The organism is Faucicola mancuniensis (assembly GCF_046523945.1).
GTDB classification, from domain to species: Bacteria; Pseudomonadota; Gammaproteobacteria; order Pseudomonadales; family Moraxellaceae; genus Faucicola; species Faucicola mancuniensis.
In genome coordinates, this window is sequence record NZ_CP171363.1 from 1,326,446 (window position 1) to 1,787,818 (window position 461,373).

Sequence of the window (461,373 nt, forward strand, 5' to 3'; positions counted from 1 at the left end):
ATAAATCACCTCAATCGTATAAGGGCAAGGTTTAATAACTTGTTCTGTCAGAAACTTAGCCGCACTAAAAGCTGTTTTGTCTGGCATAATACAAGCATACAGTTCACGAGAATAATCATCAATGGCAACAAACAGATATTCTCTAGGGCTGTTGCTATTTTGTCCTTTGAGCAGTGGTAGGCGTTTTGTATCTACGTGTACCATCTCACCAGGATAGGATTTATTATAACGCTTGGCTTGTTTTTTGAGTTTGTCTTGTATACTCTTTTCAACTTTAGCTAAGCGTTTAATGCCAAATTTCGCTTGTTTAAAGCGATTATTGACACTGGTTTGTGGTTTTAGTAACTTCACTCTGGCAAGTTTCAATACCTTGTAGATTGTTGGTCTTGATACTTTGTATTCTTCAGCAAGTGATGTTACGCTTTGTTTGTTTTGATGATAGGCTATCCAAATAGCTTCTCTTTCAAGTGGTAATAGTCTGGTGTTTTTATGTATGTTCATTTGCAGTATTTTATCCTAAATACTGTAAATAACGCTAGGATATCTTACAAATTATCACTCATCGGACTTGTTGCTATGACCACAATCACTCTAACCGCTTGCCAAAGCACCCCAAAACAAGAAAAGCCAGAAATGGTCGGTATGGCAAACCCTGCCAGCGTTTTTTGCGTAAAACAAGGTGGTAAACTTGAAGCTCGTCAAGATGCACAAGGCAATGAATATGCGATGTGCCATTTGCCAAATGGTCAAGTCGTGGAAGAATGGGAATATTTTCGTAAACACGCACCGAAAAACTAATTTTTAGATAAATTAAAAAAACTGTTTAGCAAAATGTTAAACGGTTTTTTATTTTCTTAAAACTTTTTTATTATCCGCCTTTCAACCACCTTATAAAGGCAAAACTTGCTTGTTCTTTTTGGTTATCGCCAAATTCATAAAACCGCATGCTCACCAGTCTATCTGGCATATACTGCTGTGGATAGTAGTGGTTTGGGTAGTCGTGCGGATAGACATAGTTTGCCCCATAGCCGTCCGCTCGCATAAGCGATGTTACGCCATTTCGCAGGTGGAGCGGTACAGGCGATTGGTCGGTTTCGGCAAGTTTCATGGCTTTATTTATCGCATTATAACTGGTGTTGGATTTTGGGCTATTTGCCAAATACACGAGTGCTTGCCCCAAAATAATCCTTGCCTCTGGCATACCGATACTTTGCACACTTCGCAAGGCGGTATCGGCAATGAGCAAGGCATTTGGATTGGCAAGCCCAATATCTTCACTTGCCGAGATGACAAGCCTGCGAGCGATAAAAGCAGGGTCTTCGCCAGCAGTGAGCATACGAGCAAGCCAATACAGCCCTGCATCAGCGTCCGAGCCACGAATGGATTTTATCATTGCCGAGACCAAATCATAATGATTGTCGCCCGATTTGTCATAACGCACAAGGCTTGCCCCTGCCACCGCCACCACATTGTCATCATTCACAATAATCGGCAGATTTTTATTAAAATTTACATGAGAACAAACGGCTAATTCTAATAAATTCAACGCCTTACGAGCATCCCCTTGCGACAGCTCAAAAATGGCTTTGGCAGAATCAATTTGAATGCTTAATTTGCCAAATTCGCTGTCGGTTTTTATCGCACGTTCTAATACTTGGTTGATTTCAATTTCGTTCAAAGGCTCAAGGCGATAGACTTGACAGCGAGAGAGCAAGGCGTTATTGACGCTAAAGGACGGATTTTCGGTGGTCGCCCCAATGAGCGTAATATCGCCAGACTCCACCGCCCCAAGCAGAGCGTCTTGTTGGGCTTTGTTAAAACGGTGAATCTCGTCCACAAACACCACAGGCGACTCGCTAAATAGCCCATCATCTTTTGCCAATACTTCTCGCAGTTCCTTTACACCTGCGTTAATGGCAGAGAGCGTGCGAAAGGGGCGATTAACCGCATCGGCTAGGAGCATGGCGATGGTGGTTTTGCCAATGCCCGCTTCGCCATGCAAAATGATGGACGGCAAGTAGCTTTGTGTGATGATGTTGCGGATTGGGGTGTTTTGCCCAAGTAGGTGCGTTTGTCCGATGACTTCGTCAATGGATTTTGGGCGAATGCGTTGGGCTAGGGGGATTTGGTTTGTCATTTTGGTATTTTTGATAAAATAGGCAGAATGTTGTGATATTAGTATTATAATAAAAAATGGGGTCATCATGCTAGATTTACAAAAATCTTTAAAATTTGATAGGATTGAAATTATCAAACCTGCCGAGCGTTGGCAAACGACTGATTATGCTAAATTTTTTGAAGACGGTATCGCATGGCTTACCGATTATCTGTCAAGATTTTATTTAGTTTTTTTACCACAATCATCATGCGGACAAATTTTTGGTTTTAACATTAGCATTGACTAGCCCTTATCACATCAAAACACTTAACTTTTATGCATCGGTTCATTCATATGAGCTTTCATCATACCTGCCACAATCGCCGTTAGCAAACACCCCAACGTCAAATAAATTGCCACATACGTCCAGCCACCGCCATTCATCGTGGTCAAACTTGCCGCAATAAACGGCGTAAAACCGCCACCCACAATACTTGCCAACTGATAACCAACGCCCGCCCCACTATAGCGATACTCCGTACCAAAAAGCTCGGTAAAAATCGGCTGATGAACGCTCACCACCATATCATGAGCCAAATTTGCAAGCAAAATTGAAAAAATCACAATCCACAACAGCGACCCACTCTCTAACGCCATAAAAAATGGAAACGCACACACCGCCCCAATCAACCCACCAAGCACACACATTCTACGTCTGCCAAAACGGTCTGCCATCATCGCAAAAAACGGAATAGACACACAACTAATCGCCCCAACGAGCAAGGTAATATTCAAAAACACCTTAGAATCCATGTGCAAATGTTCGGTTGAATAATTTAACGCAAAAGTCGTTACCAAATACATTGACAACAACTCCGCCAACCGCAACGCAATGATAAAGAAAAAGCCTTTTGGATTTTCTTTTACTGCTTGTACAATTGGAAAAGTTTTGAGTTTGTGGGCATTTTTTTGCACAACTTCGGTAAATTCAATGGATTCCACCTGCTCTTTGCGTAGCCACATGGCAATCACCACCAAGATACTACTTAAAATAAATGGAACTCGCCAACCCCATTCAATAAAGGCTTCTTCGCCAAGCAATGCCATCACGAGCGACACCGACCCTGTGGCAAGCATCAAACCCACGCCATAGCCAATCTGCACACCGCTACTATAAAACGCCTTTTTCTCTTGTGGGGCATTTTCCACCGCCATCAACGCCGCACCGCCCCATTCACCGCCCACCGCAAAGCCTTGAATGGCACGCAAGGTAACGAGCAAAATCGGAGCAAGCCAGCCAATTTGATGAAACCTTGGCAACAAACCAATTAAAACGGTCGCCGCTCCCATCAAAAACACGGTTAAAAACAGCATTTTTTTGCGACCAAGTTTATCGCCATAATGCCCAAACACAATGCCCCCAAGCGGACGAAACAAAAACCCCACCCCAAACGTGGCAAGTGCCGCAAGCGTCCCCATATTTGGGTCAATACTTGGGAAAAATTGGGTTTTAAATACCAACGCCGCTACCAGTCCATACAGTAAAAAATCGTACCAATCCACCACCGCCCCTGCAAAACTGCTTAAAGCGGCTTTTTTGGCACGTTGTGGGTCGTAGTTGTTTGGGTGATGATTGTTGTTAAGTGTGTTTGATGTCATCATAAGTCTTTTAGCTTGGTTAAAATTTTTGTTATAGTAATACAAAACTTCACAAAATGTGATATTATCATTATGAATTTGTTCAAGTTTTTATCAAAAAAATTTTTATTAATTGCTGTTGTTTTGGCTATCTATTTATTAACACGAGCCACAATTTCAGGATTATGGTAAGTCATCATCACCACATTATCGCCTTGTTCCACCATAAAAAACCGCCCACGACTGGTAAAAAAATGCCAATGTTCATCATTTTCTTTATCCATAATATGCAACAACTCACAACCATGTTCATCACATAACTGACGAATATAGCGAACATGGCTCGGTAACTGTTCTAAATGCTCATTTTGGCGAGCTTGCAACATTGGATTTTGTTTTAACTTTTGCAAAAACTGCTTAAACTCCTGATGACTAATAAAAACCGTATCGGCATGATGTTGTAAAAATTGATTGTTTAAAATTTCTAAATTTTCTTTTTTATTAATTTGTAAAAATTTATCGGTTAAACGGTTTAATTTATCATGAATTTTATTCTTATTTAACAAATTTTGTTGGGTAAAATTAATAAAATTATCAATACCAATTTGACCCATAATCACATCGGCAATTTCTTCTAACAGTTCTAAATGCTGAGTTGCCCCCATTTCTGCCAAGCCAAATTCCACATAGTGCAACATACCTGAGTTCCAACGGCTATTATAGGCGAATTGGGCGATACCACCGTTTAACACTTGCGACAGATAATAATCCACATAATAACTGTACAGCACCGCAGGCGAGATTTCATCGCTATGAACGTGCAAATCAAAATAGGCATTGACGTTTTTAATATTGGTAAACACAAGTTCGGTTTGTTCGGTTTCGGTGAGATAAATTTTGTCAATGAGTAGGGCGTTTGTCATAAGTTTTCTCAAGACTGGATAGCTTTTTTGGCATAAAAAAATGTGGGTGAATGAACTAATATAACATAAAACTACTAAAACCCAAAAATGATATATGTTAGAATAACAACCATTTTTCCAATGATTATTAAAAAAAGATAACAATTATGTCAATTTTTCGTTTTTTTGAAAACCGTTTAAATCCGTATCCTGATGATGATTATCAGTTGCCGACTGATAATTTTTTAAAATTTTTGTGGGCGTGTACCAAAGGCTTGAGTGGCTGGATTTTTGCCTTGATGTGTTTGACTGCTTTAATCGGTATTTACGAATCGCTGTTGTATAAGTGGATTGGTGATATCGTCAATTGGCTTGGGGCGTATTCGCCAAGTGAATTATGGATGCAAAAAGGCGATGATTTGACCCTGATGGCGATGGTGTTAATTTTTAGTCCGTTGATTGTTGGTTTAAGTTCATTCATTCATTTTCAGACCATTCAAGGCGTGTTTCCCATGCAAATGCGGTGGCGTTTTCACCGTCAAATGCTCGGTCAATCCATGCAGTTTTATCAAGACGAATTTTCTGGGCGTGTGTCGGCAAAGGTCATGCAAACTGCCCTTGCGGTGCGTGATACCATTATGACGATTGCCGATATGTTTGTGTATGTGATGGTGTATTTTGTCAGTAGTGGCGTGATTTTGTTTCATTTGGACAGTTGGTTGTTGTTGCCGTTTATTTTGTGGATTGTGATGTTTGTTACGACCATTACTTATTTTATCCCAAAATTAAAAAAATCGGCAAGTCGCCAAGCGGACGCTCGTGCCTTGATGACAGGGCGGATTACCGATGCGTATGCCAATATTATGACGGTAAAATTGTTTAGTCATTCTCGCCGTGAGTTAAGCTATGCTAAAGATGCGATGGGGCAATTTATGGATACCGTGCATGACCAAATGCGTTGGGTGTCAAAATTGGAAGTTGTCAATCATAGCATTAATGTGGTTTTGGTCGCATCAACCGTTGGCATTGGGCTGTACTTGTGGTTTTATCAAAATTTAAGCGTGGGGGCGATTGCGGCAGCGACTGCAATGGCAATGCGTTTAAACGGCTTGACCCATTGGATTATGTGGCAAACGGCAAGTTTGTTTGAAAATATCGGTACGGTGCAAGACGGCATGAAAACTTTGTCAAAACCGCATACGATTGTTGATAAACCGAACGCAGGCGAGCTGACTGTGAATCAAGGCGATATTGTGTTTGATAACGTCAATTTTGGCTATGGCAAAACCGACCAAACCAAACTGTTAGACAATTTTAACTTACATATTAAAGCAGGCGAAAAAATTGGTTTAGTGGGACGAAGTGGAGCAGGAAAATCAACATTAGTTAATTTATTATTGCGTTTTTATGATGTGGATAGCGGTAAAATTTTGATTGATGGACAAGATATCGCCAGCGTTAGCCAAGAAAGCCTACGCCGACAAATCGGCATGGTAACCCAAGATACGTCATTGTTGCACCGCACCGTGCGTGAAAATATCGCCTATGGTCGCCCCAATGCCACCGATAGCGAAATTATCACCGCCATCAAGCAAGCCCACGCTGATGAATTTATCAGCCAACTTGCTGATGTCAAAGGCAACAAAGGACTTGATACCCAAGTGGGTGAACGTGGCGTAAAACTGTCTGGCGGACAACGTCAACGCATTGCGATTGCTCGTGTTATGCTGAAAAATGCACCGATTTTGCTCCTTGATGAAGCAACTTCAGCACTTGATAGCGAAGTGGAACACGCCATTACCGAAAGCCTAAATCAAATGATGGCAGGCAAGACGGTGATTGCGATTGCTCACCGTTTATCAACGATTGCCGAGCTTGATAGATTGGTGGTGATGGATAAAGGGCGAATTGTGGAACAAGGTAGCCATGCCGAGTTGCTTGCCAAAAATGGTGTTTATGCCAAACTTTGGGCAAGACAAAGTGGCGGGTTCTTGGGGGAAGATGATTGATGAAAGTAGCATCTAACTTTGCCAAACCACTTCAATATAGTGAACAATGGTCACAAATTTGGGATATTTCTATTTTTGACCATTGGTTTACGAATGATGAAGCCGATAATTGCAAAGTTTTATGTTACGGTATCGCCATTAAACTTGAAAAAGGAAATAAAACTATGGAAGAAAAAAGTGTCAATATCAACGGCAAAAACGCCCGTTATTACAACTTATCAAATCCAAATGCGAGCCAAACCGCCCATTTTTACGGCGGTAATGGTTTTGCCTTAAGCACTTACGAGCCATTATTAAATGCGTTAAACCAACAACTTAACATCACCGCATTAACCATGCGTGGCGAATGGATTGACAAACCTACCGCTGAAAAACTCACCCGAGAAGAAGATGCGGAAGTTTTAATCGAATTTCTACAAAAGACACAAGACAAACCCATCATCGCTATCGGTCATTCACAAGGGGCGACCGCCACCACCATCGCCTGTGCCAAACGCCCAGAACTATTTAGCCAGTTATTTTTGCTTGAACCTGTTACCTTTACCAAACAACAAACTTTAGCTTATAGCCTTGCCCCACGCCTAGTCAAAATGACCCAAGAGCCGTTTAAAAGCACCAAAGTCAAACAAGCCGATTGGCAAAGCGTTGATGATTATTACCAATTTTTACGCAGTCACAAAGCGTACAAACGCATTAGCGATGAGTATTTGCAACTTTATGCCAAAAATAGTTTAGAAGAAAAAGATGGTAAATTGACGTTACGTTTTTCGCCTGAGCAAGAGTTGGCGAATTATTTTAGCACGCCGTTTATTATGGACGCTTTAGAAAAAGTGATTGCGGACAACAAAGTCCCTGTTAATCTGATTATTGGCAAGCCGTCTATATTTATCAGCGAAGAAGTGCGAGCCACATGGAACGAGTTTGTACCCAGCGAACAAATTACCGTATTAAATGAATACGGACATTTGCTACCGCTTGAAGCCCCGCAATTGTGTGCGGATTTGATTTTACAAAAAGTTGATTATAGATAAATTGAAGACGAAATTTTTTAATCAAGATTAAAAATCTGTTTCGCAATTCTAAAAGTATTGCAATGGGCTTCCACCACATCATCAAGGTTTTCAGAATAGCCACCGCCCATCACCACCGCAATCGGCAGTTGATAACGCTTGGCATAATTGAACACAAGGCTATCTCGTTGTTTACAGCCTTGTTGGGTTAGGGCAAGTTTGCCAAGTTTATCGCTTGCCAACACGTCCACCCCAGCCAAAAACAACAGCATATCAGGGGCAACCGTTTTAATTAACATCGGCAAATTTTTATCCAAAATCGTTAAATATTCGTCATCGCCTGTATCGTCCGCCAGCTCAATATCTAGGTCGGATTGTTGTTTGCGAAAGGGAAAATTTTTTGCACCGTGCATACTAAAAGTAAACACTCTTTTGTCATTGGCAAAAATATGTGCCGTACCATTGCCTTGATGAACGTCCAAATCAATAATCAAAATCTGTTGGCTAAGTCCTTGATTTAATAACAAATGACTGGTAATTGCCAAATCATTAAACACACAAAACCCTTCGCCATGGTCAGCAAAACCATGATGTGTACCGCCTGACGTACTAAGCGATACGCCAAACTGTTTGGCAAACAACGCACATTCATAAGTGGCGTGGGCGATGGTGCGTTCTCGCTCAAACAAAGCGTGCGACAGCTCAAAACCGATGGCACGTGCGTCTTTTTTTGGCAAGGTCAAATCTTTGAGATGTTGCCAATAGTCTGCGGTGTGCGTGGTTAAAATTTGGCTTTCGCTTAATTTTTTTGGCAAAAACAAATTTTCAGGGCGAATCGTGCCTTCTGCCAACAGCCGTTTTGGGATTTCGTCATATTTTTGCATGGGAAATCGGTGTTTTTCAGGCACGGCATGGTTAAATAGGGGCGAGTAGGCGATTTTTAGCATTGTTGAATGTTAAATTTGTTTGCCAAGTTGTTTGGCTTTTTCGCTGATACCGTTATTTTGTTGTTCGCTATTAATTTCTGCACATTTGTTTGGGTTGTTACCACAAAATTGACAAAATTCATCGCCCATCAATTTTGCCACACCGCCACAAGAGCCTTTAAGTGGTTGTTTTTTAAAGATATAACCCAATCCCATGAACACAAAAAACAGCACAAACACGGCAAAGGTCACAAAAAAGATGGGTAAAAATTGGCTTAACATAGCGTTCTCACTGTTTTGCTTTTTTAATCGTTTTAAAATAGAATTTTACTGTAACATGATTGTGTTATTTTTGCCAAACGTTTTTGTAAAATTATTTGTCCGTACCTGCTCGCAAGGCTTTCATTTTTGGCGTTTCCACAATTTGCCAATCTGCCAATTGCGTGCTGTCTTTGTTGGCTTTTTTCATGTCTTTATGCACGATAAACATTACCGCAAGGTCTTGGGCGTTCGCCATTGCCAACGCTTTTTGGTAAGGCATGGCGGTCAAAGCAGTCGCCCAAGCGTCCGCCAAAGCGGTGCTATCATGCACCACAGTTACCGATGATGCACCGTCTACCACAGGGCTTGCGGTGGTGGGGTCAATGGTGTGGCTATAACGAATATCGTTAAAAACCAATGAGTTACGATAATTTCCTGATGTCGCAAGGTTGATTTTGCCTGTTGCTGATTCCCGAATGATGGCGATGGTATTGCGATTGCTTACGCTGCTGTTAATCACAGGTTCATCAATGCCAAGTTGCCAAAATTGCCCTTTGGCGTTTTTGCCAAGCGTTGCCACTTCGCCACCGATTTCCACCATATAATTTTGGATTTTGTAGTCAGATTTTAGCACATCGGCGACCACGTCCACGCCATAACCTTTGGCAATCGCCGAAAAATCCAACGCCACACCGTCTTTATTTTTTACCAGTTGATTTTGGTTTAACACAATGCTGTCAAAATCAATCAACTGTTTGGCGGTGTCAATCTCGGCTTTTGACGGTGGCGACTGCAAACGGTCAATCCGCATTTCACTGCCAAAGCCCCAAAGTGCCACCAACGGCATAACTGTAGGGTCAAACGCCCCATTGGATGCTTGATAAACTGTTTTGGAATCTTGCAAAACCTTGATAAAATCGCTGTCAATCGTGATGGCTTGTCCTGCTTTGGCATGATTGAACTGCATAATCGTTGCCGTATCGTCATAAGTGGACATACTTTTGTTAATTTGAACCAAGCGTTCATCAATCCGCTTTTGAATGTTCGCCACATCGGCATTTTTTGGCAATTCAAAAGTGATATGATAACTTGTCCCCATCGTTTTGCCATCAATACTTTGATAATTGGGTGGTTGCTGACACGCTGTCAAACCCAACATCATTGCACCCATGCCACCCAAATACACAATTTTTTTCATTTTTTTACCTTTTTTAAAATTTTATTAAATATTTTTTAAATTATTCTTGTTTAATATCACAAAAAATCGCCCCAAGTGCCTGTGCCAAATCATCAGCACGCATTTGAATCTCAAGCCCACGTCTGCCACCGCTAAAATAAATCGTGTCAAAATCTTTTGCCGTTTCATCAATCACCGTTGGCAAGCGTTTTTTTTGCCCAAGCGGACTGACACCGCCCAACACGTAGCCAGTCGTGCGTTCTACCAGTTTTGGGTCTGCCATCACCGCTTTTTTACTGCCGATGGCTTTGGCAATTTTTTTTAAATTTAACAAATGCTCAACAGGCACGCACGCCACCGCCAATTTTTGATTATCGTCTTGCACCACAAGGGTTTTGAACACTTGTGCAGGATTTAGCCCCAGTTTTTGGGACGCTTCTAGCCCATAACTGTCGCTATTTGGGTCATGTTCATATTCATGCAATGAAAAATTTAATGTTAATTTTTTTGCCAAATTTACCGCAGGGGTCATCGTTTTTTCCTTTTGCCAAAATGCACAAAAACCAGCTCAAACGAACTGGTTTTTTGATAAAAAAGCCAAAATTAGCTACTTTTTGCAACCATATAATCAACCGCAGCTTTGACTTCATCATCAGAAGCAGCACTACCACCTTTGGCAGGCATTGCTCCTGTTTTGCCAGTGAAGCCTTCAATAGCGTGTTTATAAAGTGTGTCTTTGCCTTGTGCGATACGTGGTTTCCAGTTTTCTTTGTCGCCTGGTTTTGGTGCACCTAGCAGACCTGCATCATGACAGGCTTTACAAGTTTGACCATACAATTTTTCGCCTGCATCGCTAGCAGTTGCGGTTGCAGTTTGGGTCGCAGGTGCAGAAGCGGTTGCTGTGGCAGTTGCCGTTTCGGTTGTCGCTGTAGAAGCAGTTGCAGTTGCTGACGCTGGTGCAGGTGTGGCAACTGGAGTTGCTGGCTCTTTGGCGGCTGGAGCAGGGTTGTTGGCACGAGCGATTTCGCCTTGTTCAGCGGCGATGTCTTCGGTGGCGTGGTGGGCGGTTTCTTGTTTGCTACACGCTGTCAAGCCCATGCCCATTGCTAATACGCTTGCCATCACAAATGATAATTTTGCCATAATAATTTTCCTTTAAATATAAATGTTGGCTAATTTGGCTAAAAAAACAAAATTGCAAAATGAAAATGAATGATTGCAATTGTTGCTATATTATAAACCTAAAATCCGTTATATAAAAAGGGTTTTTGTAAAAAAATATTTAAAATATATGATTAAAAATGTTTATTTTGTATAAAAACATTGACCTAAAGGACAAAATCAGCTAGAATGTGGCTCTATTTTTATCCTAATCTGAGCTGATGTCGTGCATGGGCGTGCAAGGCTAATAACTAACTATACAGCCAGATTAATGTGTCCTTGCCCAATTATTTTATAGACTTAAGGAGTCTTAAATGCCATCAGTTAAGGTAAAAGAAAACGAACCAGTAGATATCGCAATCCGCCGTTTTAAACGTGCTTGCGAAAAAGCAGGTATTTTAGCAGATGTTCGCAAACACGAATTTTACGAAAAGCCAACCCAAGAACGTAAACGTAAAAAAGCAGCCGCGGTAAAACGTTACAAAAAGAAAGTATCTCGTGAGTCTATCCGCACCACACGTCTTTACTAATTGATCTGGTTGCTTGGCAATCTAAAAATAGTAAAACCAAAAGCCGCTTTTTTTAAGTGGCTTTTTTTATATTTTTAAAATTTTTTAACTAATTTTTAACAACATTGAAGGAATAAAAAAATGTCCAGTTTAAAAGACAACCTAAGCGAAAAAATCAAAACCGCCATGAAAGCCCGTGAATTAGAAACGGTTAAAGTCTTGCGTAATGTGCAAGCAGTGATTAAACAGATTGAAATTGACCGTCAAATTACCCTTGATGACAATGGCGTACTTGAGATTTTGCAAAAACAAACCAAACAACGCCAAGAATCGCTGGCGATTTTTACCGCCAATGGGCGTGAAGATTTGGCTCAAAAAGAGCAGTTTGAAATTGATGTGATTGGCGAATTTTTGCCACAGGCGATGAGCGAAGATGAAATCGTGGCGTTGGTAAATGCCGAAATCGCCAAACAAGGGGCGACAGGTATGCAACAGATGGGTAGCGTGATGAATGCGTTAAAAGCCCAGACGACAGGACGTGCCGACCCTGCGATTTTATCAAAATTGGTAAAACAAACATTGCAAGGCTAAATTGTAAGAACCTCAAGCGTTATTTACACTTTGTTTAAAATAAAACTCCAACCACTCATAAGGAGTAAAGGTTTGAGTTTTGCCAGTAATATCATCTTTTTTAGTTAAAGATGAATGGGGTTTAACGGTATTATAGAAATTAAGAAATCTTGTTAATTCTTGCTTTCTATGTTCACTACCTGTAAATTCACATTGTTCATGCCACATTTCCATGAGCGTACGTATTACTCGTTCTGCTTTACCATTGGTTTGTGGTTTGGCAACTTTGGTGAATTTCTGATTGATGTTGTTATTATAACAGGCTTTGACAAATTCATGGTCTTTTGTGCCTTTATATTCTGTGCCATTGTCAGAATAAATCACCTCAATCGTATAAGGGCAAGGTTTAATAACTTGTTCTGTCAGAAACTTAGCCGCACTAAAAGCTGTTTTGTCTGGCATAATACAAGCATACAGTTCACGAGAATAATCATCAATGGCAACAAACAGATATTCTCTAGGGCTGTTGCTATTTTGTCCTTTGAGCAGTGGTAGGCGTTTTGTATCTACGTGTACCATCTCACCAGGATAGGATTTATTATAACGCTTGGCTTGTTTTTTGAGTTTGTCTTGTATACTCTTTTCAACTTTAGCTAAGCGTTTAATACCAAATTTCGCTTGTTTAAAGCGATTATTGACACTGGTTTGTGGTTTTAGTAACTTCACTCTAGCAAGTTTCAATACCTTGTAGATTGTTGGTCTTGATACTTTGTATTCTTCAGCAAGTGATGTTACGCTTTGTTTGTTTTGATGATAGGCTATCCAAATAGCTTCTCTTTCAAACGGTAGCAGTCTGGTGTTTTTATGTATGTTCATTTGCAGTATTTTATCCTAAATACTGTAAATAACGCTAGGATATCTTACAGCTAAATTTGTTTACTAAATTTGTTTAAATAAAAACCAAACTTACAATTTTTTGGGTTTGGTTTTTTATTTTTTATCAATCAGCTTATTTTAAGATAATTTCTAACACAAATTTTGTTCCAATAAAGGCAATACCAAGCAAAATCACCCCATAAATCGCCATGTTGCTTGCTTTGACACCCCGCCAACCATATTTGTAATGCCCAAATAACAACGCCCCAAAAACCAGCCACGACAGCACGCTAAATACGGTTTTGTGGGCTAAATGTTGCCCCAATAAATCGGTCGTATCCATAAAACCAAGCCCAAGCGACAGCGACAACAGCACAAAGCCCACTGTTATCATATCAAACAACAGATTTTCCATTTGTTGTAAAGAAGGCAGTTTTGCGACCCAAAGACGGTTCATAGAGCGGTGTTTTAACTCACGAATTTGCAAGCGTAACATCACCGCTTGCACTGATGACATAAACAGCACCGAATACGCCCCCAACGCAATGATAATATGCCCTTGTAGCGATAGGCTCATGCCTGTCAAAGGCTGATACGGTGCATTGCCAAAAAAGCCCGTTAGCACGCCGATAATTGCCAACGGCGTTGCCAAAATGCCAAGCGGTAAAATCTCACGATACAGACAAAATCCCCAATAAAACATCATCATAAACAGCGTGGTTAAAGAAATGGTGTTAAATAAATTAAAATTTAAACCATAAATGGTAATGATTTTGGGATAAAGGGTGATGGCATGGACGACAAGACCGACCAGCAAAAAACTTAAAGTAATGCCTTTGTGAATGGGTTTTTGCCATGCCAACGCCCACGACAGATAGACCAACGTCAATCCATAACAAACCAATGATAACACGAGCAATAAAAACACAGGACTTCCCCAAATGCCAATTTTATAAAAATTTAAGAATGAAAGTAATTTTACCAAAATAATTGGTAGTTTTGTCAGTATTTTGTTAGCAGTTTTTGTCAATTTAGCATAAAATAGCGACAAGAAGACATTTTTTTGTCAAAATAGGTGAATAATGTGTTAGTTTAGCATTTTTTATTGATTTTAGCATTTTAAAAACTGATGTATTTTGTGCTAAAATGATACGATTTTAACTTTCATTGTAAATTTTTTAAAGAGTAATATTATGTTTGAAACTTTAACTGAACGCTTATCAACGAGCCTACGCAATGTCGCAGGCACAGGACAATTAACCGAAGACAACATCAAAGACACCTTGCGTGAAGTGCGTATGGCACTGTTAGAAGCGGACGTGGCATTGCCAATCGTGCGTGATTTTGTGGCACGCATTAAAGACAAGGCGTTGGGTCAAGAAGTGCTAAAAGAGCTACAACCGGGGCAAGCTTTCGTCAAAATCGTGTATGACGAGCTGACCGAAATGATGGGTAGCGAAAATCAACAGCTTGAAATGACGGGCAAACCGCCAGTGATTTATCTAATGGCAGGCTTGCAAGGGGCAGGTAAAACCACGACCACAGGTAAGCTTGCCAAATACCTACAAGACCGCCACAAGAAAAAAGTCATGCTGGTATCAGCAGATGTGTATCGCCCTGCGGCGATTAAACAGCTTGAGCAAGTTGCCGAGCAAGTTGGGGCAAGTTTTGTGGCTTCAACTGCAGATGAAAATCCGATTGACATCGCCAAACATGCCATCGCCCAAGCCCAGCTAAAATATCAAGATGTGTTGATTATTGATACCGCAGGTCGTTTGCATATTGACAACGACATGATGGAAGAAATCAAAGCCTTGACTGCCGCCGTCAATCCAGCAGAAACCTTGTTTGTCGTGGACTCAATGACAGGGCAAGACGCTGCCAACACAGCAAAAGCCTTTAATGACGCATTGCCTTTGACAGGCGTGATTTTGACAAAAACTGACGGTGATGCTCGTGGTGGTGCAGCCTTATCGGTGCGTGCGATTACAGGCAAACCGATTAAATTTTTGGGTCGTGGCGAAAAATTGGACGCACTTGAGCCATTTCACCCAGAACGTGTCGCACAGCGTATTTTGGGTATGGGCGATGTGTTGTCTTTGGTTGAAGAAGTTGAAAGCAAGATTGACCGTGAAAAAGCCGAACGTATGGCGAAAAAAATCCAAAAAGGCGGTGAGTTTGACCTTGAAGATTTATTGACCCAATTCCAACAAATGCGTAACTTGGGCGGTATGGCAGGTTTTCTTGACAAAATGCCGGGCATGAGTGGTGCGGATATTCAAAAAGCGGTACAAGAAGCCAAACCAGAAGAAAAGGTCAAAGAAATGGAAGCGTTAATCCATTCTATGACCCCATTTGAACGTCAAAACCCAGACAAAATTAACCCAAGCCGTAAACGCCGTATCGCTGATGGCTCTGGCAAAACGGTGCAAGATGTCAATGCCTTGCTAAAACAGCACAAACAAATGGCAAAAATGATGAAAATGTTGTCCGACCCATCAGGTATTAGCAAAATGATGCGTGCGGTACAAGGTTTAACCAAAGGTATGAGCGGACAAGGTGGCGGACCATTGTTTGGTGGCAATCAGCAACAACAGCCAGCCCCTGTGATGGGTGAGGCGATTGATGTGAATGCGGTGAATGCCAATATGTCCGCCCCAACATCAACGAATACACCAAAATTTAAAACCCGTTTCTAAACAAGCATTTTAAAAAATTGGTAAATAAGCATAAGAAATTGATTTTCTTGTGCTTTTTTATTGGAGTGTCTAACCCCAAAATATCCATAAAAAAATCCTGCCAAACTGACAGGATTTTTTGTATACCAAAGGCTTACATTAGTTAGTTGTACTCGCTGGTACGACAACAGTTTCAGTGTTGATAATCATTTCAGGGCCGTCAACGATGTAAACTTCTACACGGCGACCTTCTTGTTCTTTACCTTGAGCACCAACGGTATTTTTTGGTTTGATAAGTTCTAATTGAGCTTCTGGCACGCCATTGTCAATCAAGAATTTTTGAACTGCTTGAGCACGTTCTTTAGACAGTTTTTCGTTGGCAGTTGCGTTACCTGTGCTATCGGTGTAACCACTTACGCCTAGTTTTTTTCCTTGTTTAGCAGCTTCTAGGATTTCTTTGGCTTTTTCAACAGCTTGTGGTGCTACGTCTGCTTTGCCTGTGGCAAAGTAGAAGTTTAAGCGACCATTTTCAAAGTAAACTGATGGCTCAGTTGATGAAATGACAACTTCTTCAGTCGCAGGTGCAGACGCAGTCGCCATTGGCATGGCTGAATCTGCCATCACGTTGTAATCAGGTAGTAAGGCTTTGATACCGTCAATCAATTTGGTAGTTGCAGCATCATCAGGGGTTGCAACCATCACGTGATTACCGTCAAATTTTACAGAAGCTGATGGTACGCCTTTAACAAGGTTTAATACGTCAGTTAGTTTGTCAGTAGCTGGGAAGTTCACATCATAAGTTGGGTCTACATTTAGGCTAACGGCTTTTTCGGCATCAGTACCAAATACATTGGTAAATGCACCTAAGATTTTTGATTTTAAGCCTTCATCGCCAACTGTTCCCAAACCGCCCAATGTCAATGCACCGTCCGCACCTGTTGCAAATGCTAAAGTTGGTGCTAACAATGACGCAGGTGTCGCAGAAGCAACTGATGCAGGGGCAACGACCGCTTCATTGGTTTGGATACGTGGGGCTTCGTTGTCTTTGCCACAGCCTTTTAACAACATCGCTGCTAAACCACCCAAGATTAACAAAGCGATTAATGGCAATAACCATTTTGGCAAACCGCTGGTTTCTTCAGGTTTTGGTGTGGCGACAAGGTTTTCTTCAACACGAGTGTTTGCTGTATGAGCTGTTGTGTTGGTCGTTGCTTGTGCTGGGCTGATGTTCAAGGCTGTCAAAATGCCAGCTGGAATAAAGGCATACGCCCATGTTGGTAGAACGCTTGCAACTGAGCTGATGTTATTTGCCAAAAATGCAGGTAGTGGCATTGTGCCAGACAAACCACGCAATTCATTTAACACAAGTGGAGCGGCACGGCTTACCAAAGTTTGGGTTTCGTCTTCTGATACGCTGTAGTGTTTTGACAGCTCTTGTACCATGTTGCTACGGTGCAATGAATTTGGTAACAAGCGGTCAAGGAAAGTTACGTCTTCTTTCTCAATGGCGGCATCGCCAAACACGCTGTAAGATTGGTTATCTGCCAAACGTGCGATAAAAATGGCATATACTTTTTCAAGTAGTGATGTATAGTTGCCAGTGGTGTCCGTATGGTTGCCTAATAAAATAGGCGTTATGGTACGGGTTAAATGTTCAATTAAGTTCATGGAAATCCCCAACTTTGTTTCGTTAAAATGGAGGTTTTGACAGTTTGTTAAGATTTTTTAAAATCTTTGATAATAAAATGTCATAAAGTTTTGATATGTGTGCATAAATTAAACTAAATTTATATCTTTCGCAATTATAAAAAGTAACCAAAACGTAATCATTGTGTAAATTTAAGCAGTTAAAGGCAGTTTTTTGCCGATAAAAAGATATCTTTTTGCTAAAAAAGCCAAAAACTTGCCAAAAAACTCAACAAATTTTTCTGTAACTTAATGATTTTTATTGATTATTTATCAAATTTACATAAATACTAAAAAAATCCGCCCTTTTTTTGAAATTTTCGGTATATTAGGCGTTTTTAAACCCAATTTTTAACAACAGCTTTAATAACGTTTTTAACAACAGTTTTTACAAAATTTTTAAGCAATTTGACAAAGTGTAGATGATTATGATGACATTGATAATTATAGCGGTAACGGTGGCGGTGAGCTTGTTGGCGTGGCAGTCGCCAAAGTTGATGGACAGGCTGATTTTTTATCCACCAGCCATCAAAAAAGGACAGGTGGACAGATTTTTGACGCACGGTTTTATTCACAAAGATGGTTTTCATCTGTTTTTTAATATGATTACCTTGTTTTCGTTTGGACAAGGTATGCAAAAGTTTTATAATCAAAAATTGGGCGTGATTGGCTTTTTGTTGTTTTATTTGCTTGCGATTGTGGTGTCGTCCATTCCTGATTATGTCAAATACAAAAATAACCGCAATTTTGCGTCCTTGGGTGCGTCAGGCGGTGTGTCTGCGGTGATTTTTGCGTTTGTGTTATTTCAGCCTTGGAGTATTTTGTGGTTCTTTTTTATTCCCATGCCTGCGATTTTGTTTGCGATTTTGTATACAGGTTATGTGATTTATTTGGACGGTAAAAATCAGTTTAATATCAATCATACCGCCCATTTGGTCGGTGGTATTGTCGGTATGTTGGTTACAATCGTGATTGAGCCAAGCATTGTGCCACATTTTTTCAATGCGTTAATGCACCCAAAATTTTAAACTTAGGTTTTTACATGATTTACGACATTATTGGTGATATTCACGGACAGGCGGATAAACTTATCGGCTTGTTAAACAAACTCGGTTATCAAGACAACGGCAAATTTTTTCAAGCACCGCCCAATCACAAGGCGATTTTTATCGGTGATTTTGTGGATAGGGGTGCAAAACAATTAGATACGCTAAACATTGTGTTTAATATGCTTGATAATTCTCAAGCCCTAGCCGTCATGGGTAATCATGAATACAATGCGTTGGCGTTTGCCACACTTGATAAACGAGAAAATAATCAAGAACATTTAGCATATTTACGCAAGCATAATGACGTGCATACCAAGCAACATCAAGAATTTTTGGACGAAGTGGGTTTTGGTTCGGATTTGCACAAATTTTGGTTAAAACGTCTGTATGAATTACCGTTGTGGCTTGAGCTTGATAATGCGTGTTTTGTTCATGCGTGCTGGGACGAAAAGTCTATGAGTGTGTTAAAACCGCTTTTAACCGATAAAAACCAAATGACCGAACATGGGCTACAACTTACGTCTTATAAGGGGACGGACGAGTACAATGCATTAGAACGTGTGTTAAAAGGCGTGGAAGTGCCATTGCCTGATGGCGTGCATTTTTTTGATAAAGAGCAAAACAAACGCCACAATGTGCGTGTGGAATGGTGGCTCAAAAACTTAAGTCATCAGCCGATTCATCAGATTGCAAGGGCGAGCAAGTCAGATTTGGTGAGCATTCCGATGGATGCTATGAGCGGTATAGTGGATTTTGCGTTTCGTCATCATAAGCCAATTTTTATTGGGCATTATTGGTTAAACGGTACGCCAATGATATTGGCAGAAAGTTCGGACGATACGGCAGGCGTGGTGTGCGTGGATTATTCGGCAGGGCGAGATGGGTTTCTGACGGCTTATCAGTTTGATACCGAAAATCCTATGCTATCTAATGACAATTTTGTGCAATTTGAGCATTTTTGACATATTTTGAGAACATGACAAAAAGTGATAAAAAATGATTAAAAGATCGATTGAGCCAATTAAACTTTTGTTTATCATGCAAGGCTCGTATTTTAAACGCCTAATCATTCCGCAGACGATAATGTTTATTTTCTCGTCAGCGATTTACTATTACCAAACGCATATTGCCGAAAATCCCATTCCGCTTAATCCGTCTATTTTTGCCTTGCTTGGCGTGTCGTTGGCGATTTTCCACGGCTTTTGTAATAACGCTGCTTATGATAGATTCTGGGAAGGGCGAAAACTTTGGGGCAGTTTGGTTTGGCAAACTCGCAACATCGCACGCCAAGTATTAAATTTGCCAAATGTTGAATTCGCCGACAAACAAGCCTTTATCCGCCTAGTGATGACGCATATGCACTGTTTACGCCATCAACTGCGTGATGAAGACAATCAAGAAACGCTAAAAAGACTGCTTGATAAAAATCAACAATCGCAACTTTTTGGCAAGCCATTTACTGCGTTGCTTTTAACGCAAAAAATGGGTGAGATGGCAAGTGTTTGGCAAAAAAACAACCAAATCAATGATTTACAATGGCAAAGCATAGACAATAGTATCGGGCAAATCGCCCAAATTCAAGCAGGGTGCGAACGCATTTATAATACGCCTGTGCCGTTTGCGTATTTTGTGCTACTGCATCGGACGGTGTATTTGTACTGTTTTATGTTGCCGTTTGGGCTTGGTAATACGATTGGCTGGGTTACGCCGATTGTGGTGGCGTTTATTGGTTATTGTTTTATGGCGTTAAATGAGATTGTTGATGAGATTAGTCAGCCGTTTGGTTTGTCAGAAAATCATTTGCCACTGTGTATGATGTGTGATACGATTGAAACGCAGTTGTCAATGTTAAGTGAGCAAAAGTTTGACAAAGACATTCGCCCAAATACGGCAAAATATGTGGTGAATTGAGAAAATAATGCAAAATCAAACCGTTTCATTAAAACCATTTATCACTTGTCTAATTATCAGTTACCTATTATCAATGGCGTTGTTAATGTGGCTAGACCATCTTGGTTTAGATAATTTTGGGGTAATTGAAGCCGTATTATACAGTTCATTTATTACCAATTTTTATCCTCCATTGCCGTAAAACCACCGACTTCAGGCGATGGATATAAGGCAACTTAAGCAATCATGCTTACGCATGGACGTTGTTTAGTGCGGTGTATTTTGCTGTCCAATGTACTGGCGGACAATCTCAATTGGAGCACCGCCACAACTACCTGCAAAATAACTAGGCGACCACAACGCACCACCCCATAACTGCTCTTTGATGGACGGATACCCTTTCTTACGGAGTAATCGACTAGACACGCCTTTCAAGCTATTCACCAAACTAGAAATAGCCACTTTAGGCGGATAAACCACCAATAAATGCACATGGTCGCATTCACCATCGAACTCAACTAGTTCAGCCTCAAACTTTGAACAAACTTCTTCAAAGATAACCTGCATATCATCTAAAATCTCTTTAGTGAATACTTTTCTGCGGTATTTAGCCACAAAGACCAAATGCACATGAAGATTGTAAACAACGTGCCTACCACGTCTTAAATCGTTTGACATATAATTAGACCAAGTGTAAAATAGAAAAATCCAATTATACTTAAACCCATGAAAACACTCAAGTTCCGTATAAAAGACAAACACGCTAAAGTACTGACCAAATTAGCTAAGCAAGTTAATTTCGTATGGAACTACGTTAATGACTTGAGTTACAAGTATTTAAAACAAAAAAACAAATTCCTATCCGCTTACGATATAGCCCCATATACCAAAGGCACATCAAAAGAATGTGATTTACATAGTCAAACCGTACAAGCCATTACAGAAGAATATGTATTACGCAGAAAACAATTTAAAAAAACAAAATTACAATGGCGAGTATCTAATCCTAAATCAAGCCGTAAAAGTTTAGGTTGGATTCCCTTTAAAAAAGTCGCAATAAAATATAGTGATGGTTGGATAAGTTATGGCAAACACATTTTTAAACTATGGGATAGTTACAGATTATCAAAATATCAAGTAAAAACAGGTTGTTTTGTCCAAGATAGCCGTAATCATTGGTATGTGTGTATAGTCATTGAAACAGAAAAAATCCAAACTAAAAGCACAAAATCCATCGGTATTGATTTAGGACTAAAAGATTTAGCAACTTGTTCAGACGGAACAAAAATCACTAACCCAAAATACTATAAACAATACCAACAAAAATTGGCAAAGGCACAACGAGCCAATAAGAAAAAACAAGTTCGTAAACTTCATGCAAAAATTGCAAACAGTCGAAAAGACTATTTACATAAAGCAAGTAGTGAACTTATCAAAAACAATGCAATGATAATCATCGGCAACTTAAATGCTAGTAAACTTGTTAAAACAAAAATGGCGAAGTCTGTTTTAGACACAAGTTTTAGTGCATTTAAAACTATGCTTCGGTACAAAAGCGAGAACGCAGGAGTATGGTTAGAAGAAGTTGATGAAAAATATACCACCCAAATGTGTTCGTGTTGTTTGAAAATTTCAGACAATAGTCCGAAAGGCAGAGCAGATTTAGGAATAAGAGAATGGCAATGTATGGAATGTGGTACATTTCATGATAGAGATATAAACTCAGCATTGAATATTCTCCGTATCGGACGTGATACGCTCGCAGGAGGAATCCCCTCACTTTAGGGAGGGGAGGACGTCAACTTAAAAATTAAATTATAAGGATTTATCATGTCCAACCAACTACCACCCCCAATCGTCTCGCCACAAGGCTCACCAAAAGTCGGCATCATCATGGGCAGTCAATCCGACTGGGAAACCATGCAACACACCGCCCAAATGCTTGCTGATTTTGGCGTACCGTTTGAATGTGAAGTGGTGTCCGCCCACCGCACGCCAGACCGCCTATTTGACTATGCTAAAAGTGCAAAATCTCGTGGTTTAAACGTCATTATCGCAGGGGCAGGCGGAGCGGCTCACTTACCGGGAATGTGTGCGAGCCAAACGGATTTGCCTGTGCTTGGCGTGCCTGTCAAATCGTCTATGTTAAGCGGTTGGGATAGCCTGTTGTCCATCGTGCAAATGCCAAAAGGCGTGGCGGTGGGAACGCTTGCCATCGGTACGGCAGGGGCGTTTAATGCAGGGCTGTTGGCGGTGCAAATGCTTGCCATCAGTGATGAAAACCTTGCCAAACAAGTCAGCGAATTTCGTGCCAAACAAACGCAGATGATTTTGGATAATCCAACGCCAGGAATTATTAAATAATCATTTTAATTAAATAGTTATTTTAATTAATGTTAAAAATTATTAAGGTATCGCTATGTATCAACGCACTGCATTACTTGTTGTCAGCTTGATAACATTAGGTTTGACAGGTTGTCAAAGCCTTACAAAACAAAACACAAGCGAACGACCCACAATATATCAACTTGAGCCACATACTCAAGTCGTCCCTGCTGAACCACCTGCACAAGTGATAAAACAATCTGTGAACACACCTTAAGCCACCCATGAGTTGAGAATGATTTAACAAATATGAATGATTTATTAAAAAATATTGAAAATCAACTCATGATGGACGAAGAACGCCAAGCCTACCACGCCAAAATCAAAGGCGAAAGCTATATGCGGTGGTTGGCGTTTTATTATCTTGGCAGGCGAGAACATTCTCAAAAAGAACTGCGAGAAAAACTTCTTGCCAAAGACTGCGACAGCGAAGCGGTGGAAGCGTTACTGATTGAATTTGCCAACGAAGGTTATCAATCCGATGAACGCATGACATCAGCCCTTATCAAAGACAGTATCGGCAAAAAACATGGCACGATTCGCATTTTTCAAACCCTAAAAAAACATGGGCTAACCACTATTTCATCAGCCAGTCAAATCAATACGTGGATAGCAGACCACAACGATTTTTTTAATGATTTAATCTTAAATGATATTGAAGAAAATTTTCAAGATGATGATAACGATGTTGGTAACAATGATTATGAAGTGGATTGGCTTGCCCAAGCGGTAGAAGCTCGTGTGCGAAAATATGGCGACAGTATCCCCACCGACCCCAAAGAAAAAGCCCGTCAATTGCGGTTTTTGCAATATCGGGGCTTTGCGATGAATATTTGTTTTGATGCGTTAAAATATGATTTAACCACAGTTCACGAAAGTTAAAGAATTATTAGTTACAACAATCTACAACATCGCCCCAATTTCTGCCCCTTCACGAATGGCACGTTTGGCATCAAGCTCGCCTGCCAGTTTTGCCCCACCAATCAGATGATATTGGGCGGTCAAATTATCGCTGACATCAGGCATTAAGTCATTCACCGACTCTTGCCCTGCACACACCACAACGGTATCCACTCTCAATAACTGACTATTGCCGTCCGCATTTTTTATCCAAATACCTTCGTTGGTGATTTTTTCATAGTTGATGTTGTTGATTTGAATGACGTTGTGGTTTTTGATACTGGCACGGTGTACCCAACCTGATGTTTTGTTTAAATTCGCCCCCAAACGTCCTTTTTTGCGTTGCATAAGATACACTTCACGTTTTGGCGTGATTTTGGTTGGCGTTGCCAATCCGCCTTCGCTGCCATAATCGGCTTGTTGGGCGACACCCCATTCCGCTCTCCAATCTGTAATGCTTTGTGGGGTAGGGGCTTTGTCGTTTTGGATTGTACTTGCGTCGCAGGCGTGATTTGATGTCAAAAATTCACTCACGTCAAAACCAATACCGCCAGCACCGATAACAGCGACTTTTTGCCCAGCTTGTTTTTGCCCTGATAACAGTTCAGCATAGCTGATAACGTGGGGCAAATCCGCCCCTTGAATGGTAAGTTTGCGTGGGATTACGCCTGTTGCGATAATCACATCATCAAATTTTTGATTTTCCAGTTCAGTTTTGCTGACTTTGTGGTTTAATTTAACATCAATGTTTAATTTTTTTAATAAATTGTTAAAATAACGAATGGTTTCAAAAAATTCTTCTTTACCATTAATCACTTTGGCATAATTAAACTGACCACCGATTTTGTCTTGGGCTTCAAACAGCGTAACATTGTGTCCACGTTGAGCCAACACAGTAGAAGCCGACAAACCTGCCATACCTGCCCCCACGACAGCGATTTTTTTAGCTTTTTTGACAGGTTTATACACCAGTTCGGTTTCGTAACAGGCTTGCGGATTGACAAGGCAACTGGCACGTTTGTTTTCAAAAATATGGTCAAGGCAGGCTTGGTTACAGGCGATACAGGTGTTAATCAGATGGGTTTGCCCTGTTTCGGCTTTGTTTACCCAGTTTGGGTCTGCCAAAAACGGACGTGCCATTTGTACCAAATCTGCCGTTTCATTTGCCAACAATTTTTCGGCAGTATCAGGCATATTGATACGATTGGCGACCATGACAGGGATTTTGACATGACGTTTGACTTCGGCGGTAAAATCGGCAAACCCTGCTCTTGGCACAGATGTAACGATGGTTGGCACACGAGCTTCATGCCAGCCAATGCCTGTGTTAATGATGTTTACGCCAGCATTTTCTAGGGCTTGGGCGATTTGGATAACTTCGTCCATCGTGTTGCCATTTGGCACTAAATCAATCATAGAAAGCCGAAAGGTAATGATAAAATCTGTACCGACCGTGTCACGAATGGCTTTGACAACGCCAAGTGGAAATCGCATACGGTTTTCAAGGCTACCACCATAGTTATCGGTGCGTTGATTGGCATTTGGGCTTAAAAATTGGTTTAACAAATAGCCTTCCGACCCCATGATTTCCACGCCATCATAACCTGACATTTTGGCAAGTTTGGCAGTATGGGCAAAATCTTCAATGGTGGACAAAATATTACTTTCGCTCATTTGTCTGGGTTTAAACATAGAAATCGGCGATTTTATCGGACTTGCCGATACCACAAAAGGGTGAAAACCATAACGCCCACTGTGTAGAATTTGTAAAATCAATTTGCAATCATGCTGATGAACCGCCTTTGTCAAACGCCGATGGTTTATCACATCAGCCGTTTGGTTCAGCGTACCGCCAGCAGGGGTGAGCCAGCCTTCACGATTTGGGGCGATACCGCCTGTGATAATCATCGCCACGCCACCTTTGGCACGCTCGGCAAAATAACTGGCAAGTTTGCCATAGTTAAAAAAACGGTCTTCAAGCCCTGTGTGCATTGACCCCATGACGATACGGTTTTTGAGCGTGGTAAAACCTAAATCAAGCGGTGTAAAAATATGTGGAAAATCAAGGTTTTGTGTGTTAATCGTTTGCGAATTAGTCGTTTGGCGGTTAGCTGACATGATAATTCCTTTTTTTTGACAAAATAAAAATAGTTTATTTTAACAGTTAAACGCCAAAATTTTGATAAATTTTTGCTAAAAATACCTTAAAAAATATAAACGCTTAAGTCATTTTTTACATTACGAAACATTTTTTTAGAAAATGTTAAAAATTTGTTACTAAATTGTCTGTTTAAATCATAAAAAATTTGCTATACTAAAAAATCTATCACCCCAAAAAGCCAGCAGACATTAAGGAATATGCCATGCAAGCCATTAAAATTTTTACCCCATTGTTGTTAAGTGTTGCCTTATTTGGTTGTAACCAAGCCAAAGACACCGCAACCGACACAGCAAACAAAGCCGTAGATACCGCCACCACTGCGGTAAATACAACCGCAAGTGCTGTTAGTAACAGTACCCAAGCGGTCGGTTCAGCCGTGAGCGAAACTGCCAGTGCTGTTGTTAATACAACTACAAGCGTTGCCAACGCAACCGCCAATGCCGTCAATCCGAACATGACCCCTGCCGAACATCAAGACGCTCGTGAAGACATCATGAAACAATACGGCAGAACCAGCAAAGCCTTGCGTGGTATGACAGAAGACCCAGCCAAATTTAACGCTGACGAACTCAAAAAACACGTTGAAACCCTAAAACAAGACCCTTGGGGACATTTCCCAGACACTGCCAAAGGCGGTGATGCGAAAGAAGAAATCTGGATAAATCCTGCTGAATTCCAAGCTCAAGTTGACAAATACAAAACAGCTGTGAGTGCTTTAGAGACTGCAGCAGCCAATGCGACCAGCATTGACGCAGTCAAAGCCCAAATCGGTGATGTTGGTGCAAGCTGTAAATCTTGCCACGAAAAATTCAAAGAAGACAATTAATATTGTTTGTTTTGCCAAATTTGGTTATCATAACGACCTACAATTTACCCAAATTGTAGGTTTTTTTGTTGTTTTTTTAAAGGGCCTTTATGAAAATTTTTCACATGATAATGGTGCTGTTGGTGTTGTGCCTGTTTTTATACCAATTTATGATGGTGTATTTTTTGGACGGTTTGGACGCACTTCGCACCAAAACCCAAAAAATTGTCGGGCATAGTTTTTATTGTTTGCTGATTATTTCAGGCGTTTTGACTGTTATGCCGTTGGTAAAAGTGATTGGCGTACCGCATTGGGTGATTGCCAAATTTGTGTTACTGATGGTCGCCATCTCCGCCACCATCAAAGCCACTCGTGCCACCACCACGATAAAACAAGCCAAAGTCGGTTTGTTTTTGGCATTGATTGCTTATACAGGCATATTGACGCTTGCGGTGATAAAACCGACCAATTTGTTTTAAGTTTTAACAGATTGATTTTAAAATTATTTTTTTAAAAAATTGCGTTCAATATCGCCCACTGTTAAAGCAAACGGACGCAGTTTTGCCAAATGTTGTAACAAAACTTTGGCATCAGTCGGCAATTTTTCGCCTGTTTGCCAAAAATGTATCGCTTGGCGTTTGACATCGTTTGCAAAGGTGCTTTGACTGGTGTCAAAATCGGCAAACAAGTTGTCCTGCGACACGCCAAACCGCTTGCCACAGCTTAACGTCAATAAACATTCTATCGCTTGTGGCACGATTTCCACTTTTTCAAAGTCGGCTTGTTGTTGCTCATTGCGACCGTCTGGGGCGTACCAATAGCCAAAATCATTCAATTGTCGGCGTTTTTTGCCTGCCACGCACCAATGGCTGATTTCGTGCAAACAACTGGCAAAAAATCCGTGAGCAAACACGATTTTGGCAGGTTTGCTGTCGGTTTTTGCAAAATATTCTGGCTCATGCTCGCCACGCACCAGAATGGTATCATGATGGCTAAACCATTGATTAAAATGAAAAATCAACCAATCTACTTGCTGTTTTTCATTATAAAGCCAACAAAATTTGGCAAAATTAATGTCTTTTTGAAATGAAAAGCGTTCAAAAAAATCGTAATAAACCACCGTATCCGAATGGTTATCCGCTACGCTAAAACCTGTCAAAAACGGCAAATAAACACCGTCAAAAATCGCAAAATGTCGCATACTGACCCAACGTGATGAAATATTGGCAAAAAATTGTAAATATTATACATTTTTTTTGGCAAAAACTGTTAAAATATCCTGATAAAAGCCAACAAAATGAATGATAATATGACAAATAACAAAACATTAGACAAATATATTGACTTAGCTAAATGGGAAAATAATGATGATAATCATTATCATTGGCAAGGCGAGATTGCATTGCAAGATTTTCCCCGCTTGATTGAATTGGCGGACGACACACACGACAATAGCGAATCGTTAAAAGTGGAATTGAGCGTCAAAAAGAATGGCGATGTCATCATGTGGCGTTTAACCACAACAGGCACGCTGTGGCAGACTTGCCAACGTTGTCTTGAGCCTGTGGCGACAAGCCTTAATACCGATAGCGAAATGGCATTATTAACCAAAGAAAGCCATGTCGGACTGTTGGACGAAGATACCGAATTTTTGTTTGTTAATGAATTAACCGATGATAACCGTCTGTATCTACTTGCCATGATTGAAGATGAATTGTTGGTAGATTTGCCATTGTCATCAAAGCATGATGACTGTGAAATGGCGGTGAGCCAAGTTGGTGAATTTGTTGCCGATGTGGAAGAAAAAGACAATCCATTTGCGGTGTTGGCAGGGTTAAAATTGTCCTAAGGGACGTTTTGACTGCAAAAATTTACAAAAAATCCCAATAAAGGCTTTTTTCTTGGCAAGTTTTTGGGTATAATACAGCGTTTATATATTTACCCATTTTTCTTGAGTTGTTTTTTAACTTAACTTTAAGATAAATTAACTTATTTAGAAGCACAGGAGCTAACCTCATGGCTGTTCAACAAAATCGTAAAAGCCGTTCACGTCGTGATATGCGTCGTTCACATGACCACATGATTGTAAACGCAATTGCTACTGACAAAGAAACTGGCGAAAAACATATCCGCCATCACGTGACCAAAGACGGTTTCTACCGTGGTCGTAACTTGTTCGCTGTAAAAGCTGTTGCTGAATAATTCGCAACGGCCGTACGTCAGTCAAGTAAGATAGCATGATATAACGTGAAAAATGTTGAGTAATCGCATTTTTCGCCGACAAGAAGATTGGTGTTAGCAATGGCATCAATCTTTTTTTATGAAAAAATTTGTGTCAAAATTTATTTATCTTTTCAAAAACAAATAGATAACGAAATTGTTAGAAAAGTTTACAAATGTACACTTGAAATTTTTTTAACTTCTTTTACAATACTCTCAAAAATTAAAAGCTAATATTATGGTAGAACAATTATCCACACCAACACAAAAAGCCCGTTATGCAGTGATTTTTCCAGGGCAAGGCTCTCAAACTATCGGCATGCTCAAGGATTGGGCTGAAACTTACCCACAAGTGTTATTAACCTTTAAAGAAGCCAGCGATGGGCTGGGCTTTGATTTGTGGGCGGTGTGTCAAGGTGAAGACAGCGAGCGAGATCTTGATGATACGGCATTTACGCAACCTGCGTTATTGACCGCAAGCATTGCGATTTGGCGGGTGTTGGTAGACCAGTTACGCATTTCGCCTTGTTATTTGGCGGGGCATTCGTTGGGTGAGTACAGTGCGTTGTGTGCCAGTGGCGTGATTGGGTTTAAAGATGCGGTGCGTTTGGTACATCATCGTGGACAGTATATGTTTGAAGCTGTCAAAGACCAAGACACCAAGATGTCTGCGGTATTAGGGCTTGATGATGAGCAAGTTCGCTTGATGTGCGAACAAGTAGAAGCCGTTGATGATGATGCGATTGTAAGCCCTGCTAATTTTAATGCAGTGGGGCAAGTGGTGATTGCAGGCAATGCGTTGGGCGTTGATTTGGCAAATGAGCAAGTGGTAAGTCTTGGCAATCGTTCGGTTGCATTAAAAGTCAGCGTGCCGTCACATTGTCGTTTAATGCAACCTGCCAGCGAAAAATTGGCAGAAGAATTAAACAATATTACCTTTTATCCGCCCAAAATTCCTGTGATTCAAAATCGCTATGCCAGAGTAGAAGCGGACACGCATGCGATTAAACAGGCGTTGATTGAACAATTAAGTATGCCTGTGATGTGGTCGGCAACCCAAAACAAACTGGCGGACAAACACGTGCATTTTCAAATTGAATGTGGCAGTGGCAATGTTTTAACCAATTTGGCAAAACGTCAAGCCGAAAAAATCACCACCATTGCCACCGACAAAGTAACAAAAATCAGCGAGATACAACAATTGTTAACGGAGAATAATGTATGAGCCGACAAATCGCACTGGTAACAGGTGCAAGCCGTGGCATTGGCAAAGCCATCGCCCAGCGTTTGGCTGATGAAGGCTATTTTGTGATTGCCACCGCAACGAGCGAAAAAGGCGTGGAAGTTATTGACGAATATTTAAATGAATCAGGCGGTATTGGACGTTTGCTTGATGTGCGTGATAAAGAAGCGATTGACAGCCTTTTTGAAGAAATTGAAAGCGTGTATGGCGGTGCGATTCATGTATTGGTAAACAATGCAGGCATTACTCAAGACGGCTTACTCATGCGAATGGACGACGGTGCGTGGGAAGATGTGGTAGATATTAACCTAACCGCCATCTATCGCATGAGCAAACGTGCCATTCGTGGCATGATGAAAGCTCGCACAGGACGCATTATTAACATCACATCAGTGGTCGCCCAAATGGGGAACGCAGGACAGACCAACTATGCCGCCACCAAAGCGGGCGTAGAAGGTTTTACCCGTTCGCTCGCTCGTGAAATCGGCTCTCGCCAAATCACCGTAAACTGTGTCGCCCCCGGTCTGATTGAAACTGATATGACATCAGAGCTTGATGAGCGATTGATTAATTCTATGTTGGACGCTGTGCCATTAGGACGTTTGGGTCAGCCTCAAGACGTGGCAGCAGCGGTCAAATTTTTAGCCAGCGATGAAGCAAGCTACATCACAGGCAGTGTACTAGCCGTAAACGGCGGTATGTATATGTAATCATTAAGATTTTTTATTAACAAACTTAAAAAAAATTTACTTTAAAAATTTGGCTAAGCGTGTTAAGATGATGTCTTAAAAAACTATTTTACTCACAAACAGGAGAATTCGTATGAGTAATGAGATTGAACAAAAAGTGAAATCAGCCGTTGCTGAGCAACTAGGCATTGATGCAGCAGATATTAGTAACGAAGCTTCATTTATGGAGGATTTGGGTGCGGACTCGCTAGACTTGGTAGAGTTGGTAATGTCATTTGAAAATGAATTTGGTTTAACCATTCCTGATGAAGACAGTGCCACATTGACAACCGTACAAAAAGCAGTGGATTATATCCAAGCAAAGCTTGCTTAATTGGTTTGTATGGATAAAAACTCTTAAATCATTTGGTTTAAGGGTTTTTTTGATAAAAATAAGGCTCTAGACTAGCAACACAACCCATGCTAGGCTAGAAACATGAAAGGGACAAGAATGGCAAATTTATCAGCAATATTGCAAGCAAATTCGCCAAGAGTATCAACACGTTTTTATACTTTTTTACCAAATTGGTAGAAAAAGGCATTAAAAAGTTTTATGAAACGAAAACGCCTTTATTTTAGCGATGAATTTTTTGCGAAATATGAAACAAACGCACGCCACAATATTCAGCGTGAAATCCAGCAGTTAGCATTTTTTTAAAATTATTGCTTGAAATTCGTTTTTTTTGGTGCTAATATGTTTTTAAAAATGTATTGAAAATATATCTTTTTAAGTTTTGTATTTCAGTTTCGTAATATTTTGATGAATACACTTTTTATACAGCCATCTTTTTTAAACCTTATAAGGAATATACCATGAGCGAACAAACCCAAAATACACAATCACAGCAACAAAACGAACAAGACCAAACGCAAGCCCAAGTCTTTGACCCAAAAGCGCCAAAGCCTGAAGTAACGGAAGCCAGCCCATGTTGTGGTGGCTGTGGTGGTAGCGGTCATTGATAGCTTGTATGTTGATTTTATAACGCATTGATTTTAAAAGAGCCAAATTGTTATTTGGCTTTTTTTGTGGTTATTATTCCAATATTTTTAATACTCATTAACAAAAAAGAATATATAAATTAGGTAACTTTGGCTTGTGAATTTTTAATTTTTTGTTATCATTGCCTACATTTTTATTACTTTTATTTATAAGACTTTGTTAATAAAATTTTGGAGTATTTGATGACAACGCAAACAACTGCCAATTCATCAAAAATGAATTGGCAAATTTTTGGACCGGGTATTTTGATGGCATCAGCTGCCATTGGTGGCTCGCATTTAATTGCCTCAACCCAAGCAGGGGCTTTGTACGGCTGGCAATTAGCGATTTTTATTGTGCTTGCCAACGTGTTTAAATATCCATTTTTCCGTTTTGCCACTGACTACACTTATGACGCTAACAAAACCCTAGTGCAAGGCTATGCTGACAAGGGCAAGGCGTATTTGTGGGTGTTTTTCTTTATGGCGTTTGTGGCAGGGATTATTAACACAGGGGCGGTTGCCATGCTGTGTGCGGTGATTTTGGGGGCGATGTTGCCCGAAGCGTGGACATTGTCCATTCCTGTGTTATCGGTGATTACTATCATCATTAGCTGGTTGTTTTTGGTGGCAGGTCATTATAAATTGCTTGATGGTTTGACCAAATGGATTGTTATTTCTTTGACGGTAACGACTTTGCTTGCGGTGGTGATTGCTATGGGTAAGCCGTCTGTGGTTGCGCCAGATTTTGTGCCTGCAAGCCCTTGGAATTTGGCAACGTTGGGTTTTATTGTGGCACTCATGGGCTGGATGCCTGCTCCGATTGAGATTTCGGCTTTGACATCAACTTGGACGGTGGCAAAACGCCGTGATAATCCAGCCATCACGCACAAACAAGGCTTACTTGATTTTAACGTGGGTTATTGGACTTCGGCAATTTTGGCGTTGGTGTTTTTGGCACTTGGTGTACTGGTGCAATACGGCTCCGGGCAAGAGATTCAGCTTGCTGGCGGTAAATATGTGGGGCAACTTATCAGTATGTACACCCAAACCATTGGTGAATGGTCAAGATTTTTGGTGGCGTTTATTGCCTTTATGTGTATGTTTGGCACGACCATCACGGTGATTGATGGCTATGCCCGTGTTAATGCCGAAGCGGTACGAATTGTCAGCAAAAAAGCACAAGTGAGCAAAATGGCGTTAAATGGCTGGCTGACGTTTTTTAGCGTGGCAGGGTTGGTGCTGATTTTGTATTTTGGCTCACAATTAACCATGATGTTAAAATTTGCCATGATTATGGCGTTTGTGGCAGCTCCTGTGTTTGCATGGTTAAATTACAGCCTTGTGCGTGAACGTGAAAACTTGCCAATGTGGTTACGTGGTTTGTCATGGGCGGGCTTGGCGTTTTTGACAGGGTTTGCGGTGCTGTTTTTGTTAAACTTTTTTGGCATTTTGGCATAAACTTTAAAAACAGCAAATAAAAAAGGCTAAATCAATATTTAGCCTTTTTTTTATCAAAAACAATTATTTATAAAACGCATTTGCCGTATAGCTATGGTCAGTTTCATCAATGACTTGTGTAAGTTCTGGGATTTGTTGCTTTAAGGTAACTTCCACGCCTTGACGCAAGGTCATATCCACAGCCGAACAGCCTTGACAGCCACCGCCAAATTTTAACACGGCAGTAATGCCAACGCCGTCTTCTTCTACCAAATCCACCAACTGCACATTACCGCCATGTGAAGCTAGATTTGGGTTAATTTCGGTAATTAACACATAGTTAATACGCTCTTCAATGCTGGCATTTTCGCCGACTTTTGGCACTTTTGAGTTGGGTGCTCTAAAGGTTAATTGTCCGCCAAAACGGTCTTTGTTGTAGTCAATCACTGCATCTTCAAGATACGGAATTGATGGCGAATCAATATAAGCGGTAAAGGTTTCGTATTCAAGTTTTAAATCGTCAGGGTTGTGCTCGTTCGGCTGACTGTACGCCATACAGCACTCGGCTCGTGGCGTGCCTGCGTTTTCCACAAAAATACGCACGCCAATCCCGTCAGTTTCTTGTTTGGCAAGCAGTTCGGCTAAGTAGGCTTGGGCTGGCTCGGTGATTTTGATGTTGGTGGTTTTTTCTTGATTTTGGGTTTGTTCAGACATGATTTTGCTCTTTTTTCGTTTTTGTCAAATGAAATAAGTTGAGTAAAATACTCGGATTTTGATATTGTTTATCATATTATGGCATTTAAAATATATTTATCAAGCAAATTATGCGAAAAATTGTGGTTAATTTAACCAATCAAATTTGACTAAATTTACAATAATCACAAAAAAATCCCTTGATTTTTATGTGAAAAATATAGCATTATAGAGTAATTTTTCTTTTATGCTTTTCTTTTACGCCATTAGATAGACCGATGGCGACTTTAACCGCAAGGAGTTTGCGAATGACAGAGCAATTTCATACCGATGAGACGTTAGAGCCGACCAACCGTTTTGCCCCTGCCAAAAATAGCAAAGGCTATCGTTTTGATTATCTGATTTTTATTGGGCGGTTTCAGCCGTTTCATCTTGGGCATAAGTCGGTGGTGAACGAGGCGTTAAAACTTGCCGAAAATGTGATTATGCTGATTGGTTCGGCAAATTTGCCAAGAAGTATCCGCAATAGTTTTAGCGTAGCGGAACGCAGTCAGATGATTTTGGGGGCGTTTTCACCAGAGCAAGCCAAGCGTATTCACTGTGTGGGGCTTGATGACGCTTTGTATAATGATAACCGTTGGTTGCAATATGTGCAAGCGTGCGTGAAGTCGGTAACAGGTGATTTGTCGGCAAATATTGGTTTGATTGGACATTCAAAGGACAGTTCGTCTTATTATTTGTCATTATTTCCAAATTGGCAATCGGTCGCTGTGCCAAATTTTCAAGATTTGTCGGCAACGCCGATTCGTGAGGGTTTTTTGTTGGGGGCTGACCCTTTGGTAGATTTAGTGCCAGAATCTACTGCCCAAGTGATGAGAGCCTTTAAACAAACTGAAGATTTTGAGCAGTTACACAAAGAGGCAGGTTTTATTGACAAATACAAAAAACAATGGGATAACGCACCGTATCCGCCAACTTTTATGACGGTAGATGCGGTCGTAGTGCAGTCTGGGCATATTTTGTTGGTGGAAAGACGTGGTATGCCAGGGCAAGGTTTGTGGGCGTTACCGGGGGGATTTGTAGACCCCAAAGAAACTTTGTTTGATGCCTGTATTCGTGAGTTGCGTGAAGAAACTCGCCTAAAAGTGCCAGAGGCGGTTTTGCGTGGTTCTCGTCATAGTCAGCATACGTTTGATGACCCGTACCGCTCGGCTCGTGGACGTACGGTTACGCAAGCATTTTATTTTCAATTAAAAAATGACCCTAAAGGTTTGCCCCCTGTCAAAGGTGGTGATGATGCGTTAAAGGCGTTTTGGTTGCCGTTGGCAGAGTTAAAATCGGATAAATTGTTTGAAGACCATTATGCGATTATTTGTAAAATGATGGGCTTATAATTTACAAACTAATTGATTAAAAAAGAAAAAATTATGAATGCCTTAGCCGAAACTTACCATTACAGCACAGATGAAGAAGTTTTTGCTCAGTGATGAGATTACGTTTGAAAGTATTGGCTTGACGGTGAATGTAACCGATATTTATGAAAAAGTGGATAATGGCGATGTGCAAAATGGTTAGAGCAATTGGCGAATGTCGCAACAAATCCGATTGATAATGAATAAGGAAAAATAAAATGTTATTTTGGAAATCACTTTATTTAACCTTGTTTGTTTTGGGATTTGGTTTGTTTGTGATAAGTTTTATTTCCCCAAATGCTTTGTTTGGTTGGGGCATGGCTCTGATGCTGGTTGCAGTAATTATTCAACAAATAATTAAACATCTATATACTGATGTCCGTATGCCAAAATCTCCCGAATTAGCACAATTGAAACAACTAAAAAACCAACAAGATAATAGTCGTATTAATTTGTTAATGGATTTTTTTCGGTTTTGTTTCGGTAAAACGTAGATACAAAAATAGATTTTATCAAAAAATTTTAGCCCCAAACTGAAAGACGGTTTGGATTTTTAGCGAAAGCGAATCAACAGAGGAGTTCTGTGATGTTTACCAACAACTTTAATAACTTTATCCTAAACACAGACAGCTACAAAACGTCCCACTGGCTACAATATCCGCCAAACACCGAATATGTGTCCAGCTATATTGAGGCTCGTGGTGGTAACAACAGCTTTGAAAACGTGCTGTTCTTTGGGCTACAAGCCTATATCAAAGAATACCTAAGCAAACCCATCACCCAATCAGACATTGACGAAGCTAAAACGATTTTTTCGGCTCATGGCGTGCCGTTTAACGAAGCAGGTTGGCAACGCCTGATTGACAAACATCAAGGCTATTTGCCATTGCGAATCCAAGCTGTGCCTGAAGGCATGGTAATCCCAACAGGGCAAGTATTATGCCAAGTGGTGAATACCGACCCTGAATTTTTTTGGCTAACCAGTTATATTGAAACATCGCTGTTGCGTGCGATTTGGTATCCATCAACGGTGGCAAGTTTGTCATATTATTGTAAACAGTTAATTAAGGCAGGCTTAGAAAAATCGGCGGATAATTTGGACAGTTTGCCGTTTAAATTGCACGATTTTGGGGCAAGAGGCGTATCAAGTTACGAATCATCAGCGTTGGGCGGATTGGCACATTTGGTAAATTTTTTGGGAACAGATACGCTGTCGGCGATAGTTGCGGGCAATCGTTGGTACGGTATGAGTGAAGAAATGTCGGCTTTTTCTATCCCTGCTGCCGAGCATAGCACCATGACCGCTTGGGGACGTGAGTACGAGGCGGACGCTTATGCCAATATGCTGTCGCAATTTGGTGAGGCGGGCAAGACGTTTGCGGTGGTGAGTGATAGTTATGATTTGTGGAAAGCGATTGACAATATTTGGGGCGGTGAATTAAAAGAACAAGTCAAAAACACAGGCGGAACGCTGGTAATTCGCCCTGATAGTGGCGACCCGATAAAAGTGGTGCGTGAAGCCTTGCAACGACTTGCAGCAAAATTTGGCACAACGCTAAATACTAAAGGTTATAAAATTCTACCAAGTTATATCCGTTTAATTCAAGGCGATGGCATTAATCCGACCAGTATCCAAAAAATCCTTGATGCGGTAACGTCAGCAGGATTTAGCACCGAAAACATCACCTTTGGTATGGGTGGCGGATTGTTACAACAAATCAACCGTGATACGCTCGGTTGGGCGATGAAAACCAGCAGTGCCAGAGTGGACGGCTACTGGCGAGATGTGTACAAAGACCCGATTACCAGTGTGAGCAAACGCAGTAAGCGTGGGCGATTGGCATTGGTTCATCATCAGGGCAGTTATATGACGGTGCGAGAAGATGAGCTTGCCGAGCAAAATAACATTTTGCAAGATGTATTTTTAAATGGGGAATTGTTGATTGATGATGATTTGACAACCATTCGGGAACGCACCAAGCATTAAACAATCGCAAACAAATAAAATGACTAGTTAGTCAGTTGCATTCATGCAATTTATCCCAAAAATAACCTAAACTATCTATGTTTTTATTTTTATTAAAACCAAACGTTTGTTTTTGCTTGCAAAGACAAACCATTACCATAACTCAAGGAGTTTATTATGATTTATCAAGGAAATAGCATCACGGTTTCACGCCTTGATGATGGCATTGTCAAATTTCATTTTGATAACCAAACGGAATCGGTGAATAAATTTGACCAAAAAACCAACCAAGAATTTGACGAAGCGATTAAAGCGTTAGAAAGCACGGCTGACGTAAAAGGTTTAATCGTAACATCAGGCAAAAAGGTATTTATCGCAGGGGCGGATATTACTGAATTTGTAGAATATTTTAACAAACCAGAAAGCGAAATTGAAAGTTGGATTGTTGATATTAATAAAGTGTTTAACCGTTTTGAAGATTTGCCATTTCCAAAAGTTGCGGCGATTAACGGTGCAGCGTTGGGCGGTGGTTGCGAAATGACGCTTGTGTGTGATTATCGTGTGATTAGCGATAAAGCGACTATTGGCTTGCCTGAAATCGGTTTGGGTATTTTTCCAGGGTTTGGTGGTTCGGTGCGTACGCCACGCCTTATCGGTATTGACAACGCATTGGAATTGATTGCCAATGCAAAACCGATTAAGCCTGCTGTGGCGTTAAGCATGGGCTTGGTTGATGCGGTGGTAACAGCGGAAAACCTTGAAAAATCAGCGATTGAAACCGTGAAAAAATGTATCGCAGGTGAATTAGATTGGCAAGCTCGTCATGCGGAAAAAGTCAATCCTGTAAAACTTAACCAACTTGAACAAGCAATGGCGTTTAACTCAGCAAAAGGCGTGCTATTGGCAAAAGCCAACCCAGCGCAATATCCTGCACCAAAAATTGCGTTAGATACGATTGAAAAACACGTTAATTTAAAACGTGATGAAGCGTTGTTGATTGAAGCAAAAGGTTTTGCCAAAGCTGCCAAAACCCCACAAGCAACAAGCCTAGTTGGTCTATTCTTAAACGACCAAGTAGTCAAAAAACTTGCCAAAAAACACAGTGCCAAAGCCCACGACATCAAACAATCTGCGGTGCTAGGTGCAGGTATTATGGGCGGTGGTATCGCTTATCAATCGGCATCAAAAGGCTTGCCAATCATCATGAAAGACATCAAGTCAGAACAGCTTGACTTAGGCATGGGCGAAGCGAGCAAACTTTTGTCAAAAGAAGTGGAACGTGGCAAATTAACCCCTGCCAAAATGGGCGAAATGCTAAGCCGTATCCGTCCAACGTTAAATTACGGCGATTTTGGTGAAACGGATATTGTCATTGAAGCGGTTGTTGAAAATCCAAAAATCAAAAAAGCCGTGTTAAAAGAAGTTGAAGGCTTGGTGAAAAATAATGCGATTTTGGCATCAAACACTTCAACGATTTCTATTACCGAGCTTGCGACCGCACTAGACCGCCCAGAAAACTTTGTCGGTATGCACTTTTTTAACCCTGTTCACCGTATGCCGTTGGTGGAAGTCATTCGTGGCGAAAAATCAAGTGAAGAAGCCATTGCGACTACTGTTGCATTAGCTGAAAAAATGGGTAAGGTGCCTGTTGTCGTAAACGATTGTCCGGGTTTCTTGGTAAATCGTGTGTTGTTCCCTTACTTTGGGGCGTTTGATTTGTTATTAAAAGACGGTGCGGATTTTGTGCAGATTGACAAAGTTATGGAAAAATTCGGCTGGCCAATGGGTCCTGCGTATTTGATTGACGTGGTCGGTCTTGATACAGGCGTTCACGGTGCAGAAGTGATGGCGGAAGGTTTCCCAGACCGTATGAAGCCTGACTTTAAAGGCAGTATTCAAGCCTTGTTTGAAGCCAATCGCTTGGGTCAAAAAAATGGCGTTGGTTTTTATAAATACGAAATTGACAAAAAAGGCAAACCTGCAAAAAAAGCTGACTCTACAACGCTTGAAGTTATCAAACCTGTGGTTGATGCGTCAAAAGCCTTTGACGACCAAGAAATCATTGACCGCATGATGCTAACGCTTTGTAACGAAACGGTTCGTTGCTTAGAAGACAATATCGTGGCAACCCCAGCAGAAGCGGATATGGCGATGATTATGGGTATTGGTTTCCCACCGTTCCGTGGTGGCCTATGCCGTTACATTGACCAAGTTGGCGTGAGCGAGTTTGTGGCGTTATGCGATAAATATGCCCATCTTGGCAAAGCGTACGAAGCCCCAGAATTGCTAAAACAAATGGCAAAAGACGGTAAAACTTTTTACTAATTAGAATAATTAAAAGGAAAAAACCATGACAACATTAAGTCCAAAAGACGTAGTAATCGTAGATGGCGTACGCTCTGCGATGGGAAAATCAAAAAACGGTATGTTCCGCAACGTGCGTGCCGACAACCTATCAGCCGAAGTCGTTCGCCAATTATTAAAACGCAACGAATTTGATTTAAACCTTGTAGAAGACGTGATTTGGGGTGCGGTAAACCAAACCCTAGAACAAGGCTGGAATATCGGTCGCCATATCGGTCTATTAGCAGGTATCCCAAAAACCGCAGGCGGTCAAACTGTAAACCGTCTATGTGGTTCATCAATGCAAGCATTGCACACAGCCGCCGCCCAAATTATGACCAATCAAGGCGATGTATTTATCATCGGTGGCGTGGAACACATGGGACACGTCAGCATGATGCACGGTGTGGACTTGAACCCACAAGCGTCAAAACACTATGCCAAAGCGTCAAACATGATGGGTCTAACCGCAGAAATGCTTGGACGTTTAAACAACATCAGCCGTGAAGAACAAGACGCATTTGGCGTACAATCGCACAAACGTGCATGGGATGCAACTGTAAACGGTCGCTTTAAAAAAGAAATCGTAGGCGTAGAAGGACACGACCAAGACGGCAACTTGCAACTTTGCACTGTGGACGAAGTCATTCGCCCAGATGCCAATTTGGAAGCCTTCCAAGCGTTACGTCCTGTTTTTGACCCAAAAAACGGTACAGTAACAGCAGCGACTGCATCAGCATTATCAGACGGTGCGTGTGCGATGCTTATCATGTCAGCCCAAAAAGCCAAAGATTTAGGCTTAAAACCACGTGCTAGAATTCGTGGCATGGCAGTAGCAGGTTGTGATGCGGCGATTATGGGTTACGGCCCTGTTCCTGCAACGCAAAAAGCGTTAAAACGTGCGGGCATGAGCATGGACGACATTCAAACGATTGAATTAAACGAAGCGTTCGCCGCTCAAGGTTTATCAGTGATGAAAGGCTTAAACATCAGCGATAAACAAGACATCATCAATCTAAACGGTGGTGCAATCGCATTAGGACACCCACTTGGCTGTTCAGGTGCGAGAATTACCACAACCTTGCTAAATGTGATGGAACAACAAGATACCCAAATCGGTCTTGCTACCATGTGTATCGGTCTTGGTCAAGGTATTGCGACCATCATTGAGCGTGTGTAATAAAAGCACTTTGACAAAAAAACCTACCAGATTGTTGGCAGGTTTTTTTATTTTTATAACAAAAATTTTTAAGAAATTTTAAAAATTTTGCCAAAAATCTTTGTTGTGAAAATCAGGTGGATTGGCATGGTTCACGGCATAAAAAATCGGTTCGCCTTGTTGATACAAAATTACGCAAGGATTGATTTTGGTAAGCTGTAAATCTTTTGGCAAAACAATCTCAAAACCAAATGTGGATAAAAAATTCAGATTTGCCAATGATGTATCATCATTGATAGCAATATTTTTCACATGAAAATTTTGAACATTGATTTGCTGTTTTTGCCAATTAAATTGTAATTGTTCGGTCGCTCGTGGTGGCATTTGTTTTGGCGTACGATAATCATCAAAATGATACAAAGCATACGCACCGTTTGGACTGGCATTAATTTCAAAATATTGTTGATTATTGATTTGAATAAAACATTCTAAACAATTTTTTTTCCATAAATAATCCGTTGCTTTGACATTATTTTGTGAAAAATCATCAAAATCAATGGCATGAGTGGATAAAATTTGGTAATTTAAATTTAACAAAAATTGATTATTTTCGCCATTTTGTTGCAATTCACTTTTAACCAACACAACCGCAAAATCCGATTGTGCTGAATGTTCTGCAATCGGATTTAAGCAAAAAGTGTTGGATTTAAGCGTTTTATTTGTCATTTTTTTTAAAAAATACTTTAATAAAAATTAACCAAAACGAACCAAATTGGACAATTTTGGATTGGCTTCAGGATTTTCACGCAGTAGCAACACCACACGCCCGATACTATTAATCAGCGTTGAACCTGTCGCCTCGGCGATTTGCTCGGCGACTGCTTCACGTTCATCTTTACTGCCTGCTGGGATTTTGACCTTAATCAGCTCGTGGTCGTTTAACGCACGAGCGATTTCTTCAATCACTGTATCGGTCAGACCGTTGCCACCGATAATCACCACAGGATTTAGATGATGTCCTATACCTTTTAAATGTTTGATATCAGCGTTGCTTAATGTTTTGTTTGACATAAAAACCCTTTGTTAAAAATATAAAAATAACTGCCATTATAGCACAAACCTTTTGGCAAAATATGGTAAAATAATAGCAATTTTGTGTGAAAAAACTTAAAAAAGGCAATTATGGCAACCCGAATTACCAACAAAAAACTGTCTAAAAGTAGCCGAGCGTGGATGAAAGAACACTTGGACGACCACTATGTCAAACTCGCCCAACGTGATGGCTACAGAGCCAGAGCCGCGTATAAGCTATTGGAAATTAACGATAAATTACAACTCATCAAAAAAGGCATGACGGTGGTGGACTTGGGTTCTGCCCCTGGTAGCTGGTCGCAAGTGGCGGGAAAATTGGTCGGTGATAATGGTAAATTGATTGCGTCTGATATTTTGCCGATGGATACGCTTGAAAATGTTACCTTTATTCAAGGTGATTTTCGTGAGCAAGAAGTTTTTGACAAAATCATGGACGAAGTTGATGGCAAAAAAGTAGATGTGGTGCTGTCTGATATGGCTCCCAATACGTCTGGTTTTACGGCGGTAGACCAGCCACGCATGATTTATTTATGCGAGCTTGCGATGGATTTTGCCAGTCAAGTTTTGGACGAAGGTGGCACGCTGATTATCAAAGTATTTCAGGGCGAAGGTTCGGACGAATTGCGAAAACAAATGCAACAAACCTTTAGAAAAGTACGCAGTATAAAGCCTGCGGCATCTCGTGCTAGGTCAAAAGAGATGTACTGGGTAGCAACGATGTGATATGTTAAAAATAAACGCTTGTTTGTTTTTAAGGTTGAATTGGTAATAATTACCATTTTACAACAGTTTTTTTGCTTGATAATCATTTTTCAAGCCTTATATCATGCTATATTATATAATTGACATTTTACAACATTAACAATTATCAATCGATAAATAGGATAGGACATACCCGTGAGCGACATGGTAAAAAATACCTTATTATGGTTTGCAGTGATTTTTGTGTTGGTTGCTGTTTTTAGCAATTTTGACACAAAAAATGAACCTGATAAGCTCAATTATTCCCAATTTGTTACCCAAGTCAGTGGCGACAAAATAAAAAGCGTCAAAATTGATGGCGAGCATATCTCAGGCGAAACCAAAAGTGGCGCAACCTTTGAAACGGTACGCCCTGCGGTAACAGATACCGAGCTTATGCCAAAACTGATTAAGCACAACGTGGAAGTACAAGGGGCAAGCCCTGAACGCCAAGGCGTGATGATGCAGTTGTTGATTGCCAGTTTTCCTGTGCTGTTGATTATCGGTTTGTTCTTATTTATCATGCGAAATATGAATGGTGGCGGTAGTAGTGGCGGTGGTCGTGGTTTTGGCCCGATGAGTTTTGGTAAATCCAAAGCCAAAATGCTGACCGAAGACCAAGTCAAAGTTACCTTTGCTGATGTCGCAGGTTGTGAAGAGTCCAAACAAGAAGTCACCGAAATCGTGGACTTTTTGCGAGACCCAGAAAAATTCACCAAATTGGGTGCGACCATTCCTCGTGGCGTATTGATGGTAGGACCTCCTGGTACTGGTAAAACTTTGCTTGCCAAAGCGATTGCAGGGGAAGCCAAAGTACCGTTTTTTAGTATTTCAGGTTCTGACTTTGTTGAAATGTTTGTCGGTGTCGGTGCAAGCCGTGTGCGTGATATGTTTGAGCAAGCCAAAAAGAACGCCCCTTGTATCATTTTTATTGATGAGATTGATGCGGTCGGTCGCCATCGTGGTAACGGCATGGGTGGCGGTCATGATGAACGTGAACAAACCTTAAACCAACTGCTTGTTGAAATGGACGGTTTTGAAGGCAATGATGGTGTGATTGTGATTGCGGCAACGAACCGTGCTGATGTGCTGGATAAAGCCTTGCTACGTCCAGGTCGTTTTGACCGTCAAGTCAGTGTCGGCTTGCCAGATATCAAAGGTCGTGAAGAAATTTTGCGTGTTCATCTTAAAAAATTGCCTGCAACCGTTGGCGTGGATATCCGCACGTTGGCTCGTGGTACACCGGGCTTTAGTGGGGCTCAATTGGCAAATCTTGTCAACGAAGCCGCTTTGTTCGCTGCTCGTGGTAACAAAGTTTCAGTGGATATGAACGACTTTGAAAATGCCAAAGACAAGTTATTTATGGGCCCTGAGCGTAAATCGATGGTATTGCGTGAAGAAGAACGCCGTGCCACTGCCTATCACGAAGCAGGTCATGCACTGGTTGCCGAAATGCTACCAAATACCGACCCTGTGCATAAAGTTACCATTATGCCACGTGGTTGGGCGTTGGGCGTAACGTGGCAGTTACCAGAGCAAGATGCGATTAGCAAATACAAAGACGGTATGTTAAACGAATTGTCAATCTTGTTTGGCGGTCGTATCGCTGAAGAAATCTTTATTCATCAACAATCAACAGGTGCGTCAAACGACTTTGAACGTGCGACCAAAATGGCTCGTGCAATGGTAACAAAATACGGTATGTCAGAAAAAATGGGCGTGATGGTCTATGAAGATGACGACAATCAAGGCTATTTCCCAAGCCGTACCATCTCAGAAGCGACCCAACAAAAAGTCGATGATGAAGTTCGCCGTATCCTAGAAACGCAGTACAATATCGCTCGTGAAATCATTGATGCCAATCATGACAAAATGCACGCCATGGTTGAAGCCTTGATGAAATGGGAAACCATTGACCGAGACCAATTACAAGACATCATGGCAGGCATTGCCCCACGTGAACCAAAAAATTACCAAGAGCCAATCAAGGTAAATTTTGAAAAAGATGTTACACCAACAGGTGGTTCAAGTTTGCCACCGCCATTGCCAGCGATGTAATATTTAACCAAAAAAACCGTTATGAAAAATAGCGGTTTTTTGTTTTTTTTGTTAAGGCTAAAAAATGCAACTTTACCCAATTCCAAATTTTCACATCACTTATAAGAACCAAACCTTAAACCTATCAACACCGCATATTATGGGGATTTTAAACGTAACGCCTGACTCATTTTCGGACGGTGGTAAACATAACGACCTTGACAATGCCGTCCGCCATGCCGAACAGATGATAAAAGACGGTGCAACCATTATTGATGTCGGTGGCGAAAGCACACGCCCAAACGCAAGTGCCGTGAGCGAAAATCAAGAGCTTGACCGAGTGGTAAAAGTCGTAGAAAAAATCCGCCAAAATAGCGATGATAATATTTGGATTTCGGTGGATACCAGTTCGCCTGTTGTGATAAAGGCGTGTAGCGAAGTGGGAGCAGGTATTTGGAATGACGTGCGAGCTTTAACACGTCCCAACGCTATACAAATGGCGAATGCTTTGCAAATTCCTGTTATGCTCATGCATATGCGTGGCGAGCCGACCACCATGAATAACTTGGATAATTATGAAGATATTTTTCAAGATGTATTAAATGAATTACAACAACGCATTGATGACGTAACGTCAGGAGGTGTTAAACGTGAAAATTTAATCCTTGATGTTGGTTTTGGTTTTGCCAAAAATTATCAACAAAATTTACAATGGCTGAATGAGTTTTATCGGTTACATCAGTTTAATTTGCCTGTGATGGTGGCGTTATCTCGCAAGCGATTTATTGGTGAAGTATTAAATAAAGTTCATCTAAATAATGATGTTAGTGATCGTGATGAAAGTAGCATGGTGGCAGGGCTGTTGGCGGTGCAACAAGGGGCGTGTATCGTGCGGACGCATAACGTGTTGATGATGAAAAAAGGCTTGGCAATGTGGCAAGCATTATCGGCTAATTTGCCCAAGTAATGTTGTTAATTTAAGAACCTGTATTCACAATATTGCGCAGTAAAGTTTTACAGGTTTTTTAATAAATATTTATTTGTTTTTGCATGAAAAATGGCTAAATCTTGCGGCTTGATGTCAAAAACTTACCTGATAGAATGACTATCAGTCTGCGTTTTTTCCTTGAAAAGCTGGCGATTTATCGCATTTTTCATTGCAAAAACGTTGTGAATACAGGTTCTAAGCAGTTTGATTATCCGATGTGATTTCTTTTTTTTCTTTTACCAAAAATTTTGCCAAAATCAGCCCAAGTTCAAACAACAAACACATCGGAATTGCCAATAAAATCATGGAGAAACCATCAGGTGGCGTAACGATTGCCGAAATGCCAAAACACGCCACGATGATATAACGGCGTTTGTCTTCCAGCGATGCGACCGACACCACACCTGCCAGCACCAACAACAAAGTCAAAATCGGAATCTCAAAAGTCGCCCCAAACACCAAAAACAGCTTTAACACAAAGTTTAAATAACTGTCAATATCGGTCATCGGCAACACATTGTCAGGCGAAAATTTGATAAAAAATGCCAAAACTCTGTTTAACACCACATAATAAGCAAAGGCAATCCCCGCATAAAACAAGCCAATAGACGACAACAAAATTGGCAGGGCAATGCGTTTTTCATGTTTATACAAAGCGGGGGCGACAAACGACCAAATCTGATACAAAATATACGGCATGGCGATAAACATGGCGACATACAATGTCAGCTTAATCGGTGCTAAAAAGGGCGATGTGATATCGGTGGCAATCATGTTAGAATTGGTAGGTAACAAGGAAACCAACGGCGTAGAAAAAATATCGTAAATATCACGAGCAAAGCCGACTAACGCCAAAAAAATCACCAAAACTGATACCAAAATATGAATAAAATGTCGGCGTAATTCAATCAAATGCTCGGTCAAAGGCATATCCGCCAACTTTTCATCTAGGGCGATATCGTCTTGTTGTTTGGTTTGGGCGATTTGTTCAGGGGGTTTTTTGGTTTTTGTGAGTTTAAACATGGTCTGCCCCTGTGGTATTTGGTGCAGTTTGATGGTTAAACATCAGTTTGTCTGCTTGATAATTGGGCAAAAATGGGGCATTGGGCAATCGTCTTTTTTTGTCATAATCACCCAACAAAAACCAAGTGTTTAACATGGGAGCGGTGTTTGTATGTTGAGCGTTGAGCGTTTGATTTAGGCTATGTTGTTGATTTTCTTGTAATTCATGAAAACTGGTTCGCAAAGCGTCCATTTCTTTTTTCATGTCTGCTTCGGCTTGGCGGATTTTGGCGAGTTCTTCTTGCATTTGTTTGCGAGTTTCTGCCAAGTCAAGCTCTGCCTCAATTTCACTTTGTAAAGTGGCAACTGTTCGGCGGAATTTGGCATAATAGCGTCCCGCCGTGCGAACAGCATGGGGTAGCTTTTCAGGGCCTAGCACAACTAGGGCAATAATACCAAACAACAAAAGTTCGGAAAAACCAATATCAAACATTTAACTTTTCTTAAATTTGTCAAAAATTTTAAACGTTTTGTTTGTCTTGATTGGTCTGATTCACAGGCGTGCCGTTGCTATTATGCTCAATGACACGGCTTTTGTGTTCTTCATTTTCATCACGCACCGCATCTTTAAAGCCTTTGACCGCACCGCCCAAGTCTTTGCCTGCGTTTTTGAGTTTTGATGTGCCAAAAATAGCGATGACGACCACCGCAAAAATCAGCCAGTGCATAATTGAAAAACTACCCATAACGAATCCTTTATATATCAAAAATTTAAATCATTATACCATACACATTTATGATTGTGTGCGAGCATTTTTTTCATCAATGCCCGACAGCCCAAAACGGCGTGCCAACTCATCTGTGACGGCGGTAACTGGTATATTAAACCATGCCAATGTTACCATTGTATGAAACCACACATCAGCAATTTCATAAATCACGTCAGAACGGTTGTCCGCATTTGCTTCAATTTGCAAATCTTTACTGGCGATGATGGCTTCGGTCGCTTCTTCGCCGACTTTTTCCAAAATTTTATTAAGTCCTTTGTCATACAAACTTGCCACATAGGACGATTTTGCGTCCGCTGTTTTGCGTTCGTTTAATACTTTATCAAGTTTTGTTAAAATATCTTGTGAGCTGTTATCAATATTTTGGGTAAACGTGTGAACATTGGTATTTTTTTCATCATCGCTCACGCTTAACGCATCAACGATTTGGTAAATTTCACTTGGGTCTTTTAACACCTCATCAACTACTTGCCAACGATTTTCGCCATTGTCATCAGTTAATAAACGGTAAAAACATGACGCACGCCCCGTATGACAAGCAATGCCACCGATTTGGGTAACGACAAGCACAATCACATCGGCATCACAATCAAGGCGGATTTCGTGAACTTGTTGAAAATGTCCTGAACTTTCGCCTTTGTGCCAAAGTTTGTTACGAGAGCGAGAAAAATACACCGCTTGCTTAGTGTCGGCGGTGAGTTGCAATGCTTCACGATTTTGCCACGCCATCATCAAAATCCGCCCTGTTGCTTTGTCTTGTGCAATCGCAGGGATTAAACCTTTTTCATCAAAATTTACACTGTCAAGCCAATTCATAATCAACCTTTGTTTGTCTTTATTATCATGTTAAAAAATATTTGGATAAAAAAAGCACCCCATTGAGTGCCTTTTTTAACAACAATTTTTTATAAAAAAATGCCAAAAAATCGTGCTAAAAGTGGTTAAATGGCAAACTCTTTTAACTCTACCGCCTCACGCAATGCACCTTTTAACGGCACTTCTTGGTTCAAACGATAATCATACGCCACAAAGCCCATCACCGCACGTGCCACGTCCGAGCCATCATACATACGAGTTACTTTAAAAATAAAATCACCGCCATTATCGGTAATATTCTGCACGCCCACCTCAAACAACAACTCTTCACGAGCTTTGGCACGGCTGACAAAATAAGTCGCCACATTGGTGATAATAAAGCCTTGATAGTCGCTGTTAATCTCTTTGACACCTTTTGAATATAAAAACCTTGCACGTGCCTCAGCCAGTAAAGCGACCATCGCATCAATCGTCAAATGTTGACCAAAACCAATCTCAGTATGGCGTACTCGCATCACGGTTTCAAAAACAAAACTGCCTTCACCAAACTCGTTTTCTAAATCAGACACAATATTTCTCCAAATGGCAAATCGCTATATAAAGCAGTATTTTTATTCTATACCAATGTACCAGTAAATAATTTGAATAACAAGCTTTATTCGCAAAAAAATACCAATTATCCAAAAAATCAACCGATTATCCCTAAAAAATGATTATACATCAAAATTGTAAAATCACCTAATACTATTAATTTTTTACCAAAAAATAATTTATCGCCTTTTTGCCAAAAAAATCTATGTGAAAAAACTGGCAAAAGCCAAAAATTTTTGCTAGAATATGTGCTCCCACCTCAAGGCAAATTGTATTTTTTAAATTTTGCATAAAATTTAACCAATTTGACAACAAGGTAATTCATGACTTAAAGCAATTTAAGATACTTTAAGATAACAAGAGGCTTCTTATGAAATTAAAAACTCGTCGTGGTGCTGCCAAACGTTTCAAAAAAACTGCAAACGGTATCAAGCGTAAACAAGCATTCAAACGCCACATTTTGACTAAAAAATCTCCTAAACGTATCCGCCAATTGCGTGGTTGTACTATGGTTCACGTGTCTGATGTTGCTCGTGTAATCCGTATGTGCCCATACCTATAATCGGTAAATTCAATTTTAATATATAATTAGGAGTAAATTATGGCTCGTGTAAAACGTGGTGTTCAGGCAAATCGCCGTCATAAAAAAGTATTGGCTCGTGCAAAAGGTTACTACGGAGCTCGCTCTCGTGTTTTCCGTGTTGCTGTACAAGCTGTGATGAAAGCTGGTCAATATGCTTACCGTGACCGCCGTAACAAAAAACGTTCATTCCGCCGTTTGTGGATTGCTCGTATTAATGCAGGTGCTCGTTTAAATGGTTTAAGCTACAGCCGTTTAATCAATGGCTTGAAAAAAGCGAACATTGAGATTGACCGCCGTGTATTGGCAGATATCGCAATGCATGACGCACAAGCGTTCACTGCTTTGACTGAAAAAGCAAAACAAGCCTTAGCTTAATTTGTTTTTAGATAAAAGCAATAAAAAACCACTTAGTGATAAGTGGTTTTTTTGTTTTTAGGTTATGGTTAATCTTTAAAAACTTCATCAACGCTTACGTTAAAACCTCTTTTAATACGGTTGAGGTTATCATTTGTCCTTCGCTTTTGACAAATCCAATTGGCTTAATTGTGTAATGGTTGTCATTGTGACTTTCCTAGTGGTCTAGTTTTTTGGCAGTTGATAATTTATTATAATAAATTTTTTGCCAACTCAAATATAAGTTTTGCCACGCATTTACATTTTGTCAAAAAATCATTAAAATGACTGCATTTTTATCACTTAATTAAAGAAAACATTATGACCGATATGCTCCAACATTATAGCGAAACTTTGACCGATTTAAACCAAGAACAATTTGCCAAATTTGTTCAAGATGCCAAAGATTTAATCAACACCGCCCAAAATCCACAAGATTTACAAAATATTCGTGTGGCTTTGACAGGCAAAAAAAGCCATTTGACAACTTGGTCAAAACAGTTAGGCTCACTTGACGCTGACGGCAAAAAAACCATCGGCGGACAACTGCATGAAGTGCGAACGCAAATCAATGAACAACTACAACAAGCCCAAGGCGACCTAGAAGCCAAAGCCCTATCGGCAAAACTTGCCAGTGAGTCCATTGATATCACTTTGCCTGCTCGTGGACAGGTGGCGGGCAATCTGCACCCAGTTACCAAAACGGCGGAGCGTATGCAAGGTTTTTTCCGTCAGGCGGGCTTTGAGATTGCCACAGGCCCTGAGGTTGAGAGCGATTATTATAACTTTGAGGCGTTGAATATTCCAGAGTCGCACCCTGCTCGTGCCATGCATGATACTTTTTATTTTGATGCCAATTATTTGCTACGCACGCACACCAGTAGCGTGCAAATCCGCACGATGGAAAAAGGTGATTTGCCGATTCGTATTGTATGTCCAGGGCGTGTGTATCGCTGTGATAGCGACCAGACGCATTCGCCGATGTTTCATCAGTTGGAGGGTTTGTATATTAGCGAATCTACCAATTTTGCTGAGTTAAAAGGCTTGATTCATGAGTTTTTGCAGGCGTTTTTTGGCAAAAAATTGACGGTGCGTTTTCGTCCGTCTTATTTTCCGTTTACTGAGCCATCTGCGGAAGTGGATATTTTGGCGGACAATGGCAAGTGGCTTGAGGTGATGGGCTGTGGTATGGTTCACCCAAAAGTGCTTGAAAACTGTGGGATTGATGCAACCAAATATAAAGGTTTTGCCTTTGGTATGGGGATTGAGCGGTTTGCCATGTTGTATTATGGCGTGAATGATTTGCGGTTGTTCTATCAAAATGACGTTAGGTTTTTAAAGCAATTTGCTTGATTTATTAGCGTATAATTTCTATTTTGCCATACTTTACAATGGATAATAGCATTATGACTTTGGTTTGCTAAACTTGTAAGCATGAAATTATTGAAACGAAATTTAAAAAAAATTGTACGAATTTTTCTTTTTAAATTTCTATCTGCTTGTCCTAATTGTGGTAGTGAATGGATTAGCAAATCAACATATTTAAATATGACAGCAATTCATAATTTAATTAATTTTGTAATTTTATGGGCTGTTTGGCTATAAAACAACTAGCCAAATTCTGCCATTCTTGGTTAAAATAGGGTATAATATCCCAAAACATATATTTAAAAGGTATCTTATGCAAACCATCAATATGCCCACCAAACGCCCCACATCGCCCCACCCAATTTTAAACTTGGGCTTTCGGATTTTCTTTTTATCGGCAGGGATTTTTGCGATTTTAAGTATGCTGAAATGGTCGCACATCACCTTTGCCACCAAATTCGCCTTTGACCCATTGACCCAAATCATGCCGTTTTATTGGCACGGTCATGAGATGATTTTTGGTTATGGTTTGGCGTTAATTGCAGGCTTTTTATTAACCGCTGTCAAAACATGGACAAGCCAACCCATGCCGTATGGCTACAAGTTATTGATAATTTTTTTGCCGTGGGCGTTCGCTCGTATCATTTATTTAGCCAATGGCATTCAAATAAATGCTTTAACAATGTTGGCAGGTTTTTTTGATTTGTTATTTTGGTTATTGACCGTTTTTTATGTGGTAAAACCGATTTACAAAGTCCGCCAAAAACGCCAAATCGGTATCGTTGTCAAAATGAGCTTGTTATTATTGTGCCAAATTTGTTTTTATGTGGCATTGGCAAACAAAGATTTGGTATTGATGAAAGGCAGTTTATTAGCAGGATTTTATTTGATTATCGGCGTGGTGCTAACCATCGGTCGTCGTGTCATGCCGATGTTTATTGAGCGTGGCATTGCCGAAGGTGGCGAAGTGGTGCATAAAGTCAAAAATTCGGATTTGTTAGATAGATTAAGTTTGTTCGGTTTTTTTGCATTTTTTGTTTGTGATATTTTTTTGACAAATTTTGATTGGGCAAAATGGCTGATTGCGGTATCTGCCCTTGTGGTGGCGGTGGCAAATTTGTTACGGTTAAAAAATTGGCATTTGCCACAGATTTGGCGTCGTCCGTTGCTTTGGTCGCTTTGGCTGTCATTTTTTGGCATGACGGTCGGTTTTGTGTTGTTTGCTCTAGCTCCATTTGGGCTGATTAGCCATAGCCTTGCCTTGCACGCTGTGTCATTGGCAGGCGTGGGCTTGATGACACTTGCGATGATGAGCCGTGTGTCGCTTGGACATACGGGCAGAAGTGTGCATAATCCACCAAAAACCGTTGCACTGATTTTTATCTGTATGGTGATGGCGTGGCTGGTGCGTGTGTTGTGGGGTTGGTTTGTACCAAGTCTATATTTTGCGTCATTGGGCATTGCACAAGGTTTTTGGATAATGGCGTTTTTGTTGTTTGTGATAAGTTATGCCAAAATTTTGGCATCGCCAAGAACTGATGGATTGTTTGGCTAACAAATGATTGCAAAAAATAAGTCTATGATTACCATTATAGACTTATTTTTTTATCAAGACAAAAGTAAAACTTGACAAAGTCAGTCATAATCCATTAATTTGTCAAATTTATTATATGTAAAATAAGGACAAAAAAATGTTTAAAAATCTTGCTTCTGACGCATTTGGTTTAAGCGATATCGGCAAAATCATTCCGCCGAGCCAATTTAACCAAACCGATATTGACGATTATATTTTTCATGAAGACAACGAAAAAATCTATTTTGTTATCAAATCCAAAACCGATGAATATTGCTTTACCAATGTTGCCTTTTTGCACCTTGATGGACAGTCGGCGACCAGTCGTAAACGCTTGTTAAAACGTTATCCTTACCGCTATTTTCAACCTGCCAATATCATGATTGAAACCGCTGGCACGATGGATTTGGACGCAGAACTCAAATTTAATCTAGGCGGATTGGCGTTTTCTATTGATATTGATAAAAGCCAAATTGAGCAAATCCGAGATATTTACAAAGCCTTGACTGCCATTAGTGAAAAATGCAAAGTCATCGCCCACGAAGAAGCGGTGTTGGATAAAAGTTTTAACACCGTAACCAATATGTTTGGTTTAAAAAGTTTGCCAGAAAACGTGGTGTTAAGCCTACCAGATATCATCAATCAAACGGTGGCACAAGTAGAAACCGCCTATAGTCAGCGATTGGCAACCATTCGTCAATATGATTTCGGGGCGGTGTTTGAACATTATTTGCATCAATAATTTGACAAAAAACCAAGATATGATTTTCGCAAATAATTGAAAAAACTTGTTATGTTAGATAATTTTCTTACGCTTTTTTTGATTTTAACCCCATTGGTTGTGGGTTTTTTTGTTCCGTTGCCAAAAAAATATGTGCCGTATATTGATGTTTGTCTTGGCAAAATTGTGTTTGTGATTTTGTTTTTTATTGGGCTGTCGTTGTCGCAAGTGCAAAATCTTGGCTCGCAAGTCGGCTTTATTTTAAGCAATGTGCTGTTGCTTGCAGTTTTGAGTATGGGGGCAGGGTTGCTGTCGCTTTGGTGGTTTGACAAACAATATCCGTATGAGCGTCAAATTCAGCATGGAGACAATACCGCCAACATCAGCGTAACAGGCAGTGCGGTGCAGTTGGGCTGTGTGGTGCTTGGCATGTTGGTGGGGTATGCTGTGCCATTACAAAATTTGCCGATTGGCATTGATAGCGTGATAAAAGGCTTGTTGATGGTGCTGATTTTGTTGGTCGGTATCAGCTTGTCCCATGCAGGTATGACGCTCAAACAAGTGCTGATTAACAAGCGTGGCGTGCAGATGAGCGTGATTTTTTTTGTGAGTGTGAGTTTGTCTGGCGTGCTGTTTGCGTTGTTAAAGTCTGATGTCGGTATCATGCAAGGCTTGGCGATGGTGTCTGGTTATGGTTGGTATTCATTATCAGGGATTGTGATAACGGACGCTTATGGGGTGGTGTGGGGCAGTGTGGCGTTGTTCAATGATTTGCTTCGTGAGTTTATGGCAGTGATTTTTATACCGTTTTTGATAAAACGTTATCCGAGTACGGCGGTGGGACTTGGCGGTGTTACCACGATGGATTTTACTTTGCCAATTATCCAAAGCTCTGGCGGTAATGAGATTGTACCGCTTGCCATGAGCTTTGGGTTTATTATCAATATTATTTCACCTGTGTTGATGGTTGTATTTAGTAGTTTTGGTTAAATTTCACAAAAATTTAATTTGGTTTAACAGCGATTAACACACGGATACTATCAGGAATTAAGGTGAGTTGCCCCAACGCCTGTAATCCTTGCTCGTGCAAGCGTTTTAACTGATGAATTTCACTATCACGCACATTCGGATTAATCGTTTGCAAAAATTGTAACCGCTCAATTTCACGTTCAAATCGCTGATTAAAGCGTTCAATCGCTTCACGGCTAATCTCATCAAGCTGTGCATTGGCAAGGCTGACCGCTTGGTCATAACGCTGTTCAATGACTTCTCGGCGAGCTTTTACCACTTGTCCTGCACGGCTTTTATCAAGGCGTTGAATATACGGCGTAATCATCTGTGACGTAACTTTTTCGCTAAAATCCGTCCCTTGTTGGCTAATAAACACACGCAACATCGGCCTTGGCAAATAAGTTGTCAAGTTAAGCATTTTTGGGGCAATCGCCTCCACACGAAAATTCACTTCCAGCAATAACAAGCCCTCTGGCATGGCTTTGGTTTGCAAAGTGGCAACGCTGGCATTACCAAACGAACCTGAATTAATCGTTTCAAAAATACTTTGCATAAGTGGGTGTTCATAGGTCATAAACGCCATATCTTCACGCACCAAGGCTTGCTCACGCTCAAAAGTCAAAGTCATGCCATCTTCAGGAATTGCCAAGCCTTGCACCTGCACTTCATCGCTTGGGTGAAGCATAAGCGAGCCATCACGCTGACCGCTAAAATCCATGTTAATAGATGACATAAACCGCTCAAAAAAGCGTGGCAAGGTGTTGGTATCGTCAAATTCTTGCATGGTTTGGGCGATTTTGTGGGCGACACGTGGACGGCAAGAATTGTACTCAAGCAGTCTATCACGCCCTTGTTGCATCATTTCTTCTAATGCTAAACGGTGCTGTTTTCCCTCGTCAATCAAATTTTGCAAATCATCATCACTGCCTTGCCCTTCCAAAATCGGTTTTAAGTCCATGATAAACTGTTCTTGTACCGTTTGGGCGGTGGGCGAAATTTGACTAAAAATATTCAACGCATCATGATACCAACGGTACAACCGCTCGGTCGCAGTCCCCTGTACATACGGTACATGAATGTTAATCTCGCGGCGTTGTCCAATGCGGTCAAGCCGTCCGATACGTTGTTCAAGCGTGTCAGGGTTGGCAGGCAAATCAAACAAAATCAAATCACTGGCAAATTGAAAATTGCGTCCTTCTGAGCCGATTTCGGACGCAAGTAAAATCTGAGCCCCTTCCACGTCCGAAAAATACGCAGGCGCTTGGTCTCGCTCTAACAAACTCATTTGTTCGGTAAAAATCGCCGTTTTAATGCCAGCGTGCAAGCGTAATACCGCTTCTAAACTTTCAACCGTTGCACCGCTACGAGCGATTAGCAATACTTTTTTGTGTTTTAATTCATGCTTTAAAATGTCGATCAGCCAAACAACCCTTGGGTCTTCTTCTAACCAACTGCCATCAGGCTGTAACTCTTCGCTCCAAAGCTGTTCACGCAGTTTGCCATGCGTGTGATAGGTGTTTTGCCAAGTCTCTGGCAATGCGAGCGGATAACAAGTCGCTTTTCGCCCTTTAAAGCCAGAAATGAGCTGTGCCACGCTTTCACGAGTATTGCGAAACAGCACACGCCCTGTGCCATGACGGTCTAACAATTCGTTAATCGCACGCCCACGCCCTTGTTCATCATCGCTAACTTCATGCCCAAGTAGTTGTTCTAAGGTTTGTAATTGTCCTTGGGTCAAAGGTTCATTGTTTAACAAAATTTCGGCAATTTGAGCGGTTTGGGCAAAATTATCTTCGCTATCAATAAACTCGTCCAAACTACAAAAACGATGTGGGTCTAACAGTCTTAAACGGGCAAAATGGCTCTCAAGCCCCAATTGTTCTGGCGTTGCAGTAAGTAGCAAAACGCCTGATGTTTGTTTGGCAAAATCTTCCACCAATTCATATTTATCATTACCGCCTTGCTCGCTGTCCCAATGTAGATGGTGAGCTTCGTCCACTACCAATAAATCAAAACCAGCTTCCAACGCTTTTTCGTGCAAATCGGCATGGTCAAGCAACAAATCAATGCTTGCGATGATACATTGTTCGGTCAAAAATGGATTTTGTTCAGGATTATGCTCAGCAATGGACGCTGTTCGCACCAAATCAAAAATCGCAAACTCAAGGTTAAAACGTCTGCGTAACTCAATCATCCATTGATATTGCAAACTATCAGGCACAAGTATCAACACACGTTCCGCTTTGGCATTTAACAATTGTTGATGAATAATCAAACCCGCTTCAATGGTTTTGCCAAGCCCAACTTCGTCCGCCAACAACACACGTGGAGCGATACGTTTGCCAACTTCATGGGCGATATACAACTGATGTTCAATAATATCCACCCTTGCCCCCATTAAGCCTTTTAACGGGTGGCTGGCAAGATGGGCTTGCGTGTTCAAAATATCTTGACGCAGTTCATACCAGTCATTTTGATGAATACGATTGGCAAGCAAACGTTCCAACGGTTTTGCTAACTGAATACTCGCCCCAAGACGAGTTTCCATAATCGGCTTGTCCGTTTCGGCAACGTGATAACGGCACACTGCATTGGTGATTTCCACCTCGCTCACCGTAAAGGTTACGCCGTCTTGGTCGGTAATCGTATCACCTTTTTTAAACATCACACGAGAAAGCGGTGCGGACGCTTTGGCGTACACACGCGTTTCTTCGCTTTGGGGAAATAAAATATGCACACAGCGGTCATCAACCAGCACCACCACGCCCAAGCCAAGCTCATTTTCGGTATCAGATAGGTAACGTTGTCCAATGGCAAAATCAGTCATAAATTTGGTTCTTTGTCAAATAGATAAAAATTGGGATTAACACTATATAATACCAAAAATCGGCATATTAAGCTAAGAAAAATTTTTGTTAAAAAAATTTTTTGTTAAAATGAATTATGCATCACGCTCAAGCCAACCTTTTGGCTTTTCGTAATCATCGCTATCCAAAAACTTCTCACGCTGTTCAGCGATAAACTTTTTGGCTTTTGGGTCAATCATGCTTAAGTGATTTTCGTTAATCAGCATGGTTTGAAGTTCAATCCATTCTTCCCACGCTTTTTTTGATACGGTGTTTTGAATTTCCTCGCCTTTGGCATTTGGAAATGGTGGGGCGGGCAGTTTTGGCAATTCTTGTTTGTATTTTCGGCACATCACAAGGTTGGCTTTGGGGTTAAAAACTTCGGTCATGGGGTTTTCCTTTTTAATTTACATTGGTTTAAATTTACATTGGGTGTATGCAATACGCCCTTACGGTTTAGTTTAAATTGGTTAATTTCTCAAATCAATTTTTGCTGGCATCAGCATAAATCCACGCCACTTGTCCGCTGGCAAACTTGGCTTCTATGCGTTTGTAAGCGTCCACTTCATAGCTGTCAGCCTGTAATAGTTCGTTATCGTTAATGTCAAAAATCACCCCTGCCACTTTGTCATCAGCGTTATCTGTTTTGATAAGCATGGGGTGAAAACGCTTACCACTTTTTTGTAACACATCGGGGTCAGTGATTTCAATTTCGCCTAAAACATAACCGACAAGACTGTCTTGTTGTCCATCAAGCAGTCGCCCAAAGGTGGCAAGTTGGACGTTTTCTTGTTGTAACGTGCCGTAGGAGAAGAGTTTTGGCATGGGTTTTTCCTTTTTAAATTAAAAAAATTGTCGTTTCAAAAGGATTGATGAATTTTACGCCTGTTTGTTTTATCGCAAAAGTAGGTTGGGTGGAAGAATGACACCCAACATTTTACCAAAATTTCATCATGGCGTTGGGTATCGCAAGCTCTACCCAACCTACACGCTGATTATTTTAACCTCAATTCGATATAAAAAATCATTTAACTTATTGAAAAAATATAAACAAATAAGAAACCTACAATAAAGAATACCCCAACAGGACATTTTTTAATGTAGGCTTCTTTGTTTGATGACAATAAGCAATCAACCCTGCCAACAAATTACTCATAAACCCAACATAACTACGATGCCTTGAATGCTCAATTTGACACATATTCTTTAACTCATCAAACACAGTTTCAATCAAAAAACGGCGTTTAAGCAATCGTCTATTTAACCATGAAATATCTTTAGATTTCATATTCTTTTTAACATTCGTGATTAACTCAATATCTAAATGCTCATCAAGCCAATCTGTCAATGATTTATCAATATAACCTTTATCAGCAAAGAGTTTACCAAAAACATGAGATTCACAAAGTCTTTTCACAGGTTGCCTATCATCAACATTGCCTTTGGTTACGGTTAGATTGACCAATTCACCTTTATCATTGATAATGACGTGTAGTTTAAAGCCAAAAAACCACCCCATACTGCTTTTACCTCGCTGTGCTGTTTCTGCAAATACTTTGTTGCGGTTGATACGGTGATTATCACATACGGCTAAACTGGTTGAGTCAATGTAGTTTATGCCTGTGCAGTTGTTTTGCATGAGAGATTGTAGGTAGTCACACATGGGAACTATTGCTTTTTCCATGAGTTCTACCATTCTTGTGTAGCTTGGTAGGTTTGGAAAGGCAGGTTTTAGCCATTGGGTGAGGTAGTTGTAGTAGAAGGCTTTAAATTCTCTGTATTTTATTTGGTGAAATACTACCAATATGGTGATGATTTCTGATAAACTAATACGGCATGGTTTGTTTCGTGTTTTTTTACTGCTTTTGCTCTTTTGGGTTAGCATTTTCTTCTGTTGTTCGTTTGTGTATGTTTTGCAATAGTCGTCTATGTGGCAGTATAGTGCTTCGAGGTTGTCCATGTAAGAAGTCCTTGTTAGGGTTGTTTGTGGTGAATTTACTTTAACATATTGGGCTTCTTTTTTTTAGTTTTTTCTTATGTCGAATTCAGGTATTTTAAATTTTCCACTCTCTCACGCCCACGCTCAATCGCCATTTTCACTTGATTTGGCGCAGTGCCACCGATATGATTGCGAGCGTTTAGCGAACCTTCAAGCGTCAAATATTCAAACACATCATCACCAATCAAATCGCTAAAGCCTTGCAACTCTGCCAATGACAACTCACTAATATCCACGCCTTTTGCCACGCCAAGTGCCACCGTCTTGCCCACCACTTCATGAGCATCACGAAACGGCAAGCCTTTTTTCACCAAATAATCCGCCAAATCGGTCGCTGTGGCATAGCCTTTCATCGTGGCATTTCGCATATTTTCTTTATTTGGAATTAAATTTGGCAACATATCGGCAAACGCAAGTAATGAACCTGTCAAGGTGTCCACACAGTCAAACAGTGGCTCTTTATCTTCTTGATTGTCCTTGTTGTAGGCAAGCGGTTGATTTTTCATCAAGGTCAAAAGCGTGGTCAATTGCCCAAACACACGAGCGGTTTTACCACGCACCAATTCTGGCACGTCTGGATTTTTCTTTTGTGGCATAATGCTTGAGCCTGTACAAAAACGGTCTGGCACAACCACAAAGCCAAACTGAGCTGACATCCACAAAATAATCTCTTCGCTCATGCGAGACAAGTGCATCATCAAAATACTGGCGTTACTGGTAAATTCAATGGCAAAATCACGGTCGCTCACCGCATCAAGCGAGTTTTGGCAAATCCCTTCAAAACCCAAAAGCTCTGCCGTAATGGTGCGGTCAATCGGATAAGTCGTTCCCGCTAGGGCTGCCGAGCCTAACGGCATTTGATTAATGCGTTTTCTTGTACTGATAAAACGCTCACTATCACGAATAAGCATTTCAAACCACGCCATGACATGATGGGCAAAGCTGACAGGTTGGGCGGTTTGCAAATGGGTAAAGCCGGGCATGATGGTTTCGGTATGTTCGCTTGCAAGGTCTAACAAACCCAATTGCAAACGCTTTAACAGACCCAACACCACGTCCGTCTGCTCACGCATATACAGACGAATGTCGGTTGCCACTTGGTCATTACGGCTACGCCCTGTGTGCAGTTTTTTGCCGACATCGCCAATGAGTGCGGTCAAACGGCTCTCTACGTTCATGTGCACATCTTCTAATGCCACCGACCAAACAAACTTGCCGTCTGCGATTTCTTGTTTGATTTGGTTTAAGCCATCAACGATTTTTTGGCTTTCTTCGCTTGTGATGATGCCACAACGCCCGAGCATGGTGGCGTGGGCGATAGAGCCATCAATGTCTTGATTTGCCATGCGTTTGTCAAAATTGACCGAAGCGGTAAATTCGGCAACAAATTTGTCCGTTGCTTCAGAAAAACGCCCACCCCACATACTAGATGTGGTAGAATTGTCAACATGAATTGTCATTTTTTACTCCAATCGTTTCTTTGTAAAGGATTATATGTTTGCTCAATTAAAAACATCAGCAACACAATTTTTTGCTAGTATAACAAATCTCAAAGCAGTTACGCCAACAATTCCACAAAAATCTGGCGAAAAATTATTTATTCCCACTTTTGAGAGTGTGTCATCGGTTATTTTTTGGGTGATGTGGGCGGTGTTTTTGGCGTTTTATGGCTTGGCAGTCAAGTCCAGTGAGATATACAGTTTTAACCAAGCGTGTTTTTTATTTGCCGATTATTTTGTTAACAATGTGTTGATTGTACTGTTTAATATTGGTTATTTGCATTTATCTAAAAACCAGTTAAAACAGCAACCTTATGCCGAAGTTGCCAAACGTTTTTTGACTTATTCATTGGTATTGACCCCGATTGCAAGTTTGCTTGCCAATGTGGTGGTGATGCTTTTGTTTAACAATCTGATTGAGCCTGTTACCCTGCTGATTTATAGTGTGTTTAATATGGTGGTTGGCGTATTATTTTTTGGATTGTTGCTGTTTTATTTTGCCAGTCAAGACAAAAAAATTGCCGAGCAATATGCCATTTATCAGCAAGATTTGTTAGAACAAAACGAACGACTCAAAGCCCGTATCACGCCACATTTTTTCTTTAATATGTTAAATACCGTACAATATTTGGTAGAACAAGACCCAATCCAAGCCCAAAATATGCTTCGCAGTGTGTTAAGTTTATACCGAGCCTGTTTTAACGGTGAATATGAAATCGCTTTTCAAGATGAGATTGATATTTGCAAATATTATTTGAATATTGAAAACTACCGTTTTCAAGACAAATTATTGGTAAGTTGGCAACTGCCTGAAGAAGATTTGTTATACGATATGACGATTATGTCGCTGACCTTGCAATTGGTGCTTGAAAAAATGATTGTTTTTATCGTGGAAATGACAATAAGCGTGACTTATATTGACGTGATTGTGGACTGGCAAGACGACTGGGTAGAAATCCAAGTGCGGACCAGTATTTTGCAAGAATTGTCAAATAAAACCAAAGAAAATATTGCCAACAATTTAACCTTTAACCACCAGACTCAAGTCCTAAAAAATGCCTATGGCGAAGAGTCAAGCATTGATTATCACTATGATGGGGCGGATTTTGTCGTGGACATTCAATATCCATTAAAAGACATTGCTGTTTAAATAAACTAAATTATAAGTTAAACAATATTTACAAAATTGCCGTCAAAAGTTTCACCGCAAAACCAATAAACATCAGACCGACAACGCCCATGCTAACACTTGCCAAACCATGCCGACTGGCAAAATAATCGCCAAAATCAAAAAACTTAACAATGGATTGGCATAAGTCGGACTGACAAACTGCACAAAAAACGACAAAAAAACAAAATCGCCTTTGGGTTTGTCAAACTCAAAAACAACATACGGTTAAAACTATTGACGTTTGGCAGGATAAAGGTGTTGTTGCTCATGTTGTCAATCATTTGATGGCGATGTTGCCATTTTTGCACACTGCCTTTGACTAAATTAATGCCCAAATCCGTAATGCCAAATAACATTTTGCTAATAACCTTGTTTTTTTTATAAGCGGTTATTTTAAATAATTCATCGTGCGTGGTGATGATGTTTTCTATTTCCGAACTATTTTTTGCTTCTTGTAATACTAAGGTATTGATTAAAATACTTTCGTTAGGGATAGACAAGGCAACGCCTTTTAATTCAGCAAGATAGCGAGTGGCTTGGGCGGTTTTTTTTAAAACTGCGGTTGTTTCTATCTGTTGCATATTGTCAAAGGGTAAAATTTGCATAAAATTTCCTTTTTATGTATAGATTTTGCGATTTTCTATACATGACATTTTTCAAAAATCACAATATTTGTGCTAAAGCAAATTGAAAAAACTATATTTTTCAAACTTATCAATAAAAATGCTATAATAACTAAATTCTATTATTTTTAAAAGTATAAAGAGTCAGCCATGAGCCAAGCCCCATCATCTACCACCACCCACAAACCCCACAATCCAAACAATTTTACCCTAACGCCCCCTGCCAATTTTCCGTATAAAGACATTCAAGCGAATAACAAAGCACGCCTAACCGAACTGCTCAAAAATCGCATTTTATTTCTTGATGGGGCGATGGGAACGGAAATCCAAAATTATAAATTAAAAGAAGAAGATTATCGTGGTGAGCGTTTTGCCGACATTGCCAATGATGTCAAAGGCAACAACGATTTACTTGTGCTTACGCAACCGCACATTATCCAAGCCATTCACCGCTCGTACCTTGACGCAGGGGCGGACATCATTGAGACCAACTCATTTAACGGCACGCAAATCTCTATGGCAGATTATCATATGGAGCATTTGGTATATGAGATTAACAAAACATCTGCCCAAATCGCTCGCCAAGTGTGTGATGAAGTAACAGCGTTAAATCCAGACAAACCCCGTTTTGTGGCAGGGGTGCTAGGGCTGACATCTCGCACCTGCTCTATCTCGCCTGATGTCAATGACCCTGCCTTTCGTAACGTAACTTTTGATGAATTGGTGGACAATTACACCGAAGCGACTTACGCACTTATTGAAGGCGGTGTGGATATCATTTTGATTGAAACCATTTTTGACACGCTAAACGCCAAAGCCTGTATTTTTGCCGTTACAGGTGTGTTTGAAAAAATCGGTTTTGAACTACCAATTATGATTTCTGGTACGATTACCGATGCGTCTGGGCGGACGCTATCTGGGCAAACGGCTGAGGCCTTTTACAATTCCATTCGCCACGCCAAGCCAATTTCTATCGGTTTTAACTGTGCGTTGGGAGCGGACGCTTTAAAACCGCACGTCAAAACCTTATCGGACGTGTGCGAAACCTTTGTATCGGCACACCCAAACGCAGGTTTGCCCAATGAGTTTGGGGCGTATGATGAAACGCCTGATGAGACAGCGACAATGGTTGCCGATTTTGCCAAATCTGGGCTGGTTAATATTGTCGGTGGGTGCTGTGGCACAACGCCCAATCACATTGCCAAAATTGTGGAAATGGTGTCGCCTTTTGCCCCACGTCAATTGCCCGAGTACAAACCTGCTTGCCGTTTGTCGGGTTTAGAGGCGTTTAACATTACACGAGAAAGTTTGTTTGTAAACGTGGGCGAGCGTACCAACGTTACAGGCTCAAAAAAGTTTTTGCGTTTGATTAAAAACGAGGAATACACCGAAGCCCTAGACGTGGCACGAGACCAAGTGGAAGGTGGGGCTCAAGTGGTGGACATCAATATGGACGAAGCCATGCTTGATAGTAAGCAAGCGATGATTCACTTTGTCAATTTGATTGCATCCGAGCCAGACATCAGCCGCGTGCCGTTGATGATTGATTCGTCAAAATGGGACATCATTGAGGCAGGGTTAAAATGCACGCAGGGCAAGCCGATTGTCAATTCCATTTCCCTAAAAGAAGGTTATGATGAATTTGTGCAAAAAGCCAAATTGTGTATGCGATTTGGGGCGGCAGTGATTGTGATGGCGTTTGATGAAAAAGGACAAGCCGACACCGAACAGCGAAAAATTGAAATTTGTAAACGCTCGTATGATATTTTGGTGGACGAAGTGGGTTTTCCATCTGAAGACATCATTTTTGACCCCAACATTTTTGCGGTGGCGACAGGCATTGAAGAGCATAATAATTATGGTGTAGATTTTATCAATGCTACAGGCTGGATCACCCAAAACTTGCCCAATGCGATGGTGTCTGGCGGTGTGTCTAATGTGTCATTCTCGTTTCGGGGCAATCCGATTCGTGAGGCGATTCACGCTGTATTTTTGTACCACGCCATTAAAAATGGTATGACGATGGGCATTGTCAATCCTGCCATGCTTGAGCTGTATGATGAGATTGAACCGTCTGCACGAGAGGCAATTGAAGATGTGATTTTAAACCGCAATCAAGGCAGTGGCAATGAGGCGACCGAAAAACTCTTAGAAGTTGCCGAAAATTACCACGCAGGCGACAAGAAAAAAGACGGTGGGGCGGATTTGGCGTGGCGAGAATTGCCTGTGGAAAAACGCATTGAACACGCCCTTGTCAAAGGCATTACCACCTACATTAATGAAGACACCGAAGAGGCACGCCTAAAATTACCACGTCCGCTTGATGTGATTGAAGGCCCTTTAATGGACGGTATGAACGTGGTGGGCGATTTGTTTGGAGCGGGCAAAATGTTTTTACCACAAGTAGTGAAGTCTGCTCGTGTGATGAAACAAGCGGTGGCGTGGTTAAACCCTTATATTGAAGCCGAAAAAACCGCAGGCGAGAGCAAAGGCAAGGTGCTGATTGCGACCGTCAAAGGCGATGTACACGACATTGGCAAAAACATTGTAGGCGTGGTGCTAGGCTGTAATGGCTATGAAATCATTGATTTGGGCGTGATGGTGCCGTGCGAGAAAATTTTGCAAGTGGCAAAAGATGAAAAAGTGGACATTATTGGCTTGTCAGGCTTGATTACGCCTAGCCTTGATGAGATGGTTTATGTCGCCCAACAAATGCAAGAACAAGGCTTTCACATTCCGTTACTCATTGGCGGTGCGACCACGTCAAAGGCTCATACGGCTGTTAAAATTGACCAAAATTACCAAAATGATGCGGTGATTTATGTTGCCGATGCCAGCCGTGCAGTGGGCGTGGCAACGACTTTATTGTCTAAAGAATTAAAATCGCAATATGTGGCGGACATTCGTGCCGAATATGCCGAAGTCCGTGAACGCCTTGCCAATCGTCAGCCCAAAGCCCCCAAATTAACGTATAAAGAGGCGATTGAACAAGGCTTTAAGTACGATTGGGACAACTACACGCCACCTGTTCCAAAACAGCTTGGGCGAGTGGTGCTTGACGATTATCCGATTGAAAATTTGTTGCCGTATATTGACTGGACACCGTTTTTTATTTCGTGGGGATTGGTGGGTAAATTTCCAAAAATCTTTGATGATGAGATTGTGGGCGATGAGGCAAAAGATTTATACAAAAACGCTTGCCAAACCATTGATGATTTTATCAAACAAAAATTGGTGGTTGCCAAAGGCGTGTTTAGCCTAATGCCTGCCAAACGCACAGCCCCAGATACGGTGCAAATTTTTAATGAACAAGGCGAAGTTACTCATACTTTTGAGCATTTACGCCAACAATCGGACAAGGCAAGTGGCAAGCCAAATTATAGCCTAGCTGATTTTATTTCGCCAAAAGGCAATGATTATTTGGGTGGATTTACTGTGTCCATTGTGGGGACGGAAGAGCTTGCCGAGCAGTACAAGGCAAAAGGCGATGACTATAATGCGATTATGGTGCAAGCGGTGAGCGACCGTTTGGCGGAAGCCTTTGCCGAGCATTTGCACGAGTTAATCCGCAAACAATATTGGGGTTATCAAGTTGATGAAAGCTTAAGCAATGATGAGTTGATTAAGGAAAAATATGTCGGTATTCGTCCTGCCCCCGGTTATCCTGCCTGCCCAGAGCATACCGAAAAAGGCAAGTTGTTTGATTGGCTAGGCACGACCGATGCGATTGGCACGTTTTTGACCGAGAGCTTTGCGATGTTTCCTGCGTCTAGTGTGAGTGGGTTTTATTACTCGCACCCTGACAGTAATTATTTTAATGTCGGTAAAATCAGCGCCGAACAACTAGAAGACTACGCCAAACGAAAAGGGTGGGATATAGATACAGCGAAGAAATGGTTGAATCCAAACTTATAATATGATGAGGTAAGTAATGACTGAAAATGTTGGCTTAAATACACCTGTTGAACAAATATCCGCTGAGGAATATCAAGCTCCATCAAATAGCTCTAAAATCATCCATAAGCTCACAGCGTATTTAAAAGAACATTTTTTAGTCATTTTGTCAGGTCTTTTGTCTGGCTCAGTGATTGCTTATATCAGTTCACGATTTTTTATTGCAAGATAGGGCGGTTTGCCATAAAATCTTAACAACTTGCCAATATTTGACACAGCTATGAAAATCCTAAAATTACGTTTTAAAAATCTCAATTCTTTAAAAGGCGAATGGCAGATTGACTTTCGCCACCCTGCTTACGCTAACGAAGGCATTTTTGCCATCACAGGGTCGACAGGTGCAGGCAAAAGCACGATTTTGGACGCTATTTGTCTGGCATTATACGGCATCACGCCACGTTTAAAAGATATTAGCCAAAGCCAAAACGACATTATGTCTCGCCAAACAGGTGAATGTTTTGCCGAAGTGGTTTTTACAACAAATTCAAATAGTTACACTGCATTTTGGAGTCAAAAACGGGCTTATGTCAAAGCCGAAGGCAAATTGCAATCGCCAAAACATGAGCTTTCTTATTATATTGACGACAACGAAAAAGGCACGTTAATAGAAGAAAAAGCCCAACGCACAAAAGCCAAAATTGAAGAAATCACAGGCATGGATTTTCATCGCTTTACTCGTGCGATGTTGCTTGCACAGGGCAGTTTTTCCGCCTTTTTGCAAGCAGATGCCGATGACCGTTCGCCCATTTTGGAGCAAATCACAGGCACAGAAATTTACACCGACATTTCCAAAAAAGTGCACGAATTGCACCGCCAAGCCGAGCTTGAACTCAAAAGTTTAACCGACAAACTCTCTGGCATTCAACTATTAAGCGATGACGAAGAACGGCAATTAACCGAACAAAAATCCGCTTTACTCACCGACATTCAACAACAAAAAACCGATATTGACAACACCGAAAAAGACCGAATTTGGCGACAAAATCTCGCCTATTACACACAGCAAGTTGCCGAATTAAGCCAACAACAAACGCAATTATCAACACAAGTTGAGCAATTTGCACCCAAAAAACAACAATTACAACGTGCGTTAAAAGCCTTGCAAGTCACAGGCGATGTTAATCAAGCGAACTTTTTGCAACACCAATTAACACAGCAACAAGCCGAATTGGCACAATTTAACCAACAATTGCCGATTATTAATAATAATTGCGAAGTTGAGAAAAACAATTTATTTAGTTTACAAAACAAAATGCAAGCGAGCGAAACTGCTTGGCAAACGGCTGAACCCTTGTTTCATCAAGTGCGAGAGCTGGACACCACGATTTTTCAACAACAAAATCAATTGCAAGATGTCAATGACAATTTGCAACAAATTCAAACGCAACTTGAGCAAAAAAAACAAGATTTAACCGCACAACGGACGGTTTTGCAAGGTATTTTGCAACAGCAAACGCACAAAAAAAATCTGCAACAACAAATCCCCAAAGCTGATAGTTTGCCACAGACTTTAGCCACGTTACGCCAATTGCAAGAAAATTCGCAAGAATTGCAAAAGCAACAACAAACGCTATCGCAAGAGCAAGCCAATTTACAACAAATTCAACAGCAACTTACCCAACAAAACCAAACTTTTGACGAGCAATTACAACAGTTAAACGCCCAATTACAACAGCAACAACACGCCAAACAACAACTTGACCAACAGATTAATGACGCATTAAACGGACAAAATTTTGCAAATTTACGCCAACAAGCCGAGCAATTTTGGCAAGTGAAAAATTTGTTAGAATTGCTAAAAAATAGCATTGGCGAATGGCAATATAACACGGATATTTACACACAAAACACAACAAAATTTGATAATATCAACGCCGAATTAACCGCTTTACAAACTACTTGGCAACACGAAAAACTACAGCAACAGCACGCAGAAGAAAAGGTGAATTTGCTCAATCACAATTTGTTGCTACTTGCCAAAATCAAGGATTTAAGCCAAGAGCGACACCGTTTGGTTGATGGCGAGCCGTGTCCGTTGTGCGGTGCGACCAGCCACCCTTTTGCCAGCGATACGCCAAATCCATCAGACGAAACAGAACAAGCGTTGGCTATTGCTAAACAGCAACTTGCCAATCACAATGAACAATTACAAAAATTGTCGCTTGATAAAAACGATTGGCAAAATCAACAGCAATTTTTAAACGAGCAACAACAAAATATCCGCCAAAAAAATAATATTTTGATTGAGCAAATGCAAGCAAATATCAATCAATTAAACAATTTTAACATCAATCTTCATTGGCAAAATTTACAACAAAATTTTGTAAATTTAAGCCATGTTTATCAACAAAAATCTGATAAAAATTGGCAAAACTTTATCCCACAATTACAAGATTTTTTACAATTATTAGATAATTATTTATTAAATTTAAATAATGAATTAAATAATTTGCAACAACGTCTTAATAGTGTGGAAAATTTGCAACAACAGCAACAACATAACCAACAAATGCTTGCTAATTTATCCGAAACATACAACCAACAGCAACATCAGCAAGCCTTACGACAAAGCGAACAACAGTACAACCAAGCACGTTTGCACGAGATTGAACAACAATTTGCCAATTTTGCAAACAGACAACAGCAGTTGCAACAGCGTGTTGATGATTTGACACAAGATTTTTATCCATCTGTACAAATGTTTGTGCCGATTGAAAAACGCCTTGATGATTTGCAAAATTTTCATCAACAATATCAACAGCTTGAAAAAGAAATTGGTGATTTTTCTCACCTAATTAGCGAAAGTCAAAAACGCATTGCGACTTTATTGGCTGATGAACAAAATTTGATAAATAATCAACAACAAGCCCAACAAAAACAGAAACAACTCAACCAAAAATTGCAAGCATTACAGCAAAATCGCCAGCAATTATTCGGTAATAAAAACGTACAAGCCGAAGCCGAGCAACTGTTACAACAAAAACAACAAGATTTTGACGCATGGCGACAAGGCGAGAAAACCGTAAATGATTTGACCAATCATTTACACATTTTGCAAAAGCAAATGGACGGTTTAACCTTATTAATCGAGCAATTAACCACCCAAAAAAGCGAACTTGACGACAAAATTCAGCAAAAATTTAATCAACTTAAGTTTTCTAATTTAGCCGATTATCAATCTGCTTGCCTAACTGATGATGAGCGTGAAGATTTGCAAAATCAAGCAAACACACTTAACGAACAACAGCAACGCCTTGATACGCTACTTTCTCAAGCCAAAAATGAACAACAATTGTTGCTTAATCAACCACGTACCGAATTGACATTAACCGTTTTATTAGAAAATTTAGAAAAGCTAAAACGAAATTTAAGCAAAAATGAACAAAAACTTGGTAGTGTTGAACAAATGTTAAACACTAATCAACAAGTAAAACAATCGCAAACCAATTTAATCGCACAAATTGAACAAAAAAATCAAAACGCAAAAGAATGGCAATATTTGCACAAACTGATTGGTTCAAGCGATGGCAAAAAATTCCGTAATTTTGCACAAGGCTTGACTTTTAACATGATGATTAACCACGCCAATCAGCAGTTACAAAAGATGAGCGACCGATATTTGTTGATTGCTGATAGCGAACAGCCGTTGATGTTAAACGTGATTGACAATTATCAAGGCGGACAGGTGCGAACGAGTAAAAATTTGTCTGGTGGTGAGAGTTTTATTATCAGTTTGGCGTTGGCGTTGGGGCTGTCAAATATGGCGAGCCATCGGATGCGAGTGGATTCGTTGTTTTTGGACGAAGGTTTTGGCACGCTGGACGAAGAAGCGTTGGACGTGGCGTTGGATACCTTGTCCACGTTGCAACAGTCGGGCAAGCTCATTGGCGTGATTTCGCATATTTCTGCGTTAAAAGAACGCATTAGCAGTAAAATCGTGGTAACGCCAAAGACAGGCGGTGTCAGTAAAATTGACGGTGCAGGCGTTGAAAAATTGGGCTAATTTTGCACAATTTTTACAATCATGACGGAAAAATAACAATATGATTACTGATTTTTTGTAAAAAATCTTGCATTATAGTGCGTATTTATTTTTTAAATTTTTTTAAGTTGACTTTTGAAGGATTTTTTATGAAAAATTTTGCCAAATTATCTGCTACTGGGCTGTTGTCAATTGGCGTTTTAACACTGGCTTTTCCTGCACAATCAGCGGTTTTGAAACAAAAACCTGCGAGTACAAAGGCAAACGTTCAACAAAAAAGACAACAAGATTTAACAGTTAAAACACCTGTGCAACAACCTGCTAGCCAAGTGGCTGCCCAAAATGCCCCACAAGTGGCAGGTGATAATGGCTTGTCATTGACAACGGTGAGCTATCCAAAGGCGACAACCATGCAGTGGATTGGCACGGATATCAATAATTTTGGGGCAAATGTGCCAAAGCCGACTTTGCGTTTGAGCAACGTTAGCACTGTGCCAACGGTTGTTGTACCACAGACGACTGCTAACGATAGCCAAATTGATGTGAGCGTGATTGATGATTTTATCGCCTATGCATCGCCAATGGCTCGTCATTATCCGCCTGTGTTTGTCAATCGTACCGACCGTTACAACACCATTCAGCGTGTTAAACAATTGTCTAGTTGGATTGAGCCGTACGCCCAAGCCAACAATGCATCTTATGATGTGTTGTTGCGTGCCACCAAATTGAATGCGATGGCTCGTAACTTGGATTTGGGTTCGGATTATGCGGTGAAAGCCAGCACTTATGTAACTCGTGCGATGAAAATCCAAAACTCGGCAGAAGCCAACTTTTTGTATGGGGCAATGTTAGCCGAAGGCGGTGGTTTTGACGAAGGGGCAAAATACCTTGAAAAAGCCGAAAAAATGGGCTTTAGCGAAGCGACACAAAGCCTTGCCCAAGCCGATTTGTTAAACGACAAAAAAGAGCGTGCCATTCAACGCCTAAACGATTTTAAAGCCAAATATCCAAACGACCCATATATTGATGAGCAAATCCGTCTTGTGAATAGTGGTGAATATTATATTTGGAAAATCCCTGCCAAAGTTGTGCGTTAATTTATCGGTTATTTTTAACAATAAACTTTTCACATAAACATAGGTTTACCATGTCAATTATCATATAATAATGAAAATTGGCATGGTTTTTTATTTGGATAATGTATGAAAAAGATGTGTTTTCGTCAAAAAATATTGAGTATTGGCTTGCTTGCGAGTGTTAGCCTAACTGCTTGTAGCACAGCTCCAATTGCCAAACGCAACACCACCACCGCTATGGTACAAGAGCGTGTTAGCGTTTTGACAGGTTCAAGCCTAAGTAGCGATACCCAAAGCCGACTGATACAAGCAGGGCTTGATGAAAATGACTGTCTTGTCAATATGCCAAACTGTATCGTAACCTTGCAAAAAAGCGACTTGGGCGTGCAACCTGACAAAGGTTTGTATGGTGCGATTGCCGAGCTGTTTTTTGCGTCCGCCAAACAAAAAGAGCAGGGCAAAAACTGCGTTGCCGATGTCAAAACTTTGGCGACCGATTTTGCCAAAGATTTTCAGCCGATTGACAGTCAAAAAAATATTGATAAATCAAAGAGTTGTCTAAATTTAAAACAAGATGACTTGTTACAAGCGGTGCGTTTTTCGTATATTTATTTGATGTATGATATGTTAAAAGACACGCCGACCACCACGCCAAATTCGCTGTTATATTTGCCAAAAGAGCGTGATACCCAAATCAAAGATTTGTACTATGCGTCCATTGATGAACTTGGAAACGAGCTTTATGAAGAAAAACTAATCAATCATTACCAAATTAATGGCAATCAAATTTTGGTAAAATTGAACAACGAGAATTTGAATGTCAAAGGCGAAAACACAGGAAAACTGGTATCTAGCTACCAAATTAATTTAAAAAACCTAAATAGTATTAGTCGCCGTGATGGCTTTGGTATTAACTATGTGGCGATTTTGGACGACCGTTATACCACATCTATTCGTAATCAGATTTTGAACAACAGCCAAAACGATGTCGCACCGAGCGAACGTATTCACAAAGTGGGTCATTTGCCTGTTACGGTGCTGTTGACACCCAAAGGCGATAGTTTAGAAAATCTTATCAAAACCACCGATTTTTCATTAAATCTGTATGACCCTTATCAAGTCAATCAAGTCAATTTGTTTGATAAACCTTTTGCTTTGTCTGCCAATTTTTCTGCCCCTTATGGGCTTTGGATTAAGGAAAATGCCCTTGAGCCTTTGAGTATTTTTAATATGTTCGCTTCGCCTTATCAAAACAGCCAACCACAGTTATTCATGCTTGAGCCGTATAATCCGAACAAACGAGTGATTATTATGTTGCACGGTTTGGCATCTAGCCCAGATACGTGGATTCGGCTGACCAATGATATTTTTAACGACCCATTGTTGCGTGATAATTATCAAGTTTGGCAAATGTTTTATCCGACCAATGTGCCGATTTTGGAAAATCGTTATCAAATTGCTGAGCTGATTAAAACCGCTTTTCATGATGTTGACCCCAATGCACAGGACAATGCCAGTCATCATGCAGTCATCATTGGGCATAGCATGGGCGGTGTGATTGGGCGAATGTTGGTGTCTGATGATGATTTAACGCCAAATCTCAAGCAAATTATGGAAAATCATATTCATCGTGGTGAATTGCCAAGTATTTATCGCAATTTTGAAAAATTAAGCGACAACGAAAAGTTAGAACTAAGCAAACGCCTAGCGTTACAAGCCTTGTCAGAGATTGACCGAGCGGTATTTATCTCTGCACCGTTTCAAGGGACGGACTATGCCGACCGTTGGTTTACTCGTGGCTTACGCCGAATTATCAGTATTCCAGCAGGTTTTGTCAAAACCGTTACCGCAAGTCTCAACGCCTTGTTTACTGATGCACAACTGAATAACAATCCGTTGGCAGGTTTGTTTTTGGAAAATGGTGCAAGCCAATTAAGCGACAAATCGTTTTTTATGCGATTAACCAAAGATGTCAAAATCAAACCAAACGTTGCTGTCAATACCTTGATTGCCACCGATGACAAAGATTTGTACGATGCCTTAAATACGCAAGCCAAGCAACAACTGAAACAAAACGATTTGCCAAGCACACAAAAAGCGACAACGCCAATCACAGCCATTTATAACCAAAATAGCCTTGATAAAGCCAAAGCCGAACTTGCCGAGCGTGATAATCTGCTCGCCCAAGTCAGCGAAGGGGCGACCGAACGCCTGTCTGATGGTATTGTGCCGTATCAAAGTGCCAGTTTAAAAGGGGTGGAATCCGAAAAAATCTTGTCAGGCAAACACAATGTGCATACCAGTCCGCAAGCGGTGCTAGAGCTTCGCCGAATTTTGCATAAACATCTACAAAATTACCCAACCACTACAACCAAAAGCGTGGATAAACAGCCTTAAAGTTGCAAAATGGGTAAAATGGAAATCGCAATGACATTTTTTTATCAAAAAAACCACATTTCAAAATATGTGGCTTTTTGTGTGGTTTTGGTTTGTTATGATGGTTGATGAGCCATGTTTAAATCTTCCAACACTTGTGCATATTTTGCTAGCAACATCGGCTTATCAGCCTCCGCCACTTGATTTGCTGTCATACATCGCTCAAACACGTCATTTTCGTTCAATTCGTCCAGCGTTTCGTCTAACACCTGTGCTTGCAAGGTGCGTGTTTTTAACTGCAAATTTTTGGTGCGTAACACTTCAACATTGCTATTTTTAACGATTTCATCAACTTGTTCACGCAAATCACTGACAAAATCATCGCCTTGATAACTGACTTCAATCCAAACTTTTGTTTGATTTTTTACCAAAATTTTAAGCTGTTTTTTAATCTCTGTCAAATCACCTTTAACACTGCAAAGCGACTTAAATACAGGCACAGCAAGCGATTGAATAACCGTATCATCTTGTATAGCGACATTATACGGTTGGTTTAAATTCACATCATCATTATCAAAATTACTAAATAAATCTAAACTGTTATTTTTATTATTTTTAATAGTTTGATAAGATTTTAAGGTTTTGATTTGTGGTAAAATCGGCTTTGCTAATAACGTTTTATCCGCAAAAAACCGCACCAGATTTACCTGCTTTTGTTGATTGGCTTCCCCAAATCCCATCGCAATCGGCGAACCGCTATAGCGAATTTTTTCATCACCGCCAACGATTTGTGGCACGTGCAAATGCCCCAACGCCACATAATCATAACGGTTATCCGATGTTTCAAAAATCTGCGTCGTTACCGAACCGAGCGTACCGACGTATAAATCTTTTACGCCATCGCCTTCCACCGTTTGACCGCCAACCATAAATAAATGTCCAGTTGCGATAATCGGAATTTGTTTGTTAAATTGTTGTTCTAATGCTTGTTTTTTGGCAAAAGCGATTTCATTCACCTTTTGGTAATGCGTGTGAATGCCGTGAACAAGCTGATTTTCTTTATCCGCCAACGTTTCGCCACTGCCGACTTGTCGCACATCACGGTCTCGCAAATACGGCACAGCCGAGATGATAATCTCTGGTTCGTGGTTTTTATCGTGCAAAATCAGCACTTCATCGGCAAGATAATGGTTATTAACCGTGCCGATAACATGGACGTTTAAAAATTTTAACAAAGATTTTGGTGCGTCCAAAAAACTTGGCGAGTCGTGATTACCTGCGACAATGACGACATGACGACAGCCACTTTTGGCGACATCGCCCAAAAATTGATAATACAATTGTTGCGTTTGGTTGTTTGGCGTGTTGGTGTCAAAAATATCGCCTGCAATGAGCAAAATATCAACGTTTTGTTCACGAATGGTTGATAATTGCCATTGCAAAAAAGCAAAAAATTCGTCATAACGTGGCTTGCCGTGCAAGTTACGCCCAAGGTGCCAATCCGAAGTGTGTAAAAGCGTTAGCATGGTTTTATTCATTATTCCGATTTATTTAAGGTGTCGGCAAAAATTTTACCCAACAAATTCACATCATCAACCCTAGCATAGTTTAAGCGTGTGATAAATGCCAGCCGTCTGTGCGGGCCTGCTTCTGCCAGTGGAATGGTGATAATGTTAGGGTTTTGTTGGCGGATTTGGGTTTCTGCCATTTGTGGGACAAGGGTCGTTCCCATACCGCTTAATGCCATTTGCACAAGGGTGGTAAGGTTCGCTTCGCTAAAGCTGTTTTTCACCTTTTGTTTGTCCAAATGACACACCGACAAGGCATGGTCGGTCAAGCAATGCCCTTCGCCAAGTAACATCAAATTGCTATCCAACAAGTCATCAGCGTTGATACTGCTTTGGTTGGCGTGGCTGTCATTTGCCGAAAAAATTGCCAAAAAATTCTCTTGCCAAAACTCAAACGCAAGTAACCCATCAGTATTATAAGGCAGGGCAATAATCGCCGTATCAATCGTGCCGTAACGCACTTTTTCAATCAGACGCTCGGTCTGCTCTTCCACGATAGACAGTTGCACATTGGGAAACTGCTCACGCAAACTTGGTAACACTTTTGGCAACAAAAACGGTGCAATCGTGGGAATAATGCCAATCGTCATCGGATAGGCTAGGGGCATTTGGTGAGTTTGTGCTCTGGTTATCAAATCATTAACTTCCGAAAAAATGCGTTTGGCTCGCTCCAAAATCTCTTCACCAATCGGTGTAATCAACACTTGTTTGTTATTGCGTTCAAAAACTTGGGTATCAAGCTGTTTTTCAAGCTCGGCTATGCCAAGACTTAAGGCGGATTGTGAAATGTTACACTCTTCGGCAGCACGTTTAAAATGCTTGTATTTTGCGACTGCAAGGGCGAATTCTAATTGGCGTAATGTAATCATGATAAACCTTTTGTCAAAAAATATTTGATAATAATGATGGTTTTTATTATAGTCTTATCATTTAAAAAATAAAACAGTTTTATAAAAACTTTTAACTAGACTGATTATAATTTTGCGTTAAGATAGAGAGAAATAAAACGAACGAGCATAACAAAACGTTCTTTTATTTTTTATTCATTAACCATTTTTTTTAAACCAATAGATAGAAGGAAATGCTATGACAGCTATCATCAACCAAACCATTCCAGAATTTAAAACCGAAGCGTTCGTAAACGGTGAGTTTAAAACCATCTCATCTGACGATGTTAAAGGCAAATGGGCTATTTTCATGTTTTACCCACATGACTTTACCTTTGTTTGCCCAACTGAATTAGAAGATATGGCAGAGCATTACGAAGAGCTACAAGGCTTAGGTGTTGAAGTGTACGCAGTTTCTACTGACACGCACTTTGTTCACAAAGCTTGGCATGACGCATCACCTGCCATCGGTAAAGTAAAATACCCAATGCTAGGCGATGGCACAGGCGACATCACTCGTGGCTTTAACGTGATGATTGAAGATCAGCACGCAGCACTTCGTGGTACTTTCTTGGTAGACCCAGACGGACTTATCAAAGTGGCTGAAATCCACGACTTGGGTATTGGTCGCTCTGCGAAAGACATGATTCGTAAAGTAAAAGCAGCTCAATACGTGCGTGAAAATGACGGCGAAGTTTGCCCAGCAGCTTGGGAAGCAGGTCAAGAAACCTTAAAACCAAGCCTTGATTTGGTTGGTAAAATTTAATATTTATCAACTTAATTTAAAAAAAATTAAAGAAAAAAATCCCCAAATGCTAGTTTTGGGGATTTTTTTTGTTATAATGGGTTTTATGTTAGTGTCAACGCCATTTTCGTCCCAACCATTTAACCCAAAAAGAGCCGACTGTGAGTATTACGCACCAAACCAATAGCCTACTAAACGCCTTACAAAGCAAACAAATGCCGAGTTATCCGATTTTTTTGTTTGATTTTTTGCAAAAAATTGACTTTGATTTTAGCCAAAAAAGCATTAATCATCTCAATCGTTTTTTACAACAGCTTCACAAAAAATCACTCACCACCGAAAAAATTTTAAGTCAACAAGGTGGCGATTCTTTGTTGTTGGCGATGGCGGTTTATTTGGGCGAATGTTTAGCCAAACGCACAGGCGAACAGATTATTTGGTACGATTACGCCCAAGCTACCGCCGAAATTGACAAACAAAATCAATTACATAGCACCCATTTTGAACTGCCAAAACAGTTTGAAAATTCATTACTTGCCAAAATCGGTGAAGTTTATTGTCAGCCCTTGATGATTATTCATCAATCTTTGTTAGGAAATAATGTGTTGTTGCCATTTTTAGCCGAAATGCAATACACCATTTTTAACAAAGCCCAAGTCAATATCAATGATGAACCAAACCAAGTCGCCCAAGCCTATTTACACAAAGTCAAAACGGGCAAATTGTTGGACAGCACGATTGGATTTTTTGCCGAATTGCAAACGGTGGATTTTGATTTTAGCCAAAATAGTTTGGAACAAATTGATACTGTTTTGCAAAATATTAAACAAAAATATCAATTTTCGTCCAATATGTATGCCGATTTTATCCAAAATCCAGCCTATCAACATTTTTGTTATTTGTTGGGCTTTTATATTGGCATGACGGCGAGCCGATTGTCCAACATTGCGGTGAAATGGACGGATTTTAAAGCGATGTATGATATGTTGGACGGCGAATTTGACAATTGTTTGGAACACCGTTTTATTTTGTTGATGGAAAATCATTATCGCACGCCAATGTTGGTGATTACCAATCATTTGTTTGATATTGCCCCAAATTTTATCAGATCGGCTGTGGTATTTGCCAATATTTTGCACGAACAAAATGCCAGCGATTTAACCATTTTTGCCGAGCCTTTTGAGCCAAATCATGTTGAACATTTGCCAAAAACATGGCAACAAAGTATCGCCCCTTTGACAAAAATGTTACACGACAAACTTGAGCAAATTGTGCATAAAGATTTATGGTTGCCCACCGTTTTTTATCTGAATAAAGACGCACAGACAGGCAAATTTCAGCCCATTTTTCAAGCCATCAATAACATGAATATTGACCAAGCGATTGATAATCTGTACGAAGACATGGATTTTTATCAAAAATCATCGCCGATTGTGCTGGGCTGTTATCCGATGTTTGCCAACTTGCCGACAGGGCGACAACCTGCCATCACCATAGAAGTGCGACTGTCTGATTTGGCGTTGCAGTTGATTTGGGCGTATCGTATGCCTGACTTTGCGGTGTTACCGATGGTGAGCAATCAAGCGAACCTAACCGATGATGTCAAAAACTGGGTCAATGCCTTGTGCCAAAATTTGGCAAAGCAAAAAATTGGCGAAGAGCATTTGTCCGATTTTTGGTTAAATAAATTTGACAATCACGCAAGCACACCGCACAACGATAAAAAAAAACGCCAAAATATTGACGATATCGCCCTAAACGTGTTGCCAATGGGAGACGACATTGTCAAAATAGACGAACATATCGGCATTGGCGTGAATGTGGTAACGCCAAGTTTTGATTATGCCAAACTTAACTGGCAAGGCTTTGATTTGCCAAAATATGTGTTAGACATGAGCGAGCAACAACGCAGTTATTTACAGGCACTTGCCCCCAACCGATTGTTAAATGATGAGCTATTTAGCCAAGCCCACGCCATGATGCATTTGTACCGTTTTGGCAAAGTGGTGTGGGGTGCAGTGGTGTCGGCTGATGAAAAACTGTATCAACCTACCACAGAAGTGATTGATTTTGATAACTTTTTTATTGCCGAAATCGTGTATGACCCCACAGGGCAAACCGATGTTAAAACATTACATCATCTTGCCAACAACTTACAAAAACTTCAAAACCTTGATACCAGCCAACTACCTGCCGACCAAGCCTTTGTCGCTCTGCATTTGCAAGACGGTCGCTCTCGACTGTTTGCTCACCCTTATCCGCCAAGTTTGGCGACAACGCCTTGCGTTATCAGCAGTACATGGGTTTGGCGTAGGCATTTGCCAAACGCCATGCTGTCGGATAGCCTTGTGCCGATTGTCATTGACGCAAAAACCGACAGTCCGCACACAGGGCGAGTGATGGTGTTGCCAAGCCGTTTTTGGCAATTAAAACAAACAGATAACCAAAGTTTTTATCAACATTGGCTTGCCAAATCCTTAAAGGCATTTGGGGAAAATTATGATTTAATGCCAAACATTTTGGCACAAGAACAACAAGGTGATTTTTTTGCCCAAGCCCAATTTGCCAAAGTGCAAGCCCAAATTTATCCAAAATTTAAAATATCTGCCAAAACGACCCATATAGCAACACAAAACCCACAATCCATCAAGACAACGGCACAACCGACTGCACAAAATATTGATAACGTTAATAAAAATGTGTTAAAAAATGAAGCTAATTTTGTCAAAAATTCTGTGCAAAATCAAGTTGTTACTCCACCAAGCCAAAACCCACCAACCGAAAAACCGACCGCTTTAATCGCAGATTTGCAACAGCAATTATTGGCGGAGCAAGCTCGTTTGCAATCAGAACTGTCTACCACCGACCACGATAAGGAACGCAAACTTTACATCATTGCAGGAGTTGTCCTTGTCGTGGTGATTTTGGCAATCATTTTGGCAAAAGTGATGGGACAATAAATGGTAAATAAATAAAAAGGCTTAATAATCAATTAAGCCTTTTTTATTGCAACAAAAAGAAACCAAGTAAAAGTTGGATTGTAATAACAACCCAACTTAATCATGTATTGAATTACTGTTAGCTATCCAACAAAACTTGAGCTGATGCGATATCAAGCGTCCCTTCATAAATTGCTCGCCCTGTGATAATGCCTTCAAGATACTCACTATACGGTTTCAAATTCTCAATATCTTGCAAATCCGTAACCCCACCCGACGCAATCACAGGAATACCGCTATATTTTGCCAAATTCACCGTTTGTTCCACGTTCACGCCTTGCATCATGCCATCACGGGCGATATCGGTATAAACGATTGACGACACACCTGCATCGGCAAAACGCTTTGCCAAATCCACCGCTTTTACGTCCGTTACATTCGCCCAACCATGTGTCGCCACCATGCCGTCTTTGGCATCAATACCAACAATGATATGTCCTGCAAATTCTTTGCACGCTTCTTCCACAAATTCTGGCTGTTCCACCGCTTTTGTGCCGATGATGATATAGGTCAAACCTGCTTCCAAATAATGACGAATGGTTTCAAGGCTACGCACACCGCCACCCAACTGAATTGGCAAATTTGGGTGGGCTTTGGCAATTGCTGTTACCACATTTTTATGTACAGGCACACCGTCAAACGCACCGTTTAAATCCACCAAATGCAAGCGTCTTGCCCCTTCATGCACCCATCGGCTCGCCATCGCCACAGGGTCATCGCTAAATACAGTGTCGTCTTCCATACGTCCTTGTTTTAGGCGGACGCATTTGCCATCTTTTAGGTCAATCGCTGGAATAATTAGGGTTTTATTGCTCATAAAGATATCCTTTTGGTTAAAGACAATTATTTTATCAAACAATTGTCGGTATTTATACAAAAAATTGGTATTTCTTGTCAAAGAAATGTCATATCTGCTAGAAATTTTGAGTAATTTTACCGTATAATGGCAGGTTAAGTAATATTTTTTTATAAACTGATACAAAATAGAAAAGTTTTTACTTTTGGTATAACGATTTGTTTTTATCAGTAAAAAAATTTATTTTGTGAATTTTATGATTTTATACGATAGTTTATTGTATAAGTTTTTGTTCGTACTTTTCAATACAGAAGATTGCTTATGATTACCATCAAAAAGGGGCTTGATGTTCCCATTAGTGGCTCGCCAAGTAGCAATAGTAGCGACATTAGCCAATTTAGCCCAAAACAGGTCGCCCTGATTGGTTTTGATTATATTGGCATGAAGCCATCTATGCTTGTGCAAGAAGGCGATACGGTTGCCAAAGGGCAAGCCGTTTTTACGGATAAAAAGCGTGAAGGCGTGGTGTTTGCTGCACCTGCGTCTGGGCGTGTGGTGGCGATTAACCGTGGCGAACGCCGTGTGTTTGAAAGCCTTGTCATTGAGGTGGATAACAGTATCCCTGCCAAAACCTTTAACAAATATCAATCAAGCGAGCTTGTTAACTTGTCTCGTGAAACGGTTGTCAGCCAGCTAGTTGAGTCAGGTGAGTGGACGGCGTTTCGCACGCGTCCGTTTAGCCGTACGCCAAATATTAGCGATGTGCCATCTGCGATTTTTGTCAATATGATGGATACCAATCCGCTTGCGTTTGACCCTATGCTTATGATTAAAGAAGAGCAACAGGCGTTTAATGACGGTTTGGCGTTGCTTTCTCGTTTGACTGATAAAGTGATGGTTTGTCACGAAGGTTCACAGTCGGTGGATAAGGTCAGCTTGGCAAATGTGAGCTATCACGGCTTTAAAGGGGTACACCCAGCAGGTTTGGCAGGCACGCACATTCATTTTTTACGTCCTGTGGGGCGTGGCGTTACGGTCTGGACGATTGGCTATCAAGACGTGATTGCTTTTGGTAAATTATTTACCTTAGGTGAGTTGTACACCGTGCGTATGTTAAGCCTAGCGGGTCCTGTTGTTAATAATCCACGTTTGGTTGTGACTGACCGTGGGGCGGATTTGGCGGAATTGACCCAAAATGAGTTGGCTCATGGCGATAATCGGGTGATTTCAGGCTCGGTATTGTCAGGTCGCACCGCAACAGGTTCGCTTGGCTTTTTGGGGCGTTTTCATTATCAAGTGTCGGCATTGGCTGAAGGTTATGAACGTCCTGCGATGCACTTTTTTACCTTGGGGAAAAATCGTTTTTCGGTCATGCCGATTTATTTGTCACAATTTTTTAAAGGTAAAAAGTTTGCCATGACGACCAGTAATAATGGCTCGGCTCGTGCGATGGTGCCTATTGGTAGCTATGAAAAAGTGATGCCTTTGGATATTTTGCCAACGCAATTATTGCGTGCGTTGATTGTGGAAGATATTTTGACAGCAGAAGAGCTTGGCGTGCTTGAGCTTGATGAAGAAGATTTGGCATTGTGTACTTTTGTTAGCCCTGGCAAATATGAGTTTGGCGATATTTTACGGGATAATTTGACCCGTATTGAGATGGAGGGCTAGACGTTGAAATTTATTCACAATATTTTTGATAAGGCTGAACCGCATTTTACACATGGTGGCAAATATGAAAAATATTTTGCTGTGTATGAAATGTTTGATACCTTTTTTCGCCAACCGAATAACCGTACCTATAGTGCGTCCCATGTGCGTGATGGTATTGATTTAAAACGTATTATGATTACGGTGTGGTTGTGTGCGTTTCCTGCGATGTTTTGGGGAATGTACAACACAGGTCATCAAGCTTTGATGGCGATGGCAAAGACAGGGGCGACTGCGTCTGGCTGGCGTACCATTATTACCGATTTGTTTGGGTATAATGCTGACAGTATTTTGGCGTGTTTTGCTTTTGGTGCAATGCAGTTTTTACCGATTTATATTGTTACCTTTGTGGTGGGGATTTTTTGGGAAATAGTGTTTGCCATTTATCGTAAGCATGAAGTTAATGAAGGCTTTTTTGTGACCTCCATTTTGTTTGCTTTGACTTTGCCACCGAGTATTCCGCTTTGGCAAGTGGCATTGGGGATTACCTTTGGTGTCGTAGTGGCAAAAGAAGTGTTTGGCGGTACAGGTAAAAACTTCTTAAACCCAGCTCTTGCAGGTCGTGCGTTTTTGTACTTTGCGTATCCTGCGGCAATCTCTGGCGATGCGGTATGGACTGGGGTAGATGGTTATTCTGGTGCGACTCCGCTTGGACAGGCTGCCGTTGGCACGATGAGCAATGCGTTTAACAATGGTTTTGACCAGACTTTAACATGGGCAAATGCGTTTTTGGGTAATATGCAAGGCTCTATCGGTGAAGTGTCTACACTTGCGATTTTAATCGGTGCGGTGGGTTTGCTTTGGACAAAAATTGCGTCTTGGCGAATCATGGCAGGCGTGATGATTGGTATGATTGCGACCAGTTTGTTATTTAATATTTTTGGTAATCAAAATCATGCGTTACAAATGATGCCGTTTTGGTGGCATTTTGTGTTGGGCGGTTTTGCTTTTGGTATGGTATTTATGGCAACTGACCCTGTGTCAGCAGCGATGACCAATGTTGGTCGTTGGTGGTATGGGATTTTGATTGGGTTTATGACGGTGATTATCCGTGTGATTAACCCTGCGTTCCCAGAAGGCATTATGCTTGCGATTTTATTTGCCAACCTATTTGCCCCATTGTTTGACTATTTTGTAACCCAAGCCAATATCAAACGGAGAAAACGTTATGTCCAACAGTAAAGATAGTAATGTTCGTACTTTGACCGTTGCCTTAGTGTTGTGTTTAATCTGTTCGGTCATGGTGTCTGCGGTGGCAGTCGGCTTAAAATCACAACAAGCAGGCAATGTTACTTTAGACCAAAACAAAAACGTCTTGATTGCATCAGGCTTGGCAACTGAAACCACCAGCAAAAGCGAAATTGAAAAATTATCGGCAGATTTTAAGCCGTATATTATCAACACAACGACAGGGCAGTTTGCCACAGCAGAAGAAATTCAAAAAGCCAATATCACCGATATCAATACTTATGATGCGGACGTGGCAGCCAAACGTCCTGGCATGGGAACGCCTGTAGAAAATGACGTGGCTCGTGTCAAAGCCGTACCAATTCTTGCCAAAGTGTTTATCAAAATGGACGCATCTGGCAAACCTGAAATCATCGCCCTACCTGTGCGTGGCTATGGTCTTTGGGGGATTATCTATGGTTATCTTGCCCTTGAAGGTGATATGAACACCGTCAAAGGCGTGAGTTTTTATCAGCATAAAGAAACCGCAGGTCTAGGCTCTCGCATTACCGAACCACAATGGCGAGCACAATGGGAAGGTAAAAAAGCCTATGACGAACAAGGCAACATTACCGTAGGCGTGGTAAAAAATGGCACAGCCAAACCAAACCCAAACTATATTGACGGTGTCAGCGGTGCGACCATTACCAGTAATGGTGTGGGTAAATTTATGCAATTTTGGCTAAGTGATAAAGGCTACAAACCATTTTTAGACAATCTAAAAAATGGTAAAGCTGGCACACCTGCAAATACAGGAGCGTAATCATGGCAGAAAAAGCAACGACTAATGAATTATTAACCAAACCAATCTTTAACAATAACCCAATCGCCTTACAAATTTTGGGTATTTGTTCAGCATTGGCGGTAACAACCAGTATTAAAAATGCCTTGATTATGTGCGTGTGTTTAACCTTAGTTACCGCATTTTCTAGCTTTTTTATCTCAATTATCCGCAATCATATTCCATCGTCCATTCGTATTATTGTACAAATGGTGGTGATTGCGTCTTTGGTAATCGTGGTTGAACAAATCCTAAAAGCGGTAACTTATGATACCGCCAAATCACTGGGTGCGTTTATCGGTCTTATCATTACCAACTGTATCGTGATGGGGCGTGCTGAAGCATATGCCATGAGCAACCCACCGATTCCAAGTTTTATTGATGGGATTGGCAATGGTTTGGGCTATTCTGCGGTATTGATTTTTGTAGCGACCATTCGTGAGTTTTTTGGTAATGGCTCTATTTTGGGTATGCAAATCCTTGAAAAAGTAACCGATGGCGGTTGGTACGTGCCAAATGGCTTGTTATTATTGCCACCATCAGCATTCTTTGTGATTGCATTATTCATTGTGATTATCCGTATGTGGAAAAAAGAACAACAAGAACCTGCTGAATTTGTGATGAAACCACAATCAAAAGCAATGCTTCATGTCGCTCACGACCCACATCGCAGTCATGGCAAATAAGGAGTAAGTTATGGGCGACCATTTGAATATATTTTTAATGTCGGCATTTATCCAAAATATGGCATTGTCCTACTTTTTGGGTATGTGTACCTTTATTGCCATTTCCAAAAAAGTTTCAACAGCGATTGGTCTTGGCGTGGCGGTTGTGGTAGTCATGGCGATTACCGTACCTTTGTCAAACGTGTTGTACCAGTTTTTGTTAAAAGATGGTGCATTGGCGTGGGCAGGTTTTCCAAATACTGATTTGAGCTTTTTGGGTTTGCTGTGCTACATTGCTTTAATTGCCGCTGTGGTGCAAATCATGGAGATGTTTTTGGACAAATTTATGCCAAGTTTGTACAATGCGTTGGGCGTATATTTGCCACTGATTACTGTAAACTGTGCGATTATGGGTGGCGTATTGTTCATGATTGAGCGTGATTACACCATTGCTGAATCTGCCGTGTATGGTTTTGGTTCAGGTTTGGGTTGGGGCGTGGCGATTGTGTTACTGGCTGCCATTCGTGAAAAACTCAAATACTCAGACGTACCTGCACCGCTTCGTGGTCTAGGCATTACCTTTATCACAGTTGGCTTGATGTCGCTTGGCTTTATGTCATTCGGCGGTATCTCATTGGTGTAGCGATTAGGAGAAATTTATGAGCTTAATTTTTGCGGGCATCGTGATGTTTACGCTGATTATCATGAGTTTTGTCGTGGTAATTTTGATAGCTCGTGGCAAACTCGTCAGCACAGGCGATGTTACCATTCACATCAACGATGACCCTGCTAACGATGTTGTTACCCCTGCTGGTGGCAAACTATTACAAACCTTAGCAAGCAAAGGCGTGTTTTTGTCATCTGCCTGTGGTGGTGGTGGTACTTGTGGTCAATGTCGTTGTCAAGTGATTGAAGGTGGTGGCTCAATTTTGCCAACCGAAGAAGGTCATTTTACCCAAGGCGAGATTCGTGATAACTGGCGTTTGGCGTGTCAAGTTGCTGTCAAACAAGACATGAAAGTTGAAATTGACCCGGAATTTTTTGGTGTCAAAAAATGGGAATGTGAAGTCGTTTCTAATGACAACGTGGCAACTTTTATCAAAGAATTGGTGCTAAAAATTCCAGAAGGCGAAGAAGTCAATTTCCGTGCAGGTGGCTACGTTCAGCTAGAAGCCCCACCGCATGAAGTGCATTATAAAGACTTTGCCGTGGATAAACAATATCACGAAGATTGGGATAAATTTAACCTATGGCAATATGTGTCAAAAGTTGATGAACCTGTCATTCGTGCCTACTCAATGGCAAACTACCCAGAAGAAAAAGGCATTATTAAATTTAACATTCGTATCGCAAGCCCACCCCCACGTGGTGGTGAAGGCATTCCACCGGGCAAAATGTCGTCTTGGGTATTTAGCCTAAAACCGGGTGATAAAGTAACCGTGTCAGGTCCTTATGGTGAGTTTTTTGCCAAAGACACCAAAAACGAGATGATTTTTATCGGTGGTGGTGCGGGTATGGCACCGATGCGTTCGCACATTTTTGACCAATTAAAACGCCTAAATTCTGACCGCAAAATCAGCTTTTGGTATGGGGCGAGAAGTAAGCGTGAAATGTTCTATGTGGAAGATTACGACAGCTTGCAAGAAGAGTTTGACAACTTTGAATGGCACGTTGCGTTATCTGACCCAATGCCAGAAGACAATTGGGACGGCTACACAGGCTTTATTCATAACGTGCTTTATGAAGAATACCTAAAAGACCACCCTGCACCAGAAGATTGTGAGTTTTATATGTGTGGACCACCTGTGATGAATGATGCGGTCATCAAAATGCTAAAATCGCTTGGCGTGGAAGATGAAAACATCATGTTAGATAACTTTGGTGGTTAATTTCGGTAGTTAAAATTTAACCAATCAAAAAAAATCCCAATTCAGACGAGTTGGGATTTTTTATTTTGGTGGTTTTTGTAACGTTAAAGCGATTAATGAGCTGTATCCCAATTATCGCCGACACCTACTTCTACCAATAACGGCACAGCAAAATCAATCTGCCAGCCCAATTTTTTGGCGGTATCGCTAAATACGTTTTGCATGGCGGTTTTGATAAGTTGGCTTATGCTTTCAACTTGGTCTTCGTCCACTTCAAATACCAATTCATCATGCACCTGCAGTAGCATTTTAGCACTTTCTTGACCATTTGGGGTTGTTGGCAATACGTCATTGACCGCAATCATGGCAAGTTTGATAATATCAGCAGCCGAGCCTTGTAACGGTGCATTAATCGCCGCACGTTCAGCTGGCTGGCGTACCATCGCATTGCTATTTTGCACATCAGGCGTATAAATTTTTCGCCCCAAAATGGTATCCACATAGCCTTGCTCATGTGCCAGATTGCGAGTGGTCTGCATATAGGCTTTGACAGTCGGATAACGGCTAAAGTAGAGATTGATGTAGTCCTGTGCTTGCTCCCTGCTAAAACCCAACTGTTTGGCAAGCCCAAACTGGCTCATACCGTACAATAGTCCAAAGTTAATGGCTTTGGCTTGACGGCGTTCTTCATTGCTCACGTCCGCCAAATCTTTACCCAAAATTTCGCTTGCGGTGGCTTTGTGAATGTCATGCCCTTCGTTAAACGCACGAATTAACGCAGGGTCTTTGGCAAAATGTGCCATCAATCGTAATTCAATCTGTGAATAATCCGCCGAAATGATTTTTCGCCCTTTTGGTGCAATAAAGGCTTCACGAATCAGCCGTCCTGTATCGGTACGAATTGGAATATTTTGCAAATTTGGGTCGGTGGACGACAGTCGCCCTGTTGATGTCAAAGCCTGATGGTAGCTGGTATGCACACGGTTGTTGTCGTCTGCGACATTGGCAAGTGTGTCCGTATAGGTGCTTTTTAATTTTGCCAAACTGCGGTACTCAAGCACGGTATCCACCAATTCATGCTCAATTTTTGCCAACACTTGTTCGCTTGTGGAATATTGTCCTGTTTTGGTTTTTTTACCGCCTGATAGTTTTAATTTGTCAAATAAAATCTCGCCCAACTGTTTTGGACTGGCAAGGTTAAACACTTCGCCTGCTTGGGCGTGGGCGGTTTTTTCTAATTGTTGAATTTTGCTGTCAAATTCTTGTGATAATTTTGTCAAAAATTGTTTGTCAATTAAAATCCCATCTTTTTCCATTTGATACAAAATTTGGGCGACAGGAATTTCAATATGTTTTAACAAATTGTGTTCGTTTTCGCTTAATTTTTTGGCAAAAAATTCAAATAATTGTAAAGTAATATCAGCATCTTCACACGCATAATGGCTTGCAGTGGCTAAATTGACTTTATCAAAAGTGATTTGCTTTGCCCCTTTGCCCGCCACGTCTTCAAACGAAGTCGTCAAAACGTGCAAATAATGGCGTGCCAAATCGTCCATGTTGTGCCGTGTGGCGACTGTGTTTAACACATAACTTGCGAGCATGGTGTCCATGTGCCAGTTGTGTGGCTGGGCGAGTGCGATATTTTCGTTTGCCAAAATATGGCTGTCGTATTTGAGATGTTGTCCGATTTTGCCAATATTTGGATTTTCCAACAGCGGTTTTAATTGGCGTAATACGTCGGTTTTGTCAAGCTGTGGGCTGATGCGTTGCCCCAATTCGTCCACATGATTGACAGGCACATAAAAGGCTTCGTGGGCGGTTGTGGCAAAGGACAAACCGACAATATTTGCCGTTTGCCAGTTTAAATCGGTGGTTTCAGTATCCACCGCAAAATACGGCACGGACTGCAATTTTGCTAATAATTGTTCAAAATCGGCTTGATTGGTAATGGTGTGATATTGTTTTGTTATACTGGATTTTTGTAAACTTTTATTTTGTAAATCTAGGCTGTTGGTGTTGGTGTCAAACGTTGTTTGTTGGTTGCCATTGGATTGATTGGCAGGGTGAAATGGGTGGTTTAAAGACGCAATTTCGTTTTTAAATTCCAATTTGCTAAAAATCGCTCGGCGTGCGTCAAGGTTAAACGCAGGGTCGGTCGGCAGTCGCAGGCTTTCAATGCTCGGTACAATGTCAAGGTTGGTGATGATAGTCGCAAGCGTTTTATCCAGTTTGATACTGTCAATGCTGTCCAAAAAGTTTTGTTTTTGTTTGCCTTTTAATTTATCAATATTTGCCAAAATATTGTCAATGCTGTCGTACTCGGTGAGCAGTTTTTCGGCGGTAACTTTGCCAATGCCCGCCACACCTTTGATACCGTCTGACGCATCGCCCATTAGCGTGAGATAATCAATGATTTGGCGGGGTTCTACCCCAAATTTTTCTTTGACCCCTGCGACATCAAAGCGTTTGTCATCAAAGCTATTTTCCACGACAATCGCTTCATTCACAAGCTGACACATATCTTTGTCACCAGTGGAAATGATGACGTGATAGCCTTGTTCACAGGCTTGGTGGGCGAGCGTGCCGATGATGTCGTCCGCTTCCACGCCTTCTTGAAACAATAGCGGAATGCCCAAGGCTTGAATCATCTGATGAATGTAGGGAATTTGCTCTGCAAGCTCGGACGGCATTTCTGGGCGGTCGCCTTTATAAATTTCGGATAATTGATGGCGAAAAGTGGGGGCTTTGGTGTCAAAGGCAACCGCCATATGGGTGGGTTGATAGCGGTTCATCAGTTTGTTAATGGCATTTAACGTGCCACGCACAGCATTGGTGTGCAAGCCTTGACTAGTTTTCATTTCAACAGGCAAGGCGTGAAAGGTGCGAAATAGATAATACGAGCCGTCCACTAGGATAAATGGCGGTTGTTCTTTGTTAATATGGTCGGTGGTGAGTAAGGCGGTAGGGGTTTTTGTTGTCATGTTATTTGTCTTTTACGTTGTTGTCTTTTATATTGTGATGTTGGTTAACAATTTTGGAAATTAGTTCTAGTAATTAGGTTTGGCAATCAGTTTTGAAAAAAATTATTTTTGTCTAGCCCAAAGCCAATTGGCTAAATCAATTAAATAATTTTCGTTACCAAACTCTGCAATCACCGCATTTTTAGCCGTATCAAACAAACTTTGGGCGTAATCTTTGGCTTGTTCTACGCCTAAGAGTTTCACATAAGTTGATTTATCTAACTTTTCATCACTGTGAGCAGGCTTGCCAAGTTGCTCTGTGTCGGCGGTTACGTCCAAAATGTCATCTTGTACTTGAAACGCTAGACCGATATTTTTGGAAAAAATTTCCAATGCGTTTAATTGTTGTTCATTCGCTTGCCCGCAAATACCACCCATTAACACAGACGCTTCAATCAACGCTCCTGTTTTGTCTCGGTGAATGGCTTCAAGTTCGGCTTGGGTTAGGTTTTTTTGTTCGCCATTTAAATCAAGCATTTGTCCCATAATCATACGTCTGGCTCGTGGGGTAAACGTTGTTAATAAATTATTCCCAATTCGCCAACTTTCGGCAAAAATCTGTTCGCAAAACGTTTCAAACGCCAAATTTTGCAGCACATCACCTGCAAGCAGGGCGGTCGCTTCGCCAAATTTGATATGCGTGGTCGGTCGTCCACGCCGTAAATCGTCATCGTCCATGCAGGGTAAATCATCATGAACAAGTGAATAGCCGTGCAACAATTCCACTGCAAGCATAGAAAGGCGAACGCTGTCAATTTTACCAATATTTTTATAAAAATTTTGTTGATTAATGACTTGTGAAACGGTAGCAAAACTGCTCGCCACAAGTAGCGGTCGTACCCGTTTTCCGCCGTTAGTCATGGCGTATAGACAGGCACTGTGCAAGGGTTCTGGCAAATGTTTGTCGGTGATATAGGCGGTGATATCTCTTTCAAGTTGCGTAATAATCGCTTGAGAAAAGTCGGTAAAAGTGGGCTTAGTCATCGTTTAATTCATCTTCGGTCGGCAGTTCAAAGGGTGGGTGATAGCTCATGGCAACGATTTTTATTTCATCGTCAAAATATTGATAATGCAAAATATATTCGCTGACTTGTTCGCCATTGCTGGCGGTTTCATAATCAGGAATACCAATGTGATAATGCCAAAGTTTATGCTGTTGGGCGTAATTTACTTTTGCCAAATAATTGAGATTATCTGTTGGCACATTATCTGATGATTTATTGCGACCTTGTAAATCGGCTAAACCATAATTTTCAACGTGTTCAATAAATGTACGAATTTTTTCTTGGTCCTGTTTTGGAAAATTTAAAAACCGTTTGGCAAACAAAGTAGCTAAAGTAACTTTCATAATAATTACACAAGACTCGCTTTTACCCAGTTCGTAAAACTATCTAAATCTTTAGACACGCCTTTTGGTATTTCAATAAAACCGCTATCAATGGCTGATTGCATTTCATTAATATCATAGTCAAACGCTGTTTCTTGACGGTGTTGAGTAGTTGCAAAGGCTTGTGATAGTGTTTTTTCAACCAAGTTTTTTGCACTAATGCCTTGAGCTTGGGCTTGTTGATGAATGGTTTGTTCAATTTGTGGTGGTAAATCAATGACTATCATCATTTTTCCTTTTTATCATTATTATCAATCAAAAACACAAAAACCGCTCTGTTAAGAACGGTTTTTGTCCAATCAGATACGGTTATTTTAACCGATTAATCCAAAAAGTTAAAGCTATCTAAATCAAGGGTCATAGACTCAGTCGGTGCTAACATACTTTCGGATAGACCTGATGCACGTGGCAAGATTTTTTCAAAATAAAACTCGGCAGTTTTGATTTTGGCTTGATAAAATTCTTTGGTTTCTTTACCGCCATTTTTGAGTTTGTCATATGCCACAGATGCCATTCTCGCCCAGTGATACGCCATCATCACATAGCCAGAATACATCAAATAATCGTCCGATGCGGCAGATACGATGTCACGGTCTTTACGGGCGGCAAGCATGATACGAGCGGTCAAGGTATTCCATTCGGCACAGTATTTGGTTAAAGCCCAAACGAATTTTCGCATTTCTTTGTCAAGGGCATATTCGGTACACCATTTCATGATGTTGGCGGTGTAGTCTAGCACCACTTTGCCTTTGGATTGTAATAGTACTTTACGACCCAACAAGTCTAATGCCTGTACGCCTGTTGTGCCTTCATAAAGCGTTGAAATACGGGCATCACGGGCGATTTGTTCCATGCCCCATTCTTTGATATAGCCGTGTCCGCCAAAAACTTGAATGGCGTGTTTGCTGGCTTCAATGCCACATTCGGTCAAAAATCCTTTTAAAATCGGCGTGTAAAAGCCCAATTTTTCGTCCAATTTTTCGGCTTCTTCGTGGTCGCCTGCGTGAGTGGCTTCGGTCATTTTATCGGCGTAACGTGCCGCATGATAAATCATAGAACGACCGCCTTCGCTAAAGGCTTTTTGGATTAACAACATACGAGCCACGTCCGCATGATGGATAATCGCATCAGCGACTTGTTCTGGCTCTTTTTTGCCTGATAACACACGCATAGAACGGCGTTCTTTGGCGTATGGCAAGCTGTTTTGGAATGCCAATTCGGTATGAGCCAAACCTTGAATTGCTGTACCGATACGAGCGGTATTCATAAAGGTAAACATGGCTTTTAAGCCTTTGTGCGGTTCGCCAATCAAAAAGCCTTTGGCATTGTCAAAGTTTAACACCGCTGTCGCTGACGCTTTAATCCCCATTTTATGCTCAATAGAACCGCAAGTTACAGGGTTGCGTTCACCGACTTCGCCATTGTCCGTTACCAAAAATTTTGGCACAATAAATAACGAAATGCCTTTTGTACCTTCAGGGGCATTTGGCAAACGAGCCAACACAATGTGAATGATATTTTCGGTCAAATCATGCTCACCTGCGGAAATAAAGATTTTTGTGCCTGTGATATTATAAGTACCGTCATCATTTGGCACGGCACGGGTTTTGACTTGTCCCAAGTCCGTTCCGCATTGTGGCTCGGTCAAACACATTGTACCACCCCAAGTGCCTTCCACCAATTTTGGCATATAGGTGTCTTTTTGTTCTTTTGAACCGTATTCCATAATCGTGTTCATACAGCCAAGCGATAAACCTGGGTACATACTAAACGCCCAGTTTGATGTGGCGACCATTTCGGTTTTGATTAAATTTAGCGACATCGGCATACCCAAACCGCCAAATTCTTCTGGATAAGACATACCTTGATAGCCAGCTTCTACGAACATATTATAGGCTTCTTTAAAGCCTTTTGGCGTGGTAACATTGCCATTATCAAAATGACAGCCTTCGGCATCGCCCGACTGATACAAGGGCATAAGCACATCAGACGCAAAATCAGCAATGCTGTCTAACATCATATCTACCGTTTCAGGGTCGGCATTTTCGCCTGATTTTAGATTTTTGTAATGTTCTGGATAATTAAAAACTTCGTTGGTTAAAAAACGAATATCACGCAAGGGGGCTTTATAAGACAATGCCATGGTACAATCCTTTTGGTTGATTAAAATTGTTGATTAAAATTGTTGGTTAAAATTGTTGGTTAAAATTGTTGGTTAAAATTGTTGGTTAAAATTGTTGGTTAATTTGGTGAAAAAGTTGATAAAAAAAGAAACATTCAACTAGTATAAACAAATCTACAAAAATTAAAACCAAAAAAGCATTATTAATAAAAAAATTTCATAAAAAATTAAAAAAGTCATTCTTGAAAGTTATGATTTTTTACATCAAAATTATCACAAATATGTTAATATAGCCACCTTAAACCATCAAAAATTATTTACCAATCATTGCGTTATTTGCATTATGCTATTAGAACAAATTCCCCTACTCAAAACCTTTTTGGCATTGATCGTACTGGTTAATCCGTCATCATCTTTGGCGTTGTTTTTGGACATCACCAAAGGCGGTACACGAGAACAAGTCCGCAAAGTGGCGACGATTTCGGCGATTAGTGTGTTTATTACTGTGGCGGTGTTTACTATCGCAGGCGAAGCGATTTTACGCATTTTGGGAATTTCACTCGGCTCATTCCGTGTCGCTGGTGGCTTGTTGGTTTTATTAATCGCCATCGGCATGATGAACGGCTCTGGCAACATCGCAAAGCCCAACGTAGACAGCTCAGATGAAGTCAATGGCACGGTGTTTAAAGGCACGACAATGGCGGTTGTTCCTTTAACCATTCCGATGGTGATTGGTCCTGGCGGTATTTCAACGGTGATTATTTATTCGGCAAGCGGTGTCGGTTGGGGCAACAAAATCGCCCTGCTTGTCGCAGGTGTGTTGATTAGTTTAATAATTTATGGCTCGTTTATGGGGGCAGGTAAGGTCAGCCGATTTTTGGGTGAAACAGGCTTAAACGTGCTAAACCGTGTCATGGGTATGCTACTTGCAGCGGTAGCGGTGGAAATCATTATTGCAGGATTACGCAGTTTGTTTCCACAATTAACCTAAAATTGGCATTGGCTTTACGCTTTAATGGCAGTTTTACAGGACAAAATCGCTTGATTTTTCTCAAAAAAACCTTATATTGACAAAATAAACGTAAAAAAGGAAAAACCATGCCACGCCAACAAAACAGCAATGAAAAACCTGATTTTAGCCAAATGCCAAAAGAAATGTTATTAGAATTTGTACAACAAGAAGACGGCAAAATGGTGCTTCGTCCTGCCAATAATGACGAAGTTCAGCCATTATTAAGCATTGAATTTTCGGACGAAATCAAAGAAATGTTAGGGCAAGATATCCATTTTATCGGTCAAAGTATGGTGCAAGCCGCCTTGCACAGCTTTATGCACAAACAAATGGCACATTGGCACGCCCATGTCTATGACGAAGAGCCAGTTCATTATAGTTAAACCATAGCAAACAATGTTGGGGCGTATTTGTTACGCCCTAAATTTTTAATATTTATTCAAATTATGTTAAAAAGGTCTAGAAAATGCCAATCAGCACCGCCAATTTTTATACTGTGAATCACTCAAACCACCCCATCAAAACCATCGGCATTTTGGGCGGTGGGCAGTTGGGCTTAATGCTTGCCGAATCCGCCTTGCCACTGGGACTGCGTTGTACCTTTTTGGAAGATGCACCCAACTGCCCTGCACGCTTGCTTGGCAAGGTTTATAGCAGTGAGCAATTGGACGATTTTGCCAAAGTGTGCGATATCTATAGTTTAGAATTTGAAAATACACCCTTGAATTCTGCTAAATTTTTGGAAGAAAATACAGGACTTTTCCCACCGTCAAAGGCGTTGTTTATCGCTCAAGACCGCTTAAACGAAAAAAACTTGTTTAACGAACTTGACATCAAAACCGTGCCATTTTTGGCGGTAAACAGCCGTGATGAATTACAAACGGCGTGCGAAAATTTGGGCTTGCCGTTGGTATTAAAAACCACTCGTGGCGGATATGACGGTAAAGGGCAATTTGTCATTAAAAATGATGAGCAAATTGACACTGCTTGGGCGGAGCTTGGCGATGCGACCAAAACCGCACCGCTGATTGCTGAAGGATTTATCAACTTTAGCCGAGAAGTTTCCATCATTGCCGTGCGGAGCAAAACAGGCGAAATTCGCTATTATCCACTGGTAGAAAACGAGCATTACAACGGCATTCTTACCAAAACCACCGCCCCTGCCCCCAATGCCGAGCATTTGACCGCACAGGCTCAAAGTAACATCAAAAAATTGCTAGAGCATTTGGATTATGTGGGTGTTTTGACGTTGGAATTATTTGTAACTGATGATGGCTTGATTGCCAATGAGATTGCCCCACGAGTGCATAATTCTGGGCATTGGAGTATTGAAGGGGCGGTGTGTAGTCAGTTTGAAAACCACATGAGAGCAGTGGCAGGCTTGCCACTTGGCGATACGTCTGTCGTTAAGCCGTCTGTGATGTTAAACGTGATTGGGCAATATCCGAGCATGGCGGACATTCTTGCCCTTGATGGCGTGCATTATCATGGCTATGACAAAGAGGAACGCACAGGACGAAAAATCGCCCACATCACCATCATGCCAACCGATACCGAAAAACTTGATGAAACGGTGACGAAGGTAGTGGAGCTGTTGCCGAATAAAATGGGTTTGTGATTTGTTAAAATGTTTGAAAAAATTGACGAATTAAAAACCGAGCTTGACCGCCATCGTCCGCTGTCGCCATCTATGGCAAAAAATCTGCAAGAAGATTTGATTTTGCGGTGGACGTACCATTCTAACGCCATTGAAGGCAATACTTTAACTTTGCTTGAAACCAAAGTGGTGCTAGAAGGCGTAACAGTGGGCGGAAAGTCATTGCGTGAACATTTTGAAGCGATTAACCACAAGCAAGCCATTGAATTTGTTGAACAAATTATCCAAAATCAAGAGCCTTTTAACGAATGGCAACTCAAAAACATTCATCAACTGATTTTATCCAATATTGATACCGATAACGCAGGACGTTACCGCACGCAAAACGTAATTATTTCTGGGGCGAGCCATACACCGCCAGATTTTTTGTTGATTGATGATAAAATGCGTGAGCTTTTTGCGTGGTATGATTCTGCTGACAGTCTGCACCCTGTGGAGCGAGCGTGCCGACTGCATAGCGAGTTTGTCATTATTCACCCTTTTATAGATGGTAATGGTCGCACTGCAAGGCTTTTGTTAAATTTTGAGTTGATGAAAGCAGGTTATCCACCGTGCGTGATTACGGTGGATAAGCGTTTGGCGTATTATGAGGCTTTGGATAATTGGGCAAGCGTGGGCGATAAAAGTTTGTTTTTTAGCTTAATTAACAAATGTTTGCTTGAGAGTTTTAAACCGTATCAGCTTTTATTAAAATTTTAACAACAAGCAAGTTAGAAAAAAGAATGATGCCCAAGATTTAACATTCACTGATAAATCAGAAAAAACCACACCATCACTATGACCATCTACATTGACGCTGATGCCGTGCCAACGGTTGCCAAAGAACTCATCATCAAGACCGCCTTGACTTTGAAAAAATCTGTTAAAATGTTGGGTGTTATTCTTCCGTCCAATCTACTTGCTGACGCTTACCAATATCAAACCAAAACTTAACGCTCGTGATTTTATGGAAACACTTCGTGGCACAGGCGTGCTTGACCCCAAAGAAATGGGCGGACAAAAACCCTATGGCGAAAAGGACAAAATCGCCTTTGTCAATGGGCTTAATCAGCTTGTTAAGGTTTCACAAAAAAAAGTAGTTATAACAATTAAATTTTCACTTCACCCAATTTTTTATCATCAATTTGTAGATTTTGCGTCATTTGTAAAGCCGTTTTTTGATTGGCTTTATCCAAATAGACTTGGGCTTTATCCACTTCTTGCGACAAAGTATTCACCGTTTGTTGCATATTGTCCAACGCCTTTAACTTAAATTCATCAATCGCATTCATCGTTTCATAAATATTATTAAAGGCTTTTTGTAGTTTTTCTACTTCCACACCGCTGGTACTGGCTTGTTCGTGGACTTGGATAGTTTGGCGTTTGAGCATGGCGGACGTAGATTCAATCAAACTGCCAGTCGTGCTGTTTAACGCATTGATTTGGTCAAGTACCAGTTTTTGACTGGACAACGCCTGCGACACCATCACCGCTGTGCGTAATGCCGAAATGGTGGTCGTAGTCGCTCTATCCACGCCTTTAATCAGTTCAAGGTTATTTTTGCGAATCATATCAAGGGCAAGATAACCTTGGATATTCACCGCCAACTGGGTCAAAAAATCCATATTTTTTTGGCGAATGTAAAACAACATTTCTTCTTTGACAATGCGGGCTTTTTCAGGGTCGGTCGCTTCTAATTCAACAATTTTTTGCTCAAGTGTGGCATCAATTTTTTTGCCGACATAAATATATTGGCGAAGCGACTGCATGAGCGTCCACATATTAACTTTTTCTTGCTCAATCGTGGCGTTGTCCTTAATCAGCTCGTCTTTGCCGTTATACAGACTTTCAATAATTTTATTAATATGGGTTTGTGATGATTCATATTTGCGAAAGTAATCTTGTACCTTATTCCCCATCGGAATAATACCCAAAAACTTGCGTGGGCTTGTCATTGAACCTTGTTTGCTTGGGTCAAGGTCTTCCACAATGCCACGCAACTCAGTCAAAGATTTGGCAATGGGCGAATTGTCAAACAGGGCTTTGTCCATCGTTTTGGCAGGGCGGTCAAGCATACGATTAGAGATTTGAGCTGATGCACGAATTTCGGCACTGCCTAACTGATGAACGGCATTGACTTTTTCGTCAAATTTTGGCGTGTTCACAGAATTATTTAGCACGCTCATCACAAATTCATTGACCTTGGCGTCTAGCTCTGGGACTTTGGTTTGGTCTAGTTTGACGATTTGGTCGGCTTCATCTTGTGGCACAACGGCAACGGCCTTGGGGGCTTCTAGGGTTAAATTGGGTGTGAGCGTTGGGTCAGGTGGGGTGAGTTGCATAAGTTTTCCTTAATTTTGGTTATTGGTATGATTTTAACACAACAAAATTATGAAAAATGTAGTTTTTTTTAACATTTATCAACACACAAAAAAAAATCCAGCCAACGCTGGATTTTTTATGAAAACTTAACTGTTAGTTTATACACGAGATAGATATTCACCTGTACGGGTATCAACTTTCACTTTTTCACCTTGTTGTACGAACAATGGCACACGCACCACCGCACCTGTTTCTAGCGTTGCAGGTTTACCACCACCGCCAGACGTATCACCTTTTAAACCAGGGTCAGTTTCGGTGATTTCTAATTCAACAAAGTTTGGAGCAGTTACAGTCAAAGGTACGCCATTAAACAAAGTAATGGTGCAAGATTCGTTGCTGTTTTCTTTTAGCCATTTTGCCGCATCGCCCATCGCCGTTTTGTCCGCTTGAAGCTGTTCAAAGCTCTCTGGATGCATAAAATGCCAAAACTCGCCATCGTTGTACAAATAATCCATTTCGGTATCTACAACGTCCGCACCTTCAAGGCTATCGCCTGATTTAAAGGTGTTTTCTAGCACTTTGCCAGTTTTTAGGTTACGCATTTTTACACGGTTAAACGCTTGACCTTTACCAGGTTTTACATATTCGTTTTCTAAGATGGTAAAAGGGTTGCCATCAAGCATGACCTTTAGACCTGCTTTAAATTCGTTGGTTGAGTAGGTTGCCATAAAATTTCCTGTCAATACTGTTACTAAATAAATAAGCCACGAATGGCTTGTAAAAAATTGCAAACACAATATAATAACCAATTTTGTGTGTGATTTCAAATTTAAAATTGTGAAAATTGGAAAAAAATAAATGTCAAATGTGTCAAACAACTTAATCGTACAAAAAGACTGGAAGCAAAGTTTTGCCAATACCGTCCAAGATAGCCAAACTTTAGCCGATATTTTACAAATCAAACTGGATACCAGCCAAAAATTTAGCAATTTTCCACTCAAAGTGCCGATGAATTTTGTCAAAAAAATGCAAAAAGGCAACCCAAACGACCCATTACTATTACAAATTTTACCAACATTTGCCGAAACCATTCAAGTCGCAGGCTTTGTCAATGACCCATTGCAAGAGCAATCTGCCAATCCAACCAAAGGAATCATTCACAAATACCAATCTCGTGTGCTACTGCCGATTACAGGGGCGTGTATGGTGAATTGTCGTTACTGTTTTCGCCAACATTTTGATTATCACGAAAACTTGCCAAGCCAAGACGATTGGCAAACAATGATTGATTATATTGTCAAACATGCTGATGTTAATGAAGTGATTTTAAGCGGTGGCGACCCGTTGTCATTAAGTGATAGACGTTTGTTTGATATTTTGCAAAAGCTGGAAAATCTCCCCCAAATCAAAACCATTCGTTTGCATACCCGTGTACCTATGGTCATTCCTGAACGCTTGAGCATTGAGCTGATTGAACGGTTGGCAAGTAGTCGTTGTCAAGTCGTCATTGTCATTCATGCCAATCACCCCAACGAGATTGATGAAGAAAGTTGTTTTTATTTGCAACGTGCCAAAAATATGGGGATTACTTTATTAAACCAAACAGTCTTGTTAAAAAATATTAACAATCATGCTGATATTTTGGCAAAATTAAATGAAAAACTGTGGCAGGCTGGCGTGTTGCCGTATTATTTGCACGTTTTGGACAAGGTGGCAGGGGCGAGCCATTTTTATATTGATGATGATGAAGCGGTCAATATTTATTGGCAATTGTTGGCAAAATGTTCGGGATATCTTGTGCCAAAATTGGTGCGTGAAATGCCTGATAAACCGTTTAAAACGCCGATTGATTTGTATTGATTTACTACAGATTTGCTACTCATTGTAACTAATTGATATCTAACATGATTTATTTTGTTGCAAATTTTGTTAGAAATTTATCAATTTTTATGTTATTTTGTTAAACAATCTTTTGGTGATAATCTGATTGTTACAATTTTTTAACCGATATTTTTTAACAGGTATTGTTATGATAAATGATAAAGCTTTGAGTGATTTTTTGTCAAAAAACGCTTTGATTGCATTGAGCGATGTGGAATTGGCGATTGGAAAAAATGGTGAAAAGTTGACCAATTGGCAACTGCGATTCAATCAGCTTGCCCCTGCCGAAATGTACGTACAGTATCACACGCTAGTAACGCAACTGATGCAAGCGAATATGAGCGAGTCAAAACGCCTCAAGTTGTTTGAGCATATTAACAAAATTAACGAACGATTGTTGGCAGGATTGCACCATATTTATAAAAATCAGTCTGGATTGTTAGATGAGCATCAACAGCAAGCCTTGGACATGGTGATTTCGGTGCATTATGTTGGGGTGATGTTTTATTACAGTGTGTGGCAACGTGTGGCAAACAATCCGCAATTGGCAGAAAAAAAAGGTCTAGGTGCGATGTTTGGGCTAGGCAATGCCACAAAATCGCATGATGAGCTGGTACAGCAGTGTCTGTATGGTATGATGAGCTTGTTACGTCAAGCCTTGTTTGAAAAGCAAATCGGCTATCGTACGGATACGCAGGTGATTTGGCAATGGCTAAATGCCTGTTATCATTTTATGTTGGCAAATGGTTGGCAAAATGTGGCAATTCATTTGCCGTTATTTGGACAAACAGGTCTGAGCCAAGGCAAGCCTTTAACCCTAGAAAACATTTATCATCAGTGCCTGTTTAGCGAGATTATTAATCCGTATGCTTGTCGCCGTCCTGATATGATAATGTGGCAAAAATTTAGCAATGACGGCTTAAAGACGTTGATGGTGTCCCAAGATTTATTAGAAAAACCGTATCTGTTTATCAACTTAAAATCCAATGAACCACCAAAATTACATCATGCGGATTTGGCATTTAATCCTTTTGCCAAAGACAGCGACTGTCTATTTTTGGGTGTGTCAAAGCTTGTACCTTTGCTTCAAAAAATGATTACAAAAGGGCAAAACAGCGATGATATGAATGACAAGATTTATGAGCGTTTTGCAAAAATCATGTTAGAAAATCTGAAAAAAAATCTCACCCAACCAGAAAGCCTAACAAAAACCAATGCAAAATGCCAAACAGTTGTCGGATTTTATCATATCCATTATATGCTTGCGAACAAAGCCAGTCTGGGTAATCTGATTCAAGCCCATGAATTACCAGAACGTTTACGCCCAAAATCGCAAAATAACACGCAATTGAACAAATCCACGGTGGTGAATGTGGTAGAAAAAAATCACCATCAGTTGCATTTGATGAGCCATTATGCCTATACGCAAACCATGAACGTGCAAAACGGTGCGACACATCGCAATGCCGAATTGAACGCTTTGAGTTATCTACAAGTTGGCTCTATGGTCGGCATTCGCATGATGGACGATGCGAACAAAACTTGGCTATTGGGGCGTATTGATAACATTGCCCAAACGCCGATTAAATCAACAAAATTTGAAAGTGGTGAGCCAGTTGAGCTAAGCATTGACTCTCATGTGAAACTGTTTGGCAAAGGCATGGTGCCTTGTGGCGTAAGGCTGTATCACAGTGGTACACGCCCACAGCACTTTGTCCCTGCGTTAATGATTCCCAAAAATGCCGAATTTAACCGTGAAAAAACCACGATTATGATCGCACGTCTTGGTTATCAAGTAGATGAAAAATTGATTATGCGAATTGACAACAAAGAAGTCAACATTCGTTTGACTGAATTGTTAAACATGACGGACGATGTGGAAGAATATGCATTTGTTCGTGTACAATAATCTAAAAAAACCACCTTTTAACCTATATTTTTTAAAATAGGTTATGCAAAAAAGCCTAATTGCTTTATAATTAGGCTTTTATTTTGTTTTTATTACAAAATTTGGGACAATGTTATGAAACAACCAAATCGTTTGAATTTGTTAGTGATTGATGACAATCAGCTGTATGCCGAGCAGTTGGTAGATGTGTTGCAGGATAATTATTATAAAAAAGTGAATTTGGGCTTTTTGGACGACAAAGAAGAATTGCTACGGCTGTTACGCCAATCGTGGGACGTGTTAGTGATGGGCAAAGCCTATGATTTGACGTTACCACAAGTTGTCAAAATCATTCAAGAGCATGAGATTGATTTGCCTGTGATTGGGATTATTCCTGAAGACGGCATAGACCAAAAACAACTGGACGCCAAAGAGCAACTACAGCTTGAGATTGTCACCGAAGAAGACAAAACCGACAAATCCTTGCCGTTATATAGCTTTTGGGGGGCGGTAGATGCCTTGCCAAAAGAGCGGATTTTTGAAATGGCATTGCGAGTTTATCAAGAACATCAACAAGCGTGTTTTCGTGAAGATTTGCTACGCTTACGCCAAGTGTTAAAGGACGCTGAGCAACGTGCCAATATTTTGATTAAAAACTCAAAAAGTGCAGTCGCCTATGTAGAAGAAGGCTTGCATATCTATGCCAACGAGCCGTATTTGGAAATGTTTGGCTTTAAAAGCATGGAAGACTTGATGGGCGTGCCAATCATTGACTTAATTGCCAGTAACAACATCAAAGATTTTAAAACTTTTTTAAAAGATTTTGAAAAAGGCGGTCGTAGCAATGTTGAGTTTCAGTTTGAATCGGTGCGTACAGATGGGTCAACCTTTGATGCCACACTGCAATTGGCAGCCGCAACCTATGAAGGCAACCCATGTCAACAAGTGATTATCCAACCTGATGAACGTGGTAACAGTGCCGAACTTGCCAAAAAACTTGCCGAAATGGAGCGTATTGACCAACTGACGGGTATCTTTAACCGTCGTGGCTTTGAACAGGCGATTACCGGTATTCGTGAAATCGTGGTGCAAAAAGGCTTGGTTGCAGGCGTGCTGTGCGTGCGAATTGATGACATTGGTAAAATCAACTCAAACCTTGGTATTCAAGGCGTTGATGCCGTTGTTATTTATATTTCAAATTTATTAAAACAAAAAATTGCCGAACTGTTGGGCGAAGACAAGGTTCATAAAGGCTTTGTCAGCCGATTTAGCGATAGCCAATTTATGCTGTTGCTACCCAATATGAACCAAGAACAAACCGTCGCACTTGGTGAACAACTGGTCGCCCAAATCGCTGAAAACATGATTGATGTCGGTGATAGAACTATCAAAACCACCGTTACCGTCGGCGGTACGATGATGAATAGTACATCGCCTGAGGTTGATGTAATTATCAACCGTGTGTTACAAGGGGTCAGTTTGGGCATTAAAGAAAGCGATACCAATGGCAATACCTTCTATTTATACGACCCATCGGCGTTTGCCAGCGAAGATGATTCGGTATTGCTTGAAACCTTGCGTGGCGCGATTGAACATAACAAATTTAAACTGATGTATCAACCGATTTATGATGTGGAAAAAGACACCAGTAATATGTTTGAAGTGTTTTTGCGGTTGCCATTAGCAGATGGTACGGTGATGACACCAGATAAGTTCTTGAACGTTGCCAATGAGCATGGTTTGATGGATAAAATTGACCGCTGGGTATTGATTAATGCCTGCAAAAACCTAAAACAATACCGTGCAACCGTTGACCCAACGGCACGTATGCTCGTGCATTTGAGTAATGCATCATTGACAGATGAAACACTGTCAGCTTTTGTTGGTAAACTGTTACAAGCGATTGGTGGCAATGATGCTGGACGTTTGGTGGTGCAGTTTAGTGAAGCGATGGTTCATGACTATATGTCGGTCGCCGCCAAACAGACGGTACAACTACAACAACTGGGCTGTTATGTCGGTCTTTATAGTTTTGGTACAATGGCAAATTCAATGGAAATTTTAGACTTTGTTAAACCAAATATCGTGCGATTAGACCGCTCTTATATCAAAGACCTAGAAAATAGCGACAACGTAGCGACCATATCATCTGTTATCAGCCAAATCCATGAGCATGGCTCAAGCAGTTTGATGGCATTTATTCAAGACCCTGCTGCTATGAGTGCCGCTTGGACGGTGGGTGCAAAATACCTACAAGGTAACTACCTACAAGAACCAGGTGAAGAAATGAAAATCCAAACAGAACAATCATGATGATATTTAAAACAATATGTTAAAAAAAGTAATGAAAATCAGTGGTATGGCTTTGGTTATCGGCATTGGCTTGGTGGGCTGTGAAAAACAACCACCATCAGAACGCCCTGCGGTGAGTCTGCCAGTTTATACACAAGGCGATAGTGTCAAAGGAAAAACCTACTACGACCAAGAATGTGAACAATGCCACAAACTTGTCGCAGGCAACAACAAAAAAGGTCCACAACTGTCTAAGATTTATGGGGCAAAATCGGCACTTTTGACTGATTATCAATATACCGATGCCCTAAAAAATAGCCAAATCACATGGGATAGCACCGAACTTGACCGCTATATTGCCAATCCAAAACAAGCGATTAACGGCACAAGAATGCGTTCTGACCCTATCAATGACAAACAAATGCGTCAAGATATCATCGCTTATATTTCCACCTTGCGGTGATGGTTTATCTTTATTGATATCCGCATCATCACAAATGATTAAAGGTGATTTGCCACCTAGCTCCATGGTAACTTCTTTTAAAGAAGAACCTGCCGCTGACTGCATGCTGTGAGCTATCCTGTGCCAGAGCGTCCGATTATTCCTGAATATCAGATGAATTATTAGACCTCTTTCCAAACCTTAATAGTGATTTGGTATAATACTGATTTTTAGAAAAAACAGCAAAAGCATGATACCCGAACAAGCAGAAAAACTCAGTGACGCACAATTTAAACGCTACTTTGGCATCCAAAGAAGTACCTATACTCATATGCTCACCATACTACAAGAAGCATACAACGAACAACACAAAAAAGGTGGCAGGAAAAATGAAATCAGCCTAGAAAACAAGCTCATGCTGACTTTGAGTTACTACCGAGAATATCGCACCCAATTTCACCTAGGGCAAGACTTTGGTATCAGTGAAAGTGCTGTCTGTAAAACCATCAAATGGGTAGAAAGCATACTGATAGCCCACAAAGACTTTGCCCTACCTAGCAAAAAGGCTTTATGGCAAGACCCAAACCTTGAAACCGTACTGATAGACGCAACCGAAGTACCTTGTGAGCGACCCAAAAAAAGCAACGCAGGCAATACTCAGGTAAAAAGAAACACCACACCTTAAAAGCACAAATCGTTGTCGATAAAAACAGCAAAAAAATACTTTGTACCCATTTTAGCAAAGGTAAAACCCATGACTTTAAACTTTACCAATACTCAAAAATGCGTATAAAGCCTAGTATCTTAATCCAAGTAGATTCGGGCTATCAAGGCATACACAAACACCATGCCAATAGCAAATTCCCAAAAAAGAAAACCAAGCTTAATCCACTATCTAAAGTTGACAAACAAGCCAATCGAGAATTAGCTTCTGAACGGGTAACCAATGAACATGTTATCGGCAAAATCAAACGTTTTAAAATCCTAGCCTGTCGTTATCGTAATCGCAGAAAACGCTTTGGCTTAAGGGTTAATTTGATTTGTGCCATTTATAATTTCGAGTTGGGTTAGTTTGGAAAGAGGTCTATTATCGCCTAGAAACCTATCTGCACGAAGGTTCGCAGGATAACGATATGTCAGGCTACAACAAAGAACAAGTGATTAACGATATTTTGGATAAATATGAGCGACATCGTGCATTCTTGCACATCAATCGCCAAACCCCTGGCAATCGTCCTGTTTTTCCAGATGTAGAATAATTAAATTTTATTGGTTTTTTAAGGGTGAATTGTTTTGCAATTCACCCTTTATTACAAATTATTGACAAGATGTTACTATAAAATTTTGTCAATTTTTGCTAAACTAATTTGTTTGATTTTTTATAATTTTTAATGGAATACATATGCAATCTTCTTCACCGTTACAACAAAATTTTCAACAAATGTTAAATAGTATTAACCAAATCGTCCTTGATAAACCTGAAGTGGTAAAATTATCGGTCGCGTGTTTGCTTGCCAATGGACATTTGTTGTTACAGGATTTACCAGGGATGGGTAAAACCACGTTGGCACACGCCATTGCCAATCATTTGGGTTTGGATTTTAACCGTGTGCAGTTTACCAGTGATATGTTGCCTGCGGATATTTTGGGGATTTCGCTGTACAAGACTGATACAGGCACGTTTGAATTTAAGCCCGGCCCTGTGTTTTGTCAATTGTTGCTTGCCGATGAGATTAACCGTTCTAGTCCAAAAACCCAGTCCGCCTTGCTTGAAGCGATGGAAGAGCGTCAAGTGTCGCAAGATGGCGTAACTCGCAGTTTACCAGAGCTGTTTTTTGTGATTGCGACTCAAAACCCGACCCAGCAATCAGGCGTGTTTGTGTTACCAGAGTCGCAACTTGACCGTTTTTTGATGTGTTTGTCATTGGGTTATCCGTCAAAACAGGCGGAAAAAGAGCTGTTGCTTGGCATTGATAGACGTGAAATGTTAAAAACGGTACAGCCGATGCTGTCTATGCAAGATTTATTGACCGCCCAAACCCAAGTCAAACAAGTGCATTTTGCTGATGTGGTGGTGGATTATTTGCAACGTTTGGTCGCCAAAACTCGTGAAAGCCGTGATTATCATGGCTTATCTACTCGTGGCGTATTGGCGTTAAAGCACGCTTCGCAAGCCTATGCGTATTTGGGTGGCTATAATGAAGTTACGCCAGAAGATATCCAAGCGGTGTTTTCGGCGGTGGTAGACCATCGTTTGGGGCAGGGTTTTGTGCCGTTTAATCATTTGGGTGGCGATACCTTGAACACGATTGCCAATGATTTGTTAAAACAAGTGCCTGTTGTGGTTTAATGGTGGTTTAACAAACGGTGATAAACGGTAAATAGGCTATGTTGCAACATTATTTGGATACAAAATTTGAGTTTTGGTTTAAACGCCGAGCCCCCATGACCCAGTCCGCTCGTTTAACGGTGCGGAATGTGTACATTTTTTTTAGCAAAGAAGGCGTGATGTACGCTTTGTTATTGTTAATTACCTTTGTCGCAGGGACGAATTATGCCAACAATCTGATTTTGGGTTTGTGTTTTTTGTTGGCAAGTTTGATGGTCGTTACCATTCATTACACCTTTGCCCATTTGTCAGGGTTAAATATCAAATTGGTTGATGTGGGAAACGCCACCGAAGGCGAAAAAATCCAAGTTCGCTTGCAAGTCAGCAGTGAAAGCAGACAACCCCATCGCCAGATTCGTTTAAGTTTTGGTTCGCAAGATTTTGATTTAAAACAACCTTTACAAAATCCCAATCCAAAAACCACCGCCACGCCATTTAATACCATTTTAATTAACCAAGTCAAAGAACCAAAAATTGTCAGTATTTATCTAAAAGCCGACAAACGTGGGAAATTTGTTTTACCAAAATTAACGGTTAGCACCGTGTATCCGTTGGGAATTTTGCGTGCGTGGTCGTATGTGTTTTTTGAAGGGCATGGCTGGGTGTACCCAAAAGCGATGGAATATGATGTGAAAGCGACCCAATACGCCCTCAGTTTTGACGAAGAAGTGGCATCAACGCAGACCCAAGCAGGGCAAGAAGATTTTGAACAGTTGGATAATTATGTGGCAGGCGAGTCGTTGGCTCGCATTTCGTGGGCTCATGTGGCGCGTGGGCAAGGCTTGTTATCCAAGCGGTTTGTGGATAATGTTGGACAAAAACAAGTGCTAGATTATTATCAAATGCCAGCCACCACTCACGAAGACAAACTGCGTCAGTTACGGTTTGGCGTGGACAAATTAAGCCAACAACAAGTGCAATTTCGCATGATTTTGCCTGATGGCGATGGTGTGATGGGGCAGGGGCAAGCCTTTATGCAAGACAGCTTGTTAAGGTTGGCAAAAACACCATGAAAAATTTGAACAAAACATCTTATCAAAACACAAACGCAGGCGAAAAAACAGGTCTGTTTCACAAGTTTCGCCACATTTCTGCTTATCAATGGGTATTGATTTCCCAGTTATTTGTCGTCATTCCGCACGTCAAAAATTTACCGACATGGCTTGTGGTGTATGCGTTGGCGATTATTTTTATGCAGTTTAATGTGGTGCGTCAGTTTTTACCCAAAAAATTGTATGAAGTTCGCACCATGCGGTTTATTCAGTATACAGGTTTTCTGGCAAGTTTGGCAGGACTGTATTTGACTTATCGCACGGCGATTGGCTTGGACGTGGCGATTGCGTTTTTGCTGTTGTGTGCGGTGAGCAAGTTGCTGGAGCTGTACACTCGTAGAGATGCGTATGTGGTGCTAAGTTTGTCCATGTTTGTGTTGGCGGGGCTGTTTTTGATTGAGCAGGACTTGCTCACGACTTTGATTGTGGCGATTGGCACGATGGTAACGCTGTTTGCCATGATTGGCATGAATGATGACGGCACAGGGCGGTATCGCACCATTGGGCTGTTGATTGGTCAAGCCATTCCTTTAACCATTGTGATTTTTTTGTTTTTTCCACGTTTGCCACCGTTATGGGCGGTACATTTAAGCGGTCAAAAACAAGCCACCACAGGTATCTCCGACAGTATGTCGCCGGGGGATTTTGCCAATTTAAGCCAATCAACCGAGCTTGCGTTTCGGGTAGAATTTAACGGACAACGCCCCAGACGTGGCGATATGTACTGGCGTGCGTTGGTGTTTACCAACTTTGACGGCACGACATGGCGGCTGAGCAAAATTCCCCCTGATATATGGTTTTCAAGACGCAACAATATGCAAACGTGGTTGAGTGAACCGTTAAGCCATGTTAAAAATGTCAAAGACCCCAAAAATAGCTATAAAATTATTTTGGAAAAAACTGGGCAACCGTGGTTATTTGGCTTGGATTATCCGTATGCCGAACAGCGTGGCATTGGCTTGACATCGGATTTTACCTTGCGATATTGGACGGATATTGACCAACGTTTGACTTATAATGTTCATCAAATCAAAAATGCTCCGATTGGTTTAACTTTGTCCGAGCGTGAACGTCAAGAAAACCTACAATTGCCGAGTACAGGCAACGAACAAGCCCGTCAATTTGCCAAACAAATGTACGAAAAAGTTGGCAGAAATCCGATTGCTTTTGCCAGTAGCCTTGAACAATGGATAAGAAGCCAACAATTTCGCTATACATTATCACCGCCAGCATTGCAACAAAACCGTGTTGATGAATTTTTATTTGGCTCAAAAGCAGGTTTTTGTGAACATTATTCATCCAGTTTTACCTTTTTGATGCGGTCGGTCGGCGTGCCTGCTCGTGTGGTAACAGGCTATCAAGGGGGCGAGCTTGGGCGAGATGGACAAAGCTGGGAAGTGCGACAAATGGACGCACACGCATGGACAGAAATTTGGGTGGAAAACACAGGCTGGGTACGCATTGACCCAACGGCATTCGTGTCGCCAGACCGTGTAGAACAAGGCATGAACAACTTAACCCAGACCGCAGGCTCACAAATGTTTGGCGATGGGTTGGTTGGGCAATTATCTTATCAACAATTCCAAATGCTCCAACAAGCCAGACGTTTGTTTGACCAAGCCAGCTACTATTGGCAAAGAGATGTGGTCGGTTTTGACCAAGAGAACCAAAAAAATTCATTAGCACAATGGTTTAACATTCAGTCAGTTTATCAACAAATTATGTATATGTTTGTGATAGTCATTATTTTGGTGAGTGTGTTGGCGTTGTGGCTTTGGTACAAACGCCGTAAAGTGTGGGACAAAACCGATTTGATTATGGTGCAATTGTCCAATCGTTTAGCAAAAAATGACAAAAGTTTGGCAAGAAATGACAGCGAAGGGGTGTTAAATTGGTTACAACGCATTCGTCCACAAGTCAATGATGAACAAAGTTTAACCAAAATAGCAGAAATGTATCGTAAAACTCGTTATGGTAAAAATAGTGATATTGACGAAAATAACCATGCACTCAAAAAATTGACAAATGCGATTAAAATTCGTGTAACAACGGAATGATATTTATAGCAAACTCAAATGGATGAATATTCCCTATTTTATCTAAAATCTGTTAAAATGGACAGTTTATTTTCAAATTTTTTAAAAGACCAAAATCATGAATCTAGCTCAAGAAATCAACAAACGCCGAACTTTCGCCATCATCAGCCACCCTGACGCAGGTAAAACTACCATGACCGAAAAACTGCTACTTTGGGGGCAAGTTATCCAAAAAGCAGGCGAAGTCAAATCTCGCAAAACCGACAAACACGCCACGTCCGACTGGATGAGCATGGAGCAAGAGCGTGGCATTTCCATCACCACATCTGTCATGCAGTTTCCGTATGCCGATAATATGGTAAATCTGCTTGACACCCCCGGACACGCTGACTTCTCAGAAGACACTTACCGCACGCTGACGGCGGTGGACAGTGCCTTGATGGTGATTGACGGAGCAAAAGGCGTGGAAGAACGGACGATTAAGCTCATGGAAGTGTGTCGTATGCGTGATACGCCCATCATTTCGTTCGTCAATAAACTTGACCGTGAAATCCAAGACCCACTTGCCTTGCTTGATGAAATTGAAAGCGTGCTAAAAATCAAATGCGTGCCGTTTGCATGGCCGATTGGCATGGGGCAGGATTTTGTTGGTGTGTACAATTTGGCGGATAACAAAACTTATTTTTACCAAAAAGGACACGGCACAGAGATTGTAGAAATTGAAAGCCGAGACGGTTACGATTATCCAGACGTACGTGCCAAGATTGGCGAGATTGCCTTTAAACAGTTTGAAGAAAGTCTTGAGCTTGTGCAAATGGCTCACGAAGAGTGGGACGAGAGCGAGTTTTTAGCAGGCAAACAAACGCCAGTATTATTTGGCACGGCTTTGGGTAATTTTGGCGTAAATATGGTGCTAGATGTTTTGACAAAACACGCCCCAGCCCCAAAAGACCATGAAGCGGTAGAACGCACCGTCAAGGCGGACGAGTCTGCGTTTACAGGCTTTGTCTTTAAAATTCAAGCCAACATGGACCCAAAACACCGAGACCGCATTGCCTTTATGCGTGTGTGTTCTGGCAAATATGAGCGTGGCATGAAAATGAACCACGTGCGTATCGGCAAAGAAGTGCGTGTGTCGGACGCTTTGATGTTTTTGGCGGGCGACCGTGAGGCGTTGGAAGAGGCGTATGCGGGCGATATTATCGGCTTGCACAATCACGGCACGATTCAAATTGGCGACAGCTTTACCGCGGGCGAGAAACTAAATTTTACAGGCATTCCGCACTTTGCCCCAGAGCTGTTCCGCCGTGTGGTGCTAAAAGACCCGCTAAAATCCAAGCAATTGCAAAAAGGCTTGCAACAATTGTCCGAAGAAGGAGCGACGCAAGTGTTTATGCCACAGATTAACAATGATTTGATTTTGGGAGCGGTGGGCGTGCTACAGTTTGAAGTGGTGGCACATCGTCTGCTTGAAGAGTATAAAGTGCAATGCACCTTTGAACCTGTGAGCATTGCCACCGTGCGTTGGGTGCATTGTGATGACAAAGTGGCGTTTGAAAAATTTAAGAAAAAAGCCCATGACCAACTGTCGGTAGATGGCGGTGGTTATTTGACTTACCTTGCCCCAAGCCGTGTGAATTTGCAACTCATGCAAGAGCGGTATCCTGAAATTACTTTTAGTGCGACAAGGGAGCATTGATTTTTGTTAGTATTTTAACTATTTTATCATAGGACTTAGGTCATGGCAGGCATTATTCAGTCTTTATTAGATACCGATTTGTACAAATTTACCATGTTACAAGTCATGCTTCATCAGTTTCCACAGACCCATAGTGTGTATTTGTTTCGTTGTCGTAACCTTGATGACACAGCGTATCCGTTGGCAGAATTGTTAGATGAGTTAAACCGACAGCTAGACGCCTTGTGTGAGTTGCGTTTTCAAGACGATGAGTTACAGTATTTACGCAGTTTACGCTTTATCAAAAGTGATTTTGTGGATTATTTGGAATTGTTTCAACTCAAACGCCGTTTTATCACCGCAAGTATTGATACAGAAGGTCGGCTAGATATTCGCATTGAAGGACCGATGATTCAGGCGATGATGTTTGAGATTTTTGTGCTGGCGATTGTCAATGAGTTATATTTTAGCCGTTTAGACCAAAATCAAGCCCTTAAAGAAGGCAAACAACGCCTTGAACAAAAACTAACCTTGCTACAAAGTTATCGTGAGCAGATGGCAAATGAGGACGTGCCATTTTTGGTGTCCGACTTTGGTACACGTCGGCGTTATAGTCTTGTGTGGCAACAACATGTCATTGAGCGATTGATGAGCGTTCCAGAGATTTTTCGGGGGACAAGTAACGTCTATTTTGCCAAAAAATTTGGTATCACGCCGATTGGCACGATGGCACATGAGTTTTTGCAAGCATTTCAAGCGTTGGACGTGCGATTGCGAAATTTTCAAAAAGCAGGGCTTGAAGCGTGGGTGCAAGAGTATCGTGGTGATTTGGGCATTGCCTTGACTGATGTGGTGGGCATGGATGCGTTTTTACAAGATTTTGATTTGTATTTTGCCAAATTGTTTGACGGATTGCGTCATGACAGTGGTGACCCTTATGCGTGGGGTGATAAGGCGTTTTCGCATTATAAAAAACTAAAAATCAACCCAAAAACCAAAATGTTAAACTTCTCTGATGGCTTAACCTTAGAAAAAGCATGGGATTTGTACCAATATTTTAAAGACCGCTTTCAGTTGGGCTTTGGTATCGGCACACATTTGACTAACGACATGGGGCAAACGCCGCTGAATATCGTGTTAAAACTGGTGGAGTGTAACGGGCAATCAGTCGCCAAAATCTCTGACAGTCCCGGTAAAACCATGACCGACAATGACACGTTTTTAGCGTATTTACGGCAAGTATTTGATATTGAATCTATCAACTAATCTAATATTTTTAGCATTTTAAAAAATTAACTGATAAAGGATAAGCATATGGATTTACAAGCATATAGCGATTATTTGGTGGATTGGCTCAACGAGCAACGCACTAAGTTATATAAAATGCAAGGCTTTGTGGTCGGTATTAGCGGTGGTGTGGATTCGGCGGTGGTGGCACATTTGCTTGCCAAAACCAATGCACCGATACACGGCTTGATTTTGCCGAGTGCCACCACGCCACAAGCGGATATTGATGATGCGATTGCGGTGGCAAATAGTGCAGGATTAAGCTATACGATAGCCCCGATTGCCCCTGTTTATCAAGCTTTTATGGACAATATGACGGCGTTGTTTAATGCCGATGCCGAGCGTCAAAACGTCATCGCAGGCAATGTACAAGCACGATTACGCATGATATCGCTATATGCCTACGCCCAAAGTCATAACGCCGTTGTGGTCGGTACGGACAACGCCGCCGAATGGCTGATGGGGTATTTTACCAAGTTTGGTGATGGTGGCGTGGATGTCGTGCCATTGGCAAATTTGAGCAAACAGCAAGTATTTGACATGGCAAAACTGCTGGGCGTGCCGCAATCGGTACTTGACAAAGCCCCAAGTGCAGGACTGTGGACAGGGCAGACCGATGAAGACGAAATGGGTGTGACGTATCAACAGATTGATGCATATTTGCGTGGAGAAACCGTTGATGACAACGCCATGGAACGTATCAACTACTGGCACAACCGCTCCCACCACAAGCGTATGCTACCGCCACAGCCAAAACCACTCTAAACACAAAGCGGTCATTGTTACTTTAAAAGTGAATAACTATCCCCATTTAACCTTTTAAATTGTTGATAAATGATATAAAAAAATGACCGCCGAAAACTTAACAAGCCCAACCCCAGCCCTAAAAATCACCAATTTATCAAAGACTTACCCCAACGGCTCTACCGCCATAAAAGGCATTGATTTGACCGTGCCGCAAGGCGGATTTTTTGCCTTGCTTGGGGCAAATGGGGCAGGTAAGTCCACCACCATTGGCATTATTAGCTCATTATTTCAGCCGACTTCTGGGACGGTTGAAATTTTTGGCATTGATTTGTTAAAAAATCCCAATGATGCCAAGCGGTTTTTGGGCGTTGTGCCACAAGAGTTTAATTTTAATCAGTTTGAAAAATGCCTTGATATTTTACTGTTGCAAGCAGGTTATTTTGGCATTAACAAAAAAAACGCTATGCCACGAGCCGAAAAGCTGTTGAAGGCGTTGGGGCTTTGGGATAAAAAAGACACCAAAAGCCGTTCGCTCTCTGGCGGTATGAAAAGACGCTTGATGATTGCTCGTGCCTTAATGCACCGCCCAAAACTTCTGATTTTGGACGAGCCGACCGCTGGCGTGGACATTGAGCTACGCCGTTCGATGTGGGAATTTATGCGACACATCAATGAAGATGAAGGCACGACCATCATTTTGACCACGCATTATTTGGAAGAAGCCGAACAGCTTTGCAAAAACATTGCCATTCTTGACCACGGCGAAATTCGCATTAATACCGATATGAAAAGCCTGCTTGCCAGCCTTGATGTGGAGAGTTTTGTGTTTGATTTGGTGAACGCACAGCACGCTCCCATTGTGCTTGATGGCATTCATAGTCGGCAAATTGACCCAAGCACGCTTGAAGTTACACTAAAAAAAGGCGAGAATTTAAATGATGTGTTTACCAAATTATCCGCCCAAAACATAGAAGTGGCAAGTATGCGAAACAAAGCCAATCGCCTTGAAGAATTATTCTTAGGTATTGTTGAAAATAATTTAACTGAGAAACTGTCTAATGAATAAATTGAGTTTGAAAAATCGTCAAAATCGGTGGAATGAAGAATATTATTACGATGACGTTAAAATTGATGATTTATTTATCGAGCAATGGGTATGGCGAAGTATTAAAAATTAAATTCCCATCTGACCCACCAAAACCACTAAAAGAAGATTGGGAATTAATTGTTGATAGTTGGTACGACTAAAAAATATTGAGTAAAAATATGAACTTTAAACAACAATGGGTCGCCTTTTTAACCTTATCTGGCAAAGAAATTAAGCGAATACTGCGGATTTGGCCTCAAACCCTACTGCCACCTGCCATTACAATGAGCCTGTATTTTATTATTTTTGGCAAAATGATAGGCAGTCGTGTCGGTGAGATGGGCGGTGTGTCCTATATGCAGTTTATCGTGCCGGGCTTGATTATGATGGCGGTGATTACCAACAGTTATTCTAATGTGGTGAGCAGTTTTTTTAGTACCAAGTTTCACGGCAGTATTGAAGAAATGCTGGTTTCGCCAATGTCAAAACACGCCATTTTACTCGGTTATATCGCAGGGGGCTTGTTTCGTGGGCTTGCGATTGGGGCGATTGTTACGGTGCTTGCGTTATTTTTTACCAAACTTACGCTCCCCCACGCCTTTGTAACGCTGTTTACGGTGCTGATGACATCGGCTCTGTTTTCGCTCGCTGGTATGATAAATGCGGTGTTTGCTCGCTCGTTTGATGACATTTCTATCATTCCAAGTTTTGTGCTAACGCCCTTGACTTATTTGGGTGGGGTGTTTTATTCGCTTGAGAATTTATCCCCATTTTGGCAAAATGTGTCGCTCATTAACCCCATTGTTTATATGGTCAATGCCTTTCGTTATGGGGTGCTTGGCTATTCTGATGTTAATGTGTGGGGGTCGCTCGTTGCAATTGGGCTGTTTACGGCGGTTTTTTATGCGGTGGCGTATGGTTTGCTAAAAGATGGTAGAAGGGTGCGATTATAAAATCTTATGGTTTTTAGCGATTTTTTTTCATTTCATTCATGTAATCTTGGTGGGTATATTGACAAATATTACCTGACTTGTCTTTCCAAGTTGCACAAATGGTTTCATAGTTATAATCAAACTCATGTTTTTGTAAAATTTGATAAGAAAAACAAAATAATAAACGCCCAAAAAACCAAATGCACAACGCCCATCAACCATTTACAACGCCAAAAAAGCTAGCAATAAGCCATGCAACTGCTAACAAGCTGAAAATATCAGCAAAGCCACGCAAATTTGATGCGACTTTTGAACATTTTTCCAGTCCAATGCGTTCGGTTTCATTGTCCCACATGGCGTTGAAAATCATGATGTTGCTCTAAAATTTAAAATAAATGGCTGTTGAAATGATAGATAAACAAATAAAATAACACAACAAAAATGCAATAACAACTTAAAAATTAACAAAGTTATGTCAAATATTTTTCAAGCCTATCTTATGCTAGGTGTTGCCATCATTTGCGAAATTATCGGCTCGGCATTTATGGGCAAATCGGACGGTTTTAGCAAACTTTTACCGACTTTTGTAACGCTTGTATTTTATGCGGTGGCGTTTTTTTTGCTTGCCAATGTGATAAAAACCATTCCGCTTGGCATTGCCTACGCCATTTGGTCTGGGGTTGGCATTGTGCTGACCGCCATTGTTGGCTATTTTTTGTTTGGCAATCGTCTTGATTTGCCTGCGGTTGTCGGTATGGCACTGATTATTTTGGGTGTACTGATTATCAATGTTTTTTCCAAAAGTGCAGGGCATTAACGCCAAAAATACCCCATAACGAAAAAAGGGCGAAACAATCGCCCTTTTTTGTGGATATTAGCAATGTTAGTTTTGCCAATTTATTTGGTTTTTACATCTGCATCTAGCATGATTTTGCTCGCTTCAATGATAAATGCTTCATTTTCTGGCAATTTTGGGCGTTCGCTTTCTTTCATTTTGCTACGGCTTTCAATTTGCGAATCTAGTGAAGCTTGGTACGCTGTCCAGTCGCTATAAGGTTTTTCACCTGTGGCAGTACGGCGAGCGTTTTCGGCTTTGAGCGTTTTGTTTTCCACATTAATTAATTGTTTGCGCCTGTCGTCAATGTTCAGTTTAAACGGTTTTTTGTCGTCTTCTTCTTTGCGAATACTGTTTAAAGCGGTCAAATAATTAAACTGCGGGTTGCTCGCTTGGCGTTGTTTTGATAGTTCGGTTAGGGTTTTTAGCGTACTTTGGCTATAACTGCCCGCAGGTTTGTAAGCGGCGGCACGAATGGTATCCCATTGTAATGGGTTTTTCATGTTACGCTCACCGTATTCCATGCCGTCATAGATATTCACCAGATTAATATCTGGCTCAACGCCTTTATTTTGGGTGCTACCGCCTGTGATACGATAAAATTTACGCTGTGTCAAAGTGGCAGACCCCAATGCCAAATTATCCAGTTGAATCTGTGCTGAACCCTTGCCAGTTGTGGTACTACCAATGACCAAGCCACGCCCATAATCTTGAATCGCCGCCGCAAAAATCTCACTGGCAGAAGCTGAACCAAGATTAATCAGCACGCTCATCGGCTTATCGTACAATTGTTCGCCATTGTCTTCGTCTTCATAGACTTGGATATTGCCACGATTGTCCCGAATTTGTACCAGCGGACCTGATTTGACAAACAAGCCAATCATTTTGGCAACTTCATCTAACGAACCACCCGGATTATCACGCAAATCTACCACCATGCCGTCAATGTTTTGGGCTTTTAAGGCTTTGATGGCGTTTTCGGTGTCAATGCTGACACTGCGGTAGTCTTCACCTGCACGGCGGGCTTTGTAATTGAGATAAAAACTTGGAATTTCGAGCACGCCGATTTTTTTATCCACGCCGTTTTTGTCTTTGACGTTGATAATACGGTGGGTTACGCCTGATTCTTCTTGTTTGATGATATCACGCACAAGGCTGACATTACGAGCCGAGCTGTCTGGCGAATTAGGTGATTTGACACGAATGGTAACGCTTGAGCCTTTTTTACCACGAATCAAATTAACGATTTCACGAGTAGAGTAGCCGACCGTGTCTATCATGTTCGTGCCTTCGCTTGCCACACCGATGATTAAGTCGTTGGGCTTAATCTGTCCAGAACGTGCCGCAGGACCGCCATCTACAAGGCTTATAATCCGTGTATAATCGGGGTTTTTGCGGTCAGGCTGAATAGACACACCGATACCGACCAACTCAAGGCTAGACTGAATCTGCATTTCGGTGGCTTGGATTGGGGCAAAATAGTTGCTATGTGGGTCGTAACTTGCCATTGCTGAATTTAGAATATTTTCTAATACTTGGTCACTGTTAATGCGTTCAAGCTGACCTTGTTGGCGTTTTAGACGATTTGCCAATACTTCTTTTGGCGTGCGTTTTTCATCTTTAACAAGCCCTTGAGCATCATATTTGTCGGCATTGTCTTGCAAAAATTTGTCTTTAACCTTGTCTTCTTCTTGGTTAAGGGTTAGATTAATCAGTTGTGCGGTCAAATATTTTTCCCAAAAATCACGCTGTTCTTTTTGGGTTTTAAAACGTGACAATTTTTCACGGTCTAAAGTCACGCTGTCGTTACGTTTGAGATTAACATCGGTTTTTAAAAATTTGTCGGCAAAGGCGTAATATTCGTTAGAACGTTGGGTAAAACGTTTGTAAATATCAAAACCTGCCTGCAAATCACCACGTTTAAGCTGGTCAGCAAAATTATCGGCATATTTTTTGGTAAATTCGTCAATATCCGACTGCAAAAAAAGGTTGTGATTCGGGTCTAAATTATCAAAATAATTCGCCAAAATCTGTTTGCCTGTTTCTTTGTCAAGCGGTTTGTCCAAATAATGACTGCGGTCAAGCAAGGCGGATACTTGGCGTGCGACTTGACGTTGTTCGCTGTTGATGTCGCCAACTTCTGATGCGGCGATGGCGGTGTGGTAGCTTTGCCCCAAAATCGTGCCACCAATGACGATGGCTAAAAGACTTGCGGTTAATTGTTTGTATTTCATAATTGTCCTTTTACAAGCGATTTTTAAAAATAGGTTAATATTAACATTTTATGACACAATAAACTAGGTAACTTGTGTAAAAAAAACTTGCAAGATTTTAATTTGAATAATTTAACCCAAGATGTTGCAAACAATTGGTTATAATGTTTCAAAAAAATTAAATAAAAAACACTCACTAATCAACAATTTTTTGCCTTGCCACTCATACAAACTGGTGCGTTGCCAACCGTCTGCCGTTTGAGCATACCAACGCTGTTTTAACACTGCTTTTTTTCGCCCAAAAATCACATAACCAATCGGACGACCGCCCAAATTGGCAAGCTGTCTTGCCTGTCCTGTCAAATCCTTTAACACAAACACGCTACGAGCCGACACCCACGCCTTGCCATCACGCCCAAATAACAAGCTGGTGCGTACCCATGCCGATTGTGAACGAGATTTTGGCAATCCTAACTGTTTTTTTTCGGCTAAAGTTAAACTTGTTCGCCCCTCAAACGTTGGTTTGACAATCAGTTTTTGCCCTGCCAATTTTTCAAGTTTTTGGGTCAGCGAGCCTGTGGCGGTAAGCCATGCCATGATGTTTTGTTGGCTGGTTTTTGGTTGTTTGGCAAGGGTTTGGATAAAGGATTTTTGACAACAATTGTTTTGACAAAAAACATTTTGGGAAAAATGAGGCGGATTTGGCATATCAATTTTTTGAAAATTACGTTAAAATGACGTGAAAATTTGATTTTATCACACAAGCCAACAAAACTCACGCAACAATGCCGACCACTTTAATTTTATTTAACAAGCCTTTTGGCGTGTTAAGCCAATTTCGCCAAGATGACAACAACGATTTTGCCACGTTAAGCGATTTTTTTAACACGCCACAAGACAAAAATTTGCGTGTCGCAGGACGATTGGACGCAACGTCCGAAGGCTTGTTATTACTCACCGACAACGGCAAATTAAACCAAATTTTGACAACGCCATCTCGCCCAAACAATCGCTTAAAACAAGGCAAAACCTACTGGGTGCAACTAGACGGCACGGCAAGCGATGAGCAAATCCACACCCTTGCCACAGGTGTGGTGTTAAAAGATGGCAAAACTTTGCCCGCCATTGTCAAACGCCTTGATGAGACAGACGTGGCAAGCCTTTGGCAAGCCCCTGACAGCATTGCCAAACGCAAAATCACCAGTTGGCTTAGCATCACCATTTTTGAAGGCAAAAATCGCCAAGTCCGCCGTATGACGGCTCATGTGGGTTTGCCGTGTTTACGGCTGACTCGGGTGTCTCATGGCGATTTTTCGGTAAAAAATTTGGGCGTGGGCGAGTGTGTGCGTTTGATTTTAAATGATAAAGATTTACAAAAATTTGGTGTTTTGCCAAATCAACCAAAAAATGCCAAAAAACCGTCAAATTCTCACAAAAATTTGGCAAAACTCCTGAACAAACAGTCCAAACTATCTAAAAAAACCAGCACAAGGAAACAACCATGATTGCTCAATATTTAATCGTTGATAACGACCAACTTCAACAACTGCGTGATGTCAGCGATGATAAGCGATTTGACGTGTTAGAAAATTTGAGCCAAACCGCAGATGATAACAAAATCGTGGATTTGGGAAAACTGTGGGACGTGCTACATTTTGCTTTGACCGAGCAGTCGGCAACCACGCCTGTACCTGACAATGCGTTAAGCGAGTTTGTGGTCGGTGTGGAAACGTTTAGCGATGATGAAGATGCGGATTTTATCGCTTATAGTGAGTGGTCGGCGGTGGCAGAAATCGTTGATGCGTTGGGACAGGTCAATTTTCAAAAACGCCTTGATAAAATGCTGATGAAAAATTTGCGTTTACAAAAAATTTTTCCAAATGGTATTTGGAATGATAAAAAACAAAATTTGGACAAAGAGTTGTTTACATCTTTTAAAGAGTTGCGTGAGCTATATGAAAATGCGTTGGACAGCGGTTGCAATGTCGTGGTGAGTATTTGTTGATACCCATTTTTCACAGCTCAATTTTTAAAATCCATTCTTCACAAAACGCCACATACGCCTTGACAATCGCAGATGGATAACGATGATGGGCGTAAATCAAAAATAATGATACGGTAGGCGTTGGCTCGTTGGGCAACAGTTGAATTAATTCGCCTGTTGCAAGATAATTTTTTACCAAATATTCTGGCAACAACGCCACACCCATGCCATTTAGCACATAATAGACCTCTTTCCAAACCTTAATAGTGATTTGGTATAATACTGATTTTTAGAAAAAACAGCAAAAGCATGATACCCGAACAAGCAGAAAAACTCAGTGACGCACAATTTAAACGCTACTTTGGCATCCAAAGAAGTACCTATACTCATATGCTCACCATACTACAAGAAGCATACAACGAACAACACAAAAAAGGTGGCAGGAAAAATGAAATCAGCCTAGAAAACAAGCTCATGCTGACTTTGAGTTACTACCGAGAATATCGCACCCAATTTCACCTAGGGCAAGACTTTGGTATCAGTGAAAGTGCTGTCTGTAAAACCATCAAATGGGTAGAAAGCATACTGATAGCCCACAAAGACTTTGCCCTACCTAGCAAAAAGGCTTTATGGCAAGACCCAAACCTTGAAACCGTACTGATAGACGCAACCGAAGTACCTTGTGAGCGACCCAAAAAAGCAACGCAGGCAATACTCAGGTAAAAAGAAACACCACACCTTAAAAGCACAAATCGTTGTCGATAAAAACAGCAAAAAAATACTTTGTACCCATTTTAGCAAAGGTAAAACCCATGACTTTAAACTTTACCAATACTCAAAAATGCGTATAAAGCCTAGTATCTTAATCCAAGTAGATTCGGGCTATCAAGGCATACACAAACACCATGCCAATAGCAAATTCCCAAAAAAGAAAACCAAGCTTAATCCACTATCTAAAGTTGACAAACAAGCCAATCGAGAATTAGCTTCTGAACGGGTAACCAATGAACATGTTATCGGCAAAATCAAACGTTTTAAAATCCTAGCCTGTCGTTATCGTAATCGCAGAAAACGCTTTGGCTTAAGGGTTAATTTGATTTGTGCCATTTATAATTTCGAGTTGGGTTAGTTTGGAAAGAGGTCTAATGCAAAATCGCTCGAATGTCATTGGTGGAAAATTTTGGCTCATAGCTGATTTTTTCCTTACCCATTTTCCAAGTAAAGTGCTTATCGTTTACATTCGCCCAATCAGCAATCGGTAATTGAAATAATTGTTTGATATTATTTGGTTTTTCAAAGTTTTCAAATGGCTTTTCAAATAACTGCGGACTTGCCACAAACAGCGTTTTTACCACGCCAACAGGTTTGCTAATCACCGTATCTGTATGCAATTCACCCATGCGTAAGGCAACGTCGCCGATGAACAAGTGAAGCAGTTGATTGTGAATTCTACGGCGGAAGATTTGATTTTATTCCGCACGCTACCTGCATATTACCGCACTTTGCCGACTGAAAACGGTAAGAAATTGGCGAAATTGGAAGAGCAAGGGGCGAGCCGTGAAGAGATGTTTGACGCGATGGACGGCTATCATTCTTTATGGCAGGGTATGCGTTTGGGTAATGGCGATAAAGGCGTGGTTTCAGTGGGGACTGAGGTTAGTATGATTAAAGTGGTTCGCCCTGCGAGTGAGATTGTGGCGGATTTGATGCAGGATTTTATTTGATTGGGAAATGTTTTGAAAATAGAAAATAAAATGACCTACCAACTCCCAAAATTTTGGTAATACCCAAATCATTCTAACAAGTGAATGGTTATGCGAATATTGGCATTACAACCAATTGCTTAATTTTTTTCTCAAAATAAAACCGCTATCCAAAGTAGCGGTTTTTTTGTTTTAACACATTAATCCACATTTGCCACATCAAGGTTTTTATCAATCTGCCAAACTAACAAACAGCCCAAACTCATCAAAATAAACATGGTTAAGCCCAATTTTGCCACCGCATTGACAGGAAATAAATTTAACATCAATCCGCCAAAAATCCCCACGATAAAATTTAGCGAACCTTGCAACGCACTTGCCATACCTGCACGGTGTTTTTGAAATGTTAAAGCAATCGCTCCTGCGTTCGGCTGTGTCAAGCCAAGCCCTGCGATACAAAAGAAAATACTTGCTAATACCAACGGCAACCACGCATTTGTGCCAAACATCAAGCCAAGCGTTAATAAACAGCCTGATGAAATCACTTGTAACAATGCCCCAAAACGCAATAACATGACTAGGCGAAAATGATTTACCAAAAACTGATTGACCTGTGTCAAGCCAATAAAACCCGCAGCATTCATACCAAAAATCCAGCTAAAATGCTGTGCGGTTACGCCATAGCCTTCCATGATGAGTTCTGGAGCGGCACTAATATAGACGAACATTGAACCCATTAGCAAGCCTGCTCCAATCGCTGGGTAGTTAAAGCGTTTGTCTTTAAGCAGTTCGCCATATTGTGTGAGTAGTTGTGAGATTGGGAAGTGGTTGCGGTTTTTTTCGTCTAAGGTTTCGTGTAAGAATAATTTGGTGATGACAATATTTAACACGCCAAACCCTGCTAAAAACCAAAATATTGTTCGCCAATCGGATATTTTTAAGAGTAATGCACCCAATGACGGGGCTAAAATTGGGGCAATCCCCATCACTAAAGTCATCAATGAAAAGGCTTTTGCCATTTCTTTTGGGTGTAAGGTATCTCGTATCATGGCTCGAGTTACCACTGAACCTACGCATGCACCGAGTGCTTGTACGGTGCGAGCGACAAATAGCATATATTCGTTGCTCGTGGTTGCACAGACGACAGAGGCGATAACATACACCGCCATGCCGATGTATAGTGGCGTGATACGTCCGATACGGTCGGATAAGGGTCCGTAAAATAACTGACCGACAACCAATCCGACAAAGTAGGCAGGAACGGAATTGGCGATAAAGGCGGTGGTTACGCCAAAGTCTTTTGCCATGCTAGGCAATGCAGGCAGATAGGTGTCAATGGTTAAAGGCCCAACTGCTACGATTAATCCTAACAGCATAATCCAAACGGTGGGATATGGTTTTTTTGTGGTGTCTTGATTGCGTGATAAATTTGTCATAAAAGCTCTTTGTTATAATATTGAATTTTAATAAATTTTAAATAATCGGTTATTATAACAAATTTTCGCTTGATGATTTTTGAAATTTACAAAAAGCCGTCTTTTTCGCCTAAACTCGCCTGATGTTTTACCACATAATCTTTTAAATCTTGGAAAAATTTTGTTGTAATTTGTCTGGGCTAACGATTTCCACATACGGCAACCAATATTTTACCTGTGGCAAAATTTCACGCTCATGCACATTTTTGCACAAAACAAATAATGTGCTGTCTGGCATTTCTTGGATAATTTCTTGATTTGGCAAAATATTTCTGCGTAAAAAATACACAGCAACATTCGGTGCGATTTTTAGCATAACTTCATCAATCGTCCCAATAAAATAAATTCTATCCGAATTATCAATGCGTTCGGCTATCACAGCGTCAGGCTTAAACTCGGTTTTTTTAATTTGTAAAAACGAGAAATCAACGATAAGAAATTCCCAACAATTGCCCCATTTTTACCACAGTGCCATTTTCTAATCCACCTTGCCAAGTCGTTCCTGCTTCTTTTGGCAACACCACAATCGCTGTTGAACCCAAATAAAAACGCCCCAACTCATCGCCTTTTTTCAACGGCATATTGTGTGTTTGACGTTGGATAACATCGCTACGTTGTAGTTTGCCTGTCGCCACCGTTTCAATGCCAGCGACAATCATCGCACCGACTAGCACCACGCACGCCTTGCCAAATACGGTATCAAACACGCACACACAACGTTCATTGCGAGCGAACAAATCAGGCACGTTTTCCGCTGTTTCGTTGTTCACCGAGAACAGTTTCCCTGGCACATAAATCGTTTCCACAAGCGTGCCATCAAACGGCATATGCACACGGTGATAGTTGGTCGGTGCAAGGTAAATTGTGGCAAAACTGCCGTCCAACATGGTTTTGCCAAGCTCATGGTCGGCGAGCAGTTGCCCCACTTCGTACGATTTACCTTTGGCTTGCAAAATCTGATTTTGCTTAATCTGTCCGATTTGCGACACTTTGCCGTCCGCAGGGCAAATAATGCCACTTTCTTTATCAGAAATTTGGCGAACACCGTCTTTTAACTCACGAGTAAAAAAGTCGTTAAAACTTTTGTAATCATTCCAGTTATCTCGTTGATATTCATCAAGTTTTATACCATAAACGGTAGAAAAACCATGAATAAAAAAACGTTTAACAATCGGATTTTCGCTACTTGCCAATTTGCCTGCAAATTCGCTTAACGCTTGTTGTGGCACGATATTTTGTAAGGTGGTGAATAAACTCATAAAATTCTCATATTCGGTTAAAATCTTGGGTTGGTTTTTGTCAAAAAATACCCTATTATACCTTAAAATTTATTTGATGTTTGTTTATTTGTTAAATTCAATTAATTTGATTGTAGGGGCGTATTGTATCCGCCCAAAAATTTGATATTTTTGTAAAAGGATAAAAATGAAAGCAGTTATCCAACGTGTAAAATTTGCAAAAGTTGAAGTAAATCAACAAGTTGTTGGAGAGATTTCTCACGGCATTTTGGTTTATTTGGGCTTGGGGCATGATGACGATTTGACAGTCGGTCAAAAAATGATAGACAAAATTTTAACCTATCGTATTTTTGAAGATGAAAACGGCAAAATGGGCAAAAATGTCGCTGATGTTGGTGGTGGGGTTTTGCTCGTATCGCAATTTACCTTGCTTGCCAATACGCAAAACGGTCGCCGTCCAGATTTTAAACCTGCCATGTCGCCTGATATTGCCAAAGATTTGTTTGCAAAAATCGTTGATTACGCCAAAATGCAACACAACAACGTTGCCACGGGCGAATTTGGGGCGGATATGCAAGTATCAAGCTGTAATGATGGACCGATTAATTTTATTTTTGAATTGTAATTTTTTTTAAAAGTGTAATTAATTTCAATAAACATCAAACCGCACCACATCATTCGTCAAACTGTCAATTGGCGTTAAATTTGCCAAAAATGGAGCGGATTTTGGGCGTTTGACAATCACCCTGCCATTTGTTTTTAAACCATTTTTTGCCGAATTTAATAAATCCATTTCATCATCAAAGCTGGGCGGATTTTCTATAAAATGCAGTATTTGCATGGTTTTGCCAACGGCGGATTTGTAGCTGTCTTGGGGAAACATGGGATCAAGATAAATCACGTTCGCTTTTGGCAAAGTTGGCAAAATATCCACGCTTTTGCCAAAATTTAGCGAAATTCTGCCGAGTAATTTTTGCCAATTTGGGTTATTTAATTGCTTTTGATATTCACATTGTAACAACAAAAACATCAAGGGATTTTGCTCAATCATGGCAACACTTGCCCCTGTGCTTGCCAAAATTAGGCTGTCATGCCCAAAACCTGCTGTACAATCAATGACTTGCATATCATTTTGCAATTTGGCAATTTTTAGCAAATTTTCAGTTTTTTTACCTGCTTTGACAATGCGATTGGTCAGGCTTTGCCAATTGGGATTGACCTTCATGCCGTCTGCAATTAAAAAAAGCTCGTCATTGTCAATAAGTAAACTGCCCTTGTGGGCGGATTTTAGCCATTTTTGATTGATTTTTTGAGAAATTTCAAGTATTTCAACAGCAAAGTTATTTTTATGAAAAAAATCAATGAGTTGCTTTAAAATTTTGGCGTTTTTATCCGCATAAATGATAAATTTATCCTGTGACATGGTAGCCAAAACCAAAATAAGCAATCAGCACAATCACGCCTGTTACAATGCGTAGCCACGCAAAAATGGTGAAATCACGGCGAGACACCCACGCCACCATTAGGCGAATGCAAAGCAGTGCCACGATAAATGATACGAGCGTTCCCACGCCCAAAATCGCCCAATCTTCGCCCGTTTGCAAAACGTCTTTATTTTTTAACAAATCCAGCAAACCTGCCCCAACAATCACAGGAATGCCCAAAAAGAACGAAAATTCGGTGGACGCTTTGCGAGAAATGCCAAGCCACAACGCCCCAATGATGGTCGCCCCAGAACGGCTTGTGCCGGGGATTAGTGCCAAACATTGACAAAAGCCAATTTTGAGAGCGGTTTTAAAATCAATGTTTTCGGCTTCATCGGCAATGATTTTGTGTGGACGTTTTTCCACATAAAAAATCAAGAGCGCACCAACAATCAGCATGACCGCCACCACAATGGGGTGAAAAATTTGCTTGATAAAATCAGATAAAGTAAGCCCCAACGCCATGACAGGAATGGTGGCAATGATGAGCGAAATGCCAAGCTGACGTGGATTTTGTAGGCCTTCTGCTTTGCCAGTAATCAGACCCATGAACGCATTCCACAACCTGCCCCAATAGTCGTAAATCACCGCCAAAATCGCCCCAAGTTGAATGAACACGATGAACAAATCACGTTTTTCTTGCGTCCAAAAATTCATGATGTCGGCAGATAAAATCAGATAGCCTGTGCTTGAGATGGGCAAAAATTCGGCAATGCCTTCCACAATGCCCATGATGATGGATTGAATGATGAGTAAAATGTTCATGGTGTGCCTTGGTTTTTTATTTTTTTAATTGTAAGGTGGGTTTTACGCACCATTTAGATGTGTTAAATTATCGGTGGGCAAAGCCCACCCTACGGATTTTAATGACTTGCTTTTTGTTCCGCCAACGTTTTCCACGCATTATGACGAAGATAAACAGGCAAAGCGTTTTCTGCGGTTACTGCCCCATTATTTTTGTACAAATGTTCGCCCAAAATTGCCAATGTTTTGGCGGTTGGGGTGATGTCATTAAAAATTGGTTGATTTTCTTGTGTACTTAAAAGATTTGCCCCATCTCCGACTAAAGGCAAGTTTTGTTCTGTTTTTTCATCATAATCAAGCAGACGTTCGGTGTTGTCATTGACCGCTTGCATGATGTCATCTTTTAACACAAATTCGCCAAAATAGACTTGGTTCATGCGTGCGTCAATCACCGCATAAACATGGGTCAAGCCTTTATCCACAAAGGCTTGTTGTGCCACCGCTTGCAAACTTGACACAGGCAAACACGGCAAATCATGGGCAAATGCCAATGCTTGAGCCACCGCTGTATTAATGCGAATACCGCTAAACGCCCCCGGACCACGATTAAAGGCGATGGCAGTTAAATCGGTAAATTTGATTTGATTTTTGGTTAAAATCTCATCAATCATCGGCAAAATCTGTTGTGTTTGCTCTCGTTTGCCTGTTTGTGTTTGTTCGCTTAACATTACACCGCTTTGGCTTAAGGCGATAGAACATTGGTCAAAAACGGTTTCTAGGGTTAAAATTAAGGGGTTATTCATGGTTTTTTGTGTTTTTATCAAAAAAAAATTGTGCATATGATAGCACCAATTTGTTAGCTTGGTTAGTGGCTTTGTCAAAAAAATGTGCGATTTGTTAATAATTTTTTAAACATAATTAATCCCTTGATAAAAATGTGGAATTGTTGTGTTTTGTTGCATTTATTTGGCATTTTTATATGTTATAATAGCAAAAAATTATACGTGTTTAGTTTGATTCAATAAAGAGGTGCTTTATGGCAGGTGAAGTAATTTTTGACAATGGTTCACACAAAGTCATTGTGTTTAGCGATTTGGTGAAGGGCGATGGTATCCAGTCCAATCAGTTTTTGATATTAAATAAGGACAATGGTGAAGTGAATGGGGCGGTGATTGACCCCGGTGGCGATTTGACGTATACACCACTGACTTTGGCACTGTTAAAACATACTGATATGCGACATATTCGTTATGTGATTGGCTCACACCAAGACCCAGATATTATCGCATCATTGCCACGATGGCTTTTGCATACTGAGGCGACTGTGGTGATTTCAAAGTTGTGGGAGCGTTTTTTACCGCATTTAAATTCGGCATTTACCACTGGTCGCTTGCAGTCAGGCTATATGAAACGCATGATTTCTGTGCCTGATGAAGGGGCGATTTTGCAGTTGGGGACGAGTTATTTGTTTGCTTTGCCTGCACATTTTTTACATTCGGAGGGCAATTTTCAGTTTTATGACCCAATTAGTAAAATTTTGTTCTCTGGTGATATGGGAGCATCAATGGTAGGCGACCCACATGTGCCTGTTGATGACTTTGATGAACACGTTGCTACTATGAAAGCCTTTCATCAGCGTTATATGTCTAGTAGCAAGGTGAATGCTTTTTGGGCGAATGCTGTACGTGAGCTTGATGTAGAAATGATTGTACCACAGCATGGCAAAGCGTTTGTTGGCAAAGACATGATTAATAATTTTTTAAATTGGATTGAAAAATTGCCTTGTGGCGTTGATGTGTTTACTCAAGATAACTATAACTACAAACACCTTGTAGATAGTGTAAAATAATGCCCAGAGCAATGTATGACGGTTGCAAAGTTAAGTTTTAAAGACAAAGTCCGAGCCTACATTCATCTTACTCGTTTTGACCGTCCTGTCGGCATTGAGCTTGTGCTGTGGGCGACTTTGTGGGCGGTGTTTTTGGCAGGGCTTGAGTTTGGGCGATTACCGCCTTGGGTGGTGGTGATTACCTTTACGCTTGGGGCGTGCCTAATGCGTGGGGCGGGCTGTGCCATCAATGACTTTGCCGACCGAAAGGTGGACGGTCATGTCGCACGCACCAAAGGGCGACCGCTTGCCGATGGGCGACTGACTGGTAAAGAGGCGGTTTGGGCGTTTTTGATTTTGTCGTGGATTAGCTGTGCCTTGCTGATTTTTTTGCCGATTCAAGTGTTTTATTGGTCATTTGGGGCAGTGGTGTTGGCGTTTATTTACCCATTTATGAAACGCTTTCATCATTTACCGCAAGTATTTTTGGCGGCGGCTTTTGGTTGGGCGATTCCGATGGCTTATGTGGCGGTGTCTAGTATTTTGGCAGGCGAGGCGAGTACCAATGCTTGGTGCTGGTTATTATTTGTCGGTTATATGTGCTGGACGGTGGCGTATGACACGCAGTATGCGATGACAGACCGAGAGGACGATTTAAAAATCGGTGTCAAATCCACCGCCATTTTGTTTGGTAAACACGATATTTTGATTATCAGTCTGTTACAAGCGATTTTTGTGATAAGTTTGGCGGTGGTATTTTGGCATTATTTTGGTGTGCTTAGCATTTTAACCTTATTGCCATTGCCAATTTTATTTGTTAAACAAAACCAAAAATGCAAAACTTACGACCGACAATTATGTTTCCAAGCCTTTTTGGACAATGTGTGGGTAGGGCGTTATGTTTTTGCAGTGATTGTGTTATTGTGTTGGTTTATGACAAATTAACTTTAAAAAAACAAAACAAAAGACAGGCGAAAACCTGTCTTTTTTTATGCCAAAATACCAGTATAGCACAAATTTTTAAAAATGTGATAATTTTTCAAAAAAAAATATATATTGGTTTTAATATTCATAATATGAAAAATAGTGAAAAATAAAACCAAAATTTATCAAAATATTTATTAATTTTTTCATTGTCAATCCAAAAATTTTGTGCTAATATCCTATTCAATAAAGTTACATTTTTATAAAAAAATTGTTATTTTTTTTAACAATTGTATGATATGTTAATCAAAATTACTTTAAAAATCATCTTTAAAAATCAAATGGTTTTACTTTAAATAAAAATGATAATTACCTTGGGAGTTGCCCATGTCCGATTTTTTGCAAAGTGGTGCGATGTCGCTGTTTTTGTTTCACATTAGCATTTTTCCGACTGTGATTTTTACAGGCTTGGTGCTGTTTGTCATGCTGTATTGGCTGACGGTGTTGCTTGGCGTGTTTGAGTTAGATAGCGGTGATATGGAATTTGGCGATGGCGATATGTTGGCAGGCTTGCTGATGAAATTTGGGCTAAATGATGTGCCGATTTTGATTATTTTGACATTTTTTAGCTTGATTGGCTGGATAGTTAGTTTTGTGTTGATGAATGTGTTGGCATTTGTGAGCCAAGATTTGCTTGCCAATGTGGTGTTAAGAACCACGCTTGGGGCGGTGGTGCTACTGGCAACGGTGGCAATTGCCTTGTGGCTGACCAGTCTGTTTGTGCGACCGATACGCCGTGTCGCCAAAAGCAACCCCACGACCACCGCAAGTAGGCTACTTGGCAAAGTGGCAACGGTGCGAACCATGACGGTAGATAAAGATTATGGCGAAGCGGTGCTAGAAGATGGTGGTGCAGGCTTGATTTTAAAGGTGCGAGCGTTTGATACGACTTTTTCACAAGGCGATAAAGTGCGATTGATGGCGTATTTAAGCGAACAAAATGCGTATCATGTGGTTGCGGATAGTTAATTTTTTTAATAATCTTTTTTATTATTTTTTAATAATTTTCACAAATTTTTAACAAAAGGAAACAGTTATGATTCAAACCTTGATTATGCTTGGCACGGTGGTTGTGTTGGTATTTGTTGTAGTAATGGCGGTGCTATTGATGTTCAAAGCCTTTTATAACAAGGTGGAGCAAGGCACGGCACTTATCATTAATGGTATGCACAAGATTTCTGTGCGGTTTGATGGTGGCTTGGTGTGACCTGTGATTAACAAAAAGGAGCTGATGCGGATTTCGCTTATCACGCTTGAAGTGGACAGACGTGGCAAGGAAGGCTTGATTTGCCGTGATAATATGCGTGCGGACATTACGGTGGCGTTTTATCTGCGTGTGAACGAAACTGAAGAAGATGTGTTAAAAGTCGCCAAAGCGGTGGGTGTGGAGCGTGCATCGGATAAAATGGCTGTGAATGAATTGTTTAATGCCAAATTTTCAGAAGCGTTAAAAACCGTTGGTAAACAGATTGATTTTGTTAAACTTTTTGAAAATCGTAGTGAATTTCGTGAACGCATTATTCGTGAAATTGGCAACGATTTGAACGGTTATGTGCTTGAAGACGTGGCGATTGATTACCTTGAACAAACGCCAAAAGCATCGCTTGACCCCAATAATATTTTGGATGCAGAAGGCATTCGCAAAATTACCGAAATTACCGACGCCCAAAACGTGCGTACCAACGAACTAGAACGTGATGAAGAATTGGCAATTAAAAAGAAAAATGTAGAAACTGCCGAAGCCATGTACGAACTAGAACGCCAACAAGCCGATGCTGAAGCTCGCCAAAAACGTGAGATTGCATCTGTGGTCGCTCGTGAAGAGGCGGAAACCAAAAAAGTACAAGAAGAAGAACGCAAAAAATCCGAAAGTACGATTATTCTCGTTGAGCAAGATTTGGCGGTGCAACGTGAAAATCAACAACGTGAAATTGAAGTCGCTGAACAAAACCGTCTGCGTGCGGTCGCCATTGAAGAAGAAAAAGTCGCCAAAGCTCGTGCGTTGGAAATCGTGGCTCGTGAGCGTGAAGTGGAATTGCAACGCATTGAGGCTGACCGAGCGATTGAACTTGAGAAAAAAGAAATCGCCAACGTCATTCGTGAGCGTGTGGCGGTGGACAAAACGGTGGCAATGGAAGAAGAACGCATTAAAGAAGTGCGTGAAGTGTCGGAAGCCGACCGAGCCAAACAAACTCGTGTGTTAGCAGCAGAAGCGGAAGCCGAAGAAATCAAAGTCCGCCAAGTCAAACAAGCGGAAGCCGAAGAGCAATCCGCCAAATACAAAGCCCAAGAAATCATTACCCTTGCCCAAGCCAAACTGGACTCTGCACAAAAAGAAGCCGATGCCAAAATCAAACTTGCTGAAGGCATTAAAGCCGAAGAATCCGCTCATGGCATGGCGGAAGCTGTGGTATTAGAAGCCAAAGCCGCAGCCCTAGAAAAAGAAGGACTTGCCAAAGCCAATGTGATAAAAGCCACAGGCGAAGCCGAAGCCGAAGCTCGCCTAAAATCTGGACAAGCCCAAGCCCAAGCCGACCGAGAAATCGGCATGGCAGATGCCGAAGTCATCTCGGCTCGTGGACAGTCTAATGCGACTGCGGAGCGTGAAGTCGGACTTGCCAAAGCAGAAGTTACTCGTGAGCACTTTAAAGCCGAAGCGGACGGTTTGGTGGACAAATTCAATGCGATGGATAGCATGAGTGCGTCTGCTCGTGAGCATGAAGAATACCGCATGAGCTTAGAAACGGCATTAAAAGAGGCGTTAGCGTCTATCGAGGCAGGTAAAGAAATCGCCAAAGAAAATGCGGTGGTGCTTGCTACTGCTCTTGAGCGTGCGAAGATTGATATTGTCGGTGGCGAAGACCACTTCTTTAACAATTTTGCCAAATCCTTGTCTATCGGTAAGGCGATTGACGGCTTGGCAGAAAAATCCAGCACGTTAAATGGTATCATCAATCATGTGGTGGCGGATAAAATCGCTCGTTCGGTAAATGGTGAGAATGTTAGTACAAATAACCCAATGCCACCACGACCGAATGAATAATGAATTGAAAAAATAAGTAACTTGAAAAAGGGCTGTTGCAAAGTATGCAATAGTTCCAATAATCATGGAAAATTAAACAGTAGATTTTTTGGAAAATAAAATGATTCAAGAAGAAAGATTTAGCATTTTTGATAGTTTACGAATGGATTTCGGTCATTCAGATAGACACGATGGTAAAGTGCATGATATTCCAAGTTTTATGCTTCGGAGATTTACATAATGACCGACCAAGACCAAACAACCCAACAATCCGAAGCGGTAGCCACAGGCAACGCCTACGACCTAATCAAAAAACGCCTAACCGAACAAGGCAACACCCTATCCGCTCAAATTCAAGGCTTAAATGACGCACGCCTAGCCGAATTTGGCAACACGCAAATGCAAGTCTTAGCACGCACTCGCATACGCACCGACAACAACTGTATCGCTCGTGATATGGTACAAGTCGGCAATTATCTGCTATTCGGCTACAACGTCCACATGGGGCTAAAACAAGAAACCCACATATCAGACGTACTTTCGCTCTATCAACTTGTCAAACCGCAAACAGACAATTTAACCGACAGCGAAAGTGAAAACGAATACACGCTTGAGCCAGTTCCGCTGACAGGCACATTTCTTGACCAAGCCAATTTTATCCAAGATTTTAACGAACTGTATCGTTATTACAAAAACACCAAATTATTACAACTACTGATTAAAGACGGCAAACTACTCATCGCCTTTCAAATAGGCGAACGCATCACCGACATTCGTGTGTTCCGTTTTGCCCTAACTTTTAATAAACAGTCTTTTAACACGCAATCCGCTCACGGCATTGACATCACCTACATGGACAATCGTGGCGAGCGGGACATCGCCCTACCGCCAGAGTACGATTTTGACTGGCTTGCGACCAGTCGTGAGCATATTGTCAATGGCAAATTTCCGCATATTAACATTTTGGATACGCTGTTTGTGGAAACCATGAACGGCGATTTGACTATCAAAATTGAAAATAACACGGACACAGGGCAAGGCATTTTTAGCGAACCTGTGCAGGATAAAAGTCAATCAATTAACGATGCACAGATTTTTTATGCCAAAGTCGGCAGTTTGATTTTGTTAAAAATTTTGCCGTATCGTGAAACGGATTTTCGCTTTTTGGTTTACAACACCTTGACCGAAAGCGTTATTCGCCTTGATGCGATTGGGCAATCGTGCGTGCAATTACCAGAAAATCATGGCATTGTTTTTCCAAATGGTTATTATTTACAAACAGGCGATTACAAACTTTTTGATGAGCAAAAATACCAATCCGCCAATCTCAAATTTTTGAAAAAAATCATCTCGCCCAATGGCGAAGACGTGCTGTTTTTGTTTTACGATGTATCAGCAGGCGTTACAGGGCTTTTTGCCTACAATCTCATCAAAAAACAACTGCAAAATCCGATTTTTTGTCATGGCATGGCACTCGCCAATGACGGCACGTTGGTGCTGTTTACGTCCGATGAAGAGCCGACACGCATTCACCCGATGCAGATTTGGCAAACGCCATTTGTTTCCGAAGAATTTGTGCAAAATCAAGTAGAAAGCACGAGTTTTTATGGGAAAATTGGCAATAAAGAATTGGTGCGTGGTATTTCCGATTTGTACAGTATTATTCGTTTGATTAACAATCAAAGCGTTTCGCAAAAGCTGTACGAAGAATTGTCAAAAAACGCAAGTAAACTGTTTGACACTTATTATTGGCTGAACGAGCCGATTTTAAAAGACATTGCCCACACGATTAAAGACGTGATAGCGACTAGCGAGCTTGTCATTGATGAGTTTGCCAAAGTGCAAAGTATCCAAAAACAAACGCAAAAAGCCGTTACCGATGCCGAAAGCAAACAAACCGAAATTTTTCGGCAAATTCGCATAACCACGTTTGAAACCGCAGACGATTTTGTCAAACAGTTAAACGCTTTACGCCAACAAAAAGGGCATTTGGCAAGCCTTGAAAATTTGCGGTATTTGGAGGTTGCCAAACTTGACAATTTAAAATCGCAAATTGACACGCAAGAACGAGAATTTGCCGAACAAACCGTGAATTTTTTGAGTGGCGAAAAAGCGTTGGCAAGCTACGAAAACGTTTTGACCGACATCAACGCCCAACTTGACAAAGCCACGACCAATGCCGAACTTTCGCCAATCTTGCAGACGATTGACGACACGGCTCACGGCTTAGATTTATTGACTGAATTATTGGGTTCGCTTGATGTTGCCGATGCCACAATTCGCACGCAGATTATTGATGAAATCGGTACAATTTATTCAAACTTAAATCAAAGTAAAGCCAATCTTAATCATAAACGCAAAAATCTTGGTTCAACTGAAGCCATCGCCCAGTTTGGGGCATCGTTTAAACTGTTTAGCCAATCTATTAACAATGCGTTATCCATTGCCACCACGCCTGAAAAAGCCGATGAGCAATTGGCAAGATTGCTTGTGCAATTAGAAGAGATTGAAAGTCAATTTAGTAATCCTAACAATTTTGTTGGCGATGAGTTTTTGGCGGACATTATTGCCAAACGAGAAGAGATTTACGAAACCTTTGAAACGCAAAAACAAAGCCTACTAGACGCACGCAACCGCAAAGCCCAAACCTTGACAGACGGGGCGTTGCGTATGCTTGAGAGTATCAAAAAACGCACGCAAAGCACAGGGGCGACAGGTTTTAACGATGAAGACACGCTGAACACTTATTTTGCATCGGATAATTTGGTGCAAAAGGTAAGAGCTATTGCCAAAGAGTTGCAAACGCTGGGTTTTAGCGTAAAATCGGACGACATAGACGCACGGCTAAAAGCCATTCAAGTGGAAAGTTTTAAAAATCTCAAAGACAAAAGCGACTTGTTTGAAGCAGGTGGCAATGTTATCAAATTGGGCAAACATCGCTTTTCGGTCAATACGCAACCGCTTGATTTAACGCTTTTGACAAGGGATACGGATAGCGGAAAACAGCTCAATTTGCATTTGACAGGAACGGACTTTTATCAAGAAATTCACGAACCACGCCTTGACGACTTAAAAGCATTTTGGGACATGAATTTGGCAAGCGAAACCGCAAGCATATATCGTGGCGAGTTTTTGGCGTACAGCATGATACAATCCGCCAAACAAGGGCAAGACGGCTTAACGACTGAAAAGCTGTATCACGCTTTTGACAATAGCCAACATTTGCCAAATCCTGAAAATGACAGTCAATTATTAGATTTGGTAAAAAGTTATATTACGCCACGTTATCAATTAGGCTATGAAAAAGGTATTCATGACCATGATGCGACCTTGATTTTATTACAAATTTTGCCCTTGTTAAAAACCGCAGACTTGCTGACGTTTGAGCCGAGTGTGCGAGCGTTGGCACAGATTTTTATGTATCAAATCAATTTGCAAAAAAAGCAAGAAATTGGCGAAAATTGGTTTACTATTAATCAATCCGCCATTTCTCATTGGCAAGACCGAGCGATTATCGCTTATCAATTGCAACAAGCGTTAAACAGCGACACCGCCAAAAATCTGTTAGTTGCCGATATTCAAACGGTTTTAACGCGGTTCGTTGCCGAAAAATTAAACGGCTTATTTGACTTATCGCACATTGCTTTGGCAAGTGATTATTTAGCACAGGCTTTAGGAAAAGCGGAAAATGAAACAGCGATTTTAACTTGGCAAACTTCGCAGCAAGCCGATAATCTTTATCAAAAATTGCAAACAATAGTTGGTTTAGAGCGGTTTAATTATTTACAATCGGTTTTGGCAAAATTAACGTTTGAACCAAAATCCGCCTTTGAATTGGCGACAACTTGGCTGAATGCCTTGCTTGAAAATTTACAACATCAAGATGAAGAAAACCAACAAAATTGGTCGCATTACATTGCAGAAACTTCGGCTATGCTTATCATTAGAAGTGATGATAAAACCGAGAATTTTAACCGACAAATCAGCCCTATTTCGTTAGAAATTAGCGTAAACGGTTTGCTTGGTGAACACAGCAAAATCCACAATCAAACGCTAAACTTTAGCCTTGATAGCTTTTTGAGCCAAATGTATCAGCACCAAAGCGTTACCATGCCAAACTTTGACAGCTACAAACAGTTGCGTTCGCAGATTTTGCACACCGCAAAAGACGAGTTACACCTATCCGAATTTGTCGCTCGTCCGCTGTCGTCTTTTGTGCGTAACCGCTTGATTGATAACGTTTATTTACCGTTAATTGGCGATAACCTTGCCAAACAAATGGGAACGGTTGGCGATAACAAACGCACCGATTTGATGGGTTTACTGATGATGATTTCTCCCCCCGGTTACGGCAAAACCACGCTGATGGAATATGTGGCGAACCGTTTGGGCTTGATTTTTATGAAAATCAACTGTCCGTCATTGGGGCATGATGTAACATCGCTTGACCCTGCCAAAGCACCGAACGCCACCGCCCAAAACGAACTTGAAAAGCTCAATTTGGCGTTGGAAATGGGCAACAACGTCATGTTGTATCTTGACGATATTCAGCATACCAATCCTGAATTTTTGCAAAAATTCATCTCGCTGTGCGATGGCACAAGGCGGATTGATGGCGTGTGGCAAGGGCAAACCAAAACTTACGATATGCGTGGCAAAAAGTTTTGCGTGGTGATGGCGGGCAATCCGTACACCGAAAGTGGCGAAGTGTTCAAAGTGCCTGATATGCTTGCCAACCGTGCCGATATTTATAATCTTGGCGATATTTTGGGCGGTACGGCGGACATTTTTGCGTTAAGCTATATTGAAAACGCCTTGACGAGCAATAGCGTGCTTGCACCGCTTGCCAACCGTGATATGGCGGACGTTTACGCCTTGATTGACAAAGCCAAAGGAATTGCTAACACACATGAATTATCCTACAATTATAGTTTAACAGAAATTAACGAAATCGTGGCGATTTTGCAAAAAATGTTCGCCATTCAAGACGTGATTTTGCAAGTCAATCAAGCCTACATTGCGTCCGCAGGGCAAGATGACAACTACCGCACCGAGCCTGCGTTCAAGCTACAAGGCAGTTACCGCAACATGAACAAAATGACCGAAAAACTGTCAAGTGTCATGAACCAAGCGGAACTCAATCAGCTGATAGACGACCATTATCTTGGCGAAGCCCAACTTTTGACCAAAGGCACAGAAAGTAACTTGTTAAAACTTGCCGAACTTCGCAACGTGATGACCGCCGAGCAAGCCGAGCGTTGGCAACAAATCAAAGCCGACTTTATGCGAAACAAGGCAATGGGTGGCGACAGCAACGACACAGGCAATCGCATTGTTGCACAGCTTGTAGATATGGTGAATGGTTTTGGAGCGATTAATAAAACCCTACATCAACAAGCCGAAAAATGGGCGGATACGCAACAAAACTATGCTCAAAACAATGCAATTAGTCAGCATAAAACCGAAGAATTGTTTGTTAAATTAAGTGAAAATTGGCAACAAAATATTGCCAATCAACAAGATAGTTTTATCAAATCGCAACAGCAATTTGGCAGTCAAATTCATGATAAATTAAATGAAAATTTGGATAAAAATCTTGCTAATTTTCAACAAATTTACCAAAATCAACAAGCATTGGCAAAATTACAACAGCAAAATCAGCAAGTTTTATTAACAGAGATTTTAACTCATCTAAGCAATGCAATTGAAAGTTTACAACAAAATTCAGCTAGTAATCCGCAAAATAAAGAACAAAATTTGGTTAATACAGCCAATACACAAGCGGAACAAAATCAACAACTTGTGAATGCGTTGAAACAGGTGTTAGAACCGTTTATTATGCGGTTTGATGAAAAATTACGCCTTGACATGAGTACTGATGAAAGCGGAAAATTGTTGGTGAGTAATTTGCGAAAATTAACGCAGATTTTTGGGGATTGATGAGAAAAATTAATTATATTTGTACGGTGGGTTAGCATGAACGTAACCCACCAAACTCCCTATATATTTTGAAAAAGGCGTTATTTTTTCACAATTTTTTGACTGTTAAAAACCAAATCTGTATCAGCAAAATCCAATGCCGTTAAGCGTTTTAATTCATTATAGGCTTGGTGTGTTGGGTCAAGCTCCAAGCCTTTATCCTTGCTTTGTTTGGTAGAAGTAACATCGGCTGTCAAAAACTCGCCTGTGTTTGTCAAAGTCAAGTTTAAAATCGGTGCGATGCCGTTTAAACCACGCACGTTGAACGCCCCATAAGTGTTAAAATTTCCCAAACTATAAGCGATAAAACGGTTTTTGTACAGCTCAACGCCACGAGTAACGTGCGGTCCATGCCCAATCACCACGTCCGCACCCACATCAATCACGCCATGCGAAAACGCATACACATCGCCACGTTTTTCATTCAGATAGATTTCAGTGGTTTTTGGCACACGCACATGCTCCGCCCCTTCAGCTCCGCCGTGAAATGACACAATGACGATATCCACTTTTTTATCCAACGCTTTCACCAGTTTTTTGGCATTGTCCAAGTCGTTAATATTTACCGTTCCCACATTGGGGGCAAAGGCGACAAAGCCGTAACGAATGCCATCTTTTTCAAAAATGGTGGTCGGTTTTGTCAAAAGCCCTGCATAATGAATACCAACATTATCCAACGCCGTCATCGTGCTTTTTCGTCCCACATCGCCAAAATCACCGACATGGTTGTTGGCAATGCTCATCACGTTAAAGCCTGCGTCTTTGATGGTTTTGGCATAACGCACAGGCATACGAAAAGCGTAGCAAGTGCGTGGTTTTTCGCTCGTTTTGGCAACATTGTCCGTTTTGTCCGTTTGGCTGACAGGCGGTGTTACCGTGGGTTTTGGCTCAGGTGGGCATTTGGTAGAAATGCCATCATCGGTAATCGTTCCTTCCAAATTGCCAAACACCACATCGCCTTTTAAATAAGGCAAAACGTGAGCGAAACTGTCCTTGCCGTCATTGGGTGGTAAAAATCCAACATTTGGAAAATTTGACCCCATCATCACATCACCGACCGCCACCACATTTACCAAAGGTTTTTTTGTCGTTTGGCTAGAATTGTCGTTATTGGGGCTGATGGTTGTCAAATTCATATCAGAATTGGCAGACGTTTGCGACAGCCCACTATCACAAGCAAGCAAACCCAACGCACCCAAACTTAAAATACTCAAAGCGCGCATGATATTTTCCTTATCTTTTTTTGGTAGCGTAAAAATTACAAGTTTTGGAAATTTTATTTTATTAAATGTAGGGTGGATTAGCGATAGCGTAACCTGAGAAGCACTGCTTCGCAAGACGAAGTGCAATTTAAGACATTTTCATGGTGGGTTACGCCCAAAAAGACGGGCTAACCCACCCTACAAAAACTTACTTTTTAAACACTACCTTTTTTTAAATCTTTTTTTCAAATTTCAAAACAGTATAAAGGCATTGACAAAAAAAATCCATCATTCACTTTGACAAAAAACAACAAAATATCACAAGTTATGGTAAAATGGCGTGTTAAATTTTTGATGAAAAATCAATCTTGTAAAACTTTTTTGAGAAATTATTATGAAATTAAGCGAAAAATGGCTCAGAGAATGGGTAAATCCAGCCCTAACCGCAGAACAAATCGGCGAACAATTGACAATGGTAGGCTTAGAATTGGACGATTTAACCAAAGTTGCCAAAGATTTTAGTGGCGTGGTAGTAGGCGAGGTTTTGACGTGTGAACAGCACCCCGATGCTGACAAATTAAAAGTAACGACCGTGAATGTCGGCACAAGTGAGAATTTGCAAATCGTCTGTGGTGCACCCAATGTCGCTGTCGGTGTCAAAGTGCCTGTGGCTTTGGTCGGTGCAAAACTGCCACCTGCTGACGGTGATGACAAGCCTTTTGCCATCAAAAAAGGCAAACTGCGTGGTGTAGAGTCTAACGGTATGCTGTGCGGTGGTAGCGAGATTGATTGTGATGATGGCGTGGACGGTTTGTTAATTTTGCCAAGCGATGCCCCAGTCGGCACAGATGTGCGAGATTATCTTGAGCTTGACAATCATGTACTAGATATTTCTATCACGCCAAACCGTGGCGATTGCTTTAGCGTGCGTGGCATTGCTCGTGAAGTGGCGGTGTTAAACGGTTTGCCTTTTGCCTTGCCATTTGACGCTATCAAAAGCCCAGTAGCCACCGACCAAACTCAAGCGGTAAGTGTTAGTACAAGCGACTGCCCACGTTATTACGTCCAAGTCGTCAGCGATTTAGACGGTACAACGCCATCACCTGATTGGCTCAAAAAATCATTGACAGCGCTGGGGGTCAAGCCACGCAATTTGTTGGTTGATGTGACCAATTTTGTGTTGTTTGAACTTGGACAGCCGTTGCACGCTTTTGACAAAGACAAAATTGTCGGCACAATCCAAATCCGCCACGCCAAACAAGGCGAAACTTTGCAACTGTTAAACGAACAAAACATCAGCTTGCAAGGCGATGAATTGGTGATTGCCGATGATGCAGGCGTGATTGCGTTGGCAGGGATTATGGGCGGACTTCGCACGGCGGTGACCGATGACACCAAAAACGTGGTGATTGAAAGTGCCTTTTTTAAACAATTGGCAATTGCGGGCAAAGCACGCCGTTTTGGGCTACACACAGACGCAAGCCAGCGTTTTGAGCGTGGCGTGGATTTTGAATTGCCAAAACTTGCCCTAGACCGTGCGGTCAGCCTATTGGCACAGTTTGGCAATGGCAAAGTCGGTCAAATCACGTTGGTTGAAAACGTGGACGAATTACCAAAACGTAACAGCGTAACCTTGCCATTATCGCAAGTTACCGCTTTGTTAGGTATTGAAATTGATAAGCAAAAAATCATTGATATTTTAAAAAGTCTAAATATTAGCGTTGCGGATAATGGTGATAATCTTATCTGTACGCCACCGAGCCACCGTTTTGATATCAATATTCCTGAAGATTTAGTAGAAGAAATTGCCCGTATTTATGGCTATAATAACATTGAAAACCGTCTGCCAGCCTTTCATAGCAACCTATTTGACAACAAAGCCCAAAACACCTTGCACGATGTCAAAATGGCATTGGTGAATCAAGGCTATTATGAAGCGGTGAGTTTTAGTTTTAGCGATGATAAAATTGAACAATTGTTTAATAGTGAAAATCTGGCAACGCCATTGGCATTGGCAAATCCGATTTCATCAGACCTAGCAGTCATGCGTAGAACTTTGTTATCAAGCCTATTGCCATGCGTGGTTTATAACATTAACCGTCAGCAAAACCGTGTCAGACTGTTTGAAACAGGTTTACGCTTTGACGGTAGCGAGATTGCCAATTTAAAACAAGTGGAAAGCCTTGCCATCGTTGCGGTTGGCGAACAAAATCCAGAGCAACCGTTTAACAAAAATGCCACCGATTTTTATGACCTAAAATCTGCGGTTGAAAGCGTTCTGCCACGTGCGTTATTGGCAAGCCAAGCGGTGCAATACGAGCGTAGCCAACAGCCATTTTTGCACCCAGGGCAAAGTGCTGATGTGATGGTAAATGGGACAACGTTGGGCTGGCTTGGACAGTTGCACCCACAAGTTGCCAAAGCGTTGGATTTGCCGACAACGTGGGTCGCCCAGCTTGATTTGCAACCATTAATTGATTTGCACCAAGACCAAACGAATGTTGTTTCACCAAGCAAATTCCCACAAGTTCGCCGAGATATCGCCGTGCTTGCCGACAAAAATATTGACGTGCAAACCTTGAGCAACGCCATCATTAAGCTTTCTGGCGATTTGTTAAAAGATATTTGGTTATTTGATGTGTACCAAGGCGAAAAACTGCCAGCCGACAAGCGTTCTTTGGCGTTTGCATTGGTTTGGCAAGACAATCAAGCCACCCTTGCGGACGATGTGATTAATCAAAAAATGCAAGCCATCATTGATATGCTTGCCAATGATTATCAAGCAACGCTGAGAGATTGATAACGTTAAACAGTTGATATTGTTAATTTATTTGATGAATGGTATTGAGTTTTTAAAAAGATATCTTTTTTTAAAACAAAATACAATTCATCAAAAATAATCAATTTTTCATCAAAATTTACTTGTAACTTTGTTAAAATATGCTAAAGTAAACACTTGTGCATATAGTTGTTTTATTTAAAGGATAATCACGCAATGAATAACACCACTTTAACCAAATCAGAAATGATTCAATATCTGATGGATAACCAGTCTATGACACGCCAAGAAGGACGGTTGTTTGTTGAAAGTTTTTTTGCGGTATTGTCAGACCATTTGGCAAAAGGTCATCAAGTCAAGTTGTCAGGTTTTGGCAATTTTGATATCAAACAAAAAAAGCAACGCCCAGGGCGTAATCCAAAGACAGGCGAAGCCATCGCTGTCACTGCTCGCCGTGTCGTTACCTTTAAAGCAGGTCAAAAAATGCGTCGCCGTGTGGAAGAAAATTTGTTTAGCAACTAATCCACTGCTGATAAAAATCTATCAGCCATAAAAAAAAGGAAGTGTGAAACTTCCTTTTTTTGTGGGTAAAATCCAATTATTTTGCCACGCTTGCAGGGGTTGAAGCAACTGACGCAGGGGCAGAAGCAGTCGCTGTCGCTTGATTTTCATTCCAAATCGCAGGATATTTGTAACCAGGGAAAGTTTCATGTGCGTATTTTTTGAACTCGGCTGAGTTGTACGCATTGGTTACGTCTTTCACCCATTTGCTATCTTTATCTTTGGTACGCACGGCAGACCAGTTTACATAGGCAAAACTTGGCTCTTGGAATAATGCTTCGGTCAGTTTAATGCCTGAGCTTGTCGCATAGTTGCCATTGACGACTGCAAAGTCCACATCAGAGCGAGAACGTGGCAGTTGGGCGGCTTCTAATTCTACGATTTTGATATTTTTGGTATTCTCGGCGATATCCGCTTTTGATGCGGTCAATGGGTTGATACCGTCTTTTAGCTTAATCCAGCCCAATTCGTTTAACATCACCAACGCACGAGCAAAGTTACTTGGGTCGTTTGGTGCTGATAGGCTTGAGCCTTCTTTGACTTGGTCAAGTGCGGTTAATTTGCCTGAATAAATGCCAAGTGGGGCAGTAGGTACTTGGAAAACTTCAATCAAATCAAGGTTATGGGTTTTTTTGAAGTCATCAAGATAAGGTTTGTGTTGGAAAATATTGATGTCAATATCGCCACTGGCTAAGGCTTGGTTTGGACGCACATAGTCCGAAAACTCAACCAATTTGACTTTATAGCCTTGTTTTTCAAGTTGTGGTTTGACGCTGTTTTTTACCATATCGCCAAAATCACCCACAGACGTACCAAACACGATTTCAGGTTTGTTTGGGTCAATGCCTGTTGCGTCTGCACTGGTCGCTGACGCTGTTTCAACCGTTGTCAAAGCGGTGCTGACTGAGGTTGAGGCTTGGGCTTGTGGTTCGGCTGGTTTTTGTTCAGGTTGGCTACAGCCGACCAAAACCAAACTTGACAAACCGATGGTTGCAAAAATCTGGGTTAAACTGGTGTGAATTTGGGTGTTTTTCATAAATTTTTTTCCAAAATGAAGCGAGTTTAAGAATTTGCCAATTTGTTTAAACGTCAATTTGTTTAAACGTAGCGATTGGCAGATAAAAAAAGTGTCAATACATTAACATAATTGTCATGTTTTTGTTATTAATTTTTGCTATGCTGATATGAAATTTTTTCATATAATCAATAACTTTTTTTAATATTTTTATTTTTTTTAGAAAAACTCAACGTTTATCCAGTTTTTCTGCCAAAAAGTTACCAATGCCTTGGATAATAATCACGATAAGTACCAACAAAACCACCATAAAAATCATTACATCATTTTGGTAACGGTTATAGCCATAGCGGATTGCCAAATCGCCCAAACCGCCACCGCCAATCATACCTGCGGCGGCACTGTACGACAGCAAACTGATGGTTAGCGTGGTGATACTTAAAATCAAACTGGCACGAGATTCTACTAACAAAATTTTGCTAATAATTGTCCAATTGCTTGCCCCCATAGATTGCCCCGCTTCAATGATACCACGAGGCACATCACGCAAATTTTGCTCAACAAGGCGTGCAAAATAAAACAGCCCTGCAAGGCTCAAAGCGACCGAAGCGGCGACAGGCCCGATGGTCGTGCCAGCCAACAAACGTGTCGCAGGGATAATTACAATCATCAAAATCACAAAGGGAAATGCCCGCATGAGATTGGTAACATTGCCCAAAATGCTGTAAAAAAGTTTGTTTTCGGCAAGTTGGTTTTTGCTCGTCATAAATAATGCCACGCCAAGTAACGTGCCAAACACCACCGATACAACCGTTGAAATGCCAACCATAATCAGCGTGTCCAAAAACGCTTGCCAAATTTCTTCTCGCATTGCCCAAAGATTGTTGGTTGCAGATTGCCAAGTTAATTCATTTGCCATATTTTTATCCAATTTTTATGCTTTTTTTTGTAGATTTTTTGGTTATTCTTCTTCAATCAATCGCTGTCCGATTTCGGTTTGTGCGTGAATTTCGCCATTTTTAACATCAGAAATTTCAAGCAATCGCCCACCATCAAGCAACGCCACACGGTTACACAAACGGCGAATAACGGACATTTCGTGCGTTACGATGACGATAGTTACGTTGAATTTTTCGTTGATGTCTTTTAGGCAGTTTAATACGCTTTTTGTCGTTGCAGGGTCAAGGGCGGAAGTCGGTTCGTCCGCTAGCATGACGTGTGGGCTAGGGGCTAAGGCTCGTGCAATGCCTGCTCGCTGTTTTTGTCCGCCTGATAGCTGAGCAGGGTAGTGGTTGGCACGATTTGCCAAGTCCACAATCTCAAGGCATTCCATCACTCTTGGCATGATTTTGGCTTTTTCCCAACCTGCGATTTCTAACGCAAAAGCTACATTTTCGGCAACGGTACGGTTTGCCATAAGATTAAATTGTTGAAAAATCATGCCGATATTTTGGCGAGCGTGGCGTAAATCGTGGTTTGACAAAGCGGTCAATTCTTTACCGTCAATGGTAACTTTGCCAGAATCTGGGCGTTCTAGCAGATTGATTAGGCGAAGTAGGGTGGATTTGCCCGCACCTGAATAGCCCATTAAGCCAAAAATCTCGCCTTGTTTGATGTTTAGCGAAGTCGGCTCAACGGCGGTAAACCAGTTGCCGTCTTGGGTTTGGAATGTTTTGGTAACGTTGTCAAGAATAATCATGGTCGTTTTAAAAAGTTTAAAAGAACATAATTTTATCATACCTAAAGAAAAAGGTTATAAAAACTTTGGAAAATATTTATGCAAAGTTATCAATTTTTTTAAAAATGGTTAAAATTTAACCATGTTAAAGATTTGGGCTGACAGGCAAAGTCACCAAAAACCGTGTTTTGCCGTCAAGTGTATCGGTGATAATCGTGCCATGATGGGCGGTTACGATTTGTGCAACCAGCGACAAGCCAAGCCCTGAGCCTTTTTTCTCTTGTTGCAACCGCACAAAAGGCGAAAAAATCTCGGTGCGTTTGTCTTCTGGTATGCCTGTGCCTTGGTCTATCACGGCTAGGCGTATGCGGTGATAAGTGGGCGTGTCGGTCGTGGTTTTGTCCGTTTTTTTGCGAGCAAAAATCGTTGATTTGGTTTTTTGGGTTAGACTGCGTTTGTCGGCTGTGTCTTTTACCAAATTTTCGTTTGTTAAATCTTCATTTGCCAAATGGTTATCGGTCAAATTTTCGCCATGTTGATATATTTCATCATCAACATTTTCAACATCATCATGATGATGATTTTCCAACAAATTATCCGTTTCAGGCAAATGAATTTCGTTCCCCAACTCATCAATGGCGTATAACTGCACGGTCACAGGTGGTATGCCGTGTAAATGGGCATTGTCCAAAAGATTTCTGATAAGATGGGTCAAAAGTTTTTCTTGCCCTTGTATATGTACATGAGAACCAATAAAAGTCGCCTGTGGGTAGTGTTGCACTTCGCTATTGACAAGCTCATACAGGTCAATATCCGCCATTTTTTCAATGGCGTGTCCTGCGTCCATACGGCTCACGAGTAAAATACTTTCAACCAAATCATTTAACCCTGTCAAATCACGATTGACCGCTGCCGCTCGGCTGTGAAATTTTTCTTGGGCTTTTTCGTCCAATTGATTGGCAAGCATACCCATCATTTCAATCTGTAGGCGAATGCGAGTAATCGGCGTGCGGATTTCGTGGGACGCATGAGCCAACAAAAGTTTGTTTGCGTTCATCAAGGTTTCAATGCGTTCGGCAGTTTGGTTAAAACCATTTGCCAAAGTTGCGATTTCATCATTGCCAACAGGTGTAACTCGCACGCTAAAATCGCCCGCCCCCAATAGGCTGATTTGTTGGCTTAGCTGATTAATCCGCCATGTCATCGTGCGAGTGATAAACCACAGCATTGCCGACATGATAATGAGCAATAACAATGTACCGCTAATCAAGTTAAACGCAGGGGAAACCGCAGGTTTGCTACTGATTTTGGAATGGTATAGCACCACATAGCCGTGGCTTGCGATTTGGATTTCGGTGGGGCGTTTGGGGTCGTCATGCGGAAAAATTTGCTGATACAAAGTCGGCTTTGGCGGTAGCATATCAGGCAATTTGCGTGGGGTCATAATCGCTTCGCCTGTCGCACCGTCATACAAGCCAAACTGAGCGTCTAGCGACTCGCTATACACATTAAAACTTCGGCGAATGAGTGCTAACAGATAGCGAGCCTCTAGGCTTTGACCATTGTTTTGTGCGTCACGCAACTGTTCTAACACAGGGGATAATTGCTGGGTGACTTGACTGGCAATCACTTGATGGCGAGTGTTGGTTGATGTGTCGTGTACCAAATGGGTCAAAACTACCATCGCCAACGCAAAAATAATCAATGCTAACATGACGCTGGCAAAGAGTTTTATAAAGACGCTATCAAATTTTAACAAGCGATTTTTCATAAACAACGTAAAAAATCTAAAAAATTACACTTGGTCAGTGGCAAATTGATAACCGACACCACGCACGGTAATAATGCGTTTTGGTTGGCGTGGATTGTCTTCAATCAATGCACGCAAACGAGAAATATGCACGTCAATGGCACGGTCAATATTATCACTGCTATCATCATTTGGCATGGCATGCCAAAGCTGTTCACGGCTTAACACCTTGCCAGAATGGGTGGCAAAATAGTGGAGCAATTGGAATTGATGGGTCGTCAAACGCACAGGCTCATCATCAATGGTAACTTCGTGGCTGTCTGGATACACTTTTAGGCGACCAAAGGTCAAATTGTCTTCTTTTTGTTGGTGAGCAGGCAGGTCATGACGGCGTAAAACCGCACGGATACGAGCGAGCAACTCTCGTGGTTCAAATGGTTTGGCGATATAATCATCAGCACCCATCTCAAGCCCTAACACTCGGTCGGTGGTATCGCCTTTTGCCGTAAGCATGACAATCGGCGTGTGCGATAGACGGCTGTCTTTGTGCTGACGCACTTTTTGGCAAACTTGCATACCGTCCATATCAGGCAACATCAAATCCAAGATCATCAAATCCACAGGCTTGGCAGGCGTGTTCAAAATTTCTAAGCCTTGCGTTGCCGTTGGTGCGTGCGAAATGTCATAATAATTCATGCTTAAATATTCGCTAATTAGCTCGGCTAAACTTGGGTCATCTTCTATAATCAGAATATGTTTTGGGCTTTGATTGTCTTCCATTTGATTTACCTATAAAAATTGTTTTACAAAAAATTGTTGTTAGAATTGACATTATACAACTTGTTTAAAAAATATACAAAACCAATGGCAGATTCTTTACAAACCTGCCATCAAAAATCACAAAAACGTTGTGATTACATTGCAGGTTTTTGCATTTTTGGTTTTGGCACATCAGCAGGTGGTACATGGCGTTGTGATTCACGTTTTTCCATGCTCTTACCACGTTCACCTTTCATGCCTTTGCCATGAGCTTCGTACATTTGTAACTGTTGTTCCGGGGTCAAAATGCTCATAAACTGCTTTTCAGCCGTTTCGTGCAAGGCTTTTAAACTGTCCATCGTGGCTTGTTTTTGTTGATGTAATGCCAACAAAGTCGCTGTGCTTGCACCTGCTTGTTTTTGTTTGGTGATGTTTGCATCTTGTTGTTTTAGGCTGTCGTGTAGCTGTTTCATTTTGTCGTCATTTTGCTTTCTTAACGTTTCAAGTTGCTGTTTTTGAGCGTCTGTTAAATTTAGTTTGTCAAAATGATGACCGTCTTTGTCACCTTTTTTATCAAATTTTTTGTCAAAATCTTTTTTGAAATGGTGTTTTTGTTCATGTTTTGGCATGGCTTGACTGTCTTTGCCTTGGGTTTGGGCGTTGGTACTGGCACAACCTGTTACTACAAGACCCAAAGACAATAATACACCTGTGAAAAAATGTGTTTTATTTAGCATAGCTAACTCCAAATCGTTGATTAAAAAGTATGTTTAAAAAGTGACATCAAAAATATGTTAAAAATATTCAACATAAAAATATCAAAATCAAGTCATCTTTAAAGATGACTTATTGTAACAAGAAAGTCATGCTTAAATTTTTTTAAGCTGTAGAATTTTGTAAATAATTATTTCACATTCAACAAAATTAAAGCATTTTTATAACGGTTGTGTAAATTTATTCGCATGATTGCCCTAATTTTTTAACAAAACCACACAATGAACAAATCATAGCTTTTGGCAAATGAATTGTTTATAATGGTCTTTTTTAGCCACTTTTTTTGGAAAAAATATGAAAACATTGAGCAAATTCGCCACCACTGTCGCCATTTTATCTGCTTTGACAGGCTGTGCCTCAACAGGTGGCATTGACGCAACCACTGCGACCAACACCGCCGTGAATACCATCGGTACAGCGACCAATATCGGTACGGCTGTATTTCAAACCGCAGTGAACCAAAAATGCCAAAGCGAAATCAAATCAAACCAATACTATAAACTCGCAAGCCTTGCCATGACTAGCGAACAACAAACCAAAATCACCGAAAGCGTCTGTGGCTGTGTCAGCGAAAAAGCGCCACAGTCTGTTAGCTTGACGGACATGGCAACTGCCGCCATTGACAGCACCGCATGCACACAGATTGTTACCAAAGCGGTGAGTAATACCTTGCAAGCCTGCGTGAGCGAATTTGTAAAATAATTTTTGTTTTAGCAAAATTTGTTTATTAGACCTCTTTCCAAACCTTAATAGTGATTTGGTATAATACTGATTTTTAGAAAAAACAGCAAAAGCATGATACCCGAACAAGCAGAAAAACTCAGTGACGCACAATTTAAACGCTACTTTGGCATCCAAAGAAGTACCTATACTCATATGCTCACCATACTACAAGAAGCATACAACGAACAACACAAAAAAGGTGGCAGGAAAAATGAAATCAGCCTAGAAAACAAGCTCATGCTGACTTTGAGTTACTACCGAGAATATCGCACCCAATTTCACCTAGGGCAAGACTTTGGTATCAGTGAAAGTGCTGTCTGTAAAACCATCAAATGGGTAGAAAGCATACTGATAGCCCACAAAGACTTTGCCCTACCTAGCAAAAAGGCTTTATGGCAAGACCCAAACCTTGAAACCGTACTGATAGACGCAACCGAAGTACCTTGTGAGCGACCCAAAAAAAGCAACGCAGGCAATACTCAGGTAAAAGAAACACCACACCTTAAAAGCACAAATCGTTGTCGATAAAAACAGCAAAAAAATACTTTGTACCCATTTTAGCAAAGGTAAAACCCATGACTTTAAACTTTACCAATACTCAAAAATGCGTATAAAGCCTAGTATCTTAATCCAAGTAGATTCGGGCTATCAAGGCATACACAAACACCATGCCAATAGCAAATTCCCAAAAAAGAAAACCAAGCTTAATCCACTATCTAAAGTTGACAAACAAGCCAATCGAGAATTAGCTTCTGAACGGGTAACCAATGAACATGTTATCGGCAAAATCAAACGTTTTAAAATCCTAGCCTGTCGTTATCGTAATCGCAGAAAACGCTTTGGCTTAAGGGTTAATTTGATTTGTGCCATTTATAATTTCGAGTTGGGTTAGTTTGGAAAGAGGTCTATTAAAAAAGTCACAAAAAGCATTGCCAAAAAATACAAATCAGCGTATAATGTGCAATCTTATTGTATTTAAAAGTGCTTTTTGTTTTTTATTAAAAGTGCTAATTTTTTTAAATTCAATCTCCTTGCTGTTGACATGGGGTCAATGGCTGTTTAATCCGTAAGGAGTCTTTATGAGACATTATGAACTGGTATTATTGGTTCACCCAGACCAAAGCGACCAAGCCGCTGACATGGTTGAGCGTTACATCAAACTTATCAATGAACAAAATGGTGTGGTACATCGTTTTGAAGATTGGGGTCGTCGTCAATTGGCATACCCAATTAACAAAGTACACAAAGCACACTATGTATTGTTAAACATTGAAGTGGCTCAACAAACGCTTGACGAACTAGAAGAGCTATTCCGCTATAACGATGCGATTATTCGTAGTCTTGTTATCCGCCGTGATGAAGCGATTACCGAAGAATCACCATTGGCAAAAAGTGCTGAAGAAAAGCGTGCTCGTAAAGCATCACGCCGTGCAGAAGCCAGCCAAGATGATTATCAATCAGCTGACGAAGAGTCAGATGAAGATGCTGACAACAACGACGAATAATTAAGGAGACTACTCATGGCACGTTTTTACCGCCGTCGTAAATTTTGCCGTTTTACCGCTGAAGGTATCACTCACATTGATTATAAAGATGTAGATTTGCTAAAACAATACATCAGTGAAAGTGGCAAAATCGTACCAAGCCGTATTACTGGTACATCAACAAAATATCAACGTCAATTGGCAGTTGCGATTAAACAAGCTCGCTATCTTGCGTTGATTCACTACACTGACAGCCAAAAATAATCTAAGGGGTGAGATATGCAAGTTATTTTATTACAACGTATCGCTAACTTAGGTAAACTAGGTGATACAGTAAACGTAAAAGCAGGTTACGGTCGTAACTACCTTGTTCCACAAGGCAAAGCACTACCAGCAACCGAAGCAAACATTCAAAAATTTGAAGCACGCCGTGCAGAACTAGAAAAGCAAGAAGCACAAGAATTGGCAGAAGCCAATGCACGTGCTGAAGCATTGCAAGATGTGAACGTTATCATTCGTGCAAAATCTGGTGATGAAGGCAAACTATTCGGCTCTATCGGTACTCGTGATATTGCTGACGCTTTGACAAAATCTGGCTTGCCAGTTGACCGTTCAGAAGTTAAATTACCTGAAGGTGCATTGCGTAATGTTGGCGAATACAATGTGGATATCCAATTACACCACGATATCATGACCAACATTTTGGTAACGATTTTGGCAGAAGAAAGCAACGCTTAATTGATTTAAGTTTGTTAAACTTTAAAAAAGCCAAACTACAAAAAAGAGATAATTTCGGTTATCTCTTTTTTTATTTTGCAAAAATCAAGGGATTTTATCATTGATTTTTTGATGAATAAAACAGAGATTTTTTAAAAATTTTCATTGGTTTTTTGCCTAAAAATTGGGTATAGTTATCTTCCAAAATTGCAGAAGAAATGTATTTGAGAAAACCCATGTCCGAGAATAATCCCACCAATAATAGTGCAAATGATAGCGATAACACAGTAACTACTACCGAAAATCCATCAAAAGATACCAATCAACAAAAGAATAATAATGTTCACATCAATGATTTAACCCAACACAAACCGCATAGCATTGACCTTGAAAAGTCGGTGTTGGCATCGCTCATGACTTTAGAAGAAAGTTTTGACCGTATTTCGGATATTATCAGTTCACAAGATTTTTATGCCAAGCGTCATCAGTTAATTTTTGATGCGATTCGGCATTTGTCCAATGCCAATGAGCCTTATGATGTGGTGATGGTGGTGGATTGGCTTGAATCGCAAAAATTTTTGGACAAAGTGGGCGGCATGGCGTATGTGAGCGAGATTTTGTCGCAAAGTCCTGCGACTTTGTTTAATTTGACAGCCTATGCGCAGCGTGTGCGTGAGTTTTCTACCTTGCGTCAGATTATCAAGGCGGGCAATGATATGCTGGAAACTGCATACGACCCAAAGGGACGCTCGGTGAGAGAGCTCTTAGATAGGGCTGAAAGTGAGATTTTTGCGATTAATGAGCAGCACAATCGTGGCTCAACTCATAAAGGACCTACACGGTTAGATGGTGTGCTTGCCAATGTGGTGGAGACTGTGCAAGAATTAAAAAGCCGTCCTGATGGGTTAATTGGACTACAAACACCTTTTGAAGAGCTAAATAATAAAACACAAGGTTTGCAAGAAGGCGATTTAATTATCGTGGCAGGACGTCCTTCTATGGGTAAGACCACGTTTGCGATGAATTTGGTGGAAGGGATTTTAGACCATACCGATTTGCCTGTGGTGGTGTTTTCTATGGAAATGCCGTCAGAATCCATCACCATGCGTTTGTTATCGTCTTGTGGGGGTATTCATCAAGGGCATTTGCGATCTGGGCAAATGGACGAACAAGAATGGCAAAATTTAATTAGTACAGTGCTGCGTTTAGAAGAAAAAAAATTGTACATTGATGACAGTACCGCCTTGCCGCCGTCTGAGGTGCGCTCTCGCTGTCGTAGAATTGCCAAAGACCACGATGGCAAACTTGGCATGGTGATGGTGGATTATTTGCAATTGATGAAAGTGCCGGGGCTTGATGGCAATCGCGTTGCCGAAATTTCTGAGATTTCTCGCAGTTTAAAGGCATTGGCTCGTGAAATGAAATGCCCCGTGGTCGCCTTATCCCAATTAAACCGAAGTCTTGAAAATCGTCCAAATAAACGACCCATCATGTCCGATTTGCGTGAATCGGGTGCGATTGAACAAGATGCCGATTTAATCATGTTTATTTACCGTGATGAGGTGTATAATGAAAAATCCGACCAAAAGGGCATTGCTGAGGTCATCATTGGCAAGCAGCGTAATGGACCGATTGGCACGATACGTCTAGGCTTTCAGGGGCATTTTACCCGTTTTGTCAATCTGACCCCAGAGATGTACCAAGGCAATGCCTTTAGCGAGGCGAACGAATAACCCCAACCATATTAGATGACATTATGCGAAATACTCACGTTTATATTGACTTATCTGCTCTTAAGCATAACTTACAAATCGCCAAACATCACGCCCCCAACGCCAAAGTTTTAGCAATGGTAAAAGCCAATGCATACGGTCATGGGGCGGTGGAGTGTTTGCCTGCACTCACGTCTGCCGATGCGTTGGCGGTCGCTTGCTTAAAAGAAGCCATTCCTTTGCAACAAGCTGGCTGGCAAAAACCGATTGTGTTAATTGAAGGGGCTTTTAGCCTTGAAGAGTGGCAATACGCCTGTTCACATGATTTGCAATGTGTTGTTCATCATAAAGAACAGCTTAACTGGGTGTTAAATTATAATCATCAATATAAGAAACCAACCATTTGGCTAAAACTAAACACAGGCATGAACCGTTTGGGCTTTAAAGCCGATGAGATTGTTGATATTGCCAAACAATTAACCGATAAAGGTTACGAGCTGATTTTAATCAGTCATTTTGCCAATGCCGATGTCAAAAATCACCCAAGCAACCTAAATCAAATTGCCATTTTTGACAAGGTTTTGACAACTTTACGCCAACAAGTTAGCTCGAATATTCAAGGCTCATTGTGCAATTCGGCAGGGATTGTCAATTTTACCAATCAGCATTATGACTGGGTGCGAGCAGGCATTATGCTGTACGGTGCGACCCCCATTGCCGAGCAAACGGCAGACGCATTAAACCTAAAAAACGTCATGCAATTTACCGCAAGTATCATCGCCATTCACGATTTGGCGGTGGGCGACTGTGTCGGCTATGGTAGCCGTTGGCAAGCAAGCAAAGCTTGTCAAATCGGCATTGTTAGCGTTGGTTATGCGGACGGCTATCCACGTGTGGTAAGCGATGACGCTTATGTAATTGCCAATAGCAGACATTTGCCTATTATTGGACGTGTGGCGATGGATATGTTGATGGTGGATATCACAGGTATGGATATTGGCGTTGGCACAACGGTTGAACTGTGGGGCAATCAACTACCGATTGACAAAGTTGCCGAATGGAATGGCACGATTAGTTATGAATTGTTATGCCTTGTTACCAAGCGTCCTGACTGGCATTATCTTGATTAATTGTTAAAACATTTTTAAAAAACTTAACAGGTGTTTTATGTATTTTTTATTATCCCCTGCCAAAAATTTAAATGAAAAATCTGATTTTCCAACCGATTTGGCAAAGCATTTTAGTCAGCCAACCTTAATCAATCAATCTTGCGAACTGATGGCTACTTTAAAACCATTAGAACCGACCGATTTGATGGCACTGATGAAAATTTCGCATGATTTGGCAGAACTTAACGTTCAACGTAATCAAGCGTGGGCGTGGCATGATGATAAACCTTTTGACACAAAACATTCGGCAAAACCTGCCGTTTATTTGTTTGACGGTGATGTTTATATAGGGCTGGACGCTTATCATTTAAATACCAGTCAAATCAATTACTTAAATGAACATCTTGGCATTTTGTCAGGCTTGTACGGTTTATTAAAACCATTAGATTTAATGCTTGCCTATCGTTTGGAAATGGGAACAAAATTAAAAAATCCCAAAGGTAATAATTTGTACCAATTTTGGGGCGACAGCATTACCGATTTAATCAATCAGCGTATGCAAAATGCCAATCATCATACCTTGATTAACCTTGCGTCCAACGAATATTTTAAAGCGGTCAATCCCAAAAAAATCAACGCCGATATCATCACCCCACGTTTTGAAGATGGTAAAAATGGTGTGTATAAAGTGGTGAGTTTTTATGCCAAAAAAGCCCGTGGCTTGATGGTGCGATATGCTTGCCAAAACAATATCACCAATGTGCAAGATTTAAAAAACTTTGATTTAGAAGGCTATTATTTTGTGGCGGATTTATCAGATGAACTAAACTGGGTATTTAGACGAGATAATGATTAACAAATAAAAAATGATGGGCGAATATTTTCCCCATCATTTAATTAATTTTAACAAGTTTTTTAAAATTAATTCATGGTATTGGCTTGTACGATTTCAATCCAATAGCCGTCTGGGTCTTTGATAAAGGCAATATTTTTCATTGAGCCATCTTCTGGGCGTTTTTGAAATACTACGTTATTTTGGTCAAACCATGCCACTGCCTTTGCCAAATCTGGCACAGCAAAACAAATATGTCCAAAACCACGTGGCTCGCTGTTGCCATTGTGATAAGCAAAGTCTGCTTGGTTTTCTGTGCCATAATTGTGGGTCAATTCTAGCACGCCACGCTGACTAAAAGTGTATTCGGCACGTTTTTGTTCATCGCTTGGCAGATTTTTTAGTTCATCATCGCTTAATTTTGCCAAAAAATACAAATCAAACTCGGCATCAGGGTAGCTCTTTTTGTGTAAAAAAGTCATGCCTAACACGTCTTGATAAAACGCCAAAGATTGTTTTGGGTCTTTGACACGAAGCATGGTGTGGTTAAAAGTATAACCATTGGTTTGTGGTGCTGTCATAATCATTCCTAAAGTAAATAGTTAGTATAAAATTTGAAGGCATTTTACCACAAATTGATGATTTTACAGTGTTTCTCCAGTTTGTATTGTGTAATAAATTGTTAAAAATTCAAATTTGAGTAAAGATAAGAAGATTTATTTTTTAAGCCTGTTTTTCAAAATAGTTTTTAAAAATGACTTGACAAAACCAAATCTTTTCCCTTAAAATTCCACCATTGACAAAAATTTATCTACTTTTGTCAATGGTGATTCCACATTTATATAATTTTAAAAGAGTGAAAATTATATAATTCCTGAACTACGACCCTGCGTGCAACCACAATTTTTCTCACAAAAATTGTCGTTTTTTTCTGTGTAAAATTTTTGTGATGATTTAAATTTTCCCAAATTTTGGGCGAATGTAATTCGTATCTAAAATGGTTGATTTAAATTTTCAAAATTTTGCATTTTCATTTTTATTGTTAAAAATCAATAAATTAAGGGTTCGTTATGCAAAAATTTATCTTAATTCGTGGGCATCAAGGCTCTGGCAAAACCACCTTTGCCAAGCAAAAATTGACCGAATTTGCCGAAAAATTCCCCCACGCCACCATCATTCACTTAGAAAATGACCTACTTTTGACCGATGAAAATGGCGTATATCGCTGGTCGGGCGATTTGGTGGACAAGGCTCAACGCCAAAATCTCGCCACCTTTAAAAACGCTTTAAAACAAGGGCAACAAAACCCAAGCCAAGATATTTTGATTGTCAATTCTAACACCAATCAAAAATCGTCCGCTTGTATCCATTTGATTACCATGGCGAAAAGGTTCGGTTTTGACGTGGAAATTTACCGTTTGCACAACTTTTTTGACAACACTCACAACGTCAAACGGGCGGACGTGCTGACTGCGTATGTCAATTTGAACAACAACAAATTGCGTGATGAAATCCACGTCCCTGCCGTTAAGCCGATTGACGATGAAACGCAAGCATTCGTGGATAAAATGCACACCTTTAGCAAGGGTAAACTACCCTTTGATGAGACGCAAAATACTTTTGTTACCGAAGATTATTTGACCTTTGCTCGCAAAAATTTTGTGAAAAAACAAAGCCGTACTTATCCAGATTTGTACGTTTTAAAATACGCTCGTCATGTGTTTTATGAAAATCGTTTTGACAATGCCCTGCTTGAAATGCGTGGCTTGGTGATTGATAAACATCATCAAATTATCGTGCGTCCGTTTAAAAAAGTGTTTAATTATTTTGAACGCATTGCCAAAAACAGTCCCTATCCGATTGCCATTGCTGATGAACGTTTGGTCAATGCGGTGGTGAAAGTGAACGGCTTTTTGGGCGTGTGTACTTATGTTGATTTGGCTAAAAATCACCCAAGTTTTAACGCCGATTTTGATAAAAAAGTGTTGTATTCCACCACAGGTTCGCTGGATAGCAGTTTTGTCGAAATGACCAAAAATCATTGCGAACAATACGAAAACGTGTTTAAACAATTCCCTAACCATACCTTTTTGTTTGAAATCACCGACCCAGAAGATGTGCATATCATCAATGAAAATTTTGGCGAAACCTTAATTGGCGTGATTGATGTGGCAACAGGCGAGCAATTTAGCGAAACACGGCTTGACGAAATTGGCGAAAAATTTGGCTTAAAACGTCCTGAAACGATTAAAAAAATCGCTTTTGGTGAGTTAAAAAATTTGCTTAAAACAGTCAAACACGAAGGTTTTATGGTGTTTGACAGTCAAAGCGGTGAACTATTATTTAAACTCAAATCACCGTTTTATTTGGTGTCAAAATTTTTTGGTCGCAGTCAAGATAAAAATTTGGCAAGTAAACTCAACAAGCAAAACGTAGACGAAGAATATTATCCGCTGGTGGATTATATCAAGGTGAATAAAGAGGCGTTTAATGCGTTGGATGAGCTTGGCAAAATCACCTTTGTGCAACAGTTTTTGGAAAAATTGGACTGATGAATAAAGTTTATCAAAGTTTAAAATCAATTATTGACGAATGTTATCGAGCGTTTGAGAAATATCCTACTCCCAAGCCACCGCTTAACATTTGTTATGAATGTTGCGTTAGTCCAAAAATCGCCAACGATTTGGTTACTTTGCCGTTAAAAGAATTAACCCAAAAACAATTGTATGAATATAACACATCTGCCAAAAATTCAGAAGAAAATCCAAATGAAATCAAATATTTTTTACCAAGAATGATTGAATTATTTGTACAAGGCGAAGAGCTTTATCATTCAACCGAGTTAAATTTTGTGCGTGTTGAAAACTGTGCAAAAGACAGTTTTTCACCAAAGGAACTCGCTGTTTGGCAAAAATTTGCTGATGCCTATTTGGACGAAATACTTAAGGTCTATTGTTGGGAAACTGAAGCTGTTTTTAGCCAATATATTGATATTTTGACGACTTTATTGATATTTCATAAGGCTCATATTGATATTCAGCCTTTTTTACAGCGTTGGCGAGATACCGAAACGCCACAAGCGATTATCCATTATATTGATTCAACGTATTCATGGTGGTGTCATGGTTTTACTAGTAATTTTGCTCATGACAAACCAACTTATGAAGAGATTGTGACAAATTGGTTGTTTGATAAAGATAATCGAGATTATTTTATCGAACAAATTTTAAATCTCGATAGCGGTATTACGCAACAATATTGCAAGAGTAATGAAATTTACACGGATATCGAGCATTTATTTGATTTGATAACATACAATTTAAAAGATTAAAGAGATATTAAAACAATGGGTAAGATTTTTTTCACATCAGATTTGCATTTTTCGCACCGAAATATTGCAAAATTCTGTCCCCACACACGCCCACAACCCACCGCAAACGGCGACATCGATACACTCGATAGCTATATGATTGAGCTGTGGAATGACACGGTGGGCGTGGACGATGAGGTGTATAATTTGGGTGATTTGACTTTTTCGCACAATTTGCGTGAGATTTTTGATGTATTAAAACAGCTTAACGGTCGTCATCATCTGATTTTTGGCAATCATGATGATATTGTGCAAAATCACCTTGAGAAATTTTTAACCACCCAAAAGCAAGACGGCAATCCTGTGTTAAGTTCGGCTCAAAGTTATTTGAAGTTGCAATTAAAAGAACAGGCTAAGACATTGATTTTATTTCATTATCCGATTGCCGAATGGGACGGTTGCCACAAGGGTTATTATCATCTGCATGGGCATATTCACGACCGTATGGCGGATATTGGTGGACGGATTTTGAATGTGGGTTTTGATTTGCATGGCAGATTTTTAACGCTTGATGATGTGGTTGGCTATTTGGACGATTTGCCAAAACTTGACCATTTTAGCGATGATACGCCGTTAAATGGGCTTGATGTTCCCAAAATTTTGGCAACAAGCCCAACCTTTAGCCAAGCCAAAAATGATGACAATTGTCAGCAATTATTAAAGAATGTTGAGCTATTGATTCGCCAACGTTTACAAAGCAATCAAGCGGTTTGACAATCAGCTTTGCACTTTTTTCATACACGCCAAATATCGCCGATTGACGTTATCGGCATACCATTTGGTGTTATAATCTTTGCTCAGCTTTGCCCCAGAGATGACCACCTGTGGCATCATCGCTGTGATGGGGTCTTTATTGGTTTTCATCTTATAAAGACTACCAATCGTGCGATACACTTCGGTTTCGCTAAATTTTTGGCTTTTTTCTTTGCTTAAATCACTGCGGATTTGGCGTGGCGTTAATTGCAAAAACCCTTGAGCCGTCATCGCTTGCAACGCCTTTTCGCTTTGGCTTAAATTATCGCTCACCGTATTGCCACTTTTATAAATTAACAAATCGCCATCAAAATCAATTTTTTGTCCGCTCAATTCAGCAAGCATTTTTTGAAAACCTGCATTGCGACTGGAATACACGCCAGAATTATAATCGGCAAAGCGATAAATCGGCTCTGGATAATCCATCTGATACCGCATCAGCCGATGAATACCATAATACAGCCCGCCGTACTGCGTGTACAAATCGCGGCGAAGCTCTTCGTTATTGCCATTGTTTCGGCGGTTGTCTTTGGCATAATTGATATGCACCTGCATACTGCCAAGCGTGGTAATGGGGTCAAGTTTTTCGGCAATATCGCCACCGATAAGTTTGGTAACATTGGTGATTTTACTGGCATAATATTTTTGGCTAAAATGAGCAAACATTTGCTGATAAACTTTGTCCAACTGTTGCTCGGTTTTTACTGCCAAAATTTGTTTTTCAAAACTATTCTCAACGGTCGGTTCATTTTTGAGCATTTTACGAAAAAAAGGGGCAAGTGTTTTGCCTAATTTTTCTTCTAATTCGCTGTTTAAAGCGTTTAGACTGGTTTTGCCAAGATTGGCGACAGGTGGGTCGGCTTGAAAGTTGGACTCTTGGTCAATCACGGCAATGGTGGTACAGATATTTTGGGGCGTGCGTTCAATTTTTAGTGTGTTAAAAATGTCGTAAATATCGGTCGCCCAAGCGGTTTTTTGTTGGTTACGGTTTGGCATGGCATGGCTGATTTGTTCAATAGATAAACTATTGTCCGTCATTGGTGTGCCGATAAGGGCTTTGATTTGGTCGCAACCTGTCAATAAAAAACTGCTTGCCAAACAAAAATTTAGCAAAAAAAAGGGTTGTTTTTTAACAAAAATAAGTGGTAATTTCATCAAAATGACCTATACTAATCAAAACTTGTGCAAGATTATAAATGAAAAATGTTAATTGAATTTTGCTTAATTGCGGTTTTTTATCATTAGGCAAAAAAGGAATACTTTAACATAAAAAGAACATAAGTGAATGAAAAACAAGGGTTGTATTTAAAAAATTTGACGTTACAATGTTAAAAAATGGGCGTTAAAAAATTTGTTAAAATATTGGCAAAAAATTGGAGAATTGTATGGTAAAAATTCGTGATAGCTTACCGCTAATTAATGGGGTAGATGCCGACCATGATAGTGCAACTATGTTGGCAAATATCACAGGGCAACGCCATTTTACCCATACTGAGCTTCCTGTGATTTCCGATTCGGCAAGCCAAATTATTGATGAATATATCATTGATACTGATGCGTGGCTGACAGCGATTGCCAAGCGTTGCCACCAAGATTCTTTACCAAAACTAAAAAAAGCCTGTGATATTTTAACCGCTCAAGATTTGCAGTCCCATTCAGCTCGGTCTAATGCTTTTTTGACAGGGGTCGGCATGGCGGATATTTTGGCGTATTTGTACCAAGAAGAAGCCACGTTGGTCGCAGGTATGCTGTACCGTTCGGCTCGTAAAAAGGTGTTGAGTGAAAAACAAATCCGTAGCGAATTTGGCAATGAAGTGGCAGATTTGGTAAATGAAACCTTAAAACTTGGGCGTTTGTCCGATTTGATTGAAAATAACAAACGCTTAGAAGACCATTTTAACAACAACCAAAAAGAGCAATTAACGGGCATTTATAGTATGCTCATTTCCATGACAAATGACGTGCGAGTGGTGTTGATAAAACTTGCCGAGCGTACCTTTGCCATGCGAGAGTTATCATTTGCCACCCCAGAGCGTCAGCAACGTGTGGCACGAGAAGTGATGACGATTTATGCCCCATTGGCTCACCGTTTGGGGATTGCTCAATTAAAATGGGAATTGGAAGATTTATCATTTCGTTACCTTGCACCAGAGCGTTATAAAGAAATTGCCAAATTGCTCAACGAAAAACGCAGTGAGCGTGAAAGCTATATTGAGCGTGTCGCAGGGCAGTTACGCCAAGCCTTAGCTGAGCATGGTATTCAAGGCGAAATCTCTGGGCGTGTGAAACACATTTATTCCATTTATCGCAAAATGAAGCTCAAATCGCTGTCATTTGACCAACTGTATGACATTCGGGCGTTGCGGGTATTGGTGAATACCAATGCCGAATGTTATCACGTCATGGGCTTGGTACATGGACTATGGCGACACATTCCAGACCAATTTGACGATTATATTACCAACCCAAAAGCCAACGGTTATCGCTCACTCCACACCGCTGTAATTGCCGAAAACAAATCACTAGAAGTACAAATTCGTACCTTTGAAATGCACTACGAAGCCGAGCTTGGTATGTGTGCCCATGTCAATTATAAAGAAGGCACAAAAAGCAAAAAAGACGATTATTTGACCCAAAAAATCAGCTCACTGCGTCAAATTTTGTTAAACCAAGACAATCCAGCCGCCGACAGCGTCAAAAATGACCCGTTAAAAACCGTTTTAAACCAACAAAAACAAAAAGACGATGACGATGAAAACGACTTGGACTTTAGCGAGTTTGAGCGGATTTATGTCTTTAGCAAAGACGGTGATATCATTGAATTGCCAAAAGGGGCGACCGTGCTGGATTTTGCTTATTATGTGCATACCCAAGTCGGCAATCGGGCTCAAGCCGCTCGTGTCAATCAGCGTTATGTACCGCTCACTTATCAACTCAAAACAGGTGAACAAGTTGAAATCATCACCAAACAATCTCGTGAACCAAACCGTGATTGGCTGGTTGCATCATTGGGTTATATCAATACCAGTCGGGCAAGGGGCAAGTTGCGTCAATGGTTTAATAAACAAGACCGTGACAAAAATATTGAAACAGGTAAACACATTTTAACCAAAGAATTGTCAAGGATTGCCGTTCACCCAAATAGCATTGATTTAAACGATTATATCAAGTTTTTTAATGCCAAAAATGCGGACGATATTTTGGTTGGTTTGGTCAATGGCAATGTAGAATTGCACGATTTGACAGGGTATATCAGTCGTCATCTTGACCTTGAGCCTGACGTGGTGGAAACCGAGCTTGTGCCAAGCGTTCACCCAAAAGCCACAGGCAAACTGGACGCTTATAAGATAGAAGTGGACGGACTGGACAATATTGATATTAAACTTGCGGGCTGTTGCCACCCTGTGCAGGGTGAGCCGATTGCAGGCTTTATCACCCAATCTAACGGTGTGAGCATTCACCATGTGGACTGTGCCGAGTACGAACGGCTTATCCAAAAAGAGCCAGAGCGTGCGATTAGTGCGGTGTGGTATGGCAACAAAGGCAAATCGCAACTGGTACAAATTTATTTGGAAGCGTATGATAGACGTGGTTTGTTAAGGGATTTGACCCGAATCATGGACCAAGAAAATGCCAACATTCGTAGGGTTGATACGTTAAGCGATGTTGATGATATTGCTCGGTTGAATTTTAGCGTGGAAGTAACGGGTTTAAGCCAGTTATCCAAACTGCTTGCCAAATTAGAACAACAGCATGGTATTATCTTGGCAAGACGAGTTGTATCAGGGAATAGTGCTGTTTAGGATTGTAAGGTGATATTTGTGTAGTGATTAAAAGTAGGCGTTAATTTTTGAGATTTAAATTATGACAATCATCACAATAGAACAAAATTTCACAGAAAAAATCATTGGATTAATTCAAAAAAGCAAACAAAACCTTACAGTTACGGTCAATGCTGAACTAACACTTTTGTACTGGCACATTGGCGAGCGAATTGCGAATTATATTTTGCAAGGTGAACGTGCGGATTATGGCAAACAACTTATTCCTAATTTGGCAAAAGTTTTAACCGAGCAATCTGGGAAGGGTTGGAATAAAAGGCATTTAGGCTATTGTTTGAAACTTTATCAAGAATTTATCAAGAATTTCAAAATATTGAGATTTTCCACGCACTGCGTGGAAAATTGAGTTGGACGTATTTGAATTAACGTTCAACAGCCGAAATAATTTTTACTTGACCGTTATATTTTGATTTAACTTGCTCTTTTGCTTGGCTTGCACTGCTCGCATTGATGGTCATATGAAACACAGTATTTGAGCCTGTTTTTTGATATTTAACCGTGTAAGTTGCCATGATTTTTCTTTGATTTTGAAAAAGAAAAATTAGAACTGATTATCCAACACAAAAACGAATTACTTGCCCAAAAAGATAAAGAAATCACCTTGTTACGCCAATTGTTAAAAACAAAAAACCCAACCGAACCATAAACTCACCCTTATTCAAAACGATTTTTTGGAATCACAATGCCAGAATTACCCGAAGTCCAAACCACTGCTACCAGCTTAACGCCCTTACTCAACAAAACCGTTACCCAAGTACAAATTTTTCAACCCAAATTACGTTGGCAAATGCCAGACGATTTGCCCGACTTAATCGGCAGTCAGCTACAATCTGTAGAACGCCGAGCCAAATATTTAATTTTGACTTTTATTAACAATAATATTCAAAAAAAATTGCTAATACACTTGGGTATGTCAGGCAGTTTGCAACAGCACCCACACGGCTTTGCCAAACGCAAACACGACCATCTGATTTTTAGCTTTGAACAAAATGCGGTGCAACTGCATTACCACGACCCACGCCGATTTGGGGCGGTGCTGTGGCTTGATGATTATGCCGACAAACTGCTTCATCATCTAGGCGTTGAGCCGTTGTCGGACGATTTTCATGCCGATTATCTTTATGCAACTATTCACGACCGTAAACAACCCATTCACCGTCCCATCAAATCGGTGATTATGGAACAACAAATTGTCGTGGGTGTGGGCAATATTTATGCGACCGAAAGTCTGTTTTTGAGTAACATTCACCCTTTGACCCCTGCCAATCTTTTGAGTAAACAACAGTTGGCAACTTTGGTCGGGCATATTTGCACCATTTTGGCAAACGCCATCACCCAAGGCGGTACGACCTTAAAAGACTTTACCGTTGGGGCAGGCAAGACGGGTTATTTTCAGCAAACTTTACTGGTTTATGGACATAAAGGCGAGCCGTGTCCTGTGTGCCAAACGCCGATTGAAACTGTCAAAATCGCCCAACGTGCCAGTAATTTTTGTCCAAAATGTCAAATTTTGCCAAAAACTAACCGTTAATCCAAAAAAACGCAAAAAATGTATAATTTTACTTGCTAATTTTGCAAAAAATTGTTGTAATGTAGCAATATTTTTTAAAATTTAATAAACAGTGTTTGACAATTTATCGTTCAATAAATAAATTGATAAAAAATCAAATATTCGTAAAATTTTTAACATGGAGGCTTTATGAAGGCTTTACAAAAATTGGCAGTTGCGACTGTTTTGAGCTTAACTGCGGTTAGCCCAAGTTTTGCAGCGATTGAAATTGATGAAGAGAATTTTGGTCCAACTTATGGCTCAATGGTGGCGGATGCGACTGTGGGTAAGCCATTGCAGACTTTGGCAGTTGTCGGCGGTGTGGCTGCTTATGTGGTGAGCTTGCCATTTACCTTGCTGACAGGCGATACCGCACAGGCAAGACGTGTATTGGTTGAAGAGCCTGCACAAGCCTTAGACCGTTGCCTAGGCTGTACGCCAGCACAAGATGCGTATTATAAATCAACGCAAGCTCACGAAAATCAAGTGCGTTTGGTGGTTGATGGTCCTTCGGAAATCTTTATCAATACCGACCAAAATGTGGTGGTAACTCAGCCATAATTGTTTGGTTGCAAAAAGACTGATTTATAAAAAAAGGATACGCTTCGTATCCTTTTTTATTTTTAAATCACCCCCAAATTTTTTAAACCTTGATAAATCCCATCATCTGTAATAGCAGGACAAACAAAGTCTGCTACCACTTTTAAATCAGGGTGAGCATTGCCCATCGCCACACCAAAACCGACCGATTGTAACATCTCAATATCATTTAAGCCATCGCCAAACGCCCAAGCGTCGGTAAAGCTCAAACCCAGTTTTTTTAAGGCGTATTCAATGCCACGAGCTTTTGAGCCATTTTTATCCAAAATATCCACACCACTTAAATGCCAAAGCACTGTTTTTAGGCTATCAGGCAGATGTAACTGAACGGTGCTATTGTCATCATAAAATGCCAAAATCTGATAAATTGGCAAACTTTTGTCAAAATTATTTGGCTCAACCAAAGTGTAAGGAATGCGTAGCGAATTTAACGCATTTTTTAGGGCAAAACTTTCGCTTAATGCAAAGATTTTTTCAGCAGTCATATAAGCATAAGCGATTTTTTCATGTACTAAATAATCGGTAACTTGTTCAATTTGTTCATTTTTTAATGGATAATGCACCAAGGTTTCGCCTTGATAGCGGACATATTGTCCATTAATCGTTACCAATAAATCTATACCAACGGTATTAATTAACTGATAAACGGTAGGTGGAAACACACCCAAACCACGCCCAGTGGCAATCGCGATGACAATGCCCTGTGCTTTTAATTGTTGTAAAGCGGTGATGGTGCTGTCTGGAATACGATTTTGGACTTTGATATATAGGGTGTCGTCAATGTCAAAAAAGATAATTTTGGGTTTTGATTGCATTTTTTTCTCGTTTGGCAGATTTTTGATGGGTTTTATCATAACATACTCTTTAAAATTTTGGCGGTAAATAAAATTTTTTAACAAAATATCACAAAAAATTTGGCAAAAAGGGCGAAAAATGCGTAAAATAGGATAATTTTTATTTTGCTGATTAAAAAAGTAGCGACTTATGCCAAATTTACTTGCAAATAATGAACTGATGGCAGCGATTGACTTGGGTTCAAACAGTTTTCACCTTGCGATTGCTCGCCTTGACCATCATGAAGTGCGAAAATTAGCGTCTATGTCCGAAAAAGTGCAACTTGCCGCAGGACTTGACGAAAACAACTATTTGACTGAAGAGGCGATTGAGCGGGGTGTGGCGTGTTTGGCACGTTTTGTTGGCAGGCTTGACACCGTATCACCAGAGCGGTTGCGAGTGGTTGCGACCAATACGTTACGCCAAGCCAAAAATGCCAATGTGTTTATTGAGCGAGCCAATGCGGTATTGCCAAAGCCGATTGAGGTGATTGCAGGACGTGAAGAGGCTCGGTTGATTTATCTAGGCGTGTCGCATACCAATGCCAGTACCGATAAACGTTTGGTCGTGGATATTGGTGGCGGTTCTACCGAATTTATTATTGGCAAAGGTTTTGAGCCAATTTTGACTGAAAGTTTGCAAATGGGCTGTGTGTCGTTTAGAAAACGTTTTTTTGCCAATGGTGAAATTACCGAAAAAGCCTTTGAACAGGCAATTGCGGCGGCTCGTAAAGAAATTATGGTGATTAGCCGAACCTACCAAAAAACAGGTTGGGACAGTGCCACAGGTTCAAGCGGTACGATTAAAGCGGTCAAGCAGATTTTACAAGGGCTTGGTATGACCGATGAACACGAGCAAATCACCTTTAAAGGAGTGAAACATCTCCAAAAACAACTGCTAAAAATGGGGCATATTGATAAAATCAATTTTGCCGATGTTAAAGACACCCGCAAAGCAGTACTACCTGCTGGCGTGGCGGTGTTGCTTGCGATTATGAGCGTGCTAGGCATTGATACGATTGCCTATTCTGATGGGGCATTGCGTGAGGGCGTGATGTATGATATGCTTGGACGTTTTGCCAGTGAAGATGTGCGTGACCGCAGTGTGCAGGCACTTTTGACTCGTTATTCCGTTGATGTTAAACAAGCTCGCCGTGTCGTCAAAACCGCCCAAAATCTGTTTGAACAAGTCCAAAGAACTTTGTCATTAACCGAAGAAGATGGCGATATTTTAAGACGTGGTGCATATTTGCACGAGATTGGTTTGGCGGTGTCGCATAGCGGATATCATCGCCACAGTGCCTATTTGGTGCAGTATTCGGACATTGACGGCTTTTCACAAATTGACAAAAATCGCCTTGCCCACATGCTCCAATATCATCGCCGAAAACTCAAAACAGAAGGCTATGATACGATTAAAAGTATTGCTGGCAATGATTTGGTGTATTTAACCTTAATTTTACGTTTAGCAGTTTTAATTAATCGTAATCGCAGTAAGCAAGAGAATTTAACATTAACGCTAAATATTGCCGGTGATAAAAAATGGCAACTTGGCATTATTGGCAATGGCGATAACATTGATTTGGTTTTGTCCGATTTGGACGAAGAAAGCCAATTTTGGCAAAAGTGGGGATTTGTATTACAAATCAATCCTGTCAAATAATTTAAACAACCATTTTTTTAATTTTTATCAACAAAACTTTAGCAATACACAAGGAAGAATTATGTCCGTTTGGGAAAAAGTACAACTGGCTCGCCATGCAAAACGTCCGTTATTTATGGATTATGCCAACACACTGTTTACCGAGTTTGATATTTTGCAAGGTGATAGAGCCTTTGCCGATGACAAAGCGATTCTGGGCGGTCTTGCCAAATTTGACGGCAGTCCTGTCATGCTGATTGGGCAACATCGTGGACGTAGTACCCGTGAACGCATTGAACATAATTTTGGCATGGCAAACCCTGAGGGCTACCGCAAAGTGATACGCCTTGTCAAAATGGCGGAGCGTTTTGCTATACCTGTGTTTACCTTTATTGACACGCAAGGGGCGTATCCGGGGGTTGGTGCAGAAGAGCGTGGACAAGCCCAAGCCATTGCCGAGAGTATTGCGACTTTTAGTGCGTTAAAAGTGCCAGTGATTGCGACAGTGATTGGCGAGGGTGGCTCTGGTGGTGCGTTGGCGATTGCGGTGGCTGACCGTGTCAATATGTTGGAAAATAGTATTTATTCGGTGATTTCGCCTGAGGGCTGTGCGTCTATTTTGTGGAAAACAGCGGAAAAAGCCCCACAAGCCAGCGAAGCGTTAAAACTGTCTGCCGAAAACTTACATGAGCTTGGCTTGATTGATATGGTGGTGAAAGAAGGCGATGGTGCTCATATCAAAAGTGATGTGGTGATGAAAAATCTTAAAGCTACACTACAAGAACAGTTAAAACAAATTTCACTATTATCTACCGAAAATCGTTTGCAACAACGTTATGATAAATTTATGGCGTTTAATTCTAGTGTGAGTTTGTGATGGTTGGTTTGCCAAAAGTATAAATTATGCTTTTGGCAAATTTGCTAATGGATAATATAATTTATCAGCTTTGCTTTTAAATGCTATAAAACCAAACTTTTGATAAAATGCAACGGCTTGCTGATTTTTTGCTTCCACAATTAACGCATAGCAAGCGATTTCAGCATTGATACAACATTTTAACGCATCAATCAATAACATTGAGCCCAATTTTTTCCCTTGATAATTGGTATCTATTGCCAATCTGCCCATTAACACAGCAGGTACAGTTGGATAACGTGGCAGTTTTTTTTGTAATTCATCAGATAAATCACTTAAATCAAGGCTTGTAGATGACAAGGTGTAATAACCAGCTAATTCATTGTCATCAGTAAGGGCTAAAAAACACGAACTAATTCGTCTTTTGATGTCTTGTGAAACTTGGGTTTTTAAATAATGATTGAGTTCATCAGAGGTACTATGAAAATTTTTTCTATTAATTTTGTTGTCAAATGGAATAATGCTACAAGATAACATAAAAAATCCTAACTTTGTTTTATATATTGACGATGTAACGCAAAGGCTTCTTTCATAGCATCGTTCATTTTAGGCGGATTAATTAAGTTATTGGCAAAATTTTGTTGGTCTTCTAAAGATAATTCAATAATTTGATTTTGTGCAATGGTTTTTTTTGCCATTGCTGTTGCAGAATTAATGATAAATTCGGAAATACTACTGCCAGATATTTGAGCGGCTTGCTTGATTAAACGATGAATATCAGGCTGAACCCTTGCTTCTATTCTTGCTGTTTTTGCCATTGTTGTGTTTAGATAGGTCATAAATTATCCTAAAAGCAACCAATAATTATTAATTGTACGGAAAATTGCCGTATTTTTCAATTACTTTTTAAAAATGCCAAATATTTTAACTACAATTCAAAAAAGCTACCAACAATACTGTTCAACACACACAAACATTTATATCGCCTGTAGTGGTGGGCGGGATTCTATGGCGTTGCTTTACGCCTGTTTTTTGTTAAAATTGCCGATTTCTGTCCTACATATCAACCACAAAATCCAAGCCATTAGCGATGAATGGCAAACTTTAGTTGAAAATTTTTGCCAAAAAAATCAAATTCCTTACCAAGGTATTTGTATAGATTGGAAAAATACAGATATTAGCAAAATTAATGAAAATCAAGCCAGAAACGCACGTTATCAAGCCTTTTGCCAAATGATACCGCCCCATGCTATCATCGCCACCGCCCATCACGCCAATGACCAAGCCGAAACCATCTTGATGAACCTGTTTCACGGTGCAGGTATGGCAGGGCTGTCAGGTATGCGTGAATTTGGCGAACAGTCGGCTTTTGACAAGCCTTTTTATCTTTGGCGACCTTTGTTACCTATCACTCGTGAGCAGATTAGTGAATTTGTGCGATATTATTCGTTGGATTTTGTAGATGACCCAACAAATATCGGTGAAAATAATGATAGAGCATGGTTGCGTCAAAATATTTTACCTTTGATAAATAATAAATTTAACAAAAGTATTGAAAATATTGTCAGAAGCAGTCAAAATATCGCCGATAGCCAAACAATATTGTATGAAATTTATCAGCAAGGTTTAAAAAAATGTGCTTTTCCACAACGCTTAAACAGTGAAAAAAGGTTAAATATTGAGCAATTACAACTACTTAGCCGTGAGCGATTGTTGCAGTTTTTGTATTTTTGGTTAAAAGATAATCAAACATTTGCCCCGAATCGGCAGACGATTGAGCAAATTTATCAACTTATTTTTACTAAAAATACCGAACAAAAAACCATTATTGAATGGCAAGGTGTACAAATTCGCCGATATCAGCAAATTTTATACCGTTTAGAGCATGGTTATGTGGCAGAATGTGAGACATTAATCGGTGCGAAAAGTTTACAAAACGGTGATTTTCGGCAAGTTTTACCAAATGAAAAATTTAAGTTATTGGCAAAAAATCATCACCAGTCATTTAAGAAAATTTGTCAAGAACAGCACATTCCTGTCTGGGAGCGACCGTTTATCCGAATTTTTGGGCGGAATAAAGCCATGATTATGATAGATAAATGTTTACTTTTGAAGGGTTTTTATGAAGATAATTGTTTCTGAATGGTTGTTATCATGTTAAAATAGGGTTAAACTTAGTTTTATCGTAGATTTTTGGGTTTTATCTAAGTTTGTTTTGCATTTGTAAAAGTTTGGGTTAAACTGTTACATTAAAATAATTTTTTGATAAATATGGGAAAAAGTTATGTCTGCATTTCCTAATTTTGGTGGCATTGCGTTGCAATTGGTTCAGGCAGGTATTGTCAGTGAATCTGCCATGCAAAAGGCAATTGGCGAAGCACAACAAAATAAAAAGAATTTGATTGCTTATTTGGTAGAAGAAAAAATTGCCAGTCCTGATAAAGTGGCGACTTTGATTTCTCGTGAGTTTGGCGATGCACTGATTGATTTGGACGCATTAAGTCCAGAGTATATTCCAAAAAATGCGGTAGAAGAAAAAATTATACAAGAGTTTAGTATTCTGCCAATTTTTCAGCGTGGTAATCGTTTGTTTGTGGCGATGAGCGACCCAACTTATGTTGAAGCATTAGATGCGTTAAAGTTCGGCACACGTTTGATGGTAGAAACAGTCGTTGCTGAGCATAACAAAATCAGGTCGATGATTGAAAAGGTTTTTTCCGCATCAGCCTTGTCAGATTTTGGTGATTTTAATGGGGCAGATTTTGGTGAAGATGACAAGCCTGATGACGGTGTTGGCGAGACGACACTGGATACGACAGATGATGCCCCTGTGGTAAAATTTGTGAACAGTATGCTTATCAAAGCGATTACGATGGGAGCATCGGATTTGCACTTTGAGCCTTATGAAAAAGTGTATCGTGTGCGTTTTCGTGTTGACGGTGTGTTACAAAAAATTGCCAATCCGCCTTTGCAGTTGGCAAGTAAAATTTCGGCACGTTTGAAAGTCATTTCACAAATGGATATTTCAGAAAGACGTATCCCACAAGATGGTCGTATTAAGCTTAAAATTTCCAAAGACCGTGCGATTGACTTTCGTGTGAACTCATGTCCGACGCTTTTTGGCGAAAAATTGGTACTGCGTATTTTGGATCCATCGTCTGCGATGTTGGGTATTGATGCGTTGGGTTATGAGCCTGACCAGAAAAAACTGTTTATGGAAGCCCTTGATAAACCGCAAGGTATGCTATTGATTACAGGGCCGACAGGTTCTGGTAAAACGGTTTCGCTTTATACTGGTTTAAATATTTTAAATACCGTTGAAACCAATATTTCAACCGCTGAAGACCCTGTTGAGATTAACTTAGAAGGGATTAATCAGGTCAATGTGAACAACAAAGTGGGGCTAACCTTTGCCAGTGCCTTAAAAGCCTTCTTACGTCAGGACCCTGACGTAGTTATGGTTGGTGAGATTCGTGACCTTGAAACTGCCGAAATTGCGATTAAAGCTGCGCAAACAGGTCACATGGTATTGTCTACCCTGCATACCAATTCAGCACCAGAAACATTGACTCGTTTGCGGAATATGGGGGTGGCTTCATTTAATATTGCCACTTCGGTAAACTTGGTGATTGCACAGCGTCTGGCTCGCCGTCTTTGTAAAGTGTGTAAAAAGCCAACTGATGTACCAAGACAAAGTTTGCTTGAAATGGGATTTACTGAAGAAGATTTGGATAATCCAGAAAATGTGATTTATGAGCCTGTGGGCTGTTCTGAGTGCCGTGATGGCTATAAGGGTCGTGTGGGGGTTTATGAAGTGCTAAAAATCACCCCAGAAATCTCAAGAATTATTATGGAAGACGGTAATGCCATTCAAATTAAAGACATCGCCTTAACACAAGGTTTTAGAGATTTACGCCGTTCTGGCATTATGAAAGTGTTACAGGGTTTGACCAGTGTACAAGAAATGTATCGTGTAACCAGCGAATAACAGGATTGCGATTAAGAGATTTACATATTTAACCAAATTATTTTGAGGAAAAAACATGGCAAAAGCACAAACTGAAATGTTGATGGACTTTGTCTATGAAGGCACTAATCGTCGTGGCGAAAAGGTAAAAGGTGAAGCAACCAGCCGTAGCATAGAGTTAGCCCGTGCTCAGTTGTTAAAGCAAGGCATTCAAATTAGAAGTATTCGCAAAAAACCAAAGCCATTATTTAAAGCAGGTAAAGCAATTAAAGCGATTGATATTGCAATTTTTGTGCGTCAGTTAGCAACCATGATGAAAGCGGGTGTGCCTTTAACCCAATCGTTTGAAATTGTTGCTGATGCTTTAGAAAATCCCAATATGAAAGACTTGGTATTAAAATTAAAAGCAGACATTGAAGGCGGTAGTAACTTTGCCAGTGCATTACGTAAGCACCCACGTTATTTTGATGATTTGTTTTGCTCGTTAGTCGAAGCAGGTGAACAGTCTGGTGCGCTAGAAACCATGCTTGAGCGTGTGGCAACCTATAAAGAAAAAAGTGAACTGCTAAAAGCAAAAATCAAAAAGGCAATGAAATATCCAATTGCGGTAATTGTAGTGGCTTTTGTTGTAACGGCAATTTTATTGGTAAAAGTTGTACCTGTTTTTTCAGGATTATTTAGTTCATTTGGTGCTGAATTACCAGCCTTTACTCAAATGGTTGTCAATATGTCAGAATGGATGAAAAAGTATTGGTGGGTTGTTCTGTTCTCCGTTGGTGGTGCAGTAGTTAGTTTTTCAGAAGCCAAAAAACGCAGCAAAGCTTTTCGAGATTTTTTAGATAGATTGTCATTAAAACTACCAATTTTTGGCAATATTGTTTATCAGGCGATTATTGCACGTTTTGCAAGAACGCTTTCAACTACCTTTGCAGCGGGTGTACCATTGATTGACGCATTAGATTCAACTGCTGGTGCAACCAACAATGTGGTTTATTATAATGCCACTCAAAAAATCAAAGAAGATGTCTCTACAGGACAACAATTACAATTTGCCATGCGTTCAACCAATCTATTTCCCAGTATGGCTATTCAGATGGTTGGCATTGGTGAGGAAGCAGGTAGTTTAGAAGAGATGCTAGACAAAGTTGCAACCTATTATGAAAATGAAGTGGATAATGCAGTTGATGGTTTAACCAGTTTGATGGAACCCATGATTATGGCATTTTTGGGTGTTGTTATTGGTGGCTTGGTTGTGGCGATGTACTTACCAATTTTCCAAATGGGCTCGGTGGTTGGCTAATGACAATATTATTAGAGCTTATCAATGCGATACAACAATTACCCTTGACTGTGATGGTCGTTGCAGGTATTTTAGGATTGTGCGTTGGCAGTTTTTTAAATGTGGTGATTTATCGCACACCTGCCATCATGAAAAAAGAATGGCGATTAGAAACCGCTCATTTTTGGCAGGAACAGCCTGATTTGGCAGACAATCATAAGCAAGCTTTGTTAGATACCATCAAAAATGACACCCCTTTAACTTTATCTTTTCCGCCGTCTCGTTGTCCAAAATGTGCCCATCAAATCCGTTGGTACGAAAATATTCCTGTGTTAAGCTGGTTGGCTTTACGTGGTAAATGTAGCGGTTGCCAAAATCCTATCAGTATGCGTTATCCTTTGGTTGAACTGACGACAGCTTTGTCATCGGTTTTGGTGGTTTATACTTTAGGGGCAAATATACAAGGTATGCTTGGCGTACTTTTTACTTGGATTTTGGTCGCTTTGACAGGGATTGATTTTGATGAGCAATTATTGCCTGACCGTTTGGTCTATCCTTTGGGCATGATAGGGCTTTTGGCAAATGCTTTTGGTATTTTTACATCGCCTGTTTCAGCTATTTTTGGTGCGGTTTTTGGCTTTTTTGTGCTTTGGTCGGTTGCGACGGCCTTTATGTTTTTGATGAAAAAACAAGGCATGGGGCATGGTGATTTTAAATTACTTGCGGCATTGGGTGCATGGCTGGGGGTAGGTATGTTACCACTTATCATTATGTTATCCTGTTTGATTGGCTCTATCGTTGGCGGTGCTTTAATGATAAAAAATAAAGGCAGTCAGCAGTTTGCTTTTGGTCCTTATATTGCTATTGCTGGCTTTGTTGCTTTGCTTTGGGGTACAAAAATTAACCATTGGTATTTGTCAAGTTTTATGTAAATGAATTCGTTAAATAACTAAAAAAATGGAGAAAATCCATGTTGATAATTGGTTTAACAGGTGGTATCGGTAGTGGTAAATCGCAAGCCAGCCAATGGTTCGAATCTCAAGGCATTCAGATTGTTGATGCTGACATCATTGCACGAGAAATCGTCAAAAAAAACAGTCCTACTTTAAATAAAATTATCAATAAATTTGGCAATGAAATCCTTGATAAAAACGGCGAATTGAACCGCCGTAAACTGCGAGAAATCGTTTTTAACAAACCACAAGCACTCATGGATTTGGAACAAATCACTCACCCCGACATTCGTGAACGTGCCAAACAATTGTTAGCTCAATCCACCTCAAGCTATACCATATTGGTCGCACCGCTACTACTAGAAGCGTCAGAAGCAGGGCTTGCCAATCTATGCCACCGCATTTTGGTGATTGACAGCAATGAGCAAAACCAAATTACCCGTGCCAGTCAGCGAGATGGGCAAAGCGTTGAAAAAATCCAACACATCATGGCAAACCAATTATCCAGACAAGAACGCCTTGTTCGAGCCCATGATGTGGTAGATAATAACCAAGACATTCAGCATTTGAACGCACAACTTGCCAAACTGCATGAATTGTATTTAAGTATGGCAAAAAATTTTGAAAATAATTAAAAAAACTATTGACATCTTAAGATACTTACTATAAAATACGCACCAATTAGCAACGATGTTGAAAATTGTTTAAGTAATTCGGGGCGTAGCTCAGCTTGGTAGAGCACCTGCTTTGGGAGCAGGGGGTCGTAGGTTCGAATCCTGTCGCCCCGACCATTTATTTAAAATAGCGATTTTAAATAAATCAAAGCCTATAAAAAGGCTTTTTTTATTGAAAAATAAAAATTTATCATCACCACTAGAGCGCCTGTAGCTCAGTTGGATAGAGCACCTGCCTTCTAAGCAGGTGGTCACAGGTTCGAATCCTGTCAGGCGCGCCATTTGCGTGTCAATGTAAAAACCTTATGGTGGATGTAGCTCAGTTGGTAGAGCCCCGGATTGTGATTCCGGTTGTCGTGGGTTCAAGTCCCATCATTCACCCCATATTTTAAAATCCTTTAATAGCACTATTAAAGGATTTTTTTGTGTAAAATACTTGTTATTTATCAATCTTTTAAGTTAATATACTCAATATTTAAAACTGGAGATAGTGATAATGAATATCAACCAACAATGGCAAAGACCTTGGGTTGTGGCAAATTGGAAAATGAATCCTGTCACAACAACTGAAACCATTCATCTAATTACCGAATTGAATGAAAAATTGTTAAACCAAACCGAAAGTTTGCCCAATGTAGTTGTCGCTCCCAGTTTTATCCATTTAACAACCGTAAAAGATTTGTTAAATGCTTCTATCATGGATATTTGTGCCCAAAATGTTTGTGCCCAAAATGCTCAAAAAGGGGCGTTTACAGGTGAGATTTCTGCCAGCCAATTACAAAATTTGGGCGTATCCAATGTGATAATTGGACATTCAGAACGCAGACAGTATTTTTTAGAAAATAATGATGTTTTGATTGAAAAAATTCGCCATGCCTTTGATAATAATTTGACGGTGATTTTTTGCATTGGTGAAACCAAAGCACAATATGAAACCCAACAAACCCAAGCGGTGTTAGAAAGCCAGTTACAAATTTTAGAAAATTTTAAACAGTCATTACAAAATTCGTTGGACGAAGCAGTAAAACCTAAATTATTGATTGCGTATGAGCCTGTTTGGGCGATTGGCACGGGGCTGACACCAACGTTTGATGAAATTGCCAATGTGCATCATTTTATCAGTGAAATGCTCGGCACAATGCAGATTTATGCCCCAATTTTGTATGGTGGTAGCGTGAATGCGGAGAATGCCAAAGATTTGGCGACGATTGATTTGGTTGATGGTGTGTTGGTGGGCGGAGCTTCGCTACAAGCGACAAGTTTTTACCAAATTATTCAAGATTTTTGTGTAAAAAACGGTTAAAATAACGCTTTTAACTTTGAGAAAAAAATTATGTATTCAGTGATATTGACAGTTCATATTGTGGTTGCGATTGCGATGATTGGGCTGATTTTGGTGCAACATGGTAAAGGTGCTGACGCAGGTGCGTCATTTGGTGCAGGTGCATCAGGCACGGTGTTTGGTGCGTCAGGCACGGCTAACTTTTTAACCCGTGCGACAGCCGTTTTGACAGTGGTGTTTTTTGTTACCAGTATTACTTTGGCAGTATTTGCAAGAGAGCAAAGTGATAAAAATCACACGCTTGATGTGAGTGGTGTGGTGACGACAACACCAGCACCTATTCAGCCAACACCATAATTTTGTGTTAAAATTTCTTGCTATTTTTTAAAAATGTGCTAAAATTTTGCTTTCTTAAACCAAGCTAATTGGTTCTTTGCGAACGTGGTGGAATTGGTAGACACGCCATCTTGAGGGGGTGGTGCCGTATGGTGTGAGGGTTCAAATCCCTCCGTTCGCACCAAATACATAAGCCAACTAATTGATTTTTATATCTTTTTAATTGGCTTTTTCTTTTTTGGGTGTCTCTCAATATACCGTTAGTGAAAATCGTAATTCTAGTCTACTACAGCCCCAAGTTTTCACATTAATAAAGTCTTTGACTCGCTAATGTCATCAAATCAAGCAAACCTTGACGATACACAGATTCTGGTAGACTTAGCACCGCTTCACGAGCGATAGCCGTTTCACTAATCGCTTTTTCACGGCAATAATCCAACGCACCAGAATTTTTAACAATATCAATAATTTGAGCGGTATCCGCTACTTCACCTGTCTGAATGGCAATGCGTAAAATCTCAAAATCAGTTGGATTATTGCTTTTGGTAAATTCCAACGCTTTAATGAGTGGCAAAGTCGGTTTACCTTCGGCAATGTCATCGCCAACATTTTTACCCAAAACTACACTATCACCACTAAAATCAAGCACATCATCAATAATCTGAAATGCATTACCAAAATGTTGTCCAAATTTAGCGAACGTATCATCAAATTCTGGACGATTGTGCAAAATCGCCACGCCTTGACTAGACAACATAAACAGACGAGAAGTCTTGCCGTCAATGATTTTCATATAATCATCTTCAGTCGCTTGCGGATTGTGCTGATGTTGCAGTTGTAACACTTCGCCTTCGGCAATGTCGCAAGTGCCGTCCGAAAACAGCTTTAACAAAGGCAACGAACCAAAACCAACAAGTAAATTAAACGCCCGAGCAATCAAATAATCCCCAACAAGCACCGCCGTTGGGTTGTCCCAAGTCGCATTGGCAGTAGGCTTGCCACGTCGCATACCTGAGCTATCAATCACATCATCATGCACCAACGTTGCTGTGTGTAGCATTTCGGTAATCGCCCCCAAGTGCATGGCAGGCTCAAACTGCTTATCTTCACAAATGCGTGAACAAAGTAGCGAAATCAAAGGACGCATACGCTTGCCACCTGCGTCAATAACGTGTTGGCTCACCGCCATCACGAGCTTGACTTTTGAATTTAAACTACCGAATACTTGTTTGTCCATTTTTTCAAAATCATCGGCAACAATGCCTTGAATTTGGGCGTAAGTGATAGGATTGCTGTTGTTATCTTGTTGATGTGTCATGTGAAAACTCGGTTGGATTTTTTGATAAAAAAATTGTAAAAAAAGTGCAAAAAATAACTCCCACTATACCACAAATCACAACAATAAAATAGTAGAAAAAATCTTGCAATTAAATGCAGAATCAAGTAAAATTACGCCCCTAAACTATATTCATTCCCTGTGTAACCGTCAAAAAGCATTGCCATCGGCAATCACGGTGTACGGGTTTTTTCGGAGCAAACCAAGATGTATGCAGTAATCAAAAGTGGTGGTAAACAACACCGTGTAACCGAAGGCGAACTACTAAAAGTAGAATTGCTAAAAGCTGAAAAAGGCGAAACCGTTAAAATCGAAGACGTATTAATGGTTGTAAACGGTTCAGATATCAAAATCGGTCAGCCAGTTGTTGCTGGTGCGGTTGTAGAAGCTGAAGTGGTTGAACATGGTCGTGGAGAAAAAGTACGCATCGTGAAACATCGTCGCCGTAAACACTACCACAAAGAACAAGGTCATCGCCAATGGTACACCTTGTTAAAAATTAACGCTATCAAAGCATAATTCAACTATTTTTAGGAGCTAACTCATGGCACATAAAAAAGCAGCAGGTTCTACTCGTAACGGTCGTGATTCTAACCCAAAAATGTTGGGTGTAAAAATTTTTGGTGGTCAGCAAGTTGTTGCTGGTAACATCATCGTTCGCCAACGTGGTACAGAATTCCACGCAGGTGAAGGCGTAGGTATGGGTCGTGACCATACATTATTTGCTTTAACTGATGGTGTGGTAAAATTTGCCGTAAAAGGTAAGTTCAACCGCCGTTATGTCAGCATTGTAAACGAAGCATAATCTTTATTAAGATAGCTTTCAAAGCCCAATAAGTTTTACTTATTGGGTTTTTTATTTTTCAAAATTTAGAATTTGTTACATTATTTACAAGTTTTACCAAAAACATTGCAACTGTTGGCTAGAACTGAAAGAAAAATTTAGCGATAATAGTTTTGTCAAAACAATTTGTTAAAACATTAAACTACTTTTATTGAAGAGGAAATGATGATGTTAAAAAAAATTTTAACCCCTGTATTAACTACCGCTTTAATTGTTGGTACACCTTTAACTATCGGTATGACAACCGCCCAAGCCAAAGAAGCCAGCCAAGCCACTGCATCAAAAAATTTAAATAACTTATTGGTCAATGTTAAAAGCATGACGGCAAATTTTAGCCAAACAACCAAAGGTGGCAAATTTGGCAGTCACACATTTAGTGGTTCTATGGCGGTACAACGCCCCAATCAGTTCCGCTGGCATACCACAGGTTCTGCCGAGCAGTTGATTGTGGCAAATGGCAATACGCTTTGGGTTTATGACAAAGATTTAAACCAAGCGACCAAACAAAGCACGAGCAATCAAGTGGGCGATACCCCTGCGTTGTTGCTATCGGGTGACCTAAGCAAGATTTCGGCAAATTTTAAAGTCACTCAACCAAATGCTAGCAAAAATTATTTTGTGTTGTATCCGAAATCAAGCAACGCCAGTTTTAAAAACTTGAGTATTTCATTTAACAGTGGCAATCCTGTGATGATGGTGTTAAATGACAATCTTGGACAAACGACCAGTATCAAATTTAGCAATGTCAAACGCAATGGCAAAATCGCAAGCAGTCAGTTTAGTTTTACACCTGATAAAGGCGTTGATGTAATTGAGCAATAATTGATTGCAAAAATTGTTAATTGATAAAAAAAGCCTGCTTTTTAGTGGGTTTTTTGCATTTAATATTTTGTGAAATATGTAACTTTTTAATACACCACTAGCAATTTTTTGTTAAAATAGGTAAACTATACCACGTTTTAGCCAGTTGAGACGTTTTGATACCTTTTTACTAAAATTTGCAACAGTTAGATTTATTTTGTTGCATAAAATTTATTTGAGTGAATCAGTGTTTCCTACGTTTTACCAGCAGATGTCATGTCATGACGATGATATAAAAAAATTATCACTTCATTTTTATCTATTCTTTTTCACATCTGCATATCAACAGGGTTGTTTAAAAAAATAAATAGTAGTCCAAAAACCTTTTGGCAAGGAGTATTTCATGTTTCCAGCATTTGATTGGTCGGCGATGGTTTTTCTTTTGGCGGCGGTTGGATTGTGTGTGTTTATGCTAGTTGTGCCAAGATTGTTGGGTGGTACGTCTAAAGGTTTTCAAAAAGAAGAAAATTTTGAGTCGGGCGTGGTCGGTGCGGGTACGGCTCGTATTCGTTTGTCTGCCAAATTTTATGTGGTGGCGATTTTCTTTGTGATTTTTGACCTTGAAGCCCTCTATCTTTACACGTATGCGGTGTCGGTGAAAGAAGCTGGCTGGCTTGGGTTTTTTACCATTTTAATTTTTATTGGTGAGTTGTTAATTGGTTTATATTATTTGTTAAAATTGGGTGCGTTAAACTGGTCACCTGCGGACAAAAAACCAAAACCTGCTCGCTTAACGTCTGCTCCTGCTGGATTTAATTTGGCGGATATCACACGCTTTAATGGCGTAGAAGAGTTGGAAACTGACCCAACAGGCAAAGTCCCTGCACAGTTATCAGGTGTGATGAAACAACATCAACCACAAAATTAATCAAAAAGCCTTGCAAATGTTTTCAGGGCTTGTTTTGTTTGTAAAATCGGAAAAAACTATTTTTAGTTATTGGATTTTTTATGAAATATACATTGACAAAAGCCAATCTTGATGCGAATAAATTCCCAGCCGAAACCATTGAAGTGATTGATGAAGAAGAAATCAATCGCAATGTGGTGATGACCCGCTTAGAAGATTTAAGCCATAGTTTAGCCAATTGGGGTCGTAAACATTCGCTGTGGCCGTTTAACTTTGGTACGTCTTGCTGTTATGTGGAATACGCCACGACTTTGACAGGTGTGCATGACTTATCACGTTTTGGGGCGGAGGTTATTCGTGCGTCGCCACGTCAGGCGGATGTGATGATTGTCGCAGGGACGTGCTTTATGAAAATGGCACCTGTAGTTCAGCGTTTGTATGAGCAAATGCTTGAGCCAAAATGGGTGATTTCTATGGGTGCGTGTGCTAACTCTGGCGGTATGTACGATGTGTATTCTGTGGTGCAAGGTGTGGATAAGATTATCCCTGTTGATGTGTATATTCCGGGGTGTCCGCCACGTCCAGAAGCCTTGATTCAAGCGATTATGCTGTTGCAACAACAGATTGATAAAGAACGCCGTCCGCTTGGTATTCATGTTAAAGATGATGGTATTTATCAACCAATTATGCAACCTGAACGTGATAGAAAACAAGCCGACCGTGTTGCGGTGAAAAATTTACGCAGTCCTGATAATATTGAGTAAAAGGGAAAATTTATGGTAACAGTCGCAGAAAATACGCCACAAAATACAGGGGCGTTTGCCGTTATTGATGAGTTAAATAAAAAATTCTCAGGGCAGTTTATTGAACAAAAAACATTTGATAATTTTCCAACCATTTGGGTAGAACGTTCACAACTTTTGGACGTGCTATTGTTTTTGCGAAAATTACCAAAACCTTACGTCATGTTGCTTGACTTATCAGCGATTGACGAACGTTTACGCCAACATCGTGATGGTCAGCCAGACAGCGATTTTACGGTATTTTATCATCTTATGTCTATTGAACGTAACAGTGATATTCGTGTCAAAGTGGCGTTAAAAGAAGACGATTTAAACATTCCGACCGCTACTCGCATTTGGGCAAATGCCAACTGGTATGAGCGTGAAGTCTGGGATATGTTCGGTATCAAATTTGACGGACATCCGCATCTGACCCGTATTTTGTTGCCAAAATATTGGGAGGGACACCCACTGCGTAAAGAATACGCCTCTCGTGCGACCGAAGTTCCGCCGTATTACCTTGATAAAGATAAACAAATGTTTGAACAAGAAAATTTGCGTTTTATCCCAGAAGAATGGGGTATGAAACGTAGCGGTCGTGATGAAGACTTTATGTTCCTAAATCTTGGACCAAACCACCCATCGGACCACGGTGCGTTCCGTGTCGTGCTACAGCTTGACGGTGAAGAAGTGGTGGATTGTATCCCAGATATTGGCTATCACCACCGTGGGGCGGAAAAAATCGCCGAACGTCAAACTTGGCATTCATTTATCCCTTATACCGACCGTATTGACTATCTTGGTGGTGTGATGAATGAGTTGCCGTATATCATGGCGGTGGAAAAATTGGCAGGGATTACCGTGCCAGACCGAGCCAACACCATTCGTATTATGATGAGTGAGTTTTTCCGTATTACCAATAACTTGCTGTATTGGGGAACGTTTATCCAAGATGCGGGCGGTATGACCCCTGTGTTTTATATGTTTGCCGACCGCCAAAAAGCCTATGATGTGATTGAAGCGGTAACAGGCTATCGTATGCACCCTGCGTGGTTTAGAATTGGCGGTACGGCGATGGACTTGCCAAACGGTTGGGAACGCTTGGTTCGTGAGTTTTTGGACTGGATGCCAAAACGCATTGACGAATATTTTAAAGCGACCATGACCAACAAAGTTTTACAATTGCGTACGCAACAAGTCGCCCAATACGATGCAAAATCGGCATTGGCTTGGGGTGTAACAGGGGCTGGCTTGCGTGCGACAGGGATTGAGTACGATTTGCGTAAGGCTCGTCCGTATCTTGGCTATGAAAATTTTGATTTTGAAGTGCCTGTTGCCTATAACGGTGATGCGTATGACCGTTGTTTGGTAAAAATCGGTGAAATCCGTGAATCACTCAAAATTATTGAACAATGTTTGAATAATATGCCGTCAGGTGCGTACAAAGCCGACCACCCATTGGCTGTACCACCGCCAAAAGACCGTACGTTAAACGATATTGAAACCTTGATTAATCACTTTATTTCGGTGTCGTGGGGGCCTGTGATGCCTGCGGGCGAAAGCTCTATGATGGTGGAAGCGGTGAAAGGGATTACCAATTATACGCTGATTTCTGACCGTTCTACGATGAGTTATCGTACTCGTATTCGTACGCCAACTTTTGCTCATTTGCAACAGATGCCTGCGGTGATTAATGGTAGTTTGGTGTCGGATTTGATTATTTATCTTGCGTCTATTGATGTCGTTATGGCGGATGTGGATAGGTAACTGTCCTCTTCTCAAATTGATGGCGATTTAAAAATTGCTCTAAGAGTTATTAAAATAGGAGTATGTTATGAATCAAAAGTATATTCTATCTGCAAACAATAATAGTTTGATAGAAGAAATTCACAATACAGTATAGAGTATTGGTTATTGTATTGTTCGCGGTCTTAATCTAAACCACCTTGATGACAGCCAAAGAAACAAGAAATTATTTGACTTTCTATCTCAATTAGGAATACTGACAAACCACAAAGATGATGGTTTTAAATCTATATTTTGGGATATTAAATATCGTGGCGATGACTATGTAATAAATAATGATATAACTTTCTCGGAAGATGTTGGAGAGTGTCCACTTCATAGTGATTCATCTTTTAGTGAAAACCCAGAAAGTTATTTGGTTATGTATGTAGTAAAACCAGCCAATGATGGAAGTAATTCTTTATTTTTAAGTTCATCAGATATTGTAAATCAGTTATCTAAAACAGAAATTGGTAAAAAACACTTAAAAACATTAACGGGCAATTTATATCCATTTAAGACACCAACATCATTTGATAAGAAACAAGGTGTTATATGGAGTAATATCTTATCGGTCAATACTCAAATGATTAGATTTAGAAGTGATTGTATCTATAAAGGTATTGAAGAAAATAGAAATAAAGTATCAGAGGAAATGGTACTTGCACTTGATTATCTTGTAAAGATTATAAAAAACGCGAGTGATATTCAAGAATTTTCTGCACAAGATGATGATTTGATTATTATTGATAATGTCAATGGTTTGCATGCCAGAACTGATTATACAGATAAAAACAGGCATTATATTAGAGCAAGAATTACTGTATAAAGGACGGTCATGCAAGAAATAATACAATCTATTGTTTTTATTGCTGCCGCCATACTGCACGGAATTACAGGCATGGGATTTCCGATGCTCGGTACAACCGCATTGGCTTTTATCATGCCATTGTCTAAGGTTGTTGCCTTGGTGGCATTACCAAGCCTGTTAATGAGCTTGTTGGTTCTATGTAGCAATAATAAAAAGGGTTTTTACCAAGAGATTGTTTATTATTTAAAAACCTATAAATTGCTTGCTATTGGTAGCGTCGTTGGCAGCATTTTGGGGGTAAAGCTGCTTTTGATACTTCCAGTGTCTTGGCTGTTTTTACTGATGGCAATCATTACATTGTATTATTCTGTCAATGGCATTTTAAATGTATGTGCAAAAGCAAAAAATATTCAAGTGGTTGCCAATAATAAGAATATGGTTCTATTTGGGTTTTTGGCAGGCATTATTGGCGGTTCAACCAATGCCATGTCCCCCATATTGTTAATATTTTTGCTTAGTGAAACAGAGGATAAAAATCGCATCGCAAAAGCAAGCAACCTATGCTATCTTTTGGCGAAAATTGTTCAAATATATATGCTAAAAGACCAGTATTTGTTATTAAATAAGAGTGAATACGGTTTAATATTTTTACTCTCCATATTGTCTATTATTGGATTGTATGTTGGCATTTGGTTGAGAGCTAAGATTAGCCCAAATTTTTTTAAAATGTTAATTTTTATTGTTTTATTGGTATTGGCTCTAAAAATTGGGCATTCAGGTTTAATTAAACTTTAATTCATTATTAAATACCTTAACTCGTTATTAAATATCGTTATTAAATATCATTATTAAATCATTGGCACAATGTTTTACAATTTAAATATAAAAAAGGTTACCATGAAAATTGTTACCGACAAAACCCCCAAAGTGGACATTCACACCATTTTAACGCCCCAAGAAATTGACGGCATTCATCATCACATTCATCACTACCCACAAGCTCGGGCAGGGGTGCTTGATGCCCTAAAACTAGTTCAAAAACGTAACGGCTGGGTGGACGATGCTCAAGTGGACGCCATAGCCCATATGTTGTCCATACCTGTGGCGGACGTGGAGGGTGTGGCGACATTTTTTAACCGCATTTACCGCTCGCCTGTCGGTCGTCATGTGATTTTGCTGTGCGATAGCATTGCTTGCTACCTAAACGGAGCGGAAAGCCTAGCGGACAGCTTTAAACGTGAACTTGGCATTGACTTTGGGCAAACCACCGCAGACGGACGTTTTACCTTGTTGCCGATTTGTTGTCTTGGTAACTGCGACAAAGGGGCAAGCGTGCTAGTGGATGAAGATACCTACGGGCCTGTGCTACCAAGCGAAGTGCCAATGTTATTGGAGCAATATGTATGAATTTACAAGAACAAATTGAAGCTCGCAAAAACGGACTTGCACCCAGCCAATTAAACAAGCAACGCATTCCGATTTGGGGTGTCGGCTTAGAAAAAGGTCAAGAGCCAACGTGCGAAACTCACCCTTTAACATGGCGATTGTTTCATCATGATGCGGTGTTAAAACTTGCCGATTATCTTGCCCTAAAAGGTTTTGACGGCTTAAAAATCGCCTTATCAAAAACGCCAAAAGAAGTGGGCGACATGATAAAAACCGCCAACGTGCGTGGGCGTGGTGGTGCAGGGTTTAACGCAGGATTAAAATGGACGTTTATGACACCGCCAGATGGAGGTGTGCGTTATTTGGTGTGTAATGCCGATGAAATGGAACCGGGGACGTTTAAAGACCGCCTTTTGATGGAGCGTTTGCCGTTTCAATTGATTGAAGGTATGCTCATCACCGCTTATGCCATTGGGGCAAGTGCAGGGTATATCTTTATTCGTGGCGAGTACATTTTGGCGGCAGATCGTTTGCAAAATGCCATTGATGAGCTTTTGGCAAGTAATTTGCTTGGCGATAACATTTTAGGCACAAATTTTAGCTTTGATTTGCACGTTCACACAGGGGCAGGGCGTTATATTTGTGGGGAAGAAACGGCACTCATTAACTGCTTAGAAGGCAGACGAGCCAACCCAAGAACAAAACCGCCATTTCCGCAAGTCTCTGGGGCTTGGGGTCGCCCAACCGTTGTTAATAACGTAGAAACGCTTAACAATATGTCGGCTATCATGCTAAATGGTGTGGATTGGTATTTGAACATTCCAAAGGCAAAAGGCAAGTCTGAAACCCCCGGTACAAAGATTATGGGCTGTTCGGGTCGTGTCAAAGATGCAGTCCTGTGGGAGTTGCCGTTTGGTTATACCGCTCGTGAACTCATTGAATTGGCAGGTGGTTTGCAAGACGGCTTAATATTAAAAGCATGGCTACCTGGAGGAGCTTCCACCGACTTTTTGACGGCAAGCGATGAACATCTTGATTTGGTGATGGATTTTGACCCAATTATGAAAGCAGGTAGCCGTTTGGGAACGTGCTTGATGATGGTGGTTGATGAAACGCAAGACATGGTAAGTTTGTCAAAAAATTTACAACAATTTTTCCAACGTGAAAGCTGTGGCTGGTGTACGCCTTGCCGAGATGGGTTGCCGTGGGGTGTCAAAACTTTAACAGCGATTGATGATGGTAAAGGCAAAATCACCGATTTGGACGTTTTACAACAATTAACTAAAGATTTGTGGATAGGTAAAACCTTTTGTGCTCATGCACCGGGGGCGGTTGAGCCGTTGCAAAGTGCGTTAAAATATTTTAGACATGAATTTGAAGCCAAAATTGATAATAAAGCCGTTGAAGTGGAACAGTTATCAAAAACAGGTGTTCCGTCTAAAGTTGAAGTGTATCAGCCAACCAAAACCAATGAGCAATCAGTGTAAGGAATTAGCATGGCAATTATTCATATAGATGGTAAAACCGTTGAAGTGGACGGTGCGGATAACTTGTTACAGGCTTGTTTGTCGCTTGGCATTGATGTACCGTATTTTTGTTATCACCCTGCGTTAGGCTCGGTGGGGTCTTGCCGTCAATGTGCGGTGAAGCAGTATAACAACAAAGAAGATTACGAAGCAGGTCGTGGGCGACTTGTTATGTCGTGTATGGTCAATCCAACCGAAGATATGTACATTTCGGTTACGGATACGGAAGTCAAAAACTTTCGCAAAAGTCTGATTGAATACATCATGACCAACCACCCACACGACTGTCCGACTTGTCCAGAAGGCGGTCATTGTCATTTGCAAGACATGACGTATATGTCTGGGCATAATCATCGCCGTTACCGTTTTACCAAGCGTACTCACCACAACCAAGATTTAGGGGCGTTTGTTAAACATGAAATGAACCGTTGTATCGCTTGTTATCGCTGTGTGCGTTTTTATAAAGATTACGCAGGAGGCGAAGATTTGGGCGTCTATGCGTCAAATAATCGTGTGTATTTTGGGCGTGATAAAGACGGTCAATTGGAAAGCGAATTTAGCGGTAACTTGACTGAAGTTTGCCCAACAGGCGTATTTACTGACAAAACTCATGCCGACCGCTACAACCGTAAATGGGATATGCAGTACGCACCAAGCATTTGTCATGGCTGTTCTACAGGCTGTAACATTTCGGCAGGAGAGCGTTATGGCGAACTTCGCCGTATTGAAAACCGCTTTAATGGCGATGTGAATGCCTATTTCTTGTGCGACCGTGGGCGTTTTGGTTATGGTTATGTCAATCGTGATGACCGCCCAACCCAAGCCGTTGAACGCATTGGCAATTACCAAGAAAAAATTGGCGTGGATTATGCCATTGATGCGGTGAAAAAACGTTTAACAGATAAAAAAGTGTTGGGAATTGGTTCGCCTGTTGCCAGTCTTGAGTCTAATTATGCGTTAAAACGTTTGGTCGGTAGTGAAAACTTTAGCATTGGCGTGAGTAAGAAAGAACAAACTTTAGTTCAAAAATGTATTGATGTTTTAACAACCGAAGATGTTTACAATCCAACGTTGCGTGAAATTGAAAGCTATGATGCGGTGCTGATTTTGGGCGAAGATTTAACCCAAACCAGTCCACGAGTAGCATTAGCAGTTCGCCAAGCATCTAAAAACAAAGCCAAAGCAATGGCAGATGCCTTGCGTACGCAAGAATGGCTTGCCGAGCCTGTTAGACGTATCGGTCAAAAAGCGTTAAGTCCGATTTTTGTCATTGATGTAAAAGACACGAAACTGGACGATATTGCCGAAGTCAGCTGTGTGGCAACGCCAAACGATATTGCAAAATTGGGCTTTGAAATTGCCAATCAAATGAATGGCTTAGACACACATCAATTGCCAAAAGATTTGTTAATTGATGAAACTGATAATAGCGATATGACGGCATTTGCCAAACATATCGCCCAAACCTTGTTAAAAGCGACAAAACCGCTGATTATCGCAGGTACGTCTTTGGGTAATATCGCCATTATTGAAGCGGCGGCACAAATTGCCAACAATATTCAGCCAAAACGTTTTGACTTGATTATATATGAAAAAGGTGTGATTAACGCACACAATGCGGAAGTTGAAATTGAGCTTGCCAAAATTAATGAAGAACAAGCCCAATTAAAACAAACACTTGACGAAACTGCATTTGCTGAACAAGCCAAAAAACTCAAACGTCCGCAACGTATGCAAGCGACTAAAGGTTATGCTGATAAAGCAGGGTTGTATTTAACCGTGCCAAAAGCTAACAGCATTGGTGTAAATTTGTTGGGTGGTTTGTCGCTTGATGATGTGTTAGATAGCGATGCCGAAGTTGTTGTGATTATGGAAAATGACATTGGTGAGCGTTTAACCGATAGCCAATTTAACCAATTAACCCAAAACAAAACCTTAGTTGTGTTAGACCATGAAAATTATCATTGGCATGACAAAGCGGACGTGATTTTGCCTGTAGCGACTTTTGCCGAAGCGGACGGTACACTTGTTTCAGCCGAAGGACGAGCCCAACGCTTTTTCCAAGTGTATGACCGAGCCTATTACCAACCGCAAGACATGGTAAAAGAAAGCTGGCGTTGGCTTCATGCGATTGAAGCGGAATTAAACGGCCGTGCGATTGAGTGGGTACAGCTTGATGACGTGGTGAGTAGTGTGGCAGAAGTCAATCCTGCCTTGCAAGGCATTAAAGATGCATCGCCAACCGCAGATTATCGCATTACAGGCTTAAAAATTGCACGTGAGCCACGCCGTTATTCTGGGCGTACATCTATGCGAGCCCCAATTTCGGTACATGAGCCAGAGCAACCAAAAGATAAAGATACAAGTTTGACCTTTTCCCAAGAAGGTTACGTTGGTACACAGACCGATTCGTCTATGATTCCGTTTGCGTGGTCGGCAGGGTGGAACTCGCCACAAGCGTGGAACAAATATCAAGATAAAGTGGGCGGACATCTGAAAAATGGCGACCCCGGTGTGCGTTTGTTTGACCGTATCAACCGTTTGCCAAAACGTGAATACGTTGCCCCAAATTTTGATGACGCAAAATCAAATGAAACCCTTGTACCGATTTACAATATTTTTGCAAGTGATAGTTTGACCAGACGTAGCGAAGTCGTGGCATCACAGTTGGTTGAGCCTGTGTTTAGCGTATCAGCCGATGATGCACAAACTTGGCAATTACAAGTTGGCGATAGCTTAACGGTCAAAGCAGGTGAAATTAGCGTTACCTTGCCTGTCAAATTGGTGGATTATTTAGCGGAAGGCTGTGTCGGTTATCCTGTTGGGCAAGTGCCAGCTTTAACGGCACAGTTGAGCCAGCCAGATGTCATGGTAAGTTTTTATAAAGCAGGAGTAGTGTAATGGAACACACGTTAAGACAAATGCCAAACTTACCAAGTTGGTTGTCAGGTTTATTGACAGTAGAGACTTGGCAAGTGATTTTTTTGATAGGGCAGTCGGTTGTTATCTTTTTGGCGGTGGTGATTTTTGCTGCTGCCTTGATGATTCCGTATGAACGTCGTATGCTTGCACTGTGGCAAGACCGCTACGGCCCAAACCGTGTGGGCTGGCAAGGCTCGTTGCAAGTCGCTGCTGATATGTTAAAAATCTTTTTTAAAGAAGATTGGACACCAAAATTTGCCGACAAATTTTTATTTGTGCTTGCCCCTGCAATTGCCATGTTTTGTTTACTGCTTTGGCAGGTTTTATCATTGTGCCTGTTACGCCATCGTTAGGCGGTGCGGATTGGAATATTGGAATTTTGTTCTTTTTTGCTATGGCAGGCTTGGCGGTTTATGCGGTGATGTTCGGTGGTTGGGCATCGGCAAACAAATATTCACTATTAGGCGGTTTACGTTCTGCTGCTCAAACGATTAGTTACGAAGTGTTTTTAGGCTTATCCTTGATGGGCGTGGTGGCTTTGGCAGGTTCGTTTAATTTGCGTGATATTGTCATGTCGCAAGCAGGTGGCTTTTGGCATTGGAATATTTTTGGGCAAATTTTAGGCTTTTTAACCTTTATGGTGGCAGGGGTTGCGGTAACGCACCGTTTTCCATTTGACCAACCAGAAGCCGAACAAGAACTTGCCGAAGGTTATCATGTGGAATATTCTGGCATGAAATTTGGTATGTTCTTTGTGGGTGAATACGTTAATATTGTGCTTGTGTCATCGCTGATTACTACGCTGTTTTTTGGTGGTTGGTTGCCATTATTTGATGGTTTAGATTTTATTCCGCCTTTGTTTTGGTTTATGGGAAAAACCTTGTTTTTTATGACCATGTTTATTTTGGCTCGTGGTGCGTTAATGCGTCCACGTTATGACCAAGTAATGAACTTTGGTTGGAAAATTTGCTTACCTATTACCTTAGTCAATCTATTGGGAACGGCAGCCTTTATTTTGTTTAAAACCAATGGCATAGGTTAAGGAGATATAAACTATGTACTTAACAATGTTAAAAAATAGTGTAACAGGTATGGGGACGATTTTGCGTACCCTTGCCATGGTGGCAAGCCATGCAACACGCAAACGTGATACTATTTTATATCCAGAACAGCCTGTGCTTGTACCGCCCCGTTTTCGTGGTCGTATCGTTTTGACAAGAGACCCAGACGGTGATGAACGCTGTGTGGCATGTAACTTGTGTGCGGTGGCGTGTCCTGTCGGATGTATCAGTTTGCAAAAAGCGGAACGTGAAGATGGTCGTTGGTATGCCGAATTTTTCCGTATCAATTTTTCACGCTGTATTTTTTGTGGAATGTGCGAAGAAGCCTGTCCGACAACAGCAATTCAGATGACCCCAGATTTTGAAATTGGCGAATATAACCGTCAAAATTTGGTATATGAAAAAGAACATTTACTTATCTCTGGGCCGGAAAAATTCCCAGATTATAATTATTACCGAGTAACAGGTATGGCGATTAAAGATAAGCCTAAAGGGGCGGCTCAAAACGAAGCTGAACCGATTGATTTACGGAGTTTGTTGCCATGACACAAACAATTTTTTCGGGTTCGGTTTTTGGGTTTTACTTGTTGGCAATCGTGGCGATTGTCGCAAGTTTGCGAGTGATTACCCAAGCAAACCCTGTTCATGCCTTGTTAAACATGATTGTTACCTTATTGGCATTGTCTGGGGTGTTTTTTGCGATTGGTGCACCATTTGCAGGGGCGTTAGAAATTATCGTCTATGCAGGGGCGATTATGGTTTTATTCATCTTTGTGATGATGATGTTAAACTTAGGCTCGCATGATGTAGAAGAAGAATCAATCTGGCTAACATCATCGGCTTGGGCTGTGCCTGCAGGTTTAACTTTTATTGTCGGTTTAATCATTGTCAATATGATTTTGTTTAACCATCAAGAAAGCAATCCTGCCATGATTGGCGGTACACCTGTTTTAGCAAAACAAATTGGTGAAAAATTGTTTACCGAATATTTGTTATTGGTTGAAGTTGCAGGGTTTTTATTGTTAGCAGGTTTGGTTGCGGCATATCATTTGGCAAAACGTGCGTTAGATGATGAAAATATCAGCCACAGCAGTTTAAAAGATATAAAAAACAATAGTTTAGAAAAAACAACGCACAAGGAGACGGCATAATGGGGTATATTCCATTGGAACATGGGCTGATTTTGTCAGCGATTTTGTTTGCCATTGGCTTTTGTGGCGTGATGGTAAGACGCAATTTTTTGTTTATGCTAATGAGCCTTGAAATTATGATGAATGCGGCTGCCCTTGCTTTTGTGGTGGGCGGTAGTCGTTGGGTGAATGCTGATGGTCAAATTATGTTTATTTTAATTTTGACATTGGCTGCTGCCGAAGTCGCCATTGGCTTGGCAATTTTATTACAATTTTATCATAAACATCGTCATTTAAATGTTGATGTGGCAAATGAGATGAAGGGGTAAGAAAAATGAGTATGTTACCTTTAACGTTTATATTGCCACTGCTTGGCTTTATTATTTTGTCGACCATGCGAGATAAATTAAGCGAAAAAGCCGCAACCATCGTTGGCGTGGGTAGTATGGGCTTGTCCGCCTTGTTTGCGTTGATTGCAGGTAGTAGCTTTTTGGCAAATCAAGACAGCAATCCTGTTGTGCATATTCCGCTATGGACGTGGATGAAAGTTGGCAATTTTGCCCCAAACTTTGGCTTAACGCTTGACGGTTTGGGCGTTACCATGCTTGGCGTGATTACAGGTGTCGGCTTTTTAATTCATCTGTTTGCGTCTTGGTATATGCGTGGCGAAGTGGGTTTTGCTCGCTTTTTTAGCTATATGAATTTGTTCGTTGCCAGTATGTTGTTATTGGTGCTTGCGGACAATTTAGTGTTGTTATATCTTGGTTGGGAAGGTGTGGGCATTTGTTCATACTTGCTAATCGGTTTTTATTATAGCAATCGTGCTAACGGACGAGCAGCGATGAAAGCCTTTACCGTTACTCGTGTGGGTGATGTGTTTTTGGCGTTTGGTTTGTTTTTGTTATTCCGTGAATTGGGTACGTTAAACATTCATGAAATTATTGAGCGTGTACCGCAAGTATTTACGCTAAACAATGCTACGTTACAATTAACCGCCATTATGCTCGTACTAGGTGCGATGGGTAAATCGGCTCAAATTCCGCTACATTCATGGCTTGCCGATGCGATGGCAGGTCCGACACCTGTGTCTGCGTTAATCCATGCGGCAACGATGGTTACAGCAGGGGTTTATTTAATCGCTCGTTTGCATCCAATTTTTATTTTAACGCCAGATGTGTTGTTAAATTGGGTCGGTCTAGTCGGTGCGGTTACGCTTGTGGTTGCAGGTTTTTGTGCGTTGGCACAAACCGATATTAAGCGTATTTTGGCGTATTCAACCATGAGTCAAATCGGTTATATGTTTTTGGCGTTGGGCGTTGGAGCTTGGCAAGTTGCCGTTTTCCACTTGATGACGCACGCATTTTTTAAAGCTTTGTTATTCTTAGGTTCTGGTGCGGTGATTATCAGCGTTCATCATGAACAAAATATCTTTAAAATGGGCGGTTTACGCAAAAAAATTCCGTTGGTACTTTGGTGTTTTGTTGTCGGTGGCGGTGCGTTGGCGGCGATTCCATTTGTAACAGTCGGCTTTTATTCAAAAGATGCGATTATTTGGGAAACCTTTGCCACAGGTAATATGCACTTGTTTTATTTAGCGGTGTTTGGGGCATTTTTAACGTCAATTTATACTTTCCGTATGATTTGGTTTACCTTTTTTGGTGAAGAAAAAACCCATGCTCATGCGTTATCTGGCTTGTCTTATCAAATTCCGCTTGTCGTGTTGTTGGTATTATCAACAGGCTTGGGAGCGTTTATTACACCGCCTTTAGATGGTGTGTTGCCGTTAAGTCAAGGCGTATTGCTTGAACAAGCAGGTCATGCTCATGGCAAACATACTGCAGAATTTATTGCAATGGGTGCGATGGCGTTTGGCTTGATTGTGGCGTGGTTTTTATATGTGGCAAATAAAGGTCAAATTTTAACCAAATTTAAACAATCAAGTTTTGGTGGTGCAGTCAATTATTGGTGCTATCATGGTTTAGGATTTGATGCGTTGTATGATTTGGTATTTGTGAAACCTTTCTTGTTAATTGGTAAATTGCTAAAATCTGACCCAGTGGATAAGGCTTGGAATGTGTTCCCAATGCTTGCGTCAGCGGGCAATCGTATGAGTGGTTGGTTGCAATCAGGGTCGCTTCGTGGCTATGCAGTCAGTTTTGGCTTTGGTATGGTTGCGTTGTTGGTATTGGTTATGGCAATGGTAGGAATATAATATGAATGATATTCAAAATAACTTTTTATTGCCCGCCTTGATTTTTTTGCCAATCTTGACAGGTTTTTTGTGTTGGCTGATTGAAAAAGTTGATGAGCGTTTTCCACGTTGGATTGCGTTTATCGGTATGTTTGCGACATTTTTAATTACGGTTGGGCTTTGGCAAAAAGGTGGCTTTATCGGCTCGGCAAGTCAAGTGCTTGCTCCGACAGATAAACCTGTGTGGTTAGCAGAATTTTCATTGCCTTGGGTTGAACAGTTAGGCATTCATTTTCATTTGGCGTTAGACGGTTTGTCCTTATTAATGGTGAGCTTGACGGCGTTTTTGGGTATGATGGCGGTTGCTTGTTCTTGGGGTGAGATTACTCGGCGTGTCGGTTTTTTCCATTTAAACTTGTTATGGAGTTTGGGTGGCGTTATCGGTGTATTTTTAGCCATTGACTTATTTTTGTTCTTTTTCTTTTGGGAAATGATGCTTGTTCCGATTTATTTTCTAATTGCGATTTGGGGACATAATAACGGCGGTAAAACCAAAGAATACGCAGCGACCAAGTTTTTTATTTATACCCAAGCATCAGGCTTGATTATGCTGGTTGGTATTTTGTTGTTGGTGATGATAAACGCCAATACCACAGGCAAAATCAGCTTTAATTATATGGATTTATTAGGCACGCAATTGGGTGCGTTAGAATATCCGATTATGCTGATGTTTTTTATCGGTTTTGCGGTCAAATTGCCAATTTTTCCATTGCACGGCTGGTTGCCAGACGCTCACGCCCAAGCCCCTACCGCAGGTTCAGTGGATTTGGCAGGGATTTTGATTAAGACGGCGGCGTATGGTTTGTTGCGTTTTGTCTTGCCAATTTTTCCACAGGCTTCGGCTGATTTTGCACCGATTGCGATTATGCTAGGTGGTATCGGTATTTTCTATGGTGCGTGGCTTGCCTTTATGCAATCTGATATTAAACGTTTGTTGGCTTATACCAGTATTTCGCACATGGGCTTTGTGGTGCTTGCGTTGTACGTAGGGACGCTCATGAGTTTGCAAGGTTTGATGATTCAAATGCTGGCACATGGTTTAAGTTCAGCAGCGTTGTTTATCATGAGCGGTCAGTTATATGAACGCTTGCATACCCGTGATTTGACATTGATGGGCGGTATGTGGGGACAAATGCGTTATTACCCACCGCTATTGATGTTCTTTAGTGCGGCATTGATGGGAATTCCGGGTACAGGTAACTTTATTGGTGAGTTTTTGATTTTGATGGGGTCATTTGCGACCAATCCTGTTGCGGTAATTTTTGCGACATTTAGTTTAGTTTGGGCAGGATTGTATGCCTTGATTATGATTTATCGTGCATTATTTGGTGAAACCACCCCAACGATTGAAAAAGTTGCACCAATGAAACGTATGACTGCTCGTGAAGCCAGTATTTTGTTGGTGTTGGCGATTGGGCTTGTTTGGTTAGGTTTATTCCCTCAAAACTTTTTGGACACCTCAGACCATAGTATGCAATGGATTAACCAAGCCTATCATGGCGTAAGCCCAGAAGTTGTGATACCAAGTGCAGATGTGGGTTCAACACAAGTTACAGACGAGCCATTTGCTCATTTGGAGGTAAAATAATGAATTCTATTCCTTTAGATAGCAATATGTTGATACCACTTTTGCCAATGTTAATTTTGTCTTTGACAACGGTGGTGGTGATGATTGCCATCGCTGTTAAACGCTCCAATATGGTCGCTGGGACGATAAGTGTGGTAGGTTTAAACATTGCATTGGTGTGTTTGATTGCACAAATGTTTGGTGTTTTGCCTGCACAGGGGCTGGTGTCTAGCTTGTTTGTGGTGGATAATTTTGCCCAGTTTAATATGCTTGTGGTATTAGTAAGTTCGCTGGCGTGCTTTACCTTGGCGTATGGCTATATTGACAGCTTTCATGACAATAAAGAAGAACTGTATTTGTTAATGCTGATTGCGACTTTGGGTGCGTTATTTATGGTAAGCAGCAATCATTTGGCATCGTTTTTTATCAGCCTTGAACTATTGTCTGTGCCGATGTATGGTATGCTTGCGTACAATTTTTCTCGTAGCACTTCGCTAGAAGCAGGTATGAAATATTTGGTACTGTCGGCGACTGCATCGGCGACCATGCTTATGGGTATGGCGTTGATTTATGCAGCAACAGGTACGCTCGGCTTTTATCAAATTGGTGAAAGCGTTGCGACAAATTTGATGGAGCATATGAGCCAACCGATGTTAATCATTGGTGCTGCTTTGATGGTATTTGGTATTGCCTTTAAATTGTCGGCTGTGCCGTTTCACACATGGACACCAGATGTGTATCAAGGAGCACCTGCTCCAGTGGCAACCTTTTTGGGTAGTGTGGCAAAAGTGGCGATGTTGGCATTGGCGTTACGCTTTTTGGTCGGCTCAGTTACGTTGGCGTTCCCTGCGATTTATACCGTGATTGGCGTGATTGCTGGCTTGTCTATGATTATTGGTAACTTGCTTGCTTTACGTCAAAACAATGTCAAACGTATGTTATCGTATTCTTCAATCGCACATTTAGGCTACGTATTGGCGGTGATTAGCAGTGCCAAAGAACACTCACTTGGCATTTCGTCTATGTATATGGCGATGTACGCTTTGACAACCATTGGGGCGTTTGGCGTGGTGACGATTATGTCTAGCCCATACAAAAATTATGGCGAAGCCGATGATATTGAACATTATCGTGGTATTTTTTGGCAACGTCCGATTTTGACAGCCGTTTTGACCGTCATGTTACTGTCATTGGCTGGCGTACCACTGACGGCAGGTTTTATTAGCAAATTCTTTGCGGTATCTGCGACCGTTGCTTCTGGTAGCTGGTGGCTAACTGCCTTTATCATCATTGGTAGTGCGATTAGTTTGTATTATTATTTGCATTTGATGGTAACTTTGTTCAAACGTCCACAAGATAACCAACAGCACGATGCAGTCGGCCATTGGGGTATCCAAGCGGGCGGTATCATGACCTTGTTGGTAACAGCGTTGGTGCTGTATTTGGGTATTTTCCCAAAATGGTTAGCCACTGCCATAGAATTTGCGACCTTTAATGCTATTCACTAAATATTTTTAAAACGGTTGTGAAAATAGTTTAAAAGTTACAAAGCCTATCTAAAAACGTATCAAAGATAATGTTAAAATTATTGACGATACGTTTTTTTATGTCAAATTTTTGTCAAATATAAGGAAAAATCATGTCAGATAGCAATGCTGTACCAGTTGCCGTTACCGAAATTCAGCAATGGGCGGATACCTTGTTTAGTTTTAAAATTGAACGCCCAAATGGTTTTAAATTTACTGCAGGGCAGTTTGTGCGATTGGGCTTAAAGCCAACAGATATCACTGCCTTACAAAGCGATGATGATGAAACGATTTTTCGTGCCTATTCGGTGGTGTCATCGCCTTATGATGAGTTTGTAGAATTTTTTTCGGTGGTTATTCCTGATGGGGCTTTTACGTCCAAGTTAAAATTTTTACAAGTGGGCGACAAACTTCATCTTAACACCACGCCATTTGGTTATTTGACTTTGACAAGATATCAAAAACCTTTGCCAAAAGATTTGTGGTTGCTTGCCACAGGAACAGGGCTTGCCCCATTTTTATCCATTTTAAAAACGTTAGAAGTTTGGCAAAATTACCAACAAATTTACCTTGTTTATAGTACAAGAACCAAACAAGAGTTGGCTTATGTTGATAAAATTAATCAATTAAAATCGATTTATGGTGAAGATGGGGCGGATTTTAGCTTTGTGCCGATTGTTACTCGTGATAAAGATTTTGACGGTTTAACAGACCGTTTACCAAAATTGATAGCAAACGGCGAATTAGAACATTTTGTCAAAGCAAAATTTGATGTCAATACCAGTCAAATCATGCTATGTGGCAATCCGCAAATGGTAGAAGACACCAAAGAGGCGTTAAAACAGCGTGGTTTAACCATGAATCGACGAGGCGAGGGCAATATTGCGGTGGAAAATTATTGGTAAAATTGGGTTTTTGCAGAAAATAAAAAAGGGTTTAACTGTTAAACCCCTTTTTTTAAAACCTGTAAAATTTTACTGCGTAATGTTGTGAATACAGGTTCTAAATGTTCAATCAATTTTTTAACAAACTTTCGGTATTATCCATCCGTAAGTTTTGCGGTTTTAATGGCATGGGTGGCGTGACAAAACTTGCTTTAAACACTTCATCAATCGTTTCCACAGGTTGAATGGTCAAGCCGTCTTTCACATTATCAGGAATATCCACTAAATCTCGCTCGTTGGCTTTTGGAATCAACACATGACGGATACCACCACGATGTGCGGCAAGCAATTTTTCTTTTAAACCACCAATGCGTAACACCTTACCACGCAAGGTAACTTCGCCTGTCATCGCAATATCTGGGCGAATGGCAATGCCTGTCAAAGCCGATGCCAATGCCGTTGTCAAGGCAATCCCAGCCGATGGGCCGTTTTTTGGCGTTGCCCCTTCTGGAATATGCACATGAATGTCATGCTCTTTAAAGCTATCATAACTAATGCCAAGCGTTTCGCCACGAGAACGCACCACTGTCATAGCCGCACGAATGGACTCTTTCATCACATCGCCAAGCGACCCTGTAAAACTCAAATCGCCCTTGCCTTGCATGGCGACAGCTTCAATCGTCAGTAATTCACCGCCAACTTGCGTCCACGCCAAGCCTGTAATGCGACCGATTTCTGGCTCTTGCTCCGCCAATCCAAAATCGTACTGTTGCACACCAAGATAATCGTTGATATTTTTACTATCAACTATTGTTGAGTTTTTTGCTCTAGTTGGTTTGCGTTTAGTCGGCTTTTGCGTTTCTACATTGGTTTTAAGCACTTTACGCGCGATTTTGTTAATCTCACGTTCAAGGTTTCGCACCCCTGCTTCTCGTGTGTAGCGTTGCACAATCGCTTGAATTGCATCGGTAGTAATATCCACTTCATTTTCTAACAAACCATTTTGTTTCACTGCTTTTGGCACAAGGTATTTATCGGCAATGTTGATTTTTTCGTCTTCGGTATAGCCAGACAAACGAATGATTTCCATACGGTCAAGCAACGCAGGCGGAATGTCCATGCTGTTGGCAGTACAGATAAACATGACTTGCGACAAATCCAAATCCATGTCCAGATAATGGTCGTTAAAACTGTGGTTTTGCGATGGGTCAAGCACTTCAAGCAAAGCAGATGCAGGGTCGCCACGAAAATCTTGTGCCATTTTGTCAATTTCATCAAGCAAAAATAACGGATTTTTTACGCCAACTTTTGCCAAAGATTGCACGATTTTGCCGGGCATTGCACCGATATAAGTACGTCTATGCCCACGAATTTCCGCTTCATCACGCACACCACCCAACGCCATACGAATAAACTCACGCCCTGTCGCACGAGCGATAGATTCCCCCAAAGACGTTTTACCAACACCCGGCGGGCTAACAAGGCACAAAATTGGGCCTTTCAACGTATCTACACGAGATTGCACCGCCAAAAATTCCAAAATGCGGTCTTTGACATCTTTTAAACCATAATGGTCAGTGTCTAGCACGTCTTGAGCTTTTGGCAAATCAATGCTAACATTGCTGGCTTTTTTCCAAGGCGTGTCCAAAATCCACTCAATATAAGTACGAACAATTGCTGATTCTGATGATGCAGGTGGCATCATTTTGAGTTTGCGAAATTCGTTTTCTGCTTTTTTACGCACGTCTTCTGGCAAGTCGGCTTCTTTTAAGCGTTTTTCAAGTTCGCCATCGTCATCATCAAGCACAGGTTCGCCTGCCTCATCACGCAGATTGCCAAGCTCGGCTTTAATCGCTTTTAATTTTTCGTTTAAAAAATACTCACGTTGGTTATTTTCCATTTGTTGACGAGCTTTCTCATGGATTTCTTGCTCAATGCTTTGCTCCACATCTTGTCTAATTAAATAGTCAATCAAGGTGTCAATATGGGTTGCCAGTGCATTTTTTTCTAAGAAACTTTGTTTGGTTTCTACATCAAGCGACATGCGAGTGGTGATAAAATACAGCAATTCTTCAAGGCTTTCAATGCGTTCGGCAACCTTAAGCAATTCTCTAAAATTACGCAAACGCCCTTCGGCATATTCGGCAAAAAGACTAACAAGTGTTTGTTTATATTCTTGTTGTTGTTTTTTGCTAATGCGGTGTTTAATTGGCTCTTCGCTGATATCCGCCATAAAAACATCGTCATCACAATAAATATCGTCCAACTTGGCACGGTACAAGCCTTCAATCAATACTTTAATGGTAGAACTGTCGCTTTCGTGGGGCATGGTGTTTATCACACGGCAGACTGTACCATATTGATAAAGATTATCATTCTCAATTTCTTCTGACATAGAATCTTTTTGGGCAATAACAAACACATAATTGTCATAGTCGGCTTGGGCGATTTCCACCGCATTGACAGACGCACTGCGACCGACAAAAAGGGCAATTTGCATATGCGGATAGACCACCACATCACGCAAAGCAATCAAAGGCAATGAACGCTGATTGTTAGAAGTTGTTTGTTGTGTCGGCATAATTTTTCCTTATCGTTTTACATCTATCATTTAGTGGCGTTGTTTTTAAAAAATGCAAGGTTTTTTCAACAAACAATTCGTCAAATGCCTTTTAACAAAATTTTTGCAAAAAAATTGTTTAAAAATTATCCAATTCTTCGGAATGTACAAAATTAAAGTCGTGATTGTTCATTTATTTTCCTTTTTTAAAGTTTTTTTATCATTTTTATCTTTATCGTGGGTCAAAAAATCATCAAGCCACTCGGCAACACCGCCATATCCAAGCCGATATCCCACACATTGACGTTTAATTTTTCCACCAATTGAAAATCATACGCCCAGCCGATTTTGACAGGTTTATTTTTGCAATTTGCCAAACTTTTGTCATAAAAACCACCACCCATGCCAAGCCGATTGCCTTTTTTATCCAACGCCACCAATGGCATGATGATGATATCTAATTGTTTTGCTTGAATTTTTTTGCCTTTTGTAGGTTGTCGCATACCGAATGTATGACGCATTAAACGGTTTTTATAAGAATTTTGTTGAGTAATCTTGACAAAAGATAACGGTTTTTTCTCGTGGGTAACAACAGGCAAATAAACTTCAAATCCTTTTAAAAACAAATAATTAACCAAAAACTGTGTCGGCAATTCCCCAAACGCATCAATAAAAACTCCAACTTTTGCTGATTTTTTGTTTAAAAAACGATGTTGTAAATGCGAAAACTGCCGAGTAGCCAAAAAACCAAGTTGTTTTTTTTGTGGTTTTGTTAAAGTAAGACGTTGTTTTCGCAACATTTTTCGTAAAATTTTTTGGTCGGTTGGATTTGTCATATTTTGGTTTAAAAATCAATGTAGAAAAAATAATTTTATCATAAAGTTTTAGCATTTTGGCTTTATTTTGTCGTGTGAAATCGTTAGAATAAGAGTTATTTTTTGATTAAGGCTAAACTTATGCCTGCTTTTCAGTATAAAGCCATTGATACAAACGGAAAAACCGAACAAGGCGTATTAGAAGCGGATTCGGCTCGCCAAATTCGCCAACAATTGCGTGAAAAATCGCTATTACCGATAGAAGTTAATCCAATTGTTAAACAAAATTCTACCAAACGTTTTGGACAAAAAAACGTCAGTGCGTACGATTTGGCGTTAATTACTCGGCAATTATCGGTACTTTTGGCATCGGCAATTCCGATTGAACAAGCCCTAAACGCTGTCGCCAAACAAAGCGAAAAAGCACATATCAAAGCGTTAAATTTGGCGGTTCGCTCCAAAGTTTTGGAAGGTTATAGTCTAGCAAAAGCATTAGACGATGCGGGCAATTTTCCGCCGATTTACACCGCAACCATTTCGGCAGGCGAGCGATCGGGGCATTTGGATTTGATTTTAAATCAGCTTGCCGACTATACCGAAAACCGTTTTGCAATGCAAAAAAAGATACAAGGGGCGTTGGTTTATCCGATTATTTTGCTGATTATGGCGATTGCGGTGGTTGTCGGCTTGATGACGCTGGTTGTGCCAAAAATTGTCAAAGTGTTTGAGCAGTCCGACCAAGCCTTGCCAACCATTACGCAGGTGGTTTTGACCTTGTCCAATCTTTTGACTCAATGGTGGTGGTTACTGATAGCGGTTATTTTTAGTGGATTGATTTTATTAATAAAATTTGTAAAAACAACGGCAGGACGGGCGAGTTTTGATGCGTTGGTGTTACGCTTGCCGATTTTTGGTAAACTTTCTCGCAATTTGAACGCTTCACGGTTTGCCAGTACTTTATCAATTTTGGTGCGGTCTGGCGTGCCGTTGGTGGAAGCATTAAGCATTGGTGGTGCGGTGCTTGGCAACGTGCATATCCGAGATGCAGTGCAAAAAGCCACCGAAAAAGTGGTGGAAGGGGCGAGTTTGTCAAGTCAATTGGAAAAATCCAACTATTTTCCGCCCATGATGGTGCAGATGATAAAAAGTGGCGAAAACTCTGGCGAGCTTGATGCCATGCTGGCTCGCACCGCTGATATGCAACAAAACGAAGCGACCAATATGATAAGCACGTTGCTTGCGTTGCTTGAGCCGTTGATGTTGGTACTAATGGGCGTGATTGTCATGACGATTGTCATGGCGGTGATGTTGCCGATTGTTAATATGAATGATTTGGCGGGATAGTGTTACAATAAAGAAACATTGTTACACTAATTATACAATAAATTACATTTTTTTTTCCTTTTTTGTGTAATATAGTAACTATAAAAGTTCACTTATAAGTTTGATTATTTTTTTAATCAATCTTATATTATTAATTTCATAAAGAGGAAAATGTATGAAAGCATTATTTAGCGTGGCGATTTTAGCAAGTGTAATGGCATTAACAGCTTGCGGTGGTGGTAGTTCTGATAGTTCTGGCAGTAGTAGCAGTATTCAGCCGAATACTCAACCAACGCCAACAACGCCAACTACACCTAGCACTAATCCAACGATTAAAGCTTGTGCAATAGAAGGTACTACAATCACAGGCACAAAAGGCGAAGAATGTACATTTAATAATCCTAAATACAATAAGGGTGCAACGAGTACATTGGAATGCCCTGTAACAGGTGGTGTAAAACTTGGTGGTATCAGTGCTGGCACTAAAATTGAAATTAATGGTATGACATTATTATGTAAATAATTGGCTATTGCCTGCAACAAAAACGGCTTATTTATCTTATAATAAGTCGTTTTTTTATTTTGGTTGACTGGATATGAAACAAAAAATTATTTTTTTTAGTTATTTGCTTGGGGCATTTTTGTTAGGCTCATTATTAACCTTTTTAATCATGACAAAATCACAATTAGACGAAATTGCCAAAATCAAAAACGCTCAACCTAAAAATATCAATGAATTGGTCGCTCCAACATCAAATCAAGCTGTTGAACCTAGCAACATCAATCCAACTGCACAATTAGAACAAACAATTCAACAAAATTCTAACAATAAAACCAATTTTTCTACCCAAGATTTTAATGAACAATCCGCAAAAGCCGTATTAAATAGCATTCCAGACAATCAATTAAATCGCTATGTTGAGCGATTTATGACAGTCAAAGATGCCGAATTGATAAGCGATAAACGCCAATTTGCTAACCGAGCGATTGAAGAATTGTATAAACAAAATGATAATCAGCCTTTAACTGGACAAGTATTGATTTCTACTACACCTCAATTTCCAACGGCATCTATGAATACCAACACATTGCAAAAACGAGAAAAAATTTACGCCCATTTAAATACATTTGGTAAAGTACCGCTTGGCACAAATGTGTTTATCAAATGGACAAATCGCTCTACAGGTGAAGTGTTATTGTTTGAAAAAAAGTTGATTTCTGCGAACAGCGATACCAATTGGGTCAGCTACACACCGCATGATACTTGGCAAACGGGGAGTTATGATATTCGGTTTTATCAGTTTACATCACAGCTTGAGCCTGTTGCACAGCTTAGTTATGATGTTTATCAAGTGGTGGATTAGACATGTCATCATGCCAAAAATGAATAACTTTAGAAAAAAAGCGATACTAGAGAATATCAAAAATTTTTGCTATAATCTACCCACGCTTTTAAACAATCATTTTTTTAAAAAGGAAAAAACATGGCAGATTTTAACCAAATCTTAGATGCAGGTGATGTAGACGGCGGTGTTATCAACGTTGTGATTGAGATTCCAGCAGGTTCAAATAACAAAATTGAGTGGAATCGCAAACTTGGCGTTATGCAACTTGACCGTGTTGAGCCAAAATTATTCGCAAAACCAACCAATTACGGCTTTATCCCACAGACTTTAGACGAAGATGGCGATGAGTTAGACGCTTTGATTATCACTGATGAGCCATTGCCGACTGGTATTTTTATGGAAGCCAAAGTGATTGGCGTGATGAAATTTGTTGATGATGGCGAAGTTGATGACAAGATTGTGGTTGTGCCTGCGGATGACCGTAATAATGGCGATGCAATCAATACCTTAGCTGATTTGCCAGCACAGTTGATTAAACAAATTGAGTTCCATTTTAATCATTATAAAGATTTGAAAAAAGCTGGCACGACCAAAGTTGAAAGTTGGGGCGATATTGAAGAAGCCAAAGCGGTGATTAAAGAATCGCAAGAGCGTTGGAAAAAACAGTAACATTGGACTGAAAAAGCATAATTTTTATTCGGTTTGAAAATAAAAACCCTTAATTAATACAATTAAGGGTTTTTTATTGCTATTTAAACAACTATTTTTTAAAATAGTCGGCTTTAACCCCTTAAAAACCAAAATCAGAACCACTATGCAAACCCCCTTATATTACCGCTTACTCATGGCAATCGCCAAACCCTTATACCAACTAAAATTAAGCACAAAAAAAACCTTGCCAAACGAAACCGCCCAACGCTTTGGCAAATCCTACCCAGCTATTACCATCAACAAGCCGATTATCTGGTGTCATGCCGTATCGCTTGGCGAAACCAACACCGCCGAGCCGATTTTAAAAGGCTTATTGGCAAACAATTACGCCCTTTGGATTACCAATACCACGCACACAGGCTTTGAAAGAGTTGAACAACTGTTTGAAAAAGAGCTTGCCAATGGCGATGTGTATCACAGCTTTGTCCCTGCTGATAAGCAAAATATTGTTGAAAATTTTTTAAATCATGTCAATCCGATTGGGGCATTGTTTATTGAAACCGAGCTTTGGGCGACCACGTTGGCAATCCTTGAACAACGCCAAATCGCCAGTATTTTGGTAAATGGGCGTTTGTCGCAAAAATCGTTTGACGGTTATCAAAAATTTGCCAAATTAAGCGAAAGCATGATGGACAACATCAGTCTAATCATTGCCCAAGACAGCGATTCGGCAAAACGTTTTCGCCAACTGGGTGCGACAAGCGACAAAATCCGTATCGCCAGTTCGCTAAAATGGTCAAGCAAAGCCAATCCATTGATGATTAGCCGAGCAAATAGCCTAAGCAAAGAATGGCAGCTAGACAAACGTACCGTTATTTTATCGGCAAGCACCCATGATGATGAAGAAAGTCAAGTGTTACAAGCTTTGCAAAATTTAACAACAAAATTTGATAATTTGTTGTGGATTATTGTGCCACGCCACCCAGAACGCTTTGATGATGTGGCAATGTTAATTGAAAAAAGCACAGGCAAAACGGCCGCACGCCGTAGCCAAGACCAAAAACCAAGCGAAACTGACAGCGTATTTTTGGCGGATAGTATGGGTGAACTTGGCGTATGGTATGCGTTGGCGGATATGGCATTTGTCGGTGGTTCGCTCGTTAATATCGGTGGGCATAATCCGATTGAGTCGGCAATCGTTGGCAAACCGATAATTATGGGGCAATACACCCAGTCGTGTCAGCAGGTGGTGGACAAACTCAAAAACGTTGGGGCGTTGCAACAAGTTGAAAATAAAGCACAGTTACAACAGGCGATTAAATACTGGCTAAACAATCCTGATAAAGCCAAACAAGCGGGTAGGGCAGGGCAACAGCTTGCCGAGAGTTTTCAAGATGCGACCAATCAGCAGTTGGCAATGATTTTGGATTGTTTGGGCGAAAATGAACAATACCGTATCCAAAATGAAATGCGTCTCATGGATAATGCCCCTGTAGAAAGTAAAAAAATCATTGATGATTTTGAACCAAATTAACTATAATAGTTTATCAACAATTCACGATAAAAACCCTATGACTGACTATCAACCGACCTGTACGCTTGACATGGCTCAAAAACGAGCCAATATTTATGCCAAAATCCGCCAATTTTTTGCCAAACGGGGCGTATTAGAAGTACAAACGCCGACCCTATCGCAAGCGGGCAATACCGACATTTTTTTGCAGTCGGTATCTGCCAATGTTGCCATTTTTGACAAACCCAAAACCTACTACCTACACACATCGCCAGAGTTTGCCATGAAACGCTTACTAGCAACGTGGCAAGTGCCGATTTATCAGATTTGCCCTGTGTTTCGGGATAACGAAATCGGCAGTCGGCATAACGTGGAATTTACCATGCTTGAGTGGTATCGCCCAACGTTTAGCCTTGAGCAACTAACTCACGAGCTAAACGACCTTGTCAGCGAGTTATTTGGCTATCCTGTGATTTTTGACCATTATCGCTATGTTGATGCCTTTATGGATTATGTGAAAATCCACCCATTGAATGCTAGTTGCGACACGCTCAAAGCCATCGCCCAAGATAATGGCATTCACTTTGATATGGAAGACGACCATCAAGGCTGGCTTGATTTATTGTTTAGCCATCTTGTAGAACCCAATCTCGGCAAAGATTTGCCAACGGTGATTTTTGATTACCCTGTTTCCACCGCTTCGCTTGCCAAAACCGCCAAAGACCAAGACGGCAATACTGTTGCCAAACGCTTTGAATTGTATATCAATGGGCTTGAAATTGCCAATGCCTATGATGAATTGGCGGACGGTCAGGCGTTGCGATTGCGGTTTGATAATGATAATTTGGAACGCAAAAAACGGGGCTTGCCGATGATGCCGATTGATGAGCATTTGTTAAATGCGTGCGATAATTTACCGCCTTGTAGTGGCATTGCGGTGGGGCTTGACCGATTGATTATGGCGATTACAGGGGCGACAAAGATTGAAAATGTGATTGCCTTTCCCATTGATAAGGCTTGATTGATGGATAAAGCAATTAAATCCCAATTTGATAAACAACTTAGCCAAGTTTTAGCAAATTTGGCAATTTATGAAAAATCAAAAGCGTTTAAAAAATCTTTAAACCAAACTATCCCAAGCAACGGTTAATTGATTTGCCACTTGGCTAAACGTTTCGGTATCTTGCCCACCGATATAAAAACCATTGGCAACTCCATTATCCCCAAGCGACAACATTACCACCACCGACCAATCACCAATCTCAAAAAAACGCTGGTGCGACTGCTTTAACTCATCAATCTCAACCGCCCCAATCGGCTCATCAGTCAATTTATCAATAATATCGGACGGAATGGTATCACCAATAAAATCAAACACTTGGGCGTAATGTTTTAAACCGCCATTCACCCCATTAAAAATTGCCTGTGCCAACAAAAACTTTGACAAATCCGCCTCATTTATCCAATGTACCTCATCAATATCGCACATATCATGATTTCGGCTCACCATTACAGGCGGATTGCTCTGGTTCAAATCATCTTGATGAATGCCCCAAATCGCCTCACCATCTGGCTCTTTGGCGACAATCACATAATCGCCAAACATTTGCAAAGGCAGGCGTGCAACATGATTGCAAGCCGTATTTAACACATCAAAACCGCCCAATTCACGGTAATAATGAAACAACAAAGCGGGCAATTGTTTGTTAATCTGTTGTTCAGCCGTTTCAATCACAGACACATCAAGGCTTAATGTCGTATCATCACTGACTTGATAAATTTTTTTGATAAGGGCAATGACATTCATCATGATTAATGTATCCATTGGTTTAAAATATTGGCAAAATTTTGTTTATCTTTGTCGCTGTATGGTGCTTGTCCGCCTTGCTGATGTGGCTCTAGCACGCCTGTCGCTCTCATGGTATCCATAAAATCCCTAATATTCAACTTTTGTTTGATATTTTCTTTATCATAAACAAAACCACGAGCTGTAACGACCCTTGCCCCTTTGTCAATGCAGTCGTTGGCAAGTGGAATGTCGCTGGTGATGACGACATCATTTTGACAACAATTGTCGGCAATATAATCATCAGCTTTGTCAAAACCGTCCGCAACCACTTTCATTTGTAACATCGGCAGACGTGGCAAGGCAATCGCACGATTAGCGACAAAAATTGTGGTGGTTTGCGTGCGTTCGGCGGTTTTGATGATGATTTGTTTGGCAATGTTGGGAATTGCGTCCGCATCAATCCAAAGTGTCGGTTTGATTTTTTCGGTCATTTAATCAAGCAAATCTAATTGTTCAGTCGCTTGAAACAAGATATTGCAACGGTTTCCTGTACGACAAAACATAAACACAGGTTTTGGAGCATTGTTAAAAATTTCGGCAAATTCACGGCAGTTTTGCTCGTTAATTTGGCTTGCGACCACAGGTTGAAAATAATATTCCAAACCTGCTTCACGAGCGATTTTTTCAATATCGGCATTTAACGGTTGGTTCGGCTCTTCGTGGTCTGGGCGGTTGTTGATAATGGTTTTAAAACCGTCCGCTTTAATTTGGGCGATATAATCTGGGGTGATTTGGGCTGAAAATACAGTGTTGTTTGGCATTTTGAATGTTCCTATGGTTGATAAATGCTATTGTAACCTAAAATTTTAAAGCGTAAAAACTGAACTATGTTTTTGCTAAATCTATAGTTTTACATCATTTATAGATATATTCTTTTTTAACATAGTTTAGATAGGCTTGATAATCTTTAAAACTGCTAAAATAATTATACTGTTTTACATCGGTTTGTATAAGCGATTGAAATTCTGCTTTTGACATCACCACGAACCGAAAATAACCGTCAGCAGGACTAACCCACATATTAGCAAACGGTTGTTTTTTAACATCATCATAATAAAAATCATCATTAGCAACTGTTAAAGATTTGCTAAGTTTTTGTTTAGCAATTCGCCTAAAATTGCGATTATATTGACGTTTCCATTTTGCTTAGTCGGAATGATTGATACAATGCCAAGCAAAATACAGATTTTTTCTATAAGAGCTAGCCATTTTACTAACCTATAACCTATTTTTTATTAACGATAACCGACTGTTTCCATCATCTCAACCGCCGATTTTTGTTTTTCGCCATATTCGCTGACATTGATTTGACTTGGCTTAAACTCGCCCCAAGACTTTAACAAAGCAGATGTTTCCACCTGTGCATTGAGCGGAAACGTATGGCTAATACTGGCGAACAGACCGATTTGCTCTTTGTCCGCCAACCAGTCAATCAGTTGCAAGGCAAGCTCTGGTTGATGAGCCGTGCGTGGAATCCCAACTGCCAACGCATTGGTATGCACACCGCCATAGCCTGTATTTATCCAAGTTGGCTGAACATTGGTTTTTTTGTGGTTTTGTTGATACTTGACAAAATTTTGGCTATTTACCAAACCAATTTGACATTTGCCACTGTCAATTGCTTGAAAAATAGCGTCATCATTTAACACCACAGGCATGGCAAGGTTTTGTATGTAACCTTTTAACACGTCTTCGGCTTTTTTGTCGCCCAACTGATGAACCAAATCCACCACAAAACTTTGGTTTGGTGCATAAGAACGCTGGCTTAAACATAGTTTTTGATACCATTTTGGTTTTGCCAAATCGGCATAACTGCTGATATTATTTGGCTCAACCACACGGCTATCATACACCGCAAGCCGTCCGTAATAAGTCAAAGCCAACCAATGAGCGTCTGGGTCAATAAAGCGAGCAGGGACTTGGCTCACCGCTTTTTCGGCATTAAACGGCTGTAACAAATTATGCTCAACGCCATGATGAAACACGCCCACATCTTCGGTCAAAATGATGTCCGCTGGGCTGTTATCGCCTTCGGCTTGCAGTTTTGCCAAAATGGACATGGGTTCGTCCTGCACCACATTCACCATCACGCCTGTTTTTTTGCTAAAATTTTCAAAAAAAGGCACAAGATTTTTGCTATCAATGGACGTATAAATCGTCAATAAATTTGCCACAGCAGGGGCAGTCGCCGAAGCGGTACTTGCGGTAACGGATGCGGTATCATTGACCGTACTTGCGATGATGACCGATGTGCTTTGTGGTTTTGGCTGGCTTGCAGGCGTGGACGCAGGTTTTTGTTGAGTTTCGGGTTTTTCAGTTGGATTTGGTGAATCTTGACAAGCACTTAATGCAAAAAAACTTGACAAAACAAGAACTTTTAGCCTTGATTGCCAATTTTTTGAAAAAAGATGAGCGTGAAAACATGGTGAAAACATGGTCAAAATCCAAACCAAATCATACAAAACTTAATATTTTAACATTGATTGACAATGAAAACTATTTTTTTATCAAAAAAAGCTCCAATGTTAATGATAAGTGAAAAGAATCAATCATGAAAAAAATGATTGTGTTGCAAAAAGTAACCGACCTGTTTGGCGACATTGTTGTTAAAAATCATACCTGTATGCGACACAGGCAAAATAATATGGTCGGTTTGATTGGGTAAAATCGTTTCGGATAATAGTACCGTGCCGTCATTTTCATTGGCGTTTTTTGGCAAAACCACTCGCCCAAGACCTGCCGACAAATTCCCTGCAATACTGCCAAGGCTCGTGGTGTTTGGCAAAGGTGCGGTCAAACCGTCCAAGCCATGATGATATGATTGACCGATAAAAGTTGGCAAAATTTTAACAATGCGATTGGCAGAAAGACTGCCATTGTGCGGTGTGCCAAGCGTTACCACACGTGGGACTTGCCAAGTGGGGTAGCGGTGCAAAAAATCACGAATGACCAATCCGCCCAAACTATGCCCAACCAGATACAACGGCTGATTTTGCTCAAACTTTGTCAAAAGCCAATGATTTAATCGTTCGCTGTGGCGATGAATTGGGTGCATCATGCTGTAATAACCAAAAACGTGTGTATCAAAACCTTGCTGTGCGAGCTGATTGGCAAGTGGTTTCATTGCCCAAGCGTGCATATGTAAGCCGTGCAACAAAATTACTGGCGGTAACGAATTGTTTTTCTTCATGTTGTTTTTATTCATCTTTTGTTGATAACCAAAAAACACAGACAATTTGGTAAAAATATTTTAATATGCGTGTTGTTTGTCTTATTATACAGGTTTTTATGTCATTTTTTGCCAAAAATTCCCCAATTGCCATCGGTTTACGCTTGTATCCTTTAACATTGGCTATTATCGCCATTTGTACTTTGCTGTTTATCGTACAAGTTATTACAGGCGTTGATGCAAGTAGCCCAAGCAATAAAGACCTTGTCAAATGGGGGCGAATTTTATGCCGTTTAGCTTGCATAATGAGCCGTACCGATTTGTAACGAGTTTGTTTTTGCACGTTGGTATGATACATTTGATGTTTAATATGTATGCCTTGTTAATGGTCATGGCAATAAATTTGGGCTATGGATTTTTGGTGTCTGGCATTGATAACGCAGGGCATATTGGCGGTGCGATAACAGGGGCGGTGCTTGGGTTGTTATATGTTATTAATGTTAAATTTGCTAAAAACAAGTTAAGTTTTGCTAAATCTTCACCATTTATGTTAATCGGTCAAGGGCTGATTTTGGCAATATTTTCGGCTATTTAGTGGCATTTACATCAAAGTTTAGTTTTACTAATTAATTGATTTTTTACATTTTTGTTTTTGGTAAAAAGTACTAAATTTGCGTAAAATCGCATAGCCTAAAATGGTTTTTTGCGGTAAAATTAGACTGCCTTTTTTATCAACATTTTTTTCACAACATAAGGACTAGCCAAATGACAGTCATCAAAAAAGACGACTTTATCAACTCAATCGCCAATGCCTTTCAATTCATCAGCTATTATCACCCAAAAGATTTTGTGGACGCTGTGTATGAAGCATGGCAAAAAGAAACCAACCCATCTGCCAAAAATGCCATGGGGCAAATTTTGGTAAACAGCCGTATGTCGGCAATGGGACACCGCCCAATTTGCCAAGATACAGGCAGTGCGGTGGTTTTCCTTGACATCGGTATGAACGTGCAATGGGAAACCGACATGACGGTGGAAGACATGGTAAACGAAGGCGTTCGCCGTGCGTATAACAATCCTGAAAATCCATTGCGTGCGTCTATCTTATACGACCCAATTGGCAAACGCCAAAATAGCAAAGACAATACCCCTGCGGTCGTGCATATGAATGTGGTCGCAGGTGATAAAGTGGACGTGATTTGTGCAGCAAAAGGCGGTGGCTCAGAAAACAAAGCCAAATTTGCTATGTTAAATCCATCAGATTCGATTGAAGAATGGATTTTAAAAACCGTGCCACAAATGGGGGCGGGTTGGTGTCCACCGGGTATTTTAGGCATTGGCGTGGGCGGTACGCCTGAAAAAGCCATGATGCTTGCCAAGCGTTCGCTGATGGAACACGTTGATATTCATGAATTACAAGCCAAAGCTGAAAGCGGTGCGGAATTAACCAGCGTTGAGCGTCTGCGTCTGAATATGTACGAAAAAGTAAACGAATTGGGCGTTGGTGCTCAAGGTCTTGGCGGTTTGACAACGGTACTTGATGTTAAAGTACTAGACTTCCCAACCCACGCTGCCAGTAAAGCGGTCGCCATGATTCCAAACTGTGCCGCAACTCGCCATGTTCACTTTACCCTTGACGGCAATGGAGAAGCCGAAATGCCTGTGCCATCATTAAGCGATTGACCAGAAGTTGAGTTCGGCTCGGACGATGTTATTCGTGTGAACGTTAATGAATTAACCAAAGAAAAATTAAGCCAATTTAAAATCGGCGATACGTTGTTGTTAAATGGTAAAATTTTGACAGGTCGTGATGCAGCTCACAAACGCATGGTAGATATGCTGAATAAAGGCGAAGCGTTACCTGTTGAATTGCAAAATCGTTTTATCTATTACGTTGGGCCTGTTGATGCGGTGGGCGATGAAGTGGTCGGTCCTGCTGTCCCTACGACTTCTACTCGTATGGACAAATTCACCGACCAAATCCTTGAGCAAGGCCTAATCGGTATGATTGGTAAATCTGAGCGTAGCCCTGCCACTTGTGAAGTGATTGCCAAACATGGAGCGATTTATCTGATTGCAGTGGGCGGTGCGGCTTATCTTGTGTCAAAAGCGATTAAAGCAGCAAAAACGCTTGCGTTCCCAGAGCTTGGTATGGAAGCGATTTATGAATTTGACGTGGAAGATATGCCTGTAACCGTTGCGGTGGACAATCAAGGCAACAGTATTCACCGTTTTGACAAAGTTGCTGAACGTGCCAAAGAGGTGATTGCCGAGCCTGTGCGTTTTGTGCCTTAATAAAGTAAGGTGGGCAAAGCCCACCCTACAAATGTTATTATCTTTTTATGTTTGGCATAACATAAAAAAGACTTATCAAAATGATAAGTCTTTTTTATTTTGTTCAAAAAAATTACGAACTCATTTTCTCTAATAACGCTTTTAATTCGCCCAATTTGCCATGAAAAAAATGCCCTGTATCATCAACTATTTCAGTGCGAATAGCAAAATTTTCTGCAAAATCCTCTAACGCATTAGGTGCGACTAATTCATCGTTTTCACCATAAATCATAAAGGTTTTGGCAATTGGCAAAGTGATAATTGATGTATCGTGTTTTTCAATAGACGGAGCGATTAAAGCCAAATCCGTCAATTCAAAATCCGCAATACCAAGTGTTTCGCCTTTTTGGGCTAACATTTGTGCCAAACTCATTGCCACATAACCACCAAATGAAAAACCGCCAAGCCATAACTTGCGAGCGGTTGTCTGGGTTGCGACCCATTGTAAAACGGTTAAAGCGTCATTAATTTCGCCTGTCATATCGCCATAGCTACCTGTGGATTTGCCCACGCCACGATAGTTAAATCGCACAACGTGCATACCGATATCACGAGCAAAGCGGTACATGGTGGTTACGATTTTGTTCATCATTGTGCCTTGTCCAAGTGGATTTGGGTGGCATAATAAAGCGATACGCTGTGTGTTTGGGTCTTTTGGGTCATTGTTTTGCCAAAGTACATCAACTTCAATTTGCTGTCCGTTAGGTGCATCAATTAAAAAACTGGTGGCTGGGCTTGCGTTTATCATAAATTTTCCTACTTTTGCTAAATTATTGTAAACTTGTTCTACACAAGATTTTATTAAATTGGAATTTTTAAGTTTAATATAATTTTTTGGGGCTGTACTAGATTAGAGTTAAATTTCACACCATTTTCTCAATATTTTAAGTTGATTAGATGGTGTCCCATAATTAAATCTAAACCTTGCGAAGCAGTGCTTCTCATCTTTAATAAAAAGATGAAAGTTTTCTTTTTTAATACCGTTATATTTTCTAAGAATTCGTTTAGCTTGATTCCAGAAGTTCTCAATACCATTGATGTGATTTAGCTTGTTGCTTTTATCTGCAAACTCTTTTGAATGATTAATTCTAAAGTGCTTAAAATCGCTAACATCAAGCGCATTATAACTTCTATAGCTGTCAGTATAAAAAATGCTGTCAGGCTTGATTTTACTTGTGATAATGGGCATTAACGTGGTTTGTTTAGTGTCTTTGACAACGACGGTATAAACTCTACCATTACGTTTTAAAAGACCAAATACAGCCGTTTTACCGCCTGCACCACGACCACGTTTGCCTTTACGAATATCACCGAAATAGCTTTCATCAAGTTCTATTTCACTGTCAAAAGTTTCGTGAGCTTCAAGGCTAAGATTGTATTCTATCACAAGTCTTATTTTATGGTAAAATAAGGCTGCTGAATTAGGGTGAATTTGGCAGTAAATCAGCTGCTGCTCGAGCAGTAACTTCTAGTACAAAAAATTCAAGTAGTTTTTTCTGTACTTTTTTACTTAATTTACAATGTGTTAGCTTCATATTTTTAGTATAACATGATAGCTAATCTAGTTCAGCCCCAAACAAAAAGCCAAACCCAAAAAAACAAAAAAAGACTTGGCAAAACGGTAAGTCTTTTTTGTCGTTTCGTTTTGTCGTTTCGTTGCCTAAGCCGTTTTTCTATAAAAACTGAGTTTATCCAATAACCGATAAATCGTATCTTTTAACTGCAAACGATGAACCACTTGGTCAACCACGCCATGCTCCGCCAAAAATTCGGCACGTTGAAACGGTTCGTCCAAGACTTCACGCACCGTTTGCTCAATCACACGCTTGCCCGCAAAGCCAATCATCGCCTTTGGCTCGGCAAGATGAATATCGCCAAGCATGGCAAGGCTTGCGGTTACGCCACCGTACACAGGATTGGTTAAAACCACCAAATACGGCACGCCAGCCTGTTTTAACCGTTCAATCACCGCCGATGTGCGAGCCATTTGCATAAGCGACAGCAAGCCTTCTTGCATTCTTGCCCCGCCACTAGCAGGAAAGCAAACAAGCGGTTTTCGCTCTTTTAACGCAGTTTCCCCTGCCAATACAAAACGGTCGCCCACGACAGACCCCATTGAACCGCCCATAAAGGCAAAATCAAACGCACACGCCACCACGTCCAAATCTTTTAACTTACCTTTCATCACAAGCAAGGCTTCGGATTCGCCTGTTTTTTCTTGGGCTTCTGCCATACGGTTTGGGTATGGCTTGCTGTCGCTAAACTGTAGCGGATTGCCTGTGGTAAATTCAAGCCCCAATTCGCTGTCAATGTGGTCAAAAAACCAGTTTAAACGTCTGCGAGCCGTCATCGTCAAATGCTCTTCGCAATGCGGACAAATATGGCTGTTAAACTGAATCACCGTATTTGTGCTGATGGCGTGGCAGTTTGGGCATTTGGTTGATGGCTCGGTTTCGATCGCTGATAGCACTTGTTTGGCTTTTGGTTGCACCGTTGGTAATGGGCGGTTAAGCCAAGTATTCGCCAATTCGTTAGGGGTGTTTGTCATGGGATTTCCTTATTTTTGTAAAATTTGTTTAACAATCTGAATAAGATTTTTAAGAGTACGGTTGTACGCTAAAAACAATACCATTATGCTAACCGATTTTACAAAAAATTACCACCACTAACGCATTAAATTTCATCAATGGCTTGTCGTAACTCGTCCATTTTTGCCAGCAGTTTGGCTTTGGCTTGCTCAATTTTATCCAAATCATCACCCACATCGGCAAAATTTTTGACAAGTTCAGACCCCACAATCACGCCATCAGCAAATTTGGCAACGGCTTTGGCACTTGCTCCGTCCCTAATACCAAAGCCCACACAAATCGGCAAATCCGTATCGGCTTTAATGGCTTGCACTTGCTTACCTACATCGTCCGTGTCTAGCGTGTTTGAACCTGTAACGCCTTTGACCGACACATAATAAATAAAGCCACTGCCGTGCTGTAGCACTTGTTTTCTACGCTCTGGCAGGGTGGTTGGGGCAAGCAAAAAGATTTCGTTCATATTATTTTTGGCAAGTTTTTCGGTAAAATCGCCTGCTTCGTTGGGCGGTAAATCCACCATCAAAATCGCATCAATGCCTGCGTCTGTGCAAAGATTGATAAAATTGTCATAACCGATGATTTCAATGGGGTTTAAATAGCCCATCACCAGTACAGGCGTGGTGGTGTTGGTTTTGCGAAATTGTTTCACCATTGCAATGGCTTGCCTTGTGCTAGTGCCTTTTGCTAATGCTCGCTCGCCAGCCAAAGCGATGGTTTGGCCGTCCGCCATTGGGTCGGAAAAGGGCAAGCCAACTTCAATAATATCCGCTCCGTGTGCGACTAGGTCGTGCAGTAAATCTACGGTAACGGCTGGGTTTGGGTTGCCTGCCATAATGTAGGGGATTAGGGCTTTTTTGTTTTGCTCTTTTAAGGTGGCAAAGGTTGTTTCAATTCGTGTCATTTTAAATTCTCTTTTAGCTCAAAACTGGGAGTTAATCAAATAAGGTCTCTGCAATATTGCTATATTTTTCTGGAAGTAGGCTTAATTCACCAAATCCCAAATTTTCAACACATAGCCCTATACCATTTGCAGTTATAGCCCCATAAAATAAAACAAATCTACCAATAGAATCATCATTTATTCCGTGCATCCTTTGAAGCCAATTTGGAGTTTTTATGCAAAAATCCTTGTAACTTACTTCTTCAAATTCAAGGTAGGTCATCCTAATATTTGCATCAGAAGGATTTTTTCCCAAATGTTTAGTACTTTTTATCCTCCCTATGTATAATTTCTTCTCGTCATCTAACTCATTAATTTTTTTAATATCATTTAATAATTCGCTTAAAGGCAGAATCTGATTAGAGTTCGGCAGATAATATCCTTTCACTAAGTTTCTATCAAAATTTCTACAAATACCGCCTCTTACCGTAGTAATCTTTGATGGTAATTCATACGATTGATTTGTATGCCTATTAATTGTAACATTTGACATTGCACCAAGCTCACCTTCATAATCTTCTTTAGAGTCATCAAGATTATTACCATCGTTTAAATTTGGTTCTTGATTTGTAAAACTATGTACAATGACTAGGTTTTCATTTTCTATTGCTTGTCTGGCTTCTGTTTCATTGTTATAACCAAAAGATTCTCCTTGATTGGATCTATACTCACAATCTATATGATTGTATGAGGGGATATGCTTAAAGTACGCAGGAGTTCCATCTTTTGTAAAACCACTCTGCAATGGACTGCGGGTAAGATTTGTATAACATTTAGGGCAAAATATTGAATTTTGCATCTCATTAACATCGAATTCATCAGAAGTTATTGTTTGACCCTGTGTAATTAAAACTTGTTTATCACCTTTTTTAAAAGACCAGTCTTTTAAAAATAGAGCATAAGGTATTTTTCTTTTCTTCATTCGTAACGCTCTCAATTAAGAGTATAAAGTTTAGTCAATTTGAATTTTACCAACTCAACATCAATCCATCTCAATCCCATCCACGCTCATCACCGTATGCAAATCCTTATCGCCACGCCCAGACACATTAATGATAATCGACTGACTTGGCGACATCGTTTTGGCAAGTTTTAGCCCATACGCCACAGCGTGCGAACTCTCAAGTGCAGGAATAATCCCTTCCACACGAGTAAGTGTACGAAATGCGTCCATCGCCTCATCATCCGTACAGCCAACGTATTGCACACGCCCCACATCTTTTAAAAAGCTGTGTTCTGGACCAACACCAGGATAATCAAGCCCTGCCGAAATCGAATGCGTCTCCAAAATTTGCCCATCATCGTCCGCCATCAAATAAGTGCGATTACCATGCAATACACCCACACGCCCTGCGTTTAGTGGGGCAGAGTGTTTGCCTGTGTCAATGCCAAAGCCTGTCGCCTCCACACCATACAACGCCACATCGGTGTCGTTTAAAAACTCATAAAACAGCCCCATGGCGTTTGAGCCACCGCCCACGCAAGCGACCAATGCGTCAGGACTTCTACCCTCCTTTTCAAGGTGTTGCATTTTGGCTTCACGCCCAATAATTGCCTGAAAATCACGCACCAGCATTGGATAAGGGTGCGGGCCTGCCACCGTGCCAATCACATAATAAGTGCTGTCCACATTGGTTACCCAGTCTCGCATCGCCTCGTTCATCGCATCTTTGAGCGTGCGAGAGCCAGACGTTACAGGCACGACAGTCGCCCCAAGTAGTCGCATACGATACACGTTCATTTTTTGGCGTTCGACATCGTCCGCCCCCATATACACCACGCATTCTAGCCCTAAGCGTGCGGCGATGGTTGCTGTTGCCACACCGTGCTGACCTGCCCCTGTTTCGGCAATGACACGCTTTTTGCCGACCATTTTGGCAAGTAGGGCTTGACCGATGGTGTTATTGACCTTGTGAGCCCCTGTGTGGTTTAAATCTTCTCGTTTTAGGTAGATTTTTGCACCGCCAGTTTCTGCCGTCAAGCGTTTGGCAAAGTATAAAGGCGTAGGTCTGCCAACATAATTAACCAAATCTTCTTGAAATTCTTGCCAAAATTGTGGGTCGGCTTTGGCAGTCATATAAATGCGTTCAAGCTCTTCTAAAGCCATCATCAAGGTTTCGGAGACAAAGCGTCCACCGTGTACGCCAAAATGTCCGCTTGCATCTGGGAATTTTGTAAAATCATTAACGTGGGTTGGGTTTTGTAGGTTCATAGGTTTTCTCTAAATCTCTTTGGTTGGGTATTTTGAATGATAATAATTTTGAACTTTTTATTTTTCCTAAATTACAAATCCTTCACAACTTTTAGCCCCGCAAACGTCTGTGCCGTTGGCATCACTTCAAGCTCATTGATATTAATATGCTCTGGCTGTTCAATCAGCCACGCTACCATATTGGCAATATCGGTCGGCTGAATATATTCCACATTTTCATAAACGGCTTTTGCCTTATCGTCATCACCGTGAAAACGCACATTGCTAAACTCCGTCCCACCGCAAAGCCCTGGTTCAAGATTGGTAACACGCACTTTTTTGCCAACCAAATCCGCTCGCAAATTTAGGCTAAATTGCCGTACAAACGCCTTTGTCGCCCCATACACATTCGCCCCAAAATAAGGGTGCTTGCCAGCTGTTGAGCCAATGTTTATCACATATCCGCTATTTTTGGTGGTAAAAAATGGCAAAATCTCGTGCGTCAAATGAGCCAGGCTGAAGACATTGGTATTTATCATTTGTTCCCAATCATTAAAATCGGCTTTATCAGCACTCTCAAGCCCCAAGGCAAACCCTGCATTATTAATCAGCACATCAAGATTTGCCAAAAGCTCGTTTGGCAAACTTTGTAAGGCGGTTTTGGTGGCAATTTTATCACCCACATCAAAGCAAAGTGGAATAAATCGCTCGCCAAATTCGCCCGCCAGTTCATCAAGTTTGGCTTGTCGTCTGCCTGTGCCAATAACCGTATGACCTTTTGCAATTAAAAGTTCGGCAATGGCACGCCCAAAACCTGATGTTACGCCTGTGATTAAAATGTTCATGGGTTGTCCTTGTTAAATATGTTTCAATATACTAGTACAATAGTATAAACGATTTTTGAAAAATTGCAATTTTAATTTTGGATTAAACTTAAGTCGCTAGATTAAAATGCACCCAAATTGATACGATTAACCAAATGATGAATAAAATTACGTCAATCACTCGTTTATTTGGGCTTTCCATAAAGCCCATACTTACGCTTGCCATAAACATTGCAAACCAGCCATAACCAGCTGTAATCGCACTCAATCCATCAAGTCGATAATTCGGCTGTCCATAACGACCTGCCATCATGACGGATTGTTCAATCCAACAACAATAAGTCATAAAAAGTCATAAAGCCAAACCCTATCATCAAAAGTGATGCACAAAACCATAAAAACCAATGATTATTTTGGCTTTGTGAATCATATCTTTTTAAAGGTTTGCCGATTTCGCTCATCTTAATTGCTAATATTTTTTAAAAACTGTGCCATTTTCCCCAAATCCTTCACGCCTTTACTACTTTCAATGCCACCACTCACATCAACGCCATAAATCGGCAAATCTTTGGTATGTATGACATTCTCTGGCGTTAAACCACCTGCCAAAATAATCGGCAATGGCGAATTTTTGGGCAATTTTTCCCAATCAAACCGCTTGCCAGTCCCACCAAATTTATCGGCATGATACACATCAAGCAAAACGCCACTTGCCCCAAAGTCTTTTAACGCTTGAATTTGGGCTAAAATCGTTTCGCTCGTATCGTCTTCTTTGACACGAATTGCTTTTATCCAGCGTTTACAAATTCTATCCGCCATCAGCTTGCACGCCAAAGCCTGCTCATCGCCATGAAACTGCACCACATCAAACGGCACATGATGAGCCAAATATACCAACTCTTGTTCAGGCATATTCACCACCAACGCCACAATCGTGGTAAAAGCGGGGATATTTTTGGCAAGTTCGCTCGCTTGCTCAACCGTTACATTTCTAGGGCTAGGCTCAAAAAACACCAGTCCAACAGCGTCCACACCCAAATTTACCGCATTTTTAATGTCGTCTGCTTTGGTAAATCCACAAAATTTCACAAAATGGTTCATAATATCATGTTGGTATCGTTAAAGTGTCTATGTTAGCACAATTTTAACAAAACTTATCAAAAAATGTGGTTTTTTCTGCAGTGAATTTTGTGCAATAAAAAACCCAATCTTGCCGACTGGGTTTTAAATCATAAAATACTGCTAAAATGATAATTTAGGCAGTTTTGGTAGTTTCGCTGTCGGTATGCTCGTGATGATGTTTGCAACAGCCACTGGTCACACATTGGTTTTGTTTAAGTTTGGCTTTGGCAGGGCAGTAGCCTGTCGCCCCTGTGATGATTGGTACGAGTGCCAGCAGTTTTGTTTTGGCAGATTTTGATGATTTTAACAATGTCAAACCTGCGATAACACGGGCGATACGTTCTTTGTTGCTTTGATTGGCTTTCATAAAAGCTCCTTTGTCAGAAAAAGTTTTTGTAAATAAATTAAAAAGATAACACAGTTTTGGCTGAAAAAAAAGTGTAATTGGGTGTGGTTTTTGCTACAATTTATTGCTGAGCTGATGGCTATTTTTTGTGAAAGGTTTTGATAGGGTGTTAAACCTTTTGCATATTGGCAAAAATGATTTACAATGTACGTTAATGATTTAAAAAAAGGGGAATTATATGCAAATAGCGACTTATTATAAAGAAAGTTATGATAATATTGGTAAATATATCCATGTGCCAGAAACTTTACAAAACCAACCTGTAGAAGTGCATTTTATACCAAAAATACAGATGATTTTACCCCAACAATCTGAACAGTCATCTTTAAAAAATTTATTGTTAAGTTGGGATACGTTGCCTGATGATTTGCATGATGCCTTTGAGTTTGATGATTTACCAGTTGATGATAAAGCCATTTTTTAGGAAATTTCATGTATTTATTAGACACAAATATTTGTAGTGCTTTAATCAAAAATAACAACCCAAAACTTGTTGAAAAAGTTTTGCAAATAGATGAACGTTTTCTTAAAATTAACTGGGTTGTCGCAAGTGAATTAAAATTTGGTGCATACCATAAACAATCAGAAAAATTAACCAATCGTGCCAATCAATTTTTGGCACAATTTGATATTTTAATGCCAAATGAAACGATTTTTGACAGTTATGCAAAAGTACGAATCCAATTAACAACACAAGGCAATTTAATTGGTGCGAATGATTTGTGGATTGCTTCTCATGCCATTGCCGAAAATTTTATTGTGGTAACAGACAACACGAGAGAATTTTGCTGAGTTAATGATTTAACCGTTGAAAATTGGTTATAACTTTAAAAATTATTTTAAAAATATTTTAATTTTTTTACAATATAAAGGAAACCCCATGCACGTTCAAGTCAAAATTTTAAACCCAAAAATCGGACAAGAGCCAAACTTTCCATTACCAAACCGAGCCACAGACGGCTCAGCAGGCATTGACTTGCGAGCTTGTATTGACGAGCCAATCACCGTCAAAGCAGGTGAAACTGTCCTTGTCAAAACGGGGCTTGCCATCTATATCGCCGACCCAAATTATGTGGGCTTGATTATGCCACGTTCAGGGCTTGGGCATAAACACGGCATCGTGCTTGGCAATCTGACAGGCGTGATTGATGCCGACTATCAAGGCGAGCTGATGGTATCAATTTGGAATCGTAGCCAAACCGATTACATATTACAGCCTGCCGAGCGTATGGCACAGTATTTGGTCGTGCCTGTCATGCGTCCTGAGTTTGATATTGTTGATGATTTTTCTGATATCAGCATCCGTGGCACGGGCGGTTTTGGCTCAAGTGGCACGCATTAACAATCTATCACAAACCAACAAAAATTTTATTTTATAATAAAAAACCACTTTTTTGATGATAAATGCCATGAAAAACCCCAATCACCAATTACACCAAAAACCCCAAGAACAAACGATTAACACCGATATTCACCCTTTTTTACCGCAAAAAAGGCTGTTTAAAGCGTATGATATTCGTGGCGAAATGCGTTGGTTCACCGATGATTTTATTTGGTCATTGGCAAATGCGTTCGCAAGGCTGTATGCAAGCTGTGGCGATACGGTGGTGATTGGTTTTGACGTGCGAGAACATAGCGAAGCTATCGCCAAATTTTTAGCATTCGCCTGTCATAGCAAGGGTTTGCAGGTGATTTGGCTTGGGCAAGTTACCACGCCAATATTGGCATTTGTCGCCAATCAGTACGCTGGCAATGGCTTGATGGTAACGGCAAGCCATTCTGAAAAGCAGATTAACGGTGTCAAATGGCTTGTCAATCACGAATCGCCCAGTAGCGATGATATTTTGCAATTATTTGAACAATTAAACGAAGAAAGCGAACTGTCAGCCGATTTATTAGCAAATATTGACAATATTATTCATCAAATTCACATTTCTACCACCCATTTTGCTGATTATCAATCCGCCATTCATCAAGGCATTGATAACATTTATCAAAATATTTATGCCGATATTGATAAAAATGTTGATAAAACTGTTGATAAAAAAATTGACCATCTTTCCCAACAATCCACACAAAATCAACCCTTAGCGATTGAAAAAATTGTCATAGACTGTATGAATGGGGCAACCGCTCGTTTTGCCAAAGATTTGTTTAGTAGTTTTGGGTTGGACTGCGTGATGTTAAACGACACGCCAGACCCTAATTTTCCAAAAGGCAATCCAGACCCTTGCGAAGGCGGACGTTTGCACGAACTTTGTCAAAGTATTTTGTTGCACCAAGCGGATATGGGACTAGCATTTGACGGCGATGGCGATAGACTTATGGTCGCCGACCATACTGGCACACCGTTAAGCCCTGATAATCTGCTGTATTTGCTGGCTGGCATTGCCATTGACGAATACCCAAAACAGGACAAACCTGTCGCCGAAGTAATTTTTGATGTCAAATGCTCGCACCATCTGCCTGTGCTGATTGAGCAACGTGGGGCTGTGCCTGTGATGGAAAAAACGGGTAGTAGCCTTATGCGAAAATCACTACAAAACAAGTCCCGTTTTTCCATTTTTGCAGGGGAATTGTCGGGGCATTTTTTGTTTAATGACGGGTATTTTGTGCTACACGATGATGCGATGTATGCGGGTATTCGTTTAATAAATTGGCTGAATTTTCAACAAGATAGCCTAAAAACCATTATCAACAATTTGCCAAAAAGCGTTAGCACGCCTGATATGTACATTCCGATTGATAGTAGTGAAAGCGGACAATTATTGATTGAACGGTTGTTAAAATTAACCAAAAAACCATTTTGGGCAATCAAAAAACGCTTTTGGATTAAAAATATCCAAACTATTGACGGTTTGCGTTTGGATTTTGGTTATGGTTTTGGGATTTTGCGAAAGTCTAACACAGGCAATTTTTTGACGGTGCGTTTTTCTGCCAATACCTTAGAAGATTTACAAAAAGTGCAAAATGTGTTTGTGGATTTGTGCCATTTTATTGATGAAAATCCGAATAAACCGATTGCCAAAATCGTTGCCAATATTCAACCGATTTAAATTAGCAATATGAAACCGTTCACCCTGAGCTTGTCGAAGGGTCGGTTTCCACTTCACTTTGCTACGTCTTGCGAAGCAGTGCTTCTCAGGTTCGACAAGCTCACCACGAACGGAAACTCTATCTTAGTCCTGTTTTAATTCAGTATATTTATCAATTTTTTTTAACAAATTTAAGGAAAAAAAGATGTCGTTAGATTTACCCAAAGCCTTACAAACTGCTGAAGTTTTGACCGAAGCCTTGCCTTATATCCAACGTTTTGAAGGCAAAGTTATAGTCGTCAAATACGGTGGCAACGCCATGACCGACCCAGAGCTTGAAAGCTCATTTGCAAGGGACATTGTACTGTTAAAAACAGTCGGCATTCACCCTGTGGTGGTGCATGGTGGCGGCCCTCAAGTGGATAATTTGTTAAAAGAATTGGGACGCACATCCGACCGCATTGACGGTATGCGAGTCACCGACAAAGCCACGATGGACGTGGTAGAAATGGTGCTGGGCGGTAGTGTGAACAAATCTATCGTCAATCTGATTAACAAACATGGCGGACGAGCCATCGGACTGACAGGCAAAGATGCCAGTCTTATCCGTGCCAAAAAATTGCCAATGAGCAAAACTGACGAAAACGGCAATGTAACTGACATTGATTTGGGCTATGTGGGCGATGTGGTGAGCATTAACCGAGATGTGATTGATTTGATGATTGCGTCTAACTTTATCCCAGTTATCGCACCGCTTGGCGTAGATGAAAATGGCGAAACTTATAACATCAATGCGGACGTGGTCGCAGGCAAAGTTGCAGAATTTATGTTGGCAGAAAAACTGATGTTACTCACCAATATCCAAGGCGTGCTAGACAAAGACGGCAACATCGCCACAGACTTAACGCCAACAAAAGTTGATGAAATGATTGCCGATGGCACGATTTCTGGCGGTATGATTCCAAAAATCAGCTACGCCCTAGACGCTGTTAAAAATGGTGTCAAAAGTGCGGTGATTGTGGACGGTCGTGTTCCCCATGCTACTTTGTTAGAAATCTTTACCGACAAAGGTGTGGGAACTTTGATTAGCAATCATGTGGACTAAATTTTTGTTAAAAACCAATTAAACCACCACCCATTAAGCCAACCGATGAAACGCCTCTTCGTCAAAACCGATAATTAATGTATCATCTTTGACAACGATGGGGCGTTTTATCATGCTGGGATTATTTATCATCAAATCAATGGCAAAATCCTTGTCTTTATCGGCTTGTTGTTTATCGTTCTCATCAAGTTTTCGCCAAGTTGTGCCTTTTTTGTTAAGCACTTTTTCCATACCTGCACGTTTTACCCAATCACGCAACACATCAGCGTCAAGCGTCTGTTTTTTATAATCAAAAAACGTATAAGCCACGCCTAGACTGTCCAGTTGGTCAAAGGCTTTTTTCATGGTGCTACAGTTTTTAATGCCGTAAATGGTTGTCATCTTGGTCTCGTTAGTTTTGGTTTTCTTTAAAAATCGTGCCTTGTAGCCAAATGTTGGCTTGGATATAGTCATTGACTTCGACTTTGCCAATGTTGTTGCTGTTGACAGCGATACGCACGGCTACAGGATTATCAAGGCTTTCACGCAAAATCACCACATCAAGCAAGGTAAATTCCACGCCTTTAAAAGTCGCCACTTGTTTGCCAACGACTTGTCCTTGACACCATGCTTCGTCTTGCTGTCCGATGGTATCACCAAACAAATACGCACACATATTGCCAACGTTAATTTCAATCGGTTGCAACGGCAAATCCGCAGGGTCTGGTTGCCATTTGGCGATTTGGGCTTCTAGGTCTGGGGGGGCAACGTTGTTATTTTTTGCCAAAATGTCGTTAAATGCTCGGTGATAACGAATGGCTTCGGGCTGGTCTACCACGATGACTTCAGAGCGGTTGCTCGGTTTTACATCATAGGCAAAGGCACTTAAATTGATGCGATAGCGTTGGTTTTTTTGGTAAAAAGGAGCGTTAATCGCATAAAACTGGTCAAATGCGTACAAAATCGTCCCATCGTCCATTTTTAACCGCAAAATCGCTTCGGCTTTGTCATCACATTGATAAATGCTTTCAATCTGCACCCATTGCCCATAAGGGCTATTGACGCACGGAAAGGCATTGACAAAGCGTTTTGGCTTGCCGTCATCATTTATTTCAATGGTCTGATTGATGTGAATAGGGGCGTTGCCAGATAGCAGAATATAAGGGCTTTTGGCATTGTCATTGTCATCAAGCGGTGTCGGTATGGTGGCGTTGTCAATGTGTTCGTTAAGCCATTTTGGTACATCGCTTGAAATATCGTTGGTAAAACAAGCCCAATGGTCGGCGTGTCCGACCGCTTGGTCGCAGTTTAACAAGATGGTATCTGGCTGATTGTTGCTCATAAAAATTGCCTTTTTTGGATTTGTCTTTGTTAAAGCATTGTATGGGGGCGATTGCTTTTTTTTTCATCTTAAAAATAGGGGTTTTTGTCAATTTTTTTGTGAATTTTTGCGAAATACAGCATTTTTTTTCACAAAAAGTTGGATATCACGTTAAAATATGCCAAACTATAGCGTTTTATTTTTTATATTAATCTTTTGAAAATCAAGTTGAAAAATTATGTTTCGTCCTTTAGCCTTGTTTTTGGGATTGCGTTATACCCGTGCCGAGCGGAGTAATCGCTTTATTTCGTTTATTTCTTTGATTTCTATGATTGGGCTGACGCTTGGCGTGGCGGTGCTGATTACCGTGTTATCGGTGATGAACGGCTTTGACCGTGAGTTAAAAAGCCGTATTTTGGGTATGGTGCCACAGGCGACTGTGACCGCAGGCGAGATTATCCCAAATTGGCAACCGCTTGCCAAAGACATCAACGAGATAAAAAATGTGGAGGCGGTCGCTCCGTTTATCCAGTTACAAGGTATGCTGACCGCAAATGGACAGGTCGCAGGCGTGATGGTAACTGGCGTTGAGCCTGAATATGAAAAAAATGTGTCCATTATCCACGAGCATATGAATGCTGGCAATATTGACGAGTTAAAGACAGGCAGTTTTAACATTGTTGTTGGCCAAGATATGGCGGATTCGCTACATTTGGCAATCGGCGATAAAGTTACGCTGGTATTGCCAGAAGCATCGCCATCGCCAGCAGGGGTTATTCCCCGTTTTAAACGTTTTACCGTATCGGGCATTTATGACATCAGCCCAGAAGTGAACAGTATCATGGCGTTTGTGCCGATGAGTGATGCGGGAAAACTGCTACGTTTGCCTGATGGGGCTCAAGGTATCCGTATGAAATTAAACGATTTATTCGTTGCACAAAGGGTCGCAAGCGAAGCGGCAAACTTGCAACCAGAATTATTATTGCCAAGCGACTGGACAAGAACGCATGGCAATCTGTTTGGGGCGATTCAAATGGAAAAAGCGATGGTTGGCTTGTTGTTGTTCTTGATTATTTTGGTGGCGGCGTTTAACATTGTATCATCGCTTGTCATGTTAGTAACGGACAAAAAAGCGGACATTGCCATTTTAAAAACTTTTGGCGCATCGCCAAAACTGATTACCCAAGTATTTATGGTGCAAGGCTTGTTTATCGGTGTGGTTGGGACGATTGCGGGAACGATACTTGGTGTGGTGATGGCATTGTCGGTCAGTCATGTGGTCGGTTGGATTAATACAGCGATGAATTTGCATTTGTTTGATGCTTATTTTGTCAATTATTTGCCATCACAATTAGAGTGGCAAGACGTGCTGATTATCGTGTCTGCGTCCTTAGCTATTAGCTTTTTGGCGACCATTTATCCTGCCAGACGTGCCGCCAGTATCCAACCTGCACAAACTTTGCGGTATGAGTGATAAAAAAATGTGCTATTTATCCAATAGCACATTTTTGATTGTTTGGGTTATTTACTCACGGCTGCGATAATTTTGGCTTCGCCTTGGCTGTTGCCAATCGCTTGTTCAATCATTTTACCAGACTCATCAAGCACGCTAATCACATTTGAGTGGTTAATCATGCCCCCTTCGGCAAATTGATAGCGAATGTTCATGGTGTTGGCAAGCATACGCACATCATCATCGCTACCGTTCAAAAATACCCATTTATCATCGGCTTTATAATGTTCGCCAAAGTTTTTTAACACTTTTGGGCTATCGCGTTCTGGGTCAAAACTCACCACCAAAAAGCCTGTTTTGGCACGCACGTCTTCAGGCAATTTTTTTTGTAAGTCAATCATGGTTTTCATCATAATCGGACAAACTTGGTTACAGTTGGTATAAATAAAGGCGACCACTTGTTTTTTGCCTTGTAAAGTGTCCAGTTTAAAAGGTTGGTCGTCTTGGTTTTTCCAGTTGCCTTCTACCAAATAAACCGACTCCCTCAACGCTGGAGCAGGGGTGCTTGCTACGCCCAAATCCACGTGCTTATGTCCGCCGTGAGCCATGTCGCCATGTGTGGCACTTGCTGTTGAAGCGTGCATATCGTGGTTCATGTCATGGTGCATATCTGCGTGAGACGAGCTTGCAGGAGCTTGGCTGTCAGTGCTAGCAGATGGGTTAGGTTGATTGGCTTGTTGGCAAGCGGTTAATAATAAAGCAGTGATTGAGATGGCAAGTAATTTTTTCATAGTGGTGTCCTTTTTAAAAAAGTTTTGAGAAATAAAAAAAATTATCGTTTTGTAGAGTGGGTTAGCAAGGCGTAACCCAGCCTTAAAATGTTAAAATATTTAAACCCCATCAGCCGCACAGCGAAAACCAAGGCTGGCTAAGGTGAATTTTGATTGCAAACTTGAGCGAAAACCATATCGCATAAAGGCGGCGTAATCCGATGGGTCTACCGCACCTGCCGCACCCGAACCGCAGAACATTTCTTGGTTTAAGGTATTATCCGAGCGGGATTCGCCTGTTACAAGGTTGCTGTTAAAGTCTTTTGTCCATTCCCAAATCATGCCGTGCATATTGTATACACCCCAAATATTGGGTTTTTCCTGTCCGACATTACCCAAGGGTTTTGTAGACGATTTGGCGTACCAGTCTAGGATTTTTTGGTTGTAGCCTTTTTCGGCACTGCCATTGACACGAGTTTGTGATGCTTGGGCGACAAATTCCCATTCAGCGACCGTTGGCAAGCGTTTGCCTTGGGCTTTGCAATATTCGTTGGCGGTGTACCATGATACATAGACGACAGGTTTTTTGAGGTCGGCTGTATTCGGTTTGTAGCTGTTGCCTGATTTTTGCCAATGTTTTAAATAGTCTGGTTCAACAAACAGTTTAGCAATATTTTGTTTTTGCCATTTGGATTTTGATTGGACAAAGGCGTAATATTCTTCGTTGGTTACAGGCATTTTATCCATGCGAAACGGTTTGACTGAGACCATAGGGCTGTCTTTACTTAGGTATAATGGGCGGTATGTGCCACCGTTAATTTTTGCCATTTCGCCTGATTTTGGTGTGTTAGCGTGGCTGATTGTCGCTATGAGTAGCATAGCAATAGGACAAAGCGTTGTTACCCCAATATGTTTGATATAAGTTTTCACAAATCCATTCCTATTTTAATTTTAAAAAACGACCACCACATATTGCACGGGCGGTCGTTTACAATATTAACATAAAGGATTATTTAATAAATGTTAAATTAATCACTTATGGCGTTGGTTTGGTTTTTTTGGCTTCTGCCACATCTTCGGCTGTTAATTGACCGCCTTTGTTGCCAAAGCTGTTTAACACATACGTTACCACGTTGGCGATTTGTTGGTCGTTCAACGAAACGCTTGGCATGACGCTGTCATAGCTTGAGCCATTCACTGTAATTTTGCCTGATAGACCATTTGCCACAATGCTGGCTGCACGTTTGTGGTTAGCGTTTAAGAAGTCAGAACTTGCCAATGGTGGGAATGCATTTGGCACGCCTTTACCGTCTGGTTGGTGGCAAGCAGCACAGTTGGCGTCATAGGTCGCTTTACCTGCGGCAACTTGTTCTTTTAAGTCCGTTGGCGTTTTGGTTTCTGGTGCTTTAGCATTGTCAATTGCTTGTGGTGCACCTTCTGGCAGATACACGGTATCTTTTTGTTTATGTGAGTAGATAGATGGATTTTCTTCCCCTTCCACTTTTAAGATACCCAACGCCCCTTTGTTAAAGGCACGGAAGATTGAGTGGTCTACCAACACATAGTTGCCTGGTACATCAACTTTAAATTCGGTAATCGCCGCACCACCTGCTGGGATTAGCGTGGTTTGGATATTTTCATTGACCGCTTTACCGCCTTCAAATTTTACTTTATCAAAAATTTCGCCAATCACGTGGAATGATGATACTTTGTTTGGGCTACCATTACCCACGAATAGACGCACATTTTCGCCAACTTTGGCAGTCAAAGCATTCTCGCCTGTCAATGAACCGACAGAACCGTTAAATACAACGTAATCAGGACGTTCGTCAATCGCTTTGTCCATATCAAACGGTTGTAAACCTTGCTGACCGTATTTGCCTTTGGTATAAAAATCGCCTTGCATGACGTAGTATTCTTTATCCACTTTTGGCAAACCTTCTTTTGGCTCAACCAAAATCAAACCGTACATACCGTTGGCAATGTGCATACCCACAGGGGCAACCGCACAGTGATAAACGTATAAACCTGGTTGCAACGCTTTAAAGCTAAAGGTTGAAGTATGACCCGGTGCAGTAAATGACGCTTCTGCACCACCGCCAGGCCCTGTTGCAGCGTGGAAGTCCACGTTATGTGGCATTTTTGACGTTGGGTGATTTGACAATTGGACTTCAATGGTATCGCCTTCACGCACACGAATCATTTGCCCCGGTACTTGTCCGCCAAAGGTCCAGAACTGATAATCCACGCCATCAGCCAAACGCATGACTTTTTCAACCGTTTCCATTTTTACCACAACTTTGGCAGGGTGGTTACGGTCAATCGGTGGCGGTACTTGGGGTGCATGGGTAATCACCGCATCAATCACAGGTAGATTGGCATCGTCAGTTATGGTAGATTCACTGCTGGTAGTGGTTGTGGCGGTGCTACTGGCGGAAGCGGTGGCTTGTGCTTTGGCAGGTGCGGCATCGCTTTGTGATTTTGGGGCACAGCCTGCAAATAGCAATGTTAAAGCTAAAGCAGTTAATTGGAACGTTTTGGCGGTAGGCTTGTTCATATCAATCTCTCGTTGGTTTCAAATAAAAAACTTAAAACTAATCAATTTTATTTAAGAAAATTTCAATATCATCACAGACCACTTTCACTTTGATAACATTGTTGTTACATTTCCTTAATATGTATATTATATGTATTTTACAAATAAATCAACAATTTTATTAAGGATTTATGACTGATAATGTTAAAAAAATGACTGGAAATTTGTTTTTAAAAGATGTATAATAAATACTTTTTTAAAACCAATAAAAAACCAACGGCAAAATCGTTGGTTTTTTATTGTTTAAAATGGCTTAAACAGTTTATTTGGCATTGATTTCACTGCGATGCCACTCGTATAGCCCCACAATCGCATTGACTTGATACACCATCGTCTGAATGGCAAAAATATAATTTTGTGTCATCAAATTGACAATCAGCCACACCGCATTCACAGCAATCCACAGCCACCAGTTAAACGAATACCGCATAATCATAGTCGCTTGGGCAGTGATAGACAGCACAAACGCCACCACATTAATCCAAAAAAAATCAATCATACCCAAAAACTTACTACCGTCATCATCAATCACCAAATAGCCCTTTGACGCAAGCCAATCATTCACCGTTGGAAACAACGCAAGCCCAATCACAATAAAGGTCAGCGTGATACCCCAAACCGCTTTATTCGCCGATTTTGGCAACATATTGCCATCGCCATCGATGTTTTTTGTCCAATAATACAAGCCATACGCATGGGTAAAAAAGTTAAACATCGGAGCAAGCATCAGCCCCACCGAGCCAGCATTCGCCTGCACCATACTTTCACCTGCGGTAGCAAGGATGCCCAAGCCATTACCTGCGACATTGCGTCTAAAACTTAAAGACACCACGCACAACAAGCCCACCAACGACACGCCCAAAAAAAACCAATCTTTGATCGTATGCTCAGTCGTTTGCCAAAAAACAGCCGTCAACGCACACACACTCAAAAAAAACCAAGTAACAATCCATTCTTTTTGGTATTCGTCTGTGATTTTATCTAACAATTTAATTTGCATAATTTTTCCTTAAATTTATTAATTATTCTTGATAATCTTTAAAAATTAACTTATCAATCAATCTCACCGTTTGCAAAAACCGCTCATGATAATTTGGATTATCAATAAAATACGGTTCAATCTGATGACGTGCAAAGATAGATTTTAAGCGATTTTCAAAACTTTTGCGTTGCTCGGTTTGTCCAAGCGACCGCATTCCATCCGCCACCCATTCAGTATTGCTCGCAAGCATAATGGTATAATCCATGCGAAACTCATCAATACACGCCGTCAAAAATGGGTGCGTTTTGCCTTCATATACTTCGCAAAATGCCTGTGTCGTTACAAAATCGGTATCCACAAGCGTCAGCGGTGCGGTTGCTTTTTCTTTCGCCTGTCGCAGGGCTTGCTCGTGGTCGCTTGCCATCAGCGGATAGTCGCTGTACTGCATACCCAGCTCCGTACCGCCCAAATCTGTTTCCACAAAAATCCGCCCCATCTCAAGCGAAAAACTCGCTCCATAATAATTGGCTAATTTGTGCAACAAGGTAGTTTTGCCCGAGCTTTCACCGCCGACAATGGTAATCAGCTTGGTATAATTGGGGCGGGCGTGTGGGTGAATGGATTGCCAATATAGGGCGGGATTGTTGTGGATTTTTGTGCTGTTAAATTCGGTCTGTCTTGGCGTGGTTAAAATCGGCGTAACAAGGTTTAAATTTGCCAAAGGGTGCGTTTCATCAACGAATAAAATCGGCTTTTGTCCATTCACTGTCAAAAAGTCAAACCGCTGTAAAATATCGCTCAAAATCGCATTGGCATTGTCCGCCTTTAGTCCGCTGTGGTCGTCTTCATAAGTGGGCGTAACCACGTCCGGCAACAGCACCACATGAACAAATGGCAAATCGGCAAAAGCATTTGTTAGCCAACGTGCTTTGTCTTTTAAATTAATCTTAAAATTTGGATTGGGTTTTGGGTGGGGTGTGATAAACAAATACAAGGTTTTCACCTGTCCGCAAGCGTGCAACACGCTACGCACATGACCCAAATGCAATGGCTCAAAATGCCCAATCATAAAACCGACATCGTACATATATTTATCCTTAACCTTTAAAATACGAAATTGCTGTTATTTTACATGAATAAAAAATAAAAAACAGTAGGATAGCGTAACTTTTGCTAAAGTTTTGTTACCAAAGCAACACAAGAAACAACCCAATTTTAAAAAAAATTTTGTATAATGATTATCACTTCAAAGCTTTCAAAAAAACTAGGAAAAACCAATAGGAAAAACCAACATGGCAAAACTGATGAAACTACACCGTTCTACCAATCATCGTATGATTGCAGGCGTGATGGGTGGTATCGCAGAATATTTGGGCTGGAGTCCGAACATGACACGCTTGTTGTTTGTCATTGTATCTACTGTCAGTGTGGCTGTACCGGGGATTTTGATTTATTTGGTGCTTTGGATGATTATGCCAAATGCGACACCCAATTCGTATGAGCGTTTTTAACAGATAATAACAATAATAAAAGTCTTACTTTTTCCTCCTGCCCAGATTCCAACCGTCTGGGTATTTTTTTGTTTAAGTTTTTGATTGTTGTAAATTCTAAGTTATTGGGCTGGTGGTATTATTAACTTAATCGGTAAATGAACGAAAGCGAAAGTTGGCTCGCCATTTATCATAAAAGGTTTGAATTTAGCTCTCCTAACTTGGCGTGCAACAACTTTAATATCGGATAAAAAGTTGGGTGTCCTTCCGAAGCAGTACTTCTCACCACCCAACTTACAACGATTGAAATTTTATTAAATAGAAATCAACCTTTCACCACGATATTCACAAGTTTATTTGGCACGACAATTTCTTTAACAATATCGCCTGTCAAAAACTTCACCACACCGTCCAATTTTTTCGTTTCCGCTTTTAGCCACTCCGCATCGCTATTTGGAGCAACTTCCAACTTACCACGAATTTTGCCATTCACCTGCACTACCATCGTAACGCTATCTTGCACCAATGCAGACTTATCAACGCTTGGATAGCTTAACGCCAATGGATTTAACCCTAGATTTTCTAGCAACACTTCCGCCATATGTGGGGCGAACATTTGTAGTAACACTAACAAACTTGTTAAGGCTTCATTCGCAATTAACAAATCATCAGATGATTTTACTTCAAACGCTGTCAATTCGTTGGCAAGTTCCATTAGGCTAGAAACAGGCGTATTTAATGCCAAACGATTGCCCAAATCGTCATCAAGTTTTGCAATAGTTTCATGTGTTTTACGGCGAAGATTTTTGGTTTCTTTGCTTAAATTTTTTACATTTAATTGTGAAATTACCAAATCTTGTTGGGCTTTGCCTTGTGCTTGTAAATTTTTATTAAAATCAACCGCATAACGCCAAACTTTTTTCAAGAAATTAAACGGACCTTTTAAGCCGTCATCAACCCATTCAAGCGTCTGGTCGGCAGGGGCGGTGAACATGGTGTAAAGTCGCACCGTATCCGCACCGTACTGGTCAATCGTGGCTTGTGGGTCAATACCGTTGTTTTTGGATTTTGACATTTTTTCAATTTTGCCAATGATGACAGGCTGTCCGTCCGCTTTTAGCGTAGCAGTTTTGCCGTCTGCCGATAAGCTGACTTCTTCGGCAAAATAATAGGTTTTGCTACCGTCATCATTTTGGCGGTAAAAAGTCCCTGCCAAGACCATGCCTTGTGTCAAAAGGTTAGCAAACGGTTCATCGCCATTGACCAAGCCTTCATCACGCATCAGTTTGTGGAAAAAACGTGCGTAAAGCAAATGTAAAACAGCGTGTTCCACACCACCAACGTATTGGTCCACAGGTAGCCATTTATCGGCATTTGTTTTGTCAATCATGCCTTCATTATAATTTGGCGATGCAAAACGTGCGTAATACCAGCTTGATTCCATAAAAGTGTCAAAAGTATCGGTTTCACGTTTGGCAGGTTTACCGCATTCTGGGCAGTTCACATCGGTAAATTCTGGCATTTTGTTTAGCGGATTGCCACGCCCATCTGGAACGACATCAGTCGGCAAAATCACAGGCAAATCGCTCTCTGGCACAGGCACAGTTCCGCAATGCTCGCAGTTAATGGTAGGAATTGGGCAACCCCAATAACGCTGACGGCTAACCCCCCAATCACGCAGACGGAAATTAATGGTTTTTTTGGCAAGCCCTTGCGGTTCTAATTTTGCCAATAATTCATCAAACACTTGTTGATAATTTAAACCGTCAAATTCACCCGAATTGACACAAGTTCCCTTGACAGCGTACCAATCTTGCCAATTTTTATCGTCATAATCGCCTGTCGCTTGGTCGTTGGTGATGACCTGCACAATCGGAATGTCGTATTTGTTGGCAAATTCAAAATCACGCTCATCGTGGCTTGGCACGCCCATGACCGCACCCGAGCCGTAACTCATTAACACATAGTTGGCAATCCACACAGGCACGTCTTTTTGGGTAATCGGGTGTTTGACAAAAAAGCCTGTCGCCATGCCTAACTTTTCGGCTTTGGCAACGTCTGCTTCGGCAACCGAGCCTTTTTTGCATTCAGCGATAAAGTTTTGCAATTCGCTGTTATTTTGTGCCAAATGCGTGGCTAAAGGGTGTTCAGGTGCGATAGAAACGTACGTTACGCCCATAAAAGTATCTGGGCGAGTGGTGAACACGTCTAGCGATTTTTGTTCATCGTCAAGCTCGTATGGAAAATGCAACTCCATACCTTCGGAACGCCCAATCCAGTTACGTTGCATGGTGATGACTTGCGGTGCCCAATGCCCTTCTAGTTTATCCAAATCATTTAATAATTCATCAGCATAAGTGGTGATTTTGTAGTAGTACATTGGGATTTCACGTTTTTCTACCAATGCACCCGAACGCCAACCACGACCGTCCACGACTTGCTCATTTGCCAAAACGGTATTATCCACAGGGTCCCAGTTTACGGTGGCAAGTTTTTTATAAACCAAACCTTTTTTGAATAATTGGATAAAAAGCCACTGCTCCCAACGGTAATATTCTGGCGTACAAGTGGCAAATTCACGGCTCCAGTCAATAGAAAAACCCAGCGATTTTAACTGCGTACGCATATTGTCAATATTGCTAAACGTCCAATCGGCAGGGGCAACGCCATTGGCAATAGCGGCGTTTTCGGCAGGCAAGCCAAAAGCGTCCCAACCCATTGGTTGCATAACGTCATAGCCTTTTAGACGGTAATAACGGCTTAACACGTCAGAAATCGTGTAATTGCGAACGTGTCCCATGTGCAATTTTCCGCTAGGGTAGGGGAACATTGACAGCATATAGCGAGTGGGTTTGTCGGTTTTTTCGTTGTTGGTTTTGTAACGTTGGTCGTTTTCCCATTTTTGTTGTTGGGTGGTTTCAATGGATTTTGGGTCGTAAGTTTGGCTTAATTGTGTCATAATTTTCTGCTTTTTGAAAAATTAAGGAAAAAAGTTGTAAACGCTATAGAATACCGTAAAATCACAAAAATTGCGATATCTTTTCAAACTTTATCCAAAAAAAAATCATAAAAAAAGCGAGCCATCAGACTCGCTTTTTTGTGTGACAAAATAATTATTTTGCAGCAACTGGCTGACCGCCACCCAATGAGTACACATAACTTGCTAACAACATAATGCGTTGATTACCAAGTTTGTTATCCCAGTGTGGCATCACACCTGCACGACCATCACGAATGGTTGTACGTACTGTTTCACGGTCGCCACCAAATAACCAAGTGTTGTCTGTCAAGTTCGGTGCACCCAAGTCAGGATTACCTTTACCTTTTTTACCATGACAAACCGTACAGTTCGCGTCAAAGATAGCTTTACCTTGAGTTACCAATGTATTGTCTAGCTCGCCATTGGCTTTTGAGCCATGTTCAGGCGATAAAGACAACACATATTCGGCAGCAGCACGAACGCCGTCTTCACCGATTTGGTTTTTCCATGATGCCATTGCACCAACGCGACCGTGTTCAATGGTTTGTAAAATACGTTCTGGTGTACCACCGTGTAACCAATCGTTGTCGGTTAGGTTAGGGTAGCCGACTGCACCACGGGCTTGTGAACCATGACACAATGCACAGTTTTGTAAAAATAGACGTTGTCCGATTTTTACGGCTTGTGGGTCTTTTGACAGTTTTTCAACCGTTGGTGCTAAAGCCACCAATTCTTTGTCAATTTGGGCTTTTAAATCGGCATTTGGTTCAGCGTTTTTGCGTTGCTCAGCTTGTAATTTATCCAAGTTGGCAAGTTTTGCAGTTACGGCTGGGTCTTGTACGATTTTGTCAAATGTACCGATAAAAGTTTTGTTGTTTTTTTCCAAGTCGCTCAGCAACTCGTTTTCACTTGTCCAAGGTTCTTGTCTACCGTTGATTTCAACAGTGGTGATACCTTTCCAAGCGTGAGGCAACAATGATGGGTATAATAAGAAATACAATACACTCCACGCCATTGTACCAAAAAATACAATCAACCACCATTTTGGTAATGGTTTGTCATACTCTTGGATACCGTCATATTCATGCCCTGTAGTGCCGTCATCTTCCATTTTTGGGCGATAGCCTAAAGTACCGACCAACCAATAAAGAATCCACAACCAACAGGCAATTGTTAAAACGGTAACCCATAAACTCCAAAATAAGCTCATTTCTTATCCTTACTGCGTTCTGAATTGATATTTTTTATCATATCGTCATCTAACGCAAGCTTTGCATCTTCTTCAAATCGGTTGCGATTTTTTGGTGAGTAAGCCCACCAAACAATCGCAAGAAACGCAATGAATGCCGCAACAGTTGCTATACTATGTAATGTAGCTAGCATTAGCGTTGTCCTTCCATTGCTGTACCCAGTTGCTGTAGATAAGCAACGACCGCATCAAGCTCAGTTTTACCTTGTACCGCATCAGGTGCGCCTTCAATGTCAGCATCGCTGTAAGGCAGACCAAAACGGTCACGGAACAGTTGCATTTTTGCTTGTACTTGCTCACCATTCACGGCACGTTTTGCAAGCCATGGGAACGGAGGCATTACCGATTCAGGTACTAATGATTGTGGGTTGATTAAATGTTCACGTTGCCAGTCATCTGAGTAGCGTTTACCCACACGGGCAAGGTCAGGACCTGTACGTTTTGAACCCCACAAAAATGGGTGGTCCCATGCAGATTCTGCTGCACGGCTGTATGGTCCGTAACGTTCTACTTCAGCACGCAATGGACGAATCATCTGCGTATGACACACATGACAACCTTCACGGATATAAATATCACGACCTTCAAGCTCTAAGGCTGTCCAAGGTTTCATATTTGGCAAAGGTTGGCTCACATCTTTGGTAAAAATCAGCGGAACAATCTCAATCAAAGTCGCAAAGCTAATTGAAATGACAATCAAAATTAGCATAAGACCCGTATTTTTTTCAATGATTTCATGATTTAATTTCATATTGTCCCTCCATTATGCTTGTTTTGTCAAAATCGTGTCTTCAACAGGGGTAGAGTCCACCACCTCAACACGCTTCATATCAGGCATAGTAACGGTTTTATACACATTATACGCCATAACAAACATACCAGATACATATAATAAGCCACCAAACGCACGACCAATATATGGATAATGTGAGAACAATACAGTATCAACGAAGCTATACACCAATGTACCGTCTGGGTTGGTTGCACGCCACATCATGCCTTGACCGATACCAGAAATCCAAAGTGATACGATATAAAAAACTGTACCTGCGGTTGCTAACCAAAAATGCACCGTAATCAAATTGATAGAATACATTTTTTCTTTGTTCCACAAACGTGGAATTAACACATACAAAGAACCAATGGTAATCATACCAACCCAACCTAACGCACCAGAGTGAACGTGTCCCACAGTCCAATCAGTGTTATGTGATAGGGCGTTTACCGTTTTGATTGACATCATTGGACCTTCAAACGTACTCATCGCATAGAATGACAACGCAACAATCAAGAAACGAATAATTGGGTCAGTACGCAATTTATCCCAGCTACCAGACAAGGTTAAAACACCGTTAATCATACCGCCCCAAGATGGTGCAAACAAAATCAACGAGAAAACCATACCCAAAGACTGAGTCCAGTCAGGCAATGCTGAATAATGCAAGTGGTGTCCACCCGCCCACATATAAGACGTTACCAATGCCCAAAAGTGAATAATAGACAAACGATAAGAATAAACAGGACGACCGATTTGCACAGGTACAAAGTAATACATCATACCCAAGAACGCCGCAGTCAAATAAAAACCTACCGCATTATGACCATACCACCATTGCACCATCGCATCGGTCGCACCGCCAAACAACGAATAAGATTTCCAAAAACTCAAAGGCACCGCCATACTATTGATAATATGCAACAACGCAATCGCAAGAATAAACGCACCAAAGAACCAGTTTGCCACATAAATGTGCGAAGTCTTACGAATCATCAGCGTGCCAAAAAACACTACCGCATAAGCCACCCACACAAGGGTAATCAAAATATCAATCGGCCATTCAAGCTCGGCATACTCTTTTGACGTTGTCAAACCCAATGGTAACGTAATGACCGCTGCCACAATGACCAAATTCCAACCCCAAAACGTGAACCACGCCAAATAAGGAGCAAATAGCCGAGTTTTACAAGTACGCTGAACAATATAATAAGAAGTTGCAAATAATGCACAACCACCAAATGCAAAAATCACCGCATTGGTGTGTAATGGACGCAAATGGCTAAAAGTTAGCCAAGGAATCCCAAAGTTAAGCCAGGGCCAAGCTAATTGTGACGCAATAAATACGCCAACACCCATACCGATAATACCGTACACCACTGCCATGATAGAAAACATTTTAATCAATGTAGTTTCATAATCATCAGTGGCAGGTATTGCTGTTGTTTGTAAATTCATTTGATGATTTCCTTTACAGCCTAAGTTATCAACAAGTTTAAGCAACCTATCAGCAAATTTGCAAATCAAAAAACCGAATTACAAACCCCACTTAACTTTTTATCTAAATCATGTTGGCTTGCAAATGCTGGCTTATCTAAAAATTGCAAAACATCATCAAAAAATGACAACCTTGCCTAAACTTCCGATTTTCATAATCATATTGTAACTCAATCTTTGCTAAATATCACCTAATGTAAACAGATAAATGCAAAAAAAAATTACAGATGACAACATTATAATACGAAAACCATAAAAAACGTAAGGATTTTTTGCTAAAACTGTCATTTTAAGCCAAAAATTACCCAAATGTTGCCAGAAACCCAAAAAAAATCGTCCAAATCATTAGTATTCGCCCAACACCCAACCACTCACAAACGCAAAATACTCACGCAACCAATTATTATAACGAATATAAACAGGCGTGACCGCCCCAGCCGTCATCACATCGCCAAACCCTTGTTTTTTGGCAATCGCCAACGCACGAAGCGTATGAAAATCACTGGTAACAATCACAATCGGCTCATTTAGCTGAATATTAGCATTTGCTAAAATCATTTGACTATTTTTTAAATTCAGCTCAGTACTGATACTTTTACTTTCCAACGCCATCGGATTTTTTAGTCGATATTTATCAAGCAAATACGCACGCATGACGGACGCTTCGCTCACCGTTTTGTTAAAACCCACGCCCCCAGTCAAAATCAACAAAGTTTGTGGATTTTTGTTGGCAATACTTGCCGATTTGTCCAAACGGCTTGCCAACACAGGCGTGGGTTTGTTGTTTTTAAAACCTGTCCCAAGCACAATTATCGCTTTAACATTGTCAAAATCAGCCGTCTGACTGTAGCGTAAATTTGCCATTAAATAACTGATAAATATCAAAAAACTGACAAACCAAACTAAAAAAACTGCCCAAAGTAACTGCCAAATCCGCTTCAAAATCCATTTTTTTTGTAAAAAATCAACTATTTTTTGCCAAAAAAGCCCATGAATCAATAAAAATCCACCAATAAAAAAAGGCAACACCACACCCAAATGCAACACGCCAAAACCAATCAACAAATATAAGGTATAAATGACCAACAAAATACCAGTAATACTCAACAGCAAGCGAAAAAAAGACCACTTTGATGTAAAAATATAAAAATTTTTCATAAAAACATTGTAAAAAAATAAAGATTGTTTACTATAGCGTATTTTCAAACGATATTCATAACAATTTTAACAAAAAAGGAAAAACCATGCTTTGGGTGCTTGTGATAGCCAGTATTATCGGTTTTTTGGCGGTAACGCCTGTTAGTCAATTTTTGCCGATAAACACGCTATTAGAGCAAGATTTTGCTTCACATTTAGGGCTAAATTATATACTTTTGTTCGTTATTTTTATCAGTATGATTGTTTATTTTTTTGTGCAAAAACAATCAGTTATCCTTGATAATCAATTTTCTATCACTGATATTGTCAAACAAAAACTACCAAAAACTTTGCTACTTATTTGGTTATTTTTGCTTACTTTAATCAGCAGTTTAAGCGTTGGTCTGTATGATTATCAACAATACCAAAATAACTTGTTAAAACAAAAACTTAGCCTAACTGCGACTATCAAAGTCAATCAATTAAGCGACAGTGTTAGCCAAATCATTGACGTGAACAATCAGCCAACAATTTTTGGCAATAGCTATCCAAGACAAATTTGGCAAATTATCCATGTAGATGACTTTGCAGGCGATGACAAACTTTTAACAAAAATTAACAATATCAATGTGTTAGCTAGTGTGGATATCAGTAAAAACCCTGATTATCAGCTAATTTTAAAGCAATTAAAACCTAACGACATGCTTAAAGTCAGCCTTGATATCATGCCAATTAATCAACAAAATTTTGATAATTTACCAAAAAATGCCAAAATCATTTCCATCGGTTTTGATGAAAACAACTATCTACGCCAACGCCATGTGCAAGCCTTAGCAACCGTTACCCAGATGGATAAAAATAGCCTAAGTGAATTTAACCTTAATCAATATCCAATGTTAGAAAAAAATTTGGCAAAAGATATCAAGCTTTTTGATAATTTATTGATAAAAATAGAAAAACTACGTTGGCAACTGCGTCAAAATATCCAACAAAATTTTATCAAAACCATTCAAGCTGATAATATTCATGATAACCAAACTATGATTCAAAAAAATCTAAACAATCATGCGATTTTGTTGGGGCTTTTGACAGGCGATAGGGCGTTGATGATGAGCGACATCAAAAACCGCTATCAACAAGCAGGTATTAGCCATTTGTTAGCGATTTCAGGTCCTCATGTGCTGATGCTCGCTAGTGTGGTGTCGCTGTGGGTGTTGGCATTTGTCAAATATTTTTTACCAAATCTGCTATGCAAACTGCCAAGCCGACTGTTGGTGCTGTGGGTGAGTGTGTTGGTGGCGTGGTTTTATGCTTTGTTGGTCGGTTTTGAGTTGCCTGCACAACGTACCTTTTGGCTGTTGCTACTTACCACACTTGCCAGTCAATTTTTAATCAACAATCGTCCGTTTTTACTACTGGCTTCGGTGGGGCTTGTGATGATGTGGTGGGATACGACTGCGGTGCAACAAGCTGGGTTTTGGTTGTCCTTTGTGGCGGTCGGCTTGCTGATGAAATTTAGTGAACAAGTTGGCAATATGAATAATATCCAAATCTTTGAAAAATCAGATACTTGGCAATCAGACAATTCAATATTTGAGCGAATTTGGCTAAAGATTAAACAAGAGTTTGTGTTGTTGTTTAAGTTACAACTGTGGTTGTTTGTGTTGATGTTTCCGATTGTGATTTGGTTTTTTGGCAAAATTTCGTTGGTGAGCGTGGTGGTGAATTTGTTCGCTGTGCCATTTTTGGGTTTGGTGGTCGTGCCGTTGGACATGTTGGCAGGAATATTGTCTTTATTGCCTGTAGTGAGTGGGCTTGGTGGTGTGATTTGGGGCGTGTTGGGCGGTTGTTTGGCGGTGTTTCATGCGGTGTTGGATTTTGTGTTACAGTTTGATTTTTCCAAACAATTATTTGTTTATATCAGTCAAAGTCAGTCAATTTTATGCGTGTTATTGGCAGTGATTTTGGCAAGTCGTGGCATTTTGTCAAAAATTTTCATGTTGCCGATTTTTGCCATGATAGCATTGATTTTTATCACACAAAAACAAGACAATCTAAACAATCCAAAACTAATCGTGTTAAAAAATACTCAAATCAATATTCAGTTATTATTAATAAAAAATCAAAGTTGGCTGATATTATCTGACAATAAACGCATTTATCAAGATACCAATAAATTAAAAAATAACCAACAAAAACAACAAGATAATATTTTAACCACTGGTAATGACAATGAAAAAACCGAACGAGTGTTAAACAATGATATTTATCCGATTTTGGCAAAATATCATGTGAATACGCTCACAGGCGTGATTAGCCAAACGCCGACTGATAGTACCAATCAAATTGTGCAACATTTGGCAAGGAAAATGACGATTTCGCAGTATTATTTGGCAGGGTTTGACGCAATAAAACCATTAAAAAATGAGCAAAATCAAGCCTTTACATTTGACAATATCACGCCAAAATCATGCCGTGCCGAGCAAGTTATCGCTTCTGATGATGATTTTAGCTTGACCGCTTTGACAGGTTGGCAGTTAAATTTATCGGACAGTCAAATTAGCCAAAAAGAACGTCATGCCTTACAAACGTGTTTTTTACAAATCAATTCTCATGATAAAAACAAGCAAAATCAACAAGTTAGTATTATTGGTGCAGGGAGCGATAGTTTGCCCATGCAAATGTCAATGATGATGTATAGTAAGGCGTGCTTAACAGACAATGTTGATTTATTTATCAGTCCCTTTGCGTTACGTTTTGACAAAGATTGGTTGATATCGGCAAGTCCTAAGCAGTTGCACGTGGTAACAGGGCGATTTGATAATCAAAAATTCAATGAAAACAATCAGTTTGATTTGTTGGCTTTAAAAGCGAAACCCAAAGTGTTGCAAAGTGATGATGTGGGCGTGGTGGAATATCAGTTAAATGTTAAGCCTTGATTTTTAAAAAAATTTAAAAAATAGGGAAAAAATTACAATCGCTAACAATCATTACACGTTACCAATTGTAATTTTTTGCCAAAAGCCTTATTATGGAGTTTTATTTTTTTATTTTAGGATAATCAAATGTCAGATAATTGGCTACCAGACCCTAACAAACCACAAAACCAACAAAATCAACAACCGATACACAATCCAATCCATCAACAAATCCCTAGCCAATATGCGGGCAAAGAATGGCAGTTGCTTGAAAAAACCTTGATGGCAAGTATCCAAGAACAACGCCGTGCCAGACGTTGGAGTGTGTTTTTTAAACTTTTGACTTTTGGTTATATTATCGTGGTGGGGTCTTTGATGGCTCGCAGTTGTCAGCAAACTGATGGCAATCCCAAAGCCTTGACAGCAAGCGTTACCGAACCACATTTGGCTGTGGTGGAGGTTAAAGGGGCGATTGCTTCTGGTAACGAAGCCAACAGCCGTGATATTAACAAAGCCTTAAAAGACGCTTTTGAAAATGACAGTGCCAAAGCGGTCGCTGTGCGGATTAATTCCCCCGGTGGCTCGCCTGTGCAGTCGGACGAGATTTTTCAGACCATGCGTGAGCTTCGCAAAGAGCATACCGACAAAAAACTGTATGCGGTGATTGAAGATATTGGTGCGTCTGGGGCGTATTATATCGCTGTGGGAGCCGACGAAATTTGGGTCAATCCGTCAAGCCTTGTCGGTTCAATCGGTGTGATTATGCCAAGCTATAACATTGAAAAACTGATGGACAAAGCAGGCGTGACCGATGGCACAATGCACGCAGGCGAGTATAAAGATATTTTGAGCCTAACCCGTCCGATGACCGATTTTGAGCGTACCCATGTGCAAGGCGTGCTAGACAACACGCATAAGCATTTTATTGATGCGGTCAAACAAGGGCGTGGTAATCGCTTAAAAGACCCAGAAGCCAATCATCTATTTTCAGGGTTGTTTTGGAGTGGGGAACAGGCGATTGGACTGGGGCTAGCTGATAAAGCGGGCAGTTTAAGCAAACTGGAAAAAGAATTAAAACTGGACAAGGCTGTTTTGTATAACCAAAAAGACCCAATGCAACAGATTTTTGGGCGTTTTGCCACCCAAATCGGTCAAGGCATGGGCGAAAGTTTTGCCAATCAAATGGACTCAAAACTACAAAACGACAGCAAAGAACTCAAATAACTCAAGAAAACCCATGACAAATACGCAAAAATTGTACGGTTTAACAGGTACAGTCATTTTATCTTTGACTGTGCTTTTTGTGTTTTTATTTAGCCAAGTATTGGGCGTGTTGCTCTTTGCCCCATTTTTTTTGCCAAATGGGGCAAATTTATCCCTTGATAATCAAATCCTGCAAGGCACACAAAATGGCACGATAATTAGTTTAACCGCTTTGGTTACGCTGTTGTGTGTGTGGCTGTGTATTTTTTTTACAATCAAATTTAAAAAGGGCAATGTTAAACAATTTTTGGCAATCAAAGGCTTTGGTTTTAAAGACTTTTTGGGTTTTGGCGTGGCGTTGATTTTGTTAAACGTGGTTATCAATGGCATAACCGTTTGGCTGGATAGAGAACCCATGCTGTTTATGGACGAATTGGCGATAAGTGCCAACCCGTTATGGTTGCTTATCGTGGCGATTGTGGTGATTGTGCCGATTTATGAAGAATTGATATTTCGTGGCTTTATTTGGTCGGGTTTGGCAAGTTCAAAGATTGGCATTTGGGGGGCGAGTGTGATTACCAGTATCCTGTTTGGACTGGTGCATATGCAGTACGAAGCAGTGGAAATGGTGATGATTTTTGCGTTGGCGATGTTGTTTAGCTACGCTCGGATTCGCACGGGGTCGCTGTTGTTGCCGATAATGTTACATATGATGAACAATGGTTTGGCAATGGCACAATATTTAGGCATTTAAGCGTAACACTTCTTCACCTGCATTTTTGATTTGCTCAATTGAAATAGACTTTTGTCCACTTAAGGCTTGTCGCCATTTTCGGCTACCGTTTAGCCCTTGAAACAAGCCCAAATAGTGACGCATTAGCACGGTCAAAGGTCTTCCATGTTGCTCACAATTCGCCAAAAATTCTAATAATTGATAAAAAATATCGGCACGATTTGGTACTGTTTCGCCCCACAACGCCATACTTTCTGCCAAAATATACGGATTGTGATACGCTTCACGCCCAATCATCACACCATCTACATGATTTAAATGAGTTTTTATTTCATCAACTGTGGTAATACCGCCATTAATTTCCACAAAAATATCGGGGAAATCTTGTTTTAAACGATACACATCATCATAACGAAGTGGCGGAATTTCTCGATTTTGTTTTGGGCTTAAACCCTGTAACCATGCAATACGAGCGTGAATGATGACATGACGGCAACCTGCTTTGACAATCGCTTCAACAAAATCACGCATAAATTCGTAACTGTCAAAATTATCAATACCAATGCGGTGCTTGACAGTAACAGGAATGTTCACACTGTCTTGCATGGCTTTGACGCAGTCGGCAACAAGGTTTGGCTCTGCCATGAGACACGCACCGATTTTGTAATGTTGCACACGATCGGACGGACAGCCGACATTCAGATTAATCTCGTCATAGCCATAATCTTGCCCAAGTTCGGCACATTTTGCCAAGTCAGTCGGATTTGCACCGCCCAACTGCAATACAACTGGGTGTTCGTTGTCAAAAAAGCGTAAATGATGGTCGGTATCGCCTTGCAAAATCGCAGACGTGCTTATCATTTCGGTATAAAGATAGACGTGCGGATTAAATAGGCGAGCAAAAGTTAAGAACTCAGGCGTACTCCAATCTATCATCGGGGCAGTAGACAGGCGTTTTTGGTGCATATTGATGGTTGGCATAATTTTTGATTTTGGTATTGTCAAATGAAACAAAAAACCCTTGAAAAACAAGGGTTCAATAGATAAGCTAAAATTGTGCAAACTATAACAAAGTTAAACAAATAAAGTCAATGTTTTTGATACTAACCATTACAATTTATTAGATAGCACGCCATTGCGATTTTGGCAAATTAAAACATTGTCCATTGGCTAACATACGTTTAGCTTCTACGGTTTTGGTATATTTCCAATGCCAAGACTCTTCTGAAATCCCTGTCGCACGAGAATAAGTCGGTGTAAAGGTTTGCTCAAAGCCATAATTTTTTGCATTGTTGAGTAACCAACGATAGCCTGTGGTTTTGGCAAAATTGTGATTAATCGGCGTAAAATCAATCGCCAAACCTGTATGATGTTCCGAAAATCCGGGGGGTGATGACACATAATAAATTTTACTGATGGATTGTCCTGCTGATTTTTTACGTTGAACAATCCCACGCTGATAGTCAACTGAACGAAATGCCGAACCAATCGTCAAAGTAACGCCTTGACTGCGTGCATCAGCAATCATGCGTTTTAAGTCGCCTGCCGCCATTTGGTGGACTTTATAGCCGTTTACCGTTACCAAATCGCTACTGGACGCTTCTGGGAATTTAAAATGATAAAATCCTGCATTGCCCGCAACGCCGTAATATTCACAAGTCGGCGTGCCATTCGCATTTGATTGATGATTGGTCGGTTGTGCTTGTCGCTCTTGAACAAGTGATCTATTATTGCTACTTTTGATATCGTCTTTCATCGCAAAAGCGACAGGCAACAATACAATGCCACCAACAATCGCACCTACAGCCAATAACTGCTTATTGTTAAATGCCATAAAATACCCCTTAACCCAAAATTTCCGCCAATTCACCTTCAACCAAATGCGGACTAACCGCTCTGATAACTTTAACCGTAACAAATTTACCAATCAAATCATCATCGCCTTTAAACATCACCGAGCGAGTGTTGTCCGCTGTACCCAACAAATGTTCTGGGATACGGCTAGCGTGTTCTTCTACCAGCACTCGCACGGTTTTGCCGACCATATCTTGGGTTTTTTGCCAAGTGGATTTGACAATCACGTCTTGAAATTCGGCTAGGCGGGCTTTTTTGGTTTCAAGGCTGACATTATCAGGTAAGTCAGACGCAGGTGTACCGGGGCGTTTTGAATAAATAAAACTGTAAGAATGGTCAAAATCCAAATCTTTGGCAAGCTGTAAGGTTTCGTTAAAATCTTCGTCCGTTTCATTCGGAAAACCGATGATAAAATCGCTAGATAACAAAATATCTGGTCGGATTTCACGCAATTTGCGGATTTGTTCAATATAAATATCTACCGTGTGATTGCGTTTCATCGCTTGCAAAATACGGTTTGAACCGCTTTGAATTGGCAAATGCAAATGCGAAACCAATTGAGGAATTTTGCCATAGGCTTCAATCACGTCATCAGTAAATTCAAGTGGGTGGCTTGTGGTGTAACGAATGCGGTCAATGCCGTCAATATGTGCAACATAGTACAAAAGTTCGCTAAAACGGCAAATCGTACCGTCATGTTTTTCGCCACGATAACCGTTTACATTTTGCCCCAATAGATTCACTTCACGCACGCCTTGCTGTGCCAATGCGTCAATCTCGGCAAGCACGTCATCAAGCGGACGAGAAATCTCTTCGCCACGGGTATAAGGCACAACGCAAAACGAGCAATATTTTGAACAGCCTTCCATGATAGACACGAACGCTTTAAAACCTTCTACTTTTGGCTCTGGCAAAAAGTCAAATTTTTCAATACTTGGAAAAGACACGTCCACCACACCAATGCGATTTTTTGGCGCGATGTCGCCTTGTTGCGTGGATTTATCATACAACTCTGGTAAACGGTGCAAGGTCTGCGGTCCAAACACCATATCCACATAAGGGGCACGTTTTTGGATATTGTCGCCTTCTTGACTGGCGACACAGCCACCGACACCGATAACCAGATTCGGGTTTTTTTCTTTTAATTTTCGCCAACGTCCAAGACCCGAAAACACTTTTTCTTGTGCTTTTTCACGGATTGAACAAGTGTTCATAATTAGCACGTCCGCTTCGTCAATATTATCGGTCAAAACCATGCCATGGGAGTCGCCTAGCACGCTTGCCATTTTTTCTGAATCGTAAACATTCATTTGACAGCCTTGTGTTTCTATGAACACTTTTTTGGCTTTTGGGTGGGTGCTTTCAACAAAATCTGGCGTGATTTGTTGTGTTGGTTTTGGGGCGGTTGCAGGATTAAAAACGCTAACGGTCATAAAATTTGCCTATTTATCATATTTTTTTATAACCGATTATTATAGCAAATTTTGCAAATTTTTTGTGAAAAAAATGATTATTCGGTATTTTTATAGTGATTTAAATTAGAAATAGGAAACCGTTCGCCCTGAGCTTGTCGAAGGGTCGATTTCCACTTCGCTTTGCTACGTCTTGCGAAGCAGTGCTTCTCAGGTTCGACAAGCTCACCACGAACGGAAACTTTGTCTTAATTCTATTTTAATTCACTATATTTTGATAAAATTTTAATTGATAATTCGCAACAATTTTAAACAATTTTAAACAATTTTAAACAATTTTAAACAATTTTAAACAATTTTAAACAATTTTAAACAATTTTAAACAATTTTAAACAATTTTTTAAGAATTTAGCAAGTTTTTTTGACAAAGGCGTTGTATAATCTGTTACCCATTTTTAGCCATTTTGTCAAAACATTTGATAACATTTTTTAAAACCACGTTGGAAAATATATGAATATGTCAAAAAAAGTCAGTCTATCTATTTTGTCGTTGTCCGTGTTGGCAACTTTTACCCAATCGGCGTGTGCCAATCCAAACCCTGCTAACAACTGGAATGCCAAAGGCGATATGTATTTTAACGATGCTGAGCGTGCGAGCCGTAGCGGTGGCTATATGTACCAATATCAACAACAAATGGCAGGCTCAAACCTTGAGATGTATCCAGAATATTGGCAACTCAATCAATATTTATCCAGCCAACAGCCCAATACCATTATTAATTTTGTCAATCGTTATCAAGGCTCGGTGATGGCGGAAAAACTGGTCGCCGATTATGCCGAGGAAAAAGCCCGTCAAGGCGATTATGCGTCTGTGCGTGCGGTGGCAAATTATATTACCAATGCCGATGCCAGCGAAGCGTGTGCCATTGCGTTGGGCTTTAGTCAAGGTGGCGACAGTATGCGTGCCTTTGTGGAAAAAAACAAAGTTTGGCTAGATACTACCAAAAAACAGCCAGAATTGTGCCTAAGATTGGCAAGCGAAATGAATAATAATGTGATGATTAGCAACGATGACCGCAGTCAGCGACTGTATCGCATGATTCGCATAGGCAATAACAGCGAGATTGTGCCGTTGGCAAGCCGTTTGGGTGTGGCGTTGGATTATATGCAATTGGCAAATGTGGGCAATAATCCCAACGCATTTTTGGCAAATATCGGCAGTTTGTCGCCAACGCCTGCCAATCGTCTGCTGTATCTGGTCGCTTTAGCCAGAATGACGGACAAATCGGTCAATGAAGCAGGTATGCAGTTGCAGTACGATTTACAGCGTAGTCCGCAGTTTTTTGACGAACGCACAAAACGCCATGCCTATCGTACGCTTGGCGTGGCTCGTATGAATGTCAATACCGATATCGGTTTTAATGTGGAAGCGGTGGATTGGTTCAAAAATAGCCTTGGCGAACCGTTTAATTTTGAAGAAGCCGAAGATTACGCCCAAGCCAGTATTCGCTTTAGCCGTTGGGCAGATTTGGCAAATGCGATTGGGGCGATGGACTACAAAACCCAACAAGAACCCATTTGGCAATATTGGTTAGCAAAAGCCTATAACCATGCAGGCAACGCCCAACAAAAACAACAGGCTCGTCAAATGTTTACAAATTTATCACAAAAAAATGATTATTATGGGCTGTTGTCAAAAGACCAGTTGGGACAACGTTTTAACCAAATGCCAACTGCCAAACAACCGACCAACAGCGACTACAACCGCCTTGCACAAGACCCACATTTTAGCCGTGCCTTTAGCTTGTATAATATGTCAGCCGACCGAGCGTATGCCAACCGTGAATGGAACTGGGCGGTCAGAAAAGCCAGCGAACGTGGTGACAACGCCATGATTTTGGCAGGCGCACAACGTGCCAACGACATGGGCTGGCATGACAGAGCGATTTTTGCGATTGAAACCACTCGCAGTTTGCCAAATGTCGCTTTGGCGTATCCCATGCCTTATCAATCTGCCATCGTCAGCTATAGTCAGCGTTTTGGCATTGACCCTGCGTGGGTGTACGGCATTATCCGCCAAGAAAGCCGTTTTCAAGCCAGTGCCAAATCAGGCGTTGGGGCAGGGGGATTAATGCAAGTTATGCCCAATACCGCCAAAGAAGTCGCTCGCAAACTGGGTGAACCCTACAACGCAAGCAACATCACGCATGGCGATACCAACATTCGTTATGGTACGTTTTATCTTAGCGATATTTTTGGACAACTAAGTAGTAACCCAGCTCTTGCCACCGCAGGCTATAATGCAGGGGCAAGTAAGGCTCGCCGTTGGCAACCTGACTTTGGCTCATTGCCTGCCGACCAATACGTTGAGTCCATTCCTTATCCAGAAACTCGTGGCTATGTCAAAGCAGTCATGGAAAACACCGCCAACTATGGCGTATTGCTTGGCGAACAACAATCCATCAGCCAACGAATGGGAACGATTTATTCAAAATAACTCATAAAAAGTTAGCAAAACACTTGGCACTTATTTTCATTACAAAATCACTTTATTTTCATGTCAATAAGTGCTAAACTTTTACGCAAAATTTTATCCCCACCTTGTCAAAATCATTTTTTTAACCAAATTATTATTTTGACAAATCTTTCAACTTTAGACAAAAGTTTATTACTTCAAACTAGGAGTTTTTTATGTCAGCATTAAAACAACCAGTCCGTGTTGCCGTTACAGGTGCCGCAGGTCAAATCAGCTACTCACTACTATTTCGTATCGCATCAGGCGACATGCTTGGCAAAGACCAACCTGTTATTTTGCAACTTCTTGAAATCACCCCAGCACTAGAAGCCCTAAAAGGCGTGGTAATGGAGCTTGAAGACTGTGCATTCCCATTATTGGCAGGCGTGGTACAAACTGATGACGCAAATGTTGCATTCAAAGACGCTGATTATGCGTTGTTAGTCGGTGCTCGTCCACGTGGACCTGGCATGGAGCGTAAAGACCTGCTAGAAGCCAATGCCGCGATTTTCTCTGCTCAAGGCAAAGCATTAAATGACAACGCCAGCAAAAACGTGAAAGTATTGGTAGTTGGTAATCCAGCGAACACCAATGCTTTGATTGCACAACGCAATGCCCCAGACCTAGACCCACGCAACTTCACAGCGATGACTCGCCTAGACCATAACCGTGGTATGGCTCAATTGGCAGAAGAAACCGAAACCACCGTAAACGACATCAAAAAAATGATTATCTGGGGTAACCACTCATCTACCCAATACCCAGATTTGACTTTCACAACCGTAAAAGGCAAACCAGCCCTAGAACAAGTACAACGTGATTGGTACGAAGGCACTTATATCCCTAATGTACAACAACGTGGTGCAGCCATCATCAAAGCACGTGGTGCGTCATCAGCCGCTTCAGCTGCTAACGCTGCGATTGCTCACATTCGTTCATGGGCGTTAGGCACAGACGAAAATGATTGGGTATCAATGGGCGTTTACTCAAATGGCGAATATGGTATCCAAAAAGGCTTAATTTACTCATTCCCATGTACTTGTGCAAATGGCGATTGGAAAATCGTTGAAGGCTTAGATGTTTCATCAGCTTTCTCACAAGAGAAAATGAAAGCGACCGAAACTGAATTGGCAGAAGAGCGTGATGCGGTAAGCCACCTATTGCCAAACTAATGTTTGTAAATGTCGAACATTATCAAAACCCTTTTGTTTCGGCAAAAGGGTTTTTTACATAACTGATATGAACGGTTACACAGTTTATCTATTGTAATGCCAAGATTTTGTTAAAATAAAATCTCAATCCATGCAATGGAGAACAACGATGTTAGGCGAAATTCAATATACCCTAAACGACCTATTCGCACAATTAGGACTGGACAGTACAGATGAAGCAATTCAACAGTTTGTGGTTGATAATCAACTCAACGAAAGCACCAAATTGGTAGATGCACCGTTTTGGACTGACAACCAACGCAAATTTTTAAAAGATGAATATCGTAAAGATGCAGGTTGGATTGAAGTGATTGATGACTTAAATGCCCGTTTACATAAAGACAATATGGCATAAGAACAAAAATCTAAACCGGAAATCAAAAAAAATACCACCAGTTGCGTGGTATTTTTTTTGATGTTTCCTTATGAATTTTTTGCTAAAATACACGCTTTAAAATTTTGATAAAACAAGAGAAAATTATGCATTGTGATGTTTATAAATTTAGCAAAAAAGATGATTTGTATGTTTATATTGCCCGCCCAAACTATCCTAATGATACTGATGAAATCAAAGATTGGCTTGCTGTTTTGCCAAAAGATTTTCGCAAAGCTATCGGGCGTGAAACTTTTGTTATGCACCTAGACTTAGCGACCACGCCAAAGTTGGCTCGTGTCAATAAAGATGATGTGTTGGCAAAACTTGCCGAACAAGGTTATTTTGTACAAATGCCACCTGAAGATGTGCTGCTGCGACAAGCCCAAATGAATCTAGCAGAAGCACAACAAAATAAATGGCAATAAGCCAAATTTATGGTAAAATAGGCTATTTTTTGTAATCATTTAAAAGGCGACCCATGGCACTACCCATCTCACTAGACCAACTTGGCGAAATACTTGGCGAGATTATCGTATGGTGGACGCAACTGGTCAAAGGTATTCCTGCTGAACAACTGCCAACCATTGCATATCTAAGTTTTTCGGCGATTGTTTTATTGCTCTGGATATTGGTCGCACGGATTTTTCCAAGAACGTTGGGCGGATTAAGCTGGATTATTTTGTGTGCGATTTTATTAACGCCGACCACGTCATTAGGTCCTGTGCCAGAAATCGCCCCTGCGAGTATTTCAGTGGCTTATGGTATTTTGTTAAAAGACACAGCCATTATTTTTAATGGGCTTTTGCCTATCATGGTGGTGATTACAGTGGGCTGTATTTTGGGATTTTTTTGGCAAATTGTCAAAATGGGTTTGGAAAAAATGATAAAAAAAGCATAAATAAAAAAAGTATGAATTTTCATGCTTTTTTTGTGCGATAAGAAATGTTGGGTTAATTTGGATTGGCAACTCGCTCAATGACAACGTTACCTGTGCCTGTGTTCACAATACCGATTTGTTTAGCAGCGGCATAGGATAAATCTACCACACGGTTGCTAGAAAAAGGACCACGGTCATTGACTTTGACCACCACGCTTTTGCCGTTAGATTTGTTGGTTACTTTGATATAGCAGTTCATCGGCAATGAGCGGTGAGCGGCGGTTAAAGCATTTTGGTCAAAAATATCGCCACTGGCGGTTTTTTTGCCATGAAACTGACGACCATACCACGATGCGACACCTGTTTGGCTAAATTTGGTAACTGTGGTTGAGGCAACGGCAGATAGACGTTCTAGTACGTCTTTATCATTTGATTGGGATTTTTTTTCGTTGGCTAAAATTTGACTGTTTAAGGCAAGAGAAGTATTGATACTAGCAGGTTCACGAGCGGATTTGACTAGGTCTGAAGCGTTGTTATGCTGGCGTGACAATTCGCTTAAAACGTGGTCTAAATTGTCATTGGCTTTGCTATCAGCCGCTTGGTTAGTGGTGCTAACGGCTAGGGCTGAGCAAAGACAAAGAAACATAGCTACATGACGAGTTTGACGCTTGAACATAAGCACCTCTTAAATATTTTTAAACGCAAAATGTTTGCGTTAATTGATGTATTTTTAATCTATTTTTATCATTAAACCATAATCTTATTATGGTGTTGATGGCATACGATACGCAATATTAAGCCAAAAATCATCTGTTATTTTGATAGATGGTTGATAAAAAGTTATCAATGGTGTTTATTTTGGTACTTTGACATAAAATTGTCATTTTTTATTGCCTACTTTTACGCCTATTATCATAACAAAATAACTGTCTATTGTCCAATTTTTACCAAAATAATGTTTGTTTATGATGTTTTTTTTATACAATTTATTTTGTATTTTACTTTTGGTTATGCGAGGCGATAGACATCACCAAGCCAAATCCTGCCATTAAGGTAATCAATGCTGTGCCACCATAACTGATAAAAGGTAATGGCACGCCGACCACAGGTAAAATGCCAGAAACCATGCCCGCATTAACAAACACATAGACAAAAAATGACAAGGCAATCGCACCGCATAACAGACGGTTATAAACAGTGGTGTTAATGTAAGATAAATACAGCACACGCACCAAAATACATAGATATAAAAACATCAGCAAACCCACGCCAATCAAGCCAAATTCTTCGGAAAAAGCGGCGATGATAAAGTCCGTATGCCCTTCTGGTAAAAAGTGCAAATGCGACTGCGTGCCTTCTAAATAGCCTTTGCCTGTCAAACCACCTGAGCCGATAGCGGTTTTTGATTGCATGATATTCCAGCCATCGCCCAATGCGTCTGCTTCTGGGTTTAACAAAGTCATGACACGGCGTTTTTGGTAATCGTGCAACAGATATTCCCAAGATACCAACACAAAAGGAATAAAAATCGCAATGGCTGTGCCAATCATCCACCAAGGCAACCCTGATAAAAATAACACAAACAGACCGCTAGATGCGACAAGTAATGACGTGCCTAAGTCGGGTTGTTTGGCAATGAGTAGCACAGGAATCAAAATTAACACCAAAGTAATCAGCACTGTGGGCAATTTTGGCGGTAATTCTCGCCGTGATAAAAACCAAGCGGTGAGCATGGGCATACCCAATTTCATAAATTCGGACGGTTGTACACTGCCAAAGCCCGGAATTTTAATCCAACGCTGAGCCCCTAGCCGAATTTCGCCAATGATTTCTACCAAAATCAACAAAAAAATACCGCCAATATAAAAAAATGGGGTAAAACTGCGATAAATATTCGGCGGAATTTGAGCCATGACAATCATCACAGTAAACGCAATGGCAAAACTCAAGGTCTGGCGTAACAACATTGTCATATCTTGAGCCGAAGCACTGTACAAAATCGCAAGCCCAGACAAAGCGGTGGTAAATAACAACATTAACAGCCAAGGGTCTAAATGAACCTTTTGCCAAAAGCCAGACTGACTGTCTGTACCAAAATGATTGGACTGGCGAGAAAAACGAAATTGACCGATATTTTTTGACATAATAATTGATTACAAAAAATGGAAAAAGCTGCTTAGTTTAGCTTTGTTTGCCAAAATTTGATAGTATAAATTGGCTAAAAGCTAAAAAAAGACGCAATTTAGCAAAACAACGGAAAATAAAATGAATACAAAGCACACAAAATCTATTGGCAAACAAATTTTTTTTCGGTAAAATTTGCCTTTTGATAACCGATAGTGAAATCATGCCTCATCAAACAGCTCAACAAAAAAAATACACGTATTTTTATAAAATAGGCATTGTCAGTTTGGCAATGTTGTTGGTTGCTTGTGATAATGAGCCAAAAAACCAACAAAAATCCGAAAATAAACAAACAACATCAACCACGCAACGCATACCCAGCACATTGCCAAACGAATTACCGCACAATCAAAGCACGGTTGCAAGTGTGGTCGCAACCAATCCACTGGCATTTAATCAAGCCCAATATGCCAAACAAAAAGACGAACAAGCACAAGCCTTTGCCACTATGGTAACAACCAGCATGGCTCGGGTTGCTTCTAGCAAAAATGATGTTTGTCCAAAATTGTTGGATTTTCAATTTGTTAGCCAATCTATCAGTCGTCAAAATGAAAAAATGCCACAAAGTCAATGCGAATATTTTGTCTTTTTGGACGCAGGCGACCGTCTAAAAGTTAGAGTAACGGACGATGTCAAAGCCGAGCTGGTGTCGCCTGTTTGGTTTGATTTTAACAATGGCGTATTTACCGCTAACACCTTTGACCGCTATACTTTGCGAGTAAAATACAACGGCACACGTTACAATCCGCAAAACTTTGTGTATGATGTGGTCGTTAGTAAAAACCCAACAAAAGATGATTAAAAAACTATTTTGGTTTGACGTTTGACACTTTGTCTAGATTGCCCACAGTAACAATCAAAAATTTATCGGTATTAACCATTTTGTAGCTTTGATTAACTGTATTTAAAGTAGCATTGTTAATACGTTGGGTATAATTGTTTAAATAATCGTCAGGCAAACCATAAAAACCCATCATGCCAATCGTGCTATTAATAGACGCATTGCTAGCAAAACTCAGTGGAAAACTGTTTAACAAATTGTCTTTGGTTAAATCCAACTCTTGTTGATAAATACCGTTTTTGGCGGTGTTGTTGATGATTTTTAGGGTTTCATCAATGCCTTCTTGGGCTTTGTCATTGCGAGTTGAAAAGCTGATTTGATAGCTACCTTGGCTGAGCATTGGGGTCATACCGCTATAAATACCATAAGTCAAGCCCCGTTTTTTGCGAATTTCGTCCATCAATCTTGCTTGAAAATTGCCCCCACCAACCACTTCATCAGCAATCGCAAAATTCATTTGTTGTTGCAAGGTGTTTTCATCAACACCACGTTTTGAGCCAAGCTGTCCCATGATAATGCTGGTTTGCGTACTGTTAAAAGGAATATGCACCCTTTTGCCCTGCTTAAGCGGTGTTGCATCAGGCAAGTTGTCAGCTTTTTTGCCAATCGGCATTTGGGCGGTCAAACGGTTGCTAATTTGTTGGGCTTTTTCAAGGCTGATATCGCCTGTGATAGCGATATTGGCGTTGTTTGCGACCAAAAATTGTTGATGAAATTGTTGTAAATCTTGGGCTTGAATATCAGGAATACTTTGCTGTGTGCCAATCGTTGGGTGAGCGTAAGGGTGATTGCCGTACAATTCTTTGTCAAATGCTAAATTAGCGATGGTATTTGGGTCTTCTTTGCCTTTTTCAATTGCCAACATATATTGGGCTTTGGTGCGAGCCAAACTGTTTGCAGGAAAACTAGGCTTGCCAATCACGTCCGCCATCAAATCCACCGCAGGGTCTAGGCTGTCGCTGGCGGATAGACTGCGTAAACTGACGATAAACATATCTTTATAAGCATTTGCAGACAAATTAACGCCCAATTGTTCGCTTATTTCGGCAATTTCGTCTTCGTTTTTACTGGTTGTGCCTTTTTCAAGCATGCTGGCGACAAGGCTTGCCGTGCCAAAAGCGTTGGGCTTCACGGCTTCATCACGAGCCGAGCCTGCGTTAAAATACACGCTGATATCCACCATTGGCAAATTTGGCGTTTGTACAAATGCCACAGGCGTGCCTGTTTCGGTGTGAAAATGTTCAATGTTTGGCAAAGTCATCTGTAGTGGTTGTTCATTTTTTAGACTGTCTAATTGATTTAACACCTTGATTTCATTGATGTTGATATCGTCAGATTGGTGCGTTTCAGTTACCGCAAAACTGGTTTGACTGCATAACAAACCGCTTAATAGGGCGGTGGTTAATGCGGTTTTTGATGGGTGTTTTAAAAATTTCATATGTTTCTCTTTTATTCTTTTTTATCGCCAATGACTTTTAATACGGTTAAATTGTCTTTGACAAGGTATTTTTTGGCAACTTTTTTGAGTTGTTTTTCGTTAATTTTGTCAAAAGTTGTCGGTAATTCATAAATCATACGGTCGTCCAAACCGATACTGTTTAAACTACCAATCATTTGGGCTTGACCGCTTAAGCTGTCTTGGCTATAAATGAGCGATGTCATGGTGTTGGTTTTGGCACGTTTGAGTTCGCTGTCTTGGATTTTTTCGGTTTTTAGGTTTTCAATTTCGTTTAAAATCGCTTGTTTGGCTTGCTCCAAACTCACGCCATCTCTGGGCGTTGCCTCTATCATCAACAGCCCATCGCCACGGCTAAACGCACTGTAACCACTGCCAACCGAGGCTAAAATCTGTCGCTCTCTGACAAGGCGTTTTTCAAGGCGAGCGGACATACCACCGTCCAAAATATCGCTTAACAAAGACAACGCAAACACCGATTTTTTGTCATCTGTGGTTGTCAAAGTCGGCAAATTGTACGCCATCATCAGCATGGGGACTTTGACAGGCAAATGGGCGGTTTTTTCGCTATAACCACGAAAACCTTGCTCACGGACGTTGGTTCGGCTTGGCAAAGGCTGGCTTGGTATATCGGCAAAATATTTTTTGACCGTTTGTAAGGCTTGTGTCGGCTCAACATCGCCCACAATCACCACGGTGGCGTTATTTGGCGTGTACCAAGTTTGATACCAGTGTTTTAAATCGTTTAATTGAATGGCGTTGATTTCGGACATAGGGCCAATCACCGATTCACCTTTTGGGCTGGTTGGGTATGCCATTTTTAAAAATTGCTCAAAGGCTTGGGCGTTGGGGTCATCATCAGTGCGTTGTCGGCGTTCTTCCATGACAACTTGGCGTTCGCTGTCAAAATCTGCTTGATTTAATTGTAAATTTTTCATACGGTCGGCTTCTAATTCTAAAGCCAAATTTAACCGATTGGCAGGAAAAACTTCATAATAAGCGGTATAATCATAACTGGTAAAGGCATTGTTTGAACCGCCAAATTTGGCAATCAATCGCTCAAAGTCAGCCGATGATACCTTGTTTGTGCCTTTAAACATCATATGTTCCAGCAAATGCGACATACCGCCCAAATGTTCAGGCTCATCATTTGAGCCGACATTGTACCAAACTTGGCTAATTACCACAGGCGAACGGTGGTCTTCTTTGATAATCACCTTTAAACCGTTGTCTAACACAAACTCGTGGCGTAAGTCTTTAGCGTTGGTTGTGGTTTTGTTGCTTTCGCTTGTTTTTGGCAAGGCGTTTGTGGTTGATAGCGTGCTACAACCTGTCAAAATTGCCAAAAGGCTAAGACTTAATAAACTGTTTTTTAAAGATTTTTTTTGATGGTTTTGCAAAAAAGTGAACATAAGTTTTGACTTGAATGAATGATAAAAACTTATGATAACGGATATTGACAAATAAACCTAGTATTTTTTTTGATTGGATAAAAATTTTTACGTAAAAAACGGTTTTTTATATGACAAATCATTATTTACCATGTAAAATATAAATATTTTTATAATAAATATTAACAAACATCTTTGGGTACACAAACATTCATATGAAAAATTTATATATATTAATCAAGGAGTTGGGCGTTATTGAACAAATATCCGTTACAGAGAGTTTGGCAAATTTGCTGTGGCGAGATGAGTTGGGACTGACAAGTGTTGACAGTCGTGATATGCGTGTCAGTAATTTAGCGTTTAGCTATGAAATGTATGAAACGAATTTGGAAAATTATCGTCATTTGTTGAGTTTATCAGTTGCATATGAAAAAATGGATAAGGCGATTGCCCATTATCAACAACGTTATTCACTCAAATTGGTGAATTTTATTGTCGGTGATATCAGTTCCATTTTTCAAGGTTTAAACAGTGATGAAACCATGTTGCTTGATGATAAAACGCCTGTGGATTTAGATACTTTGCCACAGCTGGTATTACAACGTATCAAGCAATATTTTGTGGATTCTTTTTTGATAAAAGATGTCAAATTAAGCGAAGAAAAACACGCCAATATCAAATATATTGACGATACGGCAGAATTTCACATAGTTTTTACCGTGCTGGATATGGCTGTGCCAAACGATACAGGAGCTTATGAACGTCAGCCCGTGGAGTTTGATGTATTTGGGCGTTATCAAGATGAATTTACTTTTTATTTTGACCAAATTAAAACCAATAAAGACCGTTGTTTTGGCTATGATGAAATGCTTTATGACAAACGCAAAGAGTATCTTGAGTTAATTTTATCACGCTGTAAAGATAAATCAGGACATTCGCTCAAACAAGCCTTAGAACAAGTGGCAAAAGAATTTGTCTATGATTTTTGGCTAGAATAATTGTTAAGTGATATAAGAACCTGTATGCATAACATTACGCAGTAAAATTTTAAAAAATTAAATTAGGAATGAATATGACAGACCAAAATGTGCAATCATCTGAACAAACCGAACAAGCTGAACAAAAAGGCGGTTGGTTTAGCCGTATGAAACAAGGGCTTGCCAAAAGTAGCAAAAACCTAACAGACGGTTTAACCAATATTTTAATCGGTGGTAAAGAAATTGATGATGAACTGCTTGAAGAAGTGGAAGACCAGCTGCTTGTCGCTGACATTGGCGTGAATGCGACCAATCGCATTATCAAAAACTTAACCGAAGCGACTGCTCGTGGCGATTTGATTTATTCACATTCGTTATACAAAGCCTTGCAAAAAGAGTTGAACGATATTCTTGAACCAAAAGTTAAACCGCTTGGTATAGACACAAGCAAAAAACCGTTTGTGATTTTGATGGTGGGCGTGAATGGCGTTGGCAAAACCACCACAATCGGCAAACTTGCCAAACGCTTACAAGCTGAAGGCAAAACAGTCATGTTAGCAGCTGGCGATACTTTCCGTGCAGCAGCGACCGAACAGCTACAAGTCTGGGGCGAACGCAACAACATTCCTGTGGTCGCTCAAGGGCATGGTTCGGACAGTGCGTCTGTGATTTTTGATGCGATGCAATCGGCAAAAGCCAAAAATATTGACGTGCTAATTGCTGATACCGCAGGGCGTTTGCAAAACAAAACTAATCTTATGGAAGAACTGAAAAAAGTCATCCGTGTTATGCAAAAAGCCGACCCAACCGCACCGCATGAAGCCATGATAGTGCTAGACGCAGGTACAGGACAAAATGCGATTAATCAAGTGGAAATCTTTAACGAAGCTGTGCCTTTAACAGGCGTAACCATTACCAAGCTAGACGGTACGGCAAAAGGTGGCGTGGTGTTTAACATTGCCGAAAATACCGATATTCCAATTCGTTTTATCGGTGTGGGTGAAAAAATTGATGATTTGCGTCCGTTTAAATCGGAGGATTTTGTCAAAGCGTTGTTTGAAAAAGATGAGTAATTTTTTGGTATGAATTTTTGAGTGTTAATCATGCAATTACAGTCTGTCAATCGCTTTGAATATCCGCAGTTAGACAGCCTGTTATGGGACTCGCAAGCTGTGGATATTGATAAACAAATTGTTTTTAATATTTATGAAAAGCGTTGGCAATTTGTGCAAAAAGATAAATTAAGCCAAAAAGAGCAAGAGTTAATTGATGAATTGATTGTGAAGTTTGGCAAAGGATTGTTTTTAGTGAATGGATAAAATAAATACAAATTTTCAACGCAATCATCATAAAATCGTTTGGCAAGCCTTGCAAAATTTTAACAGCGATTATTTGCAAAAAAACAATATTTTGTTTGGCGGTGGCACTCGTATTGCACTAGAATTGGACGAATTTCGTGAATCGGTGGATATTAATTTTTTGTGTTCAGATAGCCAATCTTATAAAGCTGTGCGTAGCCAAGCAAGTCAAAAATCTTTGGGAAATTTGGTGACGCAAGAATTTGATCATCCACGAGAAATTCGTATTGATAGAGATGCGGTACGCTGTTTTATTCAAATTGATAACACGATTATCAAGTTAGAATTTGTGGCGTGTGCTGATTATCAGTTACAAGCGGACAAAAGTTTGGATTTATCTGTGCCAATATTAGACAAAACAAGCTGTTTTATCACAAAATTGTTGGCAAATGCTGACCGTTATTATGATTATCCTTATAAAGATATTTTTGATTTGTTAATGATGTATCAAAATTGGGGTGATGTGCCAGAACGTGCTTGGCAAGTAAGTGATGAAATTTATAGCCAAAAAATTGTAAAAAGTGGCTTAATAAAATCATTAACTAATATACAAAATAATCCTGATAAATTTATCAAAATTGCTGTTAATGATTTAAAAATTTTGCCAAATATTGCTGAACATTTGATACTTCATACTAGCAATGAATGGTTGCAAAAAATTGAAAAACTTTAAAATTTATAAAATTGAAAAAAATGCTCACAACTACTTACCAATTATCCAAAGACTTACCAAAAATCACGCTTGTCGCTCATAACGGCAAGCTGATTGCCTTGGATTGGTTTACCCAAAAAACCGAAAAACTGTTAAATAAACTCACCCAACAATCCGAATTTGTAGAAAAATTGCCAAAAGATTTAGCCCAAAAAAATCAAATTTATCAACAAAACTGCATTGTTTTATTTGAAACAAAAAAACAACTAGACGAATATTTTCAAGGCAAACGCCAAGTTTTTGGTATACCGCTAGATTTATCATCAGGTACAGAATTTCAACAAAAAGTTTGGCAACAATTATTACAAATTCCGTATGGTAAAACGATTAGCTATGCCGAACTTGCCAAAAATATCGGACAGCCGACCGCTTACCGTGCGGTCGCCAATGCCAATGGGCGTAATCCGATTAGCCTGATTGTGCCGTGTCATCGGGTCATTGCCAGTAACGGCGGTATGGGTGGGTATACAGGCGGTGTGGCTATTAAAAAGCGATTGTTAGCGCAAGAGGGAGTGCGACTAACAGAGTAAATTTAAAAAAGATTGAAAAAAAATTTGGTTATTAGGCGATTGGGTAAAAGTTAGGATTGTTATGGTTATTTTGTCATACGAATTTGCACTGGGATTTGTGCTATTTTTTTTGTTGTATTGGGCGTGTTATCGCTGGGTTAAAATCCAAAACTATTTATTATTGATTGCAGGCTTGCTGTTTTTATTGACATGGCAATGGCAATTTGTGGCGAGTATCGGCTTTGTTTGGCTGGTGAGTCAATTATCCATTATCGCATTTGGCAAATTTAACAATAAAAAGATAGTTTTGTGGGTGAGTATTTCGTTATTGTTGTTACATTTGTGCTTTTTTAAATATGCCAATTTTGGTATCGCACAGCTGAATGACACGCTGTTGCAGGACAATAATCTTAATCCGCTGGACATCGTTATGCCACTTGGCATTTCGTTTTATACGTTTCAGGCGATTAGCTATGTGGTTGATGTTTATAAAAATAAAATCACGCCGTTGCCATCGGCGATTTTATTGGGATTTTTGTCTTTTGTGCCAACGATTACCGCAGGTCCGATTTTTCGTGCCAGCGATGCCAAAAGTCAATGGTTATTGACAACTTCTGAATCCTCGCACCAAAAACCAACCCGCAAAGTATTATTGCCATATTTGGCAATCACGTTAATCATTTTTGCGATGTTTAAAAAAATCGTGTTGGCAGGTTGGCTTGAGACGCTGTGGGTGTCGCCTGTATTTGCCAACCCTATGCAGTTTAATGGGCTTGAGGTGTTGACGGCGATTTATGCCTATTCGTTGCAGTTATTTTTTGATTTTTCAGGTTATACCGATTTGGCGATTGCGGTTGCCTTGCTACTGGGTTTTCGTTTGCCAGAAAATTTTAATATGCCGTATTTGGCAACCGATATTCAAGACTTTTGGGCAAGATGGCACATGACGTTGTCCACGTGGATTAGAGATTATGTGTATATTCCGCTTGGGGGCAATCGTGGCAGTTTTTGGCGAGTGCAGTTTAATTTGATGATGGCGTTTGTGCTATCAGGGATTTGGCATGGTGCAGGCTGGAATTTTTTGATTTGGGGTGCGATTCATGGCGTGGCGTTGGTGTTTTTGAACGTGATGAAACGTCTCGGCTGGCGTGGCAAACTCACCCAAGCGTGCAAACCGTTGGCAATCTTTTTGACCTTTCATTATGTGGCATTTGGTTGGGTGTTTTTTCACAGCACCACCCTTGAGCAAGCGACAGATGTGCTATCAGCATTATTAAATTACAAAAACATGGTGTTTAGTTTGTCGGTTGTGCCGACGTTGTGGCTGATGTCGCTGTCGTGGTTATTGTACCCATTATTGATAAATAGCCGACAAAATTTGTCAAATATGTTGGCAAAATTGCCATTTTGGACGCTACCGATTTTGTTAGCCTTGTATGTTTTGGTGATTTTTAGCCTTGCACCAGAAGGTTTGCCAAACTTTATTTATGCCAATTTTTAAAAGGAATCAAAAATGCAAGATACCCAAATTCATAATACCGAACAAAATTTCACATCATGGAAAATTGGCTTTGTCGTTATCATGTCCTTTGTGCTAGTCAGTTGGGTAAAACAAGATGCCCTAAGCCAATACTGGCAGCAAAGCTACCAAAATGTCAAAGCATGGGATTTTTTGGCAAATCATATGCCAAATTGGCAACAAGGCAATGCGATTGCCAATTATTTTAACAGTGAAAAAATGTTTGATAATATTGCCCATTTTAACACCGATGTCAACCATTATGCCAACCAAATCGCTTATCATGACTTTTTAAAAGAACAAGAACGCTTAGAAAAACAGCGTCTAGCACACATTCAAGCCCAAAAAATCAAACGCCAACAACAGCTACTAGAAGCCCAACAACAAGCCCACGCCAAAAAACAACTGGAAAAAATGGTCTATCTTGGCAATGACCAAAAAGTGTTTTTTGTCGGAGATTCGCTGATGCAGGGCGTTGCCCCTTGGGTCATGCGTGAATTGCAAAATGATTATCAAATCAAAAGCATTGATTTGAGCAAACAAAGTACAGGTCTAAGTTATAGCAAATTTTTTGATTGGTCCGCCAATATTGAAAAAACGTTGGCAAATAACCCCGATATCGGCGTGATGGTGGTGTTTTTAGGGCCGAACGATGCGTGGGATGTGCCAGACCCTGATAACCGTGCCAAAGTTGTCAAATTTGGCACACCCCGTTGGCAAGAAGTCTATACAGGGCATATTCAACGCATTTTGACCACCACCGCCAAAAACAATGTGCAAGTCTTATGGGTAACGCCACCAAACATGAAAAAACCCAAGCTCAATGACGGCATGGCGGAACTATCTCGCATTATTCACGAAGCAATCCGCCCAGAGCAAGGCGTGGTGATTGACAGCAAAGGCATACTATCGCCGAATGGCAACTTTGCAGACAGCATGAAATTAAATGGTAAAATCGTCAAAGTGCGTACCGCAGACGGCATTCACTTTACCCCAGATGGGCAAAAATTGGTAGCAAAACAAGTCTTATCGTATTTTAAAATTTCTTAAACAAATTACAAATCGTTATAATAACTTAACAATCATTTGTTAAAATATAAAAAAATTAACAAGGGTATTCACATGAAAAAAATTTTAACCACTGCCAGTTTATTGTCATTGGCAGTTTGTCAAACGGCATTTTCTGCCCCTGTAGAAAATTTTGGTACAAATCTCGCCCCATTACAACAAGCCTTTGCCAACAAAAATGTACATATTTTGCAAATTGGCGACTCGCATACCGCAGGCGACTATTTCACCGACCAACTGCGTAAACGCCTACAAGCAGATGTCGGTGATGGTGGTGTCGGTTTTGCCTATCCGATTAATGTCAAAGCCCAACGCACCGCACGCCACGGCTATCAAGCGGATGGTTTTAGCACCTTTAACAGCAAAAGCGATACATCAGGCGATTATGTGTTAGGCGGTATCACGGCTGTGCCAAATAGCAGTTTTAGCACATTAAATTTGACCAGTCAATATTACAACGGCGACCGCCAAAACGCCAAAGTCGTGGTGCGTGGTAATGCAGGGCAAAAGGTCAATGTCAGCGATATTAACGGCTCTCGCCAATTAACACTCAATCAAAACGGCTGGCAAACGGTGGATACCACGATTAATTTTCCTGCACGTTTTAATGTAGATAGTAACATGGCGATGGGCGGTTTTTGGCTCGGTCGTGGACAGGGTGGGCGAGTGTCTGCGATGGGTATTAACGGTGCAACGCAAAGCTACTGGCAACGTTGGCAAAAAATCCCACAAACGTTGAATTATTCTGGGGCGAATTTGGTGATTTTGGCGTATGGCACAAATGAAGCCTTTCAATCGGACGTAAGCGGACAAATGGCACAAGTCAATCAAGCCATCGCCCAAATCAAACAAGGCTTGCCAAATGCCAGTATTTTGATTGTCAATGCACCAGAAAGCCTAAAAAACACAAGCGGTAGCTGTGGCACACGAGCGACCAGCCTTGACACCGTACAATATCAACTTCGCCAAATCGCCCAACAAAACGGCACGCTGTATTGGAGTTGGCAAGATGCGATGGGTGGCGAATGTTCTATGAAATCGTGGATTGCTGAAGGCTTGGGGGCAAAAGATGGCGTACATTTTAGCAAATCAGGCTACGAACGAGCGGGCAATGACTTGTATGACGGCTTAAAAATGGTGTTACAAGCGTCAAACACATCGTCCACTTTTCGCCCTGTTACGCCCATTAGTAGCAGTGTTAATGGCAATGTTGTTAATATTAGCAACTATCAGCCAACGGCGACAGCATCTGCACCACAAAAAAGTATTGGAGTAATCTGTGGTGCTGATGGTAAATGCACATCGTTAAAGCATTGATTTAACATCATTATTTTTAAATTTTTTTAAAAAATTATCAAAAAAGTGTCGTTTATTTTGCGACACTTTTTTTATTGGATAATTGTTGGTGGTTATTGTTTAAAAGCCGTCAGTTGGCTGTTTGTTAAAAAAATGGGTTTTAGTCATACTGCATTTTAACTTTAAAATAAATGTTAAATCATAACAAAAATTTATGAATATTGTTCAAAATAGCTAATCAATTTGGCAAATTTTTGGCGAATATTGATGGATTTATGAGTATAAAAGATAGATATCAATTATAAAAAAATTTATTATAATCATAGATTTGGGTTGATTTTTAAATTTTTTTATTGGATAATATAACAAAATTTTTATCAGTGTATAATTTTTTTTACAAAGGAGGAATGATGAAAGTTTTTTATCAATCATTGTTGATTGGTACGTTTTTGCCTGTGTTTTTGATAGCATGTAGCGACACCACAAGCAATCAGTCAGCCGAAACCCAAGCCACAACCCAAAGCACAACGACAACTGATACACCGTCAAAAGGTGGTGTCAAAGTTGCAGGGAATTTTGTCAGTAAGTTACCAGATACCGCACCGACTTATAAAGTGATTACCACAGGGTCAATGGCACCGTTTTCATTTATCAATGAAAAGGGTGAGTTGATGGGGTTGGATATTGATGCGGTGCGTGCGATTGGCGAGGCGGGCGGCTTTAAGGTGGAATTTTATACCCACCCTTGGCAAGGTATGTTTGATACGGTCAATAGCGGTCAGTATGACATGGCATCGTCTGGGATTTCGTATACCGATGAGCGTGCACAAATTTATGGCTTGTCAAACAGTTACTTTTTTAACCCATCGGCAATCATGGTCAAACAAGGCGTGGCAAATATGAAAGGCTTGGCGGATATTAAAGATTTACGCATTGCAGGCATGACCGATTCAAAACAATTGACCCAAGCCAAAAATGTGGGTGCAACGCAAATAAAAGGCTATACCACAACGTTTTTGGCATTTAAAGGCTTGGTTCAAGGGCATGAAGACGCTGTGGTGCAAGATGAGCCGTTTTTGCGTTATACCGCAAAACAGCACCCAAACCAAAAAGTTACCATCGTCCCTTATGAAGATGCCAACGAGCCATCAGCCCAACAGATTATTTTGATGAAAAAAGGCAATCAAGCGTTGATAAATAGCGTGAATAAAGGCATTGAAACCATCAAAAATAACGGCGAAATGGCAAAAATTGAAGAAAAATGGCTAGGTAAAAAAGCGTAATTTTATAAGTTTTAAAAAAACGGCTTACTTTTGATAAGCCGTTTTTTTTGTTTTTAAGCTTTTTCCGCCATTTTTTCTTCCCATTCAGCAAGGCGAGTATGAATTTTTTGGTATAATGTGCCTTTTTTGTACTTGCCTTTTTTGGTGGTGCTGTCAATGTCGGCATTTGTCAGTAACGACAAGGCTTCATTGACGTGTTCCACTGCAAAAATGTGAAATTCGCCATTTTTGACTTTTTCAATGATATCTTGGCGGAGCATGAGTTGATTTAAGTTGGCTTTTGGGATAATTACGCCTTGATTACCTGTCAAACCTTTTTCCACACACGCATCAAAAAAACCTGCGATTTTGGCATTGACACCGCCCACCGCTTGCACTTGTCCAAACTGATTCATTGAGCCTGTTACTGCCAAATTTTGGCAAATCGGCACTTGAGCCAATGCAGAGAGCAACGCACAAGTTTCGGCAACGGTGGCACTGTCGCCATCAATACCGCCATAACTTTGTTCAAAGGCGAGAGAAGCGGTAAAATTAAGCGGATAATCATCAGCAAACAAGGCTTTAAGATAGCTACTCATAATCAGCACGCCTTTGGCATGAATAGAACCGCCCAAATCCACATCTCGCTCAATGTCCAAAATATCGGCATTGCCCGCACTATAATGCACGCTTGCTGTCAGGCGAGCAGGCATACCAAATTCACTATCGGCATAACTTATCACCGTCAAAGCGTTAATCTGTCCCACCGCTTCGCCTTGCGTGCTAATCAGTTGTTGTCCTTTTTCAAGTTCTTGCCAAAACAACTGTCGCAGATAACCCGAACGATACTGAATATCGCCAATCGCTTGTAACACGTGGCTTTGGTTCACAGTTTTTACAGTATTCATCACGGCATAACGGTTCGCTTCTAGCAACAATTGCCCCAAACGGTCGCTATGCAAACTTAGCTCAGTTTGGTCTTCGGCTTGTTCGCTTAAATAATCCAACAAACTTGCCAAAGCGGTATTGTCAAAAGGCAAAAGTTGATATTTTTTAATCATATCGGCAATTTTGGCAACCATCAACTGTTCATTTTCAGGCATGCGAGCGATGGTATCATGAAAATCGGCTCGGATTTTGAACACCGCATTAAACTCTGGCTCAAAATCCAACAAATCATAATACAAATCAGGCTCACCCAACAAAATCACCTTAACATCAAGCTCAATCGGCTGTGGCTCAAGGCTGATACTGCCTGTCAAAGTCAGCATTTGCTCAAGGCTTGACATCTTGATTTGACGACTTTGCAACGCACGTTTTAGTCCTTGCCACGCATACGGATATTCTAAAAGACTGTTGGCTTCTAGTATCAAATAACCGCCATTGGCTCGGTGCAACGACCCTGCACGAATCAAACTCACATCAGTGGAAACCGTTCCCATATGGGTAATTTGCTCCACATGACCGAGCAGATTTAAATGCGTTGGCAACTCTTCAAATACAATCGGAGCGTGCTGATTGGGGTCATGACTGGCAATCACATTGACAAAGTAACGGGCAGGCACGGACGAAAAATGACTGGGCAAAAACTCTTCATCATCTTCATTGACAATGCGTTCCACATGACCGACCATGTCGTCATAAACTTGTTTTAAATAATCAATCACTTTTGGCAAATCGTGATATTTTTCAAATAAACTGTCAAATAACGGCTGTAACGCTCGTTTTGCCAAAGCGTGGTGCAAGGCTTGCAGTTTGTTGTTGGCTTCATGTTCAATTTTTTCTAATGCAATAGTCAAAAGACTTAGGCGTTTTTGCATATGATTTTTTTGCCAAGACTGTTCAAATAGGGGATTTGTTGTCTCTTTTTGGTTTTTTGCCGATTTTTTGGCGGTTTTTTGCAAAACTTCTTCATCATCAAGGGTATTGACAAATACAGGCTTGTTGTCAAAAGGGCGGACACTTAACATCAGCGAAAACTGCTTGCCTTCTTCATTCAATGCCAAATATGCCTGTTCTTCTTGCAAACTGGTTTGGTTTTTGATGGCTTCTACTTTGGATTGATAATGTTCACTACGAAAGCGTTGATTGAGCAGACGTTTTGACTTTTCCCACAAATTTTTGACATCATCAGCAAAAATGGTTGCCATACCAGTCGGCAACTGCAACGCAATCGGTGAACGAGCGTCCGTAAAATTATGTACATAAACCCAATCTTTTGGCAAAGGGCGAGTTTTGGCATAATCGGACAAAAGTTTGGTAACAAGCGTTCGTTTGCCCAAACCATTTTCACCAGACGCAAAAATATGATAGCCATTGGCACGAATGTCCAACGCTGTTGCAATCGCACGGCAGGCACGTTCTTGACCGATTTTACTTGTGTCAATATTTTTGATAAGTTGGCTGTTTTTTGGTAGGGTTTTTGGGTCGGTGTAGCGTTTTAGCTGTGTAACGGTTAAAGGTTTTAAGTGAGATTTTGGCATATTTTTACAATTTTTTGTGCAGATTGTTAAATGAATAAATTTAAAAACGTATGATGTGGCAATTTTGGCAAAAAAGCAATGAATTTTTACAAAAAGTATGACACATAATGTTACAAAAGATAAGCACGCATAACGTAAATGATTGATTTTTTACATGACAATGATAAAAATTACAAATGATTACCAAATGTGTGTGCGAAACTTACCCAATTCACAAAAACATCGTATTGTTACGCAAAAAAATTACCTATTATAGTCCCAAGTTTAGCAATAAGCGATTTTGAGTAAGAAAATCAAAAACAGCAAATAATTTTCTTAACTCAATGTTTTGAATCAAAAAAAGGAAAATCAAAATGAGTAATTATGATAATATTAACCGTGATATCGTAAAAGAAGCCCCAGAAGAAGTGCGTGAAGATTTGAATGCAGACCCAATCACAGGCGAACCTGGTTCACACCCTATCGGTACTGGTATTGGTGGCTTAGGCGGTGCAGCAGCAGGTGCGGCGATTGGTGCAATCGGTGGTCCACTGGGTGCATTAATCGGTGGTGCAATCGGTGCAGTGATTGGTGGTTCAGCAGGTCATAGCGTTGCCGAAAAAATTGACCCAACCGTTGAAGATACTTACTGGCGTGGTCAATACGTTAGCACAGCATATTACAACTCAGAATATGACTATGACCGTGATTATCAGCCAGCGTATGCAGTTGGTTATGCCAACCGTCCACGCTATGACGCAAACACACGCTTTGAAGACGTTGAGTCAGACTTAGAGCGTTCATGGAACGAAGTCAAAGGCGATTCACTTCTATTATGGGCAGAAGCTCGTCAAGCAGCACGTGATGCATGGTATCGCATTATTCCAGAAAATCGTGTATAATACACAAAGTTAGTAACAATTTGTTATTAATCAAAAAGCCAAAAGATTATCTTTTGGCTTTTTATGCTTTTTTTTAATCAGGATTTGGGCATATTTTAGCACATGATTAAAATAAATTTACAAAGTTTTAGAGTGTCTTAAGAATTCAGAACAATAAACATACTTAATACCAAACTAAACTTTGTTATTATAACGGCAATCATTTGGCTGCTTGCTTCAATATAACCAACAGTAAAGCTATATTGAAAAATTTTTAAGTTATTTTCAAAAAAATTAGTGAAAAACTAAAAGAATAACATGATAACTTAATCATCAAGCACAAATTAAACATTCACCTTTTGAGGAGTTTATTATGGCAACATCATATGATGAAAAAATTGACAACGTGTTGGCAGATTCAGAGTTAGCACGCCGTCTTGTTCCAAACAAATTTAAATTTACCAGCCAACAAGGTCGTTTACGCCGTCAAAAACTGTTGGCAGGCGCAAAAGAGCTTTCAGCTACTCGTCCGATTGCTGAAATTACTTTGGCAGATGTGTGCGATAAAGCGGGCATTCCACGTGCATCAGCGTATCACTTTTTCCCAAATGTATCAGCGATTTTCTTGGCATTACGCTACCTAAACACGAGCGAAATTATCACCAAGTTAGAAACTGTTGATGTGGCAAAATACAGCCGTTGGCAAGATTATTTGTCAGGTTTGATTGAAGCAGGTGTTGAAGCGATTCAAACTGACCCCACAGTCGCTCGTTTGATTTATGAAACCAACACACCAGCCTTTGAAAACAATCAATTTGGCAGTGAAGTGGAAAAACAAATCACTCGTATGATTTATGATAAATTGTCAGCACAATACAAAATGCCAGCCTTTGACAGCATTCAAAAACAAATGTTGGTCGGTTATGGCATTATCAACGGTGTTCTACAATTGGCATACCGCTCAGAAGGCAAAATCAGCGATACTTATCGCCGTGAAGCGACTTCTGCATTGATTGCATATTTGCGTAGCTATTTGCCAGAAAATTTGCCAAAAAACTAAACAGTTAAATATTCAACTATTATTTAAAAACTCACAAATTTTTGTGAGTTTTTTTATGTTCTGGCAAAAATGTAACAAATTTTTACAATGAAATTTTTTGGATAAAGTAGCGAATTTTGTTAAGAATTGATAAACTATCTGTCCTTTTTAGGTCTTGTTTGTGAGCATTGTCAATGGTTCAGCCAAATTTTGTCAAAAGTTTTTTAAAAATTTTTCAATATCATTCAACAGTTCAATGGTTTTTTTTGACATGGGTTGCGATTTTTTTAACCGCTTGCCAACAATTACCTGTCAAACCACATTCACTAAAAAGCCAATTATTAACCCAACAATCACAACAACTACAACCAAAACTTTCTAAAAAAACCGATTTAATTCAACAAATTAGCCAAACAGCACCGCCAACGGATAAAAATTTGTCTGGTTATTATCCGATTATTACCAGTCGTGATGCCTTTGCTTCTCGCAGTATGTTGACCGATTTAGCCAAGCACAGCATTGATATTCAATATTATATTTGGCACAACGATGAAGCAGGGCAGTTAATGCTCAAGCAATTGTACGATATGGCAAATCGTGGTGTCAAAGTGCGATTGTTGCTAGATGATTTAAATACCGACAGTAAAATTGACCAACTATTATTGGCTTTTGCGAGCCACCCAAACATTGCGGTACGTTATATTAACCCAAAAATTATCCGCTCGCTGACTCCTGCTAATTTTGCGGTAGCCATGCCACGTTATCATCGTAGAATGCACAACAAAAGTATGACTTTTGACAAACAATTATCTATTATTGGCGGGCGCAATATTGGCAATGAATATTTACGCAGTGATACCAAAAATGAGTTTTTTGACCTTGATGTATTACTTGCGGGCAAGGTGGTGGACAGTATCAACGACAGTTTTGAACAATATTGGAATAGTCCAATCAGTTATGATATTGAAAACTTGGTTTTGCCTTATGAAGTGAATAATAAAACCAATAAAATCCATATGATAAATACGGAGCAACGTTTTTTTGATAGTCTTGATAAAATCAAAAAAAATGAACAATGGTTTCATAGTCAAGATTTTTATCAAACGCCAGCTTTGGCATTGGGTAGTCATCACCATGCGTTGAATGATGTATTAGCCCAAAAACGCTTAAAATTTCGTTGGGCAAAAATTGATTTTTTTGCCGACAATGTGCAAAAATTGTTAAAAAAAGACAACAAATCTGAACGTCTGGTTGAGCAATTACGAGAGAGTATTGGCACACCAAAGCATGATTTTACTGTGGTTTCGTCTTATTTTGTGCCGACCAATCGTGGCATCAAAGAGCTAAATCAACTGGTCGCCGATGGTGTGAATGTAACTATTTTAACCAATTCTTTTGATTCTACCGATGTGCCAACCGTTCACGTAGGGTATAGCGAAGCACGCTTGCCTTTGCTAAAAGCAGGGGTGAAATTGTACGAACTAAAGTCCAGTGCTGATGCGGATTTGCGTATCAAAAAGCCCCGTTTATCTCGCAATGAAATCAGCACAAGCCTACATACCAAAGCCTTTGCGGTTGATGATAGATTGGCGTTTATCGGTTCATACAATGTGGACCCACGCTCCGCCAATATCAATACTGAGCTTGGCGTGGTGATTTATGACCCTGCACTTGCCAAAGCCATGCACAAAATGTTTGATGATAATATTTTAAATATTAGCTACAAATTAATGTTATCAGATAAAAACCGTATCGTGTGGCAAACGTTGGACGAAGACAGACCGATTGTATTAAATAAAGCCAATGAACCCCGTTTGTCATTGGTCAATAGCACATGGATTCGGATTTTTTCGGTATTGCCAATTCAGTGGTTGTTATAACTTTTTATCCAATATTTAATTATTTGTGTTGAGTATCGCTTTGCTCTACCTAACTTACAAAAACTTATATTTTCAACATCACCAAAATGTTTATTACAAAAATATGACATTGTATCTAATTATTTTATAAGCAGTTTGTTTATAATTGTGTGTTATTTTTTTTGTTTTGTTAATTTTCATTAAATGTTTGTTAAGGTGATGTATGCCTTTTATGTCGGATACAACCGAAGAGTTGCGAGTGTTAAACGCCAAAGAACAACAGATTATTTTGTTGGTTGCATTGGCAGAATTCTTTACTTGTTTTAATTTTGTGGTGTATTTTTCGTTTAATGATGCGATTGTTCATGCGTTTTTCCCAAAAGATTTAGATGATGAGTTAAAACAGCTCGGATTTTTGGCATTGGTGTTTATTGGCTATGTTTCTCGTCCGTTGGGTGGTATGATATTTGCCGATAGTGCTGATAGGTTTGGCAGAAAAAAAGTGATGTTGTATAGCCTTGCGACAGTGGCTTTGATGACACTTGTTATTGGACTTTTGCCGACTTATCAGATGATAGGGTCGTGGGCGGTGTTGTTACTCGTGGTAGTGCGATTATTACAAGGCGTGGGAATAGGGGCGGAAGTGCCGATTTCTTGGGTGTATGTGATTGAACAAGTACCACGTTGGCATATTGGTTGGGCAAGTAGTTTGATTATTACCAGTTTAATTTTGCCTGTTTTATTTGCCAATCTGATAAGTGCGACTTTGTCCGAGATGTTGACGGTAGATGAGATGATGCAGTTTGGTTGGCGGATTCCATTGATTTTGGGGGCGATTTGTTCATTTATTACCATTTTATTGCGATATCGTTTGGTAGAAACGCCTATTTGGAAAAATGCCAAACAAAAGGGTGAGATTTTAACAACTTTGCCAATAAAACGGGTGTTTAAAAAATACCGTTATGGTTTTGTCATTACTTTTTTGTTGTCGTGGTTCACATCAAGCGTGTATTTAATCGTATTTTTGCTATTGCCAGATATCGCTGTGCAGTATTTTGATGTGGACAGTAGTGAGATAGCGATTGCCAATAATGTGGCGATTTTGTTTGCCAGTTTGGGGGCGTTGGTATTTGGTTATTGTGCTGATAGATTTAATCTGGGGCGAGTATTTGGTACGGGTTGTATTTGTTTGGGCATTAGCAGTTTTTTATTTTTTTACCATTTGGGCAAAGATAGTGATTTTTTGTTGTTGTATTATGTGATTTTTGGTTTTTTTAGTGGGGTCATTGGCATGGTGCCGAGTGTTTGTGTGCGTCTGTTTCATGTCAAAGTGCGTTGCTCAGGCTTGATTTTGGGCTATAACTTGGCGTACGCCATCACAGGGGCATCGCTACCCTTTTTCTTGACTTTGATATCGCCACAACTGGCATTAGCACCAGCATTATATTTGGTATTTGTTTGTGTTTGTGGTATTTTATTGTCCATTTTATTAGCAAATTTAAATGGCTTGTACCGTGTGGAAAAGATACAAAATACCAATTAATTGTTTTGTTAAAAAGATATCTTAAAAAAATGTAACAGATTTGCTAAAAATTGTATAAAAAAATACCGTTTATCGGTTTTGTTTTGCTTTGTTGAGTTTGCCTCATTACAATAAAAAATGAAGTATCTCGCTTAACGTTTTTGCCAAAATTTATTAAAAAAACTTAAGATATTGATACTAAAAACTTATAAAAAGAACCTATCACACATTTTGTCAAACTTGGGTGTATGTTCTTTGTTTCGTCTTTAGGACCTGTATTCACAATATTACGCAGTAAACTTTTACAATTTTTAACAAACACTTTTTTGCAAAAACGTTATGAATACAGGTTCTTATTTTTTAACATACGGTTAACATACGGTGGTCAAGCCATGAAAAAGCTCTTAACAAGCAGTTTTGCATTCAGCGTACTTGCAGTCGCAAGTATACAAGGACATTCTGAATTAGCATTGCAATCAGGTCAAGCCAAAATCAGTTGGGGTAGTCAAGATAGCTTAAGCAAAGCCAAAGCGATTATGTATAATAATACCGATGTGAGTAGCAATACTCGCACCACGCAAACGGTCAGCGTCGCTCCACAAACCAATTATCAAAACAATTACCAAAATAGCTACTCAAATAATGCCAATAGTAACTGGTCAAATAGTAGCTATTATTATGCTAATTCAAAAGGTGCGTTGGTGGTTGATGCGTTGACAGGTCAGGTAATTTATGAAAAAAATGCCGATGTCGCACGTCCAATCGCTTCTATTAGTAAAGTGATGACGGCTTTGGTTGTGTCAGAGTCGGGTGCGAACATGAACGATATTGTTACCGTGGATTCGTTGGATTTTAAAACGCCAAAAAAATCAGGCAGTGACCGCCTAAAAGTCGGCGACCAAATGAACCGTGCCGAAATGCTACTGATGATGCTGATGAAATCAGAAAATCCAGCCGCCAAAGCATTGGCACGTACCGACCCATTGGGTTATGATGGTTTTATGGCAAAAATGAACCAAAAAGCCCGTGATTTGGGCATGACCCAAACCGTATTTTATGACCCATCGGGCTTGGACGCTCGCAATGTGTCTTCGCCACGAGATTTGGCGATTTTGGGACGTTTGGCATATCGTCATAATTTGATTAGCCAATTTTCTACCACGCCAAACCGTAATTTTGACGTGAACAATGTGTCATCAGGTTATCGTAGCATTTCAGCAAGAAGTACCAACTATATGGTGCGTGATGGTCTTTACAATATCGGTTTTTCAAAAACAGGTTTTATCCGTGAAGCGGGTAACTGTGTGATGTTTGAAACCAATGTTAATGGTCGCCCTTCTATCGTGGTATTGCTCGGTGCACCTGATTCAAAAACCCGTTGGGAAGATGCTGAAAATATTATTTCAAATTTGAGTATGCGTCGTTTTACCTAATTTTGCCAAATTTTTTGTTAAACTATAAAAAAGCCTTAAACACACGTTTAAGGCTTTTTTGATTGTATGATAAAAGGGCTTATAAAATACCATAATTAACCAATGAGTCAGCCACACGGCTAAAGCCTGCAATATTTGCACCTTTTTTGTAGTCAATTTTGCCATCGTCAGATGTGCCATATTCTACGCAAGCGTCATGGATATTTTTCATGATGTCTTGTAATTGTTTATCCAAAGTTTCAAAACTACTGTATTGGCGGACTGAGTTTTGCGACATTTCTAGTCCAGAGACAGCGACACCACCTGCGTTAGATGCTTTGCCTGGCGAGTAGATTATGTTGTTGTTTTGGAAAATGCTGATGGCATCAGCATCGCTTGGCATATTTGCCCCTTCGGCAACATATTTGACACCATTGTCTACCAGATTTTGGGCATCGGTGGCGTTGATTTCGTTTTGGGTGGCACAGGGTAGGGCGATATCGGCCTTGATTGCCCATGGGCGTTTGCCTTCTAGCCATTCACCACCAAATTTTTGGACATAATCTTTTAAAGGTTTTCGGCTGGCTTTTTGGGCGATGACCCAGTCAATTTTTTCTTGGCTAAAGCCTTCTGCATCATGCAATGTACCAACGGAGTCTGAGAGTGTAATCACTTTACCACCTAATTCTATCACTTTTTTGGCAGCGTAGCTTGCGACATTGCCCGCACCTGAAATCAGTACTTTTTTGTCGGTGATGGTGTCATTGGCGGTGTCTAGCATATTTTTTAAAAAGTACACCAAACCAAAGCCAGTCGCTTCGGTACGGATTAAACTACCACCATGCCCAACGCCTTTACCTGTCAATACGCCAGTGAATTCACGGCTCATATTTTTGTACATGGCAAACATATAGTTCACTTCACGTCCGCCCACGCCGATATCACCCGCTGGTATGTCCATATCTGCACCGACATAAGGGGCTAACTCACGCATAAAAGCGTAACAAAAACGGCGAATTTCGTTGTCTGATTTACCTTTTGGGTCAAAGTCAGAGCCACCTTTTGCACCGCCCATTGGCAATCCTGTCAACGCATTTTTAAAAATCTGTTCAAATCCCAAAAATTTTAACACTGATGGGCTAACCGTTGGGTGAAAACGTATGCCACCTTTATAAGGTCCTAACGCATTGTTAAACTGCACACGCCAGCCACGATTCACTTGAATATTGCCTTTGTCATCTTCCCAGTTGATACGGAATGAAAACATACGGTCAGGCTCGGTAACACGTCCCAAAATATCCAAATCTTGATAAGTTTGGTTGTCATCATACATAGGTGCGATGTCTTCTAATAATTCTTCAACCGCTTGGATAAATTCGGGTTCATGTGGATATTTTTGTTTGAGATCTTGTAAAATTTGATTGCTTTTCATAGCATCGTCCTTTTTGTGAAAACGTTTTCAATAAAACGTTGGGGTTGATAAAAAATTGTAAATATTTTTTTACTTTAAAAATGGCATTCTGAATAGACCTCTTTCCAAACCTTAATAGTGATTTGGTATAATACTGATTTTTAGAAAAAACAGCAAAAGCATGATACCCGAACAAGCAGAAAAACTCAGTGACGCACAATTTAAACGCTACTTTGGCATCCAAAGAAGTACCTATACTCATATACTCACCATACTACAAGAAGCATACAACGAACAACACAAAAAAGGTGGCAGGAAAAATGAAATCAGCCTAGAAAACAAGCTCATGCTGACTTTGAGTTACTACCGAGAATATCGCACCCAATTTCACCTAGGGCAAGACTTTGGTATCAGTGAAAGTGCTGTCTGTAAAACCATCAAATGGGTAGAAAGCATACTGATAGCCCACAAAGACTTTGCCCTACCTAGCAAAAAGGCTTTATGGCAAGACCCAAACCTTGAAACCGTACTGATAGACGCAACCGAAGTACCTTGTGAGCGACCCAAAAAAAGCAACGCAGGCAATACTCAGGTAAAAAGAAACACCACACCTTAAAAGCACAAATCGTTGTCGATAAAAACAGCAAAAAAATACTTTGTACCCATTTTAGCAAAGGTAAAACCCATGACTTTAAACTTTACCAATACTCAAAAATGCGTATAAAGCCTAGTATCTTAATCCAAGTAGATTCGGGCTATCAAGGCATACACAAACACCATGCCAATAGCAAATTCCCAAAAAAGAAAACCAAGCTTAATCCACTATCTAAAGTTGACAAACAAGCCAATCGAGAATTAGCTTCTGAACGGGTAACCAATGAACATGTTATCGGCAAAATCAAACGTTTTAAAATCCTAGCCTGTCGTTATCGTAATCGCAGAAAACGCTTTGGCTTAAGGGTTAATTTGATTTGTGCCATTTATAATTTCGAGTTGGGTTAGTTTGGAAAGAGGTCTAATATATCAATTAAATGAATAAGTTGCAAATTGTTATTTGTAAATTTTCTTTAACGTTGGCATTTTGTGCTATGCCAAATGTTGGCTAAAAAGTGAGCGGATAAATTTTTTATCACAACTAATCCGAAAACACGTGTTTTCATGCTCTGGAATATATTGTAAATCAGCATGATTGGCTTGGCAAAAGGCTTGAGAAAGGTACAATCCCAATCCCGTCCCCTCATGGTCGGTGGTAAAAAATGGGTTAAATAAACTGCTGATATCCTCAGGTTTTACGCCTGCTCCTGTGTCAATGACATCAATGTACACAAATTTGCTGTCTTCATAAACTTCTAAGGTAACAAAGGCATGAGGGTGGGATTTACTGCTAAATCTTAAACCATTGTTGATTAAATTGATTAACACTTGTTCAAGTTGATAATGGTCAAACAAAAATCCGCTGTCTGTATGACAATGTAAAAAAACATCATGACCGCTAAAACTTTCTTTAATAAAAATAGGTAGCCATGTTCTGGGTTCTATATAAATTTGGTTGGGTTTTTGTTGGCGAGAGAGTTTTAAAACATCTTCAATGATTTGATTCACTCGTTGTGTTTGTCGATAAATCATGTCGTATAACATTACATCTTCTTCGGATAATGACGAATTGTCGTACATGGCTTCTTCTTTTAACAACTGGCTGGCTTGGCTGATTGACGCTAACGGATTGCGAATTTCGTGGGCAATACTGGCACTTAATTGCCCCAATGAAGCGAGTTTTAACTGCTGGGCGTGGCTTTGTTCTCGGCGTAAATCTTCTACCAAAATCAACGCATATTGATTATCCAATTGGGTAATGCGTAGCCGATAATCAGTAAAACTGTGCATTTTTTGGTCGGTGCTATGATTGATTTGCCGATAAATGGTACTGCTCTCATCATCTTTGATAAGTGGCTCAAGCACGGCTGATAGGGCTGGCGAGATGTCTTTTAAACAAAAATTGCTGATATTTGTTGGCAAATGTAGCTGATTGATAACCGTATCATTGGCAACAATGATTTCTAAATTATGTGAAATGACAATCACGCCTTGCTCAATGATTTGCACGATTTTTTTGTTAATGGCATTGACCGCATCGGCTTCACGCAGGTGTTTTTCATTCAAAGCTTCAATGTGTCGCACACGTTTTGACAAAGCATCACTCAAATAACCCACAATGATAAAACTGGCAATCACAATCCCCGTATTGCTCAACGCATTATAACTAAACGCATTTTTTAACGGCTGATAAAACTCTTGATACATCACAAGGCTAATGGCAAATACCGTTAACAAAATCGCTTGGCTATTGCGTAACAGCATAAACGAACACGCCACGTGTACAAAAAATAACAAAATAATCTGCACATTATTGCCACCGCTAAAATACAGCATTAACGACAAAGCCAGCACATCAATGGTCAAACTAAACATCAATAACAAATTGCGTGGATAATAATAATACGCAATCAGCATACCAATCGCAAAAAAAACATAAATAAAAGTCGGCAAAAAATTGGTAATTACCATCAAGTCTTGATTGCTTTTTTGGATAGCCACCAAAAAATTCATGCTAAAAAATACCGCAATGATAATGCGATAAAAACCATAAATCATACCAAGCCGTTTTTGCTTATTTTTTTGGATATCGTTATCAAAAATGGATAAAAAAATCGGATTGGTAATCATGTATTTTTTCACTTTTCTGTCATCTTTTGTTTAAAAACTAAGGTTGGATTAACCCATGTCGCATGGCAAGGTGGGTGAGTTTGACATCGCTATCAATATTTAATTTTTCAAAAATGCGATAACGATAAGTGTTCACCGTTTTGACACTCACGAATAATTGGTCAGCAATCTGTTGTGGGCTTTGGCAATTAACCACCATCATCGCCACTTGCATTTCTCGCTCGCTTAACTGTTCAAAAGGTGATTCGGACTTTTCCGACAGCATATCGGCAAGCTGTTCGGCAACGTCCGCACTAAAATAACGACCGCCTTGAGCGATTTTTTTGATGCCTTTTATCATCTCGTCAAGTGGTGTGCCTTTGGTGATGTAGCCATTTACGCCAGCCTTTATCAGCATGGACGGATATGGCTCTTTGACAAGGGAACTGACTGCCAAAATTTTGGTGTTTTTGTCGTTTTGCAACAACCGTTTGGTAACTTCTAGTCCACCTGTGTTTGGCATATTGACATCTAATAAAATCACGTCTGGTTTTAGCTGTTTGGCAAGCAAAATTGCCGTTTCGCCATTGTCCGCTTCGCCCACCACGCTGATATCTGGGCTGTCGGCTAACATACGAGTGATACCCATTCGCACCAAATCGTGGTCATCTACCACCAATACACTAATCATCATTCGCTCTTTTGTTGTTAAAAACCTTATATTAGCATAAATTTCGCTGTTTAAAAAATCAAAGTCAATATTCACAAAAAAAATCACAGGAAAAATAGCTGATTTTGTCAAAAGGCTTTATAATAACACCAACCTTTTAAAAATTGAAAAAAACCATGCGAATTAGAAAACTATTTAAATTTGAAAACGCCCACATCGTGCGAAACTGTAGCTCCGACCGTTGTAAATATTCCATTCACGGACACAGCTACCAAGTTGAATTAATCCTTGAAGCCCACCGCCTAGACCACGGACAGATGGTGTATGATTTTGGGCTGTTAAAATCGTCTATCAAGGATATTATTGACAGTTTTGACCATGCGATTTGTTTTTGGGATAAAGATGACACCGATTATATTGACGCTTGCAAAAAATTTAGTCAGCGTTGGATTAGCTTGCCTGTGTCGCCGTCTGCTGAGCAGTTTAGCCGTGTGGTGTTTTTTTGGGTAAGAGAAATTTTAAAACAAACCCAAATGCAAAATGGCGAAACCGATGTCAAGGTGTATTCGGTCATTGCTCACGAAACGGCAACAGGCTATGCTCAATGTTTTGAAGAAGATGTGTTAAATGTACAAATGGGCGAGTTAAAATTGGAAGATTTTGCTTTTAGCGAACAAGTCAAAAATGAATGGAGCGACCCAAAAATGTATGATAAATTAATTAATGGGGAAAAGTTTGTTAATCCAACGGTGAAGTTGCAAGTTAAATGAAAAAAATAACCCTAAAATCCGAAACTGACACCCAAGCCCTAGCCAATGAGCTTGCCAACATGAATCTGACAGGTAGCGTTTGGCTATCGGGCGATTTGGGGGCGGGCAAGACGACTTTGACACGCTATTGGCTACAAGCAATGGGGCATAATGGTGCGGTGAAAAGTCCCACCTTTACCCTTGTTGAGCCGTATCGCATTACACAGACAGATGGCACAGTTAAGCCTGTGTATCATGCGGATTTGTATCGTTTAAACGACCCAGAAGAGTTGGAATTTATTGGGTTTTATGAGTATCAAGATGATCCGAATAGTTTGGTAATTATTGAATGGGCGAGTAGGGCAGAAGGCTATTTGACAAAACCAAATGTAACCATTGACATCAAACGCCTTGAAAATGATGATAGACTTGTTGAAATTGTTGAATTAAATGTCTAATCGTATCCACAAATTATCGCCACTTTTAATCAACCAAATCGCCGCTGGCGAAGTCGTTACACGCCCATCATCAGTCGTCAAAGAACTCATAGAAAACGCCATAGACGCACACGCCACCCACATTCGCATTGACATAGAACAAGGCGGACTCGGACTAATCCAAATCACCGACAACGGCAACGGCATTCACCCAGACGACATGATTTTGGCGGTAACACGCCACGCCACGAGCAAACTTGCCGATGTCGGACAGCTCACAGGCATTGACACGCTTGGCTTTCGTGGCGAAGCGTTGGCATCTATCTGTGCCGTATCGCATCTCACGCTTGCCACGAGCCACGACACATCAGGCATTGGGCGACAGCTCACCCTATCGGGCGATGACGCAAGCCACGCCGACATTCAGCCGATTGTCAAAACCAAAGGCACGACCGTCAGCGTCCGAGATTTGTATTTTAACGTCCCTGCAAGGCGAAATCATTTAAAAAGCATTCAAACAGAATTTAGTCATATTGAACAAATCGTCCAAAAAATCGCCATTAGTTTTGCCGATATTCATTTGGAATTGTATCATCAGAACAAATGTCGGCTAAATTTACCTTGTCAAAAAAACGACAATTTACACCGATTAGAAACCGCTTTAAATCAAAATTTAAACCAACATTACGAGTTTTTTTTATCGTTTTCTAGTTTGTTAAATCAAAATATGGCAAACACGATTGAGCCGAAAGTGTCAGGTTTTTTATTCACGCCAAACGAGCAACAAAACCAACATTTACCAAAACTTATCTATATAAATCAAAGACTTGTAACCGATTTAGCCATTAGCCAAACCTTGCAAAAAGTCGCTCGTCAAGCAGGATTTGAGCAGTTGGGCTATGCGTTGTTTTTTCAATTACCGATTGAGTGGATTAATGTCAATATTCACCCAAGCAAACAAAACGTTAAAATTCAACAACTTGCCAATATTTTAAGCTATCTTAATCAAGCGTTACTTGAAAAATTAAAAACGATAAATCAGCCGATTTTGACAAATAAAACTGAAAATTTAGTTAAAAATAATCTAAAAGTTTCTGAAAAAATCGTTGATTATCAAGTAAATAATACAGAAAATTACCAAACAAATATTCATCAAATTGATAAAAAAAATACCAATGTTATTCAACATTTTACGCAAAATTTTGAAAAAAATCATGAAAATTTTGTCAAAAATACAATCAATTTACCGTTAATTCTTTCAATTATTGATAACAATAGTCAAAAAACATTGGCTATTCATTACAATGAAAGTTTGTTTTTGTTAAATATTAGCCAACAAAGTTTGTTAAATGGGATTTTGTTAAAAGCAGAAAATCCATTGCAAGCGATGAATGATTGGGTAAAAAGTGCATTTGTGCAAAATGGCAATATTGAACAAAAGTTAATCAATGATTGGCTAAAATCAGCAAAACAAATTCATTATGCGGATTTGATTTTATAAAAATGGCTTTTATGGTAAAATACCTAAAGTTCTTTTATTTTTTAAAGCGTAAACCAAAACTAAAAAATGCAATCCGTCATCTGTCTAATCGCTCCCACCGCTAGCGGAAAAACCGCACTCGCCTACGAACTCTACGACACAGGCAAATACCACCTAATTTCCGTTGATAGTGCCTTGATTTACCGAGATATGAACATCGGCACAGCCAAACCGACAAGCAAAGAATTAGTAAAATATCCGCACGCTTTGGTGAATATTATTAAACCAGACGAAACATATAGTGTAGCTACCTTTATCAATGACACCAAACGAGAAATAGATTTTGCCCATGCCAACGGCAAAATTCCGCTATTGGTCGGCGGTACGATGATGTATTACATGGCGATTTTGGACGGTATTAACGACATTCCTGCAACTTTGCCCGCCACTCGTGAAACCGTTAATCAGATGATAGCCACGCACGGTATTGAGCATTTGCACCAATATTTACACCAAATTGACCCAATTTTGGCACAAAAACTCAAACCCAACGACAGCCAACGTATCGGACGAGCGGTGGAAGTTTTTTTACAAACCAACAAACCGTTAAGCGAATGGCAAAATCAGCCGAACATTGCACTAGCGGACAATCCTGCTCAAAACTGGTCAATTTTTTGTGTCATGCCAGATAGAAATTGGCTACACGAACGCATTGATTTACGTTTGCAACAGATGTGGCAACAAGGCTTGGTGGAAGAAGTTATTTCTTTAAAAAATAATTATAATTTGCACGCTGATATGCCGTCCATGCGGTGCGTGGGCTATCGCCAAACGTGGGATTTTTTGGAAAAAATAACGAAAAACCCACAAATATCAATGCTTGAGGCTAGACAAGCCATGCAAAATGAGGCATTATATGCAACAAGGCAGTTAGCAAAACGCCAATATACATGGATGCGAAAGCTGTTAAGCACACAAAAAATCATTGAACGGCATAACGTACAACAATTTTTAAGCGTACAAGCATTAAAAAACCAACTCGTATAATATTTTACATTGACAAATGAATAAGAAATCGGCAAAATAAACTTTTTTTAATACAACTTTATAATTGATACATAAAAGTTTATTTTAGTATAACAATAATTTATCGTGATACACTTTTTGGGAGAAATCACCATGTCAAAAGGTCAAACCCTACAAGACCCATTCCTAAACTCATTACGCAAAGACCGTATTCCTGTATCTATTTTTTTGGTAAATGGTATCAAATTACAAGGTCAGATTGAGTCGTTTGACCAATATGTTGTGTTATTAAAAAATACAGTCAGCCAAATGGTCTACAAACACGCCATTTCTACCGTTGTCCCAGCTCGTAACCCACGCACCGCAACAGGCACACTACCAGCGACTGCAAACGGTACTTTTCCACAAGCTACTGGCATGGGTTTTGAGCGTCCAGCAGGCTTTGAGTCGCCACAATACGGCGGTGCAGGGCGTGGCTTTGGTACGGTTACTAGCCGAACGCCAAGTTTTGCCAATAACAACGAACGTGGTTTTGGTGAACGTACTGGTTTTGATAATGGATTTGATAACGACCAACAACGTGGTTTTGCAGGTGGTGCAGGCTTTGGCGGTGGTTTTGACCGTAGCGGTTTTAGTGAGCGTGGTTTTGACGCAGGCTTTGAAAATAAGGGCTTTGACAGTGAAACCGAAGGTTTTGATAACGACCAAAACGATGAAGAACAAAAATTTTAATATCAATCTGCTTGATAAAAAACCTGTCTTTTGGCAGGTTTTTTTATTTTGATAAACTTTGTCAAAAAATGATAAAATAACGCTTTGACATTTGATTGTTTGACAAATTACATACTGAATTGTCATAAAAATTAAAGTATGATAAACAGATTTTTAAAAAATAAATAAAAAGGTTTTTTATGACAACAACCGAACAAAACAGCTATTTACAAGACGCCATTAATGCCATTCGCACCGAACAGCAAGCCTTAGAGATTTTGATTAACGAGCTTGACGAGCGATTTATTACTGCTTGCCAACTGCTAGAAAACTGTCAAGGGCGGGTCGTGGTAACAGGCATGGGCAAGTCAGGGCATATCGGTCGCAAAATGGCGGCGACTTTTGCATCAACAGGTACGCCTTCGTTTTTTATGCACCCAGCAGAAGCAGGGCATGGCGACTTGGGTATGCTTGTCAAAGGCGATGTGCTAATCGCTATTTCAAACTCGGGGCAATCGGACGAAATCCGCCGTTTGTTGCCTGTTGTAGAAAAACTTAACATTCCGATGATTAGTATTAGTCGTGATAAACGTGGCTTTTTACCGCAATCGGCTACGGTTGCCTTGACGTTAGGGGCATCGGACGAAGCCTGTCCGCTTGGGCTTGCACCGACTTCTAGCACGACAGCAACTTTGGCATTGGGCGATGCGTTGGCGGTGGCGTTGGTGCATAGCAAAAACTTCACATCGGACGATTTTGCTTTGTCGCACCCTGCAGGGGCATTGGGCAAACGCCTTTTGACAAAGGTTTCGGACGTGATGCACAGTACCGATTTGCCGATTATTGCACAGACTGCCAACGTGGAACAAGCCTTGTTTAGCATGACGAGCGGACGGCTTGGCATGACGGTGATTGTCAATGGTGATAAGCAAGTGGTGGGCGTGTTTACCGATGGCGATTTACGCCGAGCATTGGCAAAAAACATTACGCTTAGCACCACGATTGACAGCGTGATGACCGAAAACCCAAAAACCATTGCCCAAGACGTGCGAGCATCGGACGCTTTAACAATAATGAATGAGAAAAAGGTCAATCAATTGTTGGTGTTAGATGATAAAAAACAGTTGGTCGGGATTATCAGTTTGCATGATTTGTTGCAAGCAGGTGTAAAATAATTAATTTGTTATTTTAATAAAACTAAATATTTTTAAAAATTTATCGGATTTTTTATGCAAAATTTATTAAATAAAGCCAAAAATATCAAAATGTTAGTGCTAGACGTGGACGGTATTTTATCTAACGGTCAAATTATCTATGATGCCAATGGCGTGGAAACCAAAGCCTTTAACGTGCAAGATGGTTTTGGCATTAAACGCTTGCAACAGTTTGGCATTGCCGTTGCCATTATCACAGGGCGAAAAAGCCAAATTGTCGCCAATCGTGCCAAAGAATTGGGCATTGAATTGTTGGTACAAGGGCGTGAAGATAAATTAGTTGTATTAAATGAATTGTTAAAAAATTCTGAACTAACGTTGGCGGAATGTGCTTATATGGGCGATGATTTGCCAGATGCCAGAGCCATTCAAGCCGTTGGTTTTTCTGCAACTGTGCCAAACGCTCACAGTGAAATCAAAAAAATCGCTGATATGATAACCACCAATGGCGGTGGCGATGGTGCGGTGCGAGAAGTGTGCGATATTTTGCTAAAAGCGACAGGCAATTATGATAAAATGTTGGCAAATTATTTGTAATTTTTTACAAGGGTAAACTTATGTCAAATAAAACCTTGTTTGTTTTTGGTTTGATTTGTATTGTCGTGGCTGGCTATTTTTATAAAAGTGGCGATAGTTCATTGACAAATATCAAGCTAAAAGCCTCTGATATTGACTATCAAGCGAGTAATATCAAGGCTTTGCAAACCGATGAAACAGGCAATGTGCATTACCAAATGACGGCAAAAGGCGTAACGCATTATCAAAAAGCCGGTTCAGCCGTGCTTGAAAGTCCGAATATTATTTTGCCAAATCACAACAACAAACAAATTACGCTAACAGCGGATAACGCCACGTTTGACGAAAATTCGCAAATCGCTCAATTAACCAATAATGTTAAAGTCGTGAGTAAATCTGTGCAAAATGACGACACCGCACCGATTGAATTTACCACAACGCAAATGGTTGGCGATTTAAAAAATAAAAAAATCATGAGCCAAAGTGTTGTCAAAGTCAATCAACAAGGCAACACCTTTGAAGCCCAAAGCATGTACGGCGATATGGCGACAGGCGATTATCAGTTTGAAAAAGTGGCGATGACGTTTTTGCCGAATAATTAGTTTTTTTTCTAATTTTTTTAGAAATTTTAATAATTTATTGTTGATTTAATGAGAGTAGGGGCGTATTGCATACGCCCAAATTATCAAATTTTTAAGGTTAATTTTTATGTTAAAACAGCCCCTTTCTTTGCAAAAATTAGCCGTTTTTGCGGTTTTATCAAGCGTAACTGTGGCAAGTTTTGCCTTACCGTCAGATGCCAACGAGCCAATCCGACTGCTTGCCGACAAAGCCACCTACAGCGAAAGCACAGGCAAAACCACCTATTCTGGCAACGTCAGCATCACGCAAGGCACGCTAAAAATGACAGCGTCAAATTTGACAGTAAATTTATCCAATGCCAAAGCAATTGATAGTGCAGTCGCCACAGGTAGCCCAGCGACTGTACAACAAATCGTTACCAAAGAAAAAGGTTTAGCAAAAGGGCAAGCCAATCGCATTGACTATAACGTCAAAACAGGCATTGTAACTTTGACAGGTAATGCCAAATTAACGCAAAACGGAGCGAGTTTTGCAGGGAATGTCATTCGTTATAGCCTAAAAGTGGGCGATGTGGAAGCGACTGCAGGCGGAAGTCAGCGAGTTGAGTTGGTATTCCCACCGCAAGCATCTAACCGTCAAGGGGTGCGTTAATGGCTCATCTTGTCATGCAACACCTTGCCAAACGCTACGGCAAACGTTGGGTCGTCAAAGACGTATCATTTTCGGTGGAACGAGGGCAAGTTGTCGGTATTTTAGGCCCGAATGGAGCGGGCAAAACCACGAGCTTTTATATGGTGGTCGGACTTGTCAATATGGACAAAGGCTCAATTCATCTAGGCGAGCAGGATATTTCATCGCTTGCCATGCACGAGCGAGCCAATGCAGGAATCGGCTATCTACCGCAAGAAGCGTCCATTTTTCGCAAACTTACCATTGAAGAAAATATTTTATCCATTTTGCAAACTCGCAAAGATTTGGATAAAAATGGACAAAAGCAAGCCCTTGAACAGTTAATGGCAGAATTTCACCTTGAACACGTCCGTCATTCACTTGGTATGAGCGTATCTGGGGGCGAACGCAGACGTTGTGAAATTGCTCGTTGCCTTGCCAGTAATCCAAAATTTATCTTGCTAGATGAGCCGTTTGCAGGGGTGGACCCGATTTCGGTTGGCGATATTAAAGACGTGATAACTACGCTAAAAAATCGTGGCATTGGCATACTGATTACCGACCATAATGTTCGAGAAACGTTGGCGATTTGTGAAAAAGCCTACATTGTGTCCGAAGGGGCGATTATTGCTGACGGCACGCCAGAGCATATTTTGGAACATGAACTGGTGCGAAAAGTATATTTGGGTGAAGATTTTAATATTTGATTTGAGCTGAACAATGACGACCAAAGAGCGGATTTTTCAAGCGATTTTATTTGAAGTGTTGGCGGTATTATTAACGTTAGGCTTGGTAAAAGTGTTAAGTCAATTTGGCTTGGGCGGACATGATGAACCGAGCAACCAAACGGTGCTAATGATGTTAATCGGCATTTCGTTAATGGCGATGTGTTGGACTTTTGTTTATAATTTGATTTTTGATAAGATTTTTACAGGCGATAAGTTGGCTCGTCCTGTGTGGTTGCGTGTTGTGCATATTGTGGTGTTTGAGCTTGGGCTGTTGTGTTTTACGTTACCGCTTGTGATGTGGGTTATGCAGATTGGTTTGTGGCAGGCGTTTTTGTTAGATATTTCTATGACTTTGCTTGTGTTGGTGTATGGGTTTGTTTTTTATTGGGTGTATGATGTGGTTGGAGCGAAGTTAAAAGTTAATTAATATATTCTAAAAAGTATGCCAATGATTTTTAGTATACTTTTTACTTAACTATCAATTATAATGGCGAAGAAAAAACACTACTAAAATTATCACATTCAGACAATATTTGAGTGTGTTGGTCTATTACATTGCCAGTTTTACTTTTAACAACAATAGTGGCAGACACTTTGTCTTCAAGCATAATTTTAGCACGAGCAATTTTTACATCTGGCATATCTTTTTGAAAAGCAACCAAATTTCTGCAAGGAATGTTTTTAATTTGTTTGTTTAATTCAACGAGTTGAGACGTGTTAAGTTGTCCGTTAGCAACCTCTGTCATGGTTAAAGTCATTTTTGTGTTTGGATAATTTTTTTCAAATTCAGCTTTTACAGGTGAGCCGTCAAATTATATGATATAACACAATTAGTACGTTTTAGAAATAATTTAGAAATATTTTTTAGGTTTAAAAATGGCAAAATCAAAATCAACTTACGTCTGCCAACAATGCGGAGCAAACTTTGGCAAATGGTCTGGACAATGTGCCGAATGTGGTGAATGGAACAGCTTAACCGAAGCCCCAACCATCACCATGCCCCCACACCTAAAAGCCAGCAAACCCAACCCAAAAGCCAAAAACTACGCAGGCGAACAATCAGCCGTTATTCCGCTGAACGCCGTGCAAGTATCACTTGACACACGCTTGCCGACAGGTATTAGCGAGTTTGACCGAGTGCTAGGCGGTGGCTTGGTCGCAGGCTCGGTTGTACTCATCGGTGGCGACCCCGGTATTGGCAAATCCACCATTTTGTTACAAACCGCCATTCACATGGCAAGCAACGACAACCTTGCAGGCAGTGCTTTGTACGTTACAGGTGAAGAAAGCCTATCGCAAGTCGCCATGCGAGCGAACCGCTTAGGCTTGCCAAGCGACCGCCTAAAGGTGCTGGCAGAAACCAATGTGGAAACCATTTGCCACGCCTTGACCCAAGAGCAACCTGCCATTGCGGTGATTGACTCAATCCAAACGCTGTTTACCGAAGCCATTCAATCTGCTCCCGGTGGCGTGAGCCAAATCCGAGAATCGGCAGCGATACTCACACGTTACGCCAAACAAACAGGCACGGCACTGTTTTTGGTCGGTCATGTTACCAAAGAAGGGGCATTGGCGGGTCCTCGTGTGCTAGAACACATGGTCGATACCGTACTGTATTTTGAAGGGCAGTCGGACAGCCGTTTTCGCATGATACGCGCGGTGAAAAACCGTTTTGGGGCGGTCAATGAACTCGGCATTTTTGCCATGACCGACACAGGACTAAAAGAAGTCGCCAACCCGTCCGCCATTTTTTTGAGCCGATATGACAAGCCGATTGCAGGGTCGGTCGTCATGGTCAGCCGTGAAGGTACTCGTCCGCTACTCGTGGAAGTGCAGGCACTCGTTGATGATGCACAAGGTCAGCCTAGACGTATGGCGATTGGCTTGGATTATCAACGCCTTGCGATGTTACTTGCCGTTATGCACCGTCATGGCGGTATTCACACCAATGGTCAAGACGTGTACGTTAATGTGGTGGGCGGTGTCAAAGTGTTAGAAACAGGCTCAGATTTGGCGGTTTTGCTTGCCTGTGCATCAAGCATTAAAGAAAAACCCTTACCAAATACATTAGCGGTTTTTGGGGAAGTTGGTTTATCTGGTGAAATCCGCCCCGTGCCAAATGGTCAAGAGCGTCTAAAAGAAGCGATAAAACACGGCTTTACACACGCCATTGTACCAAAAGCCAACGCCCCAAAAACCCAACTTGAACAGTTTAAAGGTTTAACGATTTTTGCGGTGGAACGGCTTGATGATGCGATTAGCAAGGCATTTGATTTGTGATGATTATTTATTTAAAAAAAATATTTACTTTTATGTTAAAAAACTTTTATAATAGTAAAACATTTTTTAACATTCACAAAAGGTATGAATATGAAACATTTAGTTTTAGTTGCCACGCTATTGATGTTAGCAGGTTGTAACACAATGACAAAAACGGCTGACAAAATCAGCGATAAACATAGCAGTTTTTCACAAAAAGAAAACACCATTTACCCAACAGTAGATGGTACAAAAGATGGCGAACCTGCTAATTTTGGCAAACAAGTATTTTAATTGATTTTTAAAAAATATTAAATTTAATAAAAAAGCCGTTTTGCAGAACAAAGCGGCTTTTTTATTTGGATTGTTATCCGATTATCAACAACTTTTTATAAAAAACTTGGCAAATGTCTAGCAGGGTCGGTTTCACGAGCTTTTTGGGCATCTTCCACCGTCATTCCTAACGCTTTTGCCACGCCTTCGCCGTATGCAGGATCGCATTTGACACAGTTACGGATATGGCGATATTTGATAAAGTCCAACGCATCGCCCATTGCACGAGCAGTATTGTCAAACAATGCCTGTTTTTGTTCATCATTCATCAAGTTAAACAAGGCTCTTGGTTGGCTAAAATAGTCGTTGTCATCTTCACGATAGTTCCAATGTGCCGCATCACCGTTGATTTTTAGCGGTGGCTCGGCAAATTGGGCTTGCTCTTGCCATTGTCCAAAGCTGTTTGGCTCATAATGCGGACGACCACCATAATTACCGTCCATGCGACCTTGTCCATCACGTTGGTTGCTGAACACAGGGCAACGAGCTTGATTGACAGGGATTTGATAATGGTTCACACCTAGGCGATAACGCTGTGCATCGGCATAGTTAAACAAACGAGCCTGCAACATACGGTCTGGCGATACGCTAATACCCGGAACTAGGTTACTTGGAGCAAAGGCAGATTGTTCCACATCGGCAAAGAAGTTTTCTGGGTTTTTATTCAGTTCAAATTCGCCAACTTCAATCAACGGAAATTGTTTTTTTGACCATACTTTTGTTAAGTCAAATGGGTGAAAATCCACCGTTTCGGCTTGTGCTTCAGGCATCACTTGAATGTACATTTTCCACTTTGGAAAATCGCCACGCTCAATCGCATCATACAAATCACGCTGATGACTTTCACGGTCTTTGCCGACCATCATCTCAGCTTCGGCATCGGTTAAGTTCTCAATACCTTGTTGGGTGCGAAAATGGAATTTGACCCAAAAACGCTCATTATTCGCATTGATAAAGCTATAAGTATGCGAACCAAAACCGTGCATATGTCGATAAGATTTTGGAATACCACGGTCGCTCATCACGATGGTCACTTGGTGAAAGGCTTCTGGCAACAGCGTCCAAAAATCCCAGTTATTGGTTGCAGAACGCATATTGGTGCGTGGGTCTCGCTTGACCGCTTTGTTCAAGTCAGGGAATTTGCGTGGGTCTCTTAGGAAAAACACAGGCGTATTGTTGCCGACCATATCCCAGTTGCCTTCTTCGGTATAAAATTTTAAGGCAAAACCACGAATATCACGCTCGGCATCAGCCGCACCACGCTCACCTGCAACGGTAGTAAAACGGGCGAACATTTCGGTTTTTTTGCCAATTTCGCTAAAAATTTTAGCTTTGGTGTACTGTGTGATGTCGTGCGTTACAGTAAATGTACCGAACGCCCCAGAACCTTTGGCGTGCATACGGCGTTCTGGAATCACTTCATGCACAAAGTCGGCAAGTTTTTCATTTAGCCACAAGTCTTGAGCCAGTAGCGGGCCTCTTGTTCCTGCGGTCAATGAGTTTTGGTTGTCGGCGACGGGGGCACCGTTGTTCATCGTTAAAGATGTATGGTCAAATGGGCATTTTTTTTCGCTCATGGGTTTTCCTTTTGATGGGTTTGATAATTGATAAAATCAATTGGTTTTTAAAAAATGATAAAATCATTTGCTTATTATCGCCAATTTTTATCATGAGTAAAATGATAAAAATTTAACATATCAATTAAAATTTTTAATCAATATAAAGAATAATTTAAAACATATTGAGCGGAATTTTTAGATAACGCACGCCGTTGTTTTCGGCGTTTGGCAATTCGCCTGCGTTGATGTTTACTTGTACTGAAGGCAAAATTAGGCGTGGCATGGGCAGGGTTTTATCTCGTGCGGTTCGCATTTTGACAAATTCGTCTTTGGCAATTGTTTGTTTGACATGAATATTGTGCTGTTTTTGTTTGGCAACGGTGCTGTACGCCATATAATCTCTACCATTTGGCGGATAGTCATGGCAAAAATACAACCGTGTTTCATCAGGTAACGCAAGCAAGCGTGCGATAGAATCGTACAAATCGCTGGCACTGCCATTGGGAAAATCACAACGTGCCGTCCCCACATCTGGTGCAAAAATGGTATCGCCCACGAATACCACGCTATTTTGCCCATCACTCGCTTGATACGCCATATCCGCAGGCGTGTGTCCCGGCACGTGCATGGCAGTAATCGTGGTGTTGCCCAAACTCAAAGCTGAGCCTTCTTCGGTCAATATATCAAACTGACTGGCATCGGTTTTAAAACTGATATCCAAATTAAAAATCGCTTTAAAAGTTTTTTGAACCGTATCAATGTGCTTGCCAATCACAATCTCACCGCCCAGTTTGGCTTTGATATAAGGGGCTGATGACAGATGGTCGGCGTGGGCGTGGGTTTCTATAATATAACGCACCGTTAGACCATGATTGTGAATAAAATCAATCACTTGGTCAGCACTGTGAGTCAAGGTACGACCCGATTTATAATCAAAATCCAACACAGGGTCAATCACCGCACACAGTTGGCTTGCCTTTTCCGCTAACACATGGGTAAAGGTTTCGGTATCTTTGTCCAAAAAAGAATGAATTTGCATAAAAATTGCCCTATTTAAAACCATTTATAAACATTATATAAAAATGTATAATAAAATACAATCCAAAACACCAAAAATAAAATATTATATTTTTAAATATATTCAAAACGGTTATAATATAAAACAACATTTGTAATTTTTATGGAAATGTCGCCATGCAAAACCAAACCAATCCCAAACTGCCCATCATGGACGCAACCATGCTAACGCAAATGAAAGCGTCCGCCAGCCAAGCCAGTCAGCTGTTAAAATCCTTATCGCACCCAGACCGCTTGATGCTATTGTGCCAACTCACGCAAGGCGAATTTTGTGTGGGCGAATTAGAGCAAAAAGTTGGATTGGGTCAGCCCAGTTTGTCGCAACAGCTGGGCATTTTACGCAAAGACGGACTAGTCAATGCTCGCCGTGATGGTAAACAGATTTATTATTCTATTGCCAATGATGATGCGTTGGCGGTTCTTGAGCTGTTGTATCAGCGGTTTTGTGCAGTTTGTTAAACTTTTATTGGCTAAAAATCTGTGATAAAATGTTTTGACCTTTTTGATTATATATTATATTATAATGTATAATATATTTTAAAAAAGGTCTTTTATGTTGAATCATGCTTTTATGTTCGCCTTTGTCGGTGGTTTGCTCATTGGTTTATCCGTTATGTTAATGTGGCTATTTTATGCCAAAATCACAGGCGTAAGTGGCATTGTGGCGAATTTATGGCGAATACGCTCGCCTGATTTTGGGTGGCAGTTGTGCTTTGTTGTAGGTGTATTGCTCTCGCCTTATTTGGCAAGCTATGTGATGAATTTACCAACGCTCAATTTATCAAATAATGGTTGGCTGTATGCGGTGGCAGGGCTGTTGGTAGGCGTTGGCACTCGGCTTGGCTCAGGGTGTACCAGTGGGCATGGTATCTGTGGTAATGCTCGTTTTTCGCCACGTTCGCTAGTGGCAACGCTGAGTTTTATGTTGGCAGGGTTTTTGACGGTGTATGTCGGACGGCATTGGCTCGGCTTGCTTTAACAGAATAAAATATAGGATAACATGATGAAAAAAACAGTTGCAAATGCGATAAGCCTAATCAGCGGTTTGATTTTTGGGCTTGGCTTAATCGTGAGCGATATGGCAAATCCGCTGACGGTGCAAAATTTTTTGGACGTGACAGGGGATTGGAATGCGGCGTTGCTTTTTGTCATGCTTGGGGCGTTAATCGTGGCAAGTATCGGATTTTGGCTAACCAAACACAAAAAACATAGTTTGCTAGGGCAAGATTTTCCGTCCATTAAACAAGGCTTGGATAAACGTTTGATAATTGGGTCTTTGATTTTTGGCATGGGGTGGGGGATTGCAGGGATTTGTCCTGCCCCTGCATTGGTATTGGTTGGTATGGGCGTTTGGCAAGCGATGGTATTTTTTGCGGTGATGTTTGTGGCGATGTTTTTGACTACAAAAATAGATAATGTTTTAACCAATAAAGCATTTTAACAAAGTTTGAAAATTAAAAAAAACTCAATGAAAACATTTTTCCCCTTACCCAACTGGCTAAAAACCTACCCAAAAGCCCACCTTAACCAAGACATTTTGGCAGGGCTGATTGTGGGCGTGATTGTCATTCCACAAAGTTTGGGCTATGCGATGCTCTCAGGCTTACCGCCTGTCTATGGGCTGTATAGTGCCATTGTCCCTGTGCTAGTCTATGCGTGGGTCGGCTCAAGCTCGGTCAATGCGGTCGGGCCTGTGGCGATTACCGCCATTATGACCGCTCAAGCCTTAGCACCGTTTGGCAATTTACCCCCAGATGATTATGCTCGTTTGGCAAGTTTATTGGCTCTGATGACAGGTACTTTTTTGTGGCTTGCCAGTTGGTTTCGCTTGGGCTGGATTACTCAGTTTATCAGTCGTGGGGTAACGGCAGGGTTTATCAGCGGTGCGGCCATTCTTATTTTTATTGGTCAAATAAAGTTTATCACCAATATTCCCATTACTGGCAACACGGTGCTTGCCAATGGCATATCTTTTGTTCGTCATTTATCTGATATACATTTGCCAACACTTATGGTGGGCGGATTGGCGTTTTTGCTGTTGTTTGGCAATCGCTATTATTTGGCAAAAATTTTACCGCCAAAATACCAATTTTTTAGCAAACTTATGCCATTAATGGTAATGATTGTTGCCATCATTGTCAGTCATTTTTGGCAGTTTGATAATTTACAGATTAAAATCATTGGCGACATTCCACAAGGTTTGCCCCAGTTTGTATTGCCGTTTTCTACCAGTTTTTTGCCAATGATTTTTCAATTGTTGCCTGCATCCGCTTTGATGGCGTTGGTGGCTTTTGTGTCAAGTGATGCGGTGGCGAGCAGTTTTGCCAGAAAACGCCAAGAGATTTTTTATTCTAATCAAGAATTAAAAGGCTTGGGGTTTGCCAATATCATTGGGGCGTTTTTTCAGTCGTTTACGGTGGTGGGCGGATTTTCTCGCACGGCGGTCAATGTGGACGCAGGGGCGACATCGCCTTTGGCAAGTGTGCTGTCGGTGGTGGTGATGGCGGTGTGCGTGCTGTGGTTTGCCCCATACCTTGCCCCTTTGCCCTACGCGGTTTTGGGGGCGAATATTATGGTGGCGATTGTCAGTCTCATTGATATGACCACCTTTAAAAAAGCCCTTGTCAGCGACCGATTGGACGCTTTGGCGTTTGCGGTGGCACTGATTGGCGTGTTGGTATTTGGGTTAAATATTGGCTTGGTGGTGGGGATTTTGGTGTCGTTTGCAGGACTGATTTGGCAGTCAAGTCGCCCACACATTGCCATCGTTGGACAAGTGGGCAATACGGGGCATTTTCGCAATATTCACCGTCATCAAGTCAATATTGATGAGCGTTTGTTAATCATTCGCATTGATGAAAGTTTGTTTTATGGCAATGCAGGGTCGGTGCGTGATTTTATTGGTAAGGCGGTGCAAAGCCGTGCCAATTGTCAAAATGTGGTGCTGATGCTCTCTGCGGTCAATCACATTGATTTGACAGGGCAAGAAATGCTCATCACCCTAAATCAAGAACTGGCACAACAAAATATTACTCTACATTTGTCCGAAGTCAAAGGCCCTGTGATGGATTTATTACAAAAAACCGATGTCATTAACACCTTATCTGGCAAGGTGTTTTTGAGTACGGTGGAGGCGGTGGATAAATTGGTGTAGGATTTGTTTATGCAATGTTTTTGGCGAAATTGCCGAAAAATTAACCGATGAAAATCCAAACAAACAAAACTTAGTCAAACAAGCCAACGAACGCATTTTACATGGTGCAAAAACTGCCCAAACACTTGGCGTGCAAGGCGTTCCACAATTGTTTGTAGAAAAAGAAAATGGGTGGGTGCATATTCCAAGTGAATGGCTGTTTGATTTGGATAGCGTTTGTGAAAAGGTGCAAAGCCTTTGATTTTGTTTGAAAAATTAACCACCCAAATGATGTGAGTTTAAAATTCACATCATTTTTTATTGTCATTTTGGGCAATTTGCTCTCGTCCAATTTGACAAAATTCGTCCAACAGGGCAAATAATTGCTCGGTTTTTTTCTTACCAAAGGCTTTAAAAACGGCTTGGCTAAATTCATTACTCGCCTGCCAAATCGGTTCGGCTTGCACTTTGCCTGCGTCCGTCAATTGCATAATTTTTTCACGCTTGTCGGTCGGACTTTCAAAAAACTCAATCCAGCCTTTTTCTTTATAGTCTTTGCAAATGTTAAAAACGGTTTGCTTGGGAATTAGCCATTCATCACAAATAAATTTTTGGGTGCATTGATGATTTTTTTCGCTCATCAAGGTATAAAGCACGGCAAAATGGTTGTAATTTACACCCAATTGTGCAATGCTTAAATCCATCACTTCATCAAGATTGCCAATTTTTTTGCCTAAAATGTCAAAATCGTTCATGTTAAAATTTCCATCATTGATTGAATTTTATATTGTAACCTAAATTGACCAAATTGCAAGTCAAATTAGTCTCAAAAATGACTTTATTTAGTCCTAAAAATGATTATAATAAGCAAAATTTTAGTCATCCTTCAAACCTTTTATGAAAAAATTACTTTTAAGCGTGATGTTAGTCAGCACATTTTTAACCGCTTGCCAAAAAGCACCAACCGAGCTGAACGAAAAGCCGTCAGCCATCAAAATTAATGTAGTAAAACCCCAAAGCCAAAATTTTGCCAAAACTTTAACCTTATCTGGCAATTGGGTGGCAAAAGATACGGTTGCCATCAATTCTGCCTTGCAAGGGCAACAAATCACGGTAGTTTTGGTGGAAGTCGGACAGCGTGTAAAAAAAGGGCAAATTTTAGCCACGCTTGAAAATAGCAATGTACGGTCAAATGTTGAGCAAAATCAAGCCAATCTTGCCAAAGCATAAGCCAATTTAACCACGCAAAACACCGCCTTAAAAGAAGCCCAAGCCACGCTACAACGCTATCAATCCTTGATTGCCATTGATGCGGTCAGCCGTTTGGAAATTGACCAACAACAAGCCAAATTTGACACAGCAAAAGCAAGCGTACAATCGGCACAGGCGGAAATTGCCCAAATTCAAGCACAATTAAAAGACAGCCAACACCAACAAACTAAAGCCCAAATCATCGCCCCTGCGGACGGCATTATCACGGTTCGCAATGCTGAAAAAGGGGCTTTAACGGACAGTAACGCTCTGTTTCAACTGGCAAAAAATGGCACGATTGAACTTGAAGTTCAACCAACAAGCGATGAATTAGCCCAATTACAAACAGGTTTACAGGCAACGTTAAAAAACAAAAATTTAAATTGGGTAATGTGCGAATTGCGTTTGACGAGACGAGCGGTTTTGCGATTGGAGAATATGGGGAAGTGCAAATTTCGTTGCCGATGCAGAATGCGAATTTGGTTGTGCCGTTTTCGGCGGTGTCGTATGGTGATAATGGTTTGAAATATTTGATGATTGTGAATAAACAAGGCGAAGTGGAACGCCGTGAAGTGTCGCTGGGTTCGCAGTTTCAAGATTGGGTGGAAGTGTTGTCGGGCGTGAATGCTGATGAGCAGATTGTGCAAAAGGCGACGGCGTTTGTGAGTGCGGGGGATAAAGTGGAAGCGGTTTTGGTAAAGGATAAGGAATAATTATGCAATTCTCATCTTGGTCAATCCGAAATCCCATTCCAATTATTGTGTTATTCACAATTTTGACGGTTGCTGGGATTTTTTCGTTTATCAAATTACCGATTAACGCCGACCCCAATGTCAGTTTCCCCAATGTCATGGTTACGGTATCGCAAAGCGGTGCAACGCCTGAAGAATTGGAAAATTCGGTTGCTCGCCGTGTGGAAAATTCGCTGGCTGGTATGGCTGGTGTTCGCCACATCACGACCACGATTAGCGAAGGTTCATCGGTAACTGCGGTTGAATTTCAACTTGGCACGGACACCGACCGAGCGGTAAACGATGTGCGAAACGCCATTACCCAAATTCGTGATGAGTTGCCCCAAAATATCAGCAATCCTGTGGTGGAGCGTATGGACACCGAAGGCGGTGCGTTGGGTTATTATGCGATTCAGTCGCCGAATATGAAGCAAACCGAATTGTCTTAGAACCTGTATTCACAAAAATGATAAAATATCTTTATGACTAGAAAATCCTACCCAACAGACTTAACAGATGCCCAATGGCAAGCAATATTCATACAAAAAGCAGGTATTTTTGTAGCAAAAAAAGCGTTTGAGACCTATCCAAGTTTAAAAGATTTTGAGCAGACGAATTTATCTGCTGAAAATTTTGTTAAACTAGGGTATATTTCAAAAATATTAAAATTTATCAAATAGTTGTTTGTGAATACAGGTTCTAATACAATACTCTTCTCAAACTTGATAAAATCATCCATAACAAATTTTTACAATACTATTAAAGGATACATTAATGACAATGCCGACACAGCCCGTGCTTGAACAAGCCTTCCTAAACGACTTAGACGAAAAACTTTGGTCATCTGCTGATAAACTCCGCCAACAACTTGATGCCGCTAACTATAAACATATCGTTCTTGGTCTCATCTTTTTAAAGTACATTTCCGACAGCTTCACCCATCAGCAAGAAAAAATTCAGGCAGAGCTTAGCGATCCTGGAAATCCACTCTATCTTGACCGCACTTTCTACGATACGGACGAAGAATACCAAGAAGCCTTAACCGCCGAACTGGAAAACCGCGACTACTACACCGCCGACAATGTATTCTGGGTGCCGCAGCAAGCCCGTTGGGACGAGATTAAAGCCGTTTCCATCTTAAACATCGGCGCAGAGCTGCCTTGGGGTGGAAAATTTTCTGGTGTGGCAAAACTGATTGATGATGCCTTCGATGCCATTGAAAAAGACAACGAAAAACTCAAAGGTGTCCTCCAACGCATCAGCGGCTATGCCGTAAACGAAGACACCCTGCGCGGACTGATTATCCTGTTCTCCGATACTAACTTTACCCGCCCGACTTACAACGGCGAACCCGTGCATTTGGGCGCAAAAGACATTCTCGGCCATGTTTACGAATACTTCCTCGGTCGTTTTGCCCAAGCCGAAGGCAAACGCGGCGGGCAATATTTCACGCCCAAATCCATCGTCTCCCTGATTGTCGAAATGCTCGAACCCTATTCAGGACGCGTGTATGACCCAGCTATGGGCAGCGGCGGCTTTTTCGTGCAAACCGAACGCTTTATCACCGCCCATCAAGGCAACATCAACAACGTGTCCATCTACGGACAAGAATTCAACCCGACCACCTGGAAACTCGCCGCCATGAATATGGCGATTCGCGGTATTGATTACGACTTCGGCAAACACAACGCCGACAGCTTCACCCAGCCGCAACACATCGACAAAAAGATGGATTTCATCATGGCAAACCCGCCATTCAACATCAGCGATTGGTGGAGCGAATCCCTTGCCGATGACCCACGTTGGGCATACGGCACGCCGCCCAAAGGCAACGCCAACTTCGCTTGGCTGCAACACATGATTTACCACCTCTCGCCCAACGGCAAAATGGCATTATTGCTTGCCAACGGCTCCATGAGCAGCCAAACCAACAACGAAGGCGAAATCCGCAAAGCCATCATCAATGCCGACTTGGTGGAATGTATGGTTGCCCTACCCGGCCAGCTCTTCACCAATACCCAAATCCCTGCCTGTATTTGGTTTTTAAACCGCAACAAAAAGCGCAAAGGCGAAGTGTTGTTTATCGATGCCCGCCAAATCGGCTATATGAAAGACCGCGTATTGCGTGATTTCACCGCTGACGACATCGCCAAAATTGCCGACACCCTCCACGCTTGGCAAACATCAGACGGCTACGAAGACCAAGCCGCTTTCTGCAAATCTGCGACTTTAGAAGAGATTGCAAATAACGACTTCGTCCTCACACCGGGGCGATACGTCGGCACTGCAGAACAAGAAGACGACGGCGTGCCATTTGCAGAAAAAATGCAAAATCTGACCACTCTTTTGAAGGAACAATTTGCGAAAAGTGCGGAATTGGAAGCGGAGATTAAAAAGAATTTAGGGGGATTGGGGTATGAGTAATCAAGAATTTATCCCTGCAAGTGAATTTTGTGATTTAGTTACTGATGGAACCCATGACTCACCAAAGAAAACAGAATTTGGCGTTAAATTAGTAACATCTAAAAATATTGTTGGTGGAAAATTAGATTTAACGTCAGCATATTTTATTTCAGAATCTGATGCTCAAAATATCAATAAAAGAAGTCAAGTTCATATAAATGATGTTTTACTTTCAATGATAGGGACCGTTGGTGAAGTTGCTTTGATTGAAAAAGATCCTGATTTTGTAATTAAGAATGTTGGTTTATTGAAAAACTCAGATCCTAAAAAAGCAAAATGGCTTTATTATTATCTGAAAAGCCCAATTACCCAAAATCTGATAAAAGATAGATTAAGGGGAACAACTCAACAATACATTCCTTTAGGTGAATTAAGAAACTTTCCTATTTTAAAGCCTAATAGCGAAGAGCATTTGCAAAATACGATTGAGCAACTTTCATCGTTAGATAAAAAAATCCACCTCAACACCCAAATCAACCAAACCTTGGAACAAATCGCGCAAGCCCTGTTTAAAAGCTGGTTTGTTGATTTTGATCCTGTACGTGCCAAAGTCCAAGCCCTTTCAGACGGTCTTAGCCTTGAACAAGCAGAACTTGCCGCCATGCAGGCAATCAGCGGAAAAGCACCCGAAGAACTGACCGCACTTTCACAAACACAGTCTGACCGCTACGCCGAACTAGCCGAAACCGCCAAAGCGTTTCCATGTGAGATGGTGGAGGTTGATGGGGTTGATGTGCCGAGGGGGTGGAATTTGAAAGCCTTATCGGATTTAGGTCAAATTATCTGCGGAAAAACACCATCAAAATCGAATAAAGAATTTTATGGTAATGATGTTCCATTTATTAAGATTCCAGATATGCACAATCAAATAATTATTACTCAAACAACAGATAACTTGAGTGTAGCAGGTGCAAATTCTCAATCTAAAAAATATATTCCACCAAAAAGCATTTGTGTAAGTTGTATTGCTACGGTCGGATTGGTTTCAATGACATCTAAGCCATCTCATACAAACCAGCAAATTAATTCAATTATTCCAAACGATGAACAAATCTCTGAATTTTTATATTTATCGTTAAAACAGTCATCAATGACGAAATATCTAAAAGATTTGGCAAGTGGTGGCAGTGCAACTTTAAATTTAAACACAAGCACATTCTCTAAAATAGAGATAATGACACCATCAAAAGAAATTATTGATATTTTCCATAACAAGGTTGTTTATGCTTTTGAAAAAGTTTTATCGAACTCTATTGAAAATAAGAGGCTAGCTGAAATAAGAGATTTATTGTTGCCTAATTTGCTAAATGGAGAGAGTGATGAATAACAATTATTTAGAGCGCCTTTTCATTGAAGAATTAAATTCAGAAGGAGAAGAAATAGTTATTAGAGGAAGTGTTTTTCTTCGGGACCAAATTTTATCTAAACTAGAACCTGAAACTTATGAGTTAGCCTTTCAAGACTGGAAAAACCAACGTAAACAACAAGCAATTGACACTGCTAATCAGATTTTAGAAATTGCAGATAATAAACAACGATTCCATAAGCTAAAAGAAATCTTTAGAAGAAATAAACTCACCCCATTTATTGGAGCTGGACTTTCTATGCCTTCAGGATTTCCATCATGGAAAGGTTTTCTTTATGAAGTACAAAAAGAATCAGGAGCAGATTTCCCTATTTTTGAAGAATATATTCATAAAGGAGAATACGAAGAAGCTGCACAATTATTATTTGATGTAGATGAAGGTCATCTACAAGAACATTTAGAAAATCAATTTGGTAAATCTCCAAATCTCGGAGAACTACAAGGAATTATATGTAGACTACCTGAATTTTTTAAGGAAACCATAATTACAACAAATTACGATGATTTACTTAAAAAAATATATGCAGATCAAGATATTCATTTTGATCAAGAACTATGTGGTATTGATGCTGAAGAGTTTAAAAAATTATTTGGAGAAGGCTATCGAATTCTTTTAAAGCTACATGGAACATTTATAAGTAAAAACAAAAGAGTACTTACCCAGGATGATTATCAAAGACATTATTCCGAACACAATATCCTCAGAACCTGTGTAATGGAATCATTATTTTCTCAATCTTTGCTATTTTTAGGTTGTAGCCTAGATAAAGATCGAACATTACAATGTATGGCAGAAATTGTTGAAGAACGAGGCAAAGATAATCTACCTAAACACTATGCTTTTTTATCTTGTGAAAATCTATCTGATAAAGAACGAACAACTCGCAGAAAAGTACTTCAAAAATCCAATATTTTTCCAATTTGGTATGATGGCGATCATGATGAAAGCATTGAAGCCTTATTGGAATTATTAAATGATGGAGAATCATAAAATGCTCAACGAAAACGACATCGAACAACTTACCCTTCAACGTCTGCAATCCATCGGTTGGGAATATCACTACGGCAAAGACTTGCCTGTTCATGAAGGCGAGTTTGCCCGTGGCGATTTGAGCGGCGTAGTCTTTGTTGAACAACTGCGTGAGGCGGTGCGCAAACTTAATCCGCAGCTGCCTGAAAGTGCGGTGGATTCTGTGGTGAAATCGGCGACGAAAAGCGATATCGGCGACTTAGTGGTGCGGAATCAGGCGTTTTATAAACCGTTGCGTGATGGTGTACGAGTGGAATATACGCTAAATGGTGAGCAAAAAATCGAAATGGCACGCTTGGTGGATTTTGAGCAGGTGAAGAACAACCGCTTTGTCGCCGTCAATCAGTTGGAAATCCGCAGCCGTAAAGGGAGCAAGCGGATTCCTGATATTATCGGCTTTGTAAATGGTCTGCCCTTGGTGGTATTTGAACTCAAAAATCCGCTGCGTGAATCGGCGGATTTGTTGCAGGCGTTTAATCAGTTTGAAACCTATAAAGATGAGATTGCCGAGCTGTTTGTTTACAACCAAGCCCTGATTATTTCAGACGGCATTGCTGCCCGTTTAGGCTCGCTTTCGGCAGATTTCCAACGCTTTACGCCGTGGAAAGTGGTCGATGAAAAAAAGAAAAGCGCGCGCTTATATTTTGACGACGAATTGCAAAGCCTGCTCAATGGCTTGTTGCAGCCTAAGGATTTACTCGACTATATCCGCTATTTCGTCTTATTTGAGCGGGATTCCAGTGGTAAAACCATTAAAAAAATCGCGGCGTACCATCAATATTACGGCGTAAATGAAGCGGTCGATTCCACCATTTGGGCGACTTCAGAAAAAGGCGACCGCCGCATTGGCGTGATGTGGCATACACAGGGTTCGGGCAAGTCGATTTCTATGTTGTTTTATGCCGGCAAACTGCTTGCGCAGCCTGAATTGAAAAATCCCACCATTGTGGTGGTCACCGACCGCAACGATTTGGACGGTCAGCTTTTCCAAACCTTTTCTTCTGGCAAAGATTTAATCAAACAAACACCGCAACAAGTAGAAGACCGCGATCAGCTGCGCCAACTTCTTGCGCAAAATGAAGTCGGCGGCGTGTTTTTTACGACGATTCAGAAATTCGCCCTCAATGAGGAAGAAAGCCGCTTCCCTGTTTTAAATGAGCGCAGCAATATTATTGTAATCAGCGATGAGGCTCACCGCAGCCAATATGGCTTTACGCAAAAGCTGCATAACGGCAAATTTCAGGCAGGGTACGCCCGCCATTTACGCGATGCGCTGCCAAATGCTTCGTTTATCGGTTTTACCGGTACGCCAATTAGCCTAGAAGATAAGGACACGCAAGATGTGTTCGGGCGTTATGTGTCGATTTATGACTTGCAAGATGCGGTGGAAGATGGCGCAACTGTGCCGATTGTGTATGAAGCGCGCCAAATCCGCTTAAACGAAAAAGAACACGATGAGCTATTCAAAGAAATTGATGATTTGCTGGAAGAGGAGCAATCCCCTGCCCTGCGTTTGCAGGAAAAATTGTTGGGCTCGCAAGCCCGCCTGGCCGATTTAGCCGCGGATTTTGTGCAGCATTTTGCCAAACGCAATGAAGTCGTCGACAGCAAAGCGATGATGGTGGTATCCAGCCGTCAGATTTGCGTAGACTTATACAATGAAATCATCAAACTGCGCCCTGAATGGCATTCGGACAATATTAACGAAGGAGCGATTAAAATTGTGATGACGGGTTCTGCTTCCGATGCGCCGGAAATGCAGAAACACGTTTACAGTAAACAGGAAAAACAAACGCTGGAACGCCGCTTTAAAGACCCGAACGATCCGCTGAAAGTGGTGATTGTGCGCGATATGTGGCTGACGGGCTTTGATGCGCCTTGCTGTAATACGATGTATATCGACAAGCCGATGCAAGGGCATAACCTGATGCAGGCGATTGCACGGGTTAACCGTGTATTCCGCAATAAAAGCCGAGAAAACGGCGGCTTGATTGTGGATTATGTCGGCATTGCTGACAAGCTCAGAGAAGCCACCCAACAATATACTAACTCGCAAGGCAAGGGCAAGCTGACGGATAACGTGATTGATGTGTTCTTTAAAATGAAAGAGCATTTAGAGTTTGTCCGCAGCCTGTTTGCAACGCCAGTTGAAGGAAAAACTTTTGATGTTCAGACCGCCTTAGAAAAAGATAATCCGAATGATCTTTTGATGGCGATTCGTTTTGCTGCTAACCATATTTTAAGCCTCGATCAATTACCGTTTGATGGCAAAGCACACGAGCAACATTGGTTTAATAAAAAAGAAACCGAGCCACGCAAAAAAGCCTTTTTGAAAGCGGCGGGATTGGTGAAAAAAGGCTATATGCTATGCGGCTCATTGGCTGAAGTTGAGCCATATAACCAAGAAATTGCTTTTTATGATGCTGTACGCGCTATTCTCACGAAGCGTGGACAAAATGGTACGGGTTCTAATGAAAGACAGATTTTATTGAAAAAATTGGTCAATCAAGCCGTCTATTCTGAAGGCGTGATTGATTTGTTTGACCTGCTGGAAAAACCACAGCCACAAATCAACCTACTTTCTGAAGAGTTTTTGCAGACCATCAAAAACAGCCCGACTAAGAATTTATGGGTCAGCGCGGTGGAGCGTTATTTAGCAAGTGAAATTAAAGCCAAATCAGGCGCGAATCTAACATTGCAAAAAGATTTTGAACAGCGTTTGAAGGAAGCATTGAATCAATACCACAATCACAATTTGACTGTGGTAGAGATTTTGGACGAACTCTTCAAAATGAGCCAAAATTTCCAAGAACGCTTGGCTTTAGGTGAAAAACTGGGACTGAAAAAAGAAGAATTGGCTTTCTACGAGGCACTTGCTCAAAATCAAAGCGCACGGGAACTGATGGGCGATGAAGTACTGAGCAAACTCGCCAAAGAAATTACGGATACGCTCAGAAAATCCATCACCATCGACTGGCAATACAAAGAAAGCGTACGCGCCAAAATGCGTATTCTCGTTAAACGTGCCCTGCAACGCTACAAATATCCACCTGATAAGCAAGAGGAAGCGGTAAGTTATGTAATTAAGCAGGCAGAAGAAATTGCGGAAGATTGGACAGACGAGGCATAAATATCGTAACGCAAATTGCTACAGTAGGTGGTGTAGAAAGCAGTGTACAAGATATTTCCTTACAATTAACACGTGGAAACCAAACTCGAACCATCGCTTTGGAAATGATTACAACTGACCCTTCACAAAATATTATTTTGCGTGCGGGTGATGTAATTACTATGCATGCAAATCCGCTCAGTCTTACTGCACTAGACGCAGTTAGCAAAAATCAACAAGTTAATTTTGCGGCAAAGGTATGAATTTGAGTCAAGCAATGGGTGCAATTGGTGGATTAATTGACCGCCGCTCCGACCCTCGTGGTGTATTCGTTTTCCGTTACCAACCTTATCAGTAAAAGTACGCACCGTATTGGATCGCTTAATGCGTTGTTTTAGTGAAAAAAAGGGATTGATAAAAATCCTTGGAAATTGATCGCACTTTTTTCTAAAAGGCCGTCTGAAAAACAAACCCTCATATTTCATCTAAAAAAATGCAAAGTAAAACATTTTTTCATTGGAAAAAATGTATAAATCTAAACTTATATCATTAGAAAAAGTGTATTCCATACTGTATAATTAGCCTATATCCCTTGCTTTAGAGAGGCATTATGCAGCGTAAAATCATACAATCCTTAGAAAACTGGAAACACAAAACAAACCGAAAACCATTAATTATTCAAGGGGCAAGACAGGTAGGAAAAACCTGGGCGATGAAACACTTTGGCGAGCAATTCTTTGAAAAAGTGGCGTATATCAACTTTGATAATAACCCTCGTATGAAAACGCTATTTTCTGGCGACTATGATATTGATCGTTTGATACTTGGTTTGAAAATTGAAAGCGGTGTCGATATTCAAGCAGAAAACACCGTGATTATTTTTGATGAAGTACAATAAGTCCCACAAGCATTATCTTCACTCAAATATTTTTACGAAAATGCACCGCAGTTTTATATCGTCGCGGCAGGTTCATTACTGGGAGTATCGTTACATCATCAAGTCTCTTTTCCTGTCGGCAAAGTGGACTTTCTACCTCTTTATCCCATGGATTTTCACGAATTTTTAACCGCACTTGGCAAACAAGATTTGGTGAAATTGCTTGAGCTGAAAGACTGGTCGCTAATTTCAGCCATGAAAACCACCTATATTGATTTACTCCGTCTATATTATTTTGTAGGCGGTATGCCTGAAGCGGTAAAAGTATTTATCGAAACACAAAATGTCGATGAAGTGCGTCAAGTACAACGTAATTTATTGATGGCGTATGAACAAGATTTTTCCAAACATATTCACGACGGGCAAACTGTGCAAAAAGTGCGGTCAATTTGGGCTTCCATTCCTGAGCAGCTTGCCAAAGAAAATAAAAAATTTATCTATGCTCAGCTACAAAAAGGGGCGAGAAGCAAAGACTATGAAATTGCATTGCAATGGCTAAAAGACAGCGGCTTAGTGCATAGCGTGCCTCGAGTGAAGAAACCACATTTGCCACTTTCCGCTTATCAAGATAATGCCTTTAAATTGTATGGTTTAGATGTGGGACTGCTTGCCGCACAAAGCAATTTGGATGCCAGCGTACTACTGGAAGGTAGCCGTATTTTTACCGAATTTAAAGGTGCTTTAACCGAACAATATGTTTTGCAACAACTGATTGCCACTCAAGAAAATCCCGTTTTTTATTGGGCAACTGAAAAAGGCACAGCAGAGGTAGATTTTGTTGTACAATGTAAGCAAGCTGTGATTCCGATTGAAGTCAAAGCAGAAGAAAATTTAAAAGCGAAAAGTTTGAAAGTGTATGTAGAACAATTTCAGCCAGCGCAAGCAATTCGCTTTTCAATGGCAGATTATCGAGAGCAGGATTGGATGGTGAATGTGCCGTTGTATGGGATATAAAATTTCAACTTGAAAATATATTATACGGAACAATATAGCTGAATAATTTAAATCAAAAGGAACTAATAAAATGGCTAGAACAATACAATCTGCTTTAAAACAAATGATTGAAGAAAATGTGAATATGCCTTCAGACCGAGTCACAAAAGCAAGAGCTAGTAGAGATTGGTTACTAGAACGTATAGAAAACTTTGAAAAAAACACTCAACATTTATATTTTTGTAAAAATTTTAACCTTCACTTTGGTTCTTTTTCTCGTAGAACTAAAGTTAGACCAATAGATGATATTGATATAATGATTGGTTTAAATGGGCATCTGTTGTATTGGTATGAAAATATTTATGACTATAAAAATTGCTTAATTTATTTAAAGCCAGATGTTCAAACTAGCGAATTATGGAAAGATTGCTTAAATGCGGATGACTCACTAAATTCAACAAAGCTTCTTAATAAATTTAAAAATGCCTTAGTCAATATTAGCCATTATGAAAGTGCAAATATTCATAGAAGACAGCAAGCTATCACTTTAAAATTATCTTCCTATGAATGGAATTTTGATCTTGTTCCCTGTTTTCATACAACTTCAGGTGTTTATCTAATTCCAAATGGAAAGGGAGGATGGATGAAAACCAACCCAGAAAAAGATCAAGAATTAGTTACATCTATCAATCAGAAGCATAATGGAAAATTTTTGGAACTTGTTCGCTTAGTTAAATACTGGAATAGTAAAGCATTTGATAGGAAAGCAAACATAGAATCATCCTATTTATTAGAAGTAATGTTGGCTAATTATTATAGCAGTAGAGAAAATGTATATGATATTGAGTATGAGTTTGAGAAATCTTTAAGTTATTTAAGAGATAGTATATGGAATACTGCTGATGATCCAAAAAATATCGAAGGTGATTTAAATCATTTGAGCTATGAGGAGAAAATTAATTTAACATCAAGAATTAATAATGATCTAAAAAACATTGAGGATGCGAAAAAAGTTTCTGTGGAAAAATCATTTGAATACTGGAAAAAAGTTTTAGGTGATAAATTTCCTAGTTATGGAGATTAAAGGTGAAAAATATTTTAGAAGAACAAAACTTAGACAAAAACTTACGGTTATTGATAGTCCAGCGTGTGCTATACTCACGAGCGAAGAACTTCAAAAGTTTAGAATTATTAATTTTAGTCATATCAATAGGGATCTCAGTGTTGCCAATAATTCCTATTGAATATTTAAGGAGTTATCCTGAGTACTATTTTGGATCCATTTCAACATTTTGTTTAGTTATTTCTTTAGGTATAGGAAAAGTATCAAAAAGCAGCCAAGAGAAAGCAGCAGAAGTTCAACAACAATTTGATTGCAGTTTATTCAGTTTGGATTATCAGCCCGTTGTAGATAATGAAGAAATACTCAAAATATCAGATGAAGCCATTAGCAAGGATGGAGGTATAAAAGAGCAAGTGAGAAATTGGTATACAGATGCTATATCTAAATTTAATTTCCCTTATTCAGCTTTGGCTTGCCAACAACAAAATATAGGATGGAATATTAGTTTAGATAAAAGATATTTAAAATTTTTATTTTATTCATCATTCCCATTTGTAATATCTATCATCGGTAGCGTTTTTTTTATTTGGAATGAAATAAAACCACTTTTTTATAATGGCTTTGGTAATTTTTATAGTTTTCTTGTGTTTTCCACAGCCACTATAAAAATCCCAGTCAGTAGTGCATGGAGTATAAGAAATCAAATTAAAGAGAAAGAAGAATTTATAAAGGATAAACATGAAATCTTCTCTGATATTTCTGCAAATAGTATAGAATGTATTCCATATATTTTAAAAGAAATTCAGTCTAATATATTTAGATTCAGAAAGAATCACAAACCAATACCTGATTTCTTTTATAAATGTTATAAATATCGAGAGGAAGCAAGATCTCGTCAGCGATTAGAATAAAAAACGTCTGAAATTTCAGACGGCTTTTACTTTTAACGCATCCACAATCAGCTTAAACACATTGGAATGCCCACGACGGCTGGGGTAATAGAGATAAAGCGGTTTGTAAGTCATAGCATACTCAGGCAACAGCTCGACCAACTGCCCAGAATGGACGCTAAAAAACCATCTTCTAAAAATCCCCTTTGACATTTCCCATCTTTTCCTCTAAAATGCGTTCAAGTTTTTAAACATATAAACTCAAGAATCCGAATATGCCACAACAAACGATGAATTTAATGCGCGAGTGCATACCCATTTTTACCGTGTTGAGTGATGAAAACCGCCATCAGATCCTGCATGTATTGTGGGAACACGGAAGGATGAATGTGAATGAGCTGACCGAGCATCTGCATCTGTCGCGCCCTGCGGTGTCGCATCATTTGAAAATCATGTTGCAAGCCGGTGCGGTGGCGGTGGAGCAGGTCGGCAAAGAGCGGTTTTACAGTATTGCCATGGCGGATGCGGTGGCGAAATTGAAACAACTTGCCGATTTAATGGCTCAAAATTGCCCGCTTTCAAAATAGGGTTATCCGCTAACTCTTTATTTTTATCCAAATACGTTTACATTTTTAAACTTATAAACTTAAAGGAAAGAATTATGTTATTTACCCCGTTCACTTTTCAAAACGGCAAAACCGCCAAAAACCGCCTGTTCAAATCGGCAATGGAAGAGCAACTTGCCCAAAACGACCAGCCGTCTGAAAAACTCATCCGCCTCTACGACACTTGGGCAAAAGGTGGCGCAGGTGTGTTGGTTACGGGCAATGTAATGGTCGCCGAAAGCGGCAAAGGTTCGATAAACGATGTGGTGATTTCAGACGGCTGCGGTCTTGATAATGATGCAAGCGGTCAAATTTTTGGGGGGCAGATCAAAGTGCGGTCAAAACCACGATTAATAATTTGATTGATTTCCTTTTGAACCCTATTAAACATTCAATATCCTAGCCATTTTTACTAATATGCCTTACAATTTGGCACATAATTTATTACAATGCATTTGTTATGTTACGTCTAAATCTGAGATTTTTATATTTTTTGCTCTGCATAAGCTAAAGTGTAGAATTACAGGCTGCGCCAAGTATTCCAACATTTTTAACTGAAAATGGCTTAACTTATTGCACCCACGCTTCAGGTTTTTCATTTAATCCACAAACTGATGTTACTCGTCGCTTAGTCGAAAGCTATTTTGGCAAAATTTTAGATGAAACCGCTTGGGTAAAAGACAAAAACACTCGCTAAGGAAAGAAAAAATGAACACACGTCCCTTTTATTTCGGACTTATATTTATCGCGATTATCGCTATACTTGCTAACTATTTAGGAAACACTGATTTTTCCCATCATTATCATATCAGTGCTTTAATTATTGCTATCTTGCTGGGTATGGCAATCGGCAATACCATTTATCCGCAATTTTCAACACAAGTGGAAAAAGGCGTTTTGTTTGCCAAAGGCACGCTTCTTCGCACTGGCATTGTGCTGTATGGTTTTCGCCTCACTTTTGGCGATATTGCCGATGTAGGATTAAATGCTGTCGTCACTGATGCAATCATGCTAATTTCAACGTTCTTTTTTACCGCACTTTTAGGCATTCGTTATCTAAAAATGGATAAACAATTGGTTTATCTCATTGGGGCAGGTTGCAGCATTTGCGGTGCAGCAGCAGTGATGGCGGCAGAGCCTGTTACCAAAGCAGAATCCCATAAAGTTTCAGTGGCGATTGCCATAGTGGTCATTTTCGGGACTCTTGCTATTTTTACTTACCCCTTTTTCTACACGTGGTCACAACATTTAATTAACGCCCATCAATTCGGTATTTATGTTGGTTCTAGTGTACACGAAGTGGCTCAAGTTTATGCGATTGGGGAAAATATTGATCCTATCGTGGCGAATACTGCCGTCATTTCCAAAATGATCCGAGTGATGATGCTCGCCCCATTTTTATTAATGCTTTCTTGGTTATTAACACGTAGTAATGGAGTATCAGAAAATACATCACACAAAATTGCAATTCCTTGGTTTGCTGTACTTTTTATTGGCGTTGCCATTTTTAATTCTTTTGATTTATTACCAGAAGAACTCGTGAAATTATTCGTTGAAATTGATTCTTTCTTATTAATTTCAGCGATGGCTGCGCTTGGCTTAACGACGCAAGCAAGCGCAATCAAAAAGGCAGGATTAAAACCACTTGTTTTAGGAACACTAACTTATTTATGGCTAGTGGTTGGTGGATTTTTAGTGAACTATGGAATATCAAAATTAATATAAAATTCACTTAAGATTGACCGCACTTTGATTTGTACGCTAAAACCATCTTCTGAAAATTCCCTTTGATTATTACCGGCGGCTTCCGTTCACAAAGCGCCATGGAAGATGCCTTATCCAGCGGCCATTTAGATTTGGTCAGTGTCGCTCGTCCGTTTGCTTTGGTGCCCGATTTGGCAAACCAAATTCAAAACGGCACCTACCAAACGGTGCAAACCGACCGCATCAAAACGGGCGTAGCATTTGTTGACAAAAAAGCGGGCGCGATGCTGGAGATGAATTGGTATATGATGCAAATGGACTTGATTGGACAAGGTAAACAACCCAATCCTAAATTGTCGGCGTGGAAAGTATTGTTGAAAACCTTGTGGGAAAATGGCAAAGCAGGGTTAAGTACGGGCAGAGCCTAATGAAATCATACGAGCAGAAACCTTTGCAAAACCCCAAAACAATTCATTTGTTTTGAGGTTTTCACTATTTCAACACAACCACAACAAAATAAAGCAAAATAATCACACCAATCCCACTATAACAGCCCATTTTCAGGCTGCCTTATGCCCTTTCAGGCAGCAATCGGCGCAACAAGCCTTAACTTGTTCGCCGCTTTGAGCAAATTCAAACAAATCACTTTCAAACCCATTTGCCCTTTGACCTTTTCTAGCCCAAAATAACTCGCACGCTTACATCTAAATATACGATGCAAAATGGCAAAACTCTGTTCTACACGATAACGGATTTTCGCCAACTCCTTATTGCGCTCAATATCTTCACGCATCAAAGGTTTCTTGCGATGTGCTTTACGCATAATACCGTCTACTAATTGATTTTTCTCCAAAAATTCGCGATTGGATTGACTGTCGTAACCTTTATCCGCGTACACTTTTACACCCTGTTCAACCTTGTCCAACACGGTTTCTAAATTGTTCACATCAGATGCATTCGCTGGCGTAACGTGAATTTGCTCAATAAACCCCTCTTCATCGGTACGCGCATGAAGTTTGTAGCCCAAATACCAATGCTTGCTTTTGATTGTCCATCTTGCGTCTTTGTCTTTACTGGCGGGGGTTTGGATCACTTCTTCGTTCTCATTGATTTCAATGGATTTTTTAAGTTTTCCACCTGCAGTTTGAATAATGGTCGCGTCCACAATCGCCGTTTGCGCTTTTTCTACTTTGAGTTGATTGTGGGCTAGTTGTTGGTTGATTTGTTGGTAAAGTTCGTCTGCCAAACCTTCTTTAATCAACCAATTACGAAAGCGGTTGAGTGTGCTGTGGTCGGGTAGATTCATTTCATCTGGAAATTGGCAAAAAATGATGAAATCTAAACGCGTAACCAAACTGCGTTCCAATTCTGGGTCAGACAAACTCTATGCCATTGTCCGAGCAAAATGGCGCGGAACATCGGTAGTAACGGATAAGCAGGACGACCGCCGTTGTTGCGTACATAGTGTACTTTATGGTTGGCGAGCGTTTGTTCAATGGCTTGCCAATCCAGAAGTTGGGTGATTTTAAGTAATGGGAAACGGTCTGTGTATTGGTTCAGTAGGGTTTGGGCGGTGTGATAGAAAAAGCTGGACATGGAAAAATCCCCTAAATTTTTGGTAACAGAAATTTAGCGGATTTTTTGGGGTTTTGCAAAGGTTTCAGCCTGAAAATAGTTTAAAACACAGACCCAGCATCTTTCGGGGTAAAGGTTCTAATGTGGCGGCAATCTGTTCCTGTGGTTTTGCAATCGGATTCTTGCTTATTGTATTCACCTTTTAGCACAGTATTGGTATAACTGAATGCGCCGTGAAATTCATATTGCCCATTGCTTAACTTGTTGCGAAACAGAGCCAGTGAGCGTGGTGGTTGAACCGCAGCAAGTTTACAATTCTTATTATGGGCATCAATTTGTTCCGCAGTTTTTAATTGAGATAAGGGTAAACCTGTATCTTTACTCACACATGAAGCTACTGCTTTCGTTATTGATATATCAATCGTATCGTATTTGCCACTGACTGCCACGCCCCAGTTACCGCTTTGCTTGTTCATGGCTAAGAAAATAGATGTTTCTCCCAATAAATCTGCAATCGCTGTTCTAAATTGCGCTGGCAAAGTAGGCACGGCATCGCCCAATTCTACATATTCCTTAATAACCCCATTGTTATCGATAAGAAAATATATTTGACCAATAGACACACCCCCGTCCATAGTGGAATTAACTAATCGGCGATTACCTGCTCCATCAACGATATAAGTATTAGTTACATCACCACTACCGTTCCAAAAAACCTACCTAAATCTACCCAAGAGCAAATTTAGCGTTTTCTTCCTACTTCGCCGTTGTTTGCCTTATTCATTTGAACTTGGACTTACATCAACTCCATAGGCTGACACGGTGGAACTCACCGCCAAAAATATTAGGTTGTTAAAACCTTAGTTGCATGATTTAGGATATTGATACTAGCGTTTATATCTCTATCATGCGTAATATGGCAATTTGGGCATTGCCAATTTCTCATATTAAGTAGCAAGTTATCCAATTTATAATTACAATTGTGGCAAGTTTTTGAACTGGGATAAAATCTATCTAATTCTTTCACTGTTTTGCCCCATTGGTTCGCTTTATAAATCAGTTGTCTTTTAAATTCATAAAAACCCAAATCATTAATCGCACGGCTAAGTTTACGGTTTTTTACCATGCCTTTGATATTTAAGTTTTCAAGACAAATCACATCATAAGACTTAACAAGGCTTGTGGTTAGCTTGTGCAAAAAGTCTTTACGAATACAACTGATTTTAAAGTGTAGCCGTGATAGCTTGGTTTTTGCCTTTTCACGGTTTTTTGAGCCTTTTTGTTTTCGGCTTAAACTTTTTGACAGTCGTTTTAATTTGTTAAGTTTAGCTTTTAATGGCTTGGGGGCTTGGATTTTTTCACCATTTGACAAGGTGGCAAGGTCTGTAATGCCTAAATCAATACCAACTTGTTTGTCTGTTTTGGGTTGTGGTTTGATGATGTTTTGTAATTCAACGGCAACTGATACAAACCATTTACCGCCTTGTTTAAAGATTTTGGCGGATAGGATTTTGCCTTGTAAACGCAAGTTTTCACGCATTTTAACCCAGCCTAAATTAGGGATTTTTATGCGTTTGCCGTCTATTCTAAATTGGTCGTTGGATAGGCTAAATCTGTCATTTACGCCTTTTTTTCTAAATTGTGGGTATTTGCTTTCACCTTTAAAAAAGCGTTTGAATGCGTCTCCTAGTTGTATGATGGCAAGTTGTGGGCTACATTTGGTTACTTCGAGCATAAAGGGGAATTGTTGTCTTTTTATGCTATTTAGTTGTTTTCTAAGTTTGCCTTGTGATGGTTTGTTAAGTTTGGTTTCATCAATTTCTATGCTATTTGCTAAACATTCGTCACTGTATTTTTTGTCTTGTTCGTATTGGTTTTGCCATTCGGCTAACGCCCAGTTATAGGCAAGACGGGCTACACCGCAAGCCTTTGCAAAGTAAGTTGCTTGTTTATTCGTTGGGTCTAGGGCGATGATGTGTCCACGTATAAGGGTCATTCTAGTACTTATCGTAACGCCTGTGTCCTTTTGGCGTTCTTTGGGCAACAAGCATGCCACTTTTGTCCCATCTGCGTAATGTTGAGATAGATACGCCAAGTTGTTTTGATGCTTCGTTGATACTAATTAATCTATTCATTTGGATATTCTAAGATAGATTTGGTTAGTTTTCAAGAAGCAGTTTCAAACCCCAAGAATAAGCACCATCATATAAATAATATTTATTTTTTTCTAAGCCTTGTTTGGGTGAGACGCCACGTTCTTTCAATTCTGCAATATTGCGCCCTTCTAATTTGATTAAGTAGCGATTTTTGTAATGCCATTTGAATACTTCTGGCAATGAGCATTTTCCACCAGTAACAGTACTCAATGCGGCAGCAAATGGATTGCTAGTAAAATTATCCACAGCATCATTTACTTTTTCATATGCGCTGCAACCATTTAAACCAATCACAGCAACTAAACACAAAGAAGATAATTTTAGTAATTTAGTTTTCATCATAATATTCCAAATAATTTAGATTAAGAGAGATACTACACCCAAGCTATTGTAGCGTATTTTTAATACAGCCAAATAATTTGTAAATTTTCAGGCAGCCTGAATGGCGGTAATTAAGCGTTTTGCGTGTTCTTTTGCCAAATCTTTTTGCCCTGCGATTTGTTCTGCTGTTTGACGAGCCGAATAACTCACGCCATTGGTATAAACAATTGGTTGCAAATCCAAACCGCATAAAATCGCTGTGGTTTCAAACTGATAGCAAAACTCATCAACCGTATGTTTCATCACCGCATCATGCTGATAAGCCACCGCAGGAGCACCTGTGGTAAAGGATACAATCAACTTTTTACCGCCCAGTTTTGCCGTACTACCGTGCGAAAAACCGTGCAAAAAAACATCATCAAGCCATTTTTTCATCAAGGCTGGCATGGAATACCACGACAACGGAAATTGCCACACAATCACATCAGCATTTAACAATTCCGCTTGTTCGCTTGCCACGTCAATGTTAAAATTGGGATAAAGTTCGTCCAATTTGCGGATTTTTGCATTTGGCAAGGCGGTTGCCACTTCGTCCAAAATGGTTTTATTGGCGATAGAGTTTTGTAAATCTGGGTGTCCAGAGATGATTAAAACGTTTTTCATAAAATTTTTCTATTTAAAAAAGATAAGCATATTTTAACAGAAAACATTATAATAACAAGATGATGAATACCTAATTCACTATTAGGTATAATTTAATAATAAAAGAGCGATTTTTGAATTCAAAAAGAGAAAATATGCAACCGATTAACAGCTCCATTTACGGCTATCTCACTATTTTTCACGCCATTGTTAATGAAGGCTCAATCACCAACACCAGCCGATTTGGCAAAACATTGGCAAAAATTTCCGACTTTATATGCCTATTTTATGCAAACTCGGCAAAAATCGTTAAAAGTCAAAGTGTTTATAGAATTTTTAAAAGAAAAGTTTGGATAGGCAGCGGACGTTTTGGCGTGGTCTGAATGCTCTTAAACTTACGCAAACTGACACCGCCAAATTTTATCAAGTTATTCAAAAGTCCAATCTCAAATCACAGGATTAATCGTTGGAATTTTGTTTAATTTTGCCACTTTTTTGACGTGTTCAGGATTATTTGGGTCAAAAGTTTGCACTTGCGGAGCGGTTGGCACACCTTTTTGTTGCAGGCTTTCCGAGATTTGCCCTGCTTGAATATTTTCCCCTTCAAACACGCTTTGTTTATCATCACGATTAAGTGACAAATTTTCAAAATCAAACAATTTACGGTCGGCAAGCTGGCTTGGTGCGACGTTTTGCAATGCCCCAAAGATAGAATTTAAGCGGTTCGGATACTGTTTATCCCAATCTCTTAACATTTCGTTAATCATCGCACGTTGCAGATTTTCTTGGCTACCGCACAGATTACAAGGGATAATTGGGAATTTTTTGTAATTGGCATATTTGATGATGTCCTTTTCTTCTACATAGGCAAGCGGACGAATTAGCACGTTTTGTTCATCGTCCGACAGTAATTTTGGTGGCATGGATTTTAGGCTACCGCCATGAAACAAATTCAAAAAGAAAGTCGCCATCATGTCATCTCTGTGATGACCTAACGCAATTTTGGTCGCACCGATTTGTTTGGCAAAACCGTACAATGAGCCACGACGCAGGCGAGAACACGCTGAACAGTAAGTTTTTCCCTCTGGCACGATACTTTTGACGATACTATAGGTGTCTTTTTCCAAAATATAGTAGGGAATTTGGTGTTCGGTCAGATAATTTGGCAAAATATCTTCTGGAAACCCCGGTTGTTTTTGGTCAAGATTGACCGCCACCACGTCAAAGTTAATCGGTGCAATTCGCTTTAAAAACAACAACATATCAAGCAAGGTAAAACTATCTTTCCCACCAGAAATACACGCCATCACCACGTCGCCATCTTCAATCATATTATAGTCGTGAATGGCGTGCGACACTTGACGGCGGATTTTCTTTTGTAATTTGCGAAAGCGAGCGGAGCGAATATCATCATCAAGTGGGTGTTTTTCGCCTGTTTCGGTTGCAGTTTCGGTTTCAACTTCTTCGTTTTCATCGGTTACAGGGTCGTTCATCAATGATTGGTAAGTGTCGTCTTGTTCAATGGGTGAATTTTGTTGGGTATTTGTCATGGGAGAACCTTAAAAATTTTGTTATGTCATGGTTGCGTATTATAGCTGAAAATTGGCATTTGGTAAAAAGCTAATTCATGGCGTGGTTGAATTTCAGCATTTGATAAAAAGTTTGTCAAAAAAAACGACTTTTAATATTTTACTTAAAAGTCATTTTTTTGTTTTGAATAAAATTTGGTTAAGGGTTATCCACCAAATTATGTTCAGTTTTTTCTTTGTAATAATCACTTCGGATATAGGCTTGATAGGCATGGCGAGCCAATACATTTAACACCGCCGCCACAGGCAAGGCAATCAGCATACCGACAATCCCCATCAAGCTTGCCCCTGCCAACACCGCAAACATTACCCATAGTGGCGACAAGCCGATTTTATCACCCAATAATAACGGCTGTAAAATATAGCCTTCCACCGCTTGACCGACCATAAACGCCCCCATAATCATGAACATTTTTGTCCAATCAAGTCCAAACTGAAAAAATCCTGCGATAATCGCCGCAATAAAACCAATCGTAAAGCCCAAATACGGCACAAAACTGGCTATCCCTGCGGTCATACCGATAATCAAACCGACATTTAAGCCAATAAATTGTAACTGCACCGCATATACCGTCCCCAATAAAATCATCACCAAAAATTGTCCCTTAACAAAGGACATCAAGGCTTCATCGCTTTCTTTGGCAATTTCGCTCACCTTGTTGACATAGGGGCGTGGAATACTGTTTTGCCAACTTTTGATACGTTCCGACCAATTATATAAAAAATAAAAACTTAAAATCGGAATTAACACGAGCACACCTGCAACATTGACAACGTTCATGCCTTGTAAAAAAATATTGTCAAACAATGTTTTGGCATCGGTGGCGTTATAATGCTCTTGCACATAGCCGAGTAGCCCTGACGACCAGTTTTTGAGCTGAATAATCGGCAAATGCACCCTTAAATGCTGTTGCACCCAGCCACGAGCGGTCTGATTATACCAATCAATCATGGACGGAATGGACGACCAAAAATCTTGTGCTTGTGTCCAAATCAAAGGCAATAGCCACCAAAGTAACATTGCAAGCCCAAAAGTAATGCCAAAATACACCACCAAAATCACCAACCAACGGCGAACTTTTAAGGTTTGTTCAATTTTGGTTACAATTGGGTTTAGTAAATAAGCAAGAACAAACGCAGAAATAAACGGCACAAGCACCATATTCAAGCGATAAATCAGATACAATAAAATGCCAATGCCTGTCAAAATAAACAGACGTGTAAAAAAAGGGTCAAAGCGATGTGATTGCATAGGATTCTCAAATTTTTTGTTGTTTTAAATGGTTGTAATTTAGGCATTAGTTTAGGCATTTTTTAAAAAAATAGCCAGTGGCAAATGCAAAATACTACAAAATTGTGCGAAATTTTAACAAAATCACACCAAAACAAACTGATTAATGTCTTTTTCTAAAAATTTCGGTATAATGGGCGTATCTTTTTTAACTAATATTTTGGAAATATTATGATTTCTCAAACCTCCCAATCATTAAGCTACAAAGACGCAGGCGTGGACATTGACGCAGGCGAAGCCCTTGTTTCCCGTATCAAATCGGTTGCCAAAGCCACTTCACGCAAAGAAGTGGTGGGCGGACTTGGCGGATTTGGGGCGTTATGCCGTATTCCACAAGGCTACAAATCACCGCTACTGGTATCTGGCACGGACGGCGTTGGCACAAAATTAAAATTGGCATTGGACTTTAACAAGCATGATACCATCGGTCAAGATTTGGTCGCCATGTGCGTGAACGACTTGCTTGTATGCGGTGCAGAGCCGTTGTTTTTCTTAGATTATTACGCCACAGGCAAACTAGACGTGGACACGGCAGAGTCGGTGATTAAAGGCATTGGCGATGGCTGTCTGCTTGCCAATTGTGCGTTAATTGGTGGTGAAACTGCCGAAATGCCGGGAATGTATCAAGATGAAGATTATGATTTGGCGGGCTTTTGCGTAGGCGTGGTGGAAGAAGATGAAGTCATCACAGGCGAAAATGTCAAAGAAGGCGATGTGTTAATTGGCATTGCGTCTAGTGGCGTGCATTCAAACGGCTATTCGCTCGTGCGTAAAGTCATGGAAGTGGCAAAAACCGACACAAATACGGAAACCATTGACGGCAAATCTATCAAAGATGTGCTACTTGCCCCAACCAAAATCTATGTCAAATCAATCCAAGCCCTACAAAAAACGCTTGGTAATGCTAATTTGCACGCAATGGCACACATTACAGGCGGTGGCTTGACCGAAAACCTGCCACGAGTATTGCCAGATGACTTAACCGCTCAAATTGATGTCAATTCTTGGGCGTTTCCACCTGTGTTTGCGTGGCTACAAGAAAAAGGTAACATTGAGCAAATGGAGATGTACCGCACCTTTAACTGTGGCGTCGGTTTTGTGGTGGTGTTGCCAAAAGACAAAGCTGATGAAGCGATTAAACTGTTAAATGACAACGGTGAAAATGCGTGGAAATTAGGTGAGATTGTTAAACGTGATGGCGAGGCGGTTACTTATCGTTAATCATTAAAATAAAAAAGGTGTATTTATGCAAGTTTTAACTTCAGATTTTAATTATCAAGAATTTGAACCAAATGTGCAACAATTTGTGCCAATGATTGAAAAATTATCGGCAAATGAAAGGTTTGCTTTGGTAAAACTTATCATGAATATGCCTTTTTTAACGATTGAAAAACAATCGGAACAAGAAACACCAAAGAAATTAGCACCGCTTGACGTTAAATTATTTGATACGGTGTATGTGAGCGATGATTTTAATAATTAGAAAAAAATGAACTCAAAACCCCTAAAAATTGCCGTCCTAGTTTCTGGTAGCGGCAGCAATTTACAAGTATTAATTGACAAACAATTAAACAAAAGCCTAAACATTGACATCGTTGGCATCATCAGCAATCGTGCAGACGCATTCGCCCTAGAGCGTGCCAAAAAAGCAAACATCACCACCGCCATCATTGACAAAGACGACAACGGCAAAAAATACACCCGAGTTGGCTTTGAACAAAAAGCCCTAGAAGTGCTAAACGACTGGCAACCCGATTTGGTGGTGTTGGCAGGCTTTATGCGAATTTTAACGCCACTTTTTATAGATGGCGTAACCGCACAAAACGGCTTACACGTGCCAATGATAAACCTACACCCATCACTTTTGCCCAATTATAAAGGCTTGGACACTCACGAGCGTGTGCTAAAAAGTGGTGAAAAATATCACGGCTGTAGCGTGCATTTGGTGACAAGCGAACTAGACGCTGGTGAAGTGATTGCCCAAGCGGTTACCGAAGTGAAACATAGTGAAACCGCTGACGAGTTACAAAACCGTGTGCATACCTTAGAGCATCAGCTTTTGCCGATGGTGGTGAATTTGTTTGCCGAGCAAGTTTTACAGCAAAAAAATGGTGAAATTATTAATAAAGTCGGCGTAGATTTGCCATTAAAATTATTTTTCGCTTAAAAGATTTGACAAAATAAGCCAAAAATAAGATGAAAAGTCAAAAAAACTCACTTTGACATCTTGCAACTATTTGTCAGAACGCTTATAATACACGTTCTAATTTTGAGAGCCCTCGTTTCCCAGACACTCACTCTCAACTATTAACTTAATTTAAGGTTTTTAAACATGAAAACTATCAGTGCTAGACCACATGAAGTGACTCACGATTGGTATATCGTAGACGCTGAAGGTAAAACGCTTGGTCGCCTAGCGAGTGAAATCGCATCTCGCTTACGTGGTAAGCATAAGCCATCATACACACCACACGTTGATACAGGCGATTATATCGTTGTTATCAATGCGGATAAAGTTGCTGTAACAGGCAAAAAAGCCCAAGACAAAAAATACTACCGTCACACAGGCTATCCAGGTGGTATTAAAGAAACTAATTTCACAAAATTAATCGCACACAAACCAGAAGACGTACTACACAAAGCCGTTAAAGGTATGTTGCCAAAAGGCCCATTGGGCTATGCGATGATTAAAAAGCTAAAACTGTATGCAGGTACTGAGCATCCACATACTGCTCAACAACCTCAAGTATTAGACATCTAAGGAGAAACACATGGAACGCAACTACGGTACAGGTCGTCGTAAAACCTCAACAGCTCGTGTGTTTTTGTCTGCAGGTTCTGGTAACATCATCGTAAATGGTAAACCACTTGACGAATATTTTGGTCGTGAAACTTCTGTGATGGTTGTACGTCAGCCATTAGAATTGTTAGATTCAGCAGACAAATATGATATCTATGTAACTGTAAAAGGTGGCGGTATCAATGGTCAAGCAGGTGCAATCCGTCATGGTATTACTCGTGCGTTGATTGATTCTGACGAAACATTAAAACCAGCACTAAAAGAAGCAGGTTTTGTAACTCGTGATGCTCGTGAAGTTGAACGTAAAAAATTGGGTTTACGCAAAGCTCGTAAACGTCCACAATACTCAAAGCGTTAATTTTATATTGCGTTTTTGTTGTGCAATTTTACAAAAAAAGCCCTTGTTTTTCGCAAGGGTTTTTTATTTTTTCATTTTGTAATTTATTTTATTACAAAAATAGCTTAAAATATGTATAATTCTTAAAATTTAGGCAAAGCAACAGTAGCATTTAATTCGCAACTGATTTAAAATAACCATATATTTATTGTGGTTATGTTATTATATGTTTTTGTGATAAATTTTGTGATGTGTTTATCTGATTTATCATATAAATTTTATCGTGATGTAATCAATAATCTTTTTTTTAATGGTTTTGACCTATCCTTAATAATGGGTTATTAGAGTTGATTTATTTGATTCTGATTTGACCACAGCCAATTTAGTAGCCATTAATGTAGCCACATTTAGCCATGTTAATAGTTTTGCTATTAGGTGAGCGATGGATTAAACATTAAGCTGGAGGAAGTATTAATGAGCCATGCCGAAGGCGTTGATTTAAAACGCCGTAGAGTATTAATCGCATCAACTGCCGCGATGGGGGCAGTAGGTGTTGCAGCGATTGCAACGCCGTTTGTTCGTTCTTGGTATCCGAGTGCAAAAGCAGAAGCCGCTGGTGCTCCTGTAACGCAGGATATCAGTAGTATTGACGCTGGACAAATGGTGGTTGTGAAATATCGTGGTAAGCCCATCTATATTGTTAAGCGTACAAAAGAGATGATGGACAATCTAGCCAAGGTCGAAAGTAGCCTTGCTGACCCAAATTCTGATGGTTCGCTACAGCCAGAGTATTGTAAAAACCAATCACGCTCTAAAGATAATTCTGAAGTGTTGGTGTGTGAGGGGGTTTGTACGCATTTGGGCTGTGCACCTGCGTTCCGTCCTGAGGTTGGTGCTGCTGATTTAGGTGGTGCTAGCTGGCTTGGTGGGTTCTTCTGCCCTTGTCATGGTTCAAAATATGACTTGGCAGGTCGTGTGCTTAGAGGGCAACCTGCACCTCGTAATTTGCCGATTCCAGACTATAATCTCAGCGGTACGATTTTAACGGTGGGGGTAGCTTAAGATGAGTATGGGTAAAAGATTGATGAATTGGGTGGATGCACGCTTTCCTGCGACTGAAACCTATGAATATCATATGTCAAAATACTATGCACCAAAAAACTTTAACTTTTGGTATTTTTTTGGTGTGTTGTCAATGGTGGTTTTGGTAAACCAGTTGGTAACAGGTATTTGGCTAACCATGATGTTTAATCCAAGTGCAGAAGGTGCTTTTGCTTCTTTGGAATATATTATGCGTGATGTTGAGGGCGGTTGGTTAATCCGTTATATGCACTCAACGGGGGCTTCGGCATTTTTCGTTGTGGTTTATTTGCATATGTTCCGTGGTCTTCTTTATGGTTCTTACAAAAAACCTCGTGAGCTTGTTTGGCTGATTGGTATGGGTATTTATCTGTGCTTGATGGCAGAGGGCTTCTTTGGTTATTTGTTACCTTGGGGTAATATGTCATTTTGGGGTGCACAGGTTATTTTGAACTTGCCTGCGGCGATTCCTTTTATTGGTGATGCGTTGGGCGAATGGGTAAAAGGGGATTATATTATCTCTGGTATTACTTTGAACCGTTTCTTTGCATTGCACGTTGTGGCGATTCCTTTGATTTTGGTCGGTTTGGTATTTGTGCATTTGGTTGCTTTGCACCATGTTGGTTCTAATAACCCAGACGGTATCGATATCAAAAAATTAAAAGACAAAAATGGCGTGCCACTAGATGGCGTTGCGTTCCACCCATATTATACTGTGCATGACCTTGTGGGTATTGTGGTGTTCTTTATTGTGTTCTTCTCTGTGGTATTCTTCTTCCCAGAAGGGGGCGGTTTCTTCCTTGAACCACCTAACTTTGAAGCGGCAAATCCATTGAAAACACCTGCACACATTGCACCAGTTTGGTATTATACACCTTTCTACGCCATGCTTCGTGCGACACCTTCTATGTTTGGTTCTGCCTTACCAGGGGTGATTGTGATGGGTGCGTCAATTGCAATCTTATTTGTGTTGCCTTGGTTAGACAAATCACCAGTACGTTCAATCCGCTACAAAGGTATTTTGTCAAAAATCGCTTTGGTTGTCTTTGTGGTTAGCTTCTTAATCTTGGGCTACTTGGGTGTGATTCCATCAAGCAATACAGCGACTTTGGTTGCACGTATTTGTACAATTTTATATTTCTTGTATTTCTTATTGATGCCAATTTATACATCAATTGAAAAATGTAAACAGCCACCTGAACGTGTAACTGGAGGTCATTAATGAAAGCTATCAATAAAGTAATCGCTGGATTGGGACTGACCGTTGCACTGGGGCTTGGAGCAAGTTCTGCCCAAGCTGCTGGCGGTCATGGTTGTGGTACTTATAAAGATGTAGAGGGTAAAGAGCAAACGCTACATTGTGAGTCTGCACCAATTGATTTGACCAATAAGCCATCAATCCAACGTGGTGCTTCTATGTTTATGAGTTACTGTGTGGGCTGTCATACCGCCCAATACGTGCGTTACTCAAAAATGTACAAAGACTTAGATATTCCAAAAGAGTTGGTTGAAAAGTATCTTATGCTAACCACTGACCAAGTGGGCGACCATATCACCGCAAAAATTGACCCTGAACTACAAAGTTCATGGTTCGGTGCGGCACCGCCTGATTTGTCTATGGAAACACGTTTGCGTGGTAATGACTGGGTTTATACTTATTTATTAGCCTTCTATGAAGACCCAAGCCGTCCTTGGGGTTCTAATAATATCGTATTGCCAAATGCCGCCATGCCACACGTTTTGCATGATATGCAAATGAACACGTCAAAAGAACAATACCGCCAAAACATTGGCGATATCGTAAACTTTATGGCGTGGATGGCAGAGCCACAAGCCCATCAACGTAAAATCTACGGTTTTTGGGTAGTGCTATTCTTATTGGCATTGTTAATTCCTGTTTACTTGCTAAACAAAGAATTTTGGAAAGATGTCAAATAATTGCACATTTGCTTATACAAAAAAAGGTAGTTTCGGCTACCTTTTTTTATTTTTAACAAATAACAGCCGAATAAATTTGTGTTAAAATAGGCTTTATGCAAAACCAAACTTTTAATCCGACCAACAAAATTTTATTATATGCCGATGATGGTTATTTAAGCCATCAAGTTCGGTTGGTTTTGCTTGAAAAACAGCTGGAATTTGATGAGATTGGTTTGGACGATGAAGACCGTTTTTTAAATCAATATGAAGATTTAGCCGATTTAAACCCTTATAACACCTTGCCTGTGTTGGTGTATCGGGATTTGATTTTGTATCAAAATTTGGTGATTTTTGAATATTTAGAAGACCGCTATTACCAAAACAAACTTTTGCCAGACAATCCTGCTGACCGAGCCAATTATCGCCAACTGATTTGGCGGATTAATCAAGATTGGATTGCCAAATCGCATATTTTATTGACCCATACCGATACGCTGGATAAAAAACAAGCCGAAATTACTCGCAAAGAATTGACCGATTCGTTGGTAACGTTATCGCCATTGTTTGCTCATAAGCCATTTTTTTTGTCGGACAAATTTGGGCTATGTGATTGTATTTTAGCCAGCGTTTTGTGGCGTTTGGACAAAATGCAAATTGATTTACCCAGTCATTTATGCCGTCCGATTTTAAATTATCAACAACGCATTTTTAGCCGAGAAATGTTCAAAAAAAGTTGTCAGCCTTTGTGATAATTTTTAACAAACTTTATACAAATTGTTTTGGCAAATTTCACAATTGGCTATGTTAATATAATCTTTTTCACTTAAATTTGAGTTTATTATGGATACCATCAATTTAGACGATTTAACCCCAACTCGCCCTTACATGGTCAAAGCCATGTTTGAATGGCTAGAAGACAACCACTTGACCCCTTATATCATGGTCGATACCACCTTCCCCCATGTCGTTGTGCCGACCGAATTTATCCAAGACAACCGCATTGTGCTAAGCATTGCCAACCGTTCTACCCATCAATTTCACATGGATAACGAATTTATCAATTTTCAAGGGCGTTTTGGCGGTGTGTCAAAAGAAATTTGGGTGCCATTTTATGCGGTGATGGGTATTTATGCCAAAGAAAGCAATCATTTGGGTATGTTTTTTGACCCCAACGAATATGACGGACAGGATTTGGAAAAAACGGCAAAAACCAATGCCAATCACTCATCAAAAGATGATGGACAAAAAGAAAAACCAAGCCGTCCACGCCGCGAAAATACCGCAGGATTAAAGGTATTAAAATAAAGTGTTTTTTTGTAAAAATTTACTAGGCGATTGTAAAATAAACTGCTAAAATAGATGTTAAGTGTTTTGTTAAAAATGATAACTTTAAGTTATGGTTTTTAATATTTTATTGATTCAACATTTCACAATATGGGGCGTTTTTGTGTTGATAACATCTCGTAAATTTTTTTGGCAACATTTTTTGCAATATCATGTGGCGATTGGCGGTGTGTTGGGTGCGTGTTTAGTCTTGACTGCTTGTAGTTAGTCAACTTCAGAACAACAACCCACCAAAGACAACGCCCAAACCGCAAGCGTACAGCAAGCCACGCCTGTCAATGCTGAGAAAAAACATTGCGGTAACAGCGATTGTAGACCACCCAGCACTTGATGCGGTGCGAAAAGGCATGATTGAGCAGTTGGCAACCGAAGGCTATGCCGAAGGGCAAAATTTGACGATTAATTATCAATCGGCACAAGGTAGCAGTGCGACCGCAGGGCAGATTGCCAAGCAGTTTATCGCTGATAAACCTGATGCGATTGTGGCGATTTCTATACCGTCTGCACAGCCGATCGTCGCAGGGACGAGTAGTATTCCTATGATTTTTTCGGCAGTTACCGACCCTGTTACCGCAAAACTTGTGCCAAAACTTGATGGTTCTGGCACGAATGTTACAGGTGCGTCCAATGCCATTCCACTTGAGCCACAGCTTGAATTTTTCAAACAAGTGTTGCCAAATGTGAAAAATATTGGCTATATTTATAGCCCTGCGAAAGTCAATTCTACCGTGATTTTAAAAAATCTAAAAGCCAAAGCAGGCGAAATGGGGCTAAATGTCATTGATGCGACTGCAAATTCTAGCACTGAGATTGCGATGGCAGGGCGTAGTTTGGCAGAAAAAGTAGATGTCATTTACACACCAACGGACAATCATGTGATGTCGGCGTATGAAGCTTTGGCAAAAGTGGCGACCGAAAGCAAAAAACCACTATTTTCTATGGAAACCAGTACCACATCTCGTGGGGCAGGGGTCGCCATTGGCGTGGATTATTATGAATTTGGCAAAGAAACAGGCAAAATCGTCAGCCAAGTGTTAAAAGGGTAGTATTCCTGTTTATAAAGTGAACAAATTAAATATTTTTGTCAATCCAAAAGTGGCAAGTTCTCAAGGTTTAACCATTCCGCAAGCCGTCATTGACAAAGCCGATAAAGTAGTAGAATAATTTTTGATATAGATAAAAAGTTAAAAATATTTGGAGAATTATCATGTTTTACCCAACCTTATTAACAAAAAAATTTAGCAAAAGCGTGTTGGTCGGTAGTATCTGTTTAGCAGGGCTTGTCGGCTGTAGCCAACCAAGTGGACAAGGCGAAACAGCCAAAGCCGACAGCACCAATGCCAGTACACCAACGACTGCACCTGCTTCAACAGATACAAGAACGGTCGCCATTACCGCAATCGTGGAGCACCCAGCATTGGATGCGGTGCGTGAAGGCGTGATTGAGCAGTTGGCAAAGGACGGCTATAAAGAAGGTCAAAATTTAAAAATCACCTTTCAATCAGCACAAGGCAACACCGCTACCGCAGGGCAGATTGCCAAACAGTTTGTGGCGGACAATCCTGATGTGATTGTGGCGATTGCCACGCCATCGGCACAGTCTATGGTCGCTGCGACCAAAACCATTCCTGTGGTATTCTCAGCCGTTACTGACCCTGTAGCAGCCAAACTTGTACCATCGTGGGAAGCGTCTGGTACGAATGTATCCGGCGGTTCGGATATTTTGCCACTTGAGCCACAGATTGAATTGATGAAAAAAATCGTGCCAACGGTTAAAAATGTCGGTTATGTGTATAGCCCCGGTGAAGTTAATTCCACCGTTGTGTTAAAACAATTACAAGAAAAATTAAAACCAATGGGTATCAATGTCGTGCCAGCCCCTGCACAACGTTCAACCGATATTCCACAAGCGACTCGCAGTTTACAAGGCAAAGTGGATTTGATTTATACCTCGCTTGATAATAATGTGGTCGCTGCATACGAAGCCTTGTATCAAGCTGCCAAAGAAATCAAAGTACCATTGGTTGCCTCAGACGCAGGCTCTGTACCTCGTGGTGCGGTAGCGGTAATGGGCGTGAATTACAAAACATTGGGACAAGAAACAGGCAAAATCGTAACTCGTGTGTTAAAAGGCGAACAAGTCGGCACAATCAAACCTGTTACCATGCAAAAGTTAGATTTGTACTTAAGCCCAAAACACGCCCAAGAAGTTGGCATTACTTTGTCGCCAGAATTGTTAAAAGAAGCGACAGAAGTTGAGCCAAAGCCTCAAGCAAAACAATAATTTTAAAAAAAACGTTGTGAAACCGATGAAAAATATGTTAATTTATACGGTTTATGTGATGAACCAAGCCGATTTATCGGCTTGGTTTACTTTGACATCTGACTGCTTACTTGATTAAGCAGTTATTTTATTTATTGGACTTGTGATTTTATTATGTCATTACTTGCTTTTTTTGGTGCATTAGAAAGTGGTTTAATTTATGCACTGGTGGCTTTAGGTGTTTATATTTCCTTTCGTGTTTTGGATTTTCCAGACTTGACGGCTGATGGTAGCTTTCCTTTGGGCGGTGCGGTTGCGGGTGTGTCTATCATTGCAGGGTTTAACCCTTGGGTTGCCTGTATTTTTGGTATGTTGGCAGGCGGTTTGGCTGGCATTGTCACAGCGTGGTTGCACGTCAAATTGGGTATTTTGCAATTGCTTGCCAGTATTTTGGTGATGGTGGCGTTGTATTCGGTAAATTTACGCATTATGGACGCACCGAATTTGCCTTTGCTTGGTGAACCCACCGTTTTTGAAGGGCTTGTCAATGACAGTAATGGCTTTTGGATGCGATGTGCGGTGATTGGCGGTGTGGTGATTGGGGTAAAACTGTTGTTAGACTGGTTTTTTAGCACCGAAACAGGACTTGCCATGCGTGCCACAGGTTCAAATTTGCGAATGTCGCAAGCACAGGGCATTCATACGTCTCGCACTATAATCATTGGTATGGCGATTTCTAATGCCTTGATTGCATTGGCAGGGGCGTTATTTGTGCAGACCCAAGGCGGTGCGGATATTTCTATTGGGGTGGGTACGATTGTCATTGGTTTGGCGGCGGTGATTATTGGTGAAACCATCATGCCATCAAAACGTATGCTATTTATCACATTGTCGGTGATTATCGGTGCGATTTTGTACAAGCTGTTTATCCAAATTGCATTATCTAGCGATACCTTACGAGAAATCGGTTTTGGACCGCAAGATTTGAACTTAATTACAGCGTTACTGGTGGTGATTGCGTTAATTTTGCCAAAAATCAAAGCCAATGTTCTTAAAAAACGTACAAAAAACGTACAACCATAAGGAATTATCACCATGATGCAAGCTGAAAATTTACGTTTAACGTTTAATGCAGGCACGCCGATTGAAAATCCTGCGTTGCGTGGCATTAGTCTTCGCATTGAAGAAGGCGAGTTTGTTACTGTTATCGGTACAAACGGTGCAGGAAAATCCACTTTTTTGAACACCATTGCAGGTACAATCAAAGTAGATAGTGGCAAAATTTCACTAAACGGCATTGACGTAACCAAAAAATCTGCCCACGAACGAGCCAACTGGGTCGCCCGTGTATTCCAAGACCCAATGGCAGGCACTTGCGAAGGTTTAACCATTGAAGAAAACATGGCATTGGCGTACAAGCGTGGCGAAAGTCGCTTTTTAAAATCGGCATTGAACAGCAAAAACCGAGAAATATTCAGAGAAAAACTGGCGATTTTAAAATTGGGCTTGGAAAACCGTTTGACCGACCGCATGGGGTTATTATCGGGCGGACAACGTCAAGCGGTGAGCCTACTGATGGCAAGTTTGCAACCATCAAAAATCCTACTGCTAGATGAACACACCGCCGCCCTTGACCCAAAAACCGCCAGTTTTGTACTGCAATTGACCGACAAAATCGTCAAAGACAACAACTTGACCGCCATGATGGTAACGCACTCCATGCAACAAGCCTTGACACATGGCACACGCACAGTGATGTTACACCAAGGGCAAGTCGTCCTTGATGTGTCAGGTGAACAACGGCAAGGCATGACGGTGCATGATTTGTTAGATATGTTTGAAAAAACTCGTGGCGAAGTGATAGAAGACGACAGTTTAATTTTAAGTTAATTTAAAATTAAAAATGAATTTTTCTAAACAAACCTTTGATTTTTTGTTTAAATACTTGATAAATTAAGGTTAATAAAATTAACATAAAAATCACCTTGGCAAGCTGTTTTTTGCGGGGTGATTTTTTATTGTGCGTCAATTTTTGATTGTTAAAAGTCAATCTTGGATAATGTTGCCATTTTGGTAAAAAGATTAACTGTTGTTGATTAAAATCCAAGGTGCGTAACAAGTCATACATGGCTTGACGTTTTACCAAATAACCCTGCACAAAGATGACCGCCTCGTAATGCTCTCTAAAGGTCAAATAATCTATCAAATTTTTGTCACGATTTAACACTTCTAACAAAAAAATGGCATTGGCGTGTAGGTTTTTTTTGGCAATGGTGTCATCAATTTTGGTCAAAATAGCAGAATCTTGCCACAACAACGCCGTGTTATGCTCATACTTTTCGGCTTTAACATTAAACAAAGTTTTGCGTTTGATTTTTAAATCCATGCCAATATAAGTCACGGTCAAAATAAATTTGGCTTTTTTGCGTTTGCCTTCTTTGCCCAAAAACTCAAGGCGAGCTTGGTCATCTTGGTGATGGTGTAGCCGATAGGTCAGCACGATATCCGCCGATTTTTGTACTTTGGGCGGTGGTTTTGGCGTGACAGGCGGGTGGGCGATTTCGGGTGGCTTTTCTACCAAATATTGTTGATAATAAATCTCGTACTGCAATTTTGCCTGCTCGCAGTCGCTTTCGGTAACTGTCCATGCCAAATTTTTGTGATAATTGGTCGGTAAAATGGTAACGACTTTGCCCATGCGGTGGTCTTGAATGGCGACAAAACAAGTGTCATCTTTTGGGCTATAAAACAACAAATGTTCACGGTGAAACCCTGCGTGCGAGCCAAGCCGAAAATAACCATGATTGTCAAGCAAATGGTTCATTTCGTTGGGCTGTAGTTGGGTGCGTTGCCGTAGGCGTAAAATGGCGTGTTCCGACAAATAGCTAAAACGACTTGCTTGAACAGGGTGTTTTGCCATTTTTTTCTTGCGTTTTTTTGCCATTGTTGTGCCTTTTTATGGTTAAAATATTTGGAAAAATTGGGCGAAAAATAAAATCTTTCTAAGTATTATAGTCCAAAATTTGATAAAGTAAAGATAACAGAATATTGCCAATCATTTACAGATTTTTACACTGAAGTTTGGTACAATAACACCATAGTTTTTTTAAATTTTAAGGATTAAAAATGGTTGATTTAAAATCTTTGTTTGTCAAAGCAGTTGAGGACAAAACCCTAAACGTCAGCGAATATATTTTTATGCCTGAGCGTGTGGACATGGTGGTGCAAGATGGGCGTTTGAGCTGTGTGCTAAATAGCGATGGCAAAGTGGACTTTATTTATCACAAAAACGGCATTACCGAAGTGCGTTCTGGTTTGCGAAAAAGCCCGTTTACTTCATTTCGCAATGAATTACATTATGGTGTGTATGATGATATCGTGGAAGAAGTAATTGAAGCGGTGGAAAAAATCACCAACACCAAGTCCAAATATTTTAATTTTGCTACAGAAGATGTGCAATAACATTTAACAAAAAATGTTCAAAAAAATGGACGTGTTATGTATGCGTTCATTTTTTTACTTGATTGTTAAAATGTTAAAATTTAGGTCACTCTCAACAACACCCTCCCCCAGCCCCTCCCAATGGAAGGGGAGTTCCCTCCCCCTTGAGGATGAGAAGCACTGCTTCGCAAGAGGGTGGGGCAATAAAATCAATAAATTAGATTTATGATTTAAGAATTAAAAATTTGTTTAAAAAATCGCTTCTAATCGCAATAAACCACCGATCTTATGGTCACGGTTTTCACGCTTGTTGTCTAAATAATCAATATCAGTTTGCAAAAATAACCAATCTTTCCAAATCGGTTGTCGCCATGAAGCGACCACGCCTTTGCGGTTGGTTGTCATTTGATTGTCATTGATATGACCGTCCGTATATAAGCCATAACTAAACTTTCGTTGATTTTTATAAAAATGCGTGTGCAAAAGTGATGAATTCCAATCAAAATCATCATCGCTGTTGTCTTGATAATGAACATTGAACGGCAAACTAATCGTGGTATTGCTGTCTTGTTGATAATTGACTTCCCAATAACTAAAAAATTCGTTTTTATCACGCTTGCTATAACGGTAGGTTTGCTCGGTAAACAGCCGTGTTTGCTCGTTTAATTGCCAATCTTTGCTCGCTTGCACCTTCGCAAAAATGTTGCCATGCGAACGAATACCAATGTCAAAGTCGGTGTCAAACGGCAATTTTTCACTAAAATCCGACCAACGCACCGCCAAAGACGAATGTTCTTTGACATCTTGTTTAAAAGTGCTGTTTGGGTCTAACTGATTTTGGGGTAGTGGGGCGTGAATGTTGGTACGATTTGCCACATCGTCAAGACGCTCGTCCCCAAATACGATGCTTAGTCTACGTTCTAACGTGGGTAGTTTGACTTTGCCTCGCACGCGGATTTTACTGGTCGTGCCGTCCGTTTCATTCCAACTGGTGTCCGATATCAGACGCAAACTGGCATTGGCAGGTTTGTTTGGGTCGGTTGTGCCAAACCAATCATCCATTGTTTGAGCTATTTTATCAAGGATTTTGCCTGTTTGTTCGTGTTTTTTATCTACCCAACTGTTATTTGGTTGTTCTTGGGGTAAAAAAATACCATAATTTTTGTCAAAATCATTTGGCAAAACATGGTTATCTTGATTAATCTCTTGAGCAAATGCCAATATCGGCAAACTTGTCAAACCGCATAGTATTGTTTTTAAACAATTTTCCATAAAAATCCTTTTGCAAAATTATGGCGTGGTTTTGGTATCGGCTGGCAAATCCACATAATTTGGCAATGTTGGGCTGACAAATCGGCGTGGCAACATCAAACCATAAGGATAACGCCCCCAGCCAAACGGATACCAGTCGTTATAATAAAAATCCTGCAAGGCACGCTCACGCTGATAATGGGCATAGCCCTCGTCATGCGATTTTAACAAATCCAGCGTCATATCAGGTGGACACACATTGTTAAAGGCAAAGCCCTCTCGCCCAAGTTGATAGGCACGCAAAGGCGTACAATATTTTTGTAAACCCGCCTCACGCCCTTGTTGCCACTCGGTTTTTACGACAGGTAAGCTACCGCACGCCTCACGGTGTTTTTGGATAAAATCCGCCGAACGCCCCAACAGCCCATCTTGATAACCAATCGCCTGCCAGTTGGCAGATTGGCATTGGGTGGTGGTTAAAGTGGGTTTTGGTGTGGTGGCACAGCCTGTTAAACTGAATATGGTCAAGGCAACAGTACAAAACAGCATTTGATTTTTCATCAAAATTCTCATCATGAAAGTTATATGTTATTATAAAATAAATAAATGATTTTTTGTAACGTTTTTGACAAAGGGGCATAAAAATATGAATAAAATTTTGATTGCTAACCAAAAAGGCGGTTGTGGCAAAACTTCCATCGCAACCAATCTTGCCACTGCTTTGGCAAATCTGTATACCGATGAGCAACAGATTTTTTTGGCAGATACCGACCCACAAAAATCCAGCCTGCGTTGGCTAAAAATTCGCCCAAAAACAGTCGCACCGATTACCGCTTTGGACTGGCGGGATGAGCGAAATATCGGCAATCTGCCTGAAAATACTGACAAAAATGATTGGCTGATTATTGATGGACAAGGGGCGATGGGGGCGGAAAAACTGGCACAACTGGTGGCTGAATGTAAAATTGTGTTGATTCCCGCAATACCGTCTTTTTTTGATGTGGACAGTACCAAACGGTTTTTAAAGAATTTAGAAGAAATCAAACGGGTCAAAAAAGGCAAAGTGGCGATTTATTTGGTGGCTAATCGGGTGCGTAGTCAGTTTTTGTTAGATGGCGAACCGACTGATAAGGCGTTGCAGATGTTTGATAAAATCGGTGAAATACCGTTGGCATGGATTAGCGAGCGGAGTATTTATCAGTTGTTGGCGGAGCATGGGTTGTCGGTGTTTGATAAAACCCAAAAACCGTATCGTGAAATGCAACAACAATGGCAACCGATTTTAGATGTGTTGATAGATGATACACAGGTGTTAAAAGAAAAAATCGTCAAAAATAGCGTTTGGTATGAGTGATTGGGTTTGCATAGATTAGCAGTCATTATATACTACAAAAAAAACTAACTTATTGTAAATTATCAAGAAAAACTAAAATAAAAAATCACAATTGTGAATCAAGCCAAATATGTTTTAAGAAAACACAATGACATTGATAAGTAACAATTTCTATTTTTATCAAAAATAAGTGGCATTGCTTCGTAAGGTTTCGCTTTAACTCTATGTTAAACATCTTAAAAGTTAAAAGCTTTACGAAAATGGCGTGGAATTTAATCCTAATCTATTTTAACCACTTATTTTTTGTCGTCAAAAGACGTTAAGGGGGCAAATTTTACCGCTTGATTGCTTGGCAATTCGTGGGTGGTTTGCAGTCGCCAATTGTTGTCTGGGTTATGGACGATGATATAATATTTGCCTTTGCCATCGTCTAGTTGTACTTGCCCTGTGTAGGTGATTTGTGGCGAATTGGCTTGACGTTTGATAACAAAATCACGGTCTTTTTGGATTTGGGTGGCGTGCGAAATTTGTACATTTAATGTATCAGGGATTTTAAAATCAGGTGATTGGCTGGGGTGTAATACAAAACTGACATTTTGTTGGTTAATTGTCATTTCGCCTGACAATTTTAAATCATGTGCCAATTTATCTTTTGATACATCTGCGTACAGGGTTTTGCCGTCCATATACCAGTCATCACGCACGGTAGAATCTTTGATTTGCACCGAATAAAAAATAAACCAAATACAGGCAATGACCACAAATACAGGAATGCCAATGACAAAAATCCAAACCATATAATTTTTGTACCAAAGTTTTGAGATGGGTTTTTGTTGGGTATCGGTTGAATTTGACATAACATTTCTCAATTTTTTAAAAGTATTATTATAACAAAAAATCATTATAACAAAAATTCGCACAAAATTTTTTATAAAACTATGAAAAAAGCCAACTTTTTATCAAGTTGGCTTTTATAAAAATCAACATTATTAATCTGTGGTAAAGACATTTTCTTTAACAGCTTTATATTTACCACCATCATCAACGCTGACAACCTCAAGCTGAATTGGTGTTTTGCTTTGGGTAATCACTTTAGGGTCGCCGATAATACTGATTGGCATATCATAACTCTCACTTGGCTCAAGTGGAATGGTTTTAAAACGGCTGTCTAAACTCAAACCATCTTGTGGCAACAGACGAATGCTGTATTCGTGTGCCTGCTGAGTTTTGTTGGTAATTTTAATAATATAAGTATTTTCCACCATGCCTTGAGCGTTCACCGATGATAATTGGTTACGGTCTCGGCGAATGTCTAGCTGTAACGGCACACGACCTGATAAGGTAAAAATCGCTCCTGCAAATAATGCTGTCAAAACAAACATATAAGCAAACAAACGTGGACGTAAAATCTTACTTGGTTGATTTTCTTCTAACTGACGCTCAGTAGAATAACGAATCAAACCACGTGGCAAACCGACCTTATCCATAATGTCATTACACGCATCAATACACGCTGCACATTGAATACACTCAACTTGCAAACCATCACGAATATCAATTCCAGTCGGACACACCTGCACACACATTGTGCAGTTTACGCAGTCGCCAAGACTTGGGTCTTCTTTGCCTTTTTTTCTTGCCCCACGTGGCTCGCCACGCTTATAATCATACGACACAATCAAAGTATCTTTGTCAAACATTACACTTTGGAAACGACCGTAAGGGCAAATATGCGTACACATATGTTCACGCATATAACCTGCATTAATATAAGTACAAAACCCAAAAATAAACAACGAAGTCCAAGTTAGCGTACTCCAGTTTGGCACAGGAATACCCGCAAGCGTTGCCCAACTATGGTACATATAATCCGTACCCACCGCATAACTGGTAAAAGTCGTTGCCGTAATAATCGCAATCAACACCCAAATAACCTGAACAATCCCACGCTTGAGAATCTTCTCACCATTCCAAGGCTGTTTATCCATCTTAAATTGCTTATTACGCTCACCAATCACCAACTTTTCAGTATATTGATACATATGCGTCCAAATCGTCTGCGGACACGCATAACCGCACCATACACGACCTGCATAAACCGTCACAAAAAACAACGAAAACGCCGCAATAATAAAGAAAAACGCAAAGAAAAAGATATCTTGAGGCAAAAATGTCATGCCAAAAATATAAATACGTTGTCCTGTAAAATCAAACCAAATCGCCTGACGACCTTCATAACGAATCCAAGGCAACACCAAAAACAGCACAAACAAAAAATACATACTGACAACACGGATATTTTGATAAAAACCTGTCACAAAACGAGGGTGAACCCGCTTTTTAGTCGCATCAATCTCATGTACAGGAATATAATTATTATCAGCCATAATATTATCCTATTTTATTCAAATAAAGACTATATAAATAACAAGCTAGCAAATAGAAAAAAACTAAAAGCTGGCAAAATATATATCTATTATACACCAAAACCATCCACAAAGCCCAACAAATAATAACCAAACAAAAAAATTGAAAAATTAAAACAATAAAACCTTTAAAAACAAAAACTTATACAAAAATCATAAAAATATTTGAAAATAACCCAAAAAACTATTGACACCCCCAGCTAAAAACTATAAAATACGCACCCACAGACGGACGAGCTAACTAAAGGCGAAAACAAAGCTTTAACAGAGTGAGAAAGTCAAAACTTTTGAAAAAAAGTAAAAAATACATATTGACAACATAAAATAACATGATAAAATATGTATCTTTCCTATTCAGACGATGAAAGGAACAAAAAACTCAATAAAAGACAAGAAACACAAAGACAACTTGTGTAGGTTTTCATACTTGTGAAGAAATAAATGGATAGAGAAGTTAAAGTCTTTTTTAGTAGATAAGCTAGCAATAGTTTATCTATTAAGCAGGAATAGCGAAGCACTATAGAAATAAGTTTATTTATAAATTACGAGTAAGAAGAACTTCGGAAGATGAATTTGAGCTAGTAATAATAAATGAGCGAGAAGATTGAACTGAAGAGTTTGATCATGGCTCAGATTGAACGCTGGCGGCAGGCTTAACACATGCAAGTCGAACGATGAACCCTAGCTTGCTAGGGGGATTAGTGGCGAACGGGTGAGTAACATTTAGGAATCTGCCTCATAATGGGGGATAGCTTGGGGAAACCCAAATTAATACCGCATACGACCCATGGGTGAAAGATGGCATAAGCTGTCGTTATGAGATGAGCCTAAAATGGATTAGCTAGATGGTGAGGTAAAGGCTCACCATGGCGACGATCCATAGCTGGTCTGAGAGGATGATCAGCCACACTGGGACTGAGACACGTCCCAGACTCCTACGGGAGGCAGCAGTGGGGAATATTGGACAATGGGGGGAACCCTGATCCAGCCATGCCGCGTGTGTGAAGAAGGCCTTTTGGTTGTAAAGCACTTTAAGTAGGGAGGAAGACCTAATAATTAACACCTATTAGGAATGACGTTACCTACAGAATAAGCACCGGCTAACTCTGTGCCAGCAGACGCGGTAATACAGAGGGTGCGAGCGTTAATCGGAATTACTGGGCGTAAAGCGAGCGTAGGTGGCTAATTAAGTCACATGTGAAATCCCTGGGCTTAACCTAGGAACTGCATGTGATACTGGTTAGCTAGAGTATGTGAGAGGGGTGTAGAATTCCAGGTGTAGCGGTGAAATGCGTAGAGATCTGGAGGAATACCGATGGCGAAGGCAGCACCCTGGCATAATACTGACACTGAGGTTCGAAAGCGTGGGTAGCAAACAGGATTAGATACCCTGGTAGTCCACGCCGTAAACGATGTCTACTAGCCGTTGGGGTCCATGAGACTTTAGTGGCGCAGTTAACGCGATAAGTAGACCGCCTGGGGAGTACGGCCGCAAGGTTAAAACTCAAATGAATTGACGGGGGCCCGCACAAGCGGTGGAGCATGTGGTTTAATTCGATGCAACGCGAAGAACCTTACCTGGTCTTGACATAGTGAGAATCCTACAGAGATGTGGGAGTGCCTTCGGGAATTCACATACAGGTGCTGCATGGCTGTCGTCAGCTCGTGTCGTGAGATGTTGGGTTAAGTCCCGCAACGAGCGCAACCCTTTTCCTTACTTGCCAGCGGGTAAAGCCGGGAACTTTAAGGATACTGCCAGTGACAAACTGGAGGAAGGCGGGGACGACGTCAAGTCATCATGGCCCTTACGACCAGGGCTACACACGTGCTACAATGGTTGGTACAGAGGGTAGCTACACAGCGATGTGATGCCAATCTCAAAAAGCCAATCGTAGTCCGGATTGGAGTCTGCAACTCGACTCCATGAAGTCGGAATCGCTAGTAATCGCGGATCAGAAAGCCGCGGTGAATACGTTCCCGGGCCTTGTACACACCGCCCGTCACACCATGGGAGTCTATTGCACCAGAAGTAGTTAGCCTAACTTAGGAGGGCGATTACCACGGTGTGGTCGATGACTGGGGTGAAGTCGTAACAAGGTAGCCGTAGGGGAACCTGCGGCTGGATCACCTCCTTAACGAAAGCGAGTATGAGAATCTACAACAAGTTGTGAATGTGTTTTACACTAAAGGGGTCTATAGCTCAGTTGGTTAGAGCACTGCCTTGATAAGGCAGGGGTCATAAGTTCAAGTCTTATTAGACCCACCATATGGGGTTATAGCTCAGTTGGTAGAGCGCCTGCCTTGCACGCAGGAGGTCAGGAGTTCGACTCTCCTTAACTCCACCACATAAAGCAGACAAAGTGATTTTAATAATAAAGACCACTTCAATCTGTTTTATCAGAAAATAAATCATTACCTGACGAAGGAATGATAAATCAATAACAACATAGAGAAATGAGTCTGGGTTAACTATTAGTTCCAACAAATAGTTAACCTTAGTAATCAGCTAATCAGTCCCAAACTGGTTAGATAAAAGTGATTACTTAAAAGTAAAGAGAACTGAATCAAGCGTAAACTTAGGTATAAAATCGTTACGAATAATTACCTATATAAAGCATACTTAAGGTTGTATAGTCAAGTAATGAAGTGCACATGGTGGATGCCTTGGCAGTCAGAGGCGAAGAAAGACGTGACAGCCTGCGAAAAGCGTCGGGGAGGTGGCAATATCCTGTGATCCGGCGATATCTGAATGGGGAAACCCGACTATCATAAGATAGTCATCGTATATAATACGAAGCGAACCGGGAGAAGTGAAACATCTCAGTACCCCGAGGAAAAGAAATCAACCGATATTCCCCAAGTAGCGGCGAGCGAACGGGGAGGAGCCGACTGATTATAACTTAGAAGAACGAGCTGGGAAGCTTGACCGTAGAGGGTGATAGTCCCGTATTTAAAAGGTTATAAGAAGCATATTAAGTAGGGCGGGACACGAGAAATCCTGTCTGAAGATGGGGGGACCATCCTCCAAGGCTAAATACTCCTGACTGACCGATAGTGAACCAGTACCGTGAGGGAAAGGCGAAAAGAACCCCTGTGAGGGGAGTGAAATAGAACCTGAAACCGTGTGCATACAAGCAGTCGGAGCGGACTTGTTCCGTGACGGCGTACCTTTTGTATAATGGGTCAGCGACTTATATTCTGTAGCAAGGTTAACCGAATAGGGGAGCCGTAGGGAAACCGAGTCTTAATAGGGCGTCTAGTTGCAGGGTATAGACCCGAAACCGAGTGATCTATCCATGAGCAGGTTGAAAGTGACGTAACAGTTACCGGAGGACCGAACCCACTGTCGTTGAAAAGCCAGGGGATGACTTGTGGATAGGGGTGAAAGGCTAATCAAACTCGGTGATAGCTGGTTCTCCCCGAAAGCTATTTAGGTAGCGCCTCGGACGAATACCATTGGGGGTAGAGCACTGTTTCGGCTAGGGGGTCATCCCGACTTACCAAACCGATGCAAACTCCGAATACCGATGAGTAATATCCGGGAGACAGACAGCGGGTGCTAACGTCCGTTGTCAAGAGGGAAACAACCCAGACCGCCAGCTAATACAAATTCCTAGTTAAGTGGGAAACGATGTGGGAAGGCACAGACAGCTAGGAGGTTGGCTTAGAAGCAGCCACCCTTTAAAGAAAGCGTAATAGCTCACTAGTCGAGTCGGCCTGCGCGGAAGATGTAACGGGGCTCAAACTAGGAGCCGAAGCTGCGGATTTAATTGTTTCAATTAAGTGGTAGGGGAGCATTGTGTAAGCCGATGAAGGTGTATTGTAAGGTATGCTGGAGGTATCACAAGAGCGAATGCTGACGTGAGTAACGACAAAACGGGTGAAAAGCCCGTTCGCCGGAAGACCAAGGGTTCCAGTCCAACGTTAATCGGGGCTGGGTGAGTCGACCCCTAAGGCGAGTGAAAGGCGTAGTCGATGGGAAATTGGTTAATATTCCAATACTTGTTTATGATGCGATGGAGGGACGGAGAAGGTTATGCCAGCCTGGCGATGGTTGTCCAGGTGGAAGGATGTAGTTAGATTGAGTAGGCAAATCCGCTCGATTAGTAATGAGATCTGATAGCAAGCTGTACATGTACAGCGAAGTGGCAAATACCCTGCTTCCAGGAAAAGCTTCTAAGCGATAGTCATAAAGAAATCGTACCCGAAACCGACACAGGTGGTCAGGTAGAGAATACTAAGGCGCTTGAGAGAACTCTGCTGAAGGAACTAGGCAAAATGGTACCGTAACTTCGGGAGAAGGTACGCTGCCGATGGTGAGTAGTCATGCACTACAAAGCTATTGGCAGTCGCAGATACCAGGCCGCTGCAACTGTTTATTAAAAACACAGCACTCTGCAAACACGAAAGTGGACGTATAGGGTGTGATGCCTGCCCGGTGCTGGAAGGTTAATTGATGGGGTTAGCGTAAGCGAAGCTCTTGATCGAAGCCCCAGTAAACGGCGGCCGTAACTATAACGGTCCTAAGGTAGCGAAATTCCTTGTCGGGTAAGTTCCGACCTGCACGAATGGCATAATGATGGCGGCGCTGTCTCCAGCAGAGACTCAGTGAAATCGAAATCGCAGTGAAGATGCTGTGTACCCGCGGCTAGACGGAAAGACCCCGTGAACCTTTACTACAGCTTTACATTGAACTTTGACCTAACTTGTGTAGGATAGGTGGGAGGCTTTGAAGCAGATACGCCAGTATTTGTGGAGCCAACCTTGAAATACCACCCTGGTTATGTTGGGGTTCTAACTTAGAATTAACAAATTCAAGGACAATGTATGGTGGGTAGTTTGACTGGGGCGGTCTCCTCCTAAAGAGTAACGGAGGAGTACGAAGGTGCGCTCAGAACGGTCGGAAATCGTTCGAAGAGTATAAAGGCAAAAGCGCGCTTAACTGCGAGACCCACAAGTCGAGCAGGTACGAAAGTAGGTCTTAGTGATCCGGTGGTTCTGTATGGAAGGGCCAGCCATCGCTCAACGGATAAAAGGTACTCTGGGGATAACAGGCTGATACCGCCCAAGAGTTCATATCGACGGCGGTGTTTGGCACCTCGATGTCGGCTCATCTCATCCTGGGGCTGAAGCAGGTCCCAAGGGTATGGCTGTTCGCCATTTAAAGAGGTACGCGAGCTGGGTTTAGAACGTCGTGAGACAGTTCGGTCCCTATCTACCGTGGGCGTTGGAAATTTGAGAGGATCTGCTCCTAGTACGAGAGGACCAGAGTGGACGAACCTCTGGTGTTTCGGTTGTGACGCCAGTCGCATTGCCGAGTAGCTATGTTCGGATGGGATAACCGCTGAAAGCATCTAAGCGGGAAGCCCACCTTAAGATTAGATTTCCCTAAAGAGCCGTTGTAGACTACGACGTTGATAGGTTGGGTGTGGAAGCATGGTGACATGTGTAGCTAACCAATACTAATTGCTCGTTTGGCTTGACTATACAACGCTTAAGTGTGTTGTTAGTTATTCTGATTTTATATCACCTTGATTTAGTTCAATTTTATTTGCTTTACTTAATATCTTATATGATATAAGTATATCAGACCATTCCTCTATCCCCTTTTGCTGACGATTATAGCTTGTTGGTCCCACCTGATCCCTTCCCGAACTCAGAAGTGAAACAACAATACGCCAATGATAGTGTGGTTCTCCATGTGAAAGTAGGTCATCGTCAGCTCCTTATATCCTAAGCCCCCTCGCAATCGTGAGGGGGTTTTTATTTGACTCAAATTTATCCTTTAAATAAAGGCACAATCTATGAGATTGTGCCTTTGTTTGTTTTAAGAATAGTTGGTGTTTTTAATGAAAGATTTTTTCAATGGAGTTTTTATCAAAATGGTAAACTTTTCCACAAAATCCACAATCTAATCCAATTTGACCACCTTGTTCTTCTACCAGTTGTAAAGCCTGATTTTTGCCAAGTTGAAAAATAGCTGTATGACTTTTTTCTTCTGAACAGGTGCAACCAAAAGCCAGTTTTACTGCTTCGGGTGCAATCACATCTTCTTCATGGTATAGGCGGTATAAGATTTCATTGGCTTCTAATGTGGTTAATTCGTCTGCTTTTAGCGTGTTGGTTAACATTCTTAAGCGAGGAAATAGGTCATTGTCAATCTGTTCTTGTTCGTCTTTGTTATGTGGTAATAACTGCACAAGAATACCACCTGCTTGTTCACCATCGCAAGCAAGATTGATAATGGTTGGGATTTGTACAGATTGTTGTTGATAGTGTGTTAAACAATCTGCTAAATTATCAGCAACTCGTTCTACGATGCCTTGATAACCTTCAGTATTTTGGTTCAGTGGATTTTCAGGCTGAATATTGATAAATAATACACCTTCACCTGCTTTGCCAAGCATGGAAAAAGCATCATTTGCGGTAGTTAAATGTTGCCAATCGCCTTGCCAGTCGGCAAGTCCACGAATATGTCCATTGCTATCACACTCCGCCATTGCCCATTTTAGGCTTGTGGTGTTATCATCTAATGTTTGATTGTTTTGCAGTTGAATGGATAACCGTCCATCTATTTTTAGCGTGCTGATTAACAAACCTGCGGAAACGAGCATTTCTCCCAACAGTTTTTGCAATGCAATTGGATAGTTTTTTTGTTTGATGACATCTTGATAGCTGTCGGCAAGTCTAACGACATCGCCACGGACAGGGCTATTTTCAATAAAAAAACGTTGACGTAAGTTATTTTGCATAAGTTTGATTCCTAATAACAAATGTGAGTTTTATAATGGGGGTATTTTTTTGAATTCAAAGCTAAATTATTTCTCTTTTGAACGGTGAAATTTTACAGACTAATGGAAATAATGGGTTTTTTAAATAAAAAAAGTTTGCTAATTTTGATTTAATCAAATTTGATTTTTTAATTTTTTTTGTAGTAGTTTTTTAAGATTAGTGGTAGAGTAGAATTATTTATATAAATGGATTTTTTCCTTATTGGTCAATCAAACTTTTTAAGGTGAATGGGTGTAGAATTGAAAGTAAAATGTGGTTTTATCATTGTGTTAAATGCAATCATGCTGGTGGGTTGTGGTAAATTAACGATAGAAGACGCTCAACCCACATTAACAAGCAAAAATACAACCTTGGATAAAATTCGTGCAACCAATACGCTTGTGGTCGGTTTTCATGATAGACCTGCACCATTTTCTTATGTGCCAAACGGTAGTGCCACGCCGATAGGTTATGCCATTGATATTGAAAATCATTTGATAAACGCTGTCAAGTTGGCTGTGAATATGCCAAATTTGGACGTACAGTGGAAACGTATTGAAGCCAGTGAACGGATAAACGCTGTTAAAACTGGTATGGTAGATTTTGAGTGCAGTACAATAACCAATACGTTAGCACGTCAACAGGAAGTCAGTTTTTCTATGGGATTTTTTGTGGTAACTTCTAGTTTTTTGGTGCATAAGAATCAAAATTTTACAGGTTATCAAGATTTAAACAATCAAAAAGTTGGCGTTGTTAAAAATTCTGTTTCTGAGAAAATCCTGCACGATTATGTGAAAAATCATGCCACAAAAATCAAAATCGTACAAATAGATTCCGAAAATATTGAAAATGCGTTACAAACAGGCATGGTAGATATGTTGTTTAGCGATGATGTTTTGTTGGCAAACAATCGTATGAATTTGAAAAAACCTGACGAATGGCAAATTGTCGGTGAGCCGAATAATTATGAAATTTATGGCTGTACGCTGGGAAAAAATGATGATACATTTAAAAAAGTGATTGATAACAGTCTGTTAGATTTGTATGCCACAGGCAAAATATATCAGATGTATGATAAATGGTTTAAAACACCACTGCCAAAACTTGGCAAAAATTTAAACTATAGCCTATCAGTAGAAAATGCCAAGTTATTTGCAAAACCTTATGATACGCCAGTACCAAGTGATATTAGCAAAGCCACACAAAATATTTCAAAGGGTTTTAAGACTGATTAACACAATGATGACGTATACCAAAAAAGCGACTGAATATTCAATCGCTTTTTTAATTTTAAAACGTTTGCTTTAAAATTAACGAGTGCGTGGGCAAACTTCGTTGTCCGCAAAGAAGTAAGCAATTTCACGAGCGGCTGATGTGGTAGAATCAGAACCGTGTACCGCATTTTCATCAATGCTGGTTGCAAAATCACGGCGGATTGTGCCTTCGGCTGCGTCTTTTGGGTTGGTTGCACCCATAATATCACGGTGAGCCAATACTGCATTTTCACCTTCTAATACTGATACCACAACTGGGCCTGAAGTCATGAATTTTACAAGGTCGCCATAAAATGGACGCTCTTTGTGTTCTGCGTAAAAACCACCAGCTTTTTCGTCATCAAGGTGCAACATTTTTGCTGCAACGATTTTTAGACCTGATTTTTCAAAACGGCTGTAGATTTCGCCGATGTGGTTGCCACCAACTGCGTCTGGTTTGATGATTGAAAGGGTACGTTCAATTGCCATGATAGTATTCCTATTTTGGGATAAAGTTTAAAAAAATGTATAAAAATAATCAAGATTGAAAAATCAGCGTTGATTATCTGCCTATTATAATCAGATTGTTAAAAAATTACACTAAAAAATCACTTTTTTTGCAAAAAATTTAATTTTTTATTGCAAAAATAATTTTTTGCGGTATTATATTTAGCTTAATTTTACCAATCTTTTTGGTAAAATTGTAGGGCCTATAGCTCAGTTGGTTAGAGCAGAGGACTCATAATCCTTTGGTCCACAGTTCAAGTCTGTGTGGGCCCACCAATTTTAAACCCTCGTAAACCCTTGGTTTATGGGGGTTTTGCTTATCTAAGCAGTCCAGACCATCGGGATTTTATCGACCGTTTTGCGGTACATCATACTAATAGAAACACTGAATCTTATCATTTCCCACAAAGACGAACTGCTTGCCCAAAAAGACAATGATATAGCTACTCTCAAAACCTTGGTCGATCTATAGTTAAAACTGTAATATAATAGGCATTTTACTCAAGTTATCGCTATGCCAAAAATATACGACCAAGACCTACGAGACAAAGCTATCAGCAACTGGCAAAAGACAGGCAACAAAAGCAAAACAGCCAGACTCTTTGAAATCAACCGTAACACCGCCTTTGAAAATTACGTCAAATCTCAAAAGTTTGACACAGCAAAACAACTTAGAGAACAATACTTAAAAGACTATGCTGATATCAGTATTTCATATAACGCTTTGGCTCTAGACTATCAAGAACTAAAAAACTCACTTAATCAAATCCCATAAATGGCGTTGTAATTCATTCAAATCTTTATTCCAACGCCACCTTGCGAAACGGTGTTTCTCATCTTTTAAGTGAAACTCAAAATTTGCGGTTACACCATTAAATTTGGCAAGCCTTCTTTTAGTAAAACTCCAAAAGCTCTCAATGCCATTAATATGACAATTACCGTGTGCAAACTCATGTTTACTGTGGTTTACCCTAAAATGCTTATCATAACTAACATCAACTAAGCCATTATCGCCACGAAAGCCTCTGAATAAATAATGCTATTCACATCAACCCTACCTAGTATCAATGCTTGTAGAGTGCCTTTTTTGCAATCTGGTACAATTTTTAGTATAAACTCTACCATCACGCTCAAAGATACCAAAAACAGGTTGTTTAAGTGTGCCACGACCACGTTTTAGTTTACCATGAAAACCACGTTGGCGTTTTGCTCCAAAATAGCTTTCATCAAGTTCTATTTCACCGTATGATAAGCGTTTATGATTTTTTTGACTTGATAGATGCTTAACTTACTGTTATATTTCATGTTTCTAGTCTAGTATGGGTTGTGTTGCTAGTCTAGAGCCCATTTTTGGTCAAGTTAGAACTGCCAACTATCAAAACATGTTCTTTTTCATGTTCAAACAAAAAAAACTTTGCATGTATATTTTTGTTGTCAGGGGCAAGACGCACCGACACATTGCTAAATTTTAGCAACTCTCGCATGGTGGCTGGTTGGTTAAATCCAAGATAAGAAGAGATAATTATTTTTCCATGCACATTTCTTTGGCTGAAATCAAACAAATGCGTTTTTAACAGATTAATCCCTTCAGTGGTGATAAAAGCCACCAAAAAACAAAAACTTTTTGCTTTATCAATATGATGGGTTAAATCTGTCAAAATAAATTGTTGTTGTGTTACATCATTTACCAATATTTTAGGTGTATGTCCTTTGTTAGGATAATATTAGGCGTCCAAAAATCCATGTTTTAAAGAATCCATTAGGCTGTTATTCGGGTTTTGAGTGTCCAACATGATTTGCTTCATCTATTTTCTAAATCACTCATCATATCATACCAAAATGACAAGTTGTTTTGATTTTTTTTAAATATTGTGGGGTTTGTGAAAATCTTATCAAATTAATGCTTCCACCCAAAAATTTTGTTAAAATAACCGCTTTTTGATGAAATCCTTTTAGCATGCGTTTAAAACAACTCAAACTCGCTGGCTTTAAATCCTTTGCCAACCCAACCACCTTTCACTTTAAACACACCATCACCGCCATTGTCGGACCAAACGGCTGTGGCAAATCCAACGTCATTGACGCTGTGCGTTGGGTCTTGGGCGAAAGCTCCGCCAAACAACTGCGTGGCGGTGCGATGAGCGATGTCATCTTTGCAGGCTCACAAGAAAAATCTGCTAAAAGTCTGGCAAGTGTGGAGCTGGTTTTTGAACACACCCAAGGCGATGATGCAGGGCGTGGCGGTATCAACCACGCTTTAAACCTGTATCACGAGCTGTCCGTCCGCCGTCAGATTACCAAAGACGGCAAGTCCGACTATTTTATCAATGGCACAAAAGTGCGTCGCCGTGATGTAGTTGATGTGTTTTTGGGGACGGGGCTGGGTGCGAGAAGCTATGCGGTGATTGAGCAAGGCATGATTGGGCGGATTATTGACGCTAACGCCATGCAACTGCGTGAATTTATTGAAGAAGCGTCTGGTGTTTCTCGTTATCAAAATCGCCGTGAAGAAACCCAAAGACAGCTAGACATCGCAACTGACAACTTAAGTCGGCTAAAAGACATGACAAGTGAGCTGACCGCCCAACAAAAACGCCTTGAAAAACAAGCCAAAACCGCCAAACAAGCCCAAGAATTTCAACAACACATTGATAAAATTAACCAACAATTATTGGTAAACGAACATTTTAGTTTATACCAGAAACGCCAACAATTAGAAAAAGAGTATCAACTGATTAACCAAAATTTGGAGAAAAAACAACAAATTATTGAGCATTTGACCCATCAACAAAAACAAATTTTAACCCAAAATTATGAGAAACAAATCGCCCAACAAGAACAACAAAACCAATACCAACGCCATTGGCAACAACAGCACGAAACCCAAACTTTGTTTAATCAACAAAACAATTTGCTCAATGAACAACAGTCAAAAATTGTTGAATTAAATACACAAGATAACGAACTTACCAACCAAATTTTACACATTCAAAGCGAACTGGAACAAAACCAAAAAAACCTAACAGATTTACCCAATCAATTAGAAAAAATACAACAACAACTTAGTAATTATAAACAACAAACCCAAGATTTAACTTTGGCACGACAGAAAATTGCCAACCAAATCAGCCAATTACACAAAGACAAACAAGAACTTGACAAACAGCAAGCCATCAATGACAATTTATTAAAAACTAATCAACAGCAGTTGGTTAAAATAAAAAATCAACAAAAACAACACGAGCAACAATACCAAAAATGGCAAGAAAAACAGCAACAAATTGATGAAAACGATGATACTGAGCAAAGCCTGAGTGAAATATTTGACAAAATTTCGGCAATAGAAAATCGTGTTATCAATCGCCAAGAGCAAATTGCCGAGCAAATGGACGAAGTGGAAAGTCTAAAACGCCAACACCAACAAGCCGAACAACAAATTGAAAAATGGCAAACAGAACAAGATACGCTACAAAAACTGTTAAACCATCAAGAACAATTTTTACAAAAACTCAAACAAAATCAACAGGTTGCTAATAATTTGCCTTTGTTGATTGAACAGCTTGAATTGAGCGAAAAAGGCAAAACTTTTAGCAAGATGTTTGATGAATTGTTGCCGATTTTAACCAAATGGACGGTGGCAAATTTTGATGATTTGGCAAATGTGTCAGCCCAAAGTTTTTTAAACAATGAATTATTGTTGAAAAATATTAACAATCAAACCCAAACGCTTGATTTTTTGCGACAGTCGGATTGGGTGTTGTTAAATGATTTGTTGCTAACGCCCAATTTGCCGATGTTTCACAAAATTTGGTGTTGTCAATCGGTGCTAAATGTCACTGATGTGGTGGATATTTTGCCAAAAATTGCCGATAATTGGTTGTTATTTAGCACGCAACAGGGCGATTTTTGGTTGTTTAGTGCGTATTGTTGTGTGAATTTGCACCAAATTTCACAAAATAATGAACAAATACCAAATATTACCCAACGATTTAGCCAGCAACATCGCATTGACGAGTTGCAAGATTTGATTGAAAAACAACATTTGCCGTTGAATCGTTTAAAACAACGACTGCAAGAAGCGATGGTAAGTTTGCAAGAATGGCAAGCCCAAGACCAAGCGGAACGCCAAACGATTGCTCAATTAAACGAGCAAAAACAAAAACTAAACACTCAAAAACTGGAAAAACAACACCAACAAAATCATTTGCAAAGTGAAAAAAATCGCCTTGACGAGCAACAAAAGCATTTAAATAAAGAATTAAGTGAAATTGAACAAATTATTCAACAATTTACCGATAAAGAACAAGATATTAAACAAAAATTGGCAGAAATTCAGCCAGTTTTGGGCGAAGCCATTCATGAACGAGAAAGTTTTGACAACCAGTTAAATCAAGCGATTGCCGAGCAAAAACGCCAAGAATCGGTGGTGAACGAATTAACCATTGCTTTAACCAAAGGGCAGTTACAATGCCAGCACCAAGCGGATAATCAACAAAAACTGCAACAGCAACAACGCCAAATCAAAACCCAAATTGAGCAATTAAATCAATCGGTTGCAAGTTTGCAACAGCAGTTGCCAACTTTGACCGAGCAGTTGGCAAGTTTTGATGAAAAATTAACACAAAGTGAAGGAAAACTACAAGAAATCACCGCAGAGCTTGCCGAATGTGAGCGACAAAAACAGCAGTTGCAACAACAACTAGACCAAACACAGAGTGAATACCAAGCCGAACAGCAGGCGTTTTATGCTTTGGACACGCAAATGGCATTGATAAAACAAAGTAGCGAGCAAGTTGCGGCGAAAATTATTGAACAAAAATTGATTATTGATGAGTTTGATGAAAATCAACTGTTGGCAGATGATGAGGTTGGGCGGTTGCGACAACAGCAACAACATTTTCAACAAAAATTGTCAAATTTGGGTGCGGTGAATTATTCGGCGGTGGCGGAGCTAGAAGAAGTCAATAGTCGGTTATCGCCGATGGACGAGCAGATTGTGGATTTGACCGCCAGTATGGACACGTTGCGAAAGGCGATTGCCGAGATTGACAGCCAAACCAAACAGTTGTTTATGAATATGTTAAAAGAAGTCAATAGCGAGCTAAATCATCTGTTTCAACAAGTGTTCGGTGGTGGACAAGCCCAATTGGTGCTTGCCAATGATGGCAGTGGTAAGGGTTGGCAGGCGGGACTTGAGTTGATGGCACAGCCCAAAGGCAAGAAAAACAGCCGTTTGGCATTGCTCTCTGGTGGCGAAAAGACTTTGACGGCATTAAGTTTAGTGTTTGCGATTTTTAAACAACAACCTGCTCCGTTTTGTGTGCTTGACGAAGTGGACGCACCGCTTGATGATGCCAATGTTGAGCGTTTTGCCAATTTAATCAAAGACTTAGCCAAAGATGTACAGTTTATTTTTATCAGTCATAATAAATTGTCCATGCAGATTGCGGACGATTTAAAAGGCGTAACCATGCCGACTGCGGGGATTTCAAAATTGGTGAGCGTGGATATGAAAGATGTGGCAAAATATTTGGAAAATGGCTAATTTAACAAAAATTATCAAAACTTTTTAACAAAAATTGAAAAAAACTTGGTAATTTTTTGGCAAAATTGACAGTTTTTTGTAGCTCAAAGACCGCTAATCATGGTACTATAACACCATTTTTATTATCATAATTTTTGAAAGGATAATTCGGTATGACCGTGGTTGATGTAATTTCAATATTGGTTGCAATCGGTGCATTGCTTGCGATGTTTTGGGGTGCTTATACGTTATTTTTTACCATGAAACAAGCCAAAAATGCAGGCAATCAGTCCAATTTATTAGATGAAAATGTGGGCGATAAAAATGGTGTACCGATTTTGCCACGCCATCAGCGACCTGAATATAGCGAGTTTCAAGCTGAAACGGACGAAGCCGAGCAGTATGATGAGCATAATACCAAAGTTTTGTCCGCAGAAAATACCACATTGGCACAGTCTGAAAACGTGCAAACCGAACAGGTAAAAACGCCCCATTCGGACACCATGCAAATGTCTGAAAACAACCTTTCTACAACGTCAACAACCAATGATGGCGAAGATGCCTTTCGTGCTTTGGCAAATGCGACAGAAACCATCACCCCAACGGTGCAAACTTTTGACGAACGCAAACTCAAAAAAGAAGGCTTTAGCGATAACAGCCCAATTTTGGACAATCATATCCAAGCTCAAGTGGACAATGACCAAAACAGCCCATTGAATAATGCCGTACAAAATTTGAACATTACCTTGTTTCCCAATGAACAAATGAGCCGTATCGCAGGGCGTGATTTGTTAAAATTATTTGACAAATATGGCTTAAAATTTGGGGCGATGAATATGTTTCATCGTTATGACAACAAAGATGGCACAGGTATGCTGTGGTTTAGCGTGATGATGGTAACAGAAGACGGTATTTTGCCATTTGATTTAAACAAATTGCCTATGCAATACGTCAAAGGTCTGGTGATGTTTGTGGCGTTGCCACACCCAGAAGCGAATCGTGGTTTTGACAGCATGATGAGCGTGGCAGGGCTGTTGGCACAAGACTTGCAGGCGAGCCTATATGATGAAACAGGCAATCCACTTAGCAAAGAAGTGGTCAATGAAATGCGAGAAATTGCCATTAACTTTGGTAAATAATGGATAATATTGCGAAAAAGCTAAGTGAAAACTTGGCTTTTTTTTAGCAATCAATAAAAATCAATTCAATTTATTTAAATAAAAAATTAAAAAACCCTGAGAAAAACTATGTCAAATACCGAACAAAATTCAATCATTCAACAAATGCGAAAATTGATTAATCAATTAAAACAGCATAATCACGCCTATTATGTGCTTGATAATCCAATTTTGCAAGATAGCGAATACGACCAATTACGTTTGCAACTCATTGATTTAGAACAACAATATCCAAATTTAATCCAAGCCGATAGTCCGATTAACACAGTTGGTGATAAACCGTTGCCATTTTTTACCCAAATTACCCATACCATTCCCATGTTATCATTGGGGAATTTGTTTAATTTTGACGATTTGCAAAATTTTATGCGAAGAGTAAACGACCGTTTAGCGGTTAATCAACAAAATCCCGAATACGAAGTTGAGCTAAAATTGGACGGTTTGGCGGTGTCAATTATCTATGAACATGGTAAATTTGTGCAAGCGGTTACTCGTGGCGATGGGCAAACAGGCGAAGATATTAGCCAAAATGTGAAAACTATTCGCAACTTACCGTTGGTGCTAGACGTGGATATTGAGCGATTGGAAGTGCGTGGCGAAGTGCTAATGCCAAAGGCAGGTTTTGCCAAATTAAACCGAGAAGCCGAAAGTCGTGGCGAAAAAACTTTTGCCAATCCACGCAACGCCGCCGCAGGCAGTTTACGCCAACTTGATCCAACGATTGCCAAAAATCGTCCGTTGGCGTTTTATGCCTATTCGGTTAATCAAGGCTTGCCAAGCACGATTACGACACAATTTGACGCTTTAATATGGCTAAACAATCTTGGTTTTACCATTAGCGATATTAAACTTGTCAAAACCGCCCAAGAATTGCAAGATTATTATCTGTCTGTCATTGAAAAACGCCCTAATTTACCGTTTGAAATTGACGGCACGGTGGTAAAAGTCAATGATTTGGCATTGCAAGAACAACTTGGCTTTTTGAGCCGAGAGCCACGTTGGGCGACTGCGTACAAATTCCCTGCCGAAACGGTGATGACACGCCTAAATGCGATAGAATGGCAAGTCGGACGTACAGGGCAACTGACCCCTGTCGGCAAACTTGAGCCTGTCAATGTCGGTGGCGTAACCGTGAGCAACGTAACTTTGCACAACATTGGTGAGATTCATCGCCTTGATATTCGGGCGGGAGATATGGTGAGCGTCCATCGGGCAGGCGATGTTATTCCAAAAGTTACTCGTGTGTGGCTGGACGAACGCCCAAGCGATACCCAAATAGTTGTATTGCCGAACACTTGTCCTGTCTGTGATTCGCCTGTAGTGTTGCCTGAGGGCGAAGCGTTGGCACGCTGTACAGGCGGACTGTTTTGCCCTGCACAACAGCAAGAAGCGTTAATCCATTTTGTCAGCCGAAAAGCGATGGATATTGACGGTTTGGGTGAGCGTTGGTTGATTAGTTTTCACGAACATGGGCTTGTCAAAAATGTGGCGGATATTTATGATTTAAAAAATCATCAACAAGTTTTGATAAATTTGGAAAAATTGGGTGAAAAATCGGTAGAAAATCTGCTAAACGCCATTGAAAAAAGCAAAAATACCACGTTACCACGCTTTATCTATGCGTTGGGCATTCGTGGGGTGGGCGAGAGTACCGCTTTAAACTTGGCAACGCAATTTGGCGAGCTTGAGCCGTTGATGAAAGCGAGTATTAAAGAATTGCAACAAACGCCTGATGTGGGTGAGATTACGGCGGATTTGATTTTTGAGTTTTTCCGAGCCGAGTATAATGTGGAAGTGATTGAACGCTTAATAAAAGCAGGCATAAGTTGGGAAAAAGTCAGTCAAGAACCTATCGGCAATCAACCGCTAAAAGGGCAAAGTTGGGTGATTACAGGCACGCTTACGAGCATGGGGCGAGATGAAGCCAAAGCCAAGTTGCAAGCGTTAGGGGCGAAAGTGTCTGGTAGCGTGTCGGCAAAAACAACGGCACTGTTGGCAGGGGAAAAAGCAGGGAGTAAACTTGCCAATGCCGAAAAATTGGGCGTGAAAGTAGTGACGGAAGATGAATTTCTGAAAATCTTGGAGTGAGTATGAGTAATAGTAGCTATCTCTACTATTTGTGATGTTCAAAAGTGGGGATAGCTTATGAAAATATATTTCCTAAATGGTAATTTAAAGTTCACTAGTTTTTATAGTAGGAACTATTCCCTACTATTCATATCTTCAATGTACAATAATACGTAAGATATCCTAGCGTTATTTCCACTTAAAATAGGACTAATCGCCCTAACTGCTACAACCGCATTAAGCCTAACCGCTTGCACCACTGAAAGCTATCCACACCAAAAATAATATTGGCTAGGATTAAAAAAACCAAACTTGTTGAAGTTTGGTTTTTTTGTGTCTATCCATTTTGCATTTGGTAAAGGTGTATTTGATAAAAGCTAGGCAATAAAAAACCCTTTGTCGTTTAACAAAGGGTTTTTGTATATGGTGGATCGTCCGCGACTCGAACGCGGGACCAACGGATTAAAAGTCCGCTGCTCTACCAACTGAGCTAACGATCCAATGACGGCATATTATACGGATTTTTTTGGGATTTGCAAGTGTTTTTTGAAAAATTTTAACATTTAAACGATTTTATTAAACGGATTGATAATTTTAACAGGCATACCGTCAAAATCTGCTATATTGCGAGTAATCTTTAAGCAAAAATGTCATCAAAAGATTGAACACAGGGTGGCATTTCTGGTAAATCAATATCAGCAACATCAACGTCATCATACGCCATAATCATTTCGTATAAAGTAGGCTCTTTGATTGCTTTTGCAATAACTTGCCCATTATTAGCAAATTGTACGGTTTGTCCGTGTTGCACTTGCATGATTTGTTCAGCAATATTAGGCGGTAATAGGCTTAATTCAATTAACATTTTTTTGTCCTTTTTTATTTTTGACAATTTTATTTTAACATTTAAACACCAAAAAATAAAACCCAACTTTGACATTGGGTTTTATTTAAGAAGTGGTAAAAATTGTAAAATTATTCCCCACCACTTAACGCATCTACAGGGTTTAATCGTGCGGCATTACGAGCAGGAATAAAACCAAAAATCACACCAATTAACGTTGAGCAAATTACCGCCGATACAATGGACGTGGTGGAATAAATCACTTGGAAATTGCCCCCTGCAAAGCTATTAATCGCATAACCAATCGCAAACGCTAGGCACAAGCCCAACACACCGCCTAAAATACACACCAAAATCGCTTCAATCAAAAATTGTTGCAAAATATCACTCTGTCTAGCACCGACCGCCATACGCACGCCGATTTCGCTAGTACGCTCCGTTACCGAAACTAGCATGATATTCATCACGCCAATACCGCCTACAATCAGCGAGATAATCGCAATTGATGAAATGAGTAACGTCATCGTGCTAGTGGTGGATTCAATGGTTTGGCGGATTGAGTCCGAGTTTTGCACCCTAAAATCATCTGTGCCGTGGCGTTGTTCAATTAAATCGGTTACTGCAGCTTCGGCGGCACTGGTAGAAATGCTGTCTTTAATTAACACGACAAACGCATCAACATTATCTTTACCGAGCATTTTTCGCATCACGGTAGAATAGGGCATATATAGCGTTGGCGTGTCCGAGCTTGGGCTAAAGGCTTGGTCGCTTTTTTGTAAAACACCAACCACACGAGCAGGAATACTGCCGACTAAAATCACTTCACCGAGCGGATTTTCGCCATTTGGAAAGTAGGATTTGACCGCATTATCATCAAGAATAATGTCTTGGGTCATGTTTTTGATGTCATCATTGCTAAAGTTTTGTCCGCTTTTTATTTTTTGACCTGTAACCGCAAAATAACCGCTACCCACGCCACTCACGTTAGCGGAAACTTCGGTGTTTTTGTAGCGAGAAGTTACCGATGTGCCGACTTGTGGGCTAACGCTTTCTACATAGGGCTGTTCGGCAACGGCATTGGCATCATCATCGGTTAAATTGTTGTCGTGGTATCTTCGTCTTGGGTCGCCAAAACGGTAGCCATCACGCACGGTTAGCGTATTTGTACCAAGCGAGCTGATGTCGGATAGGATTTTTTGTTGTGAGCCTTGCCCCAAACCAACCACCGACACCACAGATGCAATACCGATAATAATGCCGAGCATGGTCAAAAGCGTTCGCATTTTGTGGGCTTTCATTGCCAATAATGACATTTTGAAGGCTTCTTGCAAACGGTCTAAAAAGGCGGTGATTCCGACTTTTTTGGGGAATGTGATTTTTTCGCTTTGTTGGCTTTTATCAAATTCGTGTTCGGTGTAATAATCTTTTAAAATATAACCGTCTTTGATTTCAATCACACGTTCGGCTTGGGCGGCGATACTTGGGTCGTGCGTTACCATGATAATGGTATGCCCTTTGGCGTTCAAATTTCGCAAAATTGCCATAACGTCTTTACCAGACTTACTATCTAACGCCCCTGTCGGTTCGTCTGCCAAAATCACATCACCGCCATTCATCAAGGCACGTGCGATAGACACACGCTGTTGTTGTCCGCCTGATAGTTGGGTAGGGCGGTTTTGGGTTTTTTCGGCTAAGCCCAAATCTGTCAATAATTGTTTGGCTCTTTTGTCCCGTTCGGCAATCGGCATACCTGCATAAACCGCAGGTACGGCAACGTTGGCTTGGGCGTTGATGTCGCCAAGTAGGTGATAACGCTGAAAAATAAAGCCAAAATGCTCTCGGCGAAGTTTGGCAAGTTCGTCTGGGGTGAGTTGGTCCACAGGCTTGCCGTAGATTTTGTAGCTACCTGCTGACGCTTGGTCAAGACAGCCCAAAATATTCATTAAGGTGGATTTGCCAGAGCCAGATTGACCGATAATAGCGACCATTTCGCCTTCGTAAATCGTCAAGTCAATGCCGTGCAAAACTCGCACTTTTTCTTCGCCCGCAGGAAATTCTCGGATAAGTCCGCTGACTTCCATGATTGGTTTTTTTTGTGTTGTATTCATTAAATGGGTTTTCTCAATCTATTTAAAAAACTACATCATCATTAGGAGCTGCTTTTGATGAATCACTAATCACCACTTCTTGTCCTTCAGACACACCGCTAACAATTTGCGTGGTTACACGGTTGGTAATACCAACTTTAACCGCTTGTTGTTTGGTTGAGCCGTCCGCTTGTACCACTTGTACATAATTACCCAACTTTTTATCATTTTTTACCGCAGCGGCTGGCACTGTTAGCACGTTACTGACTTTGTCTTGTACGATATAAACTTGAGCTGTCATGTTAATGCGTAGCTGTTTGTCAGGGTTTGGCACGTCAAAATAACCCATATAATAAATCGCCGAATCCGAGCTTGTGCTATTGGCGGTTGTGCCTGTCGGTGCAGGCTCAATCGCTTGCAAAGTCGCATTGATTTTTTTATCCGAATTGCCAATAATGTTAAAATACACAGGCAAGCCAGCTTTTAGGTTAATCACGTCCGCTTCAGAGATTTTGGCTTTGACACGCACGGTATTTAGGTCGGCAAGCGTTACAATCGTTGGAGCGGTTTGGTTAGAGTTCACCGTTTGCCCTTGTTTGGTGGTGATAGAAATCACCGTCCCTGTCATCGGTGCGGTAACTTTGGTGTAGCCAAGATTTTTTTCGGCAGTGTTCACTTCGGTTTGTGATTTTTTGATGGTTGCTTGGGCGGTGGTGATGTCGGCTTTGCCTGCAGTTAGGTTCGCTTGGGCGGTTTTTATCGCATCTTTGGCACTTTGCACGCTGGCTTGGGCAGTTTTGACCGCAGTTTGGGCTTTTTCAAGTTCTAATTCTGAAATCGCATTTGTTCCTGCCAATGATTTCATGCGGTTATATTCGCTAATCGCCTGTTCTAGGCTGGCTTGTTTGCTTGCCAAATCAGCGTTAGCCGTTTGCAAACTGGCTTCTCTTGTTAAAAGATTGGCTTTGGTGCTTTCAAGATTTGCTAAACTTTGTTCTAAGGTAGCCTTTTGATTGGTTAAAGTGTTTCGCATGGTAACAGGGTCAATTTGTGCAATCACATCGCCTTTTTCCACGTCATCGCCCACTTCTACATAAAGATTGGTTACTTCGCCCGACACTTGAGCCCCGACATCTACCGTTTCTTTGGCTTCAATTTTGCCTGATGCCATGACGTTTTTTTCAATATCGCCACGCTCTACAGTTGCTGTGATGTAGTTGGGTTGTTGCGGTTTTGGTTTTAAAAAATAATAAGCGACAGCGACAATAGCCAACAAAATCACAGTTAAAATCGCCCATTTGGTGTATTTTTTTTGACGTGCCTTCATGATACGGTGCCTAACAAAAAATTAAAAGTTATGAGAATTGTAAATATGATAAAAAAAAGGAATAACAATTGCCAAATTGATTAAAAAATTTTAACTATTATAACGGATTTTTCTATCAGAAGTTTTGATACTGTGTAAATTTTATTGATATTGTTTATCATTTGCAACAAAAAAAGACGTTTTCACGTCCATTTTTGCCATTTTTTTTAACTTTTTTCTAAAAAAAATGATTAATTTTTATTATCGTTGGTCGGTTTTGGGGTTGGATTGTCCGCTTCGCTAATCACCAGTTTGTCTGTGCCAAGACTGATGATTTCGGCAATGTTGGCATTGGCTTTTAATACCAATTGTTCTTCTGCCAAAAAGCCATGATTGACTTGCACTTTTTTGAGCGTGTCCATAATCATCTGATTTTTTTTGAGCCATCGCCCAATGTCAAGGTACAAAATCTCTTCTTTTTGGTGAACCAAATTAATTTTTTGCAAAATCATGCCAAGCGGGTCTTTTTTTAATACTTTGTGAAAAAACCACACCGCCAAACGCACGGCTTTGGTTTTAAAATAATTGTCGGTGTGCAATGCCAAAACGTCTGTGTTGCTCAACTGTCCAAACACAAAACGCTGATGATGGCGGTCAAGTTGCACATGAACAAGACTCAAATTCACCGCCAAATTGGCAAAAACACCGTACGTATTGACAGTGGTGTAAAGGCGTAGCCAATTTTCGTGCAAATCCAAATGTAAGTCCAAAATCGCATCAACATTGTTGGTGACAAAGCGTTCTAGGGCTTGATTTAGCTGGGTTTGATTGGCAGGGACAAAAAATTCTTGTTCAACGGCATTTTCCAGTTTTTCGTAGCTATTTTGAGAAAATTCGCCCAAATGTTGAATGATTTTAACAGATTTTTGTTGGCTAGTTTGTTGTAATTTTTGTTTTAATTCGTCAAAAGTTGGCAATTCAAAGGTGGCGGTACGCATATTTTTCCTTTTTTTACATAAGTTTTTGCTATTTTAACAAAAAATTTGGGTTTTTGTATGTGTGATTTTCACAATAAATTGGTAAATGGGTTTTATTCACGTCAAAAACCTTTTATAATAATAAATTGGTAAAAATTTGCAAATACAGGTGTGAACTTGGTACATATCAAAGACAGTCGGAGCTACCATTTTGACAAACATTATCATCAACCAGACCGTGTTATGTTGATAGCGACCGTTGTGGCGGTGTCATTGCACGCTTTGGTGATTTTTGGCATAGGTTTTGGTAGTAGCACATCGCCATCGGCGGTGGTGCAAGATGTTACGACTGTGTTAAGTGAAAATTTGCAAAAAAATGAAAAAGCCGAATTTATCGCCAATGCCAGTCAAGAAGGCGGTGGTGAAACAGATGAAAAAGTGCGTTTTGAAAATAATACCATCAGCCCTTTGGCGGACGATGCGGTCAATCCAACCGATGATATCGTTACCCAACAACAAAAAAAACGCCAACAACGCTACCAAGAAAGTTATCTTCGCACAACGTTGAGTTTTGAAAAAATTACCAAAGAAAACGACAACAAAAAAGACAACGACAACGCAGAATTTGAGTCCAAAGAGCAACGTTTACGCCAACAAATCGCCACATTGGAAACCAAAATTAGTAATAATCAACAATTGCTTGCCAAAAAGTCTGAAGTAAAAGTGGTGAGCAGTAACTCCACGACCACAGGTGAGGCGGCTCGCTATATTGAAAATTTTCGCCAACAAGCCTACCGTATCGGCAATCAGCAATATCCGCCAGAGGCTCGTGCCAGAGGCTTAAAAGGTGATGTGCGGTTGATGGTGATTATTGACTCAACAGGTAAGGTGAAAGCCATTCAAGTGATGGAGTCGTCTGGTTCAAAAATCTTGGACGAGGCAGCCAAAGAATCGGTGAGAAAAGCCGCTCCTTTTGGACATTTTAGCAAAGATATGAAAAATATTACTGAATTGCGAATTTTTCGTACATGGCGATTTGGCAATGGTTTAAGCGTTGATAGTAAATAAAAGCAAACAAAAATTGGATAAAGCAATGATGCAAAAAGAACTGGCATTATTTGACCTTGACTATACTTTGATTAATACCGACAGCGATTATATGTGGGGCGAGTTTTTGGTAAAAAATAACTTGGTAGAAGAAGCCTTGTACCGTGCCAAAAATCGTGAGTTTTATGAAGATTATTTGGCGGGTACGTTAGATTCGGTAAAATACAATGAGTTTGTCGCAGGTTTTTTAAAACAGCACAGTTTAAACCAGTTGCACGCTTGGCGTGAAGATTATCTGAATCACGAAATAAAACCCTTTATCCGCCCAAAAGCGGTAGAAACCATCGCCAAACACAAAAACGCAGGACATGACGTGTTGGTGATTTCGGCAACCAATGCCTTTGTGGTAAAACCGATTGCCAATCAATTGTTTGGTATTAACTTAGACGATATTTTGGCAACCGAATTGGAACTTGATGACAACGGCTATACAGGCAAAGTCAAAGGGCGTACCAATTTTAAAGACGGCAAAATTTTTCATATAGAACAATGGCTTGCCAAACAAAAAGACAAGGGCATCACTTATAGCAAAACCTATGCCTATTCGGATTCTAAAAATGATTTGCCCTTGTTAGAATGGGCGGACGTGCCTGTGTGCGTGTCGCCTGATGATGTGCTTCACGCACATGCGTTGGCACATCGTTGGGCGGTGGAAGATTGGTCAATTAATGTTGATTAAAATGTTACTGCGTAATGTTGTGAATACAGGTTCTTAGTTTTTAATCAAATTTGGCATAATCCACCAAACAATCACGGTTAATATCTTTGATGGATTGCGAGCTGGTCAAAGTCATGGCAACACGCATTTCTTTTTCAAAAAGATTTAACAAATTGGTTACCCCTGCTTCGCCATCTGCCGCCAACGCATAAACAAACGCACGCCCAATCATACACAAGTCTGCACCTAAAGCAAGCATACGCACCACGTCAAGACCGTTACGAATGCCAGAATCTACTAAGATTTTTAAATCGCCTTTGACCGCATCGGCAATGGGTGGCAGGGCTTTAACGGTGGATAATACGCCATCTAACTGACGACCGCCATGATTTGACACGACAATGCCGTCCGCCCCAAAACTGACCGCATCTTTGGCATCTTTGGGGTCTAAAATACCTTTAATTACCATCGGGCCGTCCCAAAAATCACGAATCCATTCCAAATCTTTCCAAGAGATTGATGGGTCAAAGTTTTCGCCCAAATAGCCCATGTAGTCTTCTAGTCCAATGGCTTTGCCAAAATATTTTGAAATGTTGCCCAAATCATGCGGACGACCCATCAAACCAACATTCATCGCCCAATGCGGACGAGTGGTGGCTTGCATATAACGTCTCATGGCGGCATTTGGGCTACTCATGCCAGAATGGGCATCACGGTATCTTGCCCCTGGTACAGGCATATCTACGGTAAACACAAGGGTGGAACAACCTGATGCCTTGGCACGCTCAAGTGCGTTTTGCATAAAGCCACGGTCTTTTAACACGTATAGTTGAAACCACATTGGGCGGTTAATCGCTGGCACAACTTCTTCAATCGGACACACAGACACGGTAGATAGGGTAAATGGCAAGCCTTTTTTGTCGGCAGCCCTTGCTGCTTGCACTTCGCCACGTCTGGCATACATGCCTGTCAAACCCACAGGCGATAAGGCTAGTGGCATGGATAATTTTTCGCCAAAAATCTCGGTAGATAAGTCAAGTTGCGACATATCTTTTAACACACGCTGACGTAAGGCGACTTCGGATAAGTCCGACACGTTGTGTTTTAGGGTGTATTCGGCATACGCACCGCCATCAATATAGTCAAATAAAAAACGTGGTAGACGGCGGCGAGCGGCTTCTCGGTAGTCATTGGCAGAAGAAATAATCATAAAAATGTCCTTTATGTTGTGAATTATTGTGAGAATTACCTATTGTAACAAAATATTATGCAGATGTTTAGAAAAATAAATCATTTTTATTATAAGTAATTTTTTATAAAAAATATATGTTTGCATAAGAATTTTTTATAAATTAAAAAATAAATATTGCATACGGAACGCAAAATATAGTATGATTTGTTAAATTATGTTATTTTGTGTTAAAAAATATTTTTAAAAAAATAACAAGAATATAAACAAGGTTTAAACAAGGAGTGTTACTCATGTTGACATTTCTGGCATTATTGCCGATTCTCATCGTGATGGTCTTATTGGTCATCATGCGTCTGCCAGCAAAATACGCTATGGCAGTAACTTATTTGGTAACAGCAGGGCTGGCACTCATGGTGTGGCATGCTGATATCAATCAAATTTTGGCGGCGACCACCAAAGGCGTGATTACCGCCATCAGCGTATTATTTATCGTTTTTACTGCCATTTTACTGTTAAATACTGTCAAAGAAAGTGGTGCGATTTTAGCCATTCGTAAAGGCTTTATGGATATCTCACCAGACCGCCGTGTGCAAGTGATTATTGTGGCGTGGCTGTTCGGCTGTTTGATTGAAGGTGCTTCTGGTTGGGGTACGCCTTCGGCTGTGGGTGCACCATTATTGTTTGCATTGGGCTTTCCTGCGATGGCGGCGGTAATGTCTATGCTTATTATCCAGTCTACACCTGTATCGTATGGTGCAGTGGGTACGCCACTGTTAATCGGCGTAAAAAATGGCTTGGACGGCAAAGAAGATATTTTGGCAAGTATTACACCTGCCACATTAGATGATTATATTTTGCAAACAACGGCAAATGTGGGGATGTTTCACGCCATTATTGGCTTTTTAATTCCGCTCATTTTGTGCTGTTTTTTAACTCGCTTTTTTGGTGAAAAACGTTCATTTACACAGGGTTTGCAAGTTGCCCCCTTTGCAATTTTTGCAGGACTTGCCTTTACTGTGCCGTACTTTTTGGTTGCCAAATTTTTAGGGCCAGAATTTCCATCTTTGGTTGGTGGCTTTATCGGTTTGGCAATCGTTGTTCCTGCTGCCAAAAAAGGCTTTTTACAGCCCAAAGAAATTTTTGATTTTCCAGAAGAATCAAAATGGCACGAATCATGGATGGGTAATTTGGCTCATGACAATCATGATGATAATGCAACACCAAAATTTTCAGTTTTTCGTGCCTTTGCACCGTATTTGATTGTGATTTTACTGTTAATTGTTACTCGTGTTCCTGCTATCGGTTTAAAAGGTTTGTTAAACAGCGATGCCTTGACCTTAAAATTTAACAATCTATTTGGCACAACTATCAGCACAAAAGAAGCATTATTGTATTCTCCGGGTACGGTTCTGCTGATTGCATCGGTGATTTGTATCTTTTTGTTTGGTATGAACCAATCACAAATCAAAAAGAGCTGGGGTACATCTGCCAAAACGATGTTATCTGCCGCACCTGCTTTGTTATGCTCTATCCCAATGGTACAAGTGTTCATCAACTCAGGTTCTGCCCCTGATGTTGCCACCGCTTTACCTGCCATGCCGATTTTATTGGCACAAAGTACTGCTAATGCCTTTGGTGATAGTTGGCCAATGTTTGCGTCATCAATTGGGGCATTGGGTGCGTTTATCGCTGGTTCAAATACGATCAGTAACATGATGTTTGCCTATTTTCAATGGTCTACTGCGGTGCAAATTGGGTTGGACTCTGCAATGGCAAGTAAGGTTGTTGCCTTGCAAGCGGTTGGCGGTGCGGCAGGTAATATGGTGTCAGTGCATAATGTCGTGGCGGCGGCTGCCGTAGTAGGTCTGATTAACCGTGAAGGTGCGGTGATTCGTATCACGCTCATTAGTATGACGTATTATGTGGTGCAAGCAGGTTTATTGGGCATGGCGTTTATTTTTAATCCAATGTGGTTTATCCCTGTAGTGCTGTGGCCTATCGGTTTCTTTACAGTTATGAGCATGATGGGAAATAAACACAAATAATTGACTGTTCACAAAAAAAGGTAGTTTTATACTACCTTTTTTTATTTGGCTAAAAAAATGCAATCAGTTTTTTAATTCAACTTTTGCCGTTTCGTTGCTATTGTCAAATTGTTGTAAAACAAGCAATTGTTCGCTATTTTCACTGATTTTCCAATCTTTATTTTTATCCACATTGCCTGTTATCGTTACCGAAATAGATTTAGTTTTTAGGCGGACAATGGGGGCTTTATGCTGATAACCATCATGTTCAAGGTTTAAAATTTGATGGGCAATGGCGTTGCCTTGTTCTCGCAATGGGGCAACAAATCGGCAGGCTTGACCACCAATCGCAATACAATCACCAATCGCAAAAATATCAGGATTTGACGTTTGTAAGGTGTTCTCATCAACGACAATCCCTTGTGGCAAATAGTCAATATTGGCACGTTTTGGCAAACGATTATTTAGAATTAAACCTGTGCTTGCGACCACATGGTCGGCGGTAATACGCTGATTTGCCAACACAATTTCATATTTACTATCGTCAAGGGCTTTGACATCTTCTACCATTGCTTTGCCAACATAATTGATATTTTCAGCGATTAATGCATTTTTTAAGCGTTCGCCAGCGATAGTCGGCAAAATTTCAGCCAATGGCAACGCATCACGGTTAATCAGTGTAACGCTATGCCCCGCACGTTTGATATCTTCGGCAAGCTCTGTGCCAATCATACCTGCACCGATAATGGCGATATGTTGGTTGGGCTGTTCATCAAGTTTGTTTTGCAATTTGGCAAACATATCCACATGATTAATTCGCCAAACGCTGTCAGGTGGCAGACTGACGGGTAGGGCAGTGGTCACTCCCAATGCCAAAATCAAATGTTGATAATTAAAATCACCACGAGTGGTACGCACTTGTTTTTTATGGCTATCAATGTGCATGACAAAGGTATTAGCAACCAGACCAATGTTGAGTTTTTCGCTAAGTTCAATCGCAGATTTATTAATCAAATCTTGTGCGGTTTTATTTTGGCTAATGGCAACGGAAAGTTGCGGTTTCATATAGCGGTCGCCACTGTCAGCGGTGATAAGTGTAATCGGAATGTCTGCGTCCAGTTTTCGCAAGGCTTCAATCGCTGTCCAACCTGCTGTACCGCCACCAATCACAATCACGCCATCGCTGTCGACAAGCGGATTGACAATCGGTTTGCTAATGGTTTGTGAGCGATTAACATACGGCTCAAAATCCCGTTTGGTTACGCCACAAAGCGGGCATTGCCAGTCGTCTGGAATGTCTTCAAAGCGTGTGCCAGCAGGCAGTCCGCCGTCTGGGTCGCCGATTTTTTCGTCATAAATCCAGCCACAGGCTCGGCATAAAAATTGTTTCCAGTCGCCACGACCGTCTGTTGGATTGCCGTTTTTGTCTATGTTCATTGTTTTCTCTAAACTTATTTTTAATTGTGAAAAATTATCCCAAAGTCAAAATGTGATGTCCAATAATTTGCTTTTTATTCACATCAACAATTATACAGGATAAGTATTATCAAGCGGTACGGAAATATTAATGTGTTGATAGCGTTTATCTTCGGTCAAATAAATAGACCGCACTTGCCAATCCCAAGCGGTGCAATTATGGTATTTTTCTTCAATAATTGGGTCGGCATAGGCTCACAAATCAACGATTTCTTCTGCAGTTTCTGTGATATTTTGCATAGGAAAACTGCTAAAGTTTAATGCTTGTTCATGAGTTAATTCATTGGATTGATTTTGACTTTGCATTGAATAAATTCTGTCTGAATTAATGATGTATTTAACTCAATGTTGGTGGGTTACGCCTTCGGTTAACCGCACCCTACGTTTTAAAAATCAATTAAATCAAAATCAATTCGGTGTCACTTCGGTCATTAATTGGTGCGACAAAAAGCGTAAATGCTTAATCGCAGGGGTTACAATCGCCACAAAATGGGCTTCACGAATACGGCGTTGCGGATTTGCCGTCATCAAATAACCCCTTGCTCCTTGATGTAATAGGCTTGCTTGGGTCGCTTGTAAGCTTAACTTTGCCCCTTGAATCCGCACGTCCAACACATCTAAAAAGAAATCTTTACTCGTATCAAATGGCGTATTAGCAAGGCTTGCCGTTTGGGAGACAATGCTGTCTAACGCTTCTTGCAAACCGCCTGCTTGGTCTGCCAAAAACTGATTGACATGACCCAACTGCCCTTCAACAGCGATAATATCGTTAATCGCCCCTTGAATAATCCCTGCCCCAATGCCCATCTGCATGAGTACAAACGCCCCACGAACCCGCTCAATAAAAGGTGTGGCATTATCGGCAATCAAATCTTGCGTTGGCACAAAATATTCATCTAACGCAATTTGCCAAGTGCTAGAACCTTCCATACCGCTAAAAGTCTGACATTGGTTTAGTTTCCAATTGCCTTTTCGCTCATCGTCAAAGGTCAGCAAAAAGAAAATATTTTTTTCAATCACGCCATTATTTTCAACGCTGGCAATCGCGCCGCAATACTGGTTTGGGGCAATATGGCTAATCCAAGGCAACGTCCCAGATACCACAAAACCGCCATCAACCGCTTTGGTCCGCAAAATCATCGGCTCAATATTGGCAAAGGTTTTCATCGGATTGGACAACGCCGTACCGCCAAAACTATTACCCAACACATGATTAAATAAAACTCTATTTTTTAACGCCTTATTCTCCGACTGGTCAAGGTACAAGCCCATCACCTGATGACACCACGACAAAAACCCTGTCGTACCACACACTTCAGCGATTTTGGCGGTGCTTGCGATAGCGGTCATAAAGCGGTTGCCTTGTGAATTTAAATGCGGTGCAAACGCCCCTAATTTGGCAAGTTCGCCCATTTCTTTGATAGGATAATAGCCTTTATCAATGGCGATAGGGTCAAGGATTTGGCTTGCTTTGGCGTGAATATTGGCTAAAAAATCGGGGCTATCTTGCCAAATGTCAATCGCAGTTAAAGCAGTATTTGGCATAACAGGCTTGTCATAATAAGTGTTCAATGCGTTCATAAATTGACCTAAATAAAAATTAAAAGATGTATTTTAAATATATGAATTATGTGAAAAATGAAATGCCTTATTATAAGTATAAATAATTGAGTTTGTTATTCTAATTTTGCATAACGTTTTTAATATTGAGATTTATGCTTAAGCGAATTAGATTTATAAAAAAACCGTTAAACAATATTTAACGGTTTTTTTAATAAAATTACAAGCAACTAGCCGATTAGTTTGGGGCAAATGGTTGTAATTCTGGGTTAATGTCGTTTTGAGCCACGTTGTTAGCATAGTTACAAAGTGTCGCCAATGCTACGCCCATCACGATATCAAGGATATTGGTGTCACTGTAACCTGCGTCTTTGACGGCTTGTAATTGTTCGTCAGACACTTTACCACGATTGTCAATTAACTGCATGGTAAACTGGGCAACCGCTTGGTATTTGGCATTGTCGTCAATGTTAGTACGTTTGCGTAACGCATTTAATACGTTTTCAGGCATTTTTAATTTTGTGCCAACTTTGGTATGACCTGCCACACAAAAATCACAACCATTGTGAGCTGCGGCGGTGATTTGTACCACTTCAATTTCTTCAGGGGTCAAGCTATTACGGCTGTTCATTTTGCCGACTTCTTGATACATTTCTAAGGCTTGTGGTGAATTTGCCAATACGCCAATCAAATTTGGGATAAAGCCATTGGCTTTTTGTACCGCTTCAATACGCTCTTTGGCTTTTTCTGGGGCGGTTTCTACAGTGTTTACGGTTAAACGTGCCATAATTTTTTTCCTTATTGTGAATAAAAATTGATTAAAAAATTTAAATAACTTAAAAAAATTAATCAATTGAATGAATTTAATAGCAATATAAGGGTGATAAAGGTTTTTTACAAGGGCATTTTCGGCTAAAATAGTGTTTTTTCAAAAAAACTGTCTATCTATATGAAAAATCAGCCAAATTCCATCACGCCAACACCCTCAAAAATCTTTGTCATCATGATTATCATAGCGATTATTTTATTGGCAATCAATATGCGATCGCCGATTATCGGTTTTGGGGCGGTGGCACATTTGGTACAGGCGGATTTGGATTTGTCCACTAAAACCATCGGCATGATAGGGGCAATTCCGATGATTGCCTTTGCGACCAGTTCGTTTATCGCTCCCAAAATTTCGCAAAAAATCGGACTGGAAACCACGCTTTTTATCGCCAGTGTGTTGTTGGCTTTGGGAATTTTTGGGCGAGTTTGGCAGTTACATTTTGTTGGGCTACTCATGGGAACGGTGCTGTTATCGCTTGCGATTTCGCTTGGTAATGTGCTTGTGCCTGCGGTGATAAAAAAATATTTTCCCAACAAAATTAGCTTAGTGACAGGTATGTATTCTTTGACTTTATCGGTGATGGCAGGCGTGTCGGCAGGGATTGCGATGACTTTGGTCAGTTTTAAAAATTGGCAATTTGCGTTAGGCAGTTGGGGAATGGTGTCTATTTTGGCAAGTTTTGCGTGGTTGTTTATTGTGTTAAATACGCAAAAAAATCAACAAAATTTTGTCAAAATCACCGAAACGATTGCCAAAAATCAAAACAAAATTTCGGTCTGGCAAATGCCGATGGCGTGGTTTATCAGCATATTTATGGGTGTGCAGTCGCTGTTGTATTATACGCTTGCGTCATTTTTGCCAAGTTTGTTAATTGATAAGGGTTTGAGCGAGCAACAAGCGGGCAATGTGGGTATGTATTTTCAGTTGATGGCGTTTCCGTCCATTGTGCTTTTGACAAAATGGGTCGGGCGTGGCGGTAGCTTGCGGTTGATGGCGGTGTTGGCAAGTGTTGTCAATTTGCTTGGTGTGGTCGGTTTTGGTTTTTTGTCCAATCAGTTGGCGTGGTTGTGGTCGGTGAGTGCAGGTTTTGGTTGTGGGATTATTTTTACCTTGTGTTTGATGTTGTTTACCATCAAAGCCAATAATAGTGAACAAACTGCCGAACTTTCAGGCATGGCTCAAAGCGTGGGTTATAGCATTGCGATTTTTGGACCATTATTGACAGGTTGGCTCAAAGATATGTCAGGCGGTTGGATGTTGCCAATGATGTTGTTAAGCGTTTTAATGGCAATCAATTGTGGATTTGCGTGGCTTGCAACGCAAAACAAATCTTTGTCTTAATTTATAGTAAAAGAGCCTTTAAAATACTACGTTTCCGTTCGTGGTGAGCTTGTCGAACCATGAGCGGTTTTCCACTTCGCTACGCTACGTCTTGCGAAACAGTGTTTCTCACCTTCGATAAACTCAGGGCGAACGGTTTTCTTTAATAAATTATAGTTTGGGAAGAAGTCTATTATATTTGGCGAAATAATTTCACCCCAGCCACCGACAACGCCAACTGATACAACAATTCCCAAGCGGGCTGCTGTACAAGCCCTTTAATCGCTTGGTCGCATTGGTATAACATCGTCGTCCAATTGCCAAAATCTGTGGCATTTTTAAAATGCCGATTTAACGCATTTTGGTACAAGCCTTGTTTGTTTTGCCAAATGCCCAATTCTGTAAAATTTTGTCCACTTGCCAAACCTTGCAACGTTCGCATATCTTTGGCAATCACCCATAACACAAGACTTTCAGGCTCTTCGGCGTGTTTTAAATGATTTAGAATATCCACCACTTTTTTGCCATCACCGCTAAGCATGGCATCGGATAAATCAAAAGTAGTAAAATGCGACTGACTGACCAAACCGTCTTGCAACTGCATTTCATCAAGCATTACAGATTCATTTGTACTGTTGCCAAAAGCAGGATTGTACAAAAATGACAACCGCCAAAGCGTCTGATACGCACTTAATAGGTTGTGTTCGGTGTGGTGCATGAGCTGTTGCCAAGCGTTTTGGGAAAGGGCAATGCCAAAATTTTTGGCTTGGGCGTTTAAAATGTCAAAGCGTTGTTTTTCTTGATACAGTTGGCAATCAATCACATGACCACGCTCGGCAAATGCTTGAAAAAAAGCAGTTTTTTGGCTTTTTTTGTCAATTTTATCCATCAACACAACCAAACAATTATCGTTATTTTGTTCGGCAAAAGTTTGTAATTGTGCCAGACTGTCTTTGTCAGGTTTGTGATTGCCTTGGGTGATAATCACTTTTTTATCATCAAATAATGACAAGCTGTTTAGCTCGCTCAAAACTTCTTGCCAAGACTTGCTACTGGTGATATCCATACGGCTCACCGACATGGACGCAGATTGCCAAAGCGGGCGAAATCGCTCAATCAGCCATTGCGGTAACAAGGGTTCATCGCCATGCAAAAGCCAAAGCCCTGTCGCAGGGGCGTTCATATTTTGAGCAAGTTCAAAGGCTTTTAAAAAAGACTGTTGCATGGGTGCGGTTAAAAATTTGATAATTTTTTTAAAAAAATATGTAAAGTCAAGGATTTGTGTTATTCGTTATCAACGCATTGCTATTCACCTGTGGCAAACTTAACGCCATATATTGGTCGGCGATACGCTCGGCTAGGTTGTCATACAGCCAATTTTGGATTTGGTCGGCTTGCGGATTGTCAATATTGACGCTGGCTTGGTCGTATTGGTAGCTACGTTGGACTTGTATGGTATTGGTTTTATTGATAATTTTGCCATTTTGTAAAACGTGATAAGTAACATCAGCCGACATTACCATACGGATTTCGGTCAAAACGCCACGCAGTTGAAAATTTTGCAAACGAATATTTTTTACTTCAATACTTGGGGTTTGGCTGTTTGGGGTATTATTGTCAGTTGTGGTTTTGATGGCAAGTAGGCTAAATTTACCATTTAACGCATTTTTTAAAGCGATATCCGCTCGGCTATTGCCAAAAATCAAGGTGGTAGTGGGAATGTTTTGCGACATTGGCGTTTGATAACCACGCAAATGAAAACCGCAAGCCGTCATTTGTAAGCCCAAAATACCGACCAACATTGCCGAAAAAAAATGCTGTTTTGCCATAAATTTTCTCTTTTTTCGCCTTTAACCAATCAACAAATTCACGCCTTGACGAATACCAAAGCCCAGCCAATACAAAATATTTGCCATCACAATCATGGTAACAATGGTGGCAACAAGGCGAATACTCGCAGGTTGTTGCACGGGCGAATTGTCAGGGTCGCTTGCTGACAGTTGGGCGATGGCTTGGTCTTCTAGCTTGATATACATCATGCGTAACACGCTGTGAATGATGATAAACACAGGAATACAAGTCCAAATCACCAACAACGCACCGACCAAAAAATTTAACAACAAGGCAATGTTGCTGATTAAATTGATGGTTTTGCCTTTTGGTGTTTGGCTCACATCAGGGCGATTGGCTAACATTGGATTCATATTTTTGCCTGTTTTTTTGTTTTTAAGAAGTTTTATATTTCAGTTATTGCCAAAATATTTTTAAGCAGTTGTTTTTGCTCTGGGCTTGGGCTGGCGGTTTGGATAGACATCAGTTGTCCCATATCGCCATCAACACGGATTTTACCTGCCATAAAGGCTTCCATAGCATAATTCATATCACGTTCTAAAAATACTTTTTTTAGGGTGTTAGTGTCAAGGTTTAATGTCGTTAAAGCACCGTCTTTTGTGCCTTGATGAATGACACCGTCATAAAATGATGCACCGATGGTTTCGTTATTATCAGTTACGTTTAAATTGATAGACAAATTTTTGATAGCAGGTGGCAAGTTTAAATCGCCTGCTTGTGCGGTTAAATCGTTTACTTGGTTAAACCAATCTTGAGATAAAAATTTTGCCATGAGAATTTCCTTTATAAAAGTTTAAAAACAGCGATTATAACACGAAAATGGCGATTTTTTGTTATTTTTGGTAGTCGTTAGTTGGTTATCAAATTATAGGGTAAAGGTTGGTTTATCACCGCTTAATTGCCCTGCTAACAAACGCTCAATTTCGTTTTTGATACGTAAACCTGCTTCGTCTTTGCTTAATTGCAACGCATAACCTGCGGGGCGATTGCCTTGACTGCGATGATGTACCCAGACGACTTTACCATTTAACGGCATACGTTCGCTACTACCTGGTAGGGTAATGGTGATAAAGGTCTGAGCTCCAAGGGTTTGCTCTTGGGTGCTGGGCACAAAAATTGCCCCATTTTGCATATAAGGCATATAACTTGCGTAAAGTTTTTCAACGGTATCATAGTTAATCGTGGTAATACCGCCACGAGAAGGCATTGCCATGGTATTTCCTTTTTAAAAAATTGATAAAGATTATTTTAACACAATTGCATTGCATTTATTAGTTTATCATAACACAATTTATCTTGAATATGTTGCCGTCTATCTTGCCAAATTTGTTCAATAACATTTTGTAATGACAAAATGCCAAGCATTTTTGGCATAGGTTGCAGTTTATCCCAATTTAAATCACTTTGAAGGCTTGGTAACTGATTGACAATGTAGCCCACTTCTATCAACATAATTTGGGATAAGTACAAAAAATCGCTTAAACTTAAATTTTTTTGCCAATAATCGCTTGCTTGAATGGGTGTTCGGTTGCCAGAACGCACCGCTTGCCAGCTATTTATCCACATTTGGCGGTGTTGATACCATTGGCTGTGCAACATATCCATTGCCACAAATGGGGCATAAGACGACAGATGATTGACTTGTTCTAAGTCGGTTAAATGGGCATTTGGTAATTGGTTTTGCATAAAATTAAGCGATTGATGGGGCAAAATATGACTGACTTTAAACGACTGCAAACGTGAACGAATGGTCGGCAATAGCTGTGATGGCGTATCGCTTAGCAAAAACATCAGCACATTGTCGGCAGGTTCTTCCAAAGTTTTTAACAAAGCATTGCTCGCCCCAAGCGTCATCTGGTCGGCTTGGTGAATCACCACGATTCGCACGCCATGACTGGACTGCTGTACAAAAGGTTGCATAGTTCGGATATCGTCAATTTTGATGGTGGTCGTGGCTTGGTGCGTAGGGCTTTCATCAAGGATTTGATTTTTTTTGGGCGATTTTTCTGCTTCTAATAATGGTTTTGGCAGTTGGTACAAATTTGGGTGCGTGTTGGCAATCAGCCATTGACAGCTTTCACAATGTCCGCAAGCGGTCTGCATGTCGTGTTTTTGGTTATTTTGACAAAACGCCCACGCCACAAAACGATACACAAATGCCCGCTTGCCTGTGCCTGCATTGCCACCGATTAAAATGGCGTGGGGCAAGGCTTTTGTTGAATTTTGGTAATGATTTGTAAAATATTGCCAAGTGTCTTTTTGCCAAGGCAACAGTTCGGCAAAAAGCCAAGATTGTACGGTCGTTTGCAAAACAGGGTCTGGCTGATGATAATGCACAAAAGAATTGTCTGGCGTGTTTAGATGGTCAGTTGTTGTCATTTTTGGTAATTTTTTGTATAACAAGTTTGTATTAAATCATAGTTTGTTGCAAAAAAATAGTGGATTTTTTGTCAAAAGTAGATTAAATTTTCCCTTTTTATTGTAATCAATCTTTTATTAAGGCTTTTATTTTGACAACCATTTTAAATAACAACGATAATAATAACAGCACCGTCATAACGCTACAACGTGAGCTTGCTCGTATTTTACAAGAAATCACGGACAATCAAAGCACGCCTGACGTGAAAATTTTTAAACAATTGTTAGACAATCTGCGTGAAAACAGCGATGACGAAAGCAGTGCAAATGAACATATGTCTATTTTTGTGCGTTTGTTACGAGAGAAAAAGGCATGGGCTGATGGATTGAGTGTGTTTTTGCTCAATTTGATTGCACAATACAGACAGACGGCAGTTTATACCGATATGGGTATTTTGTCGGATGAAAGTTTTTTATCGCAGTTTCATTTGTTATTGGGTCAGCGTATTTTACCACCTGTTCCAGATGATAAAGAGTTGGTAACGCTATTTCATTTACTTTTTAACAAAAAAAATCATGAGTGGATAAAGCTGATTAACGAGCGTTGGTGGCTTGAGTTGGTGTTGCTGTTAAATCCACCTGTTGGCACCGAAAAAATTGTCAATCAATTAAAACAAAATATTTTAAAAGCGATTGTGATTTTGTCGCACCGCATCAGTGGTGTGGGTTTGCACGCTGATATGTTAAAAGTTTTTCCCAATCCGCAGTCCAATCAGCACACTTTTATTGAAATCAATCACGAAGTGCGAGAGTTTATTGAGCATTATGAAAGTAATCATTTGGTTGAAGACAACCATGCGTTGCCTGTAGAACCTGCCGATAGCAGTCAGATTTTTGTTTTGACCGACCAAGCCGAAGTGATTTTGCAAAATATTCGCAAACGTATTCACAAAACAGGGATTACCATTCGCACGACCAATATGTTGGTGCGTTTGGAACAAAGTATTCACCGTCTTGAGCTGTTATTAACGTTGTTATCATCGGATAGAAATAGCCAAAAAAAGGCGTTGGTAGAACTGATTCATACGTTATATGAAGGGTCGTATAATCGGGGTAGTTTTAAATATTTATTTAGTATTAACACGGCATTGCTATCTCGTAAAGTTACCGAAAATGCCAGTAAAGTCGGCGAGCATTATATCAGTACCGATACTAAAGGCTACCAAAAAATGTACAAAAAAGCCGCCATTGGGGGCTTGTTAATTGGTTTTATGGCATCGCTCAAAGTGTTGGCAGGTAGTCTTGATGTGGCGTTGTTTGGTGTGGCTTTTATTTATAGTATGATTTATGGTTTGGGCTTTGTGTTGATTCACATTGTTGGCGGTACGGTTGCGACCAAACAGCCTGCGATGACGGCGGATGCGATTGCATCCACCATTTCAGAGACGACAGGGCGAAAAGCAGGGCAAATGACCAAGCTTGCCGAGCTTGTCGTGGATATTTTGCGAACGCAGTTTATTGCGATTATGGGGAATATTTCTATCGCCATGCCGATTGCGTTGGGCATTTCGTTGTTTTGGTATTTTGTGATTGGTGAACCGTTTACCAGTATCAAAAAAGCCGACCATTTATTACATGATTTAAATCCGTTTACTTCGCTTGCGATATTTCACGCAGCGATTGCAGGCGTGTATTTGTATATTTCAGGCTTGATTGCAGGGTATTATGATAACTTAGCGGTGCATAGCCGTATCGGTGAACGTCTGCGAGCCCACCCAAAACTCAAATCATGGGTTCGCCCAGACCGCTTAGAACGCTTTAGCCATTTTATAGAAAGCAATCTGGGTGCGATTATGAGTAACTTTTTATTTGGCGTGTTCTTGGGAAGTACAGGCACGATAGGCATTATTTTGGGCTTGCCGTTAGACATTCGCCACATCGCCTTTTCATCTGCCAATTTTATTCACGGTATTTTTAATATGTATGCCAACACAGGCATTGTCCCTGAGATTGGCGTGATTTTGGTAAGTTTGTTTGGCGTGATTGTCATTGGCATGATTAACTTGTTGGTGAGTTTTTCATTGGCGTTGGTTACGGCACTACGTGCGCGTAATGTCAAAATGTTTGAATGGAAATATCTATTTGGACTGGTATCATCGCACTTTTTTAACCAACCATCAGACTTTTTTATCCCACGTAAAGAACCGATGAAATACGCCCTTATTGATAACGATGGCAATGTGATTTATTTTGATGACAAACATGAAAAACACGAAAAAACAGAAAAACCCGAGCCAAAATCTGAGCTAAGCCCAGCCGAAAAATTGGCAAAAGTAGAAAAATTATCGCAAAGCGAAATTGACGAAAAAAAACAAGCCATCAAAGACAAAGCTGTGGAAAAAATCTTAGAACCAAACAATCACACAAACCCAAAATTACCAAAATAATTTATAAAAATAAGTTGATAAATTTGTAAAAAAGAGAAAGTTATGCCAAACAAAACGATGAAACCCACCGAACTTACCAACTGGCTAGATGAGCTATTAAAAGCGGACGAATTTCAAGACTATTGCCCCAATGGACTGCAAGTGGATGCCGATACGCCCATTTCGCATATCGTTACAGGCGTAACCGCCAATCAAGCCTTGATTGATAAAGCGATTCAAGCCAATGCCCAAGCCATCTTGGTACATCATGGCTATTTTTGGAAAGGCGAACCTAGCCCACTCACAGGCATGAAAGGCAAGCGTATTCGCACCCTTTTACAAAACAATATTTCACTGATTGGCTATCATTTGCCATTGGACGCACACCCCATTTTTGGCAACAACGCCCAACTTGCCAAAGCCTTGGGTTTAACTTTAACAGAAGCCTTATACCCACACGAAAAAAATCCTGTCGGCAATATCGCAACGCTGGACAAGCCCATGCCAGTCGCTGATTTTATCCAAAAAATTGAAACGTCTTTGGGACGTAAGACCCTACATTTGTCAGGCAATAACAAAACCATCTCACGCATTGGTATTTGTACAGGTGGCGCTCAAGACATGATTGAGCAAGCCATCAAACAAGGCTGTGATGCTTATATCTCGGGCGAAGTGTCCGAACGCACCACCCACATCGCAAGCGAAATGGGCATAGAATATTTTGCCTGCGGACATCATGCGACCGAACGTGGCGGTGTCAAGGCATTGGGCGAATATGTGCAAGAACAATTGGGCTTAAAGGTCAGCTTTATTGATATTGACAATCCTGTTTAATTGATTTTTTCAATAATAAAATTTTGTTTTTATAATTATAAATTAAATTGTTGAATTTTATAGATTTAATTAAAAAACAGCCGTAATTTTACCGATATTTTACAAAATTTACGCAAAATAACATGACGACCAAAATCATTTGTAATAAAATATGTCAAGTTATGTATTGCCATGCTTTGCCAAGATATCGCATGACATACGTTGATAGAGGTTAAATTTTATTTTTGGATAAGTGGTATTGTTTGATTTAGGCATAATACAAAAAACACCACGCAATAGAATGCGTACCCACATACAGACAGTGCTACGAACCGTATCCTTAAATTGACCGTATATAGTATTTTATTTTTTTATGATTGGATAATTTTTTACCCTGTGTAGGAAATTATCACCGTCATAGGTTTAAAAAGAGGTAACCAGTTTATCTCTTTTTTTAGCGTTAAATGGTAACGACCTATTTTGGATGAGAACACTTTTTGGATAGTTGTAATTATCAAATATTGTTGAGCTTTTGATAATTTCAAAAATGCGTTCATTAACCGTTTTCATTTGGCATAGTTCATATTATATAATTTAACGCTCGCAACGTATGTGTGCAAACGGAGCTACACATGCAACCAACAACAATTTATAAAATAACAAAACCATTAAAACAGTTACCAAAATTATTAAATTTACAAAATTTAGTTTTTAAACCTGTTTCTCACCATTTCACCGAGTGTTTAGACGGTCACTTTGTGTTTGACACACCAAAACCCCAAACAACACATGGTTTTTTCCAACGCTTTAATCCAAAACTTCGTTTAAAAAATTGGTTAAAAATTTTTGGGATTTTGAGTTTTATTTTGCCATTAAGCTATTTTGCCAGTGATATGCGACAAGCTATTTTTACGCCAGTAGAAGAAACCGTCAGCGTGAACAAAGACTTGCCTATGATTTTGCAGGATAAGAAAATGACAGTTGCGACTGTTGCTGATAATAGTTTGTACTTTGGGCAAGATGGCTATGAACACGGCTTTGGCGTTGATGTCATGCGTGGTTATGCCAGTCATTTGGGCGTTGATTTGACGACTTTGGTGGTCGCAGATGAACAAGAAGCGATGACAGCTGTGGCGACAGGACAAGCGGATTTGGCTTTGACCAATGTCAATGTTTCTCAAGAAGTAGTCCAACTTAACCATGTTAGCCTAAGTTGTGGGCAAGATTATTTGTCAGCACATGGTTTAAATCAACAGATGAGCTTGCAAATCCCAAAAAGCAGTGTTGATTTAACCAAAAGTGCCAATGACTTTTTGTGCGATAGCAATGTCGTTACCACCAATCAACATTTGGCACAGTTTTATAATCAAGATGTGTTTCAAAATGATTATAGCGAACAAAAGTTTAATAAAATTATGAAAGCCAGTTTGCCAATTTACCAGTCTGCTTTTAAACACAATGCCAAACAGCATGATTTGGATTGGGAATTATTGGTGGCGATGGGTTATCAAGAGTCGCAGTTAAATCCAGAAGCCGTTTCGCCAACAGGGGTTAAAGGCATTATGATGTTAACCAATGACACGGCGACAGCGATGGGCGTAACCGACCGTGTGAACCCTGTGCAAAGCATCCAAGGTGGGGCAAAATACTTTAACATTATTAAACAAATGTTTGGTAATGTGCCTGAGTCTGACCGCATTTGGTTTAGCCTTGCGTCCTATAATATGGGGCTACAAGCCATCAAAAATATCCAAGCCAAGCTTTCCGCTGATGGCAAAAATGGCAACAGTTGGGCGGAAGTGTATCGCTATTTGGTAGAAAATCAAAGCAGTAATTCACGCTATACCCAGTGTATTCACTATGTTACCAATATTCGTGGCTTTTTGGAAACGCTCAAACAAGAAAGCAAAAATTCCTCCGAAGCACTGGTCGCCCAAAAAATCGCTTAATATTTAAAACATAAATAAAAAGGTGGAAAATTCCCACCTTTTTATTTTTTAGCCTTTACAACCTGTGCAAAACGTTTTGCCATCACCTAACCGATAGGCTAAAAGTTCTCCGCCCCAGACACAGCCAGCATCTAAGGCTCTGACTAATTTTGTGTCTATTTTGGCTTTTAAACCCGCCCAATGACCGAACAAAATTTTACGCTCACGTTCCACTTTCCACTCAAACCAAGGACGAAAACCGTCTGGCATGGTGTCATCAAGCGTGGATTTAAAGCTAAATTCTAACGTGCCATCGGCTTGACACAGTCGCATACGGGTAAAATAGTTACAAATATGTCGCATACGGTCGTAGCCTGACAGCATGGGCGACCATTTTTCTATGTTATCGTTGCTGTTATACAGGTTGGGTAATAGGCGGTCTAATTGCCACAGACTGCTTTGTAACTGGGTTTGCAGTTCTTTGGCGTGCATTTTAGCTTGTTCAATCGTCCAATGCGGTGGAATACCTGCATGGGTTAAAACGGTTTTGTCATCTGGAAAAGCCAACAAAGGTTGAAAACGCAACCAATTTAACAATTCATCACAGTCTTTTGCGTCAAAAATTGCTTGGGTTTTGTCCTTTTTTTTGAGTTTTGCCACACCACGCCAAACGGCGATTAAATTAATATCGTGATTGCCAAGTACGGTTTCGGCACAGCCTTTTTCGCACAAATTTTTGACAAAACGCAACGTTGCCAAACTGCCCTCGCCACGAGCGACCAAATCGCCTGCGAACCACAATTTATCTTGTTTTTCATCAAAATTAATTTGTTTTAATAGATTTTGCAAATCTGCAAAACAGCCTTGAATATCGCCGATAACGTACTGATGACGAAAATACATACTTGCTACAACCCCTAGAAAAAAATTCTACTTTTATTAGAAAACTGATCATTATGGTTCTTTTTGCCAAAAAATCTAATTTTTTAAATAAATTGTTTTTTTTAAATAATTTTATTTTGTGATAATGCCCTATGTTGATAAATGAGTAATGACATTACTTAAATTGACAAAATCACGCACGCTTAAGGTTTCTGGGCGTGCCATTGGGTCAAGTCCTGCATTCATCAAATCTTGTTCGCTAATGGTTGGCAAACTTGGTGATTTTTTGAAAATCGCTCGCAAAGTTTTGCGTCTATGATTAAACGCTTCTCGCACCACAAGGGTAAATATTTTTTCATCATTGGCAACTATCGGCTTTTGTTGATAAGGCGTTAAACGAAACACCGCACTGGTAACTTTTGGCGGTGGATTAAACGCCCCATTCGGCACGGTAAGCAAATATTCAGTTTCACAAAAATACTGCATCATCACCGACAATCGCCCGTATTCTTTGCTATTGACTTCAGCCGTAATTCTGTCCACAACTTCTTTTTGGAGCATAAAGTGCATATCTTGAATCACATCGGCAAATGTTAGCAAATGAAACAATAACGGCGTGGAAATATTATACGGTAGATTGCCGACAATGCGTAATTTTTTGTAGGTTTGGCTGTCGTTTGATTGAGCTATTTTTGCGAATAATTCACGATAATTCACGTCCATCGCATTGGCTTTGACAATCGTCAAGCCATCATTGCTATTCGCTCCAATGCGAATCCGCAAGCTATCCGCCAAATCTGTGTCCAACTCCACAACGGTTAATTTGTCCACTTCTGCCAACAAAGGTTCGGTAATCGCTCCCATGCCCGGTCCAATTTCTAGCATGAAATCATCACGATTGGTGCGAATGCTGTCAATGATTTGGCTGATAATGCTTTTGTCGTGTAAAAAGTTTTGCCCAAAGCGTTTTCTAGGTTGGTGTTGTAAAAAAGTTGCCACAAAGTTTTCCTATTGGTTAAATTGATTAAAATTGGCGTATTATAGCACAGTTCGTTTTGTCGGTTGATTGTCATTTTACCAATTTTAGCTTGGTGTTTTTACCCAGATTTATCAACTTCTTTTTGTAATTTTGTATAACTCACAACTTTTTACCTTATTTTTATCAAAAATTATCACGGATAAATACATACAATAGCGTATTTTTTTGTTAGAATACAATATTTTTTAAATTCAATTTTATAAGCGAGAAAAAATATGGGCTTTAATTGTGGTATTGTTGGCTTGCCAAACGTTGGTAAATCAACGCTATTTAATGCTTTAACCAAAGCAGGCATTGCCGCCGAAAACTTCCCTTTTTGTACCAAGGACCCAAACACAGGCATTGTTCCTGTGCCAGACCCACGCCTAAAACAGCTTGCCGACATTGTCAAACCTGAACGAGTATTGCCAACGGCGATGGAATTTGTGGATATTGCAGGGCTTGTCGCAGGTGCGAGTAAAGGCGAAGGTATGGGCAATCAGTTTTTGGCAAATATCCGTGAAACCGATGCGGTAGCCCACGTTGTCCGCTGTTTTGATGATGACAATGTCATTCACGTTGATGGGCGTGTCAGTCCGCTTGACGACATTGAAACCATTAATACTGAACTTGCGTTGGCAGATTTGGAAGCGGTGAGCCGTGCGATTATCAACGTTGGCAAAAAAGCCAAAGGCGGTGATAAAGATGCCAAAGCCATGCTTGATGTGTTTAATAAAATTGAGCCGTTTTTGGCGGACGGCAAACCTGCTCGTATGGCAAATCTTGACGATGACGAGAAAAAACTAATTAAAAGTTACGGTTTAATCACGTTAAAACCTGTCATGTATATTGCCAACGTTGCCGAAGATGGTTTTGAAAACAATCCATATCTTGACCAAGTGCGTGAATTTGCTGAAAAAGACAACGCCATTGTCGTACCACTGTGCAATCAAATTGAAGCGGAAATCGCCCAACTTGATGAAGACGAAAAAGCCGAGTTTTTGGAAGGCATGGGCATGACAGAAGCAGGGCTTGACCGTGTCATTCGTGCAGGTTACGAGCTATTAAATATGCAAACTTATTTTACCGCGGGCGTAAAAGAAGTGCGTGCGTGGACTGTGCCTGTGGGAGCGACTGCACCGCAAGCCGCTGGCGTAATTCATACGGATTTTGAGCGTGGTTTTATCCGTGCTGAAGTGATTGCCTTTGATGATTTTATTGAATATCAAGGCGAAAAAGGAGCAGCCGCTGCAGGTAAAGCACGCCTTGAAGGCAAAACCTATATCGTACAAGATGGCGATGTCATGCACTTTAGATTTAATGTTTAAAATAATTGTAAAGATTAGTTAAAATATGAGTGAAATTTTAAACGCCAAAAACATTAGCAAAGTTTATCAAGATGGCAAAAATACCACGACCGTGCTAAACGGCTTAAACATCACCGTCAATCGTGGCGAAAAAATCGCCATTGTTGGCACAAGTGGCTCTGGCAAAAGTACGCTTTTGCATATTTTGGGGGGGCTTGACGTGCCGACCCAAGGCGAAGTTTGGCTACATGGTAAGCTGATTAATCAACTGAACGAAACCGAGCGTGGCAATTTACGCAATCAACATTTGGGTTTTATTTATCAGTTTCACCACCTGTTAGCCGAATTTACCGCTATTGAAAATGTCGCCATGCCGTTGCTTATGCGAAATGACGTGCCAATCAACACCGCACGAGATGAAGCGATTGACTTGTTAAAAAAAGTCGGATTAGAACACCGTTTGACCCATCGCCCCGGTGAATTGTCAGGCGGTGAGCGTCAGCGTGTGGCTATTGCTCGTGCGTTAGTAACAAAGCCGTCTTTGGTGTTGGCTGATGAGCCGACAGGCAATTTGGACTATGCCAACGCCCAAGCGGTGTTTGAAATTTTAACACAGCTACAAAATGATTTTAGCACAGCATTATTGATGGTAACGCATGACAGACAGCTTGCACAAATGGCGGATAAGCAACTTGCCATGCAAAACGGCAGTTGGGCGACCATGTAAAACAGATGTTAATATTCGTATGTGCAAAAAATTTTATGAATGCTATTTCCAACAAAAGCAAAGCATGTTATAATAATCCGATTTTTTAAACTAACCAACTTGATTTTTTATTTTATTAATGTCAAATTCAACTTTAACATCAAATCCAGCCATCATCACTATTGATGGGGCAAGTGGGGCAGGCAAGGGGACTTTAACCACTCGTCTAGCCGATACCTTGGGATATGCGATGTTAGACTCTGGGGCTTTGTATCGGATTGTCGGTTTTATGGCAAACGAACAAGGCTTGTTAGACGATAATAGTGATGACACATTATTAGAAGAAAAACTTGCCAATTTAACCCAGTCTTTAACCATTCACTTTCAAAAAGCCAAACAAAATTCTGAACATATCAGCGTGATTGTCAATGAACAAGACATCAGCGATTTTATTCGCACCGAAAAAGTGGGCGAATATGCCTCAAAAGTGGCAGTTTTTCCAAAAGTACGCACGGCTTTATTGGATTTACAAAAAAATATGGCAGTTGGGGTAAAAGGTTTGGTCGCTGATGGGCGAGATATGGGAACGGTGGTGTTTCCGAACGCACCACTCAAGATTTATTTGGTTGCATCAGCACAGGCACGAGCCGAACGCCGTTTCAATCAACTAAAAAATGCAGGCAAGACAGCCGATTATAATGAAGTGCTTGCCCAAATCATCGCACGAGATGAGCGTGATAGTAGTCGAGCGGTTGCCCCTGCAAAACCTGCTGATGATGCGATTGTGATTGACAGTTCGGTGTTAAATGCCGAGCAAGTTTTTGCACAAGTTTGGCAGTTATGCCAAGAGAGACTGTGCCAAGAGCGAAATTTGGTTTAAAATTTTTATTGATTTTTACAATTTTTTTGATTTTTTATTAACCCATAAAACCAGCAATTTGTTAATAAAAAGTCATCATTTGAACCGTACTGTGCTGGACAGGCTACGGCTATATAAAGGTATATTTTATGATGGAATCATTTGCTGAACTGTTTGAAGCCAGCCAACAATCATTTCAAGTTGAACGCGGTGCTGTTATCTCAGGTAAAGTAGTAGCGATTGACGATGACCGTATCATTGTTGATACTGGTTTAAAATCTGAAGGTGTGATTGACCGTGCAGAATTTTTGAACGAACAAGGCGAGCTTGAAGTTGCGATTGGCGACGAAGTGCAAGTTGTTGTAGATTCGGTTGATAACGGTATGGGTCAAACCCAACTTTCTCGTGAAAAAGCAAAACGTGTTGAAACTTGGAGCGTACTAGAAAAAATCCATGAAAACAATGAAATTGTTATGGGTCTTATCTCTGGTAAAGTTAAAGGTGGTTTCACGGTTGATATCGGTTCAGTACGTGCATTCTTACCAGGTTCATTGGTAGACACTCGTCCAGTGCGTGACACCGCTCACCTTGAAGGCAAAGAGCTTGAGTTCAAAATCATCAAACTTGACCAAAAACGCAACAACGTTGTGGTAAGTCGCCGTGAAGTGATGATGGCTGAAAATTCAGCAGAGCGTGAAGAATTGCTATCTAACCTAGAAGAAGGTCAAGAAGTTACTGGCGTGGTGAAAAACCTAACCGATTATGGTGCGTTTGTTGATTTGGGCGGTATTGACGGCTTGTTACATATCACTGATATGGCATGGAGACGTATCAAACACCCATCAGAAGTAGTTGAAGTTGGTCAAGAACTAAAAGTTAAAGTCTTGAAATTTGACCGTGAGCGTAACCGTGTGAGCCTAGGCTTGAAACAACTAGGTACTGACCCATGGCAAGACGTGCTAAACAATTATCCAAAAGGTACAAACGTGAAAGCACGTGTAACTAACTTGACGGATTACGGTTGTTTTGCAGAAATCGCTGATGGCATTGAAGGTCTTGTTCACGTATCAGAAATGGACCACACCAACAAAAACATCCACCCATCAAAAGTGGTACAAGTGGGTGATGAAATCATGGTTCAAATCCTTGATATTGACGAAGAACGTCGCCGTATCAGCCTAGGTATAAAACAAACCATGCCAAACCCATGGGAAGAGTTTGATAAAAAATACGCCAAAAACGACAAAGTATCAGGTACAATCAAATCAATCACTGACTTTGGTATCTTTATCGGTTTAGAAGGCGGTATTGACGGTTTAGTTCACTTATCAGACCTATCATGGACTGAAAATGGCGAAGAAGCAATCCGTAACTACAGCAAAGGCGACACCGTTGAAGCGGTTATCCTATCTGTAGATGCAGAGTCAAACCGTATCAGCCTAGGTATCAAACAATTAAACAGCGACCCATTTAATGAGTTCCTGAGTGCTAATGACCGTGGTGCGATTGTTAAAGGTAAAGTAACTGAAGTTGATGCCAAAGGTGCAAAAGTATTTTTAGCAGACGAAGTTGAAGGTTACTTGCGTGCATCAGAAATCCAACAAGAAAAAGTAGAAGATGCTTCTACTGTATTGAATGTTGGTGACGAAGTTGAAGCAAAAATTGTTGGTGTAGACCGCAAATCACGCTCAATCAACTTGTCAATCAAAGCCAAAGATGAAGCAGAACAACGTGATGCCATCAAAGCTTTGAGTGCAAACAACATTGAAGCACAGCCAAAAACCATTGGTGACTTAATCAAAGAACAACAAAACAATCAAGAATAATTGATACATTGTTTGTTAATTGATAAAAAAAGCGACTATCAAATTTAGTCGCTTTTTTTTGGCATTTGAGAAAAAAAATAGAGTAGACCTCTTTCCAAACCTTAATAGTGATTTGGTATAATACTGATTTTTAGAAAAAACAGCAAAAGCATGATACCCGAACAAGCAGAAAAACTCAGTGACGCACAATTTAAACGCTACTTTGGCATCCAAAGAAGTACCTATACTCATATGCTCACCATACTACAAGAAGCATACAACGAACAACACAAAAAAGGTGGCAGGAAAAATGAAATCAGCCTAGAAAACAAGCTCATGCTGACTTTGAGTTACTACCGAGAATATCGCACCCAATTTCACCTAGGGCAAGACTTTGGTATCAGTGAAAGTGCTGTCTGTAAAACCATCAAATGGGTAGAAAGCATACTGATAGCCCACAAAGACTTTGCCCTACCTAGCAAAAAGGCTTTATGGCAAGACCCAAACCTTGAAACCGTACTGATAGACGCAACCGAAGTACCTTGTGAGCGACCCAAAAAAAGCAACGCAGGCAATACTCAGGTAAAAAGAAACACCACACCTTAAAAGCACAAATCGTTGTCGATAAAAACAGCAAAAAAATACTTTGTACCCATTTTAGCAAAGGTAAAACCCATGACTTTAAACTTTACCAATACTCAAAAATGCGTATAAAGCCTAGTATCTTAATCCAAGTAGATTCGGGCTATCAAGGCATACACAAACACCATGCCAATAGCAAATTCCCAAAAAAGAAAACCAAGCTTAATCCACTATCTAAAGTTGACAAACAAGCCAATCGAGAATTAGCTTCTGAACGGGTAACCAATGAACATGTTATCGGCAAAATCAAACGTTTTAAAATCCTAGCCTGTCGTTATCGTAATCGCAGAAAACGCTTTGGCTTAAGGGTTAATTTGATTTGTGCCATTTATAATTTCGAGTTGGGTTAGTTTGGAAAGAGGTCTAGTAAAATGAATTTGCTTTTGATATAATGTAAAAATTATATAATAAAAATGTAAGTTTTGGTGATGATTGTTGATGATAATGCTTGTTATCAGAACATCAAATTGTCATTTGCTATTTTAACAGAGGTTATATGGAAAAAGTTATCAATAAATCTGATTTGATTGATAAACTATCAAATGAGTGTCGCACATTGTCAGAAGAAACGATTGAAGAGGCGACAAAACAGCTTTTAGAACTGATGACAGAAACTTTGACGAATGATGGACGAGTGGAAGTGCGTGGTTTTGGTAGTTTTAGTTTGCACCATCGCAAACCTAGAACGGCAAGAAATCCAAAAACAGGTGAAAAAGTTTCGGTACAATCCACCGCAATTCCGCATTTTAAACCAGGCAAAGCCTTGCGTGAATCGGTAAATCAAGGTGTATAATTGACGCTACAATTTGGTCATAAATTTGTAACAAAATAGCAAAAGGGCGATAAAAATTCGCCCTTTTTTATTAAAAAAACGTATAATACCATTCAAATTATCCATTTTTTAAGGAATTTATCATGCGTTATTTGATTGCGATTTTATTGTTTTTGGTGTTTGCTTACTCGTTGATGTTGGTGATTGTGAATAGCCACCAAGTTGAAGTGAATTTGTTGTTTAGCCAAGTACCACAGATGAACTTGGGCTTGATGTTGATTATTTGTATCATGCTTGGCATGATTGCAGGGGTGATGTTGGCGTTGATTTTGTTTAAAGTGTTACAAATGAAATTGGAAAATCAACGTTTAATCAAAGAATTAAACCAAACTCGTGAAAAACTCATGCAAACGCAACATAATTACGAACAGCATTTGAGCCAAAATGCCGATGTTGGGCTATCAGCCACTGTCAAACAACCATAATCAATCATCAGTGAAGGGTAAATTATGAAAGTAACATCACCTGTTATTGTGGCTTTGGATAATATGAATCAAAGCGAGGCGTTGGCATTGGCGGATAACATTGACCCAACGCTATGCCGTTTAAAAGTTGGTAAAGAATTGTTTACCAAATATGGCACGGACATTGTCAAACAACTTCATCAACGCAATTTTCACGTATTTTTGGATTTAAAATTCCACGATATTCCCAATACCACCGCCAAAGCGGTGTTAGCGTCAGCGGATTTGGGCGTGTGGATGGTGAATGTTCACGCCAGTTGTGGCCTAAAAGCCATGGAGACAGTAAAACAGCGATTAACGGAACAAAATTATCAAACTTTGGTGATTGCGGTGACAGTTTTAACGTCCATGAGCGAGCAAGATTTGGTGGATATTGGCATTCATGACAGCGTGGAAAACCATGTAAAACGTTTGGCACTTTTGACAAAACAAGCAGGACTTGATGGCGTGGTGTGTTCTGCTCAAGAAGCCACTATGCTAAAACAACTGTGCGGACAAGATTTTAAACTGATTACCCCTGGTATTCGCATGGCAGATGACAATGCGGACGATCAAAGCCGTATTTGTACGCCCAAGCAAGCTATTAACAATGGTTCGGACTTTTTGGTAATAGGACGCTCTATCACCAAAGCCGATGACCCAATGGCAAAATTGCAACACATATTAGCGAGTTTATGATGGTTACCAATCCTTTACCGCCATTGCTTGACCACTTACCACCGAGCATGATGCAATCGGTGAAAATATTGCCAAAAAATGAACGGTTGATTTTATTTACCAGACATTCGTTGAGAGAGCCGTCCGACAAAAATGGCTTTGCCAGTTATGCCTTGCCTTTGACGGTGAATGGGCGAGTATTGGCTCGTGCATGGGGGCGTTGGCTTGCCACACATTTGGACTATTCAATGGACGTGGATAGTATCAGTAGTCCAATTGGGCGGTGCATTGATACGGCGATTTTGATGCAAGAAGGTGCGGGCATTGCTCGGCAGATTTCGCACCAGTCGTTATTGGTTGAGCCGGGCAGTTTGGTGGTTGAACCTGAACAAGTGGGCGAGATTTTTAAACAAATCGGTGCGTTAAATTTTATCAACCGTTTTTTGGCAAGGGATTTGGTTGGCACAAAACTACCAGAACAAGGTGGATTGGATATCTTACGCCTATTTTATGAACATCAGCCCAAACATGGACATTTGTTGCTTGCAGTTAGTCATGATACGTTGTTGTCAGCGTTTTTGGCGGTGGTAATGGGGGTTGAAAAAATTGATTGGAATGATTGGCTAAAAATGATGGAAGGCACGTTTTTGTGGTTTGATGATAAACCATTTGAGCAGGCAAAAGTCCATTTTATTTGGCGTGGTACAGAATATCAGCGACAATTAAGTGAATTATTAGACAAAGATTTATTGGGTAAAAAGTAAAATTTTGTCAAATTGTTTTGCAAAAACGTTGTGAATACAGGTTCTTATTATTTTTTTTACACAAAAAAGACTGATAAAATTACCAGTCTTTTTTATTGATTGTAACGATTAAGCCATTTTACCCTGCAAACTTGCCAAGGCTTGTTCCAACTGTTTGGCGTGTTGTTGCATTTTTTGTTCAATCGCTTGCATTTGGTCTTTCAATTTTTCATCAACTTCGTGCAAACGTTGGGCAAATTCATTTTTTTTCATCTCAATCGCTTGAGCTTTTAGGGCTTGCCATTCACTAATGGTTTGTTTAAAGGCTTGTTGTTCATTGACAATCCGCTCTTTAAACAGTTGCAAATCGGTCGTCAAATTGCCTGTAAAACCGTCAATATGGTTTTGTGCGGTTTTAAATTTCATCTCAACTTGGGCGTGTTGTATCGCCACATCAGGCACACGTTTTAAATCCCACGCAAGCCCCACTTTTGACAAACCATAAATAATCCATTTGGTTGGGTCGTATTGCCACCATTTTACGCCATTGCGATAGTCATATTGAAAATAATGATGGTAATTGTGATAGCCTTCGCCCCAAGTAAATAACGCCAAAATTGGATTATCACGAGCGGTATTGGTGTCGGTATAAGGGCGAGTACCGAACATATGACAAAGCGAATTGATAAAAAACGTACAATGATGGCTAATCACCAAACGTAACAAACCAGCCAAAATCATCGTGCCAGCAATATCGCCAACCAACCAACCGAATAACAACGGAATACCAATATTGGTTAATAACACCCAAAAACCGTAATATTTATGCTGAATTTGTAAAATGGGGTCGGTGGTCAAATCTGGAATATTTTTGTAATCAAAATTGCCACTTGGATAATTTTTTAACATCCAACCGATATGCGAAAACCAAAAACCACGTTTCACCGAGTAGGGGTCTTGCTCTACATCATCAACATGGCGGTGATGAGTGCGGTGTCCGCTACACCAGTCAAAAACCGAACTTTGTACGGCAAACGTACCGCCAATCAGCCAAAACCATTTTAAAACAGGGTGAGTCTGATACGCACGGTGCGACCAAAGTCGATGATAACCTGTGGTAATACTCAAACCACTCCACGCCAAACAAAACGCAAACACCGCCCACACTTGCCAAGTCACATCATGCGTCCACAGATAATACGGCACCAAAAATAATGCCAAAATCGGCGTACTCACCAGTACAAAAGCAGGAATCCAGTTAATCGGTGCATTGTCAAAACTGCTGGATTGGTTGTTGGGTTGATTGGCAGTTGTCATCACAGTATCCATCGGTTAAAAAATTGATTTATTGTACCTTAAAAAATATTTAAAGTGAATACTTGTAAACTAAAAATTTGTAACCAATACGTTGTTTTATATGACAAAACCACCGACCATAAAAAAATCCAACAAAAATCTGAACATATCAGGTGTTGGGATTTTTCATAAATTAACAAAACCATCTACAAAACTAGTAAGGATTGGGCTGTGGAATGGCTTGCGGATAGCCGTTTTGTGTGTAACCAGTCTGTGGATAGGTATAGTTTTGCGGATTTTGATACGTGTAATTTGGATTGTTGGTGGTATAAGTCGTGGCATTTTGTTTACGAAGTTGGTTGTTATAACTGACCTTGTCTGCGGTATTTTGGATACCTGTGCCAATGCTTGCGATATCTGTGCCGATACCACGAATGGTATTACAACCTGTCAATAAAAAACAAGGCAAAAGGCTAACAATAATGGCTTTTTTCATCACTTTTTTCATAAAAATACTCGTAAAAATAAAAATGAATATAACAAAAAATTGTGATAAGGTAAAAAAACTCACCAAAATGATGAGTTTTTTTATTGTTTTAACAATAATTAGATTTTGTTTTTAACTTTTTGAGCAGTGTTTGACACAGCTTCACCTGTTTTTGAAACGTCTTTGCCAAAACCTTTGATGGTGTTACAACCAGTCAATACAAAAACAGAAGCGATAGTTGCGATAACTAATTTTTTCATGATAAAGTCCTTAAATGTTTAGGGTTTTAGAGTAATCAATCAACTTGATTATGGTTAATCTTTCGTGAAATAAATAATTAACTCGTGCTTATAATAACGGTAAAAAATTTACTATACTATGGTTTTAATGTAAATTTTTTTGCTAAATTGTAAAAATTTACCAATTTTTGCAAAAAAACGTTAAACTATGCTATTTTTACCAAACTGATTGAAAAAATATGATTCACATTGTACTTTTTGAACCCAAAATGCCAAGCAATACAGGCAATATTATCCGGCTTTGTGCCAATACTGGGGCGAGTTTGCACCTTGTAAAACCCATCGGATTTGATTTAGATGATAAAAAACTTCGCCGTGCGGGGCTTGATTATCATGAATGGGTGAATATGCAAGTGCATGATAATTTTGAAGATTGTTGGCAAAACCTGCAAAATCAAGGCGTTGAGCGAGTCGTGGGCTTAACGACTAAGCTTAGCAAACCTTTATATGAACAAGATTTTGGCAATGTAAAAAACATTGCCTTGGTGTTTGGGTCAGAAACGGCAGGCTTAAGCGATGACGTACGAGCGATGATTGGCGAGCAAAATTGGTTGCGTTTGCCGATGTTGCCGACTTCTCGCAGTCTAAATTTGTCCAATAGCGTGGCGATAACCTTGTTTGAAGTATGGCGACAGCAAGGTTTTATAGGCGATACAGGGCAAAGTGTGGGCTATGATAATCTTGTGCCGTATGACCCAAAATAGCCTAAGCAAATTCTAAACATTCATCTTGATAAAAATTTACAAACAATTCGCAGGTTTTGGCAAGCCCGCAATACGATTAACATGGCGAGCGACAAGCCCTGTATTAAACAAACTTTGTAATTTGGCGTTATCAATCTGATATTGTGGCAACGTTTGGCTTAAATATTTAATCAATGGGCGAGTGGTCGGTGGGTGGCTAAAATTGGCATAATAATCACGCACCGCTTGCAAAATCGCAAAATGCTCTTCGGTGAGTTGTACGTCAAGCGTATCTGCAAGCGTTTGGGCAATATCCGTTGTCCAATCTGTATGGTTAAGCAAATGTCCGTCAGCGTCTAATTCAATGTTCATGCTTTTTTCCAAATTTTTTAATTATAAGTAAAAAACCGTATCAAACGGTTCAATCGTTGTCGGTTGCTGTATAAGTTGATTTTGACAAGACAAAGTTACCGATGACAATTTGGCAAACTGTTCGGCAGATAGCCATGCCTTTGGCATATCGTACAAATCTAACGAGCTTAACATACTGGCAAATTTGCCGTTTGGTTCTTTAACCAAATTTTTAAATAAGCATTCACCGATATTAAGCTGAATGTCATGCTCAAAACTTGCCAATGCAAACGCCATAGACAAAGCTTCATGACACAGTAAATCATTATTGGCGTGGATATGGATTAAAATTTTCATAAATAATTGTTTTTAAAGTTTTTTTAAGATTGATAAATGATTAAAATTGATAAACATCAGTTGAGTTATGTAAGTGCATGGCAAGCTCACCAAGCCCTACCAAACTAAAATTTTCTGCAATATTATGATTTGTTAAACCATGTCGTTTTGCGTTTTCACCGTCCACAACCCCACGAGCCAAAGCGGTACTCACGCATACTTGAATGGTAAAATTGTGGGTTTTGGCAAGGTTTTGCAAGGTTTTGGCAGGATTTGGCATATCGGCAGGTAGCCATGTGAGTGGATTGGCAAGGTGAACCGCTTCACCGTACAAAAAAACGTGAAAATCGGTTTTGTGGTTTTGGCATAAATTATCAATCAATTCAATGCCTTGTAGTGTACTATTGTCAAAGGGGGAATGGGTAAAAATTAAGGTTTTCATCGTGGTTATGTTGCCAAAAAAAGCTCATTTTAATGGGATTTTTTTGAAATGTAAATAAAAAAAGCGAACAATCAATGCTCGCTTTTTTTGTTTTTAAGGATAGATTATACATCTTCTTCTTTGTACTGTGGGACTGGTTTTCTGAAGCCAGCGGTTTTGATACCTAGCCAAATAAAGCCAATAGAAGCCCAAAATAAACCTACTTTTAAGGTAACTTCGTCCACTTCTAACCACATTAAGAACACGCTGATAAAGCCAAGAACAGGCACAACAATGTAGCTTAAAATTTGTTTTGGCGTGTTAAATTGTTTATCACGGAAAACATAGCGGAACAATACCGAAATGTTCACAAAACTAAACGCTGTCAATGCACCAAAGCTAATCAAATTTACCACCGTTTCAAGGCTGATAAAACCTGCAGTCAAAGCGATTGCCCCTGCGATTAAAATATTGTTCACAGGTGTGAAAAGTTTTGGGTGGATTTGACCAAAGATTTTTTTGCTAATCACATCATCACGACCCATCACATACATCAAACGAGAAACCCCTGCATGAGCCGAAATCCCTGATGCCATCACGGTTACAATCGCAAAACCCAATACCGCTGCTTGGAATGCTGAACCACCGACAAGTAATAAAATTTCTGCTTGGGTTTCGTCCACTGCTTCAAAATAGATAGACGGGTCTGATGGGAAGTAAGTTTGCATAAAATAGGTACTGGCAATAAATACAACCCCTGCAATCACAGATGTTAAAACCATCGCTTTTGGTAAGGTATTTTTGACATCTTTGGTCTCTTCAGCAAGGCTAGATAACGAGTCAAAACCTGTAAACGAGAAACACAAAATGGTCGCACCTGTAATCAACGCACCTACCGAAGTCATCTCATTCCAAAACGGCTCTAAACTCCAAAGCGGATACTTGTCCGCATCAAGCGTACCATTGGCATACACACCCAATTGCAATTTTTCATAAATCAAATACGCAAACACAGCGATAATGAACAACTGAACAAACACAATCCAACTGTTAAAATATGCCACAATCTTTGAACCAAACAGATTAATACCTGTCATTAAAGCGGTCAAACTAATCACCCAAACCCAGTGATTCACCACAGGGAACAAGGCTTCCAAATACAAAACTGCCAAAATAATGTTTACCATTGGCGACAACAAATAATCCAGCCAGCTAGACCAGCCGACCATAAAGCCCATAGATGGATTGATAGATTTTTGGGTATAAGTATAAGCTGAACCTGAAGACGGATAAGCCCTAATCATATGACCGTAGCTGATAGATGTCAAAATCACAGCCAATAATGCAAAAATATAAGAAGTTGGTACATGACCCACGCTATCTCGTGATACCATACCAAACGTATCAAGCAAAGTCATCGGCTGAATATACGCCAAACCAATAACAATAATGTGCCAAAGTCCAAGATTACGTTGCAGTTTTGCAACCGATTGGGTTGATGTTTGTGTTGATGTTGTCAATGCTATCTTACTCCTGTACCTAATGTGAAAAAAACTAGGACTAACAACTAAAATGAAATTTTCAGTAACAAAAAATTACATGAACAAAAAAGCGTATTATTATACTCAAAAAAAAGATAAAAAAACCATAAATTTCATTGTAACCCATAAAAAGTTGCAAAAAAATTGTAAAAAAAGCAACAAAAGTCAAAAAATCCAAAAAAATGTATAAAAAACAAGCAACTTACAACAATCACCCACACAAACCAACAAAAAACATCTTAAAATCACACAAATATAACAAAACTCTTTAGCAATCTTGCAAAACGCCACCTAAAAAAACACACAAAACCTTTATACTAAACAACATAACGTAAAAAAGCACAGGTAACTCTCATGCAAACACAAACTACAACCAAAAACCCCACACACAATGAACCATGCCAATGGCAAATTAACCGAAAATGGCTAGGGGGGATATTTATCATTTGGTTTATTTTCGCCTTTGGATTTTTAATCAAATTTATGTATGGTTAAAATTTTTTTCAAAAACCAAGTCATTGCTTGGTTTTTTTGTGCCTTATTTTTGGCTTTTTTAAAGCAGTTACAAAATTTTTACTAGGTTTTTTCAACAAAAAAATGTACTATAGGCAAAATTTTAACCAACAAAAAAATCTGCTGAGAAAAATATGTCAGAACAAGCAAACCAAGCGTCCATCACCACTACCCAAAACAGCCATGATTTGTTAGATTTTTTACATAATACCTTAAGCGATTGGCAAATTCACCGTTGCCAAGTGACCCACGACTTTATCAGCCAAAATGAACCGATGAAAATGATTTATCATTATGAACAATTGCCAGATGATATCAAAGCCAATATTCCGATGAATGGCGTGTTATTAAAGCGTTTTGATGAGTTAATCAGTCAATCAGATTTTGTAAAATTATTAAATATCGATATTAATCAAGTTAAAAAACCCTTTCAATTAAAATTTTATGGTAAACTGGTGATTTTTTATCAAAATCCAGAAGTTGCCTTGCGGATGCATTGGACAAATACGCTCAAAAACTTTGAAATCATTGACGAAAAGACGCTAGAAAACGCAGTTAAACAAGCCTTTTATCATTGGCAACTGGTTGATAATGTAGAATTTATTAACAAAACGCCCGACGTGGATTTTGTCATTTATAGTAATGCAAATGAAAATGCCGAAAATACATCAAATTTACCAACGATTGTTTGGCAAGGCGGGCATAGCACGCAGTTTGAGCCATTGCCATCGGCTTTGGCGATTGGGTTACAAAAACAGTTGATGCAGTCAGATGTTGTGTTAAATCAATGGTTTGCACAAATTTTACAAAGTGCGTTAGATTGTGTAGCCGACAAGCGATAAATAGTGGTAAAATAATGAGTTTGAATTTGTTCATGGTTGGCAAAATTCAATCAATTTTTTAATAAATATAATTTTTTTGTGAAGTATGGTTTAAAAATGGAAGGTCAAATTGATATTTTAAGTTTAATTTTGCAGGCAAGTTTGTTTGTAAAATTGGTGATGGCGACATTGTTGTTGGCATCGCTGTTGTGTTGGGTGACGATTTTTCGGTTAAGTAGCCGTTTGTCCGAAGCCAATCAAGCCGATGAGCATTTTGAGCAAACTTTTTGGTCTGGCATTGAATTGCCAACTTTGTATAAAGGCGTACAGGGCAACCAAGAGCGTAGCGGTCTTGAGCAGATATTTTTTATCGGTTTTACCGAATTTTTAAAATTACGCCGAACTCGCCAGTCCAAAAGTGATAGCATTGATGGCGTGGAGCGAAAGTTGCGTGTGGGCTTGGGTCGTCAGCAGTTGGAGCTTGAGCAGGGGTTGCCTTTGCTTGCTAGTATTGCGTCTGTGTCGCCTTATGTGGGGCTGTTGGGGACGGTTTGGGGGATTATGGTGGCGTTTATGGGGCTGTCATCATCTAGCCAAGCGACTTTGTCGGCAGTCGCCCCTGGTATTGCCGAAGCCTTGATTGCGACTGCATTGGGCTTGTTTGCGGCGATTCCTGCGGCATTGGCGTTTAACCATTTTACCGCCAAAACCGAAAAAGTGTACCAGAGCCGAGCGTTATTTTGTGATGAAATGACGGGTATGTTATTGCGTGAAACGTCTGATGATGGTAACAATACATCAAATGCGGTGAACGTTTCACAAATTCAAAATCCTATTAGTCAGTGATTTTACAAACCAGTCATTTTACAAAATAGGAAATGTGATGAAAGCGAACCCTTTTAGCCGTTCTTCTGCCAAAAAAGTCAATGCAGGCATGAATGTCGTGCCGTATATTGATGTCATGCTGGTGCTATTGGTGATTTTTATGGTCACTGCCCCCATGCTCACAACAGGCGTGGATATCAATTTGCCAAAAGCTCAGACCAAAGCGATTGAACAAGGCACGCAAATGCCTGTGATTGTGTCGTTAGATGCCAATGGCGATTTGTATTTGTCATATCAAGACAAAACTGATGAGCCGATGAGCCAACGAGAGTTGATTAATACTTTGACTGATTTGCAAAAATTGCCAGAATATCAAGCCGAAGATGGCAAATCCAACATGAATGTGATGGTAAATGCCGACCAAAATAACAATTATGGCGATGTGATGATATTAATGGCAAAATTGCAACAAGCAGGTATCCAAAAAGTCGGACTTTTGACTGCACCGCCAAGTGCGAACAAATCACAAAAAAAACAAAAACAAACAGATGAATAAAATCATAAACAACTATTGATAAAAATTTGTTGATAAAAATAGAGAAAACCATGTATCCAGAAGTTACCTCCGTTTATGTGCCTGTTAAAACTCCTGATTATCGTGTGTGGGCGATTTTGTTGAGCATTTTGGGGCATGGTTTGCTTGTCGGTGGGATTTTGTATTTTCACAACGAAGCCCCACCGCCACCGATGGAAACGGTGCTGATTTCGCCTGAAGAGCTTGCCGATATCCAAGGTCAAATCCAAGCCAATCAACAAAACAACGCCAATCAAGCAGGTGGAATGCCAACGGCTCAAACCGCACCGACCACCAATCCTGAAACTGAAAAACTCATGCAACAAATCGCTGAGCAAGAAGCCCAGTTTCAAGCCAATCAAGCCAAAATCGCAGAACAAATTGACCAAGAATTTATGCAAGAGCAACAAGCGATTGTAGAACAACTTGACCAAGAATTTGCCGAAAAACAAGCACAACTTGCCGAGCATAAACAAGCCGAAAGTAACATTGATGAGATAGAAGCCAATTTGCGTGCCCAAATGGAAGAAGCCAAACGTGCCAATCAAGAACGCATTGACAGCCAGCGTATCAAAATTGAAAGTAAAGATTTGTCCACCAATGGCGAACGCTTGCCAAACGCACAAAGCAATAGCTCAAACAGCAATGCAAATAACAACGCAGGCAACGACACGGCAAGACGTGGGGCAATCAGTGGTACGAATGTCGCAAGTTATCGTGATTCTATCGTGTCAAAAATTTATAGCAACTGGAATCCACCGACCAACAGTAATGGCAAGGTTTTGCGTGTTACCATTCGCCTATCGCCATCAGGTGCGGTGCTGTCCACTAACCTAAACGCAAGCGACCCATTTAGCAAAAGTTTGCAAGAAGCGATTAACAAATCCAGTCCTTTGCCAGTGCCAAGCGACCCAGAAGTGTTTCAAAAAAGTTTTGCCAGTTTAACATTAAGATTTGAAGGACAATAAATAATCCTTTACAATCTTGCTAAAATCATTTAACTTTTAATTTTTTAAGGAATTTTAAGGAAATTATCATGTCAAATTTAAAAACCACTTTTTCAACATCAGCCTTAGCAACAGGCTTGTTATTGGCGGTGTCCACATTCACAAGCCAAGTCGCTTTGGCAGAAGACGAACTGGTTATCTCAAAAGTCGCCCCGCGCTCTAACACCCAAATTGCGATTGTACCTTTTGCAGGGGCAAAAGGCGTATCAGACGTTGCTGAAAATTACTTGACAAATATCGGTCAATTAGCAGGTAGCGACAGCCTACCAGAAACGCCCGCCAGCAGTGGCGAAGTGCATTTAGAGCTGTGGCAAGCCCGCCAAGTGCCGTATTTGGTCGTAGGAAATAGCCGAAGCAACCGTGGCGATGTGGAAATTAACTTTGAAGTGATTGATGTAAAAACTGGACAAATTTTGGGCGGTGGCGTTCAAAAAGAAAAAACCAAAAATAATCCGCAAGCCTTGCGTTTAACCAGTGCCAAAGTTGCCGACAAAATTATGGAATTAATCACAGGCATTAAAGGCGATTTTTCAGGTAAAATCGCTTATGTGGTGGAACAAGGCACTGGCAAAAACCGCAAATCAAGCCTTGTGGTATCAGACGTGGACGGTTATAACCCACAAATTATCCGCAGTGTACAAGGCTCCATCAAAGCCTTAAACCCATCGGCAAACGGCAGGCAGTTTACTTTTGTTGAGCAACAGTACAACGGCTATCCTGTGGTATATGTCGCTGATGTGTTGGGCGGTTCGGCAAGTTTGGTAACGCCTTATAAAGCCAATAACTTGGGCGGTGCGATTTCGCCAGACGGTACACAACTATTGTTTAGTAGTGACAAAGACGGTAATCCAGATATTTATCTTGCCAGTAGCAATGGTGGCAATCCAAGACGCTTAACCAACAGCCCTGCCCCTGATATGTACCCAAGTTGGTCGCCTGACGGCAAGTCATTCGTGTTCACATCAGACCGTCATGGCAACAATCGTGGACAAGTGTTTAGATATAACATCGCCACAGGGCAGACCCAACAGCTTACCAGTGGCGGTCTAAACAGCATGGCTCGTATCAGCAATGACGGCAAAAAAATGAGCTATCTGGCAGGTACAAACAGTGGCGTGGCGCGTGATTTTACTACAGGTGCGGTGCAATCTATTAACAATGCAGGTATGAGCGAAGCCCCAAGTATCTCGCCAAACGGTCAGCATTATATTTATTCAACTCGCAATGCCATTACCATCTCTACCAAAGGCAATACCGTAAGCATTAACCCAAGCCAAAACGGTGTGCCAAAAGGCACGATTTATGGTCCAATTTGGTTAAACCCAAATCGTTAATATGCATAGTTTTAGTATGATGGCAATGACAAAATTAAAATCTGTCATTGCCTTGTTGTGTGTGGTGTTTTTGACGTTGTTTTTGACTGCGTGCCAAACTTTGCATTTGCCAAATCAACAAAACACCGCTAAACCGCTTGCCAAAGAGCATTGGGCGTTTATCGTTTATGATAAAAGCCAAAATCGCTCGCACCTGATGCAAAGTGACACCACAGGCAACCATGTACAGACCTTGCTGTCGGTAACAGGCAAAATCTCAGGATTAAACCCAAGTTTTGATTTTAGCCAACTGATTTATACCTTGCAAGACCGCAGTTTTCCCATGTTGTATCGTTTTGATAGACAACAAAATTTGCCGTTTTTGCTGGTGGAAAAACGTGCCAATTATTTTGGAGCAAGTCTATCACCTGACAATCAAAAATTGTTATTTTCGGCAACTTTTGCCGACAGTCCTGATATTTTTATCCAAGATTTTGATAACAGTTTTCCACAAAAAACCCAACAAAATTATACCAATTTAGCCGAAAACCTTAGCCAAAAACCTGCCATTGACATCTCGCCTGCGTGGTCGCCCGATGGCAAATCGTTTGTGTTTGTGTCGGACAAAAACAGCAATCAGCCAAAACTTTACCATTATCATTTTGACAATCAAAGCAGTGAACGCATTGGCAAGTTTGGCTATGAAGCCAACGTTCGCTACAGTCCAACGGGCAAAATGCTTACCTTTTTTACCCAACAAAAAATTCAAAACAAAACCGTTTGGCAAAATATGTTGATGGATTTGGACAGCAAAGCCACCATCAGCGTGCGTGATGACGCTTTGGCGGATTTTGTCAATTTTTCGCCCACGGGGGATTTTTTGATTTATCCGTTTTATCAACAAATCATCGTGATGACAACGCCCACCATCACAAATGGCAAATTTAGCCCAATTTTGCAAAAAAATAGTTTTATTATCAAAGGTTTGCCAAATAACAGCGTGATTAAAGAAGTGGTTTGGTTAAAAAATTAACAAAAATTTGCTATTTGAATTTTTGCCAAAAATCCCCATTTTTAATGTATCTGTATTTTCATTAAAAGTGAACAAAAATATGCCAATTGATATCCAAGAAGCCAAGCGACAACGCCCATCATCAAACAATCGTCCATCAACAAGCAATACACAAAACCAAAAATTTGACGAACCTTTGTTTAGCACCAATCCATTGCCACCTGTGCAGTCGTCTTATTCGGTTTTGAGTCAAAACCAAAATTACCAGCAAAATCAAATCGTTACCGAAGATTTGATTCGTTACAATCATATTACCTATGCGTTGGCGGTGTTTAGTTATTTTACCGCAGGGCTGACGTGGGTGATTCCGATTGTGATGAACTATGCCAAACGGGACGAAGCTCACCATACTTGGCTGTACAGCCATTTTGATTGGCAGATTAAGACTTTTTGGTATAGTGTGTTTTTTGGCGGTATTGGCATTATTTTGATGTTGTTTGGCTTTGGTACAGCATTTTTGGGTATGCTTATGCAAAATGATACCTTACTTGGCAGTAGTGGGCTGGCGGGGATTTTTGGTTTGTTGATTTTTATTGTGGTGATTATTTGGCATTTTTATCGCATGGTGCGTGGTTGGGTGGCGTTAAATAACCGCAGAGCCGTGCCATAATTTTTATTTTTTATGTGTATTTTGTGTTTAACATTGGTATAATAGTGTGAGAGCCTGTATTCACAACATTACGCTGTCAAAATTTGATGAATAATGAAAAAATATTTATTTGCTTTTGCATGAAAAATGGCTAAATCTTGTTTTTCTTCGTCAAAAGCTTGCTTGATAGAATGTCTATCAATCTTCGCTTTTTCCTTGAAAAATTGGCGATTTTTCGCATTTTTCATTGTAAAAATATTATAAACACAGGTTCTAATTGATTAATCAGGCGTGGGCTTGCCAATCATTTTTAGGAAGAATGGGTTAGTCGGTTTTATAAATGAATGTCATGTTAAATTTTTTGCTAAACTGCTAAAAGAGATATATTCGCTATGTATGGTTTGCTCCGCCACTTTTTGTTAAAAACTGACCCAGAAAAAGCCCATGAAATGACCCTGTCCATGTTAGCCAAATCCCAAAAAATGGGCGTGGCAGGCCTGTTATACGACCATGTTGAACTGCCAACCATGTGTATGGGCTTGCATTTTCGCAATCCTGTCGGTTTGGCGGCAGGGCTTGACAAAAATGGCGAATACATTGATGCGTTGGCGGCGTTGGGCTTTGGGTTTATAGAAATCGGTACGGTAACACCAAAACCGCAAGATGGCAATCCAAAACCCCGTCTGTTTCGCATTGAAGAACAAAAAGCCATTATCAACCGTATGGGTTTTAACAATAAAGGCGTGGATTATCTGATTAACCAAGTCAAACATAGCCAATTTCAAGGCATTTTGGGTATTAACATCGGCAAAAATGCCAGCACCCCTGTGGAAAATGCCCTTGATGATTATCTATATTGCCTTGAGCGAGTTTATCCTTTTGCATCCTACATCACAGTGAATATTTCATCACCGAACACCAAAAATTTGCGTGATTTACAAAGTGGCGAAGCCTTGACCGCTTTGTTAAACGGTATCAAAAACCGCCACAGTCAGCTTGCCACTCAGCACCAATATTATGTGCCATTAGTGTTAAAAGTCGCCCCAGATTTGGACGAAAGCCAAATTGATTATATTGCCAAAGAGTTAATCCAGTTTGAAATTGATGGTCTGATTACCACCAATACCACCTTAAGCCGTCATGGTGTGGAAGACTACCCTACAAGCCAAGAAGCAGGCGGTCTGTCAGGCAGTCCACTCAGTGCCATGAGTACCCAAATTTTAGCCCAGTTTGCCGAGCAATTGGACGACAAAGTCGCCTTAATCGGCGTGGGCGGTATTGATAACGGACAAAAAGCGGTGAATAAAATCCAAGCAGGTGCGTCATTGGTGCAGTTGTATAGCGGTCTGATTTATGAAGGGCCTAAATTAATTGGCGATTGTGTGGAATCAATTGAGCAGTTTGGTTTAAATTAATGATTATTTTTTTAAATAATTTTAAAAATTCTTTCATAAAAAGGTAATCCATTTGTCAGTATTGGATATTTTTATTTTGGTGGCTTTGGTGCTTGGGCTGTGGCGTGGCTTTCAGACAGGTTTGTTACGTTCGTTGGTGGGCTTATTTGGTTGGTTATTTGCTTTGATTTTTGCCACCTTTTTTGCCAAACCTTTTTCGCCATTTTTGGCAGGTTTTTTTGACAGTCAGATTATTACTTTAGTCGCTTCGTTCGTGGTGGTGGCGTTGTTTGTGTTGATTGGTCTGCATTTGATTTTGTGGGTCATGAGCCATACTTTAAAAGGGCTAAAATTGGGTTTTTTGGACAAAATCACAGGGGCGATTTGTGGCGTTGGCAAAAATTTGTTGGTAATTTTGTTGTTGATGAGTGTGATTGTGCCTTTTGTACAAAATGCCAATTTTTGGAAAAATTCGGTGATTGCCCCTGCTTTGTTGCCTTTAACACCGTTTGCGGTGGATTTGTCCAAAAAAATTGGCGAACAAGTGCAACAAAACAGCCAAAAAGGGTTTGACACTTTAGACAAAGCAAGCCAAGAAGCAAATCAAGCCGTTGGGCGTTAAGTTGTTTATCAAATCAGTTTTATAGAAAAATTTTTAAGTTTATTTAGAACCTGTATTCACAACGTTTTTGCGATGAAAAAGCAAATAAATGTTTGTTAAAAACCTGTAAAAGTTTACTGCGTAATGTTGTGAATACAGGTTCTTGCATAACTATTTAACCAATCTTAAGGGGTTTTTATGTGTGGAGTTGTCGGTATTGCAGGTCATAGCCCTGTCAATCAGATGTTGTATGATGCGTTGATGATGTTACAACATCGTGGACAAGATGCGGCAGGGATTGTTACTTGTCATGACAATCGTTTGTTTTTACGCAAAGAAAATGGCATGGTGCGTGATGTGTTTATGAATCAGCATATGATTCGTTTAAAGGGCAATCAGGGTATCGGTCATGTGCGTTATCCGACCGCAGGTACGGCAAGCAGTGCCGAAGCCCAGCCGTTCTATGTTAATTCGCCATACGGCATTACGCTGGCTCACAATGGTAACTTGACCAATGCCGAAAGTATTGCCGAGTCGCTATTTAGTGAGGATAAACGTCATATCAATACTGATTCGGACTCAGAAGTGCTACTCAACGTTTTGGCACACGAAATGCAAAAAATCGGTAAAATTGAGCCAAGTCCTGATGATATTTTTCATGCGGTGACCCAAGTGTATGAGCGTATTGAAGGGGCGTATGCGGTGGTTGCTATGATTACAGGTTATGGCATTTTGGCGTTTAGAGACCCCAATGGTATTCGTCCGTTGATTTATGGTGAACGCAAAGCCGACAATGGCGGTATGGAATATATGGTTGCGTCTGAGTCGGTGGCTTTGACGGCGTTGGGTTTTGATATTGTGCGTGATGTCAAACCAGGTGAAGCAATTTTTATCAATGAAAACAATGAGTTATTTACACATCAATGCGTTGATGGCAAAGCCTTTACCCCTTGTATGTTTGAATATGTTTATTTTGCTCGTCCTGATTCTATCATGGACAATATTTCAGTGTATAAAGCTCGTATGCGAATGGGCGAAACTTTGGCACAAAAAATCTTGCGTGAATGGGGCGAAAATCATGACATTGACGTGGTAATTCCGATTCCTGATACCTCTCGCACATCAGCGATGGAACTGGCTCAACAACTGGGCGTGAAATACCGTGAAGGTTTTATGAAAAACCGCTATATTGCACGTACCTTTATCATGCCAGGGCAACAACAACGCAAAAAATCGGTGCGTCAAAAACTCTCTGCCGTACCGCTTGAGTTTAAAAACAAAAATGTGTTGCTCGTTGATGATTCTATCGTGCGTGGCACAACGTGTAACGAAATTATCCAAATGGCTCGTGATGCAGGTGCAAAAAATGTGTTTTTTGCCAGTGCTGCCCCACCTGTGAAATTCCCAAATGTGTATGGTATTGATATGCCTGCTCGCAGTGAGCTGATTGCCTATGGGCATACGGTGGACGAAGTGCGTCAAATCATCGGTGCTGACCGCTTGATTTTCCAAGATTTGGACGATTTGATTGAAGCGGTGAGCGACACCAAATACAGCCATGTCAAACAGTTTGACTGCTCGGTATTTGATGGCAACTATGTCGCTGGTGGTATTGATGAAAACTATCTCAATGCCTTGCAACAAAAACGCAGTGATATGGCAAAACAACAAAAACAAGGCGTACAACTCATCGCTGATACGCCTGTGGACATCGTTGGGATTGACCCAGAAGTTTAAATTTGTTGTTTTAGAAATGTTTTTACATCATAAAAAGGCAATTTTTCGGTTGCCTTTTTTGTTTATTAAATTTATATATTGACATATCTAGAAAAATAGATATAATAAAAGCCATGATAGATACATTTAAAGCCCTAGCCAATGATTATCGCTTTGATATGCTTGTTTGGCTAAAAGACCCGCAGACCCATTTTCCCATGCGAACCCATGAGCCAGACGGCTTTGTCGGTGGCGTGTGCGTGGGCTTTATCGCGGAAAAATCTGGCTTGGCACAATCCGTGGTGTCCAACTATTTGACAACTTTAAAAAATGCCAATTTAATTGAATCCAAACGCATTGGCAAATGGACGTATTACCGTTATCACCAATCGGCGGTGAATCAATTTTTGGCAGATTTAAACCAAACTTTGGCATAAATTTTGTGAGAAATTGTGTTGAAATTTTATGTTAAAAATTTGCAAAAATATATCTATATTTCTATATATAACAATTTATCTTAAACCTTATTATCTTAAGCTTAATCAAAAAAAGTGAGAAAAATCATGGCAAAATTTCGTTTTTTACAACAACCCTTTACTCTAAAAAATTTAACCCTAAAAAACCGTGTCGTCATGCCACCGATGTGCCAATATTCGGCGACCGATGGTATGCCAAATGACTGGCATTATGTGCATTATGTGTCTCGTGCAGTGGGCGGTGTTGGCCTCATTATCGTTGAGATGACCAATGTCGCCCCCAATGGTCGCATTTCGCCCAATTGCTTGGGACTGTGGAATGATGAACAGCGTGATGCGTTCAAGCGTATCGTGGACGTTGTCCATGCTCAAGGCTCAAAAATCGGTATTCAAATCGCCCACGCAGGTCGCAAAGCTCAAGATTGCGATGATGTGGTCGCCCCATCTGCTATTCACTATGGCGAACAGGATTTTGCAGGGCAAAACTTAAAAACCCCAAGAGCGTTAAGCACTAGCGAAATTGACGAAATTATCCAAGCCTTTGCCGATGCGGTGAAACGTGCGGTGGATGCTGGCTTTGATATGATTGAAATTCATGGGGCTCATGGCTATTTGATTCATCAGTTTTATTCGCCAAAATCCAATATTCGTGATGATGAATATGGCAAAGACAAACTATTGTTTGGCGAAAAAGTCATCAAGGCGGTAAAAAAAGTCATGCCTGCCGATATGCCGTTAGCGGTGCGTATTTCGGCTCAAGAGTATGGCAAAGATGGTTTTGACAGTGATTATGGCGTGATGGTCGCTAAACGCTTTGCCAATGCGGGCGTGGATTTGATTGATGTGAGTGGTGGCGGTGATGGCGTGTTACACAAGGGCAATCACCCAGAAATCAACGCTGGCTATCAAGTGTATCTGTCTCGCAAAGTGAGAGAAGCGACAGGCTTGCCGACCATTGCGGTGGGTATGCTTGATAATCCACAACTTGACGACCATGTTATTGGTACAGGCGATGCCGACCTTGTGGCGGTGGGACGTGGGCTATTGCGTGACCCTTATTGGTGGCTCAATGCTCAATATCATCAAAATGTGGTGGATAGTCAGCCGTTGCAAGATTCGCCAAAACAATATGAACGTGGGTTTTTTTAATTTAAATTTATAAAATTTTATTGAATAAATATCAATGAAAAAAGAATAGTTTATCATAATACCCACAGAAGATATGGATTTTTTATGAGTAAAAATTTTGATAATAAAGAATTGGTTGAACTATATCAAAAGGGCAAAGCCTTTCTGATTTCTCAAGTTCCCCCTAATATAAATGCTAACGAAATTGTTGATAGATATTTGAACTTACCAGATGGTAGCAAAAATATCAAAGAATTATCCGAAATCTTTGAACGTATTTTATATTCTGCTCAAAATGCGAATATGAAAGTGGGGGTGATTGGAAAATCTATCGGTAGCAAAAAACAAGAGTTTATAGCTTTAATGAATAGAAGTTAGTATTCATGAAAGTAAAAATTTGTTTATAAATTAATAATTTCTTTAACAACTCAAAAGGCAAAAATATGAACAACTTCCAATACCACAACCCTGTAAAAATCGTCTTTGGCGAAGGTCAAATCAAAGAACTCTCAAACCTTGTCCCAAAAAATGCCAAAGTTTTAATCACCTATGGCGGACACTCAGCCAAAAAAACAGGCACGCTTGATGAAGTCAAAACCGCACTCGCTGGCGAAAACCGTGAAATCCACGAATTTGGCGGCATTGAGCCCAATCCAGAATTTACCACACTCATGAAAGCGGTGGACGTGGTGCATGACAAAGGCATTGACTTTTTGCTTGCCGTTGGTGGTGGCTCGGTGCTAGATGGCACAAAATTTATCGCCCTAACCGCCACGCTTGAAGACGACAAAGACCACGAAAAGGCATGGGAAGCATTAAAAAGCTACACTCGGGGTATCAATAAAGCCCTGCCACTTGGCACAGTGCTGACCATTCCTGCCACAGGCTCGGAGATGAACTCTGGCGGTGTGATTAACCACAGCGAGAGAAAAGCCAAATTACCCTTTGGCAATCCGCTTGTTTATCCGCAGTTTTCTATCCTTGACCCTGCAAAAACATTGACCTTGCCAGAGCGACAAGTCATGAACGGCATTGGCGATGCGTTTGTTCACGTCATGGAGCAGTATTTGACTTATCCTGTTAATGCCAAAGTACAAGACGGATTTTCTGAGAGTTTATTAAAAATTCTCATTGATGAAGGGCGTGCGGTAAAAGAAAATCCAAACGACATGGACACACGCAAAAATATCATGTGGACGGCAACAATGGCGTTAAATGGTCTCATTGGCGTGGGCATACCGCAAGACTGGGCAACGCACATGATAGGGCATGAGCTTACGTCCCTATATGGCATTGACCACGCTCGCACGCTGAGCATTATTTTGCCTGCACTTTTAAAGGTGTGTAAAGATGATAAAAAAGTCAAACTCGTGCAATATGGCAAAAATGTCTGGGCGTTAAACGGTACGGACGATGAGATTACCGATAAAGCGATTGTTAAAACTGAAGAATTTTTTAAATCGCTGGGTTTGCCAATTCGTTTTACCGATGTGGATTTAAATGAGACAGCAATTCAACCGATTTTAGACCAATTAAGCGAACATGGTTTTGTTAAATTGGGCGAGCATAAAAAGATTGATTTGACGGTGTCGGAGAAGATTTTAAAAATGGCGGTTTAATTTTATTTTTAAAATTTAAAGTTGGGTGTGATTTTTCCGCCCAACTTGCAGTTACTAGGATTAAAATTTATGTCAAATACTTTTATCCAAAAACGCCGTCAGAAGTTTATTTTGTGTCAAGATAAGAATCAATCGGTGGTGGAGTTTACTTTGCCATTGGATAATAGCCAAATTTTTGCCAGCCAATATCAAACAGTTTTGCCAAGTAAAGAACAATTGCTAAAAGTGATTGAAAATTAAGGAAAAAAATGACCCAACTATCTATCCTAAACCTTGCCCCAGTACGACAAGGACAAACCAACCGCCAAGCCATTGACGCGATGGTACGCCTAGCCCAATTTGCCGAACGGCACGACTTTGCACGCTATTGGATAGCCGAACACCACAATATGCCGTATCTGGTCAGCTCTGCCACGTCCATTTTGATACAGCACGCTTTGGCAAATACCCAAAAAATCCGTGTCGGTAGTGGTGGCGTGATGTTGCCAAACCACTCACCGCTCATCGTGGCAGAAACTTACGGCACACTAGCGACCATTTACCCAAACCGTGTGGACATCGGACTTGGGCGAGCGCCAGGAACTGACCCCATGACCGCACGAGCCTTACGCCGTAATGAGGCGGACGTGTCGCACAATTTTCCGCATGACGTGATGGAGTTACAACGCTATTTTGCCGATGAAACCGCCCAACAGCACGTCAAAGCCGTCCCTGCCACAGGCTTAAATGTGCCGTTATATATTTTGGGATCAAGTACCGCCAGTGCGTATTTGTCGGCAGAATTGGGCTTGCCGTATGCCTTTGCCAGTCATTTTGCTCCACGAATGCTCACCGAAGCGGTGCATATTTACCGTCAAAATTTTAAACCGTCTGATGTGTTGCAAAAACCGTACGTCATCATCGGTGTCAATGCCATCGTTGCCGATACGGACGCACAGGCTCACTATTTGGCAACGTCAAGTCAACAATTTTTCCTAAATGTGGTACGTAGTGGGCAAAATCCACTCTTACCCCCTGTGGATAGCATGGATGGCTTGTGGCTACCGCACGAAGAGCAAATGTCAAACAGTATGCAAGCTTGTGCGATAATTGGTTCGGTACAAACTGCCACGCAAAAATATCAAGCCTTGCAACACAGCATTCAAGCCGATGAAATCATGGCGGTGAGTTATATTTTTGATGAAAATGAACAATTAAAATCGTATGAAAAATTGCGAGAGATTGTTCAATAATATTGTGTTCAAATAATATTGCGAAAGGTTGTTAAAATGGTAAAAAAGGTGGATTATTTTCCACCTTTCTTATTATTAAACAAAAAACTTTTGTACTAACACCATATACAAAGCCGTCCCTGCAAAAATTGACAAAAATATATTGCGTTGCCAACAATGCAAACCAATCACAAACAACCCAGAAATAAACTCTGGAAAACCGTAATATTGTCCCAAAATGTCCACTGATTTGTAACAATACACAATCAGCATACCAAACACAGCAGGGGGCAGGGCATAGCCCAAATACTGCACATATGACGGAATAGGGCGGTGAGCGGGAAACACCCAAAACGCCACCCAACGGCACAACTGCAACGCCAAAATAACCAAGCCAATGGTGATGATTTGTTGATTTAAAGTCATGATTTCACCTGTTCAGCATTTTGTGCGTTTAATGTGGAGGTAAATTTTTGGCGAATGGCGGTTTGTCTGACGGTTAAAGCGATTAAAATCAATAACATAGCAGGTATTAAAAAAATCTTTGCCCCAAAAATAATTAAACAAATAGCCGTTACAAAAATACCAATCAGCGAACTTTCGTGGGTGGGTTCTTTAAGCCATTGTTCCAAAAAAATCACCAAAAATAAGGCAGTCATGGCAAATTCTGACCCTTTTAAGCTAAACGGTAAAAAATCCGCCAATACCGCCCCCAAACTTGCTCCAATCACCCAATACAAATGCAACAAAACGGTGATAAATAACCTGAATTCGACATAAGAAAAAACTAAAAAAAAGAAGCCCAATATGTTAAAGTAAATTCACCACAAACAACCCTAACAAGGACTTCTTACATGGACAACCTCGAAGCACTATACTGCCACATAGACGACTATTGCAAAACATACACAAACGAACAACAGAAGAAAATGCTAACCCAAAAGAGCAAAAGCAGTAAAAAAACACGAAACAAACCATGCCGTATTAGTTTATCAGAAATCATCACCATATTGGTAGTATTTCACCAAATAAAATACAGAGAATTTAAAGCCTTCTACTACAACTACCTCACCCAATGGCTAAAACCTGCCTTTCCAAACCTACCAAGCTACACAAGAATGGTAGAACTCATGGAAAAAGCAATAGTTCCCATGTGTGACTACCTACAATCTCTCATGCAAAACAACTGCACAGGCATAAACTACATTGACTCAACCAGTTTAGCCGTATGTGATAATCACCGTATCAACCGCAACAAAGTATTTGCAGAAACAGCACAGCGAGGTAAAAGCAGTATGGGGTGGTTTTTTGGCTTTAAACTACACGTCATTATCAATGATAAAGGTGAATTGGTCAATCTAACCGTAACCAAAGGCAATGTTGATGATAGGCAACCTGTGAAAAGACTTTGTGAATCTCATGTTTTTGGTAAACTCTTTGCTGATAAAGGTTATATTGATAAATCATTGACAGATTGGCTTGATGAGCATTTAGATATTGAGTTAATCACGAATGTTAAAAAGAATATGAAATCTAAAGATATTTCATGGTTAAATAGACGATTGCTTAAACGCCGTTTTTTGATTGAAACTGTGTTTGATGAGTTAAAGAATATGTGTCAAATTGAGCATTCAAGGCATCGTAGTTATGTTGGGTTTATGAGTAATTTGTTGGCAGGGTTGATTGCTTATTGTCATCAAACAAAGAAGCCTACATTAAAAAATGTCCTGTTGGGGTATTCTTTATTGTAGGTTTCTTATTTGTTTATATTTTTTCAATAAGTTAAATGATTTTTTATATCGAATTGAGGTTAAATAGCATATACCAAGGTTTGTCAATATGTTTGTCAAGCGAATCATAATGGGCGTGAATTAACGCAAAAGATTCATCAACGGTTGCCGAAATCAGATAAAACTTTTTTTTGCCCGCTTGGTGGTATTTTTCAAGCATAGAAATAGCATAAAAAATCTGTCTGGCACTCACCATCAGCGTGATAAAAAACGCATAAAGTGGATTAAATGCCCCAATCAAAAAACTCGCCGCAATAAACTCCACCGACCCTGCAAAAATAATCAATGACAATATCATCGGATAATAAATGTCAAAGCCCAAACTTCGCATATAAATACCATAAGCAGTGCCAAGAATGACAAAGCCTGATAAAATCGGCAAAGAATGGATAAAGGCGGTTTTAAATGTGGGCTTTAAAGCGTGCATTTGCATGGAGTTTAAAAACTTTAAAAAAAGAAGGGCATTATATCAAAAAAAATACGCCATCTAAATAGCGTATTTTTTATCAACAACATTAGCATTTATATTAAACATTTTTGTTAGGTAGGGCAGGGTTTATCACTGTTTCATCAGCATAAACCGTTTGCATATCGTCTGCATAAATTGGGGCGTTGCGGTCTTCAAAGACTACTTCTTCTTCCACAAATTCAGGTTTAACTTCCACAATAAAGTCTTTACGGCTCATGCCAAGCCATAGCGGAATTGCCGATGCGATGTACACCGATGAGAAGGTACCCAAAATCAAACCAACAAATAACGCAACCGAGAACCATTTTAAGCTCTCACCACCCAAAAACAGCATGGCTAATACCACAAGCAACACGGTTGAAATCGTCATAAAGGTACGGCGTAAGGTTTCGGTCAAAGACAAATTGACAATTTCTCTTGGGCTAATGCCACGCACTCGGCGAAAGTTTTCACGGATACGGTCAAACACAACGATGGTATCGTTAATAGAATAACCAATCAATGACAATACTGCCGCAAGTACAGTCAAATCAAACGGCCAGCCAAACAAGGCAAACAAACCGACCGTAATAATACTGTCATGGAACAAGGCAAGCACCGCACCAAAAGCCAGTTTTGATTGGAAACGCACCGCCACATACAGGTACATACAGATTAAGGCGACTGCGGTTGCTCCAAATGCACTTAAATAAATTTCGTTACCCACTTGGCTACCGACCACGTCAATGTTTTGGATAGTGGCGTTATTGTTTGGTAAATCTAAGGCAGTATCTAGCGTTGCGGTCAAGCCTTCAATTTTTTCTTGTGGGGGCAGTCTTAACAACAGCTCTTTGTTACTGCCTAAATATTGCACCATACCGTCATGAATGTTGTGCGATGACAAAGCGGTTTGAACTTGGGCTTGTTGAACAGGTTGTTCATACACCACCGTTGCCGATACACCGCCTGTAAAATCCAGTCCCAAATTTAAGCCTTTGGCAAAAATTGCAATCACTGCCACAAGGGTCAAAATCGCCGAAAAAATCGCAAACGGTTTTGCCACTTTCATAAAGTCAATGATACGCCGACCCATCAAACTTTTTTCACCACCAAAATCTTGTCCAAAATCATCAGCAACTGGGGCAGGGGCTTGTGAATTGCTGTCATTGACAGGGGCTTTATTGGCATGAGTTTTGGCCTTGCTCATGTTTTGGTTCACGCCTTTACCGTTACGACGCGGGGCTTTTCGGTTATGTTTGACGCTTTTTTCGGCACTCGCTGAGCCTACACCCAGTTTTGACAAAGCTTCTTCTGGGTTTATAGGCTCATTGATGTTGTCATTGTCTAAGTCTAAATTGTCGTTTTTACTCATGTTTAGCTCCTTAACCAATGCTCAAACGTTTAACAGATTTGCGATAGCCATAAAATAATTGCACCAACGCACGTGTGACAGTAACAGATGTGAAAATTGAGCTTAAAATACCAATCGCAAGTGTTACCGCAAAGCCTTTAATCGGGCCTGTACCAATGGCAAACAGGATAAAGGCGACCAATAGCGTGGTAATCTGGGCATCAAAAATACTGGTAAAAGCTCGGTTAAAACCTGCCACGATAGATGATTTGGGTCTTGCACCGTTTGCCAATTCTTCACGAATCCGCTCAAAAATCAGCACGTTGGCATCAACCGCCATACCGATGGTCAAAACAATCCCCGCAATCCCTGGTAAGGTCAAAGCCGAACCCAAAATTGACATCACCGCCAAAATCATCATCAAGTTAAACGCTAATGCAATATTGGCAATCAAACCAAATAAACGGTAAAAAATCAACATAAACAAGAACACTAATAAATAACCAACTTGTGTTGAGAAAATACCTTTTTCAATATTGTCTTGTCCCAATGATGGTCCAATGGTACGTTCTTCTACAAAGTACATCGGTGCTGCCAACGCCCCTGCACGCAGTAACAATGCCAATTCAGACGCTTCGGCATTGCTGTCTAGCCCTGTGATTTGGAACGTTGAACCAAATACGCCTTGAATGGTCGCTTGGTTAATGATACGGCTTTCTGAATACGGCGTGCGGACTTCTTTGGTTTGTCCTGTGGTTGGGTCTTGTTCAAAGCTGACACGTTGTTTGTTTTCAATAAACAGCACCGCCATTTGTTTGCCAACCGATTTTGCAGTGGTGCTTTGCATGAGTTTACCACCTGCATTGTCAAGGGTAATGCTTACTTGTGGCATACCGTTTTGGTCAAGACCTGCTTGGGCATCTTGAACGTTTTGACCTGTTACAATCGGCTGACGCTCTAGTAGCGATTTTTGTGGGCTATCCACTTCGCCAAAAGAGTAGCTTTCTGTGCCTGCTGGCAAAATATCGGTTGGATTGGTTTGCCAATTATTATTTTGGTCGGACACCATACGAAACTCAAGGTTTGCGGTACGCCCAATCACACGCTTGGCTTCGGCGGTGTCTTGAACACCGGGCAATTCCACCACAATACGGTTCGCCCCTTGCGTTTGTACCACGGCTTCGGCAACGCCTAGCTCGTTAATACGGTTACGCATGGTGGTTAAGTTTTGGGTAACGGCATCTTGAGAAATCTGTGAAAGGGCAGTTTCAGTCAAAGTCATGTTAATAGCAGGCTTGTTATTACGAATGATAGACTGTAACTCATAAGTCGCACCAAATCTAGCTCTTAACAGATTTAACGCCTTATCACGACTGGCATTATCGGCAAAACCTAGTGCCAAACCATCTTGATTAATCTGTAATTGCTCAATGCCTACTTGCTCAGTGCGAAGGGTAGAGCGGACTTCTTGGCTAATCGCTTCTAAACGCTGACCGACCGTCTTACTCATGTCCACTTCCATCACAAAACGTACACCGCCACGCAAGTCAAGACCCAATTTAACAGGTTTGGCACCGATATTGCGTAGCCATTGTGGTGTGGTTTGAGCAAGGTTTAACGCCACCACATAATTATCGCCCAATTTTTCACGCAACACTTGTTGAGCCTTGATTTGGGTTTCGCTTGACTCATCAGCAATGCGTAACAACGCAGAACTACCGTCAAAGCTATTGTTGGTGGTTTTAATATTTTGAGCATTTAAAATCTGCTCCGCTTGCGTCAGCACATCTTGGGTCAAAACCGTACTCGCAGACGCACCCGTTACCTGAACCGCAGGCTTATCAGGATAAAGATTAGGCAAGGCATAGATTGTACTGATTAACAATACAATGCCAATTAAAACATATTTCCAAGCAGGATATTGCATAATTTGACTTCTTAAAAAATAAGATAAACGAACAATGAATTAAGATTTTAGACTGTCAATCGTACCAACAGGCAACACCGAAATAATAGACGTACGTTGCACCATCACCTCTTGACTGGCGTTCAACGCAATCACCGCATACTCGCCCTGAACTCGCTTAACACGACCCATCAAGCCCCCTGCAAAAACCACCTCATTGCCCTCGGCAACCGCATCAATCATCGCACGATGTTCTTTTTGACGGCGGTTTTGTGGACGAATAATCATAAAATAAAAAATCGCAAAAAACGCAATCGGTAACAACAACTGCATAAACGAAGCCGACGCAGACGGCGTAGCAGGGGCGGTGTCCGCATACGCAGACTGAATAAACAATGCAAACATAAAAAAACCTTGAATTAATAAAACAAAATAAATTTGAAAAACATCAAAATAACTAACAATGATAACCGATTTAAAGCGATTAATAAACTTTTTCAAGATAAAAGCCCAAAAAATTTGTCAAATTCGGTAAAAAAATCAACAAAAATTTAATTTTTATGCAAAAAACTTATCAAAAATAGCAAACGGTGATAAAAATCAAACAAATTAACAACATACAAAAATACCAATATGCTATCATGTTTGTAACAAATTATTTCGTATCATTTGTAAAAATTTATTATTTTATTTTTTGGAAAAATTATGTTAAAACCTATTTATCAAGTTGCCAGTATTTTTGCTATCAGCCTATCTGCGATGAATATTAGTCATGCTGAAATCACCAACAGCGACATTCAACGCTTTGCCAGTCAAATGAACCAAGCTGCCAACAGCAAAAGTATCAGCACGGTCAATCGTCTGGTGAGTGATGACGCATTGATTTCTATTTCTCGGCGTGGGCGTACCAGCACATTGGACAAAGCCAATTATTTAAACCTACTGCAAACCAACTGGGCAAGGGCGACCCAATACCATTATAACATTCAAATTAACAATATGATTAGCACAGGTAAACAAGCCAAAGCCGATATTATCACTGTAGAAACCATCACTGAAGACAAAAGAACCCTAAAACTGATTACCACATCAAGAGCTACCTTTAGCGAAACGCCCAATGGCGTGGTTTTGACACGAGCGATTAGCAATTTAACCATTGAATAAATTTTTGATATAGTGATTTAAAATAGAAATCATATTGTAGGGGCGTATTGCATACGCCCATATTATCAAGTATTAAAATAAATTTAAAAGATTATAAAAACCACGCCCACAAAAAAACGCACCCAAAAAAGTGCGTTTTTTAAGATATTATCTAAAATTTTAGTTAAAAATTTAGATTATTTCTTTTTACCTTTTGCAGGTGCTTTTTCAGCTTTTTTTGCAGGTGCTTTAGCTTTTACGCCGTTTACGCTGTCTTTTAAGCCTTTGCCCGCTTTAAAGCTTGGAACTTTGCTTGCTGGGATTTGCATTTCTGCACCAGTTTGTGGATTACGACCAGTACGTGCGGCACGCTCTTTTACTGCGAAAGTACCAAAGCCTACCAATGCGATGCTGTCATTTTTTGCCAATGCTTCACCAACAGATGCGATGAATGCGTTTAGTGCGTCGTTCGCTTGAACTTTGCTTAAACCTGATTTTGCAGCAATGCTATCAACTAATTCTGACTTATTCATAAAGGTATCCTTTAATTAAAGTGTTGTAAAAATTACCAAAAAAATTTGGCATGATGAAAATACATTAACAAATTTTTTTACAATCCGCCCAAAGGCTTGTGTTTGTGGGGTGTCTTTGTTAAGTTGCCTATAGATTAAGGGTTCTGAGAAAAATAAGCAAGTGAATTTTTACATTTTTGTGATTTTTTTTACGATTTTTTGTGATTTTTTGCATTTTTTACCAAAAAATACGCTTTTTAACGCTTAATTACTTGTGATATGTCGGTTGTCAAGGTATGATGGCAATTTTTATTGGTGTGAAAAATTTAGAGTATTTCATGGTAGACAATCAATCTCATTCACAAATTAACCCAAATCAACAGACCAATCCCAGCACAGCCGACAATCCATTTAGCAAAACGGCGTTGGGCGTGGTGCTGGTATTGATAGAAACTTTGTTGACTTTATTGTTGCGTGCTGATGCTAGTTTGCGTCAGGCGGCGTATCCGCTCGTGCAGGATAATACGGTACTGTGTATCCGTAGCTATGTGCCACACGTAACGTTTTATGCGACTTTTACGGTCAATGGTGTGTTGCTTGATAGCGAGTTACAGCCCAATCAGCAGGTTGATGTGACGATTAATGGCTTTACGTGGGAAGTGGCTCAAGCGATTTTTACCCAAAAAGTGAGTGCGGTAGAAAAATTGCAATTTCGTGGTGATATGACAAAAGTCGCCCAAATCAAAGAGTTTTTCTTAAAAATCGGTGTGATGGCAGTCGTGCAAGAGTTGATTGCAAAATTCACAGGCAAGAAACAAGATAAAACCGAAGAAAAACCCAAAAAATCCGTCACCGAATACCAACAAAAAATAGAAGAACAAAAACAACAATTAAATGCTTTGACCGTCAAAAATGCCGAAGTGCAAACCGCTTTGGCAGAAGTCAAAAGCCAAAATAAAATTTTAAAAATTGCGGTGGGTGTGTTGCTGGTTGTGGTTGCTTGTTTGATGGTGGTGGTTGTATAATAGCGACAGATTTTCGCTAACAAACGATTGGCTAACAAAGTGTATGTATTTGCGTAAGTTCAACTGGGCTTACGCTTTTTTATAGATAAGTAAAAGGGCAATTTTAAATATAAAAGGTTTGTAGGGTGGGTTAGCCGTCTTTTTGGCGTAACCCACCATAAAATATAATGAATTTTGTCCGATTACTTAACAAAAATTTTAAAAATTCAAGGTTTTTTCATGTTAAGCAATTCAACCATTTTAATCACAGGCGGTACAGGTTCGTTCGGTCATACATTTGTGCCGATGACCCTTGCCAAATACAATCCCAAAAAACTCATCATTTTTTCTCGTGATGAAATGAAACAATGGGAAATGGCAAAGCTATATAAAGACGACAAACGCGTGCGTTTTTTTATCGGTGATGTGCGTGATAAAGACCGTCTGTATCGTGCGTTGGACGGTGTGGATTATGTGGTTCATGCGGCAACGACAAAAATCGTACCAACAGCCGAATACAACCCCTTTGAATGCGTAAAAACCAACATCAATGGGGCGATGAATCTGATTGATGCGTGCATTGATAAAGGCGTAAAAAAAGTCGTTGCCTTATCCACCGACAAAGCATCTAGCCCTGTTAATCTCTATGGTGCAACCAAATTAGCATCTGATAAATTGTTTGTTGCAGGCAACGCCTATTCTGGCGAGCATGGCACACGCTTTGCGGTGGTGCGTTATGGCAATGTTATGGGTTCTCGTGGTTCGGTCATTCCTTACTTTTTGTCAATTAAAAATGGTGGCGTTTTGACAATTACCGATGAACGTATGACTCGCTTTATGATTTCGCTTGAGCAAGGCGTAGAGCTGGTTTGGAACGCATTTGATGATATGATAGGCGGTGAGATTTATGTCAAAAAAATTCCGTCTATGAAAATGACTGACCTTGCCACCGCCGTTGCCCCAGATTGCAAGCAACAAATCATCGGCATTCGCCCTGGGGAAAAACTGCATGAGCAAATGATTAGTAGCGAGGATTCTTTTCACACTTATGAATATCCTGAGCATTTTAAAATTTTGCCTGCAATTAACGGTTGGGACGAAACGCCTGAACGCATCAAAGACGGTAAAAAAGTTGCCGAAGGTTTTGTCTATGCCAGCGATAACAACAGTGAATGGATGACGGTTGAACAATTGCAAACATGGATTGAGCAAAATAAACACAAGATTGGTAAAATTTAATCGGTAATATTATGGCAACGCAATTTATTCCTTACGGACGGCAACACATCACCCAAGCTGATATTGATGCAGTGGTGCAAGTTCTACATTCCGATTTCTTAACGCAAGGCAGTCAAGTGCCAGCGTTTGAAAAATTGGTGGCTGATTATACAGGTGCAAAATTTGGCGTTGCAGTCAATAGTGCCACCTCTGCCTTACATATCGCTTGTTTGGCTTTAGGTCTTGGCAAAGGCGATATTTTGTGGACAACGCCAAATACTTTTGTCGCATCGGCAAATTGTGCCTTGTACTGCGCGGCAAGCGTGGATTTTGTGGATGTTGACCCTATTACGCTGAATTTATCAGTAGAAAAACTTGCCGAAAAATTAGAAATTGCCAAAACACAAAACAAATTACCAAAAATTGTCGTGCCTGTGCATTTTGCAGGCGAGCCGTGCGATATGGCAAAAATTCACGAATTATCAAAAACTTACGGTTTTAAAATCATTGAAGACGCATCGCACGCCATTGGTGGAAAATATGACGGCAAACCGATTGGAAATTGTGAATTTAGTGATATTACCGTTTTTAGCTTTCACCCTGTCAAAATCATCACCACAGCCGAAGGTGGGCTTGCCACCACCAACAGCCAAGCATTAGCCGAAAAAATGCAACTGTTTCGCAGTCATGGCATCACTCGTGAAGTCGATAAAATGGTGGGCGAGCCTGATGGCAGTTGGTATTATCAGCAGATTGACTTGGGTTTTAACTACCGTATGACCGAATTGCAAGGGGCATTGGGCGTGAGCCAAATGGCAAATTTGGATAAATTTGTTGCTCGCCGTCACGAGCTTGCCAAGCGTTATGATGAATTGCTCAAAGATTTTCCGATTATTTTACCGTTTAGAAATCCAAACAATTATTCGGGTTTGCATTTATATCCAATTCAAATTAAAGTGGAAAGTGGCAAAACTCGTAAACAAGTATTTGACACTCTGCGTGAACAAAACATTGGCGTCAATGTGCATTACATTCCTTTGCATACTCAGCCGTATTATGCCAAAATGGGCTTTCAGCAGGGCGATCTTGTCAATGCAGAAAACTACTATCAAGGGGCGATTAGCTTGCCACTTTTTTATGATTTGACTGATGAAATGCAAGATGATGTGGTGCGTGCGTTGCAAAAGGCGTTAAATTAATGAACATTTGTATCATTCCTGCTCGTGGCGGTAGCAAACGCATTCCACGCAAAAATATCAAAAATTTTTGTGGCAAGCCCATGATTGCTTACGCCATCACTACCGCAAAAAACAGCGAATTATTTGACAAAATCATTGTATCTACCGATGATGATGAAATCGCAAGCATTGCCGAGCAATACGGAGCAGAGGTGTTAAAACGCCCTGCAGAACTTGCTGATGATTATGCGACAACGGTTGCGGTAATTCGCCATGCAATTGATAATATTGGACAAAATTTTACCAATATTTGCTGTATTTATCCGTGTACGCCTTTGTTAAAAAGTGAGTATTTAACCAAAAGTTTTGAAAATTGGCAAGAATCAAACCATTTGTTTTGTTTTCCTGTATTGGCGTTTGAATCGTCTATTTTTCGTGCGTTAAAAATTGATGAACAAGGAAAAACTACCACGATTTTTGACAATGAAAGCACTCGCACCCAAGATTTAACAACGGCTTATCATGATGCAGGGCAGTTTTATTGGGGCAGCCGTGATTCGTGGCTAAATGAAAATTCTATTCATAATCATGGACTTGCATTTATTTTGCCAAAAAATAGCGTGGTGGATATTGATAACGATGACGATTGGCAATTTGCTGAAATGCTGTATCGGCTAAAGGGTTAAAATGAAATTTGTTATTAGAGCAGACGCAAGTTTACAAATCGGTAGTGGTCATATCATGCGATGTTTGACCCTTGCGAATGCTTTGAAAAAAAATGAGCATGAAGTTACTTTTATTTGCCGAGAACATGACGGACATTTGATAGATTTTTTTAATAATCAAAATATAAACGTTGAAATCTTAGCAAAACCAAAAAATCAAAATTTTACAAAAAATTATGCCCATAGCGAATGGCTAGGCGTGAGCGAAACAGACGATTTTGCCGAATGTTTACCGATTTTACAAAAAATACAACCTAATTGGCTGATTATTGACCATTATGCAATTGCTAAAAATTGGCAAACGTTGGCAAGGCAACATTTTCCCAATGTTAAAATTTTACAAATTGATGATTTAGCCGACCGAGAACATGATTGTGATATTTTGCTAGACCAAACGTTTGGCAGAAAAAATGATGATTATCAATCACTTGTGCTAAAAAACTGTCAATTATTACTGGGTTGCCGTTTTGCTTTATTGCGTGATGAATTTGCTAATTGGCGAGAATTTAGCCTAGGCAGACGGCAAAAAATTAGCAAAATAAAGACGATTTTAATCAATTTGGGTGGTGTGGATAAAGATAATATCACGCTAAAAGTGTTGCAAAATCTAGCCGAATATTGTCAAAAAACTGAACAAAATTTTAATATTACCGTAGTCATGGGAAAAACTGCACCCCATACGCCAAGTGTACAAGATTTTGCTAAACAAATGCCGAATTGTCATGTGCTTATCGGTGCGGATAATATGGCAGAACTTATGGCAAATGCCGATATGGCAATCGGTGCAGGTGGTAGCACGTCTTGGGAGCGGTGCTGTCTTGGCGTGCCGGCTTTGCTACTTGTGCTTGCTGATAATCAAAGCTATTTGGCAAATGTATTGCATGAAAAAAATGCAGTGGTTGCCTTATTGGATTTGCAAAATTTTGAGCAGGATTTTTTAGCAAAACTACAAGATTTGCAACAAACTTTTGTTAAAATTAGCCAAAATTGCCAAAAAGTTGTTGATGGATTTGGAGCAAAACGAGTAGCAAATTACCTTGATTTATCAGTAAAATACCAACAAAATTTTGCCAAAATATCGGTAAGATTGGCAACAGTAAATGATTTAATAACTGTTTGGCAATGGCGGAATCATGAAGAAGTTCGCAAATTTATGTTTGGGCAAGATGAAATTGCGTTATCCGACCATAAAAAATGGTTTAACAAACAGTTAAGTTTATCAAATGTAACTTTGCTAATTTTTGAGTTAAATCAACAACCTATCGGGTTTGTCAATTTTACACGCCTAACAGTTGATAAATACCAAACGTTAAATAATTCTGTAAAATCTAAAAACGCTTTAGCAACGAATAAGGCTAGTTGGGGTTTTTATTTATCGCCAGATTGTCCAAAAGGGCAGGGGTTGGGGTTTTTGCTTGGGGTGTTGGCGATTGGTTTTATTTTTAATCAAACCAACACTTTATATCAAAAGCCACCGCAAGCGATTACCGCTCAAGTGCTTGCGTATAATCAAGCGTCTTTGGCGTTGCACCGTAAATTGGGTTTTGTGGAAAAAGATGTGTTAAAACAGTATTTTAGCGTAAACAATCAAACGTATGATGTCTTTGAGTTTGAATTAACAAGTGAACAATTTTTATTTTAAGATATGAAATCATGACAAAAAATTTTCAAATCAACAACCGCCCAATTGGCACAGGCTATCCGCCTTACATCATCGCCGAAATGTCCGCCAACCACAACGGCAACATCGACAACGCCTTTAAAATCATCGAACTCGCCAAAGTGTGCGGTGCAGACGCTGTCAAAATGCAAACCTACACCCCAGACACCATAACGCTCAACAGCACTGCCCCAGATTTTCAAATTCATGGCGGACTGTGGGACGGACGGTCGCTGTACGAACTGTACGAGCAAGCCTACACGCCTTGGGATTGGCACAAGCCACTGTTTGACCACGCACGCAAAATTGGCATTACCATTTTTAGCTCGCCATTTGATTTTACAGCGGTAGATTTATTAGAAAATCTAAACGCCCCTGCGTACAAAATCGCATCGTTTGAAGCCATTGATTTGCCACTCATCAAATATGTGGCAAGCACAAGCAAGCCGATGATTATTTCCACAGGCATGGCGGACGAGCAAGAAATTGCCGAAGCTGTTGCGACCGCTCGTGATGGTGGTTGCACCGAATTGGCGTTACTGCACTGCGTAAGTGGCTATCCTGCCCCTGCCCACGACTACAACCTACGCACCATTGCCGACATGCAGACACGATTTGGCGTGCCGATTGGCTTGTCCGACCACACACTTGACAACACCACAGCGATGGTAAGCATTGCGATGGGTGCGTGTATTATTGAAAAACACTTCACCCTAGACCGTAACGGTGGTGGAGCGGACGACAGTTTTTCGTTAGAACCTACCGATTTAACCAATCTGTGTAAGGATAGCAAAACTGCTTGGCAATCTCTTGGGTGTGTGGATTATGGTCGCAAATCTAGTGAAATCGGCAACGTACAATTTCGCCGTTCGTTGTATTTTGTCAAAGATATGCAAAAAGGCGATGTCATTGATGAAACTTGTGTGCGTAGCGTTCGCCCCGGTTTTGGGCTTGCACCGAAGTTTTTTGATGAAATTTTGGGTAAAAAAGTGCTGTGCGATATTGCCAAAAATACCGCAACGTCTTGGGAAGTGATTGAAAAATAACGATTAAATGCGAAAAAAAGTCCAATCCCTTGCCAAATCTGCCCTATTAAAAGACAGCGTGATTTACCTAGCAGGTGAATTGTTGTCAAAAGCCATGCCGTTTTTGCTGTTGCCGTATTTGACCAGAATGCTTGGCACAGACGGCTTTGGAGAGTTGTCATATTATTTGGCGATTGGGGCGTTTTTGCTGATTTTTATGAGCCTATCGCAAAACGGTGCGATAACTCGTTATTACTATGTTTATGGCAAAAATGGGCTTGGCAATCTGCTGTTGGCAGGTGGTTTATATAGTTTTGCTATATTTTTGTTGGGTGTTATTATCAGCATTTTGCAAAAAAGCGAAGGTTTTTTTTATTGCGTTTTGATTGCATTTTTGCAAAGTTTGGTACAAAATCAACTTGCCTTACGCCAATGTCAAAAACGCCCGTTTAGCTATTTTGTTATTCAAATTAGCCTTGCGATAACCAACGTAATTTTTACCGTTGGTCTGTTTTATTTATTGAATGAAAACAAGGTGATAGAGCGACTGATGGCGATAAGTCTGTCGTACTTTATTACCTTTAGTGGTGCGATATTACTGTTAAAAAAGACGTTTGACATTCGCATTCGCCCAACGCTAAAACTGCTAAAATTGGCAATCGGCTATATCATCACTTTTGGCTTGCCGTTGATTTTGCATGCTTTGAGTTATACGGTTAAAGGGCAGTTTGACCGTGTGCTGATTAACGAGCGATTTTCCGCCCATGAACTTGGCGTTTATTCGGCAGGTGTGCAAGTGGCGAGCGTGGTAACTGTACTAATTATGGCGGTGAATTCGGCAGGCGTGCCTTACCTTTATGAACGGCTAAAAACAGGCAAAATTCAGCTTGCACACTTACACCGAGCCTTTTGGTTCAGCCTTGCCGTGCCGATTGTGGTAACGCTGTTTGCCTATTTGTTGCCCTTGTCGTTGTTTACTTTTGTGCTTGGTGAGGCGTTCGCCCCAAGCCGTTTTTATACGGTGTTTTTTGTATTTGCGTTTTCGCTGACAATTCCCTACTTAATTTTGGTAAATTATCTGTTTTATCATGCCAAAAACGCCCAAATTTCTGCTTGTTCGGTGATTTCAACGGTGGTTTATTTGCTGGTTTTGTGGTGGGCGAGCGTTGAAAATATGCAGTTTGTGCCGTTGGCAAGCGTTATCAGTACAGCTATTTTATTGCCGTTATTATACTATTTTACTAAACAAATTGATAAGAAAAAATGAATATTATTCTCTGCATTACGCCATTACAAGTTTTAATCGCTGAACAAATCATCAAGCAAACACAAGGCGATTTTATCGGTTTATATTTACCGTATGGCGACAATGCAAAACATCGGAATTATTTTAAAAAACTAAAAAATTCTTGTCAAAAAACTGAATATATAGAGCTTAAAAATCAAACGTGGCAAGCAAGATTTGCTACGCTCAATAAAATTAAAACTTGTTTAAAAAACTTAAATGTTTATCAAAAAAAAATTAACAATATTTATCTAGCAAGTATTGACGTAATTTTTTTACAATATATTATTTCTAAAATAAATTTTAATCAATTATACACATTTGATGACGGCACAGCCAATATTTTTCCCAATTCTACTTATTTTAATCCCTTACAAAAATCCTTTGCACAACAAACGTTTAAAAAACTGATTGGCATTAAATACCCAGATATTCCGAGTATTTTAGCGGTTTCGCAAAAACATTATACAATTTTTCCCAATGAAAAAAATATTATAGAAAATATAGAACCGATTTTTTTGTTTAAAAATTTAAAAAAGACTAATAATAAAACTTTATCAATCAAACGGATTTTATTGGGACAAGCGTTGGATAATTTCATCGGTGAAAATGCTTATCGTGAAATCGTGGTGAATATGAAACAAAAGTTTGCTATTGACAGTTTTGTGCCACACCCACGAGAAAATCTGGATTTTAGCGATATTTTGACGGTCATTCATAGCGAAAAAATCATTGAAGATTATCTGATTGACGAGCTAACCGCCAATCTGACCATGCAATACGAGATTTATACCTTTATCAGTACGGCGGTTTTTTCGTTGCGACAATTGCCGAATGTTGCTATTTTTATGGTTTATAATCAACAACTTATGGAACAATTTAGCAATGCCTATCAGTTTTTGGCAAGCCGTGATTTTACCTTGCTAAATTTAGATAAAAGCGAACAAAAATCATGAAAAAACACGCAGTTTTAATCCAAACGCACAAACCGATTGATTATTTTATCCAATTGGCAAAACGTGAAAAAAACGTCAATTTTTATGTGCATTTTGACAAAAAAGTGAAAAATTTTGAAAAAGTAAATTTAGAAAATATTTATTATCTTGATAACCGAATTGATGTAAAATGGGGCGGATTTAGCCAAGTGCAAGCAACTTTAAATCTGTTTGAAACCGCTTTTAGTAACAGCGAAAATGCCTATTTTCATTTGGTAAGTGGTGAAGATGTGGTTTTGCAAGATTTTGATTTTATTGAAAAAAATTGGAAAGAAAATTTTAATTTTGCCGTGATGTTACAATGTGAACAAAATCCAAAATACCGCTACCGATTTATCATGAATGCACTGCACGCAGATAGCGATTGGCAACGCTCTTTTGTGGGGAAAGTTTTGACAAAACTGCAACAAGGATTTGCCAAAGTTGTGCTGTATCAAAAGCTAACTTTTTTTGGTTCGCAATGGTTTTCGGTAACTCGGGAAGATTGGGCGAAAATTTTGCCATTCGTGCAGGAATATAGCGAATTTTTTTGTCAAAAACTTGTTCCAGATGAGCATTTTTTACAAACGCTGATTACAGAAAAATTGCACAATCAAATTAGCCTAAGCAATGATAATAAACGCCTAATTATTTTTGACAAAACAGTCAATAATGGTAATAGCCCACTTTATTTGAGTTTTGAGCAATTACAAACGGCTAAAAATAACGGTTTTTGGTTCGCTCGTAAAGTAAAAAATGATGTAGCTGAGCAATGGTTAATAGGGAATGATTGATGAAATTTTCTGTGTTAATGTCATTGTATGATAAAGAAAAGTGCGAGTATTTGATAGAATGTTTTAATAGTTTATTAAATCAAAATTTGCAATCTGATGAAATTGTTTTGGTGTTTGATGGTCAAATTAACCAAAATTTGCAAATGATTGTTGATAAATGGCAAGCCAAATTACCGTTAAAAATCATCAAGCTACCACAAAATGTTGGACTTGGCAAAGCCTTAAATGCAGGGCTTAAACATTGCCAACATGAATGGGTTTTTCGTATGGATACTGATGATATTTGTGTGCCAGAACGATTTGCCAAACAAGTTGATTTTATTAAAAATAATCCGAAAATTTCGGTCGTTGGTGGTCAAATTGCCGAATTTAATGACAATTCGCAAAACAGCCACGCCAGTCGCACTGTGCCGACCACGAATGAGCAAATTGTCAATTATGCAAAATCTCGCAATCCGATTAACCACATGACGGTGGCATTCAAAAAATCTGCGGTGCAAGCGGTCGGCAGTTATCGCCATGCATCGCTTTATGAAGATTATGACTTGTGGGTGCGGTTGTTGTTAAACGGTGAAAAGTTTGCCAATTTGCCCGATGTGTTGGTATATGCTCGGGCAGGGCAGGCGATGTATGAACGGCGGGGCGGACTTGCTTATGCCAACAATGAAATCGCTATGCAACGTTCATTTTATCAAATGGGGTTTTTGACTGTCGCTCATATGGTGAAAAATTTGGTAATTCGGTTGCCTGTTAGGCTGCTGCCAAATTTTGTGAGAAGTTTTATTTATCAAAAATTATTGAGAAAATAAAATTTTTGTTCAAAAACATACAAATTTTCATTGCTTAAGCCTGTGTTAGGCCTTAATCGGTATAGTAGGTATCATACCAACAACCGATTAGGGGCTACCATGACTCGCACCCAAAACTGGCTTATCGCTTTACTCTTTACTGCAACACTCGTAAGCATTGGCGTTTTTGCTACTTTGTATCAACGCCAAACTGCTGGCAACCAAATTGCCAGCAATCAAGTGGCTGTGCCTAGCCCTACTTTATCAAATGCTGATGTCCAAAATACCGCATTACAAAAAAAATAATTTTATCAAAACCACACAAACAAACGCAAATAGCGAATTGTCCGAACAAACTATTGCAAAAAAAGTTACCTAAATTTTGCCAAATTAAGCCATTGAAACGGTAGAAAAAGTCAATTTTGAAGGCAGTTTGGCGTATAAAATTAGCCCACCGCTTTGGCAAATGCTAACCCACAGCGTGGTAAGTGCAAGGCTGACGGACGGTATCTCACGCCTGCCGTGCTACCTGCCATGCTTGAACGTGGCTATGATAAATCTTTTAGCCAAATGGATAAAAATGTTAAATCCGCCAATTTTAACCATAAAATCAATGACCCAAAAATAAATAAAAACGCTTGGCAGGGCATTATGTTTGATAAAAATAGCCAAACGGTTAGCCTACAAGATGGCGTTTTGCTTGATTTGGGTGGTTTTGCCAAAGGCTTGACCGCTTTTAACGTGGAGCAAGATTTTATTCAATCTTTACAAAATAAATCGCAAAATCAAAAACTTAACAGCATAAACCTGCTGATTGACGCAGGTGGTGATGTTTTGATGTTTACTAATCATCAAACAAAAAGTAAAACACAAAATCACGCTTGGCGAATTGAAATGCCGTCTGCCAATGTGGATTTTCCCATTGAGTATTTTTCGCCATTTTCGGACGAACTGCCAAATGGTTTTGCATGGGCGAATGAGCCTGTCAGCCTTGATTTGCCTTACTTGTTTATATGGGTGTGGTGGTGCATGGGCTGTTTGTGGGGACGGACGGCAAAGAGCTGTGGGTACAGGGCTTGTATCTTGGTACAAATGCACTGCTTGGTGTGATGGTGATGTTTTGGGTGGTGCAACTAAAATTGGTGTAAATTTTTTGTGTGTGGGTCGGTGTGTGAATTGTGTGTGATTTTAGCTTGATTAAACGTGATTGTAAATAATTAAAAATGATTAAGCATGATTAAAAAACCAATAAAAAACCCTTGTAAATGCTAGCTTTACAAGGGTTTTTTGATTGTATTTGATTAAATGTAACTAAATGTGATTTATGGTAAATGGTGGAGATGGCGGGAGTTGAACCCGCGTCCGCCAGCACTACGCCCATGACTCTACATGCTTAGAGTCTGTCTATGGCTTTAACCCTTGGCGAACCGACAGTCAGGATGCCAATGGCGAGCCTCTAAAATTTCGCCCAAACCAGCGAGACAATGGCTCAAGCTATCCTTCGTGCGTTCGCATCGGGGAGAGTAACCAGACCAAAGGCAATCTGTACCGTCCCAAGTAGCCCTTAGGCTGCTAGTGCGTAAGTTTCGTCGTTTGCGACTATTTTAAAATGTACGTTTATTTACAAGAGACATACGCTCTTGACATGCATCATTGAGTTTCATTACCAGCGTCGAAGCCAGAACATCCCCAATTGGACAATCATTATATAAAGATTTTATCAACTTTTTCAAGTGTTTTTATAAAACTTTACAAAAAAGTTACCCTATTCGTCAAGCTGAGCCATGACATCATCGCTAAAACTCACATTGGTATAAACGTCTTGCACATCGTCCAAATCTTCTAGCATATCAATCATTTTCATGATTTTTTTGGCATCTTCCACATCGGTGATATCGGCGGTGGTTGATGGCGACATGGTAACTTCTGCGTTATCCGCTTTTAGACCTGCTTTTTCTAAAGCGTCCATCACTTCACCAAAATTTTCAGGTTCGGTAATCACAAGCAAACTTTCGCCATCGTTTTCAATGTCATTTGCCCCAGCTTCTAAGGCGATTTCCATCAATTTGTCTTCTAGTGAAATATCTTCAAAAGTGATTTCGCCACGTTTGCTAAATAAATATGCCACCGAGCCTGATGTGCCAAGGTTTCCGCCATTTTTACCAAAAGCATGACGCACTTCGCCAACGGTACGGTTTAAGTTGTCGGTCATGGTTTCTACAATCACCGCCACACCGCCAACGCCGTAGCCTTCGTAAGTGATTTCTTGCATATTGTCGTTGTCGCCACCACCTGCACCACGCTCAATCGCACGTTTGACGGTGTCTTTGGTCATGTTGGCAGAATAGGCTTTTTCAACGGCAGCACGCAGGCGAGGGTTCATCGCTGGGTCTGGTTCGCCTTGTTTGGCGGCAGATACGATTTCACGGATAATTTTGGTAAAAACTTTGCCTTTGGCAGCGTCTTGTTTGGCTTTGCGGTGTTTAATATTTGCCCACTTGGAATGTCCAGCCATGTTTGGATTCCTTATTTGTTAAACTTGGTTAAAATAATTTGGTTAAAATAAAAGGTTGAATGTGATATTATAAACTAGCTTGCCCCAAATATGTAAGGGGGTAAATTGGGCTTTTTTGCAAAAAAATAACAACGGGCTTGTCTTTTCACCTTTTTAAAAGTAATTTTTCAATGAAAGCAATCAAAACAAAATTCCATAAAAAACACGATAAACCAATGACATTGTCAGGACTTCGCCATAATATTCATGTGGTGATTGACGGTACGGACACGCCGATGGGCAAGCTGTTTGACATTGTGCTGTTGGTGGCGGTGATTGCCAGTGTGGCGGTCGTCATGCTAGATAGCGTGTTGATTATGCGAATGAAATATGGCACGATTTTTTATTATTTGGAGTGGTTTTTTACCATTTTGTTTACCATTGAGTATTTGTTACGCCTGTTTTCCACGCCCAATCGTATCCGTTATATGTTTAGTTTTTATGGCATTGTGGATTTTTTATCCATTTTGCCAACTTATTTAAGTTTGTTATATGTGGGCGTACAATATTTGCTCGTGGTGCGGATTTTGCGGATTTTACGCATTTTTCGTATTTTAAAAATGGCAGATTATATGCAACAGGCGGGCTTTTTGACGATGGCATTAAGAAGCAGTCGGCATAAAATCATTGTATTTTTCTTAGCGGTTATTATTTTGGTAACGATTTTTGGCTCGGTAGTCTATGTGGTGGAAGGGGCAGAAAACGGCTTTACCAGTATTCCTGTGAGCATTTATTGGGCGGTTGTTACCATGACAACGGTCGGCTATGGCGATATTTCGCCAAAAACGCCATTGGGACAGACGATTGCATCCTTTGTGATGATTATGGGTTATTCCATTATTGCTGTGCCGACTGGGCTTTTTACCGCAGAATTGAAGAAGACTATGCGTCCGCAATTACAGCCGATTAGTTGTCCAAATTGTGGTAAATTCGGACACGCAACGGAAGCCAAGTTTTGCGACCGTTGCGGACATGATTTGCACGTTTAATTTTAAAATTTTTTTTAAAAACTTAAAATTAACCAATTATTTTTGCACTTCTACATTGCTATAACCTGCCGATTGTAGCTCAGATTTGGCTTTTTCGGCACGGCTACTTTTTCCGCTAAATAACTTAATCGTGTCAGATTTAGCAACGCCTTGACTGGCGATTTGGCTCACGATTTCGCTATGCGGAATGTTAATCGCACCGTCTGGATGGTTCAACTGGTACTCTTCTGGGGTACGCACGTCAATGATGACGGTTTTTGCCTGTACGCTTGGCATAAGCATAATCCCTGCAAAGGCTAGGGCAGTTAAAGTCAATAATTTTTTTTTGCTGGGTTTGATTTTTTGCATAAAATTTGTCATGGCGTTGTCCTTTTTTAATGTAAATAAACAAGCTATACGATTATCATAACATATTGGGGCGGTTTTGCGGTTGTAAATTCGCAAAAAGTGTTGCTTGATTGTAAATATTGATGTGTGGTTTGCTTATGAAAATTTTGTGTTTTCATCTGTATTTTTTGCCAAAAAATTGGCGTATAATATCTGTAAATTTTGTTATATTATAACAAAAAATTGCACAAAATTTTATTTTATACGTTTTATTTTAAATTTAATAAGTTATTGATATGCAAAGTATTTATTTTTTAATTCCGATTAGTCTAGTGTTGTTTGTCTGTGCGATTTTTGCCATTTATTATGCCATTAAATCACGACAATTTGATGACTTAGACAACGAATCGCAACGCATTATCCTTGATGACCGCCAGTTTCGCCGAGAGCAATTACAAAAAAATGACGAAACAAGCAATCCATCAAAAGATAACAATTAACAGCATTTTTGGGCAAAAAAATTTTGGAGTAAAAACATGACATTAGCAATGTTACTGATGGCATTGGGTATGGGTTTTTTTGGTTCGCCACATTGTTTGGGCATGTGTGGGGGCATTGTGACCGCTTTTGGGCTGTCCATGCAAAATCTGACCCAAAGCAAAAAAACCATGCTTATGCTGACTTATCATTTTGGGCGGTTGTGTAGTTATGCGTTTTTGGGGTTGGTGGCAGGCTTGATTGGCACAACGGTATTGCAACCGATTTTGGTAAACAATAATTTGCCAAGAGTATTAATCGGTGCGGTACTTATCGTTGTCGGCTTGTCTATGCTCGGTTTGCCTTTTTTAAACCATTTGGAAAAAATGGGCGGTCAATTATGGCAAAAAATGTCGCCCATTCGTCAAAAAGTATTTCCAATTGACAGTTTTGGCAAAGCATTGATGGCAGGGCTGTTGTGGGGATTTTTGCCTTGTGGCTTGGTGTATGGGGCGTTGTTAATGGCGGTGGTAGGGCATGATACTGTGTCTGGTGCGATGTTGATGTTTGTGTTTGGACTTGGCACGTTGCCAATGTTGATTGCCACACAGACCACCGTTTTGGCATTGCAACAACGTATCAAGCGTTTTCGGCTACGTCAAGCCAATGGCGTGATTATGGTGTTATCTGGGTTTGCGGTGATTTTTTTGCCGATGGCAATGCACGCCATGCACGGACACGACCATAGTATGCACACCTCCGCACAGCACGCACAAATGAGCCATGAAAATCATGCTGACATGAACCATTCGCAAATGAACCATGATGGCATGAACCACGACAGCATGAGCCATTCGCACAGCCACGAACAACACAGGCCAACAGCATCAGCCCCACAACACACAGGACATCATCATTAACTTATTTTAAATGGTTTGTTTAAAATAATTTTGGCTAAGTTCTGTCGCATTGATACAAATTTGTACGGGTTGGGCGATATTTTCAACTATTTTGACATGATGTTGAATACTTTGAAAAATTCGCTCAATCAATGCCGATTTTGTCGTATCATCTCGCCCAGCCATCAAATAAAAATGCACCACCACAAAACTTTCATCGCTTTTTTGTAAACCAATCAAACTTTGTTCGGCAGTATAAATCCGTGATTTGATGGTGTTTGGCTTGTCAAATTGGGCGGATTGCCAAAGATTGTCATTGATGGCTTGAAGTAGGGTAGTGGGTTGTTTTAACACAAGATTTTCACTGGTTTCAATGATGAGGTGGGGCATGGTTTTTCCTTTTTAGTTTGACAATATGAGAATCTGTATTCACAACATTATGAATACAGGTTCTAAAATTGGCTGTGGGTTTTAAGGCATAACCAATTATTTAAAACATTTTAACAAATATTATTTATCCCAAATATCGGATTTGACTTTTTGTTTGAGTTCTGGGTATTTGTTAATGTTAAAAACTGGCTCTTTGATACCTGATTTTAGCTGTGCAGAATAGTCTTTTGCCAAAATAAACACATATTTCGATAACAACGCAATGCTAATCAAGTTAATATACGCCATCGTTGCCATCATTAAATCGCCCATATCCCAAACCACAGGCACTTCAGCAATTGAGCCAAAATATACAAACCCAAGCACCAAAATACGAAATACGTTTAAAATCATGGGATTATTTTTTAAATACTGTACATTGGTCTCGGCATAAGCGTAGTTACCAATGATACTTGAAAAAGCAAACATAAACAAAATAACCGCCAAAAACGTCTGAGCCCAAGCCCCCACATGGCTTTCTAATGCTGCTTGCGTGAGTTGAATGCCTGTCAAATCGCCACTTGGCAACTGTGATAACAAGATAATAAATGCCGTGCAAGAACACACAATGATGGTATCCACAAACACGCCCAAACTTTGGATAAGTCCTTGCGATGCTGGGTGTGGCACATCGGCTGCCGCCGCCGCATTCGGAGCAGAGCCTTGACCTGCTTCATTAGAATACAAACCACGTTTAATCCCCATCATCATAGACTGAGAAACCACCCCCCCCAATGCACCGCCAGCCGCCGATTTAATCGTAAATGCATCAGTCAATATCAAATTAAAAACGTGGGGAATCATGCTAATATTGGTAATGATAATGTACAACGCCATCAGCAAATATACCACTGCCATCACAGGCACGAGCATTTCAGAAATTTTTGCAACGCGTTTAATACCACCAAAAATTATCGGCGCAGAAAGCAATACCAAAAAGCCTGCGACCAAATGTTTGCCATTATTCCATGATTGACACGTATTTTCACCACTACAACCTACAGCTGATTGTACCGCTTGAGCAATGGTGTTCGCTTGAATGGCATTATAAACCAAGCCAAAACAAAGAATTAAGCTCACCGCAAACGCAACGCCTAACCAACCTTGCCCCAAGCCTTGACGGATATAGTAAGCAGGACCACCACGAAAATGCCCATTGGCATCTCTGACTTTGAATAACTGTGCCAAAGAAGACTCAGCAAATGCCGATGCCATACCAATCAAAGCGATAAACCACATCCAAAAAACTGCACCCGGTCCGCCAACACTTACCGCAATGGCAACCCCTGCGATATTACCTGTCCCCACACGGCTTGCCAAGCCTGTTACAAAGGCTTGAAATGATGAAATGCTTTCGGAGTGTTCATGATGGTCGGTTTTTCGGCTGGCAAGCATACTTTTCACACTGTGAGCAAACAGCCTAAACTGAACAAAACCTGTCATTACTGTAAAAAACACGCCAATCAAAATCAATATCCAAACCAACCAATCCCACATCGGTGAGCTGATAAAGTTTACTGAGCAATGAATGGTATCAATCATATTTGCTTGTGCAGAACAAGCTAACTCTTTGTTGTACATCAACTTTCTCCAAAAAAATAAAAATGCTTATTACAAGCATTTTTTGTTGGTGAATAGTAGCAATTTTGTAAAAAATTAGCAATAAAAATTTATGTGTATAACAAAAAAAATTATCAATATAATTTGAACAATAAAAAAACGGTATTAAAAAATACCGTTTTTTGTGATAGATGACTATCTATTAGAAGCGGAAAGTTAAACCAACTTTAGCAATTGGGTAAATTACATTTTTATTTTGTAATTTATGAGTTAAGTCATCTTTTAATTTTTGTTTTGCATCATTAACTTGAGCATTAACAGTAGGGTCTTGAATACTAACACTACCGTCTACGTTAACGGTCGCTTCGCTTTTACCCATATAAGCAGCACCTACTTCACCAAATAATCCCCAACGTTCAGAGATATTTGGACGATAACCAATCGTCAAGTATGGAGCGATATCGTTACGTGGTTTTACGCTTACATCTACTTTAGAATTAGTGTCTACAGTATATTTTACACCGTTCACAGTAAAATTAGTTGATTTGTCATTTTTCAATTTAGCACTGATTTCATTATCTTGGAAAATTACACCAGTGCCAACAGTAAAGCCATTTGACCAAGGACGCATATTTACACCTAAATATGGGTTGTTTAAATCTGCTTTATAGTCCAAAGTACCTTTAAAATCTTGGTATTCATCGCCAAGAACTTTCTTCCAGTTAATGTAAGAATCATTGGTGTCTAAATCAACATCACCGTCAATTTTACCACCGTTCCAACCAGCAACAAGCTCAGTTTTGTCGTTTACGCCCCAAGCGATGTTACCACCGTAACCTAATGTACCAACTTCAGCACTGATAGCGGCTGGGTGGATAGCTTTGTTAAACAAAGTTTTTGTACCGTCAACAAGTTGTGTTGTGGTGTTTTTTACGATACCGTTGTCTGGGTTGTAAGTTGTGGTTGATACCGCAACTGGCTCTGCGATAACTTGTTGGTCAACAACAACGTCTTCTGCAAATGCAGAAGTTGCTAGCAATGCAGCAGGGATAACTGCTAATTTTAAAGCTTTCATAGATTTTCCTCTTATTAAAAGTTTGGATATTTTATCATAGTCAATTTAAATTTGCTAGAATATTAAAGTGAGTTTTGATAAATTGAGATGTACGCGTAACGCTGAATATGCCTTATTTGACATATTTTGTTACGAAGTTGCCCATGTGCGTATTAAACCTTATTTTGCGTTGGTTGTCATCATTTTTTTTAAGTGTTTATGTAGTATTATGTAAAAAACTTGTCTAAAATGTAATTTTTATCACAGTTTTTTAGCAAAAATATGAATTTTGCAACTTTTCTGATGTTATTTTTCACAAAACAAGTGATTTTTTTGTCATAATTTTTTAAAATAGGCAATCCCAAGAGATGTTGCGTCTTTTATTTATTTTTTAATAAAAGTCAGGCTTGGTTTTCTTTTTTAGCAATTTTTTTAAAAAGAAATAAATAACGACATCTGCGATTTACTTTTTTTAACCCAAGATAAGGAGTGGACGCAGTGTCTACACAAAATTTTACCGATTATAAAGTTGCCGATATTAACCTTGCCGACTACGGTCGCAAAGAGATTAAACTTGCTGAAACCGAAATGCCTGCCTTGATGGGGCTACGCAAACGCTATCAAGCCGAACAACCTTTAAAAGGTGCAAAAATTGTCGGCTGTATCCATATGACCATTCAAACCGCTGTACTGATTGAAACGCTGGTGGCATTGGGTGCAGAAGTTCGTTGGACATCGTGCAACATCTTTTCAACCCAAGACCACGCAGCGGCAGCTATTGCAGCGGCTGGCATTCCTGTATTTGCGTGGAAAGGCGAAACCGAAGAAGAGTACGAATGGTGCTTGCGTCAGCAGTTGTTTGTTGGCGGTGAAGAGAGCGGTGAGCTTTGGGACGCAAACATTATCCTAGATGATGGTGGCGATTTGACCGCCCTAATTCACGACAAATACCCACAAATGCTTGACAAAATCAACGGCATTTCGGAAGAAACCACAACAGGTGTTCACCGTTTGATTGATATGCTTGCCAAAGGCACACTAAAAGTCCCTGCCATCAATGTAAACGATGCCGTTACCAAATCAAAAAACGACAACAAATACGGTTGCCGTCATAGCCTAAACGATGCTATTAAACGTGGTACGGACATGTTGCTATCTGGTCGCCGTGCGTTAGTGATTGGTTATGGTGATGTGGGCAAGGGTTCGGCTCAAAGCCTACGCCAAGAAGGTATGATTGTGCGTGTCAGCGAAATTGACCCAATTTGTGGTATGCAAGCGTGTATGGACGGCTATGAGCTTGTTTCGCCATTTGTGGGTGGCGACCCTGCCAACGGCGTGAACGAAACTTTGCTAAAAGACACCGATTTAATCGTAACCACCACAGGCAACTACCACGTTTGTAATGCCGATATGTTAAAAGACCTAAAATCAACGGCTGTGGTATGTAATATCGGACATTTTGACACCGAAATTGACACCCAATTTATGCGTGATAACTGGAAATGGGTGGAAGTCAAACCGCAAGTTCACCAAGTTTACCGCTCAAATGACGACAGCGATTATTTGATTATCTTGTCAGAAGGTCGCCTTGTAAACTTAGGTAACGCCACAGGACACCCATCTCGCATTATGGACGGCTCATTTGCCAACCAAGTGCTGGCTCAAATTCATCTGTTTAAAGAAAAATTTGCCGATTTGCCAGCCGACAAAAAAGCCGACAATGTGTATGTTAAAGTGTTGCCGAAAAAACTTGATGAAGAAGTGGCAGCTGCAATGGTGGCAGGCTTTAATGGCGTGATTACCAAACTCACCCAAAAGCAAGCGGACTATATTGGCGTAAGCGTTGATGGACCATTTAAGGCTGATGAGTATAAGTATTGATTGATTTAAAAGCCCAATAATTTGGTGTAAAATAAGGCAAAAGTGCATTGCTTTTGCCTTATTTCTCTTAACATTATTAGGAATAGTGCTATGACATTAGAACAAGCCATTTATGAAATTACACATAAATCTAGTTTTGAAGAACAGCTTTATGCGATTGAGCAAATTAGTAAAAATTTGCGGTCAGCTCACGCCCCTACGATAAAAAAACCAAGAAAAACTTTTGAACTTCATCCTTTTAATCTTGGTAAAATTGAACCGCCAACTCGTGAAGAAATGTATGATGAACGTACCAAACAAATTTTAGGAATTGTAGAGTAATGTCAAACTATCAAACTTTACAACAATATTCCAATCTTTTTGCAATTGATACCAATATTTTAATATATGCCTACAATGTTGGCTCACCATTTCACAATCAAGCTCAAAAATTTTTAATGCAAAAAATGAAAGAAGTAAATGAGTTTGATGAACTGCCTATTTGTATTTGCCAACAATCGTGCATAGAATTTGTCAATGGTATCACATGGCAACGATTAGAAAACCCTCTTTCTGTTAGTCAAGCTATTAATATTATTGAATATTTAAATGATTGTGGTTTAACAATCATTCACCCAAAACACAGCCAAGTTACCACTTTTAGCGAACTTGTATTATTGCATAATTCACGCAAAAAGATTTTTGATACTTCCATTGCATCAACTTTAAAAGATAATAAAATCAAAGGATTATATACCGTCAATGTCAAAGATTTTCAAGATTATGATTTTTTGACCGTGATTAATCCACTAGCCGAGTAAACCATAACCATGACCCCAATCCTAAACCGCCTAAACCAACTAGAAAACCTAGTTAATGAATTAAAAAATGACATTAACAACCAAAGCCAAGCCGTTAAATCAAACCCAAATTCAACAAAAACGCCCTTTTCTTTTGAATTTTTTCCCACAAAAACGGACGAAGGACAGGCCAAACTTTTGACCGTTTTTGATGAATTAAACGAATTATCGCCAAAATATTTTAGCGTAACTTACGGTGCAGGCGGTACAACTCGTGAACGCACGCTCGGCATTGTCAAATCTTTGACCGAAAAATCCACCACCGACATTGCTCCGCATTTGTCGTGTATTGGCGATGGAAAATGTGAAATTGGAGAATTGCTGGATTTTTATAAATCTTTGGGCGTAAAACGACTGGTTGCCTTGCGTGGCGATTTACCAAGTGGTCAGGTTGGTTATGGTGAATTGCCGTATGCCCTTGATTTGGTTAGATTTATTCGTGAACACAGTGGCGAGCATTTTAACATCAAAGTGGCGTGTTATCCAGAAATGCACCCACAAGCCAAAAGTTTTGCTCACGACATTGACAATTTGGTGAATAAATTTCATGCAGGGGCGAATGAAGCCATTACCCAATTTTTTTATAATGCCGACAGCTATTTGTATTTGCGTGATGAGCTTGTCAAACGTGGCATTCACCAAGACAAATTCCCCATTGTTGCAGGCATTATGCCAATCACCAATGCAAGTAATCTAATCCGCTTTGCCGATGGTTGCGGTGCGGACATGCCACGTTTTATTCGTAAGCAACTTGCCGATTTTGGCGATGACAAAAAAGCTATTCGTGAATTTGGTTTTGATGTGGTGGTAAAATTGTGTGAACGTTTGATAAGTGAAGGTGTGCCAGCCTTGCATTTTTACACCATGAACACGGTTAATCCAAATAAAGAATTGGTAAAATCCCTAAATTTGGTATAAGTACAAATGTTTACTTATAAAACGCTGTTTTGGCTTATCATTACCAATATTATTAGCACCATTTTGCATTACGCTTTGAGCATTATCCAGAACCCGACTGGCTAAATGCTCATGTGGTGGATTTGTTTTGGTTTTTTATGACGCCATGTGCGTTTGTTGCCTTGCATTTTTATAAACGCCAAAATTTGCCAAAGGCTTGACCGCCCTACTCGCCTACTGTGCAATGAGTTTACTCGTGCTTGGGCATTATAATTATGCACCGTTTTTTGACATCAGTTTTAAAATTCATCTGTTGATTTGGATTGAAGCGATTTTGGCAATGATTTTGGCAGTTTATGGCGTGCTGTATGTTTGGCAATTTAAAATAAAGGAAAAATCAATTGCAAAATCAATCACTTAAACGCTGTATTTGGTGCGGTGATGACCCATTATACCAAGCCTATCACGATACTGAATGGGGTAAAATCATTGACGATGACAAAACACTCTTTGCCCTTTTGTGTCTTGAGAGTATGCAAGCGGGTTTGAGCTGGATTACCATTTTGCGAAAGCGAGAGCGGTTTTATCAAGTGTTTGATAATTTTGATCCAAATAAAGTCGCCTTTTATGATGAAAATAAAATCAATGAATTGATGATGGACGCTGGCATTATTCGCAACCGTGCCAAAATCAATGCCATTATTCATAACGCCAATTTATTTTTAAAAATCACGCAAAATCAATCCTTTAGCGATTATTTATGGGCAATGTCGCCCAATGGCTTGGCAAAAAATCCACTCATCAACCACCCAACCGACATTAGCCAAATTCCTGCCACCACCGAATTTTCGGACAAAATGGCAAAACAGCTCAAAAAAGACGGTTTTAAATTTTTGGGTTCGACCACTTGTTATGCCTTTATGCAGTCGTGCGGTATGGTGAACGACCATGTGGCGGATTGTGATTTTAGATAACTTTTTTTTATATTAATTATAAAAAAAATTACTAATTATTTTGCTTTTCTAATTCATTCCTATAATTTATATTATGCCTGTTTTATAAAACAATTAAGTGGTGGAGTTGTTTTTTTGCAAAACGGCATTCACAATCATGACGATAATGCCCGCCCAAATCAAGCCAAAACTAAACATTTTTTCAACGCTTACCACTTCATTTAACACAACAATGGACAACAAAAACATTAACGCAGGCTCAAGATAACTTAACATACCAAACAAATTCACAGGCAACAGACCGCTTGCCGACAGATTGCTTTGCATGGCAACCGCACTGATAATCCCAAGCCCAACCACCAACGCCATCATCACGCCAGAGCCTGCCACCACAGATAACGAATCGCCTTGATACAACAAAACCGCCAACGCAATCGGTGAAATGATACTCAAATCCACAAACAGCCCCAACAATGCAGGTACGCCTTGCCAACGTCTTAAACCATAATAAATCGGATACGTCAGACACACCCATGCAGTCGTCCACGATACCGAACCCGCCAGCCAAATTTGAAGCAACACACCAAGCCCAGCAAGCACAATTGCCAAAGTTTTTAAACGGTTTAAACGTTCAGCAAACACCACACAGCCCACCAACACCATCATAAGCGGAAACAAAAAATAGCCGATAGACACATTGACCGCTTGCCCATTCACAGGCGCCCACATAAACAGCCACAACTGACTGGCTAAAATCGGCGTTGGCAATACCAATAACAGTTTGTCTTTTGGTGTGCGAAGGCTTTGCAAAAATTTGGCAAGTTTGGCAAAACCATCGCTAAACAGCATAATTACCACAAGCCCAAACCACATCGCCACCATTCGCCACAAAAACACTTGCGTGCCTGTCAAAGGCGACAGCCAATGACTGTACATATACAGCACGGCAAATAAAATATTGGATAACAACGCCAACGAAATACCGACCATCACACGATTTTGGCTAAAAATGGTTGATAAATTGGAAAGATTGAACAAAAATTGGTTTGAAATTGCTTTTGTCATAAAAACCCTACACCTAGTAATAAATATTGAAATAGTATAACGGCTTTTTTTGCAAAATTATTTCATTTTTTAACAATTTGTGCTAAATTATGCCATGAAAATTTGCCAAAAAAAATTATTTTTGCAAAAAAGTGTTTAATGTTTTTTGCCTAACTGGATAAGTGCTATGCAACACGAAATTGATGATATTGATAAACGTATTTTGAATATTTTACAAGAAGATGCGACCCTGCCGTTAAAAAACATCTCAGAGCAAGTCCACGCTTCGGTGGCAACTTGCCAACGCCGTATCCAGTTTATGATGGATTCTGGGGTGATTACCAAACAAGTGGCGATTATTAACCCTGTGGAGTTGGGTTTTGGTTTGACCACTTTTGTGTTGATTGAAATGGAAAAGCAAAACAACGCCATGCAAGATGCGTTTGAGCGTTTGATGAACCGTTTGCACAATGTGATGAGCTGTTACGAAATTTCGGGCGATTTTGATTTTTTGTTGTTGGTTCATGCCAAAAATATGGAAGATTACCACCGTTTTACACGAGATTATTTGACTTTTGAAAACAATGTTAGACGTTTTAAAAGCCAATTTGTGATGAATTTTGCCAAAGTCGGTACAAAAATTGAATTGGATTAACTGGATTGCAATCGGTTAAAATGGCTTGCTGTTAAGCCAATATTTTCCAAAAAAATGCGTGATGGTGTATAATAAGCATTTTACAACATGATTGGTTAAAATGTCTGACACTTTTCGCACCACTTACCAAAATACCGAGCTGGTCGTTCCCCCTGATGGGCATTGCTTTCATTGTGGCGACCCCTTGCCAAAACAGCCGTTTTTTACCCTGATTTTGGGTGAACAGCGTGCCATGTGCTGTCTGGGTTGCCAGCTTGCCAGTCAAAGCATTGTAGAAGCTGGGCTTGAGCAATATTACCTTGACCGTAGCGAGATTAACCGCACCGCAAGCTTGCCAGACAGCCTGCACCAACTACAAGCCTACGACCATGATGATATCAAATCCCAGTTTGTGTATGGGCAAGATGGGCATGATGTCGCTGAGCTGTCAATCAGCAATTTACGCTGTAGTGCCTGTGCATGGCTGATTGAAACGCAGTTAGGCAGGTTAGACGGTATGAAACAGTGCCAAGTCAATCTAACCAATCAACGAATGCGAGTGATTTGGGACGACAAAAAATTGCCGATTAGCCAAATTTTGTCAAAAATTCAAGCCATCGGCTACAATGCCAAGCCCTATCGCCAAGACACCCACGAAGCCATGCTTCGCCGTGACAATCGCCGAATGCTGTTTCAATTAGGTATTTCGGCATTGGGGACAATGCAAGCGATGATGTTTGCGGTGGGGCTGTATTTTGGCGAATACGCAGGCATGAATGGCAATGACAGAGAGTTTTTGCGGTGGGTGTCACTGTTTGTCAGTATTCCTGTGTTTTTGATTTCAGGCTTGCCGTTTTTTCAGTCGGCTTTTTCGGCTGTCAAGGCTCGCCAAGTCAATATGGACGTGCCGATTAGCATTGCCATTACCATCACTTTTTTTGCCAGTCTGTACGCCACCATGACCCACACGGGTGAGACCTATTACGACTCGGTGAGTATGCTGATTTTCTTTTTGTTGGCGGGCAAATATGTGGAGCATAACGCCCGTATTAAAGCGTCCAGCCTTGCCAATGATTTGGTCGTGGTTGAGCCGATTTTGGTGGAAAAATTGGGACAAGAAAATGTTCAAAACTCTCCCCAAGAGTTTGCAACATTGTGTGAAAAATACCAAACCATTTTTGCCAATCATTTTGCAAAAGATTCAACATTAGACAATACAACAGACAACATCAATCTTGAAAATTGGGTATCCGCTCAAAATCTACAAGTGGGCGACATTATCCGCATTGACGCAGGGTCAAGCGTGATTGCGGATGGGGTGCTGTTGTCAAACCATGCCGCCGTCTCGCAAAGCCTATTAACAGGCGAAAGCGATTTAATCGTTAAAAATCAAGGTGATAGCCTGGTTGGCGGTAGCCAAAACGACAGTCAGCCGTTTCTGATGCAAGTTACCGCCTTGCCCCAAGACAGCCAAATTGGCGTGATAGACCGCCTTGTTAATCGTTCCTTAAGCGAAAAACCACAAATTGCCCTGCGTGCCGATAGGCTGGCTCGCTGGTTTATCGCTCGTGTGTTGGTGATTGCTAGTGTCGTGTTTGTCAGTTGGTATATGATAAACCCCAGCCACGCCATTTGGGCTACCGTTGCGGTGTTGGTGGCGACTTGTCCGTGTGCCTTGTCGCTTGCCACACCGATTGCTTTGACCGTATCCACCAACCGTTTGGCAAGTTTGGGCTTTTTGGCAACTCGTGGACATACCATCACCACTTTATCCGAAATCACCCATATCGCTTTTGACAAAACAGGCACTTTGACTTACGGACAGCCCAATTTATTGGCGATTGATGTGATAAATGACAATATTGATAAAAATTTTGACAAAAATATTGATAAAAAACTTCACAATCAAAATTTGCAAAATCATTATCTTGCTATAGCAGGTAGCCTAGAAATCGGCAGTCGCCACCCAATCGCCCACGCATTATTAACCGCCACTCGGCAAATGCACTTGCCGATAACCCAAGATTTACAACATATAGTCGGCGGTGGCGTGCAAGCCATCATTGACAATCAAACTTATCGATTGGGGCATTTTGCTTTTGCAACCGATAACAATCCTAATTTAACAGATTTTTTACCAAATAATGACAATTTCCAAGCCAGCAATCATGTAACTTTAAGTGTTAAAAAAGGCGAAAATTGGCAAATTTTAGCCCATTTTTATTTTCATGATAAAATCCGTGAAGAAGCGTTTGAAACAGTAAAAAATCTGAAAAATCAAGGGCTTAAGTTGTTGATTTTGACAGGCGACCCAAGCGACCAAGCCAACAAAGTCGCTAAACAACTTGGCATTGACACGGTGTATAAAGGCTTGACACCAGATCAAAAAGTCGCCCATATTGAAGCCTTGCAAAATGCCAATCATATTGTGCAAATGGTGGGCGATGGTATCAATGACGCACCTGTGTTGGCAAAGGCGAATGTATCAACGGCGATGGCAGGCGTGGCGGATTTGGCTCAAGTATCAAGCGATTCGCTGATTTTAAATGGCAAAATCCAAGCGGTACTTGATGGATATCGTGTTGCCAAAAAAACCGACAAAATCATTGCCCAAAATTTTCGCTGGGCGTTGGGGTATAATATTGCGGTGTTGTTGCCGTCTGCATTTGGCTATGTTCCGCCTTGGCTTGCGGCGATTGGTATGTCGTTGAGTTCGTTGTTTGTCGTGTTAAATGCGTTGCGTTTAAAACGTTGATGATTAATCGGCAAATTTTTCAGTTAATTTATCCAACAGTTTTTGTAAAGTTTGATTTTCTTTGTCTTTTTGCAAAATAATTTTATCTTTATGTTGAATGATTAATTTTAGCTGTTCAATTTCTTTTTGCTGAGGTTGATTGTCGTATTGATACAATGTTCCTGAATTGTTTAAATGATTAATGCCAATACCACCACTAAAATTTTGAACAGTATTTTCACTACTTGGCATTAAATCAAAAGGCTCTAGACTATCAAGAACTAAAAAACTCACTTAATCAAATCCCATAAATGGCGTTGTAATTCATTCAAATCTTTATTCCAACGCCACCTTGCGAAACGGTGTTTCTCATCTTTTAAGTGAAACTCAAAATTTGCGGTTACGCCACTAAATTTGGCAAGTCGTCTTTTGGTAAAACTCCAAAAGCTCTCAATGCCATTAATATGACAATTACCGTTTGTTTCTAGTCTAGTATGGGTTGTGTTGCTAGTCTAGAGCCTTATTAATTATCGCTTTTACTGGTTTTATCAAATTATTGTGATGTTGCACTCGCATTGATGATATTTTTTGTTGAGCCAAACCATTTTGCATAAATTTTATCATAAGTGCCATCAGCTTTGACTTGTTTTAAACCTTCGTTAATTTGATTTACCAATTCACTTCTGCCTTTTTTGATTGCAAAAGCAAAGTGGTCATTTTCAGTGTTAGGCACTTTCATTACTTTAACATTATCAAATCCTGAACGCACATTTTGTGAATTAATCATATTCACATCATCAATCACAGCATCTGCTTCGTTTTTTAGCATGGCTTTGTACGCCAAAAACATTGTTGGAAATTCTTTTGCACTGGCAAAATTGGCTTTGGCAAACTCGCTATAGTTTGTACTAACTTGTGCACCAACTTTTTTATGTGTTAAGTCTGCGTAGCTTTTGATATCAGGTGAAATAAAAGCAACTGCCATGTAGCTATCCATATACGGCTCAGAAAAATCCATTTTTTGCAATCTTTCATCTGAAATTGCTACACCCGAGGCAACAATATCACTTTTATCATCATTTAAAGTCTCAAAAATCGTATTCCAGTCGTGTGCAAATGTTTCCACCTTAAAGCCTTGTTTTTCACCAATAGCATTGATTAAATCTACATCAAATCCTGTTAATTTGCCAGATTCATCTTTAAATGTGAATGGCTGTCCTGAGGCTTCAACAGCCATTTTATAAGTGGCTAAGGTTGCAGGTGAGGATTGCTTGGTTGTCGCCGTTTGTGTCTCTGTTACCGCAGGTGTAGAGGCTTGAGGTTGTGGCTCTTCAGGTGTTTTTTCACAACCTGCTAACAAAATTGCTGTTGATAAAGCAACGATAAGTTTGAACTTCATCGGTTTTCTCCGTAAATGTTTTAATAATATTTTGGTTTTTACAATTATCTTATATTTTTTTAATATGTTATTTTAGAAAAATTTATCTTAAGTAACACAACAATATTTTACATCTGGTTAAGAAAAGATACAAAATTGTTTTTCTTTAATGGTAATAAAAAAGCGATAACCGAAATTATCGCTTTTTGTTTGATTAAAATTTAAATTAGCTCCACACTTCATCACTGATTTCTTTTATCAAATCAAGTTTTGCCCATTGTGCTTGTTCGGTCAAAATATTGCCTTCTTCGGTGCTGGCAAATCCGCATTGTGGCGACAGGCAAAGCTGATTAATATCCACAAATTGCGTGGCTTCTTTGATACGCTCAATAACCGCCGTTTTGTCTTCCAAATCGCCTGTTTTTGACGTGATTAAACCCAGTACAACTTGTTGATTTTTAATGTTTTTTAGTGGAGTAAAGTCGCCTGCTCGCTCGCTGTCGTATTCCAAAAAGAACCCATCAATTTTGCAATTGCCAAACAACTCTTCGGCAACAGGAGCGTAACCACCTTCAGAAAACCATGTTGAGCGGAAATTACCACGGCAAATGTGCATTGTGATTTGCATATCGGCAGGTTTTGCGTCCATAATGCGGTTTAAAAGTTTGACATAATCTTTGGCAACTTTGTCCAAATCAATGCCACGAACCTTGTATTCTTCACGCTTATCCAACGCACAAAACTGCCCCCAACTGGTGTCGTCCAATTGCAAATAACGCAAACCTTGTGCATAAAATTTGTTCATTGCCTTGATGTAGGCGTTGGCGATGTCATCGTACAATTTTTCTTCGTCTTGATAAATGTCAAGCGGAACATAGTTTTCTTCACGAATGGTGGCGATGATGTGGAGCATACAAGGCGATGGAATAGTGAATTTAGTTGGGTAGTCGCCTGCACAGTCTTTTAAAATTTGGTAGGCTTTGACAAATGGGTGGCTTTCGCTGAAGTCAATTTTGCCCACGATTTTGACCGTGTTGCCCTTTGGTTTTACGCCTTGAAAATGCACAGGGAATTTTTCAAGGTCAATCATCTCTACGCCATCAAGCCCTGCCAAAAAGTCCAAATGCCACCACACACGGCTAAATTCGCCATCGGTAACGGCTTTTAAACCGTGCTGTTTTTGCAAATCTACAAGTTTTTGCACTTCATCTGTTAAAATTTTATCAAATTCTGTTTGATTAATTTTACCGTCTTTTAAATCAACTTTTGCTTGTTGTAATGCTTGTGGGCGTAGAAACGAACCGACCACGTCATTGCGAAATGGGGCAATTGTACGTGTGGTGGCGGTTGGAAATTGTTGGCTCATGATATTCTCTCTTAGCTACATTTTTAATAAAATTTTAACGCAACTATAAACCCTATCAGTGATTTTTTCAAACTATGATTTTTCAAGGTAAGTTGAAGAATTTTCATGTTGCTGACAAATCACATGAATTTTTTGAGAAAATAGTCTAAGCATTTAACACTTTGCGATTTGGGTTTAATTTTGCGACCATATTTTTGCCAAGTGGCAACATTTCACCACACATTAAGCCCGCTAACAGCTCGCTACAAATCGGAGCATAGGCATAACCCTTTGACCCCAATGCCGAAAACGTCCAAATACGGCTATTTGGTTCGCCCACTTGCCCCACCAACGGCAAATAATCCACCGTTTGACAACGCAAACTTGCTCGCCCTTGCCAAGCCGTTTGCCAATTTTCATCAACTTTTATCGTGTCTTTTAGGCTTGGTACAACCGCCAAAAAATCTTGCACATTGATATCATGGTCGGCACGTTGTGGCGTGGTGTCAAAAGTATCACGGATAAAACTCGCCCCAAGTAAGGCAAAATTTTGTGAATATTCGCCATCTTTTTGGCTAAAATTGGCAAAATAACTGCCATATTTGAGTGGCAATTTAGGCATTTTCGCTTGGGTATTTTTGTCAATCGTACACCAACTGACTTGCCCACGACTGTGGTTAAAGCGTTTGATTTTTGGCAAAAAATCGCACGTTGCCAATGCGGTGCAAAGCACAACATGGTTAAAGACCTGACTAAAATTGGCAAAATTTAGCGTAATCTTGTTATCTTGTTGTGCAATGCTATTTAAAGCTAATTTTTTAAAACTAATATTAGTATGACTTAATACTGCTTTGGCAAATTTAGCGGTATCAATCAGCCCTGCTTTTGGCAAAAAAATCGCCTGTCCAACGTCATATCCCACCAGATTTTTGGCTTGTTGTTCGGTCAAAAGCGTGGCAAATTCGCTTGGAAAATCCTGCACTTCATCAAGCTCAAGCCGATTGTGCGATAACAAATCCAAACAGCCAGTCGTCTGTAAAATCTCAATACCTGTTTGCTCGCTTAATGTTGGATAAGATCGGCAACTTGCCAAAAATCCAATGGCGTGCAAATTGGTGGCAAGGCGTGTTAAACTGGTAAGTTTTGGGGCTAAAAATGCCCGGACATTGCCCGATGCCCCCGATAACGGCTTGTCTTTGTCAAAAATGGTAACGTCATGCCCACGACTTGCCAACGCATAAGCGGTTGTAAGCCCTGCCACCCCTGCACCGATAACGGCAATGGACATTTTTTGTGTATTTTTTGGTAGATTTGGCAAATAAAAGTCTGATTTTTTGGATTTGTTGGCAAGTTTTTTGCGGTTGCGTTGTGCAGTTTCAAAATGTTGGGTAAAAGGTAAGCTGACAAAATAAGGTTTGATTTTTTTGTTATAGCGAAATTTTAATTCGGCAAAATTGATTTGGCTTTGTTTTGGCGAAAATATAGCGGTAAGCATTTCACGCTTTTTGCCAAATCCTTTGACTTTTTTTAAGATAAAATCATGATTGATTAAGTTTTGTTTGACAATATTGGCAACGCTAAAAGTTGATAACGTGGTATTGGCTTTTGATAAACGTTTGATTTGATTGAATAAATTATTTGACCAAAGTTCATCATTACAACTGGGGGCAAAACCGTCCAAAAACCACGCATCAATTTTTGCCGTGCCTGTCAGTTGCGATAGACTGTCGGTGGCGTCGCCAAGCCAAATATCTAGGGTAACATTGGGAGATAGCGACAGGCGATGACAACCTGCCAAAGGTGGTGGATAGTTGGCAATCAGTGGCTTGGCAAATGGGGCAAGCTCATGCCAAACGCTTAAGGCTTTTGCTAAGTCGGCTTGGGTTAATGGGAATTTTTCGGTACTGATAAAATGTAGGTGAGCGTTCGCCAAATTGGGATTTTTATCAATAATAGTTTGCCAAAGTTGCCATGTTGCCAAAAAATTTAAGCCTGTGCCAAAACCAATTTCACCAATGACAAAACGTTGATAGCTGTTAAGTTTGGCAAAACGTTCTGTTAATTGATTTTGTTCAATAAATACATAGCGACTTTCGGCAAGTCCATTTTCTTTGCAAAAATACACATCGCCAAAATCGGCGGAAATTGGCACGGTTAAGCCATTTTTATCAGTTTGCCAATCAAGGCGAGCGGTGCTAATTTTTGACATTTATTGGGTTTACCATGTGGATTTGTTTCTACCAAAAATAAACCAACCCAGCAATAAGCCAATAACTGCCGACAATAGGGCGATAAATCCACCATAAACTAACAACTGTCCGCTTTTTTCATTGACAAGTACATTATTTTGGGTATTTAAGCTGCTCACTTGGCGTTGCAATTCGGCATTTTGTGTCAATAGTTGTTGATTGGCTTGTGATAATTGGCTATCAGTGGGTTTGTTGGTTTGGGTGAGTGTAGGAGCGGTGCTGCTGGCGGTCGCTGTGGTCGGCTGTGTGGTGAGTGGTTGCCCTGTGGTGGGATCGTTTACCACGACATTGACTTCGGCGTGAGCGGTGCTAAATATTAGACAAAAGTTTAAAAAAATAGCGGTAAGAACTGGATTTTTTGGCATATTCATGAGATTTTACCTTGTGTTTTTCTTATTTTTCGGTGGATTTTTCGGTAAGGTTTGTGTTGATTTTATTTTTTAAAAAGACAAATTGACCGACCATAAAAATGAGCATGACAGGTATCCAGCCGTAAGTTTTAAAGTTAATCCACGTTTCATTACTGGTAAAAAAGGCAAAATAATATTGCAACCCTGCCATGATGATAAAATAGACTGTCCAAGCAAGGGTGAGATTTTGCCAACCTTTTTTGGTTAAATTAAACACACTTTTCATTGCCATCTGTAACAATGGCTTGCCAATCATCACGCTGACGAGTAGGGCGATGGCAAAAATACCGTTGATAACCACCGATTTCCATTTGATAAAGGCTTCGTCATGAAACGCAAGGCTTAAACCACAAAAAACAATGGTTAAAATCAGCGTTACCCATTGTTGTTTATTGAGTTTGCCTTTTTGTTTGATAAAATGCACGACATAAACTGCCAAAGTCGCCACCAACAACGCCCCTGCACCTGCCAGCACGCCGTAAGTTTTGGCAAAATAAAAAAACGCAAACAGTGGAATTAAGTCTAATATTGCGGTCATACAAAAATCCAAATAATTTAATGCCGTTAGTTTACACATCTATGATAAAATCGCAAGGTTTTTATCGCAAAATTTTATGACGGAATTGTTTATGTTAAATATAAAACAACAAAATTTTACTAATATCCAAGATGTTTTAAGCCAAAGCCCAATTTACACCCATTTGCCAATCGATTTGCATTGTCATAGCACCCGTTCGGACGGCACGTTTAGCCCTGCTGAAGTGGTGCAAAAAGCCTTTAACAATGGCGTAAAAGTGTTGGCATTAAGCGACCATGACACGGTTTTGGGGATTGCAGAAGCTCGCCAAACTGCCGAACAACTGGGAATGTACCTGATTAATGCGGTAGAAATTAGCTGTCGCCATCGTGTGATTGGCGGTTATTCCAAAAAACCTGCCCAAACCGAAAAAGTCATTCATGTGTTGGGCTATGGTTTTGATGATTTGGATAAAATTAATGAAAAATTGTCCGCTATTCAACAAAGCCGTGAAACTCGTGGCTATGCCATGTGCGAAAAAGTCGCCAAAACTTTTAATCTGCCGATAGATGACATTTGGCAAGATGTATTAATCCAAGCAAAAGGCAATCCACAAGCGGTGGGGCGTACCCATATCGCCAAAGTCATGGCGGATAAAGGTTTGGTGTCTGACGTGCAAAAGGCGTTTACAGGCTACCTTGCCGACCACAAAAGCTGTTATGTGGCGTTGGACGGTTTGAATTTAAAAGATTGTGTCAAACTCATTCATGATTGCGGTGGCAAAGCGTCTTTGGCTCACGCCACTCGCTACAATCTGACGGCAAATAAGGTGCGAAAGTTAATCGCCGATTTTGCCAATGCGGGCGGTGATGCGGTGGAATTGCCCGCCAGTAACGAACCACCGTCCACTCGGCATATGGTGGATAGGGTGATTAAAGAGCATGGTTTAAAGGTGTCTATCGGTAGTGATTTTCATGGGACGACCATGCCGTGGCGAGTGTTGGGCGGTGTGCCAAAATTGCATGAAGGACAAATTGGGATTTGGGAAACTTTATTTTCGTAAGAAACTTTTTATTTAATAAAAAATATGAATGGCTAGAATACTTTAGCAGTGGTTTTTTTTATAAAAATTCGTTAAAATAACAACCAAAAATTAGGGCAACCATTCCATTAATTTTTGATAAAAATAACAACCAAACCAAAAAGAGCCAACCATGAAAATCACCGTCATTGACCACCCACTCATTCAACACAAACTTAGCCTAATGCGAGAAGCTGACTGTAGTACCTACAAATTTCGTACACTCACCAAAGAGCTTGCCCGCCTGATGGCATACGAAGCGAGCCGAGATTTTGAAACCGAAAAATTCACCACGAAAGGCTGGGAAGGCAACGATATTGAAGGCATCCAAATCAAAGGCAAAACCGTAACCGTTGTGCCGATTTTGCGAGCAGGGTTGGGTATGTTAGACGGCGTGTTAGACATGATTCCGACTGCCAAAATCTCCGTTGTCGGCTTACAACGAGACGAAGAAACGCTTGAGCCTGTGCCATTTTTTGAAAAATTTGTCAAAGACATTGACCGCCGTCCAGCCCTAATCCTTGACCCTATGCTTGCCACAGGTGGTAGCATGGTTGCGACCATTGATATGTTAAAAAAACATGGCTGTAAAAATATCAAAGCCCTTGTGTTAGTCGCCGCCCCAGAAGGCGTAAAATTTGTGAATGACGCACACCCAGATGTTACCATTTTTACCGCCGCCTTAGACAGTCATCTGAATGAACACGGCTATATCGTGCCGGGGCTTGGTGATGCAGGCGATAAGATTTTTGGTACAAAACAATATTAATTTATCAAAATCCAAAAACTTGCAAAACGTTCAAACATAAAAAAGGCTATCAATTAGCCTTTTTTATTGCAAAAAATTTGCTGATTTTTATCATATGGTCCAAACTAAAACACGGTTTTTACCGTTTCGGCATTGTCTAACATTTCATAAAGTTTGTTAATTTGTTCGGCTTTTGTGGCGTAAACATTGGCACGCACCGAATGAAAACGCCCTGTGCGTGATGCGTTCATGGTTAAGCTGGCTAGGTCAAAGTCTGGAAAAACACTTGCCAAAATAAGTTTGACTTCGTTCATCAAGGTGTCTTTATGCCCTTCATGTCCGATGATACTCATGGGGTAGTCCATCGGAAAGTTCCAAAGTGCTGGGTTTTTGATGTCGGTTTTTTTGCTTTGGATTTTTTGTTGTAGGGCGGTGGTGGCGATATCGTTGATATTGATAGTTTTATTTGTCATTTTGTTTGCCTTTTGATTTTTTTAAGTTGTTATGTTGAATGGAGATTTTTATTAAAAAATCAACCTTGACAAATTTTATTAAAAAATATTTATAATTTTGTTAATTAATATTGTTTAATTGAATATCTTTCATTACAAGCGTTGATGTGATTTTTTGCACATTTGGCAGGCTTGATAATTGAGTATCGTACAATTTTTGATAGCTTGCCAAATCTTGCGTGAGTATTTTTACCAAATAATCAGGCTCGCCAAATAATCGCACCGCTTCCACGATTTCATCAATAGTTGCCAACGCATTTTCAAATGCCAAAATATTATCTTGGGTCGTTTCTTTTAAATTAACAAACAACATGATGGAAAAATTCAAGCCCAAATGGGCATTATCAATATCGGTGCGATAGCCCAAAATTGTGCCGTTTTCTTCCAATGCTTTTACTCGGCGTTGGACAGGTGATAAACTAATGCCTACTTTTTCAGCAAGTTCGGTAAGAGAAATCCGCCCATTTTTACGCAAAATTGCAATAATCTTGTTATCTATATTATATCAATCATTTTTTACATAAAAAATCAATCATTCTCAAGGAACGAACGTAAATGCTCCGAACGGCTAGGGTGGCGAAGTTTGCGTAACGCTTTGGCTTCTATTTGACGAATCCGCTCACGAGTAACATCAAACTGCTTGCCAACTTCTTCAAGCGTATGGTCGGTCGCCATATCAATACCAAAACGCATTTTTAACACTTTGGCTTCTCTTTCTGTCAAGTTTTCCAACACTTCACGAGTGGCATCACGTAAACCTTGAGCGGTCGCTTCATCAACAGGACTGCTAATGCTAGAATCTTCAATAAAATCACCCAAATGGCTATCTTCATCATCACCAATCGGCGTTTCCATTGAAATCGGCTCTTTGGCGATTTTTAGCACTTTACGCACTTTTGCCTCGTCCATGTCTAAGCGTTCGCCTAACTCTTCTGGCGTTGGCTCACGTCCCATTTCTTGCAACAATTGACGAGAAACACGGTTGATTTTATTAATCGTTTCAATCATATGCACAGGAATACGAATGGTGCGAGCTTGGTCGGCGATAGAGCGAGTGATGGCTTGGCGAATCCACCAAGTTGCATAAGTTGAGAATTTGTAACCACGGCGGTATTCAAATTTATCAACCGCTTTCATCAAGCCGATATTACCTTCTTGGATAAGGTCAAGGAATTGTAAACCACGATTGGTATATTTTTTGGCAATAGAAATTACTAGACGTAAGTTGGCTTCTACCATTTCCTTTTTGGCACGGCGGGCTTTG

Annotated in this window: 445 protein-coding genes, 8 tRNA genes, 3 rRNA genes, 1 other RNA gene and 15 pseudogenes (2 of these 472 only partly in view); 294 read left to right on the forward strand and 178 right to left on the reverse strand. The window is 40.4% G+C overall.

Annotated features, from left to right (window positions below; translation table 11 throughout):
- Positions 1 to 501, reverse strand: the 5' portion of a protein-coding gene (locus ACGTJS_RS06510; protein ID WP_410472715.1) for an integrase core domain-containing protein. Its footprint begins 342 nt before the window's first position; only the first 501 of its 843 coding nucleotides appear in the window; the start codon lies at positions 499 to 501; the stop codon falls past the left edge of the window.
- A 75-nt stretch (positions 502 to 576) separates the two neighbouring features.
- Between ACGTJS_RS06510 and ACGTJS_RS06515 the strand changes: the two genes are divergently transcribed.
- Positions 577 to 798, forward strand: coding sequence for a DUF333 domain-containing protein (locus ACGTJS_RS06515; protein WP_410473183.1), 222 nt, complete (start codon positions 577 to 579; stop codon positions 796 to 798).
- A gap of 70 nt (positions 799 to 868) precedes the next feature.
- Here ACGTJS_RS06515 and ACGTJS_RS06520 read toward each other — a convergent pair whose 3' ends face one another.
- Positions 869 to 2,137 carry a replication-associated recombination protein A gene (locus ACGTJS_RS06520; protein WP_410473184.1) on the reverse strand — a complete coding sequence of 423 codons (1,269 nt, stop codon included), beginning with the start codon at positions 2,135 to 2,137 and terminating at the stop codon, positions 869 to 871.
- Positions 2,138 to 2,204: 67 nt separating this feature from the next.
- Between ACGTJS_RS06520 and ACGTJS_RS06525 the strand changes: the two genes are divergently transcribed.
- Positions 2,205 to 2,405, forward strand: a complete 201-nt coding sequence (locus ACGTJS_RS06525; protein WP_410473185.1) for a hypothetical protein — start codon at positions 2,205 to 2,207, stop codon at positions 2,403 to 2,405.
- Between the two features lie 20 nt (positions 2,406 to 2,425).
- Here the strand turns inward: ACGTJS_RS06525 and shiA are convergent, their stop codons facing one another.
- Complete coding sequence (gene shiA, locus ACGTJS_RS06530) at positions 2,426 to 3,757, reverse strand: shikimate transporter (RefSeq protein WP_410473239.1); 1,332 nt, start codon at positions 3,755 to 3,757, stop codon at positions 2,426 to 2,428.
- 131 nt (positions 3,758 to 3,888) lie between these two features.
- Positions 3,889 to 4,659: a DUF4375 domain-containing protein gene (locus tag ACGTJS_RS06535; protein ID WP_315042017.1), complete on the reverse strand. Its 771-nt coding sequence runs from the start codon at positions 4,657 to 4,659 to the stop codon at positions 3,889 to 3,891.
- 146 nt (positions 4,660 to 4,805) lie between these two features.
- On the opposite strand from ACGTJS_RS06535, the gene ACGTJS_RS06540 reads away from it, so the two are divergent.
- Both ACGTJS_RS06540 and ACGTJS_RS06545 read left to right on the forward strand, forming a co-directional pair.
- Positions 4,806 to 6,647, forward strand: a complete 1,842-nt coding sequence (locus tag ACGTJS_RS06540) for an ABC transporter ATP-binding protein (RefSeq protein ID WP_410473186.1) — start codon at positions 4,806 to 4,808, stop codon at positions 6,645 to 6,647.
- Entirely contained in the window at positions 6,647 to 7,678 is a 1,032-nt protein-coding gene (locus ACGTJS_RS06545) for an alpha/beta hydrolase (RefSeq protein ID WP_315042022.1), read from the forward strand. The genes ACGTJS_RS06540 and ACGTJS_RS06545 overlap by 1 nt, the downstream gene beginning before the upstream one ends.
- A gap of 17 nt (positions 7,679 to 7,695) precedes the next feature.
- On the opposite strand, the gene ACGTJS_RS06550 is transcribed toward ACGTJS_RS06545, so the two are convergent.
- The 5 genes from ACGTJS_RS06550 to ACGTJS_RS06570 form a co-directional block, all read right to left on the reverse strand.
- The gene (locus tag ACGTJS_RS06550; protein ID WP_315042024.1) at positions 7,696 to 8,604 is read right to left on the reverse strand and encodes a histone deacetylase; all 909 of its coding nucleotides are present in this window, start codon (positions 8,602 to 8,604) and stop codon (positions 7,696 to 7,698) included.
- A 9-nt stretch (positions 8,605 to 8,613) separates the two neighbouring features.
- Positions 8,614 to 8,865, reverse strand: coding sequence for a (Na+)-NQR maturation NqrM (gene nqrM / locus ACGTJS_RS06555; protein WP_410473187.1), 252 nt, complete (start codon positions 8,863 to 8,865; stop codon positions 8,614 to 8,616).
- Between the two features lie 91 nt (positions 8,866 to 8,956).
- Complete coding sequence (locus tag ACGTJS_RS06560) at positions 8,957 to 10,042, reverse strand: FAD:protein FMN transferase (protein WP_410473188.1); 1,086 nt, start codon at positions 10,040 to 10,042, stop codon at positions 8,957 to 8,959.
- Positions 10,043 to 10,082: 40 nt separating this feature from the next.
- Positions 10,083 to 10,553, reverse strand: a complete 471-nt coding sequence (gene ybaK / locus ACGTJS_RS06565) for a Cys-tRNA(Pro) deacylase (protein WP_410473189.1) — start codon at positions 10,551 to 10,553, stop codon at positions 10,083 to 10,085.
- Positions 10,554 to 10,624: 71 nt separating this feature from the next.
- Positions 10,625 to 11,164 carry a c-type cytochrome gene (locus ACGTJS_RS06570; RefSeq protein WP_410473190.1) on the reverse strand — a complete coding sequence of 180 codons (540 nt, stop codon included), beginning with the start codon at positions 11,162 to 11,164 and terminating at the stop codon, positions 10,625 to 10,627.
- A gap of 332 nt (positions 11,165 to 11,496) precedes the next feature.
- On the opposite strand from ACGTJS_RS06570, the gene rpsU reads away from it, so the two are divergent.
- Together rpsU and ACGTJS_RS06580 are read left to right on the forward strand one after the other, a co-directional pair.
- Positions 11,497 to 11,712, forward strand: a complete 216-nt coding sequence (gene rpsU / locus ACGTJS_RS06575) for a 30S ribosomal protein S21 (protein WP_315042029.1) — start codon at positions 11,497 to 11,499, stop codon at positions 11,710 to 11,712.
- 120 nt (positions 11,713 to 11,832) lie between these two features.
- Positions 11,833 to 12,282, forward strand: a complete 450-nt coding sequence (locus ACGTJS_RS06580) for a GatB/YqeY domain-containing protein (RefSeq protein ID WP_410473191.1) — start codon at positions 11,833 to 11,835, stop codon at positions 12,280 to 12,282.
- A 12-nt stretch (positions 12,283 to 12,294) separates the two neighbouring features.
- Here the strand turns inward: ACGTJS_RS06580 and ACGTJS_RS06585 are convergent, their stop codons facing one another.
- Together ACGTJS_RS06585 and ACGTJS_RS06590 are read right to left on the reverse strand one after the other, a co-directional pair.
- Complete coding sequence (locus ACGTJS_RS06585) at positions 12,295 to 13,137, reverse strand: integrase core domain-containing protein (protein WP_410472002.1); 843 nt, start codon at positions 13,135 to 13,137, stop codon at positions 12,295 to 12,297.
- A gap of 133 nt (positions 13,138 to 13,270) precedes the next feature.
- The gene (locus ACGTJS_RS06590; RefSeq protein ID WP_410473192.1) at positions 13,271 to 14,065 is read right to left on the reverse strand and encodes an inner membrane protein YpjD; all 795 of its coding nucleotides are present in this window, start codon (positions 14,063 to 14,065) and stop codon (positions 13,271 to 13,273) included.
- Positions 14,066 to 14,330: 265 nt separating this feature from the next.
- On the opposite strand from ACGTJS_RS06590, the gene ffh reads away from it, so the two are divergent.
- Positions 14,331 to 15,836, forward strand: a complete 1,506-nt coding sequence (ffh, locus tag ACGTJS_RS06595; protein WP_410473193.1) for a signal recognition particle protein — start codon at positions 14,331 to 14,333, stop codon at positions 15,834 to 15,836.
- A gap of 138 nt (positions 15,837 to 15,974) precedes the next feature.
- Here ffh and ACGTJS_RS06600 read toward each other — a convergent pair whose 3' ends face one another.
- On the reverse strand, positions 15,975 to 17,483 hold the full coding sequence (locus tag ACGTJS_RS06600; protein WP_410473194.1) for an OmpA family protein: 1,509 nt from the start codon (positions 17,481 to 17,483) through the stop codon (positions 15,975 to 15,977).
- A gap of 446 nt (positions 17,484 to 17,929) precedes the next feature.
- Here ACGTJS_RS06600 and ACGTJS_RS06605 point away from each other — a divergent pair, with 446 nt between their 5' ends.
- From ACGTJS_RS06605 to ACGTJS_RS06615, 3 genes are read left to right on the forward strand one after another with little or no spacing between them, the layout of a single operon-like run.
- Positions 17,930 to 18,529 carry a rhomboid family intramembrane serine protease gene (locus tag ACGTJS_RS06605; protein ID WP_410473195.1) on the forward strand — a complete coding sequence of 200 codons (600 nt, stop codon included), beginning with the start codon at positions 17,930 to 17,932 and terminating at the stop codon, positions 18,527 to 18,529.
- Between the two features lie 14 nt (positions 18,530 to 18,543).
- Positions 18,544 to 19,512 carry a metallophosphoesterase gene (locus tag ACGTJS_RS06610; RefSeq protein ID WP_410473196.1) on the forward strand — a complete coding sequence of 323 codons (969 nt, stop codon included), beginning with the start codon at positions 18,544 to 18,546 and terminating at the stop codon, positions 19,510 to 19,512.
- Positions 19,513 to 19,546: 34 nt separating this feature from the next.
- Complete coding sequence (locus ACGTJS_RS06615; RefSeq protein WP_315043746.1) at positions 19,547 to 20,461, forward strand: bestrophin family protein; 915 nt, start codon at positions 19,547 to 19,549, stop codon at positions 20,459 to 20,461.
- A 246-nt stretch (positions 20,462 to 20,707) separates the two neighbouring features.
- Here ACGTJS_RS06615 and tnpA read toward each other — a convergent pair whose 3' ends face one another.
- A complete protein-coding gene (gene tnpA / locus ACGTJS_RS06620) occupies positions 20,708 to 21,118 on the reverse strand; it encodes an IS200/IS605 family transposase (RefSeq protein ID WP_410473197.1) in 411 nt (136 codons plus the stop codon).
- Between the two features lie 48 nt (positions 21,119 to 21,166).
- On the opposite strand from tnpA, the gene ACGTJS_RS06625 reads away from it, so the two are divergent.
- From ACGTJS_RS06625 to ACGTJS_RS06640, 4 genes are read left to right on the forward strand one after another with little or no spacing between them, the layout of a single operon-like run.
- On the forward strand, positions 21,167 to 22,225 hold the full coding sequence (locus ACGTJS_RS06625) for an RNA-guided endonuclease InsQ/TnpB family protein (RefSeq protein ID WP_410473198.1): 1,059 nt from the start codon (positions 21,167 to 21,169) through the stop codon (positions 22,223 to 22,225).
- Between the two features lie 45 nt (positions 22,226 to 22,270).
- The gene (gene purE / locus ACGTJS_RS06630; RefSeq protein WP_315040749.1) at positions 22,271 to 22,804 is read left to right on the forward strand and encodes a 5-(carboxyamino)imidazole ribonucleotide mutase; all 534 of its coding nucleotides are present in this window, start codon (positions 22,271 to 22,273) and stop codon (positions 22,802 to 22,804) included.
- Positions 22,805 to 22,859: 55 nt separating this feature from the next.
- The gene (locus ACGTJS_RS06635; RefSeq protein WP_410473199.1) at positions 22,860 to 23,042 is read left to right on the forward strand and encodes a hypothetical protein; all 183 of its coding nucleotides are present in this window, start codon (positions 22,860 to 22,862) and stop codon (positions 23,040 to 23,042) included.
- A 32-nt stretch (positions 23,043 to 23,074) separates the two neighbouring features.
- Entirely contained in the window at positions 23,075 to 23,707 is a 633-nt protein-coding gene (locus ACGTJS_RS06640) for a regulatory protein RecX (protein WP_410473200.1), read from the forward strand.
- Positions 23,708 to 23,728: 21 nt separating this feature from the next.
- Here the strand turns inward: ACGTJS_RS06640 and ACGTJS_RS06645 are convergent, their stop codons facing one another.
- The gene (locus tag ACGTJS_RS06645) at positions 23,729 to 25,843 is read right to left on the reverse strand and encodes an FAD-dependent oxidoreductase (RefSeq protein ID WP_410473201.1); all 2,115 of its coding nucleotides are present in this window, start codon (positions 25,841 to 25,843) and stop codon (positions 23,729 to 23,731) included.
- Positions 25,844 to 26,088: 245 nt separating this feature from the next.
- Between ACGTJS_RS06645 and ACGTJS_RS06650 the strand changes: the two genes are divergently transcribed.
- Together ACGTJS_RS06650 and ACGTJS_RS06655 are read left to right on the forward strand one after the other, a co-directional pair.
- A complete protein-coding gene (locus tag ACGTJS_RS06650) occupies positions 26,089 to 26,712 on the forward strand; it encodes a c-type cytochrome (protein ID WP_410473202.1) in 624 nt (207 codons plus the stop codon).
- A gap of 89 nt (positions 26,713 to 26,801) precedes the next feature.
- Positions 26,802 to 27,170 carry a SirB2 family protein gene (locus ACGTJS_RS06655; RefSeq protein WP_315040738.1) on the forward strand — a complete coding sequence of 123 codons (369 nt, stop codon included), beginning with the start codon at positions 26,802 to 26,804 and terminating at the stop codon, positions 27,168 to 27,170.
- A 23-nt stretch (positions 27,171 to 27,193) separates the two neighbouring features.
- Here ACGTJS_RS06655 and ACGTJS_RS06660 read toward each other — a convergent pair whose 3' ends face one another.
- Positions 27,194 to 27,892 carry an elongation factor P hydroxylase gene (locus ACGTJS_RS06660; RefSeq protein ID WP_410473203.1) on the reverse strand — a complete coding sequence of 233 codons (699 nt, stop codon included), beginning with the start codon at positions 27,890 to 27,892 and terminating at the stop codon, positions 27,194 to 27,196.
- 108 nt (positions 27,893 to 28,000) lie between these two features.
- On the opposite strand from ACGTJS_RS06660, the gene ACGTJS_RS06665 reads away from it, so the two are divergent.
- From ACGTJS_RS06665 to ACGTJS_RS06695, 7 genes are all read left to right on the forward strand, one after another.
- A complete protein-coding gene (locus ACGTJS_RS06665) occupies positions 28,001 to 28,540 on the forward strand; it encodes a YceD family protein (protein ID WP_315040732.1) in 540 nt (179 codons plus the stop codon).
- Between the two features lie 167 nt (positions 28,541 to 28,707).
- Positions 28,708 to 28,893 (forward strand): 50S ribosomal protein L32, encoded by a 186-nt coding sequence (gene rpmF, locus ACGTJS_RS06670; RefSeq protein ID WP_315040731.1) that lies wholly within the window; start codon positions 28,708 to 28,710, stop codon positions 28,891 to 28,893.
- Positions 28,894 to 29,149: 256 nt separating this feature from the next.
- Entirely contained in the window at positions 29,150 to 30,136 is a 987-nt protein-coding gene (fabD, locus tag ACGTJS_RS06675) for an ACP S-malonyltransferase (protein ID WP_315040729.1), read from the forward strand.
- Positions 30,133 to 30,864, forward strand: coding sequence for a 3-oxoacyl-ACP reductase FabG (gene fabG / locus ACGTJS_RS06680; protein ID WP_315040727.1), 732 nt, complete (start codon positions 30,133 to 30,135; stop codon positions 30,862 to 30,864). The genes fabD and fabG overlap by 4 nt, the downstream gene beginning before the upstream one ends.
- 112 nt (positions 30,865 to 30,976) lie before the next feature.
- On the forward strand, positions 30,977 to 31,216 hold the full coding sequence (gene acpP / locus ACGTJS_RS06685; RefSeq protein WP_315040724.1) for an acyl carrier protein: 240 nt from the start codon (positions 30,977 to 30,979) through the stop codon (positions 31,214 to 31,216).
- 479 nt (positions 31,217 to 31,695) lie between these two features.
- Positions 31,696 to 31,842: a hypothetical protein gene (locus tag ACGTJS_RS06690; RefSeq protein ID WP_315040721.1), complete on the forward strand. Its 147-nt coding sequence runs from the start codon at positions 31,696 to 31,698 to the stop codon at positions 31,840 to 31,842.
- Positions 31,843 to 32,064: 222 nt separating this feature from the next.
- On the forward strand, positions 32,065 to 33,321 hold the full coding sequence (locus ACGTJS_RS06695) for an NRAMP family divalent metal transporter (RefSeq protein WP_315040718.1): 1,257 nt from the start codon (positions 32,065 to 32,067) through the stop codon (positions 33,319 to 33,321).
- Between the two features lie 63 nt (positions 33,322 to 33,384).
- Here the strand turns inward: ACGTJS_RS06695 and nfuA are convergent, their stop codons facing one another.
- The gene (nfuA, locus tag ACGTJS_RS06700; protein ID WP_410473240.1) at positions 33,385 to 34,017 is read right to left on the reverse strand and encodes a Fe-S biogenesis protein NfuA; all 633 of its coding nucleotides are present in this window, start codon (positions 34,015 to 34,017) and stop codon (positions 33,385 to 33,387) included.
- Positions 34,018 to 34,301: 284 nt separating this feature from the next.
- Between nfuA and ACGTJS_RS06705 the strand changes: the two genes are divergently transcribed.
- From ACGTJS_RS06705 to fadA, 5 genes are all read left to right on the forward strand, one after another.
- Positions 34,302 to 35,387, forward strand: coding sequence for a bifunctional nicotinamide-nucleotide adenylyltransferase/Nudix hydroxylase (locus tag ACGTJS_RS06705; RefSeq protein WP_315040757.1), 1,086 nt, complete (start codon positions 34,302 to 34,304; stop codon positions 35,385 to 35,387).
- Positions 35,388 to 35,623: 236 nt separating this feature from the next.
- Entirely contained in the window at positions 35,624 to 35,899 is a 276-nt protein-coding gene (locus ACGTJS_RS06710; RefSeq protein WP_315040714.1) for a hypothetical protein, read from the forward strand.
- Positions 35,900 to 35,991: 92 nt separating this feature from the next.
- Positions 35,992 to 37,392, forward strand: a complete 1,401-nt coding sequence (locus tag ACGTJS_RS06715) for a nicotinate phosphoribosyltransferase (protein WP_315040712.1) — start codon at positions 35,992 to 35,994, stop codon at positions 37,390 to 37,392.
- Positions 37,393 to 37,548: 156 nt separating this feature from the next.
- Complete coding sequence (fadB, locus tag ACGTJS_RS06720; RefSeq protein ID WP_410473204.1) at positions 37,549 to 39,696, forward strand: fatty acid oxidation complex subunit alpha FadB; 2,148 nt, start codon at positions 37,549 to 37,551, stop codon at positions 39,694 to 39,696.
- 25 nt (positions 39,697 to 39,721) lie between these two features.
- Complete coding sequence (gene fadA / locus ACGTJS_RS06725; RefSeq protein ID WP_315040708.1) at positions 39,722 to 40,894, forward strand: acetyl-CoA C-acyltransferase FadA; 1,173 nt, start codon at positions 39,722 to 39,724, stop codon at positions 40,892 to 40,894.
- 78 nt (positions 40,895 to 40,972) lie between these two features.
- On the opposite strand, the gene ACGTJS_RS06730 is transcribed toward fadA, so the two are convergent.
- The gene (locus ACGTJS_RS06730; protein WP_315040706.1) at positions 40,973 to 41,599 is read right to left on the reverse strand and encodes a hypothetical protein; all 627 of its coding nucleotides are present in this window, start codon (positions 41,597 to 41,599) and stop codon (positions 40,973 to 40,975) included.
- A gap of 27 nt (positions 41,600 to 41,626) precedes the next feature.
- Positions 41,627 to 41,944 carry a ribosome assembly RNA-binding protein YhbY gene (yhbY, locus tag ACGTJS_RS06735; protein ID WP_315040704.1) on the reverse strand — a complete coding sequence of 106 codons (318 nt, stop codon included), beginning with the start codon at positions 41,942 to 41,944 and terminating at the stop codon, positions 41,627 to 41,629.
- 111 nt (positions 41,945 to 42,055) lie between these two features.
- On the opposite strand from yhbY, the gene rlmE reads away from it, so the two are divergent.
- From rlmE to folP, 3 genes are all read left to right on the forward strand, one after another.
- Entirely contained in the window at positions 42,056 to 42,688 is a 633-nt protein-coding gene (rlmE, locus tag ACGTJS_RS06740; RefSeq protein WP_315040702.1) for a 23S rRNA (uridine(2552)-2'-O)-methyltransferase RlmE, read from the forward strand.
- Between the two features lie 183 nt (positions 42,689 to 42,871).
- Positions 42,872 to 44,764, forward strand: a complete 1,893-nt coding sequence (ftsH, locus tag ACGTJS_RS06745) for an ATP-dependent zinc metalloprotease FtsH (RefSeq protein ID WP_410473241.1) — start codon at positions 42,872 to 42,874, stop codon at positions 44,762 to 44,764.
- A gap of 64 nt (positions 44,765 to 44,828) precedes the next feature.
- Positions 44,829 to 45,710 carry a dihydropteroate synthase gene (folP, locus tag ACGTJS_RS06750; protein ID WP_315040700.1) on the forward strand — a complete coding sequence of 294 codons (882 nt, stop codon included), beginning with the start codon at positions 44,829 to 44,831 and terminating at the stop codon, positions 45,708 to 45,710.
- 216 nt (positions 45,711 to 45,926) lie between these two features.
- Here the strand turns inward: folP and tatC are convergent, their stop codons facing one another.
- The 5 genes from tatC to ACGTJS_RS06775 all read right to left on the reverse strand — a co-directional run bounded on the left by tatC (position 45,927) and on the right by ACGTJS_RS06775 (position 48,906).
- On the reverse strand, positions 45,927 to 46,661 hold the full coding sequence (tatC, locus tag ACGTJS_RS06755; protein ID WP_410473242.1) for a twin-arginine translocase subunit TatC: 735 nt from the start codon (positions 46,659 to 46,661) through the stop codon (positions 45,927 to 45,929).
- Positions 46,662 to 46,746: 85 nt separating this feature from the next.
- Positions 46,747 to 47,226 carry a Sec-independent protein translocase protein TatB gene (gene tatB / locus ACGTJS_RS06760; protein ID WP_315040696.1) on the reverse strand — a complete coding sequence of 160 codons (480 nt, stop codon included), beginning with the start codon at positions 47,224 to 47,226 and terminating at the stop codon, positions 46,747 to 46,749.
- Between the two features lie 28 nt (positions 47,227 to 47,254).
- Positions 47,255 to 47,479: a Sec-independent protein translocase subunit TatA gene (gene tatA / locus ACGTJS_RS06765; protein WP_410471531.1), complete on the reverse strand. Its 225-nt coding sequence runs from the start codon at positions 47,477 to 47,479 to the stop codon at positions 47,255 to 47,257.
- A gap of 48 nt (positions 47,480 to 47,527) precedes the next feature.
- A complete protein-coding gene (gene hisIE, locus ACGTJS_RS06770; RefSeq protein WP_410471532.1) occupies positions 47,528 to 48,337 on the reverse strand; it encodes a bifunctional phosphoribosyl-AMP cyclohydrolase/phosphoribosyl-ATP diphosphatase HisIE in 810 nt (269 codons plus the stop codon).
- 125 nt (positions 48,338 to 48,462) lie between these two features.
- A complete protein-coding gene (locus tag ACGTJS_RS06775; RefSeq protein WP_315040688.1) occupies positions 48,463 to 48,906 on the reverse strand; it encodes a thioesterase family protein in 444 nt (147 codons plus the stop codon).
- A gap of 392 nt (positions 48,907 to 49,298) precedes the next feature.
- On the opposite strand from ACGTJS_RS06775, the gene rpmI reads away from it, so the two are divergent.
- The 6 genes from rpmI to ACGTJS_RS06805 all read left to right on the forward strand — a co-directional run bounded on the left by rpmI (position 49,299) and on the right by ACGTJS_RS06805 (position 54,556).
- A complete protein-coding gene (gene rpmI, locus ACGTJS_RS06780; RefSeq protein WP_315040685.1) occupies positions 49,299 to 49,490 on the forward strand; it encodes a 50S ribosomal protein L35 in 192 nt (63 codons plus the stop codon).
- Positions 49,491 to 49,529: 39 nt separating this feature from the next.
- Positions 49,530 to 49,886, forward strand: a complete 357-nt coding sequence (gene rplT / locus ACGTJS_RS06785; protein WP_019520317.1) for a 50S ribosomal protein L20 — start codon at positions 49,530 to 49,532, stop codon at positions 49,884 to 49,886.
- 348 nt (positions 49,887 to 50,234) lie between these two features.
- A complete protein-coding gene (gene pheS, locus ACGTJS_RS06790; RefSeq protein WP_410473243.1) occupies positions 50,235 to 51,257 on the forward strand; it encodes a phenylalanine--tRNA ligase subunit alpha in 1,023 nt (340 codons plus the stop codon).
- A 328-nt stretch (positions 51,258 to 51,585) separates the two neighbouring features.
- Positions 51,586 to 52,827: an NnrS family protein gene (locus ACGTJS_RS06795; RefSeq protein WP_410471533.1), complete on the forward strand. Its 1,242-nt coding sequence runs from the start codon at positions 51,586 to 51,588 to the stop codon at positions 52,825 to 52,827.
- 136 nt (positions 52,828 to 52,963) lie between these two features.
- Positions 52,964 to 53,587: a PH domain-containing protein gene (locus ACGTJS_RS06800; protein WP_315040676.1), complete on the forward strand. Its 624-nt coding sequence runs from the start codon at positions 52,964 to 52,966 to the stop codon at positions 53,585 to 53,587.
- 51 nt (positions 53,588 to 53,638) lie between these two features.
- Entirely contained in the window at positions 53,639 to 54,556 is a 918-nt protein-coding gene (locus ACGTJS_RS06805) for a lysine exporter LysO family protein (RefSeq protein WP_410471534.1), read from the forward strand.
- A 13-nt stretch (positions 54,557 to 54,569) separates the two neighbouring features.
- On the opposite strand, the gene rapA is transcribed toward ACGTJS_RS06805, so the two are convergent.
- From rapA to argH, 5 genes are all read right to left on the reverse strand, one after another.
- Entirely contained in the window at positions 54,570 to 57,404 is a 2,835-nt protein-coding gene (gene rapA, locus ACGTJS_RS06810; protein WP_410471535.1) for an RNA polymerase-associated protein RapA, read from the reverse strand.
- Between the two features lie 114 nt (positions 57,405 to 57,518).
- The gene (locus ACGTJS_RS06815) at positions 57,519 to 57,812 is read right to left on the reverse strand and encodes an oxidative damage protection protein (RefSeq protein WP_315040672.1); all 294 of its coding nucleotides are present in this window, start codon (positions 57,810 to 57,812) and stop codon (positions 57,519 to 57,521) included.
- Between the two features lie 94 nt (positions 57,813 to 57,906).
- Positions 57,907 to 58,248, reverse strand: a complete 342-nt coding sequence (locus ACGTJS_RS06820; RefSeq protein WP_410471536.1) for a gamma-glutamylcyclotransferase family protein — start codon at positions 58,246 to 58,248, stop codon at positions 57,907 to 57,909.
- A gap of 238 nt (positions 58,249 to 58,486) precedes the next feature.
- On the reverse strand, positions 58,487 to 59,383 hold the full coding sequence (locus tag ACGTJS_RS06825) for an IS982 family transposase (protein ID WP_410471537.1): 897 nt from the start codon (positions 59,381 to 59,383) through the stop codon (positions 58,487 to 58,489).
- A gap of 74 nt (positions 59,384 to 59,457) precedes the next feature.
- The gene (gene argH, locus ACGTJS_RS06830; RefSeq protein ID WP_410473244.1) at positions 59,458 to 60,846 is read right to left on the reverse strand and encodes an argininosuccinate lyase; all 1,389 of its coding nucleotides are present in this window, start codon (positions 60,844 to 60,846) and stop codon (positions 59,458 to 59,460) included.
- A gap of 70 nt (positions 60,847 to 60,916) precedes the next feature.
- Between argH and ACGTJS_RS06835 the strand changes: the two genes are divergently transcribed.
- A complete protein-coding gene (locus tag ACGTJS_RS06835; protein WP_410471538.1) occupies positions 60,917 to 62,071 on the forward strand; it encodes a histidine kinase in 1,155 nt (384 codons plus the stop codon).
- 120 nt (positions 62,072 to 62,191) lie between these two features.
- Here the strand turns inward: ACGTJS_RS06835 and ACGTJS_RS06840 are convergent.
- Positions 62,192 to 62,310: pseudogene (locus tag ACGTJS_RS06840) on the reverse strand (LysE family transporter); the annotation flags it as partial.
- A gap of 162 nt (positions 62,311 to 62,472) precedes the next feature.
- Positions 62,473 to 62,697 (reverse strand): annotated as a pseudogene (locus ACGTJS_RS06845) (Fic/DOC family N-terminal domain-containing protein); the annotation flags it as partial.
- A 168-nt stretch (positions 62,698 to 62,865) separates the two neighbouring features.
- Between ACGTJS_RS06845 and metH the strand changes: the two are divergent.
- The 5 genes from metH (at position 62,866) to ACGTJS_RS06870 (ending at position 74,124) form a co-directional block, all read left to right on the forward strand.
- Positions 62,866 to 66,630: a methionine synthase gene (metH, locus tag ACGTJS_RS06850; protein WP_410471539.1), complete on the forward strand. Its 3,765-nt coding sequence runs from the start codon at positions 62,866 to 62,868 to the stop codon at positions 66,628 to 66,630.
- A 16-nt stretch (positions 66,631 to 66,646) separates the two neighbouring features.
- Complete coding sequence (locus ACGTJS_RS06855) at positions 66,647 to 66,841, forward strand: hypothetical protein (protein ID WP_315040664.1); 195 nt, start codon at positions 66,647 to 66,649, stop codon at positions 66,839 to 66,841.
- Positions 66,842 to 66,889: 48 nt separating this feature from the next.
- The gene (locus tag ACGTJS_RS06860) at positions 66,890 to 70,672 is read left to right on the forward strand and encodes an AAA family ATPase (RefSeq protein ID WP_410471540.1); all 3,783 of its coding nucleotides are present in this window, start codon (positions 66,890 to 66,892) and stop codon (positions 70,670 to 70,672) included.
- A gap of 128 nt (positions 70,673 to 70,800) precedes the next feature.
- Positions 70,801 to 71,748 carry a tetratricopeptide repeat protein gene (locus tag ACGTJS_RS06865; protein WP_410471541.1) on the forward strand — a complete coding sequence of 316 codons (948 nt, stop codon included), beginning with the start codon at positions 70,801 to 70,803 and terminating at the stop codon, positions 71,746 to 71,748.
- Between the two features lie 105 nt (positions 71,749 to 71,853).
- The gene (locus tag ACGTJS_RS06870; protein WP_410471542.1) at positions 71,854 to 74,124 is read left to right on the forward strand and encodes an esterase/lipase family protein; all 2,271 of its coding nucleotides are present in this window, start codon (positions 71,854 to 71,856) and stop codon (positions 74,122 to 74,124) included.
- 95 nt (positions 74,125 to 74,219) lie between these two features.
- On the opposite strand, the gene ACGTJS_RS06875 is transcribed toward ACGTJS_RS06870, so the two are convergent.
- Both ACGTJS_RS06875 and ACGTJS_RS06880 read right to left on the reverse strand, forming a co-directional pair.
- Positions 74,220 to 75,629 carry an exonuclease SbcCD subunit D C-terminal domain-containing protein gene (locus ACGTJS_RS06875; RefSeq protein WP_410471543.1) on the reverse strand — a complete coding sequence of 470 codons (1,410 nt, stop codon included), beginning with the start codon at positions 75,627 to 75,629 and terminating at the stop codon, positions 74,220 to 74,222.
- An 11-nt stretch (positions 75,630 to 75,640) separates the two neighbouring features.
- Entirely contained in the window at positions 75,641 to 76,540 is a 900-nt protein-coding gene (locus ACGTJS_RS06880) for a hydrogen peroxide-inducible genes activator (RefSeq protein ID WP_315040656.1), read from the reverse strand.
- A 217-nt stretch (positions 76,541 to 76,757) separates the two neighbouring features.
- Here ACGTJS_RS06880 and ahpC point away from each other — a divergent pair, with 217 nt between their 5' ends.
- Positions 76,758 to 77,324, forward strand: a complete 567-nt coding sequence (ahpC, locus tag ACGTJS_RS06885) for an alkyl hydroperoxide reductase subunit C (protein WP_315040655.1) — start codon at positions 76,758 to 76,760, stop codon at positions 77,322 to 77,324.
- Positions 77,325 to 77,464: 140 nt separating this feature from the next.
- Entirely contained in the window at positions 77,465 to 80,263 is a 2,799-nt protein-coding gene (locus ACGTJS_RS06890) for a hypothetical protein (protein ID WP_410471544.1), read from the forward strand.
- 118 nt (positions 80,264 to 80,381) lie between these two features.
- Here ACGTJS_RS06890 and hisA read toward each other — a convergent pair whose 3' ends face one another.
- Entirely contained in the window at positions 80,382 to 81,119 is a 738-nt protein-coding gene (gene hisA / locus ACGTJS_RS06895; protein ID WP_315040652.1) for a 1-(5-phosphoribosyl)-5-[(5-phosphoribosylamino)methylideneamino]imidazole-4-carboxamide isomerase, read from the reverse strand.
- Positions 81,120 to 81,419: 300 nt separating this feature from the next.
- Here hisA and ACGTJS_RS06900 point away from each other — a divergent pair, with 300 nt between their 5' ends.
- Genes ACGTJS_RS06900 through nqrF form a run of 6 tightly spaced genes read left to right on the forward strand, consistent with a single transcriptional unit; the run spans position 81,420 to position 87,370 of the window.
- Positions 81,420 to 82,769: a Na(+)-translocating NADH-quinone reductase subunit A gene (locus ACGTJS_RS06900; RefSeq protein WP_315040651.1), complete on the forward strand. Its 1,350-nt coding sequence runs from the start codon at positions 81,420 to 81,422 to the stop codon at positions 82,767 to 82,769.
- A 3-nt stretch (positions 82,770 to 82,772) separates the two neighbouring features.
- A complete protein-coding gene (locus ACGTJS_RS06905; protein ID WP_410471545.1) occupies positions 82,773 to 83,990 on the forward strand; it encodes an NADH:ubiquinone reductase (Na(+)-transporting) subunit B in 1,218 nt (405 codons plus the stop codon).
- The gene (locus ACGTJS_RS06910) at positions 83,977 to 84,798 is read left to right on the forward strand and encodes a Na(+)-translocating NADH-quinone reductase subunit C (RefSeq protein WP_410471546.1); all 822 of its coding nucleotides are present in this window, start codon (positions 83,977 to 83,979) and stop codon (positions 84,796 to 84,798) included. The genes ACGTJS_RS06905 and ACGTJS_RS06910 overlap by 14 nt, the downstream gene beginning before the upstream one ends.
- A gap of 2 nt (positions 84,799 to 84,800) precedes the next feature.
- Positions 84,801 to 85,502: an NADH:ubiquinone reductase (Na(+)-transporting) subunit D gene (locus ACGTJS_RS06915; RefSeq protein ID WP_410471547.1), complete on the forward strand. Its 702-nt coding sequence runs from the start codon at positions 84,801 to 84,803 to the stop codon at positions 85,500 to 85,502.
- A 10-nt stretch (positions 85,503 to 85,512) separates the two neighbouring features.
- On the forward strand, positions 85,513 to 86,124 hold the full coding sequence (gene nqrE / locus ACGTJS_RS06920; RefSeq protein ID WP_410471548.1) for an NADH:ubiquinone reductase (Na(+)-transporting) subunit E: 612 nt from the start codon (positions 85,513 to 85,515) through the stop codon (positions 86,122 to 86,124).
- A gap of 16 nt (positions 86,125 to 86,140) precedes the next feature.
- A complete protein-coding gene (gene nqrF / locus ACGTJS_RS06925; protein ID WP_315044224.1) occupies positions 86,141 to 87,370 on the forward strand; it encodes an NADH:ubiquinone reductase (Na(+)-transporting) subunit F in 1,230 nt (409 codons plus the stop codon).
- A 92-nt stretch (positions 87,371 to 87,462) separates the two neighbouring features.
- On the opposite strand, the gene polA is transcribed toward nqrF, so the two are convergent.
- From polA to ACGTJS_RS06950, 5 genes are all read right to left on the reverse strand, one after another.
- Positions 87,463 to 90,330, reverse strand: a complete 2,868-nt coding sequence (gene polA, locus ACGTJS_RS06930) for a DNA polymerase I (RefSeq protein WP_410471549.1) — start codon at positions 90,328 to 90,330, stop codon at positions 87,463 to 87,465.
- A gap of 102 nt (positions 90,331 to 90,432) precedes the next feature.
- Entirely contained in the window at positions 90,433 to 91,353 is a 921-nt protein-coding gene (locus ACGTJS_RS06935) for a polyprenyl synthetase family protein (RefSeq protein ID WP_410471550.1), read from the reverse strand.
- Positions 91,346 to 91,717 carry a hypothetical protein gene (locus tag ACGTJS_RS06940; RefSeq protein WP_410471551.1) on the reverse strand — a complete coding sequence of 124 codons (372 nt, stop codon included), beginning with the start codon at positions 91,715 to 91,717 and terminating at the stop codon, positions 91,346 to 91,348. The genes ACGTJS_RS06935 and ACGTJS_RS06940 overlap by 8 nt, the downstream gene beginning before the upstream one ends.
- A gap of 5 nt (positions 91,718 to 91,722) precedes the next feature.
- The gene (locus ACGTJS_RS06945) at positions 91,723 to 91,983 is read right to left on the reverse strand and encodes a hypothetical protein (RefSeq protein ID WP_410471552.1); all 261 of its coding nucleotides are present in this window, start codon (positions 91,981 to 91,983) and stop codon (positions 91,723 to 91,725) included.
- Positions 91,984 to 92,078: 95 nt separating this feature from the next.
- Positions 92,079 to 93,899 (reverse strand): acyl-CoA dehydrogenase C-terminal domain-containing protein, encoded by a 1,821-nt coding sequence (locus tag ACGTJS_RS06950; RefSeq protein ID WP_315042727.1) that lies wholly within the window; start codon positions 93,897 to 93,899, stop codon positions 92,079 to 92,081.
- 322 nt (positions 93,900 to 94,221) lie between these two features.
- Here ACGTJS_RS06950 and ACGTJS_RS06955 point away from each other — a divergent pair, with 322 nt between their 5' ends.
- The 5 genes and pseudogenes from ACGTJS_RS06955 to ACGTJS_RS06975 form a co-directional block, all read left to right on the forward strand.
- Positions 94,222 to 94,869 (forward strand): MarC family protein, encoded by a 648-nt coding sequence (locus tag ACGTJS_RS06955; protein WP_315042725.1) that lies wholly within the window; start codon positions 94,222 to 94,224, stop codon positions 94,867 to 94,869.
- A 107-nt stretch (positions 94,870 to 94,976) separates the two neighbouring features.
- The gene (locus tag ACGTJS_RS06960) at positions 94,977 to 95,273 is read left to right on the forward strand and encodes a hypothetical protein (protein WP_315042722.1); all 297 of its coding nucleotides are present in this window, start codon (positions 94,977 to 94,979) and stop codon (positions 95,271 to 95,273) included.
- An 83-nt stretch (positions 95,274 to 95,356) separates the two neighbouring features.
- Positions 95,357 to 96,508, forward strand: coding sequence for a 5-(carboxyamino)imidazole ribonucleotide synthase (locus tag ACGTJS_RS06965; protein ID WP_410471553.1), 1,152 nt, complete (start codon positions 95,357 to 95,359; stop codon positions 96,506 to 96,508).
- Between the two features lie 9 nt (positions 96,509 to 96,517).
- Positions 96,518 to 97,246 (forward strand): Fic family protein, encoded by a 729-nt coding sequence (locus tag ACGTJS_RS06970; RefSeq protein ID WP_315042719.1) that lies wholly within the window; start codon positions 96,518 to 96,520, stop codon positions 97,244 to 97,246.
- 78 nt (positions 97,247 to 97,324) lie between these two features.
- Positions 97,325 to 97,607, forward strand: a pseudogene (locus tag ACGTJS_RS06975) (DUF188 domain-containing protein); the annotation flags it as partial.
- A gap of 28 nt (positions 97,608 to 97,635) precedes the next feature.
- On the opposite strand, the gene ACGTJS_RS06980 reads toward ACGTJS_RS06975, so the two are convergent.
- On the reverse strand, positions 97,636 to 98,868 hold the full coding sequence (locus tag ACGTJS_RS06980) for a toxic anion resistance protein (protein WP_410471554.1): 1,233 nt from the start codon (positions 98,866 to 98,868) through the stop codon (positions 97,636 to 97,638).
- Positions 98,869 to 99,006: 138 nt separating this feature from the next.
- The gene (gene efp, locus ACGTJS_RS06985) at positions 99,007 to 99,576 is read right to left on the reverse strand and encodes an elongation factor P (protein WP_315042713.1); all 570 of its coding nucleotides are present in this window, start codon (positions 99,574 to 99,576) and stop codon (positions 99,007 to 99,009) included.
- 130 nt (positions 99,577 to 99,706) lie between these two features.
- On the opposite strand from efp, the gene epmB reads away from it, so the two are divergent.
- The 4 genes from epmB (at position 99,707) to ACGTJS_RS07005 (ending at position 105,372) form a co-directional block, all read left to right on the forward strand.
- Positions 99,707 to 100,708, forward strand: a complete 1,002-nt coding sequence (epmB, locus tag ACGTJS_RS06990) for an EF-P beta-lysylation protein EpmB (protein WP_410471555.1) — start codon at positions 99,707 to 99,709, stop codon at positions 100,706 to 100,708.
- A gap of 169 nt (positions 100,709 to 100,877) precedes the next feature.
- Positions 100,878 to 102,638 carry a hypothetical protein gene (locus ACGTJS_RS06995; RefSeq protein ID WP_410471556.1) on the forward strand — a complete coding sequence of 587 codons (1,761 nt, stop codon included), beginning with the start codon at positions 100,878 to 100,880 and terminating at the stop codon, positions 102,636 to 102,638.
- A gap of 114 nt (positions 102,639 to 102,752) precedes the next feature.
- Complete coding sequence (locus ACGTJS_RS07000; RefSeq protein ID WP_410471557.1) at positions 102,753 to 104,930, forward strand: EAL domain-containing protein; 2,178 nt, start codon at positions 102,753 to 102,755, stop codon at positions 104,928 to 104,930.
- A 16-nt stretch (positions 104,931 to 104,946) separates the two neighbouring features.
- Positions 104,947 to 105,372, forward strand: coding sequence for a c-type cytochrome (locus ACGTJS_RS07005; protein WP_410471558.1), 426 nt, complete (start codon positions 104,947 to 104,949; stop codon positions 105,370 to 105,372).
- Between the two features lie 9 nt (positions 105,373 to 105,381).
- Here the strand turns inward: ACGTJS_RS07005 and ACGTJS_RS07010 are convergent.
- Positions 105,382 to 105,477, reverse strand: a pseudogene (locus ACGTJS_RS07010) (aldehyde dehydrogenase family protein); the annotation flags it as partial.
- A 124-nt stretch (positions 105,478 to 105,601) separates the two neighbouring features.
- Here ACGTJS_RS07010 and ACGTJS_RS07015 point away from each other — a divergent pair.
- From ACGTJS_RS07015 to ACGTJS_RS07065, 11 genes and pseudogenes are all read left to right on the forward strand, one after another.
- A protein-coding gene (locus tag ACGTJS_RS07015) for an IS5 family transposase (protein ID WP_410471559.1) occupies positions 105,602 to 106,422 on the forward strand; the annotation gives its coding sequence in 2 pieces (ribosomal slippage) (positions 105,602 to 105,986 and positions 105,986 to 106,422; 822 coding nt in all).
- A 5-nt stretch (positions 106,423 to 106,427) separates the two neighbouring features.
- Positions 106,428 to 106,610, forward strand: a pseudogene (locus ACGTJS_RS07020) (hypothetical protein); the annotation flags it as partial.
- 143 nt (positions 106,611 to 106,753) lie between these two features.
- Positions 106,754 to 107,701, forward strand: coding sequence for an AAA family ATPase (locus ACGTJS_RS07025; RefSeq protein ID WP_410471560.1), 948 nt, complete (start codon positions 106,754 to 106,756; stop codon positions 107,699 to 107,701).
- A gap of 38 nt (positions 107,702 to 107,739) precedes the next feature.
- Entirely contained in the window at positions 107,740 to 108,753 is a 1,014-nt protein-coding gene (locus ACGTJS_RS07030; RefSeq protein ID WP_410471561.1) for a DUF58 domain-containing protein, read from the forward strand.
- Positions 108,750 to 110,849, forward strand: a complete 2,100-nt coding sequence (locus ACGTJS_RS07035; protein ID WP_410471562.1) for a transglutaminaseTgpA domain-containing protein — start codon at positions 108,750 to 108,752, stop codon at positions 110,847 to 110,849. The genes ACGTJS_RS07030 and ACGTJS_RS07035 overlap by 4 nt, the downstream gene beginning before the upstream one ends.
- Positions 110,850 to 110,946: 97 nt before the next feature.
- Positions 110,947 to 112,527 carry a peptide chain release factor 3 gene (locus ACGTJS_RS07040; protein WP_410471563.1) on the forward strand — a complete coding sequence of 527 codons (1,581 nt, stop codon included), beginning with the start codon at positions 110,947 to 110,949 and terminating at the stop codon, positions 112,525 to 112,527.
- 42 nt (positions 112,528 to 112,569) lie between these two features.
- Positions 112,570 to 113,772, forward strand: coding sequence for a nicotinate phosphoribosyltransferase (pncB, locus tag ACGTJS_RS07045; RefSeq protein WP_410471564.1), 1,203 nt, complete (start codon positions 112,570 to 112,572; stop codon positions 113,770 to 113,772).
- Positions 113,773 to 113,820: 48 nt separating this feature from the next.
- The gene (gene nadE, locus ACGTJS_RS07050; RefSeq protein WP_410471565.1) at positions 113,821 to 114,558 is read left to right on the forward strand and encodes an NAD(+) synthase; all 738 of its coding nucleotides are present in this window, start codon (positions 113,821 to 113,823) and stop codon (positions 114,556 to 114,558) included.
- Between the two features lie 82 nt (positions 114,559 to 114,640).
- Positions 114,641 to 115,606, forward strand: a complete 966-nt coding sequence (locus ACGTJS_RS07055; protein WP_410471566.1) for an ABC transporter ATP-binding protein — start codon at positions 114,641 to 114,643, stop codon at positions 115,604 to 115,606.
- Positions 115,607 to 115,638: 32 nt separating this feature from the next.
- The gene (locus ACGTJS_RS07060; RefSeq protein WP_315041282.1) at positions 115,639 to 115,788 is read left to right on the forward strand and encodes a hypothetical protein; all 150 of its coding nucleotides are present in this window, start codon (positions 115,639 to 115,641) and stop codon (positions 115,786 to 115,788) included.
- A gap of 18 nt (positions 115,789 to 115,806) precedes the next feature.
- Entirely contained in the window at positions 115,807 to 116,580 is a 774-nt protein-coding gene (locus tag ACGTJS_RS07065) for an ABC transporter permease (protein WP_315041280.1), read from the forward strand.
- 193 nt (positions 116,581 to 116,773) lie between these two features.
- Here ACGTJS_RS07065 and ACGTJS_RS07070 read toward each other — a convergent pair whose 3' ends face one another.
- Positions 116,774 to 116,929, reverse strand: a complete 156-nt coding sequence (locus ACGTJS_RS07070) for a hypothetical protein (protein ID WP_410471567.1) — start codon at positions 116,927 to 116,929, stop codon at positions 116,774 to 116,776.
- Positions 116,930 to 117,031: 102 nt separating this feature from the next.
- Here ACGTJS_RS07070 and ACGTJS_RS07075 point away from each other — a divergent pair, with 102 nt between their 5' ends.
- Positions 117,032 to 117,376 carry an SMR family transporter gene (locus tag ACGTJS_RS07075; RefSeq protein WP_315041277.1) on the forward strand — a complete coding sequence of 115 codons (345 nt, stop codon included), beginning with the start codon at positions 117,032 to 117,034 and terminating at the stop codon, positions 117,374 to 117,376.
- 80 nt (positions 117,377 to 117,456) lie between these two features.
- Here ACGTJS_RS07075 and ACGTJS_RS07080 read toward each other — a convergent pair whose 3' ends face one another.
- Together ACGTJS_RS07080 and ACGTJS_RS07085 are read right to left on the reverse strand one after the other, a co-directional pair.
- Positions 117,457 to 119,628: a carboxy terminal-processing peptidase gene (locus tag ACGTJS_RS07080; RefSeq protein WP_410471568.1), complete on the reverse strand. Its 2,172-nt coding sequence runs from the start codon at positions 119,626 to 119,628 to the stop codon at positions 117,457 to 117,459.
- A gap of 138 nt (positions 119,629 to 119,766) precedes the next feature.
- Positions 119,767 to 120,315, reverse strand: coding sequence for a chorismate--pyruvate lyase family protein (locus tag ACGTJS_RS07085; protein WP_410471569.1), 549 nt, complete (start codon positions 120,313 to 120,315; stop codon positions 119,767 to 119,769).
- A gap of 77 nt (positions 120,316 to 120,392) precedes the next feature.
- Here ACGTJS_RS07085 and ACGTJS_RS07090 point away from each other — a divergent pair, with 77 nt between their 5' ends.
- Positions 120,393 to 121,112 (forward strand): pseudouridine synthase, encoded by a 720-nt coding sequence (locus tag ACGTJS_RS07090; protein WP_410471570.1) that lies wholly within the window; start codon positions 120,393 to 120,395, stop codon positions 121,110 to 121,112.
- Positions 121,109 to 121,612 carry a YfbM family protein gene (locus tag ACGTJS_RS07095; RefSeq protein ID WP_410471571.1) on the forward strand — a complete coding sequence of 168 codons (504 nt, stop codon included), beginning with the start codon at positions 121,109 to 121,111 and terminating at the stop codon, positions 121,610 to 121,612. The genes ACGTJS_RS07090 and ACGTJS_RS07095 overlap by 4 nt, the downstream gene beginning before the upstream one ends.
- Before the next feature lie 10 nt (positions 121,613 to 121,622).
- Here the strand turns inward: ACGTJS_RS07095 and ACGTJS_RS07100 are convergent, their stop codons facing one another.
- Entirely contained in the window at positions 121,623 to 121,829 is a 207-nt protein-coding gene (locus ACGTJS_RS07100; protein ID WP_410471572.1) for a LysR substrate-binding domain-containing protein, read from the reverse strand.
- A 71-nt stretch (positions 121,830 to 121,900) separates the two neighbouring features.
- Between ACGTJS_RS07100 and ACGTJS_RS07105 the strand changes: the two genes are divergently transcribed.
- Positions 121,901 to 122,720, forward strand: a protein-coding gene (locus ACGTJS_RS07105) for an IS5 family transposase (RefSeq protein ID WP_410471559.1) whose coding sequence is annotated in 2 segments (ribosomal slippage) — positions 121,901 to 122,286 and positions 122,285 to 122,720 — 822 coding nt in all. Because the reading frame shifts where the segments join, the coding sequence is not laid out codon by codon here.
- Between the two features lie 13 nt (positions 122,721 to 122,733).
- On the opposite strand, the gene ACGTJS_RS07110 is transcribed toward ACGTJS_RS07105, so the two are convergent.
- Complete coding sequence (locus ACGTJS_RS07110) at positions 122,734 to 122,991, reverse strand: hypothetical protein (protein WP_410471573.1); 258 nt, start codon at positions 122,989 to 122,991, stop codon at positions 122,734 to 122,736.
- 42 nt (positions 122,992 to 123,033) lie between these two features.
- Between ACGTJS_RS07110 and ACGTJS_RS07115 the strand changes: the two genes are divergently transcribed.
- The gene (locus ACGTJS_RS07115; RefSeq protein WP_410471574.1) at positions 123,034 to 123,315 is read left to right on the forward strand and encodes a hypothetical protein; all 282 of its coding nucleotides are present in this window, start codon (positions 123,034 to 123,036) and stop codon (positions 123,313 to 123,315) included.
- Positions 123,316 to 123,494: 179 nt separating this feature from the next.
- Here ACGTJS_RS07115 and ACGTJS_RS07120 read toward each other — a convergent pair whose 3' ends face one another.
- The 3 genes from ACGTJS_RS07120 to asd all read right to left on the reverse strand — a co-directional run bounded on the left by ACGTJS_RS07120 (position 123,495) and on the right by asd (position 126,028).
- On the reverse strand, positions 123,495 to 124,730 hold the full coding sequence (locus tag ACGTJS_RS07120; RefSeq protein WP_410471575.1) for a multidrug effflux MFS transporter: 1,236 nt from the start codon (positions 124,728 to 124,730) through the stop codon (positions 123,495 to 123,497).
- Between the two features lie 142 nt (positions 124,731 to 124,872).
- Positions 124,873 to 125,148, reverse strand: coding sequence for a WYL domain-containing protein (locus ACGTJS_RS07125; RefSeq protein ID WP_410471576.1), 276 nt, complete (start codon positions 125,146 to 125,148; stop codon positions 124,873 to 124,875).
- Between the two features lie 46 nt (positions 125,149 to 125,194).
- A complete protein-coding gene (gene asd / locus ACGTJS_RS07130; protein ID WP_410471577.1) occupies positions 125,195 to 126,028 on the reverse strand; it encodes an archaetidylserine decarboxylase in 834 nt (277 codons plus the stop codon).
- Positions 126,029 to 126,194: 166 nt separating this feature from the next.
- On the opposite strand from asd, the gene dtd reads away from it, so the two are divergent.
- Entirely contained in the window at positions 126,195 to 126,632 is a 438-nt protein-coding gene (dtd, locus tag ACGTJS_RS07135; protein WP_410471578.1) for a D-aminoacyl-tRNA deacylase, read from the forward strand.
- Positions 126,633 to 126,656: 24 nt separating this feature from the next.
- Here the strand turns inward: dtd and ACGTJS_RS07140 are convergent, their stop codons facing one another.
- The 3 genes from ACGTJS_RS07140 to tsaB form a co-directional block, all read right to left on the reverse strand.
- Complete coding sequence (locus tag ACGTJS_RS07140; RefSeq protein ID WP_410471579.1) at positions 126,657 to 127,430, reverse strand: class I SAM-dependent methyltransferase; 774 nt, start codon at positions 127,428 to 127,430, stop codon at positions 126,657 to 126,659.
- Entirely contained in the window at positions 127,417 to 128,256 is an 840-nt protein-coding gene (locus ACGTJS_RS07145; protein ID WP_410471580.1) for an undecaprenyl-diphosphate phosphatase, read from the reverse strand. The genes ACGTJS_RS07140 and ACGTJS_RS07145 overlap by 14 nt, the downstream gene beginning before the upstream one ends.
- A 98-nt stretch (positions 128,257 to 128,354) precedes the next feature.
- Positions 128,355 to 129,038, reverse strand: a complete 684-nt coding sequence (tsaB, locus tag ACGTJS_RS07150) for a tRNA (adenosine(37)-N6)-threonylcarbamoyltransferase complex dimerization subunit type 1 TsaB (protein ID WP_410471581.1) — start codon at positions 129,036 to 129,038, stop codon at positions 128,355 to 128,357.
- A gap of 233 nt (positions 129,039 to 129,271) precedes the next feature.
- Here tsaB and ACGTJS_RS07155 point away from each other — a divergent pair, with 233 nt between their 5' ends.
- The 6 genes from ACGTJS_RS07155 (at position 129,272) to ACGTJS_RS07180 (ending at position 140,009) form a co-directional block, all read left to right on the forward strand.
- On the forward strand, positions 129,272 to 130,084 hold the full coding sequence (locus ACGTJS_RS07155) for an MBL fold metallo-hydrolase (RefSeq protein WP_410471582.1): 813 nt from the start codon (positions 129,272 to 129,274) through the stop codon (positions 130,082 to 130,084).
- A gap of 15 nt (positions 130,085 to 130,099) precedes the next feature.
- The gene (ubiA, locus tag ACGTJS_RS07160) at positions 130,100 to 131,008 is read left to right on the forward strand and encodes a 4-hydroxybenzoate octaprenyltransferase (protein WP_410471583.1); all 909 of its coding nucleotides are present in this window, start codon (positions 130,100 to 130,102) and stop codon (positions 131,006 to 131,008) included.
- Positions 131,009 to 131,374: 366 nt separating this feature from the next.
- A complete protein-coding gene (locus tag ACGTJS_RS07165; RefSeq protein ID WP_410471584.1) occupies positions 131,375 to 132,016 on the forward strand; it encodes a hypothetical protein in 642 nt (213 codons plus the stop codon).
- A gap of 67 nt (positions 132,017 to 132,083) precedes the next feature.
- A complete protein-coding gene (locus ACGTJS_RS07170) occupies positions 132,084 to 132,254 on the forward strand; it encodes a hypothetical protein (RefSeq protein WP_410471585.1) in 171 nt (56 codons plus the stop codon).
- A gap of 3 nt (positions 132,255 to 132,257) precedes the next feature.
- Positions 132,258 to 134,090, forward strand: a complete 1,833-nt coding sequence (locus ACGTJS_RS07175; RefSeq protein ID WP_410471586.1) for a hypothetical protein — start codon at positions 132,258 to 132,260, stop codon at positions 134,088 to 134,090.
- A 219-nt stretch (positions 134,091 to 134,309) separates the two neighbouring features.
- Positions 134,310 to 140,009: a DNA repair ATPase gene (locus tag ACGTJS_RS07180; protein WP_410471587.1), complete on the forward strand. Its 5,700-nt coding sequence runs from the start codon at positions 134,310 to 134,312 to the stop codon at positions 140,007 to 140,009.
- A gap of 80 nt (positions 140,010 to 140,089) precedes the next feature.
- Here ACGTJS_RS07180 and ACGTJS_RS07185 read toward each other — a convergent pair whose 3' ends face one another.
- On the reverse strand, positions 140,090 to 141,271 hold the full coding sequence (locus ACGTJS_RS07185) for a CapA family protein (protein ID WP_410471588.1): 1,182 nt from the start codon (positions 141,269 to 141,271) through the stop codon (positions 140,090 to 140,092).
- Between the two features lie 373 nt (positions 141,272 to 141,644).
- On the opposite strand from ACGTJS_RS07185, the gene pheT reads away from it, so the two are divergent.
- Both pheT and ACGTJS_RS07195 read left to right on the forward strand, forming a co-directional pair.
- Positions 141,645 to 144,050: a phenylalanine--tRNA ligase subunit beta gene (pheT, locus tag ACGTJS_RS07190; protein WP_410471589.1), complete on the forward strand. Its 2,406-nt coding sequence runs from the start codon at positions 141,645 to 141,647 to the stop codon at positions 144,048 to 144,050.
- Between the two features lie 195 nt (positions 144,051 to 144,245).
- On the forward strand, positions 144,246 to 144,551 hold the full coding sequence (locus tag ACGTJS_RS07195; protein WP_315041689.1) for an integration host factor subunit alpha: 306 nt from the start codon (positions 144,246 to 144,248) through the stop codon (positions 144,549 to 144,551).
- Between the two features lie 76 nt (positions 144,552 to 144,627).
- On the opposite strand, the gene ACGTJS_RS07200 is transcribed toward ACGTJS_RS07195, so the two are convergent.
- From ACGTJS_RS07200 to ACGTJS_RS07225, 6 genes are all read right to left on the reverse strand, one after another.
- Positions 144,628 to 145,626 carry a MetQ/NlpA family ABC transporter substrate-binding protein gene (locus ACGTJS_RS07200; protein WP_315041687.1) on the reverse strand — a complete coding sequence of 333 codons (999 nt, stop codon included), beginning with the start codon at positions 145,624 to 145,626 and terminating at the stop codon, positions 144,628 to 144,630.
- Positions 145,627 to 145,834: 208 nt separating this feature from the next.
- Entirely contained in the window at positions 145,835 to 146,524 is a 690-nt protein-coding gene (locus ACGTJS_RS07205) for a methionine ABC transporter permease (protein WP_410471590.1), read from the reverse strand.
- Between the two features lie 42 nt (positions 146,525 to 146,566).
- Positions 146,567 to 147,304, reverse strand: a complete 738-nt coding sequence (locus tag ACGTJS_RS07210; RefSeq protein ID WP_410471591.1) for a methionine ABC transporter ATP-binding protein — start codon at positions 147,302 to 147,304, stop codon at positions 146,567 to 146,569.
- Positions 147,305 to 147,428: 124 nt separating this feature from the next.
- Positions 147,429 to 149,054, reverse strand: coding sequence for an ATP-binding protein (locus ACGTJS_RS07215; RefSeq protein ID WP_410471592.1), 1,626 nt, complete (start codon positions 149,052 to 149,054; stop codon positions 147,429 to 147,431).
- Positions 149,055 to 149,078: 24 nt separating this feature from the next.
- On the reverse strand, positions 149,079 to 149,813 hold the full coding sequence (locus ACGTJS_RS07220; RefSeq protein ID WP_315041682.1) for a response regulator transcription factor: 735 nt from the start codon (positions 149,811 to 149,813) through the stop codon (positions 149,079 to 149,081).
- A gap of 134 nt (positions 149,814 to 149,947) precedes the next feature.
- Positions 149,948 to 150,529, reverse strand: coding sequence for a Spy/CpxP family protein refolding chaperone (locus tag ACGTJS_RS07225; protein WP_315041681.1), 582 nt, complete (start codon positions 150,527 to 150,529; stop codon positions 149,948 to 149,950).
- A gap of 331 nt (positions 150,530 to 150,860) precedes the next feature.
- On the opposite strand from ACGTJS_RS07225, the gene ACGTJS_RS07230 reads away from it, so the two are divergent.
- The 8 genes and pseudogenes from ACGTJS_RS07230 to yaaA all read left to right on the forward strand — a co-directional run bounded on the left by ACGTJS_RS07230 (position 150,861) and on the right by yaaA (position 157,167).
- Positions 150,861 to 151,268 carry a hypothetical protein gene (locus tag ACGTJS_RS07230; RefSeq protein WP_410471593.1) on the forward strand — a complete coding sequence of 136 codons (408 nt, stop codon included), beginning with the start codon at positions 150,861 to 150,863 and terminating at the stop codon, positions 151,266 to 151,268.
- Positions 151,269 to 151,361: 93 nt separating this feature from the next.
- A pseudogene (locus tag ACGTJS_RS07235) lies at positions 151,362 to 152,181 on the forward strand (IS5 family transposase).
- Between the two features lie 187 nt (positions 152,182 to 152,368).
- On the forward strand, positions 152,369 to 152,794 hold the full coding sequence (gene rpsF, locus ACGTJS_RS07240; RefSeq protein WP_315041677.1) for a 30S ribosomal protein S6: 426 nt from the start codon (positions 152,369 to 152,371) through the stop codon (positions 152,792 to 152,794).
- Between the two features lie 15 nt (positions 152,795 to 152,809).
- Positions 152,810 to 153,037, forward strand: a complete 228-nt coding sequence (gene rpsR, locus ACGTJS_RS07245; RefSeq protein ID WP_315041675.1) for a 30S ribosomal protein S18 — start codon at positions 152,810 to 152,812, stop codon at positions 153,035 to 153,037.
- Positions 153,038 to 153,052: 15 nt separating this feature from the next.
- The gene (gene rplI, locus ACGTJS_RS07250) at positions 153,053 to 153,511 is read left to right on the forward strand and encodes a 50S ribosomal protein L9 (protein ID WP_315041673.1); all 459 of its coding nucleotides are present in this window, start codon (positions 153,053 to 153,055) and stop codon (positions 153,509 to 153,511) included.
- A gap of 215 nt (positions 153,512 to 153,726) precedes the next feature.
- Positions 153,727 to 155,223 (forward strand): replicative DNA helicase, encoded by a 1,497-nt coding sequence (gene dnaB / locus ACGTJS_RS07255; protein ID WP_410471594.1) that lies wholly within the window; start codon positions 153,727 to 153,729, stop codon positions 155,221 to 155,223.
- A gap of 23 nt (positions 155,224 to 155,246) precedes the next feature.
- On the forward strand, positions 155,247 to 156,332 hold the full coding sequence (gene alr, locus ACGTJS_RS07260) for an alanine racemase (protein ID WP_410471595.1): 1,086 nt from the start codon (positions 155,247 to 155,249) through the stop codon (positions 156,330 to 156,332).
- 37 nt (positions 156,333 to 156,369) lie between these two features.
- Entirely contained in the window at positions 156,370 to 157,167 is a 798-nt protein-coding gene (gene yaaA, locus ACGTJS_RS07265) for a peroxide stress protein YaaA (RefSeq protein ID WP_315041666.1), read from the forward strand.
- Positions 157,168 to 157,232: 65 nt separating this feature from the next.
- On the opposite strand, the gene gloA is transcribed toward yaaA, so the two are convergent.
- Entirely contained in the window at positions 157,233 to 157,730 is a 498-nt protein-coding gene (gene gloA / locus ACGTJS_RS07270; RefSeq protein WP_410471596.1) for a lactoylglutathione lyase, read from the reverse strand.
- A gap of 483 nt (positions 157,731 to 158,213) precedes the next feature.
- On the opposite strand from gloA, the gene ACGTJS_RS07275 reads away from it, so the two are divergent.
- Genes ACGTJS_RS07275 through ACGTJS_RS07285 form a run of 3 tightly spaced genes read left to right on the forward strand, consistent with a single transcriptional unit; the run spans position 158,214 to position 161,227 of the window.
- Complete coding sequence (locus ACGTJS_RS07275) at positions 158,214 to 159,695, forward strand: RNA ligase (RefSeq protein ID WP_410471597.1); 1,482 nt, start codon at positions 158,214 to 158,216, stop codon at positions 159,693 to 159,695.
- Positions 159,695 to 160,474 carry a hypothetical protein gene (locus ACGTJS_RS07280; RefSeq protein WP_315041658.1) on the forward strand — a complete coding sequence of 260 codons (780 nt, stop codon included), beginning with the start codon at positions 159,695 to 159,697 and terminating at the stop codon, positions 160,472 to 160,474. Before ACGTJS_RS07275 ends, ACGTJS_RS07280 begins: the two co-directional genes overlap by 1 nt.
- 15 nt (positions 160,475 to 160,489) lie before the next feature.
- Positions 160,490 to 161,227, forward strand: a complete 738-nt coding sequence (locus tag ACGTJS_RS07285) for a phosphoesterase (protein WP_410471598.1) — start codon at positions 160,490 to 160,492, stop codon at positions 161,225 to 161,227.
- Between the two features lie 3 nt (positions 161,228 to 161,230).
- Here the strand turns inward: ACGTJS_RS07285 and ACGTJS_RS07290 are convergent, their stop codons facing one another.
- Positions 161,231 to 162,421, reverse strand: coding sequence for a DUF1615 family protein (locus ACGTJS_RS07290; RefSeq protein ID WP_410471599.1), 1,191 nt, complete (start codon positions 162,419 to 162,421; stop codon positions 161,231 to 161,233).
- A 230-nt stretch (positions 162,422 to 162,651) separates the two neighbouring features.
- Here ACGTJS_RS07290 and ACGTJS_RS07295 point away from each other — a divergent pair, with 230 nt between their 5' ends.
- Positions 162,652 to 165,069 (forward strand): RelA/SpoT family protein, encoded by a 2,418-nt coding sequence (locus tag ACGTJS_RS07295; RefSeq protein WP_410471600.1) that lies wholly within the window; start codon positions 162,652 to 162,654, stop codon positions 165,067 to 165,069.
- Positions 165,070 to 165,130: 61 nt separating this feature from the next.
- Positions 165,131 to 165,454 (forward strand): DUF1016 N-terminal domain-containing protein, encoded by a 324-nt coding sequence (locus tag ACGTJS_RS07300; RefSeq protein ID WP_315041653.1) that lies wholly within the window; start codon positions 165,131 to 165,133, stop codon positions 165,452 to 165,454.
- Between the two features lie 16 nt (positions 165,455 to 165,470).
- On the opposite strand, the gene ACGTJS_RS07305 is transcribed toward ACGTJS_RS07300, so the two are convergent.
- Positions 165,471 to 165,620 carry a hypothetical protein gene (locus ACGTJS_RS07305; RefSeq protein WP_410471601.1) on the reverse strand — a complete coding sequence of 50 codons (150 nt, stop codon included), beginning with the start codon at positions 165,618 to 165,620 and terminating at the stop codon, positions 165,471 to 165,473.
- 170 nt (positions 165,621 to 165,790) lie between these two features.
- Here ACGTJS_RS07305 and mutM point away from each other — a divergent pair, with 170 nt between their 5' ends.
- Both mutM and ACGTJS_RS07315 read left to right on the forward strand, forming a co-directional pair.
- Positions 165,791 to 166,639, forward strand: a complete 849-nt coding sequence (gene mutM / locus ACGTJS_RS07310; protein WP_410471602.1) for a bifunctional DNA-formamidopyrimidine glycosylase/DNA-(apurinic or apyrimidinic site) lyase — start codon at positions 165,791 to 165,793, stop codon at positions 166,637 to 166,639.
- 168 nt (positions 166,640 to 166,807) lie between these two features.
- Positions 166,808 to 167,218, forward strand: a complete 411-nt coding sequence (locus ACGTJS_RS07315; protein ID WP_315041649.1) for a hypothetical protein — start codon at positions 166,808 to 166,810, stop codon at positions 167,216 to 167,218.
- Between the two features lie 62 nt (positions 167,219 to 167,280).
- Here the strand turns inward: ACGTJS_RS07315 and ACGTJS_RS07320 are convergent, their stop codons facing one another.
- Complete coding sequence (locus ACGTJS_RS07320) at positions 167,281 to 168,111, reverse strand: Cof-type HAD-IIB family hydrolase (protein WP_315041648.1); 831 nt, start codon at positions 168,109 to 168,111, stop codon at positions 167,281 to 167,283.
- A gap of 130 nt (positions 168,112 to 168,241) precedes the next feature.
- Between ACGTJS_RS07320 and ppx the strand changes: the two genes are divergently transcribed.
- Positions 168,242 to 169,753: an exopolyphosphatase gene (gene ppx / locus ACGTJS_RS07325; RefSeq protein WP_410471603.1), complete on the forward strand. Its 1,512-nt coding sequence runs from the start codon at positions 168,242 to 168,244 to the stop codon at positions 169,751 to 169,753.
- A gap of 61 nt (positions 169,754 to 169,814) precedes the next feature.
- The gene (locus ACGTJS_RS07330) at positions 169,815 to 170,609 is read left to right on the forward strand and encodes an acetyl-CoA carboxylase carboxyltransferase subunit alpha (RefSeq protein WP_315044192.1); all 795 of its coding nucleotides are present in this window, start codon (positions 169,815 to 169,817) and stop codon (positions 170,607 to 170,609) included.
- 24 nt (positions 170,610 to 170,633) lie between these two features.
- On the opposite strand, the gene ACGTJS_RS07335 is transcribed toward ACGTJS_RS07330, so the two are convergent.
- Both ACGTJS_RS07335 and ACGTJS_RS07340 read right to left on the reverse strand, forming a co-directional pair.
- Entirely contained in the window at positions 170,634 to 171,125 is a 492-nt protein-coding gene (locus tag ACGTJS_RS07335; protein WP_410471604.1) for a GNAT family N-acetyltransferase, read from the reverse strand.
- Positions 171,126 to 171,133: 8 nt separating this feature from the next.
- Positions 171,134 to 171,427, reverse strand: coding sequence for a DUF1778 domain-containing protein (locus tag ACGTJS_RS07340; protein WP_315044197.1), 294 nt, complete (start codon positions 171,425 to 171,427; stop codon positions 171,134 to 171,136).
- A 73-nt stretch (positions 171,428 to 171,500) separates the two neighbouring features.
- Here ACGTJS_RS07340 and tilS point away from each other — a divergent pair, with 73 nt between their 5' ends.
- The 11 genes from tilS (at position 171,501) to ACGTJS_RS07395 (ending at position 179,263) form a co-directional block, all read left to right on the forward strand.
- Positions 171,501 to 172,730, forward strand: coding sequence for a tRNA lysidine(34) synthetase TilS (tilS, locus tag ACGTJS_RS07345; RefSeq protein ID WP_410471605.1), 1,230 nt, complete (start codon positions 171,501 to 171,503; stop codon positions 172,728 to 172,730).
- Positions 172,731 to 172,872: 142 nt separating this feature from the next.
- Positions 172,873 to 174,576 (forward strand): type IV-A pilus assembly ATPase PilB, encoded by a 1,704-nt coding sequence (gene pilB / locus ACGTJS_RS07350; protein WP_410471606.1) that lies wholly within the window; start codon positions 172,873 to 172,875, stop codon positions 174,574 to 174,576.
- A gap of 55 nt (positions 174,577 to 174,631) precedes the next feature.
- Positions 174,632 to 175,855, forward strand: coding sequence for a type II secretion system F family protein (locus ACGTJS_RS07355; RefSeq protein ID WP_315040990.1), 1,224 nt, complete (start codon positions 174,632 to 174,634; stop codon positions 175,853 to 175,855).
- Positions 175,855 to 176,766 carry an A24 family peptidase gene (locus ACGTJS_RS07360; protein WP_315040991.1) on the forward strand — a complete coding sequence of 304 codons (912 nt, stop codon included), beginning with the start codon at positions 175,855 to 175,857 and terminating at the stop codon, positions 176,764 to 176,766. The genes ACGTJS_RS07355 and ACGTJS_RS07360 overlap by 1 nt, the downstream gene beginning before the upstream one ends.
- A 38-nt stretch (positions 176,767 to 176,804) precedes the next feature.
- The gene (coaE, locus tag ACGTJS_RS07365) at positions 176,805 to 177,422 is read left to right on the forward strand and encodes a dephospho-CoA kinase (RefSeq protein ID WP_315040992.1); all 618 of its coding nucleotides are present in this window, start codon (positions 176,805 to 176,807) and stop codon (positions 177,420 to 177,422) included.
- A gap of 79 nt (positions 177,423 to 177,501) precedes the next feature.
- Positions 177,502 to 177,578: transfer RNA gene (locus ACGTJS_RS07370), tRNA-Pro, on the forward strand.
- 87 nt (positions 177,579 to 177,665) lie between these two features.
- Positions 177,666 to 177,742, forward strand: a tRNA-Arg gene (locus ACGTJS_RS07375).
- A gap of 27 nt (positions 177,743 to 177,769) precedes the next feature.
- Positions 177,770 to 177,845: transfer RNA gene (locus ACGTJS_RS07380), tRNA-His, on the forward strand.
- Between the two features lie 112 nt (positions 177,846 to 177,957).
- Entirely contained in the window at positions 177,958 to 178,764 is an 807-nt protein-coding gene (gene tpiA / locus ACGTJS_RS07385; protein WP_315040993.1) for a triose-phosphate isomerase, read from the forward strand.
- A 30-nt stretch (positions 178,765 to 178,794) separates the two neighbouring features.
- Positions 178,795 to 179,100: a preprotein translocase subunit SecG gene (gene secG / locus ACGTJS_RS07390; protein WP_315040994.1), complete on the forward strand. Its 306-nt coding sequence runs from the start codon at positions 178,795 to 178,797 to the stop codon at positions 179,098 to 179,100.
- 78 nt (positions 179,101 to 179,178) lie between these two features.
- A tRNA-Leu gene (locus ACGTJS_RS07395) sits at positions 179,179 to 179,263 on the forward strand.
- 123 nt (positions 179,264 to 179,386) lie between these two features.
- Here the strand turns inward: ACGTJS_RS07395 and ACGTJS_RS07400 are convergent.
- Positions 179,387 to 180,397, reverse strand: a complete 1,011-nt coding sequence (locus ACGTJS_RS07400) for a polyprenyl synthetase family protein (RefSeq protein ID WP_315040997.1) — start codon at positions 180,395 to 180,397, stop codon at positions 179,387 to 179,389.
- A 225-nt stretch (positions 180,398 to 180,622) separates the two neighbouring features.
- On the opposite strand from ACGTJS_RS07400, the gene rplU reads away from it, so the two are divergent.
- The 19 genes and pseudogenes from rplU to ACGTJS_RS07495 all read left to right on the forward strand — a co-directional run bounded on the left by rplU (position 180,623) and on the right by ACGTJS_RS07495 (position 200,619).
- A complete protein-coding gene (rplU, locus tag ACGTJS_RS07405) occupies positions 180,623 to 180,934 on the forward strand; it encodes a 50S ribosomal protein L21 (protein WP_315040999.1) in 312 nt (103 codons plus the stop codon).
- A gap of 25 nt (positions 180,935 to 180,959) precedes the next feature.
- Positions 180,960 to 181,220, forward strand: a complete 261-nt coding sequence (gene rpmA / locus ACGTJS_RS07410; RefSeq protein WP_315041001.1) for a 50S ribosomal protein L27 — start codon at positions 180,960 to 180,962, stop codon at positions 181,218 to 181,220.
- Between the two features lie 207 nt (positions 181,221 to 181,427).
- Positions 181,428 to 182,081, forward strand: coding sequence for an outer membrane lipoprotein chaperone LolA (gene lolA, locus ACGTJS_RS07415; RefSeq protein ID WP_315041002.1), 654 nt, complete (start codon positions 181,428 to 181,430; stop codon positions 182,079 to 182,081).
- A gap of 382 nt (positions 182,082 to 182,463) precedes the next feature.
- On the forward strand, positions 182,464 to 182,988 hold the full coding sequence (gene ndhC / locus ACGTJS_RS07420; RefSeq protein ID WP_315041004.1) for an NADH-quinone oxidoreductase subunit A: 525 nt from the start codon (positions 182,464 to 182,466) through the stop codon (positions 182,986 to 182,988).
- A gap of 80 nt (positions 182,989 to 183,068) precedes the next feature.
- On the forward strand, positions 183,069 to 183,731 hold the full coding sequence (locus tag ACGTJS_RS07425; protein WP_315041006.1) for an NADH-quinone oxidoreductase subunit B family protein: 663 nt from the start codon (positions 183,069 to 183,071) through the stop codon (positions 183,729 to 183,731).
- A 12-nt stretch (positions 183,732 to 183,743) separates the two neighbouring features.
- Positions 183,744 to 185,516, forward strand: coding sequence for an NADH-quinone oxidoreductase subunit C/D (gene nuoC / locus ACGTJS_RS07430; RefSeq protein WP_410471607.1), 1,773 nt, complete (start codon positions 183,744 to 183,746; stop codon positions 185,514 to 185,516).
- Between the two features lie 151 nt (positions 185,517 to 185,667).
- On the forward strand, positions 185,668 to 186,363 hold the full coding sequence (locus tag ACGTJS_RS07435) for a TauD/TfdA family dioxygenase (protein WP_410473245.1): 696 nt from the start codon (positions 185,668 to 185,670) through the stop codon (positions 186,361 to 186,363).
- Positions 186,364 to 186,372: 9 nt separating this feature from the next.
- Positions 186,373 to 187,140, forward strand: a complete 768-nt coding sequence (locus tag ACGTJS_RS07440) for a sulfite exporter TauE/SafE family protein (protein ID WP_410471608.1) — start codon at positions 186,373 to 186,375, stop codon at positions 187,138 to 187,140.
- 102 nt (positions 187,141 to 187,242) lie between these two features.
- Positions 187,243 to 187,752 carry an NADH-quinone oxidoreductase subunit NuoE gene (gene nuoE / locus ACGTJS_RS07445; protein ID WP_410471609.1) on the forward strand — a complete coding sequence of 170 codons (510 nt, stop codon included), beginning with the start codon at positions 187,243 to 187,245 and terminating at the stop codon, positions 187,750 to 187,752.
- Positions 187,749 to 189,218, forward strand: coding sequence for an NADH-quinone oxidoreductase subunit F (locus ACGTJS_RS07450; protein WP_410471610.1), 1,470 nt, complete (start codon positions 187,749 to 187,751; stop codon positions 189,216 to 189,218). The genes nuoE and ACGTJS_RS07450 overlap by 4 nt, the downstream gene beginning before the upstream one ends.
- A gap of 9 nt (positions 189,219 to 189,227) precedes the next feature.
- Positions 189,228 to 192,158 (forward strand): NADH-quinone oxidoreductase subunit NuoG, encoded by a 2,931-nt coding sequence (gene nuoG, locus ACGTJS_RS07455; protein ID WP_410471611.1) that lies wholly within the window; start codon positions 189,228 to 189,230, stop codon positions 192,156 to 192,158.
- Positions 192,158 to 193,221: pseudogene (nuoH, locus tag ACGTJS_RS07460) on the forward strand (NADH-quinone oxidoreductase subunit NuoH). The gene nuoG and the pseudogene nuoH overlap by 1 nt, the downstream one beginning before the upstream one ends.
- A 13-nt stretch (positions 193,222 to 193,234) precedes the next feature.
- Positions 193,235 to 193,786, forward strand: a complete 552-nt coding sequence (nuoI, locus tag ACGTJS_RS07465; protein ID WP_410471612.1) for an NADH-quinone oxidoreductase subunit NuoI — start codon at positions 193,235 to 193,237, stop codon at positions 193,784 to 193,786.
- The gene (gene nuoJ, locus ACGTJS_RS07470; protein ID WP_410471613.1) at positions 193,783 to 194,391 is read left to right on the forward strand and encodes an NADH-quinone oxidoreductase subunit J; all 609 of its coding nucleotides are present in this window, start codon (positions 193,783 to 193,785) and stop codon (positions 194,389 to 194,391) included. The genes nuoI and nuoJ overlap by 4 nt, the downstream gene beginning before the upstream one ends.
- Positions 194,391 to 194,699 carry an NADH-quinone oxidoreductase subunit NuoK gene (nuoK, locus tag ACGTJS_RS07475; RefSeq protein ID WP_410471614.1) on the forward strand — a complete coding sequence of 103 codons (309 nt, stop codon included), beginning with the start codon at positions 194,391 to 194,393 and terminating at the stop codon, positions 194,697 to 194,699. The genes nuoJ and nuoK overlap by 1 nt, the downstream gene beginning before the upstream one ends.
- 5 nt (positions 194,700 to 194,704) lie before the next feature.
- Entirely contained in the window at positions 194,705 to 196,582 is a 1,878-nt protein-coding gene (nuoL, locus tag ACGTJS_RS07480; RefSeq protein WP_410471615.1) for an NADH-quinone oxidoreductase subunit L, read from the forward strand.
- A 10-nt stretch (positions 196,583 to 196,592) separates the two neighbouring features.
- On the forward strand, positions 196,593 to 198,209 hold the full coding sequence (nuoM, locus tag ACGTJS_RS07485) for an NADH-quinone oxidoreductase subunit M (protein ID WP_410473246.1): 1,617 nt from the start codon (positions 196,593 to 196,595) through the stop codon (positions 198,207 to 198,209).
- Entirely contained in the window at positions 198,209 to 199,696 is a 1,488-nt protein-coding gene (nuoN, locus tag ACGTJS_RS07490) for an NADH-quinone oxidoreductase subunit NuoN (protein WP_315041027.1), read from the forward strand. Before nuoM ends, nuoN begins: the two co-directional genes overlap by 1 nt.
- A gap of 131 nt (positions 199,697 to 199,827) precedes the next feature.
- Positions 199,828 to 200,619, forward strand: a complete 792-nt coding sequence (locus ACGTJS_RS07495) for a ferredoxin--NADP reductase (protein ID WP_410471616.1) — start codon at positions 199,828 to 199,830, stop codon at positions 200,617 to 200,619.
- 109 nt (positions 200,620 to 200,728) lie between these two features.
- On the opposite strand, the gene lon is transcribed toward ACGTJS_RS07495, so the two are convergent.
- Together lon and ACGTJS_RS07505 are read right to left on the reverse strand one after the other, a co-directional pair.
- Positions 200,729 to 203,179: an endopeptidase La gene (lon, locus tag ACGTJS_RS07500; protein WP_410471617.1), complete on the reverse strand. Its 2,451-nt coding sequence runs from the start codon at positions 203,177 to 203,179 to the stop codon at positions 200,729 to 200,731.
- A gap of 221 nt (positions 203,180 to 203,400) precedes the next feature.
- The gene (locus tag ACGTJS_RS07505; protein ID WP_410471618.1) at positions 203,401 to 203,994 is read right to left on the reverse strand and encodes a 5-formyltetrahydrofolate cyclo-ligase; all 594 of its coding nucleotides are present in this window, start codon (positions 203,992 to 203,994) and stop codon (positions 203,401 to 203,403) included.
- A gap of 120 nt (positions 203,995 to 204,114) precedes the next feature.
- Between ACGTJS_RS07505 and gspF the strand changes: the two genes are divergently transcribed.
- From gspF to epmA, 6 genes are all read left to right on the forward strand, one after another.
- Positions 204,115 to 205,317, forward strand: a complete 1,203-nt coding sequence (gene gspF / locus ACGTJS_RS07510; protein ID WP_315041037.1) for a type II secretion system inner membrane protein GspF — start codon at positions 204,115 to 204,117, stop codon at positions 205,315 to 205,317.
- A 154-nt stretch (positions 205,318 to 205,471) separates the two neighbouring features.
- Positions 205,472 to 205,819, forward strand: a complete 348-nt coding sequence (locus tag ACGTJS_RS07515) for a hypothetical protein (RefSeq protein WP_410471619.1) — start codon at positions 205,472 to 205,474, stop codon at positions 205,817 to 205,819.
- A gap of 73 nt (positions 205,820 to 205,892) precedes the next feature.
- Complete coding sequence (locus ACGTJS_RS07520) at positions 205,893 to 206,660, forward strand: hypothetical protein (RefSeq protein WP_410471620.1); 768 nt, start codon at positions 205,893 to 205,895, stop codon at positions 206,658 to 206,660.
- A 120-nt stretch (positions 206,661 to 206,780) separates the two neighbouring features.
- A complete protein-coding gene (locus ACGTJS_RS07525) occupies positions 206,781 to 207,311 on the forward strand; it encodes an inorganic diphosphatase (protein ID WP_410471621.1) in 531 nt (176 codons plus the stop codon).
- Between the two features lie 145 nt (positions 207,312 to 207,456).
- Positions 207,457 to 208,827, forward strand: coding sequence for a 3-deoxy-D-manno-octulosonic acid transferase (locus tag ACGTJS_RS07530; RefSeq protein ID WP_410471622.1), 1,371 nt, complete (start codon positions 207,457 to 207,459; stop codon positions 208,825 to 208,827).
- Positions 208,828 to 208,864: 37 nt separating this feature from the next.
- A complete protein-coding gene (gene epmA / locus ACGTJS_RS07535; RefSeq protein ID WP_410471623.1) occupies positions 208,865 to 209,827 on the forward strand; it encodes an EF-P lysine aminoacylase EpmA in 963 nt (320 codons plus the stop codon).
- Between the two features lie 99 nt (positions 209,828 to 209,926).
- On the opposite strand, the gene ACGTJS_RS07540 is transcribed toward epmA, so the two are convergent.
- The 6 genes from ACGTJS_RS07540 to ACGTJS_RS07565 all read right to left on the reverse strand — a co-directional run bounded on the left by ACGTJS_RS07540 (position 209,927) and on the right by ACGTJS_RS07565 (position 213,860).
- Positions 209,927 to 210,616: a hypothetical protein gene (locus tag ACGTJS_RS07540; RefSeq protein WP_410471624.1), complete on the reverse strand. Its 690-nt coding sequence runs from the start codon at positions 210,614 to 210,616 to the stop codon at positions 209,927 to 209,929.
- 2 nt (positions 210,617 to 210,618) lie between these two features.
- Complete coding sequence (locus ACGTJS_RS07545) at positions 210,619 to 211,086, reverse strand: YaiI/YqxD family protein (RefSeq protein ID WP_315041055.1); 468 nt, start codon at positions 211,084 to 211,086, stop codon at positions 210,619 to 210,621.
- Positions 211,087 to 211,416: a TIGR01244 family sulfur transferase gene (locus ACGTJS_RS07550; RefSeq protein WP_315041056.1), complete on the reverse strand. Its 330-nt coding sequence runs from the start codon at positions 211,414 to 211,416 to the stop codon at positions 211,087 to 211,089.
- Positions 211,417 to 211,510: 94 nt separating this feature from the next.
- The gene (locus ACGTJS_RS07555) at positions 211,511 to 211,675 is read right to left on the reverse strand and encodes a hypothetical protein (protein WP_410471625.1); all 165 of its coding nucleotides are present in this window, start codon (positions 211,673 to 211,675) and stop codon (positions 211,511 to 211,513) included.
- A 215-nt stretch (positions 211,676 to 211,890) separates the two neighbouring features.
- Positions 211,891 to 213,021 (reverse strand): extracellular solute-binding protein, encoded by a 1,131-nt coding sequence (locus ACGTJS_RS07560; protein ID WP_410471626.1) that lies wholly within the window; start codon positions 213,019 to 213,021, stop codon positions 211,891 to 211,893.
- A gap of 179 nt (positions 213,022 to 213,200) precedes the next feature.
- Positions 213,201 to 213,860 carry an alpha/beta fold hydrolase gene (locus ACGTJS_RS07565; RefSeq protein WP_410471627.1) on the reverse strand — a complete coding sequence of 220 codons (660 nt, stop codon included), beginning with the start codon at positions 213,858 to 213,860 and terminating at the stop codon, positions 213,201 to 213,203.
- An 83-nt stretch (positions 213,861 to 213,943) separates the two neighbouring features.
- On the opposite strand from ACGTJS_RS07565, the gene ACGTJS_RS07570 reads away from it, so the two are divergent.
- From ACGTJS_RS07570 to ACGTJS_RS07580, 3 genes and pseudogenes are all read left to right on the forward strand, one after another.
- Positions 213,944 to 214,150 (forward strand): hypothetical protein, encoded by a 207-nt coding sequence (locus ACGTJS_RS07570; RefSeq protein ID WP_315041062.1) that lies wholly within the window; start codon positions 213,944 to 213,946, stop codon positions 214,148 to 214,150.
- Positions 214,111 to 214,419 carry a rhomboid family intramembrane serine protease gene (locus tag ACGTJS_RS07575; protein WP_410471628.1) on the forward strand — a complete coding sequence of 103 codons (309 nt, stop codon included), beginning with the start codon at positions 214,111 to 214,113 and terminating at the stop codon, positions 214,417 to 214,419. The genes ACGTJS_RS07570 and ACGTJS_RS07575 overlap by 40 nt, the downstream gene beginning before the upstream one ends.
- A gap of 170 nt (positions 214,420 to 214,589) precedes the next feature.
- Positions 214,590 to 216,119, forward strand: a pseudogene (locus ACGTJS_RS07580) (fumarate hydratase).
- A gap of 112 nt (positions 216,120 to 216,231) precedes the next feature.
- Here ACGTJS_RS07580 and ACGTJS_RS07585 read toward each other — a convergent pair.
- The 10 genes and pseudogenes from ACGTJS_RS07585 to ACGTJS_RS07630 all read right to left on the reverse strand — a co-directional run bounded on the left by ACGTJS_RS07585 (position 216,232) and on the right by ACGTJS_RS07630 (position 224,190).
- Positions 216,232 to 216,906 (reverse strand): alpha/beta hydrolase, encoded by a 675-nt coding sequence (locus tag ACGTJS_RS07585; RefSeq protein ID WP_410471629.1) that lies wholly within the window; start codon positions 216,904 to 216,906, stop codon positions 216,232 to 216,234.
- A 108-nt stretch (positions 216,907 to 217,014) separates the two neighbouring features.
- Positions 217,015 to 217,693 (reverse strand): annotated as a pseudogene (locus tag ACGTJS_RS07590) (IS1595 family transposase).
- 125 nt (positions 217,694 to 217,818) lie between these two features.
- Positions 217,819 to 218,706 carry an acetyl-CoA carboxylase, carboxyltransferase subunit beta gene (accD, locus tag ACGTJS_RS07595; protein WP_410471630.1) on the reverse strand — a complete coding sequence of 296 codons (888 nt, stop codon included), beginning with the start codon at positions 218,704 to 218,706 and terminating at the stop codon, positions 217,819 to 217,821.
- Between the two features lie 125 nt (positions 218,707 to 218,831).
- Positions 218,832 to 219,647: a tryptophan synthase subunit alpha gene (gene trpA, locus ACGTJS_RS07600; protein ID WP_410471631.1), complete on the reverse strand. Its 816-nt coding sequence runs from the start codon at positions 219,645 to 219,647 to the stop codon at positions 218,832 to 218,834.
- Between the two features lie 31 nt (positions 219,648 to 219,678).
- A complete protein-coding gene (locus ACGTJS_RS07605) occupies positions 219,679 to 220,608 on the reverse strand; it encodes a hypothetical protein (protein ID WP_410471632.1) in 930 nt (309 codons plus the stop codon).
- A 60-nt stretch (positions 220,609 to 220,668) separates the two neighbouring features.
- Positions 220,669 to 221,898: a tryptophan synthase subunit beta gene (trpB, locus tag ACGTJS_RS07610; protein WP_410471633.1), complete on the reverse strand. Its 1,230-nt coding sequence runs from the start codon at positions 221,896 to 221,898 to the stop codon at positions 220,669 to 220,671.
- Between the two features lie 71 nt (positions 221,899 to 221,969).
- Positions 221,970 to 222,722, reverse strand: a complete 753-nt coding sequence (locus tag ACGTJS_RS07615; protein WP_410471634.1) for an SDR family NAD(P)-dependent oxidoreductase — start codon at positions 222,720 to 222,722, stop codon at positions 221,970 to 221,972.
- 88 nt (positions 222,723 to 222,810) lie between these two features.
- The gene (locus ACGTJS_RS07620) at positions 222,811 to 223,047 is read right to left on the reverse strand and encodes a hypothetical protein (protein ID WP_315042817.1); all 237 of its coding nucleotides are present in this window, start codon (positions 223,045 to 223,047) and stop codon (positions 222,811 to 222,813) included.
- A 116-nt stretch (positions 223,048 to 223,163) separates the two neighbouring features.
- A complete protein-coding gene (locus ACGTJS_RS07625) occupies positions 223,164 to 223,802 on the reverse strand; it encodes a phosphoribosylanthranilate isomerase (protein ID WP_410471635.1) in 639 nt (212 codons plus the stop codon).
- A 154-nt stretch (positions 223,803 to 223,956) separates the two neighbouring features.
- Positions 223,957 to 224,190 (reverse strand): DUF2892 domain-containing protein, encoded by a 234-nt coding sequence (locus ACGTJS_RS07630; protein WP_410471636.1) that lies wholly within the window; start codon positions 224,188 to 224,190, stop codon positions 223,957 to 223,959.
- A gap of 217 nt (positions 224,191 to 224,407) precedes the next feature.
- On the opposite strand from ACGTJS_RS07630, the gene ACGTJS_RS07635 reads away from it, so the two are divergent.
- From ACGTJS_RS07635 to argB, 5 genes are all read left to right on the forward strand, one after another.
- A complete protein-coding gene (locus ACGTJS_RS07635) occupies positions 224,408 to 224,653 on the forward strand; it encodes a hypothetical protein (protein WP_315042812.1) in 246 nt (81 codons plus the stop codon).
- Between the two features lie 8 nt (positions 224,654 to 224,661).
- On the forward strand, positions 224,662 to 225,021 hold the full coding sequence (locus tag ACGTJS_RS07640; RefSeq protein WP_410471637.1) for a PIN domain-containing protein: 360 nt from the start codon (positions 224,662 to 224,664) through the stop codon (positions 225,019 to 225,021).
- An 88-nt stretch (positions 225,022 to 225,109) separates the two neighbouring features.
- Positions 225,110 to 225,571: a dUTP diphosphatase gene (dut, locus tag ACGTJS_RS07645; protein ID WP_410471638.1), complete on the forward strand. Its 462-nt coding sequence runs from the start codon at positions 225,110 to 225,112 to the stop codon at positions 225,569 to 225,571.
- A gap of 67 nt (positions 225,572 to 225,638) precedes the next feature.
- On the forward strand, positions 225,639 to 227,285 hold the full coding sequence (locus tag ACGTJS_RS07650; protein ID WP_410471639.1) for a phosphomannomutase/phosphoglucomutase: 1,647 nt from the start codon (positions 225,639 to 225,641) through the stop codon (positions 227,283 to 227,285).
- Positions 227,286 to 227,469: 184 nt separating this feature from the next.
- Entirely contained in the window at positions 227,470 to 228,369 is a 900-nt protein-coding gene (argB, locus tag ACGTJS_RS07655; protein WP_315042806.1) for an acetylglutamate kinase, read from the forward strand.
- Positions 228,370 to 228,402: 33 nt separating this feature from the next.
- Here the strand turns inward: argB and ACGTJS_RS07660 are convergent, their stop codons facing one another.
- Positions 228,403 to 228,750, reverse strand: coding sequence for an arsenate reductase (locus ACGTJS_RS07660; RefSeq protein ID WP_315042804.1), 348 nt, complete (start codon positions 228,748 to 228,750; stop codon positions 228,403 to 228,405).
- Between the two features lie 10 nt (positions 228,751 to 228,760).
- Positions 228,761 to 229,690, reverse strand: a complete 930-nt coding sequence (locus ACGTJS_RS07665; RefSeq protein WP_410471640.1) for a hypothetical protein — start codon at positions 229,688 to 229,690, stop codon at positions 228,761 to 228,763.
- Between the two features lie 217 nt (positions 229,691 to 229,907).
- Between ACGTJS_RS07665 and ACGTJS_RS07670 the strand changes: the two genes are divergently transcribed.
- The gene (locus tag ACGTJS_RS07670) at positions 229,908 to 231,143 is read left to right on the forward strand and encodes a lipoprotein-releasing ABC transporter permease subunit (protein WP_315042801.1); all 1,236 of its coding nucleotides are present in this window, start codon (positions 229,908 to 229,910) and stop codon (positions 231,141 to 231,143) included.
- Positions 231,144 to 231,190: 47 nt separating this feature from the next.
- Here ACGTJS_RS07670 and ACGTJS_RS07675 read toward each other — a convergent pair whose 3' ends face one another.
- The 5 genes from ACGTJS_RS07675 to nadR all read right to left on the reverse strand — a co-directional run bounded on the left by ACGTJS_RS07675 (position 231,191) and on the right by nadR (position 236,557).
- Positions 231,191 to 231,913: an SCO family protein gene (locus tag ACGTJS_RS07675; RefSeq protein ID WP_410471641.1), complete on the reverse strand. Its 723-nt coding sequence runs from the start codon at positions 231,911 to 231,913 to the stop codon at positions 231,191 to 231,193.
- A 99-nt stretch (positions 231,914 to 232,012) separates the two neighbouring features.
- A complete protein-coding gene (locus ACGTJS_RS07680; RefSeq protein WP_315042797.1) occupies positions 232,013 to 232,822 on the reverse strand; it encodes a formylglycine-generating enzyme family protein in 810 nt (269 codons plus the stop codon).
- Between the two features lie 106 nt (positions 232,823 to 232,928).
- On the reverse strand, positions 232,929 to 234,449 hold the full coding sequence (gene nirK, locus ACGTJS_RS07685) for a copper-containing nitrite reductase (RefSeq protein ID WP_410471642.1): 1,521 nt from the start codon (positions 234,447 to 234,449) through the stop codon (positions 232,929 to 232,931).
- Between the two features lie 301 nt (positions 234,450 to 234,750).
- On the reverse strand, positions 234,751 to 235,488 hold the full coding sequence (pnuC, locus tag ACGTJS_RS07690; protein WP_410471643.1) for a nicotinamide riboside transporter PnuC: 738 nt from the start codon (positions 235,486 to 235,488) through the stop codon (positions 234,751 to 234,753).
- A gap of 22 nt (positions 235,489 to 235,510) precedes the next feature.
- Positions 235,511 to 236,557 (reverse strand): multifunctional transcriptional regulator/nicotinamide-nucleotide adenylyltransferase/ribosylnicotinamide kinase NadR, encoded by a 1,047-nt coding sequence (gene nadR / locus ACGTJS_RS07695; protein WP_410471644.1) that lies wholly within the window; start codon positions 236,555 to 236,557, stop codon positions 235,511 to 235,513.
- Between the two features lie 205 nt (positions 236,558 to 236,762).
- Between nadR and ACGTJS_RS07700 the strand changes: the two genes are divergently transcribed.
- Complete coding sequence (locus tag ACGTJS_RS07700) at positions 236,763 to 236,981, forward strand: PspC domain-containing protein (RefSeq protein WP_410471645.1); 219 nt, start codon at positions 236,763 to 236,765, stop codon at positions 236,979 to 236,981.
- A gap of 304 nt (positions 236,982 to 237,285) precedes the next feature.
- Here ACGTJS_RS07700 and leuS read toward each other — a convergent pair whose 3' ends face one another.
- The 6 genes from leuS to ACGTJS_RS07730 all read right to left on the reverse strand — a co-directional run bounded on the left by leuS (position 237,286) and on the right by ACGTJS_RS07730 (position 244,325).
- Positions 237,286 to 239,919, reverse strand: coding sequence for a leucine--tRNA ligase (gene leuS / locus ACGTJS_RS07705; protein WP_410471646.1), 2,634 nt, complete (start codon positions 239,917 to 239,919; stop codon positions 237,286 to 237,288).
- Positions 239,920 to 240,073: 154 nt separating this feature from the next.
- Complete coding sequence (gene ccoP, locus ACGTJS_RS07710; protein WP_410471647.1) at positions 240,074 to 241,150, reverse strand: cytochrome-c oxidase, cbb3-type subunit III; 1,077 nt, start codon at positions 241,148 to 241,150, stop codon at positions 240,074 to 240,076.
- Positions 241,147 to 241,323, reverse strand: coding sequence for a cbb3-type cytochrome oxidase subunit 3 (locus ACGTJS_RS07715; RefSeq protein WP_410471648.1), 177 nt, complete (start codon positions 241,321 to 241,323; stop codon positions 241,147 to 241,149). The genes ccoP and ACGTJS_RS07715 overlap by 4 nt, the downstream gene beginning before the upstream one ends.
- Positions 241,323 to 241,940 carry a cytochrome-c oxidase, cbb3-type subunit II gene (gene ccoO / locus ACGTJS_RS07720; RefSeq protein WP_315043447.1) on the reverse strand — a complete coding sequence of 206 codons (618 nt, stop codon included), beginning with the start codon at positions 241,938 to 241,940 and terminating at the stop codon, positions 241,323 to 241,325. Before ccoO ends, ACGTJS_RS07715 begins: the two co-directional genes overlap by 1 nt.
- A 12-nt stretch (positions 241,941 to 241,952) precedes the next feature.
- Entirely contained in the window at positions 241,953 to 243,422 is a 1,470-nt protein-coding gene (gene ccoN, locus ACGTJS_RS07725) for a cytochrome-c oxidase, cbb3-type subunit I (protein WP_315043449.1), read from the reverse strand.
- Positions 243,423 to 243,806: 384 nt separating this feature from the next.
- Positions 243,807 to 244,325, reverse strand: a complete 519-nt coding sequence (locus ACGTJS_RS07730) for a YdcF family protein (protein ID WP_410471649.1) — start codon at positions 244,323 to 244,325, stop codon at positions 243,807 to 243,809.
- A gap of 380 nt (positions 244,326 to 244,705) precedes the next feature.
- On the opposite strand from ACGTJS_RS07730, the gene ACGTJS_RS07735 reads away from it, so the two are divergent.
- From ACGTJS_RS07735 to ACGTJS_RS07745, 3 genes are all read left to right on the forward strand, one after another.
- Positions 244,706 to 247,537: a ComEC/Rec2 family competence protein gene (locus tag ACGTJS_RS07735; RefSeq protein WP_410471650.1), complete on the forward strand. Its 2,832-nt coding sequence runs from the start codon at positions 244,706 to 244,708 to the stop codon at positions 247,535 to 247,537.
- Positions 247,538 to 247,663: 126 nt separating this feature from the next.
- Positions 247,664 to 248,740 (forward strand): signal peptide peptidase SppA, encoded by a 1,077-nt coding sequence (gene sppA, locus ACGTJS_RS07740; RefSeq protein ID WP_410471651.1) that lies wholly within the window; start codon positions 247,664 to 247,666, stop codon positions 248,738 to 248,740.
- A gap of 13 nt (positions 248,741 to 248,753) precedes the next feature.
- Entirely contained in the window at positions 248,754 to 249,473 is a 720-nt protein-coding gene (locus ACGTJS_RS07745) for a CPBP family intramembrane glutamic endopeptidase (protein WP_410471652.1), read from the forward strand.
- On the opposite strand, the gene dusA is transcribed toward ACGTJS_RS07745, so the two are convergent.
- The 3 genes from dusA to miaB form a co-directional block, all read right to left on the reverse strand.
- Positions 249,462 to 250,433, reverse strand: a complete 972-nt coding sequence (gene dusA, locus ACGTJS_RS07750) for a tRNA dihydrouridine(20/20a) synthase DusA (RefSeq protein WP_410471653.1) — start codon at positions 250,431 to 250,433, stop codon at positions 249,462 to 249,464. The genes ACGTJS_RS07745 and dusA overlap by 12 nt on opposite strands.
- A gap of 139 nt (positions 250,434 to 250,572) precedes the next feature.
- Positions 250,573 to 251,286: a M15 family metallopeptidase gene (locus tag ACGTJS_RS07755; RefSeq protein ID WP_410471654.1), complete on the reverse strand. Its 714-nt coding sequence runs from the start codon at positions 251,284 to 251,286 to the stop codon at positions 250,573 to 250,575.
- A 10-nt stretch (positions 251,287 to 251,296) separates the two neighbouring features.
- Entirely contained in the window at positions 251,297 to 252,739 is a 1,443-nt protein-coding gene (miaB, locus tag ACGTJS_RS07760; protein WP_410471655.1) for a tRNA (N6-isopentenyl adenosine(37)-C2)-methylthiotransferase MiaB, read from the reverse strand.
- Positions 252,740 to 253,229: 490 nt separating this feature from the next.
- Between miaB and ACGTJS_RS07765 the strand changes: the two genes are divergently transcribed.
- The 5 genes from ACGTJS_RS07765 to ACGTJS_RS07785 all read left to right on the forward strand — a co-directional run bounded on the left by ACGTJS_RS07765 (position 253,230) and on the right by ACGTJS_RS07785 (position 257,718).
- Positions 253,230 to 255,215, forward strand: a complete 1,986-nt coding sequence (locus tag ACGTJS_RS07765) for a transglycosylase SLT domain-containing protein (RefSeq protein WP_410471656.1) — start codon at positions 253,230 to 253,232, stop codon at positions 255,213 to 255,215.
- 194 nt (positions 255,216 to 255,409) lie between these two features.
- Complete coding sequence (locus ACGTJS_RS07770) at positions 255,410 to 256,405, forward strand: malate dehydrogenase (RefSeq protein WP_410471657.1); 996 nt, start codon at positions 255,410 to 255,412, stop codon at positions 256,403 to 256,405.
- 148 nt (positions 256,406 to 256,553) lie between these two features.
- The gene (locus ACGTJS_RS07775; RefSeq protein WP_410471658.1) at positions 256,554 to 256,799 is read left to right on the forward strand and encodes a DUF2789 family protein; all 246 of its coding nucleotides are present in this window, start codon (positions 256,554 to 256,556) and stop codon (positions 256,797 to 256,799) included.
- 125 nt (positions 256,800 to 256,924) lie between these two features.
- Positions 256,925 to 257,245: a YcgL domain-containing protein gene (locus ACGTJS_RS07780; protein WP_410471659.1), complete on the forward strand. Its 321-nt coding sequence runs from the start codon at positions 256,925 to 256,927 to the stop codon at positions 257,243 to 257,245.
- A gap of 53 nt (positions 257,246 to 257,298) precedes the next feature.
- On the forward strand, positions 257,299 to 257,718 hold the full coding sequence (locus ACGTJS_RS07785; protein ID WP_315042126.1) for a resolvase: 420 nt from the start codon (positions 257,299 to 257,301) through the stop codon (positions 257,716 to 257,718).
- 52 nt (positions 257,719 to 257,770) lie between these two features.
- On the opposite strand, the pseudogene ACGTJS_RS07790 reads toward ACGTJS_RS07785, so the two are convergent.
- Together ACGTJS_RS07790 and rodA are read right to left on the reverse strand one after the other, a co-directional pair.
- Positions 257,771 to 258,115 (reverse strand): annotated as a pseudogene (locus ACGTJS_RS07790) (septal ring lytic transglycosylase RlpA family protein); the annotation flags it as partial.
- A gap of 580 nt (positions 258,116 to 258,695) precedes the next feature.
- On the reverse strand, positions 258,696 to 259,841 hold the full coding sequence (rodA, locus tag ACGTJS_RS07795; RefSeq protein WP_410471660.1) for a rod shape-determining protein RodA: 1,146 nt from the start codon (positions 259,839 to 259,841) through the stop codon (positions 258,696 to 258,698).
- 203 nt (positions 259,842 to 260,044) lie between these two features.
- On the opposite strand from rodA, the gene ACGTJS_RS07800 reads away from it, so the two are divergent.
- Positions 260,045 to 260,683: a hypothetical protein gene (locus ACGTJS_RS07800; protein ID WP_410471661.1), complete on the forward strand. Its 639-nt coding sequence runs from the start codon at positions 260,045 to 260,047 to the stop codon at positions 260,681 to 260,683.
- Positions 260,684 to 260,687: 4 nt separating this feature from the next.
- On the opposite strand, the gene ACGTJS_RS07805 is transcribed toward ACGTJS_RS07800, so the two are convergent.
- Both ACGTJS_RS07805 and ACGTJS_RS07810 read right to left on the reverse strand, forming a co-directional pair.
- Complete coding sequence (locus ACGTJS_RS07805) at positions 260,688 to 262,160, reverse strand: M16 family metallopeptidase (protein ID WP_410471662.1); 1,473 nt, start codon at positions 262,158 to 262,160, stop codon at positions 260,688 to 260,690.
- An 11-nt stretch (positions 262,161 to 262,171) separates the two neighbouring features.
- Positions 262,172 to 263,590: a M16 family metallopeptidase gene (locus ACGTJS_RS07810; RefSeq protein ID WP_410471663.1), complete on the reverse strand. Its 1,419-nt coding sequence runs from the start codon at positions 263,588 to 263,590 to the stop codon at positions 262,172 to 262,174.
- A 194-nt stretch (positions 263,591 to 263,784) separates the two neighbouring features.
- Between ACGTJS_RS07810 and ACGTJS_RS07815 the strand changes: the two genes are divergently transcribed.
- From ACGTJS_RS07815 to ACGTJS_RS07855, 9 genes are all read left to right on the forward strand, one after another.
- Positions 263,785 to 264,567 carry a hypothetical protein gene (locus ACGTJS_RS07815; RefSeq protein ID WP_315042115.1) on the forward strand — a complete coding sequence of 261 codons (783 nt, stop codon included), beginning with the start codon at positions 263,785 to 263,787 and terminating at the stop codon, positions 264,565 to 264,567.
- Positions 264,568 to 264,641: 74 nt separating this feature from the next.
- Positions 264,642 to 265,619 carry a signal recognition particle-docking protein FtsY gene (gene ftsY, locus ACGTJS_RS07820; RefSeq protein ID WP_315042113.1) on the forward strand — a complete coding sequence of 326 codons (978 nt, stop codon included), beginning with the start codon at positions 264,642 to 264,644 and terminating at the stop codon, positions 265,617 to 265,619.
- 30 nt (positions 265,620 to 265,649) lie between these two features.
- The gene (locus tag ACGTJS_RS07825; protein WP_410471664.1) at positions 265,650 to 265,865 is read left to right on the forward strand and encodes a hypothetical protein; all 216 of its coding nucleotides are present in this window, start codon (positions 265,650 to 265,652) and stop codon (positions 265,863 to 265,865) included.
- Positions 265,858 to 266,577: a nucleotidyl transferase AbiEii/AbiGii toxin family protein gene (locus ACGTJS_RS07830; RefSeq protein WP_315042109.1), complete on the forward strand. Its 720-nt coding sequence runs from the start codon at positions 265,858 to 265,860 to the stop codon at positions 266,575 to 266,577. Before ACGTJS_RS07825 ends, ACGTJS_RS07830 begins: the two co-directional genes overlap by 8 nt.
- A gap of 20 nt (positions 266,578 to 266,597) precedes the next feature.
- Positions 266,598 to 267,146, forward strand: coding sequence for a methylated-DNA--[protein]-cysteine S-methyltransferase (locus ACGTJS_RS07835; protein ID WP_410471665.1), 549 nt, complete (start codon positions 266,598 to 266,600; stop codon positions 267,144 to 267,146).
- A 61-nt stretch (positions 267,147 to 267,207) separates the two neighbouring features.
- Complete coding sequence (locus ACGTJS_RS07840) at positions 267,208 to 268,626, forward strand: MBOAT family O-acyltransferase (protein ID WP_410471666.1); 1,419 nt, start codon at positions 267,208 to 267,210, stop codon at positions 268,624 to 268,626.
- A 12-nt stretch (positions 268,627 to 268,638) separates the two neighbouring features.
- Positions 268,639 to 269,694, forward strand: a complete 1,056-nt coding sequence (locus ACGTJS_RS07845; protein WP_410471667.1) for a DUF459 domain-containing protein — start codon at positions 268,639 to 268,641, stop codon at positions 269,692 to 269,694.
- A gap of 72 nt (positions 269,695 to 269,766) precedes the next feature.
- The gene (locus ACGTJS_RS07850; RefSeq protein ID WP_410471668.1) at positions 269,767 to 271,029 is read left to right on the forward strand and encodes a GDSL-type esterase/lipase family protein; all 1,263 of its coding nucleotides are present in this window, start codon (positions 269,767 to 269,769) and stop codon (positions 271,027 to 271,029) included.
- Positions 271,030 to 271,418: 389 nt separating this feature from the next.
- Positions 271,419 to 272,291 carry a substrate-binding periplasmic protein gene (locus ACGTJS_RS07855; RefSeq protein ID WP_410471669.1) on the forward strand — a complete coding sequence of 291 codons (873 nt, stop codon included), beginning with the start codon at positions 271,419 to 271,421 and terminating at the stop codon, positions 272,289 to 272,291.
- 53 nt (positions 272,292 to 272,344) lie between these two features.
- Here the strand turns inward: ACGTJS_RS07855 and ACGTJS_RS07860 are convergent, their stop codons facing one another.
- The gene (locus ACGTJS_RS07860) at positions 272,345 to 274,753 is read right to left on the reverse strand and encodes an AAA family ATPase (RefSeq protein ID WP_410471670.1); all 2,409 of its coding nucleotides are present in this window, start codon (positions 274,751 to 274,753) and stop codon (positions 272,345 to 272,347) included.
- Positions 274,754 to 275,106: 353 nt separating this feature from the next.
- Here ACGTJS_RS07860 and ACGTJS_RS07865 point away from each other — a divergent pair, with 353 nt between their 5' ends.
- The 5 genes from ACGTJS_RS07865 to ACGTJS_RS07885 all read left to right on the forward strand — a co-directional run bounded on the left by ACGTJS_RS07865 (position 275,107) and on the right by ACGTJS_RS07885 (position 281,466).
- Positions 275,107 to 275,634 carry a glycine zipper domain-containing protein gene (locus tag ACGTJS_RS07865; RefSeq protein ID WP_315042097.1) on the forward strand — a complete coding sequence of 176 codons (528 nt, stop codon included), beginning with the start codon at positions 275,107 to 275,109 and terminating at the stop codon, positions 275,632 to 275,634.
- A gap of 352 nt (positions 275,635 to 275,986) precedes the next feature.
- A complete protein-coding gene (locus tag ACGTJS_RS07870) occupies positions 275,987 to 276,673 on the forward strand; it encodes a TetR/AcrR family transcriptional regulator (RefSeq protein WP_410471671.1) in 687 nt (228 codons plus the stop codon).
- A 173-nt stretch (positions 276,674 to 276,846) separates the two neighbouring features.
- Positions 276,847 to 278,532, forward strand: coding sequence for a phospholipase D family protein (locus ACGTJS_RS07875; RefSeq protein ID WP_410471672.1), 1,686 nt, complete (start codon positions 276,847 to 276,849; stop codon positions 278,530 to 278,532).
- Between the two features lie 211 nt (positions 278,533 to 278,743).
- On the forward strand, positions 278,744 to 280,054 hold the full coding sequence (locus ACGTJS_RS07880; protein WP_410471673.1) for an MFS transporter: 1,311 nt from the start codon (positions 278,744 to 278,746) through the stop codon (positions 280,052 to 280,054).
- 371 nt (positions 280,055 to 280,425) lie between these two features.
- Positions 280,426 to 281,466 (forward strand): D-alanyl-D-alanine carboxypeptidase family protein, encoded by a 1,041-nt coding sequence (locus ACGTJS_RS07885; protein ID WP_410471674.1) that lies wholly within the window; start codon positions 280,426 to 280,428, stop codon positions 281,464 to 281,466.
- A gap of 79 nt (positions 281,467 to 281,545) precedes the next feature.
- Here ACGTJS_RS07885 and gdhA read toward each other — a convergent pair whose 3' ends face one another.
- Complete coding sequence (gene gdhA / locus ACGTJS_RS07890; protein WP_315043957.1) at positions 281,546 to 282,877, reverse strand: NADP-specific glutamate dehydrogenase; 1,332 nt, start codon at positions 282,875 to 282,877, stop codon at positions 281,546 to 281,548.
- A gap of 160 nt (positions 282,878 to 283,037) precedes the next feature.
- On the opposite strand from gdhA, the gene ACGTJS_RS07895 reads away from it, so the two are divergent.
- Positions 283,038 to 283,858 (forward strand): IS5 family transposase gene (locus tag ACGTJS_RS07895; protein WP_410471675.1). Its coding sequence is split into 2 segments (ribosomal slippage): positions 283,038 to 283,422 and positions 283,422 to 283,858, totalling 822 coding nucleotides; the frame shifts between segments, so codons are not numbered across the junction.
- A gap of 84 nt (positions 283,859 to 283,942) precedes the next feature.
- On the opposite strand, the gene ACGTJS_RS07900 is transcribed toward ACGTJS_RS07895, so the two are convergent.
- Positions 283,943 to 285,592 carry a sensor histidine kinase gene (locus ACGTJS_RS07900; protein ID WP_315043955.1) on the reverse strand — a complete coding sequence of 550 codons (1,650 nt, stop codon included), beginning with the start codon at positions 285,590 to 285,592 and terminating at the stop codon, positions 283,943 to 283,945.
- Between the two features lie 25 nt (positions 285,593 to 285,617).
- Positions 285,618 to 286,250 carry a response regulator gene (locus tag ACGTJS_RS07905; protein WP_315043961.1) on the reverse strand — a complete coding sequence of 211 codons (633 nt, stop codon included), beginning with the start codon at positions 286,248 to 286,250 and terminating at the stop codon, positions 285,618 to 285,620.
- 155 nt (positions 286,251 to 286,405) lie between these two features.
- Between ACGTJS_RS07905 and ACGTJS_RS07910 the strand changes: the two genes are divergently transcribed.
- The 11 genes from ACGTJS_RS07910 (at position 286,406) to ACGTJS_RS07960 (ending at position 294,768) form a co-directional block, all read left to right on the forward strand.
- Positions 286,406 to 286,999 (forward strand): 6-pyruvoyl trahydropterin synthase family protein, encoded by a 594-nt coding sequence (locus ACGTJS_RS07910; protein ID WP_410471676.1) that lies wholly within the window; start codon positions 286,406 to 286,408, stop codon positions 286,997 to 286,999.
- Positions 286,996 to 287,436 carry a tRNA (adenosine(37)-N6)-threonylcarbamoyltransferase complex ATPase subunit type 1 TsaE gene (gene tsaE, locus ACGTJS_RS07915; protein WP_410471677.1) on the forward strand — a complete coding sequence of 147 codons (441 nt, stop codon included), beginning with the start codon at positions 286,996 to 286,998 and terminating at the stop codon, positions 287,434 to 287,436. Before ACGTJS_RS07910 ends, tsaE begins: the two co-directional genes overlap by 4 nt.
- Complete coding sequence (gene mutL, locus ACGTJS_RS07920) at positions 287,429 to 288,916, forward strand: DNA mismatch repair endonuclease MutL (protein WP_315043621.1); 1,488 nt, start codon at positions 287,429 to 287,431, stop codon at positions 288,914 to 288,916. The genes tsaE and mutL overlap by 8 nt, the downstream gene beginning before the upstream one ends.
- Before the next feature lie 66 nt (positions 288,917 to 288,982).
- A complete protein-coding gene (miaA, locus tag ACGTJS_RS07925; protein ID WP_315043618.1) occupies positions 288,983 to 289,942 on the forward strand; it encodes a tRNA (adenosine(37)-N6)-dimethylallyltransferase MiaA in 960 nt (319 codons plus the stop codon).
- A gap of 132 nt (positions 289,943 to 290,074) precedes the next feature.
- Complete coding sequence (gene hfq, locus ACGTJS_RS07930; protein ID WP_410471678.1) at positions 290,075 to 290,653, forward strand: RNA chaperone Hfq; 579 nt, start codon at positions 290,075 to 290,077, stop codon at positions 290,651 to 290,653.
- A 179-nt stretch (positions 290,654 to 290,832) separates the two neighbouring features.
- Positions 290,833 to 291,807: a KpsF/GutQ family sugar-phosphate isomerase gene (locus ACGTJS_RS07935; protein WP_315043614.1), complete on the forward strand. Its 975-nt coding sequence runs from the start codon at positions 290,833 to 290,835 to the stop codon at positions 291,805 to 291,807.
- A gap of 54 nt (positions 291,808 to 291,861) precedes the next feature.
- A complete protein-coding gene (locus ACGTJS_RS07940) occupies positions 291,862 to 292,383 on the forward strand; it encodes an HAD-IIIA family hydrolase (RefSeq protein WP_315043612.1) in 522 nt (173 codons plus the stop codon).
- A 20-nt stretch (positions 292,384 to 292,403) separates the two neighbouring features.
- Positions 292,404 to 292,964, forward strand: a complete 561-nt coding sequence (gene lptC, locus ACGTJS_RS07945) for an LPS export ABC transporter periplasmic protein LptC (RefSeq protein ID WP_315043610.1) — start codon at positions 292,404 to 292,406, stop codon at positions 292,962 to 292,964.
- Positions 292,965 to 293,070: 106 nt separating this feature from the next.
- Positions 293,071 to 293,595 (forward strand): lipopolysaccharide transport periplasmic protein LptA, encoded by a 525-nt coding sequence (gene lptA / locus ACGTJS_RS07950; protein ID WP_410471679.1) that lies wholly within the window; start codon positions 293,071 to 293,073, stop codon positions 293,593 to 293,595.
- A complete protein-coding gene (gene lptB, locus ACGTJS_RS07955; protein WP_315043606.1) occupies positions 293,595 to 294,320 on the forward strand; it encodes an LPS export ABC transporter ATP-binding protein in 726 nt (241 codons plus the stop codon). The genes lptA and lptB overlap by 1 nt, the downstream gene beginning before the upstream one ends.
- Before the next feature lie 13 nt (positions 294,321 to 294,333).
- The gene (locus ACGTJS_RS07960; RefSeq protein WP_410471680.1) at positions 294,334 to 294,768 is read left to right on the forward strand and encodes a PACE efflux transporter; all 435 of its coding nucleotides are present in this window, start codon (positions 294,334 to 294,336) and stop codon (positions 294,766 to 294,768) included.
- 55 nt (positions 294,769 to 294,823) lie between these two features.
- On the opposite strand, the gene ACGTJS_RS07965 is transcribed toward ACGTJS_RS07960, so the two are convergent.
- Positions 294,824 to 295,099, reverse strand: coding sequence for a hypothetical protein (locus ACGTJS_RS07965; RefSeq protein WP_410471681.1), 276 nt, complete (start codon positions 295,097 to 295,099; stop codon positions 294,824 to 294,826).
- A gap of 118 nt (positions 295,100 to 295,217) precedes the next feature.
- Here ACGTJS_RS07965 and radA point away from each other — a divergent pair, with 118 nt between their 5' ends.
- Positions 295,218 to 296,621 carry a DNA repair protein RadA gene (gene radA / locus ACGTJS_RS07970; protein ID WP_410471682.1) on the forward strand — a complete coding sequence of 468 codons (1,404 nt, stop codon included), beginning with the start codon at positions 295,218 to 295,220 and terminating at the stop codon, positions 296,619 to 296,621.
- A gap of 90 nt (positions 296,622 to 296,711) precedes the next feature.
- The gene (locus tag ACGTJS_RS07975) at positions 296,712 to 296,894 is read left to right on the forward strand and encodes a hypothetical protein (RefSeq protein ID WP_315044053.1); all 183 of its coding nucleotides are present in this window, start codon (positions 296,712 to 296,714) and stop codon (positions 296,892 to 296,894) included.
- 95 nt (positions 296,895 to 296,989) lie between these two features.
- Here the strand turns inward: ACGTJS_RS07975 and ACGTJS_RS07980 are convergent, their stop codons facing one another.
- Entirely contained in the window at positions 296,990 to 298,510 is a 1,521-nt protein-coding gene (locus ACGTJS_RS07980; protein ID WP_410471683.1) for a catalase, read from the reverse strand.
- Positions 298,511 to 298,664: 154 nt separating this feature from the next.
- A complete protein-coding gene (locus tag ACGTJS_RS07985) occupies positions 298,665 to 299,531 on the reverse strand; it encodes an MBL fold metallo-hydrolase (RefSeq protein WP_410471684.1) in 867 nt (288 codons plus the stop codon).
- A 188-nt stretch (positions 299,532 to 299,719) separates the two neighbouring features.
- Between ACGTJS_RS07985 and ACGTJS_RS07990 the strand changes: the two genes are divergently transcribed.
- From ACGTJS_RS07990 to ACGTJS_RS08005, 4 genes are all read left to right on the forward strand, one after another.
- Positions 299,720 to 300,028, forward strand: a complete 309-nt coding sequence (locus tag ACGTJS_RS07990) for a metalloregulator ArsR/SmtB family transcription factor (protein ID WP_410473247.1) — start codon at positions 299,720 to 299,722, stop codon at positions 300,026 to 300,028.
- Between the two features lie 94 nt (positions 300,029 to 300,122).
- Positions 300,123 to 300,548: a YeeE/YedE family protein gene (locus tag ACGTJS_RS07995; RefSeq protein WP_410471685.1), complete on the forward strand. Its 426-nt coding sequence runs from the start codon at positions 300,123 to 300,125 to the stop codon at positions 300,546 to 300,548.
- Positions 300,549 to 300,572: 24 nt separating this feature from the next.
- Positions 300,573 to 301,010 (forward strand): DUF6691 family protein, encoded by a 438-nt coding sequence (locus ACGTJS_RS08000; RefSeq protein WP_410471686.1) that lies wholly within the window; start codon positions 300,573 to 300,575, stop codon positions 301,008 to 301,010.
- A gap of 27 nt (positions 301,011 to 301,037) precedes the next feature.
- Positions 301,038 to 302,723 (forward strand): SulP family inorganic anion transporter, encoded by a 1,686-nt coding sequence (locus ACGTJS_RS08005; RefSeq protein WP_410471687.1) that lies wholly within the window; start codon positions 301,038 to 301,040, stop codon positions 302,721 to 302,723.
- A gap of 290 nt (positions 302,724 to 303,013) precedes the next feature.
- On the opposite strand, the gene ACGTJS_RS08010 is transcribed toward ACGTJS_RS08005, so the two are convergent.
- The gene (locus tag ACGTJS_RS08010; RefSeq protein WP_410471688.1) at positions 303,014 to 303,457 is read right to left on the reverse strand and encodes a MarR family winged helix-turn-helix transcriptional regulator; all 444 of its coding nucleotides are present in this window, start codon (positions 303,455 to 303,457) and stop codon (positions 303,014 to 303,016) included.
- Between the two features lie 142 nt (positions 303,458 to 303,599).
- Between ACGTJS_RS08010 and ACGTJS_RS08015 the strand changes: the two genes are divergently transcribed.
- The 13 genes and pseudogenes from ACGTJS_RS08015 (at position 303,600) to ACGTJS_RS08075 (ending at position 316,496) form a co-directional block, all read left to right on the forward strand.
- Positions 303,600 to 303,932 (forward strand): biotin/lipoyl-binding protein, encoded by a 333-nt coding sequence (locus ACGTJS_RS08015; RefSeq protein WP_315043825.1) that lies wholly within the window; start codon positions 303,600 to 303,602, stop codon positions 303,930 to 303,932.
- A 66-nt stretch (positions 303,933 to 303,998) separates the two neighbouring features.
- Complete coding sequence (locus ACGTJS_RS08020; protein WP_315043822.1) at positions 303,999 to 304,478, forward strand: hypothetical protein; 480 nt, start codon at positions 303,999 to 304,001, stop codon at positions 304,476 to 304,478.
- 8 nt (positions 304,479 to 304,486) lie between these two features.
- Positions 304,487 to 304,666: a hypothetical protein gene (locus ACGTJS_RS08025; protein WP_410471689.1), complete on the forward strand. Its 180-nt coding sequence runs from the start codon at positions 304,487 to 304,489 to the stop codon at positions 304,664 to 304,666.
- Between the two features lie 2 nt (positions 304,667 to 304,668).
- The gene (locus ACGTJS_RS08030; RefSeq protein WP_315043816.1) at positions 304,669 to 305,133 is read left to right on the forward strand and encodes an efflux RND transporter permease subunit; all 465 of its coding nucleotides are present in this window, start codon (positions 304,669 to 304,671) and stop codon (positions 305,131 to 305,133) included.
- Between the two features lie 33 nt (positions 305,134 to 305,166).
- Positions 305,167 to 305,364 carry a transposase gene (locus ACGTJS_RS08035; protein WP_410471690.1) on the forward strand — a complete coding sequence of 66 codons (198 nt, stop codon included), beginning with the start codon at positions 305,167 to 305,169 and terminating at the stop codon, positions 305,362 to 305,364.
- Positions 305,365 to 305,464: 100 nt separating this feature from the next.
- Positions 305,465 to 307,108 carry a type I restriction-modification system subunit M gene (locus ACGTJS_RS08040; RefSeq protein WP_410471691.1) on the forward strand — a complete coding sequence of 548 codons (1,644 nt, stop codon included), beginning with the start codon at positions 305,465 to 305,467 and terminating at the stop codon, positions 307,106 to 307,108.
- The gene (locus ACGTJS_RS08045; RefSeq protein ID WP_410471692.1) at positions 307,101 to 308,474 is read left to right on the forward strand and encodes a restriction endonuclease subunit S; all 1,374 of its coding nucleotides are present in this window, start codon (positions 307,101 to 307,103) and stop codon (positions 308,472 to 308,474) included. The genes ACGTJS_RS08040 and ACGTJS_RS08045 overlap by 8 nt, the downstream gene beginning before the upstream one ends.
- A complete protein-coding gene (locus ACGTJS_RS08050; RefSeq protein ID WP_410471693.1) occupies positions 308,467 to 309,504 on the forward strand; it encodes an SIR2 family protein in 1,038 nt (345 codons plus the stop codon). The genes ACGTJS_RS08045 and ACGTJS_RS08050 overlap by 8 nt, the downstream gene beginning before the upstream one ends.
- A complete protein-coding gene (locus ACGTJS_RS08055) occupies positions 309,488 to 312,673 on the forward strand; it encodes a type I restriction endonuclease subunit R (RefSeq protein ID WP_410471694.1) in 3,186 nt (1,061 codons plus the stop codon). The genes ACGTJS_RS08050 and ACGTJS_RS08055 overlap by 17 nt, the downstream gene beginning before the upstream one ends.
- 589 nt (positions 312,674 to 313,262) lie before the next feature.
- A pseudogene (locus tag ACGTJS_RS08060) lies at positions 313,263 to 313,706 on the forward strand (ATP-binding protein); the annotation flags it as partial.
- Between the two features lie 204 nt (positions 313,707 to 313,910).
- On the forward strand, positions 313,911 to 314,543 hold the full coding sequence (locus tag ACGTJS_RS08065) for an ATP-binding protein (protein ID WP_410473248.1): 633 nt from the start codon (positions 313,911 to 313,913) through the stop codon (positions 314,541 to 314,543).
- A gap of 70 nt (positions 314,544 to 314,613) precedes the next feature.
- A complete protein-coding gene (locus ACGTJS_RS08070) occupies positions 314,614 to 315,606 on the forward strand; it encodes an SMODS domain-containing nucleotidyltransferase (RefSeq protein WP_410471695.1) in 993 nt (330 codons plus the stop codon).
- Positions 315,607 to 315,608: 2 nt separating this feature from the next.
- On the forward strand, positions 315,609 to 316,496 hold the full coding sequence (locus tag ACGTJS_RS08075; protein WP_410471696.1) for an S-4TM family putative pore-forming effector: 888 nt from the start codon (positions 315,609 to 315,611) through the stop codon (positions 316,494 to 316,496).
- Between the two features lie 15 nt (positions 316,497 to 316,511).
- On the opposite strand, the gene ACGTJS_RS08080 is transcribed toward ACGTJS_RS08075, so the two are convergent.
- The gene (locus ACGTJS_RS08080; protein WP_410471697.1) at positions 316,512 to 316,688 is read right to left on the reverse strand and encodes a hypothetical protein; all 177 of its coding nucleotides are present in this window, start codon (positions 316,686 to 316,688) and stop codon (positions 316,512 to 316,514) included.
- 62 nt (positions 316,689 to 316,750) lie between these two features.
- Between ACGTJS_RS08080 and ACGTJS_RS08085 the strand changes: the two genes are divergently transcribed.
- The 4 genes from ACGTJS_RS08085 to ACGTJS_RS08100 all read left to right on the forward strand — a co-directional run bounded on the left by ACGTJS_RS08085 (position 316,751) and on the right by ACGTJS_RS08100 (position 319,212).
- On the forward strand, positions 316,751 to 317,062 hold the full coding sequence (locus ACGTJS_RS08085; protein ID WP_410471698.1) for an ArsR/SmtB family transcription factor: 312 nt from the start codon (positions 316,751 to 316,753) through the stop codon (positions 317,060 to 317,062).
- 74 nt (positions 317,063 to 317,136) lie between these two features.
- Positions 317,137 to 317,442, forward strand: coding sequence for a hypothetical protein (locus ACGTJS_RS08090; RefSeq protein WP_410471699.1), 306 nt, complete (start codon positions 317,137 to 317,139; stop codon positions 317,440 to 317,442).
- A 346-nt stretch (positions 317,443 to 317,788) separates the two neighbouring features.
- Complete coding sequence (locus tag ACGTJS_RS08095; RefSeq protein ID WP_002641731.1) at positions 317,789 to 318,805, forward strand: YeiH family protein; 1,017 nt, start codon at positions 317,789 to 317,791, stop codon at positions 318,803 to 318,805.
- 62 nt (positions 318,806 to 318,867) lie between these two features.
- Positions 318,868 to 319,212 (forward strand): hypothetical protein, encoded by a 345-nt coding sequence (locus ACGTJS_RS08100; RefSeq protein ID WP_410471700.1) that lies wholly within the window; start codon positions 318,868 to 318,870, stop codon positions 319,210 to 319,212.
- Between the two features lie 152 nt (positions 319,213 to 319,364).
- On the opposite strand, the pseudogene ACGTJS_RS08105 reads toward ACGTJS_RS08100, so the two are convergent.
- From ACGTJS_RS08105 to ACGTJS_RS08130, 6 genes and pseudogenes are all read right to left on the reverse strand, one after another.
- A pseudogene (locus ACGTJS_RS08105) lies at positions 319,365 to 320,380 on the reverse strand (IS5 family transposase).
- Between the two features lie 80 nt (positions 320,381 to 320,460).
- Positions 320,461 to 320,982, reverse strand: coding sequence for a hypothetical protein (locus ACGTJS_RS08110; RefSeq protein ID WP_410471701.1), 522 nt, complete (start codon positions 320,980 to 320,982; stop codon positions 320,461 to 320,463).
- A 221-nt stretch (positions 320,983 to 321,203) separates the two neighbouring features.
- Positions 321,204 to 322,355, reverse strand: coding sequence for an RNA-guided endonuclease InsQ/TnpB family protein (locus tag ACGTJS_RS08115; protein WP_410471702.1), 1,152 nt, complete (start codon positions 322,353 to 322,355; stop codon positions 321,204 to 321,206).
- A gap of 1 nt (position 322,356) precedes the next feature.
- A complete protein-coding gene (locus tag ACGTJS_RS08120; protein ID WP_410471703.1) occupies positions 322,357 to 322,494 on the reverse strand; it encodes a MerR family transcriptional regulator in 138 nt (45 codons plus the stop codon).
- Positions 322,495 to 322,518: 24 nt separating this feature from the next.
- On the reverse strand, positions 322,519 to 322,857 hold the full coding sequence (locus tag ACGTJS_RS08125; RefSeq protein WP_410471704.1) for a hypothetical protein: 339 nt from the start codon (positions 322,855 to 322,857) through the stop codon (positions 322,519 to 322,521).
- An 87-nt stretch (positions 322,858 to 322,944) separates the two neighbouring features.
- On the reverse strand, positions 322,945 to 323,499 hold the full coding sequence (locus ACGTJS_RS08130; RefSeq protein WP_410471705.1) for an NAD(P)H-dependent oxidoreductase: 555 nt from the start codon (positions 323,497 to 323,499) through the stop codon (positions 322,945 to 322,947).
- A gap of 134 nt (positions 323,500 to 323,633) precedes the next feature.
- On the opposite strand from ACGTJS_RS08130, the gene ACGTJS_RS08135 reads away from it, so the two are divergent.
- Positions 323,634 to 323,861: a hypothetical protein gene (locus tag ACGTJS_RS08135; RefSeq protein ID WP_410471706.1), complete on the forward strand. Its 228-nt coding sequence runs from the start codon at positions 323,634 to 323,636 to the stop codon at positions 323,859 to 323,861.
- 63 nt (positions 323,862 to 323,924) lie between these two features.
- Here ACGTJS_RS08135 and ttcA read toward each other — a convergent pair whose 3' ends face one another.
- Both ttcA and ACGTJS_RS08145 read right to left on the reverse strand, forming a co-directional pair.
- Positions 323,925 to 325,028 carry a tRNA 2-thiocytidine(32) synthetase TtcA gene (ttcA, locus tag ACGTJS_RS08140; RefSeq protein WP_410471707.1) on the reverse strand — a complete coding sequence of 368 codons (1,104 nt, stop codon included), beginning with the start codon at positions 325,026 to 325,028 and terminating at the stop codon, positions 323,925 to 323,927.
- 178 nt (positions 325,029 to 325,206) lie between these two features.
- Positions 325,207 to 326,319, reverse strand: coding sequence for an AI-2E family transporter (locus tag ACGTJS_RS08145; protein ID WP_410471708.1), 1,113 nt, complete (start codon positions 326,317 to 326,319; stop codon positions 325,207 to 325,209).
- A gap of 210 nt (positions 326,320 to 326,529) precedes the next feature.
- On the opposite strand from ACGTJS_RS08145, the gene purM reads away from it, so the two are divergent.
- The 14 genes from purM to ACGTJS_RS08215 all read left to right on the forward strand — a co-directional run bounded on the left by purM (position 326,530) and on the right by ACGTJS_RS08215 (position 337,992).
- Positions 326,530 to 327,579: a phosphoribosylformylglycinamidine cyclo-ligase gene (gene purM, locus ACGTJS_RS08150; protein ID WP_315043343.1), complete on the forward strand. Its 1,050-nt coding sequence runs from the start codon at positions 326,530 to 326,532 to the stop codon at positions 327,577 to 327,579.
- A gap of 25 nt (positions 327,580 to 327,604) precedes the next feature.
- Entirely contained in the window at positions 327,605 to 327,841 is a 237-nt protein-coding gene (locus ACGTJS_RS08155; RefSeq protein ID WP_315043344.1) for a hypothetical protein, read from the forward strand.
- Positions 327,842 to 327,847: 6 nt separating this feature from the next.
- Positions 327,848 to 328,525, forward strand: a complete 678-nt coding sequence (gene purN, locus ACGTJS_RS08160; RefSeq protein WP_315043345.1) for a phosphoribosylglycinamide formyltransferase — start codon at positions 327,848 to 327,850, stop codon at positions 328,523 to 328,525.
- 165 nt (positions 328,526 to 328,690) lie between these two features.
- Positions 328,691 to 329,119 carry a 50S ribosomal protein L13 gene (rplM, locus tag ACGTJS_RS08165; RefSeq protein ID WP_315043346.1) on the forward strand — a complete coding sequence of 143 codons (429 nt, stop codon included), beginning with the start codon at positions 328,691 to 328,693 and terminating at the stop codon, positions 329,117 to 329,119.
- A gap of 10 nt (positions 329,120 to 329,129) precedes the next feature.
- Complete coding sequence (rpsI, locus tag ACGTJS_RS08170; protein WP_315043347.1) at positions 329,130 to 329,516, forward strand: 30S ribosomal protein S9; 387 nt, start codon at positions 329,130 to 329,132, stop codon at positions 329,514 to 329,516.
- A gap of 453 nt (positions 329,517 to 329,969) precedes the next feature.
- Positions 329,970 to 330,557 carry a ubiquinol-cytochrome c reductase iron-sulfur subunit gene (gene petA, locus ACGTJS_RS08175; RefSeq protein ID WP_315043348.1) on the forward strand — a complete coding sequence of 196 codons (588 nt, stop codon included), beginning with the start codon at positions 329,970 to 329,972 and terminating at the stop codon, positions 330,555 to 330,557.
- 22 nt (positions 330,558 to 330,579) lie between these two features.
- A complete protein-coding gene (locus tag ACGTJS_RS08180; RefSeq protein WP_410473249.1) occupies positions 330,580 to 331,797 on the forward strand; it encodes a cytochrome b in 1,218 nt (405 codons plus the stop codon).
- Entirely contained in the window at positions 331,797 to 332,513 is a 717-nt protein-coding gene (locus ACGTJS_RS08185) for a cytochrome c1 (protein WP_315043349.1), read from the forward strand. Before ACGTJS_RS08180 ends, ACGTJS_RS08185 begins: the two co-directional genes overlap by 1 nt.
- 95 nt (positions 332,514 to 332,608) lie before the next feature.
- Positions 332,609 to 333,244 (forward strand): glutathione S-transferase N-terminal domain-containing protein, encoded by a 636-nt coding sequence (locus tag ACGTJS_RS08190; protein ID WP_315043350.1) that lies wholly within the window; start codon positions 332,609 to 332,611, stop codon positions 333,242 to 333,244.
- A 91-nt stretch (positions 333,245 to 333,335) separates the two neighbouring features.
- Entirely contained in the window at positions 333,336 to 333,800 is a 465-nt protein-coding gene (locus ACGTJS_RS08195) for a ClpXP protease specificity-enhancing factor (protein WP_410471709.1), read from the forward strand.
- A gap of 317 nt (positions 333,801 to 334,117) precedes the next feature.
- Positions 334,118 to 334,885: an ABC transporter substrate-binding protein gene (locus ACGTJS_RS08200; RefSeq protein WP_410471710.1), complete on the forward strand. Its 768-nt coding sequence runs from the start codon at positions 334,118 to 334,120 to the stop codon at positions 334,883 to 334,885.
- Positions 334,886 to 335,046: 161 nt separating this feature from the next.
- Complete coding sequence (locus ACGTJS_RS08205) at positions 335,047 to 336,123, forward strand: ABC transporter substrate-binding protein (RefSeq protein ID WP_410471711.1); 1,077 nt, start codon at positions 335,047 to 335,049, stop codon at positions 336,121 to 336,123.
- A 153-nt stretch (positions 336,124 to 336,276) separates the two neighbouring features.
- A complete protein-coding gene (locus ACGTJS_RS08210) occupies positions 336,277 to 337,185 on the forward strand; it encodes an ABC transporter permease (RefSeq protein WP_410471712.1) in 909 nt (302 codons plus the stop codon).
- Between the two features lie 12 nt (positions 337,186 to 337,197).
- Positions 337,198 to 337,992: an ABC transporter ATP-binding protein gene (locus ACGTJS_RS08215; protein ID WP_315043333.1), complete on the forward strand. Its 795-nt coding sequence runs from the start codon at positions 337,198 to 337,200 to the stop codon at positions 337,990 to 337,992.
- A 7-nt stretch (positions 337,993 to 337,999) separates the two neighbouring features.
- On the opposite strand, the gene ACGTJS_RS08220 is transcribed toward ACGTJS_RS08215, so the two are convergent.
- The gene (locus ACGTJS_RS08220) at positions 338,000 to 339,046 is read right to left on the reverse strand and encodes a hypothetical protein (RefSeq protein ID WP_315043332.1); all 1,047 of its coding nucleotides are present in this window, start codon (positions 339,044 to 339,046) and stop codon (positions 338,000 to 338,002) included.
- 182 nt (positions 339,047 to 339,228) lie between these two features.
- Here ACGTJS_RS08220 and ACGTJS_RS08225 point away from each other — a divergent pair, with 182 nt between their 5' ends.
- On the forward strand, positions 339,229 to 339,564 hold the full coding sequence (locus ACGTJS_RS08225) for a hypothetical protein (protein WP_410471713.1): 336 nt from the start codon (positions 339,229 to 339,231) through the stop codon (positions 339,562 to 339,564).
- Positions 339,565 to 339,792: 228 nt separating this feature from the next.
- On the opposite strand, the gene ACGTJS_RS08230 is transcribed toward ACGTJS_RS08225, so the two are convergent.
- Positions 339,793 to 340,815, reverse strand: coding sequence for a hypothetical protein (locus tag ACGTJS_RS08230; RefSeq protein ID WP_410471714.1), 1,023 nt, complete (start codon positions 340,813 to 340,815; stop codon positions 339,793 to 339,795).
- A gap of 18 nt (positions 340,816 to 340,833) precedes the next feature.
- Positions 340,834 to 341,355 (reverse strand): DUF2799 domain-containing protein, encoded by a 522-nt coding sequence (locus ACGTJS_RS08235; RefSeq protein WP_410471715.1) that lies wholly within the window; start codon positions 341,353 to 341,355, stop codon positions 340,834 to 340,836.
- A gap of 85 nt (positions 341,356 to 341,440) precedes the next feature.
- On the opposite strand from ACGTJS_RS08235, the gene ACGTJS_RS08240 reads away from it, so the two are divergent.
- Entirely contained in the window at positions 341,441 to 342,148 is a 708-nt protein-coding gene (locus ACGTJS_RS08240) for an AAA family ATPase (protein ID WP_410471716.1), read from the forward strand.
- Positions 342,149 to 342,423: 275 nt separating this feature from the next.
- Here the strand turns inward: ACGTJS_RS08240 and ACGTJS_RS08245 are convergent, their stop codons facing one another.
- Positions 342,424 to 342,984 carry a FixH family protein gene (locus ACGTJS_RS08245; protein WP_315043327.1) on the reverse strand — a complete coding sequence of 187 codons (561 nt, stop codon included), beginning with the start codon at positions 342,982 to 342,984 and terminating at the stop codon, positions 342,424 to 342,426.
- 132 nt (positions 342,985 to 343,116) lie between these two features.
- Complete coding sequence (ccoG, locus tag ACGTJS_RS08250; protein WP_410471717.1) at positions 343,117 to 344,514, reverse strand: cytochrome c oxidase accessory protein CcoG; 1,398 nt, start codon at positions 344,512 to 344,514, stop codon at positions 343,117 to 343,119.
- A gap of 645 nt (positions 344,515 to 345,159) precedes the next feature.
- On the opposite strand from ccoG, the gene ACGTJS_RS08255 reads away from it, so the two are divergent.
- The 5 genes from ACGTJS_RS08255 to rrf all read left to right on the forward strand — a co-directional run bounded on the left by ACGTJS_RS08255 (position 345,160) and on the right by rrf (position 350,277).
- Positions 345,160 to 346,688 (forward strand): 16S ribosomal RNA (locus ACGTJS_RS08255).
- Between the two features lie 54 nt (positions 346,689 to 346,742).
- Positions 346,743 to 346,819: transfer RNA gene (locus ACGTJS_RS08260), tRNA-Ile, on the forward strand.
- Positions 346,820 to 346,822: 3 nt separating this feature from the next.
- Positions 346,823 to 346,898, forward strand: a tRNA-Ala gene (locus tag ACGTJS_RS08265).
- A gap of 287 nt (positions 346,899 to 347,185) precedes the next feature.
- Positions 347,186 to 350,040 (forward strand): 23S ribosomal RNA (locus ACGTJS_RS08270).
- A 124-nt stretch (positions 350,041 to 350,164) separates the two neighbouring features.
- Positions 350,165 to 350,277: ribosomal RNA gene (rrf, locus tag ACGTJS_RS08275) — 5S ribosomal RNA — on the forward strand.
- Together the 16S, 23S and 5S rRNA genes with 2 tRNA genes alongside form the textbook arrangement of a ribosomal RNA operon.
- Positions 350,278 to 350,399: 122 nt before the next feature.
- Here rrf and ACGTJS_RS08280 read toward each other — a convergent pair.
- A complete protein-coding gene (locus ACGTJS_RS08280; RefSeq protein ID WP_410471718.1) occupies positions 350,400 to 351,305 on the reverse strand; it encodes an Hsp33 family molecular chaperone HslO in 906 nt (301 codons plus the stop codon).
- Between the two features lie 267 nt (positions 351,306 to 351,572).
- Here ACGTJS_RS08280 and ACGTJS_RS08285 point away from each other — a divergent pair, with 267 nt between their 5' ends.
- Positions 351,573 to 352,559, forward strand: coding sequence for an amino acid ABC transporter substrate-binding protein (locus ACGTJS_RS08285; RefSeq protein WP_410471719.1), 987 nt, complete (start codon positions 351,573 to 351,575; stop codon positions 352,557 to 352,559).
- A gap of 75 nt (positions 352,560 to 352,634) precedes the next feature.
- Here the strand turns inward: ACGTJS_RS08285 and ndk are convergent, their stop codons facing one another.
- A complete protein-coding gene (ndk, locus tag ACGTJS_RS08290; RefSeq protein ID WP_410471720.1) occupies positions 352,635 to 353,066 on the reverse strand; it encodes a nucleoside-diphosphate kinase in 432 nt (143 codons plus the stop codon).
- A gap of 217 nt (positions 353,067 to 353,283) precedes the next feature.
- On the opposite strand from ndk, the gene ACGTJS_RS08295 reads away from it, so the two are divergent.
- Positions 353,284 to 353,360 (forward strand) — tRNA-Ile (locus ACGTJS_RS08295).
- 238 nt (positions 353,361 to 353,598) lie between these two features.
- The gene (locus ACGTJS_RS08300; RefSeq protein WP_410471721.1) at positions 353,599 to 353,859 is read left to right on the forward strand and encodes a hypothetical protein; all 261 of its coding nucleotides are present in this window, start codon (positions 353,599 to 353,601) and stop codon (positions 353,857 to 353,859) included.
- Here ACGTJS_RS08300 and ACGTJS_RS08305 read toward each other — a convergent pair.
- Together ACGTJS_RS08305 and ACGTJS_RS08310 are read right to left on the reverse strand one after the other, a co-directional pair.
- A pseudogene (locus ACGTJS_RS08305) lies at positions 353,839 to 354,327 on the reverse strand (IS1595 family transposase); the annotation flags it as partial. The gene ACGTJS_RS08300 and the pseudogene ACGTJS_RS08305 sit on opposite strands and share 21 nt — an antisense overlap.
- A gap of 94 nt (positions 354,328 to 354,421) precedes the next feature.
- On the reverse strand, positions 354,422 to 354,742 hold the full coding sequence (locus ACGTJS_RS08310; protein ID WP_410471722.1) for a phospholipase D-like domain-containing protein: 321 nt from the start codon (positions 354,740 to 354,742) through the stop codon (positions 354,422 to 354,424).
- Positions 354,743 to 355,041: 299 nt separating this feature from the next.
- On the opposite strand from ACGTJS_RS08310, the gene smc reads away from it, so the two are divergent.
- The 3 genes from smc to ligA all read left to right on the forward strand — a co-directional run bounded on the left by smc (position 355,042) and on the right by ligA (position 361,874).
- Positions 355,042 to 358,629 (forward strand): chromosome segregation protein SMC, encoded by a 3,588-nt coding sequence (gene smc, locus ACGTJS_RS08315; protein ID WP_410471723.1) that lies wholly within the window; start codon positions 355,042 to 355,044, stop codon positions 358,627 to 358,629.
- 152 nt (positions 358,630 to 358,781) lie between these two features.
- Complete coding sequence (locus ACGTJS_RS08320; RefSeq protein WP_315043627.1) at positions 358,782 to 359,747, forward strand: cell division protein ZipA C-terminal FtsZ-binding domain-containing protein; 966 nt, start codon at positions 358,782 to 358,784, stop codon at positions 359,745 to 359,747.
- A gap of 108 nt (positions 359,748 to 359,855) precedes the next feature.
- Positions 359,856 to 361,874 carry an NAD-dependent DNA ligase LigA gene (gene ligA / locus ACGTJS_RS08325; RefSeq protein ID WP_410471724.1) on the forward strand — a complete coding sequence of 673 codons (2,019 nt, stop codon included), beginning with the start codon at positions 359,856 to 359,858 and terminating at the stop codon, positions 361,872 to 361,874.
- 403 nt (positions 361,875 to 362,277) lie between these two features.
- Here ligA and ACGTJS_RS08330 read toward each other — a convergent pair.
- The 5 genes from ACGTJS_RS08330 to ACGTJS_RS08350 form a co-directional block, all read right to left on the reverse strand.
- Positions 362,278 to 362,353 (reverse strand) — tRNA-Lys (locus ACGTJS_RS08330).
- Positions 362,354 to 362,490: 137 nt separating this feature from the next.
- Complete coding sequence (locus ACGTJS_RS08335) at positions 362,491 to 362,718, reverse strand: hypothetical protein (RefSeq protein ID WP_410471725.1); 228 nt, start codon at positions 362,716 to 362,718, stop codon at positions 362,491 to 362,493.
- A gap of 110 nt (positions 362,719 to 362,828) precedes the next feature.
- On the reverse strand, positions 362,829 to 364,805 hold the full coding sequence (locus ACGTJS_RS08340; RefSeq protein WP_410471726.1) for a MacB family efflux pump subunit: 1,977 nt from the start codon (positions 364,803 to 364,805) through the stop codon (positions 362,829 to 362,831).
- Between the two features lie 22 nt (positions 364,806 to 364,827).
- The gene (locus ACGTJS_RS08345) at positions 364,828 to 366,111 is read right to left on the reverse strand and encodes an efflux RND transporter periplasmic adaptor subunit (protein WP_410471727.1); all 1,284 of its coding nucleotides are present in this window, start codon (positions 366,109 to 366,111) and stop codon (positions 364,828 to 364,830) included.
- A 230-nt stretch (positions 366,112 to 366,341) separates the two neighbouring features.
- On the reverse strand, positions 366,342 to 367,088 hold the full coding sequence (locus ACGTJS_RS08350) for a hypothetical protein (RefSeq protein WP_410471728.1): 747 nt from the start codon (positions 367,086 to 367,088) through the stop codon (positions 366,342 to 366,344).
- Between the two features lie 150 nt (positions 367,089 to 367,238).
- Between ACGTJS_RS08350 and ACGTJS_RS08355 the strand changes: the two genes are divergently transcribed.
- Positions 367,239 to 368,135: an energy transducer TonB gene (locus ACGTJS_RS08355; RefSeq protein WP_410471729.1), complete on the forward strand. Its 897-nt coding sequence runs from the start codon at positions 367,239 to 367,241 to the stop codon at positions 368,133 to 368,135.
- A 25-nt stretch (positions 368,136 to 368,160) separates the two neighbouring features.
- Complete coding sequence (locus ACGTJS_RS08360; RefSeq protein ID WP_410471730.1) at positions 368,161 to 368,853, forward strand: HAD family hydrolase; 693 nt, start codon at positions 368,161 to 368,163, stop codon at positions 368,851 to 368,853.
- A gap of 40 nt (positions 368,854 to 368,893) precedes the next feature.
- On the opposite strand, the gene lldD is transcribed toward ACGTJS_RS08360, so the two are convergent.
- Entirely contained in the window at positions 368,894 to 370,042 is a 1,149-nt protein-coding gene (gene lldD, locus ACGTJS_RS08365; RefSeq protein WP_410471731.1) for an FMN-dependent L-lactate dehydrogenase LldD, read from the reverse strand.
- A gap of 272 nt (positions 370,043 to 370,314) precedes the next feature.
- Here lldD and ACGTJS_RS08370 point away from each other — a divergent pair, with 272 nt between their 5' ends.
- Entirely contained in the window at positions 370,315 to 372,069 is a 1,755-nt protein-coding gene (locus ACGTJS_RS08370; RefSeq protein ID WP_410471732.1) for an L-lactate permease, read from the forward strand.
- A 63-nt stretch (positions 372,070 to 372,132) separates the two neighbouring features.
- Here the strand turns inward: ACGTJS_RS08370 and ACGTJS_RS08375 are convergent, their stop codons facing one another.
- The 3 genes from ACGTJS_RS08375 to ACGTJS_RS08385 all read right to left on the reverse strand — a co-directional run bounded on the left by ACGTJS_RS08375 (position 372,133) and on the right by ACGTJS_RS08385 (position 375,871).
- A complete protein-coding gene (locus tag ACGTJS_RS08375) occupies positions 372,133 to 373,485 on the reverse strand; it encodes an FAD-dependent oxidoreductase (protein ID WP_410471733.1) in 1,353 nt (450 codons plus the stop codon).
- Between the two features lie 447 nt (positions 373,486 to 373,932).
- Positions 373,933 to 375,105, reverse strand: a complete 1,173-nt coding sequence (locus ACGTJS_RS08380; protein WP_410471734.1) for an acyl-CoA dehydrogenase — start codon at positions 375,103 to 375,105, stop codon at positions 373,933 to 373,935.
- A 217-nt stretch (positions 375,106 to 375,322) separates the two neighbouring features.
- Positions 375,323 to 375,871 (reverse strand): carboxymuconolactone decarboxylase family protein, encoded by a 549-nt coding sequence (locus ACGTJS_RS08385; protein WP_410471735.1) that lies wholly within the window; start codon positions 375,869 to 375,871, stop codon positions 375,323 to 375,325.
- A 162-nt stretch (positions 375,872 to 376,033) separates the two neighbouring features.
- Between ACGTJS_RS08385 and ACGTJS_RS08390 the strand changes: the two genes are divergently transcribed.
- A complete protein-coding gene (locus ACGTJS_RS08390) occupies positions 376,034 to 377,254 on the forward strand; it encodes an MFS transporter (RefSeq protein WP_410471736.1) in 1,221 nt (406 codons plus the stop codon).
- Positions 377,255 to 377,426: 172 nt separating this feature from the next.
- Here the strand turns inward: ACGTJS_RS08390 and holA are convergent, their stop codons facing one another.
- The 6 genes from holA to ACGTJS_RS08420 form a co-directional block, all read right to left on the reverse strand.
- Positions 377,427 to 378,458 (reverse strand): DNA polymerase III subunit delta, encoded by a 1,032-nt coding sequence (holA, locus tag ACGTJS_RS08395; protein WP_410471737.1) that lies wholly within the window; start codon positions 378,456 to 378,458, stop codon positions 377,427 to 377,429.
- Positions 378,459 to 378,504: 46 nt separating this feature from the next.
- The gene (locus ACGTJS_RS08400) at positions 378,505 to 379,062 is read right to left on the reverse strand and encodes a hypothetical protein (protein ID WP_410471738.1); all 558 of its coding nucleotides are present in this window, start codon (positions 379,060 to 379,062) and stop codon (positions 378,505 to 378,507) included.
- Between the two features lie 21 nt (positions 379,063 to 379,083).
- On the reverse strand, positions 379,084 to 379,437 hold the full coding sequence (locus ACGTJS_RS08405) for a hypothetical protein (RefSeq protein ID WP_410471739.1): 354 nt from the start codon (positions 379,435 to 379,437) through the stop codon (positions 379,084 to 379,086).
- 32 nt (positions 379,438 to 379,469) lie between these two features.
- Positions 379,470 to 379,856: an SCP2 sterol-binding domain-containing protein gene (locus ACGTJS_RS08410; protein ID WP_315041951.1), complete on the reverse strand. Its 387-nt coding sequence runs from the start codon at positions 379,854 to 379,856 to the stop codon at positions 379,470 to 379,472.
- 93 nt (positions 379,857 to 379,949) lie between these two features.
- The gene (locus ACGTJS_RS08415) at positions 379,950 to 380,297 is read right to left on the reverse strand and encodes a PilZ domain-containing protein (protein ID WP_315041953.1); all 348 of its coding nucleotides are present in this window, start codon (positions 380,295 to 380,297) and stop codon (positions 379,950 to 379,952) included.
- A gap of 35 nt (positions 380,298 to 380,332) precedes the next feature.
- Complete coding sequence (locus tag ACGTJS_RS08420; protein WP_410471740.1) at positions 380,333 to 381,463, reverse strand: DNA-directed DNA polymerase; 1,131 nt, start codon at positions 381,461 to 381,463, stop codon at positions 380,333 to 380,335.
- A 131-nt stretch (positions 381,464 to 381,594) separates the two neighbouring features.
- Between ACGTJS_RS08420 and ACGTJS_RS08425 the strand changes: the two genes are divergently transcribed.
- From ACGTJS_RS08425 to ACGTJS_RS08435, 3 genes are all read left to right on the forward strand, one after another.
- A complete protein-coding gene (locus ACGTJS_RS08425) occupies positions 381,595 to 383,889 on the forward strand; it encodes a site-specific recombinase (RefSeq protein WP_410471741.1) in 2,295 nt (764 codons plus the stop codon).
- 42 nt (positions 383,890 to 383,931) lie between these two features.
- Positions 383,932 to 384,702 carry a Nif3-like dinuclear metal center hexameric protein gene (locus ACGTJS_RS08430; protein WP_410471742.1) on the forward strand — a complete coding sequence of 257 codons (771 nt, stop codon included), beginning with the start codon at positions 383,932 to 383,934 and terminating at the stop codon, positions 384,700 to 384,702.
- 611 nt (positions 384,703 to 385,313) lie between these two features.
- Positions 385,314 to 386,630, forward strand: a complete 1,317-nt coding sequence (locus ACGTJS_RS08435; protein ID WP_410471743.1) for a transglycosylase SLT domain-containing protein — start codon at positions 385,314 to 385,316, stop codon at positions 386,628 to 386,630.
- 48 nt (positions 386,631 to 386,678) lie between these two features.
- On the opposite strand, the gene ACGTJS_RS08440 is transcribed toward ACGTJS_RS08435, so the two are convergent.
- Together ACGTJS_RS08440 and rsmA are read right to left on the reverse strand one after the other, a co-directional pair.
- A complete protein-coding gene (locus ACGTJS_RS08440) occupies positions 386,679 to 387,512 on the reverse strand; it encodes a symmetrical bis(5'-nucleosyl)-tetraphosphatase (protein WP_410471744.1) in 834 nt (277 codons plus the stop codon).
- A gap of 129 nt (positions 387,513 to 387,641) precedes the next feature.
- Complete coding sequence (gene rsmA / locus ACGTJS_RS08445) at positions 387,642 to 388,490, reverse strand: 16S rRNA (adenine(1518)-N(6)/adenine(1519)-N(6))-dimethyltransferase RsmA (RefSeq protein WP_410471745.1); 849 nt, start codon at positions 388,488 to 388,490, stop codon at positions 387,642 to 387,644.
- 255 nt (positions 388,491 to 388,745) lie between these two features.
- Between rsmA and ychF the strand changes: the two genes are divergently transcribed.
- From ychF to ACGTJS_RS08490, 9 genes are all read left to right on the forward strand, one after another.
- Positions 388,746 to 389,837 (forward strand): redox-regulated ATPase YchF, encoded by a 1,092-nt coding sequence (ychF, locus tag ACGTJS_RS08450; RefSeq protein ID WP_315041970.1) that lies wholly within the window; start codon positions 388,746 to 388,748, stop codon positions 389,835 to 389,837.
- Between the two features lie 25 nt (positions 389,838 to 389,862).
- A complete protein-coding gene (gene lolD, locus ACGTJS_RS08455; protein ID WP_410471746.1) occupies positions 389,863 to 390,543 on the forward strand; it encodes a lipoprotein-releasing ABC transporter ATP-binding protein LolD in 681 nt (226 codons plus the stop codon).
- Between the two features lie 118 nt (positions 390,544 to 390,661).
- Positions 390,662 to 391,402, forward strand: coding sequence for a (d)CMP kinase (cmk, locus tag ACGTJS_RS08460; RefSeq protein WP_410471747.1), 741 nt, complete (start codon positions 390,662 to 390,664; stop codon positions 391,400 to 391,402).
- Between the two features lie 128 nt (positions 391,403 to 391,530).
- Positions 391,531 to 393,207: a 30S ribosomal protein S1 gene (gene rpsA / locus ACGTJS_RS08465; protein WP_410471748.1), complete on the forward strand. Its 1,677-nt coding sequence runs from the start codon at positions 391,531 to 391,533 to the stop codon at positions 393,205 to 393,207.
- A gap of 150 nt (positions 393,208 to 393,357) precedes the next feature.
- Positions 393,358 to 394,178 (forward strand): IS5 family transposase gene (locus ACGTJS_RS08470; RefSeq protein WP_410471559.1). Its coding sequence is split into 2 segments (ribosomal slippage): positions 393,358 to 393,742 and positions 393,742 to 394,178, totalling 822 coding nucleotides; the frame shifts between segments, so codons are not numbered across the junction.
- A 146-nt stretch (positions 394,179 to 394,324) separates the two neighbouring features.
- A complete protein-coding gene (locus ACGTJS_RS08475; RefSeq protein ID WP_315044022.1) occupies positions 394,325 to 394,621 on the forward strand; it encodes an integration host factor subunit beta in 297 nt (98 codons plus the stop codon).
- A gap of 122 nt (positions 394,622 to 394,743) precedes the next feature.
- Entirely contained in the window at positions 394,744 to 395,085 is a 342-nt protein-coding gene (locus ACGTJS_RS08480; RefSeq protein ID WP_315044024.1) for a LapA family protein, read from the forward strand.
- Between the two features lie 24 nt (positions 395,086 to 395,109).
- Positions 395,110 to 395,802: an orotidine-5'-phosphate decarboxylase gene (gene pyrF, locus ACGTJS_RS08485; protein WP_410471749.1), complete on the forward strand. Its 693-nt coding sequence runs from the start codon at positions 395,110 to 395,112 to the stop codon at positions 395,800 to 395,802.
- Complete coding sequence (locus ACGTJS_RS08490; RefSeq protein WP_410471750.1) at positions 395,799 to 396,545, forward strand: histidine phosphatase family protein; 747 nt, start codon at positions 395,799 to 395,801, stop codon at positions 396,543 to 396,545. The genes pyrF and ACGTJS_RS08490 overlap by 4 nt, the downstream gene beginning before the upstream one ends.
- Positions 396,546 to 396,653: 108 nt before the next feature.
- On the opposite strand, the gene ACGTJS_RS08495 is transcribed toward ACGTJS_RS08490, so the two are convergent.
- The 3 genes from ACGTJS_RS08495 to ACGTJS_RS08505 form a co-directional block, all read right to left on the reverse strand.
- The gene (locus ACGTJS_RS08495) at positions 396,654 to 397,841 is read right to left on the reverse strand and encodes a fatty acid desaturase (protein WP_410471751.1); all 1,188 of its coding nucleotides are present in this window, start codon (positions 397,839 to 397,841) and stop codon (positions 396,654 to 396,656) included.
- A 193-nt stretch (positions 397,842 to 398,034) separates the two neighbouring features.
- Positions 398,035 to 398,328, reverse strand: a complete 294-nt coding sequence (locus ACGTJS_RS08500) for a hypothetical protein (RefSeq protein ID WP_315044034.1) — start codon at positions 398,326 to 398,328, stop codon at positions 398,035 to 398,037.
- Between the two features lie 98 nt (positions 398,329 to 398,426).
- Positions 398,427 to 398,567, reverse strand: coding sequence for an entericidin A/B family lipoprotein (locus tag ACGTJS_RS08505; protein WP_410471752.1), 141 nt, complete (start codon positions 398,565 to 398,567; stop codon positions 398,427 to 398,429).
- A 218-nt stretch (positions 398,568 to 398,785) separates the two neighbouring features.
- Between ACGTJS_RS08505 and ACGTJS_RS08510 the strand changes: the two genes are divergently transcribed.
- On the forward strand, positions 398,786 to 399,310 hold the full coding sequence (locus ACGTJS_RS08510) for a tRNA (cytidine(34)-2'-O)-methyltransferase (protein ID WP_410471753.1): 525 nt from the start codon (positions 398,786 to 398,788) through the stop codon (positions 399,308 to 399,310).
- A 36-nt stretch (positions 399,311 to 399,346) separates the two neighbouring features.
- Here ACGTJS_RS08510 and ACGTJS_RS08515 read toward each other — a convergent pair whose 3' ends face one another.
- From ACGTJS_RS08515 to ACGTJS_RS08530, 4 genes are all read right to left on the reverse strand, one after another.
- Entirely contained in the window at positions 399,347 to 399,661 is a 315-nt protein-coding gene (locus ACGTJS_RS08515) for a TusE/DsrC/DsvC family sulfur relay protein (protein WP_315043791.1), read from the reverse strand.
- Positions 399,662 to 399,682: 21 nt separating this feature from the next.
- The gene (locus ACGTJS_RS08520; protein WP_315043789.1) at positions 399,683 to 399,997 is read right to left on the reverse strand and encodes a hypothetical protein; all 315 of its coding nucleotides are present in this window, start codon (positions 399,995 to 399,997) and stop codon (positions 399,683 to 399,685) included.
- A gap of 40 nt (positions 399,998 to 400,037) precedes the next feature.
- On the reverse strand, positions 400,038 to 400,418 hold the full coding sequence (locus ACGTJS_RS08525) for a DsrE family protein (protein WP_410471754.1): 381 nt from the start codon (positions 400,416 to 400,418) through the stop codon (positions 400,038 to 400,040).
- A gap of 104 nt (positions 400,419 to 400,522) precedes the next feature.
- A complete protein-coding gene (locus tag ACGTJS_RS08530) occupies positions 400,523 to 401,923 on the reverse strand; it encodes an APC family permease (RefSeq protein WP_410473250.1) in 1,401 nt (466 codons plus the stop codon).
- Between the two features lie 662 nt (positions 401,924 to 402,585).
- Between ACGTJS_RS08530 and ACGTJS_RS08535 the strand changes: the two genes are divergently transcribed.
- The 16 genes from ACGTJS_RS08535 to ACGTJS_RS08610 all read left to right on the forward strand — a co-directional run bounded on the left by ACGTJS_RS08535 (position 402,586) and on the right by ACGTJS_RS08610 (position 416,818).
- The gene (locus tag ACGTJS_RS08535) at positions 402,586 to 403,293 is read left to right on the forward strand and encodes a hypothetical protein (RefSeq protein WP_410471755.1); all 708 of its coding nucleotides are present in this window, start codon (positions 402,586 to 402,588) and stop codon (positions 403,291 to 403,293) included.
- 96 nt (positions 403,294 to 403,389) lie between these two features.
- Positions 403,390 to 404,118, forward strand: a complete 729-nt coding sequence (tolQ, locus tag ACGTJS_RS08540; RefSeq protein WP_410471756.1) for a protein TolQ — start codon at positions 403,390 to 403,392, stop codon at positions 404,116 to 404,118.
- A gap of 37 nt (positions 404,119 to 404,155) precedes the next feature.
- Positions 404,156 to 404,653, forward strand: coding sequence for a protein TolR (gene tolR, locus ACGTJS_RS08545; RefSeq protein ID WP_315043780.1), 498 nt, complete (start codon positions 404,156 to 404,158; stop codon positions 404,651 to 404,653).
- Positions 404,654 to 404,703: 50 nt separating this feature from the next.
- Positions 404,704 to 405,639 carry a cell envelope integrity protein TolA gene (tolA, locus tag ACGTJS_RS08550; protein ID WP_410471757.1) on the forward strand — a complete coding sequence of 312 codons (936 nt, stop codon included), beginning with the start codon at positions 404,704 to 404,706 and terminating at the stop codon, positions 405,637 to 405,639.
- Positions 405,640 to 405,707: 68 nt separating this feature from the next.
- On the forward strand, positions 405,708 to 407,012 hold the full coding sequence (locus ACGTJS_RS08555; protein WP_410471758.1) for a TolB periplasmic receptor: 1,305 nt from the start codon (positions 405,708 to 405,710) through the stop codon (positions 407,010 to 407,012).
- A gap of 25 nt (positions 407,013 to 407,037) precedes the next feature.
- Positions 407,038 to 408,024, forward strand: a complete 987-nt coding sequence (locus tag ACGTJS_RS08560) for a hypothetical protein (RefSeq protein WP_410471759.1) — start codon at positions 407,038 to 407,040, stop codon at positions 408,022 to 408,024.
- Positions 408,025 to 408,103: 79 nt separating this feature from the next.
- Positions 408,104 to 408,673: a hypothetical protein gene (locus ACGTJS_RS08565; RefSeq protein WP_315042597.1), complete on the forward strand. Its 570-nt coding sequence runs from the start codon at positions 408,104 to 408,106 to the stop codon at positions 408,671 to 408,673.
- Between the two features lie 371 nt (positions 408,674 to 409,044).
- The gene (locus ACGTJS_RS08570; RefSeq protein ID WP_315042593.1) at positions 409,045 to 410,067 is read left to right on the forward strand and encodes a quinone-dependent dihydroorotate dehydrogenase; all 1,023 of its coding nucleotides are present in this window, start codon (positions 409,045 to 409,047) and stop codon (positions 410,065 to 410,067) included.
- A gap of 52 nt (positions 410,068 to 410,119) precedes the next feature.
- Positions 410,120 to 410,668 (forward strand): CvpA family protein, encoded by a 549-nt coding sequence (locus ACGTJS_RS08575; protein ID WP_315042591.1) that lies wholly within the window; start codon positions 410,120 to 410,122, stop codon positions 410,666 to 410,668.
- 177 nt (positions 410,669 to 410,845) lie between these two features.
- Positions 410,846 to 412,384: an amidophosphoribosyltransferase gene (purF, locus tag ACGTJS_RS08580; RefSeq protein ID WP_315042589.1), complete on the forward strand. Its 1,539-nt coding sequence runs from the start codon at positions 410,846 to 410,848 to the stop codon at positions 412,382 to 412,384.
- 113 nt (positions 412,385 to 412,497) lie between these two features.
- On the forward strand, positions 412,498 to 412,800 hold the full coding sequence (locus tag ACGTJS_RS08585; protein ID WP_315042587.1) for a metalloregulator ArsR/SmtB family transcription factor: 303 nt from the start codon (positions 412,498 to 412,500) through the stop codon (positions 412,798 to 412,800).
- Positions 412,801 to 412,926: 126 nt separating this feature from the next.
- Positions 412,927 to 413,988 carry an NADH:flavin oxidoreductase/NADH oxidase gene (locus tag ACGTJS_RS08590; RefSeq protein WP_410471760.1) on the forward strand — a complete coding sequence of 354 codons (1,062 nt, stop codon included), beginning with the start codon at positions 412,927 to 412,929 and terminating at the stop codon, positions 413,986 to 413,988.
- Between the two features lie 84 nt (positions 413,989 to 414,072).
- Positions 414,073 to 414,345, forward strand: a complete 273-nt coding sequence (locus ACGTJS_RS08595) for a hypothetical protein (RefSeq protein WP_315042583.1) — start codon at positions 414,073 to 414,075, stop codon at positions 414,343 to 414,345.
- Between the two features lie 65 nt (positions 414,346 to 414,410).
- Positions 414,411 to 415,586: an iron-containing alcohol dehydrogenase gene (locus tag ACGTJS_RS08600; RefSeq protein ID WP_410471761.1), complete on the forward strand. Its 1,176-nt coding sequence runs from the start codon at positions 414,411 to 414,413 to the stop codon at positions 415,584 to 415,586.
- Positions 415,587 to 415,655: 69 nt separating this feature from the next.
- Positions 415,656 to 415,826: a hypothetical protein gene (locus ACGTJS_RS08605; RefSeq protein WP_410471762.1), complete on the forward strand. Its 171-nt coding sequence runs from the start codon at positions 415,656 to 415,658 to the stop codon at positions 415,824 to 415,826.
- 8 nt (positions 415,827 to 415,834) lie between these two features.
- On the forward strand, positions 415,835 to 416,818 hold the full coding sequence (locus ACGTJS_RS08610) for an LLM class flavin-dependent oxidoreductase (protein WP_410471763.1): 984 nt from the start codon (positions 415,835 to 415,837) through the stop codon (positions 416,816 to 416,818).
- 75 nt (positions 416,819 to 416,893) lie between these two features.
- On the opposite strand, the gene ACGTJS_RS08615 is transcribed toward ACGTJS_RS08610, so the two are convergent.
- Positions 416,894 to 417,223, reverse strand: a complete 330-nt coding sequence (locus ACGTJS_RS08615; RefSeq protein ID WP_315042576.1) for a branched-chain amino acid transporter permease — start codon at positions 417,221 to 417,223, stop codon at positions 416,894 to 416,896.
- Entirely contained in the window at positions 417,220 to 417,546 is a 327-nt protein-coding gene (locus ACGTJS_RS08620; protein ID WP_410471764.1) for a hypothetical protein, read from the reverse strand. The genes ACGTJS_RS08615 and ACGTJS_RS08620 overlap by 4 nt, the downstream gene beginning before the upstream one ends.
- Positions 417,547 to 417,651: 105 nt before the next feature.
- On the opposite strand from ACGTJS_RS08620, the gene ACGTJS_RS08625 reads away from it, so the two are divergent.
- Entirely contained in the window at positions 417,652 to 418,548 is an 897-nt protein-coding gene (locus ACGTJS_RS08625) for an IS982 family transposase (RefSeq protein ID WP_410471537.1), read from the forward strand.
- A 43-nt stretch (positions 418,549 to 418,591) separates the two neighbouring features.
- Here the strand turns inward: ACGTJS_RS08625 and ACGTJS_RS08630 are convergent, their stop codons facing one another.
- From ACGTJS_RS08630 to yajC, 4 genes are all read right to left on the reverse strand, one after another.
- Positions 418,592 to 419,020, reverse strand: coding sequence for an AzlC family ABC transporter permease (locus ACGTJS_RS08630; RefSeq protein ID WP_410471765.1), 429 nt, complete (start codon positions 419,018 to 419,020; stop codon positions 418,592 to 418,594).
- Positions 419,021 to 419,114: 94 nt separating this feature from the next.
- Positions 419,115 to 420,407 (reverse strand): protein translocase subunit SecF, encoded by a 1,293-nt coding sequence (gene secF, locus ACGTJS_RS08635; protein ID WP_410471766.1) that lies wholly within the window; start codon positions 420,405 to 420,407, stop codon positions 419,115 to 419,117.
- Positions 420,408 to 420,417: 10 nt separating this feature from the next.
- Positions 420,418 to 422,313 carry a protein translocase subunit SecD gene (gene secD / locus ACGTJS_RS08640; protein WP_410471767.1) on the reverse strand — a complete coding sequence of 632 codons (1,896 nt, stop codon included), beginning with the start codon at positions 422,311 to 422,313 and terminating at the stop codon, positions 420,418 to 420,420.
- A 39-nt stretch (positions 422,314 to 422,352) separates the two neighbouring features.
- A complete protein-coding gene (yajC, locus tag ACGTJS_RS08645; protein WP_315042571.1) occupies positions 422,353 to 422,697 on the reverse strand; it encodes a preprotein translocase subunit YajC in 345 nt (114 codons plus the stop codon).
- A gap of 300 nt (positions 422,698 to 422,997) precedes the next feature.
- On the opposite strand from yajC, the gene ACGTJS_RS08650 reads away from it, so the two are divergent.
- A complete protein-coding gene (locus tag ACGTJS_RS08650) occupies positions 422,998 to 423,456 on the forward strand; it encodes a hypothetical protein (protein ID WP_315042569.1) in 459 nt (152 codons plus the stop codon).
- A gap of 242 nt (positions 423,457 to 423,698) precedes the next feature.
- Here the strand turns inward: ACGTJS_RS08650 and ACGTJS_RS08655 are convergent.
- A pseudogene (locus ACGTJS_RS08655) lies at positions 423,699 to 423,968 on the reverse strand (HU family DNA-binding protein); the annotation flags it as partial.
- Positions 423,969 to 424,285: 317 nt separating this feature from the next.
- Here ACGTJS_RS08655 and ACGTJS_RS08660 point away from each other — a divergent pair.
- The 12 genes from ACGTJS_RS08660 to ACGTJS_RS08715 all read left to right on the forward strand — a co-directional run bounded on the left by ACGTJS_RS08660 (position 424,286) and on the right by ACGTJS_RS08715 (position 435,708).
- On the forward strand, positions 424,286 to 424,972 hold the full coding sequence (locus ACGTJS_RS08660; RefSeq protein ID WP_410471768.1) for a hypothetical protein: 687 nt from the start codon (positions 424,286 to 424,288) through the stop codon (positions 424,970 to 424,972).
- 219 nt (positions 424,973 to 425,191) lie between these two features.
- Positions 425,192 to 426,190, forward strand: coding sequence for a UDP-N-acetylglucosamine 4,6-dehydratase (inverting) (pseB, locus tag ACGTJS_RS08665; protein ID WP_410471769.1), 999 nt, complete (start codon positions 425,192 to 425,194; stop codon positions 426,188 to 426,190).
- An 11-nt stretch (positions 426,191 to 426,201) separates the two neighbouring features.
- On the forward strand, positions 426,202 to 427,368 hold the full coding sequence (gene pseC, locus ACGTJS_RS08670) for a UDP-4-amino-4,6-dideoxy-N-acetyl-beta-L-altrosamine transaminase (RefSeq protein ID WP_410471770.1): 1,167 nt from the start codon (positions 426,202 to 426,204) through the stop codon (positions 427,366 to 427,368).
- On the forward strand, positions 427,368 to 428,033 hold the full coding sequence (gene pseF / locus ACGTJS_RS08675) for a pseudaminic acid cytidylyltransferase (protein WP_315043075.1): 666 nt from the start codon (positions 427,368 to 427,370) through the stop codon (positions 428,031 to 428,033). The genes pseC and pseF overlap by 1 nt, the downstream gene beginning before the upstream one ends.
- 1 nt (position 428,034) lies before the next feature.
- Positions 428,035 to 429,714 (forward strand): UDP-2,4-diacetamido-2,4,6-trideoxy-beta-L-altropyranose hydrolase, encoded by a 1,680-nt coding sequence (gene pseG / locus ACGTJS_RS08680; protein WP_410471771.1) that lies wholly within the window; start codon positions 428,035 to 428,037, stop codon positions 429,712 to 429,714.
- An 11-nt stretch (positions 429,715 to 429,725) separates the two neighbouring features.
- Positions 429,726 to 430,778, forward strand: a complete 1,053-nt coding sequence (pseI, locus tag ACGTJS_RS08685; RefSeq protein WP_315043077.1) for a pseudaminic acid synthase — start codon at positions 429,726 to 429,728, stop codon at positions 430,776 to 430,778.
- A 7-nt stretch (positions 430,779 to 430,785) separates the two neighbouring features.
- Positions 430,786 to 432,024: an oligosaccharide flippase family protein gene (locus tag ACGTJS_RS08690; RefSeq protein ID WP_410471772.1), complete on the forward strand. Its 1,239-nt coding sequence runs from the start codon at positions 430,786 to 430,788 to the stop codon at positions 432,022 to 432,024.
- Positions 432,021 to 432,998 carry a glycosyltransferase family 52 gene (locus tag ACGTJS_RS08695; RefSeq protein ID WP_410471773.1) on the forward strand — a complete coding sequence of 326 codons (978 nt, stop codon included), beginning with the start codon at positions 432,021 to 432,023 and terminating at the stop codon, positions 432,996 to 432,998. Before ACGTJS_RS08690 ends, ACGTJS_RS08695 begins: the two co-directional genes overlap by 4 nt.
- A complete protein-coding gene (locus ACGTJS_RS08700; protein ID WP_410471774.1) occupies positions 432,995 to 433,810 on the forward strand; it encodes a beta-1,6-N-acetylglucosaminyltransferase in 816 nt (271 codons plus the stop codon). Before ACGTJS_RS08695 ends, ACGTJS_RS08700 begins: the two co-directional genes overlap by 4 nt.
- Positions 433,810 to 434,619 carry a glycosyltransferase family 2 protein gene (locus ACGTJS_RS08705; protein WP_410471775.1) on the forward strand — a complete coding sequence of 270 codons (810 nt, stop codon included), beginning with the start codon at positions 433,810 to 433,812 and terminating at the stop codon, positions 434,617 to 434,619. The genes ACGTJS_RS08700 and ACGTJS_RS08705 overlap by 1 nt, the downstream gene beginning before the upstream one ends.
- Positions 434,620 to 434,718: 99 nt before the next feature.
- On the forward strand, positions 434,719 to 434,904 hold the full coding sequence (locus tag ACGTJS_RS08710; RefSeq protein ID WP_410471776.1) for a hypothetical protein: 186 nt from the start codon (positions 434,719 to 434,721) through the stop codon (positions 434,902 to 434,904).
- Between the two features lie 153 nt (positions 434,905 to 435,057).
- A complete protein-coding gene (locus ACGTJS_RS08715; RefSeq protein ID WP_410471777.1) occupies positions 435,058 to 435,708 on the forward strand; it encodes a hypothetical protein in 651 nt (216 codons plus the stop codon).
- 222 nt (positions 435,709 to 435,930) lie between these two features.
- On the opposite strand, the gene ssrA is transcribed toward ACGTJS_RS08715, so the two are convergent.
- Positions 435,931 to 436,289: a transfer-messenger RNA gene (gene ssrA / locus ACGTJS_RS08720) on the reverse strand.
- Positions 436,290 to 436,363: 74 nt separating this feature from the next.
- A complete protein-coding gene (locus ACGTJS_RS08725) occupies positions 436,364 to 437,113 on the reverse strand; it encodes a YebC/PmpR family DNA-binding transcriptional regulator (protein ID WP_315043090.1) in 750 nt (249 codons plus the stop codon).
- A gap of 215 nt (positions 437,114 to 437,328) precedes the next feature.
- On the opposite strand from ACGTJS_RS08725, the gene ACGTJS_RS08730 reads away from it, so the two are divergent.
- Positions 437,329 to 438,141: an ion transporter gene (locus tag ACGTJS_RS08730; RefSeq protein WP_315043098.1), complete on the forward strand. Its 813-nt coding sequence runs from the start codon at positions 437,329 to 437,331 to the stop codon at positions 438,139 to 438,141.
- Between the two features lie 36 nt (positions 438,142 to 438,177).
- Here the strand turns inward: ACGTJS_RS08730 and ACGTJS_RS08735 are convergent, their stop codons facing one another.
- A complete protein-coding gene (locus ACGTJS_RS08735; RefSeq protein WP_315043092.1) occupies positions 438,178 to 438,501 on the reverse strand; it encodes a rhodanese-like domain-containing protein in 324 nt (107 codons plus the stop codon).
- A 263-nt stretch (positions 438,502 to 438,764) separates the two neighbouring features.
- Between ACGTJS_RS08735 and ccoS the strand changes: the two genes are divergently transcribed.
- Complete coding sequence (ccoS, locus tag ACGTJS_RS08740; protein WP_315043094.1) at positions 438,765 to 438,968, forward strand: cbb3-type cytochrome oxidase assembly protein CcoS; 204 nt, start codon at positions 438,765 to 438,767, stop codon at positions 438,966 to 438,968.
- A gap of 36 nt (positions 438,969 to 439,004) precedes the next feature.
- Entirely contained in the window at positions 439,005 to 439,865 is an 861-nt protein-coding gene (locus tag ACGTJS_RS08745; RefSeq protein ID WP_410471778.1) for a sulfite exporter TauE/SafE family protein, read from the forward strand.
- 6 nt (positions 439,866 to 439,871) lie between these two features.
- Here the strand turns inward: ACGTJS_RS08745 and ACGTJS_RS08750 are convergent, their stop codons facing one another.
- The 3 genes from ACGTJS_RS08750 to ACGTJS_RS08760 form a co-directional block, all read right to left on the reverse strand.
- Positions 439,872 to 440,234, reverse strand: a complete 363-nt coding sequence (locus ACGTJS_RS08750) for a 5-carboxymethyl-2-hydroxymuconate Delta-isomerase (RefSeq protein WP_410471779.1) — start codon at positions 440,232 to 440,234, stop codon at positions 439,872 to 439,874.
- A 120-nt stretch (positions 440,235 to 440,354) separates the two neighbouring features.
- Entirely contained in the window at positions 440,355 to 441,815 is a 1,461-nt protein-coding gene (locus tag ACGTJS_RS08755; protein WP_410473251.1) for an alanine/glycine:cation symporter family protein, read from the reverse strand.
- A 220-nt stretch (positions 441,816 to 442,035) separates the two neighbouring features.
- Positions 442,036 to 442,908, reverse strand: a complete 873-nt coding sequence (locus tag ACGTJS_RS08760) for a hypothetical protein (protein ID WP_315043128.1) — start codon at positions 442,906 to 442,908, stop codon at positions 442,036 to 442,038.
- A gap of 477 nt (positions 442,909 to 443,385) precedes the next feature.
- Here ACGTJS_RS08760 and ahcY point away from each other — a divergent pair, with 477 nt between their 5' ends.
- The 6 genes from ahcY to ACGTJS_RS08790 all read left to right on the forward strand — a co-directional run bounded on the left by ahcY (position 443,386) and on the right by ACGTJS_RS08790 (position 447,478).
- Entirely contained in the window at positions 443,386 to 444,768 is a 1,383-nt protein-coding gene (gene ahcY / locus ACGTJS_RS08765) for an adenosylhomocysteinase (protein ID WP_410471780.1), read from the forward strand.
- Between the two features lie 90 nt (positions 444,769 to 444,858).
- Entirely contained in the window at positions 444,859 to 445,089 is a 231-nt protein-coding gene (locus tag ACGTJS_RS08770; RefSeq protein ID WP_315043131.1) for a hypothetical protein, read from the forward strand.
- Positions 445,089 to 445,568 (forward strand): PIN domain-containing protein, encoded by a 480-nt coding sequence (locus ACGTJS_RS08775; protein ID WP_315043132.1) that lies wholly within the window; start codon positions 445,089 to 445,091, stop codon positions 445,566 to 445,568. The genes ACGTJS_RS08770 and ACGTJS_RS08775 overlap by 1 nt, the downstream gene beginning before the upstream one ends.
- Before the next feature lie 9 nt (positions 445,569 to 445,577).
- Positions 445,578 to 446,525 (forward strand): methylenetetrahydrofolate reductase [NAD(P)H], encoded by a 948-nt coding sequence (metF, locus tag ACGTJS_RS08780; protein WP_410471781.1) that lies wholly within the window; start codon positions 445,578 to 445,580, stop codon positions 446,523 to 446,525.
- A 196-nt stretch (positions 446,526 to 446,721) separates the two neighbouring features.
- A complete protein-coding gene (locus ACGTJS_RS08785) occupies positions 446,722 to 446,925 on the forward strand; it encodes a hypothetical protein (protein WP_410471782.1) in 204 nt (67 codons plus the stop codon).
- Positions 446,906 to 447,478: a DNA-3-methyladenine glycosylase I gene (locus tag ACGTJS_RS08790; protein WP_410471783.1), complete on the forward strand. Its 573-nt coding sequence runs from the start codon at positions 446,906 to 446,908 to the stop codon at positions 447,476 to 447,478. The genes ACGTJS_RS08785 and ACGTJS_RS08790 overlap by 20 nt, the downstream gene beginning before the upstream one ends.
- A gap of 93 nt (positions 447,479 to 447,571) precedes the next feature.
- On the opposite strand, the gene rarD is transcribed toward ACGTJS_RS08790, so the two are convergent.
- Positions 447,572 to 448,522 (reverse strand): EamA family transporter RarD, encoded by a 951-nt coding sequence (rarD, locus tag ACGTJS_RS08795; RefSeq protein WP_410471784.1) that lies wholly within the window; start codon positions 448,520 to 448,522, stop codon positions 447,572 to 447,574.
- A gap of 166 nt (positions 448,523 to 448,688) precedes the next feature.
- Between rarD and ACGTJS_RS08800 the strand changes: the two genes are divergently transcribed.
- Entirely contained in the window at positions 448,689 to 449,156 is a 468-nt protein-coding gene (locus ACGTJS_RS08800) for an Lrp/AsnC family transcriptional regulator (RefSeq protein WP_410471785.1), read from the forward strand.
- 100 nt (positions 449,157 to 449,256) lie between these two features.
- Entirely contained in the window at positions 449,257 to 451,890 is a 2,634-nt protein-coding gene (locus tag ACGTJS_RS08805) for a heavy metal translocating P-type ATPase (protein WP_410471786.1), read from the forward strand.
- 3 nt (positions 451,891 to 451,893) lie between these two features.
- Here the strand turns inward: ACGTJS_RS08805 and ACGTJS_RS08810 are convergent, their stop codons facing one another.
- From ACGTJS_RS08810 to ACGTJS_RS08840, 7 genes and pseudogenes are all read right to left on the reverse strand, one after another.
- Positions 451,894 to 452,163 (reverse strand): hypothetical protein, encoded by a 270-nt coding sequence (locus ACGTJS_RS08810; RefSeq protein WP_410471787.1) that lies wholly within the window; start codon positions 452,161 to 452,163, stop codon positions 451,894 to 451,896.
- Positions 452,160 to 452,345: pseudogene (locus tag ACGTJS_RS08815) on the reverse strand (IS1595 family transposase); the annotation flags it as partial. The pseudogene ACGTJS_RS08815 and the gene ACGTJS_RS08810, both read right to left, overlap by 4 nt.
- 77 nt (positions 452,346 to 452,422) lie before the next feature.
- On the reverse strand, positions 452,423 to 453,268 hold the full coding sequence (locus ACGTJS_RS08820; protein WP_315043141.1) for a transporter substrate-binding domain-containing protein: 846 nt from the start codon (positions 453,266 to 453,268) through the stop codon (positions 452,423 to 452,425).
- A gap of 205 nt (positions 453,269 to 453,473) precedes the next feature.
- Positions 453,474 to 454,613: a 5-methyltetrahydropteroyltriglutamate--homocysteine S-methyltransferase gene (locus ACGTJS_RS08825; RefSeq protein ID WP_410471789.1), complete on the reverse strand. Its 1,140-nt coding sequence runs from the start codon at positions 454,611 to 454,613 to the stop codon at positions 453,474 to 453,476.
- Between the two features lie 145 nt (positions 454,614 to 454,758).
- On the reverse strand, positions 454,759 to 456,801 hold the full coding sequence (mnmC, locus tag ACGTJS_RS08830) for an FAD-dependent 5-carboxymethylaminomethyl-2-thiouridine(34) oxidoreductase MnmC (protein WP_410471790.1): 2,043 nt from the start codon (positions 456,799 to 456,801) through the stop codon (positions 454,759 to 454,761).
- A gap of 9 nt (positions 456,802 to 456,810) precedes the next feature.
- Positions 456,811 to 457,212 carry a hypothetical protein gene (locus tag ACGTJS_RS08835; protein WP_410471791.1) on the reverse strand — a complete coding sequence of 134 codons (402 nt, stop codon included), beginning with the start codon at positions 457,210 to 457,212 and terminating at the stop codon, positions 456,811 to 456,813.
- 22 nt (positions 457,213 to 457,234) lie between these two features.
- The gene (locus ACGTJS_RS08840) at positions 457,235 to 457,789 is read right to left on the reverse strand and encodes an inner membrane-spanning protein YciB (RefSeq protein WP_410471792.1); all 555 of its coding nucleotides are present in this window, start codon (positions 457,787 to 457,789) and stop codon (positions 457,235 to 457,237) included.
- Positions 457,790 to 457,880: 91 nt separating this feature from the next.
- Between ACGTJS_RS08840 and ACGTJS_RS08845 the strand changes: the two genes are divergently transcribed.
- Together ACGTJS_RS08845 and upp are read left to right on the forward strand one after the other, a co-directional pair.
- Positions 457,881 to 458,831, forward strand: coding sequence for a PHP domain-containing protein (locus ACGTJS_RS08845; RefSeq protein ID WP_410471793.1), 951 nt, complete (start codon positions 457,881 to 457,883; stop codon positions 458,829 to 458,831).
- Positions 458,832 to 458,982: 151 nt separating this feature from the next.
- A complete protein-coding gene (gene upp, locus ACGTJS_RS08850) occupies positions 458,983 to 459,618 on the forward strand; it encodes a uracil phosphoribosyltransferase (protein ID WP_410471794.1) in 636 nt (211 codons plus the stop codon).
- Positions 459,619 to 459,722: 104 nt separating this feature from the next.
- On the opposite strand, the gene ACGTJS_RS08855 is transcribed toward upp, so the two are convergent.
- From ACGTJS_RS08855 to rpoD, 3 genes are all read right to left on the reverse strand, one after another.
- Positions 459,723 to 460,070 carry a YbeD family protein gene (locus ACGTJS_RS08855; protein WP_410471795.1) on the reverse strand — a complete coding sequence of 116 codons (348 nt, stop codon included), beginning with the start codon at positions 460,068 to 460,070 and terminating at the stop codon, positions 459,723 to 459,725.
- 100 nt (positions 460,071 to 460,170) lie between these two features.
- Positions 460,171 to 460,608: an Lrp/AsnC family transcriptional regulator gene (locus ACGTJS_RS08860; RefSeq protein WP_315043812.1), complete on the reverse strand. Its 438-nt coding sequence runs from the start codon at positions 460,606 to 460,608 to the stop codon at positions 460,171 to 460,173.
- 29 nt (positions 460,609 to 460,637) lie between these two features.
- Positions 460,638 to 461,373 carry the final stretch of an RNA polymerase sigma factor RpoD gene (gene rpoD / locus ACGTJS_RS08865; RefSeq protein WP_410471796.1) on the reverse strand. The gene runs 1,166 nt beyond the window's last position, so the window shows 736 of its 1,902 coding nt (coding positions 1,167–1,902); its start codon lies off the right edge, out of view; it ends in the stop codon at positions 460,638 to 460,640.

What these genes read in the sequence shown, in the direction of transcription:
- ACGTJS_RS07620 (WP_315042817.1), bottom strand. Translation starts at nt 223,047, where the DNA reads ATGACTTATTGTTGTTGGATTGAACAATCCGTCATGATGGCAGGTCGT.
- tsaE (WP_410471677.1), top strand. Translation starts at nt 286,996, where the DNA reads ATGAAAAAAATAACCCTAAAATCCGAAACTGACACCCAAGCCCTAGCC.
- ACGTJS_RS07030 (WP_410471561.1), top strand. Translation starts at nt 107,740, where the DNA reads ATGTTGCAACATTATTTGGATACAAAATTTGAGTTTTGGTTTAAACGC.
- ACGTJS_RS06645 (WP_410473201.1), bottom strand. Translation starts at nt 25,843, where the DNA reads ATGTCAGCTAACCGCCAAACGACTAATTCGCAAACGATTAACACACAA.
- ccoG (WP_410471717.1), bottom strand. Translation starts at nt 344,514, where the DNA reads ATGGCTGATAATAATTATATTCCTGTACATGAGATTGATGCGACTAAA.
- ACGTJS_RS08010 (WP_410471688.1), bottom strand. Translation starts at nt 303,457, where the DNA reads ATGAACGATTTTGACATTTTAGGCAAAAAAATTGGCAATCTTGATGAA.
- ACGTJS_RS07355 (WP_315040990.1), top strand. Translation starts at nt 174,632, where the DNA reads ATGGCAAAAGCACAAACTGAAATGTTGATGGACTTTGTCTATGAAGGC.
- ACGTJS_RS07845 (WP_410471667.1), top strand. Translation starts at nt 268,639, where the DNA reads ATGCAAGATACCCAAATTCATAATACCGAACAAAATTTCACATCATGG.
- rapA (WP_410471535.1), bottom strand. Translation starts at nt 57,404, where the DNA reads ATGACTGATTTTGCCATTGGACAACGTTACCTATCTGATACCGAAAAT.
- ACGTJS_RS08045 (WP_410471692.1), top strand. Translation starts at nt 307,101, where the DNA reads ATGAGTAATCAAGAATTTATCCCTGCAAGTGAATTTTGTGATTTAGTT.
- ACGTJS_RS06855 (WP_315040664.1), top strand. Translation starts at nt 66,647, where the DNA reads ATGACTGAAAATGTTGGCTTAAATACACCTGTTGAACAAATATCCGCT.
- ACGTJS_RS08080 (WP_410471697.1), bottom strand. Translation starts at nt 316,688, where the DNA reads ATGTCAAAGGGGATTTTTAGAAGATGGTTTTTTAGCGTCCATTCTGGG.
- tolR (WP_315043780.1), top strand. Translation starts at nt 404,156, where the DNA reads ATGAAAGCGAACCCTTTTAGCCGTTCTTCTGCCAAAAAAGTCAATGCA.
- ffh (WP_410473193.1), top strand. Translation starts at nt 14,331, where the DNA reads ATGTTTGAAACTTTAACTGAACGCTTATCAACGAGCCTACGCAATGTC.
- ACGTJS_RS06600 (WP_410473194.1), bottom strand. Translation starts at nt 17,483, where the DNA reads ATGAACTTAATTGAACATTTAACCCGTACCATAACGCCTATTTTATTA.
- miaB (WP_410471655.1), bottom strand. Translation starts at nt 252,739, where the DNA reads ATGACCGTTAGCGTTTTTAATCCTGCAACCGCCCCAAAACCAACACAA.
- ACGTJS_RS08730 (WP_315043098.1), top strand. Translation starts at nt 437,329, where the DNA reads ATGACATTGTCAGGACTTCGCCATAATATTCATGTGGTGATTGACGGT.
- ACGTJS_RS06865 (WP_410471541.1), top strand. Translation starts at nt 70,801, where the DNA reads ATGAAAAATTTTGCCAAATTATCTGCTACTGGGCTGTTGTCAATTGGC.
- epmB (WP_410471555.1), top strand. Translation starts at nt 99,707, where the DNA reads ATGTCAAATGTGTCAAACAACTTAATCGTACAAAAAGACTGGAAGCAA.
- ACGTJS_RS08335 (WP_410471725.1), bottom strand. Translation starts at nt 362,718, where the DNA reads ATGTTAATTGAATTAAGCCTATTACCGCCTAATATTGCTGAACAAATC.
- ACGTJS_RS07840 (WP_410471666.1), top strand. Translation starts at nt 267,208, where the DNA reads ATGGTTATTTTGTCATACGAATTTGCACTGGGATTTGTGCTATTTTTT.
- miaA (WP_315043618.1), top strand. Translation starts at nt 288,983, where the DNA reads ATGCAATCCGTCATCTGTCTAATCGCTCCCACCGCTAGCGGAAAAACC.
- ACGTJS_RS07780 (WP_410471659.1), top strand. Translation starts at nt 256,925, where the DNA reads ATGCATTGTGATGTTTATAAATTTAGCAAAAAAGATGATTTGTATGTT.
- ACGTJS_RS06795 (WP_410471533.1), top strand. Translation starts at nt 51,586, where the DNA reads ATGCAAACCATCAATATGCCCACCAAACGCCCCACATCGCCCCACCCA.
- rpsR (WP_315041675.1), top strand. Translation starts at nt 152,810, where the DNA reads ATGGCACGTTTTTACCGCCGTCGTAAATTTTGCCGTTTTACCGCTGAA.
- accD (WP_410471630.1), bottom strand. Translation starts at nt 218,706, where the DNA reads ATGACAAACACCCCTAACGAATTGGCGAATACTTGGCTTAACCGCCCA.
- ACGTJS_RS07905 (WP_315043961.1), bottom strand. Translation starts at nt 286,250, where the DNA reads ATGATTAGTGTATTGGTGGTAGATGACCACGATTTGGTGCGAATGGGT.
- ACGTJS_RS07515 (WP_410471619.1), top strand. Translation starts at nt 205,472, where the DNA reads ATGAAAGCATTATTTAGCGTGGCGATTTTAGCAAGTGTAATGGCATTA.
- ubiA (WP_410471583.1), top strand. Translation starts at nt 130,100, where the DNA reads ATGACGGTTGCAAAGTTAAGTTTTAAAGACAAAGTCCGAGCCTACATT.
- ACGTJS_RS08535 (WP_410471755.1), top strand. Translation starts at nt 402,586, where the DNA reads ATGTCAGAACAAGCAAACCAAGCGTCCATCACCACTACCCAAAACAGC.
- ACGTJS_RS08735 (WP_315043092.1), bottom strand. Translation starts at nt 438,501, where the DNA reads ATGACAAATTTTATGCAAAAAATCAAACCCAGCAAAAAAAAATTATTG.
- ACGTJS_RS06965 (WP_410471553.1), top strand. Translation starts at nt 95,357, where the DNA reads ATGCCAATCAGCACCGCCAATTTTTATACTGTGAATCACTCAAACCAC.
- pseF (WP_315043075.1), top strand. Translation starts at nt 427,368, where the DNA reads ATGAACATTTGTATCATTCCTGCTCGTGGCGGTAGCAAACGCATTCCA.
- purM (WP_315043343.1), top strand. Translation starts at nt 326,530, where the DNA reads ATGATTTCTCAAACCTCCCAATCATTAAGCTACAAAGACGCAGGCGTG.
- ACGTJS_RS08505 (WP_410471752.1), bottom strand. Translation starts at nt 398,567, where the DNA reads ATGAAAAAATTAGTTATCGCAACTATCGCTTCTGTTTTTGTATTGACT.
- ACGTJS_RS06635 (WP_410473199.1), top strand. Translation starts at nt 22,860, where the DNA reads ATGTATCAACGCACTGCATTACTTGTTGTCAGCTTGATAACATTAGGT.
- ACGTJS_RS08390 (WP_410471736.1), top strand. Translation starts at nt 376,034, where the DNA reads ATGAAAAATCAGCCAAATTCCATCACGCCAACACCCTCAAAAATCTTT.
- ACGTJS_RS06535 (WP_315042017.1), bottom strand. Translation starts at nt 4,659, where the DNA reads ATGACAAACGCCCTACTCATTGACAAAATTTATCTCACCGAAACCGAA.
- ACGTJS_RS07070 (WP_410471567.1), bottom strand. Translation starts at nt 116,929, where the DNA reads ATGATTTTCAACGCCATGTGGGACAATGAAACCGAACGCATTGGACTG.
- ACGTJS_RS08690 (WP_410471772.1), top strand. Translation starts at nt 430,786, where the DNA reads ATGCGAAAAAAAGTCCAATCCCTTGCCAAATCTGCCCTATTAAAAGAC.
- ACGTJS_RS07575 (WP_410471628.1), top strand. Translation starts at nt 214,111, where the DNA reads ATGCCGTTTAGCTTGCATAATGAGCCGTACCGATTTGTAACGAGTTTG.
- ACGTJS_RS08845 (WP_410471793.1), top strand. Translation starts at nt 457,881, where the DNA reads ATGTTAAATATAAAACAACAAAATTTTACTAATATCCAAGATGTTTTA.
- trpA (WP_410471631.1), bottom strand. Translation starts at nt 219,647, where the DNA reads ATGACACGAATTGAAACAACCTTTGCCACCTTAAAAGAGCAAAACAAA.
- ACGTJS_RS07450 (WP_410471610.1), top strand. Translation starts at nt 187,749, where the DNA reads ATGAATTTACAAGAACAAATTGAAGCTCGCAAAAACGGACTTGCACCC.
- ACGTJS_RS07145 (WP_410471580.1), bottom strand. Translation starts at nt 128,256, where the DNA reads ATGAACATTTTACTCATCATTCAATCCATCATCATGGGCATTGTGGAA.
- ACGTJS_RS06955 (WP_315042725.1), top strand. Translation starts at nt 94,222, where the DNA reads ATGCTATTAGAACAAATTCCCCTACTCAAAACCTTTTTGGCATTGATC.
- ACGTJS_RS08410 (WP_315041951.1), bottom strand. Translation starts at nt 379,856, where the DNA reads ATGGCAAAATTTTTATCTCAAGATTGGTTTAACCAAGTAAACGATTTA.
- ACGTJS_RS08120 (WP_410471703.1), bottom strand. Translation starts at nt 322,494, where the DNA reads ATGAATAGATTAATTAGTATCAACGAAGCATCAAAACAACTTGGCGTA.
- ACGTJS_RS06520 (WP_410473184.1), bottom strand. Translation starts at nt 2,137, where the DNA reads ATGACAAACCAAATCCCCCTAGCCCAACGCATTCGCCCAAAATCCATT.
- ACGTJS_RS06545 (WP_315042022.1), top strand. Translation starts at nt 6,647, where the DNA reads ATGAAAGTAGCATCTAACTTTGCCAAACCACTTCAATATAGTGAACAA.
- ACGTJS_RS08610 (WP_410471763.1), top strand. Translation starts at nt 415,835, where the DNA reads ATGACCCAACTATCTATCCTAAACCTTGCCCCAGTACGACAAGGACAA.
- lolD (WP_410471746.1), top strand. Translation starts at nt 389,863, where the DNA reads ATGAGTGAAATTTTAAACGCCAAAAACATTAGCAAAGTTTATCAAGAT.
- ACGTJS_RS08095 (WP_002641731.1), top strand. Translation starts at nt 317,789, where the DNA reads ATGAACACACGTCCCTTTTATTTCGGACTTATATTTATCGCGATTATC.
- rpsA (WP_410471748.1), top strand. Translation starts at nt 391,531, where the DNA reads ATGATGGAATCATTTGCTGAACTGTTTGAAGCCAGCCAACAATCATTT.
- ACGTJS_RS08180 (WP_410473249.1), top strand. Translation starts at nt 330,580, where the DNA reads ATGAATTGGGTGGATGCACGCTTTCCTGCGACTGAAACCTATGAATAT.
- ACGTJS_RS08500 (WP_315044034.1), bottom strand. Translation starts at nt 398,328, where the DNA reads ATGAAAAAAGTGATGAAAAAAGCCATTATTGTTAGCCTTTTGCCTTGT.
- mnmC (WP_410471790.1), bottom strand. Translation starts at nt 456,801, where the DNA reads ATGTCAAAAATTAGCACCGCTCGCCTTGATTGGCAAACTGATAAAAAT.
- ACGTJS_RS08145 (WP_410471708.1), bottom strand. Translation starts at nt 326,319, where the DNA reads ATGCAATCACATCGCTTTGACCCTTTTTTTACACGTCTGTTTATTTTG.
- dnaB (WP_410471594.1), top strand. Translation starts at nt 153,727, where the DNA reads ATGTCCGAGAATAATCCCACCAATAATAGTGCAAATGATAGCGATAAC.
- ACGTJS_RS07090 (WP_410471570.1), top strand. Translation starts at nt 120,393, where the DNA reads ATGCCGACCACTTTAATTTTATTTAACAAGCCTTTTGGCGTGTTAAGC.
- nadR (WP_410471644.1), bottom strand. Translation starts at nt 236,557, where the DNA reads ATGTACGATGTCGGTTTTATGATTGGGCATTTTGAGCCATTGCATTTG.
- ACGTJS_RS07170 (WP_410471585.1), top strand. Translation starts at nt 132,084, where the DNA reads ATGATTCAAACCTTGATTATGCTTGGCACGGTGGTTGTGTTGGTATTT.
- dtd (WP_410471578.1), top strand. Translation starts at nt 126,195, where the DNA reads ATGAAAGCAGTTATCCAACGTGTAAAATTTGCAAAAGTTGAAGTAAAT.
- ahpC (WP_315040655.1), top strand. Translation starts at nt 76,758, where the DNA reads ATGACAGCTATCATCAACCAAACCATTCCAGAATTTAAAACCGAAGCG.
- ACGTJS_RS07965 (WP_410471681.1), bottom strand. Translation starts at nt 295,099, where the DNA reads ATGACTTTAACCATGACAGAGGTTGCTAACGGACAACTTAACACGTCT.
- ACGTJS_RS06820 (WP_410471536.1), bottom strand. Translation starts at nt 58,248, where the DNA reads ATGCCAAAACTCTTCTCCTACGGCACGTTACAACAAGAAAACGTCCAA.
- lolA (WP_315041002.1), top strand. Translation starts at nt 181,428, where the DNA reads ATGTTAAAAAAAATTTTAACCCCTGTATTAACTACCGCTTTAATTGTT.
- ACGTJS_RS06650 (WP_410473202.1), top strand. Translation starts at nt 26,089, where the DNA reads ATGCAAGCCATTAAAATTTTTACCCCATTGTTGTTAAGTGTTGCCTTA.
- asd (WP_410471577.1), bottom strand. Translation starts at nt 126,028, where the DNA reads ATGAGTTTATTCACCACCTTACAAAATATCGTGCCACAACAAGCGTTA.
- ACGTJS_RS08750 (WP_410471779.1), bottom strand. Translation starts at nt 440,234, where the DNA reads ATGCCCCACCTCATCATTGAAACCAGTGAAAATCTTGTGTTAAAACAA.
- ACGTJS_RS08520 (WP_315043789.1), bottom strand. Translation starts at nt 399,997, where the DNA reads ATGAAAATTTTAATCCATATCCACGCCAATAATGATTTACTGTGTCAT.
- fabG (WP_315040727.1), top strand. Translation starts at nt 30,133, where the DNA reads ATGAGCCGACAAATCGCACTGGTAACAGGTGCAAGCCGTGGCATTGGC.
- gspF (WP_315041037.1), top strand. Translation starts at nt 204,115, where the DNA reads ATGCCTGCTTTTCAGTATAAAGCCATTGATACAAACGGAAAAACCGAA.
- ACGTJS_RS07525 (WP_410471621.1), top strand. Translation starts at nt 206,781, where the DNA reads ATGGCAGATTTTAACCAAATCTTAGATGCAGGTGATGTAGACGGCGGT.
- ACGTJS_RS07040 (WP_410471563.1), top strand. Translation starts at nt 110,947, where the DNA reads ATGAATCTAGCTCAAGAAATCAACAAACGCCGAACTTTCGCCATCATC.
- ACGTJS_RS08090 (WP_410471699.1), top strand. Translation starts at nt 317,137, where the DNA reads ATGTTATTTACCCCGTTCACTTTTCAAAACGGCAAAACCGCCAAAAAC.
- ACGTJS_RS08025 (WP_410471689.1), top strand. Translation starts at nt 304,487, where the DNA reads ATGATTGTGAATAAACAAGGCGAAGTGGAACGCCGTGAAGTGTCGCTG.
- ACGTJS_RS06640 (WP_410473200.1), top strand. Translation starts at nt 23,075, where the DNA reads ATGAATGATTTATTAAAAAATATTGAAAATCAACTCATGATGGACGAA.
- ACGTJS_RS08475 (WP_315044022.1), top strand. Translation starts at nt 394,325, where the DNA reads ATGGAAAAAGTTATCAATAAATCTGATTTGATTGATAAACTATCAAAT.
- purN (WP_315043345.1), top strand. Translation starts at nt 327,848, where the DNA reads ATGAACTCAAAACCCCTAAAAATTGCCGTCCTAGTTTCTGGTAGCGGC.
- ACGTJS_RS08695 (WP_410471773.1), top strand. Translation starts at nt 432,021, where the DNA reads ATGAATATTATTCTCTGCATTACGCCATTACAAGTTTTAATCGCTGAA.
- dusA (WP_410471653.1), bottom strand. Translation starts at nt 250,433, where the DNA reads ATGCCAACCATCAATATGCACCAAAAACGCCTGTCTACTGCCCCGATG.
- rodA (WP_410471660.1), bottom strand. Translation starts at nt 259,841, where the DNA reads ATGTCAAAAAATATCGGTCAATTTCGTTTTTCTCGCCAGTCCAATCAT.
- ACGTJS_RS06815 (WP_315040672.1), bottom strand. Translation starts at nt 57,812, where the DNA reads ATGACCGAAGTTTTTAACCCCAAAGCCAACCTTGTGATGTGCCGAAAA.
- ACGTJS_RS06950 (WP_315042727.1), bottom strand. Translation starts at nt 93,899, where the DNA reads ATGGCATTGTCTTATAAAGCCCCCTTGCGTGATATTCGTTTTTTAACC.
- ACGTJS_RS08855 (WP_410471795.1), bottom strand. Translation starts at nt 460,070, where the DNA reads ATGACAAATAAAACTATCAATATCAACGATATCGCCACCACCGCCCTA.
- ACGTJS_RS08220 (WP_315043332.1), bottom strand. Translation starts at nt 339,046, where the DNA reads ATGGCAAAAAAACGCAAGAAAAAAATGGCAAAACACCCTGTTCAAGCA.
- ACGTJS_RS08700 (WP_410471774.1), top strand. Translation starts at nt 432,995, where the DNA reads ATGAAAAAACACGCAGTTTTAATCCAAACGCACAAACCGATTGATTAT.
- ACGTJS_RS08005 (WP_410471687.1), top strand. Translation starts at nt 301,038, where the DNA reads ATGAAAACATTTTTCCCCTTACCCAACTGGCTAAAAACCTACCCAAAA.
- ACGTJS_RS07865 (WP_315042097.1), top strand. Translation starts at nt 275,107, where the DNA reads ATGAGTAATTATGATAATATTAACCGTGATATCGTAAAAGAAGCCCCA.
- pncB (WP_410471564.1), top strand. Translation starts at nt 112,570, where the DNA reads ATGGCAGGCATTATTCAGTCTTTATTAGATACCGATTTGTACAAATTT.
- lptC (WP_315043610.1), top strand. Translation starts at nt 292,404, where the DNA reads ATGTCAAATAAAACCTTGTTTGTTTTTGGTTTGATTTGTATTGTCGTG.
- ACGTJS_RS08070 (WP_410471695.1), top strand. Translation starts at nt 314,614, where the DNA reads ATGGCTAGAACAATACAATCTGCTTTAAAACAAATGATTGAAGAAAAT.
- ACGTJS_RS07850 (WP_410471668.1), top strand. Translation starts at nt 269,767, where the DNA reads ATGAAAAAAATTTTAACCACTGCCAGTTTATTGTCATTGGCAGTTTGT.
- ACGTJS_RS08000 (WP_410471686.1), top strand. Translation starts at nt 300,573, where the DNA reads ATGAAAAAAACAGTTGCAAATGCGATAAGCCTAATCAGCGGTTTGATT.
- ACGTJS_RS06660 (WP_410473203.1), bottom strand. Translation starts at nt 27,892, where the DNA reads ATGCGACATTTTGCGATTTTTGACGGTGTTTATTTGCCGTTTTTGACA.
- folP (WP_315040700.1), top strand. Translation starts at nt 44,829, where the DNA reads ATGCAACTTTACCCAATTCCAAATTTTCACATCACTTATAAGAACCAA.
- ACGTJS_RS08650 (WP_315042569.1), top strand. Translation starts at nt 422,998, where the DNA reads ATGTTAAAACCTATTTATCAAGTTGCCAGTATTTTTGCTATCAGCCTA.
- ACGTJS_RS07295 (WP_410471600.1), top strand. Translation starts at nt 162,652, where the DNA reads ATGGTAAAAATTCGTGATAGCTTACCGCTAATTAATGGGGTAGATGCC.
- leuS (WP_410471646.1), bottom strand. Translation starts at nt 239,919, where the DNA reads ATGACACAATTAAGCCAAACTTACGACCCAAAATCCATTGAAACCACC.
- ACGTJS_RS07520 (WP_410471620.1), top strand. Translation starts at nt 205,893, where the DNA reads ATGAAACAAAAAATTATTTTTTTTAGTTATTTGCTTGGGGCATTTTTG.
- ACGTJS_RS08820 (WP_315043141.1), bottom strand. Translation starts at nt 453,268, where the DNA reads ATGAAGTTCAAACTTATCGTTGCTTTATCAACAGCAATTTTGTTAGCA.
- ACGTJS_RS06705 (WP_315040757.1), top strand. Translation starts at nt 34,302, where the DNA reads ATGACAGAGCAATTTCATACCGATGAGACGTTAGAGCCGACCAACCGT.
- ACGTJS_RS07735 (WP_410471650.1), top strand. Translation starts at nt 244,706, where the DNA reads ATGCTTTGGGTGCTTGTGATAGCCAGTATTATCGGTTTTTTGGCGGTA.
- trpB (WP_410471633.1), bottom strand. Translation starts at nt 221,898, where the DNA reads ATGAACCTACAAAACCCAACCCACGTTAATGATTTTACAAAATTCCCA.
- ACGTJS_RS08435 (WP_410471743.1), top strand. Translation starts at nt 385,314, where the DNA reads ATGCAACCAACAACAATTTATAAAATAACAAAACCATTAAAACAGTTA.
- ACGTJS_RS07800 (WP_410471661.1), top strand. Translation starts at nt 260,045, where the DNA reads ATGCCTCATCAAACAGCTCAACAAAAAAAATACACGTATTTTTATAAA.
- ACGTJS_RS08440 (WP_410471744.1), bottom strand. Translation starts at nt 387,512, where the DNA reads ATGTATTTTCGTCATCAGTACGTTATCGGCGATATTCAAGGCTGTTTT.
- ACGTJS_RS08035 (WP_410471690.1), top strand. Translation starts at nt 305,167, where the DNA reads ATGACTAGAAAATCCTACCCAACAGACTTAACAGATGCCCAATGGCAA.
- ACGTJS_RS07505 (WP_410471618.1), bottom strand. Translation starts at nt 203,994, where the DNA reads ATGACAAATCCAACCGACCAAAAAATTTTACGAAAAATGTTGCGAAAA.
- ligA (WP_410471724.1), top strand. Translation starts at nt 359,856, where the DNA reads ATGTCAAATACCGAACAAAATTCAATCATTCAACAAATGCGAAAATTG.
- ACGTJS_RS08660 (WP_410471768.1), top strand. Translation starts at nt 424,286, where the DNA reads ATGGTAGACAATCAATCTCATTCACAAATTAACCCAAATCAACAGACC.
- purF (WP_315042589.1), top strand. Translation starts at nt 410,846, where the DNA reads ATGTGTGGAGTTGTCGGTATTGCAGGTCATAGCCCTGTCAATCAGATG.
- ACGTJS_RS07095 (WP_410471571.1), top strand. Translation starts at nt 121,109, where the DNA reads ATGATTGCTCAATATTTAATCGTTGATAACGACCAACTTCAACAACTG.
- ccoP (WP_410471647.1), bottom strand. Translation starts at nt 241,150, where the DNA reads ATGAGCTTATTTTGGAGTTTATGGGTTACCGTTTTAACAATTGCCTGT.
- ACGTJS_RS07995 (WP_410471685.1), top strand. Translation starts at nt 300,123, where the DNA reads ATGTTGAATCATGCTTTTATGTTCGCCTTTGTCGGTGGTTTGCTCATT.
- nuoI (WP_410471612.1), top strand. Translation starts at nt 193,235, where the DNA reads ATGTACTTAACAATGTTAAAAAATAGTGTAACAGGTATGGGGACGATT.
- ACGTJS_RS07035 (WP_410471562.1), top strand. Translation starts at nt 108,750, where the DNA reads ATGAAAAATTTGAACAAAACATCTTATCAAAACACAAACGCAGGCGAA.
- ACGTJS_RS08230 (WP_410471714.1), bottom strand. Translation starts at nt 340,815, where the DNA reads ATGGAAAATTGTTTAAAAACAATACTATGCGGTTTGACAAGTTTGCCG.
- ACGTJS_RS07005 (WP_410471558.1), top strand. Translation starts at nt 104,947, where the DNA reads ATGTTAAAAAAAGTAATGAAAATCAGTGGTATGGCTTTGGTTATCGGC.
- ACGTJS_RS07815 (WP_315042115.1), top strand. Translation starts at nt 263,785, where the DNA reads ATGAAAAATTTATATATATTAATCAAGGAGTTGGGCGTTATTGAACAA.
- ACGTJS_RS07875 (WP_410471672.1), top strand. Translation starts at nt 276,847, where the DNA reads ATGGTTCAGCCAAATTTTGTCAAAAGTTTTTTAAAAATTTTTCAATAT.
- ACGTJS_RS07275 (WP_410471597.1), top strand. Translation starts at nt 158,214, where the DNA reads ATGCAAAAATTTATCTTAATTCGTGGGCATCAAGGCTCTGGCAAAACC.
- radA (WP_410471682.1), top strand. Translation starts at nt 295,218, where the DNA reads ATGGCAAAATCAAAATCAACTTACGTCTGCCAACAATGCGGAGCAAAC.
- ACGTJS_RS08615 (WP_315042576.1), bottom strand. Translation starts at nt 417,223, where the DNA reads ATGACTTTAAATCAACAAATCATCACCATTGGCTTGGTTATTTTGGCG.
- ACGTJS_RS07830 (WP_315042109.1), top strand. Translation starts at nt 265,858, where the DNA reads ATGGATAAAATAAATACAAATTTTCAACGCAATCATCATAAAATCGTT.
- ACGTJS_RS06610 (WP_410473196.1), top strand. Translation starts at nt 18,544, where the DNA reads ATGATTTACGACATTATTGGTGATATTCACGGACAGGCGGATAAACTT.
- ACGTJS_RS07565 (WP_410471627.1), bottom strand. Translation starts at nt 213,860, where the DNA reads ATGAATAAAAACAACATGAAGAAAAACAATTCGTTACCGCCAGTAATT.
- ACGTJS_RS07215 (WP_410471592.1), bottom strand. Translation starts at nt 149,054, where the DNA reads ATGAAAAATCGCTTGTTAAAATTTGATAGCGTCTTTATAAAACTCTTT.
- ACGTJS_RS07935 (WP_315043614.1), top strand. Translation starts at nt 290,833, where the DNA reads ATGACAACAACCGAACAAAACAGCTATTTACAAGACGCCATTAATGCC.
- pseG (WP_410471771.1), top strand. Translation starts at nt 428,035, where the DNA reads ATGAAATTTGTTATTAGAGCAGACGCAAGTTTACAAATCGGTAGTGGT.
- ACGTJS_RS07110 (WP_410471573.1), bottom strand. Translation starts at nt 122,991, where the DNA reads ATGGGTGAATTGCATACAGATACGGTGATTAGCAAACCTGTTGGCGTG.
- ACGTJS_RS07340 (WP_315044197.1), bottom strand. Translation starts at nt 171,427, where the DNA reads ATGACCTATCTAAACACAACAATGGCAAAAACAGCAAGAATAGAAGCA.
- ACGTJS_RS07285 (WP_410471598.1), top strand. Translation starts at nt 160,490, where the DNA reads ATGGGTAAGATTTTTTTCACATCAGATTTGCATTTTTCGCACCGAAAT.
- ACGTJS_RS08840 (WP_410471792.1), bottom strand. Translation starts at nt 457,789, where the DNA reads ATGACCGCAATATTAGACTTAATTCCACTGTTTGCGTTTTTTTATTTT.
- ACGTJS_RS07180 (WP_410471587.1), top strand. Translation starts at nt 134,310, where the DNA reads ATGACCGACCAAGACCAAACAACCCAACAATCCGAAGCGGTAGCCACA.
- ACGTJS_RS07570 (WP_315041062.1), top strand. Translation starts at nt 213,944, where the DNA reads ATGTCATTTTTTGCCAAAAATTCCCCAATTGCCATCGGTTTACGCTTG.
- ACGTJS_RS06825 (WP_410471537.1), bottom strand. Translation starts at nt 59,383, where the DNA reads ATGGACAACCTCGAAGCACTATACTGCCACATAGACGACTATTGCAAA.
- ACGTJS_RS07165 (WP_410471584.1), top strand. Translation starts at nt 131,375, where the DNA reads ATGTCCGATTTTTTGCAAAGTGGTGCGATGTCGCTGTTTTTGTTTCAC.
- tatC (WP_410473242.1), bottom strand. Translation starts at nt 46,661, where the DNA reads ATGCCTTTGACCGAGCATTTGATTGAATTACGCCGACATTTTATTCAT.
- ACGTJS_RS08560 (WP_410471759.1), top strand. Translation starts at nt 407,038, where the DNA reads ATGACAAAATTAAAATCTGTCATTGCCTTGTTGTGTGTGGTGTTTTTG.
- tsaB (WP_410471581.1), bottom strand. Translation starts at nt 129,038, where the DNA reads ATGAATAACCCCTTAATTTTAACCCTAGAAACCGTTTTTGACCAATGT.
- ACGTJS_RS07960 (WP_410471680.1), top strand. Translation starts at nt 294,334, where the DNA reads ATGACGACCAAAGAGCGGATTTTTCAAGCGATTTTATTTGAAGTGTTG.
- ACGTJS_RS07055 (WP_410471566.1), top strand. Translation starts at nt 114,641, where the DNA reads ATGACCGCCGAAAACTTAACAAGCCCAACCCCAGCCCTAAAAATCACC.
- ACGTJS_RS06875 (WP_410471543.1), bottom strand. Translation starts at nt 75,629, where the DNA reads ATGCTAACGCTTTTACACACTTCGGATTGGCACCTTGGGCGTAACTTG.
- ACGTJS_RS07880 (WP_410471673.1), top strand. Translation starts at nt 278,744, where the DNA reads ATGTCGGATACAACCGAAGAGTTGCGAGTGTTAAACGCCAAAGAACAA.
- ACGTJS_RS08515 (WP_315043791.1), bottom strand. Translation starts at nt 399,661, where the DNA reads ATGAACATTGAATTAGACGCTGACGGACATTTGCTTAACCATACAGAT.
- ACGTJS_RS08430 (WP_410471742.1), top strand. Translation starts at nt 383,932, where the DNA reads ATGCCAAACAAAACGATGAAACCCACCGAACTTACCAACTGGCTAGAT.
- ccoS (WP_315043094.1), top strand. Translation starts at nt 438,765, where the DNA reads ATGCAAAGTATTTATTTTTTAATTCCGATTAGTCTAGTGTTGTTTGTC.
- sppA (WP_410471651.1), top strand. Translation starts at nt 247,664, where the DNA reads ATGTCAGATAATTGGCTACCAGACCCTAACAAACCACAAAACCAACAA.
- smc (WP_410471723.1), top strand. Translation starts at nt 355,042, where the DNA reads ATGCGTTTAAAACAACTCAAACTCGCTGGCTTTAAATCCTTTGCCAAC.
- secF (WP_410471766.1), bottom strand. Translation starts at nt 420,407, where the DNA reads ATGAGTAAAAACGACAATTTAGACTTAGACAATGACAACATCAATGAG.
- nirK (WP_410471642.1), bottom strand. Translation starts at nt 234,449, where the DNA reads ATGAACAAGCCTACCGCCAAAACGTTCCAATTAACTGCTTTAGCTTTA.
- ACGTJS_RS06710 (WP_315040714.1), top strand. Translation starts at nt 35,624, where the DNA reads ATGTTATTTTGGAAATCACTTTATTTAACCTTGTTTGTTTTGGGATTT.
- rplT (WP_019520317.1), top strand. Translation starts at nt 49,530, where the DNA reads ATGGCTCGTGTAAAACGTGGTGTTCAGGCAAATCGCCGTCATAAAAAA.
- mutL (WP_315043621.1), top strand. Translation starts at nt 287,429, where the DNA reads ATGTCTAATCGTATCCACAAATTATCGCCACTTTTAATCAACCAAATC.
- ACGTJS_RS07980 (WP_410471683.1), bottom strand. Translation starts at nt 298,510, where the DNA reads ATGAGCGAAAAAAAATGCCCATTTGACCATACATCTTTAACGATGAAC.
- ACGTJS_RS06655 (WP_315040738.1), top strand. Translation starts at nt 26,802, where the DNA reads ATGAAAATTTTTCACATGATAATGGTGCTGTTGGTGTTGTGCCTGTTT.
- ccoN (WP_315043449.1), bottom strand. Translation starts at nt 243,422, where the DNA reads ATGAATTTACAAACAACAGCAATACCTGCCACTGATGATTATGAAACT.
- ACGTJS_RS08800 (WP_410471785.1), top strand. Translation starts at nt 448,689, where the DNA reads ATGCAACACGAAATTGATGATATTGATAAACGTATTTTGAATATTTTA.
- ACGTJS_RS08135 (WP_410471706.1), top strand. Translation starts at nt 323,634, where the DNA reads ATGCAACCGATTAACAGCTCCATTTACGGCTATCTCACTATTTTTCAC.
- ACGTJS_RS08300 (WP_410471721.1), top strand. Translation starts at nt 353,599, where the DNA reads ATGCCAAAAATATACGACCAAGACCTACGAGACAAAGCTATCAGCAAC.
- ACGTJS_RS06915 (WP_410471547.1), top strand. Translation starts at nt 84,801, where the DNA reads ATGGCAGAAAAAGCAACGACTAATGAATTATTAACCAAACCAATCTTT.
- ACGTJS_RS08415 (WP_315041953.1), bottom strand. Translation starts at nt 380,297, where the DNA reads ATGGCAATGCCTTCTCGTGGCGGTATTACCACGATTAACTATGATACC.
- nuoJ (WP_410471613.1), top strand. Translation starts at nt 193,783, where the DNA reads ATGACACAAACAATTTTTTCGGGTTCGGTTTTTGGGTTTTACTTGTTG.
- mutM (WP_410471602.1), top strand. Translation starts at nt 165,791, where the DNA reads ATGCCAGAATTACCCGAAGTCCAAACCACTGCTACCAGCTTAACGCCC.
- ACGTJS_RS07625 (WP_410471635.1), bottom strand. Translation starts at nt 223,802, where the DNA reads ATGAACCATTTTGTGAAATTTTGTGGATTTACCAAAGCAGACGACATT.
- nuoL (WP_410471615.1), top strand. Translation starts at nt 194,705, where the DNA reads ATGAGTATGTTACCTTTAACGTTTATATTGCCACTGCTTGGCTTTATT.
- ACGTJS_RS08370 (WP_410471732.1), top strand. Translation starts at nt 370,315, where the DNA reads ATGTTGACATTTCTGGCATTATTGCCGATTCTCATCGTGATGGTCTTA.
- ACGTJS_RS06980 (WP_410471554.1), bottom strand. Translation starts at nt 98,868, where the DNA reads ATGCAACTCACCCCACCTGACCCAACGCTCACACCCAATTTAACCCTA.
- ftsH (WP_410473241.1), top strand. Translation starts at nt 42,872, where the DNA reads ATGGTAAAAAATACCTTATTATGGTTTGCAGTGATTTTTGTGTTGGTT.
- rpmF (WP_315040731.1), top strand. Translation starts at nt 28,708, where the DNA reads ATGGCTGTTCAACAAAATCGTAAAAGCCGTTCACGTCGTGATATGCGT.
- fadA (WP_315040708.1), top strand. Translation starts at nt 39,722, where the DNA reads ATGACAACATTAAGTCCAAAAGACGTAGTAATCGTAGATGGCGTACGC.
- ACGTJS_RS06515 (WP_410473183.1), top strand. Translation starts at nt 577, where the DNA reads ATGACCACAATCACTCTAACCGCTTGCCAAAGCACCCCAAAACAAGAA.
- nqrM (WP_410473187.1), bottom strand. Translation starts at nt 8,865, where the DNA reads ATGTTAAGCCAATTTTTACCCATCTTTTTTGTGACCTTTGCCGTGTTT.
- ACGTJS_RS07300 (WP_315041653.1), top strand. Translation starts at nt 165,131, where the DNA reads ATGACAATCATCACAATAGAACAAAATTTCACAGAAAAAATCATTGGA.
- pnuC (WP_410471643.1), bottom strand. Translation starts at nt 235,488, where the DNA reads ATGCAAATTAAATTGTTAGATAAAATCACAGACGAATACCAAAAAGAA.
- pilB (WP_410471606.1), top strand. Translation starts at nt 172,873, where the DNA reads ATGTCTGCATTTCCTAATTTTGGTGGCATTGCGTTGCAATTGGTTCAG.
- ACGTJS_RS07305 (WP_410471601.1), bottom strand. Translation starts at nt 165,620, where the DNA reads ATGGCAACTTACACGGTTAAATATCAAAAAACAGGCTCAAATACTGTG.
- pyrF (WP_410471749.1), top strand. Translation starts at nt 395,110, where the DNA reads ATGAAAGTAACATCACCTGTTATTGTGGCTTTGGATAATATGAATCAA.
- ACGTJS_RS08280 (WP_410471718.1), bottom strand. Translation starts at nt 351,305, where the DNA reads ATGCAAAATAACTTACGTCAACGTTTTTTTATTGAAAATAGCCCTGTC.
- ACGTJS_RS07700 (WP_410471645.1), top strand. Translation starts at nt 236,763, where the DNA reads ATGGCAAAACTGATGAAACTACACCGTTCTACCAATCATCGTATGATT.
- holA (WP_410471737.1), bottom strand. Translation starts at nt 378,458, where the DNA reads ATGCAACAGTCTTTTTTAAAAGCCTTTGAACTTGCTCAAAATATGAAC.
- ACGTJS_RS08760 (WP_315043128.1), bottom strand. Translation starts at nt 442,908, where the DNA reads ATGAAAGCTTTAAAATTAGCAGTTATCCCTGCTGCATTGCTAGCAACT.
- pseC (WP_410471770.1), top strand. Translation starts at nt 426,202, where the DNA reads ATGGCAACGCAATTTATTCCTTACGGACGGCAACACATCACCCAAGCT.
- ACGTJS_RS08085 (WP_410471698.1), top strand. Translation starts at nt 316,751, where the DNA reads ATGCCACAACAAACGATGAATTTAATGCGCGAGTGCATACCCATTTTT.
- ftsY (WP_315042113.1), top strand. Translation starts at nt 264,642, where the DNA reads ATGACAGACCAAAATGTGCAATCATCTGAACAAACCGAACAAGCTGAA.
- ACGTJS_RS06570 (WP_410473190.1), bottom strand. Translation starts at nt 11,164, where the DNA reads ATGGCAAAATTATCATTTGTGATGGCAAGCGTATTAGCAATGGGCATG.
- ACGTJS_RS08015 (WP_315043825.1), top strand. Translation starts at nt 303,600, where the DNA reads ATGAAAAAATTACTTTTAAGCGTGATGTTAGTCAGCACATTTTTAACC.
- ACGTJS_RS06690 (WP_315040721.1), top strand. Translation starts at nt 31,696, where the DNA reads ATGAGCGAACAAACCCAAAATACACAATCACAGCAACAAAACGAACAA.
- ACGTJS_RS08565 (WP_315042597.1), top strand. Translation starts at nt 408,104, where the DNA reads ATGCCAATTGATATCCAAGAAGCCAAGCGACAACGCCCATCATCAAAC.
- ACGTJS_RS07000 (WP_410471557.1), top strand. Translation starts at nt 102,753, where the DNA reads ATGAAACAACCAAATCGTTTGAATTTGTTAGTGATTGATGACAATCAG.
- ACGTJS_RS07085 (WP_410471569.1), bottom strand. Translation starts at nt 120,315, where the DNA reads ATGCCAAATCCGCCTCATTTTTCCCAAAATGTTTTTTGTCAAAACAAT.
- ACGTJS_RS07550 (WP_315041056.1), bottom strand. Translation starts at nt 211,416, where the DNA reads ATGCCAAACAACACTGTATTTTCAGCCCAAATCACCCCAGATTATATC.
- ACGTJS_RS08235 (WP_410471715.1), bottom strand. Translation starts at nt 341,355, where the DNA reads ATGAAAAATCAAATGCTGTTTTGTACTGTTGCCTTGACCATATTCAGT.
- ACGTJS_RS08590 (WP_410471760.1), top strand. Translation starts at nt 412,927, where the DNA reads ATGGCAAAATTTCGTTTTTTACAACAACCCTTTACTCTAAAAAATTTA.
- ACGTJS_RS06805 (WP_410471534.1), top strand. Translation starts at nt 53,639, where the DNA reads ATGTTAGATAATTTTCTTACGCTTTTTTTGATTTTAACCCCATTGGTT.
- metH (WP_410471539.1), top strand. Translation starts at nt 62,866, where the DNA reads ATGAGCCAAGCCCCATCATCTACCACCACCCACAAACCCCACAATCCA.
- ACGTJS_RS06835 (WP_410471538.1), top strand. Translation starts at nt 60,917, where the DNA reads ATGTTTGCTCAATTAAAAACATCAGCAACACAATTTTTTGCTAGTATA.
- ACGTJS_RS08350 (WP_410471728.1), bottom strand. Translation starts at nt 367,088, where the DNA reads ATGCGTACCGCCACCTTTGAATTGCCAACTTTTGACGAATTAAAACAA.
- ACGTJS_RS08055 (WP_410471694.1), top strand. Translation starts at nt 309,488, where the DNA reads ATGATGGAGAATCATAAAATGCTCAACGAAAACGACATCGAACAACTT.
- ACGTJS_RS08190 (WP_315043350.1), top strand. Translation starts at nt 332,609, where the DNA reads ATGCAAAACCAAACTTTTAATCCGACCAACAAAATTTTATTATATGCC.
- fadB (WP_410473204.1), top strand. Translation starts at nt 37,549, where the DNA reads ATGATTTATCAAGGAAATAGCATCACGGTTTCACGCCTTGATGATGGC.
- ACGTJS_RS08130 (WP_410471705.1), bottom strand. Translation starts at nt 323,499, where the DNA reads ATGAAAAACGTTTTAATCATCTCTGGACACCCAGATTTACAAAACTCT.
- ACGTJS_RS08205 (WP_410471711.1), top strand. Translation starts at nt 335,047, where the DNA reads ATGTTTTACCCAACCTTATTAACAAAAAAATTTAGCAAAAGCGTGTTG.
- ACGTJS_RS06550 (WP_315042024.1), bottom strand. Translation starts at nt 8,604, where the DNA reads ATGCTAAAAATCGCCTACTCGCCCCTATTTAACCATGCCGTGCCTGAA.
- rplU (WP_315040999.1), top strand. Translation starts at nt 180,623, where the DNA reads ATGTATGCAGTAATCAAAAGTGGTGGTAAACAACACCGTGTAACCGAA.
- rpmA (WP_315041001.1), top strand. Translation starts at nt 180,960, where the DNA reads ATGGCACATAAAAAAGCAGCAGGTTCTACTCGTAACGGTCGTGATTCT.
- epmA (WP_410471623.1), top strand. Translation starts at nt 208,865, where the DNA reads ATGACTGACTATCAACCGACCTGTACGCTTGACATGGCTCAAAAACGA.
- gdhA (WP_315043957.1), bottom strand. Translation starts at nt 282,877, where the DNA reads ATGAAAAGCAATCAAATTTTACAAGATCTCAAACAAAAATATCCACAT.
- ACGTJS_RS06525 (WP_410473185.1), top strand. Translation starts at nt 2,205, where the DNA reads ATGCTAGATTTACAAAAATCTTTAAAATTTGATAGGATTGAAATTATC.
- upp (WP_410471794.1), top strand. Translation starts at nt 458,983, where the DNA reads ATGAAAATCACCGTCATTGACCACCCACTCATTCAACACAAACTTAGC.
- ACGTJS_RS07280 (WP_315041658.1), top strand. Translation starts at nt 159,695, where the DNA reads ATGAATAAAGTTTATCAAAGTTTAAAATCAATTATTGACGAATGTTAT.
- purE (WP_315040749.1), top strand. Translation starts at nt 22,271, where the DNA reads ATGTCCAACCAACTACCACCCCCAATCGTCTCGCCACAAGGCTCACCA.
- argH (WP_410473244.1), bottom strand. Translation starts at nt 60,846, where the DNA reads ATGTGGGGTGGGCGTTTTTCTGAAGCAACGGACAAATTTGTTGCCGAA.
- shiA (WP_410473239.1), bottom strand. Translation starts at nt 3,757, where the DNA reads ATGACATCAAACACACTTAACAACAATCATCACCCAAACAACTACGAC.
- ACGTJS_RS07675 (WP_410471641.1), bottom strand. Translation starts at nt 231,913, where the DNA reads ATGAAAAAATTACTTGCCATCTCAATCACTGCTTTATTATTAACCGCT.
- ACGTJS_RS08115 (WP_410471702.1), bottom strand. Translation starts at nt 322,355, where the DNA reads ATGACCCTTATACGTGGACACATCATCGCCCTAGACCCAACGAATAAA.
- ACGTJS_RS07810 (WP_410471663.1), bottom strand. Translation starts at nt 263,590, where the DNA reads ATGTTCACTTTTTTGCAAAACCATCAAAAAAAATCTTTAAAAAACAGT.
- ACGTJS_RS06540 (WP_410473186.1), top strand. Translation starts at nt 4,806, where the DNA reads ATGTCAATTTTTCGTTTTTTTGAAAACCGTTTAAATCCGTATCCTGAT.
- lptA (WP_410471679.1), top strand. Translation starts at nt 293,071, where the DNA reads ATGTTAAAACAGCCCCTTTCTTTGCAAAAATTAGCCGTTTTTGCGGTT.
- ACGTJS_RS07805 (WP_410471662.1), bottom strand. Translation starts at nt 262,160, where the DNA reads ATGAAATTTTTAAAACACCCATCAAAAACCGCATTAACCACCGCCCTA.
- ACGTJS_RS07635 (WP_315042812.1), top strand. Translation starts at nt 224,408, where the DNA reads ATGCAAATAGCGACTTATTATAAAGAAAGTTATGATAATATTGGTAAA.
- ACGTJS_RS08065 (WP_410473248.1), top strand. Translation starts at nt 313,911, where the DNA reads ATGGCGTATGAACAAGATTTTTCCAAACATATTCACGACGGGCAAACT.
- ACGTJS_RS08405 (WP_410471739.1), bottom strand. Translation starts at nt 379,437, where the DNA reads ATGAATCCAATGTTAGCCAATCGCCCTGATGTGAGCCAAACACCAAAA.
- ACGTJS_RS06970 (WP_315042719.1), top strand. Translation starts at nt 96,518, where the DNA reads ATGTTTGAAAAAATTGACGAATTAAAAACCGAGCTTGACCGCCATCGT.
- ACGTJS_RS07425 (WP_315041006.1), top strand. Translation starts at nt 183,069, where the DNA reads ATGAAATATACATTGACAAAAGCCAATCTTGATGCGAATAAATTCCCA.
- ACGTJS_RS07990 (WP_410473247.1), top strand. Translation starts at nt 299,720, where the DNA reads ATGGACGCAACCATGCTAACGCAAATGAAAGCGTCCGCCAGCCAAGCC.
- ndhC (WP_315041004.1), top strand. Translation starts at nt 182,464, where the DNA reads ATGTTTCCAGCATTTGATTGGTCGGCGATGGTTTTTCTTTTGGCGGCG.
- rarD (WP_410471784.1), bottom strand. Translation starts at nt 448,522, where the DNA reads ATGACAAAAGCAATTTCAAACCAATTTTTGTTCAATCTTTCCAATTTA.
- secD (WP_410471767.1), bottom strand. Translation starts at nt 422,313, where the DNA reads ATGCAATATCCTGCTTGGAAATATGTTTTAATTGGCATTGTATTGTTA.
- ACGTJS_RS07195 (WP_315041689.1), top strand. Translation starts at nt 144,246, where the DNA reads ATGAATAACACCACTTTAACCAAATCAGAAATGATTCAATATCTGATG.
- tatB (WP_315040696.1), bottom strand. Translation starts at nt 47,226, where the DNA reads ATGTTTGATATTGGTTTTTCCGAACTTTTGTTGTTTGGTATTATTGCC.
- ACGTJS_RS07185 (WP_410471588.1), bottom strand. Translation starts at nt 141,271, where the DNA reads ATGCGCGCTTTGAGTATTTTAAGTTTGGGTGCGTTGGGTTTGCTTGCT.
- ACGTJS_RS06585 (WP_410472002.1), bottom strand. Translation starts at nt 13,137, where the DNA reads ATGAACATACATAAAAACACCAGACTGCTACCGTTTGAAAGAGAAGCT.
- ACGTJS_RS08555 (WP_410471758.1), top strand. Translation starts at nt 405,708, where the DNA reads ATGTCAAATTTAAAAACCACTTTTTCAACATCAGCCTTAGCAACAGGC.
- nqrF (WP_315044224.1), top strand. Translation starts at nt 86,141, where the DNA reads ATGAGCTTAATTTTTGCGGGCATCGTGATGTTTACGCTGATTATCATG.
- ychF (WP_315041970.1), top strand. Translation starts at nt 388,746, where the DNA reads ATGGGCTTTAATTGTGGTATTGTTGGCTTGCCAAACGTTGGTAAATCA.
- ACGTJS_RS08770 (WP_315043131.1), top strand. Translation starts at nt 444,859, where the DNA reads ATGACATTAGAACAAGCCATTTATGAAATTACACATAAATCTAGTTTT.
- ACGTJS_RS08525 (WP_410471754.1), bottom strand. Translation starts at nt 400,418, where the DNA reads ATGAAAACCTTAATTTTTACCCATTCCCCCTTTGACAATAGTACACTA.
- ACGTJS_RS06900 (WP_315040651.1), top strand. Translation starts at nt 81,420, where the DNA reads ATGATTACCATCAAAAAGGGGCTTGATGTTCCCATTAGTGGCTCGCCA.
- ACGTJS_RS06695 (WP_315040718.1), top strand. Translation starts at nt 32,065, where the DNA reads ATGACAACGCAAACAACTGCCAATTCATCAAAAATGAATTGGCAAATT.
- ACGTJS_RS07230 (WP_410471593.1), top strand. Translation starts at nt 150,861, where the DNA reads ATGAAAACATTGAGCAAATTCGCCACCACTGTCGCCATTTTATCTGCT.
- ACGTJS_RS07290 (WP_410471599.1), bottom strand. Translation starts at nt 162,421, where the DNA reads ATGAAATTACCACTTATTTTTGTTAAAAAACAACCCTTTTTTTTGCTA.
- ACGTJS_RS07745 (WP_410471652.1), top strand. Translation starts at nt 248,754, where the DNA reads ATGACAAATACGCAAAAATTGTACGGTTTAACAGGTACAGTCATTTTA.
- ACGTJS_RS07220 (WP_315041682.1), bottom strand. Translation starts at nt 149,813, where the DNA reads ATGGAAGACAATCAAAGCCCAAAACATATTCTGATTATAGAAGATGAC.
- ACGTJS_RS07140 (WP_410471579.1), bottom strand. Translation starts at nt 127,430, where the DNA reads ATGTCACAGGATAAATTTATCATTTATGCGGATAAAAACGCCAAAATT.
- ACGTJS_RS08185 (WP_315043349.1), top strand. Translation starts at nt 331,797, where the DNA reads ATGAAAGCTATCAATAAAGTAATCGCTGGATTGGGACTGACCGTTGCA.
- cmk (WP_410471747.1), top strand. Translation starts at nt 390,662, where the DNA reads ATGTCAAATTCAACTTTAACATCAAATCCAGCCATCATCACTATTGAT.
- ACGTJS_RS08420 (WP_410471740.1), bottom strand. Translation starts at nt 381,463, where the DNA reads ATGACAACAACTGACCATCTAAACACGCCAGACAATTCTTTTGTGCAT.
- rpsI (WP_315043347.1), top strand. Translation starts at nt 329,130, where the DNA reads ATGGAACGCAACTACGGTACAGGTCGTCGTAAAACCTCAACAGCTCGT.
- ACGTJS_RS06730 (WP_315040706.1), bottom strand. Translation starts at nt 41,599, where the DNA reads ATGACAAATAAAACGCTTAAATCCAACACTTTTTGCTTAAATCCGATT.
- petA (WP_315043348.1), top strand. Translation starts at nt 329,970, where the DNA reads ATGAGCCATGCCGAAGGCGTTGATTTAAAACGCCGTAGAGTATTAATC.
- ACGTJS_RS07940 (WP_315043612.1), top strand. Translation starts at nt 291,862, where the DNA reads ATGCAAAATTTATTAAATAAAGCCAAAAATATCAAAATGTTAGTGCTA.
- ACGTJS_RS08345 (WP_410471727.1), bottom strand. Translation starts at nt 366,111, where the DNA reads ATGAAGGCACGTCAAAAAAAATACACCAAATGGGCGATTTTAACTGTG.
- ACGTJS_RS06800 (WP_315040676.1), top strand. Translation starts at nt 52,964, where the DNA reads ATGTTTAAAAATCTTGCTTCTGACGCATTTGGTTTAAGCGATATCGGC.
- polA (WP_410471549.1), bottom strand. Translation starts at nt 90,330, where the DNA reads ATGACAACAAAAACCCCTACCGCCTTACTCACCACCGACCATATTAAC.
- rlmE (WP_315040702.1), top strand. Translation starts at nt 42,056, where the DNA reads ATGGCAACCCGAATTACCAACAAAAAACTGTCTAAAAGTAGCCGAGCG.
- ACGTJS_RS08605 (WP_410471762.1), top strand. Translation starts at nt 415,656, where the DNA reads ATGTCAAATACTTTTATCCAAAAACGCCGTCAGAAGTTTATTTTGTGT.
- ACGTJS_RS06560 (WP_410473188.1), bottom strand. Translation starts at nt 10,042, where the DNA reads ATGAAAAAAATTGTGTATTTGGGTGGCATGGGTGCAATGATGTTGGGT.
- nuoG (WP_410471611.1), top strand. Translation starts at nt 189,228, where the DNA reads ATGGCAATTATTCATATAGATGGTAAAACCGTTGAAGTGGACGGTGCG.
- ACGTJS_RS06615 (WP_315043746.1), top strand. Translation starts at nt 19,547, where the DNA reads ATGATTAAAAGATCGATTGAGCCAATTAAACTTTTGTTTATCATGCAA.
- metF (WP_410471781.1), top strand. Translation starts at nt 445,578, where the DNA reads ATGACCCCAATCCTAAACCGCCTAAACCAACTAGAAAACCTAGTTAAT.
- ACGTJS_RS06860 (WP_410471540.1), top strand. Translation starts at nt 66,890, where the DNA reads ATGAAAATCCTAAAATTACGTTTTAAAAATCTCAATTCTTTAAAAGGC.
- yhbY (WP_315040704.1), bottom strand. Translation starts at nt 41,944, where the DNA reads ATGTCAAACAAAACATTAAGCAACGCTGATATCAAACATTTAAAAGGT.
- ACGTJS_RS08225 (WP_410471713.1), top strand. Translation starts at nt 339,229, where the DNA reads ATGGTTGATTTAAAATCTTTGTTTGTCAAAGCAGTTGAGGACAAAACC.
- ACGTJS_RS08285 (WP_410471719.1), top strand. Translation starts at nt 351,573, where the DNA reads ATGGGTGTAGAATTGAAAGTAAAATGTGGTTTTATCATTGTGTTAAAT.
- dut (WP_410471638.1), top strand. Translation starts at nt 225,110, where the DNA reads ATGCACGTTCAAGTCAAAATTTTAAACCCAAAAATCGGACAAGAGCCA.
- ACGTJS_RS07770 (WP_410471657.1), top strand. Translation starts at nt 255,410, where the DNA reads ATGTCAGCATTAAAACAACCAGTCCGTGTTGCCGTTACAGGTGCCGCA.
- ACGTJS_RS06665 (WP_315040732.1), top strand. Translation starts at nt 28,001, where the DNA reads ATGACAAATAACAAAACATTAGACAAATATATTGACTTAGCTAAATGG.
- ACGTJS_RS07205 (WP_410471590.1), bottom strand. Translation starts at nt 146,524, where the DNA reads ATGGCAAATGAATTAACTTGGCAATCTGCAACCAACAATCTTTGGGCA.
- ACGTJS_RS07585 (WP_410471629.1), bottom strand. Translation starts at nt 216,906, where the DNA reads ATGATAAACGCAAGCCCAGCCACCAGTTTTTTAATTGATGCACCTAAC.
- ACGTJS_RS07870 (WP_410471671.1), top strand. Translation starts at nt 275,987, where the DNA reads ATGGCAACATCATATGATGAAAAAATTGACAACGTGTTGGCAGATTCA.
- rplM (WP_315043346.1), top strand. Translation starts at nt 328,691, where the DNA reads ATGAAAACTATCAGTGCTAGACCACATGAAGTGACTCACGATTGGTAT.
- nqrE (WP_410471548.1), top strand. Translation starts at nt 85,513, where the DNA reads ATGGGCGACCATTTGAATATATTTTTAATGTCGGCATTTATCCAAAAT.
- ACGTJS_RS08320 (WP_315043627.1), top strand. Translation starts at nt 358,782, where the DNA reads ATGACCGTGGTTGATGTAATTTCAATATTGGTTGCAATCGGTGCATTG.
- ACGTJS_RS06715 (WP_315040712.1), top strand. Translation starts at nt 35,992, where the DNA reads ATGTTTACCAACAACTTTAATAACTTTATCCTAAACACAGACAGCTAC.
- ACGTJS_RS07775 (WP_410471658.1), top strand. Translation starts at nt 256,554, where the DNA reads ATGTTAGGCGAAATTCAATATACCCTAAACGACCTATTCGCACAATTA.
- ACGTJS_RS08490 (WP_410471750.1), top strand. Translation starts at nt 395,799, where the DNA reads ATGATGGTTACCAATCCTTTACCGCCATTGCTTGACCACTTACCACCG.
- pseI (WP_315043077.1), top strand. Translation starts at nt 429,726, where the DNA reads ATGACAAAAAATTTTCAAATCAACAACCGCCCAATTGGCACAGGCTAT.
- ACGTJS_RS06935 (WP_410471550.1), bottom strand. Translation starts at nt 91,353, where the DNA reads ATGACTAAGCCCACTTTTACCGACTTTTCTCAAGCGATTATTACGCAA.
- ACGTJS_RS07440 (WP_410471608.1), top strand. Translation starts at nt 186,373, where the DNA reads ATGCAAGAAATAATACAATCTATTGTTTTTATTGCTGCCGCCATACTG.
- ACGTJS_RS08825 (WP_410471789.1), bottom strand. Translation starts at nt 454,613, where the DNA reads ATGAGCCAACAATTTCCAACCGCCACCACACGTACAATTGCCCCATTT.
- ACGTJS_RS07715 (WP_410471648.1), bottom strand. Translation starts at nt 241,323, where the DNA reads ATGCTAGCTACATTACATAGTATAGCAACTGTTGCGGCATTCATTGCG.
- ACGTJS_RS08495 (WP_410471751.1), bottom strand. Translation starts at nt 397,841, where the DNA reads ATGACAACTGCCAATCAACCCAACAACCAATCCAGCAGTTTTGACAAT.
- ACGTJS_RS06870 (WP_410471542.1), top strand. Translation starts at nt 71,854, where the DNA reads ATGAAAAAGATGTGTTTTCGTCAAAAAATATTGAGTATTGGCTTGCTT.
- acpP (WP_315040724.1), top strand. Translation starts at nt 30,977, where the DNA reads ATGAGTAATGAGATTGAACAAAAAGTGAAATCAGCCGTTGCTGAGCAA.
- ACGTJS_RS07530 (WP_410471622.1), top strand. Translation starts at nt 207,457, where the DNA reads ATGCAAACCCCCTTATATTACCGCTTACTCATGGCAATCGCCAAACCC.
- ACGTJS_RS07835 (WP_410471665.1), top strand. Translation starts at nt 266,598, where the DNA reads ATGCTCACAACTACTTACCAATTATCCAAAGACTTACCAAAAATCACG.
- lldD (WP_410471731.1), bottom strand. Translation starts at nt 370,042, where the DNA reads ATGATTATTTCTTCTGCCAATGACTACCGAGAAGCCGCTCGCCGCCGT.
- ACGTJS_RS07885 (WP_410471674.1), top strand. Translation starts at nt 280,426, where the DNA reads ATGAAAAAGCTCTTAACAAGCAGTTTTGCATTCAGCGTACTTGCAGTC.
- ACGTJS_RS08240 (WP_410471716.1), top strand. Translation starts at nt 341,441, where the DNA reads ATGAATAAAATTTTGATTGCTAACCAAAAAGGCGGTTGTGGCAAAACT.
- ACGTJS_RS08040 (WP_410471691.1), top strand. Translation starts at nt 305,465, where the DNA reads ATGCCGACACAGCCCGTGCTTGAACAAGCCTTCCTAAACGACTTAGAC.
- ACGTJS_RS06940 (WP_410471551.1), bottom strand. Translation starts at nt 91,717, where the DNA reads ATGAAAGTTACTTTAGCTACTTTGTTTGCCAAACGGTTTTTAAATTTT.
- ACGTJS_RS08630 (WP_410471765.1), bottom strand. Translation starts at nt 419,020, where the DNA reads ATGCAAATGCACGCTTTAAAGCCCACATTTAAAACCGCCTTTATCCAT.
- ACGTJS_RS08245 (WP_315043327.1), bottom strand. Translation starts at nt 342,984, where the DNA reads ATGTCAAATTCAACCGATACCCAACAAAAACCCATCTCAAAACTTTGG.
- ACGTJS_RS08745 (WP_410471778.1), top strand. Translation starts at nt 439,005, where the DNA reads ATGACATTAGCAATGTTACTGATGGCATTGGGTATGGGTTTTTTTGGT.
- ACGTJS_RS07315 (WP_315041649.1), top strand. Translation starts at nt 166,808, where the DNA reads ATGAAGGCTTTACAAAAATTGGCAGTTGCGACTGTTTTGAGCTTAACT.
- gloA (WP_410471596.1), bottom strand. Translation starts at nt 157,730, where the DNA reads ATGATTATGACAGCACCACAAACCAATGGTTATACTTTTAACCACACC.
- ACGTJS_RS08215 (WP_315043333.1), top strand. Translation starts at nt 337,198, where the DNA reads ATGATGCAAGCTGAAAATTTACGTTTAACGTTTAATGCAGGCACGCCG.
- ACGTJS_RS07330 (WP_315044192.1), top strand. Translation starts at nt 169,815, where the DNA reads ATGTCCGTTTGGGAAAAAGTACAACTGGCTCGCCATGCAAAACGTCCG.
- ACGTJS_RS08030 (WP_315043816.1), top strand. Translation starts at nt 304,669, where the DNA reads ATGCAATTCTCATCTTGGTCAATCCGAAATCCCATTCCAATTATTGTG.
- ACGTJS_RS08755 (WP_410473251.1), bottom strand. Translation starts at nt 441,815, where the DNA reads ATGATTGATACCATTCATTGCTCAGTAAACTTTATCAGCTCACCGATG.
- ACGTJS_RS08570 (WP_315042593.1), top strand. Translation starts at nt 409,045, where the DNA reads ATGTATGGTTTGCTCCGCCACTTTTTGTTAAAAACTGACCCAGAAAAA.
- coaE (WP_315040992.1), top strand. Translation starts at nt 176,805, where the DNA reads ATGTTGATAATTGGTTTAACAGGTGGTATCGGTAGTGGTAAATCGCAA.
- ACGTJS_RS08710 (WP_410471776.1), top strand. Translation starts at nt 434,719, where the DNA reads ATGACTCGCACCCAAAACTGGCTTATCGCTTTACTCTTTACTGCAACA.
- ACGTJS_RS08340 (WP_410471726.1), bottom strand. Translation starts at nt 364,805, where the DNA reads ATGAATACAACACAAAAAAAACCAATCATGGAAGTCAGCGGACTTATC.
- ACGTJS_RS08725 (WP_315043090.1), bottom strand. Translation starts at nt 437,113, where the DNA reads ATGGCTGGACATTCCAAGTGGGCAAATATTAAACACCGCAAAGCCAAA.
- tnpA (WP_410473197.1), bottom strand. Translation starts at nt 21,118, where the DNA reads ATGTCAAACGATTTAAGACGTGGTAGGCACGTTGTTTACAATCTTCAT.
- lon (WP_410471617.1), bottom strand. Translation starts at nt 203,179, where the DNA reads ATGCCGACACAACAAACAACTTCTAACAATCAGCGTTCATTGCCTTTG.
- rpsF (WP_315041677.1), top strand. Translation starts at nt 152,369, where the DNA reads ATGAGACATTATGAACTGGTATTATTGGTTCACCCAGACCAAAGCGAC.
- ACGTJS_RS06995 (WP_410471556.1), top strand. Translation starts at nt 100,878, where the DNA reads ATGATAAATGATAAAGCTTTGAGTGATTTTTTGTCAAAAAACGCTTTG.
- ACGTJS_RS08625 (WP_410471537.1), top strand. Translation starts at nt 417,652, where the DNA reads ATGGACAACCTCGAAGCACTATACTGCCACATAGACGACTATTGCAAA.
- hisIE (WP_410471532.1), bottom strand. Translation starts at nt 48,337, where the DNA reads ATGAATTGGCTTGACAGTGTAAATTTTGATGAAAAAGGTTTAATCCCT.
- ACGTJS_RS07060 (WP_315041282.1), top strand. Translation starts at nt 115,639, where the DNA reads ATGAAGAATATTATTACGATGACGTTAAAATTGATGATTTATTTATCG.
- ACGTJS_RS07495 (WP_410471616.1), top strand. Translation starts at nt 199,828, where the DNA reads ATGTCAGATAGCAATGCTGTACCAGTTGCCGTTACCGAAATTCAGCAA.
- ACGTJS_RS08380 (WP_410471734.1), bottom strand. Translation starts at nt 375,105, where the DNA reads ATGAACGCATTGAACACTTATTATGACAAGCCTGTTATGCCAAATACT.
- ACGTJS_RS08125 (WP_410471704.1), bottom strand. Translation starts at nt 322,857, where the DNA reads ATGATGAAAACTAAATTACTAAAATTATCTTCTTTGTGTTTAGTTGCT.
- tatA (WP_410471531.1), bottom strand. Translation starts at nt 47,479, where the DNA reads ATGGGTAGTTTTTCAATTATGCACTGGCTGATTTTTGCGGTGGTCGTC.
- ACGTJS_RS07670 (WP_315042801.1), top strand. Translation starts at nt 229,908, where the DNA reads ATGTTTCGTCCTTTAGCCTTGTTTTTGGGATTGCGTTATACCCGTGCC.
- hisA (WP_315040652.1), bottom strand. Translation starts at nt 81,119, where the DNA reads ATGAGCAATAAAACCCTAATTATTCCAGCGATTGACCTAAAAGATGGC.
- pheT (WP_410471589.1), top strand. Translation starts at nt 141,645, where the DNA reads ATGAAATTAAGCGAAAAATGGCTCAGAGAATGGGTAAATCCAGCCCTA.
- pheS (WP_410473243.1), top strand. Translation starts at nt 50,235, where the DNA reads ATGCTCCAACATTATAGCGAAACTTTGACCGATTTAAACCAAGAACAA.
- ACGTJS_RS07210 (WP_410471591.1), bottom strand. Translation starts at nt 147,304, where the DNA reads ATGATTATTCTTGACAACGTTACCAAAACATTCCAAACCCAAGACGGC.
- ACGTJS_RS08385 (WP_410471735.1), bottom strand. Translation starts at nt 375,871, where the DNA reads ATGGCACGTTTAACCGTAAACACTGTAGAAACCGCCCCAGAAAAAGCC.
- ACGTJS_RS07540 (WP_410471624.1), bottom strand. Translation starts at nt 210,616, where the DNA reads ATGATGAATGTCATTGCCCTTATCAAAAAAATTTATCAAGTCAGTGAT.
- ACGTJS_RS07860 (WP_410471670.1), bottom strand. Translation starts at nt 274,753, where the DNA reads ATGCCAAAATCTCACTTAAAACCTTTAACCGTTACACAGCTAAAACGC.
- ACGTJS_RS07665 (WP_410471640.1), bottom strand. Translation starts at nt 229,690, where the DNA reads ATGAGCAACAATCAGCCAGATACCATCTTGTTAAACTGCGACCAAGCG.
- lptB (WP_315043606.1), top strand. Translation starts at nt 293,595, where the DNA reads ATGGCTCATCTTGTCATGCAACACCTTGCCAAACGCTACGGCAAACGT.
- ACGTJS_RS08155 (WP_315043344.1), top strand. Translation starts at nt 327,605, where the DNA reads ATGCAAGTTTTAACTTCAGATTTTAATTATCAAGAATTTGAACCAAAT.
- ACGTJS_RS08195 (WP_410471709.1), top strand. Translation starts at nt 333,336, where the DNA reads ATGGATACCATCAATTTAGACGATTTAACCCCAACTCGCCCTTACATG.
- ACGTJS_RS07650 (WP_410471639.1), top strand. Translation starts at nt 225,639, where the DNA reads ATGAAAAACCCCAATCACCAATTACACCAAAAACCCCAAGAACAAACG.
- ACGTJS_RS06945 (WP_410471552.1), bottom strand. Translation starts at nt 91,983, where the DNA reads ATGATAGTCATTGATTTACCACCACAAATTGAACAAACCATTCATCAA.
- tpiA (WP_315040993.1), top strand. Translation starts at nt 177,958, where the DNA reads ATGAATATCAACCAACAATGGCAAAGACCTTGGGTTGTGGCAAATTGG.
- nuoE (WP_410471609.1), top strand. Translation starts at nt 187,243, where the DNA reads ATGAAAATTGTTACCGACAAAACCCCCAAAGTGGACATTCACACCATT.
- ACGTJS_RS07785 (WP_315042126.1), top strand. Translation starts at nt 257,299, where the DNA reads ATGGCACTACCCATCTCACTAGACCAACTTGGCGAAATACTTGGCGAG.
- tilS (WP_410471605.1), top strand. Translation starts at nt 171,501, where the DNA reads ATGCCAAATATTTTAACTACAATTCAAAAAAGCTACCAACAATACTGT.
- ACGTJS_RS06960 (WP_315042722.1), top strand. Translation starts at nt 94,977, where the DNA reads ATGCCACGCCAACAAAACAGCAATGAAAAACCTGATTTTAGCCAAATG.
- ACGTJS_RS07855 (WP_410471669.1), top strand. Translation starts at nt 271,419, where the DNA reads ATGAAAGTTTTTTATCAATCATTGTTGATTGGTACGTTTTTGCCTGTG.
- ACGTJS_RS07075 (WP_315041277.1), top strand. Translation starts at nt 117,032, where the DNA reads ATGTCAAATATTTTTCAAGCCTATCTTATGCTAGGTGTTGCCATCATT.
- ccoO (WP_315043447.1), bottom strand. Translation starts at nt 241,940, where the DNA reads ATGAAATTAAATCATGAAATCATTGAAAAAAATACGGGTCTTATGCTA.
- ACGTJS_RS07640 (WP_410471637.1), top strand. Translation starts at nt 224,662, where the DNA reads ATGTATTTATTAGACACAAATATTTGTAGTGCTTTAATCAAAAATAAC.
- ACGTJS_RS07320 (WP_315041648.1), bottom strand. Translation starts at nt 168,111, where the DNA reads ATGATAAAACCCATCAAAAATCTGCCAAACGAGAAAAAAATGCAATCA.
- ppx (WP_410471603.1), top strand. Translation starts at nt 168,242, where the DNA reads ATGCCAAATTTACTTGCAAATAATGAACTGATGGCAGCGATTGACTTG.
- ACGTJS_RS07360 (WP_315040991.1), top strand. Translation starts at nt 175,855, where the DNA reads ATGACAATATTATTAGAGCTTATCAATGCGATACAACAATTACCCTTG.
- ACGTJS_RS08360 (WP_410471730.1), top strand. Translation starts at nt 368,161, where the DNA reads ATGATGCAAAAAGAACTGGCATTATTTGACCTTGACTATACTTTGATT.
- secG (WP_315040994.1), top strand. Translation starts at nt 178,795, where the DNA reads ATGTATTCAGTGATATTGACAGTTCATATTGTGGTTGCGATTGCGATG.
- ACGTJS_RS08200 (WP_410471710.1), top strand. Translation starts at nt 334,118, where the DNA reads ATGCTGAGAAAAAACATTGCGGTAACAGCGATTGTAGACCACCCAGCA.
- ttcA (WP_410471707.1), bottom strand. Translation starts at nt 325,028, where the DNA reads ATGACAAATACCCAACAAAATTCACCCATTGAACAAGACGACACTTAC.
- ACGTJS_RS07400 (WP_315040997.1), bottom strand. Translation starts at nt 180,397, where the DNA reads ATGACACATCAACAAGATAACAACAGCAATCCTATCACTTACGCCCAA.
- ACGTJS_RS08775 (WP_315043132.1), top strand. Translation starts at nt 445,089, where the DNA reads ATGTCAAACTATCAAACTTTACAACAATATTCCAATCTTTTTGCAATT.
- ACGTJS_RS07225 (WP_315041681.1), bottom strand. Translation starts at nt 150,529, where the DNA reads ATGCTAAATAAAACACATTTTTTCACAGGTGTATTATTGTCTTTGGGT.
- nuoK (WP_410471614.1), top strand. Translation starts at nt 194,391, where the DNA reads ATGGGGTATATTCCATTGGAACATGGGCTGATTTTGTCAGCGATTTTG.
- ACGTJS_RS07910 (WP_410471676.1), top strand. Translation starts at nt 286,406, where the DNA reads ATGCGAATTAGAAAACTATTTAAATTTGAAAACGCCCACATCGTGCGA.
- ndk (WP_410471720.1), bottom strand. Translation starts at nt 353,066, where the DNA reads ATGGCAATTGAACGTACCCTTTCAATCATCAAACCAGACGCAGTTGGT.
- alr (WP_410471595.1), top strand. Translation starts at nt 155,247, where the DNA reads ATGCGAAATACTCACGTTTATATTGACTTATCTGCTCTTAAGCATAAC.
- ACGTJS_RS07615 (WP_410471634.1), bottom strand. Translation starts at nt 222,722, where the DNA reads ATGAACATTTTAATCACAGGCGTAACATCAGGTTTTGGGCGTGCCATT.
- ACGTJS_RS07985 (WP_410471684.1), bottom strand. Translation starts at nt 299,531, where the DNA reads ATGCAAATTCATTCTTTTTTGGACAAAGATACCGAAACCTTTACCCAT.
- rplI (WP_315041673.1), top strand. Translation starts at nt 153,053, where the DNA reads ATGCAAGTTATTTTATTACAACGTATCGCTAACTTAGGTAAACTAGGT.
- ACGTJS_RS07080 (WP_410471568.1), bottom strand. Translation starts at nt 119,628, where the DNA reads ATGAAATACAAACAATTAACCGCAAGTCTTTTAGCCATCGTCATTGGT.
- ACGTJS_RS06880 (WP_315040656.1), bottom strand. Translation starts at nt 76,540, where the DNA reads ATGATTACATTACGCCAATTAGAATTCGCCCTTGCAGTCGCAAAATAC.
- ACGTJS_RS07155 (WP_410471582.1), top strand. Translation starts at nt 129,272, where the DNA reads ATGGCAGGTGAAGTAATTTTTGACAATGGTTCACACAAAGTCATTGTG.
- ACGTJS_RS08595 (WP_315042583.1), top strand. Translation starts at nt 414,073, where the DNA reads ATGAGTAAAAATTTTGATAATAAAGAATTGGTTGAACTATATCAAAAG.
- tolA (WP_410471757.1), top strand. Translation starts at nt 404,704, where the DNA reads ATGTATCCAGAAGTTACCTCCGTTTATGTGCCTGTTAAAACTCCTGAT.
- ACGTJS_RS06580 (WP_410473191.1), top strand. Translation starts at nt 11,833, where the DNA reads ATGTCCAGTTTAAAAGACAACCTAAGCGAAAAAATCAAAACCGCCATG.
- ACGTJS_RS07120 (WP_410471575.1), bottom strand. Translation starts at nt 124,730, where the DNA reads ATGACAAATTTATCACGCAATCAAGACACCACAAAAAAACCATATCCC.
- ACGTJS_RS07555 (WP_410471625.1), bottom strand. Translation starts at nt 211,675, where the DNA reads ATGTGGGTTAGTCCTGCTGACGGTTATTTTCGGTTCGTGGTGATGTCA.
- ACGTJS_RS07630 (WP_410471636.1), bottom strand. Translation starts at nt 224,190, where the DNA reads ATGAAAGCCAATCAAAGCAACAAAGAACGTATCGCCCGTGTTATCGCA.
- ACGTJS_RS07065 (WP_315041280.1), top strand. Translation starts at nt 115,807, where the DNA reads ATGAACTTTAAACAACAATGGGTCGCCTTTTTAACCTTATCTGGCAAA.
- ACGTJS_RS07200 (WP_315041687.1), bottom strand. Translation starts at nt 145,626, where the DNA reads ATGAAAAACACCCAAATTCACACCAGTTTAACCCAGATTTTTGCAACC.
- tolQ (WP_410471756.1), top strand. Translation starts at nt 403,390, where the DNA reads ATGGAAGGTCAAATTGATATTTTAAGTTTAATTTTGCAGGCAAGTTTG.
- ACGTJS_RS08835 (WP_410471791.1), bottom strand. Translation starts at nt 457,212, where the DNA reads ATGAATATGCCAAAAAATCCAGTTCTTACCGCTATTTTTTTAAACTTT.
- ACGTJS_RS08210 (WP_410471712.1), top strand. Translation starts at nt 336,277, where the DNA reads ATGTCATTACTTGCTTTTTTTGGTGCATTAGAAAGTGGTTTAATTTAT.
- rpmI (WP_315040685.1), top strand. Translation starts at nt 49,299, where the DNA reads ATGAAATTAAAAACTCGTCGTGGTGCTGCCAAACGTTTCAAAAAAACT.
- ACGTJS_RS08600 (WP_410471761.1), top strand. Translation starts at nt 414,411, where the DNA reads ATGAACAACTTCCAATACCACAACCCTGTAAAAATCGTCTTTGGCGAA.
- ACGTJS_RS07335 (WP_410471604.1), bottom strand. Translation starts at nt 171,125, where the DNA reads ATGTTATCTTGTAGCATTATTCCATTTGACAACAAAATTAATAGAAAA.
- ACGTJS_RS06625 (WP_410473198.1), top strand. Translation starts at nt 21,167, where the DNA reads ATGAAAACACTCAAGTTCCGTATAAAAGACAAACACGCTAAAGTACTG.
- nadE (WP_410471565.1), top strand. Translation starts at nt 113,821, where the DNA reads ATGGATTTACAAGCATATAGCGATTATTTGGTGGATTGGCTCAACGAG.
- pseB (WP_410471769.1), top strand. Translation starts at nt 425,192, where the DNA reads ATGTTAAGCAATTCAACCATTTTAATCACAGGCGGTACAGGTTCGTTC.
- hfq (WP_410471678.1), top strand. Translation starts at nt 290,075, where the DNA reads ATGTCAAAAGGTCAAACCCTACAAGACCCATTCCTAAACTCATTACGC.
- ACGTJS_RS07025 (WP_410471560.1), top strand. Translation starts at nt 106,754, where the DNA reads ATGCAATCTTCTTCACCGTTACAACAAAATTTTCAACAAATGTTAAAT.
- ACGTJS_RS07975 (WP_315044053.1), top strand. Translation starts at nt 296,712, where the DNA reads ATGAAACATTTAGTTTTAGTTGCCACGCTATTGATGTTAGCAGGTTGT.
- ACGTJS_RS08705 (WP_410471775.1), top strand. Translation starts at nt 433,810, where the DNA reads ATGAAATTTTCTGTGTTAATGTCATTGTATGATAAAGAAAAGTGCGAG.
- ACGTJS_RS07755 (WP_410471654.1), bottom strand. Translation starts at nt 251,286, where the DNA reads ATGGCATTTAACAATAAGCAGTTATTGGCTGTAGGTGCGATTGTTGGT.
- ACGTJS_RS06910 (WP_410471546.1), top strand. Translation starts at nt 83,977, where the DNA reads ATGTCCAACAGTAAAGATAGTAATGTTCGTACTTTGACCGTTGCCTTA.
- yajC (WP_315042571.1), bottom strand. Translation starts at nt 422,697, where the DNA reads ATGTTTGCATTGTTTATTCAGTCTGCGTATGCGGACACCGCCCCTGCT.
- ACGTJS_RS08585 (WP_315042587.1), top strand. Translation starts at nt 412,498, where the DNA reads ATGATAGATACATTTAAAGCCCTAGCCAATGATTATCGCTTTGATATG.
- ACGTJS_RS06605 (WP_410473195.1), top strand. Translation starts at nt 17,930, where the DNA reads ATGATGACATTGATAATTATAGCGGTAACGGTGGCGGTGAGCTTGTTG.
- ybaK (WP_410473189.1), bottom strand. Translation starts at nt 10,553, where the DNA reads ATGACCCCTGCGGTAAATTTGGCAAAAAAATTAACATTAAATTTTTCA.
- nuoN (WP_315041027.1), top strand. Translation starts at nt 198,209, where the DNA reads ATGAATTCTATTCCTTTAGATAGCAATATGTTGATACCACTTTTGCCA.
- ACGTJS_RS08050 (WP_410471693.1), top strand. Translation starts at nt 308,467, where the DNA reads ATGAATAACAATTATTTAGAGCGCCTTTTCATTGAAGAATTAAATTCA.
- yaaA (WP_315041666.1), top strand. Translation starts at nt 156,370, where the DNA reads ATGTATTTTTTATTATCCCCTGCCAAAAATTTAAATGAAAAATCTGAT.
- argB (WP_315042806.1), top strand. Translation starts at nt 227,470, where the DNA reads ATGTCGTTAGATTTACCCAAAGCCTTACAAACTGCTGAAGTTTTGACC.
- efp (WP_315042713.1), bottom strand. Translation starts at nt 99,576, where the DNA reads ATGGCAACCTACTCAACCAACGAATTTAAAGCAGGTCTAAAGGTCATG.
- ACGTJS_RS07545 (WP_315041055.1), bottom strand. Translation starts at nt 211,086, where the DNA reads ATGACCGAAAAAATCAAACCGACACTTTGGATTGATGCGGACGCAATT.
- ACGTJS_RS07660 (WP_315042804.1), bottom strand. Translation starts at nt 228,750, where the DNA reads ATGACAACCATTTACGGCATTAAAAACTGTAGCACCATGAAAAAAGCC.
- ACGTJS_RS07765 (WP_410471656.1), top strand. Translation starts at nt 253,230, where the DNA reads ATGAATATGTCAAAAAAAGTCAGTCTATCTATTTTGTCGTTGTCCGTG.
- nuoC (WP_410471607.1), top strand. Translation starts at nt 183,744, where the DNA reads ATGGTAACAGTCGCAGAAAATACGCCACAAAATACAGGGGCGTTTGCC.
- ACGTJS_RS07825 (WP_410471664.1), top strand. Translation starts at nt 265,650, where the DNA reads ATGCAATTACAGTCTGTCAATCGCTTTGAATATCCGCAGTTAGACAGC.
- ACGTJS_RS08400 (WP_410471738.1), bottom strand. Translation starts at nt 379,062, where the DNA reads ATGGCAAAACAGCATTTTTTTTCGGCAATGTTGGTCGGTATTTTGGGC.
- ACGTJS_RS08375 (WP_410471733.1), bottom strand. Translation starts at nt 373,485, where the DNA reads ATGAACATAGACAAAAACGGCAATCCAACAGACGGTCGTGGCGACTGG.
- ACGTJS_RS07605 (WP_410471632.1), bottom strand. Translation starts at nt 220,608, where the DNA reads ATGAAGAAAAGAAAAATACCTTATGCTCTATTTTTAAAAGACTGGTCT.
- ACGTJS_RS08805 (WP_410471786.1), top strand. Translation starts at nt 449,257, where the DNA reads ATGTCTGACACTTTTCGCACCACTTACCAAAATACCGAGCTGGTCGTT.
- rpsU (WP_315042029.1), top strand. Translation starts at nt 11,497, where the DNA reads ATGCCATCAGTTAAGGTAAAAGAAAACGAACCAGTAGATATCGCAATC.
- ACGTJS_RS08510 (WP_410471753.1), top strand. Translation starts at nt 398,786, where the DNA reads ATGATTCACATTGTACTTTTTGAACCCAAAATGCCAAGCAATACAGGC.
- ACGTJS_RS07730 (WP_410471649.1), bottom strand. Translation starts at nt 244,325, where the DNA reads ATGGCAAATTTACGCTACAGTCAGACGGCTGATTTTGACAATGTTAAA.
- fabD (WP_315040729.1), top strand. Translation starts at nt 29,150, where the DNA reads ATGGTAGAACAATTATCCACACCAACACAAAAAGCCCGTTATGCAGTG.
- ACGTJS_RS08480 (WP_315044024.1), top strand. Translation starts at nt 394,744, where the DNA reads ATGCGTTATTTGATTGCGATTTTATTGTTTTTGGTGTTTGCTTACTCG.